This window comes from Streptomyces sp. NPDC104814 (assembly GCF_055583185.1).
On record NZ_JBVJOL010000002.1, the window covers coordinates 501442 to 962814 of the forward strand.

The 461373-nt window shown below is 72.3% G+C and carries 405 protein-coding genes, 2 tRNA genes, 1 pseudogene and 3 riboswitches (2 of these 411 cut by a window edge); of the genes and pseudogenes, 224 read left to right on the plus strand and 184 right to left on the minus strand.

The features are described 5' to 3' along the window. Window positions 1-734, plus strand: partial view of a hypothetical protein gene (locus ACZ64A_RS10845; RefSeq protein WP_469809628.1) — the 3' portion only. Its footprint begins 715 nt before the window's first position; only the last 734 of its 1449 coding nucleotides appear in the window; its start codon lies off the left edge, out of view; it ends in the stop codon at window positions 732-734. Here the strand turns inward: ACZ64A_RS10845 and ACZ64A_RS10850 are convergent. Then, on the minus strand, window positions 712-2136 hold the full coding sequence (locus ACZ64A_RS10850; RefSeq protein WP_469809629.1) for a hypothetical protein: 1425 nt from the start codon (window positions 2134-2136) through the stop codon (window positions 712-714). The genes ACZ64A_RS10845 and ACZ64A_RS10850 overlap by 23 nt on opposite strands. A 750-nt stretch (window positions 2137-2886) precedes the next feature. On the opposite strand from ACZ64A_RS10850, the gene pulA reads away from it, so the two are divergent. Together pulA and ACZ64A_RS10860 are read left to right on the plus strand one after the other, a co-directional pair. Then, window positions 2887-8319, plus strand: coding sequence for a pullulanase-type alpha-1,6-glucosidase (pulA, locus tag ACZ64A_RS10855; protein ID WP_469809631.1), 5433 nt, complete (start codon window positions 2887-2889; stop codon window positions 8317-8319). A 133-nt stretch (window positions 8320-8452) separates the two neighbouring features. Beyond that, entirely contained in the window at window positions 8453-8809 is a 357-nt protein-coding gene (locus tag ACZ64A_RS10860; protein WP_469809633.1) for a 5-carboxymethyl-2-hydroxymuconate Delta-isomerase, read from the plus strand. A 6-nt stretch (window positions 8810-8815) separates the two neighbouring features. On the opposite strand, the gene ACZ64A_RS10865 is transcribed toward ACZ64A_RS10860, so the two are convergent. From ACZ64A_RS10865 to ACZ64A_RS10885, 5 genes are all read right to left on the minus strand, one after another. Next, a complete protein-coding gene (locus tag ACZ64A_RS10865) occupies window positions 8816-9505 on the minus strand; it encodes a TetR/AcrR family transcriptional regulator (protein ID WP_469809634.1) in 690 nt (229 codons plus the stop codon). A 56-nt stretch (window positions 9506-9561) separates the two neighbouring features. Further along, window positions 9562-10599, minus strand: a complete 1038-nt coding sequence (locus ACZ64A_RS10870; protein ID WP_469809635.1) for a PDR/VanB family oxidoreductase — start codon at window positions 10597-10599, stop codon at window positions 9562-9564. Further along, entirely contained in the window at window positions 10599-11507 is a 909-nt protein-coding gene (locus tag ACZ64A_RS10875) for a metal-dependent hydrolase (protein WP_469809636.1), read from the minus strand. The genes ACZ64A_RS10870 and ACZ64A_RS10875 overlap by 1 nt, the downstream gene beginning before the upstream one ends. Before the next feature lie 129 nt (window positions 11508-11636). Further along, a complete protein-coding gene (locus ACZ64A_RS10880) occupies window positions 11637-13556 on the minus strand; it encodes a hypothetical protein (RefSeq protein ID WP_469809637.1) in 1920 nt (639 codons plus the stop codon). Window positions 13557-13605: 49 nt separating this feature from the next. Continuing rightward, complete coding sequence (locus ACZ64A_RS10885; protein WP_469809639.1) at window positions 13606-14157, minus strand: tetratricopeptide repeat protein; 552 nt, start codon at window positions 14155-14157, stop codon at window positions 13606-13608. Window positions 14158-14223: 66 nt separating this feature from the next. On the opposite strand from ACZ64A_RS10885, the gene ACZ64A_RS10890 reads away from it, so the two are divergent. Then, on the plus strand, window positions 14224-14637 hold the full coding sequence (locus ACZ64A_RS10890) for a hypothetical protein (protein ID WP_469809640.1): 414 nt from the start codon (window positions 14224-14226) through the stop codon (window positions 14635-14637). 74 nt (window positions 14638-14711) lie between these two features. Here the strand turns inward: ACZ64A_RS10890 and ACZ64A_RS10895 are convergent, their stop codons facing one another. The 9 genes from ACZ64A_RS10895 to ACZ64A_RS10935 form a co-directional block, all read right to left on the minus strand. After that, window positions 14712-16259, minus strand: a complete 1548-nt coding sequence (locus ACZ64A_RS10895; RefSeq protein ID WP_469809641.1) for a DUF1996 domain-containing protein — start codon at window positions 16257-16259, stop codon at window positions 14712-14714. Window positions 16260-16389: 130 nt separating this feature from the next. Further along, the gene (locus ACZ64A_RS10900) at window positions 16390-17040 is read right to left on the minus strand and encodes a response regulator transcription factor (protein WP_469809643.1); all 651 of its coding nucleotides are present in this window, start codon (window positions 17038-17040) and stop codon (window positions 16390-16392) included. Then, window positions 17025-18293 (minus strand): sensor histidine kinase, encoded by a 1269-nt coding sequence (locus ACZ64A_RS10905; protein ID WP_469809644.1) that lies wholly within the window; start codon window positions 18291-18293, stop codon window positions 17025-17027. The genes ACZ64A_RS10900 and ACZ64A_RS10905 overlap by 16 nt, the downstream gene beginning before the upstream one ends. A gap of 95 nt (window positions 18294-18388) precedes the next feature. After that, entirely contained in the window at window positions 18389-19414 is a 1026-nt protein-coding gene (locus ACZ64A_RS10910; protein ID WP_469809646.1) for an NAD-dependent epimerase/dehydratase family protein, read from the minus strand. Between the two features lie 61 nt (window positions 19415-19475). Next, complete coding sequence (locus tag ACZ64A_RS10915; protein ID WP_469809647.1) at window positions 19476-20099, minus strand: winged helix-turn-helix domain-containing protein; 624 nt, start codon at window positions 20097-20099, stop codon at window positions 19476-19478. Window positions 20100-20226: 127 nt separating this feature from the next. Next, window positions 20227-20349, minus strand: a complete 123-nt coding sequence (locus tag ACZ64A_RS10920) for a hypothetical protein (RefSeq protein ID WP_469809648.1) — start codon at window positions 20347-20349, stop codon at window positions 20227-20229. 100 nt (window positions 20350-20449) lie between these two features. After that, window positions 20450-21367 (minus strand): DUF6891 domain-containing protein, encoded by a 918-nt coding sequence (locus tag ACZ64A_RS10925; RefSeq protein WP_469810163.1) that lies wholly within the window; start codon window positions 21365-21367, stop codon window positions 20450-20452. Between the two features lie 127 nt (window positions 21368-21494). After that, complete coding sequence (gene glnII / locus ACZ64A_RS10930; protein WP_469809649.1) at window positions 21495-22526, minus strand: glutamine synthetase; 1032 nt, start codon at window positions 22524-22526, stop codon at window positions 21495-21497. A 262-nt stretch (window positions 22527-22788) separates the two neighbouring features. Further along, entirely contained in the window at window positions 22789-23235 is a 447-nt protein-coding gene (locus ACZ64A_RS10935) for a MarR family transcriptional regulator (RefSeq protein WP_469809651.1), read from the minus strand. Between the two features lie 69 nt (window positions 23236-23304). On the opposite strand from ACZ64A_RS10935, the gene ACZ64A_RS10940 reads away from it, so the two are divergent. Continuing rightward, window positions 23305-24183, plus strand: a complete 879-nt coding sequence (locus ACZ64A_RS10940; RefSeq protein ID WP_469810165.1) for an alpha/beta fold hydrolase — start codon at window positions 23305-23307, stop codon at window positions 24181-24183. A gap of 24 nt (window positions 24184-24207) precedes the next feature. On the opposite strand, the gene ACZ64A_RS10945 is transcribed toward ACZ64A_RS10940, so the two are convergent. Together ACZ64A_RS10945 and ACZ64A_RS10950 are read right to left on the minus strand one after the other, a co-directional pair. After that, on the minus strand, window positions 24208-24909 hold the full coding sequence (locus ACZ64A_RS10945) for an RlpA-like double-psi beta-barrel domain-containing protein (RefSeq protein ID WP_469809653.1): 702 nt from the start codon (window positions 24907-24909) through the stop codon (window positions 24208-24210). A 118-nt stretch (window positions 24910-25027) separates the two neighbouring features. Continuing rightward, window positions 25028-25387: an arsenate reductase family protein gene (locus tag ACZ64A_RS10950; protein ID WP_469809655.1), complete on the minus strand. Its 360-nt coding sequence runs from the start codon at window positions 25385-25387 to the stop codon at window positions 25028-25030. 244 nt (window positions 25388-25631) lie between these two features. On the opposite strand from ACZ64A_RS10950, the gene ACZ64A_RS10955 reads away from it, so the two are divergent. Further along, window positions 25632-25958, plus strand: a complete 327-nt coding sequence (locus ACZ64A_RS10955) for a hypothetical protein (protein ID WP_469809656.1) — start codon at window positions 25632-25634, stop codon at window positions 25956-25958. Between the two features lie 409 nt (window positions 25959-26367). On the opposite strand, the gene ACZ64A_RS10960 is transcribed toward ACZ64A_RS10955, so the two are convergent. The 6 genes from ACZ64A_RS10960 to glnA form a co-directional block, all read right to left on the minus strand. Continuing rightward, the gene (locus ACZ64A_RS10960; RefSeq protein WP_469809657.1) at window positions 26368-27555 is read right to left on the minus strand and encodes a winged helix DNA-binding domain-containing protein; all 1188 of its coding nucleotides are present in this window, start codon (window positions 27553-27555) and stop codon (window positions 26368-26370) included. A 117-nt stretch (window positions 27556-27672) separates the two neighbouring features. After that, window positions 27673-29319: an alpha/beta fold hydrolase gene (locus tag ACZ64A_RS10965; RefSeq protein ID WP_469809659.1), complete on the minus strand. Its 1647-nt coding sequence runs from the start codon at window positions 29317-29319 to the stop codon at window positions 27673-27675. 197 nt (window positions 29320-29516) lie between these two features. After that, window positions 29517-30101: a PspA-associated protein PspAB gene (gene pspAB, locus ACZ64A_RS10970; protein WP_469809661.1), complete on the minus strand. Its 585-nt coding sequence runs from the start codon at window positions 30099-30101 to the stop codon at window positions 29517-29519. 2 nt (window positions 30102-30103) lie between these two features. Next, window positions 30104-31024, minus strand: a complete 921-nt coding sequence (htpX, locus tag ACZ64A_RS10975; protein WP_469809662.1) for a zinc metalloprotease HtpX — start codon at window positions 31022-31024, stop codon at window positions 30104-30106. Window positions 31025-31140: 116 nt separating this feature from the next. Further along, window positions 31141-31398 carry an SCO2583/SCO2584 N-terminal domain-containing protein gene (locus ACZ64A_RS10980; protein ID WP_469809663.1) on the minus strand — a complete coding sequence of 86 codons (258 nt, stop codon included), beginning with the start codon at window positions 31396-31398 and terminating at the stop codon, window positions 31141-31143. Window positions 31399-31521: 123 nt separating this feature from the next. Continuing rightward, window positions 31522-32931 (minus strand): type I glutamate--ammonia ligase, encoded by a 1410-nt coding sequence (gene glnA, locus ACZ64A_RS10985; RefSeq protein WP_469809664.1) that lies wholly within the window; start codon window positions 32929-32931, stop codon window positions 31522-31524. A gap of 210 nt (window positions 32932-33141) precedes the next feature. On the opposite strand from glnA, the gene ACZ64A_RS10990 reads away from it, so the two are divergent. Next, complete coding sequence (locus tag ACZ64A_RS10990) at window positions 33142-33609, plus strand: RDD family protein (RefSeq protein WP_469809666.1); 468 nt, start codon at window positions 33142-33144, stop codon at window positions 33607-33609. A gap of 71 nt (window positions 33610-33680) precedes the next feature. Here ACZ64A_RS10990 and ACZ64A_RS10995 read toward each other — a convergent pair whose 3' ends face one another. The 4 genes from ACZ64A_RS10995 to lipB all read right to left on the minus strand — a co-directional run bounded on the left by ACZ64A_RS10995 (window position 33681) and on the right by lipB (window position 36763). Continuing rightward, window positions 33681-34382, minus strand: coding sequence for a DUF4191 domain-containing protein (locus ACZ64A_RS10995; protein ID WP_469809667.1), 702 nt, complete (start codon window positions 34380-34382; stop codon window positions 33681-33683). A 90-nt stretch (window positions 34383-34472) separates the two neighbouring features. After that, a complete protein-coding gene (locus ACZ64A_RS11000; RefSeq protein WP_469809668.1) occupies window positions 34473-34697 on the minus strand; it encodes an SCO2195 family GlnR-regulated protein in 225 nt (74 codons plus the stop codon). A gap of 229 nt (window positions 34698-34926) precedes the next feature. Beyond that, window positions 34927-35892, minus strand: coding sequence for a lipoyl synthase (gene lipA / locus ACZ64A_RS11005; RefSeq protein ID WP_469809669.1), 966 nt, complete (start codon window positions 35890-35892; stop codon window positions 34927-34929). Between the two features lie 73 nt (window positions 35893-35965). Further along, on the minus strand, window positions 35966-36763 hold the full coding sequence (gene lipB, locus ACZ64A_RS11010) for a lipoyl(octanoyl) transferase LipB (protein ID WP_469809670.1): 798 nt from the start codon (window positions 36761-36763) through the stop codon (window positions 35966-35968). A 232-nt stretch (window positions 36764-36995) separates the two neighbouring features. Here lipB and ACZ64A_RS11015 point away from each other — a divergent pair, with 232 nt between their 5' ends. Then, window positions 36996-38441, plus strand: a complete 1446-nt coding sequence (locus ACZ64A_RS11015) for a regulator (protein ID WP_469809671.1) — start codon at window positions 36996-36998, stop codon at window positions 38439-38441. Window positions 38442-38888: 447 nt separating this feature from the next. On the opposite strand, the gene ACZ64A_RS11020 is transcribed toward ACZ64A_RS11015, so the two are convergent. Further along, window positions 38889-40262, minus strand: coding sequence for an NAD(P)/FAD-dependent oxidoreductase (locus ACZ64A_RS11020; protein WP_469809672.1), 1374 nt, complete (start codon window positions 40260-40262; stop codon window positions 38889-38891). 172 nt (window positions 40263-40434) lie between these two features. Next, window positions 40435-41328, minus strand: a complete 894-nt coding sequence (locus ACZ64A_RS11025; RefSeq protein ID WP_469809673.1) for a TIGR01777 family oxidoreductase — start codon at window positions 41326-41328, stop codon at window positions 40435-40437. A 72-nt stretch (window positions 41329-41400) separates the two neighbouring features. On the opposite strand from ACZ64A_RS11025, the gene ACZ64A_RS11030 reads away from it, so the two are divergent. Further along, the gene (locus ACZ64A_RS11030) at window positions 41401-41898 is read left to right on the plus strand and encodes a GNAT family N-acetyltransferase (protein WP_469809675.1); all 498 of its coding nucleotides are present in this window, start codon (window positions 41401-41403) and stop codon (window positions 41896-41898) included. 10 nt (window positions 41899-41908) lie between these two features. Here the strand turns inward: ACZ64A_RS11030 and ACZ64A_RS11035 are convergent, their stop codons facing one another. Further along, window positions 41909-43093, minus strand: a complete 1185-nt coding sequence (locus ACZ64A_RS11035) for a MarP family serine protease (protein ID WP_469809676.1) — start codon at window positions 43091-43093, stop codon at window positions 41909-41911. 365 nt (window positions 43094-43458) lie between these two features. Between ACZ64A_RS11035 and ACZ64A_RS11040 the strand changes: the two genes are divergently transcribed. Next, a complete protein-coding gene (locus ACZ64A_RS11040) occupies window positions 43459-44163 on the plus strand; it encodes a peptidoglycan recognition protein family protein (RefSeq protein ID WP_469810166.1) in 705 nt (234 codons plus the stop codon). 43 nt (window positions 44164-44206) lie between these two features. On the opposite strand, the gene ACZ64A_RS11045 is transcribed toward ACZ64A_RS11040, so the two are convergent. The 7 genes from ACZ64A_RS11045 to ACZ64A_RS11075 form a co-directional block, all read right to left on the minus strand. Next, a complete protein-coding gene (locus ACZ64A_RS11045; protein WP_469810168.1) occupies window positions 44207-44725 on the minus strand; it encodes a DUF4240 domain-containing protein in 519 nt (172 codons plus the stop codon). Between the two features lie 56 nt (window positions 44726-44781). Then, window positions 44782-45783, minus strand: coding sequence for a helix-turn-helix transcriptional regulator (locus tag ACZ64A_RS11050; RefSeq protein ID WP_469809677.1), 1002 nt, complete (start codon window positions 45781-45783; stop codon window positions 44782-44784). Between the two features lie 134 nt (window positions 45784-45917). Then, window positions 45918-48620, minus strand: a complete 2703-nt coding sequence (aceE, locus tag ACZ64A_RS11055) for a pyruvate dehydrogenase (acetyl-transferring), homodimeric type (RefSeq protein ID WP_469809679.1) — start codon at window positions 48618-48620, stop codon at window positions 45918-45920. A 505-nt stretch (window positions 48621-49125) separates the two neighbouring features. After that, on the minus strand, window positions 49126-49749 hold the full coding sequence (locus tag ACZ64A_RS11060) for a GntR family transcriptional regulator (protein WP_363268331.1): 624 nt from the start codon (window positions 49747-49749) through the stop codon (window positions 49126-49128). 287 nt (window positions 49750-50036) lie between these two features. Then, window positions 50037-51824 (minus strand): 2-oxoglutarate dehydrogenase, E2 component, dihydrolipoamide succinyltransferase, encoded by a 1788-nt coding sequence (gene sucB / locus ACZ64A_RS11065; RefSeq protein WP_469809680.1) that lies wholly within the window; start codon window positions 51822-51824, stop codon window positions 50037-50039. Window positions 51825-51882: 58 nt separating this feature from the next. Then, window positions 51883-53271, minus strand: a complete 1389-nt coding sequence (gene lpdA / locus ACZ64A_RS11070) for a dihydrolipoyl dehydrogenase (RefSeq protein WP_469809682.1) — start codon at window positions 53269-53271, stop codon at window positions 51883-51885. 300 nt (window positions 53272-53571) lie between these two features. Continuing rightward, entirely contained in the window at window positions 53572-55110 is a 1539-nt protein-coding gene (locus ACZ64A_RS11075; RefSeq protein ID WP_469809683.1) for a leucyl aminopeptidase, read from the minus strand. Window positions 55111-55471: 361 nt separating this feature from the next. Here ACZ64A_RS11075 and ACZ64A_RS11080 point away from each other — a divergent pair, with 361 nt between their 5' ends. From ACZ64A_RS11080 to ACZ64A_RS11100, 5 genes are all read left to right on the plus strand, one after another. Continuing rightward, window positions 55472-57502, plus strand: a complete 2031-nt coding sequence (locus ACZ64A_RS11080; protein ID WP_469809684.1) for a hypothetical protein — start codon at window positions 55472-55474, stop codon at window positions 57500-57502. Window positions 57503-57646: 144 nt separating this feature from the next. Then, a complete protein-coding gene (pelF, locus tag ACZ64A_RS11085; protein WP_469809685.1) occupies window positions 57647-59155 on the plus strand; it encodes a GT4 family glycosyltransferase PelF in 1509 nt (502 codons plus the stop codon). Continuing rightward, window positions 59152-60672, plus strand: coding sequence for a hypothetical protein (locus tag ACZ64A_RS11090; RefSeq protein ID WP_469809686.1), 1521 nt, complete (start codon window positions 59152-59154; stop codon window positions 60670-60672). Before pelF ends, ACZ64A_RS11090 begins: the two co-directional genes overlap by 4 nt. Window positions 60673-60686: 14 nt before the next feature. Further along, window positions 60687-61331, plus strand: a complete 645-nt coding sequence (locus ACZ64A_RS11095) for a spherulation-specific family 4 protein (protein ID WP_469810169.1) — start codon at window positions 60687-60689, stop codon at window positions 61329-61331. After that, entirely contained in the window at window positions 61328-62143 is an 816-nt protein-coding gene (locus ACZ64A_RS11100; protein ID WP_469809688.1) for an endo alpha-1,4 polygalactosaminidase, read from the plus strand. The genes ACZ64A_RS11095 and ACZ64A_RS11100 overlap by 4 nt, the downstream gene beginning before the upstream one ends. Here ACZ64A_RS11100 and ACZ64A_RS11105 read toward each other — a convergent pair. Beyond that, window positions 62103-62708, minus strand: a complete 606-nt coding sequence (locus tag ACZ64A_RS11105; RefSeq protein WP_469809689.1) for an RDD family protein — start codon at window positions 62706-62708, stop codon at window positions 62103-62105. The genes ACZ64A_RS11100 and ACZ64A_RS11105 overlap by 41 nt on opposite strands. A 45-nt stretch (window positions 62709-62753) precedes the next feature. After that, entirely contained in the window at window positions 62754-63542 is a 789-nt protein-coding gene (locus tag ACZ64A_RS11110; RefSeq protein ID WP_469809690.1) for an adenosylcobinamide-GDP ribazoletransferase, read from the minus strand. Between the two features lie 70 nt (window positions 63543-63612). Between ACZ64A_RS11110 and ACZ64A_RS11115 the strand changes: the two genes are divergently transcribed. Beyond that, window positions 63613-64377 carry a hypothetical protein gene (locus tag ACZ64A_RS11115; protein WP_469809691.1) on the plus strand — a complete coding sequence of 255 codons (765 nt, stop codon included), beginning with the start codon at window positions 63613-63615 and terminating at the stop codon, window positions 64375-64377. On the opposite strand, the gene ACZ64A_RS11120 is transcribed toward ACZ64A_RS11115, so the two are convergent. From ACZ64A_RS11120 to cobT, 3 genes are all read right to left on the minus strand, one after another. Continuing rightward, window positions 64275-65021, minus strand: a complete 747-nt coding sequence (locus ACZ64A_RS11120) for a hypothetical protein (protein ID WP_469809692.1) — start codon at window positions 65019-65021, stop codon at window positions 64275-64277. The genes ACZ64A_RS11115 and ACZ64A_RS11120 overlap by 103 nt on opposite strands. After that, a complete protein-coding gene (locus tag ACZ64A_RS11125) occupies window positions 65018-66754 on the minus strand; it encodes a phosphatidylglycerol lysyltransferase domain-containing protein (protein WP_469809693.1) in 1737 nt (578 codons plus the stop codon). Before ACZ64A_RS11125 ends, ACZ64A_RS11120 begins: the two co-directional genes overlap by 4 nt. A 63-nt stretch (window positions 66755-66817) precedes the next feature. After that, on the minus strand, window positions 66818-68041 hold the full coding sequence (gene cobT / locus ACZ64A_RS11130) for a nicotinate-nucleotide--dimethylbenzimidazole phosphoribosyltransferase (RefSeq protein WP_469809695.1): 1224 nt from the start codon (window positions 68039-68041) through the stop codon (window positions 66818-66820). A gap of 132 nt (window positions 68042-68173) precedes the next feature. Here cobT and ACZ64A_RS11135 point away from each other — a divergent pair, with 132 nt between their 5' ends. Then, window positions 68174-68767, plus strand: coding sequence for a class I SAM-dependent methyltransferase (locus ACZ64A_RS11135; protein ID WP_469809697.1), 594 nt, complete (start codon window positions 68174-68176; stop codon window positions 68765-68767). A gap of 63 nt (window positions 68768-68830) precedes the next feature. On the opposite strand, the gene ACZ64A_RS11140 is transcribed toward ACZ64A_RS11135, so the two are convergent. Continuing rightward, window positions 68831-70039: a bifunctional adenosylcobinamide kinase/adenosylcobinamide-phosphate guanylyltransferase gene (locus ACZ64A_RS11140; RefSeq protein WP_469809699.1), complete on the minus strand. Its 1209-nt coding sequence runs from the start codon at window positions 70037-70039 to the stop codon at window positions 68831-68833. A 345-nt stretch (window positions 70040-70384) separates the two neighbouring features. On the opposite strand from ACZ64A_RS11140, the gene ACZ64A_RS11145 reads away from it, so the two are divergent. Continuing rightward, entirely contained in the window at window positions 70385-70597 is a 213-nt protein-coding gene (locus ACZ64A_RS11145) for a hypothetical protein (protein ID WP_469809700.1), read from the plus strand. A gap of 46 nt (window positions 70598-70643) precedes the next feature. On the opposite strand, the gene ACZ64A_RS11150 is transcribed toward ACZ64A_RS11145, so the two are convergent. From ACZ64A_RS11150 to ACZ64A_RS11160, 3 genes are all read right to left on the minus strand, one after another. Then, window positions 70644-71726, minus strand: a complete 1083-nt coding sequence (locus ACZ64A_RS11150; RefSeq protein WP_469809702.1) for a S1C family serine protease — start codon at window positions 71724-71726, stop codon at window positions 70644-70646. A 558-nt stretch (window positions 71727-72284) separates the two neighbouring features. Further along, entirely contained in the window at window positions 72285-72986 is a 702-nt protein-coding gene (locus tag ACZ64A_RS11155; RefSeq protein WP_469809703.1) for a class I SAM-dependent methyltransferase, read from the minus strand. A gap of 83 nt (window positions 72987-73069) precedes the next feature. Beyond that, window positions 73070-73699: a DUF3043 domain-containing protein gene (locus ACZ64A_RS11160; protein WP_469809704.1), complete on the minus strand. Its 630-nt coding sequence runs from the start codon at window positions 73697-73699 to the stop codon at window positions 73070-73072. Between the two features lie 258 nt (window positions 73700-73957). On the opposite strand from ACZ64A_RS11160, the gene ACZ64A_RS11165 reads away from it, so the two are divergent. The 6 genes from ACZ64A_RS11165 (at window position 73958) to ACZ64A_RS11190 (ending at window position 82884) form a co-directional block, all read left to right on the plus strand. Beyond that, window positions 73958-74743, plus strand: coding sequence for a PspA/IM30 family protein (locus ACZ64A_RS11165; protein ID WP_469809705.1), 786 nt, complete (start codon window positions 73958-73960; stop codon window positions 74741-74743). 36 nt (window positions 74744-74779) lie between these two features. Next, complete coding sequence (gene pspAA / locus ACZ64A_RS11170) at window positions 74780-75058, plus strand: PspA-associated protein PspAA (RefSeq protein ID WP_469810171.1); 279 nt, start codon at window positions 74780-74782, stop codon at window positions 75056-75058. A 61-nt stretch (window positions 75059-75119) separates the two neighbouring features. Continuing rightward, a complete protein-coding gene (locus tag ACZ64A_RS11175; RefSeq protein ID WP_469809706.1) occupies window positions 75120-76346 on the plus strand; it encodes a sensor histidine kinase in 1227 nt (408 codons plus the stop codon). A gap of 282 nt (window positions 76347-76628) precedes the next feature. Next, entirely contained in the window at window positions 76629-77324 is a 696-nt protein-coding gene (locus tag ACZ64A_RS11180) for a response regulator (protein WP_469809707.1), read from the plus strand. A gap of 163 nt (window positions 77325-77487) precedes the next feature. After that, window positions 77488-80601 (plus strand): efflux RND transporter permease subunit, encoded by a 3114-nt coding sequence (locus ACZ64A_RS11185; RefSeq protein WP_469809708.1) that lies wholly within the window; start codon window positions 77488-77490, stop codon window positions 80599-80601. 78 nt (window positions 80602-80679) lie between these two features. Continuing rightward, window positions 80680-82884, plus strand: a complete 2205-nt coding sequence (locus tag ACZ64A_RS11190; RefSeq protein ID WP_469809709.1) for a protein kinase domain-containing protein — start codon at window positions 80680-80682, stop codon at window positions 82882-82884. A gap of 19 nt (window positions 82885-82903) precedes the next feature. Here the strand turns inward: ACZ64A_RS11190 and nadA are convergent, their stop codons facing one another. Further along, window positions 82904-84088, minus strand: a complete 1185-nt coding sequence (nadA, locus tag ACZ64A_RS11195) for a quinolinate synthase NadA (RefSeq protein WP_469809711.1) — start codon at window positions 84086-84088, stop codon at window positions 82904-82906. Between the two features lie 271 nt (window positions 84089-84359). Between nadA and erpA the strand changes: the two genes are divergently transcribed. Next, window positions 84360-84716, plus strand: a complete 357-nt coding sequence (gene erpA, locus ACZ64A_RS11200) for an iron-sulfur cluster insertion protein ErpA (RefSeq protein WP_009188190.1) — start codon at window positions 84360-84362, stop codon at window positions 84714-84716. Between the two features lie 72 nt (window positions 84717-84788). Here the strand turns inward: erpA and ACZ64A_RS11205 are convergent, their stop codons facing one another. Beyond that, complete coding sequence (locus tag ACZ64A_RS11205) at window positions 84789-86351, minus strand: hypothetical protein (protein WP_469809712.1); 1563 nt, start codon at window positions 86349-86351, stop codon at window positions 84789-84791. Between the two features lie 195 nt (window positions 86352-86546). Then, complete coding sequence (locus ACZ64A_RS11210; RefSeq protein ID WP_469809713.1) at window positions 86547-86756, minus strand: hypothetical protein; 210 nt, start codon at window positions 86754-86756, stop codon at window positions 86547-86549. A gap of 130 nt (window positions 86757-86886) precedes the next feature. Here ACZ64A_RS11210 and ACZ64A_RS11215 point away from each other — a divergent pair, with 130 nt between their 5' ends. Then, entirely contained in the window at window positions 86887-87861 is a 975-nt protein-coding gene (locus ACZ64A_RS11215) for a carbohydrate kinase family protein (RefSeq protein ID WP_469809715.1), read from the plus strand. 28 nt (window positions 87862-87889) lie between these two features. Here ACZ64A_RS11215 and ACZ64A_RS11220 read toward each other — a convergent pair whose 3' ends face one another. Further along, window positions 87890-89269, minus strand: a complete 1380-nt coding sequence (locus ACZ64A_RS11220; protein ID WP_469809716.1) for an aminotransferase class V-fold PLP-dependent enzyme — start codon at window positions 89267-89269, stop codon at window positions 87890-87892. A 282-nt stretch (window positions 89270-89551) separates the two neighbouring features. Between ACZ64A_RS11220 and ctaC the strand changes: the two genes are divergently transcribed. From ctaC to ACZ64A_RS11240, 4 genes are all read left to right on the plus strand, one after another. Further along, entirely contained in the window at window positions 89552-90511 is a 960-nt protein-coding gene (gene ctaC, locus ACZ64A_RS11225) for an aa3-type cytochrome oxidase subunit II (protein WP_469809717.1), read from the plus strand. Then, entirely contained in the window at window positions 90508-92247 is a 1740-nt protein-coding gene (gene ctaD / locus ACZ64A_RS11230; RefSeq protein WP_469809718.1) for an aa3-type cytochrome oxidase subunit I, read from the plus strand. The genes ctaC and ctaD overlap by 4 nt, the downstream gene beginning before the upstream one ends. Further along, complete coding sequence (locus tag ACZ64A_RS11235; RefSeq protein ID WP_469809720.1) at window positions 92244-92642, plus strand: cytochrome c oxidase subunit 4; 399 nt, start codon at window positions 92244-92246, stop codon at window positions 92640-92642. Before ctaD ends, ACZ64A_RS11235 begins: the two co-directional genes overlap by 4 nt. Window positions 92643-92794: 152 nt before the next feature. Further along, window positions 92795-94054 (plus strand): L,D-transpeptidase, encoded by a 1260-nt coding sequence (locus ACZ64A_RS11240; RefSeq protein WP_469809721.1) that lies wholly within the window; start codon window positions 92795-92797, stop codon window positions 94052-94054. 66 nt (window positions 94055-94120) lie between these two features. Here ACZ64A_RS11240 and ACZ64A_RS11245 read toward each other — a convergent pair whose 3' ends face one another. Next, the gene (locus tag ACZ64A_RS11245; RefSeq protein ID WP_469809723.1) at window positions 94121-94522 is read right to left on the minus strand and encodes a response regulator; all 402 of its coding nucleotides are present in this window, start codon (window positions 94520-94522) and stop codon (window positions 94121-94123) included. A 179-nt stretch (window positions 94523-94701) separates the two neighbouring features. On the opposite strand from ACZ64A_RS11245, the gene ctaE reads away from it, so the two are divergent. The 6 genes from ctaE (at window position 94702) to ACZ64A_RS11275 (ending at window position 102051) form a co-directional block, all read left to right on the plus strand. Beyond that, on the plus strand, window positions 94702-95322 hold the full coding sequence (ctaE, locus tag ACZ64A_RS11250; protein ID WP_361632662.1) for an aa3-type cytochrome oxidase subunit III: 621 nt from the start codon (window positions 94702-94704) through the stop codon (window positions 95320-95322). Window positions 95323-95400: 78 nt separating this feature from the next. Beyond that, window positions 95401-96213, plus strand: a complete 813-nt coding sequence (qcrC, locus tag ACZ64A_RS11255; RefSeq protein WP_469809724.1) for a cytochrome bc1 complex diheme cytochrome c subunit — start codon at window positions 95401-95403, stop codon at window positions 96211-96213. Further along, window positions 96210-97268, plus strand: coding sequence for a cytochrome bc1 complex Rieske iron-sulfur subunit (gene qcrA / locus ACZ64A_RS11260; RefSeq protein ID WP_469809725.1), 1059 nt, complete (start codon window positions 96210-96212; stop codon window positions 97266-97268). The genes qcrC and qcrA overlap by 4 nt, the downstream gene beginning before the upstream one ends. Beyond that, window positions 97265-98902, plus strand: coding sequence for a cytochrome bc1 complex cytochrome b subunit (qcrB, locus tag ACZ64A_RS11265; RefSeq protein ID WP_469809726.1), 1638 nt, complete (start codon window positions 97265-97267; stop codon window positions 98900-98902). Before qcrA ends, qcrB begins: the two co-directional genes overlap by 4 nt. A gap of 392 nt (window positions 98903-99294) precedes the next feature. Continuing rightward, window positions 99295-100359 carry an anthranilate phosphoribosyltransferase gene (gene trpD, locus ACZ64A_RS11270; RefSeq protein ID WP_469809728.1) on the plus strand — a complete coding sequence of 355 codons (1065 nt, stop codon included), beginning with the start codon at window positions 99295-99297 and terminating at the stop codon, window positions 100357-100359. Window positions 100360-100434: 75 nt separating this feature from the next. After that, window positions 100435-100551: riboswitch (SAM riboswitch) on the plus strand. 138 nt (window positions 100552-100689) lie between these two features. Next, window positions 100690-102051 carry an aminotransferase class V-fold PLP-dependent enzyme gene (locus tag ACZ64A_RS11275; RefSeq protein WP_469809729.1) on the plus strand — a complete coding sequence of 454 codons (1362 nt, stop codon included), beginning with the start codon at window positions 100690-100692 and terminating at the stop codon, window positions 102049-102051. A gap of 37 nt (window positions 102052-102088) precedes the next feature. Here the strand turns inward: ACZ64A_RS11275 and ACZ64A_RS11280 are convergent, their stop codons facing one another. Next, window positions 102089-102370, minus strand: coding sequence for an Lrp/AsnC family transcriptional regulator (locus tag ACZ64A_RS11280; RefSeq protein ID WP_469809730.1), 282 nt, complete (start codon window positions 102368-102370; stop codon window positions 102089-102091). Then, complete coding sequence (locus ACZ64A_RS11285; protein WP_469809732.1) at window positions 102367-103110, minus strand: rhomboid family intramembrane serine protease; 744 nt, start codon at window positions 103108-103110, stop codon at window positions 102367-102369. The genes ACZ64A_RS11280 and ACZ64A_RS11285 overlap by 4 nt, the downstream gene beginning before the upstream one ends. Before the next feature lie 156 nt (window positions 103111-103266). Here ACZ64A_RS11285 and ACZ64A_RS11290 point away from each other — a divergent pair, with 156 nt between their 5' ends. From ACZ64A_RS11290 to ACZ64A_RS11310, 5 genes are all read left to right on the plus strand, one after another. Further along, entirely contained in the window at window positions 103267-103506 is a 240-nt protein-coding gene (locus ACZ64A_RS11290) for a hypothetical protein (protein WP_469809734.1), read from the plus strand. 58 nt (window positions 103507-103564) lie between these two features. Then, window positions 103565-104908, plus strand: coding sequence for an NYN domain-containing protein (locus tag ACZ64A_RS11295; RefSeq protein ID WP_469809735.1), 1344 nt, complete (start codon window positions 103565-103567; stop codon window positions 104906-104908). A 210-nt stretch (window positions 104909-105118) separates the two neighbouring features. Beyond that, window positions 105119-106153 carry a C40 family peptidase gene (locus ACZ64A_RS11300; protein WP_469810172.1) on the plus strand — a complete coding sequence of 345 codons (1035 nt, stop codon included), beginning with the start codon at window positions 105119-105121 and terminating at the stop codon, window positions 106151-106153. A gap of 273 nt (window positions 106154-106426) precedes the next feature. Beyond that, a complete protein-coding gene (locus ACZ64A_RS11305) occupies window positions 106427-107452 on the plus strand; it encodes a C40 family peptidase (RefSeq protein WP_469809736.1) in 1026 nt (341 codons plus the stop codon). 29 nt (window positions 107453-107481) lie between these two features. After that, window positions 107482-108681, plus strand: a complete 1200-nt coding sequence (locus tag ACZ64A_RS11310; protein WP_469809737.1) for a hypothetical protein — start codon at window positions 107482-107484, stop codon at window positions 108679-108681. A 98-nt stretch (window positions 108682-108779) separates the two neighbouring features. Here ACZ64A_RS11310 and ACZ64A_RS11315 read toward each other — a convergent pair whose 3' ends face one another. Continuing rightward, complete coding sequence (locus tag ACZ64A_RS11315; RefSeq protein WP_469809738.1) at window positions 108780-109310, minus strand: PadR family transcriptional regulator; 531 nt, start codon at window positions 109308-109310, stop codon at window positions 108780-108782. Between the two features lie 86 nt (window positions 109311-109396). On the opposite strand from ACZ64A_RS11315, the gene ACZ64A_RS11320 reads away from it, so the two are divergent. Then, the gene (locus ACZ64A_RS11320) at window positions 109397-110719 is read left to right on the plus strand and encodes an MATE family efflux transporter (RefSeq protein WP_469809740.1); all 1323 of its coding nucleotides are present in this window, start codon (window positions 109397-109399) and stop codon (window positions 110717-110719) included. Window positions 110720-110732: 13 nt separating this feature from the next. Here the strand turns inward: ACZ64A_RS11320 and ACZ64A_RS11325 are convergent, their stop codons facing one another. Beyond that, window positions 110733-111977: a glycosyltransferase 87 family protein gene (locus ACZ64A_RS11325; RefSeq protein ID WP_469809741.1), complete on the minus strand. Its 1245-nt coding sequence runs from the start codon at window positions 111975-111977 to the stop codon at window positions 110733-110735. A 96-nt stretch (window positions 111978-112073) separates the two neighbouring features. Here ACZ64A_RS11325 and ACZ64A_RS11330 point away from each other — a divergent pair, with 96 nt between their 5' ends. Then, complete coding sequence (locus tag ACZ64A_RS11330) at window positions 112074-113216, plus strand: glycosyltransferase family 4 protein (protein ID WP_469809742.1); 1143 nt, start codon at window positions 112074-112076, stop codon at window positions 113214-113216. Window positions 113217-113282: 66 nt separating this feature from the next. Here ACZ64A_RS11330 and ACZ64A_RS11335 read toward each other — a convergent pair whose 3' ends face one another. Then, entirely contained in the window at window positions 113283-115079 is a 1797-nt protein-coding gene (locus tag ACZ64A_RS11335) for an AMP-dependent synthetase/ligase (protein ID WP_469809743.1), read from the minus strand. Between the two features lie 316 nt (window positions 115080-115395). Here ACZ64A_RS11335 and ACZ64A_RS11340 point away from each other — a divergent pair, with 316 nt between their 5' ends. The 6 genes from ACZ64A_RS11340 (at window position 115396) to ACZ64A_RS11365 (ending at window position 120541) form a co-directional block, all read left to right on the plus strand. Next, window positions 115396-116193: a metallophosphoesterase family protein gene (locus ACZ64A_RS11340; protein ID WP_469809744.1), complete on the plus strand. Its 798-nt coding sequence runs from the start codon at window positions 115396-115398 to the stop codon at window positions 116191-116193. A 93-nt stretch (window positions 116194-116286) separates the two neighbouring features. After that, window positions 116287-116727 carry an SRPBCC family protein gene (locus ACZ64A_RS11345; RefSeq protein WP_469809745.1) on the plus strand — a complete coding sequence of 147 codons (441 nt, stop codon included), beginning with the start codon at window positions 116287-116289 and terminating at the stop codon, window positions 116725-116727. A 127-nt stretch (window positions 116728-116854) separates the two neighbouring features. Further along, a complete protein-coding gene (locus ACZ64A_RS11350) occupies window positions 116855-118027 on the plus strand; it encodes an ArsA family ATPase (protein WP_469809746.1) in 1173 nt (390 codons plus the stop codon). A 57-nt stretch (window positions 118028-118084) separates the two neighbouring features. Beyond that, window positions 118085-118576 (plus strand): DUF5304 domain-containing protein, encoded by a 492-nt coding sequence (locus ACZ64A_RS11355; RefSeq protein ID WP_469809747.1) that lies wholly within the window; start codon window positions 118085-118087, stop codon window positions 118574-118576. A gap of 108 nt (window positions 118577-118684) precedes the next feature. Next, entirely contained in the window at window positions 118685-119638 is a 954-nt protein-coding gene (locus ACZ64A_RS11360; RefSeq protein WP_469809748.1) for an ROK family glucokinase, read from the plus strand. A 144-nt stretch (window positions 119639-119782) separates the two neighbouring features. Then, window positions 119783-120541 (plus strand): endonuclease/exonuclease/phosphatase family protein, encoded by a 759-nt coding sequence (locus tag ACZ64A_RS11365; RefSeq protein WP_469809749.1) that lies wholly within the window; start codon window positions 119783-119785, stop codon window positions 120539-120541. A gap of 6 nt (window positions 120542-120547) precedes the next feature. On the opposite strand, the gene ACZ64A_RS11370 is transcribed toward ACZ64A_RS11365, so the two are convergent. Together ACZ64A_RS11370 and ACZ64A_RS11375 are read right to left on the minus strand one after the other, a co-directional pair. Further along, on the minus strand, window positions 120548-121132 hold the full coding sequence (locus ACZ64A_RS11370; RefSeq protein ID WP_469809750.1) for a hypothetical protein: 585 nt from the start codon (window positions 121130-121132) through the stop codon (window positions 120548-120550). After that, window positions 121125-121904 (minus strand): alpha/beta hydrolase, encoded by a 780-nt coding sequence (locus ACZ64A_RS11375; protein WP_469809751.1) that lies wholly within the window; start codon window positions 121902-121904, stop codon window positions 121125-121127. Before ACZ64A_RS11375 ends, ACZ64A_RS11370 begins: the two co-directional genes overlap by 8 nt. A 169-nt stretch (window positions 121905-122073) precedes the next feature. Between ACZ64A_RS11375 and ACZ64A_RS11380 the strand changes: the two genes are divergently transcribed. From ACZ64A_RS11380 to ACZ64A_RS11395, 4 genes are all read left to right on the plus strand, one after another. Continuing rightward, window positions 122074-122820, plus strand: a complete 747-nt coding sequence (locus tag ACZ64A_RS11380; RefSeq protein ID WP_469809752.1) for a lysophospholipid acyltransferase family protein — start codon at window positions 122074-122076, stop codon at window positions 122818-122820. Between the two features lie 33 nt (window positions 122821-122853). Beyond that, entirely contained in the window at window positions 122854-124077 is a 1224-nt protein-coding gene (gene macS, locus ACZ64A_RS11385; RefSeq protein ID WP_469809754.1) for a MacS family sensor histidine kinase, read from the plus strand. Further along, on the plus strand, window positions 124074-124751 hold the full coding sequence (locus ACZ64A_RS11390) for a response regulator (protein WP_469809755.1): 678 nt from the start codon (window positions 124074-124076) through the stop codon (window positions 124749-124751). The genes macS and ACZ64A_RS11390 overlap by 4 nt, the downstream gene beginning before the upstream one ends. Before the next feature lie 111 nt (window positions 124752-124862). Then, window positions 124863-125891, plus strand: coding sequence for a 6-phosphofructokinase (locus tag ACZ64A_RS11395; protein ID WP_469809756.1), 1029 nt, complete (start codon window positions 124863-124865; stop codon window positions 125889-125891). 116 nt (window positions 125892-126007) lie between these two features. Here the strand turns inward: ACZ64A_RS11395 and ACZ64A_RS11400 are convergent, their stop codons facing one another. Together ACZ64A_RS11400 and ACZ64A_RS11405 are read right to left on the minus strand one after the other, a co-directional pair. After that, window positions 126008-127888 (minus strand): anthranilate synthase family protein, encoded by a 1881-nt coding sequence (locus ACZ64A_RS11400; RefSeq protein ID WP_469809757.1) that lies wholly within the window; start codon window positions 127886-127888, stop codon window positions 126008-126010. Window positions 127889-127984: 96 nt separating this feature from the next. Next, window positions 127985-128041: a trp operon leader peptide gene (locus ACZ64A_RS11405; RefSeq protein WP_469810174.1), complete on the minus strand. Its 57-nt coding sequence runs from the start codon at window positions 128039-128041 to the stop codon at window positions 127985-127987. Between the two features lie 84 nt (window positions 128042-128125). Here ACZ64A_RS11405 and ACZ64A_RS11410 point away from each other — a divergent pair, with 84 nt between their 5' ends. The 3 genes from ACZ64A_RS11410 (at window position 128126) to ACZ64A_RS11420 (ending at window position 131494) form a co-directional block, all read left to right on the plus strand. Further along, a complete protein-coding gene (locus ACZ64A_RS11410; protein ID WP_469809758.1) occupies window positions 128126-129601 on the plus strand; it encodes a hypothetical protein in 1476 nt (491 codons plus the stop codon). Window positions 129602-129718: 117 nt separating this feature from the next. Further along, window positions 129719-131068 (plus strand): class II 3-deoxy-7-phosphoheptulonate synthase, encoded by a 1350-nt coding sequence (locus tag ACZ64A_RS11415; RefSeq protein WP_469809759.1) that lies wholly within the window; start codon window positions 129719-129721, stop codon window positions 131066-131068. 183 nt (window positions 131069-131251) lie between these two features. Continuing rightward, window positions 131252-131494, plus strand: a complete 243-nt coding sequence (locus ACZ64A_RS11420; protein WP_469809760.1) for a (2Fe-2S)-binding protein — start codon at window positions 131252-131254, stop codon at window positions 131492-131494. A gap of 81 nt (window positions 131495-131575) precedes the next feature. Here the strand turns inward: ACZ64A_RS11420 and bfr are convergent, their stop codons facing one another. Continuing rightward, complete coding sequence (bfr, locus tag ACZ64A_RS11425) at window positions 131576-132055, minus strand: bacterioferritin (RefSeq protein WP_469809762.1); 480 nt, start codon at window positions 132053-132055, stop codon at window positions 131576-131578. A 185-nt stretch (window positions 132056-132240) separates the two neighbouring features. On the opposite strand from bfr, the gene ACZ64A_RS11430 reads away from it, so the two are divergent. Further along, complete coding sequence (locus ACZ64A_RS11430; protein ID WP_469809763.1) at window positions 132241-132873, plus strand: sulfite oxidase-like oxidoreductase; 633 nt, start codon at window positions 132241-132243, stop codon at window positions 132871-132873. Window positions 132874-132912: 39 nt separating this feature from the next. On the opposite strand, the gene ACZ64A_RS11435 is transcribed toward ACZ64A_RS11430, so the two are convergent. The 6 genes from ACZ64A_RS11435 to thiO all read right to left on the minus strand — a co-directional run bounded on the left by ACZ64A_RS11435 (window position 132913) and on the right by thiO (window position 138843). After that, window positions 132913-133485: a DUF4396 domain-containing protein gene (locus ACZ64A_RS11435; RefSeq protein WP_469809764.1), complete on the minus strand. Its 573-nt coding sequence runs from the start codon at window positions 133483-133485 to the stop codon at window positions 132913-132915. Between the two features lie 76 nt (window positions 133486-133561). Then, complete coding sequence (locus ACZ64A_RS11440) at window positions 133562-134434, minus strand: deoxyribonuclease IV (RefSeq protein WP_469809765.1); 873 nt, start codon at window positions 134432-134434, stop codon at window positions 133562-133564. A 108-nt stretch (window positions 134435-134542) separates the two neighbouring features. Continuing rightward, window positions 134543-136477 (minus strand): Stk1 family PASTA domain-containing Ser/Thr kinase, encoded by a 1935-nt coding sequence (pknB, locus tag ACZ64A_RS11445; protein WP_469809766.1) that lies wholly within the window; start codon window positions 136475-136477, stop codon window positions 134543-134545. 180 nt (window positions 136478-136657) lie between these two features. Further along, window positions 136658-137452, minus strand: coding sequence for a thiazole synthase (locus tag ACZ64A_RS11450; protein ID WP_469809767.1), 795 nt, complete (start codon window positions 137450-137452; stop codon window positions 136658-136660). A gap of 3 nt (window positions 137453-137455) precedes the next feature. Further along, the gene (gene thiS / locus ACZ64A_RS11455) at window positions 137456-137656 is read right to left on the minus strand and encodes a sulfur carrier protein ThiS (protein ID WP_469809768.1); all 201 of its coding nucleotides are present in this window, start codon (window positions 137654-137656) and stop codon (window positions 137456-137458) included. Continuing rightward, window positions 137653-138843 (minus strand): glycine oxidase ThiO, encoded by a 1191-nt coding sequence (gene thiO, locus ACZ64A_RS11460; RefSeq protein ID WP_469809769.1) that lies wholly within the window; start codon window positions 138841-138843, stop codon window positions 137653-137655. The genes thiS and thiO overlap by 4 nt, the downstream gene beginning before the upstream one ends. Beyond that, window positions 138841-138954: riboswitch (TPP riboswitch) on the minus strand. It overlaps the preceding gene by 3 nt. 52 nt (window positions 138955-139006) lie before the next feature. On the opposite strand from thiO, the gene ACZ64A_RS11465 reads away from it, so the two are divergent. From ACZ64A_RS11465 to ACZ64A_RS11490, 6 genes are all read left to right on the plus strand, one after another. Then, window positions 139007-139378, plus strand: coding sequence for an avidin-fold protein (locus ACZ64A_RS11465; RefSeq protein ID WP_469809770.1), 372 nt, complete (start codon window positions 139007-139009; stop codon window positions 139376-139378). A 32-nt stretch (window positions 139379-139410) separates the two neighbouring features. Continuing rightward, window positions 139411-140649: an NAD(P)/FAD-dependent oxidoreductase gene (locus tag ACZ64A_RS11470; RefSeq protein ID WP_469809771.1), complete on the plus strand. Its 1239-nt coding sequence runs from the start codon at window positions 139411-139413 to the stop codon at window positions 140647-140649. A 113-nt stretch (window positions 140650-140762) separates the two neighbouring features. Beyond that, window positions 140763-141128, plus strand: a complete 366-nt coding sequence (locus ACZ64A_RS11475) for an Rv2175c family DNA-binding protein (protein ID WP_361632748.1) — start codon at window positions 140763-140765, stop codon at window positions 141126-141128. A 955-nt stretch (window positions 141129-142083) separates the two neighbouring features. Then, on the plus strand, window positions 142084-142731 hold the full coding sequence (gene thiE, locus ACZ64A_RS11480) for a thiamine phosphate synthase (protein WP_469809773.1): 648 nt from the start codon (window positions 142084-142086) through the stop codon (window positions 142729-142731). Between the two features lie 156 nt (window positions 142732-142887). Beyond that, on the plus strand, window positions 142888-143811 hold the full coding sequence (gene metF / locus ACZ64A_RS11485; RefSeq protein ID WP_469809774.1) for a methylenetetrahydrofolate reductase [NAD(P)H]: 924 nt from the start codon (window positions 142888-142890) through the stop codon (window positions 143809-143811). A gap of 56 nt (window positions 143812-143867) precedes the next feature. After that, complete coding sequence (locus ACZ64A_RS11490) at window positions 143868-144809, plus strand: SCO2102 family sporulation regulator (protein WP_469809775.1); 942 nt, start codon at window positions 143868-143870, stop codon at window positions 144807-144809. A 70-nt stretch (window positions 144810-144879) separates the two neighbouring features. Here ACZ64A_RS11490 and ACZ64A_RS11495 read toward each other — a convergent pair whose 3' ends face one another. The 4 genes from ACZ64A_RS11495 to ACZ64A_RS11510 form a co-directional block, all read right to left on the minus strand. After that, on the minus strand, window positions 144880-146391 hold the full coding sequence (locus ACZ64A_RS11495) for a phytoene desaturase family protein (protein ID WP_469809776.1): 1512 nt from the start codon (window positions 146389-146391) through the stop codon (window positions 144880-144882). 397 nt (window positions 146392-146788) lie between these two features. Further along, a complete protein-coding gene (locus ACZ64A_RS11500; protein ID WP_469809777.1) occupies window positions 146789-147415 on the minus strand; it encodes a TetR/AcrR family transcriptional regulator in 627 nt (208 codons plus the stop codon). Between the two features lie 98 nt (window positions 147416-147513). Then, the gene (locus ACZ64A_RS11505; RefSeq protein ID WP_469809778.1) at window positions 147514-149598 is read right to left on the minus strand and encodes a YhgE/Pip family protein; all 2085 of its coding nucleotides are present in this window, start codon (window positions 149596-149598) and stop codon (window positions 147514-147516) included. Next, window positions 149570-150490, minus strand: a complete 921-nt coding sequence (locus ACZ64A_RS11510; RefSeq protein WP_469809779.1) for an ATP-binding cassette domain-containing protein — start codon at window positions 150488-150490, stop codon at window positions 149570-149572. The genes ACZ64A_RS11505 and ACZ64A_RS11510 overlap by 29 nt, the downstream gene beginning before the upstream one ends. A 166-nt stretch (window positions 150491-150656) precedes the next feature. Here ACZ64A_RS11510 and ACZ64A_RS11515 point away from each other — a divergent pair, with 166 nt between their 5' ends. From ACZ64A_RS11515 to ACZ64A_RS11525, 3 genes are all read left to right on the plus strand, one after another. Next, window positions 150657-151223 carry an SAV_6107 family HEPN domain-containing protein gene (locus ACZ64A_RS11515; RefSeq protein ID WP_469809781.1) on the plus strand — a complete coding sequence of 189 codons (567 nt, stop codon included), beginning with the start codon at window positions 150657-150659 and terminating at the stop codon, window positions 151221-151223. Between the two features lie 137 nt (window positions 151224-151360). Beyond that, window positions 151361-152131 carry a methyltransferase gene (locus ACZ64A_RS11520; protein WP_469809782.1) on the plus strand — a complete coding sequence of 257 codons (771 nt, stop codon included), beginning with the start codon at window positions 151361-151363 and terminating at the stop codon, window positions 152129-152131. A 287-nt stretch (window positions 152132-152418) separates the two neighbouring features. Further along, the gene (locus tag ACZ64A_RS11525; protein WP_361632768.1) at window positions 152419-152811 is read left to right on the plus strand and encodes a DUF3040 domain-containing protein; all 393 of its coding nucleotides are present in this window, start codon (window positions 152419-152421) and stop codon (window positions 152809-152811) included. A gap of 291 nt (window positions 152812-153102) precedes the next feature. On the opposite strand, the gene ACZ64A_RS11530 is transcribed toward ACZ64A_RS11525, so the two are convergent. From ACZ64A_RS11530 to ACZ64A_RS11540, 3 genes are read right to left on the minus strand one after another with little or no spacing between them, the layout of a single operon-like run. Continuing rightward, complete coding sequence (locus ACZ64A_RS11530) at window positions 153103-155583, minus strand: transglutaminase TgpA family protein (protein WP_469810176.1); 2481 nt, start codon at window positions 155581-155583, stop codon at window positions 153103-153105. Then, complete coding sequence (locus tag ACZ64A_RS11535; RefSeq protein ID WP_469809784.1) at window positions 155583-156959, minus strand: DUF58 domain-containing protein; 1377 nt, start codon at window positions 156957-156959, stop codon at window positions 155583-155585. Before ACZ64A_RS11535 ends, ACZ64A_RS11530 begins: the two co-directional genes overlap by 1 nt. Then, a complete protein-coding gene (locus ACZ64A_RS11540; RefSeq protein ID WP_469809785.1) occupies window positions 156959-157996 on the minus strand; it encodes an AAA family ATPase in 1038 nt (345 codons plus the stop codon). The genes ACZ64A_RS11535 and ACZ64A_RS11540 overlap by 1 nt, the downstream gene beginning before the upstream one ends. Before the next feature lie 680 nt (window positions 157997-158676). Here ACZ64A_RS11540 and rsmH point away from each other — a divergent pair. The 16 genes from rsmH (at window position 158677) to ACZ64A_RS11620 (ending at window position 177135) form a co-directional block, all read left to right on the plus strand. Next, complete coding sequence (gene rsmH / locus ACZ64A_RS11545) at window positions 158677-159633, plus strand: 16S rRNA (cytosine(1402)-N(4))-methyltransferase RsmH (protein ID WP_469809786.1); 957 nt, start codon at window positions 158677-158679, stop codon at window positions 159631-159633. A 642-nt stretch (window positions 159634-160275) separates the two neighbouring features. Next, window positions 160276-160845: a cell division protein FtsL gene (gene ftsL / locus ACZ64A_RS11550; protein ID WP_469809788.1), complete on the plus strand. Its 570-nt coding sequence runs from the start codon at window positions 160276-160278 to the stop codon at window positions 160843-160845. A 5-nt stretch (window positions 160846-160850) separates the two neighbouring features. After that, on the plus strand, window positions 160851-162824 hold the full coding sequence (locus ACZ64A_RS11555) for a peptidoglycan D,D-transpeptidase FtsI family protein (RefSeq protein WP_469809789.1): 1974 nt from the start codon (window positions 160851-160853) through the stop codon (window positions 162822-162824). A 320-nt stretch (window positions 162825-163144) separates the two neighbouring features. After that, window positions 163145-164665 (plus strand): UDP-N-acetylmuramoyl-L-alanyl-D-glutamate--2,6-diaminopimelate ligase, encoded by a 1521-nt coding sequence (locus ACZ64A_RS11560; protein ID WP_469809791.1) that lies wholly within the window; start codon window positions 163145-163147, stop codon window positions 164663-164665. Between the two features lie 4 nt (window positions 164666-164669). Then, window positions 164670-166085, plus strand: a complete 1416-nt coding sequence (locus tag ACZ64A_RS11565) for a UDP-N-acetylmuramoyl-tripeptide--D-alanyl-D-alanine ligase (protein WP_469809792.1) — start codon at window positions 164670-164672, stop codon at window positions 166083-166085. Then, window positions 166085-167155 (plus strand): phospho-N-acetylmuramoyl-pentapeptide-transferase, encoded by a 1071-nt coding sequence (gene mraY, locus ACZ64A_RS11570; RefSeq protein ID WP_361632849.1) that lies wholly within the window; start codon window positions 166085-166087, stop codon window positions 167153-167155. The genes ACZ64A_RS11565 and mraY overlap by 1 nt, the downstream gene beginning before the upstream one ends. Next, on the plus strand, window positions 167137-168570 hold the full coding sequence (gene murD, locus ACZ64A_RS11575; protein ID WP_469809793.1) for a UDP-N-acetylmuramoyl-L-alanine--D-glutamate ligase: 1434 nt from the start codon (window positions 167137-167139) through the stop codon (window positions 168568-168570). Before mraY ends, murD begins: the two co-directional genes overlap by 19 nt. A gap of 69 nt (window positions 168571-168639) precedes the next feature. Next, window positions 168640-170001: a putative lipid II flippase FtsW gene (gene ftsW, locus ACZ64A_RS11580; RefSeq protein ID WP_469809794.1), complete on the plus strand. Its 1362-nt coding sequence runs from the start codon at window positions 168640-168642 to the stop codon at window positions 169999-170001. A 6-nt stretch (window positions 170002-170007) separates the two neighbouring features. Then, complete coding sequence (murG, locus tag ACZ64A_RS11585) at window positions 170008-171105, plus strand: undecaprenyldiphospho-muramoylpentapeptide beta-N-acetylglucosaminyltransferase (RefSeq protein ID WP_469809796.1); 1098 nt, start codon at window positions 170008-170010, stop codon at window positions 171103-171105. Between the two features lie 26 nt (window positions 171106-171131). Beyond that, window positions 171132-171926: a cell division protein FtsQ/DivIB gene (locus tag ACZ64A_RS11590; protein WP_469809797.1), complete on the plus strand. Its 795-nt coding sequence runs from the start codon at window positions 171132-171134 to the stop codon at window positions 171924-171926. 278 nt (window positions 171927-172204) lie between these two features. Next, entirely contained in the window at window positions 172205-173404 is a 1200-nt protein-coding gene (gene ftsZ / locus ACZ64A_RS11595; RefSeq protein WP_469809798.1) for a cell division protein FtsZ, read from the plus strand. Further along, the gene (gene pgeF, locus ACZ64A_RS11600; RefSeq protein ID WP_469809799.1) at window positions 173401-174129 is read left to right on the plus strand and encodes a peptidoglycan editing factor PgeF; all 729 of its coding nucleotides are present in this window, start codon (window positions 173401-173403) and stop codon (window positions 174127-174129) included. The genes ftsZ and pgeF overlap by 4 nt, the downstream gene beginning before the upstream one ends. Window positions 174130-174135: 6 nt before the next feature. Beyond that, complete coding sequence (locus tag ACZ64A_RS11605) at window positions 174136-174855, plus strand: YggS family pyridoxal phosphate-dependent enzyme (RefSeq protein ID WP_469809800.1); 720 nt, start codon at window positions 174136-174138, stop codon at window positions 174853-174855. A gap of 128 nt (window positions 174856-174983) precedes the next feature. Further along, window positions 174984-175625, plus strand: coding sequence for a cell division protein SepF (locus ACZ64A_RS11610; protein ID WP_103782991.1), 642 nt, complete (start codon window positions 174984-174986; stop codon window positions 175623-175625). Between the two features lie 51 nt (window positions 175626-175676). Further along, entirely contained in the window at window positions 175677-175967 is a 291-nt protein-coding gene (locus ACZ64A_RS11615; RefSeq protein ID WP_363267186.1) for a YggT family protein, read from the plus strand. A gap of 52 nt (window positions 175968-176019) precedes the next feature. Next, window positions 176020-177135, plus strand: a complete 1116-nt coding sequence (locus ACZ64A_RS11620; protein ID WP_469809801.1) for a DivIVA domain-containing protein — start codon at window positions 176020-176022, stop codon at window positions 177133-177135. A 236-nt stretch (window positions 177136-177371) separates the two neighbouring features. On the opposite strand, the gene ileS is transcribed toward ACZ64A_RS11620, so the two are convergent. Next, window positions 177372-180521, minus strand: coding sequence for an isoleucine--tRNA ligase (gene ileS, locus ACZ64A_RS11625; RefSeq protein ID WP_469809802.1), 3150 nt, complete (start codon window positions 180519-180521; stop codon window positions 177372-177374). 936 nt (window positions 180522-181457) lie between these two features. Between ileS and ACZ64A_RS11630 the strand changes: the two genes are divergently transcribed. From ACZ64A_RS11630 to ACZ64A_RS11655, 6 genes are all read left to right on the plus strand, one after another. Beyond that, entirely contained in the window at window positions 181458-182720 is a 1263-nt protein-coding gene (locus ACZ64A_RS11630; protein ID WP_469810178.1) for a TraR/DksA family transcriptional regulator, read from the plus strand. 70 nt (window positions 182721-182790) lie between these two features. Beyond that, window positions 182791-183390, plus strand: a complete 600-nt coding sequence (gene lspA, locus ACZ64A_RS11635) for a signal peptidase II (RefSeq protein WP_469809803.1) — start codon at window positions 182791-182793, stop codon at window positions 183388-183390. A 64-nt stretch (window positions 183391-183454) separates the two neighbouring features. Continuing rightward, window positions 183455-184399 carry an RluA family pseudouridine synthase gene (locus ACZ64A_RS11640; RefSeq protein WP_469809804.1) on the plus strand — a complete coding sequence of 315 codons (945 nt, stop codon included), beginning with the start codon at window positions 183455-183457 and terminating at the stop codon, window positions 184397-184399. After that, a complete protein-coding gene (locus ACZ64A_RS11645; protein WP_469809805.1) occupies window positions 184396-184866 on the plus strand; it encodes a GNAT family N-acetyltransferase in 471 nt (156 codons plus the stop codon). Before ACZ64A_RS11640 ends, ACZ64A_RS11645 begins: the two co-directional genes overlap by 4 nt. Window positions 184867-185007: 141 nt before the next feature. Further along, entirely contained in the window at window positions 185008-186594 is a 1587-nt protein-coding gene (locus ACZ64A_RS11650; RefSeq protein WP_469809806.1) for a Na+/H+ antiporter, read from the plus strand. A 36-nt stretch (window positions 186595-186630) separates the two neighbouring features. Then, complete coding sequence (locus tag ACZ64A_RS11655; protein WP_469809807.1) at window positions 186631-187377, plus strand: SDR family NAD(P)-dependent oxidoreductase; 747 nt, start codon at window positions 186631-186633, stop codon at window positions 187375-187377. Between the two features lie 277 nt (window positions 187378-187654). Here ACZ64A_RS11655 and ACZ64A_RS11660 read toward each other — a convergent pair whose 3' ends face one another. Beyond that, a complete protein-coding gene (locus ACZ64A_RS11660; protein WP_469809809.1) occupies window positions 187655-188782 on the minus strand; it encodes a mechanosensitive ion channel family protein in 1128 nt (375 codons plus the stop codon). 77 nt (window positions 188783-188859) lie between these two features. Between ACZ64A_RS11660 and ACZ64A_RS11665 the strand changes: the two genes are divergently transcribed. Then, window positions 188860-189429 (plus strand): dienelactone hydrolase family protein, encoded by a 570-nt coding sequence (locus ACZ64A_RS11665; protein WP_469809810.1) that lies wholly within the window; start codon window positions 188860-188862, stop codon window positions 189427-189429. A 7-nt stretch (window positions 189430-189436) separates the two neighbouring features. Here the strand turns inward: ACZ64A_RS11665 and ACZ64A_RS11670 are convergent, their stop codons facing one another. The 5 genes from ACZ64A_RS11670 to ACZ64A_RS11690 form a co-directional block, all read right to left on the minus strand. Beyond that, complete coding sequence (locus ACZ64A_RS11670) at window positions 189437-190420, minus strand: zinc metalloprotease (protein ID WP_469809811.1); 984 nt, start codon at window positions 190418-190420, stop codon at window positions 189437-189439. A gap of 259 nt (window positions 190421-190679) precedes the next feature. Next, the gene (locus ACZ64A_RS11675) at window positions 190680-192353 is read right to left on the minus strand and encodes an alkaline phosphatase D family protein (protein ID WP_469809812.1); all 1674 of its coding nucleotides are present in this window, start codon (window positions 192351-192353) and stop codon (window positions 190680-190682) included. A 106-nt stretch (window positions 192354-192459) separates the two neighbouring features. Beyond that, window positions 192460-193284 (minus strand): thioredoxin domain-containing protein, encoded by an 825-nt coding sequence (locus ACZ64A_RS11680; RefSeq protein ID WP_469809813.1) that lies wholly within the window; start codon window positions 193282-193284, stop codon window positions 192460-192462. Between the two features lie 104 nt (window positions 193285-193388). After that, window positions 193389-194081 (minus strand): hypothetical protein, encoded by a 693-nt coding sequence (locus tag ACZ64A_RS11685; RefSeq protein WP_469809814.1) that lies wholly within the window; start codon window positions 194079-194081, stop codon window positions 193389-193391. Between the two features lie 81 nt (window positions 194082-194162). Then, the gene (locus tag ACZ64A_RS11690; protein ID WP_469809815.1) at window positions 194163-195488 is read right to left on the minus strand and encodes a DUF2252 domain-containing protein; all 1326 of its coding nucleotides are present in this window, start codon (window positions 195486-195488) and stop codon (window positions 194163-194165) included. A 231-nt stretch (window positions 195489-195719) separates the two neighbouring features. Here ACZ64A_RS11690 and dnaE point away from each other — a divergent pair, with 231 nt between their 5' ends. Next, a complete protein-coding gene (dnaE, locus tag ACZ64A_RS11695; RefSeq protein WP_469809816.1) occupies window positions 195720-199259 on the plus strand; it encodes a DNA polymerase III subunit alpha in 3540 nt (1179 codons plus the stop codon). A gap of 84 nt (window positions 199260-199343) precedes the next feature. Here dnaE and ACZ64A_RS11700 read toward each other — a convergent pair whose 3' ends face one another. After that, window positions 199344-199508 carry a hypothetical protein gene (locus tag ACZ64A_RS11700; RefSeq protein ID WP_361632831.1) on the minus strand — a complete coding sequence of 55 codons (165 nt, stop codon included), beginning with the start codon at window positions 199506-199508 and terminating at the stop codon, window positions 199344-199346. 222 nt (window positions 199509-199730) lie between these two features. Between ACZ64A_RS11700 and ACZ64A_RS11705 the strand changes: the two genes are divergently transcribed. The 4 genes from ACZ64A_RS11705 (at window position 199731) to ACZ64A_RS11720 (ending at window position 203596) form a co-directional block, all read left to right on the plus strand. Continuing rightward, window positions 199731-200939, plus strand: coding sequence for an NYN domain-containing protein (locus ACZ64A_RS11705; RefSeq protein WP_469809817.1), 1209 nt, complete (start codon window positions 199731-199733; stop codon window positions 200937-200939). Window positions 200940-201002: 63 nt separating this feature from the next. After that, the gene (locus ACZ64A_RS11710) at window positions 201003-202022 is read left to right on the plus strand and encodes an ABC transporter ATP-binding protein (RefSeq protein ID WP_469809819.1); all 1020 of its coding nucleotides are present in this window, start codon (window positions 201003-201005) and stop codon (window positions 202020-202022) included. A gap of 37 nt (window positions 202023-202059) precedes the next feature. Continuing rightward, window positions 202060-202887 carry an ABC transporter permease gene (locus ACZ64A_RS11715; protein ID WP_469809820.1) on the plus strand — a complete coding sequence of 276 codons (828 nt, stop codon included), beginning with the start codon at window positions 202060-202062 and terminating at the stop codon, window positions 202885-202887. Window positions 202888-202921: 34 nt separating this feature from the next. Then, window positions 202922-203596, plus strand: coding sequence for an AAA family ATPase (locus ACZ64A_RS11720; RefSeq protein ID WP_469809821.1), 675 nt, complete (start codon window positions 202922-202924; stop codon window positions 203594-203596). A 799-nt stretch (window positions 203597-204395) separates the two neighbouring features. Here the strand turns inward: ACZ64A_RS11720 and ybaK are convergent. The 4 genes from ybaK to ACZ64A_RS11740 form a co-directional block, all read right to left on the minus strand. After that, on the minus strand, window positions 204396-204899 hold the full coding sequence (ybaK, locus tag ACZ64A_RS11725; RefSeq protein ID WP_469809823.1) for a Cys-tRNA(Pro) deacylase: 504 nt from the start codon (window positions 204897-204899) through the stop codon (window positions 204396-204398). 19 nt (window positions 204900-204918) lie between these two features. Beyond that, window positions 204919-205659, minus strand: a complete 741-nt coding sequence (locus ACZ64A_RS11730; protein WP_469809824.1) for an LON peptidase substrate-binding domain-containing protein — start codon at window positions 205657-205659, stop codon at window positions 204919-204921. Window positions 205660-205720: 61 nt separating this feature from the next. After that, on the minus strand, window positions 205721-206728 hold the full coding sequence (locus tag ACZ64A_RS11735; protein ID WP_469809825.1) for a hypothetical protein: 1008 nt from the start codon (window positions 206726-206728) through the stop codon (window positions 205721-205723). A 173-nt stretch (window positions 206729-206901) separates the two neighbouring features. Continuing rightward, window positions 206902-208482, minus strand: coding sequence for an oxidoreductase (locus ACZ64A_RS11740; RefSeq protein WP_469809826.1), 1581 nt, complete (start codon window positions 208480-208482; stop codon window positions 206902-206904). A 247-nt stretch (window positions 208483-208729) separates the two neighbouring features. On the opposite strand from ACZ64A_RS11740, the gene hisD reads away from it, so the two are divergent. The 10 genes from hisD to ACZ64A_RS11790 all read left to right on the plus strand — a co-directional run bounded on the left by hisD (window position 208730) and on the right by ACZ64A_RS11790 (window position 216428). Next, complete coding sequence (gene hisD, locus ACZ64A_RS11745; RefSeq protein ID WP_469809828.1) at window positions 208730-210055, plus strand: histidinol dehydrogenase; 1326 nt, start codon at window positions 208730-208732, stop codon at window positions 210053-210055. After that, window positions 210052-211161 carry a histidinol-phosphate transaminase gene (locus ACZ64A_RS11750; RefSeq protein WP_469809829.1) on the plus strand — a complete coding sequence of 370 codons (1110 nt, stop codon included), beginning with the start codon at window positions 210052-210054 and terminating at the stop codon, window positions 211159-211161. The genes hisD and ACZ64A_RS11750 overlap by 4 nt, the downstream gene beginning before the upstream one ends. Continuing rightward, window positions 211158-211751, plus strand: a complete 594-nt coding sequence (gene hisB / locus ACZ64A_RS11755) for an imidazoleglycerol-phosphate dehydratase HisB (RefSeq protein ID WP_363269143.1) — start codon at window positions 211158-211160, stop codon at window positions 211749-211751. Before ACZ64A_RS11750 ends, hisB begins: the two co-directional genes overlap by 4 nt. A 5-nt stretch (window positions 211752-211756) precedes the next feature. Next, window positions 211757-211921, plus strand: coding sequence for a hypothetical protein (locus ACZ64A_RS11760; RefSeq protein ID WP_469809831.1), 165 nt, complete (start codon window positions 211757-211759; stop codon window positions 211919-211921). Beyond that, window positions 211921-212562, plus strand: a complete 642-nt coding sequence (hisH, locus tag ACZ64A_RS11765) for an imidazole glycerol phosphate synthase subunit HisH (protein ID WP_469809832.1) — start codon at window positions 211921-211923, stop codon at window positions 212560-212562. The genes ACZ64A_RS11760 and hisH overlap by 1 nt, the downstream gene beginning before the upstream one ends. Next, a complete protein-coding gene (gene priA / locus ACZ64A_RS11770; RefSeq protein ID WP_469809834.1) occupies window positions 212559-213284 on the plus strand; it encodes a bifunctional 1-(5-phosphoribosyl)-5-((5-phosphoribosylamino)methylideneamino)imidazole-4-carboxamide isomerase/phosphoribosylanthranilate isomerase PriA in 726 nt (241 codons plus the stop codon). The genes hisH and priA overlap by 4 nt, the downstream gene beginning before the upstream one ends. Then, window positions 213281-213679 (plus strand): RidA family protein, encoded by a 399-nt coding sequence (locus tag ACZ64A_RS11775; RefSeq protein ID WP_469809835.1) that lies wholly within the window; start codon window positions 213281-213283, stop codon window positions 213677-213679. The genes priA and ACZ64A_RS11775 overlap by 4 nt, the downstream gene beginning before the upstream one ends. After that, entirely contained in the window at window positions 213679-214434 is a 756-nt protein-coding gene (hisF, locus tag ACZ64A_RS11780; protein ID WP_469809836.1) for an imidazole glycerol phosphate synthase subunit HisF, read from the plus strand. The genes ACZ64A_RS11775 and hisF overlap by 1 nt, the downstream gene beginning before the upstream one ends. Before the next feature lie 121 nt (window positions 214435-214555). Beyond that, window positions 214556-215146, plus strand: coding sequence for an ArsR/SmtB family transcription factor (locus ACZ64A_RS11785; RefSeq protein ID WP_469809838.1), 591 nt, complete (start codon window positions 214556-214558; stop codon window positions 215144-215146). Between the two features lie 40 nt (window positions 215147-215186). Next, a complete protein-coding gene (locus ACZ64A_RS11790) occupies window positions 215187-216428 on the plus strand; it encodes an MFS transporter (RefSeq protein WP_469809839.1) in 1242 nt (413 codons plus the stop codon). A gap of 664 nt (window positions 216429-217092) precedes the next feature. On the opposite strand, the gene ACZ64A_RS11795 is transcribed toward ACZ64A_RS11790, so the two are convergent. After that, window positions 217093-217728 (minus strand): TIGR03085 family metal-binding protein, encoded by a 636-nt coding sequence (locus ACZ64A_RS11795; RefSeq protein ID WP_469809840.1) that lies wholly within the window; start codon window positions 217726-217728, stop codon window positions 217093-217095. 61 nt (window positions 217729-217789) lie between these two features. Here ACZ64A_RS11795 and hisI point away from each other — a divergent pair, with 61 nt between their 5' ends. From hisI to lgt, 11 genes are all read left to right on the plus strand, one after another. Continuing rightward, window positions 217790-218179 carry a phosphoribosyl-AMP cyclohydrolase gene (gene hisI, locus ACZ64A_RS11800; RefSeq protein ID WP_469809841.1) on the plus strand — a complete coding sequence of 130 codons (390 nt, stop codon included), beginning with the start codon at window positions 217790-217792 and terminating at the stop codon, window positions 218177-218179. 11 nt (window positions 218180-218190) lie between these two features. Continuing rightward, the gene (locus ACZ64A_RS11805; protein ID WP_469809843.1) at window positions 218191-219681 is read left to right on the plus strand and encodes an anthranilate synthase component I; all 1491 of its coding nucleotides are present in this window, start codon (window positions 218191-218193) and stop codon (window positions 219679-219681) included. Between the two features lie 69 nt (window positions 219682-219750). Further along, entirely contained in the window at window positions 219751-220398 is a 648-nt protein-coding gene (locus tag ACZ64A_RS11810) for a TIGR02234 family membrane protein (RefSeq protein WP_469809844.1), read from the plus strand. Between the two features lie 114 nt (window positions 220399-220512). Further along, on the plus strand, window positions 220513-220776 hold the full coding sequence (locus tag ACZ64A_RS11815) for an HGxxPAAW family protein (RefSeq protein ID WP_469809845.1): 264 nt from the start codon (window positions 220513-220515) through the stop codon (window positions 220774-220776). Between the two features lie 95 nt (window positions 220777-220871). Beyond that, on the plus strand, window positions 220872-221285 hold the full coding sequence (locus tag ACZ64A_RS11820) for a DUF2752 domain-containing protein (RefSeq protein ID WP_469809846.1): 414 nt from the start codon (window positions 220872-220874) through the stop codon (window positions 221283-221285). A 139-nt stretch (window positions 221286-221424) separates the two neighbouring features. Then, window positions 221425-222234, plus strand: a complete 810-nt coding sequence (trpC, locus tag ACZ64A_RS11825) for an indole-3-glycerol phosphate synthase TrpC (protein ID WP_469809847.1) — start codon at window positions 221425-221427, stop codon at window positions 222232-222234. Window positions 222235-222255: 21 nt separating this feature from the next. Next, window positions 222256-222465, plus strand: a complete 210-nt coding sequence (gene trpM, locus ACZ64A_RS11830) for a tryptophan biosynthesis modulator TrpM (protein WP_469809849.1) — start codon at window positions 222256-222258, stop codon at window positions 222463-222465. 66 nt (window positions 222466-222531) lie between these two features. After that, window positions 222532-223815, plus strand: coding sequence for a tryptophan synthase subunit beta (trpB, locus tag ACZ64A_RS11835; protein ID WP_469809850.1), 1284 nt, complete (start codon window positions 222532-222534; stop codon window positions 223813-223815). Beyond that, window positions 223812-224630, plus strand: a complete 819-nt coding sequence (trpA, locus tag ACZ64A_RS11840) for a tryptophan synthase subunit alpha (RefSeq protein WP_469809852.1) — start codon at window positions 223812-223814, stop codon at window positions 224628-224630. The genes trpB and trpA overlap by 4 nt, the downstream gene beginning before the upstream one ends. 121 nt (window positions 224631-224751) lie before the next feature. Continuing rightward, window positions 224752-225528 carry a DsbA family protein gene (locus tag ACZ64A_RS11845; RefSeq protein ID WP_469809853.1) on the plus strand — a complete coding sequence of 259 codons (777 nt, stop codon included), beginning with the start codon at window positions 224752-224754 and terminating at the stop codon, window positions 225526-225528. A 124-nt stretch (window positions 225529-225652) separates the two neighbouring features. Continuing rightward, window positions 225653-226654, plus strand: a complete 1002-nt coding sequence (lgt, locus tag ACZ64A_RS11850; protein ID WP_469809855.1) for a prolipoprotein diacylglyceryl transferase — start codon at window positions 225653-225655, stop codon at window positions 226652-226654. A gap of 100 nt (window positions 226655-226754) precedes the next feature. Here the strand turns inward: lgt and ACZ64A_RS11855 are convergent, their stop codons facing one another. The 6 genes from ACZ64A_RS11855 to ACZ64A_RS11880 are packed head-to-tail and all read right to left on the minus strand — an operon-like array spanning window position 226755 to window position 233886. Then, the gene (locus ACZ64A_RS11855) at window positions 226755-227663 is read right to left on the minus strand and encodes an HpcH/HpaI aldolase/citrate lyase family protein (protein ID WP_469809856.1); all 909 of its coding nucleotides are present in this window, start codon (window positions 227661-227663) and stop codon (window positions 226755-226757) included. Then, a complete protein-coding gene (locus tag ACZ64A_RS11860) occupies window positions 227660-228880 on the minus strand; it encodes a CaiB/BaiF CoA transferase family protein (RefSeq protein ID WP_469809858.1) in 1221 nt (406 codons plus the stop codon). Before ACZ64A_RS11860 ends, ACZ64A_RS11855 begins: the two co-directional genes overlap by 4 nt. After that, window positions 228877-230232 carry an ADP-ribosylglycohydrolase family protein gene (locus ACZ64A_RS11865; protein WP_469809859.1) on the minus strand — a complete coding sequence of 452 codons (1356 nt, stop codon included), beginning with the start codon at window positions 230230-230232 and terminating at the stop codon, window positions 228877-228879. The genes ACZ64A_RS11860 and ACZ64A_RS11865 overlap by 4 nt, the downstream gene beginning before the upstream one ends. Then, entirely contained in the window at window positions 230220-231398 is a 1179-nt protein-coding gene (locus ACZ64A_RS11870) for an ADP-ribosylglycohydrolase family protein (protein ID WP_469809860.1), read from the minus strand. Before ACZ64A_RS11870 ends, ACZ64A_RS11865 begins: the two co-directional genes overlap by 13 nt. 8 nt (window positions 231399-231406) lie before the next feature. Continuing rightward, the gene (locus ACZ64A_RS11875; RefSeq protein WP_469809862.1) at window positions 231407-232522 is read right to left on the minus strand and encodes an ADP-ribosylglycohydrolase family protein; all 1116 of its coding nucleotides are present in this window, start codon (window positions 232520-232522) and stop codon (window positions 231407-231409) included. Then, a complete protein-coding gene (locus ACZ64A_RS11880; RefSeq protein ID WP_469809863.1) occupies window positions 232519-233886 on the minus strand; it encodes an ADP-ribosylglycohydrolase family protein in 1368 nt (455 codons plus the stop codon). The genes ACZ64A_RS11875 and ACZ64A_RS11880 overlap by 4 nt, the downstream gene beginning before the upstream one ends. A 690-nt stretch (window positions 233887-234576) precedes the next feature. On the opposite strand from ACZ64A_RS11880, the gene ACZ64A_RS11885 reads away from it, so the two are divergent. From ACZ64A_RS11885 to ACZ64A_RS11895, 3 genes are all read left to right on the plus strand, one after another. Continuing rightward, the gene (locus ACZ64A_RS11885) at window positions 234577-235308 is read left to right on the plus strand and encodes a VIT1/CCC1 transporter family protein (protein ID WP_361638776.1); all 732 of its coding nucleotides are present in this window, start codon (window positions 234577-234579) and stop codon (window positions 235306-235308) included. A 375-nt stretch (window positions 235309-235683) separates the two neighbouring features. Beyond that, the gene (gene gltB, locus ACZ64A_RS11890) at window positions 235684-240282 is read left to right on the plus strand and encodes a glutamate synthase large subunit (RefSeq protein WP_469809864.1); all 4599 of its coding nucleotides are present in this window, start codon (window positions 235684-235686) and stop codon (window positions 240280-240282) included. Further along, window positions 240275-241738 (plus strand): glutamate synthase subunit beta, encoded by a 1464-nt coding sequence (locus ACZ64A_RS11895; RefSeq protein WP_469809865.1) that lies wholly within the window; start codon window positions 240275-240277, stop codon window positions 241736-241738. The genes gltB and ACZ64A_RS11895 overlap by 8 nt, the downstream gene beginning before the upstream one ends. Window positions 241739-241919: 181 nt before the next feature. On the opposite strand, the gene ACZ64A_RS11900 is transcribed toward ACZ64A_RS11895, so the two are convergent. Beyond that, window positions 241920-242843 (minus strand): rhomboid family intramembrane serine protease, encoded by a 924-nt coding sequence (locus ACZ64A_RS11900; protein WP_469809867.1) that lies wholly within the window; start codon window positions 242841-242843, stop codon window positions 241920-241922. A 147-nt stretch (window positions 242844-242990) separates the two neighbouring features. Here ACZ64A_RS11900 and ACZ64A_RS11905 point away from each other — a divergent pair, with 147 nt between their 5' ends. Together ACZ64A_RS11905 and ACZ64A_RS11910 are read left to right on the plus strand one after the other, a co-directional pair. After that, a complete protein-coding gene (locus ACZ64A_RS11905) occupies window positions 242991-243716 on the plus strand; it encodes a vWA domain-containing protein (RefSeq protein WP_469809868.1) in 726 nt (241 codons plus the stop codon). A 53-nt stretch (window positions 243717-243769) separates the two neighbouring features. Then, on the plus strand, window positions 243770-244384 hold the full coding sequence (locus ACZ64A_RS11910) for a TetR/AcrR family transcriptional regulator (RefSeq protein ID WP_469809870.1): 615 nt from the start codon (window positions 243770-243772) through the stop codon (window positions 244382-244384). Here the strand turns inward: ACZ64A_RS11910 and ACZ64A_RS11915 are convergent. Next, window positions 244381-244845: a MarR family winged helix-turn-helix transcriptional regulator gene (locus ACZ64A_RS11915; protein ID WP_469809871.1), complete on the minus strand. Its 465-nt coding sequence runs from the start codon at window positions 244843-244845 to the stop codon at window positions 244381-244383. The two genes, ACZ64A_RS11910 and ACZ64A_RS11915, sit on opposite strands and share 4 nt — an antisense overlap. A 110-nt stretch (window positions 244846-244955) precedes the next feature. Here ACZ64A_RS11915 and ACZ64A_RS11920 point away from each other — a divergent pair, with 110 nt between their 5' ends. After that, a complete protein-coding gene (locus ACZ64A_RS11920; protein ID WP_469809872.1) occupies window positions 244956-246389 on the plus strand; it encodes an MFS transporter in 1434 nt (477 codons plus the stop codon). Window positions 246390-246875: 486 nt separating this feature from the next. Here the strand turns inward: ACZ64A_RS11920 and ACZ64A_RS11925 are convergent, their stop codons facing one another. Continuing rightward, the gene (locus ACZ64A_RS11925; protein ID WP_469809874.1) at window positions 246876-247967 is read right to left on the minus strand and encodes a LacI family DNA-binding transcriptional regulator; all 1092 of its coding nucleotides are present in this window, start codon (window positions 247965-247967) and stop codon (window positions 246876-246878) included. Window positions 247968-248179: 212 nt separating this feature from the next. On the opposite strand from ACZ64A_RS11925, the gene ACZ64A_RS11930 reads away from it, so the two are divergent. Then, window positions 248180-250624, plus strand: coding sequence for a polysaccharide lyase 8 family protein (locus ACZ64A_RS11930; protein ID WP_469809875.1), 2445 nt, complete (start codon window positions 248180-248182; stop codon window positions 250622-250624). A 19-nt stretch (window positions 250625-250643) separates the two neighbouring features. Here the strand turns inward: ACZ64A_RS11930 and ACZ64A_RS11935 are convergent, their stop codons facing one another. Continuing rightward, on the minus strand, window positions 250644-251540 hold the full coding sequence (locus ACZ64A_RS11935; RefSeq protein ID WP_469809876.1) for a hypothetical protein: 897 nt from the start codon (window positions 251538-251540) through the stop codon (window positions 250644-250646). Window positions 251541-251665: 125 nt separating this feature from the next. On the opposite strand from ACZ64A_RS11935, the gene ACZ64A_RS11940 reads away from it, so the two are divergent. The 6 genes from ACZ64A_RS11940 (at window position 251666) to ACZ64A_RS11965 (ending at window position 259464) form a co-directional block, all read left to right on the plus strand. Continuing rightward, window positions 251666-252034 carry a chorismate mutase gene (locus ACZ64A_RS11940; protein ID WP_361635337.1) on the plus strand — a complete coding sequence of 123 codons (369 nt, stop codon included), beginning with the start codon at window positions 251666-251668 and terminating at the stop codon, window positions 252032-252034. Between the two features lie 136 nt (window positions 252035-252170). Further along, on the plus strand, window positions 252171-252719 hold the full coding sequence (locus tag ACZ64A_RS11945; protein WP_469809877.1) for a response regulator: 549 nt from the start codon (window positions 252171-252173) through the stop codon (window positions 252717-252719). Window positions 252720-252872: 153 nt separating this feature from the next. Beyond that, window positions 252873-255362 carry an aminopeptidase N gene (gene pepN / locus ACZ64A_RS11950; RefSeq protein ID WP_469809878.1) on the plus strand — a complete coding sequence of 830 codons (2490 nt, stop codon included), beginning with the start codon at window positions 252873-252875 and terminating at the stop codon, window positions 255360-255362. 110 nt (window positions 255363-255472) lie between these two features. Next, window positions 255473-256297 carry an NmrA family NAD(P)-binding protein gene (locus tag ACZ64A_RS11955; RefSeq protein ID WP_469809879.1) on the plus strand — a complete coding sequence of 275 codons (825 nt, stop codon included), beginning with the start codon at window positions 255473-255475 and terminating at the stop codon, window positions 256295-256297. A gap of 387 nt (window positions 256298-256684) precedes the next feature. Beyond that, window positions 256685-258058 (plus strand): pyridoxal phosphate-dependent decarboxylase family protein, encoded by a 1374-nt coding sequence (locus ACZ64A_RS11960; protein WP_469809880.1) that lies wholly within the window; start codon window positions 256685-256687, stop codon window positions 258056-258058. Next, a complete protein-coding gene (locus ACZ64A_RS11965) occupies window positions 258055-259464 on the plus strand; it encodes a lysine N(6)-hydroxylase/L-ornithine N(5)-oxygenase family protein (RefSeq protein WP_469809881.1) in 1410 nt (469 codons plus the stop codon). The genes ACZ64A_RS11960 and ACZ64A_RS11965 overlap by 4 nt, the downstream gene beginning before the upstream one ends. Window positions 259465-259529: 65 nt before the next feature. On the opposite strand, the gene ACZ64A_RS11970 is transcribed toward ACZ64A_RS11965, so the two are convergent. After that, window positions 259530-261335 (minus strand): bifunctional metallophosphatase/5'-nucleotidase, encoded by a 1806-nt coding sequence (locus tag ACZ64A_RS11970; protein WP_469809882.1) that lies wholly within the window; start codon window positions 261333-261335, stop codon window positions 259530-259532. Window positions 261336-261498: 163 nt separating this feature from the next. On the opposite strand from ACZ64A_RS11970, the gene ACZ64A_RS11975 reads away from it, so the two are divergent. Continuing rightward, window positions 261499-262212 (plus strand): SIMPL domain-containing protein, encoded by a 714-nt coding sequence (locus ACZ64A_RS11975; RefSeq protein WP_469809883.1) that lies wholly within the window; start codon window positions 261499-261501, stop codon window positions 262210-262212. Window positions 262213-262397: 185 nt separating this feature from the next. Then, window positions 262398-263834, plus strand: coding sequence for a pyruvate kinase (gene pyk, locus ACZ64A_RS11980; RefSeq protein ID WP_469809884.1), 1437 nt, complete (start codon window positions 262398-262400; stop codon window positions 263832-263834). A 109-nt stretch (window positions 263835-263943) separates the two neighbouring features. Here the strand turns inward: pyk and ACZ64A_RS11985 are convergent. Then, a tRNA-Leu gene (locus tag ACZ64A_RS11985) sits at window positions 263944-264018 on the minus strand. A 100-nt stretch (window positions 264019-264118) separates the two neighbouring features. Between ACZ64A_RS11985 and ACZ64A_RS11990 the strand changes: the two genes are divergently transcribed. Next, window positions 264119-264772 (plus strand): ANTAR domain-containing response regulator, encoded by a 654-nt coding sequence (locus ACZ64A_RS11990; RefSeq protein WP_361635311.1) that lies wholly within the window; start codon window positions 264119-264121, stop codon window positions 264770-264772. A 74-nt stretch (window positions 264773-264846) separates the two neighbouring features. On the opposite strand, the gene ACZ64A_RS11995 is transcribed toward ACZ64A_RS11990, so the two are convergent. The 7 genes from ACZ64A_RS11995 to ACZ64A_RS12025 all read right to left on the minus strand — a co-directional run bounded on the left by ACZ64A_RS11995 (window position 264847) and on the right by ACZ64A_RS12025 (window position 274106). Next, entirely contained in the window at window positions 264847-265563 is a 717-nt protein-coding gene (locus ACZ64A_RS11995; RefSeq protein WP_469809885.1) for an ABC transporter ATP-binding protein, read from the minus strand. Continuing rightward, window positions 265560-266492 carry an ABC transporter ATP-binding protein gene (locus tag ACZ64A_RS12000; RefSeq protein WP_469809886.1) on the minus strand — a complete coding sequence of 311 codons (933 nt, stop codon included), beginning with the start codon at window positions 266490-266492 and terminating at the stop codon, window positions 265560-265562. The genes ACZ64A_RS11995 and ACZ64A_RS12000 overlap by 4 nt, the downstream gene beginning before the upstream one ends. Before the next feature lie 6 nt (window positions 266493-266498). Next, window positions 266499-268325, minus strand: a complete 1827-nt coding sequence (locus ACZ64A_RS12005; RefSeq protein WP_469809887.1) for a branched-chain amino acid ABC transporter permease — start codon at window positions 268323-268325, stop codon at window positions 266499-266501. A gap of 5 nt (window positions 268326-268330) precedes the next feature. Beyond that, window positions 268331-269263 carry a branched-chain amino acid ABC transporter permease gene (locus tag ACZ64A_RS12010; RefSeq protein ID WP_363267071.1) on the minus strand — a complete coding sequence of 311 codons (933 nt, stop codon included), beginning with the start codon at window positions 269261-269263 and terminating at the stop codon, window positions 268331-268333. A 122-nt stretch (window positions 269264-269385) separates the two neighbouring features. Then, on the minus strand, window positions 269386-270621 hold the full coding sequence (locus ACZ64A_RS12015) for a branched-chain amino acid ABC transporter substrate-binding protein (protein WP_469809888.1): 1236 nt from the start codon (window positions 270619-270621) through the stop codon (window positions 269386-269388). Window positions 270622-271257: 636 nt separating this feature from the next. Next, window positions 271258-271746: a hotdog fold thioesterase gene (locus ACZ64A_RS12020; RefSeq protein ID WP_469809889.1), complete on the minus strand. Its 489-nt coding sequence runs from the start codon at window positions 271744-271746 to the stop codon at window positions 271258-271260. A gap of 80 nt (window positions 271747-271826) precedes the next feature. After that, window positions 271827-274106, minus strand: coding sequence for an FdhF/YdeP family oxidoreductase (locus ACZ64A_RS12025; RefSeq protein WP_469809891.1), 2280 nt, complete (start codon window positions 274104-274106; stop codon window positions 271827-271829). A 483-nt stretch (window positions 274107-274589) separates the two neighbouring features. On the opposite strand from ACZ64A_RS12025, the gene polA reads away from it, so the two are divergent. After that, complete coding sequence (gene polA / locus ACZ64A_RS12030; RefSeq protein ID WP_469809893.1) at window positions 274590-277316, plus strand: DNA polymerase I; 2727 nt, start codon at window positions 274590-274592, stop codon at window positions 277314-277316. A gap of 421 nt (window positions 277317-277737) precedes the next feature. After that, window positions 277738-278172, plus strand: coding sequence for a hypothetical protein (locus ACZ64A_RS12035; RefSeq protein WP_469809894.1), 435 nt, complete (start codon window positions 277738-277740; stop codon window positions 278170-278172). A 180-nt stretch (window positions 278173-278352) separates the two neighbouring features. On the opposite strand, the pseudogene ACZ64A_RS12040 reads toward ACZ64A_RS12035, so the two are convergent. Beyond that, window positions 278353-278458 (minus strand): annotated as a pseudogene (locus ACZ64A_RS12040) (DUF4184 family protein); the annotation flags it as partial. 315 nt (window positions 278459-278773) lie between these two features. Here ACZ64A_RS12040 and ACZ64A_RS12045 point away from each other — a divergent pair. Continuing rightward, the gene (locus ACZ64A_RS12045; protein WP_469809896.1) at window positions 278774-280564 is read left to right on the plus strand and encodes a lytic transglycosylase domain-containing protein; all 1791 of its coding nucleotides are present in this window, start codon (window positions 278774-278776) and stop codon (window positions 280562-280564) included. Window positions 280565-280612: 48 nt separating this feature from the next. Here the strand turns inward: ACZ64A_RS12045 and hrpB are convergent, their stop codons facing one another. After that, window positions 280613-283186 (minus strand): ATP-dependent helicase HrpB, encoded by a 2574-nt coding sequence (gene hrpB, locus ACZ64A_RS12050; protein ID WP_469809897.1) that lies wholly within the window; start codon window positions 283184-283186, stop codon window positions 280613-280615. A gap of 84 nt (window positions 283187-283270) precedes the next feature. Continuing rightward, on the minus strand, window positions 283271-284158 hold the full coding sequence (locus ACZ64A_RS12055; RefSeq protein WP_469809898.1) for a class I SAM-dependent methyltransferase: 888 nt from the start codon (window positions 284156-284158) through the stop codon (window positions 283271-283273). A gap of 326 nt (window positions 284159-284484) precedes the next feature. Here ACZ64A_RS12055 and rpsA point away from each other — a divergent pair, with 326 nt between their 5' ends. From rpsA to ACZ64A_RS12075, 4 genes are all read left to right on the plus strand, one after another. Continuing rightward, entirely contained in the window at window positions 284485-285975 is a 1491-nt protein-coding gene (gene rpsA / locus ACZ64A_RS12060) for a 30S ribosomal protein S1 (protein ID WP_361635277.1), read from the plus strand. Between the two features lie 270 nt (window positions 285976-286245). Beyond that, on the plus strand, window positions 286246-287184 hold the full coding sequence (locus tag ACZ64A_RS12065) for a PAC2 family protein (RefSeq protein ID WP_469809899.1): 939 nt from the start codon (window positions 286246-286248) through the stop codon (window positions 287182-287184). Between the two features lie 45 nt (window positions 287185-287229). Then, a complete protein-coding gene (gene coaE, locus ACZ64A_RS12070) occupies window positions 287230-287835 on the plus strand; it encodes a dephospho-CoA kinase (protein ID WP_469809900.1) in 606 nt (201 codons plus the stop codon). A gap of 88 nt (window positions 287836-287923) precedes the next feature. Then, window positions 287924-288304, plus strand: a complete 381-nt coding sequence (locus ACZ64A_RS12075; protein ID WP_469809902.1) for a tetratricopeptide repeat protein — start codon at window positions 287924-287926, stop codon at window positions 288302-288304. Window positions 288305-288325: 21 nt separating this feature from the next. Here ACZ64A_RS12075 and ACZ64A_RS12080 read toward each other — a convergent pair whose 3' ends face one another. After that, window positions 288326-288592: a DUF6343 family protein gene (locus tag ACZ64A_RS12080; RefSeq protein ID WP_469809903.1), complete on the minus strand. Its 267-nt coding sequence runs from the start codon at window positions 288590-288592 to the stop codon at window positions 288326-288328. A gap of 329 nt (window positions 288593-288921) precedes the next feature. Between ACZ64A_RS12080 and ACZ64A_RS12085 the strand changes: the two genes are divergently transcribed. After that, window positions 288922-289413 carry a DoxX family protein gene (locus tag ACZ64A_RS12085; protein WP_469809905.1) on the plus strand — a complete coding sequence of 164 codons (492 nt, stop codon included), beginning with the start codon at window positions 288922-288924 and terminating at the stop codon, window positions 289411-289413. Window positions 289414-289435: 22 nt separating this feature from the next. On the opposite strand, the gene ACZ64A_RS12090 is transcribed toward ACZ64A_RS12085, so the two are convergent. Then, complete coding sequence (locus ACZ64A_RS12090) at window positions 289436-290050, minus strand: RNA-binding S4 domain-containing protein (RefSeq protein WP_469809906.1); 615 nt, start codon at window positions 290048-290050, stop codon at window positions 289436-289438. Window positions 290051-290118: 68 nt separating this feature from the next. Here ACZ64A_RS12090 and ACZ64A_RS12095 point away from each other — a divergent pair, with 68 nt between their 5' ends. The 5 genes from ACZ64A_RS12095 (at window position 290119) to ACZ64A_RS12115 (ending at window position 295016) form a co-directional block, all read left to right on the plus strand. Next, complete coding sequence (locus tag ACZ64A_RS12095; RefSeq protein WP_469809907.1) at window positions 290119-290865, plus strand: uracil-DNA glycosylase; 747 nt, start codon at window positions 290119-290121, stop codon at window positions 290863-290865. Between the two features lie 217 nt (window positions 290866-291082). Next, a complete protein-coding gene (locus ACZ64A_RS12100) occupies window positions 291083-291847 on the plus strand; it encodes a nucleotidyltransferase domain-containing protein (protein ID WP_469809909.1) in 765 nt (254 codons plus the stop codon). Window positions 291848-292066: 219 nt separating this feature from the next. Further along, window positions 292067-293983, plus strand: coding sequence for an FUSC family protein (locus ACZ64A_RS12105; RefSeq protein WP_469809910.1), 1917 nt, complete (start codon window positions 292067-292069; stop codon window positions 293981-293983). 56 nt (window positions 293984-294039) lie between these two features. After that, entirely contained in the window at window positions 294040-294684 is a 645-nt protein-coding gene (locus ACZ64A_RS12110; protein WP_469809911.1) for a DUF899 domain-containing protein, read from the plus strand. A 155-nt stretch (window positions 294685-294839) separates the two neighbouring features. Continuing rightward, complete coding sequence (locus ACZ64A_RS12115; RefSeq protein WP_469809912.1) at window positions 294840-295016, plus strand: hypothetical protein; 177 nt, start codon at window positions 294840-294842, stop codon at window positions 295014-295016. Between the two features lie 22 nt (window positions 295017-295038). Here ACZ64A_RS12115 and ACZ64A_RS12120 read toward each other — a convergent pair whose 3' ends face one another. The 3 genes from ACZ64A_RS12120 to ACZ64A_RS12130 form a co-directional block, all read right to left on the minus strand. Continuing rightward, the gene (locus tag ACZ64A_RS12120; protein ID WP_469810180.1) at window positions 295039-296958 is read right to left on the minus strand and encodes an ABC transporter ATP-binding protein; all 1920 of its coding nucleotides are present in this window, start codon (window positions 296956-296958) and stop codon (window positions 295039-295041) included. Window positions 296959-297466: 508 nt separating this feature from the next. Continuing rightward, entirely contained in the window at window positions 297467-297874 is a 408-nt protein-coding gene (locus tag ACZ64A_RS12125) for a hypothetical protein (protein WP_469810182.1), read from the minus strand. A gap of 32 nt (window positions 297875-297906) precedes the next feature. Further along, a complete protein-coding gene (locus tag ACZ64A_RS12130; protein WP_469809914.1) occupies window positions 297907-298635 on the minus strand; it encodes an ATP-binding protein in 729 nt (242 codons plus the stop codon). 190 nt (window positions 298636-298825) lie between these two features. Between ACZ64A_RS12130 and ACZ64A_RS12135 the strand changes: the two genes are divergently transcribed. Both ACZ64A_RS12135 and ACZ64A_RS12140 read left to right on the plus strand, forming a co-directional pair. After that, a complete protein-coding gene (locus tag ACZ64A_RS12135; RefSeq protein WP_469809915.1) occupies window positions 298826-299686 on the plus strand; it encodes a helix-turn-helix domain-containing protein in 861 nt (286 codons plus the stop codon). After that, window positions 299687-299962: a DUF397 domain-containing protein gene (locus ACZ64A_RS12140; protein ID WP_469809916.1), complete on the plus strand. Its 276-nt coding sequence runs from the start codon at window positions 299687-299689 to the stop codon at window positions 299960-299962. Window positions 299963-300135: 173 nt separating this feature from the next. Here ACZ64A_RS12140 and ACZ64A_RS12145 read toward each other — a convergent pair whose 3' ends face one another. The 3 genes from ACZ64A_RS12145 to ACZ64A_RS12155 all read right to left on the minus strand — a co-directional run bounded on the left by ACZ64A_RS12145 (window position 300136) and on the right by ACZ64A_RS12155 (window position 303225). After that, window positions 300136-301623, minus strand: coding sequence for a glutamate synthase subunit beta (locus ACZ64A_RS12145; protein ID WP_469809917.1), 1488 nt, complete (start codon window positions 301621-301623; stop codon window positions 300136-300138). A 223-nt stretch (window positions 301624-301846) separates the two neighbouring features. Further along, complete coding sequence (locus ACZ64A_RS12150) at window positions 301847-302323, minus strand: anthrone oxygenase family protein (protein WP_469809919.1); 477 nt, start codon at window positions 302321-302323, stop codon at window positions 301847-301849. 206 nt (window positions 302324-302529) lie between these two features. Next, on the minus strand, window positions 302530-303225 hold the full coding sequence (locus tag ACZ64A_RS12155; RefSeq protein WP_469809921.1) for a DUF2293 domain-containing protein: 696 nt from the start codon (window positions 303223-303225) through the stop codon (window positions 302530-302532). Between the two features lie 63 nt (window positions 303226-303288). Here ACZ64A_RS12155 and ACZ64A_RS12160 point away from each other — a divergent pair, with 63 nt between their 5' ends. Together ACZ64A_RS12160 and ACZ64A_RS12165 are read left to right on the plus strand one after the other, a co-directional pair. After that, window positions 303289-303921, plus strand: a complete 633-nt coding sequence (locus ACZ64A_RS12160; RefSeq protein ID WP_469809922.1) for a nucleoside/nucleotide kinase family protein — start codon at window positions 303289-303291, stop codon at window positions 303919-303921. A gap of 147 nt (window positions 303922-304068) precedes the next feature. Then, on the plus strand, window positions 304069-304488 hold the full coding sequence (locus ACZ64A_RS12165; protein WP_469809924.1) for a CBS domain-containing protein: 420 nt from the start codon (window positions 304069-304071) through the stop codon (window positions 304486-304488). Between the two features lie 72 nt (window positions 304489-304560). On the opposite strand, the gene ACZ64A_RS12170 is transcribed toward ACZ64A_RS12165, so the two are convergent. Continuing rightward, the gene (locus ACZ64A_RS12170) at window positions 304561-305688 is read right to left on the minus strand and encodes a magnesium and cobalt transport protein CorA (RefSeq protein WP_469809925.1); all 1128 of its coding nucleotides are present in this window, start codon (window positions 305686-305688) and stop codon (window positions 304561-304563) included. A gap of 230 nt (window positions 305689-305918) precedes the next feature. Between ACZ64A_RS12170 and ACZ64A_RS12175 the strand changes: the two genes are divergently transcribed. After that, window positions 305919-306716, plus strand: coding sequence for a methyltransferase domain-containing protein (locus ACZ64A_RS12175; RefSeq protein ID WP_469809926.1), 798 nt, complete (start codon window positions 305919-305921; stop codon window positions 306714-306716). Window positions 306717-306745: 29 nt separating this feature from the next. On the opposite strand, the gene ACZ64A_RS12180 is transcribed toward ACZ64A_RS12175, so the two are convergent. Continuing rightward, complete coding sequence (locus ACZ64A_RS12180) at window positions 306746-307708, minus strand: carbohydrate kinase family protein (RefSeq protein ID WP_469809927.1); 963 nt, start codon at window positions 307706-307708, stop codon at window positions 306746-306748. Then, window positions 307705-308643, minus strand: a complete 939-nt coding sequence (locus tag ACZ64A_RS12185; RefSeq protein WP_469809928.1) for a pseudouridine-5'-phosphate glycosidase — start codon at window positions 308641-308643, stop codon at window positions 307705-307707. Before ACZ64A_RS12185 ends, ACZ64A_RS12180 begins: the two co-directional genes overlap by 4 nt. 65 nt (window positions 308644-308708) lie before the next feature. Here ACZ64A_RS12185 and ACZ64A_RS12190 point away from each other — a divergent pair, with 65 nt between their 5' ends. Continuing rightward, window positions 308709-309137 carry a VOC family protein gene (locus tag ACZ64A_RS12190; RefSeq protein WP_469809930.1) on the plus strand — a complete coding sequence of 143 codons (429 nt, stop codon included), beginning with the start codon at window positions 308709-308711 and terminating at the stop codon, window positions 309135-309137. 43 nt (window positions 309138-309180) lie between these two features. Here ACZ64A_RS12190 and ACZ64A_RS12195 read toward each other — a convergent pair whose 3' ends face one another. After that, window positions 309181-309735, minus strand: coding sequence for a methylated-DNA--[protein]-cysteine S-methyltransferase (locus ACZ64A_RS12195; RefSeq protein ID WP_469809931.1), 555 nt, complete (start codon window positions 309733-309735; stop codon window positions 309181-309183). Window positions 309736-309802: 67 nt separating this feature from the next. Further along, window positions 309803-310672, minus strand: coding sequence for a glycerophosphodiester phosphodiesterase (locus ACZ64A_RS12200; RefSeq protein WP_469809932.1), 870 nt, complete (start codon window positions 310670-310672; stop codon window positions 309803-309805). Between the two features lie 292 nt (window positions 310673-310964). Between ACZ64A_RS12200 and ACZ64A_RS12205 the strand changes: the two genes are divergently transcribed. The 6 genes from ACZ64A_RS12205 (at window position 310965) to ACZ64A_RS12230 (ending at window position 319396) form a co-directional block, all read left to right on the plus strand. Next, on the plus strand, window positions 310965-311831 hold the full coding sequence (locus ACZ64A_RS12205; RefSeq protein ID WP_469809934.1) for an MHYT domain-containing protein: 867 nt from the start codon (window positions 310965-310967) through the stop codon (window positions 311829-311831). 40 nt (window positions 311832-311871) lie between these two features. Continuing rightward, a complete protein-coding gene (gene uvrB / locus ACZ64A_RS12210; RefSeq protein WP_469809936.1) occupies window positions 311872-314025 on the plus strand; it encodes an excinuclease ABC subunit UvrB in 2154 nt (717 codons plus the stop codon). 164 nt (window positions 314026-314189) lie between these two features. Then, the gene (locus tag ACZ64A_RS12215) at window positions 314190-314768 is read left to right on the plus strand and encodes a TerD family protein (RefSeq protein ID WP_469809937.1); all 579 of its coding nucleotides are present in this window, start codon (window positions 314190-314192) and stop codon (window positions 314766-314768) included. 67 nt (window positions 314769-314835) lie between these two features. Beyond that, window positions 314836-316776 carry a TerD family protein gene (locus ACZ64A_RS12220; protein WP_469809939.1) on the plus strand — a complete coding sequence of 647 codons (1941 nt, stop codon included), beginning with the start codon at window positions 314836-314838 and terminating at the stop codon, window positions 316774-316776. A gap of 223 nt (window positions 316777-316999) precedes the next feature. After that, a complete protein-coding gene (locus ACZ64A_RS12225) occupies window positions 317000-318007 on the plus strand; it encodes a TerC family protein (RefSeq protein WP_469809940.1) in 1008 nt (335 codons plus the stop codon). Window positions 318008-318295: 288 nt separating this feature from the next. Beyond that, complete coding sequence (locus ACZ64A_RS12230) at window positions 318296-319396, plus strand: calcium:cation antiporter (protein WP_469809942.1); 1101 nt, start codon at window positions 318296-318298, stop codon at window positions 319394-319396. 34 nt (window positions 319397-319430) lie between these two features. Here the strand turns inward: ACZ64A_RS12230 and ACZ64A_RS12235 are convergent, their stop codons facing one another. Next, window positions 319431-320702 carry an MFS transporter gene (locus tag ACZ64A_RS12235; RefSeq protein WP_469809944.1) on the minus strand — a complete coding sequence of 424 codons (1272 nt, stop codon included), beginning with the start codon at window positions 320700-320702 and terminating at the stop codon, window positions 319431-319433. A gap of 222 nt (window positions 320703-320924) precedes the next feature. Here ACZ64A_RS12235 and aroQ point away from each other — a divergent pair, with 222 nt between their 5' ends. Then, window positions 320925-321398, plus strand: a complete 474-nt coding sequence (gene aroQ / locus ACZ64A_RS12240) for a type II 3-dehydroquinate dehydratase (RefSeq protein ID WP_469809945.1) — start codon at window positions 320925-320927, stop codon at window positions 321396-321398. A 143-nt stretch (window positions 321399-321541) separates the two neighbouring features. Here the strand turns inward: aroQ and ACZ64A_RS12245 are convergent, their stop codons facing one another. The 5 genes from ACZ64A_RS12245 to ACZ64A_RS12265 form a co-directional block, all read right to left on the minus strand. Further along, window positions 321542-322270: an amino acid ABC transporter ATP-binding protein gene (locus ACZ64A_RS12245; RefSeq protein ID WP_469810183.1), complete on the minus strand. Its 729-nt coding sequence runs from the start codon at window positions 322268-322270 to the stop codon at window positions 321542-321544. A 20-nt stretch (window positions 322271-322290) separates the two neighbouring features. Continuing rightward, a complete protein-coding gene (locus tag ACZ64A_RS12250) occupies window positions 322291-323205 on the minus strand; it encodes an amino acid ABC transporter permease (RefSeq protein ID WP_469809946.1) in 915 nt (304 codons plus the stop codon). A gap of 10 nt (window positions 323206-323215) precedes the next feature. Next, window positions 323216-324103: an ABC transporter substrate-binding protein gene (locus ACZ64A_RS12255; protein WP_469809947.1), complete on the minus strand. Its 888-nt coding sequence runs from the start codon at window positions 324101-324103 to the stop codon at window positions 323216-323218. A gap of 149 nt (window positions 324104-324252) precedes the next feature. After that, complete coding sequence (locus ACZ64A_RS12260) at window positions 324253-324909, minus strand: MBL fold metallo-hydrolase (protein ID WP_469809948.1); 657 nt, start codon at window positions 324907-324909, stop codon at window positions 324253-324255. 48 nt (window positions 324910-324957) lie between these two features. Further along, window positions 324958-325671 carry a maleylpyruvate isomerase family mycothiol-dependent enzyme gene (locus ACZ64A_RS12265; RefSeq protein WP_469809949.1) on the minus strand — a complete coding sequence of 238 codons (714 nt, stop codon included), beginning with the start codon at window positions 325669-325671 and terminating at the stop codon, window positions 324958-324960. Between the two features lie 223 nt (window positions 325672-325894). Here ACZ64A_RS12265 and uvrA point away from each other — a divergent pair, with 223 nt between their 5' ends. Next, on the plus strand, window positions 325895-328930 hold the full coding sequence (gene uvrA / locus ACZ64A_RS12270; protein ID WP_469809950.1) for an excinuclease ABC subunit UvrA: 3036 nt from the start codon (window positions 325895-325897) through the stop codon (window positions 328928-328930). A 241-nt stretch (window positions 328931-329171) separates the two neighbouring features. On the opposite strand, the gene ACZ64A_RS12275 is transcribed toward uvrA, so the two are convergent. Together ACZ64A_RS12275 and ACZ64A_RS12280 are read right to left on the minus strand one after the other, a co-directional pair. Then, window positions 329172-330080, minus strand: a complete 909-nt coding sequence (locus ACZ64A_RS12275) for a carbohydrate kinase family protein (RefSeq protein ID WP_469809952.1) — start codon at window positions 330078-330080, stop codon at window positions 329172-329174. Further along, window positions 330077-331132: a LacI family DNA-binding transcriptional regulator gene (locus tag ACZ64A_RS12280; protein ID WP_469809953.1), complete on the minus strand. Its 1056-nt coding sequence runs from the start codon at window positions 331130-331132 to the stop codon at window positions 330077-330079. Before ACZ64A_RS12280 ends, ACZ64A_RS12275 begins: the two co-directional genes overlap by 4 nt. A gap of 207 nt (window positions 331133-331339) precedes the next feature. Here ACZ64A_RS12280 and ACZ64A_RS12285 point away from each other — a divergent pair, with 207 nt between their 5' ends. The 12 genes from ACZ64A_RS12285 to pgi all read left to right on the plus strand — a co-directional run bounded on the left by ACZ64A_RS12285 (window position 331340) and on the right by pgi (window position 346437). After that, entirely contained in the window at window positions 331340-331747 is a 408-nt protein-coding gene (locus ACZ64A_RS12285) for a Rieske (2Fe-2S) protein (protein ID WP_469810184.1), read from the plus strand. Window positions 331748-332031: 284 nt separating this feature from the next. Then, window positions 332032-334158: an excinuclease ABC subunit UvrC gene (uvrC, locus tag ACZ64A_RS12290; RefSeq protein ID WP_469809954.1), complete on the plus strand. Its 2127-nt coding sequence runs from the start codon at window positions 332032-332034 to the stop codon at window positions 334156-334158. Further along, a complete protein-coding gene (gene rapZ, locus ACZ64A_RS12295) occupies window positions 334155-335114 on the plus strand; it encodes an RNase adapter RapZ (protein ID WP_469809955.1) in 960 nt (319 codons plus the stop codon). Before uvrC ends, rapZ begins: the two co-directional genes overlap by 4 nt. After that, entirely contained in the window at window positions 335111-336178 is a 1068-nt protein-coding gene (locus ACZ64A_RS12300; protein WP_469809956.1) for a gluconeogenesis factor YvcK family protein, read from the plus strand. The genes rapZ and ACZ64A_RS12300 overlap by 4 nt, the downstream gene beginning before the upstream one ends. Continuing rightward, the gene (gene whiA, locus ACZ64A_RS12305) at window positions 336169-337158 is read left to right on the plus strand and encodes a DNA-binding protein WhiA (RefSeq protein ID WP_031143855.1); all 990 of its coding nucleotides are present in this window, start codon (window positions 336169-336171) and stop codon (window positions 337156-337158) included. Before ACZ64A_RS12300 ends, whiA begins: the two co-directional genes overlap by 10 nt. Before the next feature lie 147 nt (window positions 337159-337305). Beyond that, window positions 337306-340254 carry a M14 family metallopeptidase gene (locus tag ACZ64A_RS12310; RefSeq protein ID WP_469809957.1) on the plus strand — a complete coding sequence of 983 codons (2949 nt, stop codon included), beginning with the start codon at window positions 337306-337308 and terminating at the stop codon, window positions 340252-340254. Window positions 340255-340612: 358 nt separating this feature from the next. Further along, window positions 340613-341623, plus strand: coding sequence for a type I glyceraldehyde-3-phosphate dehydrogenase (gene gap, locus ACZ64A_RS12315; RefSeq protein WP_469809959.1), 1011 nt, complete (start codon window positions 340613-340615; stop codon window positions 341621-341623). A gap of 148 nt (window positions 341624-341771) precedes the next feature. After that, entirely contained in the window at window positions 341772-342983 is a 1212-nt protein-coding gene (locus ACZ64A_RS12320) for a phosphoglycerate kinase (protein ID WP_469809960.1), read from the plus strand. A gap of 6 nt (window positions 342984-342989) precedes the next feature. Continuing rightward, window positions 342990-343766, plus strand: coding sequence for a triose-phosphate isomerase (gene tpiA, locus ACZ64A_RS12325; protein ID WP_469809961.1), 777 nt, complete (start codon window positions 342990-342992; stop codon window positions 343764-343766). Between the two features lie 108 nt (window positions 343767-343874). Then, complete coding sequence (gene secG, locus ACZ64A_RS12330) at window positions 343875-344111, plus strand: preprotein translocase subunit SecG (RefSeq protein WP_469809962.1); 237 nt, start codon at window positions 343875-343877, stop codon at window positions 344109-344111. Window positions 344112-344328: 217 nt separating this feature from the next. Beyond that, window positions 344329-344664, plus strand: coding sequence for an RNA polymerase-binding protein RbpA (locus ACZ64A_RS12335; RefSeq protein WP_010352468.1), 336 nt, complete (start codon window positions 344329-344331; stop codon window positions 344662-344664). 123 nt (window positions 344665-344787) lie between these two features. Next, window positions 344788-346437 carry a glucose-6-phosphate isomerase gene (gene pgi, locus ACZ64A_RS12340; protein ID WP_469809963.1) on the plus strand — a complete coding sequence of 550 codons (1650 nt, stop codon included), beginning with the start codon at window positions 344788-344790 and terminating at the stop codon, window positions 346435-346437. A gap of 26 nt (window positions 346438-346463) precedes the next feature. Here the strand turns inward: pgi and ACZ64A_RS12345 are convergent, their stop codons facing one another. The 3 genes from ACZ64A_RS12345 to ACZ64A_RS12355 all read right to left on the minus strand — a co-directional run bounded on the left by ACZ64A_RS12345 (window position 346464) and on the right by ACZ64A_RS12355 (window position 350138). Further along, window positions 346464-348746 (minus strand): FtsX-like permease family protein, encoded by a 2283-nt coding sequence (locus ACZ64A_RS12345; RefSeq protein WP_469809964.1) that lies wholly within the window; start codon window positions 348744-348746, stop codon window positions 346464-346466. A 118-nt stretch (window positions 348747-348864) separates the two neighbouring features. Beyond that, window positions 348865-349626, minus strand: coding sequence for an ABC transporter ATP-binding protein (locus ACZ64A_RS12350; protein ID WP_469809966.1), 762 nt, complete (start codon window positions 349624-349626; stop codon window positions 348865-348867). Next, window positions 349623-350138 (minus strand): PadR family transcriptional regulator, encoded by a 516-nt coding sequence (locus ACZ64A_RS12355; RefSeq protein WP_103784200.1) that lies wholly within the window; start codon window positions 350136-350138, stop codon window positions 349623-349625. The genes ACZ64A_RS12350 and ACZ64A_RS12355 overlap by 4 nt, the downstream gene beginning before the upstream one ends. Before the next feature lie 328 nt (window positions 350139-350466). Between ACZ64A_RS12355 and ACZ64A_RS12360 the strand changes: the two genes are divergently transcribed. From ACZ64A_RS12360 to ACZ64A_RS12380, 5 genes are all read left to right on the plus strand, one after another. Beyond that, on the plus strand, window positions 350467-351738 hold the full coding sequence (locus tag ACZ64A_RS12360; RefSeq protein ID WP_469809968.1) for an ABC transporter substrate-binding protein: 1272 nt from the start codon (window positions 350467-350469) through the stop codon (window positions 351736-351738). A gap of 135 nt (window positions 351739-351873) precedes the next feature. Continuing rightward, window positions 351874-353502, plus strand: coding sequence for a glycoside hydrolase family 13 protein (locus ACZ64A_RS12365; protein WP_469809969.1), 1629 nt, complete (start codon window positions 351874-351876; stop codon window positions 353500-353502). Between the two features lie 49 nt (window positions 353503-353551). Then, on the plus strand, window positions 353552-354880 hold the full coding sequence (locus tag ACZ64A_RS12370; RefSeq protein ID WP_469809971.1) for an ABC transporter substrate-binding protein: 1329 nt from the start codon (window positions 353552-353554) through the stop codon (window positions 354878-354880). A 6-nt stretch (window positions 354881-354886) separates the two neighbouring features. After that, on the plus strand, window positions 354887-356248 hold the full coding sequence (locus ACZ64A_RS12375; protein ID WP_469809972.1) for an ABC transporter permease subunit: 1362 nt from the start codon (window positions 354887-354889) through the stop codon (window positions 356246-356248). After that, window positions 356245-357084 (plus strand): carbohydrate ABC transporter permease, encoded by an 840-nt coding sequence (locus tag ACZ64A_RS12380; protein WP_469809973.1) that lies wholly within the window; start codon window positions 356245-356247, stop codon window positions 357082-357084. The genes ACZ64A_RS12375 and ACZ64A_RS12380 overlap by 4 nt, the downstream gene beginning before the upstream one ends. An 83-nt stretch (window positions 357085-357167) precedes the next feature. On the opposite strand, the gene pgl is transcribed toward ACZ64A_RS12380, so the two are convergent. The 5 genes from pgl to tkt are packed head-to-tail and all read right to left on the minus strand — an operon-like array spanning window position 357168 to window position 363869. After that, entirely contained in the window at window positions 357168-357950 is a 783-nt protein-coding gene (pgl, locus tag ACZ64A_RS12385; RefSeq protein WP_469809974.1) for a 6-phosphogluconolactonase, read from the minus strand. Continuing rightward, window positions 357947-359083, minus strand: a complete 1137-nt coding sequence (opcA, locus tag ACZ64A_RS12390; protein WP_469809975.1) for a glucose-6-phosphate dehydrogenase assembly protein OpcA — start codon at window positions 359081-359083, stop codon at window positions 357947-357949. Before opcA ends, pgl begins: the two co-directional genes overlap by 4 nt. Then, window positions 359080-360606 carry a glucose-6-phosphate dehydrogenase gene (zwf, locus tag ACZ64A_RS12395; protein WP_469810186.1) on the minus strand — a complete coding sequence of 509 codons (1527 nt, stop codon included), beginning with the start codon at window positions 360604-360606 and terminating at the stop codon, window positions 359080-359082. The genes opcA and zwf overlap by 4 nt, the downstream gene beginning before the upstream one ends. A 22-nt stretch (window positions 360607-360628) precedes the next feature. After that, complete coding sequence (gene tal, locus ACZ64A_RS12400) at window positions 360629-361747, minus strand: transaldolase (protein WP_469809976.1); 1119 nt, start codon at window positions 361745-361747, stop codon at window positions 360629-360631. A gap of 34 nt (window positions 361748-361781) precedes the next feature. Then, window positions 361782-363869, minus strand: coding sequence for a transketolase (tkt, locus tag ACZ64A_RS12405; RefSeq protein ID WP_469809977.1), 2088 nt, complete (start codon window positions 363867-363869; stop codon window positions 361782-361784). A 472-nt stretch (window positions 363870-364341) separates the two neighbouring features. Here tkt and ACZ64A_RS12410 point away from each other — a divergent pair, with 472 nt between their 5' ends. From ACZ64A_RS12410 to ACZ64A_RS12420, 3 genes are all read left to right on the plus strand, one after another. Then, entirely contained in the window at window positions 364342-365322 is a 981-nt protein-coding gene (locus ACZ64A_RS12410; RefSeq protein WP_469810187.1) for a heme o synthase, read from the plus strand. Window positions 365323-365416: 94 nt separating this feature from the next. Further along, a complete protein-coding gene (locus ACZ64A_RS12415) occupies window positions 365417-365737 on the plus strand; it encodes a hypothetical protein (RefSeq protein WP_469809978.1) in 321 nt (106 codons plus the stop codon). 64 nt (window positions 365738-365801) lie between these two features. After that, entirely contained in the window at window positions 365802-366908 is a 1107-nt protein-coding gene (locus tag ACZ64A_RS12420; RefSeq protein WP_469809979.1) for an amidohydrolase family protein, read from the plus strand. Between the two features lie 122 nt (window positions 366909-367030). Here the strand turns inward: ACZ64A_RS12420 and ACZ64A_RS12425 are convergent, their stop codons facing one another. The 3 genes from ACZ64A_RS12425 to ACZ64A_RS12435 all read right to left on the minus strand — a co-directional run bounded on the left by ACZ64A_RS12425 (window position 367031) and on the right by ACZ64A_RS12435 (window position 369872). After that, window positions 367031-368044 carry a COX15/CtaA family protein gene (locus ACZ64A_RS12425; protein ID WP_469810188.1) on the minus strand — a complete coding sequence of 338 codons (1014 nt, stop codon included), beginning with the start codon at window positions 368042-368044 and terminating at the stop codon, window positions 367031-367033. A gap of 45 nt (window positions 368045-368089) precedes the next feature. After that, entirely contained in the window at window positions 368090-368806 is a 717-nt protein-coding gene (locus ACZ64A_RS12430) for an ABC transporter permease (protein ID WP_469810190.1), read from the minus strand. Between the two features lie 142 nt (window positions 368807-368948). After that, window positions 368949-369872 (minus strand): ABC transporter ATP-binding protein, encoded by a 924-nt coding sequence (locus ACZ64A_RS12435; RefSeq protein WP_469809981.1) that lies wholly within the window; start codon window positions 369870-369872, stop codon window positions 368949-368951. A gap of 362 nt (window positions 369873-370234) precedes the next feature. Here ACZ64A_RS12435 and ACZ64A_RS12440 point away from each other — a divergent pair, with 362 nt between their 5' ends. The 10 genes from ACZ64A_RS12440 to ACZ64A_RS12485 all read left to right on the plus strand — a co-directional run bounded on the left by ACZ64A_RS12440 (window position 370235) and on the right by ACZ64A_RS12485 (window position 377806). Continuing rightward, window positions 370235-370981: a helix-turn-helix transcriptional regulator gene (locus ACZ64A_RS12440; RefSeq protein WP_469809982.1), complete on the plus strand. Its 747-nt coding sequence runs from the start codon at window positions 370235-370237 to the stop codon at window positions 370979-370981. Next, a complete protein-coding gene (sufB, locus tag ACZ64A_RS12445) occupies window positions 370978-372399 on the plus strand; it encodes a Fe-S cluster assembly protein SufB (protein WP_469809984.1) in 1422 nt (473 codons plus the stop codon). Before ACZ64A_RS12440 ends, sufB begins: the two co-directional genes overlap by 4 nt. Before the next feature lie 83 nt (window positions 372400-372482). Further along, window positions 372483-373667 carry a Fe-S cluster assembly protein SufD gene (sufD, locus tag ACZ64A_RS12450; RefSeq protein ID WP_469809985.1) on the plus strand — a complete coding sequence of 395 codons (1185 nt, stop codon included), beginning with the start codon at window positions 372483-372485 and terminating at the stop codon, window positions 373665-373667. Further along, window positions 373664-373981 carry a non-heme iron oxygenase ferredoxin subunit gene (locus ACZ64A_RS12455; protein ID WP_361637575.1) on the plus strand — a complete coding sequence of 106 codons (318 nt, stop codon included), beginning with the start codon at window positions 373664-373666 and terminating at the stop codon, window positions 373979-373981. The genes sufD and ACZ64A_RS12455 overlap by 4 nt, the downstream gene beginning before the upstream one ends. A 7-nt stretch (window positions 373982-373988) precedes the next feature. Beyond that, window positions 373989-374753, plus strand: a complete 765-nt coding sequence (gene sufC / locus ACZ64A_RS12460; protein ID WP_469809986.1) for a Fe-S cluster assembly ATPase SufC — start codon at window positions 373989-373991, stop codon at window positions 374751-374753. Beyond that, on the plus strand, window positions 374750-376006 hold the full coding sequence (locus ACZ64A_RS12465; RefSeq protein WP_469809987.1) for a cysteine desulfurase: 1257 nt from the start codon (window positions 374750-374752) through the stop codon (window positions 376004-376006). The genes sufC and ACZ64A_RS12465 overlap by 4 nt, the downstream gene beginning before the upstream one ends. A 19-nt stretch (window positions 376007-376025) precedes the next feature. Further along, window positions 376026-376493, plus strand: coding sequence for a Fe-S cluster assembly sulfur transfer protein SufU (sufU, locus tag ACZ64A_RS12470; protein WP_469809988.1), 468 nt, complete (start codon window positions 376026-376028; stop codon window positions 376491-376493). After that, window positions 376490-376822, plus strand: coding sequence for a metal-sulfur cluster assembly factor (locus ACZ64A_RS12475; protein WP_190018343.1), 333 nt, complete (start codon window positions 376490-376492; stop codon window positions 376820-376822). Before sufU ends, ACZ64A_RS12475 begins: the two co-directional genes overlap by 4 nt. Window positions 376823-376949: 127 nt before the next feature. Next, complete coding sequence (locus ACZ64A_RS12480; protein ID WP_469809989.1) at window positions 376950-377270, plus strand: DMT family transporter; 321 nt, start codon at window positions 376950-376952, stop codon at window positions 377268-377270. Then, a complete protein-coding gene (locus ACZ64A_RS12485; protein ID WP_469809990.1) occupies window positions 377270-377806 on the plus strand; it encodes a TetR/AcrR family transcriptional regulator in 537 nt (178 codons plus the stop codon). Before ACZ64A_RS12480 ends, ACZ64A_RS12485 begins: the two co-directional genes overlap by 1 nt. 31 nt (window positions 377807-377837) lie before the next feature. Here the strand turns inward: ACZ64A_RS12485 and ACZ64A_RS12490 are convergent, their stop codons facing one another. After that, a complete protein-coding gene (locus ACZ64A_RS12490) occupies window positions 377838-378728 on the minus strand; it encodes a winged helix-turn-helix transcriptional regulator (RefSeq protein ID WP_469809991.1) in 891 nt (296 codons plus the stop codon). Between the two features lie 95 nt (window positions 378729-378823). On the opposite strand from ACZ64A_RS12490, the gene ACZ64A_RS12495 reads away from it, so the two are divergent. Both ACZ64A_RS12495 and dapD read left to right on the plus strand, forming a co-directional pair. Beyond that, on the plus strand, window positions 378824-380104 hold the full coding sequence (locus tag ACZ64A_RS12495) for an MFS transporter (RefSeq protein ID WP_469809992.1): 1281 nt from the start codon (window positions 378824-378826) through the stop codon (window positions 380102-380104). Window positions 380105-380316: 212 nt separating this feature from the next. Further along, complete coding sequence (dapD, locus tag ACZ64A_RS12500) at window positions 380317-381306, plus strand: 2,3,4,5-tetrahydropyridine-2,6-dicarboxylate N-succinyltransferase (RefSeq protein WP_469809994.1); 990 nt, start codon at window positions 380317-380319, stop codon at window positions 381304-381306. Window positions 381307-381587: 281 nt separating this feature from the next. Here the strand turns inward: dapD and dapA are convergent, their stop codons facing one another. Further along, window positions 381588-382502 carry a 4-hydroxy-tetrahydrodipicolinate synthase gene (gene dapA / locus ACZ64A_RS12505; protein ID WP_469809995.1) on the minus strand — a complete coding sequence of 305 codons (915 nt, stop codon included), beginning with the start codon at window positions 382500-382502 and terminating at the stop codon, window positions 381588-381590. Window positions 382503-382735: 233 nt separating this feature from the next. On the opposite strand from dapA, the gene ACZ64A_RS12510 reads away from it, so the two are divergent. The 4 genes from ACZ64A_RS12510 to ACZ64A_RS12525 all read left to right on the plus strand — a co-directional run bounded on the left by ACZ64A_RS12510 (window position 382736) and on the right by ACZ64A_RS12525 (window position 385400). Continuing rightward, window positions 382736-382870: a hypothetical protein gene (locus ACZ64A_RS12510; protein WP_469809997.1), complete on the plus strand. Its 135-nt coding sequence runs from the start codon at window positions 382736-382738 to the stop codon at window positions 382868-382870. Further along, window positions 382867-383550 (plus strand): hypothetical protein, encoded by a 684-nt coding sequence (locus tag ACZ64A_RS12515; protein ID WP_469809998.1) that lies wholly within the window; start codon window positions 382867-382869, stop codon window positions 383548-383550. Before ACZ64A_RS12510 ends, ACZ64A_RS12515 begins: the two co-directional genes overlap by 4 nt. Before the next feature lie 387 nt (window positions 383551-383937). Next, complete coding sequence (locus ACZ64A_RS12520) at window positions 383938-384477, plus strand: DUF3618 domain-containing protein (protein ID WP_469809999.1); 540 nt, start codon at window positions 383938-383940, stop codon at window positions 384475-384477. A 218-nt stretch (window positions 384478-384695) separates the two neighbouring features. After that, on the plus strand, window positions 384696-385400 hold the full coding sequence (locus tag ACZ64A_RS12525) for an antibiotic biosynthesis monooxygenase (RefSeq protein ID WP_469810000.1): 705 nt from the start codon (window positions 384696-384698) through the stop codon (window positions 385398-385400). A 26-nt stretch (window positions 385401-385426) separates the two neighbouring features. On the opposite strand, the gene ACZ64A_RS12530 is transcribed toward ACZ64A_RS12525, so the two are convergent. Next, window positions 385427-387256 (minus strand): endonuclease/exonuclease/phosphatase family protein, encoded by a 1830-nt coding sequence (locus ACZ64A_RS12530; RefSeq protein WP_469810001.1) that lies wholly within the window; start codon window positions 387254-387256, stop codon window positions 385427-385429. 249 nt (window positions 387257-387505) lie between these two features. Between ACZ64A_RS12530 and ACZ64A_RS12535 the strand changes: the two genes are divergently transcribed. The 5 genes from ACZ64A_RS12535 (at window position 387506) to ACZ64A_RS12555 (ending at window position 393238) form a co-directional block, all read left to right on the plus strand. After that, window positions 387506-388930, plus strand: coding sequence for a hypothetical protein (locus ACZ64A_RS12535; protein WP_469810003.1), 1425 nt, complete (start codon window positions 387506-387508; stop codon window positions 388928-388930). Window positions 388931-389150: 220 nt separating this feature from the next. Next, on the plus strand, window positions 389151-390593 hold the full coding sequence (locus ACZ64A_RS12540; RefSeq protein ID WP_469810004.1) for an alkaline phosphatase PhoX: 1443 nt from the start codon (window positions 389151-389153) through the stop codon (window positions 390591-390593). Window positions 390594-390761: 168 nt separating this feature from the next. Beyond that, window positions 390762-390828: transfer RNA gene (locus tag ACZ64A_RS12545), tRNA-OTHER, on the plus strand. Between the two features lie 121 nt (window positions 390829-390949). Next, on the plus strand, window positions 390950-392548 hold the full coding sequence (locus ACZ64A_RS12550) for a TROVE domain-containing protein (RefSeq protein WP_469810006.1): 1599 nt from the start codon (window positions 390950-390952) through the stop codon (window positions 392546-392548). Window positions 392549-392665: 117 nt separating this feature from the next. Further along, the gene (locus tag ACZ64A_RS12555) at window positions 392666-393238 is read left to right on the plus strand and encodes a TetR/AcrR family transcriptional regulator (protein ID WP_469810007.1); all 573 of its coding nucleotides are present in this window, start codon (window positions 392666-392668) and stop codon (window positions 393236-393238) included. A 92-nt stretch (window positions 393239-393330) separates the two neighbouring features. Here ACZ64A_RS12555 and ACZ64A_RS12560 read toward each other — a convergent pair whose 3' ends face one another. The 7 genes from ACZ64A_RS12560 to ACZ64A_RS12590 all read right to left on the minus strand — a co-directional run bounded on the left by ACZ64A_RS12560 (window position 393331) and on the right by ACZ64A_RS12590 (window position 400715). Further along, window positions 393331-394512, minus strand: a complete 1182-nt coding sequence (locus ACZ64A_RS12560) for a TerD family protein (RefSeq protein ID WP_469810191.1) — start codon at window positions 394510-394512, stop codon at window positions 393331-393333. A gap of 139 nt (window positions 394513-394651) precedes the next feature. Then, window positions 394652-395641 carry a zinc-dependent alcohol dehydrogenase family protein gene (locus ACZ64A_RS12565; RefSeq protein WP_469810008.1) on the minus strand — a complete coding sequence of 330 codons (990 nt, stop codon included), beginning with the start codon at window positions 395639-395641 and terminating at the stop codon, window positions 394652-394654. Beyond that, window positions 395638-396465 carry a carbohydrate ABC transporter permease gene (locus ACZ64A_RS12570; protein WP_469810010.1) on the minus strand — a complete coding sequence of 276 codons (828 nt, stop codon included), beginning with the start codon at window positions 396463-396465 and terminating at the stop codon, window positions 395638-395640. The genes ACZ64A_RS12565 and ACZ64A_RS12570 overlap by 4 nt, the downstream gene beginning before the upstream one ends. After that, on the minus strand, window positions 396462-397400 hold the full coding sequence (locus ACZ64A_RS12575) for a carbohydrate ABC transporter permease (RefSeq protein WP_469810011.1): 939 nt from the start codon (window positions 397398-397400) through the stop codon (window positions 396462-396464). Before ACZ64A_RS12575 ends, ACZ64A_RS12570 begins: the two co-directional genes overlap by 4 nt. After that, on the minus strand, window positions 397397-398767 hold the full coding sequence (locus ACZ64A_RS12580; protein ID WP_469810012.1) for an ABC transporter substrate-binding protein: 1371 nt from the start codon (window positions 398765-398767) through the stop codon (window positions 397397-397399). The genes ACZ64A_RS12575 and ACZ64A_RS12580 overlap by 4 nt, the downstream gene beginning before the upstream one ends. Window positions 398768-398877: 110 nt before the next feature. Next, window positions 398878-399648, minus strand: coding sequence for a DeoR/GlpR family DNA-binding transcription regulator (locus ACZ64A_RS12585; protein WP_469810014.1), 771 nt, complete (start codon window positions 399646-399648; stop codon window positions 398878-398880). A 257-nt stretch (window positions 399649-399905) separates the two neighbouring features. Further along, window positions 399906-400715: an NAD-dependent epimerase/dehydratase family protein gene (locus ACZ64A_RS12590; protein ID WP_469810015.1), complete on the minus strand. Its 810-nt coding sequence runs from the start codon at window positions 400713-400715 to the stop codon at window positions 399906-399908. 259 nt (window positions 400716-400974) lie between these two features. Between ACZ64A_RS12590 and ACZ64A_RS12595 the strand changes: the two genes are divergently transcribed. From ACZ64A_RS12595 to ACZ64A_RS12615, 5 genes are all read left to right on the plus strand, one after another. After that, a complete protein-coding gene (locus ACZ64A_RS12595; RefSeq protein WP_469810017.1) occupies window positions 400975-401916 on the plus strand; it encodes a 5-dehydro-4-deoxyglucarate dehydratase in 942 nt (313 codons plus the stop codon). Beyond that, a complete protein-coding gene (locus tag ACZ64A_RS12600) occupies window positions 401913-403070 on the plus strand; it encodes a hypothetical protein (RefSeq protein WP_469810018.1) in 1158 nt (385 codons plus the stop codon). Before ACZ64A_RS12595 ends, ACZ64A_RS12600 begins: the two co-directional genes overlap by 4 nt. 111 nt (window positions 403071-403181) lie before the next feature. Continuing rightward, entirely contained in the window at window positions 403182-403775 is a 594-nt protein-coding gene (locus ACZ64A_RS12605; protein ID WP_469810019.1) for a TIGR03086 family metal-binding protein, read from the plus strand. A 93-nt stretch (window positions 403776-403868) separates the two neighbouring features. Then, a complete protein-coding gene (locus tag ACZ64A_RS12610; protein ID WP_469810021.1) occupies window positions 403869-404621 on the plus strand; it encodes an MBL fold metallo-hydrolase in 753 nt (250 codons plus the stop codon). A 151-nt stretch (window positions 404622-404772) separates the two neighbouring features. Beyond that, a complete protein-coding gene (locus tag ACZ64A_RS12615) occupies window positions 404773-405570 on the plus strand; it encodes an HAD family acid phosphatase (protein WP_469810022.1) in 798 nt (265 codons plus the stop codon). 60 nt (window positions 405571-405630) lie between these two features. Here the strand turns inward: ACZ64A_RS12615 and ACZ64A_RS12620 are convergent, their stop codons facing one another. The 6 genes from ACZ64A_RS12620 to ACZ64A_RS12645 form a co-directional block, all read right to left on the minus strand. Further along, a complete protein-coding gene (locus ACZ64A_RS12620; protein ID WP_469810023.1) occupies window positions 405631-407082 on the minus strand; it encodes a peptidoglycan D,D-transpeptidase FtsI family protein in 1452 nt (483 codons plus the stop codon). A 54-nt stretch (window positions 407083-407136) separates the two neighbouring features. Further along, window positions 407137-407796 carry a response regulator transcription factor gene (locus tag ACZ64A_RS12625; protein WP_469810024.1) on the minus strand — a complete coding sequence of 220 codons (660 nt, stop codon included), beginning with the start codon at window positions 407794-407796 and terminating at the stop codon, window positions 407137-407139. Window positions 407797-407847: 51 nt separating this feature from the next. Continuing rightward, a complete protein-coding gene (locus tag ACZ64A_RS12630; RefSeq protein ID WP_469810025.1) occupies window positions 407848-409107 on the minus strand; it encodes a sensor histidine kinase in 1260 nt (419 codons plus the stop codon). Beyond that, window positions 409104-410153, minus strand: coding sequence for a hypothetical protein (locus ACZ64A_RS12635; protein ID WP_469810027.1), 1050 nt, complete (start codon window positions 410151-410153; stop codon window positions 409104-409106). Before ACZ64A_RS12635 ends, ACZ64A_RS12630 begins: the two co-directional genes overlap by 4 nt. A 122-nt stretch (window positions 410154-410275) precedes the next feature. Then, window positions 410276-410746, minus strand: a complete 471-nt coding sequence (locus ACZ64A_RS12640) for a GNAT family N-acetyltransferase (RefSeq protein ID WP_469810028.1) — start codon at window positions 410744-410746, stop codon at window positions 410276-410278. A 41-nt stretch (window positions 410747-410787) separates the two neighbouring features. Then, window positions 410788-411561 carry an IclR family transcriptional regulator gene (locus ACZ64A_RS12645; protein WP_361636390.1) on the minus strand — a complete coding sequence of 258 codons (774 nt, stop codon included), beginning with the start codon at window positions 411559-411561 and terminating at the stop codon, window positions 410788-410790. A gap of 116 nt (window positions 411562-411677) precedes the next feature. Between ACZ64A_RS12645 and ACZ64A_RS12650 the strand changes: the two genes are divergently transcribed. The 3 genes from ACZ64A_RS12650 to ACZ64A_RS12660 all read left to right on the plus strand — a co-directional run bounded on the left by ACZ64A_RS12650 (window position 411678) and on the right by ACZ64A_RS12660 (window position 415321). Continuing rightward, on the plus strand, window positions 411678-413207 hold the full coding sequence (locus ACZ64A_RS12650; protein WP_469810030.1) for an aldehyde dehydrogenase (NADP(+)): 1530 nt from the start codon (window positions 411678-411680) through the stop codon (window positions 413205-413207). Between the two features lie 231 nt (window positions 413208-413438). Further along, window positions 413439-414155, plus strand: coding sequence for a DsbA family oxidoreductase (locus ACZ64A_RS12655; RefSeq protein WP_469810193.1), 717 nt, complete (start codon window positions 413439-413441; stop codon window positions 414153-414155). Between the two features lie 104 nt (window positions 414156-414259). Continuing rightward, complete coding sequence (locus ACZ64A_RS12660) at window positions 414260-415321, plus strand: aminotransferase class V-fold PLP-dependent enzyme (RefSeq protein ID WP_469810031.1); 1062 nt, start codon at window positions 414260-414262, stop codon at window positions 415319-415321. A 468-nt stretch (window positions 415322-415789) separates the two neighbouring features. Here the strand turns inward: ACZ64A_RS12660 and thpD are convergent, their stop codons facing one another. From thpD to ACZ64A_RS12690, 6 genes are all read right to left on the minus strand, one after another. Then, complete coding sequence (gene thpD / locus ACZ64A_RS12665) at window positions 415790-416695, minus strand: ectoine hydroxylase (RefSeq protein WP_469810032.1); 906 nt, start codon at window positions 416693-416695, stop codon at window positions 415790-415792. Window positions 416696-416700: 5 nt separating this feature from the next. Next, window positions 416701-417105: an ectoine synthase gene (locus ACZ64A_RS12670; protein WP_361636407.1), complete on the minus strand. Its 405-nt coding sequence runs from the start codon at window positions 417103-417105 to the stop codon at window positions 416701-416703. Window positions 417106-417169: 64 nt separating this feature from the next. Next, window positions 417170-418441, minus strand: a complete 1272-nt coding sequence (gene ectB, locus ACZ64A_RS12675; protein ID WP_469810033.1) for a diaminobutyrate--2-oxoglutarate transaminase — start codon at window positions 418439-418441, stop codon at window positions 417170-417172. A 13-nt stretch (window positions 418442-418454) separates the two neighbouring features. After that, window positions 418455-418970 (minus strand): diaminobutyrate acetyltransferase, encoded by a 516-nt coding sequence (gene ectA, locus ACZ64A_RS12680; protein WP_469810034.1) that lies wholly within the window; start codon window positions 418968-418970, stop codon window positions 418455-418457. A gap of 345 nt (window positions 418971-419315) precedes the next feature. Beyond that, window positions 419316-419843: a DinB family protein gene (locus tag ACZ64A_RS12685; protein ID WP_469810035.1), complete on the minus strand. Its 528-nt coding sequence runs from the start codon at window positions 419841-419843 to the stop codon at window positions 419316-419318. 230 nt (window positions 419844-420073) lie between these two features. Then, on the minus strand, window positions 420074-421174 hold the full coding sequence (locus ACZ64A_RS12690) for a pyridoxal-phosphate-dependent aminotransferase family protein (protein ID WP_469810037.1): 1101 nt from the start codon (window positions 421172-421174) through the stop codon (window positions 420074-420076). A gap of 227 nt (window positions 421175-421401) precedes the next feature. Between ACZ64A_RS12690 and ACZ64A_RS12695 the strand changes: the two genes are divergently transcribed. The 5 genes from ACZ64A_RS12695 (at window position 421402) to ACZ64A_RS12715 (ending at window position 426094) form a co-directional block, all read left to right on the plus strand. Then, window positions 421402-422253 (plus strand): transporter substrate-binding domain-containing protein, encoded by an 852-nt coding sequence (locus tag ACZ64A_RS12695; RefSeq protein WP_469810038.1) that lies wholly within the window; start codon window positions 421402-421404, stop codon window positions 422251-422253. After that, window positions 422250-423083 carry an amino acid ABC transporter permease gene (locus ACZ64A_RS12700; RefSeq protein WP_469810039.1) on the plus strand — a complete coding sequence of 278 codons (834 nt, stop codon included), beginning with the start codon at window positions 422250-422252 and terminating at the stop codon, window positions 423081-423083. Before ACZ64A_RS12695 ends, ACZ64A_RS12700 begins: the two co-directional genes overlap by 4 nt. After that, window positions 423080-423871, plus strand: coding sequence for an amino acid ABC transporter ATP-binding protein (locus ACZ64A_RS12705; protein ID WP_469810040.1), 792 nt, complete (start codon window positions 423080-423082; stop codon window positions 423869-423871). Before ACZ64A_RS12700 ends, ACZ64A_RS12705 begins: the two co-directional genes overlap by 4 nt. Window positions 423872-423939: 68 nt before the next feature. Continuing rightward, window positions 423940-425031, plus strand: a complete 1092-nt coding sequence (locus tag ACZ64A_RS12710) for an amidohydrolase family protein (RefSeq protein ID WP_469810042.1) — start codon at window positions 423940-423942, stop codon at window positions 425029-425031. A 142-nt stretch (window positions 425032-425173) separates the two neighbouring features. After that, a complete protein-coding gene (locus ACZ64A_RS12715) occupies window positions 425174-426094 on the plus strand; it encodes an SCO1860 family LAETG-anchored protein (protein ID WP_469810043.1) in 921 nt (306 codons plus the stop codon). 49 nt (window positions 426095-426143) lie between these two features. On the opposite strand, the gene cobC is transcribed toward ACZ64A_RS12715, so the two are convergent. From cobC to cobM, 6 genes are read right to left on the minus strand one after another with little or no spacing between them, the layout of a single operon-like run. Then, window positions 426144-427187, minus strand: coding sequence for an Rv2231c family pyridoxal phosphate-dependent protein CobC (gene cobC / locus ACZ64A_RS12720; RefSeq protein ID WP_469810045.1), 1044 nt, complete (start codon window positions 427185-427187; stop codon window positions 426144-426146). Next, window positions 427177-428100, minus strand: a complete 924-nt coding sequence (locus tag ACZ64A_RS12725; protein WP_469810046.1) for a sirohydrochlorin chelatase — start codon at window positions 428098-428100, stop codon at window positions 427177-427179. Before ACZ64A_RS12725 ends, cobC begins: the two co-directional genes overlap by 11 nt. Next, a complete protein-coding gene (locus tag ACZ64A_RS12730; protein WP_469810047.1) occupies window positions 428097-428690 on the minus strand; it encodes a precorrin-8X methylmutase in 594 nt (197 codons plus the stop codon). Before ACZ64A_RS12730 ends, ACZ64A_RS12725 begins: the two co-directional genes overlap by 4 nt. Beyond that, the gene (cobJ, locus tag ACZ64A_RS12735; protein WP_469810049.1) at window positions 428687-430387 is read right to left on the minus strand and encodes a precorrin-3B C(17)-methyltransferase; all 1701 of its coding nucleotides are present in this window, start codon (window positions 430385-430387) and stop codon (window positions 428687-428689) included. Before cobJ ends, ACZ64A_RS12730 begins: the two co-directional genes overlap by 4 nt. Beyond that, on the minus strand, window positions 430384-431619 hold the full coding sequence (gene cbiE / locus ACZ64A_RS12740) for a precorrin-6y C5,15-methyltransferase (decarboxylating) subunit CbiE (RefSeq protein WP_469810050.1): 1236 nt from the start codon (window positions 431617-431619) through the stop codon (window positions 430384-430386). The genes cobJ and cbiE overlap by 4 nt, the downstream gene beginning before the upstream one ends. Next, window positions 431616-432434, minus strand: coding sequence for a precorrin-4 C(11)-methyltransferase (gene cobM, locus ACZ64A_RS12745; RefSeq protein ID WP_469810052.1), 819 nt, complete (start codon window positions 432432-432434; stop codon window positions 431616-431618). Before cobM ends, cbiE begins: the two co-directional genes overlap by 4 nt. 113 nt (window positions 432435-432547) lie before the next feature. Here cobM and ACZ64A_RS12750 point away from each other — a divergent pair, with 113 nt between their 5' ends. Then, window positions 432548-433276 carry a ZIP family metal transporter gene (locus ACZ64A_RS12750; protein WP_469810053.1) on the plus strand — a complete coding sequence of 243 codons (729 nt, stop codon included), beginning with the start codon at window positions 432548-432550 and terminating at the stop codon, window positions 433274-433276. A gap of 23 nt (window positions 433277-433299) precedes the next feature. Here the strand turns inward: ACZ64A_RS12750 and cobI are convergent, their stop codons facing one another. The 9 genes from cobI to ACZ64A_RS12795 all read right to left on the minus strand — a co-directional run bounded on the left by cobI (window position 433300) and on the right by ACZ64A_RS12795 (window position 445963). Next, window positions 433300-434031 carry a precorrin-2 C(20)-methyltransferase gene (gene cobI, locus ACZ64A_RS12755; protein ID WP_469810055.1) on the minus strand — a complete coding sequence of 244 codons (732 nt, stop codon included), beginning with the start codon at window positions 434029-434031 and terminating at the stop codon, window positions 433300-433302. Next, complete coding sequence (locus ACZ64A_RS12760; RefSeq protein ID WP_469810056.1) at window positions 434028-435371, minus strand: cobyrinate a,c-diamide synthase; 1344 nt, start codon at window positions 435369-435371, stop codon at window positions 434028-434030. Before ACZ64A_RS12760 ends, cobI begins: the two co-directional genes overlap by 4 nt. Then, a complete protein-coding gene (gene cobO, locus ACZ64A_RS12765; protein ID WP_362314954.1) occupies window positions 435371-435970 on the minus strand; it encodes a cob(I)yrinic acid a,c-diamide adenosyltransferase in 600 nt (199 codons plus the stop codon). The genes ACZ64A_RS12760 and cobO overlap by 1 nt, the downstream gene beginning before the upstream one ends. Beyond that, on the minus strand, window positions 435970-437976 hold the full coding sequence (locus ACZ64A_RS12770; protein ID WP_469810057.1) for a putative cobaltochelatase: 2007 nt from the start codon (window positions 437974-437976) through the stop codon (window positions 435970-435972). Before ACZ64A_RS12770 ends, cobO begins: the two co-directional genes overlap by 1 nt. Then, window positions 437973-441626, minus strand: a complete 3654-nt coding sequence (gene cobN / locus ACZ64A_RS12775; protein WP_469810059.1) for a cobaltochelatase subunit CobN — start codon at window positions 441624-441626, stop codon at window positions 437973-437975. Before cobN ends, ACZ64A_RS12770 begins: the two co-directional genes overlap by 4 nt. Further along, window positions 441623-443131, minus strand: coding sequence for a cobyric acid synthase (locus tag ACZ64A_RS12780; protein ID WP_469810060.1), 1509 nt, complete (start codon window positions 443129-443131; stop codon window positions 441623-441625). Before ACZ64A_RS12780 ends, cobN begins: the two co-directional genes overlap by 4 nt. After that, a complete protein-coding gene (locus tag ACZ64A_RS12785; protein ID WP_469810061.1) occupies window positions 443128-444069 on the minus strand; it encodes a cobalamin biosynthesis protein in 942 nt (313 codons plus the stop codon). Before ACZ64A_RS12785 ends, ACZ64A_RS12780 begins: the two co-directional genes overlap by 4 nt. A 106-nt stretch (window positions 444070-444175) precedes the next feature. After that, window positions 444176-444341: riboswitch (cobalamin riboswitch) on the minus strand. A 106-nt stretch (window positions 444342-444447) separates the two neighbouring features. Next, window positions 444448-444669, minus strand: a complete 222-nt coding sequence (locus ACZ64A_RS12790) for a hypothetical protein (protein WP_469810062.1) — start codon at window positions 444667-444669, stop codon at window positions 444448-444450. 34 nt (window positions 444670-444703) lie between these two features. Continuing rightward, on the minus strand, window positions 444704-445963 hold the full coding sequence (locus tag ACZ64A_RS12795) for an inorganic phosphate transporter (RefSeq protein ID WP_469810063.1): 1260 nt from the start codon (window positions 445961-445963) through the stop codon (window positions 444704-444706). Window positions 445964-446190: 227 nt separating this feature from the next. On the opposite strand from ACZ64A_RS12795, the gene ACZ64A_RS12800 reads away from it, so the two are divergent. The 6 genes from ACZ64A_RS12800 (at window position 446191) to ACZ64A_RS12825 (ending at window position 454100) form a co-directional block, all read left to right on the plus strand. Beyond that, on the plus strand, window positions 446191-446979 hold the full coding sequence (locus tag ACZ64A_RS12800; RefSeq protein WP_469810064.1) for a class II aldolase/adducin family protein: 789 nt from the start codon (window positions 446191-446193) through the stop codon (window positions 446977-446979). Between the two features lie 125 nt (window positions 446980-447104). After that, entirely contained in the window at window positions 447105-448238 is a 1134-nt protein-coding gene (locus ACZ64A_RS12805) for an alpha/beta hydrolase (RefSeq protein WP_469810065.1), read from the plus strand. A gap of 1121 nt (window positions 448239-449359) precedes the next feature. Continuing rightward, window positions 449360-450667: a hypothetical protein gene (locus ACZ64A_RS12810; protein ID WP_469810066.1), complete on the plus strand. Its 1308-nt coding sequence runs from the start codon at window positions 449360-449362 to the stop codon at window positions 450665-450667. 315 nt (window positions 450668-450982) lie between these two features. Continuing rightward, window positions 450983-452581 (plus strand): ABC-F family ATP-binding cassette domain-containing protein, encoded by a 1599-nt coding sequence (locus ACZ64A_RS12815; RefSeq protein WP_469810068.1) that lies wholly within the window; start codon window positions 450983-450985, stop codon window positions 452579-452581. Window positions 452582-452915: 334 nt separating this feature from the next. Next, window positions 452916-453137 (plus strand): helix-turn-helix domain-containing protein, encoded by a 222-nt coding sequence (locus ACZ64A_RS12820; protein ID WP_190220789.1) that lies wholly within the window; start codon window positions 452916-452918, stop codon window positions 453135-453137. 159 nt (window positions 453138-453296) lie between these two features. Beyond that, entirely contained in the window at window positions 453297-454100 is an 804-nt protein-coding gene (locus ACZ64A_RS12825; protein WP_469810070.1) for an enoyl-CoA hydratase/isomerase family protein, read from the plus strand. 10 nt (window positions 454101-454110) lie between these two features. On the opposite strand, the gene ACZ64A_RS12830 is transcribed toward ACZ64A_RS12825, so the two are convergent. Next, entirely contained in the window at window positions 454111-454863 is a 753-nt protein-coding gene (locus tag ACZ64A_RS12830; protein WP_469810072.1) for a nucleopolyhedrovirus P10 family protein, read from the minus strand. An 86-nt stretch (window positions 454864-454949) separates the two neighbouring features. On the opposite strand from ACZ64A_RS12830, the gene ACZ64A_RS12835 reads away from it, so the two are divergent. From ACZ64A_RS12835 to amaP, 5 genes are read left to right on the plus strand one after another with little or no spacing between them, the layout of a single operon-like run. Further along, window positions 454950-455423 carry an Asp23/Gls24 family envelope stress response protein gene (locus tag ACZ64A_RS12835; RefSeq protein WP_469810074.1) on the plus strand — a complete coding sequence of 158 codons (474 nt, stop codon included), beginning with the start codon at window positions 454950-454952 and terminating at the stop codon, window positions 455421-455423. A 49-nt stretch (window positions 455424-455472) separates the two neighbouring features. After that, the gene (locus ACZ64A_RS12840) at window positions 455473-455658 is read left to right on the plus strand and encodes a hypothetical protein (protein WP_469810076.1); all 186 of its coding nucleotides are present in this window, start codon (window positions 455473-455475) and stop codon (window positions 455656-455658) included. Further along, a complete protein-coding gene (locus ACZ64A_RS12845) occupies window positions 455655-456038 on the plus strand; it encodes an Asp23/Gls24 family envelope stress response protein (protein ID WP_469810078.1) in 384 nt (127 codons plus the stop codon). The genes ACZ64A_RS12840 and ACZ64A_RS12845 overlap by 4 nt, the downstream gene beginning before the upstream one ends. Beyond that, complete coding sequence (locus ACZ64A_RS12850; protein WP_469810080.1) at window positions 456035-456658, plus strand: DUF6286 domain-containing protein; 624 nt, start codon at window positions 456035-456037, stop codon at window positions 456656-456658. Before ACZ64A_RS12845 ends, ACZ64A_RS12850 begins: the two co-directional genes overlap by 4 nt. 5 nt (window positions 456659-456663) lie before the next feature. Further along, window positions 456664-457242, plus strand: a complete 579-nt coding sequence (gene amaP / locus ACZ64A_RS12855; protein ID WP_469810082.1) for an alkaline shock response membrane anchor protein AmaP — start codon at window positions 456664-456666, stop codon at window positions 457240-457242. A 36-nt stretch (window positions 457243-457278) separates the two neighbouring features. On the opposite strand, the gene ACZ64A_RS12860 is transcribed toward amaP, so the two are convergent. The 5 genes from ACZ64A_RS12860 to ACZ64A_RS12880 form a co-directional block, all read right to left on the minus strand. Next, complete coding sequence (locus ACZ64A_RS12860; protein WP_469810083.1) at window positions 457279-458034, minus strand: SDR family oxidoreductase; 756 nt, start codon at window positions 458032-458034, stop codon at window positions 457279-457281. Between the two features lie 5 nt (window positions 458035-458039). Further along, complete coding sequence (locus ACZ64A_RS12865) at window positions 458040-459827, minus strand: glycoside hydrolase family 15 protein (RefSeq protein ID WP_469810084.1); 1788 nt, start codon at window positions 459825-459827, stop codon at window positions 458040-458042. A 121-nt stretch (window positions 459828-459948) separates the two neighbouring features. Then, a complete protein-coding gene (locus ACZ64A_RS12870) occupies window positions 459949-460746 on the minus strand; it encodes an SURF1 family cytochrome oxidase biogenesis protein (RefSeq protein ID WP_469810086.1) in 798 nt (265 codons plus the stop codon). Between the two features lie 77 nt (window positions 460747-460823). After that, a complete protein-coding gene (locus ACZ64A_RS12875; RefSeq protein ID WP_361637674.1) occupies window positions 460824-461057 on the minus strand; it encodes a hypothetical protein in 234 nt (77 codons plus the stop codon). 80 nt (window positions 461058-461137) lie between these two features. Beyond that, a protein-coding gene (locus ACZ64A_RS12880; protein ID WP_469810087.1) for a DEDDh family exonuclease crosses the window boundary here: on the minus strand, window positions 461138-461373 show its 3' portion. Its footprint extends 757 nt past the window's final position; 236 of the gene's 993 nt are visible here — the last part of the coding sequence; the start codon falls outside the window, past its right edge; the stop codon is at window positions 461138-461140.

Sequence of the window (461373 nt, forward strand, 5' to 3'; positions counted from 1 at the left end):
AATTCGGCAGGGCGCGCCTGGACCGTTCTCTCCCTTTTGTTCAGGTCCCGCTGAAACTCTCCGTGAAGAACACGGGTGAGGTGTCGGTGTACGTCATCGTCAGCGACGTCACCGTGTACGGCAGGACCGCCAAGTATGCCGAACAGGGGGATTCGTCGGCGCAGGCATGGAAGGAGAGCTTGCGTGAAGGAAACGAGGAGGCGGACCTGCACGTCGACCGGCTCTCCTACCGGCGACTGAGCAGCGACCGTCCGTACCAACCCGGAGACGTGCTCGAGGCCGGGCAGGAGGACACCATCGAGCACGTCTTCCAGATACCCAGGGACGTGCCGTACGACCTGCTCGACGTGGACCTGCAGATCACCTACATGAGGAAGGACCGGGGCCGGATCGACGTGGAGCACTTCCACCAGCCGTACCAGTCGTGGAGGCATCCCCGCTACGCGTGCCGCGCCGGCGACTGTGCCGGCCGGGACACGCTCACCTACCTCGCCAGGGTGCGGCACGACAACAACCTGGTCAACGTGACCCGTGCACCGCTCTATGTGACGGCGTTCTGGTCTCCGGCCACTCGGCCGGTGTACTCCATTTCCTCTTTCCATTTCACGGGCGGGCGTATCGATCCCGGCGCGGATAAACGAGAACTGAGGAGGTTCGGAATCGCGACCCGGCACGCCACCGCCGAGATTTCCGTCGCGGAGCTGCTGAGGTTCATACCTGCTCCGCCGCGTTGACCCAGTTGCCCGACTTCACGCCCGCCTCCTGGTCCAGCTGCAGAGCGGCCGCGAGGCAGTGGAGCGCGGGCGCACCGAGGGACGAGTAGATGTCCTTCGCCGGGAGCGAATCGGCGAGCTGCGGGATCATCCGCTTGATGGCCAGCGCCGTGTTGTCGACCTTGTCGTTCTGCAGCTGGGCGAACACGTCCAGGGAGTCGTTCTCCGATTCCTGGGACTTCCAGAAGTCCCGCACGCCCTCGCTGTTCCATGTGTCGGGAGTCAGGCTCTGCAGGTCCTCGGCGAGGGCTGCGTCCGGGACGGATTCGAAGACGGAGTTGGTGCAGACCTCGGCCGCCTTGCCGAGCGGTTCGTCCGGCAGGCCCTGGTTGGTGATCGCGTCCTTCAGTTCCTTCTCCAGGCGGCGCTTCTTGTCGGCCGCCCCGGGGTCGCCGGGCCGGGACGCGCTGGCCTCGTGCGCGCTTTCCGCGAGGCCTTTCCGCTTGTCATCGGAGGTCTTCGGGTCGCTCGCGGTCTGCAGTCCGGTCGCCACCAGCATGTGCCACGCCCGCTGACCGCCTGCGCCGCCGCCCGCGCCGGTGGCCTCGCCCGCGCCGGCCGTGCCCTCCTGCACGGACGACCACAGGTTGTTCGCCCCCGCGACGAGGTTGTTCTCCACGTCCGGCGGCGTGTCCTGGCCGGCGACGACCCCGAGTACGGACGCCGACCTGGCCACGACCAGGGCGAGCATGCCGCTCTCGGGCGGTGTCTGCGACTCGTTCGCCGCCTTCAGGGCGCCGGCCGCCTGCTGCACCAGCCCGGTCAGCCGGTCGCGTACCGCGGGAGGTGTCTGCGGGTCGTCGATCACGTCCAGTGCGGAGGCCACCTGCTGGGCGCTGCGGACGGCCCCGTCACGCTCCTGCGGCGGGGTCTGCGTGTCGTTCACCGCCTGCAGCACGTCGGTCAGCTGCTCCACGCTCGGCACCAGCTCGTCGGGAACGTCGGCCTTCTTGTCGTCCAGGTCCGCCGCCAGGCTGCCGGCCGCGTCCTGCTGCTGCTGCAGGGCGGCGGAGGCCAGAGCGCCGCCTTCGTCCGAACCGGTCGGCGTCGCGGTGCCCGGTGTGCTGTCCGGCGTCGGTGTCCCGGTCGTGGAATCGTCCGGCTGCTGCGGCGTGGAGGAGGCCGGCGTCTGCGGTGTCGGCGGCGGGGACGGTGTCGTGGACCCCTGGCCGACCGAGGGAGAGGGCGGCGTCGGGCCGGGAGGCGTGGAGTCGGCCCGCACCGAGGAGGGGAGCCGGCCCGCCCCCGGCCCACCGGGAGCCGCGGCCGCCGGAATCACCGGGCCCGTGGCCAGGGCCAGCGCTGTGACCACGGCGGATGCGCCGGTCAGGGGGAGGATGTGTCGCCGGGTGGTTCTGGTCATGATGGATCCAGAGGGGGTTCGCACACGGACTGCGCCACACCAGCCACTCTTCCCCCATCCGGGGCACTCCGCAACGCCGGCGCGGCGCCCTCGCGGGCCGGGACGCGGCGCCGTCACCGGCCGGAGGCGCGGCGCCTCGGCCGGCCGGGACGTCTGGGCCGTCCCCGGGGCAGGAACGGCGCCCTCGCGGGCCGGACGCGGCGCCCACACGGCCCGTACGCGACGGGTTGCCGGCGGGACGGGGCGTCGACCTCGCGGGCCGGGTTGCCCCTCGGGTCGGACGCGGCATCCCTCGGGTCGGACGCGCCGCCCCCTGGCGCCGGACGCGGCGCCCCTCGGGGCGCACCCGGCGCCGCTCGGGCCAGGACGCGGTGGTCCCCGTCGGCCAACGCGCGGCGCCCGCGCCCGAGCTGGGCGCGGTGCTCACTCCGACCCGGGCCGCCCCGTTGGCCGTAGCGGGCTCCTCCGCCCTGGCGGCCGCGCCCCGTTGGCCGTAGCGGGCCCCCTCCGCCCTGGCGGCTGCGCCCCCTTCGCCGTCAAGCCGCCCCCTCCGCCCCGGCGTCCGCGCCCCCTTCGCCGCGGCAGCCCCCAACTCAACCACCCCATGTGAAAGTTCTTGCTGAGTGTTTCACGACTCTTGCTGTAAGTCTTTCGTCGGCGATACCGTCCCCGCGGGCGCCCGCAGCGCAGCCCGCGCCGAGACGCCGGGGTCGGACCCGAACGAGCCGCAAGCACAAGGAGTTTCCGCCTGTGATACCGAGATGGCCGGCGCCCGGGACGCGCCGCAGTGCACGGGGAAGGCGGGGCGCGGCCGTCACCGCCGCCGCCCTCGCGGCCGCGTTGGTGCAGCCGCTCGCCGCCCACGCCGACGCCCCGCCCCCGCCGCCCTCCGACGCGGCGCTCGCCGCGCAGCCCGCCCGGCACGACGCCACCCGCGAGCAGTTCTACTTCGTCATGCCGGACCGCTTCGCCAACGGCGACACGGCCAACGACCGCGGCGGACTGACCGGTTCGCGCCTGGCCACCGGCTACGACCCCACCGACAAGGGCTTCTACCAGGGCGGCGACCTCAAGGGCCTCACTCAGCGCCTCGACTACATCAAGGGCCTGGGCACGACCGCCATCTGGATGGCGCCCATCTTCAAGAACCGGCCCGTGCAGGGCACCGGCGCTGGGGGTACCTCCCAGGCGTCAAGCACTGGGGGAGCCTCGGCCGGCTACCACGGTTACTGGATCACCGACTTCACCCAGGTCGACCCGCACTTCGGCACCAACCAGGACCTGAAGACCCTCATCGCCCGGGCCCACGCCAAGGGCATGAAGGTCTTCTTCGACGTCATCACCAACCACACCGCCGACCTCGTCGACTACGAGCCCGCGTCCTACGACTACCTTTCCAAGGGCGCCTTCCCGTACCTCACCAAGGACGGCCGCCCCTTCGACGACGCCGACTACGCGGCCGGCGGCAAGGGCTTCCCGGCCGTGGACGCCGGCTCCTTCCCGCGCACCCCGAAGGTCACCGCGAACGCCAAGGTCCCGGCCTGGCTCAACGACCCGACGATGTACCACAACCGGGGCGACTCGACCTACGCCGGCGAGTCCACCACCTACGGCGACTTCTCCGGCCTGGACGACCTGTGGACCGAGCGTCCCGAGGTCGTGCGCGGCATGGAGAAGATCTACGAGCGGTGGGTGAAGGACTTCGCCGTCGACGGCTTCCGCATCGACACCGTCAAGCACGTGAACATGGAGTTCTGGACCCAGTGGGCCACGGCACTGGACAAGTACGCCGCGGCGCACGGCCGTAAGGACTTCTTCATGTTCGGCGAGGTCTACTCCGCCGACACGTCCGTCACCGCGCCGTACGTCACCCAGGGCCGGCTGGACGCGACCCTCGACTTCCCCTTCCAGGACGCGGCCCGCTCGTACGCCTCGCAGGGCGGCAGCGCGCAGAAGCTCGCGAAGGTCTTCGCCGACGACTACCGGTACACGACCGACAAGGCCAACGCCTACGAGCAGGTCACCTTCCTCGGCAACCACGACATGGGCCGCATCGGGTCGTTCCTGAAGCAGGACAACCCCAAGGCCGGCGACGCCGAACTCCTCGCCAAGGACAGGCTCGCCAACGAGCTGATGTTCCTCTCCCGCGGCAACCCGGTCGTCTACTACGGCGACGAGCAGGGCTTCACCGGCGCCGGCGGCGACAAGGACGCCCGCCAGACGATGTTCGCCTCGAAGGTCGCCGACTACCTCGACGACGACGAGATCGGCACCGACCGCACCCACGCGAGCGACGCCTACGACACCTCCGCCCCGCTCTACCGGCAGATCAGCGCCCTCGCCGCCCTGCGCAGGGCCAACCCGGCCCTGACCGACGGCGTGCAGCAGGAGCGCTACGCGGCCGACGGGCCCGGCATCTACGCCTTCACCCGTACCGACGCCCGGACGGGCCAGGAGTACGTCGTCGCCTTCAACAACGCCGGCTCCGCGCGGACGGCGACCTTCGCGACCGGGTCGGCCGACATGGCGTACCGGGGCCTCTACGGCGCCGACGGGACGCTCACGACGGACGCGGACCACAAGCTCACCCTCACCGTGCCGGCCGGTTCCGCCGTCGTCTACAAGGCGGCCGGCAAGTTCGCCGCCCCGGCCACCCGGCCGTCGCTCACCCTGACGGCCCCGGCCCCGGGCGCCACGGGCACGGTGGACCTCACCGCCGACGTCACCGGCGGCGCGCTCGACCGCGTCGTCTTCGCCGCCCAGGTCGGCAACGCGAAGTGGCGGATCCTCGGCTCCGCCGACCACGCGCCGTACAAGGTCACCCAGGCCCTCGGCAAGGACGTCCCGGCCGGCACCGCCCTGCGCTACAAGGCCGTCGTGACCGACTCCGCCGGGCACACCGCGAGCGCCACGGCGAGCAGCACCACCGGCACCCCGCCCGCGCCCGAGGTGCCCACGGCCTCCTCCCGCGACTACGCGGTCGTGCACTACAAGCGCGCCGACGGCGACTACGCGAACTGGGGCCTGTACGCCTGGGGCGACCTCGCCGACGGCGAGGCGACCACCTGGCCGGCCGGCCACCCCTTCGTGGGCCGCGACGCCTACGGCGCCTTCGCCTACGTCAAGCTGAAGCCGGCCGCCTCGAACGTGGGCTTCCTGGTCGTCGACAAGGACGGCAACAAGGACGTCTCCGCCGACCGGAGCATCGACGTCACCAGGACGGGTGAGGTCTGGATCGAGCAGGGCGACGCCGATGTGCTGACCCAGCGGCCCGACTACCCGGCCCAGGACACCACCAAGGCGGTCCTGCACTACCACCGCGCCGACGGGAACTACGACGGCTGGGGCCTGCACGTCTGGACCGGCGCCGCGAACCCCACCGACTGGTCCAAGCCGCTGCAGCCGGTGCGCACCGACGCCTTCGGGGCCGTCTACGAGGTGCCGCTCGCGGCCGGTGCGACCAGCCTCGGCTACATCGTCCACAGGGGCGACGACAAGGACCTGCCCACCGACCAGTCCCTTGACCTGAAGGCCGACGGGCACGAGGTGTGGCTGCTCGCCGGGCAGGAGAAGCACCTGCTGCCGCAGCCGCAGGACTCCTCCGCCGCGCTCGACCTCACCACGTCCAAGGCGGTCTGGATCGACCGGGACACCGTCGCCTTCAACGGCTCCGACGCGGCCGCCTCCACCCAGCTGCTGTCCTCCCGCGACGGCTCGATCACCGTCAAGGACGGCACCCTGACCAGCGACGACGAGCGCTGGATCCGGCTGTCCCGGAGCACGCTGACCGACGCGCAGAAGGCGAAGTTCCCGCATCTGAAGGACTACACCGCCTGGTCCGTCGACCCGCGCGACCGCGACCGGGTGCGCGAGGCGCTGCAGGGACAGCTCGTCGTCTCGCAGCGCGCGGCCAACGGCGCCGTCCTGGCCGCGACCGGTGTACAGATCGCCGGCGTCCTGGACGACCTGTACCCGGGCGCGACCAAGGCCGCTCTCGGGCCGGTGTTCCGTCACGGGAAGCCGACGCTTGCCGTGTGGGCGCCCACCGCGCAGAGCGTGTCGCTGGAGCTGGACGGCTCGCTCAAGGCCATGCACCGCGACGCCGCGACCGGCGTCTGGTCGGTCACCGGCCCGGCCTCCTGGAAGAACAAGCCGTACCGGTACGTGGTGAAGGTGTGGGCGCCCAGCGTGCGCAAGGTCGTCACCAACCGGGTCACCGACCCGTACTCCGTCGCCCTCACCGCCGACTCCGCGCGCAGCGTCGTCGTCGACCTCGACGACCGGGCCCTCGCGCCGAAGGGCTGGTCGACCACGGCCAAGCCGAAGGCCGTGCCGCTGCGCGACGCGCAGATCCAGGAGCTGCACATCCGGGACTTCTCGGTGGAGGACCCTACCGTCCCCGCCAAGGACCGCGGCACCTACCGAGCGTTCGCGGACACCGGCAGCGACGGCTCGAAGCACCTGCGGGAGCTGGCCCGGGCCGGTACCTCCTACGTGCACCTGCTGCCCGCGTTCGACATCGCGACGATCCCCGAGAAGAAGGCCGACCAGGCCACCCCGGACTGTGACCTGCCCGCCCTGCCGGCCGACTCGGACAAGCAGCAGGAGTGCGTGGCGAAGAGCGCCGCGAAGGACGCCTACAACTGGGGCTACGACCCGTACCACTACACGGTCCCGGAGGGCTCCTACGCCACCGACCCCGACGGCACGGCCCGCACGGTCCAGTTCCGTGAGATGGTCCAGTCGCTCAACCGGGACGGGCTGCGCGTCGTCATGGACGTCGTCTACAACCACACGGCGGCCGCCGGCCAGGCGGACACCTCGGTGCTGGACAAGGTCGTGCCGGGCTACTACCAGCGGCTCATGGCCGACGGCTCGGTGGCCACCAGCACCTGCTGTGCCAACACCGCGCCCGAGAACGCCATGATGGGCAAGCTGGTCGTCGACTCGATCGTCACCTGGGCCAAGGAGTACAAGGTCGACGGCTTCCGCTTCGACCTCATGGGGCACCACCCGAAGGCCAACATCCTGGCGGTCCGCAAGGCGCTGGACGCGCTGACCGTCGCCAAGGACGGCGTCGACGGCAAGAAGATCATCCTGTACGGCGAGGGCTGGAACTTCGGCGAGGTCGCGAACGACGCCCGTTTCGTGCAGGCCACGCAGGCCAACATGGCGGGCACCGGCATCGCCACCTTCTCCGACCGCGCCCGGGACGCCGTGCGCGGCGGCAGCCCCTTCGACGCCGACCCCGGCGTCCAGGGCTTCGCGAGCGGCCTCTACACGGACCCGAACTCCTCCACCGCCAACGGCACTCCGGCCGAGCAGAAGGCCCGCCTGCTGCACGACCAGGACCTGATCAAGGTCGGCCTCTCCGGGAACCTGGCCGAGTACCGTTTCACGGACTCCGGCGGCAAGGAGGTCACCGGCGCCGGGATCGACTACAACGGCGCCCCCGCCGGGTACGCCGCCGACCCGGGCGACGCCCTCGCCTATGTCGACGCCCATGACAACGAGGCCCTCTTCGACGCGCTCGCCTACAAGCTGCCCGCCTCGACGAGCGCCGCCGACCGGGCCCGGACGCAGGTCCTGGCGATGGCCACGGCCACCCTGTCGCAGGGCCCGGCGCTCTCCCAGGCCGGCACCGACCTGCTGCGCTCGAAGTCGCTGGACCGCAACTCCTTCGACAGCGGCGACTGGTTCAACGCGATCCACTGGAACTGTGCCGACGGCAACGGCTTCGGACGTGGGCTGCCGCCGGCCGCGGACAACGCCTCCAAGTGGCCGTACGCCAAGCCGCTGCTGGGGACGGTCAGGGTCGGCTGCCCGCAGATCGACGGCGCGTCCGCCGCGTACCGGGACCTGCTGAAGATCCGGACGACCGAGCCGGACTTCTCCCTGGCGACCGCCGCGCAGGTGCAGTCCCGGCTCTCCTTCCCGCTGTCCGGGAAGGACGAGACGCCCGGTGTGATCACCATGCGCCTCGGTGACCTGGTCGTCGTCTTCAACGCGACGCCCGAGCGGCAGGAGCAGCGGATCGCCGGCCTCGCCGGGACGGGCTACGGGCTGCACCCGGTGCAGGCGGCGGGGGCCGACCCCGTGGTCAAGGGCGCGTCCTACCGGGCCGCGACCGGCACCTTCACGGTTCCGGCCCGCACGGTCGCGGTCTTCCGGCACCTGGACTGACCGGACGGACGGTGATCGCCTTCCGGCACGTGGACCGACCGGGGGGTGATCGCCTTCCGGCACGTGGACCGATCGGACGGTCGCGGTCGTCGCTCACTAGGCTGACCGCGACCGCCGTAGAACAGGAGTGCCCATGCCGCAGATCACCGTCGACTACTCCGAGCGCCTCGCAGACGCCTTCGACCGGCCCGGCTTCGCCCGGGCCGTGCACGAGGCGACGGTCGAGATCGCGGCCGCGAAGCCGCCGGCGTGCAAGACGCAGTTCCGCCGGACCGAGGACACCGTCGTCGGCCCGGACACCGAGGGCCATGCCATCGTGCACGTCACGATCGGCCTGCTGGCCGGCCGCACCGAGGAGACCAAGGCGCGCCTGGCCGAGCAGGTGCTCGAGCTGCTGCGGCAGCACGTGAAGCCCACCGAGGGCCTCGCGCTGCACGCCTCCGCGGAGGTCCGTGACCTCGACGCGTCGTACCGGAAGTACGACGCGTAGCGAGCTCTAGGCGGCGAGTGAGACGAGCCGGGTGACCAGGTCCGCGAAGGGCCCGTCGCCCGGCTCTTCCTTCAGCACCCGGCGCAGCAGCGCGGCCATCTCCTCGTCGTACGCCGCGCTCACCGCGAGGAGCGCGGCGAAGTCGTGCACGAGCTGCGTCTCCAGCTCCGCGCGCGGGATGCGCCGGCCGTCCAGCCAGATCAGCGCGGTGGACTCGGCCAGCGAGATCCAGGAGCGGATCACCAGCTCCAGACGGGCCGGAGGGTCCTCGACGCCCAGGTGCGACAGGATCTGGACATAGGCGGCCTGCCGTACGGAGTCGATGAGCGCGTTGGTCGTGGACGAGCCCACGGCCGGGCCCCCGCGCATCAGGGCGGAGAAGCCGGGGCCGTGGTCGTCGACGAAGTCGAAGAAGCGGGTCATCACCCGCAGCAGCCGGGCGCCCAGCGGTCCCTCGCGCGGCTCCACGAAACGGGCCGCCAGTTCGTCCGAGGCACGCTTCAACGCGGCCTCGTACAGGCTGAGTTTGCCGGGGAAGTAGTGGTAGACGAGCGGGCGTGAGATGCCCGCGGCCGACGCTATCTCGTCGATGGAGACCTCGTCGGGCGAGCGGCGGCTGAACAGCTCGAGGGCGACACCGATCAGCTGCTGCCGTCGTTCCTCGACGCCCATGCGGCGGCGTACCCCGGTAGTCATGCGAACACCTTACCGATCGGATCCGGCCGCCCACGGACCCGATCGGCCACGGACGTTCACATATCGAGCACCAGCCGGTCGCCGCGGGCCCGGGAGACACAGATCAGCATCGAGTCGTCGCGCTCCGCGTCCGTCAGCAGCTCGTCGCGGTGGTCCACCTCGCCCTCCAGCACCCGCTGCTGGCAGGTGCCGCAGAAACCCTGCTCGCAGGAGTAGGCGGTGTCGGGGAGTTCCGCGCGCACGGCGGCCAGCACGGTGGTGTCCTCGGACACGCTCACCACCCGTCCGCTGCGCCGCAGTTCGACCTCGAACGCGCCGCCGGAGGCCGTCCGCGGCGTGAACCGTTCCATGTGGACGTGCGGCACCCGCTCCTGCACCGCCGCCATCAGCCCCTCGGGTCCGCAGCAGTACACGGCCGTGTCCTCGGGCAGTTCGCCGAGCCAGGCGCCGAGGTCCGGCAGTCCGGCCTCGTTCTCGGCGACGACCCTCACGCGGTCACCGCCGAGTTTGACGAGCTCCTCCAGGAACGGCATCGAGGCCCGGCTGCGGCCGCAGTACAGCAGCCGCCAGTCGGCGTCCTCGGCGGTGAGCGCGCGCAGCATCGGCAGGACCGGGGTAATGCCGATGCCGCCGGCGACGAAGACATGACGCGCGGCCCTCGTCAGCGGGAACCGGTTGCGCGGGCCGCGGACCTCCAGCTCCATGCCCTCGCGCACCTGCTCGTGCACCTCGCGCGAGCCGCCCCGCCCGTCCTCCACCAGCCGCGTGGCCACCGTGTAGGAGGAGGTGTCCTCCGGGTCGCCGCACAGCGAGTACTGCCGGACCAGACCCGACGGCAGCACCAGGTCGAGATGGGCGCCGGGCTCCCAGCGCGGCAGGTCGTGCCCTTCCAGGCGGAGTTGGACGACCCCCTCGGCGATCGCCTCGTGCCCGGTCACCAGCAGCGTCAGCGCCCGTGACCGCGGCTGCCCGCTGATCGGCGTCTCCAGCGCGGGCATCGGCCACAGCGGCGAGCCCTGGATCCGGCGGCGCAGCGCGCGCCGGGCGAGCAGCGCGGCCCCGGCGACGGCCACGACGGTGCGCAGCTTCGGCATCAGGCGGTCCTCTTCTCTGCCGCGAGGGCTGCGGGGGAAGTGGCGAGGTAGGCGACGGCCTGCTCGGTGGAGCCCTCCTGGGAGGGGTGGTAGGTGCGGCTGAGATAGCGCGGGATGGACCTGAGCATGTCCTCGGTCGTCGGCAGCACCCCGCGCCGGCCGCGCACATGGAAGTCACGGAACGTGGGCTTGCCGTCCAGCACGGTCGGGTCGTTCTCCATGAAGAACCGCACCCCGCGCTGCCACAGGAACACCAGCGCCGTGAACGCGGTCGCCCAGGTCCGCGCGCGCCGCCGGTAGCTGCCGTCGACGTGGCTGAACAGGTCGAAGGCGACCGAGCGGTGCTCGACCTCCTCGGCGCCGTGCCAGCGCAGCAGGTCCAGCATCGTCGGGTCGGCGCCGCGCCGGTCCAGCTCCTCGGCATTGAGCACCCAGTCGCCGAGGAAGGCGGTGTAGTGCTCGATCGCCGCGATCAGCGCGACCCGCTCCATCAGCCACCAGCGGCGTGCCCGGCCCGGCGGCAGTGTGCGGTCGCCGAGCAGCTTCTCGAAGAACCAGTCGACCTGCGCGGTGTACGGCGTCGGGTCGAGCCCCTGCTCCCGCAGATGCGGCAGGACCTCGTCGTGGGCCTGGGAGTGCATCGCCTCCTGCCCGATGAACCCGATGACGTCCTCGCGCAGCCGCTCGTCCCGGATGTAGGGCAGCACCTGCTTGTAGACGTGCACGAACCACCGCTCCCCGGCCGGCAGCAGCAGATGCAGCACGTTGATGGTGTGCGTGGTGAACGGGTCCCCGGGCACCCAGTGCAGCGGCGTGTGCTCCCAGGAGAAGGACACCTTCCGGGCCTTGAGCGGCGTCCGCTCCGCCTCGACCGGCTGGGGGACCCGAGCGGCCTGCTTGTTAGACATGGCGTCAATGTACTGATGGGTAGGCCGAGGGGGAACCCCTCGCGCCCGACCTTGTTGACGCCACTGTCAGCAGTGAGCAGTGGTGAGCAGCAGTGAGCAGTAGTGAGCTGCCGTTGGCGGCAGTGGGTCCTAGTGCAGGCCGCCGATCTCCCGGCCGTCGTTCAGGGTGCCCTTCAGCTCGGCCTGGAGCCCCTGCTTGGCGCGCACCGCGAGGACATGGCCGTCCGCGCTCGCCCGCAGACCGCCCGTGGTGCGGATCGACGCCGTGTCCTTGCCACCCGCGGCGAGCAGGTACCAGGTCCCGGCCTGCGACTTCCACAGCACCCCGGCGAGCACCTGCGGATCGCGCGGCCCGCACGCCGGCACGTCCTCGGCCTTCGCCGCGACCGCCCCGTAGGTGCCGCCCGGGGTGTGGAACTGCGCCAGCACCCGCGCCCCGCCGCCCCGCCAGGTCTCCGCCCGCGTGCACACCCAGTCCGCGGTGCCGCCCGCGCCCGGCAGCTTCTGCTCGGCGTACGCCCACGCGTTCACGGAGCTGACGCCCTGCGAGCGCACCGCGCCCAGCGAGCAGGCGTACGGCGCCCACGCGCGCAGGCTCTCGGCGCCGGACACCTCGCGCTCCTTGCCGGGGTGGCCGACGGTGAGGCGGGCAGGCATGAGTTCACCGAGGTCGGTCAGGGCGTGCGTGCCGCTGTCGTCGGTGACCTGCAGGGCGTTCCACGACGTGCACGGGCCGGTCTTCGTCGCCGGGCTGGCCATCGGCGAGGTGATCCCGTCGGTCAGCGTCAGCTCCGACGTGCCGGCGGCCGGCTTCATCAGGTTCCGCTGGGCCGCCTTCGTCACCCATGGGGCGGTCAGATACCGGACGTTGCCGTCGGCACGGCCCAGCACCACCGCGTCCGCGCCGGTGCCGCTCGCGCCGTCCGCGCGGGCGAAGTCCAGCGCCGCGCCCTGGGTGCCGTCCTTCGGCTCGGCGTAGCGGGCGATGCGCAGCCCGTCGTACAGGATCACCACGTGCGCGTTGTCGACGGTGCCCGCGTACAGCAGCTGCGGCGGGCCGGCCGGGCCGCCGGACGGTGTGCCGGGCGTCGCCGAGACACGGACCGTCTCGCCGGGACGGGCCCACACGGCCAGGGCGCGGCGCAGCAGCGAGGTGTCACCGGTGAGGTCGCCGCGCGCCGGCCACACCGAGAAGTCGGTGCGCGACGCCGTCTTCCACGCGCTCGGCGTGGCCCTCACCAGCCGGCCGGGGTCGAGGGCGGCCTCGGCGGCCGGGTTCTGCGCGTACGCCGGGGCGGCCGCGCCCTCCGGCCCCCAGCCGCCGCCGGGCAGCGCCACCAGCGCGCCGCACACGGCGAGGGCCGCGGCGGCGGCGAGCGCGGCCCTGGCGTGCTGGCGCCGGCGCATCAGATCGGTCGGCCGGGCCTGCAGCGAGCACGGGTCGAACTCGGGCGAGGCCAGCAGCCCGTACTGCGCGGGTACCTCGTCGGCCTCCCGCAGCGCCGCACCGGCGTCCTCGACCCCGGCCGCCGCCAGGACACGGCGCACCTCGTCGTCGGACAGCTGCTCGAGGCCGCGCAGCGCGTAGGCGGCACGCGCCGGGGCGTCCAGCGCCGACAGCCGCTGGTCCAGGGCGAGTTCGTCGGCGCCGCCCGAGCGCGGGAACAGGCGCAGGCCCCACACCTGCGGCAGCAGCGGCGGCAGCTGGGCCCGCCTGAGCCGGCCGCGGAGCCCGAGCGGCAGCCCCGCCTCCAGCGCCGCGCGCAGCACCCGCAGCCGGACGAAGGCGTACCCCGGGTCACCGTCGCGCCCCGCGGACTGGGCCGGGATGGCGGCCGTGGCGGCCTTGCCGCGGGGCAGGGCGCGCTGGGCGAGGGCGTGGGCGGTCAGGACGCGCCGGCCGCGGCCGAGGTCGGGCGGCAGCACCAGATAGGCGAGCCGCACGAGCCGCGGGTAGTGCTCGACGAGCGCGGCCTCGGCCTGCTCGACGCCGACGACCGGGCCGGCGGGGGACGATGAGGGGCGCGGGGCGACATCCTGTGACTGCACGTTCAGCAGAACGAGCGAATCGGCGGATGGTCACCGCCGCCCGGGTGACTCAGTCCTGCGGCTCCACGAGCAGGCGGGCGTAGTTCGCCATCGACCGCTGGTAGCGCGGCAGATGCGGAGCCAGCGCGCCCAGCACCAGTGACAGGCCCTCACGGTCACGGCCGAGGGCGGACAGGCACAGCGCGAGCGTGGCGCGTACCGCGTCGTCCAACTCGTCGGAGGGGGCGTCCAGTTCGGGCGTCAGCAGCTTGACGCCCTCCTCCGGCCGGCCGGTGTTGCGCAGGGACGAGGCCAGCTGGATCTTCGCCCGCCGGCCCCGGTATCCGTCCAGGCCGCGCGCCAGCGCCTCCCGGTACAGCGGAACGGCGTTGCCGGAGTGGCCCGTCGAGTCGAAGGCGCAGGCCCGCTCGAAGGGGCCCAGCGGGCTGTCCTCGGGCAGCTCGGCGACGAGGGCGTCGATCCGGGCGCGGAACTCGGCGGCCCGCTCCTCGGGGTAGTCGTCCAAGGCGGCCCAGGCCGCGGTCATCCGGTCTTCCCAGTCCTGGTTCACCGGCCCACTCTCGCACAGGGGTACGGATCGGTGACAGCAGGGCGGACGCATTGAGCGCGCGGCCCGCGGCAGCCGTATCGACAGGCGTCCCGCACCGCCCGGACCCGGAGGAAACACATGAGGCTGACCCGACCGATGCTCGCCGTGACCGGTGCCCTGGCCGCGCTGGCGGTCGCGGGCTGCGGCGCCGGCGGCGGCCACGACGACGCCGTACCGCCGACGGCCACCGGCAGTCTGGAGCACCTGGCCGCCGAGGCGAAGTGCCGGCCGGACATGCAGACGGACGCCGACGAGATCCGCCAGGCCATCTGCACGACCACGGACGGGAAGTTCGTGCTGGCCACCTTCGCCACCGACCGCGGGCAGCGGGAGTGGATCAACGAGGCGAAGGACTACGGCGGTCACTACCTCGTCGGCCGCAAGTGGGTCGCCGTCGGCGACGACGGGGTGGTCGGCGCGCTGCGCTCCACGCTGGGCGGCACCATCGAGCAGGGCAAGCAGCACGGGGGAGCGCACTCCGGTCACCACTGACCGGGTGCACGGCATACGAAAGCCGGCGGTGGGGGAGGGGCACCGCCGGCTTTCGCATGTGGGGGGTCAGGGGGTCACTGGCACTTCTGTCCCCGGTTGATGCAGTTCGCGATCTTGCTGTTGAGGTTGCCGGTCATCACGTTGATGAAGTCGTCGTGGTCCGTGATCGCCTTGTGCAACTGCTCCGGGAAGCCGTCGACCGCGTAGGCGTTCTTCACCTGGCCGTTGCTGATCACCGGCGCCGGAACGTCGTACACCAGGCGCATGGTCAGCTGCGGGATCGCCTTGAAGCCGTTCTGGCAGCGGCCGTTCGCGTCGGCGAAGGCCACATGGGTGCGGTGGTTGGCGCTGTCGATGTTCTGGCCGTCCCAGCAGGACTGGAAGGCGAACGTGCGCACCACACTGCTGCCGGCGGGGCAGATCGGGTACTTGTCGGTGAGCTGGACCTTGTTCTCGAAGCCGGTGCAGCTCCAGTGCGCGTTGGCGTTGCCGGGGCCGTTGGTGAAGGCCTTGGCGTCACCGGTGATGATCCGCAGGAACTGCGGCATCGCGACGACCTTGCTCATCGGGTTGCCGACGAACTTGATCTGCGCCTGCTTGGCGACCAGGATCTTGCCGACGTTGCCCTCCTTCCCGCCGCCGTCGTTGTTCTGGTCGAAGTCCTGCGTGCCGTCCTGCACCCGCACCACCGGCCAGTAGTACGACGACTTGTCCTGCTGGTTCTGGCAGGTCGTCTCGGCCGCGGCGAAGGTGCCGTTGTTGGCGAAGGCGTCGTTCGACTGGTTGCCGACGTAGTCGTGCAGGTGGTGCGCGCCGTTCTTGACGCCCGGCGCCACGATCACGTTGTCCGTGTTGTGGTTGCCGTTGGCGTTCACCCCGCAGCGGGTGGTGAAGGTGCCGACGGAGGCGTTGCGCATTCTGCGGGGCTTGGCGGGGACGTTCGGCTGCACCTTGGTGATGTCGACGAAGTCCGCGGCGGAGGGACCGTTGCCGGCCTGGCCACCGCTGTTCTGGCCACCCTGCTGGCCGTTGTTCTGACCGCCGTTGTTCTGGCCGCCCTGCTGCTGGCCTCCGTTGTTCTGGCCGCCCTGCTGCTGGCCGCCGTTCATCTGGCCGCCGTTGTTCTGGCCGCCGGTCGTCTGCGGCGGGTCGGCGGGGCTGGCCGTGCAGGAGGCGAGGTCGTCCAGGCGGCCGGGGGCGTTGCCGCCGACCCGGTTGATCTCCAGCTGGATGCGGTCGATGATCGCCGCCCGCCGGTCCTTCAGCGGCTGGAGGATGGAGTTCTGCACGAAGCTCGCGTCGCGGGTCTGTGCGTCACGGGTCGTCGCCAGCCGCTGGTAGGCGTCGGTGATCTGGCGGTCCAGGTTCGCCAGTTCACCGTCCACCTCGGTGCGCGCCTGCCCCGGCACGTCCGTGAGCTGCTGACCGACGTCCGGGCAGGAGATCGTCGCCACCTGGGCGGACGCCGCCTTGGTGCGGTTGCCCCAGGAGTCGTGCGACTCGTGGGCCGACGCGTAGAAGTTCGCCCAGACCAGCCCGCCCCCGCCGAGCGCTAGGGCCGCCGATGCGGCTATGGCCTTGCCGGCCATGGACGAGCGGCGTTTTCGTGTGTTGCGTGCCATGGAACTCCTCTGACTTCCGTGCGGGCTTCCGGGGCGGCAGCGAGGCGCCCGAGGGGTGAAGCGGCGCCCATGGATACGCAGGAGGCTCCCGAGGCGTTCAAAACCCGTGAGGATTCAGTGGAGTTGCAGATCAGCGGCCGTCGAGAAACGCCAGCACGGCCAGCACCCGCCGGTTGTCGTCGTCCGACACCTCCAGGCCCAGCTTGGTGAAGATGTTGGCGGTGTGCTTGGCGATCGCCCGTTCCGTCACCACGAGCCTGGCGGCGATCGCCGTGTTGCTCCGGCCCTGCGCCATCAGCTCCAGCACCTCCAGCTCACGCGGCGTGAGCCGGGCCAGCGGCCGGTCCTCGCCCGCCCCGCGCGCCAGCAACTGCTGGATGACCTGCGGATCCATCGCCGTACCTCCCGCCGCGACCCGCCGTACGGCGTCCACGAACTGCTCCGCGTCGAACACCCGGTCCTTGAGCAGATAACCCACCCCGCCGCTGCCGTCCGCGAGCAGCTCCCGCGCGTACAGCTGCTCCACGTGCTGCGAGAGCACCAGCACCGGCAGCCCCGGCCGGTGTGTGCGCGCCTGGAGCGCGCACTGCAGGCCCTCGTCGGTGTGCGTCGGCGGCAGCCGTACGTCGACCACGGCCACGTCCGGCTGCTGTTCCCGCAGCGCCGTGGTCAGCTCGGGGCCGGACTCGACGGCCGCGACGACGTCGAAGCCGTGCGCCTGAAGCAGCCGGACCAGTCCGTCGCGCAGCAGGAACAGGTCTTCGGCTAGGACAACGCGCACGGAATCTCCAGGGACACCAGGGTGGGACCGCCCACCGGGGAGCTGACGGCCAGAACGCCGTCGAATGTACCCAGCCGCCGCTCCACCCCGGCCAGCCCCGACCCGGCACCGATCACCGCCCCGCCCTTCCCGTCGTCGGTGACCGTGACGCGCAGCCGCCCGTCGGCGTGGTGCAGGTCGACCCAGACCCGGCCGGCGCCGGAGTGCTTGACCGCGTTGGTGAGCAGCTCGCTCACGGCGAAGTACGCCGCCGACTCCACCGGTGCCTGTGCTCGCCCCGGCAGATCCACGCTCACCTCGGTGCCGACCGGCAGCCGCAGCGCCAGCGCCCGTACGGCGTCGCCCAGACCGCGCTCGGCGAGGACCGGCGGGTGGATGCCGCGCACCAGGTCGCGCAGTTCGCCCAGGGCCGCGAGCGAGTTGTTCCGGGCCTGTGCGAGCAACTGCCGGGCCTGCTCCGGATCCTTGTCGAGCAGCATCTCGATCGTGCCGAGGTCCATGCCCATCGCCACCAGCCGGGCCTGCGCCCCGTCGTGCAGGTCGCGTTCGATGCGGCGCAGCTCCGCGGCGGAGGCGTCGACGGCGTCCCGGCGGGTCTCGGTGAGCTTCTCCACACGGCGGGCGAGCTGCGCTTCGGGGGAGGGCGCGAGATGGGCGCGGCCGATACGGAAGTGGGCGCGGATCAGCGCCGGGTTGTAGCGCAGCGCGAGGGCGAGCCAGCCGCAGCCGACCAGAGCCGCGGCGAGCGCGGTGCGCCAGCCGGTGACCGGGATGAACGTGTACCACCAGTCGTCGGACAGCGCCACGATCGGCCGCCACAGGCCCGCCCCGATCAGGATGCCGAACAGCCCCTCGGCGATCATCGCCGGCGCGAGCGAGGCGACCGCCGCGCCGGCGAGGGCGTCCACGGACAGCCAGCGCAGGTCCTGCCAGGTCGCCGGGTCCCGCAGCAGTGCCTGGGTGAGCCCGGCCCGGCCGAGGACCCCGGCACCGGCCGACGCGGGAAGCGGACGGTAGGGGGCCGGTATGTCCATGCCCGCCCAGCGCGCGGCCAGCTCCCGCCGGCGCTGGGCGTGTCCGCGCACCATCCGCAGTACGGAGGGAGTGGTGAGCGCCCCCAGCCCGAGGGGGATGAAGGAGAGGGACAGCAGGGCGAGGACGGACAGGCCGATCGAGGCGGTCCAGCCCATCGTCGACAGTGCGGCGCCCCTTGCCCCCGCCACCAGTGCGTTCCGTATCCGCGTCCTCGTCATGGCCCCCCGCCTTCGCTTCGTCTCGCCTGCGTCGCTCGTCGCGGGGAACAGTCTCGCCGAGCGTGCGCGGTGTCCGCACAGGGCCGGGCACCCCGTCAGGGGGTGGTGCCGGATACACCCCCGCCGAGTCCCAGCACCTTCGCCTCGACCTCCGGGTCGAGCCCCTTGGCCGTGCGGTCCGCCCGCATCGGTGCCGTGCCGCCGAGTGCGCACAGCCAGTGCCAGGTATCGGCGACGGTCTCCTCGACGGGACGGCAGCGCAGGCCCGTGGCGAGGGCCCGGGAGACGTCCGCGCGGTGCAGCGCGTCGTGCAGGTCACTGCCCGGCGGCACCCACACCGGCAGCTGCACCCACGGCTCGATGCCCGCGTCGAGGATCGTCCGCGGGTCGGTCCAGCGCAGCTCGGCCGGTCCCGAGGTGACCCGGACACAGGACTCCAGCAACGCGCCCATGGTGGCGTGCCCCGAGGGGCTGATCAGGTTGTACGGCCCGCTCAGCTCCTGCTCCACGGCCCCGAGCGTCCACTCGGCGAGGTCACGGGCGTCGACGAACTGCAGCGGCAGGTCCCGGGGTCCGGGCGCGAGTACGGGGCCGCCCCGGGCGATCCGGTTCAGCCACCAGGGCAGCCGGCCGACGTTCTCGTACGGTCCGAGGATCAGCCCGGCCCGTACCAGCAGCGAGTGGTCCGCGCCGAACTCCGCGACGGCCGCCAGCTCCCCGCCGCGTTTGTCGCGTCCGTAGTCGGTGTGGCCGGCGTCGGGAAAGGCGCCGTCGACGAGCGGCGCGTCCTCGCCGTACCCGGCCGGGCGCGGCCAGGTGTACACCGAGCAGCTGGAGACGTACACATACCGTCCGGCGCGCTCCCGCAGCAGCCCTGCCGACTCCCGTACCGCGCGGGGGGCCGCCGACCAGGTGTCGACGACGGCGTCCCAGCGTTCGCCGGAGCCGGCCAGGGCCGCGAGGCCGCCGTCGGCGGTGCGGTCGCCGTGCAGCGACCGCACCCCGGGCGCGGCCGCATGCCGCCCCCGGTGGAAGACGGTCACCTCCCAGCCCCGGACGAGGGCCGCCTCGACCACGGCCCGCCCCACGAACTCCGTTCCGCCCAGCACCAGAAGTCTCATGCCGGTGACTGTGCCGGAGCCGGCCGCGGGACGGAACCGTGTTCTGCTCCCGGCAGAGGGGTCAGCGGCCGGCCGGCGGCGCGTACTTGTAGCCGACGCGGCGCACCGTCTGGATCGCCTTGCGGTGCTCGGCGCCCAGCTTGCGGCGCAGCCGGGCGACATGGACGTCGACGGTGCGGCCGTCGCCCACGTGGCCGTACCCCCACACGGTGGTGACCAGCTGGTCGCGGGTGTGCACCCGGTGCGGGTTCGCCACCAGATGGGCAAGCAGCTCGAACTCCAGGTAGGTCAGGTCGAGTTGACGCCCGCCTACCCAGGCGGTGCGCTGCACGGTGTCGATCCGTACGAGCGGCTCTTCCAGGGCCGTGCCGAGCGGGTCCGGAACGGGCCGGCCCGCCTGCTCCGGCACGGGCCCGCCTGCCTGGCCGGGCCGGTCCGGCACGGCCACCGGCAGGAACGGCGGCTGCTGGTCGGCGGGGACGAGCACCAGGTAGCCGACCATCGGCGGCCGGCCGGGCAGCGTGGGCAGGGTGTGCTGGGGCGCCGGCAGCCAGGTGGCACCGGGCGGCAGGAAGTCCGCCACGTCGACCACCTCGTCCCGGTCGACGGCGCGCAACCGGTGACGGGCGGCGGCCGGGGCCGGAGCGGGCAGGGTGGCGGTGCTGAGGGAACGAGTGGTCGCCATGAGAGGTCAGCTCTTTCGCGCGAGAAGTTCGTCGTTCGTCGGACAGGTCGACGGCGGCGACTCGTGGTCGCGGCGCGTCGGGGGACGTACGGCTTGTCGCGCCGGCCGAAGGCCGGGGGTTACGGCTTTAGAGGGCCGGCGCGTTCGTCGCGCGGCAACACACCCGGTCGAAGTCGTGGTGCTGACGGGAGGGCCAGAAGGGCTCGAGGTCCTGGCGACCTGTCGCGGAGTACTTCTGGAAGCTGGCCATGGACTTATTGAAGCAGACGTGAGCCGTTAACAGGAGTCCTCCTCTCACTCTGTGGACACCCTCCCGTCCGCGAGCCGCCCCGGCCCCGCCCCGGCACACCTCACCCGACCAGGCGTTTACGCCAGTCCAGGGGTATGACGGTGACCGAACGGCCCGGATCGCCGTCCCACTGGGTGGACAACCCGGCCGCCGCGAGCGCCGTGACGACCTCCCGCCCGACGGCCGCCGTGGTCTCCTCGGAACCGTCGAACCCGCCGTAGTGCAGCGTCAGTCCGTGGCCCTCGGCGGCGGCGCGGGTCGCCTGGTGGTGGAAGAACACGAAGCCCCGGGTCGTCTCCGGGTCCCGCACCTCGCCGCCGATCTCCGCCATGCCGCAGCCGTGACAGCAGGTGAAGTCCTCCCGGGCGACCACCCCGGCCCGCTCCAGCGCGGCGAACGCCTCCGTCAGACGGTCCGGATCCGTCGGGCCGTCCCAGCTCTCCTGCTCCGACACCCGCTCCAGCCACAGCCGCTCGACCATCTCGCGCGCCTGGACGGCGGAGACGGCGTCCTCCATGAGGTACACGGTCTCCTCCACGAGGCGCTCGATGCCCAGATAACCGTCGCGGAGCATCTCCCGCACATGGTCCTCGGCCTCGGCCGCCACCTGCTCGTCGAGCGGCGGCACCTCTACGCTGGGCGGCAGCTCGACCGGCTCCCACTCCACGCCCGCGTCCCAGCCGGGCTCCTGGCGCGCCCAGCCGGTCAGCAGCCCGGCCACCCGCTCCGGGTCCGTCAGCTCCGCGCCGAAGAACTCGTCCTCCCCGCGCCGGTGTTCCAGCCGCCAGTCCCCGCCGCCCTCGCGCCACACCTGCGCGAAGACCAGCGGCAGGTCCGGCACCCGCTGCACGACGATCCAGTGGTCGCCCGGTGCGCCGATGCGGTGCACCAGATCCCGCAGGACCTCCGCGGACGGCCGCAGATATGTGTCCCCGTACTCCGTCTCGGCCTTGACGTCCAGAACCCCGTGCAGCTCCATGTCCCCGCCGGTCTCCTTGCCCCCGTCGATCTCCATGTCCTCACGATGACATGCGCCACTGACAACGCGAGGGGCGTCCACCTGACGGTGGACGCCCCTCGCGCGAAGACGGGTGGACCGGACGGGATCAGACCTGGCCGGCCTTCTCCAGCGCCGAGCAGCAGGTGTCGACGATCAGCCGGGTCACGACGTACGGGTCGACGTTGGCGTTGGGACGGCGGTCCTCGATGTAGCCCTTGCCGTCCTTCTCGACCTGCCACGGGATGCGGACCGAGGCGCCGCGGTCGGAGACGCCGTAGGAGTACTTGTCCCACGGGGCGGTCTCGTGCAGGCCGGTGAGGCGGGCGTCGATGCCGGCGCCGTAGTTCTTGACGTGGTCGAGCGGCTTGGAGCCCTCGCCGAGCGACTCACAGGCGGTGATGATCGCGTCGTAGCCCTCGCGCATCGCCTTGGTGGAGAAGTTGGTGTGCGCGCCCGCGCCGTTCCAGTCGCCCTTGACCGGCTTGGGGTCGAGGGTGGCGGCGATGCCGAAGTCCTCCGCGGTGCGGTACAGCAGCCACCGGGCCACCCACATCTGGTCGGAGACCTCCAGCGGGGCGAGCGGGCCGACCTGGAACTCCCACTGGCCCGGCATGACCTCGGCGTTGATGCCGGAGATGCCGAGGCCCGCCTTCAGGCAGTTGTCCAGGTGCGCCTCGACGACGTCACGGCCGAAGATCTCGTCGGAGCCGACACCGCAGTAGTAGCCGCCCTGCGGGGCCGGGAAGCCGCCCTTGGGGAAGCCGAGCGGGTAGCCGTCCTTGAAGAAGGTGTACTCCTGCTCGATGCCGAAGATCGGCTCCTGCGCACCGAACCGCTCCTCGACCTCGGCGAGCAGGGCACGCGTGTTGCTCGGGTGCGGGGTCATGTCCGTGTCCAGGACCTCGCACAGCACCAGGATGTCGTCGCCGCCGCGGATCGGGTCGGGGCAGCTGAAGACCGGCCGCAGCACGCAGTCCGAGGAGTGGCCCTCGGCCTGGTTGGTGGAGGACCCGTCGAAGCCCCACAGCGGCAGCGCCTCCAGGCCGGCGGGGGCACCCGTGATGATCTTCGTCTTGGAACGGAGCTTGGCCGTCGGCTCGGTGCCGTCGATCCAGATGTACTCAGCCTTGAAGGTCATCGGGGCCACATCCTTAACGTGGGTCTGGCGCACTGCGGGTGCTGCGGCGCTGCGGCACTGGGCGCCGCGGTGGATGTCGGCAGACTGCCAACAGGCGATTTCCCGTCCATTGCTCGTATGTGAACCCCGTGTTACCTGGGGGTGGTGTGGCGCGTCTCACGTCGCCGTGCGGGCGGCTGTGAGGAGCGGTGTGACGGGTGCCGGCCGCGCCGGATTCGTATGCGATGCGGTTCGGGCGACCCGGGCGGGCCCCGCCCGCGGCTCAGGAGTCGCCGGCCGCCGCGTCCCGCACCCCCGTCAGGAAGTCGCGGATCGCCGCCCGCTCCCGGTCGTCGTAGCGTGCCAGCAGGCCGACCGTCCGGCCGATGAGCGGTCCGAAGAAGTCCTCGCCCAGCCGTACGGCCGACTCGTCCACCTCGACGACCACCGTCCGCCGGTCCACCCGGCCCCGCGTCCGTCGCACGTGCCCGGCGCCCTCCAGCCGGTCGACGAGGGCCGTCGTCCCGGCCGAGTTCAGTCCCAGCTCGGCGCCGAGCCGGCCGGCCGTCATCTCCTCGCCCGCCCGCCGGGCGTCCATCAGCGCGATCAGGGCCCGCACATCGGTCGGGTGCATGCCGTTGCGCTGGGCGAAGCGGGCACTGTGCAGCCCCAGCTCGACCGCCACCGCGCGCAGCAGATGGACGATCTCCCTCTCCGGTTCCTGGGACACCCCGGCCGCCTTCCGCTATCGTCTCGACCAACAAGAATCTTGCTCAGCGAGATAATAGGGGGTGTGGCGATGAGCGGCCGGTTCGACCCGGACGATTTCCGGGCGGCGTACGACAAGGTCATGGCGAAATGGCCGGCGGAACGGGAGACGGTCCTCGTGCCCACCCCGTACGGCACGGCCCACGTCAACGCCTGCGGACCGCGTGACGCGCCCCCGCTGCTGCTCCTGCCCGGCGGCGGGGGAGCGACGTCGGCCTCCTGGTACGCCCAGGCCGCCGAACTGGCCCGTATCCGGCGGGTCTACGCCGTCGACCTGCCCGGCGTCCCCGGCCGCAGCGAGGTGTCCGCGAAGCACCGCCCCCGCACGGCCGCCGACCTGTGCGACTGGCTCGAGGCACTGCTGGACGGCCTCGGCGCCGGCCCCGCCACCGACCTCGGCGCGCACTCCTACGGCGCCTTCGTCGCCCTGCACTTCGCGCTGCGCTCGCCGCAGCGGGTACGCCGCCTGTTCCTCCTGGACCCGACCCAGTGCTTCGCCGGGTTCAAGGCGGCGTACCTGCTGCACGCGCTGCCGATGCTGCTGCGCCCCGCCCCCCACCGCACCCGGGCCTTCCTGGCCTGGGAGACGTCGGGAGCGCGGCTGGACGCCGACTGGCTGCGGTTGCAGGAGGCGGCCACCGGCTTCCCCTCCGTCAAACCGGTGACCGGTCCCCGCCCCACGCCGCAGGCGCTGCGGGACCTGGACGTGCCGGTCCTGCTGCTCGTGGCCGCGAACAGCAGGACCCACGACCCGCACGAGGTGGCGGCCAGGGCCCGGGAGCTGCTGCCGCGGGCGGACGTGGAGGTCGTACCGGACGTCTCCCACCACGCGCTGCCGCACGCAGCGCCCATGGACCTGGGCCGCCGCCTCGGCGGTTTCCTCAGCGGCCGGAGCGACGGCGGCCACTGAGGCGATCGGACGGCTCTACGGGCCTCACCCCACCTTCTCGATCAGCGCCCGGCGGATCAGGAACTTGCCGGACTCGCGGACCTGCTCGAAGGCCGCGTTGTTGAGCAGCACACAGCTGCCGGAGACCGAGGTGACCTGGACCGTCGTGGACTTGTTGTTGTCCAGGTTGGTCACCTTGAGCTTCGTCCCGGCCGGGAACTGGTTGCTGGACGCGGCCGGGGCGCCGCCCTCGCCGGAGAGGGTGACCGTGGAGCCCTTGCACACCTGCTGACCGGAGGCGGCCGCACCGCCGGCGTCACCCGCGCCGGCGGCCTGCGAGGGCGGCGCGGACTGCTGTCCCGTCTGCCGGCCGCCTTGGCCCTGCTGCCCCGACTGCTGTCCGTTCTTCCCGGCTTGCCCGGCTTGGGAGTCCTGAGCCGACTCCCCGACCGTGCATCCGGACGCCGCCTGCTTGCGCTTGATCTCCTCGATGACCGCCTGGCGGTTGGCGATCCGCGCCTGCGACTGGGCGTCGGGGTTGGCCCGCTGGCCGTCGATGAACTTCTGGTTGTTGCCGAGAGTGGTGGCGAGCCCCTGGCACACACCCGAGTCCGCGGACAGGGTCCGCGGTGGCGGTGCGGCGTTCGAGGTGCTCGCCATGGCGAAGGCGCCGCCGCCGGCCACCGCCGCGGCGGTGACCAGCAGCGCGAGCTTCTTCTTCGTACTGAGCGTTCTCCTGCGCGACATGCGCGCCTCCTGAAGAGGTAGGGGAGCGTACGCCGCTATGTACGAGATACCGAACGGGGTTGCTCAGCGGTCACGGCGACCGTGGAAGTGGCCTGCGTCACAGGCGACTTGAGGGTCGTCACCGGGACAGCGCGTCCCGTACGGCCTCCTCCGTGCGGCCCACCACCGCCGTGCCGTCGTCGGCCGTGATGATGGGGCGCTGGATCAGCTTCGGGTGCTCGGCGAGGGCCGTGATCCAGCGGTCGCGGGCGGAGTCGTCCTTCGGCCAGTCCTTCAGGCCCAGCTCCTTGGCCTCGGCCTCCCCGGTGCGGGTGATGTCCCACGGCTCCAGCTGCAGCCGCTGGAGCACGTCCCTGATCTCGTCCTCGCTCGGTACCTCCTCGAGGTAGCGGCGGACGGTGTAGTCGGCGCCCTCGGCGTCGAGCAGGCTGATGGCGCTGCGGCACTTGGAGCAGGCCGGGTTGATCCAGATTTCCATGCCGCTCACGCTACCGGGCGGCCCGAACGGGCCCTCGTCGCGGGCGAGTCATGTTCGAATTCTCTGTGCCTCATCCGTCCCTCCCGGAGCGTCCGTGACACCCCGCCAATTCCCTTGTCGACCTGCGTCTTTGGGGGCCTGTGCGGACCCCCGATTGTCAGTGCCAGGCAGTAGAATTGACGTAGTGTTCGAGGGAAGACGCCGGGGCCTCCGGAGACTCCCTGACCGCGACAGGAGGATGCCTGTGCCCGCTGCCGCACTCCACCCGAAGCCGTCCCGCAAGCCGCTGCCGACCCAGTCCACCGCGACCCACCCCGTGCTGTTCGACTCGCCGTACGCGCCGGCGGCGAAGCGTCCGCTGCCGCCCGGCCGTCCGCGCGAGTGGTACATCACGCACAACCGGCGTCTGAAGGCCATGCGCCTGGCCATCGCCCTGCTCGACTCCGGCGTCTACATGCCGGGCCAGGCCCGCAACGAGACGATACGGAGCACGGCGGAGGCGATCGGCATCCACCCGCCGTCCGACACGACATGCCACATGGTGCGCGCGCTGATGCGCTACTGCCGCTGAGCCACTGCCCGACGCCGGGCACCGCCCTCGGGGCGGCGGCCCGGCGCCTGGCCGCCCGCGACGACGCTGCCGGGCGTCCGAGGGCGCCGTCCGCGACGACGCTGCCCGGCGTGCGGCGATGTCGGCGTCTGCCGGGGCGTAGCCGCCGGGGTGCCCGCGTGGCCGGGCGGCGCACGCCGCGCTGTCCGGTGTCCGCCGACTCGCCCTCGGGCGGTGCCCGGCGCCTGCCCGCCCGCGCGGCGATCGCAGCGCCTGCCCGCCGGCGCAGTGGTGCCCCGGTGCCTGCCGGGCCGTTCGTGCCGCGGTGTCGGGCGTCTGCCGGGTCGGAGTCGGCGGGGGCCCGTGCCCACTGGGTGGCGCACTTCGCGGGGGCCGGTGGTCCTCGGCTTGCCTTGGCCGGGGTGGTGGGTCAGGCGGTCAGTTCTCGTTCCAGGGGGGTGCGGAATCTGGGGGTCACGCGGGTCGTTCCGACCCAGGCGTGCAGTCGGTCCGCCTCCGCCGTGATCGCCGCCTCGGCCTCGCGGCCCACGCCGTCCTTCTCCAGCAGCCGCCACACGATCTCGCCGTCCGGCCGCTGAGCCCAGCCGCCCACCACCCGGCCGTCCCACCACACCGTCGGCCCCACATTGCCGCTGCGGTCGAACAACGCCGGCCGCAGACCGGGGGCCAGGCACCAGTCCCGCTGCTGCCAGCCCATCGCCGTCGGGTCCAGCGCCGGCAGCAGGGCCGCCCACGGTTCCACCGGGGCCTCGCCGCCCGGCTCCTCGTCGCCCGCGACGACGTATCCCGTGCCCTCGTCCAGGGTCACCTCGCGCGCCCCGATCGCCGTCAGCGCCCGCCGCACCTCCGTCACCCGCCAGCCCGTCCACCACTTCAGGTCGGCCTCCGTGGCCGGCCCGCACGCCGCCAGCCAGCGCCGCAGCAGCTCCGCCTGGGCACCGGCGGCGTCCAGCTCGGGATGCGCCGGGGCCGGGGCCCAGCGGAACTGGCTCGACGTCCAGGAGCCGAGCGGGCGGCCCCGGACCACCTTGCCCTCCACACCGAGGACGCGCAGCAGGCGTGAGGACACCGTGTGCACCCCCTCGTAGCTCTTGCCGGCCGCGTAGGCGAACTGCTCTCTCAGCCGCGGTTCGTCCTTGGCCAGTTCGGCCGCGGTGGCCTGCCCGCGCCGGGCCAGCGCCGCCAGGGCCGACTCCTCGACCTCCTTCAGCCAGGCCGCGTCGGGGGCGCCCGCCGCGGCCATGTCCTTCAGCAGCGAGGCCCGCTCCCGGGCGGCCACCGCGAGACCGGTCGAGGCGTGCACCACGGCCGTCAGCTGCGTGGGGAACACGAACACCGTGTGCCGCATGCCGTGCATCCGCACCAGCGAGCGGTCCTCGTACAGCGCCCGCTCGGTCCCCTCGATCGTCCCCGCCGCGTCCGCCAGCCGCGCGCCCACCGCCAGATACACCGTCGCCGGGTCCGTGCCGTGCAGCGCGACCAGCGACTCGGCGACCTCCTCCGGCGTCGTCGCCCGCGCGTGCGGCGCCAGCCGGTGCCGTACGGCCAGCCGTGCCCGCCGCTCCGCCACGCCGATGTGCCGTGCCCGCCCGCTCATGCCGCCTCCGTCCGTCCCCACGCCGGTACCTGACGCCATCTTCCAGCACCCCACTGACAACGGCCCCCCGGAACCGACAGCGGGCCCGCGGAGGCCGCGCCGGAACGCGACCGTCCGTCAGCCGTAGCGTTCCAGCAGCCCCCCGACGTACGCCTCCAGCCGCTCGGCCAGCACCTCGGACGTCAGATCCGTGCGGCCCAGCTCCCGCCACGGCCCCGCGAGCTTCGCCGCGTCCGGGGCGTAGGCCAGGGCGTCCAGCAGCCGCCAGTACAGGTGGTCCGGGCCGTCGGCGAGCCGGCGCCCGCCGTGGGCGTCGTACCGCTGCCGGAAGGCGAGCCCGTGTACGGGGCCGTGCAGCAGGGCGAGGGCCGTGGAGCAGTGCGCGACATCGAGGTCGGCCGGCCCCCACGACGTCTCCACCCAGTCGACGACACCGCTGATCCGCAGCTCCGCACCCGCCCCGGTGAACAGCACGTTCCCGGGGTGGAAGTCCCGGTGCAGAAAGCAGCCGTCGTACGCCGGCGGCTCGCGGCGCAGCGCGTCCACCGCCCGATCCCACAGCGCGCCCGGCGCGGTGCGCACCCGCTCGGCGGACGTCCACGCCTCGTACCGGCGCGGCCGCTCCTGCGGCACCACCCGGTGGATGCGGACCAGCTGGGCCGCCAGCAGGTCCAGGCGCCGGTCCAGTTCCTGCTCGTCGCCGTCGTCGACGCGCACCCGGCCCGGCAGCAGCGTCATCAGCAGGGACGGGTGGTCGCAGTGCTCGGCGCCCGCGTCCACGGCGACCGGCTCGGCCACCGGGACGCCGTCCTCACCGGCGAGCAGCGCCAGCACCGACGCCTCGCGGGCCAGCAGACCCGGGGCGTGCCGCCGGTAGAAGGGTCTGACGAAGCTGCGCAGCACCAGCGCGCCGCCGTCGTCCAGGGTCAGCCGGCGCATCTGGGAACTCCAGCCGCCCGGCAGCACGCGCGTGTCGGTGACCGTGCGCCCCTGGGGGAGCTGCTTGGCCACCCACGCGCGCGTGGCGGTCCAGCCCCGGTCGTCCGGCCCGGTGAGCACGGCGGTCACGAACGCCCGCCGGTCCTCGGCGTGGTCCCGCAGCCATGTGCCCACCTGGTGGTCGGCGGCGGGCAGTTCGAACCGCGTGTACTGGGCGCGGGCGGTGAGCGCGTCCTCCACCGCCTGCGTCACCTCCGGCGGGATCACCGCGTCCGTGCCGGGTACGGCGAGCACCGCGCGGCCCTCGTAGGTGCGCAGCGCCTCCAGCGCGCGGGAGGTGCGCCAGCTGTCCGGCGTCCGCAGGATCGTGCTGAAGCGTCCGTCGCCGTTGCCGAAGGGCAATTCCCACGCCTCGGGCGCGTACACGGCGGGTGCGCCGAGGCCGACGGCGGCGACCCGCTGCGAGTAGTACGCGACCAGGTCGGCCACGGTCTGCCCGCTCATGCTGAACCCGACCAGGACCAGCGGTCCGTCCGGGGCGCAGGCGTCGATCACCGCCACGGCCTGTTCGAAGCGGCGCCGCAGGCTCAGCCGCCGCAGCAGGCCGGTGCTCTCGCCGTGCCCGGAGAAGTCGAAGGCCAGCACGCGGCAGCCACGCGCGGCGAACTCGTCGGCCAGCGGCAGCAGCCGCTCCTTGCTGCCGGCGCCGGCGCCGTGCAGCAGGACCACGGCCGGGCCGTCGCCCGTTCCGCCGTAGACCCCGCTGAGACGCTCGCCGTCGACATCGAGTGTGAAGTCGGACAGGGACTCGGTCATGCGCCCCATTCACTCACACCCCCAAGTGCGCTCGCGTGAGAAGCGAATGCGTCGCTCTCACCGTCGCACGCCTCCCGTACGCCACCCGCCACGGTGGTCGCACGCCTCCCCCTGGATGCGCACCGCCACCGCCGCGCACGGCCCTTGGAGTCCCGCCGCGAAGGAGCCGGGCAACCCACCGCGACCGGCGGCCGCCGCCCCGTGCCTCACAGCGCGGGGGCGCCCCACACCGGGAACCAGCGCCCCAGGTCCTGCTCGATCCGCAGGTCGTTCGCCAGGGCGGCCCTGATCTGCAGCTCCAAGGCGTTGTCGCGGCGCTCGGCCGGCCCGGGCACCGGCGCGAAGGGGTAGAACGTGCCCCGCTTGTACAGGTACACCAGCGCCAGCCGGCGGCCGCGGTCGTCCCGGAAGCCGGCCAGCGAGCACAGCAGCTGCGGGCCGAAACCGTTGACCTCCATGGAACTGTTCACCGCGTGCAGATCGTTGACGAGCTGGGGCAGCTCGTCGGGGGAGCGGTGGGAGACCAGCCAGGAGTAGCCGTAGGAGTCCTGAGTCAGTCGTACGGGCGGGCCGGTGCGGTCGGTGTCGGCGTCCAGCAGCGCCTGCACCTCCCGGTGCGTCTGCTCGAACGCCGCGCCCTCGACCGTCGCGAAACACACCGCGCCCTGACCGGTCGGTGTGAAACCGGCCGCCGCCTGCAGCGTCACCGCCGCCGACGGCAGCGCGAAGAGCTGGTCCAGATCGGGCGCGACCGGTTTCGTACGGCCGAGCAGGATGTCCAGCAGGCCCATGCTCAGCCCGTCTTCCCGGGCGCCTGGGCCTCGCCCAGCTCGGCGGAGATCCGGGCCAGCAGCTCCAGCCGCTGCTGCAGCGTGGGGTGGGTGGAGAAGTACCGCTCGATGCCGGGCTCGGAACCGGTCGCCGGGGTGAAGTAGAAGGCGTTGAAGGCCTGGGCGGTGCGCAGGTCCTTCGTCGGGATCCGGGCGATGTCGCCGGAGACCTTCGTCAGCGCGGACGCCAGCGCCGAGGGCCGCCCGGTCAGCAGCGCGGCCGCGCGGTCGGCGGCCAGCTCCCGGTAGCGGGACAGGGCCCGGATGAGCAGGAAGCTGATCGCGTACACGGCCGCGGCGACGCCGATCACGGCGGCGAAGACGGCGGCGGTGTTCTGGTCCCGGCGGCCGCTGCTGAAGATCTGCGAGTAGAAGGCGAACCGCACGATCAGACCGGCCAGCACCCCGAGGAAGGACGCGACCGTGATCACGGCGACGTCCTTGTGCGCCACGTGCGACAGCTCGTGGGCCAGCACACCCTCCAGCTCGGCCGGCTCCAGCCGCCGCAGCAGCCCCGTGGTCACACAGATCACGGCATGGTCGGGATTGCGGCCGGTGGCGAACGCGTTCGGCATGTCCATCTCGGACACGGCGACCACCGGCTTGGGCATGTCGGCGATCGCGCACAGCCGGTCCACGACCGCGTGCAGCTCGCGGTACTCCTCCCGCTCCACCACCCGCCCGCGCATGGCGAACATGGCGATCTTGTCGGAGAACCAGAACTGCGCCACGAACATCGCCCCGACCAGGACGACGACCAGCACCCACGACTTCAGCAGCACGATCAGCGCCGCCACGAACCCCACGTACAGCAGCCCGAGCAGGAACAGCGTGACCGACATCCGTACGGTCAGCCGCCGGTCACCGGCAAAGCGGCTCTGCATCTCGCATCACCCCGCAGTAAGGCACTCGCCCCACTGCCAGTGTGCACCAACGTGTTCCCATGAAGGGCTCCCGATCGGCTCCAGCACAGGCAAAAGCTCCCCGGACCGTTCGGACCTCAGTACGTCGCCCGCAGCTGTGCCCACCCCAGGAGCACGATCACCGCGAGGACACAGGTGAACACCACCGCCGTCGACGACCACGACGAGCGGCGGGGACGCACCGGATCCGGGTCCGCACGGAACGGGACCGGCTCCGGTGGGTTGTCCTTCCAGCGCGCGGCCAGCATCCGGGCGCGGGCCGAGGGCTCCTTGTACTGGGCCGAACGTGCCCAGCGGTGGTCGAACTCCCGGTCGAAGTCGTCGAGTTCGGGCATGGGAAACACCCCCCGTGTGTCATGTCCTTGCCCGCATCGTACAGACGACGGCGCCCCCGCCTCCCGGAGGGGGAGGCGGGGGCGCCGGACGCTCTCACACGCCGATCACCCGGCGGGTGCGGATCACACGTCGAAGTACAGCTCGAACTCGTGCGGGTGCGGGCGGAGCTGGAGCGGGGCGATCTCGTTGGTGCGCTTGAGGTCGATCCACGTCTCGATCAGGTCCGGCGTGAAGACGTCGCCCTGGAGGAGGAACTCGTGGTCGGCCTCCAGGCGGTCGAGGACCGCGCCGAGGGAGGTCGGGACCTGCGCGACGTTCGCGTGCTCCTCGGGAGCCAGCTCGTAGAGGTCCTTGTCGATCGGCTCGGCCGGCTCGATCTTGTTCTTGATGCCGTCCAGGCCCGCGAGGAGCAGCGCGGAGAAGGCCAGGTACGGGTTGCCGGAGGCGTCCGGGGCGCGGAACTCGACGCGCTTGGCCTTCGGGTTCGAGCCCGTGATCGGGATACGCATCGCGGCGGAGCGGTTGCGCTGCGAGTACACCAGGTTCACCGGGGCCTCGAAGCCCGGCACCAGGCGGTGGTAGGAGTTCACCGTCGGGTTGGTGAAGGCCAGCAGCGACGGGGCGTGCTTGAGGATGCCGCCGATGTAGTAGCGGGCGGTGTCCGACAGGCCCGCGTAACCGGCCTCGTCGTAGAACAGCGGGTCGCCGTTGCTCCACAGGGACTGGTGGACGTGCATGCCCGAGCCGTTGTCACCGAAGATCGGCTTCGGCATGAAGGTCGCGGTCTTGCCATTGCGCCAGGCCACGTTCTTCACGATGTACTTGAAGAGCTGGAGGTCGTCCGCGGCGGCGAGCAGCGTGTTGAACCGGTAGTTGATCTCGGCCTGGCCGGCGGTGCCCACCTCGTGGTGCAGCCGCTCGAGCTGGAGACCGGACTTGGTCAGCTCCAGGGACATCTCGGCGCGCAGGTCGGCGAAGTGGTCGACCGGCGGGACCGGGAAGTAGCCGCCCTTGTAGCGGACCTTGTAGCCGCGGTTGTTCTCCAGCGCACCGGTGTTCCAGGCGCCGGCCTCGGAGTCGATGTGGTAGAAGGACTCGTTCTCCGAGGTCTTGAAGCGCACGGAGTCGAAGACGTAGAACTCGGCCTCGGGGCCGAAGTACGCGGTGTCGGCGATACCGGTCGACGCCAGGTACGCCTCGGCCTTCTTCGCCACGTTGCGCGGGTCACGGGAGTACTGCTCGCCCGTGATCGGGTCGTGGATGAAGAAGTTGATGTTCAGCGTCTTGTCGCGGCGGAAGGGGTCCACCCGCGCGGTCGTCAGGTCCGCGCGCAGCGCCATGTCGGACTCGTGGATGGCCTGGAAGCCGCGGATCGACGACCCGTCGAAGGCCAGCTCCTCGTCGGGGTCGAACGCCTCGGCGGGCAGCGAGAAGTGCTGCATGACACCCGGCAGGTCGCAGAAGCGGACGTCGATGAACTTGACGCCCTCGTCCGCGATGAACTTCTTGACCTCGTCGGCGTTCTGGAACATCCAGCTCCTCCTACTCCCGACCGCCTCGCCGGGGGTGGTTGATCGGTCGTGCGGCCAGTGCGGTGGCACACGCTCCACTCGACCCTAGGGATGGGTGATTTCTCGGGCGTGACCCATTTGTTTCGCCGAAGTTAACCGGCGCGGTTTCCAGGCTAGCCCCGACACACCCCGCCGTGCCCCGGTCATATACGGGCGCAGTACCGTGTACGGGTGGACAACAGGCAAGCAATCGGATCGTGGCTGTCCGGGCCCCGCGCGGCCATGGAGGACGCGGGTGCCGACTTCGGTTACCGGGGCGAACAGCTCGGTCTGCCGGAGAGCGGACCGAACTCGGTCGCCCGGCCCGGCCGGCGGCTCGGCGCCCTCGCTGTGGACTGGGGCCTCTGTCTGCTGATCGCCTACCGTCTGATCGCGGACAGCTACAACAACGCGGCGCAGGTCTGGGCGCCGCTCCTGCTCTTCGTGCTGATGGTCCTCACCGTCGGCACGGTCGGCTTCACTCCGGGCAAGCGGCTCTTCGGGCTGCGGGTGGTCGCCCTGGGAACGGGCCGGGTGAGCCCGCCGCGGGCCCTCCTGCGCACGGTGCTGCTCTTCCTGGCGATCCCGGCCCTGATCTGGGACCGCGACGGCCGCGGCCTGCACGACCGGCTGGCCGGGACGGTCGAGGTGCGGATCTAGCCCGCGGGAATTCACTACGACGAAGGGGGCGCCCGGTGATCACCGGGCGCCCCCTTCGTCGTATACGGGATTCAGCGGCCCTTCGGGCCGCCCTTCGGGAGCCTCATGCCCTTCGGCATCGGGCCCTTGGGCAGCGGCATGTTGCTCATCAGGTCGCCCAGGGCGCGCAGCCGGTCGTTGGTCGCGGTGACCTGCGGGCCGGTGAGCACGCGCGGGAACTTCAGCATGGTGGTGCGCAGCTTCTTCAGCTCGATCTGGCCCTCGCCGGTGCCCACCATCACGTCGTGCACGGGCACGTCCGCCACGATGCGGTTCATCTTCTTCTTCTCGGCCGCCAGCAGTGTCTTCACCCGGTTCGGGTTGCCCTCGGCCACCAGAACGATGCCGGCCTTGCCGACCGCGCGGTGCACGACGTCCTGGTTGCGGTTCATCGCCACCGCGGGGGTGGTCGTCCAGCCCCGGCCGATGTTGTCCAGCACCGCCGCCGCGGCGCCGGGCTGGCCCTCCATCTGCCCGAAGGCGGCCCGCTCGGCGCGGCGGCCGAACACGATCGCCGACGCGAGGAAGGCGAGCAGCAGGCCCAGGATGCCGAGATAGATGGGGTGACCGATCAGGAAACCGATCGCGAGGAAGACACCGAAGGTGATGATGCCGACAGCCGCGAGTACCAGACCGATCTTCTTGTCGGCCCGACGGGTCATCTTGTACGTGAGGGCGATCTGCTTCAGTCGCCCTGCGTTCGCAGCGTCCGCTGCGTTTTCCTTCCTCGCCATGCCACGAAGTCTACGTGGCCGCGGGAGCGGCTACGACGGCAGTGCCCGCCGGCCCGCGGCGGCGGGGCCGCGGCGGGTGGGCGAGGCCGGTCAGGGACGCGCGGTGGTGGACTGCTTCAGGAAGCGCTCGGCCTCGACCCGGTCCTTGGCCCGCCGGCGGTCCTCCAGGACGGACGTCCAGGCGTTGCGCCGGGCGGTGCGCTGGCCGCTGCTCATCAGCAGCGACTCGACGGCGCGCAGCGCGTCGGTGAAGGACGGGATGGCGGTGGCGCGGGTGCCGTGCGGCATGACGTCGTTGACGGGCGCGGCCTGCATCGTCGAGGTCCCCCCTCGGGATGGGTGTACGGGGCGTGATACCAGGGTCACTGTTCGGTGTTACCAGGACGTGACCGACCGGTCAAACGGACATGAAACCCGGGGGCGCGACGGGCGAACGACGACGCGGCCCTGACGGGTGCCCTCATCTGCGAGGACGGTCAGGACCGCGTCGGACTGGTCGCTACTGGTCAGTAACGGCTTGTGCGTGACTTCACACGGTTGGCTCTCACACCGCCTGCGAGGCCACGAACGCCCCGCGCTTCTCGATGGCCATCTGGTACAGGCGGCCGGCGCGGTACGAGGAGCGGACCAGCGGACCGGACATCACACCGGAGAAGCCGATCTGCTCGGCCTCCTCCTTCAGCTCCACGAACTCGTGCGGCTTCACCCAGCGCTCCACCGGGTGGTGGCGGACGGAGGGGCGCAGGTACTGGGTGATGGTGACCAGCTCGCAGCCCGCGTCGTGCAGCTGCTTCAGCGCCTCGCTGACCTCCTCGCGGGTCTCGCCCATGCCGAGGATCAGGTTGGACTTGGTGACCAGGCCGAAGTCGCGGGCCTCGGTGATGACCTTCAGCGAGCGCTCATAGCGGAAGCCGGGGCGGATGCGCTTGAAGATCCGCGGGACGGTCTCGACGTTGTGCGCGAAGACCTCGGGGCGGGAGCCGAAGACCTCGGCCAGCTGCTCCGGGACGGCGTTGAAGTCGGGGGCCAGCAGCTCGACCTTGGTGCGGCCGGCCTCGCGGTCCGCGGTCTGCTGGTGGATCTGGCGCACGGTCTCGGCGTACAGCCAGGCGCCGCCGTCCTCCAGGTCGTCGCGGGCGACGCCGGTGATGGTGGCGTAGTTCAGGTCCATCGTGACGACCGACTCGCCGACGCGGCGCGGCTCGTCGCGGTCGAGCGCCTCGGGCTTGCCGGTGTCGATCTGGCAGAAGTCGCAGCGCCGGGTGCACTGGTCGCCGCCGATGAGGAAGGTCGCCTCGCGGTCCTCCCAGCACTCGTAGATGTTCGGGCAGCCGGCTTCCTGGCAGACCGTGTGCAGGCCCTCGCTCTTCACGAGGTTCTGCATCTTCGAGTACTCGGGACCCATTTTCGCCCGGGTCTTGATCCACTCGGGCTTGCGCTCGATGGGGGTCTGGCTGTTGCGGACCTCCAGGCGCAGCATTTTGCGTCCGTCGGGTGCGACTGCGGACACGACCGGCTCCCTAGCGATTGATTCTTCGGCGCCCTCAAGGGTACGCCCGTGGATTTGCATGTCCGGTGCCGCGTCAGGCCGCGGACGTCTCGACCGGGCGCGGCTTGAGCTCCGCGTTCTCCAGTACGTCCTTCAGGTGCCGCTCGGCGACGGGCAGCACGTCCTCGATGGTGATCTCCCGGCCGAGTTCGTACGACAGCGACGTCACGCCCGCGTCACGGATGCCGCAGGGGATGATCTTGTCGAAGTTCGAGGTGTCCGGGTTCACGTTCAGGGCGAAGCCGTGCATGGTGACGCCCTTGGCGACGCGGACGCCCATGGCGCAGATCTTGCGGTCCTCGCGGCGCTGGCCCGCGTTCGACGGGGCGTACTCGGGGCCGTTCAGTCGTGGGTCGAACTCCGGGTCGGTGCTGCGCGGGTCGAAGTCGAGCGTGAGCCCTCCGAGGGCGGGTCGCTGCTCGACCGGGTCGCCCAGCACCCAGACACCGGCCCGGCCCTCGACGCGCGAGGTCTCGATGCCGAACTCGGCGCACACCCGGATCATCGCCTCCTCCAGGCGGCGCAGATGGGCGACCACGTCCACCGGGCGGGGCAGCTTCTGGATCGGGTAGCCGACGAGCTGGCCCGGACCGTGCCAGGTGATCTTGCCGCCGCGGTCCACGTCGATCACGGGGGTACCGTCCAGCGGGCGCTCCTCGGGCGCGGTGCGGCGGCCCGCGGTGTAGACGGGCGGGTGCTCCAGGAGCAGACACGTGTCGGGCACCTCGTCCGCGAACCGGGCGGCGTGCACACGGCGTTGCTCGTCCCAGGCGACCTGGTAGTCGACCATGTCCGGGCCGAACCCCATCCGGACGAACCGCAGCTCACTCACGGCAAGCGCCTCCTCGAAGTCGTAAGGCATGAAACGCGCCCACGCCACTGTACGACTGCCTCGGACGCGTCAGCCCTGCGGGCAATCCTCACACGATCGGATGAATGGGTGGGGAAGTGTGCGATCGCCTGTTTACGCTCCGCTACATTCGCGCCGTCCAAGAGGCCATAAGGGCTGCTCACAGGCAATCCGGGCACCTCGCAGGCCTGGAAGGCAGGAGACCGCACCGCAGATGACGGAACGACCCGCGCAGCGCACTCCCAACCGACAGCTCGCCGCGCTCATCGCAGAAGCGGGATTCTCCAACGCGGGTCTCGCCCGTCGCGTGGACCAGCTCGGGCTCGAACACGGGCTGGACCTTCGATACGACAAGACGTCCGTGACGCGGTGGCTGCGCGGGCAGCAGCCGCGCGGGACGACCCCGGCGCTGATCGCCGAGGTGTTCACCCGGCGGCTCGGGCGGCGGCTCACCGCCCAGGACCTCGGCCTCGACGCGTGCGCCCCCGTGTACGCCGGGCTGGAGTTCGCCGCGACCCCCGACGAGGCGATCGACATCGTCAGCGGGCTGTGGCGCAAGGACTCCGGCAACCACGCCGAGCTGCGGAAGATCGCCTTCACACCGGCGGGTCTGGTGGTGCCGAGCCGGGACTGGCTGATCGGCCGGTCCGACGACAGGGTCGCGCGCGGTGAGCCGCCGGCGCGGGTGCCCGCCCAGGGGCGGCCGGCGGTGGTCCCGCAGCAGCGGGCGCGGGCCGAGCGGCCGCCCGCCGTGCGGGTCTCCGGCGGGGACATCGCGGCGCTGCGGTCCGTCGCCGAGCTGTTCCGCACGCTGGACGACACCTACGGGGGCGGTCACGCCCGGCAGGCGCTCGTGCGGTACCTGGAGCACGAGTGCGAGCCGATGCTGCGCGGGGTGTACGGGGAGCAGACCGGACGCCGGCTGTTCGCCGCGGCGGCCGATCTGACGCGGCTGGCCGGATGGACGTCGTACGACATCGCCGCGCACGGGCTCGCGCAGCGGTACTTCGTGCAGGCGCTGCGGCTCGCGCAGACCGCGGGGGACCGGGCGTACGGGGCGTATGTGCTGGTCACGATGAGCCGGCAGGCCGTGTACCTCGGGCACGGGCGGGAGGCCGTGCAGCTGGCGCGGGTGGCGCAGCAGGGGGTGGGGGCGGGGGCGCCGCCCGTCGTGCAGGCGCTGCTGCACGCGGCGGAGGCACGGGGGCACGGGGTGCTGGGGGAGGTGCGGTCCTGCACCGCGTCCCTGGTGCGGGCCGAGCGGGCGCTGGAGGCGGTGCGGGGCGGGGACGACGTGCCGTACTGGGCGCGGTTCTTCGACGAGGCGCAACTGGCGGACGAGTTCGGGCACTGCCACCGGGACCTGCAGCAGTTCCGGGCGGCGGCGCAGCATGCGGAACGGTCGTTGCAGCTGCGGGCGAGCGGGGGCGGGTACGCGCGCAGCCGGCTGTTCTGCACGGTGGTGCTGGCGACGGCGCGGCTGGGGCTGGGCGAGCTGGAACAGGCCTGCCGGCTGGGGGCGGAGGCGGCGGGGGCGGCCGCGGAGATGCGGTCGGTGCGGGCGGTGGAGTATGTGCGGGAGTTCGAGCGGCGGCTGGAGCCGTATCGCGATGCGGCGGCTGTTCGGGGGTATCGAGAGCGGGTCGCTGCGCTGGCTTAGCGGGTCGTTCTGGCGGTGGGGTGCGATGTGCCTGCGGCGCTGGGTGCGTTGTGCCTGCGGCGCCTGGTCGTGTTTCGGCTGCGGGTTCGTTGTGGCTGGTCGCGGGTGCCTGCGGCGCCTGGTTGTTCTTCGGCCGCGGGCCGGTGGGGCTGGTCGCCGTTGCCTGCGGCGCCTGTGCGGGTTCGTTGTGGCTGGTCGCGCCGTTCCCCGCGCCCCTTTTGTGCCTGCGGCGGCCCGTTGCCGTCCGGTGGCCGGTTGCGGCCGCAATGCTTTCCCAGCTGCGGGCAGTCGTGCCGCTAGGGGCGGCACGGGTGGGCGCAGCGGCGCCCCGCCAGCGCCGGTGAGCGCCACCCACCCCCGGCCCGCCCCAGCACCGGGTCCGGGCCGGCGTCGGTGAGCGCGCCCACCCCCGGCCGGCCGCAGTACTGGGTGGCTCGGCAGCCGCCCTTACGCCGCCCGGGACATCGTGCTCGTGGGGTCTGCTCGGTGGAGGGAGCCTGTGAGGCCCAGGTCGGTCAGGAGGGCCGTGGTGGCTCGGTGGGCCGAGTGGAGGGCGCCCTGGACCGTGCTCGTGTCGCGGTGGTCGCCGCAGACGTAGAGGCCCGCCAGGAGGCGTACCGGCTTGCGCAGGTCGTGCGGGGGCCGCATCGCCGGGACCGCCTCGGGGGTGTGGTGGACGGCCAGGGTCTCCCAGCGGGCCGTGGACGTGCCGTACAGGCGGGCCAGGTGGAGGCGGACGGCGGTGTCCACGTCCGGGGGCGGGGGGCCGAGGACCGTGGAGGAGATCAGGGCGCGGCCCGCCGGGGCGCGGGTCGGGTCGACGCGGCTGATCACCGCCGTGTGGGCGACCGGGCCGCCGCGGTCGGCGTCCAGCAGCAGGGACGTGTCCGTGCCCGGCGGGTCGTCGGTGGTGTGGTGGACGACCGTGACCGGGTGGAAGTCCGGCACCCGCAGTCCCGGCAGCAGCTCGGCGGCGGTGCGGGCGTCGGTGGCGACCAGGACCGCCCGGCAGCGGAAGACGCCGTGTTCCGCGGTCGTCACGGAGGTCGTGGCGACGGACGTGGCGCGGACGCCGGTGTGCACGGTGCCCGGCGGCAGGGTGCGGGCCAGCAGCTCCGGCAGGACGTCGGCGCCGCCCTCCGGCAGGCACAGCCGGCCCGCGGCGAACGCGCGCAGGGCCAGGTCGGCGCAGCGGCTGGACGTGGTCAGCTCCGGGTCGCACAGCAGGGCGGCCAGCAGGGGGCGCAGAAAGCCCTCGACGGTACGGGCGGGCAGACCGCGCGCGGTGAGGGACCTGCCGGCCTCGGTCTCCGGGCGGGCGAGGACGTCGTCGATCGGCAGGGCGGCCAGCCGGGTCAGGGCAGGGACCAGCCGGGCCTGGTCGACCGGCGTGCCGAGCGGGGCGCTCGCGCGGGCCCGGGGGGCCGCGGCCGTGCGGGGCGCACTCGCCAGGGCGCGCACTACGTGAAGTGCGCCGCGTGCGCCCCCGGTGCTCCGTGCGCCCCTGCCGGCCGCCGTGGCACCCGCGTGGTGGTGCCGGCCGTCGCTGTGCAGCAGGACGCCGGGGGCGAAGGGACGCACGGCCAGCGCGTCCAGCCCCGGGGTCAGGCGTAGTTCGGGATACGCGGTGGACAGCAGCTGGCCGACGCGGTCGAGCCGGAAGCCGTCGACCTTCTCCGTCGCCATGCGGCCGCCCACGCAGGGGGCGACCTCCAGTACCGCGGTGGTGATTCCTGCGCTGGTCAGCCGATGCGCTGCCGAGAGTCCGGCAACCCCGGCTCCCACGACGACGACGTCTGCCTGGTACGCGGGCTCAAGCACGTGCCCCTCCTCGAGGTTGCGCGGCCGGTGGAGACGTCATGCCCCCAACGGGCGTCCCGGATACCCGAGTTCGGGTCGAGGTTAGGGCGGTGATCGGTCAAGGACAGTCGCGCATGGACAGGGCACGGGCGCACGCCGGTCGCATACGGTCACACCTGTCCCCGGTTCTGTCTCACGCCGCGCGGATCGCGTCCTCGATGCCCGGGAAGGCGAACGTGAAGCCCGACCGCAGCAGGCGCGTGGGCAGGACGCGCTGACTGCCCAGGACGTCGCCCGCCATCTCGCCCAGCGCCAGGCGCAGCGCCGCCGCCGGGACGGGCAGCGGGGCCGGGCGCTTCAGGACGCGGGCCATGGCCTCGGTGATCTCGGCGTTCGTCAGCGGCTCGGGGGCGGTGAGGTTGAAGGGGCCCGACAGGTCCGTGCGGTCCATCAGATGACGGATCGCGGCGACCTCGTCGTGCAGGGCGATGTACGACCAGTACTGCCGTCCGTCCCCTAGCCTGCCGCCGAGTCCCGCCCGGAAGAGCGGGAAGAGACGGCCCCACGCGCCGCCCGACCTCGACACCACCAGCCCGGTGCGCGGCAGCACCGTGCGCACCCCGGCCGCGCGCGCCGGTTCCGTCGCCGCCTCCCACTCCACGCACACCTCGGGCAGGAAGCCGGTGCCGGGCGGCGCGTCCTCGTCGACCGGTGTCTCACCCGTGTCGCCGTAGATGCCCATCGCGCTGCCGTTCACGAACACCCGCGGCGGGCTGTCCAGGGACGCCAGCGCCCGCGCGAGCGTCCGGGTGCCCTCGACCCGGCTGGAGCGGATCTGCTCCTTGTACGCCGCGCTCCAGCGGCGGTCGCCGATGCCGGCCCCGGCGAGGTTGACCACGGCGTCGCAGCCTTCCAGCGCCGCACTGTCCACGTACGAGCGCTGCGGGTCCCAGCGGGCCTCGTCCGGGCCGGCGGGGTCGCGGCGCACCAGACGGATCACCCGGTGCCCGTCGGCGGTCAGGGAACGGGCCAGGGCGCTGCCGATGAGGCCGGACGCGCCGGCCACCGCGATACGTGCAGGGTGCATGACCCACATCCTCTCCGGAGCCCGCGTAAAACCGCGGTGAGACGCGTGTTCCGTCCCCGTAGGGTGACCGGCATGCCCGAGTCGAACCCGTCGTTCATACGTACCGCCCGAGCCGAGGACGAGGATGCACTGCGCCGGCTGGACCGAGCCGTGTGGTCCCCGCTGCACTCCGTGTCGGGGCCGCCCGCGCCGGACGCCCCCTTCTTCCCGAAGGACGCCGGCCCCGAAGCCCATCTGGTCGCCGAGACCGACGGCCGCGTCGTCGGCTACATCCGCCTCGGCACGCCCACACCGCTCCCCTCCAACGCGCACGTGCGCTACATCCGCGGCCTCGCCGTCGCCGAGGAGGCACGCGGCCGGGGCATCGCCCGGGCCCTGCTGCGGGCGGCCGAGGCGGACGCCCGCGCCAAGGGGTTCCGGCGGATCACCCTGCGCGTCCTCGGCCACAACACCGGGGCGCGCGCCCTGTACGCGTCGGAGGGCTTCGTCGTCGAGGGCGTGCAGCCGGAGGAGTTCTTCCTGGACGGCGCGTACGTCGACGACGTGATGATGGGCAAGCGCCTGGTCTGACCGTGTGCGGCTACGAGGTGACGAGGTCGCCCGTGTCCACCGCCTCCGTGGCGCTCGCCGCCTGCCGGGCGTCCTCGGCCACCTCGTCCGCCGTCAGGACGTACCCCGTCTCGTCGTCCGAGGTGGAGCGGGCGAAGACCACACCGAACACCCGGCCGTCGGTGGTCAGCAGCGGGCCGCCGGAGTTGCCCGGACGCACCGTGGAGCGGATCGAGTAGATCTCACGGGTGACGGTGGCGTCGTTGTAGATGTTCTGGCCGGTCGCACGGACCCGGCCGCCGACCGTCGCGGCCTGCAGGTCGAGATCGCCGTCCTGCGGATAGCCGGCCACCACCGCCCGGTCGCCGCGCCGGGCGCCGTCGTCGAAGCGGAGCACGGGGGCCTTCAGATCCGGCACGTACAGCACCGCCACGTCCCGGTCCGGGTCGAACAGCACCACGCGCGCGTCGTACGTCCGCCCGACGCCGCCCACCCGCACGCCCGGGCGGTCGATGCCGGCCACCACATGGGCGTTGGTCATCACATGCCGGGGCGCGAACACGAAGCCGCTGCCCTCGCGGCCCTGCGTGCCCGCGGCGCCCTCGATCTTCACCGTGCTCAGCTTGGCCGCGTCGGTGGCGGCCGCCGTGACGCTGTCCCCGGTGGGCCGGGGCACCTCGGCCGTCGACTCGTTCTCGAACGGGTTGAACACCTGGGGGAAGCCGGCCTGGGTGAGCGCGGACGTGGCCCGCGAGAACCATGCCGGTGTGGTGTCCGGCATCACCTGCTGCACCGCGCCCAGCAGCCGCGAGTCCCGTATCGCGCTCGTCACCAGGGGAGTGGAGGCCGCGCCGAGCACGCTCGCCGCGACCCACGCCACGAGCAGCACGGCGAGCGCGTTGGCCGCCGCCCCGCCGACGCCGTCGGCCACCCGCAGCGGGCCCCGGTCCAGCTCCCGCCGCAGCCGCAGCGCGAGCCGCCCCGCCAGCTCGTGCCCCACCACGGCCGGCACCAGCACCGTGAACACCGCCACGACCGTCGCCGAGGTCGTCCCCGGCGACACCAGGCGCATCACCCACGGCAGGATCCACACGCCGACCGCCGCACCGCCCACGAACCCGGCCAGCGAGACGCACCCGGCCACCAGCCCCCGCCGGTAGCCGGAGCCCGCGTACGCCAGGATCACCAGCAGCAGCACGATGTCGAGCAGGTCCACGAAGCCGCCTCTCTCTCGCCCCCTGGGCGTGCGGGCCGAGGGCACCCCTGGGTACGCGCGCCGAGGGCCGGATGATCAGCCGTCCACCGAACCGGTCACGGCCGCGGTACCCCGGAAAACGCCCCGCACCGGGACGATGGTTCCACCAGGTGGCACACCACACATCGCGGACCGGCCGCGGCGCGCCCACAGTGGGACACATGCGTGTCGTGCGAAGAGCGCGCGAAGCCGTCCGGGCCCGCGGCGGTGCCCGGACAGCCGCCCGTGTCCGCCGGCGGACACCCCGGGCGGCCCGCCCCCGGATACCCGGCCCTGCCCTCGCCGCGGCCGCCTGCCTGCCGGGCCTGGCGGCCGTCGCCGCCCTGATGCTGTGCGCGAGCGGCGTGGAGCGCGCCGCCGGCGCCCCGGACCCCGCCTTCCGGCCGCTCGTCGCCCGCCCCGCACCCCACACCGCCCCCCGGCCGCGGATCGTGCCCCGCACGGCCTGGCTCGACGCCCGTACCCGGACCCGTCAGCCGCCCCCGCGCTACGACGACGAGGTCGTCGCCGTCTTCGTCCACCACACCGACACCCCGAACGTCTACGACTGCGCCGACACGCCCCGCATCATCCGCGGCGTGTACACCGGCCAGACCGGCGGCCGCGACTGGGACGACATCGGCTACAACTTCCTCGTGGACCGCTGCGGCACCGTCTACGAGGGCCGCGCCGGCGGCGTCGACCGCCCGGTCACCGGCGCCCACACCCAGGGCTTCAACCACCGCACCGCCGGGATCGCCGCCATCGGCACCTTCACCGGCGGCACGCCGGTGCCACGCGCCATGTCCGAGGCCATCGCCGCCCTGATCGCCTGGAAGCTCGGGCCGGCCGACGTCGACCCGCGCGGCACAGCCCGCCTCACCTCGAGCAACAGCGGCAGCCGCGTCCCGCGCGGTGCCGCCGCCCTCCTGCCCGTGGTCGCCGCCCATCGCGACGCCTACGAGACCACCTGCCCGGGCGCCGCCCTGATCGCCCGCCTGCCGGAGATACGGCAGCGGGCCGCGGCACTGCAAGGCCGGGCGGCCCTCTGAGTGACCCTGTGAGGAAGCGGCCGGTCACGGGCGGCGGTCCGGCTCACTCCCGGAAGCGGTACCAGAGCTTCGGATAGCGCTCCGCCAGCGCGCCCTCGTCCTCGAAGTCGACCGGTGTGCCCGCGGGTTCCGAGGGGGCGGGAGGGATGCCCAGGTCCGGGGCGACGGTGCCGGTGAGCTGCTCGTAGGCCTCGTCGGCGGCGTAACCCAGCTCCTCGCCGTCGCCGTCGATCTCCTCGTCGAAGTCGTCCAGCAGGTCCGCGAGCGCGTCCGGATCGTGCAGGGCGCCCTCGAACACCTCCCGGCCCTGGCCGATCAGCCAGCAGCGGAAGAAGTCGAACGCGTCGTCGCTCGCCCCGTCCAGCAGCACCCAGGCCGCGCCCCACAGGTCCCAGCGGTAGGCGCGGTTGTAGCGGACCTCGAAGTGACGGGCGAAGTCGAGCACCACGTCGGGGTCCTTCTGGAGCAGCCGCTCGACGAGCAGGTCCGCCTGTTCCTCCGGGTCGCCCTCGGCGGCCTCCCGAGTGGCGTCGACCAGCTCCCAGAACTCCGTCTCGTCCATCACGGGTCCAGCATCCTGCGTCGGCGACGGGGGCGCACGCGGAGTACGCCGGTTCGTCACGGCCGGGCGCTCGCCGCCCCACCTGCACCGCCGTACAGCCGCGCCAGCCGTGCCGCATCCTCGGCGAACCGTGCGCGCAGGCCCGCCGGGGCCAGCACCTCGGCCTGCGCCCCGAGCGCCCGCAGCTGCGTGTGCGCGACCTCCTCGGACTCCACCGGCAGCGTCACCGTCACCCACCCCTCGCCGTCCGGCTCCCCGGCCGACGCCAGCGCCTCCCGCGCGGACAGCGTGTCCACGGCCCACCGCAGGCCGCGCACGCCCTCGGGAGACAGCCGTACGACGACCTCGGTGCGCAGCAACGAGCGGGCGAACCGCTCGGAGTGCTCCGCCCAGTAGCCGGGCAGGTCGAACTCCTCGTCCCGGGCGAAACGCTCGCCGCAGGGCTCGACGGCCGAGAACCGGTCGATGCGGTACGTGCGGTACGCCCCGTCCCGCGGCACCCGCGCGCACAGGTACCAGACCCCCGCCTTGAGCACCAGGCCGTACGGCTCCAGCACCCGCTCCACCTCGCGCTCGCCCCGCCGGTAGCGGGCCGTGACGCTGCGGTCGTCCCACACCGCCTCCGCGACCGCCGGCAGCAGCTGAGGCGTCTGCGGCTCCCGGAACCAGGCCGGCGCGTCCAGATGGAACCGCTGCGCCGCCGTACGGGAGGCGTCCCGCAGCGACGGCAGCAGCGCGGCGGACACCTTCAGCCGGGCCGCGGACGCGGCGTCCTCCAGGCCCATCTCCCTGAGCGCCCCCGGCACCCCGGACAGGAACAGCGCCTCCGCCTCACCGCGGGCCAGCCCCGTCAGCCGCGTGCGGTACCCGCCGATCAGCCGGTAGCCGCCGGCCCGGCCCCGGTCCGCGTACACCGGAACGCCCGCCTCGCCGAGCGCCTGCGCGTCCCGCGTGACCGTCCGCTCCGACACCTCCAGCTCCCGCGCCAGCTCGGCGGCGGTCATGGAGGGCCGGGACTGCAACAGCAGCACCATCTTGATCAGCCGGGCAGCACGCATACGGCCATCATGCCGGGGCCCACCGACAACGAGGACGACGAAGACAACGAAGACGACGAAGACGACGAAGGAGTACGGCTGCTGCCGTACCCCTTCACCGTGCGACCCGCGTGCTCACAGGCCGACCCGCGTGCTTACAGGCCGTACTTCTCCCGGGCTTCCTTCACCGACGCGGCCTTGACCTCGCCGCGGCCGGCGAGCTGGGCCAGCGCCGCGACGACGATCGACTCCGCGTCGACGCCGAAGTGGCGGCGGGCGGCCTCACGGGTGTCCGACAGGCCGAAGCCGTCGGCGCCCAGCGAGGACCAGTCCTGCTCCACCCACTGCGCGATCTGGTCCGGGACCTGGCGCATGTAGTCGGAGACGGCCAGCACCGGACCCTCGGCGCCCTGCAGCGCCTGACGGACGAACGGCACCCGCTCCTCGCCGCGCAGCAGCGCCGCGTCGGCCTCCAGCGCGTCCCGGCGCAGCTCGGTCCAGGAGGTCGCGGACCACACGTCGGCGGCCACGCCCCACTCCTCGGCGAGCAGCTGCTGCGCCTTGAGCGCCCAGTGGATCGCCGTGCCGGAGCCCAGCAGCTGGATGCGCGGGGCGTTGGCCGGGACGGTGACGCCCGCGGACTCCGCCGTGTTGAAGCGGTACAGGCCCTTGACGATGCCCTCGTCGATGCCGAGGCCCTGCGGCTTCGCCGGCTGCGGCATCGGCTCGTTGTAGACCGTCAGGTAGTAGAAGACGTTCTGGTCCTCACCCGGCTTGGCCTCGCCGTACATCCGGCGCAGACCCTCACGGACGATCACCGCGATCTCGTACGCGAAGGCGGGGTCGTAGCTGAGCGCGGCCGGGTTGGTCGCCGCGATCATCGGCGAGTGGCCGTCGGCGTGCTGCAGACCCTCACCGGTCAGCGTGGTGCGGCCCGCGGTGGCGCCGACGAGGAAGCCGCGGCCGAGCTGGTCGCCGAGCTGCCACATCTGGTCGGCCGTGCGCTGCCAGCCGAACATCGAGTAGAAGATGTAGAACGGGATCATCGCCTCGCCGTGCGTCGCGTACGACGACGCGGCGGCGATGAAGTCGGCCATGGAGCCGGCCTCGGTGATCCCCTCGTTGAGGATCTGGCCGTTCTTGGCCTCCTTGTAGTACATCAGCTGGTCGCGGTCGACCGGCTCGTACGTCTGGCCCTTGGGCGAGTAGATGCCGAGCGACGGGAAGAGCGACTCCATGCCGAAGGTGCGCGCCTCGTCGGGGACGATCGGCACCCAGCGCTTGCCGGTCTCCTTGTCGCGGACCAGGTCCTTGACCAGGCGGACGAACGCCATCGTGGTGGCCACGCTCTGCGAGCCGGACCCCTTGTCGAAGGCGCCGAACGCCTTCTCGGCCGGGGCCGGCAGCGGGGCCAGGGCGTGCGTGCGGCGGGCCGGGGCCGGGCCGCCGAGCGCCGCGCGGCGCTCCTGGAGGTAGCGGACCTCGGGGGAGTCGGCGCCCGGGTGGCCGTAGGGGACCACGCCGTCGACGAAGTCGCTGTCCCTGATCGGCAGCTCGAGCAGGTCGCGCATCGCCTTGAACTCGTCCACCGAGAGCTTCTTCATCTGGTGGTTGGCGTTCTTCGACGCGAAGCCCTCGCCGAGGGTGTGGCCCTTGACGGTCTGGGCCAGGATCACGGTCGGCGCGCCCTTGTGCTCGACGGCGGCCTTGTACGCGGCGTACACCTTGCGCGGCTCGTGACCACCGCGGGAGAGGTGGAAGATCTCGAGGATCTTGTCGTCGCTCAGCAGCTTCGCCATCTCGGCGAGCGCCGGGTCCTTGCCGAAGAAGTCCGCGCGGATGTAGGCGGCGTCGCGGGTCTGGTACGTCTGGACCTGCGCGTCGGGTACCTCGCGCAGCCGGCGTACCAGCGCGCCGGTGGTGTCGAGCTGGAACAGCTCGTCCCAGGCGGAGCCCCACAGCGTCTTGATCACGTTCCAGCCGGCGCCGCGGAACTGGGCCTCCAGCTCCTGCACGATCTTGAAGTTGGCGCGGACCGGGCCGTCGAGGCGCTGCAGGTTGCAGTTGATGACGAAGGTCAGGTTGTCCAGCTGCTCGCGGGCGGCGAGTGCGAGGGCCGCCGTCGACTCCGGCTCGTCCATCTCGCCGTCGCCGAGGAACGCCCACACGTGCGAGGCGGAGACGTCCTTGATGCCGCGGTTGGTGAGGTAGCGGTTGAAGCGCGCCTGGTAGATCGCCGACAGCGGGCCGAGGCCCATGGAGACGGTCGGGAACTCCCACATCCAGGGCAGGCGGCGCGGGTGCGGGTAGGACGGCAGGCCGTTGCCGCCGGCCTCCTGGCGGAAGTTGTCGAGCTGCGCCTCGTTGAGGCGGCCGTCCAGGAAGGCGCGGGCGTAGATGCCGGGGGAGGCGTGGCCCTGGATGTAGAGCTGGTCGCCGGAGCCGTCCTGCTCCTTGCCCTTGAAGAAGTGGTTGAAGCCGGTCTCGTAGAGCCAGGCCGCGGAGGCGAAGGTGGCGATGTGGCCGCCGACGCCGTGCTTGGCGCCGCGGGTCACCATGGCGGCCGCGTTCCAGCGGTTCCACGCGGTGATGCGGGCCTCCATCTCCGGGTCACCGGGCAGGCCCGGCTCCGCGGAGGTGGGGATGGTGTTGACGTAGTCCGTCTCGAGGAGCTTCGGCAGGGCGATGCCGGCGCCCTCGGCGCGCTCCAGCGTGCGCCGCATCAGGTACGCGGCCCGGTGCGGCCCGGCCGCCTTGGTGACGGCGTCCAGGGAGGCCTGCCACTCGGCGGTCTCCTCGGGGTCGCGGTCCGGGAGCTGGTCGAGCTCGCTCGGCTGGATGGCGTTGGGGTCGGTCATGTCGCCGCCTTCCTCAGTCGAAGGGGGGTTCCCTCACAGCGAAGGGTTCAGGGGTGCCCTAGGTCTTTGGCAGGACAGGGCTCTGGAACTTCGGTGGAAGTCCGTCGGTGACTCTAACTCCGTGATCGATGATCGATCAAAGGGTTGAGGGCGAAAACCTCTTGATCACGAGAAAGTCGGCACGCGGTGCCTTCGGCGATGGCACCGGGTGACGTGTGAGCGCCTTGTTTTCGCAGGTGGGCGGCGTGGAGGGCGGCGTTTGAGCGGGGGTGCGCTCGGGTGCTGCGGTGGCCGCCCGGCTGCGGATCGTTCGGGGCTGATCGCGCCGTTCCCCGCGTCCCTTGCAGGGGCGCGGGGAACTGCGCGCGAACGGGGGTCCGGGGGCGGAGCCCCCGGGGACGGGTCGGGTAGGGGCGGCGGGGACGAAACCCTCCGGGGCGGCGGCGGGCGCACACCCCTGCCGCGGGGGCGGGACTTCCCTGCCGAGGCGGGACGCGGCGAAGCCCTACGCGCGCGGGGCGCAGCCCAGGACGTGGGCTTTCACCAGCTCCGCGATCCGGGGGTCGCGGCGCTGGAAGGCCTGCACCAGCTCCTCGTGCTCCTCCGCGTACGACTGCTGCACCGTGCCCAGCCAGCGGATCGACAGGGCCGTGAAGACCTCGATCCCGAGGCCCTCCCAGGTGTGCAGCAGCACGGAGTTGTCGGCCGCGCGGACCAGCTCCCGGTGGAAGCCCACGGTGTGCCGGACCTGCGCGGTGCCGTCGGCGTTGCGGTCGGCCGCGTACAGGGCCGTGACGTGCGGCTCGAGGACCGAGCAGTCCACCGCCAATTTCTCCGCCGCCAGCTCCGCCGCGATGGCCTCCAGGCCGGCCCGCACGGGGTAGCTCTCCTCCAGGTCGGCCGCGGTCAGGTTGCGGACCCGCACGCCCTTGTTCGGGGCGGACTCGATCAGCCGCAGCGACTCCAGCTCACGCAGCGCCTCGCGGACCGGGGTCTGGCTGACCTCCAGCTCGGTGGCGATACGGCGCTCCACGATCCGCTCGCCCGGCTGCCAGCGCCCGCTGACGATTCCCTCCACGATGTGCTCGCGGATCTGTTCGCGCAGCGAGTGGACGACGGGCGCGGTCATGAGAGCTCCTTAGGGAGGGCTGACATTTAGACAATACGGCGGCTTCGCTCCGTGGGAAGGGCGTGCGGGGGTGTCTTTGCGCAGGTGAGACCAGGGTTACACGCCGTGGGTCCGGCGGGGCGCCCACTGACCCGGGTTCGTCCCGGGTCGGGCGGGTGCGGCTCGTATGTGGCTGGTCGCGCAGTTCCCCGCGCCCCCGAGGGCGTTGCGGGCGCCGTCGGCCACAAGGGCGGCGCCCCGCCCGGAGGACTCCGGACGGGGCGCCGTAATGCCTGACTTCACTGGACTCAGAGGCCGAGCTCGACCTCGAACTCGCCCGCCTCCAGGATCGCCTTGACCGCGGTCAGGTAACGCGCGGCGTCGGCGCCGTCCACCAGACGGTGGTCGTAGGACAGGGTCAGGTAGACCATGTCGCGGACGCCGATGACCGTGCCCTCGGCGGTCTCGATGACGGCCGGACGCTTGACCGTGGCACCGATGCCGAGGATCGCGACCTGGCCCGGCGGCACGATGATCGTGTCGAAGAGCGCGCCGCGCGAACCGGTGTTGGAGATGGTGAAGGTCGCGCCGGACAGCTCGTCCGGGGTGATCTTGTTGGCGCGGACCTTGCCGGCCAGCTCCGCCGTCGCCTTCGAGATGCCCGCGATGTTGAGGTCGCCGGCGTGCTTGATGACCGGGGTCATCAGGCCCTTCTCGGAGTCCACCGCGATACCGATGTTCTCGGTGTCGAAGTAGGTGATCGTGCCCTCGGCCTCGTTGATCTTGGCGTTGATGACCGGGTGGGCCTTCAGCGCCTGCGCGGCGGCCTTGACGAAGAACGGCATCGGGGAGAGCTTGACGCCCTCACGCGCGGCGAAGGAGTCCTTCGCCTGGGCGCGCAGCCGCATCAGCTTGGTGACGTCGACCTCGACCACGGAGGACAGCTGGGCCTGCTCGTGCAGGGCCTTGACCATGTTGTCGCCGATGACCTTGCGGATCCGCGGCATCTTCACGGTCTGGCCGCGCAGCGGGGAGACCTCGAGTGCCGGGGCCTTCTTGGCGGCGGCCGGAGCAGCGGCGGCCGGGGCCGGGGCGGCGGGAGCCTTGGCGGCCTCGGCGGCGGCCACGACGTCCTGCTTGCGGATACGGCCGCCGACGCCGGTGCCCTTGACGGTGGCCAGGTCGACGCCGTTCTCAGCGGCGAGCTTGCGCACCAGCGGGGTCACGTAGGCGCCCTCGTCGGTCGCCTGGGCGGCGGTCGGCGCGGTGGGCGCGGCGGCCGGGGTCACCGGAGCCGGGGCGGGCGCCGGAGCGGCCGGCTGGGCCGGAGCCGGGGCGGCAGCGGCGGGCGCGGCCGGAGCGGCGGGGGCCGGGGCGGGCGCGGCCGGCTGGGCCGGGGCCGGGGCCGGGGGAGCGGCCGGAGCCTCGGCGGCGGGCGCCGGAGCCGGGGCCGGGGCGGCGGCCGGAGCGGCACCCGCCTCGCCGATGACGGCGAGCTTGGCGCCGACCTCGGCGGTCTCGTCCTCGCCGACCACGATCTCCAGCAGCGTGCCGGAGGCGGGGGCCGGGATCTCGGTGTCGACCTTGTCGGTGGAGACCTCGAGCAGCGGCTCGTCGGCCTCGACGGAGTCGCCGACCGACTTCAGCCAGCGGGTGACGGTGCCCTCGGTGACGGACTCGCCGAGCGCCGGGAGGACCACGTCGGTGCCCTGTGCGGAGGAGGCGCCGGAGGTGGCCTCGGCGGACGGGGCCGGGGCCGGGGCGGCCTGCTCGGTGGACGGCGCGGCCGCGGCGGGCTCGGGGGCCGGGGCCGGAGCCTCCTCGGCGGCGGGGGCCGGAGCGGCAGCCGGGGCGCCGGTGCCGTCGTCGATGACGGCCAGCTCGGCGCCGACCTCGACCGTCTCGTCCTCGGCGACCTTGATGGAGGCCAGGACACCCGCGGCCGGGGAGGGGATCTCGGTGTCGACCTTGTCGGTGGAGACCTCGAGCAGCGGCTCGTCGGCCTCGACGCGCTCACCCTCGGCCTTCAGCCAGCGGGTGACGGTGCCCTCGGTGACGCTCTCACCGAGCGCCGGAAGGGTTACGGAAACCGCCATGGTTTCGGTTGCTCCTTACGAGTTGCGGAAAGTCTGTGTCGTCGCGCCCGAGGGCTGATCAGTCGTGCGCGTGCAGCGGCTTGCCGGCCAGCGCCAGGTGGGCCTCGCCGAGCGCCTCGTTCTGCGTCGGGTGGGCGTGGATGAGCTGGGCGACCTCGGCCGGCAGCGCTTCCCAGTTGTAGATCAGCTGGGCCTCGCCGACCTGCTCGCCCATGCGGTCACCGACCATGTGGACGCCGACCACGGCACCGTCCTTGACCTGGACGAGCTTGATCTCGCCCGCGGTCTTCAGGATCTTGCTCTTGCCGTTGCCCGCCAGGTTGTACTTCAGAGCGACGACCTTGTCCGCGCCGTAGATCTCCTTGGCCTTGGCCTCGGTGATGCCGACGGAGGCGACCTCCGGGTGGCAGTACGTCACCCGCGGGACACCGTCGTAGTCGATCGGGACGGTCTTCAGACCGGCCAGCCGCTCCGCCACCAGGATGCCCTCGGCGAAGCCGACGTGCGCGAGCTGCAGCGTCGGGACCAGGTCGCCGACGGCGGAGATGGTCGGAACGTTGGTGCGCATGTACTCGTCGACGAGGACGTAGCCGCGGTCCATGGCGACCCCGGCCTCCTCGTAGCCCAGGCCCTGGGAGACCGGCCCGCGGCCGACCGCGACCAGCAGGACCTCGGCCTCGAACTCCTTGCCGTCGGCGAGGGTGACCTTGACGCCGTCCTGGGTGTACTCGGCCTTCTGGAAGAAGGTGCCGAGGCTGAACTTGATGCCGCGCTTGCGGAAGGCGCGCTCGAGCAGCTTGGAGGAGTTCTCGTCCTCGACCGGGACGAGGTGCTTCATGCCCTCGATGATCGTGACGTCGGAGCCGAACGACTTCCACGCGGAGGCGAACTCGACGCCGATGACGCCGCCGCCCAGGATGATCGCGGACTTCGGCACGCGGTCCAGGACGAGGGCGTGGTCGGAGGAGATGATCCGGTTGCCGTCGATCTCCAGGCCGGGCAGCGACTTCGGCACGGAGCCGGTCGCGAGCAGGATGTGGCGGCCCTGGACGCGCTGACCGTTCACGTCGACGGAGGTGGCCGACGACAGACGGCCCTCACCCTCGATGTAGGTCACCTTGCGGGAGGCGACGAGGCCCTGCAGACCCTTGTAAAGGCCCGTGATCACCTCGTCCTTGTACTTGTGGACACCCGCGATGTCGATGCCCTCGAAGGTGGCCTTGACGCCGAACTGGGCGCTCTCGCGCGCCTGGTCGGCGATCTCGCCCGCGTGCAGCAGGGCCTTGGTGGGGATGCAACCCCGGTGCAGGCAGGTACCGCCGACCTTGTCCTTCTCGATCAGGGCGACGTCCAGGCCCAGCTGAGCCCCGCGCAGGGCCGCGGCGTAACCACCGCTACCACCGCCGAGGATCACTAGGTCGAAAACGGTGCTGGCGTCGTTCGCCACGTCACGTCCTCCATGCATGTGCGCCGTACGCCGGTCGTCGATGACCGGCAGGCGGCTGGTGTCCGGCCGCTCGTTCTTCGGCCCTCGGGTAGGGGCCCTGTCCTGCCGGGCTCCATCTTTGCACTTGTCGGACGGGATCGAGACGCCGGGCCGGTGTGTGAGACGTCCCACGCCCCGTGCGGCCAAGGGGAGGATGCCGACCAAAAGGGGCGCGGGGCCGTATCGATATGCGGCTCCGCCGCGTGGGGGCGACCGGCTCCCACGCGGCGGAACGGGAAAAACGTGCTCAGTGAGCGGAGGTCAGCCCAGATCCCCGGCAGCCGCCAGCTCGGCAACCCGCACCAGCGTCCGCACCGCGGTACCCGTGCCGCCCTTCGGCGTGTACCCGAACGGCCCGCCCTCGTTGAACGCCGGACCGGCGATGTCGAGGTGCGCCCACGGGATGCCCTCGCCGACGAACTCGCGCAGGAACAGACCGGCGACCAGGCCGCCGCCCATCCGCTCGCCCATGTTCGCGATGTCGGCGACCTGGGAGTCCATGCCCTTGCGCAGGTGCTCCGGCAGCGGCATCGGCCAGGCCGGCTCGCCGACCTCCTCGGCGGCCTCGTGCACCGCGGCACGGAACGCGTCGTCGTTGGCCATCACACCGAAGGTCCGGCTGCCCAGCGCCAGCATCATCGCGCCGGTCAGCGTGGCCACGTCGATGATCGCGTCGGGCTTCTCCTCCGACGCGGCCCACAGGGCGTCGCCCAGCACCAGCCGGCCCTCGGCGTCGGTGTTGAGCACCTCGACCGTCTTGCCGCTGTACATGCGCAGCACGTCACCGGGGCGCACGGCGGAACCGGAGGGCATGTTCTCGGCCAGCGCCAGCCAGCCGGTTACGTTGACCTCCAGGCCCAGGCGCGCGGCGGCGACGACGGCGGCGAACACGGCCGCGGCACCGCTCATGTCGCACTTCATGGTCTCGTTGTGACCGGCCGGCTTCAGCGAGATGCCGCCCGAGTCGTAGGTGATGCCCTTGCCCACGAACGCGAGGTGCTTCTTGGCCTTGGAGCTGGTGTACGACAGCTTCACCAGGCGCGGAGCGGCCGCGGAGCCGCCGCCGACGCCGAGGATGCCGCCGTAGCCGCCCTTGGTGAGCGCCTTCTCGTCGAGCACCTGCACCTTGATGCCGTGCTCCTTGGCCGCGGCCTGCGCGATCGCGGCGAAGGACTGCGGGGTGAGGTCGTTCGGCGGGGTGTTGATCAGGTCGCGGGCGCGGTTCAGCTCCTCGCCGACCGCGGCGGCGCGGGCCAGGGCGCCCTTGAAGGCGGCGTCGCGCGGCTTGCCGCCGAGCAGCACGGCCTCGGCGAGCGGCGCCTTGCCGTTCTTGGCCTTGCCGTCCTTGCCGTTCTGCTTGTAGACGTCGAAGGAGTACGCGCCCAGCAGCACGCCCTCCGCGACGGCGCCGGCGTCCGCGGCATCGGTCAGCGGCAGCGCGAACGCGGCCTTCTTCGACCCGGTCAGGGTGCGGGCGGCCACGCCGGCGGCCCGGCGCAGCGCCTCGGCGTCGTACGTCTCGTCCTTCTCCGGCTCCGCGCCCAGGCCCACCGCGATCACGAGCGGTGCCTTGAACCCGGCCGGCGCCGGCAGCTTGGTCACCTCGCCCTCGGCACCGGAGGCCCCGAGGGTCTCCAGGACGGCGGCGAGCCGCCCGTCGTAGGCCTTGTCCACGGCCTCGGCGCCCGGTGCGACGACCAGGTCGCCGGACTTGGATCGGGTGCCCTTGGCGACACCGATCACGATCGCGTCGGCCCGCAGACCGGACGCCGCGGCGGTGCTGAGAGTGAGAGCAGTCACGGTGGTGATATCTCGCTTCCGATGTGAAGTTCCTGCGGCCGAGTGGTGTGGGTTCGACCGGACCCGACGGCCGACACTAGATCCGGGTCCGGGAGGCGGTCCCCACCGGGGGGGCCCTGACCGGCGCGGCGAACCGGCGGGGCACCCTGGAGGGAGCCTACGCTCGCGGCCCCGTTCGCTCACTCCTGCGAGCGTTCACCTGTCGGTGGCGTCGTGGCCATTTCCCGATCCTCGCACCTGATGACCTGAGTCACACTCATCGGGTTCCGGTGAGCACCGACCTCACCGCTTCGCATCATTTCCACGGATCCTCCGCGTACCGGCCACAACGGGCGGGGGTCCCTGGGGGGGAGAGGACCACATGGCGCACAGTGCGCGCACAACCACGGCTGCCCTGGTGGCGGCGGCTGCCACGATGGCGCTCGGGCTCGCGGTGCCCGGCGCGGCGGCGGCCACCACGCCGCGCATCGACCTGAAGGTGCTGGTCGTGGACGACGGGAGCAGTTCCGTCGCGGCCATCACCGACCAGCTGGGCAGCACCGGCATCCCGTACACCACCGTCGACCTGAACGCCGCGAGCCGTCCGGTGATCGACGCCGCCTTCCTCGCGGACACCACCGGCTCCACGCCCCGGGCCCGGTACCAGGGCGTGGTACTGCCCGACGAGGCCCCGTTCGGCTCGGCGACGTCACCGGAGCAGGTCGCGCTGGAGGCGTACGAGAGGACGTACGGCATCCCGCAGGTCGACGCCTACACCTGGGCGCACCCGGAGGTGGGTCTGGACTACACCAGTGACGGCGGCTGGGCCGGCACCCTGGACGGGCAGAGCGCGCAGGTCACCGCGGCCGGCAAGGGCGGCTGGTTCGGCTACCTCGACGGGGCGTTCACCTTCGAGGACAACTCGCCGTACGTCCAGGAGAGTTACGGCTACATCGCCCGCCCCCGCGCCGGCTTCACCTCCTACGTCGACACCGCGGTGCCCGGCTCCACCGGACGCGGCAGCCTGGTCGGCGAGTACGCCCACGACGGCCGCCGCGAGCTGGTCGTGACGTTCGCCTACAACCGCTACCAGCAGCAGTTCCGGCTGCTCGCCCGGGGCATCGTGGAGTGGCTCACCCAGGGCGTGCACCTCGGGCAGGCCCGCAACTACTTCGCCGTGCACGTCGACGACGTCTTCGCCCCCGACAGCCGCTGGGACGCCGCGCGCAACTGCACGCCCGGCGACTTCGACTGCGCCGGGGGCGACGGCCCGGGCACCACCCCGATCCGGATGACGGCGGACGACGCCGCCTACGCCGCGCAGTGGCAGCGCGACCACGGCTTCACCCTGGACATGGTGTTCAACGCCGGGTCGGGGGAGGAGTGGAAGAGCGAACACGGCGGCGCCGACGTCCTCGCGGACCGGCTGCTCGCCGACAAGGCGCAGTACCGCTGGATCAACCACACCTACACGCACCAGTACCTGGGCTGCGTCCAGGACACCACCACCGTGCCGTGGAGCTGCACGAAGAACGCCGACGGCTCCACGCAGTGGATGAGCCGCGCGGCCATCTCCGCGGAGATCCGCGACAACTACAACTGGGCCGTCACCAAGGGCCTCCCGCTCGACCGCACGGAACTGGTCACCGGCGAGCACTCGGGCCTCAAGACCCTTCCGCAGCAGCCCACCGACAATCCCAACCTGGCCGGCGCGCTCGCCGACAACGGCGTGAAGTGGACCGCCTCGGACAACTCCCGCGAGCCCGCGCAGCGCCCGGTCGGCACCGCCCTGACCGTGCCGCGCTACCCGATGAACGTGTACTACAACGTGGGCACCAAGGCGGAGATGGCCGACGAGTACAACTGGATCTACACCTCACGCGCCGACGGCGGCAGCGGCGTCTGCGAGAACAACCCCACCTCCACCTGCCTGGCCGGCCCCCTGGACACCGCCACCGGCTACGACGACGTGATCGTCCCGCAGGAGGCCCGCACCGACCTCGGCCACGCGATCTCGAACGATCCGCGCCCGCACTACGCCCACCAGTCCAACCTGGCCGAGGACCGCATCCTCTACCCGGTGCTGGACAAGGTGCTCGCCGACTACAAGGCCCTGTTCGCCGACAACACGCCCCTGCAGAACCTGCGGCAGAGCGCGATCGGCACGGAACTCCAGCGCCGCGCCGCCTGGCAGTCGGCCCTCGCGAACAACCGCGTCACCGCCTACCGGATCGGCGGCACGGTCACGATCAGCGCCCCGTCCGGAGTCCAGGTCCCGGTGACGGCCCCGGAGGGCACGAAGAAGCAACTCCTGCTCGGCACCGGCACCTTCGGCACGCCGTACGCGGGGGAGCGCTCGGCGTGGACCGCACCGGAACTGCTGCAGTCGGCGGTCACCTTGAAGCTGCCGTAAGGGGAAGCGCCCCGGAAGGGGCGCGGGGCTGTATCGGTGTGCGGCTCCGCCGCGTGGGCGCGACCAGCCACACGGGCCCGCGGCCGGAGCCGCACCGGCAGCTCTCGGACAGATTCCGCACAACAGGGGGGAAGCGGCGCAGCCATGCGCGTCACCATGCTCACCGAAGGCACCTACCCGCACGTCCACGGAGGGGTCAGCACCTGGTGCGACCAGCTCGTCAAGGGCATGCCGGAGGTGGCCTTCGACCTGATATCCCTCACCGGCACCGGCCGTGAGCCCGTCACCTGGGAGCTGCCGCCCAACGTCCGGCAGCACACGTCCGTGCCCACCTGGGGCCCCCGCCCCGGCCGCAAGAGCCCGCCCCGCGGCAGGGCAAGGCGCCGTTTCACCGACGCCTACGAGCGGTTGCTGCTGTCCTTCCTCGACCCGCAGTCCGGCGGCGACTTCGGCGAGGCGCTGACCGAGCTGGCCCGTCTCGCCCGCGACGGGCGGCTCTCGGCCGCGCTGCGCACGGAGGGCGCGCTGCGTTCGCTGATGTGGATCTGGACGATGCCGCATCTGCCGACGGCCCGCGCCCGGCCCACCGTGCACGACGCGCTCACCGCGACCGACCTGCTGGAACACGCGTTGCGCCCGCTCGGGGTGCGCGTCCCGGAGGACTCCGTCGCGCACGCGGTCAGCAGCGGCCTGGCCACCCTGCCGGCGATCGCCGCCCGGGCCCTGGACGGCGTGCCGTTCCTGCTCACCGAGCACGGCATCTATCTGCGCGAGCGCTACCTCGGGTACCGCGGCGACAGCCAGCGCTGGCCGGTGAAGGCGTTCATGCTCGGCTTCTACCGCGCACTCAATACGCACGGCTACCGGACGGCCGACCTGATCACACCGTGCAACCAGTACAACAGCCGCTGGGAGGAGCGCGGCGGCGCCGACGTCCGCAGGATCCGGACCGTGTACAACGGCGTCGACCCGCACGCCTTCCCGCACGCCGGCCCCGAGCCGGACGTCCCCACGCTCAGCTGGTGCGGCCGGATCGACCCGATCAAGGACCTGGAGACCCTGCTGCGCGCCTACGCCCTGGTGCGCGCCGAACTCCCCGAGACCCGCCTGCGGCTGTTCGGCCCGGTCCCGCCGGGCGGCGAGGCCTACCGCACCCGGCTGGAGAAGCTCGCCGCGGAACTCGGCGTCACCGACGGCGTCACCTTCGAGGGCCGTATCAGCGAGGTGTGGCGCGCCTACGCGGCCGGTCACGTCGTCATGCTGTCCTCCATCTCCGAGGGCTTCCCGTTCTCGATCATCGAGGCGATGTCCTGCGGCCGTACGACCGTCTCCACGGACGTCGGCGGGGTACGCGAGGCCGTCGGGGACACCGGGCTCGTCGTCCCGCCGCGCGAGCCGGAGAAGATGGCCGCCGCCGCGCTGACCCTGCTCAAGGACGACGGGCGGCGCCTGGAGCTGGGCGCGCTGGCCCGGCAGCGCGTCATCGACCGGTTCACCCTGAAGCGCTCGGTGGACAACTTCCGCGCCATCTACCAGGAACTCGCCGGGTCGCCCGAGGTGTACGAGCCGACGGTCGAGACGGTCGCCGACTGGACCGCCGAGCTGCGCGACCCCTGGTACGCGGCCGTCGCGACGGACGGGGCCGGCTGGTGAGCGGCTCCGTCTGGCTGCCGCCCGGCGCCCGCCCGCAGACCCTGCCCGCCGTGCCGCGCCAGCGCACCGCCCCGGCGTGGGCCGCGCCCGACCCGGTCGACGAACTCGCCACGCGGCTCGAGGACTTCATCGCGGCCGCCGTCCACCCCGACGAGATCGCCGCCCTGCTGGAGTCGGACGGCCTGTCGGACGACCGGATACGCGAGCGGTACGGCGTGAAGAACTCCTTCGCGCTCGCCGAGGAGCTGTACGACCGTGTCGAGCGCCGCCATCCCGAACCCGAGGGCCCGCCGCACGACCCCTGGCAGGCCGGCCTGCTCGGCTGCCTGCTGCGGGGCGTGGTCTTCGCCCTGCCCGGCTTCGCCTACGTCCTCGGCGGCCCCCTCCTGGCCGGCCCGCGCGACGGCCTCGGGCTGCCCGCGGGCACCCTCACCCTCCTCGCGGGCGCCCTGACCGGCTGGATGTGGAACCAGGGCCTGGCCCACCGGGCGTACTCCTGGCTGGGGCTCGGCGACACCTCGGCCGCCCGCCGCTCGCTGCTGCTGGGCGCCCCGGTGGGCGCGCTGCTCGGCACGCTGGTGGCCCTCGCGGTCGCGGGCACCGGACATCCGGCCGCGCCGGCCTTCGCCGCCGGCCAGTCCTGCTACCTGGGCGCCGCCACCACCCTCCTCGTCCTCGGCCGCGAACGCGCCCTGCTGGCCGCGCTCGCGCCGATGGCCGCGGGCGCCGCGGTGTCCCTGGCCACGCCGGTCCCCGGGACGGTCCGGCTGGTCCTGCTCCTCGGTTCGCTCACCGCCGTCGCGGTGCTTGCCCTGCGCGAGGTCGCCCCGGCCGTCAAGGACCTGGGGGAGGGCAGCTGGGCGGCCGGTCTGGCCGCGCTGCTGCCCTTCGGCGGCCTCGGCGCGGCCCCCGCGCGCGATCGCGGGGCCCCGCTGTGGCTGACCGGTTCCCTGCCGTACGCGCTGTTCGGTCTGGGCAGCGGGGTGCTGGTGCTGTACGCGGCGCTCGGCGACGTGCTCGCGGGTCGGCAGCACAGCGCGATCGCCGCGCCCGCCGCGGTCGCGCTCACCCTGAGCATGGGGCCCGCCGAGTGGCTGCTGTACCGCTTCCGCAGCGGAAGCCTGGCCGGACTGCGGTCCACCAGCAGCCCGCGCGCCTTCTGGCGGCGCACCGCGCGCACGGTGGCCGAGTGCCTCACCGGCTACCTCGCCGTGCTGCTCGCCCTCGCCCTGACCGTCACCGTGCTGTGGCCGCACTCCCCGGGCCTGAGCGGGCTGCGTCTGGCGGGTCTGCTCCTGCTGGGCGTGGTGCTGTGGACCGGGCTGCTGCTGCAGTCGTTCGGCGCGGTGCACACCGCGGTCGCCGTGTGCTGCCTGGCCGCCCTCGCGCAGAGCCTCGCCCTGGCCACGCACGCGGCGGGACCGCACCAGGTCGCCGTGGCCGTCTACGGCACGGCCGGGGCCGCGCAGGCCGTCCTGGTCTGCGTCCTGCTGGGAAGGGCGACCGCACACCGATGAACACGACGACACCGATGACCGGCCTGCTGGTCCCGTACTACGAGCACCCGTCGGTCCGCCCCGCCGAATGGGAGGCGATCGTCGCCGCCGCGCCCCGGCTGTACGGCGTGGTGCTCAACCCGGCGAGCGGTCCCGGCACCGTCCCCGACCCGGCGTTCGCCGAGGTCGCCGCACGGCTGCGGGCGGCCGGGGTGCGGGTGCTCGGCTACGCCGACACCGGCTACGCCCTGCGGCCGCCCGACGAGGTGGCGGTGGACCTCGCCCGCCACCGCGACTGGTACGGCGCCGACGGCGCCTTCCTCGACCAGGTGTCCGCCGGCCCGCACGCCCTCGCGCACTACCGGGGCCTGTCCGCCACCGCGTGGCGCGCCGGCTGCGGCACGCTGGTCCTCAACCACGGCACGTCCCCGCACCCCTCCTACGCCCGGATCGCCGACGTCCTGGTGACGTTCGAGGGCACCTGGCAGACCTACCGCGACCTGCCCGCGCAGCCGCCCTTCGACGGGGTGCTCACGTGCCACCTGGTGCACGGGGTGCCGCCTGGCGCCGGCTGCGCGGCCCTCGCCCGGGCCCGCGGCGCGGCCCTGCACTGCGCGGTGCCGGGCAGTGGGGATCCTCCTTGGGGTACGTTGCCGCACACCCTGGAGCCCGCCCGGTGAAACGCCCGATCCTGCTCGTCGTGGCGCTGCTGGCGCTGCTGGCGCTGCTGGCGGCGGGCTGCACGTCCGCCTCGGACGACAGACCCGCCGAGCCCGACCGCCCGTCCGGGCACGCACGCTGGCAGCCGCGGCCGGGCACCGCCTGGCAATGGCAGCTCAGCGGCCGTCTGGACACCTCCGTCGACGTCCCGGTGTACGACATCGACGGCTTCGACCACTCCCGGGCGACCGTGGCCGCGCTGCACCGCGCGGGCCGCAAGGTCATCTGCTATCTGTCCACCGGTGCCTGGGAGGACTGGCGGCCGGACGCCGAGAAGTTCCCCGCGTCCGTGCTCGGCAGGGGCAACGGCTGGGACGGCGAGCGCTGGCTCGACGTCCGCCGCACGGACACGCTGGAGCCGTTGATGGCAGCCCGCCTCGACCTGTGCCGGGACAAGGGCTTCGACGCGGTCGAGCCGGACAACATGGACGGCTACGCCAACGTGACCGGCTTCCCGCTCACGGCAGCCGACCAGCTGCGCTACAACCGGCTGATCGCGCGCCTGGCCCACGAGCGGGGCCTGGCCGTCGGCCTGAAGAACGACCTGGACCAGATCCCGGAGCTGGTGGGCGACTTCGACTTCGCGGTGAACGAACAGTGCGCCCAGTACGGCGAGTGCGCGCGGCTGACCCCCTTCGTACGGGCCGGCAAGGCGGTCTTCCACGTCGAGTACGAGCTGCCGACGAGCCGGTTCTGCGCGGCCTCGCAACGCCTCGGGCTGAGTTCGATGCTCAAGAAGTACGAGCTGGGGGCGTGGCGCCGGCCCTGCTGAGACCCAGTCCCGTCACCGCCGTCCCCGCGATCCGGTCGGCCAGCGAGCGGCGGCCGGGGAAGAACACCGGCACCGCGTTGACCAGGAACAGCACCACCGCCAGCGCCCACACCAGGAACGACAGCGCGAAGTGGCCCTCGATCAGCAGCACACAGGCCACCGCGTACACGGCGACGTCGGCGGCCGTGGTGACGGCGGCGCGCAGCGCTGCCCGGCGCGGCGCGGCCTGCGCCACCCGCAGGCCGAGCAGGCCCTTGCCGACGGTGCGGCCGAGCAGGGCGAGGCAGGCCCACTGATAGGCGAAGGTGACGAGCACCAGCACCGCGAAGGCCTGCTCCACGTACAGCACCACCTTGTGCCACAGGGACGACCCGAGGTGCTCGGAGGCGCCGAGCACGTCGCCGCGCGAGGTCACGAGGTCCAGGCCGCCGCGGGTGGCCAGTTCGGGCACGTCGGTGACGAGCGCGGATATCCGGTGGAAGGTGAGCACCGCGAGCGCCGACGCCGCCGCGACGACGAGCGCGAAGTCGATGAACCAGGCCACGGCACGGCGCAGCTTGGGCATGACGGTCCCCCGATTCGATCATGTGTCCGTGTACGGCGGAAGAGATTACCGACCCAGGCAGAACACCAGCAGGGCGACCGTGCCCGCGGTCTCCGCCAGCGCGCCGAACACGTCACCCGTGACCCCGCCGAAGCGGCGCACGCAGTGCCGCAGCAGGAGTTCGGCGGCGGCGAGCGCGAGCAGTACCGCGAGGGCGGCGCGCAGCGCGTCGTACCCGCCGAGGAGGGCGCCGCCCGCCGCGGCGGCGGCGGTGACCAGCGCCGCGGCGAGCAGCGCCCCGCCCGTCGGGACGACCCCCGCCACGGCGGCACCGAGCCCCTCGGGCCGGGCGGCCGGCACCCCGGGACGGGCCGCCAGCGTCAGCGCCAGCCGGGCGGTGGCCGCCGAGACGAGTACGGCGAGGGCGCCCCGGCCCCACGAGCCGCCGTAGAGCTGGGCGAGCGCCGCGACCTGCGCGAGCAGCACGAAGACCAGGGCCAGCACACCGAACGGCCCGATGTCCGACTGCTTCATGATCCGCAGCGCGTCCTCGGCCGGCTTGCCGCTGCCCAGCCCGTCCGCGGTGTCGGCGAGCCCGTCGAGATGCAGCCCCCGGGTCAGTACGGCGGGTACGGCGGCCGCGGCGACGCAGGCGAGGGGCGCGCCCGCGCCCAGGGCGAGCAGGGCGAGCGCGCAGCCGGCGGCCAGGGCGCCGACGACGAGGCCGGTGACGGGCGCGGCCAGCATGCCGCCGCGCGCGGCTCCTCGGTCCCAGCGGGTGACGGTGACCGGCAGGACGGTGAGCGTGCCGAAGGCGAACCGCAGGCCGTCGACGGGGGAGGGGGTCGTGGACACCGGCGCAGGGTATCCGGGGGACGCCCGGGCACGGACGGCGGCCGGGAACGAGCGCGACTAAAGTGCGGATATGGGGCATTGGTGGATGCGTAACATCGTGGAGCCGGGCAAGCTTCCCCTGCTCCTCGCCCTGTCCGCCTTCGTGCTGACCTTTCTGATCACCCGGCTCATCACCCGGCTGATCCGGGCCGGCAAGGGACCCTTCGGCAACGTCAAGGCCGGCGGGGTGCACGTCCACCACGTCGTCCCCGGCGTCGTCCTCACCGTCGTCGGAGGCTTCGGCGCGGTCGCCAGCGGGCGGCACGGCTTCGGCGCGGGACTATGCGCGGTCCTCTTCGGCATCGGCGCCGGGCTCGTCCTGGACGAGTTCGCGCTGATCCTGCACCTCGACGACGTCTACTGGAGCGAGGCGGGCCGCAAGAGCGTCGAGCTCGTCGTGTTCACCGCCGCACTGGTCGGCCTGGTCCTCGTCGGCTTCTCACCCTTCGGCGTGAACGACGTCAGCCAGGCGGAGCTGCAGAACCGCGGCGAGGCCATCGTGACGGTCGCGGTGAACTTCCTCTTCTCCCTGATCGCCCTCGTCAAGGGCAAGGGCCGCATGGCCGTCCTCGGCGTGATCGTCCCCTTCGTCGCCCTGATCGGCGCCGTACGGCTGGCCCGCCCCGGCTCGCTGTGGGCCAGGCGCTTCTACGGCCGCCGTCCCCGCGCCCGCGCGAAGGCCGAGCTGCGCGCCTACCGGCACGACCGCCGCTGGTCGCGGCCCCGCCGCGCCGTCCAGGACTGGCTCGGCGGGAAACCGGACCCCGAGCCGACCCGCGCCGTCGAACGCCGGTGACGCCGTCGCCACTGCGCCGCCGCGCACAGCAGCACCACGCCCGTGAGCGCGGCCAGGTGCTCCTTGCCGGCCAGGTTCTCCTTCACCAGCACCTCGGCGATCATCGCCAGCGTCACCGCGCCGGCCGTGACATGGGCCCCGTAGCGCCAGCACAGGTACACCGCGAGGCACACCACGGCCGCCGACGGGCCCGTGTCCACCACCTGGGCGTCGGAGGCGGGCAGCCCGAGCGGCGCGTGCGGACCGAGCCGGATGCCGAGGCGGGCGTAGAGCGTGCCGGCCAGCGTCGCGGCGTAGGCGATGCCGAGCGTCCGCCACCAGCCGAGGCACAGCTCCGCGATGCCGAACACCAGCAGGATCTGTGCCAGCGCACCCCACACGGGCAGGTCGAGCGCGGGCACGAACACCGACAGCGGGGTGCGCAGCAGCGCCAGCCACAGCGGGTCCTCGGCCCGCACCGCGCCGACCTCCTGCACGAACCCGAACCCCCAGGGCTGGTTCTGCACGATCTGCAGCACCGCCGTCAGACAGACCGCCGACAGCGTCATCGGAACCGCCCGCCCCCTGCGCTTCAGCAGCGGCTCGCGCACCGTGACGTACAGCAGCCCCCATTCGGCGCGGGCCCAGCGGGCGAGGTGCTTCATCTGCGGCTCTCCAGCTGTGTACGGTGCAACCACTTGGGCAGCCCCGGCGCCTCGAGAAACCCCTCCGCCCGCGCCGCGGCGATGCCGATGCGGGGCAGGTCCGCGCTCTTCTCGAAGAGCAGGAACCGGGGCTCCCAGATGGGCCGGTACTTCGCGTTGGCGCGGTAGAGCGACTCGATCTGCCACCACCGGGAGAAGAAGCTGAGCAGCGACCGCCACAGCCTCAGCACCGGCCCGGCGCCGAGGCGTGCGCCACGTTCGAAGACCGAGCGGAACATCGCGAAGTTGAGAGAGACCTGCGTGACGCCGATCTCGCGGGCCCGTCGCAGCAGTTCGATGACCATGAACTCCATCAGCCCGTTGTCGGAGTCCCGGTCCCGGCGCATCAGGTCGAGGGAGAGCCCCTTCGGCCCCCACGGCACGAAGGACAGCAGCGCCCGCAGCCGGCCCTCGGCGTCATGGCACTCCAGCATCACGCACCGGCCGTCGCCGCCGTCCCCGAGCCGCCCCAGCGCCATGCTGAAGCCCCGCTCGGTGGCGCCGTCCCGCCAGTCGTCGGCACGCCGCACCAGATACGTCATCTCGTCCGCCGGGATGTCCTCGTGCCGCCGGATCCGCACCGTGTAACCGGCCCGCCGTACCCGGTTGCAGGCCTGCCGGACCGTGCGCATGGCCCGGCCCTCCAGCGTGAACTCGGCGACCTCCACCACAGCCTCGTCGCCCAGCTCCAGCGCGTCCAGGCCGTGGCGCGCGTACACGGTTCCGGCCTCCTCGCTCGCCCCCATCACCGCCGGGATCCAGCCGTGCGCACGGGCCTGCGCCAGCCACGGCTCGATCGCCCCGGGCCACGCCTCCGGATCGCCGAGCGGGTCCCCGGACGCCAGCGACACCCCGCCGACCACCCGGTAGGCGACGGCCGCCTTGCCGGTCGGCGACCACACCACGCTCTTCTCGCGGCGCAGCGCGAAGTAGCCGAGCGAGTCCCGCTCCCCGTGCCGCTCCAGCAGGTCCCGCAGCCCCTTCTCGTCCTCGGCGGTGAGCGGGTCGACGGCCCGCCGGGAGCGGAACGCGGCGTACAGGACCGCGAGCACCAGGGCCGTGCTCAGCACGTTGACCGCCACGTCGACCCAGGTGGGCGTGGACAGACCGGGGAAGCGGGAGTCGTCGGCGGCGACCGACACCAGGTGCAGCGTGCCGTACCGCCAGCGCGAGGCGAACGTCGAACGGCTCGCGTCCGCGGCCTGGTTGGTGACCGTCACCAGCAGCGCCGCCAGCAGGGACGCGGCGAGCCCGCCACCGACGGCGACCACGGCGGCGAGCCGCGGGTTGGACCGGTCGCCCTTGGCGTAGAACTCACGCCGGCCCGCGAGCAGCGAGGCGACGAAGGCCGCGGTCAGGGCCAGAGACACCCAGTTCTGCGCGGAGCGCCTGATCTCCGGCAGCAGCACCGTGGCCAGGGCGAACAGCCCGAGGAACGCCCCGCCGAGCACCAGGTTCAAGATCCACGCGGCCCGTTTGCGCCGCCGCATGGTGACGGCCAGGAACGCGGTGAAGACTCCCGACGCGAACCCGGCCGTCAGCAGATAGGGCGTGAACAGGTTCTCCTGGTTGTGCCGCCGCACGTCCTGCCCGAGGGAGACCCACACCGCGCTCAGGAAGTTGACGAAGGCGACGGCACGCAGATACCAGACGGCGAAGGCGGCGGCCCGGCGCGCGATGCGGCTCTCTCCCATGACGCGGGATCATATGGCCGCGGTTGGGGTAAACCGCCCTATTTGGTCCGCCCGGGGTGGTCGCTACGCCTCGCCGGGTTCACCCGCCGCGTCGACGGTGTCGCCCAGGCCCCTGCCGCCCCCGCCGAGCGCGTCGCCCAGGCTCTTGCCGTCCGCGCCGAGCGTGTCGCTCAGCCTGTTGTCGTCCCCGCTGAGAGTGTCGGCCGGGCCCGTGCCGTCCTCGCCGTGCTCGGCGCTCTTGTCGTCCTTCTCCGGCAGCTCCGCCGCCAGGGCCGCCGCGGCCTGCACCAGCGGCAGCGCGAGCAGGGCGCCGGCGCCCTCGCCGACCCGCACCCCCTGGTCCAGCAGCGGCTCCAGCGCCATCCGGTCCAGCGCCTTGGCCTGCCCCGGCTCCCCGCCGCTGTGCCCGGCCAGCCACCAGTCCGGCGCCCGGAACGCGATCCGCTGCCCGACCAGCGCGCACGCCGCGCTCACCACACCGTCCAGGATCACCGGCAGCTTGCGCACCGCGCACTGGAGCAGGAAGCCCGTCATCGCGGTCAGGTCGGCGCCGCCCACGGCCGCCAGCAGCTGCAGCTGGTCGCCCAGCACCGGCCGGGCCCGGCGCAGCGCGTCCCGGATCGCCGCGCACTTGCGCATCCACGCCAGGTCGTCGATGGCCAGCCCGCCGCGTCCGGTCACCACCGACGCGTCGGTCCCGCACAGCGCCGCGATCAGCACCCCGGCGGCCGTGGTCCCGCCGACGCTGACGTCACCGAGCACGATCAGGTCCGTGCCGGAGTCGGCCTCCTCGTCGGCCACGGCGACCCCGGCCCGGAAGGCGGCCTCCGCCTCCTGGAGGGTGAGCGCGTCCTCGACGTCGATCCGCCCGCTGCCGCGCCGTACCCGGTGCCGTACGACGTCCGCGGGCAGCTCCTCCGGCGCGCAGTCCAGCGCCATGTCGACCACCCGCACCGGCACGCCGAGCCGCCGGGCCAGCACCGACACCGGCCGGACGCCCTCCAGCACGTCGCGCACCAGCGCGGTCGCGGTGCCGGCAGGGCGCGCCGAGACGTCCAGCGCGGCGATCCCGTGGTCACCGGCGAACAGCACCACACGGGGGTGTTCGACGGAACGCACCGGTACGACGCCCTGCGCCGCGGCCAGCCACTCGCCCAGTTCGTCCAGGCGCCCCAGCGCACCGGGCGGCACGATCTGTCGCTCGCGGCGGGCCTCCGCGTCGCGGCGCACCCCGCCGTCGGGGCGCTCGATGAGATCGGTGAAGTCGTCGAGATTAAGCGAGCTCATTCGCCGAACAGTACCGGCCCCGCTCGAACACGACCGCGCCACGCCGTGACCCCGCGGGCACGGCGTCGTTGCACCCCGGAAGGCGGTCCCGTACGTTCCGTTTTGCCACGGATTGTCGTCTGGGAGGCGCCGATGTCGACCGTTCCGCCCCTGCCGGCCGTTCCACCCATGCCGACCCTCCCGCCCACCCCGCCGGAGCCACCCGCACCGCGTGCGCAGTGCCCCTGGTGCGGCTCGGCGCTCCTGACCGGCCGGCGCCGCCTGCGCTCACTCGCCCGCCGTGTGGCGCGCCTCGTCGCGGAGCCCGAAAGCTGGCTCGACGTGGGCACCGGCGACGGCGCGTTCCCGGACGCGGCCCGGAAGTTCTTCCCGTACACCTCCTTCGACGGCGTCGACCCCGCCCCCGGTGTGCTGTGGGCCCGCGCGGCGGAACGCGTCGAGGAGGCCTACGTCGGCCCGCTCGCCGGCACCGGACTGAGCGAGCGCTACGACGTGGTCACCCTGCTCCACCACCTGGAACACAGCGCCGACCCGCGCCTCGAACTGACCGCCGCCCTCACCGCCCTGCGCCCCGGCGGCCACCTCGTCATCCGGCTCCACACCCGCAACAGCCCGTTCCACCCCGCCGACGTCCACACCGAACTGACGCACCGCGGCTGCACCCTGCTGACGAAGAGACCCCGCGGCTGGACACCGGCCTGCCGCGTCATCGCCCGCAAGAACTGACCCGCACGAAGCGACCCCGCAGGGACGGCCCCCGAGGGCAGACCCGCACGGGCCGGCCGCCCCTCACCCCCGCAGCATCAGCGCCTGCCCGGCCACCACCAGCACCACCTGTTCGCACTCACCGGCCACCGCCGCGTTCAGCCGTCCCAGCTCGTCCCGGTACCGCCGCCCCGACGCCGTGGCCGGCACCACGCCGGAGCCGACCTCGTTGGACACCAGCACGGCCGTCCGCCGCGCCTCGCGCACCGCCCGGGCCAGCGCCGTCACCCGCTCGCGCAGCGCCCGCTCGCCGCCACCGGCCCACACGTCGTCGTCCCACGCCCCGACCGAGTCCATCGTGTGCGCCAGCCACAGCGACAGACAGTCGATCAGCACCGGCGGCCCCTCCTGCGTCAGCAGCGGCTCCAGGTCGACCGTCTCCGCCGTGCGCCACGACCCCGGCCGCCGCTCCCGGTGCAGCGCCACCCGCGCCGCCCACTCCGCGTCCCCGTCGCGGGTCCCGCCCGTCGCCACGTACAGCACGTCCGGGAACGCCTCCAGACGCCGCTCGGCCTCCACCGACTTGCCCGACCGGGCCCCGCCCAGCACCAGGGTGCGCCGCGGTACGTCGGGCACGTCCTCGTACGCCCCGACCGTCAGCGTCGTCCCGTCCGGCACCGCCCGCGCGCCCGCCGCCGCGAGCCGCCGCGCCAGCTCGCCGCCCGGCGGCACGTCGTGGTCGAGGTGGACCGCGACGACGTCCGTGGTCGGCCCCACCGCGCCCACGGCCCGCAGGCGCGCCAGCGCGTCCGGCCGCCCCACGACATCCGCCAGCACCAGGTCGTACGGCGCCGGCCGACCGGACCCCGCCTCCAGCCCGGCCGGTGCGCAGCCCGGCGGCAGATACAGCAGCCGCTGCCCCTCGGGACCGGTCACCGCGTAGCCCGTGCCCGGCGCGTCCATCGCCAGCGCCCGCACCCGGTGCCCCGTCAGCAGCGCCAGCTCCCGCCCGTCGGGCACCCGCCCGGGCTGCGGCAGCCCGGCCGGCACCTCCACCGGCGGCCCGTCGTGCGGATGCGACAGCAGCACCTGCCGTACGGCGCCCAGCGAATGCCCGGCCCGGGCCGCCGCGAACGCCGCCCCCGGGGTGAGGTCCAGCAGCAGGGTCCCGTCGACCAGCGCAGCGGTCGCCGCCCGCGCGTCGCCGCCGAGCGAGGCCGCGCAGGTGGCGCAGGGACAGTCGGGGCGGGGCAGTCCCGCGGGGGCACCGGTGCCGAGCAGAGTCACGTCCACGTCATGATTTTCTCCGGTCGTCGCCCGGTGTGCGTGACGGCATGCCCCAGGAGGGCGGACCCGGCGCGCCAGACGGCCCCGCCGCGCGCGCGAAAGCGGCCACCGCGCTCCGCGTCCCGGCCGATCACCCGCGGTCTCCCGGCCGTCTCCCGACGCCCCCTTGGCCGTCTCCCGGGGCCTCTCCCGGCCGTCTCGTGGCGATCCCTCGGCGGTCTCGTGGCGATCTCCCGGCGGTCTCTCGGCGGTCTCTTGGCGGCTCACCCAGCGGAGCGAATACGCTGCGGGCTGGAGCCGGACCAAGATCCGGCGTCCGCCGGAGCAGGTACTCACACCCGGGAGGCGTACATGGCGGCATGGACGTGGCGGTTCGAGAAGGCCGACGGGACGGAGGTCCAGCCCGCGGTGCAGCCGGAGGAGTTCACCACGCAAGGGGACGCCGAGTCCTGGATCGGGGAGAACTGGAAGGCCCTCGCGGAGGGCGGCGCGGACCAGGTGCGGCTGTTCGAGGACGACACGGAGATCTACGGCCCGATGAGCCTGCACGCGGACGAGTCGTAGGACAGCCGGTGTCCGGGGGCGGGCGGAACCGTCCCCGGGCGCCGTCTCACTGCTCGCCGAGCGTCACTTCCACCGTCTTCCGGCTGCCGCCGCGCGTGTACGTCACCGTCGTCTTCTGACCGGGCTTGTCCGAGGCCAGCGCCTCCGCAAGCGAGGTGATGGTGGTGATCTGGGTACCGCCCACCTCGGTGATCACGTCCCCGGCCTGCAGGCCCGCCTTGTCGGCGGCGCCGCCGCTCTTGACGTCGACGACGACGACCCCGGCGGGCTGGTAGTTGTCGTCGAGGAACGTACGGGCCGTGATGCCCAGGGCCGCGCGGCCCGAGTCGGTCACCTTGCCGCTGCTGACGATCTGGCCCGCGATCGTCTTCACCATCGACGCGGGGATGGCGAAGCCGATGCCGGGCGCCGAACTGCCGCCGAGCTGCGGGTCGGTGGCGGCAAGCGTCGGGATGCCGACGACCTGCCCGTCCAGGTTGACCAGCGCGCCGCCGCTGTTGCCGGGGTTGATCGCCGCCGACGTCTGCACCATGTTGGCGATGGTGGCGCCCGTCCCCCCGCCGCTGCTGCCCTCGGTGACGGTCCGTCCGGTCGCCGAGACGATGCCCTGCGTCACGCTGGACGACAGACCGAGCGGCGATCCCATGGCGAGCACGATCTGCCCCACCTCCACCTTGGCCGAGTCGCCGAACGTCGCGGCCCGCAGCCCGGCCGGCACCTTGTCCAGTTTGACGACGGCGAGGTCCTGCTGCGGGTAGGAGTAGACCAGGGTCGCGGTGAGCGGTGTGCCGCTGTTCGCCGTCGTGACCTTGAAGGTCTTCTCGTCGCCGACGACGTGCGCGTTGGTGACGATGTGTCCCTTGTCGTCGTAGACCACACCGGAGCCGAGGTCGTTGCTCGCCTGGATCTGCACGACCGACGGCAGGACCTCCCGGATCACCCTCAGGTAGTCGGACTGGAGGTCGCTGCCCGCCCGGACGGGAGCGGCGGGCTGCGCGGCCTGCGTCGTCGCGCTCTCCTTCTCGCCCGTCGAACCGGCGCCGGAGCACCCGGACAACAGGACGGCCCCGCCCACACAGACGGCCAGGGCGAACCGGAGACGGGCGACAGCGGCACGGGAAACGTCCATGGCCCGAGTCTCACGCCCGGGCGGCCCCCCGGCCCGCGCAGCTCACCCGAACGAGCGAGCCCGAAACGGCGCGGCCGCGCGTGGGCCGCCGGGATTCCGCCGCCCCCGGCCCACGGCCTCCGGGCGACCCGCAGGGCGGGCCGGCGACCGTCGCACGCGGCCGGCTCGCTCGCCCGGCGCCGGAGGGAGGGTGGCGACGGCACACGCGCGTGCGGCTCACCCGCCCGGCCGCCGGCGACCCGCCGGGCCCCGGTGACCGGCGCACGCGGGTGCGCCTCACGCGCCCGGAGTCGGAGAAGGCAGGGGTCGTGGCGACTGGCACACGCGTGTACGGCTCACCCACCGCCGGCGACCCGCGGGGGTCGTGGTGACTGGCACGCGCGTCTACGGCTCGCCCACCCGCCGGTGACCCGCGGGGCCCCGGCCTCTGGCGCACGCGGGTGCGGGGCGCTGGTCCGGCCGCCGGCGACCCGCAGTGGCCCGTGGCGTCGGGCGGGCGCGGGTGTCGGCCGCGTACAACCGACCCGCAGCGGCCCGTGCGTCGGGCCGCCGTGGGTGTCAGCCGCGGACCCCGCACAGGTGCAGCAGTGCCGCGACGCCCCGGTAGGGGTCCGTGCGGCCGGCCTTCTCCTCGACCGTCAGCAGGGTGTCGAGGTCGGCGGGCGCCTCGGCGCCGTCCGCCGCCGTGTCGGTGAAGACCCGCACGCCGTACCAGCTGTGCAGAGGCGCGCCGATCCCGGCGAGGGTGGCCGTCAGCGTCGCCAGCCGGTCGGCGCGTACGTCCATGCCGAGACGGTTGCGGTAGGCGGTGGTGTCGAACGCGGTCAGCGCCCCGGCCCAGTCGCCGGACAGGCCGGGCCGCATCGCCAGCGCGTCGCCGTTGCGCACCAGCAGCGACAGCAGCCCGCCCGGGGCGAGCATCCGGGCCAGCCCCGCGAGGAGCGGGTCGGGCTCCTCGACGTACATCAGCACACCGTGGCACAGCACCACGTCGAAGCTGCCCGGCAGGAAGTGCACGCCGGTGTCCCGGCCGTCCCCCTCGATGATCCGCATCCGCTCCCGGATGCCCTCCGGCTCGCCGGCGAGCACCTCACGAGCCGTGGCGATCATCGTGCGGTCCTGCTCCAGACCGGTCACCTTGTGCCCGGCCCGGGCCAGCCGCAGCGCCTGCGTGCCCTGGCCCATCCCCACGTCGAGCACCCGCAGCCGCTGCCCGACCGGGAAGCGCCCGGCTATCTGCTCGTCCAGCTGCCGTGCCACCAGCTCCTGGCGGACGACGTCCCGCAGCCCGCCCAGCTTGCTCAGCCAGGCCTCGGCCGCGCCCCCGGTGAACGGTGTCGTGCTCAGGGCCGCTCTCCGCGCTTGACCTGCGGCTTGGGCAGCCGGAGCCGGCGCATCTGCAGCGAGCGCATCAGGGCGTAGGCCACCGCGCCGCGCTTGGGCGTGTCGGGGAAGCGCTCGGCGAGGCGCTTCTTCAGGCGGAACGCCGAGACGATCGAGTCGAGCACGATCAGCACGATCACGACCAGCCACAGCAGCAGCGCGATGCTCTGCAGCGAGCCCACCCGGACCATGCTCAGCACGAGGATGACCACGGCCATCGGGAGGAAGAACTCCGCGATGTTGAACCGCGAGTCGATGAAGTCGCGCGCGAAGCGGCGCACCGGGCCCTTGTCCCGGGCGGGCAGATAGCGCTCGTCACCGCTGGCCAGCGCCTGGCGCTGGCGCTCCATCGCGACGCGGCGCTCGTCGCGCTGCCGCTTGGCGGCCTCCTTGCGATTCGTCGGCGTGGTGGCGACGCTGCGGCGCTGGGAACGGGCCTCACTCCGCTTGGGAGTGGGCCTGCCCTTCGGGGCCTGCGGGTCGCGGGGCTGCTTGGAGAGGTCTACCGCCGCCTGGTCGGCGCCGGGGACCTTCTCTTCCTTGGCACGGCTACGGAACACAAAAACCAAGGGTAAGGGCATGACGGGCATGGACCCCAGCCCGCTGGGGAACGATCCCGCAACACCAGACGTCTGTACAAGGACAGAAGGGGCACCGTGGGACGCCGCGGTCGGGGTCCGCTCTCCTCCCTCCGCCGGAGCGCTGTCCACCGCAGTCGTCCTTGGGGATGAGCGCATCAGTCCCCGAACAGTGCGTCAATGGAGGCAGGGCCCGTACTGTGGGTCTTGTCGCAGAGCTGGAGCCTTAAGTCCGTCAGAAGGGGGCGCGCGAAGCCCATGAGCGGTGTCATGAAGCGTATGGGGATGATCTTCCGCGCGAAGGCGAACAAGGCCCTTGACCGGGCCGAGGACCCGCGCGAGACCCTCGATTACTCGTACCAGAAGCAGCTGGAGCTGCTCCAGAAGGTCCGCCGCGGCGTCGCGGACGTGGCCACCTCCCGCAAGCGTCTGGAGCTCCAGCTGAACCAGCTGCAGCAGCAGTCCACCAAGCTGGAGGACCAGGGCCGCAAGGCGCTCGCCCTGGGCCGCGAGGACCTCGCCCGCGAGGCGCTGTCCCGCAAGGCCGCCCTCCAGCAGCAGGTGACGGACCTCGAGACGCAGCACGCGACCCTCCAGGGCGAGGAGGAGAAGCTCACCCTGGCGGCCCAGCGGCTGCAGGCCAAGGTCGACGCCTTCCGCACCAAGAAGGAGACCATCAAGGCCACCTACACCGCCGCCCAGGCCCAGACCCGCATCGGCGAGGCGTTCTCCGGCATCTCCGAGGAGATGGGCGACGTCGGCCTGGCCATCCAGCGGGCCGAGGACAAGACCGCTCAGCTGCAGGCCCGCGCCGGCGCGCTGGACGAGCTGCTGGCCTCCGGCGCCCTGGACGACCCGTCCGGGATGCACAAGGACGACCTCCAGGCCGAGCTGGACCGGCTCTCGGGTGGTACGGATGTAGAGCTGGAGCTGCAGCGCATGAAGGCCGAGCTGGCCGGCGGCACGTCCGCGGACCGGCAGGCCCTCGAGGGCGGCAACGGCCAGGCGCAGCCCCAGCAGCAGCCGCAGAACACCCCGCGCTTCGACAAGCAGTAGGCGAGCGCCGAGAGCCCGGAGGGCGACATGGCCGACATGATCGTACGGATCATGGGGGAGGGGCAGGTGAGGCTGGCGGACAGCCACCTCACCGAACTCAACAAGCTGGACGACGAACTCCTGGCCGAGATGGAGAAGGGCGACGGCCCCGGCTTCCGCCGCACCCTGACGGCCCTGCTGACCAAGGTGCGCGATCTCGGCACACCGCTGCCCGACGACTCCCTGGAGCCGTCCGACCTGATCCTCCCCGCGGCCGAGGCCACGCTGGATGAGGTCCGTGAGCTGCTCAGCGACGACGGGCTGATCCCCGGCTGACGACGACCGGTCACGGCGTCCCGCTGCCGCCCGGCACCGGGACGCCGTACCGTACTCAGGCGTGAGCACCCCCCGTACCCTCGACCGCGCCCGCTGCCGGCTCAAGGCGCACCCCGCGGCGTTCGACGCGGCGCTGGCCGCCGGGGTGCTGCTCTGCATGGTCGCCGGCTCCTTCGTGGACCCGCACGGCGAGAACGGCGTGACCTGGGGCGTCCGCAGCCCCGACCCGCTCAGCCTCCTGCTCATGACGATCGGCGCGGCGGCGCTGGTGGCCCGGCGCCGGGCCCCGCTGAGGGTCCTCCTGGTCACGGGCACGGTCGCGGTCGTCGAATGCGTCACCAGCGATCCGCGCGCCCCCGTCGCGATGTCCGCCGTGGTCGCCCTCTACACGGTGGCCGCGACGACCGACCGCCCCACGACCTGGCGGGTCGGCCTGCTGACGATGACCGTCCTCACCGGCGCCGCGATGCTCGCCGGCCCGCTGCCCTGGTACGCGCAGGAGAACCTCGGCATCTTCGCCTGGACCGGTATGGCCGCGGCCGCCGGGGACGCGGTCCGCAGCCGGCACGCCTTCGTGCACGCGATCCGCGAACGGGCCGAACGCGCCGAACGCACCCGTGAGGAGGAGGCCCGGCGCCGCGTCGCCGAGGAACGCCTGCGCATCGCCCGTGACCTGCACGACGTGGTCGCCCACCACATCGCCCTGGTCAACGTGCAGGCCGGAGTCGCCGCGCATGTCATGGACAAACGCCCCGACCAGGCCAAGGAAGCCCTGGCCCACGTCCGTGAGGCCAGCCGCAGCGCGCTGAACGAACTGCGTGCCACGGTTGGCCTGCTCCGGCAGTCCGGCGACCCCGAGGCCCCCACCGAGCCGGCGCCCGGCCTGGACCGCCTCGACGAACTCGCCGGCACGTTCCGCAACGCGGGCCTGCACGTGGAGGTGGTCCGGGCGGACCAGGACACCACCGTGCCGGCCGCCGTCGGCCTGGCCGCCTACCGGATCATCCAGGAGGCGCTCACCAATGTGCACAAACACGCGGGCACCGGGGCGAAGGCCGAGGTCAGCGTGGTGCGGGTGGGCCCCCGCATCGAGATCACGGTCCTCGACGACGGCGCGGGCAACGAGGCGCCGGCGCCCGCCCCCGGCGGCGGCCACGGCCTCCTGGGCATGCGCGAACGCACGACGGCCCTGGGCGGCACGCTGACGGCTACGCCTCGGTACGGAGGGGGGTTCCGGGTCCACGCGACGCTGCCGCTGAACCCTCCGGGGGTGTCTGGTCCGGAGTGAGCCCGTGTCCCGCGCGCCGTTCGCCTGCGGCGGGCTGTGCGGGTGGGGCCCCGTGGGGGCCGGTTCGCCTGCGGCGGGCGGGTGGTGCCCCGTCGGGGCCGGTTCGCCTGCGGCGGCCTGTGCGGGTGGGTCGTGGCTGGTCGCGCAGTTCCCCGCGCCCCTGGGTGTGCTGCGGTCAGGCAAGTGAACACGTTCCGCACTCCCACTCCGCGCCCCTGGGCGTGCTGCGGTCGGGCAGGTGGACACGCCCCCCACTCCCGTCTCCGTGAAATCCTGGCCCCCATGACCACCCCCATCCGTGTTCTCCTCGCCGACGACCAGGCCCTGTTGCGCAGTGCCTTTCGGGTGCTCGTCGACTCCGAGCCCGACATGGAGGTCGTCGGTGAGGCCTCCGACGGTGCCGAAGCCGTCACCCTCGCCAAGGAGCACCGCGCCGACGTCGTCCTCATGGACATCCGCATGCCCGGCACCGACGGCCTCGCCGCCACCCGTCTGATCAGCGCCGACCCCGACCTGGCCGGCGTCCGCGTCGTGATCCTCACGACCTTCGAGGTCGACGACTACGTCGTGCAGTCGCTGCGCGCCGGAGCCTCCGGCTTCCTCGGCAAGGGCTCCGAACCCGAAGAACTCCTCAACGCCATCCGCGTCGCCGCCGCCGGCGAGGCCCTGCTCTCCCCGGCCGCCACCCGCGGTCTCATCGCCCGCTTCCTCGCCCAGAGCGTTCCCGGGGACGGCGACGGCGACCGCGACCCGGCCCGCGCCGACCGCCTCGCCGCGCTCACCGTCCGCGAGCGCGAGGTGCTGGTACAGGTCGCCGGCGGCCACTCCAACGACGAGATCGCCGAACGCCTCGAGGTCAGTCCGCTCACCGTGAAGACGCACGTCAACCGGGCCATGGCCAAGCTCGGCGCCCGTGACCGCGCCCAGCTCGTGGTGATCGCCTACGAGTCCGGCCTGGTCCGTCCGAGGGTGGAGTGACCTCAACCCGGCCGTACTGCACTCGGAGTATGCCCCGCATAAGGAAACGGGACCTGCGGCCTACGGGAAGAGCACCCGGCATGCCACAAGGTGAGAGGGCCACGCTTCTGCCGCTCGCAGAAGCCACCGCTTCTGCCGCTCACAGAAGGAAGACCCTGACGCCATGTCCTGGCTGTCCCGATTCAGCCTGGCACAACGTGCCCTGATAGGCCTGATATCCCTCATCGCGCTCGTGTTCGGCGCGATCGCCATCCCGCAGCTGAAACAGCAGCTCCTGCCCACCATCGAACTGCCGATGGTCTCCATCGTCGCTCCCTACCAGGGCGCCTCCCCGGACGTCGTCGAGAAGCAGGTCGTCGAGCCGATCGAGGACCGCCTCGACGCCGTCGACGGCATCACCGGCGTCACCTCCAAGGCCGGCGAGGGCAACGCCGTGATCATGGCGTCCTTCGACTACGGCAACGACACCAAGCGGATCGTCGCCGACGTCCAGCAGGCCGTGAACCGCGCCCGCGTCCAGCTCCCGGACGCCGTCGACCCGCAGGTCGTGGCCGGCTCCACCGACGACATGCCGACCGTCGTCCTCGCCGTCACCTCCGGCAAGGACCAGCAGGCCCTCGCCGACCAGCTCGACAAGACCGTCGTCCCGGCGCTGAAGGACATCGACGGCGTCGGCCAGGTCACCGTCAGCGGCGTACGCGATCTCCGGGTCGCCGTCACCCCGGACGACGCCGAGCTGGCCGCGGCGGGCCTGACCGTGCAGTCCCTCGCCCAGGCCCTCCAGGCGGGCGGCGCGACGCTGCCGGCCGGTGCCTTCGACGAGGGCGGCCACAACCGCACCGTCCAGGTCGGCGGCGGCTTCACCTCCCTGGAGCAGATCCAGAACCTGACGATCCCCGCCCGGGACGGTCACCGGCCGGTCCGGCTCGCCGACGTGGCGACGGTGAAGCAGCAGGAGGCCCCGGCGGACTCCATCACCCGCACCGACGGCAAGCCCAGCCTCGCCGTGATGGCCACCATGGACCACGACGGCAGCGCGGTGGCGATCTCCGACGCGGTCAACGACAAGCTCCCGGACCTGCGCAAGGACCTCGGCAAGGACGCGACGATCACCGTCGTCAGCGACCAGGGCCCGGCGGTGTCCAAGTCGATCTCCGGCCTGACCACCGAGGGCGCGCTCGGGCTGCTCTTCGCCGTCCTGGTGATCCTGGTCTTCCTGGCGTCGATCCGCTCCACCCTGGTCACCGCGGTCAGCATCCCGCTCTCGGTGGTCCTGGCGCTGATCGTGCTGTGGACGCGTGACCTCTCCCTGAACATGCTCACCCTGGGCGCGCTGACCATCGCCATCGGCCGGGTCGTCGACGACTCGATCGTGGTCCTGGAGAACATCAAGCGCCACCTCGGCTACGGCGAGGAGCGCCAGGAGGCGATCCTGACCGCGGTGCGCGAGGTCGCGGGTGCGGTCACCTCCTCCACCCTCACCACGGTCGCCGTGTTCCTGCCGATCGGCCTGGTCGGCGGCATGGTGGGCGCCTTGTTCGGCTCGTTCAGCATCACCGTGACGGCGGCCCTGCTGGCCTCCCTCGTGGTCTCGCTGACGGTCGTGCCGGTGCTGTCGTTCTGGTTCCTGCGCGCCCCGAAGGGCACGCCCGAGGACGCCGAGGAGGCCCGCCGCAAGGCCGAGGAGAAGGAGGCGAACAGCCGCCTCCAGCGCTTCTACGTCCCCGTCCTGCGCTTCGCCACCCGCCGCCGCCTCACCAGCGTGCTCATCGCGGTCGTCGTCCTCGTCGCCACCTTCGGCATGGCGCCGCTGCTGAAGACGAACTTCTTCGACTCCGGCGACCAGAAGGTCCTCACCCTCAAGCAGAAGCTCCGGCCGGGCACCAGCCTGGCCGCGACCGACGCGCAGGCGAAGAAGGTCGAGCACCTGCTGGCCTCCACCGAGGGCGTCAAGGACTACCAGGTCACCATCGGCTCCTCCGGCTTCATGGCGGCCTTCGGCGGCGGCACCGACAGCAACCAGGCCTCGTACCAGGTGATGCTGAAGGACTCCGCGACGTACGACGACGTGCAGGAGCGCATCGAAGCCGGTCTGAAGAAGCTCGACGGCATCGGCTCGACCACCGTGTCCGCCGGCGACGGCTTCGGCAGCCAGGACCTCAGCGTGGTCGTGAAGGCCGCCGACGCCGGTGTCCTGCGCACCGCCGCCGAGCAGGTCCGCAAGACCGTCGCCTCGCTGGACGACGTCACGGACGTCACCAGCGACCTCTCGCAGAGCGTGCCGCGCATCTCGGTGAAGGCGAACGCCAAGGCGGCCGCGGCCGGCTTCGACGACCAGAGCCTGGGCGCGGCGGTCGGGCAGGCCGTGCGCGGCACGCCGGCCGCCAAGGCGATCCTCGACGACACCGAGCGGGACGTCGTCATCACCTCCGCCAAGCCGGCGAAGACCCTCGCCGAGCTGCGGAACCTGCGCCTCGGCCCGGTGAAGCTCGGTGACATCGCCGATGTGAAGCTGGTGGACGGGCCCGTCTCCATGACCCGTATCGACGGGCAGCGCGCGGCGACCGTCACCGCCAAGCCGACCGCCGACAACACCGGCGCGGTCAGCGCGGACCTCCAGTCGAAGATCAAGGCGCTGAAGCTCCCGGCGGGGGCGACGGCCGAGATCGGCGGCGTCACGCAGGACCAGGACGACGCCTTCAAGAACCTCGGCCTGGCCATGCTCGCGGCGATCGCGATCGTCTTCATGCTGCTGGTCGCGACGTTCCGTTCGCTGGCCCAGCCGCTGATCCTGCTGGTGTCCATCCCGTTCGCGGCGACGGGCGCGCTCGGTCTGCTGGTCGCCACCGGCACCCCGATGGGCGTCCCCGCGATGATCGGCATGCTGATGCTGATCGGCATCGTGGTGACGAACGCGATCGTCCTGATCGACCTGATCAACCAGTACCGCGGCCAGGGTCACGGCGTTGTCGAGGCCGTGATCGAGGGCGGCCGCCACCGCCTGCGTCCCATCCTGATGACGGCACTGGCGACGATCTTCGCCCTGCTCCCGATGGCCCTCGGCGTCACCGGCGAGGGCGGCTTCATCGCCCAGCCGCTCGCCGTGGTCGTCATCGGCGGCCTGATCACCTCCACCCTGCTGACCCTCCTCCTCGTCCCGACGCTCTACGCGATGCTGGAACTGCGCAAGGAGCGCCGCGCGAAGAAGCGGGAGGCCAAGCGGGAGGCGAAGCCCGCGGGGAAGCCGGAGGAGAAGCCGGCACCGGCCGGGGTCTGACCCCCGGCCGCCGCGGCGGCACCGCTGCCTATCCTGTGACCCTGAACTGCTCGACGGGGGAAGGGGAGTGGGGGAGCGGTGCCGCTGCGCAAGGATGACCCGAGGTCGGTCGGCGGGTACCGGATCGTCGACCGGCTCGGGGCGGGCGGCATGGGTGTCGTCTACCACGGCCGGTCGCGCTCGGGCCGTGAGGTCGCCGTCAAGGTGGTGCACGCCCAGTACGCCGCGGACGGCGTGTTCCGGGCCCGTTTCCGGCAGGAGATCGCCGCCGTCCGCAAGGTGAGCGGCGCGTTCACCGCGCCCGTGGTGGACGCCGACCCGGAGGCCGCGCGGCCGTGGATGGCCACGCAGTACGTGCCGGGGCCGTCGCTGGCCTCGCTGATCCGCAGTCAGGGCGCGATCGTGGGGCCCGCGTTGCGGAGCCTGGCGCTGGGGCTGGTGGAGGCGCTGCGGGACATCCACCGCGCCGGGGTGGTGCACCGTGACCTCAAGCCCGGCAACGTCCTGATGGCCGACGACGGGCCCCGGGTCATCGACTTCGGCATCTCCCGGGCCGCGGGCGACCAGACGCTGACCGAGACCGGGCATCTGATGGGCACCCCGCCGTTCATGTCGCCGGAACAGCTCACGGACGCCCGGTCGGTGGGCCCGGCGTCGGACGTCTTCTCGCTGGGCGCGCTGCTGGTGTTCGCGGTGTCCGGGCGCGGTCCCTTCGACACCGACAGCCCGTATCTGACGGCGTACCGGGTGCTGCACGAGGAGCCGGAGCTGACGGCCGTACCGGGGCCGCTGCGGGAGGTGCTGGGCCGCTGCCTGGCCAAGGAACCGGGCGATCGGCCCGCACTGGACGTGCTCGCCCGGGAGTTCGCCGCCGTGCTGCCCGAGGAGGCGGTGGACGACCGGCTCACGGTGCACCTGAGCCGTCCCGCGGTCCCCAAGGCCGACGGCGGGCTGCCGCGCCCGAGGCGCCGTCGCCGTACGCTCCTGATGTCGGCTGCGGGCTGCGGCACGGTCGGCCTGGCGCTCACGGCGTATCTGGTGTGGGGAGGTGCCGACGGCACCGAGCGCACCGCGGCCCGGTCGTCCGCGACGGCTTCGCCGGCCGCGCGGTGGGGGACGGTGCCGCAGGGCTGGCATCCGTGGAAGTCGTCCCTGCACGACCCCGCCACGGGGGGCGAGGACGGATCGCGGATGCTCAGCGGCGGGATGATGGACGCGGCGTCCTGCCGGGCGAGCGGGGGCGACCTCTACTGCGGCGGTTCCGCGGTCCGCCCCAAGCGGATCGACGGCCGCACCGGTGCGATCCGCTGGCGGGCCGCCCTGCCGCACGGACTGCCCCTCAACCGGTACGAGTCCCATGTGCTCGGCGTGCGCGACGGGGTCGTGGTGGCGGTGCAGACGGTCAGCAGCGTTTCGCAGAGCCCCACCGTCACCAAGGTCGTGGCACTGGACACGCGCACCGGCCGGCAGGTGTGGTCACGGGAGGTGACCGCCGACGACGTCGGGCCGGCGATGGCCGCAGGTCTGGTGCTCACCCCGGAGGGCGACGGCCGCACGGTGACGGCGAGGTCACCGCGGGACGGCAGCAAGCGGTGGACGCTGACCCTGCCGGCCAGCGAGCACTGCACCCTGCGCGACGTGGAGGGCAGGCCGTACGCGCAGTGCGGCAGTTACGGGTCCGGGGACGGGCAGCTCGTCGTCGTCGATCCGTCCGACGGCTCGGCCCGCCGTCTGCGCGTGCCGTCCGGCCGGGCGATCCTGATGGGCACGGTCTCGGGACGGCTGCTCCTCGCCGAGTACGAGGAGGACGCGGCCGCCGGTCCCGCCTCCGACGTGTCCTGGACCCGCTTCGTGCTGGTGGATCCGGTCACCGGGGCGCGCACGTCCGTCAAGGCGGCCGAGGAGTACCGGGGCGGGCTGACGCTGGCGGACGGCAGGCTCTACGTCGCCGGGTCCACCGGCCGGGTCACCGCCGTGTCGCCCGGGACCGGCCGGCGTCTGTGGCAGACCACGACGACGCTGCAGCAGCCGGGGAACGCCCTGGCCGACGAGCGGACCGGCACCGTGTACCTGGCCAGCGCGAACGGGCGGGTGGCCGCACTGGACGGGCGCGGTGGGGCCTTGTTGTGGGAGTCCTCCGCGCAGGCGGACCGCGTCGACAGCGACAGCTGGACCAAGCCCGGGGTGGTGGTGAACGACGGCGCCCTGGTCGTCGACACCCCGGACGGCACCGTCTTCTCCCTCGACCCGGCTCACCCCGGCCGCAGGCCCGCGGCGGGGTGACCCGGATCGGCGGGCTCGGCTACGGCAGCGCCAGCATCCGCTCCAGTGCCAGCTTCGCGAACGCCTCGGTCTCCTTGTCGACCTCGATGCGGTTGACCAGCTTGCCGTCGGCGAGGGACTCCAGGGCCCACACCAGGTGGGGCAGGTCGATGCGGTTCATCGTGGAGCAGAAGCAGACCGTCTTGTCGAGGAAGACGATCTCCTTGCCCTCGGGAGCGAAACGGTTCGCCAGGCGGCGGACCAGGTTCAGCTCCGTGCCGATGGCCCACTTGGAGCCGGCCGGCGCGGCCTCCAGCGCCTTGATGATGTACTCGGTCGAGCCGACGTAGTCCGCCGCGGCGACGACCTCGTGCCGGCACTCGGGGTGGACGAGGACGTTCACGCCGGGGATGCGCTCGCGCACGTCGTTGACCGAGTCCAGGCTGAAGCGGCCGTGCACCGAGCAGTGGCCGCGCCACAGGATCATCTTCGCCGCGCGCAGCTCGTCGGCGGTGAGCCCGCCGTTCGGCTTGTGCGGGTTGTAGAGCACGCAGTCGTCCAGCGACATGCCCATGTCCCGCACCGCGGTGTTGCGGCCCAGGTGCTGGTCCGGCAGGAAGAGCACCTTCTCGCCCTGCTCGAAGGCCCACTGAAGGGCCCGCTGCGCGTTGGACGAGGTGCAGATCGTGCCGCCGTGCTTGCCGGTGAAGGCCTTGATGTCGGCGGAGGAGTTCATGTACGAGACGGGCACCACCTGCTCGGCGATCCCGGCCTCGGTCAGCACGTCCCAGCACTCGGCCACCTGCTCGGCCGTCGCCATGTCGGCCATCGAGCAGCCGGCGGCGAGGTCGGGCAGGACGACCTTCTGGTCGTCGGAGGTGAGGATGTCCGCGGACTCCGCCATGAAGTGCACACCGCAGAACACGATGTACTCGGCCTCCGGCCGGGCGGCGGCGTCGCGGGCCAGCTTGAAGGAGTCGCCCGTGACGTCCGCGAACTGGATCACCTCGTCCCGCTGGTAGTGGTGACCGAGCACGAAGACCTTGTCGCCGAGCTTCTCCTTGGCCGCGCGGGCGCGCTCGACCAGGTCGGGGTCGGACGGCGACGGCAGGTCACCGGGGCACTCGACGCCCCGCTCGCTCTTCGGGTCGGCCTCGCGGCCGAGCAGCAGCAGGGCGAGCGGAGTCGGCTGCACGTCGAGCTCCGGGGTCTGGGCGGTGGTCACGACACGCACCCTTTCTACTTTTCGTCTAACTGACGCTATATATCATAACGGCTTCACGTCAGTTTGACGATGGCCCTCATGTCGATGTGACGTGAATCCCGATGCCCCGGTGTCCCCTCGCGCCGCGGGCCGCTGTGCGCTCACGGGCGCGTGTGCGAGCATGAAAAAGAGCCGAGGACGTAAAGAACCGGGGACGTCCCGGAATGAATCCGCGGCCCTGCCGGTTGCACACGTCGGCAAGCAGTCTCCGTACAACCTTGGAGAGATGTAGATGTCCGTATCGGACGAGACCAGCACCGTGACCGACGGCATCGTCCTGACCGACGCCGCCGCGTCCAAGGTCAAGGCCCTGCTCGACCAGGAAGGCCGTGACGACCTCGCCCTGCGCGTCGCCGTCCAGCCCGGCGGCTGCTCCGGCCTGCGTTACCAGCTCTTCTTCGACGAGCGGTCCCTCGACGGCGACGTCGTCAAGGACTTCGGCGGGGTCAAGGTCGTCACCGACCGGATGAGCGCCCCCTACCTCGGCGGCGCCACCATCGACTTCGTGGACACCATCGAGAAGCAGGGCTTCACGATCGACAACCCGAACGCGACCGGCTCCTGCGCCTGCGGCGACTCCTTCAGCTGAGCCGCGCCGGCACCGCCGATCCAGCGGAAGGCGGCGACCCCCACCGGGGGTCGCCGCCTTCCGTCGCACCGGCTACCGCGGGTCGGCCGGCAGCCGTGCGCCCACCTTCTGCAGCGGGATTCCGTGCCCGTCCGGCCCGACCACCCTGCGCTCGCCCAGCGGCTCCTTCAGCTGCACCGTGCGGTGGTAGAACTTCGCGATCATCGGGCAGATCTTGTCCTTGTACGGATGCGCGGTCACCGTCACCACCACCCGGTCGGCGCTCTCCCGCGCCGCCACGTCGTACGACGCGCACACCCCGCCCGTGAACGTCACGGTCAGTTCCCTGCCCTCGGCCGTGTAGCCCTCCGCCCGCACGCCGTACGGCGCCGGGGCCGAGCCGTTCGCGGGCCCCGTCGGCCGGGGGCTCGGCCGGCCGGTCGGCTCACCGGGGGGCGCCGACGGCGGCGTCGACGGCCGGGACGGGGTCAGGAACTTCGGGTCGAGCGCCGGATAGGTCACCGTGAAGTCGTCCTGGGCGCCCGGCGGCCGTACCTCGAACAGCCAGGACGGCACCAGCACCTGCCGCCCCGCGGAGTAGTGCGTGGCCAGCCCGAACACCGCCTTGCGCACGGTGATCACCTCCCGCTGCCCGGTGCCCGGGGACCGCCCGCAGGGCTCCTCCAGCCGGTCCTTCAGCGGTACGGGACTGGCGCAGCCGCCGATCCCCATCCGGTGCTCGGTGCCGGTCCCCGGCGCCGCGTTCATCAGCGCCAGCGTCCGCTCCGCACTCAGCACGGGATACGTGTCGGCCTTGACCGGCGTGCGCAGCATCCCGCTGCCGCCGGTCACCTGTCCCCGGGCGTCGACGATGACCCCGGTCGTCCAGCCGTAGGTGGGCAGCCCGCCGATCCGCGGGTCGGCGTTCACCACCCGGCGCACGCCCATCACCTGGCTCGCGTCCAGCTTCGCGTCGTCCTGGCCCACCGCCTTCAGCACCGGCGCGGCCGCCTTCTCGGCCACCGCCACGCTCACCGGGTCACCGGAGGTCTGGGCCTCGCCCGGCGCGCACACCGAGCCCTTGCAGTTGTCGGTGCCCGGCGCGAACCGGGCGAACGTCCACGTCCCCGGCGCCTGCCGGTTCACCTGGAGCATCGGCCCGGCGCCGTCCTTGCCGGTGCCCACCCGCCAGGTCTGCCCCTCGGCCACCGGCGCCCCGTCCACCCCGAGCGCCTTCGCCAGCCGGGCCACGTCCTCACGGGACACCTCGCCCGTCGCCCGGTAGGCCGGCGCCGAGGAGGGGCCCTCGGGCAGCTTGCCGCCCGCCCGGTAGGTCACGCCGTACGGATTCGGCTCCCCGGGCGCGATCCCGTTCGTCCCGCCGGGACTCGTGGCTCCCGCACCGGCACCGCCCGGGTAGTCGTCGAGCGCCAGGGGTGTCGGCGAGCCGTTCTTGCCGGACGCCCCGGCCCCCTGTGAGCCGCCGGCGGCATGCGCCGCGAGATACGCCCCGCCACCCCCGACCACCAGCACGGCGGCCGCCACGGAGGCGACGGCCAGCGGGGACCGCCGGCGCGCGGCACCCCGCTCACCCGCGGCCCCGTGCTCCTCGGGCCCGCTCGGCGCGTCGTCGTTGTCGGGTCGCTCGGTGTTCACCGCATCGCTCCTTCGGCTGCGCAGCTGTCCCTCAACCCTGACCAGGCCCTGTCAAAGAGGGCTGCTGGAGGGTCGTATCGCCCGTCCCCCTCCTGGGGGACAGCGATGGGACGCAGCGGGGGAGCGTACGGTTCCCTTCCGCACTCCCTTCCGTACGCTTCCGTACGCCGAACGGGTCGCGCGACCCGCGCGCGGTCAGTCGCCGTAGTCCGACATCGCCTCCAGCAGCCTGGCGGAGGTGTCCGGAACCCGCACGCCGTGGATGTGCGACGGCGGTACCGGACGGGACGCGGCCCGCTCGGGCGCCGCCCAGTGCGGAGCCATGCGGGCGCCGTCACCGATCAGCGACGCCAGGCCGCCCTCCGGGTCGGCGGGTGTGGTGCGCGGGAACTCGAGGTTCGTCATAGCGGAACCGTAGGCACCGGCAGAGGGGCCGGGAAAGATCTACTATCGGGTAGTTTCGTCCACTGCGCAGCCGGCCCGGAAACGGGTAGCGTGAACTGTCAATCCCCCTCCACACAGGAGCGTCCACGCCGTGCGCATCGCAGTCACCGGCTCCATCGCCACCGACCACCTCATGACCTTCCCCGGCCGCTTCGCCGACCAGCTCGTCGCGGACCAGCTGCACACGGTCTCGCTCTCCTTCCTGGTCGACCAGCTGGACGTACGGCGCGGAGGGGTCGGCGCCAACATCGCCTTCGGCATGGGCCAGCTCGGCACCCGGCCCGTCCTCGTCGGCGCCGCCGGCGCCGACTTCGACGAGTACCGGGCCTGGCTGGACCGGCACGGCGTCGACACCGGCTCCGTCCGGATCTCCGAGACCCTGCACACGGCGCGCTTCGTGTGCACCACCGACGCCGACCACAACCAGATCGGCTCCTTCTACACCGGTGCCATGAGCGAGGCCCGCCTCATCGAGCTCAAGACCGTCGCCGACCGCGTCGGCGGCCTCGACCTCGTCCTGATCGGCGCCGACGACCCCGAGGGGATGCTGCGCCACACGGAGGAGTGCCGCTCCCGCGGGATCCCGTTCGCGGCCGACTTCTCCCAGCAGATCGCCCGGATGAGCGGCGACGAGATCCGGATACTGCTGGACGGCGCGACGTACCTGTTCTCCAACGAGTACGAGAAGGGTCTCATCGAGTCCAAGACCGGCTGGAGCGACGAGGAGATCCTCTCCCGCGTCGGCCACCGCGTCACCACGCTCGGCGCGCGCGGCGTGCGCATCGAGAAGGCCGGCGAGGGCGCGATCGAGGTCGGCTGCCCGGAGGAGGAGCGCAAGGCCGACCCGACGGGCGTCGGCGACGCGTTCCGGGCCGGCTTCCTGTCGGGCCTGGTGTGGGGCGTGTCCCTGGAGCGGGCGGCGCAGGTCGGCTGCATGCTGGCGACCCTCGTCATCGAGACGGTGGGCACGCAGGAGTACCAGCTGCGCCGCGGTCACTTCATGGAGCGCTTCACAAAGGCGTACGGCGACGAGGCCGCCTCCGAGGTCCAGAAGCACCTGGGCTGACAAACACGCCCCGCACCCCGCGGGGCGCTCAGCTCACCCGGCGCACCAGATACGCCGTCCCCCTCTCCGCCGGCTCCTCGCCCGCGTACTCCTGGCCCCGCATCTCGCACCACGCCGGGATGTCCAGGCGGGCCGCCTCGTCGTCGGAGAGGACGCGGACCGTGCCGCCCACCGGGACCGTGCCGATGACCTTGGCCAGCTCGATCACCGGGAGGGGGCAGCGCTTGCCGAGGGCGTCCACGACCAGTTCGTCCTCGGCCACCACCGTCGCGGCCGGCGTCGGCGCCCCGAGCTGCTCCCGTACGCCGGCCACCGCCTCGGGCAGCACCTGGAGGAACCGCTCGACGTCCTCCCCGGGCGTCCCCGGCGGCAGCGACACGCGGACGTTGCCCTCGCTCAGCACGCCCATCGCCTTCAGCACATGGCTCGGCGTCAGCGTGCTCGACGTGCAGGACGAACCGGACGAGACGGAGAAACCCGCCCGGTCCAGCGCGTGCAGCAGCGCCTCACCGTCGACATAGAGACAGGAGAAGGTGACGATGTGCGGCAGCCGCCGCTCCGCGTCGCCGACCACCTCCGCATCCGGCACCAGCCGCGGCACCGCCTCCCGGATCCGCCGCGTCAGCTCCCGCAGCCGTACCGCCTCCTGGACCGCCTCGGCGCGCACGGCCCGCAGGGAGGCCGCCGCCGCCACGATCGCCGGGATGTTCTCGAAGCCGGCCACCCGCCCCGACTCCCGCTCGTCCACCGGTCCTTGCGTCGCGAACCGCACCCCCTTGCGCACCGCCAGCAGCCCCACGCCGGACGGCCCGCCCCACTTGTGCGCGCTCGCCGCCAGCAGCGACCAGTCGCCCTCGACGGGCCCCCAGGCCAGCGACTGGGCCGCGTCCACCAGCAACGGCACCCCGGCCGCCCGGCACGCCGCGGCCACCTCGGCGACCGGCTGCACGGTCCCCACCTCGTGATTCGCCGTCTGCAGACAGGCCAGCGCGGTGTCCTCCCGCAGGGCCGCGGCGTACGCGGAGGCGTCCACCCGGCCGCCCCGGTCCACGCCCACCTCGCTCACCGTGCCCCCGTCCGCCCGGTGCGTCTCGGCCGAATGGAGGACGCAGGAGTGTTCGACGGCGGACACGATCAGGTGACGTCCGATGCGCCGCCGCCCGGCCAGCGCCCCCGCGACCCCCCTATGGACGGCCCGCGTCCCCGACGAGGTGAACACCAGCTCGTCGGCCCGGCACCCCACCACCTCGGCCGCCGCCTCCCGCGAGGCGTCCAGCAGCATCCGCGCCCTGCGTCCTTCCCTGTACAGCCGGGCAGGATCCGCCCACCCCTCATCCAAAGAGGCCAACAACGCCTGACGAGCGACGGGGTGAAGAGGAGCGGCCGAAGCGGCATCGAAGTAGGGCATACAGCAACGCTAAGCCGACGGCGAGGGAGCCAGCCTTCAGGGGCGCGGGGCTGTGCACACAGCGGCTCCGCCGCGGGGCGCGACAAGCCACGATGGCGCCGCAGCCGCCAATCCAGCGAACCACCCGAGTCAGTAGGCACCCCTCCTCGCGCAGCCGCAAAACGCGTCGGCTAGGGTTTGGTCCGCATAAACATCCAAACCCCTGCCCGACGCAGGGCGGCGACCGACCAGCGAGAAGGCCGCAGCCGAACCGCGCGGGCGAGACTCTCGGGAAGGCGCTACGTGAGTCCCAACGGCTCCGACCGCTCGCCGCGGCGCCCGATGCGGCGGAAGCTGCTGCAGGCACTGACCGCGGGCCTGGTCCTGGCGACCGCAACCGGTTGCACATACAAGGACTTCCCCCGCCTTGGTATGCCCACCCCGACCACGGAAGAGGCTCCGCGGATCCTCTCCCTGTGGCAGGGCTCCTGGGCTGCCGCGCTCGCCGTTGGCGTGCTGGTGTGGGGTCTGATTCTGTGGAGTGCTTTCTTCCACCGGCGCAGCCGCACCAAGATCGAGGTTCCTCCGCAGACCCGCTACAACCTCCCCATCGAGGCCCTGTACACGGTCGTTCCGATCCTCATCGTCTCGGTGCTGTTCTACTTCACCGCCCGCGACGAGTCGAAGCTGCTCAGCCTCGACAAGAAGCCCGATGTCACGGTCAACGTGGTCGGCTTCCAGTGGAGCTGGTGCTTCAACTACATCGAGGGCGTCAGCGGTTCCTCCGGTGACGCCAGGACCGCCCCGGAACTCAACGCGATTCCGGACCGGTTCAAGAAGGCGTTCCCGGCCGACGCCGGCGGCGTCTACGACTGCGGTACTCCCGGTACGCGGAACCCGCAGACCAACAACCCCGGCCCGACGCTGTGGCTGCCCAAGGGCAAGACGGTCCGGTTCGTCCTCACCTCGCGTGACGTCATCCACTCGTTCTGGGTGCTGCCGTTCCTGATGAAGCAGGACGTCATCCCGGGCCACACCAACGCGTTCCAGGTGACCCCGAACGCGGAGGGCACGTTCCGGGGCAAGTGCGCCGAGCTGTGCGGCGTCGACCACTCCCGGATGCTGTTCAACGTGAAGGTCGTCTCGCCCGAGCGCTACGAGCAGCATCTGAAGGACCTCGTCAAGAAGGGGCAGACCGGTTACGTCCCCGCCGGCATCGCGCAGACGGGGCACGAGAAGAACCGGGAGTCGAACGTCCTGTGAGCATCGTCAACGAACCTCAGGGTGCCTCGGCGGCTGACAAGCCGTACTACGAGGACGAACTGCCGGTGCGGCGCAAGCAGCCCGGCAACGTCGTGGTCAAGTGGCTCACCACCACCGACCACAAGACCATCGGAACGCTGTATCTGGTCACGTCGTTCGCGTTCTTCTGCATCGGTGGCGTCATGGCTCTGCTCATGCGCGCCGAGCTGGCCCGTCCGGGTCTGCAGATCATGTCGAACGAGCAGTTCAACCAGGCGTTCACGATGCACGGCACGATCATGCTGCTGATGTTCGCGACGCCGCTGTTCGCGGGCTTCGCCAACTGGATCATGCCGCTCCAGATCGGTGCCCCGGACGTCGCCTTCCCGCGGCTGAACATGTTCGCCTACTGGCTGTACCTGTTCGGCTCGACGATCGCCGTCGGTGGCTTCCTCACCCCGCAGGGTGCGGCCGACTTCGGCTGGTTCGCCTACTCCCCGCTGTCGGACGCGGTCCGCTCGCCGGGCATCGGCGCCGACATGTGGATCATGGGTCTGGCCTTCTCCGGCTTCGGCACCATCCTCGGCTCGGTCAACTTCATCACCACGATCATCTGCATGCGCGCTCCGGGCATGACGATGTTCCGCATGCCGATCTTCGTGTGGAACGTGCTGCTGACCGGTGTCCTGGTCCTGCTGGCCTTCCCGGTCCTCGCGGCCGCGCTGTTCGCCCTGGAGGCGGACCGCAAGTTCGGTGCCCACGTCTTCGACGCCACCAACGGCGGCGCATTGCTGTGGCAACACCTCTTCTGGTTCTTCGGACACCCAGAGGTGTACATCATCGCGCTACCGTTCTTCGGCATCATCTCCGAGGTCATCCCGGTCTTCTCGCGCAAGCCGATGTTCGGCTACATGGGTCTGATCGCGGCCACCATCGCGATCGCCGGTCTGTCCGTGACGGTGTGGGCGCACCACATGTACGTCACCGGCGGTGTGCTGCTGCCGTTCTTCTCCTTCATGACGTTCCTGATCGCCGTCCCGACCGGTGTGAAGTTCTTCAACTGGATCGGCACGATGTGGAAGGGCAGTCTGTCCTTCGAGACGCCGATGCTGTGGGCGACCGGCTTCCTGATCACCTTCACCTTCGGTGGTCTGACCGGTGTCATCCTGGCCGCGCCGCCGATGGACTTCCACGTGTCGGACTCGTACTTCGTGGTGGCGCACTTCCACTACGTCGTCTTCGGCACCGTCGTCTTCGCGATGTTCTCCGGCTTCCACTTCTGGTGGCCGAAGATGACCGGCAAGATGCTCGACGAGCGCCTCGGCAAGATCACCTTCTGGCTGCTGTTCGTCGGCTTCCACGGCACGTTCCTGATCCAGCACTGGCTGGGCGCCGAGGGCATGCCGCGTCGTTACGCCGACTACCTGGCCGCGGACGGCTTCACCGCCCTGAACACGATCTCGACCATCGCGTCCTTCGTGCTCGGCCTGTCGATCCTGCCGTTCCTCTACAACGTGTGGAAGACGGCCAAGTACGGCAAGCCGGTCGGCGTCGACGACCCGTGGGGTTACGGCCGCTCCCTGGAGTGGGCGACGTCCTGCCCGCCGCCGCGGCACAACTTCCTCACCCTGCCGCGGATCCGCAGCGAATCCCCGGCGTTCGACCTGCACCACCCGGAGATCGCCGAGCTCGACCAGCTGGCGCACGCCGGCCACGGTGAGAAGGCCATCGCGGGCGGCAAGGAGGCCGGCAAGTGAAGATCCAGGGCAAGATGTTCATCTGGCTGAGCGTCTTCATCCTCGTCATGGCGTGTGTCTATGGCGTGTGGTCGAAGGAGCCGGCCGGTACCACCGCTCTCTTCCTGGCCTTCGGCCTGTCCATCATGATCGGCTTCTACCTCGGCTTCACGGCCAAGCGGGTCGACACCGGTGCGCAGGACAACAAGGAGGCCGACGTCGCGGACGACGCGGGCGAGCTGGGCTTCTTCAGCCCGCACAGCTGGCAGCCGCTCGCCCTCGGCATCGGCGGTGCGATCGCCTTCCTCGGTGTCGCGGTCGGCTGGTGGCTGCTCTACTTCGCCGCCCCGATCATCCTGATCGGCATCTGGGGCTGGGTCTTCGAGTACTACCGCGGTGAGAACCGCACCCAGTAACACGCGCTGAACGCCGCTGAGCCCGGACACTCCTCACGGAGCGTCCGGGCTCACGCGTTCGCGCCGGTTCCGTCATCCGTTCGCCGCAGTCGCCGTCACCCGGAAGGGTGCCACCGCGCGCCGCCCTTGACGAAGCTTCCTAGCGTGAAGTCATGAGCACGCCTTCCCGCCCCCGCACAGCCGTCGGCTGCACGCTGCTGGTGATCGCCCTGAGCGCGGCCGCCACCGCCTGCGGCTCGGACGGCAACCCGCTCGCCGGCCGCCCCTACGACGCGGCCGACCAGATCGCCTTCAACGGCCCCTCAGGGGACGGGAAGAAGGCCGACCCGGACAAGCCCCTGGAAGTCACCGCCGAGGACGACGACCGGATCACGGACGTCACCGCCGTGGACGCCACAGGACGCTTCGTGGCGGGCGAACTCTCCGCCGACGGCACCCGCTGGCACAGCACCGAGCCGCTGGCCGCCAACGCCCACTACACGGTCCGGGTGAGCACCGAGGACGACGACGGCGCCCCCGGGCGCAAGGTCCTCACCTTCGACACCGGCAAGCCCACGTCGAAGAAGACACTCACCGTGAAGTTCGGCCCCAAGTCCGGCACCTACGGCGTCGGACAGCCCATCACCGCCGAGCTGAGCCAGCCCATCAAGGACAAGAACCAGCGGGCCGTCGTCGAACGTGCCCTGAAGGTGACCTCCACCCCCGCGGTGCAGGGCTCCTGGTACTGGGTCGACGACAAGCAGCTCCACTACCGGCCCGAGGAGTACTGGCCCGCCCACGCCACCATCGAGGTGCACAGCAACCTGGACGGCATCAAGATCGGCGACCGTCTCTGGGGCGGCAAGTCCGCCCCCGTGAAGCTCTCCACGGGCGACCGGGTCATCGCCGTCACGGATGCCGCCGCGCACACGCTGACGTACTACAAGAACGGTGAGGAGGTCGAACAGTTCCCCGTCACCACCGGCAAGCCCGGCTTCGACACCCGTAACGGCGTCAAGGTCGTGCTCGGCAAGGAGTACTTCGTACGGATGCGCGGCACCACCATCGGTATCGCCGAGGGCAGCGCGGACTCCTACGACCTGCCGGTCTACTACGCCACCCGGGTGACCTGGAGCGGCGAGTACGTCCACGCCGCCCCCTGGTCCGTCGGCTCCCAGGGCTACGCCAACGTCTCCCACGGCTGCACCGGCATGAGCACCGCCAACGCGGAGTGGTTCTTCGACCACGTCCGCGAGGGCGACGTCGTCCAGGTCGTGAACTCGGCCGGCGAGACGATGGAACCCTTCGGCAACGGCTTCGGCGACTGGAACCTCGACTGGAAGAAGTGGCGCACAGGCAGCGCCGTCACCGGGTCCAAGACCAACGCAACGAGCTCCCAGGACGCGGCACGGCTCCAGCCCAGAGCGCTGTGACCGACCCAGGGGCGCGAGCAACCACAGACGGCCTGCAGTCGCCTGTAAACCTTGCGCCCCGAGGCCTCAGGCGCTGGCCAGCCGCTCCGTGCGGAGCAGAGAGGCCAGCGCCCCGGCGAACTCCACCGGCTCCACCGGCAGCGCCACCGCCGCGTCAGCCCGGCTCCACGTCGCCAGCCACGCGTCCTGGGGCCGTGCGATCAGCACCAGCACCGGCGGGCACTGGAAGATCTCGTCCTTGAGCTGCCGGCACATCCCCATGCCGCCCATCGGCACGGCCTCGCCGTCCAGGACGCAGACGTCGATGCCGCCCTTGTCCATCTCCCGCAGGACCGCCTCGGGCGTCGCGCACTCGACGAACTCCACCACCGGGGCGTCCGGCGCGGGCCGCCGCCCGGTCGCGAGCCTCACCTGCTCCCGCGTGTTGGAGTCGTCGCTGTAGACCAGCACCGTGGCGGTCGGCCGCATGGTTCCTCCGAGACGTCAGCGTCGTAAGAGACAAGCCCGTTGCGGCGGATGCTACTCCCTCGCGCAGCCCGTCAACACCTGTTGGAACACCTCTGCGATGGGCCATCCGGGCAGTACACACGCGGGGAACACTCCGAACGGCACCCCCCGGAGTGAGGGCGGGATAAGCGACCGACATAATGTCGGTCGTGGCGACAGCAACGACAGTAGATACCGGGCACGCGCACCCGTCGGTCAATCGGCCGAACCTCACCAGCGTCGGAACCATCATCTGGCTGAGTTCCGAGCTGATGTTCTTCGCGGCCCTCTTCGCGATGTACTTCACCCTGCGTTCGGTGACGGGTGCCGATCATTGGAAGGAGATGGCGCATGCCCTGAACGTGCCCTTCTCCGCGACGAACACCACGATCCTGGTGCTCTCCTCCCTCACCTGCCAGCTCGGCGTGTTCGCGGCCGAGCGCGGTGACGTGAAGAAGCTCCGGGGCTGGTTCATCGTCACCTTCATCATGGGTGCGATCTTCATCGGCGGTCAGATCTACGAGTACACCGAGCTGGTGAAGAAGGACGGCATCTCGCTGTCCTCGGACCCGTACGGTTCGGTGTTCTACCTGACCACCGGCTTCCACGGCCTGCACGTGACGGGCGGTCTCATCGCCTTCCTGCTGGTCCTCGGCCGTACCTACGCGGCCAAGAGGTTCACGCACGAGCAGGCGACCGCCGCCATCGTCGTGTCCTACTACTGGCACTTCGTCGATGTCGTCTGGATCGGCCTCTTCGCCACGATCTACCTGATCAAGTAGCGAGAAGATCCCACGCGCGTTCTCGCAACGCACCACCCAGAAGCATCGACGCTGAAGATCCTGACACCGGGGTAATCCGTGAAAAAGCTTTCCGCACGACGACGCCATCCGCTGGCGGCGGTCGTCGTCCTACTCCTCGCGCTGGCGGCCACGGGGGGTCTGTACGCCGCGTTCGCGCCCGCGGGCAAGGCGCAGGCCGACGACTCCTCCCAGTCCCTCGCCATCGACGAGGGCAAGAAGCTCTACACCGTGGGCTGCGCCAGCTGCCACGGCACCGGCGGTCAGGGCTCCTCCGACGGTCCGAGCCTGGTCGGCGTGGGCGCCGCCGCGGTCGACTTCCAGGTGGGCACCGGCCGTATGCCGGCCTCCACCTCGCAGATGGCCCAGATCCCGCGTAAGAAGAACATCTACACGCAGGCTCAGATCGACCAGCTCGCGGCCTACGTGGCCTCGCTCGGCGCCGGCCCGGCCGTCCCGACGAAGCAGCAGTACGGCCCCGAGGGCGCGGACATCGCCAAGGGTGGCGAGCTGTTCCGTACCAACTGCGCGCAGTGCCACAACTTCACCGGCAAGGGCGGCGCGCTGACGAACGGCAAGTACGCCCCGACGCTCGAAGATGTGGACCCCAAGCACATCTACGAGGCCATGCAGACGGGCCCGCAGAACATGCCGTCGTTCCCCGACACCACCATGTCGGAGCAGAACAAGAAGGACATCATCGCGTACCTGCACGCGGTCAACGGCAGCGATACGACGAACCCGGGCGGTCTCGAGCTGGGCGGCCTCGGGCCGGTCAGTGAGGGTCTGTTCGCCTGGATCTTCGGCCTCGGCGCCCTGATCGCGGTCGCCGTCTGGGTCGCCGCTCGGACCGCAAAGGCCAAGAAGTCATGAGTAGCCAAGACATTCCAGAAGAGAACCTGCCCGCAGAGCAGGCCCACGCGCACGGCGCGGTAGGCGTCGCGGACGGCGAGAACCCGTTCGCCGACCCCGGCCTGCCGCCCCACGAGCACCGGATCCAGGACATCGACGAGCGGGCCGCCAAGCGGTCCGAGCGTGTGGTCGCCCTGCTGTTCACGGTGTCGATGCTGGCCACCCTCGGCTTCATCGCCGCGTACGTGACGATCCCGCATCACAAGTCGATCTTCGTCTTCCCGATCGGCCACCTCAGCGCGATGAACTTCGCGCTGGGTCTGACCCTCGGCACGGCGCTGTTCTGCATCGGCGCGGGTGCGGTCCACTGGGCCCGCACCCTGATGTCCGACGTGGAGGTCGCCGACGAGCGCCACCCGATCGAGGCCTCCCCGGAGGTCCGGGCGAAGGTCCACGCGGACTTCCGCCAGGGCGCCAAGGAGTCGGCCCTGGGCCGGCGCAAGCTGATCCGCAACACGATGTTCGGCGCGCTGACCCTGGTCCCGCTCTCGGGCCTGTTCCTGCTGCGCGACCTCGGTCCGCTGCCCGGGACGAGCCTGCGTCACACGCTGTGGTCCAAGGGCAAGCTCCTCGTCAACATGAACACCAACGAGCCGCTGCGTCCCGAGGACGTCGCCGTCGGCTCGCTGACCTTCGCCAAGCCCGAGGGCCTGGAGGAGCACGACGAGGACTTCCAGACCGAGATCGCCAAGGCGGCCCTGATGATCGTCCGGCTCCAGCCGGAGAACATCAAGGACAAGCGTGAGCTCCAGTGGTCGCACGACGGCATCGTGGCGTACTCCAAGATCTGCACCCACGTCGGTTGCCCGATCTCGCTGTACGAGCAGCAGACGCACCACGTGCTGTGCCCCTGCCACCAGTCCACCTTCGACCTGTCCGACGGTGCCCGGGTGATCTTCGGTCCCGCCGGTCACGCCCTGCCGCAGCTGCGCATCGGTGTGAACGACGAGGGCTACCTCGAGGCGCTCGGCGACTTCGAAGAGCCCGTCGGTCCTGCTTTCTGGGAGCGCGGATGAGTACTGCAGCGAACCAAGCACCCCGCTCTCGCGGGAAGGCACCGGCCGGCGAGCGCATCGCCGACTGGGCCGACGGCCGGCTGGGGATCTACTCCCTCGCCAAGTCGAACATGCGCAAGATCTTCCCCGACCACTGGTCGTTCATGTTGGGCGAAGTGTGCATGTACAGCTTCCTCATCATCATTCTGACGGGTGTCTATCTGACGCTGTTCTTCCACCCGTCGATGAACGAGGTCGAGTACCACGGCACGTATGTCCCGCTCCAGGGGCAGATGATGTCCGAGGCGTTCAGGTCGACCCTGCACATCTCCTTCGACGTGCGCGGTGGTCTGCTGATCCGGCAGATCCACCACTGGGCCGCGCTGATCTTCCTCGCGGGCATGTTCGTGCACATGATGCGCGTGTTCTTCACCGGCGCGTTCCGCAAGCCGCGTGAGGTCAACTGGCTGTTCGGCTTCCTGCTGTTCGTCCTGGGCATGTTCACCGGCTTCACCGGTTACTCGCTCCCGGACGACCTGCTCTCCGGCACCGGTGTCCGCTTCATGGAGGGCGCGATCCTGTCCGTGCCGATCGTCGGCACGTACCTGTCGTTCTTCCTCTTCGGCGGCGAGTTCCCGGGCGGCGACTTCGTGGCCCGCTTCTACTCGATCCACATCCTGCTGCTGCCGGGCATCATGCTGGGCCTGATGGTGGCCCACCTGATCCTGGTCTTCTACCACAAGCACACCCAGTTCGCGGGTCCCGGCAAGACGAACAAGAACGTCGTCGGCATGCCGCTGCTCCCGGTGTACATGGCGAAGGCGGGCGGCTTCTTCTTCCTGGTCTTCGGTGTCATCGCGGTCATCTCCGCGGTCGCCCAGATCAACCCGATCTGGGCCATGGGCCCCTACCGGCCGGACCAGGTGTCCACGGGTGCCCAGCCCGACTGGTACATGGGCTTCTCCGAGGGTCTGATCCGCTTCATGCCGGGCTGGGAGATCAACTTCTGGGGTCACACGCTGGTCCTCGGTGTGTTCATCCCGCTGGTGATCTTCCCGCTGGTCCTGGTGGCGATCGCGGTCTACCCGTTCATCGAGGCCTGGGTCACCGGTGACAAGCGCGAGCACCACATCCTGGACCGCCCGCGCAACGCCCCGACGCGCACGGGTCTCGGCGTCGCCTGGATGACGGTGTACCTGACCCTGCTGATCGGTGGCGGCAACGACCTGTGGGCCACGCACTTCCACCTGTCGATCAACGTGGTCACCTGGTTCGTGCGGATCTTCGTCTTCGTCGGACCGGTCCTCGCGTTCCTGATCACCAAGCGGATCTGCCTCGGCCTGCAGCGCCGGGACAAGGAGAAGGTGCTGCACGGTCGCGAGACCGGCACCATCAAGCGCCTGCCGCACGGTGAGTTCATCGAGGTCCACGAGCCGCTCAGCCAGGAAGCGCTGCACACGCTCACCGCGCACGAGCAGTACCAGCCGCTCGAGATCGGCCCCACGGTCGACGAGAACGGTGTCGAGCGCAAGGTGAAGGGCGGCGAGAAGCTGCGCGCCAAGCTCAGCGAGGCGTACTTCGGCGAGGAGTCGCAGATCGCGAAGCCGAGCGCCGAGGAGTACAGGGAGATCACGAGCGGCCACGGCCACCACTGATCGCTGCGTCAGCCACGCCACGGTCGAAGGGCCCCGTCCGAACAACGGACGGGGCCCTTCGCCGTGCCCGGCGGGTTGCCCGTATCTCGCTGACTGCCGGGTCCGGGTTGTGGCCGTTCCGGTAGGCCGCCGTGCCCGGGCGGTTGCCCGTGTCCGGCTGGCTACCGGATCCGCCCGGCTCTCGTGGTCTGCCTGGCGCTGTGGCCGGCCGGGGCCCTGCGCGTCGGGGCGGTGGCGGGGCGACCGCGTGTTCCCGGGGTGGGGGACCGGTCCGCGCGGATGGGGGTGGGGGTGGGGGGCTTCGTCCGGGGTTCGGACGGGGCCGTTCGGCTTGGCGCGGGCTGGATAGGGTGGAGGTGACATTCGACGCGTGAGACGACCAGGAGCGGCTGATGAGCGCTGTGACCCCCGCTGGAGGCGACACCGCGGCGGGCCGTTCCTGGCCCCGCGTGCTGAACGGCCTGCTGGAGGGCCGCGACCAGAGCGCCGAGGACACCGCCTGGGCGATGGACCAGATCATGCGCGGCGAGGCCACCGACGCCCAGATCGCCGGGTTCGCGGTCGCGCTGCGCGCCAAGGGCGAGACGGTCGAGGAGATCACCGGCCTGGTCCGCGCGATGTACGACCACGCCAACGTCATCGAGGTGCCCGGCCCGACCGTCGATATCGTCGGAACCGGCGGCGACGGCGCGAAGACGGTGAACATCTCCACCATGTCCTCGATCGTCGTGGCCGGCACGGGCGCGAAGGTCGTCAAGCACGGCAACCGGGCCGCGTCCTCGGCCTCCGGCGCCTCGGACGTGCTCGAGAAGCTCGGCGTCAACCTCAACCTGCCGCTGCACCGCGTGCCCCAGGTGGCCGAGGAGGCCGGGATCACCTTCTGCTTCGCGGTGAAGTTCCACCCGGCGCTGCGCCATGTGGCCGCCGCCCGCGGCCAGTTGGGTATCCGCACCACCTTCAACGTGCTGGGTCCGCTGACCAACCCGGCGAAGGTGCGGGCGCAGGCCGTCGGCGTCGCCGACGCCAGGATGGCGCCCATCGTCGCCGGCGTCTTCGCCGAGCGCGGCAACTCCTCCCTGGTCTTCCGCGGCGACGACGGCCTGGACGAGCTGACGATCACCTCCACGTCCCGGGTCTGGATCGTCCGCGACGGCAAGGTCACCGAGGAGACCTTCGACCCCCGGGAGGCCGGCATCGACCTGGCCCCCGTGGAGGCCCTGCGCGGCGCCGACGCGTCGTACAACGCCGAGGTGGCCCGGCGCCTGCTGGACGGCGAGCGGGGCCCCGTCCGGGACGCCGTCGTGCTCAACTCGGCGGCCGCGCTGGTCGCCCTCGCGCCGACCGACGCACCGCTGACGGAGCAGATCCGGGCCGGCATGGCCAAGGCGGCGCAGTCCATCGACTCCGGGTCGGCCAAGCGCACCCTGGAACGCTGGGTGGCGGCCAGCAACTCCTGACCTTCCACCACGCCCGTCCCGCAATCCGGACTCGGGTTGCGGGGCGGCGATCACTTCCGTTACGTTCCTGTACCAGGTCATGAGTGACAGTCATGAGGCCCCGGCCGGCTGTCCGGCAACCCTCCGTCCGTGGCGGGGTGCCCCGGGTGAAGACCAGGCCGCAGTCAGCAAGGTCTGCGGCAAGCGCGGACCCCTCGCGAACCCAGGGGTCCTGGTCGTCGAGGAGTCTTCCGTGAGCAACCGAATGCGATAGGGCCGCAGAGCCCCGCCTCCGCACCCCCTTCTTCGTTCTTTCCGCGCTGTGCCGCGCGTCCTCACGGGAGTTCCGCCATGTCTGTCTCCACCGCTGCCTCCGACCGTTCGGTTTGTGCCCCCCTGCCCGTTCTGGGCCGGGATGTCACCGTCCCGCTCGTCACCGGTGGCGAGGTCACCTACGCCGCCCTCGACTACGCCGCCAGCGCCCCCGCCCTGCAGCGCGTCTGGGACGACGTGGCCGCCTACGCGCCGTACTACGGCAGCGTGCACCGCGGTGCCGGGTACCTCTCCCAGCTGTCCACCGACCTGTTCGAGAACGCCCGGCACACGATCGCGGAGTTCCTCGACTGCCGCGAGGGCGACCAGGTCGTCTTCACCCGCTCCACCACGGACTCGCTGAACCTGCTGGCCCGGGCGATCCCGGCCGACTGCCAGGTCTTCGTCTTCGAGACCGAGCACCACGCCTCGCTGCTGCCCTGGCAGCACGCGAAGGTCACCTACCTCAACGCCCCGCGCACCCCGCAGCAGGCCGTGCAGACCCTGGAGCGCGCGCTCGCCGACCGCGACCCGTACGGGCCCGCCCTGGTCTGCGTCACCGGCGCCTCCAACGTCACCGGCGAGCTGTGGCCGGTGCGCGAGCTGGCGGCCGCCGCGCACGCCCACGGCGCCCGGATCGTCCTGGACGCCGCCCAGCTGGCCCCGCACCACCCGGTGAGCGTGCGCGACCTCGACGTCGACTGGGTCGCCTTCTCCGGTCACAAGCTGTACGCCCCGTTCGGCTCCGGCGTCCTCGCTGGCCGCGCCGACTGGCTCCAGGCCGCCGACCCCTACCTCGCCGGCGGCGGAGCCAGCCGCAAGGTCGCCCGGCGCGAGGACGGCGGAGTGGACGTGGAGTGGCACGACAGCGCCGCCCGCCACGAGGCCGGCTCCCCGAACGTGATCGGTGCCTACTCCATCGCCTCCGCCTGCAAGGCGCTGACCGAGGCCGGCTGGGACGCCCTGGTCGCCCGCGAGCAGCATCTGATCGCCACGGTCCGTGAGGGCCTGGCCGAGGTGCCCGAGGTGAGGATCCTCTCCCTGTTCGGCGACGACGCCCCCCGGGTCGGTGTGATCTCGTTCGTCGTCGAGGGCTGGAACAGCTCCCACTTCGCCGCGGCCCTGTCCGCCGAGTACGGCATCGGCGTCCGCGACGGCCTCTTCTGTGCCCACCCGCTGGTGCGCACCCTGCTCGGCAGCGACCCCCAGACCCAGGGCGAGTGCGGCGCCCCCGAGGCGGCCCCGGGCGAGAAGTCCCTCAACGCGATCCGCGTGAGCTTCGGCGCCGGCACCCCCGACGAGCACGTCGAGCGCTTCGTCACGGCGGTGAGGGAACTGGTCACCCAGGGCGCGCAGTGGACCTACCGGACGGAAGACGGCCGCTGCGTCCCCGCGGTCTGAGGTGCCGTAGCGCCCGGGGGAGGCGGTGTACGCCCGGTCAGGAATCCAGGCCGATGGCGAACGCCGCCTCCAGGTCGTGCTGCGAGTACGTCCGGAACGCCACGTGCGTGTCCGTGCCCTCGACACCGGGGATCTTGCTGATGCGCCCCGGGATGACCTCCGCGAGGTCCTCGTGCTGACGCACCCGCACCATGGCGATCAGGTCGTACGTCCCGGTGACGGAGAAGACCTCGCTCACGGAGTCCAGCGAGGCGATCTGCTCGGCGATCTCGGGGATCTTGTCCACGCTGGTCTTGATGAGGACGATCGCGGTGATCACGGCTGGTTCTCTCCCTCGGGGGCCGGAGCAGGGGCGGCTTTCACTCTAGTGGCACGGCGGATGAAGACCCACGCGGCCAGGAAGCCCAGCCCGAAGCCGATCAGATGTGCCAGGTACGCCACTCCCGGCCCCTGCTCCGCCCGTCCCGCCGCGAGCCACTGCAGCGCCGCCCAGAACGGCAGCACGACCCAGGCCGGGAAGCGCAGCGGAACGAAGAACAGGAACGGCAGGAGACTGGTCACCCGGGCGCGGGGAAAGAGGGAGAGGAACGCGCCGAGGACCGCCGAGATCGCCCCCGAGGCGCCGACCAGCGACTGCTCGGATGCGGCGTGCGCGGCGGCGTATCCCAGCAGGGCCAGGTACCCGCAGCCGACGTAGAACACGACGAACCGGCCGCGGCCCATCCGTTCCTCGGTCATCGCTCCGAAGACGTAGAGGAAGAGCATGTTGCCGAGCAGATGGACCCAGCTGCCGTGCACGAACAGGGCGGTCACCGGGGTCAGGGCCGCCCGCGGTGAGCCCTGGAAGAGTTCGGCCGGGACCACGCCCCAGTGCCGGAAGTACGCCCGCTGGGCGGTGAGCAGCTCGTCACCGTGGCCGTAGACCGGGTTCACGCCCGCCGCCGGCCCCACCAGGAAGATCAGGCAGCACACGGCGATCAGTCCGTACGTCACCGGCGCGGAGGTGTGCCGGAAGGTCCTGGTCGCCTTGCCGACCGCGGTCGTCCAGTTGCCGATCATGTCTACAGAGCATGACGTAACGGGACGCATCGGACGAGGCCGCCTCGCCGCCGTGGACGGACCAGCGGCGAGTCACCGCCAGGCCGTAGGGTTACGACCCACACGCACCGGGGAGCCCGGTGCGTCAAGGACACTGGAAGAAAGCGAACAGTCACGATGACGGTTCCCCTGCCGACCGCCACGACGCGGTGGCGCTGCACGCTCTGCGGCAACCTCACCCGCTTCGACGTGACCCGCTCGTCGAAGGTCGTCGAGTACGTCCACCTCGATCTCGCGGGCGAGCCGAAGGTCGAGGAGCGCGAGGTGCTCAGTGAGACCATCGACTCGGTGCGCTGCCGCTGGTGCAACGCCGTGGACCAGGTGGAGCTCGTGGACCGGCCCGCGGCCGAGGCCTGAGCCGAGCGACCCCTCACGGCCGACAGGGAAACACGTACGACAGGTACAGGAGTGACGGATGGTGGAGACCACAGGCGGGGGGCCGGGCGACGGCGCCGCTGAGGTGCTCGACCGTCCGCTGCCCGACGGTGTGCGCCGCAAGGTCGTCCAGATCGTCGCGGACGGCTTCGGCGGACTGACCGTCGGCGAACTGCCCGCCCAGCTTCGGCAGTACGCGCGCTTCGCGCCGAACCGGCGGGCCAAGTTCGCCGGGAACGCGATGGCGGCCGCGCTGGAGACCGATGCGCTGTTCCGGCAGCGGATCGGCGAGAAGTTCAGAGAGGCGCAGCCGGAACTGGCCGGCGCCCTGGACTCCGGCTCGCCGCCCCCGGCCGCCGACCCGCTCGACGTGGCGGCCGCGGCCTATGTGCTGCGTCCGGCGGGCTGGGTCAAGCTGGTCACGGCGGCCGGTGAGGAGGCGCAGCGCGCCCACGCCGAACGCGTCGACGAGGAGAGCCGCGCCGAGCTGGAGCGGCTGCGCGAACTGCTCGCACACACCAAGGAGCACACCCGGGCCGAGACCGAGCGGCTGCGGGCGGACCTGGACCAGGCCAAGAAGGAAGCGGAATCGCTTCACCGCAAGCTGCGCGCCGCTCTCAGCGACGTCAAGCGCGGCGAGGCGGCCCTGCGCAAGGCGCAGGCCGAGATGGAGGCCCAGCGCGCCGAGGGGCAGGCGCAGGTGTCCGCGGCGGAGAGCGAGTCGCGGCGTCTCAAGGCGCGCCTCAGCGAGGCGGAGGCCGCCCTGGAGGCGACCCGGCGCGCGGCGCGCGAGGGCCGCAGCGTGGAGGACATGCGCGTCCGGCTGCTGCTGGACACCCTGCTGGACGCCGCCCAGGGGCTGCGGCGTGAACTCGCCCTGCCGCCGGTGTCCGTGCGTCCGGCCGAGACCGTGGACGCCGTCGAGCCGGGGCGGATGACGCCGAAGGACATCGCGGCGCGCGCGCTGTCCGAGAACGACCCGGCGATCCTCGACCAGTTGCTGGCGCTGCCGCAGGCGCACCTCGTCGTCGACGGCTACAACGTCACCAAGACCGGCTATCCCCAGATGCCGCTGGAGAAGCAGCGCCTGAGGCTCCTCGGGCAGCTGTCCGCGCTCGCCGCGCAGACCGGCGCCGAGGTCACCTGTGTCTTCGACGGGGCCGAGCTGGTCGCGCCGGTGCTGCTGGCGCCGCCGCGCGGGGTGCGGGTGCTGTTCTCCAAGCCGGGCGTGACGGCGGACGAGCTGATCCGTCAGCTGGTGCGCGCCGAGCCGCCCGGCCGTCCGGTCATCGTCGCCTCCACCGACCGGGAGGTGGCCGACGGCGTCGCGCGGGCCGGTGCCCGGCCGGTGGCTTCTGCGGTACTCCTCAAGCGACTGTCCTAGAAGGTGAAGACGCGGGCCCAATGCCCGAATTGAGGCCCCGGCCGCTCCACGGACGGTCAATCCCGTGTCACACCTGGTGAGTTGTGTGCAAAGAATGCATGTCGGGGCGGGATTTTTTGCTGTGAGGATTTGAATGATCACAAGAAGGTCACTAGGGTCTGCCATCGAACCTCCGAACGGGTGATCACTCACAAGAAGGAGTTCGCCTCCGTGGCGTCCCACCGTCGACCCAAGCAGCCGAGCCGTGCACGCGTGACCGTGCTGACCACCGCAGCCGCCGCTGCCGTCGCCATCAGCGCGCAGGCGGCCAGCGCCGCGCCCAGCGAGAAGCCGAGCAAGGACGAGGTCAAGGCCAAGGTCGACAAGCTCTACGAGGAGGCCGAGCAGGCCACCGAGCAGTACAACGGCGCCAAGGAGAAGCAGGAGAAGCTCCAGAAGGACATCTCCACCATCCAGGACAGCGTGGCGCGCGGCCAGGAGGAACTGAACGAACTGCGGGACGGCATAGGCCAGGCGGCCGCCGCCCAGTACCGCAGCGGCAGCATCGACTCCTCCGTCCAGCTGTTCCTCTCCGCCGACCCGGACGACTACCTCGACAAGGCCTCCACGCTCGACCAGTTGAGCGGCCAGCAGGTCGAGGCGCTGAAGAAGATCCAGGAGAAGCAGCGCCAGCTCGCCCAGGAGCGCTCCGAGGCCGCCGCCAAGCTCAAGGACCTCTCCGCCACCCGCACCGAGCTGGGCAAGAAGAAGAAGGAAGTCCAGGGCAAGCTCGCCGACGCGCAGAAGCTGCTCAACTCCCTGACCGCCGCCGAGAAGGCCGCGATGGCCGCCGAGGACGCCCGCGCCAGCCGCTCCGCGAGCGCGCGCGTCGACCTCGGCAACAGCAAGGCCGCCTCCGGCCGGGCCGCCGCCGCCTTCTCCGCCGCACAGACGAGACTCGGCTCGCCGTACGTCTACGGCGCCACCGGCCCCTCCTCCTTCGACTGCTCGGGCCTGACCTCCTGGGCCTACGCCCAGGCCGGCGTCACCATCCCGCGCACCTCCCAGGAGCAGGCCAACGCCGGCACGCGCATCTACTCCATGAGCGACCTCCAGGTCGGCGACCTGGTGCTCTTCTACGGCGACCTGCACCACGTCGGCCTCTACGCGGGCAACGGCCAGGTGCTGCACGCCCCGCGCACCGGCACCGTCGTGCGCTACGAGTCGATCAACAACATGCCGTTCCAGTTCGGCGTGCGGATCTGACCGTCGCACCGCGCGCCGGGACACCCCGGGCTCGACAAGATCAACACGTCGTGCCGCCCGAACGGGCGAATCCTGGCGACGGGAAATGACCCCACGCCCCGCCGATGACCTGCGTCAGCGGCGGGGCGTCACCGTGTGTGGCCGCGGCGGTCTTTGGCCGCCGGCCCGTGGCGGGGCTACTGTCTGCCGCGTTTCCCCCGGCCTTCGCCTTCACGGTGTTCCCGGTGCCGCGGGGAACAGTCCTGTTCCCCAGTGGAAGGAGCGCGGCCGCCCGTGGCATCCCATCGCCGTCGCCTCGCGCACTCCGGGTTCGACCGGGGCGCGTACGCCGCCCTCAGTGTGCTGTCCGTCGCGGCCGCCGCCCTCGGCGCCGTACCGGCGGGCTCCGCCGTGGCCGCTCCCCAGGGCGACGCCCGGGCCGAGGTGGACCGCCTCTACGAGGAGGCCGAGAAGGCCACCGAGGCGTACAACAAGGCCGATGAGCGGGCCGACACGCTGCGCCGGGAGGTCGGCGACAGCCAGGATCTGATCGCCCGTCAGCAGGAGAAGGTCAACGCCCTGCGGGAGACCCTGGGTTCACTGGCCGGTGCCCAGTACCGCTCCGGCGGCATGGACCCGGCGGTGGCGCTGCTGTTCTCCGCCGACCCCGACGACTACCTGGACAAGGCCTCCGTGCTCGACCGGATCACCGCCCACCAGGCGGGCCAGCTGCACGAGCTGCAGGGCGCCCTGCGCGAACTCGCCCAGGAACGCGCCGAGGCGACCCGGCAGCTGGCCGAACTCGAACGCAGCCGCGCCGCCGTCGCTCGGCACAAGAAGACCGTCGAGCACAAGCTCGCCAAGGCGCGGCAGCTGCTCAACTCCCTGCCGGACGCCGAACGCGCCGCCTACGAGCGCACCTCGCGCTCCGGCCGCACCGACCTGCCCGACATCGGCGGGGCCGTGCCGGCCTCCGGGCGGGCCGCCGCCGCTCTCGCCGCCGCCCGCGCCGCCCTCGGCAGGCCGTACGTGTGGGGCGCCAACGGACCCTCCGGGTTCGACTGCTCGGGTCTGATGCAGTGGGCGTACGCACGGGCCGGGGTGCACCTGCCGCGTACCTCGCAGGAGCAGCGCTTCGCCGGCCGGCAGGTGCCGCTCTCCCAGGCCCGCCCCGGGGACCTGATCGTCTACCGCTCCGACGCCAGCCACGTCGGGATGTACGTCGGGAACGGCCGGGTCATCCACGCCCCCTACCCGGGCGCCCCGGTGCGCTACGACCCGGTCGGCATGCTGCCGATCTCCTCGGTGACCCGGGTCTGAGCGTGCCCTGTCCCCGTACCCTCGGGAAGGTGGCTGGTCGAGGGCGTACGTCGGGGATGTCGGTTCTCGTCTCGGTGTGCCTGCTGCTCGCCTCCCTCGCGGGGTGCGGGGCGCGGTCCGGCGCCGGCGCGGTGCGGGCCGACGCGCAGCGTCTGCTCGACCGGCGGGCGCAGGCGGTACTGGACCACGACGCGCGGGCCTACCGCACCACGGGGACCCAGGCCGGGTTCGCCGCAGTGGCCGCGGTACCGCTCACGTCGTGGTCGTACCGGGTGACCGGGGTGCGGCGCAGCGGCGACACCGCGACCGTGGACGCCGAGCTGCGCTACCGGGTGCGCGGGTACGACCAGGCGCCGGTCACGGCGGGGCGCACGCTCACGCTCACCCGTTCCCCGCACGGCCGCTGGTCGGTCGCCGCCGACCGGCCCGCGCCGAAGTCCGCCGGCCAGCTGTGGGACCAGGGCACGGTACGGGTCGTGCGCGGGCGGCACAGCCTCGTGCTCGGCGTCGGCCAGTCCGACGGCCAGTTGCGCGCCTACGCCGCGCTCGCCGACCGGGCGGTGCCTGCGGTGACCGACGCCTGGGGGGCGAACTGGCCCGGCCGGGTGGTGGTGCTGGTGCCGGAGTCGCTGGAGGGGATGGCGCGGCTGCTCGGCTCGCCCGCCTCCTCCTACCGGGGGATCGCCGCCGTCACCACGGGCGAGACCGGGGCACCCGCCAAGGCGGCCGCCGACCGGGTCATCGTCAACCCCGACGCCTACGGCATGCTCGGCGCGCTCGGCCGGCAGGTGGTCCTCACGCACGAGACCACGCATGTGGCCACCCGGCGCGCCACCGACGCCGCGACGCCGCTGTGGCTGTCGGAGGGGTACGCCGACTGGGTCGGCTACCGCGGCAGCGGACGCACGGCGGCGCAGGCGGCGCCGGAACTCCAGCGCGCCGTGGCCGACGGCGAGGTCCCGGACGCGCTGCCGAGCGACCGGGACTTCGGCTTCGCCGGGGACGCCGGGCAGCTGGCGCGGGCGTACGAGAGCGGCTGGCTGGCCTGCCGGATGATCGCCGAGCGGTGGGGCGAGGCGCGGCTGCGCGCGTTCTACCGCGCGGTGGGCCGGCACCGGGAGCGGGCCGGGGCGGTGGAGGACGCGATGCGGACATCGCTCGGCGTCACCCTGCCGGACTTCACCGCCCAGTGGCGCGACTACCTGCGGGCGCAGCTGGCCGAAGGCTGAGCGGCGGTACGGCTGGGCCGGGGCCGCTTGCCAGGCCGGGGCTGTGTGCGGTGCGGGGCCGCTTGCGTGCGGGGCTGTGTGCGGGGTGCGGCGGGAGGTCAGTCCGGGCGCTCCAGCTCGTCGATCGCCTCCCTGAGCCAGGCCCGCTCCGCCTCGCCGGTGGCCCGGGCGACCCGCAGCATGCCCCGGCGGAACAGATCGCCGGCCTCCTCCGCGCGCACCGGGCTGCCGTCCCGGTAGAAGAAGCTGGCGGGGGCTTCGAGGAACTCCAGGCGGCGGCGCAGGACGGCCGCCTGCTCGCGGCGGTCCGGCAGATGGCGCAGGAACGCCAGGACGACGTTGAAGCGGACCTGGTCGGTGATCTCCACCTGCTTCGGCCGCCGCAGGCGCTCCAGCAGGTCCGCCCGGCCGGCCTCGGTGAGGGACAGCACCCGGCGGGGTGCCGCGCTCGCGCCCTCCTCGGTGCGCTGGCCGAGCTTGCCCGCGGTGACCAGACGGGTGATCGCCGGATACAGCGCGCCGTCACTCACCGGGCGGACATGGCCTTGCAGCGCCTTGATGCGCTCCTTCAGCTCGTAGCCGTGCAACGGCTCCTCGGCGAGGAAGCCCAGGATCGACAGCTCCAGCACGCATCCTCCTTGCGGGTGATCTCCGGGCCATGGTACCCCTTGTCGAGCTACCTCGGATCGAGGTAGGCCGCTGTCGAGGGGGACGTATGGACGCACATCGCAGGCAACTGATCGCACTGGCGCACCCGGTCTACTTCTCCCTGCTGGCCTCCGTCGCCGCCGGGATCATCAACACCGTCTGGGTCTCCCGCCTCGGCGGACCCGCCGTGGCCGCCGTGGCCGTGGCCACCAACACCGAGAACGTGCTGCTGGGCGTGGCCCTCGTCTTCGCCTCCGGGACGACCGTGCTGGTCGCTCACGCCCGAGGGGCACGGGATCCGGGGGCCGTGCGCTCGGCAGTGCGGGGCGGATGGGCGCTGTTCGGGGTCGTCACCCCGGTCGTCGTGGCGGCCGGGTTCCTGCTGCGCGCACCGCTGGCCCGGCTGGTGCTCGGCGGCGGGGACGGGGCAGCCGTCCCACTGGCCACCGCCTACTTCGCCGTCTCCCTGCCGGGTGTCGCCGTCTTCTACGCCCAGCAGCTCCTCGACGCCGTCCTCAAGGGCGCCGGCGACACCCGCACCCCGATGCGCCTCGCCCTGCTGGCCAACGCCTTGATCCTGGTCGCCGACCCGTTCTTCATCCACCTCTACGGCGTCCGCGGCGCCGCCGCCTCCACCGTCCTGTGCCGCTGCGTCGCCCTCGCCGCGGGGTTCGCCGCGCTGCGCCGCAACGCCCTGCTGCGCGCGGCCGGCGCGGCGACGCCCGCGGAACCGGTCCCGGCCGCCCTGCGGCGGACCCTGGTCACCGGGCTGCCGATGTCCGCCGACTTCACCGTGCGGCAGACCGGCGCGCTCGTCCTCGTCGCGATCGTGGCGCGGATCGGGGTGACGGCGGTCGCCGCCTACGCCATCGCCTACAAGGTCATGTACGTGGCCACCATGGCCTTCTACTCGGTCCGGCAGGCCGCCTCCATCCACACCGCGCACACCCGCGGAGAGGGCCGCGACGCACGGCGGGCGATCGGCCGGCAGGCCGTGCTGGTCTCCGGGACGGTGGGCGTCGCCGCCGCCGCGCTGCTGGCCCTCGCAGCCCCCTGGATCATGGCCGCCTTCGGCGCCGGGCCCGCCGTGGCCCACGACGGTGTGCTCTTCCTGCGTTGCGTCGGCCCCTATCTGCTGCTGATGGCCTGCTTCATCGCGCTCGGCGGGGTCTTCGAGGGCAGCGGCGGAGCGCCCGCCCTGCTGCGGGTCACCCTCGCCGGTACGGCCGTCCAGCTGCCGCTCGCCCTGGCGCTGGCCGGGCTCGGGCTGCCGGGGGTGTGCCTGGCGCTCGCGCTGGCGATGGCCGTGCAGTGCGCGGCGGTGGCGGTGCTGCTGCGGCGCTCCCCGGCGCCGGAGGAGGAGAAGGTCTCCCTGGTCCGGGCCGCCTGAGGCCCGGCCCGGTTCAGGAGGCGACCGGCGTCCTGCCCGGGTCGGCCGTCCGGGCCGGGACCGCCTTGCGGGGCACGGGCGGGACCGTCGAGCGCCACAGCACGACGGCGGCGGTGACGGTGGCGGCGACGAGCAGGCCGTTGCGGGCGAACAGCAGCGTCATGCCCAGGTTGTCGCTCGCGACCACATTGCCGAAGTGGACCGGGAACTCCAGCACCGTGAACAGCGTCGCCGCCAGCACCAGCGCCGCCGGCCACCGCATGCGCGTGGCGCGGAAGCACAGGCACACCGCCGCCAGACCGACCAGCCACACCAGGTACTGCGGGCTGATCACCCGGCTCGTCGTGGTGAACAGCAGCACGGCGGTGAATGCCGCGTCCGCCAGGGAGTGCGGCGAGAACACGGACGCCAGCACCCGCCACAGCAGCAGCCAGGCGAACACCGCCCCGGTCAGCGCCAGTGCCGCCGTGCTGACGACCTGGACGTAGGGCCCGAGGAATTCCACCGAGCCGTAGTTGAGCAGCACCTGCCCGTTCCAGCCGAAGTGCCGGGCCACGTGGAAGACCGTCGAGCCCAGGGACTCCACCTCGGTGCCCCGGTCCCGCTGGGCGGTCAGGAAGGCGAAGGCGCCGGGCATCCACAGCGCGAAGCCGGCCGCCAGCACCGCGGCGGTCACCGCGGCCGTCGTCCAGGCCCGTCGCCGGGCCGCGCCCCACACGCCGACCAGGAGCAGCGCCGGCCACACCTTCAGCATCGCCCCGAAGGCGGCCAGCGCGCCCATCAGCCGCGGTCGGCGCACACCGGCGAGCAACGCGGCCACGGCCACCGCGGTCACCATCACGTCGTACCGGGCGTACACCGTCGGGCCGAGCAGCGGGACGCCGACCGCCCACATCCAGGGGCCCCACAGCGACTTGCCGGGGCGCCGGCCCGCGTACACGAGCAGCGCGAACGCCACCAGGTCGGCGAGGAAGGCGAGGACGAAGAAGGCGTGCGCGAAGCCGAGGAAGGGGAGCGCGGCGGGGGAGAGGATCGCCAGCGCGGCCGCGGGCGGGTACTGCCAGGTGACGTCCTGCTGCGGGAACGTTCCGCCACGCAGGACGTCGTACCAGCCCTGGTAGATCACCCACACGTCGCTGGTGACGTCCGGGCCGGGGAAGACGTACACCCGGAAGACGAACAGCAGCAGCACCAGTCGGGTCACCGCCCACACGGCGAGCAGCCCGGTCAGGGACCACCTGGTGGCCGTCGTCTTCACGTGATCCCCGTCCGTTCGCATACCTGCCTGAAGGACATGATGGCGTGCCGGACTGTGTGCCTGCCACATCCGGGGGCTCTTGTAAGGTCGGCGGCGATGCACAAGACCCTGATCGTGACGAACGACTTCCCGCCCCGGCCGGGCGGCATCCAGGCCTTCCTGCACAACATGGCGCTCCGGCTGGATCCCGAGCGGGTCGTCGTCTACGCCTCCACGTGGAAGCGCGGCCGGGAGGGCGCCGAGGCGACCGCCGCCTTCGACGCCGAGCAGCCCTTCACCGTCGTACGCGACGCGACGACGATGCTGCTGCCGACGCCCCGGGTGACCCGGCGGGCGGTGGGACTGCTGCGCGAGCACGGGTGCACGTCGGTGTGGTTCGGGGCGGCCGCACCGCTCGGGCTGATGGCACCGGCGCTGCGCAGGGCGGGCGCACGGCGGCTGGTCGCCACCACCCACGGACACGAGGCGGGCTGGGCCCAGCTGCCCGCGGCGCGGCAGCTGCTGCGCCGGATCGGCGAGGGCACCGACACGTTCACCTACCTCGGCGAGTACACGCGCTCGCGGATCGCCGGGGCGCTGACCCCCGAGGCGGCCGCGCGCATGGTGCAACTGCCGCCGGGGGTCGACGAGAAGACCTTCCATCCCGCGTCCGGCGGTGACCAGGTGCGCGCCCGGCTCGGGCTGAGCGACCGGCCCGTCGTCGTGTGCGTCTCGCGGCTCGTGCCGCGCAAGGGGCAGGACACGCTCATCCAGGCCATGCCGCGCATCCTGGCGGCCGAGCCGGACGCGGTGCTGCTGATCGTCGGCGGCGGACCGTACGAGAAGGACCTGCGCCGGCTCGCCGCCGAGACCGGGGTCGCCGATTCGGTGCGCTTCACCGGCGCGGTGCCCTGGTCGGAGCTGCCCGCGCACTTCGGCGCCGGGGACGTGTTCGCCATGCCGTGCCGGACGCGGCGCGGCGGGCTCGACGTGGAGGGCCTCGGGATCGTCTACCTGGAGGCCTCCGCGACCGGACTGCCGGTCGTCGCGGGCGACTCCGGCGGGGCGCCCGACGCGGTCCTCGACGGCGAGACCGGCTGGGTGGTGCGCGGAGGTTCCCCGCAGGAGGCCGCCGAACGCATCGTCGCCCTCCTCGGCGACGCGGAACTGCGCCGGCGGATGGGGGAGCGGGGCCGGCAGTGGGTCGAGGAGAAGTGGCGCTGGGACCTGCTGGCGGAGCACCTGAAGGATCTGCTGTAGCCGGCCGGACACGTCGATGGCGCGGCCCCCGGTGAGGGTGCCGCGCCATCCGGGCGCTACCCGCCCCTACTTCGCGTAGATCGCCTCGATCTCGTCCGCGTAGTCCTTCGCCACGACGTTCCGCTTCAGCTTCAGCGACGGGGTCAGATGCCCGGACTCCTCCGTGAACTGCGCCCCGAGGATGCGGAACTTGCGCACCGACTCCGCCTTGGACACCGCCGCGTTGCCGTCGTCGACCGCCGCCTGGATCGCCGCCAGCAGATCCGCGTCGTCCCGCAGCGACGCCACCGTGGCGCCGGCCGGCTTGCCGTGCTCCGCGGCCCAGCGGCCCAGGAACTCCTCGTCGAGGGTGACCAGCGCGCCCACGAACGGCCGTCCGTCGCCCACCACCATGCACTCCGCGACCAGCGCGTGCGCCCGGATGCGGTCCTCGATCACGGCCGGGGCGACGTTCTTGCCGCCCGCGGTGACGATGATCTCCTTCTTGCGCCCGGTGATCCGCAGATAGCCGTCCTCGTCGAGGGTGCCGATGTCACCGGTGTGGAACCAGCCGTCGGCCAGCGCCTCGCCGGTGGCGCCCGGGTTGTTCCAGTACTCCTTGAACAGGTGCTCGCCGTGCAGCAGCACCTCGCCGTCGTCGGCGATGCGGACCACCGAGCCGGGCAGCGGCTGGCCGACCGTGCCGATCTTCTGCCGGTCCCACGGGTTGAACGCGGTCGCGGCACAGGACTCGGTCAGGCCGTAGCCCTCCAGCACGGTGAAGCCGATGCCGCGGAAGAAGTGGCCGAGGCGCTCGCCGAGCGGGGCGCCGCCGGAGATGGCGTACTCGCCACGGCCGCCGAGGACCGCGCGGAGCTTGCTGTAGACGAGCTTGTCGAAGACCTTGTGCTTGACCTTCAGACCGAGGGACGGGCCCGTGGGGGTGCCCAGCGCCTTGCTGTAGGCGATCGCGGTGTCGGCGGCCTTGTCGAAGATCGCGCCCTTGCCGTCGGCCTGCGCCTTGGCGCGCGCGGAGTTGTACACCTTCTCGAACACGCGCGGCACGCCGAGGATCAGCGTCGGGCGGAAGGCGGCCAGCTCGTCGGTGAGGTTCTTGATGTCGGGGACGCAGCCCAGCTTGATCGGCGCCATCATCGGCGCGACCTGCACCAGGCGCCCGAAGACGTGCGCGAGGGGGAGGAACAGCAGCACCGAGCACTCACCGGTGCGGAACAGCGGGCGCAGCCGCTCCACGACGTTGCCGCACTCGGCGAAGAAGGCACGGTGGGTGAGCACACAGCCCTTGGGGCGGCCGGTGGTGCCGGAGGTGTAGACGATCGTCGCCGGGTCGTCGGCCTTGGCGAGCGAGCTGCGCTCCTCCACCGTCTCGTCGGAGACGTCCCGGCCGGCCCGGCCCAGCTCCTCGAGGGCGCCGGCCTCGATCTGCCAGATGTGCTTGAGGGCGGGCAGCTGCTCGCGCACCGACTCCACGGCGGCGGTGTGCGTGTCCAGCTCGGTGAGGCAGGCGGTGGCGCCCGAGTCGGACAGGATCCACTGCACCTGCTCCGGGGAGCTGGTCTCGTACACCGGGACGGTGATCGCGCCCGCGCTCCAGATCGCGAAGTCGAGCAGGGTCCACTCGTAGCGGGTGCGGGACATCAGGCCGACCCGGTCGCCCGGCTGCACACCGGAGGCGATCAGGCCCTTGGCGGCGGCGTGGACCTCGGCCAGGAACGCCGTGGCCGTCACGTCCTGCCAGGCCCCTGCGACCTTACGGGCGATGACGGCGACGTCCGGGTGCTGCGCGGCGTTTCTGCGGACGATGTCGGTCAGGTTGCCGTCCGCAGGGACCTCGTACAAAGCCGGAAGGCTGAACTCGCGCAAGACTGCTGCTCCTCATAGGGCGCCGGCGCCACGACGTTGTGTGATGCGACGGTCCGGTCCAAGGCTCGGTCAGATGCTCGGGAGCCGCCAGGAGGATGGGGAGCCCACTGGTTGAAATCCTGAGCACGACTGGACGGCCCGGACGTTACCCGCCGGTATGGCTTCTTCGACAGGGGGTCCCGGCGAGATGTTCGCTGCGTCACACAGATTGGTGTTCCTTCGCGCACAGTAGTCCACCGCTTTCCTGACTAGCCAGTAACCGCAGGTCCGGCTGCCACTGTTCACAGGTGCACCGCTGCGCCTACGCTTGATCGCCATGTCATCCACACCGGCCCGCGGGCGCAGGACACGTGTTCATGTGGTCAGTGACGTGCACGGCAACACCCGGGACCTGGCCCGCGCCGGGGACGGCGCCGACGCCCTGATCTGCCTGGGCGACCTCGTCCTCTTCCTCGACTACGCCGACCACTCCCGCGGCATCTTCCCCGACCTGTTCGGAACGGAGAACGCCGACCGGCTCGTCGCACTGCGCACCGCCCGCCGCTTCAAGGAGGCCGGCGAGCTCGGCGCCCGGCTGTGGGCGGGCATCGAGGGCGAGCGCGCCGCGGTGATCGAGCAGGCGGTGCGGCGGCAGTACACGGAGCTGTTCGCGGCGTTCCCGACGCCGACCTACGCCACCTACGGCAACGTCGACATGCCGGCCCTGTGGAAGGAGTACGCCGGTCCGGGCACCACCGTCCTCGACGGTGAGCGCGTCGAGATCGGCGGCTGGACCTTCGGTTTCGTCGGCGGCGGCCTGCGCACGCCGATGCGCACGCCGTACGAGATCTCCGACGAGGAGTACGCGGCGAAGATCGAGGCGGTCGGCGAGGTCGACGTCCTGTGCACGCACATCCCGCCGGAGGTGCCGGAGCTCGTCTACGACACCGTCGCGCGCCGCTTCGAGCGGGGCAGCCGCGCCCTGCTGGACGCGATCCGGCGCACCCGGCCGCGGTACTCCCTGTTCGGGCACGTGCACCAGCCGCTGGTGAAGCGGATGCGTCTCGGGGCGACCGAGTGCGTGAACGTCGGGCACTTCGCGGGGACCGGCAAGCCGTGGGCGCTGGAGTGGTGACCGGCGGTGAAGGCGGCTGGTCGCGGGCGCGGTAGCCTTCACACCGCACCTGTTACCTCTCCCAACCGGCCCGCATCTGGAGGAGCCACGGCGATGGCGGAACACACCAGCTCGAGCATCGTGATCGAGGCGGCACCGGCCGACGTCATGGCGGTCATCGCCGACTTCGCCCGCTACCCCGACTGGACCGGGGAGGTCAAGGAGGCGGAGGTCCTCAAGACCGACGAGGCGGGACGCGCGGAGCAGGTGCGGCTCGTGATGGACGCGGGCGCGATCAAGGACGACCAGACGCTGGCGTACACCTGGACCGGCGGCGACGAGGTCTCCTGGACGCTGGTGAAGTCGCAGATGCTGCGGTCCCTGGACGGCTCGTACCAGCTGAAGCCGGTCGGCACGGGGTCGACGCAGGTCACGTACGCCCTGACCGTGGACGTCAAGATCCCCATGCTCGGCATGATCAAGCGCAAGGCCGAGAAGGTCATCATCGACCGGGCCCTGGCGGGTCTGAAGAAGCGGGTCGAGTCGGGGCAGTGAGCGGGGCCCCCTGACCGGTCGCCGGGTGCGGGCCACGGGTGGCCGGCCGCCCGGGTTCCCCGGGCCCCGGGGGGCCGCGGCACGGGCCACCGCACGGCCGGCGTCGGCTTCGGTAGCGTTCACCCTCATGCGCACCCTCCTGATCACGGGCCCCGGCGGCAGTGGCCGTACGACCATCGCGGCCGCCACCGCACTCGCCGCCGCCCGGCAGGGCACCCGCACGCTCGTCCTCAGTGCCGACCGCAGCGACACCCTCGGCGCGGTCCTCGGCACGGCCACCGGACCGGCCCCCACCCGGGCCGGCGAGAACCTCACCGCCTGGCGCCCCGACGCCACCGCCGGATTCCGCGACGACCTCACCGGCTTCCAGAACCGCGCCGCGAGCGTCCTCGACCTGCTCGGCGCCTCCCGCCTGGACCCCGAAGAGGTCACCCCGCTGCCCGGCGCCGAGGAACTCACCCTGCTGCGCGCCCTGCGCGACGCCACCCTCGCCGAGACCCACGACCTCCTCGTCGTCGACCTGCCGCCCACACCGCAGGCCCTCGCCCTGCTCTCCCTCCCCGAGGAGCTGCGCCGCTACCTGCGCCGCCTCCTGCCGCCGGAGCGGCAGGCCGCCCGCGCGCTGCGCCCGGTCCTCGGCCGCCTGGCCGGCGTCCCCATGCCGGCCGACTGGCTGTACGACACCGCCGGCCGCTGGGACACCGAGCTGGCCGCGGTCGAGGCCGTCCTCTCCGACCGGCGCACCGCCGTACGCCTCGTCGCCGAACCCGGCCCCGCCGGCACCGACGCCCTGCGCACCGCCACCCTGGGGTTCGCCCTGCGCGCCCTGCCCGTGGAGTCGGCGGTCGCCAACCGCGTCCTGCCGGAGGACGCCGCCGGCCCCTGGCTCGCCGGTCCCGTGGCCCAGCAGCGCAAGGCCCTGGAGGAGTGGCGGGAGACGTACGGCCCGGTGCACGAGGTCGGTCACCTCGGCCGGGACCCGCGCGGCACCGACGACCTCGTCGCCCTCGCCGTACCCGGCGCCGACCCGGCGCCCGCCCCCGTCGAGTGGCCCCTCGCCGACCGCATCGCCGACGACGGCGTCCTCGTCTGGCACCTCCCCCTGCCCGGCGCCGTACGGGAGGAGCTCGACCTCGTGCGGCGCGGCGACGAACTCCTCGTCACCGTCGGCCCCTTCCGCCGTATCGTCCCGTTGCCCTCGGCCCTGCGCCGCTGCACCGTCGACGGGGCCGCCCTGCGCGACGGCGAGCTGTGCGTCCGCTTCGCGCCCAACCCCGCGCTGTGGCCCCGCGAGCGGTGAACCGCCTACCGCCGTTCGGGTAACGTCGTAAGGACCAGCCGTAGTCAGGAGTGCGTCATGAGCGAAGAGCACCCCCCGTCCGGTGCCGGTGAGCAGGAGAGCGCCGGCGAGGAGTTCCGCGCCACCGACGCCGACGCCTGGGCCGCCGCCTGCGCCGAGGACCTGGCGGCGGAGAAGGCCCGCCGGCGCACGCAGCACGGCCCGCCGCCCGGCTCGGCCGCAGAGGAGCTGAAGAAGCTGGTCGACTCGGTCGCCGAGAAGCTCTCCGGCATCCAGTCACCCCTGCTCGGCTCGCTCGCCGGGCCGGCCGCCCAGCAGGTGGTGCGGCAGGTCGTGGAGCAGGCCAAGGCCGCCGTCGAGCCGGTCATCGAGCGCAACCCGGACGTCTTCGACCACCTCGCGGCGGCCGGCAGCGAGCTGCTCGCCGCCTACCGCTCGGCCGTCCAGGCCCAGGAGAAGCGCTGGACGGCCGGCGCGAGCGACCTGGACGAGGACCTGCGCGGGCGCGGCGACGACGACGGCCCCGGCCAGCGCATCGACCTCGACTGAGCCCCGCCCGCGTCGGCGCCGGGTCCACCGGGCGGACGACGGCGACCCGAGGGCGAACGCCTCGGGTACCGTGGGCCGTAGCGGGGCTCGACCGAAACTGAGGGATTCATGGGACTCACCATCGGCGTCGACATCGGCGGCACGAAGATCGCGGCCGGCGTGGTCGACGAGGAAGGCAACATCCTCTCGACCTTCAAGGTGCCGACCCCCACCACGCCCGAGGCCATCATCGACGCCATCGCCTCGGCGGTGGAGGGCGCACGCGCGGGGCACGAGATCGTCGGTGTGGGCATCGGCGCCGCCGGTTACGTCAACCGGCAGCGCTCCACGGTCTACTTCGCACCCAACATCGACTGGCGCAACGAGCCGCTGAAGGAGAAGGTCGAGGCGCGCACCGGCCTCCCGGTCGTCGTGGAGAACGACGCCAACGCCGCCGCGTGGGGCGAGTACAAGTTCGGCGCGGGCAAGGGCCACCGCAACGTCATCTGCATCACGCTCGGCACCGGTCTCGGCGGCGGCATCATCATCGGCAACAAGCTGCGCCGCGGCCACTTCGGCGTGGCCGCCGAGTTCGGCCACATCCGCATGGTCCCGGACGGCCTGCTGTGCGGCTGCGGCTCGCAGGGCTGCTGGGAGCAGTACGCCTCCGGCCGCGCCCTCGTGCGCTACGCCCGGCAGCGCGCCAACGCCACCCCGGAGCGCGCCGAGATCCTGCTCGGCCTCGGCAACGGCACCCCCGACGGCATCGAGGGCAAGCACATCTCCGTGGCCGCCCGCCAGGGCGACAAGGTCGCCGTCGACTCCTACCGCGAGCTGGCCCGCTGGGTCGGCGCCGGACTCGCCGACCTCGCCTCCCTCTTCGACCCCTCCGCCTTCATCGTCGGCGGCGGCCTGTCGGACGAGGGCGAACTGGTCCTCGACCCGATCCGCAAGTCGTACAAGCGCTGGCTGGTCGGCGGCAACTGGCGCCCGGTCGCCGAGGTCCGCGCCGCGGAACTGGGCAACGAGGCCGGCCTGGTGGGCGCCGCCGACCTGGCCCGGGAGCCCGACCCGATCATGTAACACTTCTCGGCGCACGGCCACGCTGCCGACCCAAGGGGCGCGGGGAACTGCGCGACCAGCCACGACGAACCGGCGGTCGCGCACGTACCCCCGCGCCCGAGTCATGTGGCGCCCCCGGCTCCCGCGGCGGCTTAAATGGACGGCATGGCAACCCCGCTCCTCCCCAACTCCCGCACGGAACCGGACGGTTCCGCCACCGTCCGCGTCCTGAACTACAACATCCGCTCGATGCGCGACGACACCGACGCCCTCGCCCGTGTCATCCGTGCCTGCGCCCCCGACCTGGTCCTGATCCAGGAGGCCCCCCGCTTCTTCCGCTGGCGCAAGAAGCTCGCCCGGCTCGCCCACGCGACGGACCTCGCCATGGTCACCGGTGGCGCCACCACCACGGGACCGGCCATCCTGAGCAGCCTGCGCGCCACAGTCGAACGCACCGAGGACGTGCTGCTGCCCCCGCCCGGCAATCCGGACCTGCACCGCCGCGGTCTGGCCACGGCGGTGGTCCGCTTCGGCGCCGCCCGGCTCGGCGTGGTCAGCTGCCACCTGTCCCTGGACGACGACGAGCGCCACACCCAGGCCGGGCTGCTCCTGGAGCGGCTGGAGGCGCTGGACGTGGAGCACGTCGTGGTCGGCGGCGACGTCAACGAACGCCCCGACGGCCCCGCCTTCCGCCGTATCACCGAGAGCCTGCGGGACTGCCGTGCCGTGACGCCCTGGGGCGGCGAGAACACCTGGACCTCCGCCGACCCCTACCAGCGCATCGACGCGATCTTCGCCACCCAGGGCATCGAGGTGCTCGGCTGCGGTGTGCCCGCCGGCACGCCCGGGGTCACGGAGGCAGACCTGAGGGCGGCCACCGACCATCTGCCGGTTCTGGCCGCCCTCACAATTCCCGCGTCGTAGGAGGCCTCAGACGACGGCCCCGCGCCCGGGGTCCCCGTCGTCCTCCTCGTCCGTCCGCATCCGCATCACCAGCGTCACGCAGCCGCCGAGGAAGCCGCCGACCGAGAGGGTCGTCAGCCACCAGGTCATGTCCCAGCGCAGCAGCACCGCCAGCAGGAGCAGCAGCGGGCCGCCGATCACACCGAGCCAGGCGAACTTCGCCGTCGCGTCCGCCTCGGGCAGCGGCGGCGGCTCCGGCGGGACGAAGTGGCCCTCGTCGTCCTCGTCGAAGTCGTCGTCGGAGGCGTCGGGCGGGCTGTGGTCGCGCGGGCCGAGGCCGGGGGCGAAGGAGACCGAGCTGCCGAGCGGCCGGACCGGTTTCGCCGGCTTGCGCTCCTCCGGCTCGTCGTCGGTGGGTTCCGGCAGCGCCAGATCCTCCACCGACCGGAACGGTCTGCTGCCCGGGGGGTCCGGCGGCTCCTCACCGTAGGCGGCGATGATCGCCTTCCACGCGGCTTCCTCGTCGAAGGGGACGTTCTGCTCCTGGGGCTCGCGCGCGTCGCGCTCGTCGCGGCCCTCGCGCTCTTCGCGCTCCGAGTCGTGCTCAGCCACCTGCCGCCGTCCCTTCCTTGCCGAAGCTGGGTGCGAGCCGGCCGATGAACGCGAGGCTCTCGGCGAAGATGCGGTCCGCGTCGTGGTCCAACGTCGCCACGTGGTAGCTCTGTTCCAGCAGGATCTCCGTGACGTCGGTGGACGAAACGCGGCTGAGGATGCGCGCCGAGTCGGCCGGCGGGACCACATGGTCCTGCGGGCTGCGCAGGAGCAGCAGCGGCTGCGTGACCTGCGGCAGCTCGCCGTCGACCAGCCGGAAGAAGTTCCGCAGCGAATGCGCCGCGTGCAGCGGCACCCGGTCGTAGCCCAGCTCGGCGCTGTTCGGCTTGGCGATGTCGCTGGCGATGCCCTTCGTCGCCGGCACCACGTGACGTACGACGGGCAGGGCGTGCGCGGCGAGGCCGTGCACCTTGTTCGCGGGGTTGACCACGACGACGCCCTCGACGGCGTCCCCGTGCCGCGCGGCGAGCCGCAGGGCGAGCGCGCCGCCCATGGACAGCCCGGCCACGAAGACGCGCGCGCACCGCCCGCGCAGGGCGCGCAGCTCGCGGTCCACCTCCGCGTACCAGTCGGGCCAGCCGGTGACCTGCATGTCCTCCCAGCGGGTGCCGTGCCCCGGCAGCAGCGGCAGCGATACGGTCAGGCCGTGCTCGGCGAGGTACTCCGCCCAGGGGCGCAGCGACTGCGGGGAACCGGTGAAGCCGTGGCAGAGGAGGACCCCCACCTCCCCGCCCTCGTGGCGGTACGGCTCGGCTCCAGGAAGGACCGGCACGGTCGGTCTCCTGTTCATGAGAAGGGTGTGAACTGCTCCCAAGACTTCCAGGTGAGCTTCACCGTACGCGACCGCACTGACACCGACCAGGGGCGTCGGTCTCTTCGCGGCCCTCCGGGTTAAGGTCTGTTCGACACATACAGGAGGCACTCGGTTGTTGTACGGCGCGATGAAGGTTTCTATCGGAGGGTCGCTGAAGCTCGTCTTCCGGCCCTGGGTGGAAGGCCTGGAGAACGTCCCGGCCGAGGGCCCGGCGATCCTGGCGAGCAACCACCTGTCCTTCTCCGACTCGTTCTTCCTGCCCGCGGTGCTCGACCGCAAGGTCACGTTCATCGCGAAGGCCGAGTACTTCACCACGCCCGGGGTCAAGGGCCGGTTGACGGCGGCGTTCTTCAAGGGCGTCGGCCAGCTCCCGGTGGACCGCTCCGGCGCGCGCGGCGCCGGTGAGGCCGCGATCAAGAGCGGTATCGAGGTGCTGGAGCGCGGCGAGCTGTTCGGGATCTACCCCGAGGGCACCCGCTCGCCCGACGGCCGCCTCTACCGCGGCAAGCCGGGCGGCCTCGCGCGCGTGGCGCTCGCCACCGGCGCGCCCGTGCTCCCCGTCGCGATGATCGACACGGAGAAGATCCAGCCGCCCGGGAAGGTCGTCCCGAAGGTCATGCGGCCCGGCATCCGGATCGGCAAGCCGCTCGACTTCTCCCGCTACCAGGGCATGGAGCACGACCGGTTCGTGCTGCGCGCGGTGACCGACGAGGTCATGTACGAGATCATGAAGCTCTCCGGCCAGGAGTACGTCGACATGTACGCGACCGCCGCCAAGCGGCAGATCGCGGAGGCGGCGAAGGCGCAGAAGGAGGCCGACGCCGCGCTGGCGAAGGCCGAGAAGGAGCAGGCGAAGAAGGAGAAGGACGCCTAGAGGGCCTGCGGAGCGACGGGGGGACAAGGGGGCATGGCCAGACGCGAGCGCGTCATGCGCATGTCGGTCGAGCTGCCGCTGTGGCGTGCGCTGACCGCCTACCGGGTGCTCACCATGCTGTACGCGGTCGGCCTGTTCGCCACCGCTTACGACCGCTTCACCCGCCCCTGGCTGGCCGTCGCGTACTTTGCGGTGCTGTGCGTGTGGACGCTGGCCACCCTGCCCAGGGTCGCCAACGCGCAGAGCTGCACCCGGCGTTTCCTCGCCGCCGACCTGGCCGTCGCGCTGGCCGGCATCCTGCTGACCCCGCTCGCCGACAACCACCAGCGGATCGTGGACGGCGGTCCGACGCTGCCGTCGATATGGACCGCCGGCGCGGTGCTGGCGTTCGCCATCAAGGGCGGCTGGCGCTGGGCGGCGTACGCCTCCACGCTCGTCGCCGTCGCGAACCTCCTCGAACGCGGCGCCCCCGCACGCGACACCGTCCACAACGTGATCCTCGTCTGGGTCGCCTCCATCGCCATCGGCTACGTCGTCGAGGTGGCCCGCGCCTCCGAGCGCACCCTGGCCCGCGCCCTGGAGATCGAGGCCGCGACCAGGGAGCGGGAGCGGCTCGCCCGGGACATCCACGACAGCGTGCTGCAGGTGCTCGCCATGGTGAAGCGGCGCGGTGCCGCGCTCGGCGGTGAGGCGGGCGAACTGGGCCGGCTGGCCGGCGAGCAGGAGGTGGCGCTGCGCACCCTGGTCTCCGGCGGCCTGGTGCCCGTCTCCCGGCTGTCCGAGGACGCCGCCGAGGGGGCGTTCGTCCGGGCCGTGGAGGAACCGGACGACGACGCCGGCCCGGTCGACCTGCGCACGCTGCTCGCGCCGTACGCCGCGGACCGGGTCTCCTTCGCCGAGCCCGGCGCGCCCGTGCCGCTGCCGCCGCTCGCCGCGCGGGAGCTGGCCGCGGCCGTCGGGGCCGCACTGGACAACGTCCGCAGGCACGCGGGAGCCGGCGCCCGGGCCTGGATCCTGCTGGAGGACGAGGCCGACGAGATCGTGGTGACGGTCCGCGACGACGGCCCCGGCATCCCCGAGGGACGGCTCGCACAGGCCGAGGGCGAGGGGCGGCTCGGCGTGGCCCTGTCGATCCGCGGCCGGCTGCGCGACCTCGGCGGCAGCGCCGAACTGATCTCGACGCCCGGGCAGGGCACCGAAGTGGAACTGAAGGTACCGAAGGCGAAGGCCGCGCGGGGGAAGGCAGAACAGCGATGAGTGAGCAGCGGGACCCGATCAAGGTCATGGTGGTCGACGACCACCCGATGTGGCGCGACGCGGTCGCCCGCGACCTCGGGGAGTCCGGCTTCGAGGTGGTCGCCACCGCCGGCGACGGCGAGCAGGCCGTACGCCGGGCCAGGGCCGCCGCTCCCGACGTGCTCGTCCTCGACCTCAACCTGCCCGCCAAGCCCGGCGTCCAGGTGTGCAAGGAGGTCGTCGCGGCCAACCCGGCGCTGCGCGTGCTGGTGCTCTCCGCGAGCGGCGAGCACGCCGACGTACTGGAGGCGGTGAAGTCCGGCGCCACCGGCTATCTGCTCAAGTCCGCCTCCACCGAGGAGCTGCTGGACGCCGTGCGCCGCACCGCGGCCGGCGACCCGGTGTTCACGCCGGGCCTGGCGGGGCTGGTCCTCGGCGAGTACCGGCGCCTGGCCTCCGAGCCCGCGCCCGCCCCGGACGCCGGCGAGCCGAGCGCGCCGAGGCTCACCGACCGCGAGACGGAGGTGCTGCGGCTGGTCGCCAAGGGCCTGAGCTACAAGCAGATCGCCGAACGCCTCGTCATCTCCCACCGCACCGTGCAGAACCACGTGCAGAACACCCTCGGCAAGCTCCAGCTGCACAATCGGGTCGAGCTGGTGCGGTACGCGATAGAGCGCGGCCTGGACGACGAATGAGCGCGGTCCCGGTGACGAGTGAGTCGCCCGCGCACGGCCCCGTCGCACCGCTAGCGTGGACTGCAGCAGCTCGTGGGGAGCAGCAGCGTGACGTCCGCGGAGGGACATCCCATGCGCGTCGGAGTACTGACCGGAGGCCGTGACTGCCCGGGCCTCAACGCCGTGGTGCGCGCCGTCGTCCGCAAGGGCGTCCAGGAGTACGGCGACGAGTTCGTCGGCTTCGTGGACGGCTGGCGCGGGCCGCTGGAGGGGGAGACCGTCCCGCTCGGCATCGCGCAGGTGCGGGGGACCCTGCCGCGCGGCGGCACCATCCTCGGCTCCTCGCGCACCCACCCGCTGGACGACCCGGACGGGGTCCGCCGCATCCGGGAGAACCTCGCCAAGCACGAGGTGGAGGCGCTGATCACGATCGGCGGCCGGGACACCCTCGGCACCGCGGCCCGCCTCGCGGACGAGTACGGACTGCCCCTGGTCGGCGTACCGAAGACCATAGACAACGACCTGTCCGGCACCGACTACACGGTGGGTTACGACACCGCCGTCTCCGTCGCGACCGCGGCGATCGACCGGCTGCACACCACCGCCGAGTCCCACAAACGGGTGCTCGTGGTGGAGGTGATGGGCGGCGACTCGGGCTGGATCGCGCTGCGCTCGGGTCTGGCCGGCGGCGCCAACGTCATCCTCATCCCGGAGCAGCCCTTCGACGTCGACCAGGTGTGCGCGTGGGTCACCTCCCGCTTCCGGGCGTCCTACGCGCCGATCGTGGTCGTCGGCGACGGGGCGCGCCCGAGGGACGGCTCGATGGTGCTGCAGCACACTCCGGACGGAGGGCTCGGGCAGGTGCGGCTGTCGGGCGTGGGCGAGTGGCTCGCCCGGGAGATCGAGCACCGCTCCGGCAAGGAGGCCCGCACGACGGTCCTCGGCCACATCCAGCGCGGCGGCTCGCCCAGCCCCTTCGACCGATGGCTGGCCACCCGCTTCGGCCTGCACGCCATCGACGCCGTGCACGAGGGCGACTTCGGCACGATGGTCGCGCTGCACGGCACGGACGTCGTGCGGGTGCCGATCTCGGAGGCGACGGCCCGGGTGAAGCGGGTGGAACCCCAGCTCTACGAAGAGGTGGGGGTGTTCTTCGGCTGACGGCCGCCCCGCGTTCGGTGTACGGCCGGCTTCTTGCAGGTCCGCACCCCCGCCTTCGGCATGCGGGCCGGTGAACCGCACCCGATCGGGGGCGCCTTCGCCGGCCGGCACGAGGACTACAGCGCGGGCCGCCGCTCGGGGGACGTGCCGGTGACGCGCAGCCGGCCCAGCAGCTCCCGCACCACCGCGGCGCCGTTCAGGGACAGCACCGACTCCGGGTGGAACTGCACCCCGGCGAAGCCGGGACCCCGCAGGGCGTGCACCTCGTGCGACGCGTCACGGCTGACCTCGATGCCGTGCGCGGCCAGCTCCGCGGCGCGTCCGTCGTCGCAGCGGGCCACGAAGCTGTTGTAGAAGCCGACGGTCTCCTCGCGGCCGAACAGGTCGATCACCGTCTGCGCCCCCTGGTACGGCACCTCCTTGCGCACCAGGTCCAGGCCCAGCTCGGCCGCGATCAGCTCGTGCCCGAGGCAGACGCCGAGAACGCCGTGCCGGTGCCCGGCGAGGACGGCCGCGGTCAGCTCCCGCAGGACGCGCATCTTGGGATCGTCCAGGTCGCCGGGGTCGCCCGGGCCGGGGCCCAGCACCACCGGGCCCTCGTGCGCGAGGACCGCCCGGCGCAGGTCCGGCTCGTCGTAGCGCCGGACGGTGACGGTGAGCCCGGCGGCCTGCAGCACATGGGCGAGCATCGCCGTGAAGGTGTCCTCGGCGTCGACCACCAGGGCGTGCCCGGTCAGCTCCGCCGACGGCTCCTGCATCCGCAGCCAGAACGGAGCGAGAAAGGCCCGGCGCCCGTCCAGCGCCGCCCGCACCCGCGGATCGTCCGCGAGCCGGGTCCGCGCCCGCTCCTCGCGCGGCCGCGACGGCCGTACGCCCAGGGCGGCGAGGACACCCGCCGCCTTCGCGTGGGTCTCGGCGACCTCGCCCGCCGGGTCCGAGCCGCGCACCAGCGTCGCGCCGACCGCGACGCGCAGCGTCCCGTCGGCGGCGATGTCGGCGGTGCGGATGAGGATGGGGGAGTCGAGGGTCTGTGCTCCGCCGGAGTCCCGGCCGAGCAGGGCGAGGGCGCCGGAGTAGTAGCCGCGGCCGCCCGCCTCGTGCCGCTGGATGACCCGGCAGGCGTTCTGCACCGGCGAGCCGGTCACGGTCGCCGCGAACATCGTCTCGCGCAGCACCTCCCGTGCGTCCAGCGTCGACCTGCCGCGCAGCTCGTACTCGGTGTGCGCGAGATGGGCCATCTCCTTCAGCCGCGGGCCGACGACGACGCCGCCCATGTCGCCGACGGTGCACATCATCTTCAGCTCCTCGTCGACGACCATCGACAGCTCCTCGATCTCCTTGCCGTCGGCGAGGAAGTCCAGCAGATGCTCCGGCGTCGGCCCCTCGGCGGGATAGCGGTACGTCCCGCTGATCGGGTTCATCACGACCGTCCCGCCGGACATCCGCACATGCACCTCGGGGCTCGCGCCGACCAGCGTGCGCTCCCCGGTGTGCACGAGGAACGTCCAGTACGCCCCCCGCTCGCCCTCCAGCAGCCGCCGGAACAGGGCCAGCGCGTCGGCCCTCCCGAAGCCCGGGATGCCGCCCTCGAAGGTGCGCCGGATGACGAAGTTGGCGCCCTCGCCCCGGCCGATCTCCTCCCGCAGCACCCGGGCGACGATCGCGCCGTACTCCTCGTCGCCGATGTCGAAGCCGCCGCCCTCGACCCGCACCGGGTGCGCGGGCAGACCGGCGAGCACCGTGTCGAGGGGCAGCGTGTGCCGCTCCTCGGGTACCAGGACCGCGAGCGGTGTGCCGTCGTCGCGGACGTCGAAGCCGCGCTCGCGGATCTGCCGGAACGGCACCAGGGCCAGGCACTCGTCGGGCAGACCGGCGAGGCGGTCGTGGTGGGTGACCGGGCCGATCAGCAGCTCGACCACGTCCTCGGGGTGGCCCGGGGTGCGGCGGCGCAGCAGGGCGAAGGGGCGGGGGTCGGACAGCAGGTCCGTGAGGTTCATGGGGGTCCTTCTCGATCTGTCGATGGAGAGGAACGACCCCGGACACACCGAAGGCCGCCCCTCGGGCGGCCTTCGCGAAGTCTTGCGTACGCGCAGTCAGTGGGCCGCCGGAGTAGCGGTCCACCACCAGTTCTGGATGCAGTGCGCGAACATGCCCGGCACCCTACCCGATGCCCGGGCGGGTTACGATCCCCGTCTGCTTTTGACATGTCCCGGAAGAAGACACGGAAGGTGTGCATGGGACTCATACGGGGATCCAGGCTGCTCGCCTGGGTCGCGGCCACCGCGGCGCTGCTGAGCGGCCTCACGGCCCAGCCCGCCACGGCCGCGGACACGCCGACGATGACGAAGCTGTCGCTCGGCGCCGACCAGTTCAGACTGACCGACACGAACCTGGTCCCGGCCACGGACAACCTCTACGACAACCGCCTCACGCACCACGCCGGCCTCGCGGACGTGGTCACCACCGACCTCTCGAAGAACTCCTCCGGCGCGAGCGACCGCTGGCTGAACCTGCGCTCGATGCGCGACTGCACCGGCACCGAGACCAAGGCACTGCCCCCGGTGGGGACCAGGACCGCCTGGTGCTGGTCCAGCGCGCACACCGACGACACCAACCCGCACTGGTGGCCCCAGGGCCTGAGCACCACCGGCTCCGCGGACGGCGCCGACGGAGCCATCCAGGGCAAGCACGTGGTGGCGGTCGCCTGGCACTACCGGGTGCTCAAGGACGAGCCGGACACCGGCTGCCGGACCAACAACCTGCTGAAGCTGACCCTCCTCGACCGGGACACCGGCAAGTACCGCCACGTCCTGCTCGCCGAGCCCAACGCCGGCGGGACCGACTTCTCCTTCGTGACCGGCCACGGCGGCGGCATCGCCTGGTACGCCAACTACCTCTACGTCACGGACACCGCGCACGGCATCCGCGTCTTCGACATGAACAAGCTCGCGAAGGTCGACTCCTACGGCTCCGGCGTGAGCACGTACGGCATCGACGGCAGCGGCCGCTCCAGCGCCTGCGGCTACCCGTACGTGCTGCCGGAGGTCCACTACTACAAGCAGGCGGGCACGCCGCCCTCCTGCGCGGGCGACGTCATCGACCCCGAGCAGCTGTGCTTCTCGTGGCTGTCCCTGGACAAGACCGGCGGCGGCCCCTACAAGCTGGTCACCGGCGAGTGGGAGGGGAACGTCGACGGCGGCCGCGTGGTGCGCTACCAGCTGAACCCGGCCGGCTCGGCCTCGAGCCCGGGCCTGCTCGCCCTCTCCGGCGGGAAGACCGTGATCCAGGACGCCTACGCGGCCTCCCGCTACCGGGGGCTGCAGGGCGGCATGACCTGGACCGACAGCCAGGGCGTGCTGAACTTCGCCTTCCACAAGGGCTGCGGCACCAAGCCCGGCGTCTACTCGCACACCTGGGTGGGTGACACCCGGGCCGCGACCAGCTGCGCGGCCGGCGGCAACTGGGCGGCGGGCCCGCCGCAGGCGCTGAGCCACTGGCCGAAGCTCGGCGCAGAGCAGGTGGACGAGCTGTGGGGGCTGACCGAGGGCATCTGCGCGGGCAGCGCCCTGCACGCCCAGCATCCCGACGAGTTCCCGGTCGTCACGGAGACGGGCAACGTCTGCACCGGCTACCAGGGCGTGGACAACCTCTCCCTGCGGGCCGTCTTCGCCGTCGGCTTCACCGATCCGGCGGTGCAGGACCGGCACTGAGGCCCCGGAACGACGGCCCGGACGGGTCCGCCGGGCGCAGATCGCGCGGCGGACCCATTCGTCTCATCCTGTGAGCCAAGGCGTGGACGCCTGCGGTGACCCCGTAATGTTGAGGGCGTGACCGTGAACGCAACCAGCCCCAGCGCTGGCAACACCTGGCGAAACCTGCCCGCGGCGCAGCAGCCCGAGTACCCCGACCCCGAGGCTCTGCGCGCAGTGATCGCGGACCTCGAGTCGTATCCGCCGCTCGTCTTCGCGGGCGAGTGCGACCAGCTGCGCGCCCGGTTGGCAGCCGTCGCCAAGGGAGAGGCGTTCCTCCTCCAGGGCGGCGACTGCGCCGAGGCTTTCGACGCGGTGTCCGCCGACCACATCCGCAACAAGCTGAAGACGCTGCTCCAGATGGGTGCCGTACTGACGTACGCCGCGTCCGTCCCGGTGGTGAAGGTGGGCCGGATCGCCGGCCAGTACTCCAAGCCGCGCTCGAAGCCGACCGAGACCCGGGACGGGGTGACGCTCCCGACCTACCGGGGCGACTCCGTCAACGGTTTCGAGTTCACCGAGGCCGCGCGGGTGCCGGACCCGGAGCGTCTGAAGCGCATGTACCACGCGTCGGCCTCGACGCTGAACCTGGTGCGTGCCTTCACCACCGGCGGCTACGCCGACCTGCGCCAGGTCCACGCCTGGAACCAGGACTTCGTGCGCTCCTCGCCGTCCGGTCAGCGCTACGAGCAGCTGGCGCGCGAGATCGACAACGCGCTGAACTTCATGCACGCCTGCGGGACGGACCCGGAGGAGTTCAAGACGGTCGAGTTCTACGCCTCGCACGAGGCGCTGCTCCTCGACTACGAGACGGCGCTGACCCGCGTCGACTCGCGCACCGGGAAGCTGTACGACGTCTCCGGCCACATGGTGTGGATCGGTGAGCGCACCCGGCAGATGGACGGCGCGCACATCGAGTTCGCCTCCAAGATCCGCAACCCGATCGGGATCAAGCTCGGTCCGTCCACGACGGCCGAGGAGGCGCTGCAGTACATCGACCGCCTCGACCCCGAGCGGGAGCCGGGCCGGCTGACGTTCATCGTCCGCATGGGCGCCGACAAGATCCGCGACAAGCTCCCCGAGCTGGTCGAGAAGGTCACCGCCTCGGGCGCCACCGTGGCCTGGGTGACCGACCCGATGCACGGCAACACCTTCGAGGCGGCCTCCGGGCACAAGACCCGCCGCTTCGACGACGTGCTCGACGAGGTCAAGGGCTTCTTCGAGGTGCACAAGGGGCTCGGCACCCACCCGGGCGGCATCCACGTGGAGCTGACCGGCGACGACGTCACGGAGTGCGTGGGCGGCGGCGACGAGATCTTCGTCGACGACCTGCACCAGCGCTACGAGACGGCCTGCGACCCGCGGCTGAACCGCAGCCAGTCGCTGGACCTGGCGTTCCTGGTCGCGGAGATGTATCGGGACCAGTGAGCGGCCTGTGACGGCGGCCAGTGACGGGGCCGCCCGGTACAGGTTGTTCTCGGCCAAGAAGTGGGGCGCGGATCACATACGATCCGCGCCCCACGGCTCTTTTACGGCCCCAGCCCGGCAGGTAAGGTTAGGTTAGCCTCACCGATCAAGGGTCGGAGTGGCACGACCCCGACCGACCGGGAGGTGACCCGCGTGTTCGTCTGCAGCTGCTTCGGTGTGACCGAGGCCCAGGTCAAGCAGCACGCGGAGAACGGCGCCTGCACGCCCCGCCAGATCGCCTCCGCCTGCAAGGCCGGCACGGACTGCGGCTCCTGTGTCCGCCGCATCCAGGCGCTGCTGGGCCGGGGCTCCTGCCCGCGCCGCGAGCTCGCGGACCAGGGCAAGCCGGTGCTCGCCGAGCTGGAGCGCCTGGACGAGGCCGCTTAGCCTCTCAGCCCCGGCCCGCCACGCGGCCGCTCCGGCCTGGGTGCCGCCCGGTCGCTCTCTCCCTGGTCCCGCCCTGGCCGCTCAGCTCTCCGGCTGCTCGATGAGCTGCGCGATGTACAGCGCCTCGCCGAGCTTCTCGACCAGCTCCAGCTGGGTGTCGAGGTAGTCGATGTGGTGCTCCTCGTCGGCGAGGATGTCCTCGAAAATGTTCGCGGACGTGATGTCACCCTTTTCGCGCATCACCTGGATGCCGCGCCGGAGCCGGTCGATCGCCTCCACCTCGATCTGCCGGTCGGCCTGGAACATCTCCGTGACCGTCTGTCCGACCCGTACGTGGAACAGCCGCTGGTAGTTCGGCAGCCCGTCCAGGAACAGGATCCGGTCGGTGAGCACCTCGGCGTGCTTCATCTCGTCGAACGACTCGTGCCGCGTGTACTTGGCGAGCTTCGTCCAGCCGAAGTTCTCCTGCATCTTCGCGTGCAGGAAGTACTGGTTGATCGCGGTCAGCTCACCGGTCAGCTGCTCGTTGAGGAACTCGATGACCTCGGGGTCGCCCTGCATCGCGGCGGGCTCCTTCCACCTGGGGGATCGTGAGGTTGCGGCGGCATGATTGCACCGGCCTCGTGGATCGTCCAGTAAGTGCGCACTTAGTAAGTAAGGGCATGCTTGGCGGATTTGGCGGCGAGTTGTCCGGTTCAGGGGGTGCCTGGTCCTGTGCACCGCTCCCGGTCTGTCAGGATGGATACATGGGTCATCCGGTGGAGCGAGAATCTGGAGAAGCAGCAGCGTCCGAGCTTCCGCCGGGACAGCGAATGCAGCGGGGCTGGCCGGTCACGCACTACGGTCCGGTGCCCAAGTTCCGGCCCGAACGCTGGGAGTTCCGGGTGTTCGGCGCCACCGCCGACGGCGCGAAGCACTGCTGGACCCACGAGGAGTTCACGGCCCTGCCGTACACCACCGTCGTCGCCGATCTGCACTGTGTGACGAAGTTCAGCATGCTCGGCGCGGAGTGGGGCGGCATCCCTGCCCGGGTGGTGCTGGACATCGCGCCGCCGGCGCCCGAGGTCACCCATGTGATGGTCTGGGCGGAGTACGGCTTCAGCTCCAATCTGCGCCTCGCCGACTTCGCCGCCGAGCGCACGCTCTTCGCCACGCACAAGGACGGCGAGCTGCTGACCGCCGAGCACGGCTTCCCGCTCCGGCTGGTCGTGCCCCACCTGTACGCCTGGAAGGGCCCGAAGTGGGTGCGGGGCGTGGAGTACATGACCGCCGACCGCCGCGGCTTCTGGGAGGAGCGTGGCTACCACAACATCGGCGACCCCTGGAAGGAGCAGCGCTACTCCTACCAGGAAGAGCCCGGGGACGGCCCCGAGCTCTGAGTCCTGCTGCCGCTGCCGGCCAGGTGGTACCGGTGTCGGTCAGTGGTGGTACTGGTGCACCACCGCGTGGCCCTTGCCGCGGCCGATCATCCACTTGTTCACCGGGGTCGTCACGACGAACGCGAGTGCCAGGGAGATCGCCAGCGCGCCCCAGAAGAGCAGGTCGTCCAGGTGGGCGTCCATCGCGGCCGGCCACAGTGCGATCACACCGTTGTCGATCAGCTCCATCACCGCGATCGACAGGGTGTCCGCGGCCAGCGCCACCCGGAAGGCTGTACGGAAGTCGACGCCGGCCTTCAGCACGCCGCGCAGCGTGAGCGAGTAGCCGAAGAGGAAGGCCAGCGCGATCGCCAGCACCATCGTCGCCGCGTTGCCCCAGCCCAGCCAGGTGCCGATCACCATGCCCAGCACCTCGCCGATGGCGCAGCCGGTGAGGCAGTGCAGGGTGGCCTGCGCGGCCGTGGCCCAGCTCGCGGCCGGCGCGTGGTGGTGACCGCCATGGCCGTGGCTGCCGTGGCTGCCGTGGTCGCTGTGGCTCGCGTGGTCACCGTGGTCCACGTGACCGTGGTCCGCGTGCCGGTGCGTGTGCTCGGCGTGCGCTTCGTGCTGCATGACTGCCCCCATAGCCAGGTAACGGTTCCTGCGACTGACAGGAACCGTATACCCCCCGGGGGTATTCCTCAACGCTTTATGCCGGGCGGAGTTTCTTCAGTCGCTCCACGTCCGCCGCGTGTCCTTCCTTGCCGCCCGGGGTCTCGATGACCAGCGGGACGCCGTCGGTCGCGGGATGCGTCAGCAGCGCGGCGAACGCGTCCTCGCCGATGTGACCGGCGCCGATGTTCGCGTGCCGGTCCTTGTGCGCGCCCACCACGTCCTTCGAGTCGTTGGCGTGGATCAGCTTCAGCCGCCCCTCGCCGACCGTGTCCACCAGCAGGTCCAGCGTCTGGTGCGCGCCCTTCGGCCCGGTCAGGTCGTGCCCGGCGGCGAAGATGTGGCAGGTGTCCAGGCACACGCCCAGCTTGGGGTGGCGGTCCAGCGCGTCGAAGTACGGCCCGAAGTCCCAGGTCCGCGAGCACAGCGAGGAGCCCTGCCCGGCCGTGGACTCCAGCAGCAGGAACGGATCGTCGTCGTGGGTGAGCTCCTCCAGCAGCGGCAGCATGTGCTCACGCACCTGCTTCAGCGCCACCTCCCGGTCCCGGCCGCCGGTCGCGCTGCCGGTGTGGACGACCACGCCCAGCGCCCCGATCTCACGTCCCCGCCGCAACGAGTGCCGCAGCGACTCGACCGACCTCTCGACCGTCGCCTCCGTGTGGGAGCCGAAGTTGATCAGATACGGCGCGTGCACATACGCCGGGATCGACTCCGCCTCGCACGCCGCGCGGAACGCCTCGTCCTGCCGTGGGTTCCCGGCGGGCGTGGCCCAGCCGCGCGGGTTGGCGACGAAGACCTGCACGGTCTCGGCGCCCAGGTCACGGGCGTACGACAGGCCGACGGAGTGCAGACCGCCGGCCACCGGGACGTGCGAGCCGACGGGGTTGCGCAAGGGGGAGGGAGAGGTCACCCGTTCAGCCTGCCATGGGCGCCGGGGTGCCCCTTCACGCGGCCGGGGTGGCCTCGGTCACCGCCGGGCGGGGCCGGGGCGCCGAGGTGCGGCCGGCCGGGCTCAGGATCACCGGATGGTGATCGTGACAGTCGAGCCCTTCGGTGCCTTCTCGCCGGCCTTCACGGACTGCTTCTTCACGGTGTCGCCGAACAGCCCGAGCAGCCCGCGGTCCTCCTTGACCTGGAAACCGGCGTCCTTCAGTGCCTGCTTGGCGTCGTCGACGCTGTCCCCCACGACGTCCGGGACCTCGATCATCTGCGGCCCCTTGGACAGGGTCAGCGTCACCGTGTCGCCCTCGGAGGCCTGACCGCCGGAGTCCGGGGACTGCGCGGCGACCTGTCCGGCGTCGAGCTCGGAGTTCACCCGCTCCGGGGCGACCGTCACCTGCAGGCCGGCCTCCTCCAGCTGGGACCGGGCGTCCGCGAGGTCGGAGCCGGTGACGTCCGGGATGTCGACCGGGCTGCCCTTGCTGACCGTCAGCGCGACCGCCGAGCCCGCGCGGCGCTTCGTGCCCGCCTCGGGATCGGTGCCGATCACCGAGCCACGCGTCACCTCGTCGCTGAACTCCCGGTTGATCATGCCCGGCTCCAGTCCGCTGTCCTTCAGCACGGACCGGGCCTTGTCCAGCTTGTAGCCCTGCAGATCGGGCACCTTCACGGTCTTTGGACCCTTGGACACGGTCAGCCGCACCGCGTCGTGGTCACGGATGCGGGCGCCCGGCTCCGGGTCGGTGCTGATGACCCTGCCCCGCGCGACGGTGTCGCTGTAGGAGTAGGTGACCTTGCCGGACTCCAGGCCGGCCCGCTCCAGCCGCTGCTTCGCCTGCGCCTCGGACTGCGCCAGCAGCGGCGGCACCTTGGTGAACTGCCCCGAGTTGATGTACCAGACGCCCGCGCCGACGCCGAACACCAGCAGCACCGCCGCGATCAGGGTGATCAGCCGTCGCCGGGACCGCGAGGGCCCCGGACGCGAGGGAGCCGGCGGCGGGGTCCGCAGGCAGCTGGTGCGGTTCAGCGCGGCCGCCTCGCCCTCGCCCTCCTCGTTCACCGGCAGCGGACGCGGCACGGTCAGGGCGCGGGGGATCACGCTCGTGCGGTCGTCGGCGTTGTCGTGCTCCGCGGACAGCGCCTGCGGCGGCACCGCGTCCAGCTGCTCCTCGCTCAGGGCCGCCCGCGCCTCGCGCGCGTGCGCCAGCAGCGCCACCGCGTCCTGCGGACGGGCCCCGGGCGCGCGGGAGGTCGCCGCCGCGACCAGCTCGTCCAAGGGGTGCGCCATGCCCGGCACCAGCGTGGAAGGCGGCGGGACGTTCTCGTGCAGATGCTTGTAGAGCACGGCGGCCGGGGAGTCGCCGTCGTGCGGCTTGCCGCCGGTCAGCATCTCGTAGAGCACGACACCGCACGCGTAGACGTCCACGCGCGGGTCGGCCGTGCCGTGCTCGATCTGCTCCGGCGCCAGATAGGAGACGGTCCCGAGCACCTCGCCGGTCGTGCTGGTGACCGTGTCCACCGAGCGCACCAGCCCGAAGTCGGCGACCTTGACCCGGCCGTCGTCCCCTATCAGGACGTTCTCCGGTTTCATGTCCCGGTGCACGAACCCGGCCCGGTGCGCGGAGCCCAGCGCGGCCAGCACCGGCTCCAGGATGTCCAGCGCGGCCCGCGGCTGCAGCGCCCCGCGCTCGCGCAGTACGTCGCGCAGGGTGCAGCCGGCGATGTACTCCATCGCCAGATACACGTACCTGCCGTCGGCGCCCTGGTCGAAGACCTGGACCACGTTGGGGTGGGCCAGCCTGGCGACGGACTTCGCCTCCCGGATGAACCGCTCGACGAACGAGGCGTCGGCCGCGAGCGCCGGGTGCATCACCTTCAGCGCGAGCACGCGGTCCAGACGGGTGTCCAGGGCCCGGTAGACCGTGGCCATCCCGCCGGCCGCGATCCGCGCGTCGACGCGGTACCGGCCGTCGAGCACCTGCCCGACGAGGGGGTCCGAGAGGGTCGTATCCACGCAGGCGAGTGTACGAGCCGTGACCGGCACCCCAGCCGTTTCTCCCGGCCAGGAGGGTGACTGCAGCCGACCTGTGACGTGTCGCGCGCACCGGCATCACGGACATCGCCCGCACTGCGTCACGCACGCCGCGCGCAACCGGCACCCAGCACGCGGGCACCGGCGCCCGGGGCGCGGGCGTCAGAACGCCGGCCGCTCCGGGTCCAGCCGGGCGACGCCCTCGGTGGGTGAGGACGCCTCGGCGAAGTGCCGCTTGGGAATCCGCCCCGCCCGGTACGCCAGCCGCCCCGCCTCCACCGCGTGGCGCATGGCCTCCGCCATCAGCACCGGCTCCTGCGCCCGCGTCACCGCCGAGGCGAGCATCACACCCGCGCACCCCAGCTCCATCGCCAGCGCCACGTCCGACGCCGTGCCCGCGCCCGCGTCCAGGATCACCGGCACGCGTGCGTGCTCGACGATCAGCTGGAAGTTGTGCGGGTTGCGGATGCCGAGCCCGGAACCGATGGGCGAGCCCAGCGGCATGATCGCCGCACAGCCGACGTCCTCCAGTTTTCGCGCCAGGACCGGGTCGTCGTTGGTGTACGGCAGCACCGTGAACCCGTCGTCGACCAGCGTCTCCGCCGCGTCCAGCAGCTCGATCGGGTCCGGCAGCAGCGTGCGCTCGTCGGCGATGACCTCCAGCTTCACCAGGTCCGTGCCCAGCGCTTCCCGCGCGAGGCGAGCCGTGAGCACCGCCTCCCCGGCGGTGAAGCAGCCGGCGGTGTTCGGCAGCACCCGGATGCCGAGGCGGTCCAGCACCGACAGCACCGAGCCGTGCACATCGGGGTTGACCCGCCGCATCGCGACGGTCGTCAGCTCCGTGCCGGAGGCGACCAGCGCCCGTTCGAGCACCTCCAGGCTGGGCGCACCGCCCGTACCCATGATCAGACGGGACGTGAACGGCGTACCGCCGAGGACGAAGGGGTCGTCAGCCATGGTTCAGCCTCCCTGGACGGCGGTCAGGACCTCGACGCGGTCACCCTCGGCGAGGGCCGTGGCGGACCACTGGGTGCGTGGGACGACGGTTTCGTTGAGGGCGGCGGCCACGCCGGAAGGGGCCGCGGTGAGGGACTTCACGACCGTGTCGAGAGCCGTGCCGGGCTCGATGCGGCGGGGCTCACCGTTGACGGAGATGTTCATGCGGGCTGCTCCGTGAGGGTGCGGACGGGCTGCCGCGCGGCCGCGGCGGCGGAAAAGCGCTTCGGGGTGAAGGGCCGGGCCTCTTCCGGCAGCTCACCGGAGACGAGGGCGTGGGCCAGCACATCGCCGGTGACCGGGGTGAGCAGGACGCCGTTGCGGTGGTGACCGGTGGCCAGCAGCAGCCCGTCCAGCGTGGTCGGGCCGAGCAGCGGCGCGTTGTCGGGGGAGCCGGGGCGCAGTCCGGCCCGGGTCTCCGTCAACGGCAGCTCGGTGATGCCGGGCACCAGCTCGTGGGCGTCGCGCAGCAGCTCGTAGACGCCGCCCGCGGTCACCGTGGTGTCCCAGCCCATCTCCTCGCTGGTCGCGCCGACGACCAGCTCGCCGTTCTCGCGCGGCACCAGATACAGCGCGCCGCCGCGCACCACCGCGCGCACGGTCCGGCTCAGGAACGGCGTGCCGTGGTCCGGCATGGTCAGCCGCAGGACCTGCCCCTTCACCGGCCGCACCGGCGGCAGCACGTCCTCGGGAACGCCCGGCAGGCGTCCGCTGAGGCTTCCGGCGGCGAGCACGACCTGACCCGCGGCCAGCTCCTCGCCCTCGCCGGTGAGCACGCCCCCCGCGCGTTCCCGGGCGACCGTGAGCCGCTCGGCGCGGGTCCGGTGGAACACCACCCCGGCCCGCTCGCAGGCGGTGACCAGCGCGGCCGCCAGCCGCCGCGGGTCCACCTGGTGGTCGCCGTCGACCCGCAGCCCGCCGCGCACCCCCGGCGCGAGCATCGGCTCCAGGCGCCGGCACTCCCGGCCCGACAGCCACTGCGACTCCAGGCCCGACTGCCGCTGCAGGGCGTGCAGTTCCTTCAGATGGGCGCGGTCGTCGGCGTCCAGGGCGACCGCGAGCGTGCCGCTGCGGCGGTAGCCGAGGCCGTGGCCGCTCGCCTCGGTGAGTTCGGCCGCGAAGTCCGGGTAGCGGCGCGCCGAGGTCAGATTGAGCGCGAGCAGGGTCTGCTCGCCGTAGTGCAGTTCGGTGACGGCGGCCAGCATCCCGGCCGCCACCTGCGCGGCTCCGCCGCCGGGCTCCGGGTCCACGACGGCGGTGGAAAACCCCCGCTGGGCGGCCCGCCAGGCCGTGACCAGCCCGATGATCCCGCCCCCGATGACGAGGACGTCTGACGTACGCGTAGGCGACATGGGCGTCCAGCCCCTCCCTTCGCCGGCATGACCCGGATCAGGTTCGTACGGTCGGAGGCCGTCCCAGCCTCCCTCTCAGCCCGGTGCGTCCGGGCTCCCGCGAGTGCTTTACGGTGGCCACCCTAGCCCGTGCCGCTGTGTGTCTGTAAGGGAGCCTTCCGTCATGACCCGGTCCCTCGACGGTCTCGTCCTCGCCCCGGTCGCCGACCAGGCACCAGGTCAGGTGGGCACGCGCACGCGCTTCACCTACCACGAGCGCGGCGGCGAGATCTGGGCCGAGTACGCCGGCGGGGACGTGGTGCGCGGGCATCTCGTGGGCACCCGGGAAGGGGACCGGCTGGACTTCCGGTACGTGCAGCTCAAGCAGGACGGGACGACCTCCTGCGGGCACTGCGTGTCCACGGTCGTCGAACTGCCGGACGGGCGGGTGCGGCTCGAGGAGACCTGGGAGTGGGAGTCCCAGGAGGGCAGCGGCACCAGCGTGGTGGAGGAGCTGCACGCGCGTGTGGAGCAGCTCACGGCGCACGACCACTGACTGACGGTACGTCAGTTGTCTATGGTGATCAGGTGAGCGAGCAGACGCAGCAACGGGGCACGTCATCGGCGGCGCAGACGCGGAGCGTGGTCGTCGTGGGCGCGGGCATGGCCGGGGTGCAGACCGCGGTGGCCCTGCGCGAACAGGGTTTCACCGGCACCGTCACCCTCATCGGCGCCGAACCCCACCAGCCCTACGACCGCCCGCCGCTGTCCAAGGCCGTCCTCCTCGGCACGGCCGAGGGCTCCGCCTTCGACGTGGACTTCGAGGCCCTGGGCATCGAGCTGCGCCTCGGCTGCGAGGTGCTGGGCGTTCGCCCCGCCGGTCATGAACTGGACACCGAGGCCGGCCCCGTCCCGTACGACGTTCTCGTGCTCGCCACCGGCGCCGAACCGATCACCCTGCCCGGCGCCGAGGGCGTGCCCGGGGTGCACCTGCTGCGCACCCTGGACGACGCGGAGCGGCTGCGGCCGGTGCTCGCCCAGCAGCACGACATCGTCGTCGTCGGGGCCGGCTGGATCGGCGCCGAGTTCGCCACGGCCGCGCGTGAGGCGGGCTGCGCGGTCACCGTCGTGGAGGCCGCCGACCGTCCGCTCGCGGGGGCGCTGCCCGCCGAGGTCGCCGCGCCGATGACCCAGTGGTACGCCGAAGCGGGTGTCGAGCTGCGCACGCACGCGCGCGTGGCGGGCGTCGAGCCGGGCGTGGTCGTCCTCGGCGACGGCACCCGGCTGCCCGCCGGCGCGGTCGTCGTCGGCATCGGCGCACGCCCGGCCACCGGCTGGCTGGCCGGCTCCGGGATCGAGCTGGGACCGCGCGGCGAGGTGGTGGCCGACGCGCGGCTGCGCACCTCGGTGCCGGACGTGTACGCGGTCGGCGACTGCGCCTCCTTCCCCTCCGCCCGCTACGGGGAACGCCTGCTCGTCCACCACTGGGACAACGCCCTCCAGGGCCCGCGCACGGTCGCCGCGAACATCGTCGGCGACACGCCCACGGAGTATGACCCGGTGCCGTACTTCTGGTCGGAGCAGTTCGGCCGTTTCGTCCAGTACGCCGGCCACCACACGGCGGCCGACCGCACCGTGTGGCGCGGTGACGCGTCCGGCCCGGCCTGGACCGTGTGCTGGCTGCGCGAGAGCCGGCTGGTCGCCCTGCTGGCCGTGGGGCGCCCCCGCGACCTGGCCCAGGGGCGGCGGCTGATCGAGGCGGGCACGGCCATGGACCCCGAGCTGCTGGCGGACCCGGCCCGGCCGTTGAAGACGGCCACGGCCTGAGCCGTCCGGGTGGGTCGTCCGCGTGGCTCATCCGGGTGTGTCGTCCCAGGTCGACGGCCCCGGGTGGACGGCCCCGGCTTCCGACTGTCAGTGGCAGATGGCAGGCTTGTCCCGTGACCGAGATTGACGCAAAGATCGATGCTCTCGTCCCCGCCTGGCTCACCCTTCCCGACATCGCCGAGATGCTCGGTGTCGAGGTGACGCGTGTCCGGCAGCTGGTCAAGGAGGGCCAGCTCATCGCCGTACGCCGCGGTGAGAACCGCGCGCTGCACGTCCCCGCCCCGTTCATCGACGGGGACAAGGTCGTCAAGGGGCTGACCGGCACCCTGACGCTCCTGCGGGACGACGGCTTCACGGACGAGGAGATGCTGGAGTGGCTCTTCACGCCTGACCCGAGTCTGCCCGGCACGCCCGCGCAGGCGCTGAGCGAGAACCGCGGCACGGAGGTGAAGCGCCGCGCCCAGGCGCTCGCCGTCTGACGCCCCTACACCGAACACTGCCGACACCCCGGCCGCGGCCCGGGAGGCCACGACCGCGGCCACTCACGGCCCCCGGCCCACCCTCCCGCACCGCGGCACCGACGGCCGTCGCCCTGCCCGGCCACCGCGACGCGGGCCCCGGGACGGGCGCGCCACGACGTGCCCGACGCCGGCCTGCCGGCCGCCGGGGTGCTTGTCGGCGGCCTGACCCGTCCGCGCTGAGGTGTGGCGGATGGTGGCCGGTCCGTCGCCGCGGCGCTTGTCGGCGGCCCGACCCGGCCGCCGTGACGCGGCCGATGCCGGCCTGTCCGTTGCCGCAGCGCATGTCGGCGGCCTGATCCGGTCGATGCGGCGTGCGGATGCCGTCCTGTCGGCCGGCGTGGCGCTCCGGCGGCCTGACCCGGCCGTCTGGCCGGGCGGCCGTGACCTGACGGCTGCGAGCTGCCCGCCCCGCCGTGCCCGGCCCGCTGAGACCTGCCGGCCCGACCTCCGATTCCGGCGCCGCTGCAAGCCCGCGCGGCGGCACCGGCCTGTCGGGCATGCCACCCCGCGCCCCGGGGCGCGGCCCAGTGCAGCCCGCGCCGGTGACGTCCGGGCCGCGCCCGGCCCTGGCTCGGCCTTGGCCTTGGCCCTGGGCCGGCCTCGGCCCTGACCCCGGCCCCGGCCTCGGTCGCGGCCCCGTTCCAGCCCCGGCCTGGCGCCAGCCATGGCTTGGCCCCGGCCCCGCCCGGCCCGAGCCAGGGCCGGCTCCGGCCGGTCGGTCGTGCGGGCGGTCGGCCTTGCGGCCGGCCGGCCGGTGGCCGGCGGGGTCGGTGGGGGCGGTCTCCCGCTTGTTGCCGTTCGCGGGATACGTTCCTGAGGCGCGTCCGTGGGCCGGGTCCGCGGCGCGCGCCGCCGCCCCGCACGGCCGCGCCCCCGTACGACCCGGACACCGCACCCCCCGGGGGGACCACGCATGACCACCGCCGCCACCGCCCGCCTCGCCGACGCCCGGCTGTACCTGTGCACCGACGCCCGCAGGCGCCAGGGCGACCTGCCCGAGTTCCTCGACGCGGTCCTCGCCGGCGGGGTCGACATCGTGCAGCTGCGCGACAAGGGCATGGAGGCCGCCGAGGAGCTGGAGCACCTGAGCGTCTTCGCCGACGCCTGCGCCCGCCACGGCAAGCTCCTCGCCGTCAACGACCGCGCGGACGTCGCCCACGCGGCCCGTGCCGACGTCCTGCACCTCGGACAGGGCGACCTCCCGGTCCCGGCGGCCCGCGCGATCCTCGGCGACGACGTGCTGATCGGCCGCTCCACCCACGCCGAGGCGGAGGCCGAGGCCGCCGCCGTCCAGGAGGGCGTGGACTACTTCTGCACCGGTCCCTGCTGGCCGACCCCCACCAAGCCGGGCCGGCACGCCCCCGGCCTCGACCTGGTCCGGCACACCGCCGCGCTCGACACCGACCGCCCCTGGTTCGCCATCGGTGGCATCGACCTCGGCAACCTCGACGAGGTGCTCGAGGCGGGCGCCCGCCGCGTCGTCGTGGTCCGGGCGATCACCGAGGCGCAGGACCCGGGTGCCGCCGCGGCGGAGTTCGCCAAGCGGTTGCGCCAGGTGTGAGCGCCGGGCTGCCGCGGCGGCCCGGCAGCCCCCGGCACCCGCCGCTGACCCGCCCGTCGTCTCATGAATGTCCAAGGGGTGGACAACAGTCCGACAATTCGGGCAAATTTCCCGCTTTCGGTTGGGGGACCGTCCACCCCTGGCTAACCTGCCCGTATGGCCCTAGGAACCGCATCCACCAGGACTGATCGCGCCCGTACCGTGCGCGACATCCTCGCCACCGGCAAGACGACGTACTCGTTCGAGTTCTACGCGCCCAAGACGCCGGCCGGTGAGCGGAACCTGTGGAACGCGCTGCGCAGGGTCGAGGCCGTGGCCCCCGACTTCGTCTCCGTCACCTACGGTGCCGGCGGCACCACCCGCACCACCACGGTGAAGGAGACCCAGCAGATCGTCGTGGACACCACGCTCACGCCGGTCGCCCACCTCACCGCGGTCAACCACTCCCTCGCCGAGCTGCGCAACATCATCGGCCAGTACGCCGACGCCGGCATCCGCAACATGCTCGCCGTGCGCGGCGACCCGCCCGGCGACCCCATGGGCGAATGGGTGCCGCACCCGCAGGGTCTGACGTACGCCGCCGACCTCGTCCGGCTCATCAAGGAGTCGGGCGACTTCTGTGTGGGCGTCGCCGCCTTCCCGGAGATGCACCCGCGTTCCAGCGACTGGGACACCGACATCCGGCACTTCGTCGACAAGTGCCGGGCCGGCGCGGACTACGCCATCACACAGATGTTCTTCCACCCCGAGTCCTACCTGCGCCTGCGCGACCGCGTCGCCGCGGCCGGCTGCGACACCCCGGTGATCCCGGAGGTCCTGCCGGTGACCAGCATGCGGATGCTGGAGCGCCTGCCCACGCTGAGCACCGCCGCCTTCCCTGACGCGCTGAAAGAACGGATCCTCTCGGCACAGGACGATCCGGCCGCTGTACGCTCCATTGGCATCGACTTCGCCACGGAGTTCTGCGCGCGGCTGCTGGCCGAGGGAGTGCCGGGTCTGCACTTCATCACGCTCAACAACTCCACGGCGACGCTGGAAATCTACGAGAACCTGGGCTTGCACCACCCTCCGCAGGCCTAGACCGGTCGCACCGCTGTACGACACACTGCGGTGCGGCCACTGGGAGAGGGGCGTACATGGGCTGGACGGTCCTCTACATCGCGTTCGGCGGCGTCGCGCTGTGGCTGCTCGGTGAAGTGCTGCTGCAGTACAAGGCGCGGCTGCGCTGGCGGCTGCTCGCGTTCGTCGGCTTCCTCGGCGTCGTGCTCGGCGTGCTGATCCCGTCGGTCGTCGTCATCGGACTGGGCGCGGCGGCGTTCGCGGTCGGGCAGACCTACGTCACGCTGTCGTTCCGGCGCGGCTTCGCCGCGGGCTGGGCGGTCCGCCGCCGGGACGAGGAGCCCGTGAAGGGGCGCCGCGGCCGGGCCGAGCGCCGGGACCCGGCGCTGGAGGTCACCGACCCGGAGCCGGCCGACCCCGGGCACCCCGACGCGGACACGGACCACGGGGGCGCCTTCGCCGCGCAGACCATGTCCTACGGCGCCGACGACGACCACGACGACGTCTTCACCCCGGCCCGCCCGCCCGCCGCCACGGCCGCCGAGTCGACCATGGTCTACGAGCCGCAGCCGATGCCCGAGGACACCGGCTCCTACGGTGTCTACGCCGACTCCGCCTCCTCCACCGCGTACGCCGCGACCGCGCAGAGCGCCACCGGTGAGCAGCAGTCGTCCTACGGCTACGACTACTCCGGCTACGGCGAGTACGGCTACGACACCACCGGCCAGCAGCAGTACGCCGCCTACTCCGACCCGTACATCGGCACCCAGACCTACGGCGGCGCCTCGTACGACACCACCTACGGCGGCTCGTACGACCAGCAGGGCCATGTGCAGGACCCCTACCTCGGCGGAGGTTACGGCCAGACGCAGTCCGAGGGGGTCTGGGTCCCGCAGCAGCGCACCGACGACACCTACGGCGGCGAGCTTCCGCAGGAGCAGCCGTACCCCTACCAGCAGGGCACCGGGACCGGCCAGCAGCAGGCCGGCCACGGCTTCGACGAGCAGTACCGCTTCTGACGCCGCCGGGCTCCGGTGTCACGGGGAGTTTCCGGGCTCCGGCCGCACGGGGAGCCGCCGGCCTCAGGTCTCACTGGGAGCCGCGGAACTCCGGCCCCTCGACGATGAGCCCGGCGACCAGGGCGCCCGACATCCCGGCGTGGGGGAGCCCCCCACCGGGGTGCGACCAGCCGCCGACCCGGTAGAGACCGGGGAGACGGGTGGCGTTGGCCGGGTGCAGCAGGCGTCCCCCATCGGCGGCGAGGGCAGGGGCGGGAACGCCGCCGAAGTGGGCGCCCGTCTCGTCCTGGGTGTGCTCCGGAGTACGCACCTCGTGCCAGAGGACCCGCTCGCGCAAGCGCGGTATTGCCGCACCGGCGGCCTCGAGGAGGTGGTCCGTGTAGCGCCGGAGGGTGCCCTCGTCCTCCCAGCCGGCCTCGGTCGGCACCACCGCGGACAGCACCGCGGACTCGTGGGCGCCGTCGGGGACGAGCGAGGGGTCGTCCGGGCGGAGCACGGTCACGGTGGGGCGCGGGGGCAGGTCACGACCCGGCGAGACCAGGAAGTCCAGCTCCGACTCGGGGGCCGGCGGGTGGATCACCGTGCGGTGCAAGGCGTCGGTCTCCCGCGCGCCGCGCAGCGCCAGCAGCACCGTGAAGCGGCCGGGGCGGGCGGTCACTGTGCCCGCCCGGACGTCACCGTCCGTATCGAGCAGATGCCCGGTCAGCCCGCGCAGGCGTACGGGATCGACCCCGGCCACCACATGGTCGGCCTCCGCCACGGTCCCGTCCGCGAACTCCACGCCCGCGGCCCGGCCGTCCTTCTCCACGATGCCGGTGATCTCGGCGCCGAAGACGAATTCGACCTTGCGCGCGACGCACCGCTCGTACACGGCGCGAGCGAGTTCCCTGATGCCGCCGCGTACGTACCAGACGCCGAAGGCGTGCTCCATGTAGGGCAGGACGGCGGCGCTCGCCGGAGCGGTCCTGGGATCGAGGCCGTGTCCGAGCACGCAGCTCTCCAGCAGCGCCGCCAGCCGCTCGTCCCCCAGCTCCCACGCCCCGATCTGCGCCGGCGTCGCCGCCTTCCGCGTCCGCAGCAGCCGCTTGCGCTCCAGCGCCGGGTACGGCTCCTTGTCCGCCAGCACCCGCCAGTTCGGCCACAGGGGCTCCTCCAGCAGGGGCCGGCGGGTGCGGTCCCAGGTCTCGCGGGCCCTGACCAGGAAGTCGCCCCAGCGTTCGCCGGCGCCCTTGCCGAGCGCCGCGTCCAGGGCGGCGACGACGCCCGCGCGTGAGGCGTTCGGCAGGGACACGCGCGTGCCGTCGGCGAAGACGTGGTGCGAGGCCGGGTCGACCTGCACCAGATCGACGCAGCTCTCCAGCGGCTCCTTGCCGGTCTTCACGAAGAGGTCCCGCCACACCGCGGGCAGCGGCAGCAGCCCCGGGCCCGTGTCGAAGCGGAACCCGTCCCGCTCGAAGCGGCGCACCGCACCGCCGTACGTGTCCGACCGCTCGTACACCACCACCCGGTGGCCCGCGACGGCCAGCCGGGCGGCGGCCGCCATCGCGCCCATCCCGGCGCCGATCACCGCAATCCGTGCCATGCCTGCGACTTTATCCGCCCCCACGGACACCGCCGACCGGGTGCCCTGGGCATGAGCGCGCAGGTCTGAGTATCCGTACTCAGCCGGTGAGATGAGTAGCTGCGCGGATGGGCTGCGACCTGCGTGAACGAGAGAGTGGAGACACGGAGGACGGGGCACGGCTCGGGTACCGGCGACACGGGGCGCCGGAACCGGGCGGCCCTCGATCCGCTCCTTCCGCCGGCGGACGCCGGCGGGAGCGAGACACGGGGGAGATCCGGGGGACGACCGCACACGGGGGTCTCACGGGGGACGTACGGGGGAGCAACAGGAAGCGCCGGTTCCGGCGTGGCCCGCGGGGGACGCGGCCACTTCGGACCGGCGCTTTCCCCTGCGTCCGGCGGTCGGCGGCGACCGGTCAGCGGCGGCCGCTCACCCGGCCCTGCAGCAGCCGGGACAGCGCGGCGTGCACATCGTCCAGGGAACGCTCCGGCTGGAAGGACTTCCAGTCCAGGGCGGCCACCAGCACCATGCCGACCAGGGCCGCGGCGGTCAGCGGCACGTCGATCTCCTCGCTGAACTCGCCGCCCGCCACGCCCTCGCGCAGAACGCCCTCGACGACCGCGACCGCTTCCTGCCGGACCACCATCAAGGTGGACTGCCAGGCCCGGTTGGTGCGCCACAGCTCCGCCACGTACAGCTGGGTGAAGGCCGGGTAGCGGTCGATGAACACGAGGCCCGCGCGGATCATCGCGTCCAACGCGTCCACCCGGGAGCCGCCCCCTTGCACGGTCGACTCGGCGGCCTGGCGCAGGGAGGCGGTCAGCAGCCCCACGCCGTGCCGCAACAGCTCCTCGAACAGGACGGACTTGCTCGCGAAGTTGTAGTAGACCGTGCCCTTGGCGACGCCCGCCCGTTCGGCGATCTCGTCCACCGTGGTGGCGGAGAACCCCTGCTCGGCGATGAGCGTGACGGCGGCCTCGTAGAGCTTCTGCCGGGTGGCCTCGCGGCGGGAGCTGCCGCCCGGCGTGGTGCTGCTGTCCATGGCGCTGATTCTCACAGGTCCAGCGGGGCGGTACGCGCGCGTGGTGACGGGCGCGGCTCCCGGCGCGACGGCCGCCGGGTCGGTTCCGGGCGCCGTGGTCACAGGCTCAGCTCCGGGTGCAGGCGGTCCAGGGTCCACACCTGCCGGCGTCGCGCCGACAGGGCGGTCAGCGCGAGCGCCCCGGCCGTGAACGCCGAGAGGACCGCGCACGCCGTCCACACCGGCCCCAGCCCGCCGCCGGTGACGAGCCTGCGCAGCGCCTCGACGACGTAGCTCATCGGCAGGAACGGATGGATCGCGTTGAAGAAGCCCGGCGAGGTCTGCACGGGATAGGTGCCGCCCGCGGAGGTCAGCTGAAGCATCAGCAGCGCGAGGACGAGGATGCGGCCGGCCGCGCCGAAGCGGGCGTTGAGCCACTGCACGATCGCCGCGAAACACGCCGCCACCAGGAACAGGAAGCCGACCGTGCCGGCCGCGCGGACCATCTGCAGACCGATCGCCCAGTGCAGCACGGCCATGAGCGCCGCCGTCTGCAGGACGCCGACGGCCACCACCGGCAGCCAGCCCGCCAGCGCGATCCGCCAGGCCGGCGCGCCCGCTGCGAGCGCACGCCGGTTCATCGGCGGGATCAGCATGTACGCCACCATCGCGCCCACCCACAGAGACAGCGGGATGAAGTACGGCGCGAACCCCGTGCCGTAGTTGGGTGCCTTGTGCAGGTCCTGCGCGGCGAGCCGCACCGGGTCGGCCATGACGCCGGTGCGCCGGTCGCGGTCCTGCCGGTCGTAGTCGGGGATCTTCCCGGCGCCGTCGTGCAGCCCGCCGGCGAGCCGGCCGGAGCCGTCGACCAGCTTGTACATGCCGCCGTTCAGCGTCTCGGCGCCCGTCTTGAGCTTGCCGACGCCCTGGTCGAGGGTGCCGGCGCCGGTGGCGGCGGTGCCGAGCCCGGTGTGCAGCTTCTTGGCGCCCGCGGCGACCTTGGCTGCGCCGTCGTTCAGCTTGTTGATCTTCGATACGGCGTCGTCCAGGTCCTCGGTGAGGTGCGGGGCGCGCTTGGCGAGGGCCTGCGCCTGCTTCTGCAGTGTGGCGAGGTTGGCGCGGATGGTCTTCAGATCGCCGTTCTGGTCGGCGATCAGGGTGTTGAGGTCGTCCGCGATGCCCGCCACGTCGGCGGCCGCCTGCTTGGCGTCCTTCAGCTTGGCGCAGCCGGAGTCCGGCAGCAGGGCCTTCTCGCAGTGCTCGCGGTAGAAGGTGTTCAGCGCGTCGGAGGCCAGGTGGGCGCCCCTGGCCGCCGCCGGGGCCCGCTTCACCAGGTCGTCCAGGTTGTGCTGGACCGCGGCCGCCGAGTCGGCGACGAGCCGGGCGGTGTCCCCGATGGTCTTCTCGTTGGCCTTCAGGAACGGGCGCACCTGCTCGGCGGGGCCGTTGACCTTGTCGGCGAGCACCTGCGTGCCGTCGGCGACCCGCTGGGAGCCGTCCTCCAGATCGCCCGCGCCCCGGTTCAGCTTGGTGAGCCCCGTGTCCAGCCTGCCGCTGCCCGCCTTGGCCTCCTTCAGCCCGTCGGCGAGGTCCTTGGAGCCCTTCTCCGCCTTGCCGATGCCGCTGCTGAGCCGGTCGGCGCCGCTCGCAGCCTGGACGGTCTTGTCGTGGATGTCGGAGAACGAGATGAAGATCTTGTCCAGGAAGGAGCGCGACGCCTTGGTGGACGCCGCGGCGCGCACCTCGCTGAACACCGTCCGGGAGATCTGCCCGACGATGTAGTTGTTGGCGTCGTTGGTGCGCACCTGGAGAGCGCCGGCCTCGGGGCGCCGGCCCGCGCTGGAGGCGATCCGCTCACTGAAATCGGCGGGCATGGTCAGCGACAGGTAGTACGTGCCGTCCTCGACACCCCGGCGGGCCTGCTCGGCGCTCACCCGGTGCCATTCGAACGTGTGGCTGTCCAGCAGCCGCTCCGTGATGTCGTCGCCGGCGGTGAGCTTCCGGCCGTCCACGGTGGCGCCCTTGTCCGCGTCGACGAGGGCGACGGGGATGCGGTCGAGGCGGCCGTAGGGGTCCCAGAAGGACCACAGGTACAGCGCGCCGTACAGCAGCGGGAGCAGCAGCAGCGCGACCAGGGCGGCGCGCGGCAGCTTGCCCCGGCCGAAGCGCCGCAGCTCAAGAGCGGCCAGTTTCGGCGAGCGCATCGGTTGCCGCCTCCTTCTCGTTGTCCTTCGGGGCTTCGGCGCCGTCGGCCTTGCCGTCGTCCTCGGGGGTCTCGTCGCCCGCGCCGGCGCTGCCGTCGTCCTGGGCGGTCTCGTCACCCGCGCCGGTCTTGTCCTGGTGCCCGGGGGTGGCGTCGTCGTCCCCGGGAGCGGTGTCGTCGGCGCCGGTCTTGCGCTCGCCGCCGGTGGTCACGGTGACGGCGTCCTCGGGAGCCTCGCTGCACACGGCGGCGACGGTGATGCCGGCCTCGGTCAGGGACCTGAGCAGCGCCCACATCGCGGCGCGTTCGGCGTCCGCCAGTTTCAGGTCCGCGTCGTCGACGCCGAGCAGCCCGGGGCGCCCGATCAGTGCGAGCGCGATCGACAGCCGCAGCGCCTCCAGGCGCTCCAGATCGCGTACGGCGGTGCGCGGTCCCTTGGGCAGGGCCTCGACGTCCAGCCCGGCGGAGGCCAGGGCGGCGTCGACGCGCCGGGCGGCCGTCGCGGCGCCTTCCGAGCGCGGCCGCAGCAGTGCGCGCAGCCCGTCGCCGAAACGCCGCTGGAGCAGGGCCCGCTCGCGCAGGTGCTCGCCGACGGTCAGGGCCGGGTCGAGGTCGGTCACACCGGGGACGTGGGCGAGCGCGGCGACCCGGCGCAGGGCGGCCATCTGCCGCGGCAGCCGATGGCCGCCGACCGTGACCGTCCCCTCGGTGGGGCGCATACGTCCGGTGAGCGCGAGCAGGAGACAGGTACGGCCCGAACCGGACGGCCCGGTGACCGCGATCAGCGAACCCGGTTGCGCGTCGATGTCGACGCCGCGGAACGCCCAGCCCCGCGGCCCCTTGAGTCCGAGGCCGCGGGCCGCAACGGCGAGCCCGGGCGAGTCGTCGTCCACGTGACCCCCTGTTTTTGAACTGACTGGTCAGTGCAAAAACTAGCCCGAACCTTCGGTCGAGGCAAAAGCCCAGGTCAGAACGGATTGTCAGTGGCATACCCGACGATGGGCACATACGGCACCCCCGTAGGGGCAGTGCCGTCACGCAGACGACAGGAGGTTCGTCATGGCCACCTACTCCGCAGCAGCCGCCCACCGGCGCCGCGCCACCGGCCCTGCCCCCTCACTGAACGGCCCGGCGAGCGACGTGCACCCGGTGCTGCGCCGGGCCTCTGCCCCGCCCGCCGCACTCGACCTGCTCGCCCAGGCACGCGCCGGCCTCGACGAGGCCGCCGTCCTGGAGACTCCCAACGAGCGCTACGCCACGGCTCACCTCGCCGCACTGCGCACCGCGGCCGCCGTGCTCGCCGCGCGCGGCCGGCCCGAGTCCAGTCCCAGGAAGCGGGCCCGGATCCGGAGCGCCTGGGAAGTGCTCCCCGAGATCGCGCCCGAACTGACCGAGTGGAGCGCCCTGTTCGCCTCCGGCGCCCGGCGCCGCGCCCGGGCGGAGGCGGGCATCCAGGGCGCGGCGAGCAACCGTGACGCCGACGACCTGATACGCGACGTGGCGATGTTCCTCCGCCTCGTCGAGCGGATGCTGGTCCTCCAGCCGGTCCTGCCGCAACCGCGCCAGGACACGGACGAGGCGGGCCGCCGAGAGGGGAGGGGCGCGGACATGCCGGACGCGGGCTGACCGCGGTGGCCTGGGGCGACCCCGGAGGCAATAGGGTGGAGCACGCCTGAAGCCTTCCGTCCCGCACCCGGGGCGCGCAGGGCAGCCCGTATCGCGCCGCCGTGACGTGGCGGTGCCGCGCCGAGGAGTCAACCAACGTGTCGGACCCGATGCGACCCCGAGCCTCTCTTCGTACCGCCGTCGTCTGGGAGGTCCTCCAGGACGCCCTCGACCGCCAGGTGAAGGCCACGGGCCGGCAGGTGCTGGACGTCCTCGACACCGGCGGCGGCAGCGGCAACTTCGCGGTGCCCGTCGCCCGTCTCGGCCACAAGGTCACGGTCGTCGACCCCAGCCCCAACGCGCTGTTCGCCCTGGAGCGGCGCGCCGCCGAGGCGGGCGTGGCCGACCGGGTGCAGGGCGTGCAGGGCGACGCCCACGGCCTGTTCGACGTGGCCGAGCGCGGCGGCTACGACGCGGTGCTGTGCCACGGCGTCCTGGAGTACGTGGACGACCCGGCCGAGGGCGTACGCAACGCCGTCGCCGCGCTGCGCTCCGAGGGTGTGCTGAGCCTGCTCGCCGCCGGCCTCGGCGGAGCCGTGCTCGCCCGGGCGCTCGCCGGTCACTTCTCTGAGGCCCGGCAGGCCCTCGCCGACCCCGACGGACGCTGGGGCACCGGCGACCCGGTGCCGCGGCGCTTCACCACCGAACAGCTCACCGGGCTGGTCGAGAGCGCGGGGCTGCGGGTCGCGGCGGTGCACGGTGTGCGGGTCTTCGCCGACCTCGTCCCCGGGGTGCTGGTCGACACCGAGCCCGGTGCGCTGGAGGCGCTGCTCAAGCTGGAGGAGGCCGCCGCCGAACTCCCCGCCTTCCACTCCGTGGCGACCCAGCTCCACGTCCTGGGCGAGACCCGGGCGACGGCGGAGGGCTGACAGGCCTCCCGAGGCGATCCGCGACGCGTCGTTGATCAGCGCGTTGGCTGTGGATGGAGTCCGCCACAGACCGCCCGTTCGGGGGCTTGTCGCCGTATGATCGAGGGAGACCGCCCGGCATGACGGGTCGGCTGCCGGGGAATGGAAGCCTCAGCGAGCCGGAATGTTCATGACGGATTCCGGTTGGCCAATTGGCGCAGAGGGGCGGGTTTCACGGGGGCGATTCCCTGCCTATCCTGAAGGGACCCCCCGGGTCGCCCCGGCGACTGCACGATGAGGAGGACTCCGTGCCGCTCTCGGAGCACGAGCAGCGCATGCTCGAGCAGATGGAGCGAGCGCTGTACGCCGAAGATCCCAAGTTCGCGTCGGCGCTCGAGGGAAGCGGGCTGCGTACGTACACCCGGCGGCGGGTCTACCAGGCGGTCGCGGGCTTCCTCGTGGGTATCGCGCTCCTCATGGCCGGAATGGTCGCCAAGCAGGTCTGGCTCAGTGTCGTCGGCTTCCTCGTGATGCTGGGGTGTGCCGTCCTCGCGGTGACCGGCTGGCGCAAGGCACCCAAGCCCGGAGAGCATCCGGCGGCCGCCGGTCCGCATGCGCGGCGGCAGCGCGGGCCGAAGCGATCCATGATGGACCGCATCGAGCAGCGCTGGCAGCGGCGCCGCGACGAACAGGGGCACTGAAGCCCTCGTCCGCACCGACATCGCCAAGGGGTGACCACCACCAGGTGGTCACCCCTCACGCGTCCGTGGAGCGGACCCGGGCAGACGCGGCCGGAGGCCCTACGCGGCAGTGGGCTCCTGGGGCCGGTCGGTCGGCCGAGCCCAGGCCCCCGGCGAGACCCCCGTCAGCCGGGGGCGGCCCCGGTGAGCCCCGGCCGAGCCCGGGCCGGGGAGTCCCGGTAGCCGCCGTGAGAGGTCACGCCCGCTCTCGCAGCGTTCGGGCCGGGCCGGCCGCACCCCCGGTTGGCGCCGTCAGCCCGTCTCCTGGCCGCGTGGGCGGTGGAGCAGTTGGGACCAGCGCGCGGACCAGCGGGAGCTGAGTGCTGTCCAGCGGGCCGAGAGGTCCCACAGTGCTCTGACCGCGGAGCGGGGGGCGACGAGGGCGCGCAGCCGCGTGCGACGGTCGGCCTTCGCCCGCAGGTCGCCCCGCATCCGGCGCACGTCGTCGGCCAGCCCGGCCTCCGCCCGCGGCCGCGGCGCGTACAGCACCTGCTCCACAGCGCCCGCCACCCGGTGCACCGACGCGGCCGCCGGCCCCTCCAGCTCGCCCAGCCGCACGATCCGCTCCGCCGCCTTGCGCGGCGTGAGCGCGTCGTCCGGCGGGATGCCGTAGTCCCAGGCCGTGTCGATCAGCTCGCGCCACACCGCGAGGACATGCCCGGCCGCCGCCTGCTGGGCCGCAAGCCGCGCCGGCTCCGCGGTCACGTCGACGTCCTCCGCCCCGCCCTTGCGGCCCGGGCGCGACGCGGCCGGGCCGCCCGCCGCGTGCTGTGCCGACGCCAGCCGCCGCGAACGCCTGCGCACCCGCCACAGCATGGGCAGCAGCAGCACGGTCACCGCCGCCAGGCCCAGCAGCGTCCACGTGGTGATCGCCCACCAGGGCGTGGAGCCGTCGCCGCCCTGCGTCGGGTTCACCGGCAGCGCGCCGGCGCACTCGCCCAGCTTCTTGGCCTGCACCGAGCAGCTGGAGCCGGCCGAGGGCGCCGCCGACGGGGCGGTCCCCGCCGAACGCGAGGCCTGCGGAGCCTCGGGGAGGTTGTTGCCCGGGCTGTCCGGCGTGGTGTACGACGGCGGCGTCCCACGGGTCGGCGTGGGCTCGAAGCGGGTCCAGCCCACGCCCTCGAAGTACAGCTCCGGCCAGGCGTGCGCGTCCTTCACCCCGACCGCGACCGAGCCGTCCGACTGCACCGTCCCCGGCGCGAACCCGACCGCGACCCGGGCGGGGATGCCCAGGGTCCGGGCCATCGCCGCCATGGCGAAGGAGAAGTGGACGCAGAAGCCCTGCTTGTCCCTGAGGAACTTGGCGATCGCGTCGGGACCGCTGCCCACCTCCACCTGCGTGTCGTACTGGAAGCCGCCGGTCAGCGCGAAGTAGTCCTGCAGCGCGACCGCCTTGTCGTAGTCGCTCGTGGCGTTGCGGGTGATCTGCCGGGCCGTCCGCGCCACCACCGACGGCACCGAATCCGGCACCTTGGTGTACTCCTGCCGGATCCGCTCCGGCGCCTGCGGAGCCGCTGCCAGCTGCTGGGCCGTCGGCCGCACGACGAGGCTGCGCACCTCGTACGTCTCACCGCGGGTGGTCTGGCCGTGATCGCCGACCAGCGTCATGCCCACCGGCTCGTAGCGCCACTTGCCCCCCACGCTCACCCCGCTCGGCGGGTACGGCATCGGCAGCCAGTCCTGCGCGTACCAGTCGGCGGCGGAGACACGGGTGATGATCTGCGCCCGCCGGACGTCCGCGCCCAGGCCGATCGGGCTGGGGAACTCCTCCGGCACCGCGGTGATGTGCCGCTTGGCCGGCTTCCACGTGGTGCCGTCGAAGTCGTCCAGCGACACGATCCGCAGATACAGGTCGCTGATGTCGTCGCTGTTGGTGCGCAGGACCATGGCCGTGCGGTCCTGGTCCTGGTTCAGGCTGTCGCGCAGGGAGACCAGCGGGTTGACCGCGGAGATCGTGCCCCCGCCACCGCTGCCCGAACCTACGCCGCCGCGGGCCTCGGCCAGCAGTCCACCCTGGATCGCCGGCAGCGGAAGCAGCGGCACCACCAGGGCGATGCCCAGCGCGACCGCGCCGATGCGCCGACCCGTGCGCACCGGGGCCAGCACGCCCTCCGGCGCCCCGGGGACGCGCGGGGTGCCGCCGAAGACGCGGCCCCACTGCGACAGCCGCTCCCGGCCCTCGGCGAGCAGCAGCATCAGATAACCGGCGGCCGCCACCAGGAACCACAGCCAGTCCATGCCGCCGTCGGACAGCCCCGCCGCGACCGAGTACAGCGCGAGCAGCGGCAGCCCCGCCGGCGCCGCGCTGCGGTAGGTCACCGCGAGCGTGTCCACCAGCAAGCCGATCATCAGGACGCCGCCGACCAGCATCAACCGGATGCCGTCGGACTCCAGCGGCGCCGGGATCGCATACCGCGCTATGTCGTCCGAGCCCTGCCGCAGCAGGTCGGCGAAGTGCTGGAACGCCTCCACACCGGGGACGAACCCGGCCACGGCCTCCCGGCCGGCGAAGACCAGGGTGAGCAGCAGCACCGTGACCAGGGCCTGCGCGGCCACGGTCAGCGGCCGGGCCAGCGGCACCCGGCGGGTCGCCGCGCCCACGCCGGACTGGATCGCCAGCAGGACCGCCGCCTGCAGGATCCAGGTGGCCGGGTCGACCAGGGGCAGCAGCGCGCAGGACGCCATCACCGTGGCCGCCCACGCGCACAGCGCCAGCCGTGCCCGTCCGCTCATCATCGTGCCTCCCCCGTACTGCCCGGGCCGCCCGCGGCCGCGAGACTCGTGCGCTCGCGGTCCGCCTGGCGCCACAGATCGGCCGGCGTGGCACCCCGCGGGACGCTCAGCGCCGTCCAGCCCGCCTCCCGCAGCAGCCGCAACCGCTCCTCCGTCCTGTTCATCGGACGAGGTGCGTCGATCGGTTCACGCAGCCACACCTCGCTGTCCAGGACGAACGCGATGGCGCCCGCGCTGCGCTGCCGCATCCGGGCGGCCACCGCGGCCTGCTGCTCGTCCAGGTCGCCGAAGAAGGCCACCAGCAGCCCCTCGTTGCCGCCGCGCAGCACGTCGTAGGCCCGGGACAGGCCCGCGCCGTCGGAGTGGTCGATCACCGCGAGGGTGTCCATCATCAGCCCGGCCGCGTCCGCGGACTCCTGGCTCGCCCCGGCGAACCCGTCGGCGCCCTCGCCCGGCACGGAACTGCCGGTGTCGGTCAGCAGCCGCACCGAGAAGCCCCGCTCCAGCATGTGCGTCAGCACCGAGGCGCAGCCGGACACCGCCCACTCGAACGCGGAGTCCGGGCCGGCGCCACGGAACGCGACGCCCCGGGTGTCCAGCAGCACCGTGCAGCGCGCCCGCTGCGGCTGCTCCTCGCGCCGCACCATCAGCTCGCCGTAGCGGGCGGTGGAGCGCCAGTGCACCCGGCGCAGATCGTCGCCGTAGCGGTAACCGCGCGGGATGACGTCGTCCTCGCCGGCCAGGGCCAGCGAGCGCTGCCGTCCGTCGCCGTACCCCTTGGCCTCACCGGTCAGCCTCACCGGCGGCAGCGGCTCCACCCGCGGGATCACCGTCAGGGTGTCGTACGACGAGAAGGACCGCGTCAGCTCGCACATCCCGAACGGGTCCGACAGCCGCAGCTGAAGCGGGCCCAGCGGGAAGCGGCCGCGCAGGTCGGAGCGGACCCGGTAGGACACCTCGCGGCGCCCGCCGGCCTCCACCCGGTCCAGTACGAAGCGCGGGCGCGGACCGAGCACGTAGGGCACCCGGTCCTGGAGCATCAGCAGGCCCGTGGGCAGCCGCGAGACGTTGTCCACCCGCAGATGCACCCGTGCCTCGCTGCCGGCGGGCACCCGCCCGGGGCTCAGCCGGCGACTCCCGGCGACCCGGTAGCGGGTGCGGTAGAGCACGGCCGCGCACACCAGCGGCAGCGCCGCCAGCAGCAGGCCGACCCGCAGCAGACCCTCCTGCCCGAGGACGTAGGCGCAGATCGCGGCGGCGATGCCGGCGGCGAGAAAGGAACGGCCGCGCGTGGTCAGCCCGGCCAGGGCCGTACGGACGCCGCCCTGCTCCCCGCGGCCGGCCTCCGGACGTCCCGTCCCCCCGTCGTACGCCATCACAGCCTCCGCGGCGGCTGCTGCGGGTAGGCCGGGGCGGCGGTGGCGCCCAGCCCGAAGCCGTGCTGCTGGGAGGCCGCCGGGACCGGGGTGTGCTGCAGGATCTCCAGCACGACCTGCTCGGCCGTACGGCGGTTGAGCTGGGCCTGGGCGGTGGGCAGCAGGCGGTGCGCGAGGACGGCCACGGCGAGTGCCTGCACGTCGTCCGGCAGGGCGTACTCCCGGCCGCTGAGGGCGGCGGACGCCTTCGCCGCGCGCAGCAGGTGCAGCGTCGCGCGAGGAGAAGCGCCCAGTCTGAGGTCCGGGTGGGTGCGGGTGGCGGCGACCAGGTCCACCGCGTAACGCCGGACCGTGTCGGCGACGTGGACACCGCGGACGGCGTCGATCAGCTTCACGATGTCGTGCGCGTGCGCCACCGGCTGCAGGTCGTCCAGGGGGCTGACGCCGCCGTGCACGTCCAGCATCTCCAGCTCGGCCTCCGGGCTGGGGTAGCCGATGGAGACGCGGGCCATGAAGCGGTCGCGCTGGGCCTCGGGCAGCGGGTAGGTGCCCTCCATCTCGACCGGGTTCTGCGTGGCCACGACCATGAAGGGGCTCGGCAGCTCGTAGGTCTGCCCGTCGATGGTGACCTGGCGCTCCTCCATCGACTCCAGCAGCGCCGACTGCGTCTTCGGCGAGGCCCGGTTGATCTCGTCGCCGATCACGATCTGCGCGAAGATCGCGCCCGGCTTGAACTCGAAGTCCCGGCGCTGCTGGTCCCAGATGGACACACCGGTGATGTCCGAGGGCAGCAGGTCCGGCGTGAACTGGATCCGCCGCACCGAGCAGTCGATCGAACGCGCCAGCGTCTTGGCGAGCATCGTCTTGCCGACACCGGGGACGTCCTCGATCAAGAGGTGCCCCTCGGCGAGCAGCACGGTCAGTGCCAGCCGAACGACCTCGGGCTTGCCCTCGATCACTCCTTCCACGGAGCTGCGCACACGCTCCGCGGTAGCGGTCAGATCAGTAAGGCTCGCTCGCTCGTCATAGGTCGTCACCCGGCCCTCCTCGGCCCGTACTTTCTTTCGGGCCGCCGCAGATGCGGAACCGGCCCACCCCGAATCACGGACACCCCGCGGAAAAGGTTCCACGCGACGTCACAACCGCATTCTTGTTGCCGTTACCGGTTCGTGTCACTCGCCTGTGGACAACTGGCTGCGATATGTCGGGCCTTGCGGCCTTTCGGCCCTCGGAACGCCCGATTTCGCGAACGATGCGTGAGGAGAACGCGTGGGCGGGGCCGCGGAACAGGTGTGTCCGACTGTCCCGGCTGTGCTGGTCGGGCGGTCGCGGGGCCGGTCAGCAGGTCACTTCCGTGCCATGACCCACACGGGTAACGCAGGTGATGCCGAACGGGTGAATTTCGCGGATCCGGTGCTACGCGCGTGTGCCGGTGCGCGACGCGCAGGCCGGTTGATTGACCGCGAGACAGGGTGGACTAAAGTGACGCGAAGCGGGAGGCGAGGCCCTCCCCACGGGACGTCCCGTCCCCGGTAAGAACCCTGCAAGACCCCGGCGTGCTGTCCGGAGATCTCCCACGTGCGCGGCGCGTACGTACGGCTCGGCCTCCTCCCGCTCCCGGTCGGCCGCCGCCGTGAGGCGCCGGTCGGCCTCCCCTTCTGGGAGCGGGCGGGGACCCGGCGGTGCGGAGCGCTCGCGCCGGACCTGAGAGGGCCCCTTGAGTCAGAGTCGACACGTCCCGGTGATGCTCCAGCGGTGTCTGGACCTGCTGGCGCCCGCCCTGCAGGAGCCGGGGGCGGTCGTCGTCGACTGCACCCTGGGCCTGGGCGGCCACAGCGAGGCGCTGCTGACCCGCTTCCCCGAGGCCCGGCTGATCGGCCTCGACCGCGACAAGGAGGCGCTGCGGCTGTCCGGCGAGCGGCTCGCGCCGTACCAGGACCGCGCCACGCTCGTGCACGCCGTCTACGACGAGCTGCCCGAGGTCCTCGACCGGCTCGGCCTCGCGCGCGTGCAGGGCGTGCTGTTCGACCTGGGCGTCTCCTCCATGCAGCTGGACGAGGCCGACCGCGGGTTCGCCTACGCGCAGGACGCGCCGCTGGACATGCGCATGGACCAGACGACCGGTGTCAGCGCGGCCGAGGTGCTGAACACCTACCCGCCCGGCGAACTCGTCCGCATCCTGCGCTCGTACGGCGAGGAGAAGCAGGCCAAGCGGATCGTGGCCGCGATCGTGCGCGAGCGGGAGAAGGAGCCGTTCAGCAACAGCGCACGGCTGGTCGAGCTGATCCGGGACGCGCTGCCGCAGGCCGCCAAGCGCACCGGCGGCAACCCGGCCAAACGCACCTTCCAGGCGCTGCGCATCGAGGTCAACGGGGAGCTGTCCGTGCTGGAGCGGGCGATCCCGGCCGCGGTGAAGTCGCTCGCGGTGGGCGGACGCGTCGCCGTCCTCTCCTACCACTCACTGGAGGACCGGCTGGTCAAGCAGGTCTTCGCGGCCGGCGCGGCCACCACCGCGCCGCCCGGGCTGCCCGTCGTGCCCGAGCGCTACCAGCCGCGGCTCAAGCTGCTCACCCGTGGTGCCGAACTTCCCACCGAGGAAGAGGTCGCCGAGAACCGCCGGGCGGCCCCCGCGCGGCTGCGCGGCGCCGAGCGCATCAGGGAGGACGTGGAGTGAGCCAGGCGACGGGGCGGACGCGCGGGGGGACCGTCCCCCGGCGGCCGGGGCCGACGACGGCGGCGACACCCGGCGGGGGCATCAGGCCCCGCCGGGCACGGCCGGGCGCCGAGAACCGCCGGTCACGGCCGGCGACGGCCCCGGCGGCCGGGCCCCGCGAACCGGCCCGGCGGCCCCGGTCCAGCCGCGTCACCACCTCGCCCCCGCGCGCGGGGGCGTCGGCGTCACACGGCGCCCCGCGCGGCCCGGCCAACGGAAAGCCCTGCGGCCCGGCACGCACCAGCCGTGGCGGTCCGGGCGGCCCGGCCTCCCGAGGGGCCTGCCCTCCAGCAGGCACCGGCCGCGGCGGTCAGAGCGGCCCGGCCCCCCGAGGGGCCTGCTGTCCGGCAGGCTCCGGCCGTGGTGGTCCCGTACATGTCTGCCGTCGGGCCGCTTGCCGGGCCGAGGCCCGCGCTGCCGTCCGGCACACAGCGCGCCGTCACGGCCAGGTGCACCCGGCCCGTCGTGTCCGGCTTCAGGTCGAAGCCGTCGAAGCCCGTGTCCGTGCGGTACCGGCAGGGCGGGCCGGCATCGGTCCGCACCACCGGTACGGCACGGCAGCGCCCGTGTGGTGCGGCGGCGAGCGAACCAGGGGAGGGGCCAGTGAGTAGGACACCCCAGCTGAAGGGGCGGGCCGCGCGGCTCGCCCGGTTGTTTCCGGCGGCCGGGCGGGGGCAGGCGGCCCGTACGCCGTTCGTCCTGCTCGTCGTCCTGCTGCTCGGCGGCGGGCTCATCGGGCTCCTCGTGCTGAACTCCGCGCTCAGCGAAGGCTCCTTCAAGATGGACGACCTGCAGAAGGACACCAAGTCGCTCACCGACGAGGAGCAGGCCCTGCAACGCGACGTGGACGCCTACTCCGCCCCCGAGGCCCTCCAGCGCCGCGCCCGTGAGCTGGGCATGGTGCCGGGCGGCGACCCCGCCTTCCTGGGCCTGGACGGCACGGTCAAGGGCTTCCCCTCGCCCGCCGCCGCGGACCTGGAGGAGGCCCCGCTCGTCATTGCCCCGGAGGCCACGCACACCGGCCAGGCACCGAGCCCCACGGCCTCCCCCACGGCCACCCCCTCCACGACGACGGTGACAACGACGGCATCGGCTGCCCCGCCCGCGGCCACCGCCTCCGCGGCGGCCGCCACCACTCCCCAGACATCCCAGACGACGCCCCCCGGCAGGTGACGGAAGTGGTCGACGACTTCGGCAGGAAACCGCCCCGCCGCCGCGTGCCCGGCCCCGCCCGGCCCGCCCGGTCCGGGGCGGCCCGACGGCAGCCCGGCCCCGGCGGACGCCCGGCGCGCCGCCCCGCCGCGCCCCGCCAGGCCGCGCCCGCGCGCACGCTCCGGCTCGGCAGCCCGCGTCCCCGGCTGCGCCTGGTCGGCCTGGGCCTGACCCTGGTCATGGCCGCCTTCGTCTTCCGTCTGCTGCAGGTGCAGGCGGTGGACGCCAGCACCTACGCGGCCAAGGCGGAGCAGAACCGGTACGTCGTGCACACCCTCGCCGCCGAGCGCGGCGGCATCACCGACCGCAACGGCGTGGCCCTGGCGGCGAGCGTCGACGCGTACGACATCACCGCCGACCCCACGATGTTCACCCGCAAGCAGCTCAAGATCGACGACGGCCCCGAGCAGGCGGCGGCGCTGCTCGCCCCGATCCTCGGCCAGGACCAGGCGGCCCTGGTCAAGAAGCTGCGCCCGAAGGACAAGGACCTGCGCTATGTGCGGCTCGCCCTGAGCCGCACCCCGCAGGTGTGGACGCAGATCAAGGACCTCAGGCTCGCCCTCGCCAAGAAGGCCGAGAAGGACAAGTCCACCGTCAACGTCCTCGCCGGCGTCTTCGCCGACCCCAGCAGCAAGCGGATCTACCCCAACGGCGACCTCGCCGCCGGGATACTGGGCTGGGTCAACGCCGACGGCCGGGGCGGCGGCGGCATCGAGCAGCAGCTGAACAAGACGCTCTCGGGCAAGGACGGCAAGATCCGTTACGCCCAGTCCGGCGGCCGTCAGGTGCCGACCGCTGGCTCCACGGAGACACCCGCCGTGCCCGGTTCCCAGGTCGAGCTGACCATCGACCGTGACATCCAGTGGGCCGCGCAGAACGCCATCACCGAGCAGGTGAAGAAGTCCAAGGCCGACCGCGGTTACGTCGTCGTCCAGGACACCCGCACCGGCCAGATCCTCGCCATGGCCAACTCGCCCGGCTTCGACCCGGGCGACCTGCGGCACGCCAACCCCGCCGCGCTCGGCAACGCGGCCGTGCAGGACGCCTACGAGCCCGGCTCCACGGCGAAGGTGATGTCGATGGCCGCCGTACTGGAGGAGAACGTCGCCACGCCGCTCACGCACGTCGTGGTGCCGAACCGGCTGCACCGCGGCGACCGGCTCTTCCAGGACGACATCGACCACGCCACCTGGTACCTGACGCTCAACGGCGTGCTCGCCAAGTCCTCCAACATCGGCACCATCCTGGCCACCGGCCAGCTCGGCAAGACCCAGCCGCAGGCCAACCAGGTGCTCTACTCCTATCTGCGCAGGTTCGGCATCGGCAGCTACAGCGGCCTCGACTTCCCTGGCGAGACCAAGGGCATCCTCGCGCCGCCCGGCCAGTGGTCGACCTCGCAGCAGTACACGATCCCTTTCGGCCAGGGTTTCTCCATCAACGCCATCCAGGCGGCGTCCGTCTACTCGACCATCGCCAACGGCGGCGTCCGCGTCGAACCCACCCTCGTGCGCGGCACCAAGGGACCCGACGGGCGCTTCGCCCCGGCCCCGAAGCCCGAGGTGACAAGGGTCGTGAGCGCCAGGACCGCCAAGACGCTGGCCCAGATGCTGGAGTCGGTCGTGGACGACGAGCAGGGCACCGGCATCAAGGCGCGCATCCCCGGGTACCGGGTGGCGGGCAAGACCGGCACCGCAAACCGCGTGGATCCGGCCACGGGCCGCTACAAGGGCTACACCTCGTCCTTCGCCGGGTTCGCGCCCGCCGACCAGCCACGCATCACCGTCTACTGCGCGATCCAGAACGCCACCACGGGCAGCTACTTCGGCGGTCAGATCTGCGGCCCCGTCTACAAGCAGGTGATGGAGTTCGCGCTCAAGACGCTCCAGGTCCCGCCGACCGGCGCGCGCCCCGCGAACCTGCCCGTCTCGTACCAGCCGTGACCCGTCTCCCGTCGGCCGTGTCCCACCGCCCGCCTGCGCCAGCCCGTCGTGCGCCGGCCGGGACGCCGGCCGCCCCCGGCACCGCCCCCCACCAGCCCTGACCCCCCACCCAGTCCCCGATCCCGACCCGGACCCGACCCGGACCCGACCCCCTGCCGATCAGCGCGACCAGCCAGGAACGAGCCGTGACCATGATCACCCCCCAGCCCGGGAACCAGAACGCCTCCGGCCCCTCACTTCGCTCCGGGGCGGGTGCGCCCGGTACGCTCACCGCCGTGCCACACGCTGATCAGTCCCGAACCACCCAGAAGGGCGCTTCCGTGACCTATCCGGGACCGCCCCGGCCGGCCGAGGTCTCCGCCACACCCCTCGCGGACCTCGCCGACCAGCTGGGTATCCAGCAGCCGGAGAGCACCGCGGAGGTCACGGGCATCACCCACGACTCGCGTGCCGTCCGCCCCGGCGACCTGTACGCCGCACTGCCCGGCGCCCGTATGCACGGCGCGGACTTCGTCACCCAGGCCGCGAGCCTGGGCGCGGCCGCGGTGCTGACCGACCCGACCGGCGCCGAGCGCGCCGCGGCGACCGGCCTGCCGGTCCTGGTGGTCGACGACCCGCGCGCACGGATGGGCGAACTGGCGGCCACGCTCTACGGCCACCCGGGCCGGGACCTGCTGCAGATCGGCATCACCGGCACCTCCGGCAAGACCACCACCGCCTATCTCGTCGAGGGCGGCCTGAAGACCGCCCGCGCCACCGGGCTCATCGGGACCGTGGAGATGCGGATCGGCGAGGAGCGCATCAAGTCCGAGCGCACCACCCCCGAAGCCACCGACCTGCAGGCGCTGTTCGCGGTGATGCGCGAGCGCGGCGTCGAGGCGGTCGCGATGGAGGTCTCCAGCCACGCTTTGGTGCTCGGCCGGGTCGACGGCTGCGTCTTCGACGTCGCCGTCTTCACCAACCTCAGCCCGGAACACATGGAGTTCCACTCCGACATGGAGGACTACTTCCGGGCCAAGGCACAGCTGTTCACGCCGCACCGCAGCAGGCTCGGCGTGGTCAACCTCGACGACGACTACGGCCGCCGGCTCGCGAAGGAGGCGACCGTCCCGGTCGTCACCTACTCCGCCGAGGGCCACCCCGACGCCGACTGGCGCGCCGAGGACGTCGAGGTCGGCACCATGGACTCGACGTTCACCGTCGTCGGCCCCGACGGGCAGCGCATCCGGGCCAAGTCGCCGCTGGCGGGCCCCTTCAACGTGGCGAACACCCTCGCCGCCCTCGTCGCCCTCGCCGCGGCCGGCCTCGACCCGCAGGCCGCCGCCGACGGCATCGCCGCCGTACCCGGCGTGCCGGGCCGTCTGGAGCGCGTCGACGCCGGGCAGCCCTACCTCGCGGTCGTCGACTACGCCCACAAGACCGACGCCGTCGAGTCGGTGCTCAAGGCGCTGCGCAAGGTCACCAAGGGCCGGCTGCACGTCGTGCTCGGCTGCGGCGGCGACCGGGACAAGACCAAGCGCGCGCCGATGGGCGCCGCGATGGCGCGGCTCGCCGACACCGCCGTACTGACCTCCGACAACCCCCGCTCCGAGGACCCGCTCGCGATCCTCGCGACGATGCTCCAGGGCGCGGCCTCGGTGCCCGCGCACGAGCGCGGCGAGGTGGTCCTCTTCGAGGACCGCGCCGCCGCGATCGCCGCCGCCGTCGACCGCGCACAGCCCGGCGACACCGTGCTGGTCGCGGGCAAGGGCCACGAGCAGGGGCAGGACATCGCCGGGGTGGTCCGTCCCTTCGACGACCGCCAGGTGCTTCGCGAAGCAATCCAGAAGACCCAGGGATGAACCAGTGATCGCCCTCTCCCTCGCCGAGATCGCAAGCGTCGTCGGCGGGCAGACGTACGACATACCGGATCCGTCGGTGCAGGTGACCGGACCGGTGGTCCGGGACTCCCGTGATGTGGAGCCCGGCAGCCTCTTCGTCGCCTTCGTCGGCGAGCGCGTGGACGGCCACGACTTCGCCGCACAGGTCGTCGGCTCGGGCGCGGCCGCGGTACTCGGCTCGCGCCCCGTCGGCGTGCCCGCGATCGTCGTGGACGACGTGCAGCGCGCTCTCGGCGCCCTCGCCCGCCACGTCGTACGACGCCTGGGCGCGACCCTCGTCGCGCTGACCGGTTCGGCGGGCAAGACCAGCACCAAGGACCTCATCGCGCAGGTGCTCCAGCGCAAGGCGCCGACGGTGTTCACGCCCGGCTCCCTCAACAACGAGATCGGGCTGCCGCTGACCGCCCTGTCCGCCACCGAGGAAACACGGTTCCTCGTGCTGGAGATGGGGGCGCGCGGCATCGGGCACATCCGGTACCTCACCGAACTGACCCCGCCGCGGATCGGTCTCGTCCTCAACGTCGGCTCCGCGCACATCGGGGAGTTCGGCGGCCGTGAGCAGATCGCCCAGGCCAAGGGCGAACTGGTGGAGTCCCTGCCGCCCGAGGCGGAGGGCGGCGTCGCCGTCCTCAACGCCGACGACCCCTACGTCCGTGCCATGGCCTCCCGAACCAAGGCGAAGGTGCTCTTCTTCGGTGAGTCCGACGAAGCGGACGTACGCGCCGAGAACGTGCGACTCACGGACAGCGGACAGCCTTCCTTCAGGCTTCTCACACCCTCCGGTGCAAGCGATGTGACCATGCGCCTGTACGGTGAGCACCACGTGTCGAACGCGCTCGCCGCGGCCGCCGTCGCCCATGAGCTGGGCATGTCCGTAGCTGAGATCGCCACCGCGCTCTCCGAGGCGGGCTCCCTCTCCCGCTGGCGCATGGAGGTCACCGAGCGCCCGGACGGCGTGACCATCGTCAACGACGCCTACAACGCCAACCCCGAGTCCATGAAGGCCGCTCTGCGCGCGCTGGTGGCCATGGGCAAGGGGCGGCGGACCTGGGCGGTGCTCGGCAAGATGGCCGAGCTCGGGGACGAGGCGCTCGCCGAGCACGACGCGGTCGGACGGCTCGCCGTCCGGCTCAACGTCAGCAAGCTCGTCGCGGTCGGCGGCAGGGAAGCCGCCTGGCTGCAACTGGGCGCATATAACGAGGGTTCGTGGGGTGAGGAGTCGGTGCACGTGTCCGACGCACAGGCGGCGGTCGACCTGTTGCGCAGCGAGTTGCGCCCGGGGGACGTCGTACTCGTGAAGGCGTCGCGTTCGGTCGGTCTGGAGGCGGTCGCGCAGGCGCTGCTCGAGACCGGTACCGAGGGTGAGGTTGCCGCCCGATGATGAAGCAGATCCTGTTCGCAGGAGTCATTGGCCTCTTCCTCACCCTGGTCGGCACCCCGCTGCTGATCAAGCTGCTCGCCCGCAAGGGATACGGCCAGTACATCCGCGACGACGGTCCGCGCGAGCACGCCAGCAAGCGCGGCACGCCGACCATGGGCGGTATCGCGTTCATCCTGGCGACGGTCGCCGCCTACTTCCTCGCCAAGGTCATCACCGGCTACGCGCCGACGTACTCGGGCGTGCTGGTCCTCGGCCTGATGGTCGGCATGGGTCTGGTCGGCTTCCTCGACGACTACATCAAGATCGTCAAGCGGCGCTCGCTGGGTCTGCGGGCCAAGGCCAAGATGGCCGGCCAGCTGATCGTCGGCATCGCCTTCGCCGTGCTCTCCCTGCAGTTCGCCGACGCCCGCGGCAACACCCCGGCCTCCACCAAGCTGTCCTTCATCACCGACTTCGGCTGGACGATCGGTCCGGTGCTCTTCGTCGTGTGGGCGCTGTTCATGATCCTGGCCATGTCCAACGGCGTGAACCTCACCGACGGTCTGGACGGCCTGGCCACCGGCGCCTCCGTGCTGGTCTTCGGCGCCTACACGTTCATCGGCGTCTGGCAGTTCCAGGAGTCGTGCGCCAACGCGCTCACCCTCACCAACCCGGGCGCCTGCTACGAGGTGCGCGACCCGCTCGACCTCGCCGTGGTGTCCTCCGCATTGATGGGCGCCTGCCTCGGCTTCCTGTGGTGGAACACGTCGCCCGCCAAGATCTTCATGGGGGACACCGGTTCGCTCGCCCTCGGCGGTGTGCTCACCGGTCTGGCCATCCTCTCCCGCACGGAGCTGCTGGTGGCCATCATGGGCGGCCTGTTCGTCCTCATCACCATGTCGGTCGTCATCCAGGTCGGATCCTTCCGGCTCACCGGGAAGCGCGTCTTCCGGATGGCGCCGCTCCAGCACCACTTCGAACTCAAGGGCTGGTCCGAGGTCCTTGTGGTGGTCCGCTTCTGGATCATCCAGGGCATCTGTGTGATCGTCGGACTGGGCCTCTTCTACGCGGGATGGGCAGCGGACAAGTGACCTCCTCGGTGTCCCCGGACTTCCAGGGCAAGCGCATCACCGTCGCCGGGCTCGGCGTCTCCGGCGTCCCGGCGGCCAAGGTGCTCCACGCGCGCGGGGCGATCGTCACGGTCGTCAACGACGGCGACGACGCACGCGCGCGTGAGCAGGCCGCCGAGTTGGAGGCGCTCGGCGTCACCGTGCGCCTCGGCGACGGCGACACCCTGCCCGAGGGCACCGAGCTGATCGTCACCGCGCCGGGCTGGAAGCCCACCAAGCCCCTCTTCCAGGCCGCCGGGAAGGCCGGCGTGGAGGTCTGGGGCGACGTGGAGCTCGCCTGGCGGCTGCGCGGCCCCGACGCCGCCCCCTGGCTGTGCGTGACCGGCACCAACGGCAAGACCACCACTGTGCAGATGCTGGCCTCCATCCTGAAGGCCGCCGGACTGCGCACCGCCGCCGTCGGCAACATCGGCGTCTCCCTGCTGGACGCCGTCCTCGGCGAGGAGACCTACGACGTCCTCGCCGTGGAGCTGTCCAGCTACCAGCTGCACTGGGCGCCCTCGCTGCGCGCCCACTCCGCGGCCGTCCTCAACCTCGCCCCGGACCACCTCGACTGGCACGGCTCCATGGAGGCGTACGCCCGCGACAAGGGCCGCATCTACGAGGGCAACCGCGTCGCCTGCGTCTACAACGTCGCCGACAAGGCCACCGAGGACCTGGTGCGCGAGGCCGATGTCGAAGAGGGCTGCCGTGCCATCGGGTTCACCCTCGGCACGCCCGGCCCCTCCCAACTCGGTGTCGTGGAGGGCATTCTGGTCGACCGCGCCTTCGTCGAGATGCGGCACAAGAACGCCCAGGAGCTCGCCGAGGTCTCCGACGTCAACCCGCCCGCCCCGCACAACGTCGCCAACGCCCTGGCCGCCGCGGCCCTCGCCCGTGCCTTCGGCGTCGAGCCCCGCGCCGTCCGCGACGGCCTGCGGAACTTCCGCCCGGACGCCCACCGCATCGCGCATGTCGCGGACGTGGACGGTGTCGCCTACGTCGACGACTCCAAGGCCACCAACACGCATGCCGCGCAGGCCTCGTTGGCGGCCTATGAGTCGATCGTATGGATTGCGGGCGGTCTGGCGAAGGGGGCGACCTTCGACGAACTGGTCGCCGGCGCGGCGAAGCGACTGCGCGGCGTCGTCCTCATCGGCGCCGATCGGGCCCTCATCCGCGAGGCCCTCGCGCGACACGCCCCGGAAGTACCCGTCGTCGACCTCGACCGGACCGACACTGGGGCGATGCTCCAGGCTGTCCAGGAGGCCCAGCGGCTCGCCGAGCCCGGCGACACGGTGCTGCTCGCCCCGGCCTGCGCCTCCATGGACATGTTCGCCAACTACAACAAGCGCGGCGACGCGTTCGCTCAGGCCGTGTCCGAACTCGGGGCCTGACCCGGCCGCCTGGCGCCGGGCGACCTCGGGAGGGACGCGTGGGACGCGCGATGCGCAGCGGAGGCGCTGATGCCCAGTAGCCGTACCGGCCGGCCGCCCGTGCAGCGGGCCGCGCGCCGGCCCCCCGCCCCCCGTCCGCCGCGCGACAACGCCGTCACCCGGGCGTACGCGCGGGCGCGGCGGGCCTGGGACCGGCCGCTGACCGCCTACTACCTGATCGTCGGCGGCAGCGCCCTGATCACCGTGCTCGGCCTGGTGATGGTCTACTCGGCCTCCCAGATCACCGCGCTGCAGATGGGACTGACCGGCTCGTACTTCTTCCGCAAGCAGCTGCTGGCCGCCGTCCTCGGCGGGGCGCTGCTGCTGGCCGCGTCCCGGATGCCGGTGAAGCTGCACCGGGGGCTCGCGTACCCGATCCTGGCGGGCGCGGTCTTCCTGATGGCCCTGGTGCAGGTGCCGGGGATAGGGATGGCGGTCAACGGCAACCAGAACTGGATCTCGCTCGGCGGCTCCTTCCAGATCCAGCCCAGTGAGTTCGGCAAGCTGGCGCTCGTGCTGTGGGGCGCCGACCTCATGGCGCGCAAGCAGGACAGGAACCTGCTCAACCAGTGGAAGCACATGCTGGTCCCGCTGGTGCCGATGGCCTTCCTGCTGCTCGGGCTGATCATGCTCGGCGGCGACATGGGCACGGCGATCATCCTCACCGCGATCCTGTTCGGCGTGCTGTGGCTCGCGGGGGCGCCGACCCGGATGTTCGTCGGCGTGCTGTCCGTGGCGGCCACCCTCGGTGTGATCCTGATCAAGACCAGCCCCAACCGGATGGCCCGCCTGGCCTGCATCGGCGCGACCGACCCGGGGCCGGGGGACAGCTGCTGGCAGGCCGTGCACGGGATCTACGCCCTCGCCTCGGGCGGACTGTTCGGTTCCGGGCTGGGTGCCAGTGTGGAAAAATGGGGCCAACTCCCCGAAGCGCACACCGACTTCATCTTCGCCGTCACCGGTGAGGAACTGGGTCTGGCGGGGACACTGTCGGTCCTCGCCCTGTTCGCGGCTCTAGGCTATGCGGGTATCCGCGTGGCCGGACGCACGGAGGACCCCTTCGTGAGGTACGCCGCGGGAGGCGTGACCACCTGGATCACCGCCCAGGCGGTGATCAACATCGGTGCGGTGCTCGGTCTGCTGCCGATCGCCGGTGTCCCGCTCCCGCTGTTCTCCTACGGGGGTTCCGCCCTGCTGCCGACCATGTTCGCCATCGGGCTGCTGATCGCCTTCGCGCGTGACGATCCCGCTGCGCGGGCGGCGCTTGCGCTGCGGCAACCTCGTTTTGGTAGAAAGCGGGGGGCCGGGGGCTCCGGGTCGGCCCGGAGTGCCCGGAGTTGGAACACGATGCGACGGCGTGCCTCGGCGGCGCGCTCGTCCGGAGAGCGGTGAATTTCGGTGCATGTCGTACTCGCCGGCGGGGGCACCGCGGGCCACATCGAGCCCGCGCTCGCCCTCGCGGACGCCCTGCGCAGGCAGGACCCGACCGTGGGGATCACGGCCCTGGGCACGGAGCGCGGCCTGGAGACCACGCTCGTGCCGCAGCGGGGCTACGAGCTCGCGCTGATCCCGGCGGTGCCGCTGCCGCGCAAGCCCACTCCCGAGCTGATCACCGTCCCGGGCCGGCTGCGCGGCACGATCAAGGCGGCCGAGCAGATCCTGGAGCGCACCAAGGCGGACGCGGTGGTCGGCTTCGGCGGGTACGTCGCCCTGCCCGGCTACCTCGCCGCCAAGCGCCTCGGTGTGCCGATCGTGATCCACGAGGCGAACGCCCGCCCGGGCCTGGCCAACAAGATCGGCTCGCGCTACGCCGCGCAGGTCGCCGTCGCCACCCCGGACAGCAAGCTCAGGAACGCGCGCTACATCGGCATCCCGCTGCGCCACTCCATCGCCACCCTGGACCGGGCCGCCGTCCGTCCCGAGGCGCGCGCGATGTTCGGCCTGGACCCGAACCTGCCCACGCTGCTGGTCTCCGGCGGCTCGCAGGGCGCCCGCCGCCTCAACGAGGTGGTCCAGCAGGTCGCGCCCTGGCTCCAGCAGGCCGGCATCCAGATTCTGCACGCGGTCGGCCCGAAGAACGAACTGCCGCAGGTCCACCAGATGCCGGGAATGCCCCCCTACATCCCGGTAAGTTACCTGGACAGGATGGACCTCGCGTACGCCGCGGCCGACATGATGCTCTGCCGCGCGGGCGCGATGACCGTCGCCGAACTCTCCGCCGTCGGACTCCCGGCCGCCTACGTTCCGCTGCCCATCGGCAACGGCGAGCAGCGGCTGAACGCCCAGCCGGTGGTCAAGGCCGGCGGCGGTCTGCTGGTCGACGACGCGGACCTCACCCCGGAGTGGGTGCAGCAGAACGTCCTGCCCGTGCTCGCCGACCCGCACCGGCTGTACCAGATGTCCCGCGCCGCCGCCGAGTTCGGCCGCCGGGACGCCGACGACCTCCTCGTCGGCATGGTGTACGAGGCGATCGCCGCCCACCGTGCACACCGTTAGGCACGTATGACGAAAGGGCAGGGAGCGTGGCCGGATCGACGACCGCCGAGCGCGGGGAACGCCAGCAGGAGTCGTCCGGCCCGCCCCTGGTCCGCAGGCTGGGCCGGCGCCGCCTTCGTATGATCATCACTTTCGGGCTGGCCTTCGTCCTGGTCGCGGCGGGAGCCCTGTGGGCGCTCTACGGGTCCCAGTGGCTGCGGGTGGAGCGGGTCACCGTCTCCGGCACCCGGGAGCTGACGCCGCAGGAGGTGCGCGACGTGGCGCGGGTGCCGCTCGGGGAGCCGCTGGCGTCGGTCGACACCGACGGGATCGAGGCGCGGCTGCGCCGGAAACTGCTGCGCATCGACACGGTGGACGTGGCGCGTTCCTGGCCGCACGGAATCACGCTGAAAGTGACCGAGCGGACTCCGGTTCTTCTTGTTCAAAACGGGAGGAAGTTCATGGAAGTGGACGCGGAAGGCGTCCGTTTTGCCATGATTTCCGAGCCGATTAAAGGCGTTCCGCTGCTGCAATTGATGACCGCTCAACCGGGTTCCGCCACCGCGAGCCTGCGCCGTTTCGGCGAGGGCCGGCTGGTGCGCGCGGCGGTGTCCGTGGCGGGCACCCTCCCGCCCGCTGTGGCGCATGAGACGCGTGTGGTCAAGGTCCGTTCCTACGACGACATCGCGCTGGAGTTGGGCGGCAACCGCACGGTGGCCTGGGGGAGTGCCGAGAAGGGACCCCTGAAGGCCCGTACCCTCACCGCGCTGATGAAAGCCGCCCCGCGCGCACGGCACTTCGACGTGAGCGTTCCCACCGCCCCTGTGTCAGCGGGGAGTTGACGCACATCAGCGCAGGCCAGCACCCTGGTTGGGCAGCGCTACGGCTGATCACATAGGGTGAAAAGAAAAACGGGAGGTTCGGCGTGTTCGTTGAACGTGCGCCACTTGTCGACTTAGTGTCCTGTTCAGAAGACTCCAAGGAACGGACACACTGGTAACCCTAAACTTCAGGGTTAGGGTTCGGGTCGGCGATTCGGACCGTCCCATTCGGCATCAGTCGCCGGAGCGCGCCACAACGCGAGACGGCGACACGTAACTCGAGGCGAGAGGCCTTCGACGTGGCAGCACCGCAGAACTACCTCGCAGTCATCAAAGTCATCGGTGTCGGCGGCGGTGGTGTCAATGCCATCAACCGGATGATCGAGGTCGGTCTCAAGGGCGTCGAGTTCATCGCCATCAACACCGACGCGCAAGCTCTGTTGATGAGCGACGCCGACGTCAAGCTCGACGTCGGCCGTGAACTCACCCGGGGACTCGGCGCCGGAGCCAATCCGGCCGTCGGCCGCAAGGCCGCCGAGGATCACCGCGAGGAGATCGAGGAGGTCCTCAAGGGGGCCGACATGGTCTTCGTGACGGCCGGTGAAGGCGGCGGCACCGGCACCGGCGGCGCACCCGTCGTGGCCAACATCGCGCGCTCCCTGGGCGCCCTCACCATCGGCGTGGTCACACGCCCGTTCACCTTCGAGGGGCGGCGCCGCGCGAACCAGGCCGAGGACGGCATCGCCGAACTCCGCGAAGAGGTCGACACCCTCATCGTCATCCCCAACGACCGGCTGCTGTCCATCTCGGACCGCCAGGTCTCGGTCCTGGACGCCTTCAAGTCCGCCGACCAGGTCCTGCTCTCCGGTGTCCAGGGCATCACCGACCTCATCACCACCCCCGGCCTGATCAACCTCGACTTCGCCGACGTCAAGTCGGTCATGTCCGAGGCCGGTTCGGCGCTGATGGGCATCGGCTCGGCCCGCGGCGACGACCGCGCCGTGGCCGCGGCCGAGATGGCGATCTCCTCCCCGCTGCTGGAGGCGTCCATCGACGGCGCCCGCGGCGTGCTGCTGTCCATCTCCGGCGGCTCCGACCTCGGCCTGTTCGAGATCAACGAGGCCGCCCAGCTGGTCAGCGAGGCCGCCCACCCCGAGGCCAACATCATCTTCGGCGCCGTCATCGACGACGCCCTCGGCGACGAGGTCCGGGTCACCGTGATCGCGGCCGGCTTCGACGGCGGCCAGCCCCCGGCCAAGCGGGACAACGTCCTCGGCTCCTCCTCGGCCAAGCGCGAGGAGCCCGCCCCGGTACGGCAGCCCGAGAGCCGCCCGACCTTCGGCTCGCTCGGCAGCGTCAAGCCCAAGGAGGAGCCGGAGCCCGCTCCCGCTCCCGAGCCCGCGCCCGACATCCCGGTCGCCCCGCCCATCACCCCGGCGCCGCGCAGCTACTCGGACAGTGCGGCCGAGGAGCTGGACGTCCCGGACTTCCTGAAGTGATAGGACAGCGCGACACCGTGAGCGGCGCGCACTTCGCCTTCACCGACCGGTGGGGCGGGGTGAGCGCCGTTCCGTACGAGGAGCTCAACCTCGGCGGCGCGGTCGGCGACGACCCCGACGCCGTGACCACCAACCGCGAGCTGGCCGCGAAGTCCCTGGGACTGGACGCGGCGCGGGTGGTGTGGATGAACCAGGTGCACGGCGACGACGTCGCCGTGGTGGACGAGCCGTGGGGCGAGCGGCCCGTGCCGGAGGTCGACGCGATCGTCACCACCCGGCGCGGCCTCGCCCTCGCGGTGCTCACCGCCGACTGCACCCCCGTCCTGCTCGCCGACCCGGTCGCCGGGGTCGTCGCCGCGGCCCACGCCGGCCGGCCCGGCATGGTCGCCGGGGTCGTGCCCGCCGCGCTACGCGCGATGATGGACCTGGGCGCCGAACCGTCCCGGATCGTCGCCCGCACCGGACCCGCGGTCTGCGGCCGGTGCTACGAGGTGCCCGAGGAGATGCGCGCCGAGGTGGCCGCCGTCGAACCGGCGGCGTACGCCGAGACGAGCTGGGGCACACCGGCGCTCGATGTGAGCGCCGGCGTGCACGCGCAGCTCGAGCGGCTCGGGGTGCGCGACCGGGAGCAATCGCCGGTGTGCACGCGCGAGTCGCGTGACCACTTCTCGTACCGCCGCGACCGCGTCACCGGGCGGCTCGCGGGCTATGTGTGGCTGGACTGATGGGGCATGACGGACCGTAAGGACGAACTCGCCGGAAACCTGGCGAAGGTGGAGGAGCGCATCGCCGCCGCGTGCGCGGCGGCCGGGCGCCCGCGCGAGTCGGTGACGCTGATCGTGGTCACCAAGACCTATCCGGCGAGCGACGTGCGCATTCTCGCGGAGCTCGGGGTGCGCCATGTCGCCGAGAACCGCGACCAGGACGCGGCACCCAAGGCCGCCGCCTGCGCGGATCTGCCCCTGAAGTGGCACTTCGTCGGTCAGTTGCAGACCAACAAGGTGCGTTCCGTGGTCGGTTACGCCGATCTCGTGCAGTCCGTCGATCGCGCCCGGCTCGTCACGGCCCTGTCGAAGGAGGCCGTGCGGGCCGGGCGGGAGATCGGCTGTCTCCTCCAGGTCGCGCTCGACGCGGGCGCGAGCGGGAGAGGGGAGCGCGGGGGCGTGGCTCCCGGGGGAATCGAAGAGTTGGCCGGACTCGTCGCCGCCTCGCCGGGGCTGCGCCTCGACGGCCTGATGACCGTCGCTCCGCTCACCGGTGAGTACGCCGGCCGCCAACGCGAGGCGTTCGAGCGGTTGATGGATTTGTCGACCGACCTGCGCCGAGCCCATCCGGCTGCAACCATGGTCTCGGCAGGGATGAGTGCGGACCTCGAGGAGGCCGTGGCGGCCGGGGCGACACATGTGCGCGTCGGTACGGCGGTACTCGGAGTCCGCCCCAGGCTCGGGTAACGTCGCCAAGAAGTCGGACCACAGCAGAAAATATGGTCATTTCCGCTGGAAGGCGGGCAGAAGGACCACGTGGATCGCGGGCACTCGGCAGCGTCAGCCGATCCACCACAGAGCGGAGGACTCAGAGCATGGCCGGCGCGATGCGCAAGATGGCGGTCTACCTCGGCCTCGTGGAGGACGATGGGTACGACGGCCGGGGATTCGACCCCGACGACGACTTCGAGCCCGAGCTGGACCCGGAGCCCGAGCGCGATCACCGACGGCACGAGCCGTCCCACCAGTCGCACGGTGCACACCAGTCCCAAAGGGACGAAGAGGTGCGAATCGTCCAACCGCCCGCCCCGCGTGAGCCGGTGGCGCGCGCCGCTTCGCTCCCCGCGGAATCCAGCCGCCCGGCGCGCATCGCGCCCGTGTCATCCATCACACAAGAACGTCAGTCCCTGGAGAAGAACGCACCGGTGATCATGCCCAAGGTCGTGTCGGAACGAGAGCCGTACCGGATCACCACACTTCACCCGCGGACCTACAACGAGGCCCGTACCATCGGGGAACACTTCCGTGAGGGCACCCCGGTGATCATGAATCTGACTGAGATGGATGACACAGACGCGAAGCGACTTGTCGACTTTGCGGCCGGTCTGGTGTTTGGTCTTCACGGCAGCATCGAGCGGGTGACGCAGAAGGTGTTCCTGTTGTCGCCTGCTAACGTCGATGTCACGGCGGAGGACAAGGCCCGCATCGCAGAAGGCGGGTTCTTCAACCAGAGCTGAGACGCTTGACCGGAAACGCAGTACGAAACAGGGGAGAGGGAAGCACCAGCCATGAGCGTGTTCGCGCAGGTGATCTACATCGCGCTGATGGTGTTCCTCGTCGTGCTGATCTTCCGGTTGGTCATGGACTACGTGTTCCAGTTCGCCCGCTCGTGGCAACCCGGCAAGGCGATGGTGGTCGTCCTGGAGGCCACCTACACTGTCACCGATCCACCGCTGAAGCTTCTGCGGCGGTTCATTCCGCCGCTGCGTCTCGGGGGCGTGGCGCTCGACCTGTCCTTCTTCGTACTGATGATCATCGTCTACATCCTGATCTCCATCGTGGGCAGCTTCGCGAGGTGAATGTGGACGATACGGTCTTGCCGACTGCCGATGACTACGTTGAGGTGAAGAGATGCCGTTGACCCCCGAGGACGTGCGGAACAAGCAGTTCACGACCGTCCGCCTCCGAGAAGGCTATGACGAGGACGAGGTCGATGCCTTCCTCGACGAGGTCGAAGCCGAACTGACCCGCCTGCTCCGCGAGAACGAGGACCTGCGCGCCAAGCTGGCCGCCGCCACGCGCGCGGCCGCGCAGAACCAGCAGAACATGCGCAAGCCTCAGGAGCAGCAGGACCAGCAGCAGCAGCCGCCGCAGGGCATGCGAGGTCCCGGCCAGCCGGTGCCCGCCGGGATATCGGGCCCGCCGCAGCAGCAGATGGGTGGCCCCATGGGTGGCCCGCCCCAGCTGCCGAGCGGTGCCCCGCAGCTGCCGGCCGGTCCGGGCGGTCAGGGCCCGCAGGGTCCCGGCCAGATGGGTCCCGGTCCGATGGGCCAGGGTCCGATGCAGGGCCAGATGCAGGGCCAGATGGGCCCCGGCGGCCCGATGGGCGGCCCCATGGGCGGCCCCGGTCCGATGGGTCAGGGCCCCGGTGGCGACAGCGCCGCCCGAGTCCTGTCGCTGGCCCAGCAGACCGCCGACCAGGCGATCGCCGAGGCCCGTCAGGAGGCCAACAAGATCGTCGGTGAGGCGCGTTCGCGTGCCGAGGGTCTCGAGCGTGACGCCCGTGCCAAGGCCGACGCCCTGGAGCGGGACGCGCAGGAGAAGCACCGCGTCGCCATGGGCTCCCTGGAGTCCGCTCGCGCCACGCTGGAGCGCAAGGTCGAGGACCTGCGCGGCTTCGAGCGCGAGTACCGCACGCGGCTGAAGTCCTACCTGGAGTCGCAGCTGCGTCAGCTGGAGACCCAGGCGGACGACTCGCTGGCCCCGCCGCGCACCCCGGCGACCGCGTCGCTGCCGCCGTCCCCGGCGCCCTCCATGGCCCCGGCCGGCGCGAGCGCCCCGTCGTACGGCGGCAACCAGACGATGGGCGGCAACTCCGGTCCGTCCGCCCCGTCCTACGGCGGCCAGCAGCAGATGTCGCCGGCGATGACCCAGCCGATGGCGCCGGTCCGCCCGCAGGGCCCGTCCCCGATGGGCCAGGCGCCGTCGCCGATGCGCGGCTTCCTGATCGACGAGGACGACAACTGACAGGCCGCTGAGACGAGTACGACAACGGCGTCGGCAACGTCATAGGGCGGGCCCCTTGGACTTCGGTCCTGGGGGCCCGCCCTTTTTACGCGGGTTGAGTCGAGAACCCAGGGGCGCGAGGCTGAGTCGATGTGCGGCTCCGCCGCGCGGGGCGCACCGTGACTGAGCCCGGCCGAGCGCATGAAGAAGGGCCCGGCCTCCTGACCGGAGACCGGGCCCTTCTCACAACGACCGAGCTACACCTTCCGCAGCCGGAACGTGAGCGACAGCCCCTCGTCGGTGAACGGCTCACCGAAGCCGGCGTCGGCGTCCGCCTCGCCCTGGGCGAAGTCGGTCGCGAGAACCTCGTCCGCGATGAGACCGGTGTGGGCGGTGAGCGCCGAGATCGTCGCCGGGTCCGTGGCCGTCCACCGCAGCGCGATCCGGTCCGCGACGTCCAGTCCGCTGTTCTTGCGGGCCTCCTGGATCAGGCGGATCGCGTCACGGGCCAGGCCCGCCTGCCGCAGCTCCTCCGTGATCTCCAGGTCCAGCGCCACCGTGGCACCCGAGTCGGAGGCCACCGACCAGCCCTCACGCGGCGTCTCCGTGATGATCACCTCGTCCGGAGCGAGGTCGACCGTCTCGCCGTCGACCTCCACCGACGCCCTGCCCTCGCGCAGCGCCAGCGACAGCGCGGCCGCGTCGGCGTTCGCGACGGCCTTCGCCACGTCCTGCACCCGCTTGCCGAACCGCTTGCCCAACGCCCGGAAGTTGGCCTTCGCCGTGGTGTCGACGAGCGAGCCGCCGACCTCGGACAGCGAGGCCAGGGCGGAGACGTTCAGCTCCTCCGTGATCTGCGTGTGCAGCTCAGGGTCGAGGGTGTCGAAGCCCGCCGCGGCGATCAGCGCACGGGACAGCGGCTGACGCGTCTTCACGCCGGACTCCGCGCGGGTGGCGCGGCCCAGCTCCACCAGCCGGCGCACCAGCAGCATCTGCTGCGAAAGGCGCGGGTCGATCGCCGACAGGTCCGCCTCGGGCCAGCCGGACAGGTGCACGGACTCCGGCGCACCCGGGGTGACCGGGACGATCAGGTCCTGCCACACCCGCTCGGTGATGAACGGGGTGATCGGGGCCATCAGCTTGGTGACCGTCTCCAGCACCTCGTGCAGCGTGCGCAGCGCGGCCTTGTCGCCCTGCCAGAACCGGCGGCGCGAGCGGCGCACGTACCAGTTCGACAGGTCGTCGACGAACGCCGAGAGCAGCTTGCCGGCGCGCTGGGTGTCGTACGCCTCCAGGGCCTGGGTGACCTGGTCGGTGAGCGCGTGCAGCTCGCTGAGCAGCCAGCGGTCCAGCAGCGGGCGCTCGGCCGGGGCCGGGTCCGCCTCGCTCGGCGCCCAGCCGGACGTGCGGGCGTACAGGGCCTGGAAGGCGACCGTGTTCCAGTACGTGAGGAGCGTCTTGCGGACGACCTCCTGGATGGTGCCGTGGCCCACGCGGCGCGCCGCCCACGGGGAGCCGCCGGCCGCCATGAACCAGCGCACCGCGTCCGCGCCGTGCTGGTCCATGAGCGGGATGGGCTGCAGGATGTTGCCCAGGTGCTTGGACATCTTGCGGCCGTCCTCGGCGAGGATGTGGCCGAGGCACACGACGTTCTCGTACGAGGACTTGTCGAAGACGAGCGTGCCGACCGCCATCAGCGTGTAGAACCAGCCGCGGGTCTGGTCGATCGCCTCGGAGATGAACTGCGCCGGGTACCGGCTCTCGAACAGCTCCTTGTTCTTGTACGGGTAGCCCCACTGCGCGAACGGCATCGAACCCGAGTCGTACCAGGCGTCGATGACCTCCGGCACGCGCGTGGCCGTGTTCCCGCAGCCCTCGTGCGGGCAGGCGAAGGTCACGTCGTCGATGTACGGGCGGTGCGGGTCCAGCCCGGACTGGTCGGCGCCGGACAGCCGGCTCAGCTCCGCGCGGGAGCCGACGCAGGTGAGGTGGTCGTCCTCGCAGCGCCAGATCGGCAGCGGCGTGCCCCAGTAGCGGTTGCGGGAGAGCGCCCAGTCGATGTTGTTGTTCAGCCAGTCGCCGAAGCGGCCGTGCTTGACCGTCTCCGGGAACCAGTTGGTCTTCTCGTTCTCCGCGATCAGGCGGTCCTTGATCGCCGTGGTGCGGATGTACCAGGACGGCTGCGCGTAGTACAGCAGCGCGGTGTGGCAGCGCCAGCAGTGCGGGTAGCTGTGCTCGTACGGCAGGTGCTTGAAGAGCAGGCCGCGCGCGCCGAGGTCCTCGGTGAGCTTCTCGTCGGCCTTCTTGAAGAAGACGCCGCCGACCAGCGGGACGTCCTCCTCGAAGGTGCCGTCCGGGCGGACCGGGTTCACGACGGGCAGGCCGTAGGAGCGGCAGACCTTGAGGTCGTCCTCACCGAAGGCGGGGGACTGGTGGACCAGACCCGTACCGTCCTCGGTCGTCACGTACTCGGCGTTGACGACGTAGTGCGCCGGAGCGGGGAACTCGATCAGCTCGAACGGACGCTGGTAGGCCCAGCGCTCCATCTCGGCGCCGGTGAAGGACTGCCCCGTGGTCTCCCAGCCCTCGCCGAGCGCCTTGGCGAGCAGCGGCTCGGCGACGACGAGCTTCTCCTCGCCGTTCGTCGCGACGACGTAGGTGACCTCGGGGTGGGCGGCGACGGCCGTGTTGGACACCAGGGTCCACGGGGTCGTCGTCCACACCAGCAGCGCGGCCTCGCCGGCCAGCGGGCCGGAGGTCAGCGGGAAGCGGACGTACACGGACGGGTCGACGACCGTCTCGTAGCCCTGGGCCAGCTCGTGATCGGAGAGGCCGGTGCCGCAGCGCGGACACCAGGGGGCCACGCGGTGGTCCTGGACGAGGAGGCCCTTGTCGAAGATCTCCTTCAGCGACCACCAGACGGACTCCACGTACTCCGGGTCCATGGTCCGGTAGGCGTCGTCGAGGTCGACCCAGTAGCCCATGCGGGTCGTCAGCTCGGCGAAGGCGTCGGTGTGCCGGGTCACCGACTCGCGGCACTTGGCGTTGAACTCGGCGATGCCGTAGGCCTCGATGTCCTGCTTGCCGGAGAAGCCCAGCTCCTTCTCCACCGCCAGCTCGACCGGCAGGCCGTGGCAGTCCCAGCCGGCCTTGCGGGCCACGTGGTAGCCGCGCATGGTGCGGAAGCGGGGGAAGACGTCCTTGAAGACGCGCGCCTCGATGTGGTGCGCGCCGGGCATGCCGTTGGCGGTGGGCGGGCCCTCGTAGAACACCCATTCGGGGCGGCCCTCGGACCGCTCCAGGCTCTTGGCGAAGATCTTCTGATCGCGCCAGAAGTCGAGCACGGCGTGCTCGAGCGCGGGCAGGTCGACCTGAGCGGGCACCTGGCGGTACGTCGGCGCTGTCATCTGCGAGCTTCCTCCAACGGACTTTCTGCCTTCCGTCGGAGGGACGAGAGCCTTGTCGTGCCTTACGCCGTCGTCGGCGCGCTCCCGCGGTACCACCCTCCTTGGCCCTCCGGTGCGTCGTGTGCTCCGGTGAGCCCCCTCATTGGGGTCGCGAAGCCGGGTCTACTGGCCCCCAGGGGGTGTTCTTCCGGCGGCTCCGGGGTGATCTTCACGTCGCGCTCGCCCCCGGGCTCACACCGTCCCCGGGTCGCTCTGGGCTGCGTACGCCGCTACTCGTCCCCATCCACGCTTTTCGCTGCGCCCAGTGTACGGCGCCGCGCGGACGGCGGCCGACCGGTTTTCCCGGGGCCGCCCCTTTCGCGGGGGCCGGCGCAGCGGCACGGGGGCCGCCGAGGTGACCCGAATGGGCAGGTGCCGGGTGGCCGGATACCGGTACCTGCCGCTGGGCGGCATACCCGGCGGAGAGCTGGGCACAACGCAGGCAGACCTGCCGCGTGGGGGGCGCGGGGTGGGCGAATCGGGCGGCGTGCCCCGTTGCCGCGGGACTCAAGTCGATTTATCGTCCCAGCACGATTCGCGAGCAAGATCACAATATGTGAAGGGGCCGCGGCCATGGTGGCGAAAAAGACCGCCGTACAGCAGTCGGCGTCCCGCGGGCCCACACAGGCCCCCGGGGGTGCGGCCAAGGACGTGAGCGGGCGGAAGACGGTCGCGGGCACCGCCCGCGCGGGGAAAGCGGCCACGGGCGCGGCGGGCGCGGGAAAGGCGGCCGCGAAGGAGACCGCTGCCGAGCGCCCGGGCGCCGGGGCGAAGACGCCCGCGAAGAAGGCGTCCCCGGCGAAGACGACGGCACCGGGGAGGTCTGCCGCGCGCTCCGCCGGGGCAGAGAAGACGACGGCTAAGACGGCGACGGCTAAGACGGCGACCAAGAAGACGATCACGAGCAAGAAGGCGACGGCGACGAAGACGGCGGCGGCGACGAAGACGGCGGCCAAGAAGACGACCACGAGCAAGAAGGCGACGACGACGAAGACGGCGGCGGCGACGAAGACGGCGGCGGCCAAGAAGTCGGCAGCCAAGAAGACCGCTGCGGAGAAGGTGCCGGCGGCGGTGCAGGAGACGGCGGCGGGTGACAAGGCGGCGTCGAAGAAGGCGGCCGACGGCAAGAGCGCGGGGAAGAAGACCACGACGAGGGCGACGGCGGCGAAGGCGGCCGGGAAGACCGCGGCGGGAAAGGCGACGGCGGAAAGGGCACCGGCAGGCAAGGCACAGGCGGACAGGGCACAGGCGGACAGGGCCCCGGCGGGCAGCGCGACGGCGAAGAAGACCGCGGCGGTGGACGAGGGCCTCGGGAAGGGCGCCGCCAAGGCAGCCCCGCCCAGGAAGGCCGTGGCGAAGAAGACCGCCGCGGACAAGTCCGGCGCCGGAACGGCCACGGCCGGGAAGACCCCGGTCACGAAGACCGCGGCCGGATCGGCAGCCACCGCGGAGGCCGCGGGCAAGCCGGCCCGGTCCCGGGCCGGGGCGCACGCCGGCGCCGGCGAGGGCACGACCCGCGACGCGTCCGGCACGACCCGCGACGCGTCCGGCGGGACCGGCACCCCCCGCGGCGTGACCGGCACGACCCGTGCGCAGAGCACGGGCAGGAACACGACCCGTAAGAAGAGCACGACCAAGAAGGCGGGCGCGGCTGAGGCCGCGGAGCAGACGGGAGCCACGACAGTGGTTGCGAAGAAGACTCCTGGCACGGCCACGGCGGCCACGACCGCCGTTCCCAAGGCACGCGTCGCCGCGGCGGAACCGGGCGACCTGGCGGTGCGCCCCGGCGAGGACCCCTGGACCCCTCAGGAGGTCGAGGAGGCCCGCTCGGAGCTGCAGGCCGAGATGGACCGGCTGCGCGCGGAGCTGGACTCCTCGGAGAAGTCCCTGGCCGGGCTCATGCGGGACTCGGGGGACGGCGCCGGTGACGACCAGGCGGACACCGGCACCAAGAACATCACCCGCGAGCACGAGCTGGCGCTCGCCGCCAACGCGCGCGAGATGCTCACGCAGATCGAGCACGCCATGGAACGGCTCGACGCGGGCACCTACGGCCTGTGCGAGAACTGCGGCAAGCCGATCGGCAAGGCCCGTATGCAGGCGTTCCCGCGCGCCACCCTGTGCGTGGAGTGCAAGCAGAAGCAGGAGCGCAGGTACTGATGGGTATCGGGGCGCCGATGGGCGTGCCGTACCCTCGTCCTCAGTCAGGTACCTAGGTTGAGGGACTCACGTGGCAGAGGCGGAGCGCATCATCGGTACGCCGGAGACTCCTGAGGCGCCGGGATCCGAACCGGACCAGTCGTCCGGTTCGGACGGGCGGGTCGGCGCTGCCGCGCGGCCCAGGGGCAGGCGGCGGATCGCCGTGCTGTTCGCGGTCGCCGCCTTCGCCTACCTCCTCGACCTGGGCAGCAAGCTGCTCGTGGTCGCCAGGCTGGAGCACCACGCGCCGATCGAGCTCGTCGGTGACTGGCTGAAGCTGGACGCGATCCGCAACGCCGGCGCCGCGTTCGGTTTCGGTGAGGCCTTCACCGTGATCTTCACGGTGATCGCGGCGGCCGTGATCGTCGTCATCGCGCGGCTCGCGCGCAAGCTGTACAGCCTGCCCTGGGCGATCGCGCTGGGCCTGCTGCTGGGCGGCGCGCTCGGCAACCTCACCGACCGGATCTTCCGCGCGCCGGGCGTGTTCGAGGGCGCGGTCGTGGACTTCATCGCGCCCAAGCACTTCGCCGTGTTCAACCTCGCCGACTCGGCGATCGTGTGCGGCGGCATCCTGATCGTGCTGCTCTCCTTCAAGGGGCTCGACCCGGACGGCACCGTCCACAAGGACTGAGCGCGCCGGGGGCCGTCCACAGGCGCCGGTCGGCGCTGTCGGACCCGTCCGGCATACTCGACGGGTGAGCACGATTCCCGAGATCCGTACCCTGCCCGTGCCCGACGGCCTGGAGGGCGAGCGCGTCGACGCCGCCATCTCCCGCATGTTCGGCTTCTCCCGCACCAAGGCGGCCGAGCTGGCCGCGGCCGGGAAGGTCACGGTCGACGGGGCGGTGGTCGGCAAGTCGGAGCGGGTGCACGGCGGGGCCTGGCTCGAGGTCGAGATGCCACAGGCGCCCGCGCCGGTGCAGGTCGTCGCCGAGCCGGTCGAGGGCATGGAGATCGTGCACGACGACGACGACGTGGTCGTGATCGTCAAGCCGGTCGGCGTCGCCGCCCACCCCAGCCCCGGCTGGAGCGGCCCCACGGTGATCGGCGGGCTCGCCGCGGCCGGCTACCGGATCTCCACCTCCGGCGCCGCCGAGCGCCAGGGCATCGTGCACCGCCTGGACGTCGGCACGTCGGGCCTGATGGTGGTCGCCAAGTCCGAGTACGCGTACACCTCGCTCAAGCGCCAGTTCAAGGAGCGCACGGTCGACAAGCGCTACCACACGCTCGTCCAGGGCCACCCGGACCCGACCAGCGGCACCATCGACGCGCCCATCGGCCGCCACCCCAACCACGACTACAAGTGGGCCGTGACCGCCGAGGGCAAGCCCTCCGTCACGCACTACGACCTCATCGAGGCGTTCCGCGCGGCTTCCCTGCTGGACGTGAAGCTGGAGACGGGCCGCACCCACCAGATCCGCGTGCACATGGCCGCCCACCGCCACCCCTGCGTCGGCGACCTGACCTACGGCGCCGACCCGACCCTCGCCAAGCGGCTGGGCATCACCCGCCAGTGGCTGCACGCCGTACGGCTCGGCTTCGAGCACCCGGGCAGCGGCGAGTGGGTGGAGTTCTCCTGCGACTACCCCGAGGACCTGCAGCGGGCCCTGGACCAGGTCCGTGAGGAGACCTACGCATGAGCGCGCAGGCGTACGACGTCCGGGTCGCCGAGGACCCCGCCGACCGGGAGACCTGCTTCGCGGTGCGCAAGGAGGTCTTCGTCCACGAGCAGGGCGTGCCGGAGGACATCGAGTACGACGCCTACGACGCCGACGCCGTGCACGTCCTCGCGGTCCGCGCGGACGGAGTGCCGCTCGGCACCGGACGTCTGCTGTTCGGCGAGGCCGCCGCCGCCAAGAACGGCGGGGACCCGGCGGTCGGCTCCCTCGGCCGGCTCGCCGTGAACCGGGCGGCCCGCGGGCTCGGTGTCGGCGCGGCGCTGGTCCGCGCCATCGAGGAGGCGGCCCGCACGCGTGGTCTCACTGCCGTCGACCTGCACGCGCAGACGCGCGCGCTGGGTTTCTACGAGCGCCTCGGCTACGAGGTGTACGGCCCGGAGTTCCCGGACGCGGGCATCCCGCACCGGGCCATGCGCCGCGTGCTCTGAAGCGGCGGGCGCACTCGACGACCGCCGGGGTACTCCGTGTGCTGAGGGCGACAAAAGCGGCAGGCGTGGCAGGCTGGACGTCTGGGCGCTCTTGATCGTCCGACCCCGTAGTCCCGTCGTCTCGTCTCCGGAGCGCTGACCGTGGATCAGTTGGCCCTGTTGTTCGTGCTGTTGCTCGGGGCCGTGATCAGCGTGCCGGTCGGGGACCGGTGGGGGCTGCCGGCGCCGGTGCTGATGACGATCCTCGGTGTGGTCCTCGCCGTACTGGACTTCGTGCCGAATGTCGACATCCCGCCCGGGCTGATCCTGCCCACACTGCTGCCCCCACTGCTGTACGCGGCCGTACGGCGGACGTCCTGGCGGCAGTTCGCGGCCAACAGACGGCCCATCTTCCTGCTCGCGGTCGCGCTGGTGTTCGTCACCACGCTGTGCGTGGCCACCGTCGCCCACTCCATCGTGCCGGGGCTGCCGATCGCCGCCGCGGTCGCGCTGGGGGCGCTGGTCGCGCCGCCCGACCCGGTCGCGGCGACCGCTGTCGCCGGTCAGCTCGGGCTGCCGCGCCGTCTGGTGTCGATCCTGGAGGGCGAGGGCCTGTTCAACGACGTGACGGCCATCGTGCTCTACCACGTCGCCATCGCCGCCGCCGTCAGCGGAACCTTCTCCCCGTGGCGGGCCGGCCTGGACTTCCTGCTCTCCGCCGTCGTCGCGATCGCCATCGGCCTGGGACTCGGCTGGGGCGCCAACAAGCTGATGGACCTGCTCGGCGACGCCACCCTGCAGATCGGGCTGACCCTGCTGGTGCCGTACGCCTCCTATGTGCTCGCCGAGGAACTGCACGGGTCGGGAGTGCTGGCCGTGCTGATGACGGCCCTCTTCCTCGCGGAGTACGCGACGGACCCCGACGACGTGATGACCCGGCTCGCCGGGCACACCTTCTGGGACATCGTCGACACCCTCGTCACCGGCGTAGCCTTCGGGCTGATCGGCCTGGAGCTGCACAACGCGATCCGCACCGCGGCCGGGCGCTGGGGCGAGATGCTCGGCTGGGCCGGGGCGATCGTCGGCGTGGTGATCCTCGTCCGGCTGGCGTGGCTGCTGCCCGCGACCTGGCTGACCAAGCGGCTGCACGCCAAGCGCGACTACGACGAGGACATCCCGATGAGCTGGCGGGAGACCGTCGTCATGTGGTGGTCCGGGATGCGCGGCGTGGCCTCCGTGGCGCTGGCGCTGGCGGTGCCGCTGAAGACGGAGAACGGAGGGCCCTTCCCGGACCGCGACGAGATCGTGTTCATCGCCTTCGGCGTGATCATGGCGACGCTGGTCGTGCAGGGGCTGACCCTGCCGTGGCTGGTCAAGCGGCTCGGTGTGCGGGCCGACACCGAGCGTGAGAAGGATTTCGAGAAGGAGCTGGCCGTCCGCGCGGCCAAGGCGGCCAAGCGGCGGCTGCGGGAGATCGAGACGGTGGAGGAGCTGCCGGAGGAGCTGTCCGAGCAGATGCTGCGGCGGGCCTTCGAGATCGGGGTGCGGATCAGCCCGGACATCGGCGAGGAGGAGCGGCGCGAGGCGCACGAGCAGCGGGTACGGCGGCTGAAGCGGGTCCGCAGGATCCAGCAGGAGATGCTGAGCGCGGCGCGGCACGAGGTGCTGGCGGCGCGCAGCGAGCCGGGGGCGGACCCGGAGATCGTCGACCGGGTGCTGCGGCACCTGGACGTACGTTCACTTCGCTGACACACCCTCAAGGGCGCCGGTGCCTATGATCGGATCATGACTCGCAACGTCGTGATCAGTGGTGGAGGAACGGGGATCGGACTCGCCGCGGCGCGGGTGTTCGCCGCGGACGGGGACCGGGTGCTGCTCCTCGGACGCCGGGCCGAGGTGCTCGAGAAGGCCGGGGCCGGGGTGCCGGGGGCGCTGACGTTCGCGGCCGATCTCGGCGAGCCGGCCGAGGTGCGGCGGGTGGAGCGGTTCGTCGCGGGTGAGTTCGGCACGGTGGACGTGCTGATCCACAGTGCGGGCGGGGCCGGCTATCTGGAGCCGGCGAGTGAGAGCGAGGATCCGCTGGAGCGGGTCGCCTACGACTGGAACCTGAACTTCCGGCAGAACACGCTCACCGCGGCCCTGCTCACCGAGGCGCTGAAGAACCGGCTCGCCGATCCCGGCGGCCGGGTGCTCTTCCTCAGCTCCATCGCCGCCTACCGGGGCTCCGGCAGCGGGGCGTACGCGGCGGCCAAGGCCGCGCTGCACCCGTACGCCCATGACCTGGCCCGGCAGCTCGGGCCGCGCGGCGTGACCGTGAACGTCGTCGCGCCCGGGTACATCGAGGACACCGAGTTCTTCGGGGACACGATGACCGAGGAGCGGCGGGAGCTGCGGATCTCCGAGACGTCCAACGGGCGCGCGGGGACGCCGGGGGATGTGGCGGCCACGCTGCACTGGCTGGCTTCGGCGGGGGCGGCGCATGTGACTTCGCAGATCGTGCAGGTCAATGGCGGGGCCGAGCGCGGTCACTAGAGCCTGCGGCGCCGGGTTGTGTTTTCGGGTGCGGGGGGGGTGGGGGTTCTCGCGCCGTTCCCCGCGCCCCTTTTTTTGCCTGCGGCGGCCCGTTGCTGTCTCGTCGTGGCGTGCGTTGCGCCTGCGGGCGGTGGGTGAGTCGGGGGCCGGGGTGGGGGGTGTCCGTCCTCGGTCCGGCCGGCCGTTTCCGACGCGGTTGGCGGAAGACGGTGCCGGATGCTGCGGGCGGACACCCCCCACCCCGGCCCCTTCCCGCCCTGCGCGGGTGCGGGTCTCCTCAGGTGCGGCCGGGGCCCGAGCGGGAGGTCGTTTCGTAGGCGCGGTGGGCTGCGCCGTCCTGGGAGGTGCGGGCCGGTGGTATGCCGGGCGGGCGTACCGCGTCCGCCGTGTTGACGCGGGGAAGGGCGTAGGGGTGGTGGTCGCAGAGCCAGGCGATCATCTGCTCGCGGACGGTGACCCGGACCGTGAAGATGTCGTCGGCGTCCTTGGCCGTGACCAGGGCCCGTACCTGGAGGGTGTTGGGCGTGGAGTCGGTGACGACCAGGCTGTAGTCGCGGCCGTCCCAGGCCGGGCACTCGCGCAGGATGTCCCTTAGTTTCTCGCGCATCGCCTCGACCGGTGCCGAGTGGTCGAGGTGCCAGAAGACGGTGCCGGTCATCTGCGGGGTGCCGCGCGACCAGTTCTCGAACGGCTTGGACGTGAAGTACGACACCGGCATGGTGATCCGGCGTTCGTCCCAGGTCCGCACCGTCAGGAAGGTCAGGGTGATCTCCTCCACGGTGCCCCACTCGCCGTCGACCACGACGGTGTCCCCGATGCGCACCATGTCGCCGAAGGCGATCTGGAAGCCGGCGAACATGTTGCTCAGCGTGGACTGGGCGGCCACACCGGCGACCACGCCGATGATGCCGGCGGAGGCCAGCAGCGAGGCGCCGGCCGCACGCATCTCGGGGAAGGTCAGCAGCATCGCGGAGGCCGCCACCACCCCGACGAGCGCGGACACCACCCGCATGATCAGCGTCACCTGGGTGCGCACCCGGCGGACCCGGGCGGGGTCGCGGTGCATCCGGGCGCTGGCGTAGCGGGTGTAGGAGGTCTCGACGACCGCGGCGGCGATGCGGATCACCAGCCAGGCGGTGGAGCCGATCAGCACCAGGGTCAGGGTCTGCCCGACGCCCACCCGGTGGTGGGGCAGCACTCCTGCCTGGATGTAGGACCCTCTGAGCAGGGCCGCGCAGAGCACCACCTGGTAGGGAATGCGGGCGCGGCGCAGCAGGCCCCACAGCGGCGTGTGCGGGTTGCGGGCGTCGGCTTTCTGCAGCAGCCGGTCCGTGGCCCAGCCGATGGCCAGGGTGAGGACGACTGAGCCGCCGATGACGATCAGCGGGCGGAGTACGTCTTCCATGCCTCCGAACGTAACCGGCCCCGGCCGCTCATGAACATGTGAGTTCCGGGCCTGTGTGGGTACGGCACCATGGGTTCATGAACATCATGCTCTTTCACTCGACCTACGGCCTGCGCCCCGCGGTGCGCGAGGCCGCGGACCGGCTGCGGGAAGCCGGACACGAGGTGTGGACCCCGGACCTCTTCGAGGGGCGCACCTTCGACACGGTCGAGGAGGGCATGGCGTACAAGGAGGAGATCGGCAAGGACGAGCTGCTCAAGCGGGCCGTCCTGGCCGCCGCGCCCTACTCGGAGCGGGGCCTGGTGTACGCCGGTTTCTCGCTGGGCGCGTCCATCGCGCAGACCCTTGCGCTCGGGGACGGCAAGGCGCGGGCGCTGCTGCTGTTGCACGGCACGTCGGACATCGCGCCGAACGCCCAGGTGGACGACCTTCCGGTGCAGCTGCACGTGGCGGAGCCGGACCCGTTCGAGACGGACGACTGGCTCAACGCCTGGTATCTGCAGATGGGCCGCGCCGGCGCCGACGTGGAGGTCTACCGGTACGCCGGGGCCGGCCACCTCTACACCGACCCCGGTCTGCCGGACCACGACGCCGAGGCGGCCGAGGCCACCTGGCGGGTGGCGCTCGGCTTCCTCGACAGTCTGTAGGTCAGGCTCAGCCGGCGGCGCGGTAGGCCGCCCAGCTCTGCTGCATGCGCGTCACCTGGCCGGCGGTGAACTGGTACATGCACGCGTCGTACGTGTAGTCCATGAAGTTGTGGATCGGGTCGGCGCCCGGCTTGCTGGTGCAGGTGTCCCGGCCGGTCGGGCACTGGTACGCGGCGCTCTTCTCGGCCGGGGTGTCGTCGACGTAGTCGCCGTTGCCGGTGCAGCCGCCCTGGAACGTGTGGTACAGGCCCATCCAGTGGCCGACCTCGTGGGTCGCGGTGTCGCCCTGGTTGTAGTTGGTGGCGGAGCCGCCCGGCAGCGAGGCGTCCAGGATGACCACGCCGTCCATGGACGGGCTGGACTTGTAGGAGCTGGGGAAGGTGGCCCAGCCGAGCAGTCCGCCGCCGAGGTTGGCGGTGTAGATGTTGAGCGCGTTCGCGCCGCCCTTGCGCAGGGCGGTCTTCATCGCCTTCTCCTCGGCCGAGCCGTCGGTCAGGTTGTACCAGGCGGCGTTGTCCGTGTAGTCGGTGCCGGCCAGCGTGAACTGGTAGCCCGTGTTGTTGTTGCCGGTGCCCTGGCCGGCGTACGCGGCGTTCAGCACGCTCATCTGGCCGCTGATGTCCGCGGCGCTCAGGTTGCCGGCGGCGCCGTCGTGGATGACGTGGAAGTACACCGGGATGGTGGCGGAGGCGGCCGCCAGCGAGCTGCGTCCGCTCACGCGCAGCTGGTCGAGCTTCTTGTGCAGGTCGGCGTCCATGGCCTTGGCCTTGGCGTCGGTGACCTCGTTGGGCTCGGCGATGTGCTGGCCGGCGGCGGGGCGGGCCTCACGGGCGGCGGCGTTGCCGCTGCCGGCGCAGGCGGTGGCCGCCGGGGCGGCCGCGGCGACGGTGGTGGGGGCCGACAGCGGGGAGAGCAGCAGGGTTCCGGCCACGGCGGCGGTGCCGAGCAGGCGTCTGCGCGTGGAGGGGGATATCCGGGCGAGCGCACGCATGGTGTCTCCTGATGGAGGCGGTGGGGTGTGCGACGCAGGGGGGTTTTCCTGTGTCGTGGCCCGGAGATTACGTGCACATGACTAAGCGGGAAGAGCAGTGATCAAGCCACATCGGCTCATAGGGATTCCCCTGTGCCGGGGCGGGTGGTGTGTCCGGATTCGACTGCGGATCGCACCACCCGCCGGAGCGGCGGGGCGAGAAGTCAGCCGTTCAACGAAGCCGCTGCATTGGCCGAAAACCGTCCTTCGCTCACAGCCGTCACACAGGGCTGTAGGTCCGCTCGACCTTCTGCGTGCCGCTGCGGGTGCGGTAGGAGCGCACCCAGGTGGAGGTCGCGTCCGGGTCGGTGCGGTCGGACAGCACGTAGTAGTCCATCTGCGCCCGGTCGGCGGTGAGGTCCAGTACGCCGTAGCCGTGCCGGTCGGTGTCGACCCAGTGGACGTGCCGGTTGGCGGCCCGGATCACGGGCGAGGTGACCGCGGAGATCGTGCCCTCGGGCGCCTTGACGATGTCGTCGAGGTTGTCGGACGTGACCGAGGTGACCACGAACTCCGTTGCCGCCGACGGGGAGAGGGGATACGTGCCGGCGTCCACCGGCACGTCGTTGGCCCACGCCATGTGGATGTCGCCGGTCAGGAAGACGGTGTTGCGGATCGCGTTGGCGCGCAGATGGGCCAGCAGTTCGCGGCGGTCGTCGGTGTAGCCGTCCCACTGGTCGGTGTTGACGGCGATGCCCTCCTGCGGCAGCCCCATCAGCTTGGCCAGCGGCTTCAGCAGGTCCGCGGAGAGCGAGCCGATGACGAACGGCGAGATCATCACCGAGTTGCCGACCAGCCGCCAGGTGGTGTCCGACGCCTTCAACCCGGCTTTCAGCCAGTCCAGCTGCGCCCGGCCGGTGATCGTGCGGTCCGGGTCGTCCACCGCACCGGAGGCCGTGGACGCCTGCTGGGAGCGGAAGGAGCGCAGGTCCAGCAGGGACAGGTCGGCGAGCTTGCCGAAGCGCAGCCTGCGGTAGGTGGTGCCGGCGAGCGCCGGACGCACCGGCATCCACTCGAAGTACGCCTGCTTGGCGGCGGCCTGGCGCGCGGTCCAGGTGCCCTCGGCACCCTCGGTGTGGTTGACCGCGCCGCCCGACCAGGCGTTGTCGGCGAACTCGTGGTCGTCCCAGATCGCCACGACCGGCGCGCGCAGGTGCAGCGCCTGCAGATCGGGATCGGTCTTGTACGTCGCGTGCCGGATCCGGTAGTCGGCGAGGGTGAGGATCTCGTGCGCCGGCGAGTGCGGCCGCACGACCGTGCCGCGCGCCGCGTACTCGCCCGACTTGTACTCGTAGATGTAGTCGCCGAGGTGCAGCCAGGCGTCCAGGTCGGAGCGGGCCGCGAGATGGCGGTACGCCGCGAAGTGACCGGCCTCCCAGTTGGCGCAGGAGACCACGCCGAACCGCAGGTTGGCCACGGCGGCGTCGGCGGCGGGCGTGGTGCGGGTGCGGGCGACGGGGGACCGGGTGCCGCCGGCCGAGAAGCGGAACCAGTAGTCGGTGGCCGGCTGCAGGCCGCGGACGTCGGCCTTCACGGTGTGGTCGGAGGCGGCGGTCGCGGTGACGGAGCCCTCGGCGACGACGTTCGTCAGCGCCCGGTCCGTGGCGACGACCCACGCGACCTCGGTGTCCGGGCCCACGCCCGAGCCGGGTATCGCCTCCGGGACGGGGGTCACCCGGGTCCACAGGAGGATGCCGTCGGGCAGCGGGTCGCCGGAGGCCACGCCGTGCAGGAAGGCGGGTGCGGCGGACGCGGCGCGGGCGGGCAGGGCGGCGGCGAGCGGCCCGGCCAGCACAGCCGTCGCCGCCGCGGCCTTGACGACCGTACGGCGGCGCGGGGTGAAGGAGTCCGCCGCGGGGGCGGGAGCGGAATCGGCTCTGTATCGACTGGTCACGACCGATCAGGTTACTGATCGGTATGCGCGACAGCGGGCGAACCGGCAAAAGTTCGCCCGCTGTTGGGTGTGCGGTCGGGCCGGCCGCGTGACCGGGCCCGGCGAGTCAGCCCTTGAGCGCCTTGTCGATCGCCGTGTTGAACTCGTCCACCGACATCGGGGCGTTCTTGCCGTCCGAGCCGGTGACCTTCTTGCCGTCCATGACGAGGGTCGGGGTGCCCTGGAAGTTGTACTTCTGGCCGTCGGTGTTGAACTTGTCGCTCATCACCAGGGCCCACTTGTCGTAGGTCCCGTCCTTGACGGCCTTCTCGAACGCCGCGTTGTTCTTCAGCGCGCCGACGGTGTCCGCCACCTTCAGCAGGTAGGCGTCGTCCTTGAACTTGTCGTCCTGCTCGTCCGGGTGGTACTTCGCCGAGTACAGCGCGGCCTTGTACTCGAGGAACGCCTCGGGGCTGACGTTCAGCGCCGCGCCGAGCGCGCTGAGGGCGTTGCGGGAGCCCTCGCCGGGGATGTTCGTGTCGATGAAGGTGGCGCCGACGAACTGGATCTTGAACTTGCCCTCGTCGACGTCCTTCTTCACCGTCTGGCCCACCGACTGCTCGAAGGCCGCGCAGACCGGGCAGCGCGGGTCCTCGTACATCGCCAGGGTCTTCTTGGCGCCGGCCTTGCCGATCACGACGGTGGTGCCGTCCGCGCCGGTGGTGTTGGCCGGCTTGACGAGCTTCTGGTCCTTGACGGCCTCCCAGTGACCCGGCTTGTTGGCCTGGACGACCGCGTAGCCTATGCCGCCGGCCGCCGCGAGGACGGCGACGACCGACACCGCGACGGTGACCTGCCGCTTGACCTTGGCCCGCTTGGCCTCGCGCTCGCGTTCGGCCCGCAGCCGCTCGCGCGCCGCCGTCTTCGCCGACTGGGTGTTCCGCTTGCTCATGGTGATGATCTCCGTGATGGACACGCGCACGCCGTGCGCGGATGCGTAAGGGGGGACTGCCGGGCTCCGGCGTTCGCCCGTCGTGCGCCTTCGCACACCAACGGTCAGGCGAACACCGCCGAGCGGGGCGGTCCGCGCCGTCCCAGGGAGTGCGCGAGCAACGGGCCGCGCAGTGCGGCCGTACGGCGGACGGGGCGCGGCAGCCGGCGGACCGGGCCGGCCGGGGTGACCGCCACCGAGGCGACGGCCAGCAGCAGCGGCCGGAAGGTGGTCGCGGCCACCGCCCGCACCAGCTGGGTCAGGGCCCGCTCGCCCCGGCGCAGCCAGGCGGCCGCGAGCAGACCCACGCTCACGTGCGCGGCGAGCAGCAGCCAGGCGGTGGCCGGGTCGGCGTGCGAGAGCAGGGCCGGCAGCCGGTCGGTGTCCGTTCCCGTCATCCGGGCCAGCGGGGTGCCGACGGCGGTGTGGTTGCCGCACAGCACGTCCCAGCCGACCGAGCGCAGCGGGCCGGCGACCGGGCCGCCCGCCGCGCCGTAGCACAGGTGCTGACCCGTGGTGAACAGGGTGTCCGCGGCCAGCTCCAGCGGGATCAGCAACGCGGCGATCCGGCCGAAGCCCCGCTCGCGGCCCGCCAGCGCGTAGGCGAGAGCGAACACGGCCGCGGCGACCGCGGCGACCGTGTTGGCGGGCAGCGGGACCCGGGACAGCAGCACGTGCGACGCGGAGCTGACCGTCACGACCAGTGCCGTGAACAGCGCCGCGCGGAGCGCTCTGAGGTGGGTCCCGGATATGTCCATAGCGAGTCAAGAGTGTGGCACGAGCTCCGGTAAGGGACCCCTAAAGGGTCCCTGTGAGAGCTCACACCGTCATCGTGGGGCTCACAGCCCCGGAATGCGGCCGTTGCGGAACAGGTCGAGGAAGATCTGGTGGTCGGCACGCGCGCGTGCGCCGTAGGTGTGCGCGAAGTCGACCAGGAGCGGCGCGAAGCCCTCCTCGTCGGCGGCGAGCGCCGCGTCGATGGCCCGCTCGGTGGAGAAGGGCACCAGCGACTCGCCCGACTGGTCGTCGGCGGCCGCGTGCATGGTGGCCGTGGCCCGGCCGAGGTCGGCGACGACGCTCGCGATCTCCTCCGGGTCGTCGATGTCGCCCCAGTCCAGGTCGACCGCGTACGGCGACACCTCGGCGACCAGCTGGCCGGAGCCGTCCAGCTCGGTCCAGCCCAGCCACGGGTCCGCGTGCGCCTGCAGGGCGCGCTGCGAGATCACCGTGCGGTGGCCCTCGTGCTGGAAGTAGTCGCGGATCGCCTGGTCCGTGATGTGCCGGGAGACGGCCGGGGTCTGGGCCTGCTTGATGTAGATCACGACGTCGTTCTCCAGGGCGTCGCTGTGCCCCTCCAGCAGGATGTTGTACGACGGCAGGCCGGCCGAGCCGATGCCGATCCCGCGCCGGCCGACGACGTCCTTGACGCGGTAGGAGTCCGGGCGGGCCAGCGAGGTCTCCGGCAGCGTCTCCAGATAGCCGTCGAAGGCGGCCAGCACCTTGTAGCGGGTGGCCGCGTCCAGCTCGATGGCGCCGCCGCCGGGGGCGAAGCGGCGCTCGAAGTCGCGGATCTCCGTCATCGAGTCCAGCAGCCCGAACCGGGTCAGCGAGCGGGCGTCGCGCAGCGCGTCCAGCAGCGGGCCCTGGGCGGTGTCCAGCGTGAACGGCGGCACCTCGTCGCTCTTGGCGCCGGTGGCCAGGGCGTGGATCCGCTCGCGGTAGGCGGCCGCGTAGATCTGCACCAGCTCCGTTATCTGCTCGTCGCCGAGCGCCTTCGCGTAGCCGACCAGCGCGATGGAGGCGGCAAAGCGTTTCAGGTCCCAGGTGAAGGGGCCGACGTAGGCCTCGTCGAAGTCGTTGACGTTGAAGATCAGCCGGCCGGTGGAGTCCATGTACGTGCCGAAGTTCTCCGCGTGCAGATCGCCGTGGATCCACACCCGCGAGGTGCGCTCGTCCAGGTACGGGCCGCCGCGCCGGTCGGCGTCCACGTCGTGGTAGAAGAGGCACGCCGTACCCCGGTAGAACGCGAACGCCGAGGCCGCCATCTTGCGGAACTTCACCCGGAACGCGGCCGGGTCGGCGGCCAGGAGCTCGCCGAAGGCGGTGTCGAAGACGGTGAGGATCTCCTCACCGCGCTGCTCGTCGCTGAGCTGGGGTACCGACATCGCGGGGTGCCTCCTGGTACAGGTGGTGCAGTGGGTGTGCGAAGCGTCTTCGCCGCTTCCAACGGATGAAGGTACGCCCGAGTGCCCGCTCGCTGTCAGTGGGGCGGCATAGACTTCGACGCTGAATCCACAACCGTCCGCCGATCCGTCGCCGAGTGCCCACCCGTCACCCGACCGCCACCCCTCAACGAGGCGCTCCGCGCCGCAGCGCTTTCTTCTGGAGGCCACACAGTGTCGAAGCCGCCGTTCACGCACCTGCACGTTCACACCCAGTACTCCCTGCTGGACGGTGCCGCGCGGCTGAAGGACATGTTCAACGCCTGCAACGAGATGGGCATGACGCACATCGCCATGTCCGACCACGGCAACCTGCACGGCGCGTACGACTTCTTCCACACCGCGAAGAAGGCCGGGATCACCCCGATCATCGGGATCGAGGCGTATGTCGCCCCCGAGTCCCGGCGCAACAAGCGCAAGATCCAGTGGGGCCAGCCGCACCAGAAGCGGGACGACGTCTCCGGCTCGGGCGGTTACACCCACAAGACGATGTGGGCGGTGAACAGCACCGGCCTGCACAACCTCTTCCGGCTCTCCTCCGACGCCTACGCCGAGGGCTGGCTGCAGAAGTGGCCCCGGATGGACAAGGAGACCATCGCCCAGTGGTCCGAGGGCATCGTGGCCTCCACCGGCTGCCCCTCGGGCGAGGTGCAGACCCGGCTGCGCCTCGGCCACTTCGACGAGGCCCTCAAGGCCGCCGCCGACTACCAGGACATCTTCGGCAAGGACCGGTACTTCCTGGAGCTGATGGACCACGGCATCGAGATCGAGCGCCGGGTCCGCGACGGCCTGCTGGAGATCGGCAAGAAGCTCGGCATCCCGCCGCTCGTCACCAACGACTCGCACTACACGTACGCCCACGAGGCGCAGGCGCACGACGCCCTGCTGTGCATCCAGACCGGCAAGAACCTCTCCGACCCCGACCGCTTCAAGTTCGACGGCACCGGCTACTACCTGAAGTCCACGGACGAGATGTACGCCATCGACTCCTCGGACGCCTGGCAGGAGGGCTGCGCCAACACGCTCCTGGTCGCCGAGATGGTCGACACCACCGGCATGTTCGACAAGCGCGACCTGATGCCGAAGTTCGACATCCCGGAGGGCTACACCGAGGTCACCTGGTTCAAGGAGGAGGTGCGCCGCGGCATGGAGCGCCGCTTCCCCGGCGGCATCCCCGAGGACCGCCAGAAGCAGGCCGAGTACGAGATGGACACCATCATCTCGATGGGATTCCCGGGCTACTTCCTCGTGGTCGCCGACTTCATCATGTGGGCGAAGAAGCAGGGCATCGCCGTCGGCCCCGGCCGGGGCTCCGCGGCCGGCTCGATCGTCGCCTACGCCATGGGCATCACCGACCTCGACCCGATCCCGCACGGCCTGATCTTCGAGCGGTTCCTCAACCCCGAGCGCATCTCCATGCCCGATGTCGACATCGACTTCGACGAGCGCCGGCGCGTCGAGGTGATCCGGTACGTGACCGAGAAGTACGGCGCCGACAAGGTCGCCATGATCGGCACCTACGGCACCATCAAGGCCAAGAACGCGATCAAGGACTCCGCGCGCGTGCTGGGGTACCCGTACGCGATGGGCGACCGGATCACCAAGGCCATGCCCGCCGACGTCCTCGGCAAGGGCATCCCGCTGTCCGGCATCACCGACCCCAGCCACCCGCGCTACAGCGAGGCCGGCGAGGTCCGCGGGATGTACGAGAACGAACCGGACGTGAAGAAGGTCATCGACACCGCGCGCGGTGTGGAGGGCCTGGTCCGGCAGATGGGTGTGCACGCGGCCGGCGTGATCATGTCCAGCGAGCCCATCGTCGACCACGTCCCCGTCTGGGTGCGGCACACCGACGGTGTCACCATCACCCAGTGGGACTACCCGAGCTGTGAGTCGCTCGGCCTGCTGAAGATGGACTTCCTGGGCCTGCGCAACCTCACGATCATGGACGACGCCGTCAAGATGGTGAAGGCGAACAAGGGGATCGACATCGATCTCCTCAGCCTCCCGCTCGACGACCCCACGACCTTCGAGCTGCTCCAGCGCGGCGACACCCTCGGCGTCTTCCAGTTCGACGGCGGCCCCATGCGCTCGCTGCTGCGGCTGATGAAGCCCGACAACTTCGAAGACATCTCCGCCGTGTCGGCCCTGTACCGCCCGGGCCCGATGGGCATGAACTCCCACACGAACTATGCGCTGCGCAAGAACGGCCAGCAGGAGATCACGCCCATCCACCCCGAGCTGGAGGAGCCGCTCAAGGAGGTCCTGGACGTCACCTACGGCCTGATCGTCTACCAGGAGCAGGTGCAGAAGGCCGCCCAGATCATCGCCGGCTACTCGCTCGGCGAGGCCGACATCCTCCGCCGCGTGATGGGCAAGAAGAAGCCCGACGAGCTGGCGAAGAACTTCGTCCTCTTCCAGGAGGGCGCTCGTAAGAAGGGCTTCAGCGACGAGGCGATCCAGGCGCTGTGGGACGTGCTGGTCCCCTTCGCCGGCTACGCCTTCAACAAGGCCCACTCCGCCGCGTACGGCCTGGTGTCCTACTGGACCGCCTACCTCAAGGCGAACCACCCGGCCGAGTACATGGCCGCGCTGCTGACCTCGGTCAAGGACGACAAGGACAAGTCGGCCGTCTACCTCAACGAGTGCCGCCGCATGGGCATCAAGGTGCTCCCGCCGAACGTCAACGAGTCCGAGGCGAACTTCGCCGCGCAGGGCGACGACGTGATCCTCTTCGGCCTGTCCGCCGTGCGCAACGTCGGCACCAACGTCGTCGAGTCGATCATCAAGTGCCGCAAGACGAAGGGGAAGTACACCTCGTTCCCCGACTACCTCGACAAGGTCGACGCGGTCGTCTGCAACAAGCGCACCACCGAGTCGCTGATCAAGGCCGGTGCCTTCGACGAGATGGGCCACACCCGCAAGGGCCTGACGGCGCAGTACGAGCCGATGATCGACAACGTGGTCGCGGTGAAGCGCAAGGAGGCCGAGGGGCAGTTCGACCTCTTCGGCGGGATGGGCGAGGAGACGTCCAGCGAGCCGGGCTTCGGACTCGACGTGCAGTTCACGGACGAGGAGTGGGACAAGACGTATCTGCTCGCCCAGGAGCGGGAGATGCTCGGTCTGTACGTCTCCGACCACCCGCTGTTCGGCCTGGAGCACATCCTGTCCGACAAGGCCGACGCGGGCATCTCCCAGCTCACCGGCGGTGAGCACGCCGACGGCGCGGTCGTGACGATCGGCGGCATCATCTCCGGCCTGCAGCGCAAGATGACCAAGCAGGGCAACGCCTGGGCGATCGCCACCGTCGAGGACCTCGCTGGTTCCATCGAGTGCATGTTCTTCCCGGCCACCTACCAGCTGGTGTCCACCCAACTGGTCGAGGACGCCGTCGTGTTCGTCAAGGGACGGCTCGACAAGCGGGAGGACGTGCCGCGGCTGGTCGCCATGGAGCTGATGGTCCCGGACCTGTCCAACGCGGGCACCAACGCGCCGGTGGTGCTCACCATCCCCGCCACCCGGGTCACTCCGCCCATGGTCAGCCGGCTCGGTGAGATCCTCAGCCACCACAAGGGCGACAGCGAGGTCCGGATCAAGCTCCAGGGTCCGACCAGGACGACCGTGCTGCGCCTGGACCGGCACCGGGTCAAGCCCGACCCGGCGCTCTTCGGTGACCTGAAGGTGCTGCTGGGCCCGTCCTGCCTGGCGGGCTGACCGGCGAACGCGCAGGAGGGGCGCACCCGGTACCGGGTGCGCCCCTCTTCATTGCCTGGATCGCAACAGACCCGTCACACGCGTTCAGTTGTGGCCGAAGCTGCGCTTCCGCTTACGGGTGGCCACGTCACCGGGGGTCGCCTCCACCTCGGGCTGGGACTCGGTGTCCATGGCCGGCCGGCGGGTCGCCTGCTGGCCACGCTCGGTGGGGCGCTGCTGCTTACGATCACGGTTCTTGTTCTTGGCCATGGTGATGCCTCCTGTGGGGGATCTAGGGGCCAGGGCCGCGACCAGATTCACATAGACTGACAACGAGCGCATATCGGACAATTACCGTGCGTGACAAGGGCTGTGGAGACGCACCACACCGAAACGCCACGCCGAAGATCGAGTTCCGGCCGTTAACCTCCGCCCGGTCGGGCAGACTCGAAGGAAGCCCGAAGCAAACCTCCCGGGAAGAGGGTGAGTCGCGTGGACCGCTGCATCGTCCTGGTGGACGCCGGGTACCTGCTGGGGGCCGCCGCCAGCCTCCTCGCAGGCGAGCCCTCCCGGTCCCGGATCACCGTCGACCACGCCGCCCTGATCCAGGGCCTGCGGGAACGCGCCGAGGCCGACACCCAGCAGCCGCTGCTGCGGATCTACTGGTTCGACGGCGCCCCCGACCGCGTCCCCCAGCCCGAACACCGGCGGCTGCGCGTCATGCCGCGCGTCACCGTCCGCCTGGGCGCCCTCACCCGCAGTGACGGCCGCTGGGCGCAGAAGGGCGTGGACGCCGCCATGCACGCCGAGCTGACCGAGCTGGCCCGCAACCGCGCCTGCTCCGACATCGTGCTCGTCACCGGCGACGGCGACCTGCTGCCGGGCATGATGTCCGCCAAGGAGCACGGCGTCGCCGTCCATCTGTGGGCCGTGCAGGCCGCCGACGGCGACTACAACCAGTCCGAGGACCTGGTCGCCGAGGCCGACGAGCGGCGCGTGCTCGACCGGGCCTGGATCACCCGGGCCGTACGCGCCAAGGAACTCACCGGCGTGTGCGCCCCACCCCCCGCGCCCCGCCCCGAGATCGCCGCGATCCTCTCCGCACCGCTGCCCGAATCCGCCCCCACCGCCGAGCGGCCCCCGCGCGAGGCCGGACCCACCCCGGCTGCAGCCGCACAGAACGGCTCCCAGGAACGCCTCCCCGGCCCCAAGGGCGTCCCCACCCCGAAGGACCTCGCCGAACTGCGCGCCGGCGCCCCCGCCCCCCAGCAGCCCACCACCGCGACCCTGCGCTGGTCCTCCGACAAGGGCTGGGTCGACCGCCCCGGCACCCCCGCCGAGCCGCCGGAGGCAGCCGCCATGCCCACGCTGGCCCAGCTGACCACGGCCGAGCAGCGCTGGGCCGACCGCGAGGAGGACATCACCACCGTCGGCGGCGACCCCTACGAGGTCGGCCAGGTCTTCGCCCGCCGCTGGATCTCCCGCCTCGGCGACCCGGGCCACCTCCAGCGGCTGTCCGGGATGTACCCCCGCATCCCGCACCGCATCGACGGCGAGCTGCTGCGCTACGCCGCCCGCTTCGGCCTCCTCGCCCACAAGGACGACCAGATCGACGAGCACGACCGCTACGCCATCCGGGCGGGCTTCTGGAGAGAGATCGACGTCCCGACGACGGCGGAACCCGCCACCGCGGGGGACTGAGCCAGGGGCGGTAGACCGCCCCAACGGCGAGTAAAGCCCGCCGACCCCGTAGTCTCGTCCCTTGTGAGTACGCGCACGGCAGCATCGGAACGACCCCTCGGTGAGGTCGTCTGTGCGGTGCGCGGACTGACCAAGACCTATCCGGCGGTACGGGCCAGGCGCGGCGCTCCGGGAACCCCCGAGGTGCGCGCCACCGACGACGTACGCCTGGACATCCGGCGGGGCGAGATCTTCGGCCTGCTCGGGCCGAACGGCGCCGGGAAGTCCACCCTCGTCCGCCAGCTCACCGGGCTGATGCGCCCCGACGCCGGCAGCGTGGAGATCCTCGGGCACGACATCGTCCGCCACCCCGAGCGGGCCGCCCGCCTCCTCGCCTACCTAGGCCAGGAGTCCACCGCCCTCGACGAGCTGACCGTGTCGCTGGCCGCCGAGACCACCGGCCGGCTGCGCGGCCTGGACATCCGGCAGGCGCGCGCCGAGCGGGACGCCGTCCTCGAGGAGCTGGGCCTCACCCCCCTCGCCGGACGCCCGCTGAAGAAGCTGTCCGGCGGCCAGCGCAGGCTCGCCACGTTCGCCGCCGCGCTGGTCGGCGAGCGGTCGCTGCTCGTCCTCGACGAACCCACCACCGGCATGGACCCGGTGGCCCGCCGCGCGGTGTGGTCCGCCGTCGACCGCCGCCGCGCCGAACGCGGTACGACCGTCCTGCTGGTCACCCACAACGTCATCGAGGCCGAGACCGTCCTCGACCGGGTCGCCGTGCTCGACCGGGGCCGGATCATCGCCTGCGACACGCCCGCCGGCCTCAAGGAGCAGGTCGCCGACGAGGTCCGAGTCGAGCTGGTGTGGCGCGAGCGCGCCCCGCTGGACGTGCCGGAGGTCGCCGCGCTGCGCGACCGGGCCACCGAGTCCGGCCGCCGCTGGACCCTGCGGCTCGCGCCCGAGGAGGCCCGCGCGGTCGTCGCCACGGTCACCGGCGGGGCCGCCTTCGCGGCGCTGGACGACTTCACGCTCGCCACGCCCAGCCTGGAGGACGTCTACCTGGCCCTCGGCGGCGCCGCACGGCAGGGGCTGGTGAAGGCATGAGGCAGGGGAGTGCCGTACGGACAAGGAGCAGGTTCCGTTGAGTGTCGTACCCGCCGAGAGTCTCTCGGGCCGCGCCCGGGGCGTGACCCGGGCCGCCGCCGCCCCGGCCCCGGCCGAGCTCGGGCCGCGCGCCCGGCTGTGGCCGTCGCTGGGCGCCGTCTACCGGGCCCAGCTGTCCCGGGCGAGGGTCGCGCGGATCCCGCTGCTGTTCGTGGCGACCTTCCAGTCCGTCGGCATCCTGATCATGATGCGCGGGGTGGTGGACGGCGGCAACGAGGCCGAGTCGGTCGTCGCCGGGTCCGCCGTGCTGGTCGTCGCGTTCGTCGCGCTCAACCTGCTCGCCCAGTACTTCGGGCAGCTGCGCGCCAGCGGGGGCCTCGACCACTACGCCACCCTGCCGGTACCGCCCGCCGCCGTGGTGCTGGGCGCGGCGGCCGCGTACGCGTCCTTCACCGTGCCCGGCACGGTCGTCACCGCCGTCTTCGGCTGCGTGCTGTTCGGACTGCCGCTGACCCATCTGTGGGTGCTCGCCGCCGTCATCCCGCTCGCCGGTGCCGCGCTGTCCGGCCTCGGCGCGGCCTGCGGGCTGCTCGCCCCGCGCCCGGAACTGGCGACGCTCCTGGGCCAGCTGGGCATGTCGGCGGCGCTGCTGCTGGGCGTGCTGCCGGCCGACCGGATGCCGGAGGTCGTCCGGCTGGCCCGTGACCTGCTGCCGTCCACCTACGGCGTCGAGGCCCTCGCGCGCACCTTCGCGCCGGACCCGGACTGGGCGTACGTGCTCGGTGACCTCGCCGTGTGCGCCGGGGTCGGGATGGCCTCCCTGGCCGTCGCCACGTGGGCGTACCGGCGGGCCGCCGTCCGGTGACACGGCACACGGGCGCACCTGGCACGATGTGGGGGTGACCGCACCGCTGACACCGCCCACCGGGCCGCACGACCACTCCTCGTCCCCCTCCGGCCAGGCCGGTCCGCCTGCCGCGGGCGGATACGGGTACGGGACACCTGCGCCGCAGGACGCCGCGTACGGACAGGACGGGCCCGGGATGAAGACGGAACTGCGTGAGGCCGCCGTGGTCACCGTGGCGGTGACGGTCGCCGGTGCGCTGCTCGGGGCACTGTGGTGGTGGCTCGCCCCGCACGTCCCGCTGGTCGGCAGCGTGGTCGACAACAGCTGGGTCGTCTACCTCAAGGACAGCGAGGGCGAGCAGGCGATCGGCGTCGACGGAACGTTCACGCTGCTGGCGCTGGCGTTCGGTGGGCTCAGCGGGGCCGCCGTGTTCCTGTGGCGCAAACGCGGGGGCGTGCCGCTGGTGGCCGGCCTGGGCGTCGGCGGCCTGCTCGCCTCGCTGCTGGCGTGGCGCCTGGGCGTGTGGCTCGGCCCCGCGTCGGACGTCATCGCCCACGCCAAGTCGGTGGGCGAGGGCGTCACGTTCTCCGCGCCGCTGAAGCTGGGAGCGAAGGGGGCGCTGCTGGCGTGGCCGCTGGCGGCCCTCCTGATCCACCTCGCCCTCACGGCCCTCTTCGGCCCCCGAGACCCGGAACCGGCGGGCGGCTACGGAGTACCACCGGCGTAACCCTTGGCCTACGCGCCCGGCGCCTGCGTGTTCTGCGGTGGGCTGCGCGCCGGGCGTTTGCTGGGGGTCGTTTGGGCTGGCCGGGGTGGGGTCGCTCGCCGGCGCTGGCGGGGTGCCTCCCCCAAGCACTACGTGCAGGGGGTACCCCCAGCCCACCCACCCGTGCCGCCATGGGGGTCCCCCCTGCTCGAAGAGCTTGGGGGAGGCACGACTGCCCGCAGCTGGGTCGGCGTGGCAGCCGCCCGCCCGTCGCTGCGGCCGCCGCAGCGACGCCCCGGCGGCTCGCAGCCGCCCGCCACGGCGTTGCGGTAGGCGCCGCGCGCCACCGCGTAGGTGCACCCGCATACGGCGGGGAGGGGACGGGGTGGGGGGTGTCCGCCCGCAGCGTCCGGCACCGTGACACTGAGCGCTCGTCGGAAACGGCCGGCCGGACCGAGGACGGACACCTCCCGCCCCGGCCCCGACGTGGAACCGGCCGCAGGCGAGGACCGCAACCGGCCACCGGACGGCAACGGGCCGCCGCAGGCAAAAAAGGGGCGCGGGGAACGGCGCGACCAGCCACGACGCACCCGCGCAGGCCGCCGCTGGCGTCCGTGACCAGCCACGACGCACCCGCACAGGCCGCCGCTGGCGTCCGTGACCAGCCACGACGCACCCGCGCAGGCCGCCGCAGGCGTCCGTGACCAGCCACGACGCACCCGCGCAGGCCGCCGCAGGCGTTCGTGACCAGCCTCGACGCACCCGCACAGGCCGCCGCAGGCGTCCGCGACCAGCCACGACGCAGCCTGCGCCCGAAGACCTACCCCCGCCCGATCGGTGCCAGAACCGCCGACGTCAGTTTCGCCAGGTCCCCCGGGGACAGCTCGACCTCCAGCCCCCTGCGCCCCGCCGACACGCAGATCGTGTCGAAGGCCGATGCCGACGCGTCCAGCACCGTCCGCAGCCGCTTGCGCTGCCCCAGCGGCGAGATCCCCCCACGCACATACCCCGTCGTGCGCTCGGCCAGCGCCGGGTCGGCCATCGCCGCGCGCTTGCCGCCCACCGCCGAGGCCAGCGCCTTGAGGTCCAGCTGCCCGGCCACCGGCACCACCGCGACCGTCAGCGCCCCGTCCACGTCCGCGACGAGCGTCTTGAACACCCGCTCCGGGGAGACACCCATCGCCTCGGCGGCCTCCTCGCCGTACGAGGGATGGCTCGGATCGTGGTCGTAGGCGTGGACCGTGAAGTCCACGCCCGCCGCCGTCAGCGCCACCGTCGCCGGCGTCCCCCCGGCCTGCTGCTGCTTCTTCGCCTTCTTCGCCATACCCGGCCGTTCCCCAAGATCAGTTCAGACTCGTCGGCCCGCGCGTCAGATCCGCCGCGGGCAGCGACGGCAGCGTACGGATGATCGCCGTCTCCGCGCGCAGGAGTTTCAGCTCGTCCCGCAGCCGGGACGCCGTGTCCGGCGCCTGCAGCAGCCGCTGCTTGGCCGGCGTGTCGAGCATCATCGCCGCCGCGACCAGGTACGACACCACCGACGGCTCGTCCGGCAGCTCCGCCCCGGTCGCCAGCGACCGCTCCCGCGCCCCCGCCAGCCGCTTCTGGTACTGCCGGAACGCCCGCAGCACCCCCTCCGCGAGGGCCCCGGCCTCGTCGCCGGGCTCTTCCGGCAGCTCCTCGAGTTCCGCGGTCAGGAACGGCCCCGAGGTGTCCACGGACAGCAGCCGCACCCTCGTCGTACCGGTCGCCAGGACCTCGAAGGTGCCGTCGGCACGCTCCCGGACGGTCGCCGCGTCCGCGATGCAGCCCACGGAGTGGAAGGCCTTCACCGGGTCGGTGCCGAATCCGGCCGCGGGCCCGAGTTCGGGCACCGCCGTCTGGTCCGGCAGGCCGGGCACGCTGGGCGCGACCTCGCGGCCGTCGCGGATCGCCACGACGGCGAAGCGGCGCGGTTCGTCGTCGGGCGTCTTGAGCAGCTCGCGCATCATGGCGCGATATCGCTCCTCGAAGACGTTCAACGGGAGGACGAGCCCGGGGTACAACACCGAGTTCAGGGGAAAGAGCGGGAGCCGGACGGTGGTCACGGCGCCACAGCCTAATGGCCGACCCGGCAGGGATGTCCGCCGCGCCCACGCAGCGGACGCGTCACCGCGCCCCGGAGGCCGCCACTCCCAGCTCCTGCCGCACCTGCAGAAAGCGCCCCAGCGGGTCGTCGGACTGCCGCTCCCAGGGGAACGACGTGGCGTACGGGCCGTTCATCCGCAGCTGCTCCAGCGCCTCGGCGGGCCGGTCCAGCCGGGCCAGTACATGGATCAGCAGGTTCCGGATCGGCGCGGGCCACGGGTCCGCGGGCCCGAGCAGCGCCGACAGCGCGATCCCCCGGTCGGCCGCCGCGTCCAGCCGCTCACGCTCCACGGGCGGACCGCCGTGCGCACCGCGCGGGCCGGACAGACAGGCGAAGGCCGCCCGCAACGGCAGCGCCTGGACGAACGAGTCGGCGGGCGCGTCCTGCGCGGCCCGGTCGGCGAAGTCGAAGCAGGCACGGTGGGCGTCCTGCTCGGAGGCCGCCAGATAGCGCAGCGCGGCGACATGGCAGCCGTAGTGATGCGGGGCGCGCCGCACCGCCGCCTCCCACAGCTCCTCGAAGTACCGGTGCCCGGCCCGCGCGCCCCGCGCGTGGTCCAGCGCGATGCGCCAGGGCACCGGGTCGGCGTCGTCGCGGCGCGCCGCCCGGGTGATCAGGGGGCTCACCTCGCGCAGCGCCTCCGCGCGGGCGGGGGAGCGCCAGGCCCGGTCCACCGCGAGCTGGGCCTCGACCACCAGCCCGTGCGGGTCGTCAGGGTCGGCCGTGCGCCAGACGTCCAGCCACTCGGGGCGGGAGCGGGCGAAGGCGGCGAGCCGCAGGGCGTAACGGTCGCGGCGCTCCCACTCGGCGGCGGCGCGGGTCGCGCCGAGCAGCGAGGCGGCGGGCGCGTGGTCGCCGCGCGCCGCCGCGACCAGCACGGGGGCCAGCCGGGAGTCGGGCGCGTCGAGCAGCACCTCGTCGTCCGGGACGTGGGGGGCGTCCGAGTCGGGCCCGGCGGGGTGCGCGGCGGTGGGGGTCATCCGGCCCGAGCGGATGAACGGCAGCAGCAGAGCCATGGTGTCGACCATTGAAAAGCCGCTGCTCGTGGCCGCGCCAGTGGCTACACGGAACCTCCCGAAAGTTGTACGCCTCGCGGTCAAGGAAGAGCAAAACGTGACGCTTCCTCAACTTATCGAACCCCTGTGCCGCGTACCCCGGGTAACCGCAGGTCGCCGGTGCGGCGCACCCGCCGTACGGCTGACTACCCCCGCCGCAGCAGCCGTGTCGCTCCCGCCGCCACCGCCGTCGCCAGGACCCAGCCCAGCAGGACCAGCGCGGCGGCCAGCCACTGCCAGCCGTCGGTCAGCTGCCACTGGCCGACCTGGCCCAGGTCGATCACCGGCAGCAGCAGGTCCAGGGCGAACAGCGCCGGATCCCACGCCGGATGCTCGTCACGCTGCACCGGCGGCGGCCCCGCCTGCGCGAAGGCCAGCGAACCCGCCGCCCACAGCACCGCCAGCCACAGCGCCGCCCGCCCCGGCCGGTAGCCGTAGGCCACCGTCCAGTCCTGGGCGTACCCCCACAGCTTCGCGGCGAGCGGCAGCGTCTCGCGCCGGTGGCGCTGCTTGGCGAGCAGCACCTCGCGCGCGTCCTCGTCCTCGCCGGCGCCCCGCAGCACCGCCGCCAGGCGCTCGTACGGCTCCGGGTTGTACTCGGCGGTCGCCGCGGCCACCCAGCCGAGCCGCTCGCTCAGCGGGAACGGCCCGTGCGGCACCAGGCACTCGTAGCTGAAGCCGGCCATCTGCAGCCGCCCGGGGCCCGGCCAGGCGCTCGCCCGGTCGATGAGGGTGACGATCCGCGCGCCGGACAGCACCACCCGCCCCAGCCGCGGCTGCTCGCCGAGGAAGCGCAGCTCCGGCGTCTGCACCCGGCGCAGCGACAGCTCCTGTTCCTCGCGGAGCGCGAACCGGGCCCGCTCGAAGTCGACGGCGTCCCCGAACCGCCCGTCGTCCAGCCGGACCCCGCCCCGGCACTCGAACGCCTGGATCCGCGTCCCCTGCGCCGGTGTGACCCCCATCAGCGCCTGGCCGCCGACACCGGCCGGGGTCAGGTACAGCGTGCGCTCGACGGTCATCTGCGGGGCGTTCAGCGCGTGCCGGGCGTACGGGTTGGCCAGCCGCGCGCCGCGCAGGCTCAGCGACACGCCGATCTTCGCGCCACGCAGACTCAGCTCGCCGTCCGACCGGAGCAGCTCCGCCTGCAGGTCCTGGCCGACACTCAGGCCGTCCCCGGCGATGGAGCGGCCGGTGCGGTCCCGGTCGACGATCGCCTCGTTGAGCATCAGATCGGTGCCTATGTGCGCGTCGGTGAGCCGGATGCCGCGGTGGAAGCGGCAGTGCGGCAGATACAGATCCCCCTCGGTGTGCACGCGCGCCGCCTCCAACCGCGGCACCGAGCAGTTCACCAGCCGCAGTGTCGTGAAGCGGGCCTCCGGCAGCAGCACATCACTGTCGAAGCGGCAGCCGCGCAGCTCCACGTAGGGCGCGACCCTGCCGCCGGCGAGGTCGAGCGCGCCGCTGAGCCGCACCCCGACCAGCTTCAGCGCGGACACGCGGCCCGCGAGGGCGGGCGGGCCGTCCAGCAGCAGCCACGCCACGATGCGCGCCCGCACCGTGCGCTCCGGGCCCCAGGGGTGGCCGCCGTGCGGGTCGTCGACGGTCGGGTCGCCGCTGCTCAGGTCGTACACACTGCCGTTGCGGAAGGCCAGCCACATGCCGGCTTCCGTGGCGGTCAGCTCGTCCGGCAGCACGCCGGTGTCGTGGAGGCCCACCTCCTCGGTCACGGCGCTCACTTCCTCCCCGGCTACTCGCGGGTTCGGTCTTCGTACAGCCGTTCATGCCCGGTGGGTCACCCCCCGAACACCCAAAGTGACGGTCGTCTTCCGGACAGTCCGCACGCCCCGCGGCCGGACACCACGCGCCCCGGGCGGGAGGGGTCCCCGCGACCGCGCCCCCGCGCCGTATCACGGTGTGTATCAGCCATTGATACGGCCGCACGGCCCGCGGCACGGGTCTGAGAGAATTGAGCCCGTGATCTCCCGAATCGATCTGCGCGGCGACGCCCTTCCTGAGGGCCCCGCCCTGCGTGACCTGCTGCCCCGAGCCGACTTCGACGTTGCGGCCGCCCTGGAGAAGGTGCGTCCGATCTGCGAGGCCGTGCATCATCGTGGCGACGCGGCACTGATCGACTTCGCGGAGAAATTCGACGGCGTCCGGCTGGAACAGGTCAGGGTGCCGGCCGAGGCGCTCGCCAAGGCCCTCGACGAACTCGACCCGGCCGTGCGCGCGGCCCTGGAGGAGTCCATCCGCCGCGCCCGTCTCGTCCACCGCGAGCAGCGCCGCTCCACCCACACCACCCAGGTCGTGCCCGGCGGCACCGTGACCGAGAAGTGGGTGCCGGTCGACCGCGTCGGTCTGTACGCGCCCGGCGGCCGGTCCGTCTACCCGTCGTCCGTGGTCATGAACGTCGTCCCGGCCCAGGAGGCCGGCGTCGAGTCCATCGCGCTCGCCTCGCCGGCCCAGGCCGAGTTCGGCGGGCTGCCGCACCCGACGATCCTCGCCGCGTGCGCCCTGCTCGGCGTCGACGAGGTGTACGCCGCCGGTGGCGCCACCGCCGTGGCGATGTTCGCGCACGGCACCGAGTCCTGCCCGCCCGCCAACATGGTCACCGGCCCCGGCAACATCTGGGTCGCCGCCGCCAAGCGCTACTTCACCGGGAAGATCGGCATCGACGCCGAGGCCGGTCCGACCGAGATCGCGATCCTCGCGGACGCGACGGCCGACCCGGTGCACGTGGCCGCCGACCTGATCAGCCAGGCCGAGCACGACCCGCTGGCCGCGGCCGTCCTGGTCACCGACTCCCCGGAGCTGGCCGACGCGGTCGAGCGCGAGCTGGAGCCGCAGGTGAAGGCCACCAAGCACATCGACGACCGGATCGTGCCCGCCCTGAAGGGCCGGCAGTCCGCGATCGTGCTGGTCGACGGCGTCGACGAGGGCCTGAAGGTGGTCGACGCCTACGGCGCCGAGCACCTGGAGATCCAGACCGCCGACGCCGCCGCGGTCGCCGACCGGGTGAGGAACGCCGGCGCGATCTTCATCGGCCCCTGGGCGCCCGTCTCGCTGGGCGACTACGCGGCCGGGTCCAACCACGTCCTGCCCACCGGCGGCTGCGCCTGCCACTCGTCGGGCCTGTCCGTCCAGTCCTTCCTGCGTGGCATCCACATCGTCGACTACACGCGGGACGCGCTGGCCGAGGTCGCGCACCACGTGGTGACGCTGGCGGAGGCGGAGGACCTGCCCGCGCACGGCGCGGCGATCAAGGCGAGGTTCGACTGGAAGGTGCCGGAGAGCAAGTGAACGTCCGGATCGACGATCTCCCCGTACGGGACGAGCTGCGCGGCAAGTCCCCCTACGGCGCGCCCCAGCTGGACGTCCCCGTACGGCTGAACACCAACGAGAACCCCTACCCGCTGCCCGAGCCGCTGGTCGAGCGGATCGCCGAGCGGGTCCGTGAGGCGGCCCGCACCCTCAACCGCTACCCGGACCGCGACGCCGTCGAGCTGCGCACCGAGCTGGCCGCGTATCTGACGCGTACCTCGGGCCACGAGGTGGGCCTGAGCCAGGTGTGGGCGGCCAACGGCTCCAACGAGGTGATCCAGCAGCTGCTGCAGACCTTCGGCGGACCGGGGCGTACGGCGATCGGCTTCGAGCCGTCGTACTCGATGCACGCGCTCATCGCCCGCGGCACCGGCACGGGCTGGATCTCCGGCCCGCGCAACGAGGACTTCACGATCGACCTCGCGGCCGCCGAGAAGGCGATCGCCGAGAACCGGCCCGATGTCGTCTTCATCACCACCCCCAACAACCCCACGGGCACGGCGGTCCCGCCGGAGACCGTGATCGCGCTGTACGACGCCGCGCAGGCCGCCAAGCCGTCCATCGTGATCGCGGACGAGGCGTACATCGAGTTCAGCCACGGCGACTCGCTGCTGCCGCTGCTTCAGGGCCGCCCGCACCTGGTGATCTCCCGCACCATGTCGAAGGCGTTCGGCGCGGCCGGTCTGCGCCTCGGCTACCTGGCCGCCGACCCGGCGGTGGTGGACGCCGTCCAGCTGGTGCGGCTGCCGTACCACCTGTCCGCGGTCACCCAGGCGACCGCGCTGGCCGCGCTGGAGCACACCGACACCCTGCTCGGCTACGTCGAGCAGCTGAAGGCCGAACGGGACCGGCTGGTGAGCGAACTGCGGGCGATCGGCTACGAGGTGACCGCGTCGGACGCCAACTTCGTGCAGTTCGGCCGCTTCGACGACGCCCACGAGGTCTGGCAGAGGATCCTCGACCGGGGCGTCCTGGTCCGGGACAACGGCGTGCCGGGCTGGCTGCGGGTCACCGCCGGCACCCCGCAGGAGAACGACGCGTTCCTCGACGCGGTCCGTGAAGTGAAGAAGGAGTTCCAGGCATGAGCCGCGTTGGACGCATAGAGCGCACCACCAAGGAGACCTCGGTCCTCGTCGAGATCGACCTCGACGGCACCGGGAAGACCGACATCGCCACCGGCGTCGGCTTCTACGACCACATGCTCGACCAGCTCGGCCGGCACGGTCTGTTCGACCTCACCGTCAAGACCGACGGCGACCTGCACATCGACTCCCACCACACCATCGAGGACACCGCCCTCGCGCTGGGCGCCGCCTTCAAGCAGGCGCTCGGCGACAAGGTGGGCATCTACCGCTTCGGCAACTGCACGGTCCCGCTGGACGAGTCCCTCGCCCAGGTCACCGTGGACCTCTCCGGCCGCCCCTACCTGGTGCACACCGAGCCGGAGAACATGGCGCCGATGATCGGCGAGTACGACACCACGATGACCCGGCACATCCTGGAGTCCTTCGTGGCCCAGGCCCAGGTCGCGCTGCACGTGCACGTGCCCTACGGCCGCAACGCGCACCACATCGTGGAGTGCCAGTTCAAGGCGCTGGCCCGGGCCCTGCGCTACGCCTCCGAGCGCGACCCGCGCGCGGCGGGCATCCTCCCGTCCACGAAGGGTGCGCTGTAAAAGCGATGAACGGTCTGTCCACCGTCCTGATCGTCGTCGGTCTGTTCCTGATCGGCGGCATCATCTCCTTCGTCAAGCAGCAGATGCCGCGGAGCCTGATCGTGCTGCTGTCCGTCGGCGCGGCCATGTGCCTGGTCGCGGGTGTGATGCGGCTGGAGGTGTGGAGCTGATGAGCAGCCCGAAGAAGGTCGTCGTCTTCGACTACGGCTTCGGGAACGTGCGCTCCGCCGAGCGCGCCCTGGCACGCGCGGGTGCCGATGTCGAGATCACCCGTGACTACGACCGGGCCATGAACGCCGACGGCCTGCTCGTGCCGGGCGTCGGTGCCTTCGCCGCCTGCATGACGGGGCTCAAGGAGGCGCGCGGCCACTGGATCGTGGAGCGCCGGCTGGCCGGCGGCCGCCCGGTTATGGGCATCTGCGTCGGCATGCAGATCCTCTTCGCCCGGGGCATCGAGCACGGCGTGGAGGCCGACGGCCTGGACGAGTGGCCCGGCACGGTCGAGCCGCTCCAGGCCGACATCGTGCCCCACATGGGCTGGAACACCGTGGACGCCCCGGCCGGCTCGGAGCTGTTCGCCGGCCTGGACGCCGACGCCCGCTTCTACTTCGTGCACTCCTACGCCGTCCACGACTGGACGATGGAGACGCACCACACGGCGATGGAGGCCCCCAAGGTCACCTGGGCCACGCACGGCAAGCCGTTCGTGGCGGCCGTGGAGAACGGCGTCCTGTGGGCCACGCAGTTCCACCCCGAGAAGTCCGGCGACGCCGGAGCCCAGCTCCTCACCAACTGGATCGGAACACTGTGAGCAAGCTCGAACTCCTCCCCGCCGTCGACGTCCGCGACGGCCAGGCCGTCCGCCTGGTGCACGGCGAGTCCGGCACCGAGACCTCCTACGGCTCCCCGCTGGAGGCCGCCCTCGCCTGGCAGCGCTCCGGCGCCGAGTGGCTGCACCTGGTCGACCTGGACGCCGCCTTCGGCACCGGGGACAACCGCGAGCTGATCGCCGAGGTCGCGAAGGCCATGGACATCAAGGTGGAACTGTCCGGCGGCATCCGCGACGACGACACCCTGGCCGCCGCGCTGGCCACCGGCTGCACCCGCGTCAACCTGGGCACGGCGGCTCTGGAGACCCCGGAGTGGGTCGCCAAGGTCATCGCCGAGCACGGCGACAAGATCGCCGTCGGCCTCGACGTGCGCGGCACCACCCTGCGCGGCCGCGGCTGGACCCGTGACGGCGGTGACCTCTACGAGACGCTGGACCGCCTGAACAAGGAGGGCTGCGCCCGCTACGTCGTCACCGACATCGCCAAGGACGGCACGCTCCAGGGTCCGAACCTGGAGCTGCTGAAGAACGTCTGCGCGGCCACCGACCGCCCGGTCGTGGCCTCCGGCGGCGTGTCCTCGCTGGACGACCTGCGGGCCATCGCCGGCCTGGTACCTCTCGGTGTCGAGGGCGCCATCGTCGGGAAGGCGCTGTACGCGAAGGCGTTCACCCTGGAAGAGGCCTTGGAGGCTGTGTCGTCATGAGCGAAGCCGTACGGCGGGTGCAGAGCGGAAGTCCCTGGGAAGAGAGTTTCGGTTTCGCACGCGCCGTCGCGGCGGGCGACCGTGTGCTGGTGGGCGGGACGACGTCCTTCAAGGGCAGCGTGCTGTACGGCGAGGGGGACCCGTACGAGCAGGCGAAGGTGGCGTTCACCAGCGCGATCGAGGCGATCGGTGAGTTCGGGCTCGGCGTCGAGTCCGTGATCCGGACGCGGATGTACCTGACCCATGCGCGGGACCTGGACGCCGTCGGCCGGGCCCACAAGGAGCTGTTCGACTCCGTGCGCCCGGCTTCGACCCTGCTGGTCGTCCAGGGCTTCGTCGACCCGCGCATCCTGGTCGAAGTGGAACTAGAAGCACTCAGAGGAGCCGTGACCTGATGACCCTGGCGGTCCGAGTCATTCCCTGCCTGGACGTGGACAACGGCCGGGTCGTCAAGGGCGTCAACTTCCAGAACCTGCGCGACGCGGGCGACCCCGTCGAGATGGCCAAGGTCTACGACGCCGAGGGCGCCGACGAGCTGACCTTCCTGGACATCACCGCCTCCTCGGGTAACCGGGAGACGACGTACGACGTGGTGCGCCGCACCGCCGAGCAGGTGTTCATCCCGCTCACCGTCGGCGGCGGGGTGCGCACGGCCGAGGACGTGGACAAGCTGCTGCGGGCGGGCGCCGACAAGGTCGGCGTGAACACGGCCGCGATCGCCCGCCCCGAGCTGATCCGGGAGATCGCCGAGCGGTTCGGCCGGCAGGTGCTGGTGCTGTCGGTCGACGCGCGCCGCACGCAGAGCGGGTCCTTCGAGGTCACCACGCACGGCGGGCGGCGCGGCACCGGCATCGACGCCGTCGAGTGGGCGCACCGGGCGGCCGAGCTGGGCGCCGGCGAGATCCTGCTGAACTCCATGGACGCCGACGGCACCAAGGACGGCTACGACCTGGAGATGATCGCGGCCGTACGCAAGCACGTCACGATCCCGGTGATCGCCTCCGGCGGCGCCGGCAAGCTCGGCGACTTCACGCCGGCCGTCGAGGCGGGCGCGGACGCGGTGCTGGCGGCGTCGGTGTTCCACTTCGGCGACCTGCGCATCGGCGAGGTGAAGCAGACGCTGCGGGAGGCGGGGCACCCCGTCCGCTGACTCGATCGTCCTGGGCCCCGGCCGGTGCGGAACCGGCCGGGGCTCTCTCGTGGGCAGATGCGAAAGGAAAGTTGCGCAAAATAGATTGCGCAACTTTTCTTGCACATCTAGTCTCGAAGACATGCCGGACAGGGAGAGAGACCGCCGTATCCGGGACGTGGGCACGCTCAAGGCGCTCGCGCACCCCCTGCGCATGAAGCTGTACCGGGCGCTGACCATCGCCCGCACCGCCACCGCGTCCCAGCTCGCCGAGCAGGTCGATGAGGCCGTGTCACTGGTCAGCTACCACCTGCGCAAGCTCGCCGAGCACGGCCTGATCGAAGAGGCCGAGACACAGAGCGGCGACGCGCGTGAACGCTGGTGGCAGCCGTCCACGGACGGCGTCACCATCCGCGACGAGGACTTCCGCGACGCCCCCGAGAAGGCCGCCGCGCACACCGCCGCCAGCCGCCTCTTCTTCGAGCAGCGCGCCGACACCTACCGCCGCTTCCTCGACGAGCGCCCCCACTGGGGCGCCGCGTGGAACGCCGCCTCCGACTCCTCCGAGTGGCTGCTCAAGCTCACCCCGGAGGAACTGTCGCGGCTGTCCAAGGAGATGTACGACCTCGTGCGCAGGTACGAGGAGCTCGGCCGTGCCGCCGCCGACGCGGGCGACACGGAAGGCCGCGAGAACGTCGCGGTGCACACGTACGGCTTCCCCTTCCGCGCCTGAGATCCCGCGACCCGGGATCCCTCCCGAGAGGACGGTCCGCGTGACCACCACCCTCGCGTCACCCGCCCGCCCGGTCGGCAGACCCGCCCACCGCGACCCCAACGTCCTGCGCTGGCTCGGCGCCTACGCCTCCTCCGCGGTCGGGGACAACGTCTACTACATCGCCTTGTCCTGGGCGGCCGTGCAGAGCGGCACCCCCGCCCAGGCCGGGCTCGTCACGGCGGCCAGCGCGGTGCCGCGCGCCCTGCTGATGCTCGGCGGGGGAGTGGTGGCCGACCGCTACGGGCCGCGCCGGGTCGTCCTCGGCTCGACCGCCGCCCGCAGCGCCCTCGTCCTCGGCGCCGCCGTCCTGCTGCTCGCCACCAGCCCCGGCCTGTGGGCGCTCGGCGCGGTCGCCGTGCTCTTCGGCATCGTCGACGCCGTCTTCCTGCCCGCGGCCGGCGCGCTGCCCGCCCGGATCACCCCACGCGACCAGCTCACCCGCGTCCAGGGCATGCGGGGCATGGCCACCCGGCTCGCCAACGTCCTCGGCGGACCGCTCGGTGGCCTGGGCGTCGCCGTCGGCGGCACGGCCGGCGCCTTCGGCGTGGCGGCCCTGCTCGTCGGGGCCTCGCTGCCGCTGCTGCTGGGCGTACGGGTGGGTGCGCTGCCGCCCGACGAACGCCAGGACCGGCGGCCCGTGCTCACCGAACTGCGGGACGGGCTGCGGCACATCCGGCAGGACCCGGTGCTGCGCCCGCTGGTGATCGCCGCCGCCCTCAGCGACCTCGGCTTCGTCGGCCCCATGAACCTCGGTCTGACCGTCCTCGCCCAGCAGCGCGGCTGGGGCTCCGCCGGCATGGGCTGGGTCCTCGCCGGCTTCGGCACCGGCGCGGCGGCGGCCGCGCTGCTGATCACCTGGCGCGGCCGGATACCCCGTGCCCCGGTGGTGGCCGCGGTGACCAACCTGGTGGCGGCCCTCGCCATCGCCGCGCTCGCCCAGGTCCCGTCCGTCGCGGGGGCGGCCGGCGTGGCCGCGCTCATCGGCGTGACCGCCGGGCTCTCGGGTGCGCTGTGCGGGGCACTCGTCCAGGCCCGGGCCGGCGCGGCCTACCTCGGCCGGGTCATGTCCGTCAGCACGATCGTCGGCTTCGGTGTCGCACCGCTCACCTTCCCGCTGGTCGGCGGCGCCGTGACCCTGTGGGGCACCGGCCCGGTCTTCGCGGCCTGCGCGGCCGTCAGCGCCCTCGCCGGCCTCCTCGTCCTCCTCACCCGCACACTGCGCCACGCCGAACTCCCGTAGCGGAGCGGCCGCGCGGAGCGGCCGGCATACGGCCCAGCCGCGGAACCCCTGGGGGGACGCGGCACAGCGCCATCCCGCCGTGGCTTCCGGCGGCGCCGGGGCCGGAGCGGCCGGCATACGGCCCCGCCGCGGAACCCCCGGGCGGACGCCGCGCCGCGCCGACCTGCCTTGGCTTCCGGCGCGGCCGGGGCCGCCTGGGCCTTCCGGCGGCGCCAGAGCCGCATGGGCGTTTCGGTGGCGCCAGAGCCGCATGGGCGTTTCGGTGGCGCCAGAGCCGCCAAGGCCGCAGGGGCCTTCCGGTGGCGCCCATAGCCGCCAGAGCCGCCAGGGCCGCCGGGTCTGCCGATTGCGGATGCCGAGTCGTCGGCGGGGCATCCCTCAGGGTGCCCCGGCTGCCGTACTTCGCCGCCGGGCCGCCCTGTCGAGGAACCGCGGCACCGCACCCCTCACCGGGCCCCCGACTCCCTCGGAGCGGGCTAGGGCCCGTCGTTTGGATCATGCCGGCGTCGCGGGGTCTGGCACGCACTCCCCCTAGCTCTTCGAGCAGGGGGGACCCCCACCGCGTTGGCGCCCTCCTCCGCCTTGCAGCTGCACGCACCAGACCCCGCTCGGGTCGGCCCAGATGCGCCGAAGCTCCCGGCCGACCTGATCCAAACGACAGGCCCTAGATGCCCAGTTCCTTCGCCTCGTGGAGCTTGGCGATGGCGTCCTCCTCGCCGTCCAGCGCCACCTTCGCCGCGCTCTGCCGGCCGTACAGGAACAGCAGCAGCTCCGACGGCTCGCCCGTCACCGTGACCACCGGTGTGCCGCGGTGGGCGACCGCCGTCTGGCCGTCGGGGCGCCGCAGCACCAGGCCCGTCGGGACGCCGCGGCCCATCAGCCGGGCCGTGCGCTCCAGCCGGGACCACAGGGTGTCCTGGAACACCGGGTCCAGCTCGCGCGCCGACCAGTCCGGCTGGGCGCGGCGGACGTCCTCGGTGTGGACGTAGAACTCGACGGTGTTGGACGCCTCGTCGATCTGCTTCAGCTGAAACGGTGAGAACCGCGGCGGGCCGGTGCGGATGAGCTGGATCAGCTCCTCGTAGGGCTTGGCCGCGAACTCCTCCATCACCTTCTCCAGGCGGGACGCCAGCGGCTTGATCAGGATGCCCCCGGCGGCGTCCGGGCGTCGCTCGCGCACCACCACGTGCGCGGCGAGATCACGGGTCTGCCAGCCCTCGCACAGGGTCGGGGCGTCGGGACCGGCCGTTTCCAGGAGGTCGGCGAGCAGGAGTCGTTCACGCTTGGCGAAGGTCGACATGCCGTCAGCCTACGACCACCCTGTGGACACGGCACGGGCGTTGTCACCCCGGCGCGGCACAATGGCACCCATGACCAGCAGCAACCTCGACCCGGAGATCGCCGCGCGCCTCAAGCGCAGCCCCGACGGCCTCCTGCCCGCGATCGCCCAGCAGTACGACACCGGGGAGGTGCTCATGCTCGGCTGGATGGACGACGAGGCCCTGCACCGCACGCTCACCACCGGCCGCTGCACCTACTGGTCGCGCAGCCGCCAGGAGTACTGGGTCAAGGGGGACACCTCCGGGCACTTCCAGTGGGTGAAGTCCGTCGCCCTGGACTGCGACGCCGACACCGTGCTCGTGAAGGTCGACCAGGTCGGCGCCGCCTGCCACACCGGCGCGCGCACCTGCTTCGACACCGACGTGCTGCTCGCGGACGCCGGTTCTGGCGCAGCGGGCTCGGATCAGTAGGGTCGGCCGCCATGGACCTCGAGACGTTCCGCAAGCTGGCCACCGACCGCCGGGTCATCCCGGTCACCCGCAAGCTCCTCGCCGACGGCGACACCCCGGTCGCCCTCTACCGCAAGCTCGCCGCCGAACGCCCCGGCACCTTCCTGCTGGAGTCCGCGGAGAACGGCCGCTCCTGGTCCCGGTACTCCTTCGTGGGCGTGCGCAGTGCGGCCACCCTCACCGCCCGCGACGGGCAGGCGCACTGGCTCGGCACCCCGCCCGTCGGCGTGCCCACCGACGGCGACCCGCTGGCCGCGCTGCGCGCCACCCTGGAGGCGCTGCACACCCCGCGCGACCTCGCCCACGACCTGCACCTGCCGCCCTTCACCGGCGGCATGGTCGGCTACCTCGGCTACGACATCGTCCGCCGCCTGGAGAAGATCGGCCCCGGCGAGCGCGACGACCTGAAGCTGCCCGAGCTGACCATGCTCCTCACCAGCGACCTGGCCGTCATGGACCACTGGGAGGGCTCGGTCCTGCTGATCGCCAACGCGATCAACCACAACGACCAGGAGAGCGGCGTCGACGAGGCCTACGCCGACGCGGTCGCCCGTCTCGACGCCATGCAGGCGGACCTCTCCAGCGCCGTCGCCCAGCCGGCCGCCCAGCTGCCGCCCTCCGAGCTGCCCGAGTTCACCGCCCGCTGGGGCGGCACGGACTTCCAGGCCGCCGTGGAGGACGTCAAGGAGCGCATCCGGGCCGGCGAGGCCTTCCAGGTCGTCCCCTCGCAGCGCTTCGAGACGCCGTGCACGGCGAGCGCGCTGGACGTCTACCGGGTGCTGCGGGCCACCAACCCCTCGCCGTACATGTACCTGTTCCGCTTCGACGGCTTCGACGTCGTCGGCTCCTCGCCCGAGGCGCTGGTCAAGGTCGAGGACGGGCGGGCCATGGTCCACCCCATCGCCGGCACCCGGCACCGCGGCGCCACCCCGCAGGAGGACCAGGCCCTCGCGGACGAGCTGCTCGCCGACCCCAAGGAGCGCGCCGAGCACCTCATGCTCGTCGACCTCGGGCGCAACGACCTGGGCCGGGTCTGCGAACCGGGTTCGGTGGAGGTCGTCGACTTCATGTCCATCGAGCGGTACTCGCACGTGATGCACATCGTCTCCACGGTCACCGGCCGCGTCGCCCCCGGCCGTACCGCCTACGACGTGCTCACCGCCTGCTTCCCGGCCGGCACCCTCTCCGGCGCCCCCAAGCCGCGCGCCATGCAGATCATCGACGAACTGGAGCCGTCCCGGCGCGGTCTGTACGGCGGCTGTGTCGGCTACCTGGACTTCGCCGGCGACTCCGACACCGCCATCGCGATCCGCACCGCCCTGCTGCGCGACGGCACCGCCTACGTCCAGGCGGGCGCCGGCGTCGTCGCCGACTCCGACCCGGTCGCCGAGGACACCGAGTGCCGCAACAAGGCGGCGGCCGTCCTGCGCGCCGTGCACACGGCCAACCGGCTCGGCAGGTAGGCGCCGCCCACCGCGTGGGGCGCTTCTCACGGGACCCCGGGTGACGTATCGCCCGGGGTCCGGGCGATAGTGGAGTACGTGACAGCCGTACCTCACCCCCGTACCGAAGCCGCCCCCGCCCGGTCGGGCCGCCGCAGCCTCGCCCTCGCCCTGCTGTGCGGCGCGCTCGGCGCGGCCGTCGTACTGCTGTCCACCCGGCAGCGCTGGGCCGAGGGCACCGCGACGGTCGCGGGCGGCGCCTTCCCGCTCACCGCCAAGGGCAGCGACGTCACCGGCGTGCCCGCCGCGCTCGCCATAGTGGGCCTGGCCGCGCTCGTCGCCGTCTTCGCCGTGCGCCGCGCCGGCCGGCTGCTGGTGTCCGCCGTCCTCGCCCTGTCCGGCGCGGGGACCGTCGCCGCCGCCCTGGTCGGCGCGAGCGACAGCGCCGCCCTCGACGACAAGGCCGCGGCCGCCTCCGGCGACACCTCCGCCACCGTGGCCGCCCTCACCCACACGGCCTGGCCCTACGTCGCCGCCGTCGGCGGCGCGCTGATCCTGCTGACCGGCCTGCTCGCCCTGCGCTACGGCCGGCTGTGGCCCGCGATGTCCGGGCGCTACGAGCGCTCCGGCGCACCCCGCCCGCGCCGCGCCGCCCCGGCCGTCGACCCCGACCGCCCCGAGGACCTGTGGAAGGCCCTCGACCGCGGTGAGGACCCGACGGGCGCCGGCCCGGTCTGACCCGCTCCGACGGCCCACCCCGGCGCACGGCACGCGCGTGCGTACGGGACAATGGAGCTGAACACACCGTCCGTCACGGACACGTACGACTTACACGGCAACGAGGAGCTAGCAATGGCGGGCAGCAGCCACGGACACACCCCGGCCGCCTGGACCGGTGTCATCATCGCCTTCATCGGTTTCTGCGCCGCCGGCGCCTTCGTGGTGCTGGCCCAGCCGGTCGGTTTCTGGGTCAGCATGGGCGTCGTGTGCCTCGGCGGTGTCGTCGGCGGCATCATGCGCTCCATGGGCATGGGCGCCCCGAAGTCCGCGTCCGAGCCGCTGGTGATGGCCGACCAGCCCACGGCCAACCGCGAGGCCGCCGTCGCCAAGGGCTGAGCCACCGACCGGCCCCGCAGACGCCGTGAGGGGCGTCCCGGCACACACGCGTGCCGGGACGCCCCTCACGGCGTCCGCGGCCTTCGGGGAGCACAATGCGACACGTGAGACACGGACTCCTCCAGCGGCTGGCGGTGCCCGCCGCCGTCCTCGCCGCCGTCGCGGGCGCCTTCGCCTACGTCGGCGCCGTCGACCCCAACGAGCCCGGCCACTACCCCGCGTGCCCCCTGCTGCGCCTCACCGGCGTCTACTGCCCCGGCTGCGGCGGACTGCGCAGCGCGCACGCCGTCGTCCACGGCGACCTCATGGGCGCGCTGCACGACAACGCGCCGGCGGTCGTGGGCTATCTGGGCTTCGCGGTGCTGTGGACCGTCTGGGTGGTTCACGCGGTGCGCGGACGGCCCTTCCGGCCCGACCCGCGGCCGGCCCACCTGTGGACGCTGGGCGGGCTGCTGCTGGTCTTCACCGTTGTCCGGAACCTGCCGTTCGGCGGTTGGCTCCACCCTTGATCGATCACGGAATGTCCAGGTAGTGGGACCGCCGACGACCGGATGCGAAGTCATGGCCTTCGGGCGGATACCATCGCAGTGACCAATGGTTCCCCCCTGGTCGCTGGAACTGTCAACCGTCTGGAAGGGGGCCGCTCGCGTGAGTGTGCTCGACGAGATCATCGACGGAGTCCGTGCCGACCTCGCGGAGCGGCAGGCGCGCGTCAGCCTCGACGAGCTCAAGGAGCGCGCGGCGAAGGCCCCCGCGGCCAAGGACGGGGTGGCCGCGCTCAAGGGCGACGGCGTCAAGGTGATCTGCGAGGTCAAGCGCTCCAGCCCCTCCAAGGGCGCGCTGGCCGCGATCGCCGACCCGGCCGGCCTCGCCGCGGACTACGAGGCGGGTGGCGCGGCCGTCATCTCCGTCCTCACCGAGGAGCGCCGCTTCGGCGGCTCGCTGGCCGACCTGGAGGCCGTCCGCGCCCGTGTGGACATCCCGGTGCTGCGCAAGGACTTCATCGTCACGTCGTACCAGCTCTGGGAGGCCCGTGCCTACGGCGCCGACCTCGCCCTGCTGATCGTCGCCGCCCTGGAGCAGCCGGCCCTCGAGTCGCTGATCGAGCGTGCCGTCTCCATCGGCCTCACCCCGCTCGTCGAGGTGCACGACGAGGACGAGGTCGAGCGTGCCGTGGACGCCGGGGCCAAGATCATCGGCGTCAACGCGCGCAACCTCAAGACGCTGGAGGTCGACCGCGGCACGTTCGAGCGCGTCGCCCCGGAGATCCCCGACCACCTGGTGAAGATCGCCGAGTCCGGCGTCCGCGGCCCGCACGACCTGATCGCCTACGCCAACGCCGGCGCCGACGCCGTCCTCGTGGGCGAGTCCCTGGTCACCGGCAAGGACCCCAAGGCCGCGGTCGCCGACCTGGTCGCCGCGGGCGAACACCCGGCACTGCGCCACGGCCGCGGCTGACACCCCGCTAGGCTGGACGCGATGAGGACGACGACCGTGACCACCGTGGACCGGTACGCCCGCCTGGCGCGTGGCTGCCGTCCGCGGGGCTGCCGCGCGCCCGCGCGCCGCGTGCACGGCCGTCGAGTCCGCTACGTCATCGGTGACGAGCCCGGGCAGGTGAACGGCCGCCGATGGCAGCGCGCCCCAGAGGGGCGCGGGGAACTGCGCGACCAGCCATGTACGGCCTGAGGTCGTAGAAAACCCAAGCCCCCACGGCGATTAGTTGTTCAACGAAACTCACCGTGAGGTTTCCGCATGCCCAGCGACTTCTTCATCCCCGACCCCCAGGGTCAGGTCCCCGACTCCGCAGGCTACTTCGGAGCGTTCGGCGGCAAGTTCATCCCGGAGGCCCTCGTCGCCGCCGTGGACGAGGTGGCCGTCGAGTACGACAAGGCCAAGAACGACCCCGAGTTCGCCCGTGAGCTCGACGACCTGCTGGTGAACTACACCGGCCGTCCGTCGGCGCTCACCGAGGTGCCCCGCTTCGCCGAACACGCCGGCGGCGCGCGCGTCTTCCTCAAGCGCGAGGACCTCAACCACACCGGCTCGCACAAGATCAACAACGTGCTCGGCCAGGCGCTGCTCACCAAGCGCATGGGCAAGACCCGCGTGATCGCCGAGACCGGCGCCGGCCAGCACGGCGTCGCCACGGCCACCGCCTGCGCGCTGTTCGGCCTCGAGTGCACGATCTACATGGGTGAGATCGACACCCGCCGCCAGGCCCTCAACGTCGCCCGCATGCGCATGCTCGGCGCCGAGGTCGTGGCCGTGAAGTCCGGCAGCCGCACGCTGAAGGACGCCATCAACGAGGCGTTCCGCGACTGGGTCGCCAACGTCGACCGCACCCACTACCTGTTCGGCACGGTCGCCGGCCCCCACCCCTTCCCGGCGATGGTCCGCGACTTCCACCGCGTCATCGGCGTGGAGGCCCGCCGCCAGCTCCTTCAGCGGGCAGGCCGCCTGCCCGACGCCGCGATCGCCTGCGTCGGCGGCGGCTCCAACGCCATCGGACTCTTCCACGCCTTCATCCCCGACGAGGGCGTCCGTCTCATCGGCTGCGAGCCCGCCGGGCACGGCGTCGAGACCGGTGAGCACGCGGCCACGCTGACCGCGGGCGAGCCGGGCATCCTGCACGGTTCGCGCTCCTACGTCCTGCAGGACGAGGAGGGCCAGATCACCGAGCCGTACTCCATCTCCGCCGGTCTGGACTACCCCGGCATCGGCCCCGAGCACTCCTACCTCAAGGACTCCGGCCGCGGCGAGTACCGCGCGGTCACGGACGACGCCGCGATGCAGGCGCTGCGCCTGCTGTCGCGCACCGAGGGCATCATCCCGGCCATCGAGAGCGCCCACGCCCTCGCCGGCGCCCTGGAGGTCGGCCGGGAGCTAGGCAAGGACGGCCTGATCGTGGTCAACCTGTCCGGCCGCGGCGACAAGGACATGGACACCGCCGCCCGCTACTTCGGGCTGTACGACACCGACGCGGAGGTCGCTGCGAACGAGGCCGACACCGCGGAGATCGAGGGGGACGCCAAGTGAGCGGGAACATCCAGCTGCTGACCGACACCCTCGCCGCCGCCAAGGCCGAGGGCCGCTCCGCGCTCATCGCCTATCTGCCGGCCGGGTTCCCGACCGTGGACGGCGGCATCGAGGCGATCAAGGCCGTCTTCGACGGCGGCGCCGACATCGTCGAGGTGGGCCTGCCGCACAGCGACCCCGTGCTCGACGGCCCGGTCATCCAGACCGCCGACGACATCGCCCTGCGCGGCGGCGTGAAGATCGCCGACGTGATGCGCACGGTGCGCGAGGCGCACCGGGCCACCGGCAAGCCGGTCCTGGTCATGACCTACTGGAACCCCATCGACCGCTACGGCGTCGAGCGGTTCACCGCCGAGCTGGCCGAGGCGGGCGGCGCGGGCTGCATCCTGCCCGACCTGCCCGTGCAGGAGTCGGCGCTGTGGCGCGAGCACGCCGAGAAGCACGGACTCGCCACCGTGTTCGTGGTGGCGCCCAGCAGCAAGGACGCGCGCCTCGCGGAGATCACCGCGGCGGGCAGCGGCTTCGTGTACGCCGCCTCCCTCATGGGCGTCACCGGCACCCGTGAGTCGGTCGGCGCGCAGGCCCAGGACCTGGTCGGACGCACCCGTGCGACCGGCGCCGGCCTGCCCGTGTGCGTCGGCCTCGGCGTCTCCAACCGCGCCCAGGCCGCCGAGGTGGCCGGCTTCGCCGACGGCGTGATCGTCGGCTCGGCCTTCGTCAAGCGGATGCTGGACGCCCCGGACGAGGCGGCCGGCCTGGAGGCGGTGCGCGCCCTCGCCGGCGAGCTGGCGCTGGGCGTACGCGGACAGGCGTAAGGCATCCGCGCGCAGGCCCGGACGCAGGCGTAACAGACAGGGACATTTCGCATCGGTCACTCGAACGGGTGGACCTGGGACCGGGGAGGCGCAATGCGCCTCCCCGGTTCGTTCTGGGGGTGTGAGCGAGAAGAACCGTGACGGAAAGCGCACCGCCAGGGAGCGGCTGGCGGTCGAGCGCGAGAAGCAGAAAACCGCGGAGAAGCGCAGGCGCGCCCTGATCGTCGGGGCCAGCGTGGTGTGCGTGCTCGGCCTGGCGGCGGTGATCGGCGTCGTCGCCGCGAACGCGGGCAAGGACAAGGGCTCCGGCAAGGCGGGTCCCGTCGTCGCACCCTCGGGCGCGCAGGGCAAGGACGCCCTGGCCATCCCGGTCGGCAAGGACAGCGCCAAATCCACCCTCGTCGTCTGGGAGGACTTCCGCTGCCCGGCCTGCCAGGCCTTCGAGGCGGCCTACCGCCCCACGATCCACGAGCTCACCGGCGCCGGCCTGCTCAGAGGCGAGTACCACCTGGTCACCCTGATCGACGGCAACCTCGGCGGCAGCGGCTCCCGGCACGCCGCGAACGCCGCGGCCTGCGCCCAGGACGCGGGCAAGTTCACCGCGTACCACGACGTGCTGTACGCGAACCAGCCGAAGGAGACCGACGACGCCTATGCCCAGGACAGCAAGCTGATCGAGCTGGCCGGCAAGGTCCCCGGACTGGACACGCCCGCCTTCCGCTCCTGCGTGCAGGACGGCAAGCACAACAGCTGGGTGGCGAAGTCCCACCAGGCGTTCCAGAAGCAGGGCTTCCAGGGCACACCGACCGTGCTGCTCAACGGCAAGAACATCTACCAGGACCAGACGATGACCCCGGCGAAGCTGAAGCAGCTGGTGCAGGAGGCCGCCAAGGGCTGATTCCCGACCGGCGCCGGGGCCGCGCCCGGCGGTGTCTCACGGCGATTTCTCACGCCCCTGTTATGGACCCGTAGCCAGGCGGCTTGCCGTCGGCCCGGTCCGGCACGGTAGCGTCGACCTTGCCATGGAACTTGCCTTCATTCCCAGCCCGTCGCGCGGGGTGCTGTACCTCGGCCCCATCCCGCTGCGCGGCTACGCCTTCTGCATCATCATCGGCGTCTTCGTTGCCGTCTGGCTCGGCAACAAGCGCTGGATCGCCCGGGGCGGACGGGCCGGCACGGTCGCGGACATCGCGGTCTGGGCGGTGCCGTTCGGCCTGGTCGGCGGGCGCCTGTACCACGTGATCACGGACTACGAGCTGTACTTCAGCAAGGGCCGTGACTGGGTGGACGCCTTCAAGGTCTGGGAGGGCGGCCTCGGAATCTGGGGCGCGATCGCGCTGGGCGCGCTGGGCGCGTGGATCGGCTGCCGCCGCCGCGGCATCCCGATGCCGGCCTACGCCGACGCCGTCGCCCCCGGCATCGCCCTGGCCCAGGCGATCGGCCGCTGGGGCAACTGGTTCAACCAGGAGCTGTACGGCAAGCCGACCGACCTGCCCTGGGCGCTGAAGATCACCTCCTCGGCGGACGGGCGGGTGCCGGGCACCTACCACCCGACGTTCCTGTACGAGTCCCTGTGGTGCATCGGCGTCGCGCTGCTCGTCATCTGGGCCGACCGCCGCTTCAAGCTGGGCCACGGCCGGGCGTTCGCCCTGTACGTCGCCGCGTACTGCGTGGGCCGGTTCTGGACCGAGTACCTGCGCGTGGACGACGCCCACCACATCCTCGGCCTGCGGCTGAACAACTGGACGGCGCTGTTCGTCTTCCTGCTCGCCGTGCTCTACATGGTGCTGTCGGCGAAGAAGCGGCCGGGCCGCGAGGCGATCGTCGAACCGGGAGCGGACGCCGGCGACGACAGGACCGAGGGCGAGGCCGACGCCGCTGCGACCGAGTCCGGGGCCCCGTCCGACGCCGCCCCCGGGTCCGCGGCGGAGCCCGAGGAGAAGGCCCCGGTGGCCGACGGGGTGAAGGACGAGGCGAAGGACCAGGCGAAGGACGAGGCGGGGACCGCGACCAAGAAGTCGTGACACGTCACGCCGTACGACCGTGAGGGGCGCCCGGAGTCTGCCGGGCGCCCCTCGGCATGTCAGAGCAGGAGCAGGAGCAGGAGCAGGAGCAGGAGCAGGGTCAGGCGCAGTGGCGGCGGGCCAGCTCCAGCGTGCGGTGGGCCGCCGTCACCGCCGCCGCGTCGATGAAGCGGCCGTCGGGCAGCGCCTGGGCGCCCGGGTGTGCCGCCGCCGCCCTGATCACCGCCTCCGCGTCCTCGATCTCCGCCGGGGTCGGCAGATAGGCCCGTTCGATCACCGGAAGCTGGCGGGGGTGGATCGCGGCGCGCCCCAGGAAGCCGAGAGCACGGCCATGGGCGCAGCTCGCGGCGAGGCCGTCCAGGTCGCGGATGTCGGGGTGCACGGACTGGGCGGGCGCCGGCAGCCCCGCCGCCCGCGCGGCGACGACCACCCGCGAGCGCGGCCAGTCCAGACCTGCGTCGTCCCGGATCCCCAGATCGCCCCGCAGATCCGCCTCCCCGAGCGCGATGCCGCGCACCGCGGGGTGAGCGGTCGCGATGGCGTGGGCGTGCTCGATGCCGAGCGCCGACTCCAGCAGGGCGTACAGCGGCGGCACCCGGCCGTCCGCGGCCCCCGTGCGCTCGGCGACCCGGACGATCTGCTCGGGCCCGCGGACCTTCGGCAGCCGCAGCCCCGCCACGCCCGGCAGCCGGGCGAGGGCCCGCAGATCGGCCGCCGCGAGCGGACCGTCCAGGGCGTTGATCCGCACATGCACCGGCACCGGCTGGGGGCCGGCGAGGAGTTCGGCGGTGGCGGCGCGGGCGTACTCCTTGCGCTCGGGGGCGACCGCGTCCTCCAGGTCGACCACCACCACGTCGGCCCCGCAGCCGAGCGCCTTGGCGACGACCCGCGGCCGGTCACCCGGGGCGTACAGCCAGGTGAGCGGGGCGCCGGTGTCCGGGCAGGCGGACGGCGCGCAGGCCGGGAACGCGGCGGGAGCGGTGGGCGGGGTGCGCGGCGGGCTCGTCATACGGCGCCCTCCGCGCGCAGCGCGTCCACCTCGGCCGCGGTCAGGCCCAGCTCGGCGAGGACGGCGTCGGTGTCGGCGCCGTGCGGGCGGCCGGCCCAGCGGATCGCGCCGGGCGTGGCGGACAGCCGGAACAGGACGTTCTGCATGCGCAGCGGGCCCAGTTCCGGATCGTCGACGGTGGTGATCGTGGCGAGCGCCTGATACTGCGGGTCCGTCATCACCTCCCGCACGTCCTGCACGGGGGCGATCGCGGCCTCCGCCTTCTCGAAGGCCGCGAGGACCTCGTCGCGGGGGCGGGCGGCGATCCAGCGGCCGACGGCCTCGTCGAGCAGACCGGCGTGGCGGGCGCGGCCGTCTCCGGTGGCGAACCACGGCTCGGCGGTCAGCTCGGGGCGGCCCACCAGCTCCATCACCCGCTCGGCGACCGACTGGGCGGAGGTGGAGACGGCCACCCAGGTGCCGTCGGCGGTGCGGTAGGTGTTGCGCGGGGCGTTGTTGGCGGAGCGGTTGCCGGTGCGTTCCTGGACGTAGCCGAGTTGGTCGTACCAGGTCGGGTGGGGGCCGAGGACCGTCAGGATCGGCTCGATGATCGCCATGTCGACGACCTGTCCTGCGCCGGTGCGCTCCCGCGCGGCCAGCGCGGCCATGACGGCGTAGGCCGTGGCGAGCCCGGCGATGGAGTCGGCCAGCCCGAACGGCGGCAGTGTGGGCGGGGTGTCCGGTTCACCGGTGATCGCCGCGAAGCCGCTCATGGCCTCGGCGAGCGTGCCGAAGCCGGGCCGGTGGGCGTAGGGCCCGAACTGGCCGAAGGCGGTGACCCGGGCGAGGACCAGCCGCGGGTTGGCGGCGGACAGCTCCTCCCAGCCGAGGTCCCACTTCTCCAGCGTGCCGGGGCGGAAGTTCTCCACGATCACATCCGCGCCGGCCGCCAGGCGCAGCAGGGTGGTGCGGCCGCCCGGGGTGGACAGGTCGAGGGTGAGGGTGCGCTTGTTGCGGCCGAGCACCTTCCACCACAAGCCGATCCCGTCCTTCGCGGGGCCGTGGCCGCGGGACGGATCGGGTTTCGTCGGGTGCTCGACCTTGATCACCTCCGCGCCGAAGTCACCCAGGAAGGTGGCCGCGAGAGGTCCGGCGAAGAGGGTGGCGAGGTCCAGCACGCGCAGACCCGTGAGCGGGGGGTCGGTCGGGGACGGTGCGTCTCCCGGGGCGTCGGTCATGGACGGGATGCCTCCCGGTGCGTGAGGTGGGCCAGGGCGTCGAAGCCGACGCCGTCGAAGCCGCGGACGGAGGTGGCGAGCCGGTTCTTCAGCGGGGCCGTCCAGCGGTCGGGCAGCGCGGCGGGGGAACCGGCGAGCAACCCGGCGACGCTGCCGGCCGCGGCACCGTTCGAATCGGTGTCCCAACCGCCCGCCACCGCACGGCAGATGGACCCGGCGAAGTCCCCGTCGGCATGGGTGAGGGCGGCGGCGGTCAGCGCGGTGTTGGGCAGGGCGTGCACCCAGTGGTGGCTGGGCGAGTAGCGGGCGTGGAGACGGTCGACGACGGTGTCGAAGTCGGCGTGCTCGTGAGCGAGCCGCACCGCGTGGCGGACCGCGTCCGCGAGCCGGGAGCCGGGCGGCACGACGGTCAGGCCGACCCGCAGACAGGAGTGCACGTCATGGTCCCCGGTGGCCGCCGCGGCGAGGGTGGCCGCCGCGAACATCGCCGCGTACACGCCGTTCGCGGTGTGGGTGAGCGTGGCGTCGCGGTGGGCCTGTGCGGCGGCCCCGGCCGGGTCGCCGGGGTTGGTCCAGCCGTGCACGTCGGCACGGATGAGGGCGCCGATCCATTCGCGGAAGGGGTTGCGGTGGCGGGCGGTCTCCGGTGGCTCGAGGCCGAGCAGCAGGTTCCGCAGGGCGATGCGCTCGGCGGTGAAGACCCGGCCGGGCGGCAGCTCGTCGAGCCAGAGCCCGGCGACGTCGGCGGTGGTGAACGCGCGGCCGTGACGCTGGAGCAGCAGCAGGTTCAGCAACGGGTAGTCGAGGTCGTCGTCCTCGGGCATGCCCTCGATCGTCTCGGCCAGCGAGGTCGCGGCCGAACGGCGGTTCCACGGGTGCGCCGCGAGCAGTTCGGAGGGGACACCGCGGGCGGTGAACCAGGTGCTCAGCGGCCAGTTGCCGACCGCCTGGGCGAGCGCGCGGATGCCGTCGAGCGGGAGTTTCTCGACGGGCTTGCCGAGCAGGCAGCCGGCGGCCCGGCCGAGCCAGGCGGCCTCCAGCCGCTCCGGCGTGACGGGCGTACGCGGCGCGGGGGCCGGCCAGTCGGGGCACAGGCGCCGGATGCGCTCCAGGTCCGTCGGCTCGTCCAGCCGGCTGGGCAGATCGGCGAGTTCGTCCAGCAGGTCCTCGGCGAGCTGCCGCAGATAACGGGAGGCGCGCCGGGGGGAGGCCCCGGCCCGTTCGGGGGCGTCCGGGCCGCCGGCCGCCCGCCAGCGGGCCGCGATCGCCTTGGGCTCACGGCCGTCCAGGGCCGCCTGGCGCAGTTCGTGGCCGATCAGATCCTCCGGCTGGACCCAGGTCAGTCGGCGCATCCGGCGCCTCCGAGCCGCGCGAACGCCTCCTCGTGGGCACGCCGGCGTGCCACGTCCTTCCGGAAGACCTGCCGGGCGACCTCGGTCAAGGTGCGGGCCGGCTCCCACAGGTCGAGACGGCTGGCCTCCGCGACCGTCTTCGCCCAGTCCTCCGGGACGGGGGAGCCGAGCGCACCGGCCAGGGCGCCCGCCATCGTCGCGATGGAGTCGCAGTCGCGGCCGTAGTTCACCGCGCCGAGCACGGCGTGCCGGTAGTCGCCGTCCGCCACCACCAACATGCCCAGCGCCACGGGCAGTTCCTCGATGGAGTGCAGCCGGGACGGACGGCGGGCGCCCAGCGAGGGCGAGCGGTAGTCGGGGCCCACGGTGTCGTACGGGGCCACCGCCTCGCGCAGCGGGACGAGCGCCGACTCGAAGTCGCCGTGACGGGCGGCGACTTCGCACACCGCTTCGATCGCCGCACGGGTGCCGTCCTTGGCCAGGTCCAGGCACGCGCGGACCACCGACTCCGGGGTCGCGCCCGGGGTGCAGGCCGCCGCCACCGCCGCGGCGAAGACACCGGCGGCCTCCCGGCCGTACGACGACTGGTGGGCGCCCGCGATGTCCAGCGCCTCGCCGTACGCGCCCGCCGGGTGAGCCGCGTTGACCAGGCCGACGGGGGCCATGTACATCGCGGCGCCGCAGTTCACGAGGTTGCCGACGCCCGCCTCGCGGGGGTCGGCATGGCCGTAGTGCAGGCGGGCGACCAGCCACTTCTCCGCCAGGAAGATCCGGTGCAGGGGCAGCGCCTCCGCCTCCAGCTCCGGGATCCAGCGCGGGGTGGTCATCAGGTCAGGGACCAGGTGATCGGCGACCGCGTACGCGTCGAGGTGGTCGCGGACGGTGGCGTAGACCCGGACGAGGGCGTGGGTCATCAGGGTGTCGTCCGTGACGTGCCCGTCGCCCTTGTGGTACGGCGCGAGGGGGCGGGCGGTGCGCCAGGCGTCGCCGTGCCAGGGGCCGACGACACCGTGCACGCGGCCGCCGTGGCGTTCGGTGATCTGGTCGGGGGAGTAGCCCTCGACCGGACCGCCGAGGGCGTCGCCGACGGCGGCGCCGACAAGGGCACCGGTGATCCGGTCCTCCAGGGACACCGCCCCCGGGCTTTCTTCTCCTTTGGGCGTCATGTGCCGAATCATCCTCCTGGCAGGGCCGGTTGCGCGGCTTCCAGCAACTCGGCGAGTTCCACCAGGTCGGTGCCGGTCAGCCGGGGCAGGGCGCAGCCGGTGAGCGTGCGGCAGGCGGCGCGCCAGGTCTCCGGGATCGCCTCGGCACTGCCGAGCGCTCCGGTCAGGGCACCGGTGAGGGCCGGTGCGGAGTCGGCGACCCGGGACAGGCAGGCGGCCGCGGGTACGGCGGCGGCGATGCGGCCCCCGGCGGCGGTGGCCAGGGCGAGGGCGACGGGCACGGTCTCGGCGGCGGCGATGCCGTAGCTGTAGACGTGGTCGACGATCTGGTGCTCCAGTGGCGGGACCAGGGCGAAGGCGCTCTCGGCGTCGCGGGCGAGGGCGAGTGCGTGCCGGGCGTTGCGGCCGATCTCGGTGTCCGGCGGGAGTTCGGCGAGGGCGGCGGTCACACAGGTGCCGGTGTCGGCGCCGGTGAGGGCGAGCGCGAGGGCCGCGCCCATCGCCCGGGCGCCGTGCACGCCGTCGCCGTCCTGGGTGTAGCGGGCGTCGAACTCGGCCAGGTCCGCGGCGGCGCGGGGGTCACCGACGTGGGCGGCGGCCAGCACGCAGGCGCGCACACAGGCCGCGTCGTCGAAGTAGTGCGGGTTGTCGTGGCCGGTGGCGGGCGGGCGCAGACCGGCGGCGAGGTTGCCGAGGCCGGCGCGCACGGAGATGCGGGCGCGCAGGGGCAGGACGGCGGACTCGATCTCGGCGGCGCGCTCGGCCGCCGCGGCGACCTCGGCGGCCACGGCGGTCCAGGTGAGGTCGAGGGCGGTGCGCACCCGGCGTTCCCGGCTGAGGTCGCCGAGGGCGTGGTCGTCACCGGCCCGCAGCACGGCCTCGGCGGCGAACGCCGCCCACTCGGCGTCGTCGGAGGGGCCGAGGCGCAGGGGGTCGGGGGGCTGGTTGAGGGCGATCGGGACGGGGAGGGTGGTGGTGGCGTTCTGCTCGGCGAAGGTGTCCAGCTCGCGGGTGAGCCGCCGGGTCCACTCCGGCATGCGTGCGGCACGGTGCCGCGCGGCGGGCCATCCGGCCGCGTCGCCGGCGGCGAGCCCGAGGAGCAGCCCTTCGATACGGCGGGTCATGACCGGGCCTCGTTGCCTTCGTCGCCGGGGTCGACGGCGGGCACCAGGGGGCCGGGTGTCTTGGCGGCCCGCCCGGCCGCCGGCCACCCGCCGCCCGCCTCGATGGCCGGCGCGGCCGAGGCGGTCAGTTCCTCCAACGCGTCCGGCACGAAGTCGGGCACCAGGAGGGGGGTCCCGTCGGTGCCGGCCGTGTCGCGGGTTGGTGGCTCTGCCTCGTCTGGGCCTTCTGGGCCGCGCGCTGGTGGCTCTGCCCCGTCGGGGCCGGCTGTGTCGCGGGCCGGTGCCTCTGCCCCGTCTGGGCTGTCTGTCACGTGTGCGGTTGGCTTCACCCCGTCGGGGCCGACTGTCTCGCGTGCGGTTGGCTCCGCGCCGTCGGGGACCTCCGTGTCGCGGGCCGGTGGCTCCGCCCTGTCTCGTCCAGCGACCAGCAGGTCCGCGACCTCCAGCACATGCCGTCCCCTCATCGCCGGCAGGCAGCTGCCCCGGGCCGGCCCGATCGCCCCCGCCCAGTCGGCGGGGATCGCCTCCACCCCCTGCGTCGCTCCCGCCAGGGCGCCGGCCACCGCGGCCGTGGTGTCCGCGTCGCGGCCCATGTTCACCGCGGTGAGCACCGCGTCGCGGAAGTCGCCGTCCGCCGCCGCGTACGCGCCGAACGCGAGGGCCACCGCCTCGGGGGCGAGGTCGGTCCACGGGTAGCCGCCGATGACGACGGCGGTGCGGACCGCGCGTTCGCCGCGGTGGGCGGCGATGACCGCGCGCCGCAGGGAGCGGGCCGTCCAGGAGTCCTCCGGTACGACGGTGAGGGCGGCCGCGACCACCGCCTCCGGCGCGGCGCCGCCCATCGCCGCGGCGACCCCGGCCGCCACCGCCTGGCCGCCGTAGATGCCCTCGCCCTCATGGCTGACCGAGCCGTCGATCGCGGCGAGCCGTGCCGCCTCCGCGGGGCGTCCCGCGGCGTACACCCCGCAGACGGCCGCGCGCATGGCGAGCCCGTCGCTCCAGGCGTGCCGGTGCTGGGCGGAGATGGGCGCGGCCAGGCCCCGGCGCAGGTTCTCCAGCGTGCCGCGCTCGCTGAACCCGGCGCCGCGGAAGAGGCCCTCCGCGCGGTCGGCGATCCACTCGTGCCAGGCCGCCTCGACGTCGGCGGGGGTCAGCGCCGAGCCGTGCCGGGCGAGCAGCAGCCCGGAGAACAGCGTGTACTCGGTGTCGTCGGTGCCGGCCGGCTCGGTGACCACGAACCCGGTGATACGGCCCCAGCGGGCGCGGATCTCGGAGGGCTTGAGGTTTTCCGCGGGTGCCCCGAGGGCGTCCCCGACGGCCAGGCCGAGCAGGGCGCCACGGGCCCGCTCACGGATCGTGGCCATGGCGGCGTCACCTCCGGACAGTCCCGTCAGGGCGTGCTGCCCTGTGCGCCAGGTGTGCCACGGCGACCGCCCCGCCTCGCGCGTCCGTACCCGCTGTCACCCGGTCGGCGTGCAGGGCCGTCACGCGGCAGGGACCGGTCCCCCTTCGGACACCCGGCTCGGCGGGCGCCCCCTGGGTGGACCCCGCTCGTCGGGCGCCCAGGCTCGGCGGGCGCCCGTGGTGCACCACCCCGCTCGCCTGGCTCCCCGGTTCGGCGCGAAACGCCTTCACGCGTCCTGCCGGGCGGCAGTGGGTTCGGTGATGTGGTCGCCGACCTGGCCGGTCGCCACCGGCTCCCGGCGCTCGGGCATGCAGCCACCGGTAGCGGATCTCGGCCTCCGGTGCCGGCGCCGGTGCCGCTGCTGCCCCGGGTGTCGGCCGACACCGGATGTCGGCCGCCTCCGGTCGGTGCCGCCCACGGTGTCCCCCGGTCCCGTAATCCCGTCCCCGACCCCACACCCGACGCCACCCCGGCCCCGCACCCGACACCACCTCCGCCCGGTCGCCCGCCCCCGCCCGGTGGGCAAAGTCGCAGGTTAGCCCAGCCTTTCCTTGCTGGCGGCGAGAGAATCGGCGGCGTAGATTCTGTGTTGTCGGAAATTGGAATCTGTCCAGACTTAGCTTTGCCTTAGCTTTCTTGGGGGACCGTAATGGCCATCATCGAGACCCGGGCGGCGCTGCACGAGGCGCACCGCGACAACCACACCCACCGTGACGTCAACGGAGGGTGGCTGCGGCCCGCCGTCTTCGGTGCGATGGACGGACTGGTCTCCAACCTGGCCCTGATGACCGGCGTCGCGGGCGGATCCGTCGGTCAGCACACGATCGTGCTGACCGGACTCGCGGGCCTGGCCGCCGGCGCCTTCTCGATGGCGGCCGGCGAGTACACCTCGGTAGCCTCCCAGCGCGAGCTGGTCGAGGCCGAACTGGACATCGAGCGCCGTGAGCTGCGCAAGCACCCGGCCGACGAGGAAGCCGAGCTGGCCGCCCTGTACGCGGCGCGCGGCGTGGAGCCGGAGCTGGCCCGCGAGGTCGCCCGCCAGCTGTCGAAGGACCCGGAGCAGGCGCTGGAGATCCACGCCCGCGAAGAGCTGGGCATAGACCCGAGCGATCTGCCGTCGCCGCTGGTCGCGGCCGTGTCCTCGTTCGGTTCCTTCGCGCTGGGCGCCCTGCTGCCCGTCCTGCCGTATCTGCTCGGCGCCACCGCGCTGTGGCCGGCCGTCCTGCTCGCGCTGTTCGGGCTGTTCGCCTGCGGTGCGGTGGTCGCCAAGGTGACCGCGCGCAGCTGGTGGTACAGCGGTTTGCGCCAGCTTGTCCTGGGTGGTGCCGCGGCCGGTGTGACGTACGCCCTGGGCATCCTGTTCGGAACGGCCGTAGGATGACGCGTCTGGTACTTATGCGAGGGGCCGCATAAGTTCTCCATTACCCGCTGGTTTCAGCTGTATGACGGCGGGGCATGAGCCGTAAGCGCTGCGGGCAACGACGCCTGCGGCATCCCCTCGGGGCGAGCGACGACGCCCGTCCCGGCCCCCGGTCCGACGGACATCGACCTGTCCGCGTCGGCCCCCCACACTCCCCGCCGCGGGGTCGTCCACCCCCCGTCCGCACACCCCGCGGCGTCCGCATGCTGGAACGGAGTATCCGGTTCCCGAGAACCGCTCCATCATGTAACCTGCACGAAATTTTGAGATCACGCAGAGGGCCAACGTCGTCCCTCGGCACCTGCCACATGCCACTTGACGACGACGGGAGAGCCGATGCGTACGCCGCGCCAGCCGTCCCAGCACTCCACGAACGGCCAGAACTGGTCGTTCATGGATGCTCGCCCTGCTGCGCAGGGTATGTACGACCCCCGCAACGAGCGCGACGCCTGCGGCGTCGGCTTCGTCGCCACCCTCACCGGCGAGGCGTCCCACACGCTGGTCGAACAGGCCCTGACGGTCCTGCGCAACCTGGAGCACCGCGGTGCCACCGGCTCCGAGCCCGACTCGGGCGACGGCGCGGGCATCCTCTCCCAGGTCCCGGACGCGTTCTTCCGCGAGGTGGCCGGATTCGAGCTGCCCGAGGCCGGCGCCTACGCCGCCGGTATCGCCTTCCTCCCGGAGGACGGCGCCGCCGACGCCGTCTCGCAGATCGAGACGATCGCCGCCGACGAGGGCCTGACCGTCCTCGGCTGGCGTGAGGTCCCGGTCGCCCCGGAGCTGCTGGGCGCCACCGCCCGCTCGACCATGCCGGTCTTCCGCCAGCTCTTCGTCACCGACGGTGTCTCGAAGGACATCGCCCTGGACCGCAAGGCGTTCGTGCTGCGCAAGCGCGCCGAGCGCGAGGCGGGCGTCTACTTCCCGTCGCTGTCCGCGCGGACCATCGTCTACAAGGGCATGCTGACCACCGGCCAGCTCGAGCCCTTCTTCCCGGACCTGTCCGACCGCCGCTTCGCGTCCGCGATCGCGCTCGTCCACTCGCGCTTCTCCACGAACACCTTCCCGTCGTGGCCGCTCGCGCACCCCTACCGCTTCGTCGCGCACAACGGTGAGATCAACACCGTCAAGGGCAACCGGAACTGGATGCGCGCCCGCGAGTCGCAGCTGGTCTCGGACCTGTTCGGCTCCTCGGAGAAGACCCTCGAGCGGATCTTCCCGGTCTGTACGCCCGACGCCTCCGACTCCGCGTCGTTCGACGAGGTGCTGGAGCTGCTGCACCTGGGCGGGCGTTCGCTGCCGCACTCGGTGCTGATGATGATCCCGGAGGCGTGGGAGAACCACGACTCCATGGACCCGGCCCGGCGCGCCTTCTACCAGTTCCACTCCACGATGATGGAGCCCTGGGACGGCCCCGCCTGTGTCACCTTCACCGACGGCACCCAGGTCGGCGCCGTGCTCGACCGCAACGGTCTGCGCCCCGGCCGCTACTGGGTCACCGACGACGGCCTCGTCGTCCTCGGCTCCGAGGTCGGCGTCCTCGACATCGACCCGGCGAAGGTCGTCCGCAAGGGCCGTCTGCAGCCCGGCCGGATGTTCCTCGTCGACACCGCCGAGCACCGCATCGTCGAGGACGACGAGATCAAGGCGCAGCTCGCCGCCGAGAACCCGTACGCCGAGTGGCTGGAGACCGGTGAGATCGAGCTGGGCGACCTGCCCGAGCGCGAGCACATCGTCCACACCCACGCCTCGGTCACCCGCCGCCAGCAGACCTTCGGGTACACCGAGGAGGAGCTGCGCGTCATCCTCGCCCCGATGGCCCGCGCCGGCGCCGAGCCGATCGGCTCCATGGGCACCGACAGCCCGATCGCGGCCCTGTCCGAGCGCCCGCGCCTGCTCTTCGACTACTTCACCCAGCTGTTCGCGCAGGTCACCAACCCGCCGCTGGACGCGATCCGCGAGGAACTGGTCACCTCCCTGCGCTCCTCGCTGGGCCCCGAGGGCAACCTGCTGGAGCCGACGGCCGCCTCGTGCCGCTCGGTCACCCTGCCCTTCCCGGTGATCGACAACGACGAGCTGGCCAAGCTCATCCACATCAACGCCGACGGCGACATGCCCGGCTTCAAGGCCGCGACCCTCTCCGGCCTGTACCGGGTGCACGGCGGCGGCGAGGCACTGGCCGCCCGCATCGAGGAGATCTGCGCCGAGGCCGACGCCGCCATAGAGAACGGCGCCCGCCTGATCGTTCTCTCCGACCGGCACTCCGACGCCGAGCACGCGCCGATCCCGTCGCTGCTGCTCACCTCGGCCGTCCACCACCACCTCATCCGCACCAAGCAGCGCACCCAGGTGGGCCTGCTGGTCGAGGCCGGCGACGTCCGCGAGGTCCACCACGTCGCCCTGCTCATCGGGTACGGCGCCGCCGCCGTCAACCCCTACCTGGCGATGGAGTCGGTGGAGGACCTGCTGCGCGCGGGCACCTTCCTGAACGGTCTCGAGCCCGAGCAGGCCATCAAGAACCTGATCTACGCCCTCGGCAAGGGCGTCCTGAAGGTCATGTCCAAGATGGGCATCTCCACCGTCGCCTCCTACCGCGGCGCGCAGGTCTTCGAGGCCGTCGGCCTGGACGAGGCCTTCGTCGAGAAGTACTTCAACGGCACCACCACCAAGATCGGCGGCGTCGGCATCGACGTCGTCGCCAAGGAGGTCGCCGCCCGCCACGCCAAGGCCTACCCGGCCTCCGGCATCGCCCCGGCGCACCGCGCGCTGGAGATCGGCGGCGAGTACCAGTGGCGCCGCGAGGGCGAGCCGCACCTGTTCGACCCGGAGACGGTCTTCCGCCTCCAGCACTCCACGCGCACCGGCCGCTTCGACATCTTCAAGAAGTACACGGACCGGGTGAACGAGCAGTCCGAGCGCCTGATGACGCTGCGCGGCCTGTTCGGCTTCAAGTCCGGCCGCGGCCCGATCCCGGTCGACGAGGTCGAGCCCGTCTCCGAGATCGTCAAGCGCTTCTCCACGGGTGCCATGTCGTACGGCTCCATCTCGCAGGAGGCGCACGAGACCCTCGCCATCGCCATGAACCAGCTGGGTGGCAAGTCCAACACCGGTGAGGGCGGCGAGGACCCGGAGCGCCTGTACGACCCGGCGCGCCGCTCGGCGATCAAGCAGGTGGCCTCCGGCCGCTTCGGCGTGACCTCCGAGTACCTGGTCAACGCGGACGACATCCAGATCAAGATGGCCCAGGGCGCCAAGCCCGGCGAGGGCGGCCAGCTGCCCGGCCACAAGGTCTACCCGTGGGTCGCCAAGACCCGTCACTCGACGCCGGGTGTCGGCCTGATCTCCCCGCCGCCGCACCACGACATCTACTCCATCGAGGATCTCGCCCAGCTGATCCACGACCTGAAGAACGCGAACCCGCAGGCGCGGATTCACGTCAAGCTGGTCTCCGAGGTCGGCGTCGGCACGGTCGCGGCCGGTGTGTCCAAGGCGCACGCGGACGTCGTGCTGATCTCCGGCCACGACGGCGGCACGGGCGCCTCCCCGCTGACCTCGCTGAAGCACGCCGGTGGTCCCTGGGAGCTGGGCCTCGCCGAGACCCAGCAGACCCTGCTGCTCAACGGCCTGCGCGACCGCATCGTCGTGCAGACCGACGGCCAGCTCAAGACCGGCCGTGACGTGGTCATCGCCGCGCTGCTGGGCGCCGAGGAGTTCGGTTTCGCGACCGCTCCGCTCGTCGTCTCCGGCTGCGTGATGATGCGCGTGTGCCACCTGGACACCTGTCCGGTCGGCATCGCCACCCAGAACCCGGTGCTGCGCGACCGCTTCGCCGGCAAGGCCGAGTACGTGGTGAACTTCTTCCAGTTCATCGCGCAGGAGGTCCGCGAGCTGCTCGCCGAGCTGGGCTTCCGCTCCATCGAGGAGGCCGTCGGCCACGCCGAGGTGCTGGACGTCGAGCGCGCGGTGGACCACTGGAAGGCCCAGGGCCTGGACCTGAACCCGCTGTTCCATGTGCCCGAGCTGCCCGAGGGCGCGGTCCGCCACCAGGTGATCGCCCAGGACCACGGCCTGGAGAAGGCCCTCGACAACGAGCTGATCAAGCTGGCCGCGGACGCGCTGGCCGCCTCGGACGCGACGGACGCACAGCCGGTCCGCGCCCAGGTCGCCATCCGCAACATCAACCGCACGGTCGGCACCATGCTCGGCCACGAGGTGACGAAGAAGTTCGGCGGTGCAGGCCTGCCCGACGACACCATCGACATCACTTTCACCGGCTCCGCCGGCCAGTCCTTCGGCGCCTTCGTCCCGCGCGGTGTCACGCTGCGCCTGGAGGGCGACGCCAACGACTACGTCGGCAAGGGCCTGTCCGGCGGCCGGATCGTCGTCCGCCCGGACCGGGGCGCCGACCACCTCGCCGAGTACAGCGTCATCGCCGGCAACACCATCGGCTACGGCGCGACCGGCGGCGAGATGTTCCTGCGCGGCAAGACCGGTGAGCGCTTCTGCGTGCGCAACTCCGGCGCGCTGGTCGTCTCCGAGGGCGTGGGCGACCACGGCTGCGAGTACATGACGGGCGGTCACGCGGTCGTCCTCGGCGAGACGGGCCGCAACTTCGCGGCCGGCATGTCCGGCGGCATCGCGTACGTCATCGACCTCGACCGCGACAACGTCAACGCCGGCAACGTCGGCGCGATCGAGGCGCTGGACGAGACGGACAAGCAGTGGCTGCACGACGTCGTGCGCCGCCACCAGGAGGAGACCGGCTCCACCGTGGCCGCCAAGCTCCTGGCCGACTGGGACAGCGCCGCCGAGCGCTTCAGCAAGATCATCCCCAGCACGTACAAGGCAGTGCTCGCCGCCAAGGACGCCGCCGAGCGAGCCGGTCTGTCGGAGACCGAGATCACCGAGAAGATGATGGAGGCGGCGATCAATGGCTGACCCGAAGGGCTTTCTGAACCACGGCCGCGAGGTCGCCAAGTCCCGTCCGGTGCCTGAGCGCGTCAAGGACTGGAACGAGGTCTACGTCCCCGGCTCCCTGCTGCCGATCATCTCCAAGCAGGCCAGCCGCTGCATGGACTGCGGCATCCCGTTCTGCCACAACGGCTGTCCGCTCGGGAACCTCATCCCCGAGTGGAACGACTACGCCTACCGCGAGGACTGGGGCGCCGCCTCCGAGCGCCTGCACGCGACCAACAACTTCCCGGAGTTCACCGGCCGCCTCTGTCCGGCGCCGTGTGAGTCGGCGTGTGTGCTCGGCATCAACCAGCCGCCGGTCACCATCAAGAACGTCGAGGTCTCGATCATCGACCAGGCGTGGGAGACCGGGGACGTCGTCCCGCAGATCCCCGAGCGCCTGTCCGGCAAGACGGTCGCCGTCGTCGGCTCGGGCCCCGCGGGCCTGGCCGCCGCCCAGCAGCTCACCCGGGCGGGCCACACCGTCGCCGTCTACGAGCGCGCGGACCGCGTCGGCGGCCTCCTGCGCTACGGCATCCCCGAGTTCAAGATGGAGAAGCGGCACATCAACCGCCGTATCGAGCAGATGCGCGCGGAGGGCACCCGCTTCCGCACCGGCATCGAGATCGGCCGCGACCTGAAGGCCACGGACCTGAAGAAGCGGTACGACGCGGTCGTGCTCGCCGTCGGTGCCACCACCGCCCGCGACCTGCCGGTGCCCGGCCGTGAGCTCAAGGGCATCTACCAGGCCATGGAGTACCTGCCGCTGGCGAACAAGGTGCAGGAGGGCGACTTCGTGGCGCCCCCGATCTCCGCCGAGGGCAAGCACGTCGTCGTCATCGGCGGTGGCGACACCGGCGCCGACTGCGTGGGCACCGCCCACCGCCAGGGCGCGGCCTCCGTCACGCAGCTGGAGATCATGCCCCGCCCGAGCGAGGAGCGGCACCCGACGAACCAGCCGTGGCCGACGTTCCCGATCCTGTACAAGGTGACCTCGGCCCACGAGGAGGGCGGCGAGCGGATCTACTCCGCCTCCACCACCCACTTCGAGGGCGACGAGGACGGCAACGTGCAGTGGCTGCACCTGAGCGAAGTCGAGTTCGTCGACGGCAAGTTGACCTCCAAGCCGGGCACCGAGCGCAAGATCCCGGCCCAGCTGGTCACCCTCGCGATGGGCTTCACCGGCACCGACCGGGACAACGGCCTGGTGGAGCAGTTCGGCCTGGACCTCGACGAACGCGGTAACATCGCCCGCGACGCCGACTTCCAGACGAACGTCCCCGGTGTGTTCGTCGCCGGTGACGCCGGCCGTGGCCAGTCCCTGATCGTGTGGGCGATCGCGGAGGGCCGCTCGGCCGCCCGCGGCGTCGACCGCTTCCTGACCGGAGCCAGCGACCTGCCCGCTCCGATCCGCCCGACGGACCGCGCCCTGGCGGTCTGACGGCCCGGGTGGCCCCGCAGGGCCACCCTCACTGACGTCCCGTACAACGGCGTGCGGAACACAGACGGCGCCTGCCCTGTCCCCGACCGGACCCTGGGCAGGCGCCGTCGCCTTTTCCGCACGGCTCTAGGGCACCCGGTACGACTCCGCGTACGCGGTCATGGCTTTTCCCTCGCCGTTCTCACGCCGTGACCGAGGTCAGTTCGGCCACCTTGCCCCACGCGCACAGCGCGAGCAGCGTCAGCAGCGCCGCACAGGCGCCCGCCTGCACCAGGGCGCGGTAGCGGTTGCGGGGCGCGTAGGCGTACGCCAGGGTCACCGCACCGCCGGTCAGCAGGCCGCCGAGGTGGCCCTGCCAGGACGTCAGACCGGCGGAGACCAGCATCCACAGCAGCAGCATGCCCATGAACCGGTTGACCTGCCCGAGGTCGCCGCCCATGCGCCGGGCGAGGACGTAGTACGCCGCGCCCAGCCCGAAGATCGCGCCCGAGGCGCCCACCGACTCGGCCGCCGGATCGGCGAGGAGCAGCTCCAGCACCGAACCGCCGAGCGCGGACAGCACATACAGCGCCAGGTAGCGGACCCGGCCGAGCAGGACCTCCGCGACGCGGCCGATCTGCCACAGCGCGAGCATGTTCATCACGATGTGCGCGATCCCGAACGCGCCCTCGGTCGGCGGCAGATGCAGGAACGCGCCGGTCAGCAGCCGCTCCCACTCGCCGGCCACGACACCCTGGGCGTGGTAGCCCGCGGGGAAGCCGCTGTCGTAGAGGTAGTAGCCGCCGTCCGGGCCGACCAGCCGGGCGCCGAGCATCGAGAACCGCTCGACGATCCCCGGCCGCACCACCTCGCCCAGATAGGCGAGCACGTTCAGACCGATCAGCACGCAGGTGAGCACCGGTGTCGCTGAGACCCGGCCGCCCACGACGGTACGGGCCTGCCGTGCCGAGCGCGCGCCCTCCTTCACGCACTCGACGCACTGGTGGCCGACCGCCGCCTCGCGCATGCAGTCCGGGCAGATGAACTTCTCGCAGCGGGTGCAGCGGACGTAGGACTCCACCTTGGGATGGCGGTAGCAGGTGGTGACGGCGGACTCGGGTTCCACGCCGGCTCCTCGCAGAGTTGGGACGGACGGTGAGCCGGTGGGGACGGCGGCGAACAAACTAGCGAACGCCTGTGCATCAGAGGAGGCCAGGGGCGTGTGTGACGTACCCTCGGCAGCCGGAACCACGAAGCCGAGGGGGAGACGCGCGTGGCCGCGATCAGTCTGACCAAGGTGGAGGAGACCGCGCCCGCGCTGGTCGGCCTCTACAAGAGCGCCGGGATCTCGCTCACCAAGCACGGCCTGGACGGCCTCAGGGCGGCCGTCTACCTCGTCGTCGACTACTCGGGCTCGATGCGGCCGTACTACCAGGACGGCAGTGTGCAGGCGCTCGCCGACCGCGTGCTGGGCCTGTCCGCGCACCTCGACGACGACGGCCGCGTGCCGGTCGTCTTCTTCTCCACGGACGTCGACGCCGTCACCGACATCGCGCTCGCCGACCACCAGGGCCGCGTCGAGCGGATCGTAGCCGGGCTGGGCCACATGGGCAGGACGAGCTACCACCTGGCGATGGACGCCGTCATCGACCACTACCTCGACAGCGGCGCCCGGGACCCCGCCCTGGTGGTCTTCCAGACCGACGGCGGCCCGATCAGCAAGCTCGCCGCGGAACGCTACCTGTGCAAGGCGGCGCGGCTGCCGCTGTTCTGGCAGTTCGTCGGCTTCGGCGACCCGCACAGCGGACAGTTCGACTTCCTGCGCAAGCTCGACGACCTCGCCGTACCGGACAAGCGGCCGGTCGACAACGCCGGTTTCTTCCACGCGGGCACGGACCCGCGCACGGTCACCGACGCCGAGCTGTACGACCGGCTGGTGGGGGAGTTCCCGCGGTGGCTGCGGGCCGCCCGCGCCCAGGGCATCGTGCGCCCGGCCTGAACATGCCCCCGCCTGCCGACCAGGACCACTCCGGCTACGGCCACAATGGTCCCGTGCCGACCAAGAAGAAGCCGCAGGTGACCGCCGCCGCCCCGGAGCGCCGCAGGGAACTCCTCGCCACCGCCGCAGAGGTGTTCGCCGAACAGGGCTACAACGCCACCACCGTCCGCCGTATCGCGGACCACGCGGGCATGCTCGCCGGCAGCCTCTACTACCACTTCGACTCCAAGGAGTCGATGCTCGAGGAGATCCTGCGCACCTTCCTCGACGAACTCTGGGCCGGCTACGACACGGTCCTGGCCGCGGACCTGGGCCCCAGCGAGACGCTGCGGGCCCTGGTCACCGAGTCCTTCCGGGAGATCGACCGGCACCGGGACGCCGTCGCCATCTACCAGAAGGAGTCCCGTCACCTGGTCGGCCAGGAGCGGTTCGCCTTCCTCGCCGAGTCGCAGCGCCGCTTCGAGGAGGCGTGGCTGTCCACCCTGGAACGCGGCGTGGCCGCCGGCGAGTTCCGCGCCGACCTCGACATCCGCCTGACCTACCGCTTCCTGCGCGACACCGTCTGGGTCGCCGCGTCCTGGTACCGGCCCGGGGGCCGGCACACCCCCGAGGAGATCGCCCGCCAGTACCTCTCGATGGTCCTGGAGGGCATCGCCGTAGGCGGCTAGGAACCGGTGAGGCGGGCCGCGGCCGCGCGCTGGCGCTCCGCCATCACCGTCAGGAACCGCACGACGGTGTCCAGTTCCTCGGTGCTGAAGTCCTCGCACGCCTCGACGATGTCGCGCGCCCAGTCCTCGAAGAACCCGGCCAGCTCGCCGATCCGGTCCCGGTCCAGCTCCACCAGCACCCGCCGCTTGTCCGTCGGGTGCTTGACGCGTCGCGCGAAGCCCTTGGCCTCCAACCGGTCCACCAGCCCGGTGACGGAGGCGGGGGCCAGCCCGGTCAGCCGCGCGAGGTCCTTGGCGGTGAGCGGGCCGTGCCGCTCCAGCAGGTCGAGGGTCTTCTCCTCGGTCGCGCTCAGCCCCTGCTTGGCGGCGATCGCCGAGTGGAACATCACCGTGACGCCACTGTGCTCACGGCCGACGGCCATGAGCCGTCCCAGCGTCTGCGCGCGCTTCTCGTCCGACATGCTCCCACCCTACTAAAAATTTAGTTCGCCCGAACGAAAGACTTGCGATCATCACTCACTCCCTGCAATTCTTTCGTTAGTCCGAACGAAATAAACGCCAGGGGAGAACCATGTCGAAGCCGTCCCTCACCGCACCTCCTCCGCACCCCACCACCGAGGAGCCGCACCCGCGCCGCTGGGCGGCAGCCGTCGTGATGATGACGGCCGCCCTGATGGACCTCCTCGACGTCACGATCGTCAATGTCGCCGTCCCGTCCATCGCCCGCGACCTGCACGCGTCGGCCGGCGATCTCCAGTGGCTGATCTCGGCCTACCTGCTGGGCTTCGGCGCCACGCTGATCGTCTCCGGCCACCTGGGTGACCGCTACGGCCGCCGCGGCCTGTTCCTCGCCGGCACCGCGGGCTTCGGCCTGGCGAGCCTGGCCTGCGGCATCGCCCACTCACCGGGCCAGCTGATCGCCGCACGCGCCGTGCAGGGCGTCATGGCCGCCGTCCTCGTACCGCAGGTGATCGGCTCCTTCCGCACCCTGTTCACCGGCAAGGAGCGCGGCGCCGCCTTCGGGATGTACGGCGCGGTGTCCGGCTTCGCCTCCGCGGTGGGCCTGCTGCTGGGCGGCCTGCTGACCGACGCCGACCTGTTCGGCTGGGGCTGGCGCTCGGTGTTCCTCGTCAACGTCCCGATCGCCGTGGCCACCTTCATCGGCGGTCTGCTGCTGGTGCCGGCCACGAAGGAGCGCTCGGCGGGACGCCCCGACGTCTTCGGCAGCGTGCTGCTCGCGGCCGGCCTGGTGGCGATCGTGCTGCCGCTGGTCCAGGGCCGCGAGAACGGCTGGCCGCTGTGGGGCTGGCTGTGCCTCGCCGCGGGCGTGAGCGCGGTCGCGGCGCTGGCGATCGTCGAGGGGCGCCGCCGTACGACCCGTATCACCCCCCTCCTGCCGGCCCGCGCCTTCCGCCTCCCCGCGTTCTCCTTCGGTGTCCTCGTCCAACTCCTGTTCTCCGTCGGCATGCAGGGCTTCTTCCTGGTCTTCGCGATCTGGCTGCAAGCAGGAGAGCGGTACACGCCGATGCAGGCCGGACTGGTGACGGTGGCCTTCTCGGCAGGCGGCTTCCTGACCGCGCCCGTCGCGGACACCCTCGCGGTGAGGTACGGCCGGGTGGTGCTGGGCGCGGGCGCGCTGATGATGGCCGGCGGCTTCGGCTGGGTCTGGGCGGCCGTCACGGACGCCTCCGGCGCGCACACGGGGGCGTGGCCGCTGACCCCCGGCCTGCTGGTGGCCGGCGCCGGCCTGGGCTTCCTCGTCGTACCCCTGGTCAACGTGGTCCTGTCCGCCGTACCGGCCGACCTCGCGGGCGGCGCGTCCGGCATCTTCTCCACGGCCCAGCAGTTCGGGGGCGCGCTGGGGGCGGCGGCGATCGGCACGGTGTTCTTCGGCCACACCGCCCACGGGCTGACGGACGCGCTCACGACGGCGATGCCGTGGATCACGGCAACATTCGTCACCTGCGCAGCCCTCACGACGGCGCTGCCGCGCAGGACGACGTGACGCTAGGGGTGGGCTAGGCGCCCGGCGTGGCATTGACCGAGGTGGGCTACGCGCCCGGCGTCGACTTGGACCCGGTGTCGGTATCGGCCGGGGGTCGGGTCGCTCGCCGGCGCTGGCGGGGTGCCGCTGCGCCCACCCGTGCCGCCCCAGCGGCACGACTGCCCGCAGCTACGGCGATAGGGCGGCCGCCCGCCGTTGCGGCAGGCGCCGCGCGCCACCGCGTTGGTGCGCCCGCCCGCGGCGGGGAGGGGACGGGGTGGGGGGTGTCCGCCCGCAGCGTCCGGCACCGGGACACTGAGCGCTCGTCGGGAACGGGTGGCCGGACCGAGGACGGACACCCCCCGCCCCGGCCCCGGCTCACCACCGGCCGTAGGCGACGCCCGCCACGACGAGGCAGCAAGGGGCCGCCGCAGGCCTATAAGGGGCGCGGGGAACGGCGCGACCAGCCCCCCACGCACCCGCAGGCGACAACGCACCACCCCCACCTCACCCACTGGACCCCCGCACCCGCAACTCCGGCAGCAGCGCCACCCGATGCCGCGCCCGCCCCGGCTCCGCCAGCCGCCGCGCGATCAGCTCCACCGCCGCCACCCCCACCGCCCGCTTCGGCGGCGCCACCGCGCTCAGCGGCACGTCGGCCAACCCCGCGACCTCGTCGTCGTACGCCACGAGCGCCACATCCTCCGGCACCCGCACCCCCCGCGCCCGCAGCCGCTGCAGCACCACGATCGCGTCGTGGTCGTTGTGCACGAGCGCCGCATCGATCCGCCCCGACGCCACCGCGTCGGTGAACTCCTCCAGCACCCGCTCCCGTTCACCCGCCCGTCCCTGCGACGGCAGCGGCATCACGAGGTCACCGGGCAGCCCCAGCCCCGCGAGCCCGCTCACGAACCCTTCCCGCACCAGCCCCCGATGCGGACTGTCGTCCCGCAGCAGCAACCCGATCCGCGACCGGCCGCCCTCCGCCAGATGCCGCACCGCGATCCGCGCACCGTAGGCATGGTCGCTGACCACCTGCTCGGCATCGGTGACATCGTCCCCCGGCTGCCGCTCGACCAGCACATAAGGAACCCCGAGTTCACCAGCCACCCCCGACTCACCGACCCGCTCACACGGAGTGATCAGCAACCCGTCGATCCCCTCGGAGAGCATGTGCGCCACCTGCGCCCGCTCCTGCTCCGGGTCGTACTGCGAGATACCCAGGACAAGCCGCACCCCCCACTCGGCAGCCGCCTCCCGCGCGCCCTTGATCACCTCGGGGTAGTAGTAGTCCGCGGCAGGCACAACAAGGCCCACAACAGGCACCGCCCCCGCCGCCACCCCGCCCCGCGGCACCGCCCCCGCCACCGCCCCGCCCCGCGGCACCGCCCCCGCCACCGCCCCGCCCCGCGGCACCGCCTCCGGCAGCACCGCACCCCCGTGCACCCGCATCACCAACCCCCGCTCGGCGAGCGCCTCGACGTCGCGCCGGACGGTGATGGGGGAGACGCCGAGCTCCGAGGCGACGTCACTCACGCGCACGGACCCGCTCTCCCGCACCCTGCGCAGGATTTCCTGATGCCGTTCCTCGGCGTGCACCGACCGCGCCCCTCTCGCCGTGCCGTCCCCGCTCATCAGCAGACTAGCCCGCAGCTGATCGAATCTGAACGTTCTTGCTCGAACGAACAAAACAAAGCCATCTTGTGCGATTCATTGCCGCCTCATGTTCGTTCGTGTTAGAAACCGCTTCACCTCACCAAGGCCGCCCCCCACCCCCGCAGTAGCCCTCCCCCTCCCGGAGGTACCACCGCATGCCCCGCATCTCCCGCCGCACCCTCCTCACCGCGGCCCTCGCCACGGCCGCCACCGCACCCCTCACCCTCGCCCTGCCCACCACCGCCCAAGCCACCGACAGCACGGAAGCCCCCGCCACCCCCGCAGACCCCTACGACACCCTCCGCCTGAAATGGCGCAGCCTCATGCTCGGCACCGGCTTCGACCCCGCCGCCGACCCCTACGCGACCCGCCTCACCGCGCTCGGCGCCACCGCCGCCGGACTGCGCGCCACGATGAACCCCGCGCCCGGCTCCCTGTGGCCCGACCTGCCGTACGCCGACCCCGACCCGGACACCGACAGCGAGTCGTACACGTACTCCGGGAACATGGCCACGAGTTACACCCGGCTGCGCACCCTCACCGAGGCCTACGCCCAGCCCGGCACCGGCCTCACCGGCGACACCGCGCTGCTCGCCGAGATCGTCGCGGGCCTCGACCACCTGCACGCCGAGGCGTACAACGCCGGACAGGCCCGCCACGGCAACTGGTGGAGCTGGCAGATCGGCGCCCCGCAGGCGCTGCTGGACATCGCCACCCACCTGTACGACAGCCTCGGCGCGGCCCGGATCGCCGACTACGCCGCGGCCGTCGACCACTTCGTGCCCGACAGCGCCGTCGCGCAGTACACCGGCACCTCCACCGGCGCCAACCGCGTGGACCTGTGCCGGGTGATCGCCCTGCGCGGCGTCCTCGGCAAGGACCCGGCCAAGATCGCCCTCGCCCGCGACGCGCTCAGCCCGGTCTTCCCCTACGTCACCTCCGGCGACGGCCTGTACGCCGACGGCAGCTTCATCCAGCACACCTACGTCCCCTACGCCGGCTCCTACGGCGCGGTCATGCTCGGCGGGCTGTCTCTGCTGTTCGCCCTGCTGGAAGGGTCGTCCTGGGCGGTCACCGACCCGGGCCGGCAGGTCATCCTCGACTCCGTCGAGAAGGCGTACGCGCCGTTCCTCTTCAACGGCCTCGCCATGGACGACGTCTCCGGACGCGCCGTCAGCCGAGGCGTGCAGAAGAGCGACACCCGCGGCGTCCTCCAGGACGACCACCTGCGTGGCCACGCGATCATCGCCTGCATCGCCCTGCTCGCCCGCAGCGCGTCCCCGGCCGAACGCACCCGCTGGGAGGCCATGATCAAGGGCTGGATCACCCGCGCCACCTACCGCCCGATCCTCACCAGCGACGCCCTGAACGTGGCCCAGCTCGCCCGTCTGAAGTCGATCGCCGACTCCGCCACGACCGCCGCGGCCCCCGAACCCACCGGCCACCGCCTCTTCCCCGGCATGGACAGGGCCGTGCACCGCCGCCCCGGCTGGGCCGCGAGCGTCTCGATGGCCTCGAAACGGATCACGTACTACGAGAACGGCAACGGCGAGCATCTGCGCGGCTGGCACAGCGGCTCCGGAATGCTCTACTGGTGGGGCGACACCTTCGGCAACGGCCAGTACAGCGACAGCTTCTGGGCCACCGTCGACCCCATGCGGCTGCCCGGCACCACCGTCTCCCGCAAGCCGCTCGCCGACGGCGAGGGCGGTGCCTGGGGCGCGGCACGCCCCGACGTGCGCTGGGTCGGCGGTGCCACCGACGGCACCTACGCGGCCGTCGGCCAAGACCTCAAGGGCCTGTCCTCCACCCTGGTCGCCAAGAAGTCCTGGTTCTTCCTCGACGACATGATCGTCTGCCTCGGCGCCGGCATCCAGAGCCGGGACGGAACCGGCGCGGAGACGATCGTCGACAACCGCAACCTGGGCGCGAGCGGCACCCACGCCCTCACCGTCGACGGCACCGTCCAGCCCACCACCCTCGGCCTGCGCACCACCTTCCCCCGCGCCCGCTGGGCCCACCTCGCCGGCTTCGGCGGTTACGTCTTCCCCGGCGGCACCGCCCTGCAGACCCTGCGCGAGGCCCGCACGGGCTCCTGGTCCGCCATCAACACCGGCGGCACCACCGATCCCGTCACCCGCCGCTACCTCACCCTGTGGACGGACCACGGCACCGACCCGACCGCGGCCGGCTACGCCTACGCGGTCCTGCCCGGTGCCAGTGCCCGGCAGACCGCCGCCCGCGCCGCCGACGCCGGCCGGCTGAGGATGCTCGCCAACACCGGCGACCAGCAGGGCGTCTGCGCCCCCGCGCTCGGCTTCACCGGCGTCAACTTCTGGCTCGCCGGCACCGTCCACGACGTCACCGCGAGCGCCCCGGCGAGCGTCATGATCCGCCGCAGCGGTGGTACGGCCACCGTCTGCGTCTCCGGGCCGCTGCGCGACGGCGCGGCCATCGACGTCACCTGGGACCGCCCGGTGTCCGCGGTCACGTCGGCCGACCCCACGGTGCAGGTACTGGCGACCGGCAGCGCCCTGACGCTGCGCATCACCCCGGGCACCCTCGGGGCCGTACACACCGCGAAGGTCACCCTCGGCTAGCCGCCTCGAACGACAGGCCCTAGGTGTCGCACTCCCACACCGTGCGGCACAGCGCGCACCGCGCGCGTACCCGCCCCCGCACCGGCACCCCGATCCGCTGATGGCAGGTCGGGCACGGGAACGACACCCGCAACGGCCCGTGCCCGTCCGGGGTGAAGCGGTAGGGCACGCCGTCCGGCGCGGCCACGCGCGCGTGCTCCTGCGCGTGGCGCCGGTCGCGCGCGTAGCGCCGGCGTCCCGCCCAGCCGGCCGCCGTCAGCGGGGGCTGCCGCTCGTCCTGGCGGGCCAGGGCCAGCCCCGCGCCGTACGCCTCGTACGCCCGCGCGCTGGTGAACCACGTCGAGGGGTCCTCCCCGAACAGCAGCGACCGCTTCGCCAGCACGTACCCGAACTCCTCCGGCGTGAGATAGCCCAGCTTCTGCGAGGACGCCCCGTCCTCCCGGTAGGCGTCCAGCAGCAGCCAGCCCGCGCCCAGGTACGTCGTCGCCGTGTCGGTCAGGATCTCGTTCTCACGCGTGCCCGGGAACGCCAGGTCCAGCCGGTGCAGATACACATGCATGATCTCGTGCGCCAGGGCCGCCCCGATGTCCCGCCGATGCGTACGGAACCGGTCGTTCAGCTCGACGAAGTACTCCGGCCCCGCGGTCAGTTCGACGTTCGCCGCATGCGTCATCTCGCGGAAGGACACGATCAGCCGCGCGTCGGGGAGCCGGTAGTGCCGCACCAGCTCGCGCGCCACCCGCTGCGCCCCCAGATACAGGTCGTCGGTGTCGCAGAACGCCACGTCCACCGGCGCCACACTCGTCGCGAACATGGCGATCGTGTCGCGGGACAGGCGCTTGTACAGCGCGGTGACGGCGGCCCGCACCGTCTGCAGATGCGGGTAGCCGTGCCGGACCGGTCCGCCGTTGCCCACGCCCAACCCCCAAGACGCTCGAGCCCGCCTCCACTGTACGCAGATCCGGCCGGACCTCCGCCAGACCGGCTTCGGCGGATCCTCGCTGGTCGGGCGCCACCCGGCACGCACTAGGGTGGACGGCCATGACCATCAGCAACACCGGAACCGGTGACGTCGACCCGGCCGTCCGCGCCGAACTGTCCCGGCTGCGCGACAGCATCGACAACATCGACGCCGCCGTCGTCCACATGCTCGCCGAGCGCTTCAAGTGCACCCAGCAGGTCGGCCACCTCAAGGCCGCCCACCAGCTGCCGCCCGCCGACCCCGCGCGCGAGGCCCGCCAGATCGAGCGGCTGCGCGGCCTCGCCGAAAGCGCCAAACTCGACCCCGCGTTCGCCGAGAAGTTCCTGAACTTCATCGTGGCCGAGGTGATCCGCCACCACGAGCGCATCGCCGAGGACACCGCGAACGGCACGGCCGGCCCCACCCCCGCCGCCGGCCCCGCACACTGATCCGGCCCGCCTCCGGAGCACCGGCCCGACCGCATCGATCCGGCCACCGCGTGCACGGCAGGTGATCCCACCGGCACCGCGTGTCAGCACCCGGACGTAAGCTGGGCCCCTCAGCGTGTGGGAGGGACGCCGGGCCATGCCGACGGATGCCGAGATCCTCATCGTCGACGACCACCAGGGCACTGCGTACGCCCTGGAGAGCACCCTGGCCCCGCTCGGCTACCGCCTGGGCCGGGCCACCAGCGGCGACGCGGCGCTCAAACAGCTGCTGCGCGGCCGCGTCGGGCTGCTCCTGTTACAGGTGCGCACACCGGGCACCGGCGCCCTGGAGGTGGTGCGCTACATGCGCCGCCTGGAGCAGACCCAGCACATCCCCGTCGTCCTGCTCACCGGCTTCCGCCCCGACCCCGAACTGGCGGCCGCCGCCTTCGACCTCCGCGTCGCCGGTGTCATTGGCACACCCGTCGACCCGTGGACGCTGCGCACCCAGGTCCGTCACCTCTACGACAGCCACCAGCACCGCCTCGCCCTGGAGGACGAGATCCGCCGGCTGCGCGCCCGCCCGGCCGGCACCGGCAGCACCGGACCGGCGCCGCTGCCCCGCCCCGAGCCCCGCCCGGCCGCCCTGCCACGCCAGCGCGACCCGGAACGCCCCTCCGCCCCCACCGACCTCCTCGGCCGGTAGGCGCACCGAGGCCGGTACGGCACCCCACCCGGCCAGGGCGGGCGCACAGAGGGACACAGGCGTACGACGGGACGCACACGCGCGCGGGGGGACATACGCCGCGTAGCGAACCGCCCCTGTGCGAGGCCGGTGCCATCAGGCAGCATGTCCTGCATGTCCGTACTCACGCGCGACGAAGCGCAGACCCGTGCCCAGCTCCTCGACGTCCGGCGGTACACGATCGACCTCGATCTGACGACCGGCGACGAGACCTTCGACTCCCGCACCCTGATCCGCTTCACCGCCCGGACGGACGCGGACACCTTCGTGGAGCTGAAGCCGGCCGAGCTGCGCAGCGTCACCCTGGACGGACAGCCCCTCGACCCCGGGACCCTCGACGGCAACCGCCTGCCGCTGAAGAACCTCACCGCGGGCGAGCACGAGCTGCGCGTCGACGCGGCCATGCGCTACTCCCGCACCGGCGAGGGCATGCACCGCTTCACCGACCCCAGCGACGGCGAGACCTACGTCTACACCCAGCTGTTCATGGAGGACGTCCAGCGCGTCTTCGCCGCCTTCGACCAGCCCGACCTCAAATCCGTCTTCGAGCTGACCGTGACCGCGCCCGAAGGCTGGTCCGTCCTCGCCAACGGCGTCACCGAGCACCTCGACGACGGCCGCTGGAAGGCCGCGGCCACCCCGCTGATCTCCACCTACCTCGTCGCCGTCGCCGCCGGCCCCTGGCACTCGGTGCGCACCGAACACCGCGGCCTGCCCTTCGGCATCCACTGCCGCCGCTCGCTCGCCCCCTACCTCGACGCCGACGCCGAGGAGATCCTCGACATCACGCGCGCGTGCTTCGACCGCTACCACGAGAAGTTCGCCGAGCCCTACCCCTTCGACTCCTACGACCAGGCCTTCGTCCCGGAGTTCAACGCCGGCGCCATGGAGAACCCCGGCCTGGTCACCTTCCGCGACGAGTTCGTCTACCGCTCCGCCGTCACCGACACCGAGCGGCAGACCCGCGCCATGGTCATCGCCCACGAGATGGCCCACATGTGGTTCGGCGACCTCGTCACCCTCAAGTGGTGGGACGACATCTGGCTGAACGAGTCCTTCGCCGAGTACATGGGCTACCAGACCACCCTGGAGGCCACCCGCTTCACCCAGCCCTGGGTCGAGTTCGGCGTCACCCGCAAGTCCTGGGGCTACGACGCCGACCAGCGCCCCTCCACCCACCCCGTCGCCCCCGAGCACGTCCCCGACACCGCCTCGGCGCTGCTCAACTTCGACGGCATCTCCTACGCCAAGGGAGCCTCCGCGCTGCGCCAGCTCGTCACCTGGCTCGGCGAGAAGGACTTCCTCGCCGGTATCAACACCCACTTCGCCCGGCACAAGTTCGCCAACGCCACCCTCGCCGACTTCATCGACTCCCTCGCCTCCGCCACCGACCGCGACGTCCACGCCTGGGCCGACGCCTGGCTGCGCACCACCGGAGTCGACACCCTCACCCCGCACATCAGCGGCAGCAACGGCGACCGCACGCTCACCGTCGAGCACACCGGCAGCCGCCCGCACCGCATCGCCGTCGGCCTGTACGACCAGGACCTCACCGACGACGGCGGGCTCACCCTGCGCGAACGCGTCGAGGTCGACGTCCCGCTCGGCCGGCCGCAGTCCCTCGGCAAGAAGCCCGCCCTGCTGCTCCTCAACGACGGCGACCTCACCTACGCCAAGGTCCGCTTCGACGCCGACTCCTTCGACGCCGTGCGCACCGGCCTGGCCGGCCTGCCCGACCCGCTCACCCGCGCCGTCGTGTGGAACGCGCTGCGCGACGCCGTCCGCGACGGCGAACTGGCGCCCGGCGCCTACCTGGAGACGGCCCGCGCCCACCTGCCGCACGAGCGCGACCTCGCCCTCGTCCAGGGCGTCCTCGCCTTCGCCTCCGGCCAGATCGCCGACCGTTACGTCTCCCCCGGACAGCGGCCCGCCGCGCAGGCCACCCTCACCGACCTGTGCCGTGACCTCATCCGCCGCACCGAGGACGGCGACCACCCCGGGCTGCGCCTGATCGCCGTACGCCACTACATCGACACCGCCGCCCACCCCGACACCATCGCCCACTGGCTCGCCGACGGCATCGTGCCCGGCGGCCCCGAACTCGACCCCGAGCTGCGCTGGCGCGTGCTGGCCCGGCTCGCCGTCCTCGGCGCCACCGACGAGGCCGCCATCGCCGCCGAACTGGACCGCGACCCCTCCGCCGCCGGACAGGAAGGCGCCGCCCGCTGCCGCGCCGCCCTGCCCGACGCGGACGCGAAGGCCCGCGCCTGGGAGGCCATGTTCGGCGGCGACGACCTGTCCAACTACCTGTTCATCGCCACCGCACAGGGCTTCTGGCAGCCCGAACAGGCCGGCCTCCTACGGCCCTTCGTCGAGCGCTACTACGACGACGCGGTCGCCGTCGCCGCCCGGCGCGGCCCCGCCATGGCCGACGCCGCCGGCCGCTGGGCGTTCCCGGTGCACGCCGTCGACACCGAGACCCTACGCCTCGGCGAGCAGTGCCTGCGCGACGCCGAGCCCATCCCGGCGCTGCGCCGCAAGCTCGCCGACCAACTCGACGACCTCGCACGGGCGTTGCGGGTGCGGGGCGAGGCGGGGGAGTAGGACCGCGGACGTAGGGCACGGCTGGTCCCTGGCGACGATGCGCGGGGCTGATCACGCTTCCTAGGCTCACAGGGCCAGGACGATCAGCCCTGAAACGTCAGGAGAACACCGTGATCGCAGTGACCGGCGCCACCGGCAACGTCGGCCGTGCCCTCGTCCACCGCCTGCTCGCCGCCGGCGCCCCCGTGCGGGCGCTCACCCGCGACCCGGCACGGGCTGCCCTGCCCGAGGGAGCCGAGGTCGTCCGCGTCCCGGGCGACGATCCCGGCGCCCTGTTCGACGGCGTGACCAAACTCTTCCTGTACGTCCAGAGCGCCGAGCTGCTCCCCGCGGCCCAGGCCGCCGGCGTACGCCATGTCGTCCTGCTGTCCTCCAGCATCATCCAGGAGGGCGCCGACGACCCCACCCACCCCATCCACGTCATGCACGCCCGCGTCGAACAGCAACTGCGCGACAGTGGCCTGGACTTCACCTTCCTGCGGCCCGGCGCCTTCGCCACCAACGCCCTGCAGTACGCGCCCCAGGTCCGCGCCGGACACACCGCGGTCCGCGGCGTCTTCGCCGACGGCCTGAGCGCGCCCGTCCACGAGGACGACATCGCCGCCGTCGCCGAACGCGCCCTGCTCGACACCGGCCACGAAGGCGCCGTGCACCGCCTCACCGGTCCCGCGGCGATCAGCAACGCCGAGCAGGTCGCCGCCATCGGCCGGGCCGTCGGCCGCGACCTGCGCTTCGTCGAGGTCCCGCCGCAGGAGGCGGGCGCCGAACTCTTCCCGCACGTGCCGCCGCAGATGCTCGACCGGCTGCTGCGCACCTTCGCCGACACCGTCGGCACGCCCCCGGAGATCACCCCCACCGTCGAGAAGATCACCGGCACCGCCGCCCGCACCTTCCCCGAGTGGGCCACCGACCACGTCACCGACTTCCGAGCCTGACCCGCCCGCCCCAGCGGGCGGCTCCGCCGGGCGGGTCGGCTCCGCGGGGCGGGTCGGCTCCGCCAGGCTGGCACACCCGAACGGGTCGGTCGGCCCCGCCGGGACCGAGGCCCCGTCGCCCGCCCGGCGGCCCACCGGCCTGCCGACCTGCCAGGCCTGGCGGGGCGGCCCACCCGCCCCGCCAGGCCAGCCGCCCCCGGCAGCTCACCGGTCCCGCCAGACCCACCGGCCCCTCCGCCGTCGCAGGACACCGCCCCGTACCCCCAACATGCCGTCCCCGCAAGGACGTACCCCCTTCAGGGTGGCGATCGTTGGATATTCCGGGTGTGCCCGAACCTTCCGCGTACAAGCTGGAAGCCCCGTCCCGCGGCCCCCCGGAGGATCGACATGAGCGCGCCGCCCCTCGCCTCGGGACCCGACGGTCCCGGGGCGCTGCGCCCCCTGCTCGACACCGTCCTCGACGCCCTCGCCGAAGGCACCCGCGCCCGCGGCGGCCCGCTGCCCGCCGGCGGTCCCCAGCAGGTCACCGCCCGCCTGCGGGACGCCCTCGGCGACATCCTGCCCGACGACGGCGACCCGGCCGCCCTGCACACCCTGGTCACCGCCCTCGCCGAAGGCGCCGCCGACCCCGCGCACCCGCTGTGCGCGGCCCACCTGCACTGCCCGCCCCTCGCCGTCGCCACCGCCGCCGACCTCGCCGCCTCCGCCCTGAACCCCTCCCTCGACTCCTGGGACCAGGCCCCCGCCGCCTCCGCCCTGGAAACCCTCGTCACCGAGGCCCTCGCCCGGCAGGCCGGCACCGCCGACGCCCTCGTCACCAGCGGCGGCACCGAGTCCAACCACCTCGCCCTGCTCCTCGCCCGCGAACGGCACGGCCCCGGACTGCGCCTGCTCACCGGAGCGAACGCCCACCACTCCCTCACCCGCGCCGCCTGGCTGCTCGGCCTGCCCGACCCGGTGATCGTCCCCGCGCCCGGCGGCACCCTCGACCCCGCCGCCCTGGACGACGCCCTCACCGCACTGCCCGGCCCGCACCTCGTCGCCGCCACCGCCGGCACCACCGACGCCGGTCTCATCGACCCCCTCCCCGACATCGCGGCCCGCTGCACCGCCCACGGCGCCCGACTGCACATCGACGCCGCCTACGGAGGCGCACTCCTCTTCAGCGACCGTCACCGCGACCGCCTCGCCGGCCTCGACGCCGCCCACACGATCACCCTCGACCTGCACAAACTCGGCTGGCAGCCGGTCCCCGCCGGTGTGCTCGCCGTCCGCGACCCCGCCGACCTCACCGCACTGAACCAGCGCGCCGACTACCTCAACGCCGACGACGACACCGACGCCGGCCTGCCCGACCTCCTCGGCCGCTCCCTGCACACCACCCGCCGCCCCGACGTAGTGAAGATCGCCGCCACCTTCACCACTCTCGGCCGGCACGGCCTCGCCGCCCTCGTCGACACGGTCCTCGACCTCGCCCAGGAACTCGCCGCCCTCGTCAAGGACCACCCCGCCTTCGAGCTCTACGACACACCCACCCTCAGCACCGTCCTGTTCCGCCCCACCGTCGCCGACGACACCACCGTCGCCGCCCTGCGCCGCACCCTGCTGCACCAGGGCCGCGCCGTGCTCGGCCGCGCCCGCATGGACGGCCGCCTCTGGCTGAAAGCCACCCTCCTCAACCCCCGCACCGGCACCAGCGACCTGGCCGCGCTCCTCACCCTGGTCGCGGACGCACTCGTGGAAGGAACCACCCCCCGATGACCCCGCCCCCCACCACCCCCGGCACCCCCCGCGACCTCGTCGGCATCGGCATCGGCCCCAGCAACCTCTCCCTCGCCGCCCTCGCCCAGCCGCTCACCGAACTCGACACCGCCTTCTACGAACAGCGCCCCGGCTTCAGCTGGCACCCCGGACTGCTCCTGGACGGCGCCACCATCCAGGTCCCCTTCCTCGCCGACCTCGTCACCCTCGTCGACCCCGCCAGCCGCTGGTCCTTCCTCAACCACCTCAAGGCCCAGGACCGGCTCTTCCCCTTCTACTTCGCCGAGCGCTTCCACATCCAGCGCACCGAATACGACGCCTACTGCCGCTGGGTCGCCGCCCACCTCCCCGCACTGCACTTCCGCCACCAGGTCGACGCGGTGCGCTGGAACCCCGAATGCGACGTCTTCGAAGTCGACTACACCCAGCTCGACTCCGACGGCCAAGCCGAAGCCCTCGGGCGCACCCACACCCGCAACATCGTCCTCGGCATCGGCACCGAGCCCTACGTCCCCGACCCGCTCAAGCCCCTCGCCGACGCCCCCGGCGTGCCCGTCCTGCACGCCGCCGACTACCTCGAGAACCGCGCGAGCCTCCTCGCCGCCGACCACGTCACCGTCGTCGGCTCCGGCCAGTCGGGCGCCGAGATCTTCCTCGACCTGCTCCGCCACCGCCCCGCCGGCCGTGAACGCCTCACCTGGATCGGGCGCACCGACGCCTTCGCACCCATGGAGTACTCCAAGCTAGGCCTGGAGCACTTCACCCCCGACTACACCCGCTACTTCCACGCCCTCACCGAACGCGTCCGCGACGAGCTCGTCGCCGCCCAGTGGCAACTCCACAAGGGCATCAGCGCCGACACCCTCGCAGCCGTCCACGACGAGCTCTACCGCCGCACCCTGCACGGCGGCTGGCCCGACACCGTCCTCACCCCCGGCGTCCGCGTCCGCACCGCCGGCCGCCTCGCCACCACCAAGGTCGAACTCCACCTCGAACACCTCCAGCAGGGCACCCGCACCCGTCTCACCACCGACGCCGTCGTCCTCGCCACCGGCTACCGCGAACGCCCCCTCGACCAGCTGCTCGCCGGCCTCGACCCCTACCTGCGCCGCGACAGCAGCGACCGCCCCCGCATCGACGAGCACTACCGCCTCGTCCTCGACCCGTCCGTCACCGGCTCGATCCACGTGCAGAACGCCGAACGCCACACCCATGGCGTCGGCGCCCCCGACCTCGGCCTCGCCGCCTGGCGCAGCGCCACCATCCTCAACTCCGTCACCGGTAAGGAGACCTACCCGCTGCCGGCCCGCACCGCCTTCACCACCTTCGGTCTCACACCGGCCGGCCAGGTGCCGGCCGCCCGCCGCCCGCACGAGAACCTCACCCCGCTCGTCGAGCCCCGCTGAACGACCGCACGACACAGGGGCGGGCCGGCACCCGCCGGCCCGCCCCTGCCTCACCCCGCCGAACGTCAGAAGACCGGCACGCCGTTCCGTGTCAGCTTCCAGTCCACCGACGCGAAGTCCTTCGGGTCCAGGACACCCTTCGCCGTCACCCACTCCGCGATCCGCGTCCGGATCTCCGTCGACTCCGACCACAACTCCTTCGCCGACGCCACGAACGGGAAGGCGCCGCCGCCGTTCGCCCGGTAGTTGTTCACCGCCAGCACGAACTGCCGCGCATCGTCCAGCGGCGCCCCGCCGAACGTCAGGTTCTTGATCCGCGACCCGGCCGGCTGTGCGACGTCGATGTCGTACGCGAACCCCGACACATAGTCGTAGTTGTAGTCCGGACGCCCACCCGCGTTCGTCAGCTGCTCCACGTCCACGGGCGCACCCGGCGCCGTCTGCACGTAGTACTCCGCCGAGTACTCCAGGTACGCCCGCAGCTGCGCACCCGTCATCAGCTTCGCGACCAGGGTGTTGTCGTAGACGTACAGGCTCGACAGGTCCCGGATCGTCACGTTCCCGGCCGGGATCTCGGACGTCCGGGAGAACGGCGACGCCTGCGCGACCACCGGCAGCGACGCGTACTCCGTCCCCGCCAGCGCCGCCTTGACCACGTCCTCCTGCACCTTCGTGATCAGGTCGATGATCGGTGCGTCCTTGTACCGCGCCTCCACCGTCGTCAGGGTCTCGGTCGCCTTGCCGACCACCTGATTGACGTACGCCACCACCTTGGCGTGCTGCTCCGTCAGCAACCGCGTGATCCGCGGGTCGTCCGCCACGGTCTTGGAGTCGCGCAGCGACGCCGCGACCGACTCCACCTCCCAGCAGCCCCGCCGGAACACCAGCTCGACGTCGAACACCGTCAGCCGCTCCGCGTAGCAGAGCGGCTCCGACAGCACGACCGTCCTGCCCGTCTGCTCGTTGACGACCTTCAGCTCCGGAATCTCCAGATGCGCGTGCCCGACCAGGATCGCGTCGATCCCCGGCACCTGCTTCGCCACGTTCGCCGCCGCGTTCTCCACGTACGGCACCTGGTCACCGTAGGACGACGTCCCCGACGTGCCCGAGTGCGCCGAGACGATCACCACGTCCGCGCCCATCGACCTCAGCTTCGGCACCCACTTCGCGGCCTGCTCCTCCAGCCCCGGGAACGCCAGCTTGCCCTGCACGTACGCCTTGTCCCAGATCGCGATGCCCGGGTTCGTCAGCCCCAGCACCGCCACCTTGACCGGACGCGCGCCCTTCACATGGAACGTCTTGATGACGTACGGCGGGAACGCCGGCCGCAGCGTCTTCGCGTCCACCGCGTTCGCGCCCAGCAGCGGGAAGTCCAGCTGCTCCTCGAACTTGCGCAGCGTCTCGATGCCGTAGTTGAACTCGTGGTTGCCCAGCGCCGCAGCGTCGTACCCGATCGCGTTCATCGCCCGCGCCATCGGATGCACCGGACCGCCCTGGGCGGTGATCGGGTCCACCTTCGCGAAGTAGTACGTCAGCGGCGTGCCCTGGATGGTGTCGCCCGCGTCCAGCAGCAGGGTGTTCTCACGGCCCCGCTCCGCGCGGATCTGGTTCACCAGCGTCGAGATGCGCGCCAGCCCCTGCGCGTTGCCCGCCTTGTCGGTGTACTGCGCGTCCTTGAAGTAGTCCCAGTTGAAGACGTGGCCGTGCAGGTCCGTCGTCCCCATCACCGTCAGCGCGTACCGCTTCTCGTGCCGGCCGGGCCGCTCGGCGGGCGCCGCCTGAGCGGCGGGCGCCGACACCGCGCCGGCCACCGCCACCCCCGCTCCGGTCGCGGCCGACTTCTCCAGAAACTTCCGGCGGTTGAGCGCCATGGGCCTGCCTCTCCTCGCAGAACGTCCTCGCGGAACGGTCACAACGACACGCGCGCAAAAACGACGCGCGTAGATAACGCGCGTAGATTCTGACCCGCACATGACGGCACGCAACAGGCCCCGGAGGTTTCGATCTGGTGACCACAGCTGCCACAGTGGCCGTATGACACCCGCTCAGGAGCCCGCCGCCCTCCCGTACGGCACCCCCGACGCCCCCCGCATCGCCGTCCGCGGCGAAGCCCACCTCGAAGTCGACCCCGAGATCGCCCGCATCGGCATCACCGTCACGGCCCGCGGCAAGGACCGCCGCACCACCCTCGAGGACCTCACCCGCCGCAACGCCACCGTCATCGACCTCGTCAAGTCCTACGGCGACGCCGTCGAACGCCTGGAGACCGGCGCCCTCACCCTCACCCCCCAACTCGACCACAAGGGCCGCGGCGAACGCGTCCGCACCTACCACGGCGCCGTCCATCTCACCGCCGAACTCACCGACTTCACCGCGCTCGGCGAACTCACCACCCGCCTCGCCGACCTGGACCTCACCCGCGTCGACGGCCCCTGGTGGTCCCTGCGCCCCGGCTCACCCGTCCACCGCGCCGCACGCACCCAGGCCGTCCAGGCCGCCGTCCAGCGCGCCCGCGAATACGCCGAAGCGCTCGGCACCACCCTCGCCGCCCTCGTGGAACTCGCCGACATCGGCGCCGAGAGCACCGCACCGCCCTACCCCGCGGCCCCCGGCGGCCGTGCCCGGTCCGCGGCCTACGCCGGCCCCGCCGAACCCGCCGCCGCCCCGCCGCTCGACCTCGAACCCCAGCGCCAGCACGTCCGCGCCCAGATCAACGCACGCTTCACCATGGTCCCGCCCCGCCTGTGACCGTGGCATTCGGGAATTCCGGCATTCGAAAAAACGGCCGGACCACCCGAAAGAATGACCCCCACGTGCTCATCGGAGCGCCCCGGCGCACAATTCAACACTTGTCAAGAGCGCTTCACTCAAAGGTTGTTGAGTAGTCACCCCCGGCCAATTCTCTACCCGCCGGTAAGTCATAGGCTCGACTCATGCGCCGAGCAAAAATCGTCTGCACCCTGGGCCCCGCCACCGACACGTACGACCAGATCAAAGCCCTGGTCGACGCCGGAATGGACGTCGCCCGGTTCAACCTCAGCCACGGCGGCCACGCCGAGCACGAGGAGCGCTACCACCGCGTGCGCAAGGCGGCCGACGAAACCGGCCGCAGCGTCGGCATGCTCGCCGACCTTCAGGGACCGAAGATCCGCCTCGGCCGTTTCACCGAAGGACCCGTACTCCTTGAACGCGGCGACACCTTCACCATCACCGTCGAAGACGGCGCCGAAGGCAACCACGACCAGTGCGGCACCACCTACCACGGCCTCGCCGACGACGTCGCCCCCGGCGAACGCATCCTCGTCGACGACGGCAAGGTCTGCCTCGAAGTCATCGACGTCGACGGCCCCCGCGTCCGCACCCGCGTCGTCGAAGGCGGCGTGATCTCCGACCACAAGGGCCTCAACCTGCCCGGCGTCGCCGTCTCCGTCCCCGCCCTGTCCAAGAAGGACGAGGACGACCTGCGCTGGGCCCTGCGCACCGGCTTCGACGTCATCGCCCTGTCCTTCGTCCGCTCCGGCAAGGACATCCTCGACGTCCACCGCATCATGGACGAGGAAGGCCGCCGCCTCCCCGTCATCGCCAAGGTCGAAAAGCCTCAGGCGGTCGAGGCCATCGACGACATCGTCGCCGCCTTCGACGGCATCATGGTCGCCCGCGGCGACCTCGGCGTCGAAATGCCCCTCGAGCAGGTCCCCATCGTCCAGAAGCGCGCCGTCACACTCGCCAAGCGCAACGCGAAGCCGGTGATCGTCGCGACCCAGATGCTCGACTCCATGATCGAGAACTCTCGCCCGACGCGCGCGGAAGCCAGCGACGTCGCCAACGCCGTCCTCGACGGCGCGGACGCGGTCATGCTCTCGGGCGAGACGAGCGTCGGCAAACACGCCGTCGACACGGTCAGGACCATGGCCAAGATCGTCGCGGCGGCCGAGGAGGACATGCTGGCCAAGGGCCTCCCCCCGCTCACCGAACGCAACAAGCCCCGCACCCAGGGCGGTGCCGTCGCCCGCGCGGCGGCCGAGATGGGCGACTTCCTCGGCGCGAGGTTCCTCGTCGCCTTCACCCAGTCCGGCGACACGGCCCGCCGCCTCTCCCGTTACCGCTCCCCGATCCCGGTCCTCGCCTTCACCCCCGACCCGGCCACCCGCTCCCAGCTCAGCATGAGCTGGGGCGTGGAAACCTTCCTCGGCCCCCACGTGGATTCCACGGACGCGATGGTCGACCAGGTGGACGAACTCCTGCTCAAGTACGGCCGCTGCGCACAGGGCGACGTGGTGGTGATCACGGCCGGCTCCCCGCCCGGAGTCTCCGGCTCGACGAACATGGTCCGAGTCCACCACATCGGCGAGGACGACAGCCCGAAATAGCGGGCAGTCGGCGCCGGGACGCCAGCCCCGCGCAATGCAAAGGGCCCCTCGCCGAGGGGCCCTTTCTTTTTCGACCTTGGAATCACTGACCTTGGAAACCAAGGAAAAGTGCCCCGGGTCGGACTCGAACCGACACTGTACGGGTTTTGAATCCGTTGCCTGCTGCCAATTGGGCTACCGGGGCTCGCAGAATCAAAGGTCATCCCTGACCCTCCGCGCACCCACCTTACCGCAGCTAGGTAGGCTCTTGTCAGCAGTACCCCTGCCCTGAACGAGGAGCCCCTGTGACCGCCGAGTCGCCCCAGCCCGCTGACGTGACCGACGACGACAAGTCGCACGTGCCTCCGCTGACGACCCGTGTCGTCATCGCCGAGGACGAGGCCCTGATCCGGCTCGACCTCAAAGAGATGCTCGAGGAAGAGGGCTACTCCGTCGTCGGTGAGGCCGGCGACGGCGAGCAGGCCATCGAGCTCGCCCGCGAGCACCAGCCGGACCTCGTGATCCTGGACGTGAAGATGCCGAAGCTCGACGGCATCTCCGCGGCCGAGAAGATCGCCGAGGAGGGCATCGCGCCGGTGCTGATGCTGACCGCGTTCTCGCAGCGCGACCTGGTCGAGCGGGCGCGGGACGCGGGGGCGATGGCGTACCTGGTGAAGCCGTTCTCCAAGAGTGATGTCGTTCCGGCGATCGAGATGGCCGTCTCGCGGTTCACGGAGCTGAAGACGCTGGAGAAGGAGGTCGCCGACCTCACGCTGCGTCTGGAGACGCGCAAGCTGGTGGACCGGGCGAAGTCGATCCTTCAGACGGAGTACGGGCTGACCGAGCCGGCCGCGTTCCGGTGGATCCAGAAGACGTCGATGGACCGCCGTATGTCGATGCAGCAGGTCGCGGAGGCGGTCATTCAGGACGCCGAGGAGAAGAAGGCCGCGAAGGGCTGACCACGGTCGTACGGGCGAGGCCCGCGTCCCCGGGGAGGGGGCGCGGGCCTCGTCGTGTGCGGAGCGGGGGAGCCTCAGTCCTCGCCGAGGTAGGCCTTGCGGACCGATTCGTCGTGCAGGAGGTCGCGTCCCGTGCCGGACAGCACGATCTTGCCGATCTCCATGACATGGCCCTGGTCGGCGAGGGAGAGCGCCGCCTGGGCGTTCTGCTCGACGAGCAGGATCGTCGTGCCCTGGGACTTCAGCTCGGCGATCGTGGCCATGATCTTCTGCATCATGATGGGGGAGAGCCCCATGGAGGGCTCGTCCAGCATGAGCAGCTTGGGCTGGGACATCAGGGCCCGGCCCATGGCGAGCATCTGCTGCTCACCGCCGGAGAGGGTGCCTGCGGCCTGCTTGCGGCGTTCGCCCAGGATGGGGAAGAGGTCGTAGGCGCGCTGGATGTCCTTCTCGATGCCGGGCCGGTCGCTGCGCAGGAAGGCACCGAGGCGGAGGTTGTCCTCGATGGTCATGCGCGGGAAGATGTGCCGCCCTTCGGGGGAGTGGGCGAGCCCGAGGGAGACGATCTGGTGGGCGGGGACCTTCTTGAGCGACTTGCCGTTGAACTTGATCTGGCCGCCGACGGGCTTGAGCAGGCCGGAGAGCGTGCGCAGGGTGGTCGTCTTGCCGGCGCCGTTGGTGCCGATGAGGGTGACGACCTCGCCGGCCTCGACCGTGAAGGAAATGCCCTTGACGGCTTCGATCTTGCCGTAGGCGACGCGGAGGTCCTCGACCTCGAGCAGTGCGGTCATCGGTCGTTCTCCTTGCCGGGCGCGGCGTCCGTCGTGGGCTCGGCGGTGGCCTCGTCGGTGTCGGCGGCCCGGGCCTGCGTGGTGTCGGCGGCCTGGGCCTCGGCGGCTTCGACGCGGGCGGCTTCGGCTTCGCCGGGGTCGCCTTCGAAGGGTTCGCCGAGGTAGGCGGCGATGACGCGTTCGTCGCCCTGGACGGTGGCGCTGTCGCCTTCGATGAGCTTCTCGCCCTGGACGAGGACGGCGACGCGGTCGCAGAGGTTGAAGATGAACCGCATGTCGTGCTCGATGACGAGGACGGCGATGCCCTGGTCGCGGATGGCGAAGACGAGTTCCTCGGTGGTGCGGGTCTCCTGCGGGTTCATGCCGGCCGTCGGCTCGTCGAGGAGCAGCAGGCCGGGCTCGCTGGCCAGGGCGCGCGCGATCTCCAGCTTGCGCTGCTCGCCGTAGGGGAGGTTGCGGGCGAGGTGGTCGGCCTTGTTCGCGAGGCCGACGAACTCCAGGAGTTCCATGGCGCGTTCGCGGGAGGCCTTCTCCGCCTTGTGGAAGCCGGGGCCGCGCAGGACGGCGGACCAGAAGCCTTCCTTGGTGCGAGTGTGGCGGCCGACGAGGACGTTCTCCAGGACCGTCATGTTGGCGAACAGGCGGATGTTCTGGAAGGTGCGGGCGATGCCGGCGGCGGTGACCTTGAAGGACTTGGGCGGCAGGACGTTGCCCTTGTAGCGGACTTCGCCCTCGGTGGGGACGTACAGGCCGGTGAGGCAGTTGAAGAAGGTGGTTTTTCCGGCGCCGTTGGGGCCGATGAGTCCGACGATCTCGCCGCTGCCCACGGTGAGGTCGACGCCGCGTACGGCGGTGAGGCCGCCGAAGCGCATGGTGACGCCGCGGGCGTCGAGGACGGTCTCGCCGCTGGTGATGGTCTGGGTGGTCATCTTGTGTCAGGCCCCTGTCTTGCCGAGGACTGCGGGCGCGTCGGCCTCGTCGTGGAATTCGAGCTGCCGGCGCCGGTTGGCGACGAGGCCTTCGGGGCGGAAGCGCATCAGGAGGATGAGTGCGACGCCGAAGGCGAAGAGCTGGTAGTCGCCGAGGAACTGCAGCTTGTTGGGGATGAGGTAGAGCAGGGAGGCGCCGATGAGGGGGCCGCCGATGGTGCCCATGCCGCCGAGGACGACCGCGGCGAGCAGGAAGGCGCTGTTGGGCGGGATGGGGCCGGCGAACTGGTACTGCTCGGGGGTCACGGTGTAGGTGACGTGGGCCTGGACGGTGCCGGCGAGTCCGGCGAGGGAGGCGCCGACGGCGAAGGCGATGAGCTTGACGCGGAAGCCGTTGATGCCCATGGCGAGGGCTGCGGTCTCGTCCTCGCGGATGGCGACCCAGGCGCGGCCGATGCGGGAGTCGCCGCTGCGCCGGAAGACGAGGACGACGACGGCGGTGATGAGCAGCATCAGCAGGAAGTAGTTGGCGAACCGGCCGATGGTGAAGCCGGCGATGGTGTGTTCGGCGCCGAGGTCCCAGCCGAGGATGTTCAGGTTGGGGATGGAGGAGATGCCGTTGGAGCCGTTGGTGATGTCCGGTCCGGAGGTGCCGTCGAGGTTGTTGACGGTGATGCGGAAGATCTCTCCGAAGCCAAGGGTGACGATGGCGAGGTAGTCGCCGCGCAGCCGCAGGGTGGGGGCGCCGATGAGGACGCCGAACACGAGGGAGGCCGCGGCGCCGACGAGCACGGCGGCCCAGAACGGGAAGTGCACGTGCAGCGGCGAGCTGGGGGAGCCGGAGACTAGGGCCGCGGCGTAGGCGCCGACGCCGAGGAAGGCGACGTAGCCGAGGTCGAGGAGGCCGGCGAGGCCGACGACGATGTTCAGGCCGAGGGCGACGGTGGCGAAGATGAGGATGTAGACGCCGAGGGTCGCGTACTGGTCGTCGGTCTGGGTGAACGGGAACAGGGCGGCGGTGACGAAGGCGCCGACCATGGTGATGTTCTGGTGCCGCGCGGTGATCTCCGAGGCGTGGGCCACGAGCCCGGCCTTGGCGAGGGCGGCGAAGCCGAGGCCGGCGGTGATGAGGAAGCCGACGAAGAGTTCGTCGTACTCGGTGCCGATGCCGTAGGTGAAGACGATCAGGGCGACGGCGAGGACGGCGACGATGACCAGGATCTCGGCGAACGCGGGGAGCTTGGGCGCGGGGCGCGCGGTGCCTCCGGCGAAGGCGGCCTTGAGGGTGGCCCGGCTATGCGCGGCGCGGTTCTTGAAGTGCTCCCAGCCGTTGTCGTCGGGGTCGATGAGGTCGGGCTCGGGCCGCTGGAAGGGCAGCGCGAGGGCGCCGAGGAGGGCGACGAGGGTGGTGACGGCGACGATGTAGCCGCCCGGTTCGAGGTTGACGACACCGCCGAGTTCGTAGCTGATGGAGATGACGGTGTACCAGGCGGTGGCGAAGGTGGCGAGGGCCGCGAACTTCAGGGCGGCGTCGGCGCCGGCGGGGACGAGCCAGCGCAGGTACTTCACGTCGTACGAGGCGAGGCCGAGGACCGTGGTGAGGATGCCGCCGATGAGGACGAGGACCTGCAGGCCGCCGGGGTAGCCGTAGACGGTGAGGTCGCCGGGGAAGTCCGCCGTCCAGGTCCAGGCGAGGAAGGTGGCGACGACGGTGAGGGCGCCGCCGGCGGTGGCGAGGGCGCGGCCGAGGCCGGCCGGGATGCCGATGAGGCCGCTGGGCGTTCCGGCGGTGGGGGCGCTGGGGGTTTCGGGTGCGGTGGTCTGTGTGGTCATCGGTGTCACGCCCTGTCCGCGACGCGCTCGCCGAGCAGGCCCTGGGGCCTGAGCAGCAGAACAAGGATGAGGAGTACGAAGGCCCAGACGTCGGCCCAGGACTGGCTGCCGAACTTGTCCATGCCGGGGAGGTCGGAGATGTAGGCGGCGGCGATGGTCTCGGCGACGCCGAGGACGACACCGCCGATCATGGCGCCGTAGATGTTGCCGATGCCGCCGAGGACGGCCGCGGTGAAGGCCTTGAGGCCGAGGATGAAGCCCATCTTGAAGTCGATCTGGCCGTACTTGAGGCCGTTGGCGACTCCGGCGACGGCGGCGAAGGCGGCACCGAGGGCGAACGCGATCACGATGATGCGGTCGGTGTTGATGCCCATCAGCTTCGCGGTGTCGGGGTCCTGGGCGGTGGCCTGCATGCCGCGGCCGGTGCGGGTCTTCATGACGAAGTAGGCCAGGACGGCCATGCTCAGCGGGGCGGCTATCAGCAGGAAGATGTCGCCGGTCTGGATGGTGACGCTGCCGATGTGGAAGGGGCCGCCCTCGATCTGGGGGAAGGTGCGGGCGGACTTGGCCTCGGGGTACCAGGCCCAGACGGCCTGCTGCAGCGCGAGGGAGAGGCCGATGGCGGTGATGAGGGGCGCCAGTCGGGGAGCGGTGCGCAGGGGCCGGTAGGCGAATCGTTCCGCTGCGACGGCGACGAGGACGGCGACGATGATGCCGCCGATCAGCATGAGGGGGAGGGCTATCCACATGCTCGTCCCGTCGGGCAGGACGTAGGCGTAGACCGTGAGGGCGCCGAAGGCCCCGGTCATGAAGATCTCGCCGTGGGCGAAGTTGATGAGCTGGACGATGCCGTAGACCATCGTGTAGCCAATGGCGACCAGCCCGTACATGGATCCCAGTAGCAGGCCGTTGACCAGCTGCTGCGGCAGTTCGTTCACCGCATGTCCTCCGAGACGTTCGGATGTTCGACGGATGTGCCGGATGTCCGGATGTGAGTCCGCGCGGGGCGCCAGATGGAACAGCGCCCCGCGCGGCTCATGGGTGGTGCGGGAGGTGGGGGTCAGCCACCGTTGTAGGTGCCGGACTCCACGGTCTTCCAGGCCCCGTTCTGGACGGCGTAGACCGTGAGCTGCTTGTTGGTCGTGTCGCCGTACTGGTCGAAGGAGACCTTGCCGGTCACTCCGTCGAAGGAGACGTTCTGCATGGCCTCCGTGATCTTGGCGCGGGCGTCGGAGGGCAGCTTGCCGTTGTTGTCGGCGACGACCTTCTTGACGGCCTCGATGATGGCCTGGGCGGAGTCGTAGGCGTAACCGCCGTACGCGCCGTAGGCCTCCTTGTAGCCGCCCGCCTTGTAGTTGTCCAGGAACTGCTTGGCGGAGGGGAGCTCTTCGAGCGGGGCGCCGACGGAGGTGGCGAGGTCGCCGTTGCTGGCGGCGCCGGCGAGCTTGACGTAGGTGGGGTCGTAGATGGCGTCGCCGCCGACGACCGGGACCTGGGCGCCCGCGGCCTTGATCTGCTTGCTGAGCGGGCCGGCCTGGGGGTACTCGCCGCCGTAGTAGACGACGTCGGCGCCGGAGTTCTTGACCTTGGTGGCGACCGCGGAGAAGTCCTTGGCGTCGGGGTTGATGTGCTCGGTGCCCGCGATGGTGCCGCCGAGCTTCTTGAACTCCGTGGTGAAGGTGCCCGCGAGGCCGGCGCCGTAGGTCTTCTTGTCGTCGATGACGAAGACCTTCTTCTTCTTGGCCTTGTTGAAGACGTACTGCGCGGCGAACGGGCCCTGGACGGCGTCCGTGGTCGCGGTGCGGAAGTACGACTTGTACGTGCGGGTCTTGCTGCTCGCCCAATTGGTGCCCTGGGTGAGCGACGGGTTGGTGTTGGCGGGGGAGACCTCGACCAGCTTGGCGTCGTCGAAGACCTTCTGCATGGACTCGGCGACGGAGGAGTTCAGCGGGCCGACGACGCCGAGGACGTCCTTGTTGGCGACCAGTTTGGTGGCGTTCTGCTGCCCGGAGGAGGGCTGGGCCTGGTCGTCCAGCGCCTGCGTCTCGAAGGTGATGCCGTCGACGGCCTTGTTCTTGTTGGCCTGCTTGACGGCGAGGTCGACCGAGTTCTTGATGCCGAGGCCGATCGCGGACAGGTCGCCCGTGAGGGGCGCGTCGACGCCGATGACGACCTTGGTGCCGCCGCCGTTCCCGGAGTCCGAGCCACCGTCCTTGTCACGCGAGCCGCAGGCGGTGAGGGTCAGTGCTCCCGCCGCCAGCGCGGCGGTGATGGCGATGAGCGAACGTTGACGCACGATCAGTCCTTTCCCTGGCACAGCCGAATCCCCGTGGAAACGGCTGAGTCGAGCGCTGGGCCGAAGTGGCAATCCGACGGCGCGGTGACTGGCGGTGACTCTAAGCGTGTGTGGGGAACGTGGAGGAGAGTCTGTCCCATGCTGTGACGCTCTTGTTATGACACGACGTAATGCAGAGCGGTGCAGCGTGGGGGGAACAGCGGAATTCGGGCCGATTCGCCCCGTCCGGATTCTGAGAATCCGCAGGACCGGCCGGGGTGCGTTCAGGTGTCTCGGCGTTTTTGCTGATTACCGGGAATCGTTGCCATGGGCCACTGACGGCAGTTGTGCCGAGGTGGGCTCCTGAAGATGATCAAGAGGAAAGAGTGATCGTTTATTGCGTCCGCATTACGCACGGTTACGGATCAGGAAAAGGAATCGTGGGTTCCTCGCCAGATTTCCGCATTGGGGGGTGCGGGGGTGAACGTGATCTTGCGCGGGGGAAGCGGCTTCTTTGTCCGTGATGCACCCGGAAAAAGCCGAAGCCGCCCCTCCCGGCGGACGGGAGGGACGGCTTGGGTTCAACGGGGGTGCGGGGGAGGGGGGTTGGTGTGCGTGGACGGATCGGCACGCCAGTCGGGCGCGTTGGTGGTCCGGTCAGTCGGACGGGCGGCCGGCGGCCGCGTCGCCGGGGTTGGCGTCGCGTAGCAGACAGGTCAGCCGTGCGCTGCACACGCGCCGCCCCTGCTCGTCCGAGATGACGATCTCGTACGTCGCGGTCGAGCGGCCCCGGTGCACGGGCGTCGCCACGCCGGTGACCAGCCCGGAACGCACCCCGCGGTGGTGCGTGCAGTTCAGGTCGACGCCGACGGCGATCTTGGTGCTGCCGCCGTGCAGCATGGAGCCGACCGAGCCCAGCGTCTCGGCGAGCACCGCGGACGCTCCGCCGTGCAGCAGGCCGTAGGGCTGGGTGTTGCCCTCCACCGGCATCGTGCCGACGACCCGCTCGGCGGAGGCCTCGAGGATCTGCACGCCCATGCGCGTCCCGAGGTGTCCCGCGGAGAAGAGGGCCGGCAGGTCGATGCCGAGTGCGGCGTACTCGTCGAGGACCTCCTGCGGGAACTTCACGTGGTGCTGCTCGCCCATGGGCCCGGCTCCGTTCGTCGTCGTGACACGTCCTTGCCGGCTCAGGCGGACGCCTGAGCCCTGCTGACTTAAGCGAACGCTCAGTCGGTGGCCGATTGTTCCAGACGCACCACGACCGACTTGCTGGCCGGGGTGTTGCTGGTGTCAGCGGTGGCGTCCAGCGGCACCAGGACGTTCGTCTCCGGGTAGTAGGCGGCGGCGCAGCCCCGCGCGGTCGGATAGTGCACCACCCGGAAGCCGGGCGCCCGCCGCTCCACACCGTCGCGCCACTCACCGACCAGGTCGACGTAGGAGCCGTCCGCGACACCCAGGGCGCGGGCGTCGTCGGGGTTGACCAGCACCACCCGGCGGCCGTCCCGGATGCCCCGGTAGCGGTCGTCGAGGCCGTAGATCGTGGTGTTGTACTGGTCGTGCGAGCGCAGTGTCTGCAGCAGCAGCCGACCCTCGGGCAGCTTCGGGAACTCCACCGGGGCGGCGGTGAAGTTGGCCTTGCCGGTGGCCGTCGGGAAGCGCCGCTCGTCGCGCGGGGCGTGCGGCAGGGCGAAGCCGCCGGGGCGGCTCACGCGCGCGTTGAAGTCCTCGAAGCCGGGGACCACGCGCGCGATGCGGTCGCGGATCGTCGCGTAGTCCTTCTCGAACTCCTCCCAGGGCGCCACGCTCCGCTCCCCGAGGACCCGGCGGGCGAGACGGCACACGATGGCCGGCTCGGACAGCAGATGCCGGCTCGCCGGCTCCAGCCGGCCGCGGGAGGCGTGCACCATGCCCATGGAGTCCTCGACGGTGACGAACTGCTCGCCGCCGCCTTGCACATCCCGTTCGGTGCGGCCGAGCGTCGGCAGGATCAGCGCCCGCGCGCCCGTCACCACATGGGAGCGGTTGAGCTTCGTCGACACGTGCACGGTCAGACGGGCGCGCCGCATGGCCGCCTCGGTGACCTCCGTGTCGGGGGAGGCGGAGACGAAGTTGCCGCCCATCGCGAAGAACACCTTCGCCTCGCCGTCGCGCAGCGCGCGGATGGCCCGGACGACGTCATAGCCGTGCGCGCGCGGCGGAGCGAAGCCGAACTCCTTCTCCAGCGCGTCCAGGAAGGCAGGCGCCGGGCGTTCGAAGATGCCCATGGTGCGGTCGCCCTGCACGTTGGAGTGGCCGCGCACCGGGCAGACGCCCGCGCCCGGACGGCCGATGTTGCCGCGCAGCAGCAGGAAGTTGACGACTTCCCTGATCGTCGGCACGGAGTGCTTGTGCTGGGTGAGGCCCATGGCCCAGCACACGATGGTGCGCCGCGAGGCGAGCACCATGGCGAGGGTCCGCTCGATCTCCTCCCGCGTCAGACCGGTCGCGGTGAGCGTCTCGTCCCAGTCGGCGGCGCGGGCGGCCCGCGCGAACTCCTCGTACCCGTGGGTGTGTTCGCGGACGAACTCCTCGTCCACCGCGCCCTCGGTCTCGAGGATCAGCTTGTTGAGGAGACGGAAGAGGGCCTGGTCGCCGCCGAGGCGGATCTGCAGGAACAGGTCGGTGAGCGCGGCGCCCGCCATGAGGCCCTTGGGGGTCTGCGGGTTGTGGAACCGCTCCAGGCCGGCCTCGGGCAGCGGGTTCACGCTGATGATCTTCGCGCCGCCGGCCTTGGCCTTCTCCAGTGCGGAGAGCATGCGCGGGTGGTTCGTGCCCGGGTTCTGTCCGGCGACGATGATCAGGTCGGCCTGGTGGAGGTCCTCCAGCAGGACGCTGCCCTTGCCGATCCCGATCGTCTCGGCGAGGGCCGAGCCGGAGGACTCGTGGCACATGTTGGAGCAGTCCGGCAGGTTGTTCGTGCCGAGCTCGCGGGCGAAGAGCTGGTAGAGGAACGCGGCCTCGTTGCTGGTGCGGCCGGAGGTGTAGAAGACGGCCTCGTCCGGCGAGCCGAGCGCGGCGATCTCCTCGGCGACGATGTCGAAGGCGCGCTCCCAGGTGACCGGCTCGTAGCGGTCGGCGCCCTCGGGCAGATACATGGGATGGGTCAGACGGCCCTGCTGCCCCAGCCAGTACCCGCTCCTGGTCGCCAGGTCCGAGACCGGGTGCGCGGCGAAGAACTCCGGGGTGACCCGGCGCAGCGTGGCCTCCTCGGCGACCGCCTTCGCGCCGTTCTCGCAGAACTCCGCCTTGTGCCGGTGGTCCGGCTCCGGCCAGGCGCAGCCGGGGCAGTCGAAGCCGTCCTTCTGGTTGACGCTCAGCAGCGTGAGCAGGGTGCGCTTGACGCCCATCTGCTGCTGGGCCATGCGCAGCGTGTGCCCGATGGCCGGCAGCCCGGCCGCGGCGTGCTTCGGCTCCGCGACCTGCGGCGCGTCCTGGACAGGGTCGGCCTTCGGCGGCTTCGTCGCCATCGCGCACTCTCCTTCGGGTACACGCGTGAGATACATCCCAGATCCTCGCACGCCCTACTGACACCGCCCGGGCCTTGGGGGAAGCGGCTCCAGTTCTGCCTCTTCGGGGGGCGGGCGGACTCCGCTCGTCCCTTCGGGGCAGCGGCTCCCGGCCTAATCTCCACGGACGGTCTCCACCTGGACGCGCCGGGTGTCGGGGAGGCCGGGCCTGAAGGCCCCGTACCGGCCCCGCCACGCCACCTGACGCCCCCGACCCTTGTGCGGCCCCTCACACTCCGCGGTGGGTGGCAACCGGTCGCGGCGCCTGCGGCTCGGCGTCCAGGGCCGCCCGAACCGTACGGCGGCGACGCCCGGGACGGCGGTCCGGCGACGGCCCCGGTGGCCGTCCCTCCGGCCGGCGGCAGCCACCGTGGCGGCCCCCACAGCCGGCGGCAGCCACCCGGTGGCGGCTCGGTGTCAGTGGGGCGTGGCAGGATCGGGGGCGTGGCAGAGACAGCAACGAAGAAGACCGACAGCACCTCCGGCGGCAGCCGCCCGCGCCTGATGCTCATGGACGGGCACTCCCTGGCCTACCGCGCGTTCTTCGCGCTGCCCGCGGAGAACTTCACCACCGCGACCGGCCAGCCGACGAACGCGATCTACGGCTTCGCGTCGATGCTGGCGAACACCCTCCGCGACGAGGCGCCCACGCACTTCGCGGTCGCCTTCGACGTCTCCCGCAAGACGTGGCGCTCGCAGGAGTTCACCGAGTACAAGGCGAACCGCTCCAAGACCCCGGACGAGTTCAAGGGCCAGGTCGAGCTGATCGGCGAGCTGCTCGACGCGATGCACGTCTCCCGCTTCGCCGTCGACGGCTTCGAGGCGGACGACGTCATCGCCACGCTCGCCACGCAGGCCGCCGACCAGGGCTTCGAGGTGCTGATCGTCACCGGCGACCGCGACTCCTTCCAGCTGGTCAGCGACCACGTCACGGTGCTGTACCCGACGAAGGGCGTCTCGGAGCTGACCCGGTTCACTCCGGAGAAGGTTTTCGAGAAGTACGGATTGACGCCCGCCCAGTACCCGGACTTCGCGGCGCTGCGCGGTGACCCGTCCGACAACCTCCCCGGCATCCCCGGCGTCGGCGAGAAGACCGCCGCGAAGTGGATCAACCAGTTCGGTTCCTTCGCGGAGCTGGTCGAGCGCGTCGAGGAGGTCAAGGGCAAGGCCGGGCAGAACCTCCGCGACCACCTGGAGGCCGTCAAGCTCAACCGCCGGCTCACCGAGCTGGAGCGGCAGGTGCCGCTGGAGAAGACGGTCGCCGACCTGGAGCGCCCGGCCTACGACCGCAAGGCCGTCGCGATGATCCTGGACACCCTGGAGATCCGTAACCCGTCGCTGCGCGAGCGGCTGCTCGCCGTCGACCCGGGCGCGGCCGAGGCCGAGACGACCCCGGTCGTCACGGACGGCGTCGAGCTGGACGGCGCGGTGCTGGGCAGCGGCGAGCTGACCGGCTGGCTGGCCGAGCACGGCGGCGAGCCGCTCGGCATCGCCACCGTCGACACCTGGGCGCTGGGCACCGGCTCCGTCGCCGAGGTGGCGCTGGCCACCGCCGGCGGCCCGGCCGCCTGGTTCGACCCCTCCCAGCTCGACGAGGCCGACGAGAACGCCTTCGCGGCCTGGCTCGCCGACGCCGAGCGGCCCAAGGTGTTCCACGACGCCAAGCGCGCCATGCGGGTCTTCGCCGAGCACGGCTGGAGCATCGCCGGTGTCGCCATGGACACGGCGCTCGCCGCGTACCTGGTCAAGCCGGGCCGGCGCTCCTTCGACCTGGACGCACTGTCCATGGAGTACCTGCACCGCGAGCTGGCGCCCGCCGCCGCGGCCGACGGCCAGCTCGCCTTCGGCGCGGACGACGGCGCCGAGGCCGAGGCGCTGATGATCCAGGCCCGCGCCGTCCTCGACCTGGGCGAGGCGTTCGAGAGCAAGCTGACGGAGGTCGGCGCCGCGGACCTGCTGCGCGACATGGAGCTGCCCACCTCGGCGCTGCTGGCCCGCATGGAGCGGCACGGCATCGCCGCGGACCGCGCCCACCTGGAGGCCATGGAGCAGATGTTCGCGGGCGCCGTGCAGCAGGCCGTGAAGGAGGCGCACGCGGCGGCGGGGCACGAGTTCAACCTCGGCTCGCCCAAGCAGCTCCAGGAGGTCCTCTTCGGCGAGCTGGGCCTGCCGAAGACGAAGAAGACCAAGACCGGTTACACCACCGACGCCGACGCCCTGGCCTGGCTCGCCGGCCAGACCGACAACGAGCTGCCGGTGATCATGCTCCGCCACCGTGAGCAGGCCAAGCTGCGCGTCACGGTCGAGGGCCTGATCAAGACGATCGCCTCGGACGGCCGGATCCACACCTCCTTCAACCAGACGGTCGCGGCGACCGGCCGGCTGTCCTCCACGGACCCGAACCTGCAGAACATCCCGGTCCGCACCGACGAGGGCCGCGCCATCCGCCGCGGTTTCGTCGTCGGCGAGGGCTACGAGTCGCTGATGACCGCCGACTACAGCCAGATCGAGCTGCGCGTGATGGCCCATCTGTCGGAGGACGCGGGCCTGATCGAGGCGTTCACCTCGGGCGAGGACCTGCACACGACGGCGGCGTCCCAGGTCTTCGCGGTGGAGCCCACCGCCGTGGACGCCGAGATGCGCCGCAAGATCAAGGCGATGTCCTACGGCCTGGCGTACGGTCTGTCGGCGTTCGGCCTGTCCCAGCAGCTGAACATCGACGCGTCCGAGGCACGCACGCTGATGGACGCCTACTTCGACCGCTTCGGCGGGGTGCGGGACTATCTGCGCCGGGTCGTCGACGAGGCGCGGGCGACGGGGTACACGGCGACGCTGTTCGGCCGCCGCCGCTATCTGCCCGACCTCAACAGCGACAACCGCCAGCGCCGCGAGGCGGCCGAACGGATGGCGCTGAACGCGCCCATCCAGGGCACGGCGGCGGACATCGTGAAGATCGCGATGCTGAACGTGGACCGGGCGCTGCGCGAGGCGAACCTCACCTCCCGCATGCTGCTCCAGGTCCATGACGAAATCGTCCTGGAGATCGTCCCCGGCGAGCGCGAGCGGGCGGAGGAACTGGTCCGCCGCGAGATGGCGGCCGCGGTCCAGCTCCGCGTCCCGCTGGGCGTCTCGGTCGGCGTCGGCCCGGACTGGGAGTCGGCAGCGCACTAGCCGAACGGGACAGGGCCGGGGGAGGGCAAGGGGCGAGAGCCCCTGCACCGCCTTCCCGGGCTGGGGGAGGGCAGGGGGCGAAAGCCCGCTGCACCGCCTTCCCCCGGCCCACAGTGCCCACCTGCCTGAGGGGCCCGGGCCAGAGCGCCCACCTGCCTGAGGGGCCCGGCCCACAAGTGCCCACCTGAAGGGGCCCGGCCCTGGGCGCCGACCTGAAGGGCCCCGGCCCACAGTGCCGACCGGAAGGGGCGCGGGGAACTGCGCGACCAGCCCCCCCACCACCCGCGGCCGCCCCACGACGCCGGCCCCCACCCCGGTCGGTCCACCCCGTCGGTCCACCCCGCCCACCCCCGCAGGGACCGTCACTCGGCTGGCCCCCGCAGAAACGCGCCCCCCGCCGCCCTGCCGCCAGGATGCGGGCATGGGTATACGCATGCTCCACCGCCGCACGGCACGAGCTCAGGCCCAGCACCAGGCACCGGCCCGAGCCGACGCCACGGCGGATCTCTCCGCGCCGCAGCCGTCCGTCCCGCCCTTCGCGGCGGACGCCAGTACCGGCCGCGTCCCCACCACCCGCGCCGAGGCGCTGCGCCGCCGCACCGCAGCCCTCGCCCGTCGCCTCACCCGCCGGAACGCGCCGGAGGCGGCCGACGACACCGCCGTGGCGGACCCACCTCGTGACGCGCCGCGCTGGCGGCTGTGGACCGAGCTGGGTCTGGGCTACGTGGCGCTGCTGCTCAGCCGGCTGCCGCGCCCTTCCCGCCCGGCACGCACGTTCACGGTGTTCGTGGTCCCGCTGCCCCCGACCGCCGCGGTCACCGGGCCGGACGGCTCTCCTCGAGTACGCCGCGGCTGACCTCGCCCGCACCGGCGGTCACCGGCCGCCGCGCCCGCACCCCGGCGGCGTACACGAGCAGCCCGAGGACGAGTCCGGCGCCGGTGCCGAAACACACCGTGGGGATCAGCTTCCGCGGGTCCGCGGTGGCCCCCCGGTAGACCCACCACCGCATGGCCCGCTGCCCCGCGCCCCCCATAAGGAGCCTGCCATCAGGACGGCCGGCACCAGGCGTCCCCGGCCGGAGCCGTCGGTGCACACCGCGGGCAGGCAGTACGGCCGCCGCGTGGCTCAACGTGAACGGCAACGGGTCTCCTTCCGGGGCGGGTTGTCCGGCTGTGACCGATACGTGATCAGCGGCGTCCAGTATGCGGTGCGGCACAACGCCTCGAACGGCACATGGCCAACCGGTAAAAATCGGGCACGAACAGGTGCCCGAGCAAAGGAAGTTGTCGTAGGGTCACGGGGATGCCACGCCGGGCGGACCAATTGCCGCGGGAGGGCAACCGGAGCGGTGGTTCGTTCGTCACACCAAGGCGAGTACGCCACACCGGACACAGCACGACGGCACGGGCACCACAACAGGACGGACGCCCAGGCGTCCACGGGAGGGGTTCACCACATGGCGGCGCAATTCGGCAGCAGGCTGCGCAAGGGAGCGTTCACCACCGCCGTGGCCGCTGCGGCGGTCGCGGCGCTCTCCGCGTCCCAGGCTCCCGGCGTCACGGTCGACGACCAGGGCAGACAGTCCGCCGCCGGAACCGCGCCCACCACGCCCGACGTGCAGGCGGACAACAGCGACACGGCCACCGGTAACTCGCGGTACTACACCGACCTGCCGCCGCTCAACAGTCCCAACCCGGCACCGACCACCGGCACCGTCCCGCCGGCCGCCACCGGAGCGAGCGAGTCCGGCATCCCGGCGACCGTCCTCGACGCCTACAAGAAGGCGGCGGCCGAGCTGCGCGCCTCCAAGCCCGGCTGCAACCTGCCCTGGGAACTGCTGGCCGCCATCGGCAACGTCGAGTCGGGCCAGGCCCGCGGCGGCCGCGTCGACGCGAACGGCACCACGATCGGCAAGATCCTCGGCCCCGCGCTGAACGGCAACGGCTTCGCGCTCATCAAGGACACCGACCACGGCGCGTACGACGGCGACACCACCGTCGACCGGGCCGTCGGCCCCATGCAGTTCATCCCGTCCACCTGGGCGTGGGCCGGCCGCGACGGCAACGGCGACGGCCTCAAGGACCCCAACAACGTCTACGACGCCGCCCTCGCCGCCGGCCACTACCTGTGCCGCAACGACTGGGACCTGTCCACCCAGCAGGACATGAACCGGGCGATCCTCAGCTACAACAACTCGCAGGACTACCTGAGCACGGTCCTGACGTGGCTGGAGTACTACCGCAAGGGCACCCACGAGGTCCCGGACGGCACGGGCACCGTGCCGTCGCACCCCAGCGACCCCGGCACCTCCGGCACCCGCCCGCGCCCGACGACGACGCCCCCCGCGCCGCACCACCCCTCGCCCGGGACGCCCACGCCCGGCGGCAGCACGCCCCCGAAGCCGGGCAAGCCCACCACCCCGACCACGCCCGGCAAGCCCACCACCCCCGGCACCCCGACCACGCCGCCCACGCCCACGGACACGGTCGACCACCTGGAGCGGACGACCACGGTCAAGCCCAGCACCATGGCCGGCGACGCCTTCTCCCAGCGGCTCGGCGCCCGCGCCGAGACGAAGGCCGGCAAGGCCGTCGCCAAGGTGCGGATCCGCTTCACCATCGACGGTGCCACCGACACCACCTTCGCCGGCGGCGAGAGGGTCGCCACCGTCGTCACCGACAGCTCCGGCGTCGCCCTTGCCCCCCCGCTCCAAGCGGGCGAGAAGACCGGCGACTTCACGGTCCACGCGTCCGTCGTCGGCCGGATGGTCCCCGCGCTCGCCTACACCGCCACCGTGACCGAGCGTGCCGCCGACGCCCTCACCCGTACCAGCGACACCCAGCAGACCTGTGTCGCCGGCGGCACGTTCGCCGACCAGGTCGAGGTCAAGGCCACCTACAAGGGCGCGGTCGCCGACCAGGTCGCCGCCACCGCCACCCTGATCAAGTCGGGCGCCGACCCGTCGGAGAACGACAAGGGCCCCTACTTCAAGGACGCCGACGGCAAGGCCGTCCGCACCCTGAAGGACCTGCGGACCGACGCGAACGGCCTGCTGAAGCTCCCGAAGCTGTACGCGGACGACACCACCGGCACGTTCCTGCTGCGCATCACCACCGCGGGCGGGGCCACGCTGACCGTGGAACTCACCGTGACGGCACCGGAGGCGACCGGCAGCCCCTCCCCGTCCCCCTCCGGCAGCCCCTCGCCCTCGTCCTCGTCGTCGCCGTCGGTGAGCCCGAGCGCCTGACCCGCCCCGCTCCGCACGGCGCCCCTCCCCGCGAGGGGCGCCGTGTCGTCAGGCGCGTCTGAGCCGCGCGTTCGTGTGCCGGGTCGGCTCCGCGGCGGCCGGGTCCTCCGGCCACGGATGCTTCGGATAGCGGCCGCGCAGCTCCGCCCGCACACCCTTGTAGCCGTCGCGCCAGAACGAGGCGAGATCGGCGGTGACGGCCGCCGGCCGCCCGGCCGGGGACAGCAGATGCACCAGCACCGGTATCCCGGCGAGACGGGGCGACTCCTGCAACCCGAACATCTCCTGCAGCTTCACCGCGAGCACGGGCCGCTCCGGATCGGCGTAGTCGACCCGGATCCGGGAGCCGCTCGGCACGGTGATCCGCTCCGGCGCCAGCTCCTCCAGCCGGGCCGCTTCCCCCGAGGCCCAGGGCAGCAGCCGGGCCAGCGCCTGCCCCGCGTCGATCCGTGCCAGGTCCGCCCGCCGCCCGGCCCGGCTCAGTTCCGGCTCCAGCCACTCCTCCACGCGCGCGTGCAACGCCTCGTCGGACACGTCCGGCCAGGGCTCCCCGAGGTGCAGCCGGAGAAAGGCGAGGCGCTGCCGCAGCACCTCGGCCTCCGGCGGCCAGCGCAGCAGACCGAACCCCTCCTGCCGCAACCCCTCCAGCAGAGCCAGCCGTACGGCCCCGGCGTCGGGGTCGGTGAGCGGTCGCGCCGCCAGCTCGATCGCGCCCAGCCGCTCGACCCGGCGCGCGACGACGTCCCCGCCCGCCCAGTGCACCTCCTGCCGCGCGTCGAGCAGTGACCCGGCGGCCGACCGCGCCACCTCCTCGTCGATCACCGCGCCGAGCCGCACCCGTGCGTGCCCCCGGCCCAGCGGCCGGTCGGCCACGGCGACCGCGATCCAGCGGGCGCCGTGCAGAGGGGAGCCGGCGGGCAGCTCCGCACGCGTGCCGGAGGCCATCAGGTAGGAACCCCCGTCGAGTTTCGCCACGCGCTCGGGGAACGCCAGCGAGGCCACGGCGCCGGCCGCCCTGTCGTCACCGCTGTGCGGCCCCGCAGGCACGACGGTGTCCCTCGGCGCCGCGCCGCTGACGACCGTGTCCCTCGGCCGCGCCCCGCCACCGGCCGCCTCCGCCGGCCGGGCCACGTCCTCGACGACGGCCCGCAGCCGCTTCACCTCCGTCCGCCACCGTGCGGCGTAGGCGTCGCCGCCACGCCGGGCCGTCCGCACGGCAACGGCCAGATCGTCCCCGTACTCCCGCGGCGCCTCCTCCGAGAGCAGCGCCACCACCTCCGCCCCCGCACCGGCGGTGTCCAGCAGGGCCCGGCCCAACCGCGGATGCACCCCCAGCCGCGCCAGCACCCGCCCGCGCTCCGTGGCCCGGCCGCGCAGGTCCACCGCCCCCAACGCCGTCAGCGCCTCCCGCGCCGCCGCCATCGGCCCGGCCGGCGGCGGATCCAGCAAGGCGAGGGAGGACGCGTCGGGATCACCCCAGCAGGCCACCTGAAGGGCGAACGCCGTCAGGTCGGCCACCTTGATCTCCGGCGACGGGAACCGCGGCAGACGCCCCTCGTCCGCCTCCGGCCAGCACCGGTAGACGGTCCCCGGCGCCTCACGCCCGGCCCGCCCCGCCCGCTGCCGCCCCGCCGCCTGCGACGCCCGCACCGTCACCAGCGCGCTCAGCCCGCGCGCGTGATCCACCCGGGGCTCCCGCGCCAGCCCCGAGTCGACGACGACCCGCACCCCGGGCACCGTCAGCGAGGACTCCGCGACCGAGGTCGTCAGCACCACCCGGCGCCGCTGCCCGGGCGAGAGCACCGCGTCCTGCACCGCGGCCGGTGCCCGCCCGTGCACCTGGAGCACCTCCACCTCGCCGAGGTCCCCGAGGAGTCCCGCCACGCGCGCGATCTCGCCCACGCCCGGCAGGAAGCACAGCACGTCCCCCTCCTGCTCGGAGAGTGCCCGCCGGACCACCGACGCCACATGGGCGAGCAGCGCGGGGTCCACCCACATGCCGTGCGACGGCCGCACCGGTCGGACCGGCGGCGCGTACACGATGCCGACGGCGTCAGCGGAGCCCTGTGCCTCCACCACCGGCGCTCCGCCGAGCAGCCGCGCCCACTCCTCCCAGTCCGTCGTCGCCGACGCCGCCACCAGCTTCAGCTCCGGCCGCAGCGCCTCCCGCACGTCCCACAGGAAGGCCGCCGCCGTGTCCGCGTCCAGATGGCGTTCGTGGCACTCGTCGAGCAGGACGACGTCCACGCCCGGCAGCTCCTGGTCCCGTTGCAGCCGCTGGAGGAGCACACCGGTCGTCACGACCTCCACCCGCGTGTGCCGCCCCACGACCCGCTCCCCGCGCACGGTGTACCCGACGCTTCGTCCGGGCTTCTCGCCCAGCAGCCACGCCATCCGCCGCGCAGCGGCGCGCGCCGCCATCCGCCGCGGCTCGGCCACGACGACCCGCCGCGGCCCGGCCCCGCCGTCCAGCAGTCCGGCCAGGGCGAGCGGCACCAGCGTCGTCTTGCCCGTGCCGGGCGGCGCGCCGAGCACGGCGGCACCATGGCCGTCGAGGGCGTCGTCCAAAGCGGGTAGGGCGCTGCGCACGGGCAGCGCGTCCAGGGCGTCGTAGCGGATCACGCATCCAGTTTCTTACGTGTGCGCGAGCGCCCGCCGAGCCTGTGGACAACTCCCCTTCCACAGGACCGGCGGCAGGCCTGGACCTCAGTCCCGTTCGCAGACGAAGATCGCCGTTCCCGGGATCAGATGCCCGCGCAGCGGCGACCAGCCGCCCCACTCCGACGTATTCCAGTCCGGCCACTCCGGCTCGACCAGGTCCACCAGCCGGAAGCCGGACGTCACCACGTCGCGCACCCGGTCGCCGAGCGTGCGGTGGTGTTCGACGTACACCGCGTTGCCGTCCTCGTCCTGCTCGACGTAGGGCGTGCGGTCGAAGTAGGACGCCGCGACGGTCAGCCCCTCCGGGCCCGGCTCGTCGGGGAAGGCCCAGCGGACGGGATGCGTGAGGGAGAAGACGAACCGCCCGCCCGGCCGCAGTACGCGCCGCACCTCCCGCAGCACCAGCCGCGGGTCGGCCACGAACGGCAGCGCCCCGTACGCCGAGCACGCCACGTCGAAGGAGGCGTCCGCGAACGGCAGCACGGCCGCGTCCGCGCACACAAGAGGAAAGGAGGAACCGATCCGCAGCGCGTGCTGGAGCTGGCGGTGCGAGATGTCCAGGGCCACCGGGTGCGCGCCCTGTGCGGCCAGCCAGCGCGCGCACTGGGCGGCGCCGGCGCCGATCTCCAGCACCCGGCGGCCCTTCAGCTCCTCCGGCGGGCCGAGCAGCTCGGCCTCCACCTCGTCCAGGCCCTCCGGACCCCACACGAAGCGGTCGTCGCCGAGGAAGGTGCCGTGCTCGATCTGGTACTCGTCGGCGTTGCGGTCCCACCAGCCCCGGTTGGCGCGGGCGCTCTCGGTGACGCCGGCGGCGCGCCGCGTGGCCTCCGCCTCGGCGTCGGGCCCGGCGGGGGACGGCTGGGCGGATACGGACTCTTGGATGATCGGCTCCCTCGTCGTACTCTTCGAAACCAGCCCGTCCCCGGGTGTCATGACAGGGCCGCAAACGGCCCGCGTGGCCTCGTGAGACAGGTTTTGTGCCGGAAATGCGGTGATCCGCCCCGGGTGTGCGGCTTCGCGCATTGACCCTGCCCGGCAGCCCCCGTATGCTACAAGTTGCGCTGCGGGCCTGCGCACCTCAGACGTAGCAGGCTGCGCTCGCATCTGTATGTATGTCCCCTCGGTTCTCGAGGCGCCACGGAGCACCTGGTGCTCGCAGTGTGGCGCTTCCTTGGCTGTCCGGCCTTCTGCAGAGCGAAACGGGCTCCCGGCGTAAGCAGTACCTACGACTCACCGTCCGTACCGGAGCCCTTTCCCACATGACGAGCAGCACCGAGACCACCGCCACCACCCCGCAGGTTGCGGTCAACGACATCGGTAACGAGGAAGCCTTCCTCGCCGCGATCGACGAGACGATCAAGTACTTCAACGACGGCGACATCGTCGACGGCGTCATCGTGAAGGTCGACCGGGACGAGGTCCTGCTCGACATCGGTTACAAGACCGAAGGTGTCATCCCGAGCCGCGAGCTCTCGATCAAGCACGACGTCGACCCGAACGAGGTCGTCAAGGTCGGCGACGAGATCGAAGCCCTTGTTCTCCAGAAGGAGGACAAGGAAGGCCGCCTGATCCTCTCGAAGAAGCGCGCCCAGTACGAGCGCGCCTGGGGCACCATCGAGAAGATCAAGGAAGAGGACGGCATCGTCACCGGTACCGTCATCGAGGTCGTCAAGGGTGGTCTCATCCTCGACATCGGCCTCCGTGGCTTCCTGCCGGCTTCCCTCGTCGAGATGCGCCGTGTCCGCGACCTCCAGCCCTACGTGGGCAAGGAGCTCGAGGCCAAGATCATCGAGCTGGACAAGAACCGCAACAACGTGGTCCTGTCCCGCCGTGCCTGGCTGGAGCAGACCCAGTCCGAGGTCCGCCAGACGTTCCTCACGACCCTGCAGAAGGGTCAGGTCCGTTCCGGCGTCGTCTCCTCGATCGTCAACTTCGGTGCCTTCGTGGACCTGGGTGGCGTCGACGGTCTGGTCCACGTCTCCGAGCTGTCCTGGAAGCACATCGACCACCCCTCCGAGGTCGTCGAGGTCGGCCAGGAGGTCACGGTCGAGGTCCTCGACGTCGACATGGACCGCGAGCGCGTCTCCCTGTCGCTGAAGGCGACCCAGGAAGACCCGTGGCAGCAGTTCGCCCGCACCCACCAGATCGGCCAGGTCGTGCCCGGCAAGGTCACGAAGCTGGTTCCGTTCGGTGCGTTCGTCCGCGTGGACGAGGGCATCGAGGGTCTGGTCCACATCTCCGAGCTGGCCGAGCGCCACGTGGAGATCCCGGAGCAGGTCGTCCAGGTCAACGACGAGATCTTCGTCAAGGTCATCGACATCGACCTCGAGCGTCGCCGCATCAGCCTCTCGCTGAAGCAGGCCAACGAGGCCTTCGGTGCCGACCCGTCGGCGGTCGAGTTCGACCCGACCCTGTACGGCATGGCCGCGTCCTACGACGACCAGGGCAACTACATCTACCCCGAGGGCTTCGACCCCGAGACCAACGACTGGCTCGAGGGCTACGAGAAGCAGCGCGAGGAGTGGGAGCGCCAGTACGCCGAGGCGCAGCAGCGCTTCGAGCAGCACCAGCAGCAGGTCATCAAGTCCCGCGAGGCGGACGAGAAGGCCGCTGCCGAGGGTGGCGAGGCTGCCGCTCCGGTCGCGACCGGTGGCTCGTACTCCTCCGAGGGTGGCGACACCTCCGGCGCCCTGGCGTCGGACGAGGCGCTGGCCGCGCTGCGCGAGAAGCTGGCCGGCGGCCAGAGCTGATCTCTCCCAGAGGGATCCCCGGCCGCTGAGGCTCGGTAGTCGGTAGCTGAGGGGCCGTACCTTTCGAGGTGCGGCCCCTCAGTCATGCCCAGAGTCTGCCGTCGTTCGGGTGCGGGCCGGTTGTGGCTGGTCGCGCAGTTCCCCGCGCGCTTCAGGGCGTTGCACACGCTCGGCGTTTCATGATCGTCGGTTTCGTGCACGTGATGATCTCGGGAATGCTCACGCCCCGCTGCTCGTTGTCGTCTACGGACATGAGGAGGAGCGGTCACTGTGCTTGATCCGCAGGGTTTGTACACGTGGGAGCCGAAGGGGCTGGCCGTCGTCGACATGGCGCTCGCCCAGGAGTCGGCCGGACTTGTCATGCTCTACCACTTCGACGGATACATCGACGCGGGGGAAACCGGCGACCAGATCGTCGAGCGGCTCCTCGACTCGCTGCCCCACCAGGAAGTCGCCCGCTTCGACCACGACCGGCTGGTCGACTACCGCGCCCGGCGCCCGCTGCTGACGTTCCGCCGCGACCGCTGGACCGACTACGAGGATCCGGCGATCACCGTGCGGATCGTCCAGGACGCCACCGGCGCCCCCTTCCTGCTGCTGTCCGGGCCCGAGCCCGACGTCGAGTGGGAGCGTTTCGCCGCGGCCGTGCGGCAGATCGTCGAGCGGCTCGGAGTCCGCCTGTCGGTGAACTTCCACGGCATCCCCATGGGCGTCCCGCACACCCGCCCGGTCGGCCTCACCCCGCACGGCAACCGCACCGACCTCGTCCCGGGGCACAGCAGCCCGTTCGACGAGGCCCAGGTGCCCGGCAGCGCCGAGGCCCTCGTGGAGTACCGGCTGATGGAAGCGGGCCACGACGTGCTCGGCGTCGCCGCACACGTCCCGCACTACATCGCCCGCTCGCCCTACCCGGACGCCGCGCTCACCGTGCTGGAGGCCATCACCGCCGCCACCGGCCTGGTGCTGCCGAGCCTCGCGCACGCCCTGCGCAACGACGCCCACCGCACGCAGACCGAGATCGACCGCCAGATCCGGGAGGGCGACGAGGAGCTCACCGCCCTGGTCCAGGGCCTCGAGCACCAGTACGACGCGGCCGCGGGCGCGGAGAGCCGGGGCAACATGCTGGCCGAGCCCGTCGACATTCCGTCGGCGGACGAGATCGGCCGCGAGTTCGAGCGCTTCCTCGCCGAACGCGAGGGCGAGAACTGACCTCCGCCGGAGCCCGTGTCAGTGGCAGGCCCTAAGCTTCCGCTCATGCTGACAGTGGGCCTGACCGGCGGTATCGGTGCCGGCAAGAGTGAGGTGTCGCGGCTGCTCGTCGAGTGCGGGGCCGTGCTGATCGACGCCGACGCAATCGCCCGCGAGGTCGTGGAGCCGGGCACGCCCGGCCTGGCGGCGGTCGTCGAGGCCTTCGGCCCCGACGTGCTCACGCCCGAGGGCAGACTCGACCGTCCCAAGCTGGGCTCGATCGTCTTCGCCGACCCCGGGAAGCTGGCCGTGCTGAACGCGCTCGTGCACCCCCTGGTCGGCGCCCGCTCCCGCGAGCTGGAACAGGCCGCGGCCGAGGACGCCGTCGTGGTCCACGATGTCCCTCTGCTCACCGAGAACGACCTGGCCCCGCTCTATGACGTCGTGGTCGTCGTCGACGCGAGCCCCGCCACCCAGCTCGACCGGCTCGTCCGGCTGCGCGGCATGACGGAGGAGGACGCCCGCGCCCGCATGGCCGCGCAGGCCTCGCGGGAGAAGCGCCGGGAGATCGCCGACATCGTGATCGACAACGACGTGCCGCTGGAACAGCTGCGGGCGCGCGTGCGGGAGGTCTGGACGGAGCTGGCGGACAGGGCGCGGTGGACCCGCTAGCGACCAGGTGGGCGCCGCGGGTGGCGCCGCCGGAATAGGGGTACTCGGAGCGGGCGTTGAACCCCTCGAGTGAGGGAAGGAAGTTTCCGTGCCCGAGATCAGCGGTTCGACCGGAGGTACTCCGGAGACACACGTCATCGACTTCCGAGCCGCCGAGCAACTGCTCGCCGCCCGTGATCCGCGAGGTGCGGTGAAGCTGCTCGACGGAGTGATCGCCGCGCACCCGGAGAACACCGCCGCCCGGCTGCTGCGCGCCCGCGCCTTCTTCGCCGGTGCGCAACTGCGTCCCGCCGAGCTGGAGTTCACGATCGTTCTGGAGCGTGAACCGGACAACGCCTACGCCCACTTCGCGCTCGCCCGCACCTACGAACGCCAGGGCCGCGGCGATCAGGCCCGACGGCACTTCCGGCTGGCGGCAGCGCTCGACCCGAACCCGCAGTACCTCAAGGCGGCACGCTTCGACGCGTGAGGGGCGTCGCTTGACGTGTTCTCATGGCCGTCGGTGTTCCGGCGGCCGGTAGGGCGGGATGTCGGGTCCCGGCTGGAAGTGCGGACCCTGCCGCATGTGCCGCAGGATCACCGACATATCGACGGTGATCACCAGCCACAGCACCCCGAACGCGGCCGCCCACCCCGGTTGCCCGGCGAGCGCGAACCCGGCGGTGCCCGCGATCGCCCAGACCAGGCCCCACACGCTCAGCCAGAAGCGCATCCGCAGCGCACTGCGCGCGGTCGTCGGCTCACTGCCTGTACGCATACCGATCACCACTCCTTCTTGCAACGTACTCCGGCCAGGGACGTTCACCAAGCGGTCCAGATCCAGGCGTCGAACGAAGAGGCTTCGCTCGAACGAGTGGACAGGCAGGCGGGCGGAACGGCGGTGCGGGAGCGGTCCGTTGAATCGGCAGGGAGCTGAAGAGGCGAGCAGGACACCCGCTCCCGGCCACTGACACCGAGCGTTGTTCGGCCAACGGCGGCCGGGGAGCGATGAGTTTCGAGGCTCCACCAGGTCTATCCAGGTGACATCACGGCCCAGGTGACATCACACCGGACCAGGCCACACGGAACGCGAACCAGGAGACCTTCATGTCCGAGACCACCGCTCCCGCCGGCTCCCTCAGCACCACGACGACCGCCGGCAGGACGTCGACCTCGACGACCTCCGCGACGCCCACGGCCGTCACGACCAGGCGCGGTCGGTACGCCCGGATCGCGCTGCGGACCGTGCAGGTGCTGCTCGCGCTGTTCTACGCCGTCGCCAGCGCGCTGCCGAAGCTGATCGCGCATCCCACGGCGGTGGAGTCGTTCGACCGGATCGGCTGGGGCAGCGCGGGGATGTATGCCATCGGCCTGCTGGAGCTGGCGGGGGCGATAGCGCTGCTGGTCCCGGTACTGCAGTCGGTCGCGGCGCTGTCCTTGGGCGCGCTGATGGTGGGCGCGTTCATCGTCCAGATCACCGTCTTCCACGGTCAGAACGCGGCCACGCCCCTGATCCTGATCGTGCCGCTCGGCCTCATAGCCTGGGCCCGCCGCAAGCACACCGCCGAACTCGTGGCGATGCTGCGACGCGCGGCGTGAGGCCGAGGCGGGGAGCTCTGTGTCACCGGTGCCCGGAGCCGCTTCCACCGCCACCCGGGGCCGGACCCGGGCCGCCCATGCTCGGCAGGCCGCGCAGAGCCCGCAGGCGTTCGAGTTCGCGACGGTCGCGCTTGGTGGGGCGGCCGGCGCCGCGGTCGCGGATGCCGGCGGGGGCGACGGCCTCACGGGGCGGAGGCGGCGGGCTGTTGTCGATGTAGCACTGGACGGCCACGGGCGCTCCGACCCGCTTGCGGATCAGGCGCTTGACGATCACCACACGTTCCCGGTTCTCGCTGCGCAGCCGCACCTCGTCGCCCACACGCACGTTGTACGCGGGCTTCACGCGTTCGCCGTTCACCCGCACATGGCCGCCCCGGCAGGCGGTGGCTCCGAGCGAGCGCGTCTTGATCAGACGGACGGCCCAGATCCAGCTGTCGATGCGCACGGACTCCCCGGGGGCGGGACCGGCAGCCTCGGCGGCGGCGATGGCGGCGGCGACCTTCGGGTCGGCGGCCTCCGGCGAGGCGGCGGTGGCGCCCGCCGGGGGTGCGGCAGCCGGCGGCTCCCCATCCGGGCCCGTCGTGTCCGTCGCGCCCGTCATGTCCGTCGTCCTGTGGTCCGCACCGTCAGCAACCATGTTCTCGACCTTAGCTCGCCGCGCGGGGTGCGCCCCACGGGTTTCCGGCCCCGGCATACCGTGGTGCCATGACCCCCAGCACACCCTCCGGCCTCCCCGACCTGGACCAGCGGATCGCCGGCTGCCGGGCCTGCCCGCGGCTCGTCGCCTGGCGGGAGGAGGTGGCGCGGACCAAGCGGGCCGCGTTCACCGACTGGACGTACTGGGGGCGGCCCGTGCCCGGGTTCGGCCCGGCCGACGCGCGGCTGCTGCTCGTCGGGCTCGCGCCCGCCGCCCACGGGGGCAACCGGACCGGGCGGATGTTCACCGGGGACCGTTCCGGTGACGTGCTGTATCAGGCTCTGTACGACGTGGGGCTGGCCTCGCAGCCGACGGCGGTCAGTGCCGACGACGGACTGGAACTGTACGGCGTGCGGGTCACCGCGCCCGTGCACTGCGCACCGCCGGCGAACAAGCCGACGCCACAGGAGCGGGACACCTGCCGGTCCTGGCTGGTGCAGGAGCTGACGCTGCTGCGGCCGACGCTGCGGGCGGTGGTGGTGCTGGGTGCGTTCGGCTGGCAGGCGGCGCTGCCCGCGTTCACCGAGGCGGGCTGGCCGGTACCACGCCCGCGACCGGCCTTCGCACACGGCGCCAGCCTGACGCTCGAGAGCGGGGCTGCCGGGGCCGGTGGCGAGGGCAGAGAGCAGCTTCAGCTTTTCGGCTGTTTCCACGTCAGCCAGCGCAACACCTTCACCGGGCGGCTCACGCCCGAGATGCTGCGGGACGTCCTGCGCACGGCGGCGGAGGCGGCGGGGCTGCCGCACAGGGGCTGACCGGCAGCCGGGGGAGGGGCAGCGCACACCGTGAGCGCCCTCGCGCCCGGTCTGCGGGGCGGAGGGGGCGGGACCCGCGGGTCCCGACCGCACAAGCAGCCGCCCGGGCCTGGATTTATCGCCACGCGCGTCCGACTCCGCCCCGCGTACGCTGCGCCCGTCCCGTCCCGAGCTGCCCCCACCCCACCCCGCCTCCCCGCTCGCTGGAGCCGCAGCCATGCCCTCCGATTCCGACCAGGCCTTCCTCGATCGCACCGCCGACCGTCTCGCCGCGCTGCCCACCGTCCGCGCCGTCGCCCTCGGTGGCTCGCGGGCCCAGGGCACGCACCGGCCCGACAGCGACTGGGATCTGGCCGTCTACTACCGGGGCCCCTTCGACCCCGCCGACCTCCGTGCGCTCGGCTGGGAAGGCGAGGTGTCCGAGGTCGGAGGCTGGGGCGGCGGTGTGTTCAACGGCGGCGCGTGGCTGACCGTCGAAGGCCGCCGCGTCGACGTGCACTACCGCGACCTCGACGTGGTCGAGCACCAACTGGCCGAGGCGGAGCAGGGCCGTTTCCGCGTGGAGCCGCTCCTCTTCCACCTTGCGGGCATTCCCACCTATCTCGTCGTCGCGGAGCTGGCGGTGAACCAGGTGCTGCGCGGTGAGATGCCGAAACCCGCCGCCTATCCGGAGCCGCTGCGGCGCACGGCGCGCGACCACTGGCTCGGCTGTGCCCGGATCACCCTGGCCTACGCCCGGGACAACCACGCCCCGGCCGGACGCCTGACGGAGGTGGCCGGGGCCGTCGCCACCGCCGCCGTACAGGCCGGGCACGCGGTGATGGCGGCGCGCGGTGAGTGGGTCACCAACGAGAAGCGGCTGCTGGAGCGGGCGGGCCTGCGCGGCGTCGACGGCCTGCTGGCCGGCCTCAAGGCAGAACCGGGCCGGCTGACCGCGACGGTCGCCGCCGCCGAGGAACTGCTCCTGACCGCCGTGCGCTGAACGGGCGGGCATCTCCGCCGCGGGCGTCCGCGGCCGGACCGGCGGTCGCCTTCGCGGCGTCCGGCGCCACGGCCGGCGAGACCCTGGCTGCCCAGGACTGTCACACGGGTGAAACACGGCTGTCCTCTCCCCTCAAAGAACCCGATCTACCGTGGGACCACACCCGCCCGGCCACCGTCGCCCGAAGGCACACCCCGCCCTCGTCCGAACAGGAGCCCCGTGTTCCGCCGCGTCACCGTCACGCTTCCGCCCTGGCTCGCCCATGCCCTGCGCACCCAGCGAGGGCCGGTGCCCTGGAGCGCGGTCACGCGGGGAGCGCTGGCGGCCGGGCCGCTGCTGCTCGGGGCGCTCGCCGCGGGCCGTACGTCGCTCGGTGTCGTCGCCGCCCTCGCGGCCATGTTCGCCGGGATCAACGACCGGCCCGGCAGCCGCCGGGCGTCGGTCGAGCGGATCGGGGTGCCCGCGCTCGCGGGTGCCGCCGGGCTGGTCGCCGGGACGTACGCCGGGCAGCACGCCGGCCCGGTTCCGCTCACCGCCCTGCTCACTGTGCTCGGACTGGTCGCCGGCGGGGCCAGTGACGTCGGGCCGGTCGCCTCGGCGGCGGGGACGCAGCTGCTGGCCGCGGCGGCCGTCGGGGCCGGGATGCCGTTGCCGGAGAGCGGGTGGCTCCGGGCGCTCGGCTTTCTCGCCGGCGCCGGGTGGCTGCTGACGCTGCGGCTCGCCCTGCCCACGCCCGGATCCAGCGCCGGGGATGCGCGGTCGGCGTTCCGGCTGAGCCTCCGCAAGGACTTCCGGTTCGACGGAGAGCGCGACGCCGTCGCCGGTGTCTATGACGCGATCGCCGCACTCCTCGACGCGGTCGGCGGACCGCTCGCCCTTACCCGGCGGGCCGCCCTCACCGCCGCACTGGACCACGCCCAGGACTGCCTCTCCGGCCCTCGGCTGCGGCGGTACGCCTCCTGCGCCGGTGAACGGCGGCTGCACGCGCAGTACGCCGCGGCCCTGCCGCTCGCCGAGGCCGCGACCGCGCTGGCCTGGGCCGGGGAGCCGGTCGGGGCGCGGTCCGCTGCCGGGCCGCGAAGGCTCGCCGCCGCGGTGCGCGACGAAGCCGTCACCGGGCCGCTGCCCGCGCCGAGCCGCTCGGAGCCCGCACTGCGTGCGCTGGACGACGCGTTGCTGCAGGCCGCCGAGGTCTTCGACCGCGGGCACGGCACCGCGCTGCACGAGCGGCGGCGCACGGCACGGCAGTTGCTGCGGATCGCCTTCGGCCCCGGCGGGCGTGAGTACGGGCTGCGGGTCGCCGTGTCCTTCGGCGCCGCGGCCGCCGTCGCACAGGCGTTGCACCGCACGCACTGGTACGGGCAGCACAGCCACTGGTACTGGCTGCCCGCCACCGCGGTCTTCCTGGTCAAGCCCGACCTCGGGCCGCTGGCGTCGCGGGTGCTGTGCCGGGCCGCCGGGACCGTGCTCGGGGCCGTCGCCTTCGCCGCGCTCGCCGCCGTACTGCCCCGGCCGGCCGGGCTCGTCGTCCTCGTCGCCCTGTGCGGTGCGCTCGTGCCTGTCGCCGCACGGCACTTCGCCGCGCAGACGGCCGTCGTCACCGTCCTGGTGCTCGCGCTGGTCATGGTGGGCGGCGAGTCGCAGGCATCTCTGAGCCGGATCGGGGAGACGCTGCTGGCCTGCGCGATCGTGCTGATCGTCGGCCATCTGCCGATGCCCGGGAAGGGGGGCGGCACGGTGCGCGACCGGCTCGCCGTGGCGGCCGGCGCCGCGGACGCCTACCTGATGCACGTCCTCACCGACCCCGGCTCGCGCCCCGTTCGCTGGGCCCTGCGCCGCGAGGCCTACCGCACCCTGGCCGAGGCCCGCGCCGCCAGCGCGCTCGCCGCCGCCGAACTGCCCCCGCTGGCCCGGCACACCGCCGGCACCGGTGAGGTCGCCGCCGTCCTCGAACGCCTCGTCGACACCACCACCGCCTGCGCGGTCCACCTCGACGACACCGGAGCCCTCAGCCCTCGGCACCAGCGCCGGCTCACCGAACTCCTCGGCGAACTCGACGAACTGGGCGAGCGCGACGCACTCGACCGGCGGGTGGTCGCCGCGTCGGCTCCGGAATTTTTCCTGCCGCACCGATGAGTTCCGCGCCGACCCTCGGTCACCTCCTGGGAACGGACCGTTGCACAGGAGGGCTCATGTCGCTTCCGGAGGTCGTCTCGCGCGAGCAGTGGCGCGCGGCGCGCGAGGAACTGCTGGTCAAGGAGAAGGCGGTCACCCGCGCGCGCGACGCGCTGAGCGCGCAGCGGCGCCGGCTGCCGATGGTGGAGATCGACAAGGAGTACGTCTTCGAGGGCGGCGACGGCAAGGCGACCCTGCTCGACCTCTTCGAGGGGCGCGACCAACTCGTCGTCCACCACTTCATGTTCGCGCCGGAGTGGGAGGGAGGCTGCCGTCGTTGCTCCGCATTTCTCGACCAAGTGGGGCAATTGGCTCATATCCACGCGAGGGGGACGTCGTTCGCGGCGGTGTCCCGGGCGCCGTTCACCCGGATCCTGCCCTTCAAGGCGCGGATGGGATGGACGGTGCCCTGGTACTCGTCGTACGAGACGGACTTCAACGAGGATTTCGAGGTCACCGTGGAGCAGGGCGACGGCTCACTCGTCGAGCGGCCGGGACTGAGCTGCTTCCTGCGCGAGCGCGACCGGGTCTTCCACACCTACTCGACGTACGAGGGTGAACTCGAGGACGTCGGGTCGACGGGCAGTCTGCTGGACCTCACGGCGCTCGGCCGGCAGGAGACCAGGGTGCCGGTGCGCTATCACGACGAGTACGAGGACTGACACGCTTCGTACCGGACGCGTGCGTTCCGTGCACGGAATCTTACGGTCCGCGCTGAACTTGTGTCACCTACGTCTCAGTCGGGTCACTGAGCGAGCCGTCAGGCCTTCCCAGGGCGTTAACTCCTACACGGACAAACGCTTTGTGGAGGTGCGAGATGGTGAACGGGCGAACCGTGCTCGAACGCTTTCCCGCAGGTGGGCCGCGCGGATCGTGGCCCGCGGAGGAGTTCGCGCACGCGCGGCGGCAGGAGGGTCTGGCGGCCGAGGTTGTCATGGACCTCGCGACAGACACGTTCCTCGTGATCATCCGGAGCGCGGACGCCATGGAGTGACGACCGTGCCGCATGCCGCAGGTCAGCCCGCCGCCGTACTCCTCGGGGCGGGCACCGTCGTCTCACCGGCCCTCCCGGGCTCCGGTGCCGCCGTTCCCGGCACCTTCAGCGTGAACTGCTCCGCCTGCAGCGCGTACAGCTCCGCGTAGACGCCGCCCTTGGCCAGCAGCTCCTCCGGAGTGCCGGTCTCCACGAGGCGTCCCTGGTCCAGGACGTGCACCAGGTCCGCGTGGCGCACCGACGCCAGCCGGTGCGTGATCAGGACGACCGTCTGCCCCGCGGCGGCCAGCGCGCGGATCTTGTCGAAGACCTCCACCTCGGCCCGGGCGTCCAGGGCCGCCGTCGGCTCGTCCACGATCAGGATCCGCGCGCGCCGGTAGGCGGCCCGGGCGATGCCGAGCCGCTGCCACTGTCCGCCGGACAGCTCATGGCCGCCGGAGAAGTGCCTGGCCAGCAACGTGTCCAGGCCCCTCGGCAGGTCCGCGACGACGTCCTCGGCGCCGGCCTGGGCGATCGACGCGGCCAGCCGCTCGTCGGTCAGCGGGGCGGCGGAACGGCCGATGGCCACGTTGACCCGGGCGGTGAACGGCCACCGTTTGAAGTCCTGCGCGACCATCGCCACCCGCTCGGCCAGCAGCCGCCGGTCGGCGTGCGCGGCGTCCACGTCGTCCCACAGGATCCGCCCCGCCTCCGGCCGGTACAGCCCCGCGAGCAGTTTGACCAGCGTCGTCTTGCCCGAGCCGTTCTCCCCGACCAGCGCGATGATCCGGCCGAGGGGGAGGTCGAGCGTGACGTCGTCCAGCGCGGGGCGGGCCGCGTCCCCGGGATAGCGGAAGGTGACGTTCTGGAAGCGGATCATCCGCGGATCCTCCGGCAGGGCCGCGCCGCCGACCGGAATGGCCCGCTCGGCCGCCTCGACGTACAGCCGCTCCAGATCGCCGACGAACAGGGCCTCCTCGTGCAGCTCGTTGATCTCCAGCACGAGCGTGTTCAGGCTGGTCGAGCCGCTGCGGATCGCGACCACCGCCGTGCCCGCCACCGACAGCGCCATCGCACCGGTCAGCAGCAGCCCGCCGAGCGTGGCGTACGTCGCCACCGTGGCGAGCCCCGTCCAGGTGGCCGCGATCAGCCCGGTGCGGGCGGCGAGCCGGGCGAGACGGGCCTGCTCGGCCTCGGCCGTCTCCGACATCGCCCGGAAGTGGCGCAGCAGGAACGGACCCACGCCGTGCACCCGGATCTCCGGCGCGGCCTGCGGCTCGGTCAGCAGGCCGCTGAGCAGGTGCCCGGCCCGGGCGTGCTGCACCCAGGTGTGGAACGACTCGTAGCGGCGCCGCGCGTTGGTCAGCGAGCTCCAGGCGCTCGGCAGGGTCATCGTGACCAGCAGCGGCAGCAGCGCCGGGTGCAGCACGGTCAGCACCCCGGCCGCCGCGACCAGTGAGATCACGGCGTTCACCACGCGCGTGCCGTACATGATCATCCTGCGGGCGGAGGAGGCACCGTACTGGGCTGTGTCCAGCAGCTTGTGGAAGGCGTGGTCCTCGATCGCGGACAGCTCCACGTTCGCCGCCCGCTCCAGATAAAGCTCCGTGGCCACCCGCTCCACCTTGGGCTCCAGACGCCCGGTGGCGTACGTCGACGCCGCGCGCAGCAACGCCGAGAGCAGCAGGACGGCGGACAGGGCGACCAGCGCCGGAGCGGCACCGCGCAGACGTGCCTCCAGCGTGCCGTAGCCGAGCAGCCGGCTCAGCACGCTGTTGACGGCGAGCAGGCTGACCGCTTGGCCGAGCCCACGGCCGGACTCGGCGAGCAGCACCGTGCGGGTGGCCCTGCGGTCGGCCTGACGGGCGAGGCGGAGGCTTGAGCCGAGCAGAGCGGGCAGCCGGGTGACCATCGCGCGCAGGTTCAGCTCCAGAAACGCGTCCCGGTGCTGGTTCCAGCCCATGTCGTACCGCAGCGGCCCGCCGAACAGCAGCCGTTCCGACTCCGACACCTCACGCGCGTCGGCGTCGTGCTTGTGGCCCACTCGACCTCCCCGACTCCGGTCAGACGGTCACTATCGCGGGGTGCGGCGGGAGCGGGGGAGGGCGCAGAACGGGGGGCGGGGGTGCGGGCGCGGGGGCAGCCGACGGGCGGGGTACGCGGGCGTACGCCGGGGCGGCGGAGAGGGGATGGGAGCGCGCGGGGCGGCCGTGTGAGCGCGTGGGCCCTCATAGGGCGGCGGGGTAGACGGCGTGGGTGCACGCGGGGAGGTCGGACGCGTGCGTGAGCGCGGGCGCGGGCGAGGCGCCGGGGGGGCAGGCGAGTCGGGGGAGCGGTGCGGCGCGGACGCCCGCGAGGCACGGGAGAGTCGGCGCGGTGCGGGCGCACGCTGGGGGCGGAGAGGCGCGGCGGTGGGTGGGGGCTCGCGCCGCTGCGGCGGGCCGCGGTGGTGCGCGCGGCTGCCGCAGGCGTTACGCGTTGACCGGGCGGGACCAGCTCGGGACCGTGCCCGTCAGGCGGCAGACCGCCAGGTACAGCGGGATCGGCGGGGTGTACGGAACCGTGTCGTCCGGTCGGTGGATGAGGCCGGGCGCATGCGGGCCGTCGGAGTCGGGCAGGATCGCGCCGGTGGCGTACAGCGCGGGGGCGGGCCACTCCACGGCGTAGTCGGAGTCGGACGGGACGATCCACCACCAGCGCGCCTCATCGGCGTAGACACAGCCGACGCGCGGCAGGCGGGGCAGGAGCAGGGGGCCGAAGCGGGCCGGGACGGCCACCGCGTCGCAGCCGAGCGGGGCGGTCATGCCCTCCGGCATGGCGAGCCTGCGGGGGCCTGCGGGCCTGTGCAGACGGCGGGTGAGCTGGACGAGCGTGTTCATGGTCAGTACCGGGCCGTGGCCGGATCCGGCGGTCACGGCCTCCCCCTCTCGCGGCCGCCAGGCTCGCCCGGCTCGGCCGCGCTCGGTCCGTCCGATGCGAGGGTCAGTTGTCCCGCACCGGTCTTTCCTTCGTCGCCGTCGCCGTTCCCGCCCTCGTCGCCGCCCTCGCCGGAGCCGGCCGGCCCCGGCTTGGGGCGGCTGCCCCAGCCCAGGTCGTTGCGCGGCTCGCCGGGGCTGCCCGGCGTGTCGGCCTGGCGCGGCACCTCGGCCCACACCAGCAGCCCGGGGCCGTGCTCCTGGGCCCCCCAGGCCCGGCACATGGCATCGACGAGCAGCAGTCCCCGCCCGTGTTCCGCCTCGCCCCGCTGGGCAGCCGGGTGGGGATCGCCGGGCGCGCATCCCTCGTCGCGCACCGCTATGCGCACGGTGTCGTCGTGGTCGTGGAGCTCGCACACCACGCGGCTGCTCGCGGTGTGCACGATGGCGTTGGTGACCAGCTCCGATATGACGAGCGCCGCGGTGTCACAGGCGTCCTCGCCCACCGACCAGCCGGTGAGCCGCGCCCGCGTCAGACGTCTGGCCCGCGCCGGGGAACCGGGGTGCGCGGCCAGCTCGAAGCGGAACCGTCGCTCGGCAGTGCCCCCCAAGGGGTTCACTCCCGAGGCGGCACCGAGACCGATCGGGTCTGCGGCGGCGTCTGTTCCTAAGGGCACGGACGGAATCACGCTTGCCACTATCGCCCCGCCGGGAACACTTGGCAAGAGTCACTCTGAAAAGTGCAGAGTGCGATGTGCTGCCTGCACAGGTCATGGCACACTGCTCGCGTCAGCACGTCGAGCGGCGCCAGTTCGGATCGCCGGAGGTCTGCCCAGACCTTCGAATAGATCTTCGAACGGCGCCGCAGGGCTGTCAGCATGCTTTCGTTGGTGGGTCGCTTCCTGGAGGTGGAGCGTGAGCGAACCGCGGTCCGCGCCGACCGTGGGACAGGTGGTTCTCGGCCGGCGCCTGCTGGACCTGCGGGAACGCGCCGGGCTCAAGCGTGAGGAAGCCGCCCGCGTCCTCCGTGTCGCCCCCGCCACCATCCGCCGTATGGAGACGGCGGAGGTCGCGCTGAAGATCCCCTACCTCCAGCTGCTGCTGAAGGCGTACGGCGTCGACGACGGCGAGGCCGACGCCTTCGTGCAGCTCGCCGAGGACGCCAACCGGCCCGGCTGGTGGCAGCGCTTCCACGACATCCTGCCCGGCTGGTTCTCCCTGCACGTCAGCCTGGAGGGCGCGGCGTCGCTGATCCGCCAGTACGAGCCGCACTTCGTTCCCGGTCTGCTGCAGACCGAGGACTACGCGCGCGCTGTGCTGTGCTCGGGCGCCATCGGCCAGACCCGGCCGGACGGCATCGAGCGTCATGTCGCCCTGCGCATGCAGCGCCAGCAACTGCTCACCCGTGAGGACGCCCCCCGGCTGTGGGTCGTCATGGACGAAACCGTCCTGCGCCGCCCCGTCGGCGGTCCGGAGGTGATGCGCGCCCAGATCGACAAGTTGCTCGAGGCCACGACGCTGCCCCATGTGACGCTGCAGGTCGCCGAGTTCTCCGCCGGCCCGCACCCCGGCACGTACGGGCCGTTCGTGCTCTTCCGATTCGCCATGCCGGAACTCCCGGACATGGTCTACAGCGAGTACCTGACCGGCGCGGTCTATCTCGACGCGCGCCCCGAGGTGGCCGCCCATCTCGAGGTCATGGACCGCATGGCGGCACATGCCGCGACGGCACATCGCACGAAGGAGATCCTGCAGGATCTCCGCAAGGAGCTGTGAATGGATCACACCACGTCCCCGTCCCGGCCGCGGGCCCGCGCCGAGGGGATCTACAACGGGATGCCCGCGCGGGAGCTGGGCAGCGAGGGCTGGCACAAGCCGTGGAGCGGCGGCAACGGCGGCAACTGCCTGGAGGCCATGAAGCTCGCCGACGGACGGATCGCCGTACGCCAGTCCACCGACCCCGACGGGCCGGCGCTGATCTACACCTCCGCCGAGATGACCGCGTTCATCGAGGGCGCGAAGGCGGGGGTGGCGGACTTCCTGCTGTCCTGAACCGTTCTGCTGCCTTTTTGTCCGCCCTTCTTTCTCTGCCCTTCATTCTCAGCTCTTCTTTCTCTGCCCTTCCTGATCCTGCCGGTCCTCATGTGCGCGGTGCCCCCTGACGACGGCGGCATCCTGCGCGGGGACGCGGTGAGATGACGGGCCTCAACGGGCCTCGTGCACGCTCACGCGGTGAGTGGCCGGTCGTACGGGCCGATCGGTGAGGTCAGACGGGTACTGCCCGTGAGATGGCGGTCGACGGCGGCCGCCACCGCGCGGCCCTCCGCGATCGCCCACACGATCAGGGACTGGCCGCGCGCCGCGTCCCCGGCGGCGAACACACCGGGGACGTTCGTCGCGAAGTCCGCGTCACGGGCGATCGTGCCACGCGCGTCCACCACCAGACCCAGCTGGTCGATCAGGCCGTCGTGCCGGTCCGGGCCCGTGAAGCCGAGGGCGAGCAGAACGAGGTCGGCGGGCAGTGTCCGGTCGGTACCGGGCAGCGGACGGCGGTGCGCGTCCACCTCCACCAGGTGCAGGGAGCGCACATGTCCCTGCGCGTCCCCGGTGAACCGCAGTGTCGACGCCGCGAACAGTCGTGCGTCCGCGTCCGCCGCCGGCGCTGTCCTCAGGTCACGGGCCTCTTCATGGGCGGCGGACAGACGGTAGACCTTCGGGTACGTCGGCCACGGCTCGGCGTCCTCGTCGCGCTCGGCTCCGGGCCGGCCGTAGATGTCCAGCTGGGTGACGGACGCGGCGCCCTCCCGTACCGCCGTGCCCAGGCAGTCCGCGCCCGTGTCCCCGCCGCCGACGATCACGACGTGCCGGCCGGCCGCCGACAGCGGTGAACTCACCAGGTCGCCCTCGCACACCCGGTTGGCCAGGGGGAGGTACTCCATCGCCTGCTGGATCCCCGTCAACTCCCGCCCTGGCACCCCCAGTTCCCGCCAGGTCGTGGCCCCGGTGGCGACCACGACCGCGTCGTAGCGCGCTCGCAGCTCGTCGGCAGCGACATCCCGCCCGACGGCGGTCGAGGTGCGGAACTTCGTTCCCTCCGCCCGCATCTGCTCCAGCCGCCGCTCCAGGTGGCGCTTCTCCATCTTGAACGCGGGGATGCCGTACCGCATCAGTCCGCCGAGCCGGTCGTCCCGCTCGTACACGGCGACGGTGTGCCCGGCCCGGGTGAGCTGCTGGGCCGCGGCGAGCCCGGTCGGGCCGGAGCCGATCACGGCCACCGTCTTTCCGGACAGCCGCTCGGGAGCTCGGGGAGGTGCGAATCCTTCCTCCCACGCCCGGTCCGCGATCGCACACTCGACGTTCTTGATCGTCACGGCGGGCTGGTCGATGGCCAGTACGCAGCCCGCCTCGCACGGCGCCGGGCACAGCCGGCCGGTGAACTCGGGAAAGTTGTTCGTCGCGTGCAGCCGGTCGCTCGCCGCCCGCCAGTCCTCGCGGGAGACCAGGTCGTTCCACTCGGGGATGAGATTGCCGAGCGGACAGGCGTGGTGGCAGAACGGAACGCCGCAGTCCATGCACCGGTCGGCCTGCTTGCTGATGATCGGCAACAGCGCCCCCGGGACGTACACCTCGTCCCAGTCCCGCACCCGCTCCTCGACCGGCCGGCGCGGCCAGTCCTGGCGGGGGGTCGTCATGAATCCCTTGGGATCGGCCATGGCCGTCTTCCTCGCGTCGCATGCGACAGGCCGTGCGCCGCGGGGCGGCACATCCTGCGGCCACGATACGTCCGGGCCGTCAGGCGCGCAGGGCGGCGAGCCGCGCCGCACGGCGGGCATACGGCGGGCGGGACGGGAAGGCGGGACCGGCAGCCGGGTAGCGAGAGTCGGGGATGAGCCGCCGGGTGGCGGCGGTCTCGGATGAGCAGCGGGGTGGCGCAGGTCAGAGAAGCGCCAGCACGTATGTCAGCGCGGACGCCGTCGAGGCGATCGTCCGTATGTGGTTCCAGCGGGTCCACTCCTTCAGGTACGACGGCCAGTACGCGGCTGCCTCCGGGGTGTCCGCCGTGTGCCGCATCAGTGTGTCGTTGCGCGGCACGTTCGCCGCCGCCGTCACACCGAACGCCCCGAACAGGAACAACGCGCTGCCCACCAGCAGCTCCACGGCGCCCTGCGGCCACCGCAGGAAGGTGATGACCGCGAGTGTCACGCTCACCAGCGTCGCCCCGAGGAACACGACCATGAACGCCGGTGAATACGCCGCCCGGTTGATCGCGTTCATCGCGGCGACACCCTGTGCGGGCGGCAGCGCCGTGAGCCCGCGCATCACGAGCACGGAGAAGGCGCAGAAGATGCCGGCCATCAGTGCCGTCGCCAGCACGCCCACCACCGTCAGCACCAGGTACGGTCCCTCGATCATGGTTCCCCCAACTCCCGTCCCGCCACAGCAAACGTCGTAGATCTTGCCCGGGCGAATGCCCGCCGTCACCCCCCAGTCAAGCCGCCCGAGCCGGGCACGCCCATCGCCGAGCCGCGCGGACCCATGCGAGAACGTCCAGGCAGCGGGCCGGCGACCCTTCGAAGGGCGATCCATCAGCGTGGCCCACTACTGTCCGAAGTCTGGCTTCACCCCGCCGAGGGCAGCTCCCCGTGCCGCCACCGTGCGAGCACCGCCTCCAGTTGCGGCGCGATCCGACGCCGGGCCTCATGGCGCGGTGTCCCGCTCATCAGCAGCCGGTCGTACGGCGTGTCCAGATGCCGCACGGCCGCCCGCACCGCCGCGACCACGGCGTCCTCCGACAGCGCCCGCCCCGCCGCACTGCGCCCCACCCGTCCGCTGCCGCGCACCGAGGCATGCGCGGCGATGGCCCGCGCCCGCTCGTCAGGGCAACCGGGGAACAACCGCCGGATCTCGGCCGCGAACGCAGCGGTGAACCGCAAGTCCTCCGCCGCCCGCCTGCGAGCGTCCCGCGCCCGTCGCCGCCGCCGCGCCTCCGCGTCCGCGAGGCAGCGCATCTCGGCCCGGGCCAGCGCCGCCTCCTCCACCAGGACGCCCTGCCGCTCGTAACGCGCCTTGCGCCGGTTGAACCGCACGACCACCGCCGACAGGCCGCTCTCCTCCCGCGACCGACGGGTCAGAGCCGTGTCGCCGCGTGGCAGGAACACCAGGTGTCCCAGGTCGGCGCAGTCCAGGCAGCGCGGTACGCCGCTCTCCAGGACGAGCATCGGCAGCGGGCCGCGCCGGCACGCCGCGCACCGCTTGTGCCGCAGCGGCTGGACGACGACGAGGCCGGGGCCGGCCGGGGGAGTCGCGGAAGACATACCCCGTTCATGCCCGCCACCGGACGCGGCGCCACCCACCAGGGGTATCGCATCATGGGCTCTGTGCGACTCGAAGCGATCACCTGGGACCTGCTCGCCGACCGGCTCGCGGAGCGGCTGCTCGATCTGAGCCCTGCCGACGGCGGCTCGTGGCCGCGGATCGCCTTCGACGGCGCCCCGGCCGCGCACCCGGGCGACCTCGCCGAGCGCGTGAGCCAGGCGCTGCGGGTCCGTGGCCGCCCCTCCCTCGTCGTCGGCACCGAGGGCTTCCTGCGGCCCGCGTCCCTGCGCCTGGAGTACGGCCGTCATGATCTGGAGGCGTACTACAACGGCTGGTTCGACACCGGCGCCCTGTGGCGCGAGGTCTTCGGGCCGCTCGAACCCGGCGGTGACGGACGCGTCCTGCCGGACCTGTGGGATCCGGTGGCCGACCGCGCCACCCGCAGCCCCTACGTCCAACTCCCGCCCCATGCAGTGCTGTTGCTGCACGGTCCCCTCCTCCTGCGGCACTGGTTCCCCTTCGACATGACCGTCCACGTCCTGCTCTCCCCCGGAGCGCTGCGCCGCCGGACCCCCGAGGCCGAGCACTGGACCCTCCCCGCCTTCGAGCGCTACGCCGAGGAGACCGATCCCGCCGGCACCGCCGACGTCCTGGTGCGCGCCGACGACCCGCGGCACCCGGCGTGGGGCGGCTGAGCGGCCGCACCGCAGCCGACCGGGGCACCCGGGGCCGGGACGGACGGCCGGAGGTGCGGTGTGCGGCGGGCGCGGAGAGAATGGACGACGCCGGAACCGCGGTCACGTCCAGTGCCGCGCCGGCCGTCCGGCTCAGGGAGGTACTCCATGACCACTGCCGGAGACATCATGCACCCCGGTGCCCAGTGGATCCCCGCCCATGAAACCCTCGACCGCGCCGCCCAGCTGATGCGCGAACTCAACGTCGGTGCGCTGCCCATCAGCGACGAGAACGAGCGGCTGTGCGGCATCCTCACCGACCGCGACATCGTCGTGGGCTGCGTGGCCATGGGCCACGACCCCGCCCGCGTCACGGCCGGCGACCTCGCCAAGGGCACCCCCCGCTGGATCGACGCGAACGCCGACATCGGCGAGGTCCTGCGCGAGATGCAGCAGCACCAGATCCGCCGGCTCCCGGTCATCGACAACAAGCGGCTGGTCGGCATGATCAGCGAGGCCGACCTCGTCCGGCATCTGTCCGACGGGCAGATCGCGTCCTGGGCCGAGAGCGTCTACGCCCGCGGCTGAGCGCGGTACCGCGCGTCGCCCGCCGGGAGGCGTCGGGCCGTTGCCGAGCGCCGTGAGCCGTCGCGGCCGCCGTCACAGCCAGCCGTTGCGCCGGAAACCCCGGTACAGCGCCAGGCAGGCGACGGATATCACCCCGATGACCAGTCCGTAGCCGAACCTCCAGTGCAGCTCCGGCATGGTGTCGAAGTTCATGCCGTACACGCCGCACACCATGGTCGGCACGGCGATCACCGCGGCCCAGGCCGTGATCTTCCGCATGTCCTCGTTCTGTGCGACGGAGACCTGCGCGAGGTGCGCCTGGAGGATCGAGTTCAGCAGTTCGTCGAAGGCGGCGATCTGCTCCGTGGCGCGCAGCAGATGGTCGGAGACGTCCCGGAAGTAGGCCTGTATCTCCGGCTCGATCACCCGCATCGGCCGGTCCGCGAGCTCCAGCAGCGGCCGACCGAGCGGCACCACGGCCCGCTTCAGCTCCAGCAGCTCCCGCTTGAGCTGGTAGATGCGCCCGGGATCGACCCGGGCGCCGGTCTCCGCGAACACGTCCGTCTCCACCTGGTCGATGTCCGCCTGCACGGAGTCGATGACACCGAGGTAGTCGTCGACGACATGGTCCGCGATCGCGTGCAGCACCGCGGACGGCCCCTTGGCGAGCTGCTGCCGATCGGCCTCCAGTCCCTCGCGCACCGGGCCCAGCGAGCCGTGCCGGCCGTGCCGCACCGTGATGACGAAGTCCTGGCCGACGAACGCCATGATCTCCCCGGTGTTGACGACCTCGCTGGTCGCCGTGAGCTCCTCGTGCTCGACGTAGCAGACCGTCTTGAACACCGCGAAGAGCACCTCGCCGTACCGCTCGACCTTCGGCCGCTGATGCGCCTCGATCGCGTCCTCCACGGCCAGCGGGTGCAGGTCGAACAGTTCGGCGATGCCTTCGAACTCCTGGTCCGTCGGCTCGTGCAGACCGAGCCAGACGAAACCGTCCCCGCTCTTGCGGACCTGCCGCACGGCCTCCACCAGATCTCCGGCGGCCGGAGCGCGTACCCCGCCGTGGTACGTCACGCAGTTGACCACGGAGGAACCGAGCGGGGAGCGTGCCGGATGACTGAGGTCCACCTTCGGCCGCCGCCGGGCCAGCCGTGCCACTCCGCGCAGCCCGCCGACCCTGTCCAGCCCCGTGACCTTGCGCAGATTCCCTGTCATCGACATATGGATCTCCTCGTGTGGCTCTCCCCGCGCCGCAGCGCCGCGCCCCTTGCCGGCACGAGGACCGCGCCGGAGCCGCCAGTCTGCCAGTCCGGCGGGACGGGCGGACGGGCCTGTGGGAGGCCGATATTCCGCTTGGTTCCCGCCTGTGGACGGCGGGCCGCACGGGCGCTCGGCCGCCACCCAGAGGGTCGACCGCTCCCGGTGAGCCGGACAACTGGGATGATCGCGGCATGACGCGATCCGACGACGGCTACCTCCTCGACAACCGGCAGAGCGAGGCGGCGGAGCGCTTCGACGCCTTCACCGATCTCTTCGACCCCGTCACGTTCCGGCATCTGGAGCGCCTCGGCGTCGGGCTCGGCCGACGCTGCTGGGAGGTCGGCGCCGGCGGCACCTCCGTGGTCTCCTGGCTGGCCAAGAAGGTCGGCCCGACCGGCACGGTCGTCGCGACCGACATCGACACCACCCGGCTCGCCACCGCGGACCGGCCCCCGGTGGAAGTGCGCGTCCACGACGTGGGGGCCGAGGAACCGCCCGGGGACGGCTTCGACCTCGTCCACGCGCGTCTCGTCCTCGTCCATGTCCCGGACCGCGAGCGGGCGTTGGCATCCATGGTGCGGGCCCTGCGCCCTGGCGGGCGGCTCCTGATCGAGGACGCCGACCCCGCCCTGCAGCCCTTGGTCTGCCCCGACGAGTCCGGACCGGAGCAGCGACTGGCCAACCGCCTGCGCCAGGGCTTCCGGTCCCTGCTGGCCGACCGCGGCGCCGACCTGTCCTACGGCCGTAAACTTCCGCGTCTGCTGCGCGAGGCGGGTCTGCAGCAGGTCGAGGCGGACGCCTACTTCCCGCTCGCCTCGCCCGCCTGCGCCGCGCTGGAGGCCGCCACCGTCCGCCAGATCCGCTCCCGGCTCGTGGAGGCCGGACTCGCCACGGACGAGGACATCGACCGCCATTTGGCCAACGTCGCCTCCGGCTCCATGGACCTGGCGACGGCTCCGATGATCTCCGCGTGGGGGCGCAAGGCGTAACGCCTTCTCCGAGCATTCCTGATTCCCCGTCAGGTCACCCGGCCGGGTCGGCCGCCCACCTGGGTCACCGCGAGCGCGCCCGCCCGGCATCCCTCCTCCGCCGCCTTCCGCGGCGCGGCACCGGCCAGCAGAGCGGCCAGGAAACCACCGGTGAAGGCGTCCCCGGCGCCGGTGGTGTCCCGGGCCTTCGCCGGGAGCGCCGGAACCCGGTCGCACACGGAGCCCGACCTGGCCACCAGCGCGCCCTCGACACCCGACGTGACCACCACGAGCGGGAGATGGCGGCTCAGCTCGGCCGCCGCTTCGGCCGCGTCCGACCGCCCGGTGAGCAGGCACGCCTCGTCGCGGCTGGGCAACAGGACGTCGATCCCCTCCACCAGTGCCAGAAACCGGTCCACGCCCAGTTCCTCGAGGAACCCGGCCGACGCCGGATCCACGCTGACCGGTACGCCTCGCGCGCGTGCCGCGACGAGAGCGGCGGCCACGAGATCACGGCTCGGCTCGGAGAACAGCAGATAGCCCGACAGATGAAGCCACGCCACACCGTCCAGCAGGGCGTCCGACCAGTCGCCGCGGTCCAGCCGCAGGGAGGCGCCGCTGTCGGTGAGGAAGGTCCGTTCCGCCGCGGCCGCGGTGTCCACCAGGCAGATCACCGTCCCGGTCGGTGCCTCCGGATCGACGACCAGCCGCGGTCGCACCCCGCAGGCCTGGAGCTCGCGGGCATGCCACTCCGCCGTGTCCGCCCCGACACGGCCGAGCAGGCGCACGTCGCGCCAACCCCGACGGGACGCCCAGCAGGCCACGTTGGCGCCGGCGCCGCCGGGCACGATGCGGATCGCTGCGGCCGTGTCGGTGCCCCGGGCCGGTGCCCCGCGGTGCCGGGCGACGACGTCGGTCACCACATCGCCGACGACCAGCAGCCCACCTGGCCCACCCGGCCCGCGGCTGCCGTGATCCGATCCACCCGCCCCTGCCCGGCCCGCCGCGCTCACGCCCCCGTCCACGCCGTCGCGATGCGCGCAGCCAGTCGTACGTTGCCGCGTACCGCGGCGAGGTTGGCGCTCAGCGAGGCGCCCTCGGTGTGCCGCACCAAGTAGTCGAGCAGGAACGGTGTGACCGCCTGCCCGGTCACGGCCTCCGCCTCGCACACCTCCAGTGCCTCGGCCAGCACACGCGCGTGCAGCTCGGGATCCAGCTGTTCCGCCTCGGGTACCGGGTTGGCGACGATCAGCGCGGACCCCTGCGCCGCGAGTGCGTCCTGCGCCCGCATCACGGCGGCCACCTGCTCGGGCGTGTCCAGCCGCCAGTCCACGGGATGGCCGGAGTCGGACAGATAGAAGCCGGGAAAGCGGTCCGTGCCGTACCCGGCCACCGCCACGCCCAGCGTCTCCAGCCGCTGCAGCGTCGCCGGCACGTCCAGGATGGACTTCACGCCCGCGCACACCACGGTGATCCGCGTGCGGGCCAGCAGCCCCAGGTCGGCGGACTCGTCCTGAGTGAGGGTCCACTGCCGGTGCACTCCGCCGAGCCCGCCCGTGGCGAACACCCGCAGGCCGGCGAGCGCCGCGAGCTGAGCGGTCGCCGACACCGTGGTCGCCCCGCTCGCCCCGGACGCCACGGCGAGCGGCAGGTCGCGGTGGCCCAGCTTGCGGATGCCGTCCTCGTTCGCGACCCGCTCCAGCTGCTCCTTGTCCAGGCCGACGAGCGGGGTGCCGTCCAGGACGGCGATCGTCGCGGGCACCGCGCCTTCCTGCCGTACGGCGGCCTCCAGCTCCAGCGCCACCCGCAGGTTGCGCGGCCGTGGCAGCCCGTGCGCGATGATCGTGGACTCCAGCGCCACCACCGGCCGACGCGCGGCGAGCGCTTCCCGCACCTCTTCGGACACCACCAGCACGGCTGAGCCTCCTGTCTGTCGGTCCTGCCTCATCTCTGGCGGGCGGCGGCCCCGGTCAAACCCTTGCGGGGGCCGACGACGACGATCAACCTGGACGCATGACGGACAACTCGCCACGTCTCGACCATGTCGTCGTCTGGGTGCGCGACCCGGTCGCCGCGGCCGGCTTCTACGAGACGGCGGTCGGCCTCGCACCGGTCCGGCTCGCCGAGTTCTCCGACGGCCGGGCGCCCTTTCCGTCCGTACGGGTCAACGACGAGACGATCATCGACCTCATGCCGCTCAGCACAGCCCAGCGGATGACGATGCTGCCCGGTGCCGCGGACAGCGCGGGTCACCCGGTCAACCACATCTGCCTGTCGCTGGCCCGGGACGCCTTCGACGCCCTGCGCACCCGTCTCCAGGAAGGCGCCGTCCCGGTCTCCGACCTCGCCCATGACTCCTTCGGTGCCCGCGGCGCGGCCCGCCGCAGCTTCTACTTCCGCGACCCGGACGGCAACATCTTCGAGGCCCGGCACTACGACTGAGCCGGCGGCCGGAGCCCCGAAGCGCCCTCGGCCGTCCGCGTCCTCAGAACAGCGGCTCGGGCAGCACTCCCTCCAGGGCGAGCAGCTTGCGCTTGGTCTCCAGCCCGCCCCCGAATCCGCCGATCCCGCCGTCGCTCTCCACCACCCGGTGGCAGGGCACGACGACCGGCAGCGGATTGGCCCCCATCGCCATCCCGACCGCCTGGGCCGCGCCCGGCTGGCCGACCCGGCGGGCCAGGTCGCCGTACCCGACGACCGTGCCGTAGGGCACGCCCTCTGCCAGCTCGCGCAGCACCTGCCGGTTGAATCCGGAGATCAGCGACCAGTCCAGGGGCAGCGCGAAGTCCCTTCGCGTCCCCGAGAAGTACTCCTCGAGCTGGCGTATCGCCTCGGTCAGCAGTGGCGAGCCGGGCGCCTCGACGGGCTCGGCGCCCAGCCGGTCCGCGAGCCGCTCCAGCGCCCGGTCGCGGACCGCTTCCCTCGCGTGGAACACGACGCTGACCAGGCCCTCGCCGGTCGCCGCGAGCAGCAGCGGGCCGATGCCGCTGTCCACGACGGTCCACACGACCCGCTGCTCGTCACCCCCATGGCTGTTCATGACGACCACCGTACGACCCGCCACTGACAACGCCCCCCCGGAGCGGACCCGGGCGGCCCGGCCCCGCCTATCCCGCGAGCGCCGCGCGCACCACGTCGGGCTTGTTGGAGATGACGCCGTCCACGCCGTACCCGGCGGCCTTGCGAGCGCTCGTCGCGTCGTCGACGGTCCAGGTGGAGACCTCCAGCGGCTTGCCGTGCGCGCCGACGAGGGCGTGGACGGCGTCGACGTAGGAGGTGGAGATGGAGCTGAAGGTCGGGTTGATCTCGTCGACGAAGCCCGCGTAGCGCGGCAAATCCACCACGTTCGGGGTGCCGAGGAACCCGGTCCTCACCGCCGGCTTCAGCTGGTGCACCGTGCGCACGCTGTCCGCGCTGAAGCTCTGGATCACCAGGCGGTTCGCGACGTGCGGCGCGTCGAGCCAGCCCTCGTTGGCCAGCAGCTTGAGGGTCTGCCGCTCGATGCCCGGGTAGATCTCCGGGTTCTTCAGCTCCAGCAGCAGGCGCTCGTGGTTGTGCTCGACGCGGCGCATGTACTGAGCCAGCGTCGGCACGCGCGTGCCCGCGTACTCGGGGCCGAACCAGCTGCCCGCGTCCAGACGGGCGATCTCGGCGGCGGTGAAGTCCTTCACCTTCCAAGGAGCGCGGTCGGGGTAGAGGTCCTCGACGTTCGTGGTGCGCTTGAGGCTGTCGTCGTGGATCACGACGAGCTTGCCGTCCTTGGTGCGCTGGACGTCGTTCTCCACCCAGCGGAAGCCGAGCGCGGCCGCCTTGTCGATGGCGGGCAGGGTGTTCTCGGGGGCGTAGGCCGAGGCGCCGCGGTGAGCGATGACCACGGGCGACTCGGTGACGACGGCGTGGGTGCCGGGTGCGGTGAACAGAAGGATGGCGCTGGCCAGGAGCGCGGTGGTCGTGGCGGCAAGTGCGCGCGCGTGCATGCGGACTCCTCGCGTCGGACGATCACAGACAACGATCACAGACAGCTCAACTCTGACAGCAGAGCGTCAGCGACGGGGGAGCGCAGAATGGCCACAGATTGAATGGAGTTGCCCAAGTCCGCTCACTGCGGGCGCACATCTGAGGCAAGGGCGTGTTTCTTTGCCGGAAAATCGTTCGACCATTCCGGTGGGGGTCATACTCTCTGCCTCAACCCTGGCCGCTGGAGCGCGCCCGGGAGGGGGTGCATTTCAGGAGATTCCCGGGCGGAACAGGGCGGAAGGGCAGCCGCGCATGCAGGGCACGGTCGACGGATTCAGCTACGGACTCGTCACACCGGTGGTGGCCTACCTCATGGCCTGCCTGGGAGGCGCCCTCGGCCTGCGCTGCACCACCCGCGCGCTGCTCTTCGCCCACGCCTGGCGCCCGGGCTGGCTGGCCCTCGGCTCGGCGGCCATCGGCTCCGGCATCTGGACGATGCACTTCGTGGCGATGATGGGCTTCACCATCGACCAGGCCCCGATCCACTACGACAAACCCACGACCTACGCGAGCCTCGGCGTCGCCGTCGTCATGGTCGGCATCGGGATCTTCATCGTGGGCTACCGGGGCGCCAGCGGGACGGCGCTGTTCACCGGCGGCACGATCACCGGTCTCGGCATCGCCTCCATGCACTACCTCGGCATGGCCGGCCTGCGATTCCACGGGCAACTGGAGTACAACACCGTCACCGTCGCCGCTTCCGTCGTCATAGGCATGGCCGCCGCCACCGCCGCACTGTGGGCCGCCGGGCAGGTCCGGGGCTTCCTGTGGAGCGTGGGTGCCAGCCTCGTCATGGGCCTCGCCGTCAGTGGCATGCACTACACCGGCATGGCCGCCGTCAGCGTCCACCTCCACGGCACCGGCGCCCCCGGCGAAGGCGACTCGCCGGCGTCCCTGCTCGCCCCGATGCTGGTCGGACCGCTCGCCTTCCTCTGCCTGGCCGCGGCCGTGGTGATCTTCGACCCGCACATGGTCGCCGGCCGGCCCGCCCGGCCGGCCGCCGAGCCCCGGCCCGGCGTCCCCGCCCACACCCCCGCCCGCCGGCCCGTGCGCCGCGCACCCCTGCGCCCCGACCACGACCTGGGCCGACGCCGCTCGCGGGCCCCGCAGAACCGCTGATCCGACCCCGTTGTCAGTGGCGGGTCGTACGGTTGATGTCATGCGGCCCGTTTCCCACATCGAACGCACAGTGGCGCCCATCGAGGTCGTCAGCCCGTACCAGCCCAACGGCGACCAGCCGACGGCCATCGCCGACCTGGCGCGGCGCATCCAGGCCGGTGAGAAGGACGTCGTCCTGCTGGGCGCGACCGGCACTGGCAAGTCCGCCACCACCGCGTGGATGATCGAGAAGCTCCAGCGCCCCACCCTGGTGATGGCGCCGAACAAGACGCTGGCCGCCCAGCTGGCGAACGAATTCCGCGAGCTCCTGCCCAACAACGCGGTCGAATACTTCGTCTCGTACTACGACTACTACCAGCCCGAGGCGTACGTCCCGCAGTCGGACACGTACATCGAGAAGGACTCCTCGATCAACGAGGAGGTCGAGCGGCTGCGCCACTCCGCGACCAACTCGCTGCTCACCCGGCGCGACGTCGTCGTGGTCGCCTCCGTCTCCTGCATCTACGGCCTGGGCACCCCTCAGGAGTACGTGGACCGCATGGTCCCGCTGAAGGTCGGCGAGGAGATCGACCGCGACGAGCTGCTGCGCCGCTTCGTCGACATCCAGTACACGCGCAACGACATGGCCTTCAGCCGCGGCACCTTCCGGGTCCGCGGCGACACCATCGAGATCTTCCCGGTCTACGAGGAGCTGGCCGTCCGCATCGAGATGTTCGGCGACGAGATCGAGGCGCTCACCACCCTGCACCCGATCACCGGCGAGATCATCAGCGACGAGGAGCAGCTGTACGTCTTCCCCGCCTCCCACTACGTCGCCGGCCCCGAGCGCATGGAACGCGCCATCAAGGGCATCGAGTCCGAGCTGGACGAGCGGCTGACCGAGCTGCGCAAGCAGGGCAAGCTCCTGGAGGAGCAGCGGCTGCGCATGCGCACCACCTACGACCTGGAGATGCTCCGCCAGATCGGCACCTGCTCCGGCGTCGAGAACTACTCGATGCACTTCGACGGCCGCGCTCCCGGCACCCCGCCGAACACGCTGCTCGACTACTTCCCGGAGGACTTCCTCCTGGTCATCGACGAGTCGCATGTCACGGTCCCGCAGATCGGCGCCATGTACGAGGGCGACGCCTCCCGCAAGCGCACCCTCGTCGAGCACGGTTTCCGGCTGCCCTCCGCGCTGGACAACCGGCCGCTGAAGTGGGAGGAGTTCCAGCAGCGCATCGGGCAGACCGTCTATCTGTCGGCCACCCCCGGAAACTACGAGCTGTCGCGCTCCAAGGGCGTCGTCGAGCAGATCATCCGCCCCACCGGCCTGGTCGACCCCGAGGTCGTCGTCAAGCCGACCGAGGGCCAGATCGACGACCTGGTGCACGAGATCCGCAAGCGGGTCGAGAAGGACGAGCGCGTCCTGGTCACCACGCTCACCAAGAAGATGGCCGAGGACCTCACGGACTATTTCCTGGAGCTCGGCATCCAGGTGCGCTATCTGCACAGCGACGTCGACACCCTGCGGCGCGTCGAGCTGCTGCGCGAACTGCGCTCCGGCGAGTTCGACGTCCTGGTCGGCATCAACCTGCTGCGTGAGGGACTGGACCTGCCCGAGGTCTCCCTGGTGGCGATCCTCGACGCCGACAAGGAGGGCTTCCTGCGCTCGGGCACCTCGCTGATCCAGACCATCGGCCGCGCCGCCCGTAACGTCTCCGGCGAGGTCCACATGTACGCCGACAAGATCACCCCGGCGATGGAGAAGGCCATCGAGGAGACCAACCGCCGCCGGGAGAAGCAGGTCGCCTACAACAAGGCGAACGGCATCGATCCGCAGCCGCTGCGGAAGAAGATCAACGACATCGTCGCGCAGATCGCCCGCGAGGACGTCGACACCGAACAGCTGCTCGGCACCGGCTACCGGGCGAAGAAGGACGGCCGCGGCACCAAGGCGCCCGTGCCCTCCCTGGGCGCACACACGGCCAAGAACACCAAGGCCACCAAGACCGCCAAGGGCAAGGGCAAGGCCAAGGAGACCGTGCCCACCGACCAGCCGGCGACCGAGCTGGCCGGGCAGATCGAGGAGCTCACCGAGCGGATGCGTGCCGCCGCCGCCGATCTGCAGTTCGAGATCGCGGCCCGGCTGCGCGACGAGGTCTCGGAGATGAAGAAGGAGCTGCGCCAGATGAAGGAGGCGGGCCTGGCCTGACGGCCGTGGCCCCCTGCCACCCGGGCCCCGGTGTGCACGCACTGTGTTGCAAGACCGACACAAAGCATGCGCCGGGGTTCGGCACTGTCAGTGCCGCTGCGTAGGGTTCTGATCAACCGCGCACCGTGCGGCAACAGGGGACTGCTCGAGAGGGGAATCAGCGCGTGACCGTCAACTTGACCAAGGGTCAGGCCATCAGTCTGCAGAAGAACGACGGTGGCAGCCTGACCGCGGTGCGCATGGGCCTCGGCTGGCAGGCGGCCCCTCGCCGCGGCCTGTTCGGCACCCGCACCCGCGAGATCGACCTCGACGCCTCCGCCGTCCTCTTCGCGGACAAGCAGCCGGTCGACGTCGTCTTCTTCCGCCACCTGGTGAGCGACGACGGCTCCGTACGGCACACCGGCGACAACCTCGTCGGCGGCGTCGGCCAGGGCGGTGACGACGAGGCCATCCTCGTCGACCTGCAGCGCGTCCCGGTCCACATCGACCAGATCGTCTTCACGGTGAACTCCTTCACCGGGCAGACCTTCCAGGAGGTACAGAACGCGTTCTGCCGCCTGGTCGACGAGACCAACGGCCAGGAACTGGCCCGCTACACGCTCGCGGGCGGCGGCGCCTACACGGCCCAGATCATGGCGAAGGTCCACCGTGCGGGCACCGGCTGGACGATGACGGCCCTGGGCTCCCCGGCCAACGGCCGCACCTTCCAGGACCTGATGCCGACGATCTGGCCGCTGCTCTAGACGCAGCAACGGGGCGGGCGCGGCCGGCACGCCGCACGACACGGTGACACCGAGGGGGACCTGAGCGATGACGGCCGAGCTGATGCGGGGGCAGAACCACCCGCTGGACCAGGTGCGCCTGGAGATCCGGGTCTCGGCCGGAGCCCCGGTCGTGGCCGCCGCGACGCTCGTCGACGAGGCCGGCAGGGTACGGGGACCGGAGTGCGTGATCCATCCCGGCGCTCCCGCGCTGCCTGGCCTCGAAGTCCCCCGGCAGGCGGCCGCCGCCCACCGTCTCGCGGTGGACCTGGCCGCCGTGCCGGACGCCGTGCACCGCGTCGACGTGCTGCTCGCCCTGCCCACCGGGACCGGCGGCCCGGTCCGCTTCGGCGCGGTCGCCGCCCCGTTCGTCGCGGTCACCGGCCTCGACGGCGGGGAGGTGGCCACCTTCACCCTCACCGGTCTGGACGCCGAGTCCGCGGTCGTCGCCCTGGAGCTGTACCGCAGACAGGGCGCCTGGAAGGTCCGCGCGGTCGGCCAGGGATACGCCGGCGGACTCGCGGAGCTCCTCGCCGACCAGGGACTGGCCGAGGCCCCGCAGGTGGCGGACGAGATCAACGAGGCGGTGACACGGGGGCTCACCCGCTCGGTCCAGGCGCCGCGTTCCCCGGACGGCACGCCCACCCGCCAGTCGGCGGCCTCGCAGCCCGCAGCAGTCCCCCCGCAACCGGCCGGCGTTCCCCCGTACGCCGCCGTAGCCGCGGGCGAACCGGGCGCCGTAGCGGACCGGCCGTCGCCGCCGGCCACCGGCGGCCCGATCGACTACACGCACCCGGGACGGCACACCGCCCCACCCACGCCCGCGCCGAGCGCCCCCGCCCCGCCGCCCGGACAACCCGCCCAGCCCGTAGCCGGTGACGCGACCGGGTGGACGATGGACGAACGGCTCTACAACCAGGTGTGGGGCATGTTCGAGGACTTCGCCCGCACGGCCGCGGCCTACCGCAGCGCCGTCGACTTCGCGGAGACCCGGCAGGAGAAGGAACTCGACCGGATCCTGTCCGACCCCCGCAGCCGGATCGGCGGCCAGGGCGACGCGGCCCGCGAGGAGGCGCGCGCCCGGTACGGCGCGCTCGTCGACCAGGCCCGGCAGGCGTTCGACCGGGACGTGGCCCAGCTGATCGCCGAGGCCGAGGTCGTGGAGCCGGCCCTGCCGCCCGCGTACGCCCGGTGGGACAGCCCGGTCTGGCACGGCTACCGGGTGCCGATGGAGATGCCGATGGCGTTGCGTCTGGGCGATCTGACCCTGCCCGAGAGCGACCGGCTGCGCATCCCGATGCTGGTGAGGCTGCCGCTGGAGCGCGGCCTGTGGATCGACAGCGGGCGCGTGGCCTCGGAGGCCGGGGCCTTCACCGACGGCCACGCGAGGCGACGGCTGGCGATGGAGGCGGCGGTCGCGCATGCCGCACGGCTCCTCGCCGCGCATCCGGCGGGCGAGTTCACCGTCCATGTGATCGACCCGGCCGGTGCGGCGGCACACGCCCTGGCGCCGCTGACGGACACCGGCGTGCTCGCCGGGCCGCCGGCCGTAGGCGCCGCCGGTGTGGCGGACGTGCTGGGCCGGCTGACGCAGCGTGTGGACCTGGTGCAGATGGCGGTGCGCGGTGGCGCGGCCGACTCCCTGCCTCCCGGCTTCGACACCGCTCAGCAACTGCTGGTCGTCAACGACTTCCCGCACGGATTCGACGACCGGGCCGTGACCCAGCTGCGCTACCTCGCCGACGAGGGCCCGTCCGTCGGCGTGCATCTCATGATGGTCGCCGACCGTGAGGACGCCGCCGGTTACGGTCCGTTGCTCGATCCACTGTGGCGAGCCCTGCTGCGGCTGACCCCGGTGGCCGACGATCACTTGGCCGACCCGTGGGTCGGACACGCCTGGACGTATGAGCCGGCGCTCGTCCCGGCCGGCAGTCAGGTGCTCCGCCAGGTCCTGGCCCAGGTGTCGGCCGAGCGCACCAAGTACGTGTAAAGAGCCTCTCACCAGGTATTTTGGTACTTCCTTTGCCAATCACTTTACCTTTCCTTGGTGGTTGGGTACCGTGGAGGGCACGGAGGGGAGTACTCCCTGTCGCTGCGGCGTCCCCGTCAATACGGATCACCATTGGTCCCGGGGCGTCGGCCCGTCCGCGGGTGGAAGAGACCTCCGGTAGCGATGACGCCGGCTACGTGCCGTGATGACTGCCGGAGGTGCAGTGGACGTTTCCATGACCTTGTGGGTCCTGACCATCGTGGGTCTCGCCACCCTGATCGCGGTCGATTTCTTCATCGGCCGCAAACCGCACGACGTGTCCATCAAGGAAGCCGGTATCTGGACGGTCGTCTGGATCGCCCTCGCGGGCCTCTTCGGACTCGGCCTGCTGCTCTTCGGTGGCGGACAGCCCGCCGGTGAGTTCTTCGCCGGTTTCATCACCGAGAAGTCGCTGAGCGTCGACAACCTCTTCGTCTTCGTCCTGATCATGGCGAAGTTCGCGGTGCCGTCGCAGTACCAGCAGCGGGTGCTCCTCGTCGGTGTGCTCATAGCCCTGGTCCTGCGGGCCGTCTTCATCGCCGCGGGTGCCGCGATCCTCGCCAGCTTCTCGTGGGTCTTCTACCTCTTCGGAGCCTTCCTCATCTGGACCGCCTGGAAGCTGATCCAGGAGGCCCGGGCCGACGAGGAGGACGAGGAGTACGAGGAGAACAAGCTCCTCAAGGCCGTCGAGGGCAGGTTCGGCGTCGCCGACCGCTACCACGGCACCAAGCTGTGGATCCGGCAGAACGGCAAGCGGATCATGACCCCGATGCTCGTGGTCATGCTCGCGATCGGTACCACCGACGTGCTGTTCGCCCTGGACTCCATCCCCGCGATCTTCGGCCTGACCCAGGACCCGTACATCGTCTTCACGGCCAACGCCTTCGCGCTGATGGGCCTCCGGCAGCTGTACTTCCTCATCGGCGGCCTGCTGAGGAAGCTGGTGCACCTGAGCTACGGACTGTCGATCATCCTCGGCTTTATCGGCGTCAAGCTGGTGCTGCACGCACTGCACGAGTCGGGGGTCCACGTCCCGGAGATCAGCATCCCGGTCTCCCTCGGTGTCATCCTCGCCGTTCTGCTGGTCACGACGCTCACCAGCCTCCGGGCCTCCCGCAAGCAGGCGGCCCTCGAGGCGGGCGAGCAGGAGCAGCACAGCACCGACGCCGCGAAGGACAACGTCCAGGCATGACGAGGGCGGCCGGCCGCGCCCGACGACAGCGGCCGGCCCGCCCCGATGACCGCGGCCGGCCCCGCATCATGGCCTCGGTACGCCCTGCGCCGTCGGGCCGCCCCATCCCGCAGACGCCCCGCCCCCTCCGTCTCTCACCGACGACTACCGACGACCACCGAGAGGAGACGCCCTATCCCGCACAGCAAGAACCCCCTCACCCGGACCTCGGCACCGGAAGGCGCCGGACCGGCGCACACACCGGACGACCGGAATGCGAAGCCCGCCGCCCTCTGCGACGATCGGCCCATGATCGCTCGGCTCAGGTCGCTCACCACCCAGTGGACGTCCCTCGTGCCCCTGCTCGCGGTCGTACTGCTGGTCTTCACCTGGGGACGCGACATGCCCGGCGCGGTCGTCGCCGTGATGACGGTGGTCCTCGCCGGTGCCGTCCTGGCCGCTGTCCATCACGCAGAGGTGGTCGCCCACCGGGTGGGCGAACCCTTCGGATCCCTGGTGCTCGCCGTCGCCGTCACGATCATCGAGGTCGCGCTGATCGTCACCTTGATGGCCGACGGTGGCGACAAGTCCTCCACCCTGGCCCGGGACACGGTGTTCGCCGCCGTGATGATCACCTGCAACGGTGTCGTCGGGATCAGCCTGCTTGTCGGCTCCCTGCGCCACGGCACGGCGATCTTCAACCCGGAGGGCACCGGAGCCGCCCTCGCCACGGTGGCGACCCTGGCCACGCTCAGCCTGGTGCTGCCCACGTTCACCACGAGCAAGCAGGGACCGGAGTTCTCCCCGGCACAGCTCACCTTCGCCGCGCTGTCCTCGCTGATCCTCTACGGCTTGTTCGTGGCGACGCAGACCATGAGACACCGCGACTACTTCCTCCCGCTCACCCGGGAGGGCCAGGTCATCACCGAGGACGACCACGCGCAGGCGCCCTCCGCGCGGACGGCGAAGATCAGCCTGGGCCTGCTGGCCCTCGCCCTGATCGGCGTGGTGGGTCTCGCCAAGGGGGTCTCGCCGACCATCGAGAAGGGCGTGGCCGCCGCCGGGCTGCACCACGCCGTCGTCGGCGTCATCATCGCGCTGCTGGTGCTGCTGCCCGAGACCATCGCCGCGGTGCGTTCCGCGCGCCGCGACCGGGTGCAGACCAGCCTGAACCTGGCGCTCGGTTCCTCCATGGCCAGCATCGGCCTGACCATCCCCGCGGTCGCCCTGGCGTCCATCTGGCTGTCCGGGCCGCTGGTCCTCGGCCTCAACTCGCTCCACATGGTGCTGCTGGCCCTGACCGTCGTGGTCGCCTCGCTGACCGTCGTACCGGGCCGGGCCACACCGCTCCAGGGAGGCGTGCACCTGGTGCTCTTCGCGGCGTATCTGGAGCTGGCGATCAATCCTTAGGGGCATCTTCGGCGCCCGCACCAGGGCCGTGCGGTCAGTCCACCGCCGGGCCGACGACCGGCAGCGGTACCGGGCGGGTCTCCGGCAGCAGGGCGAAACAGCCGAGGCTGAGCAGAGCGATCCCGGTCAGATACGCCCCGACACCCCAGGGCACCCGCCCGCCGTGTTCGGCCAGCGCGGTCGCCACGATCGGGGTCAGCGCGCCGCCGAGGACCCCGCCGAGGTTGTAGCCCACCGCAGCGCCCGTGCAGCGCACCCGCGGCTCGTACAGCTCGGGCAGGTAGGCGGCGATGACGGCGAACATGGTGACGAACGCGATCAGGGCACCCACGATGCCGAGGAACATCGGCAGTGGCTCGCCGGTGGCGAGCAGCGCGACCATCGGGAACATCCACAGCGCGGAGGCCGCACACCCCGTCAGACACAGGGGCCGCCGCCCGAAACGGTCGCCCAGCATCGCCGCCAGCGGTGTCAGCGCACCCTTGATCACCACGGCCGCCATGATGCAGCCCAGCATCACCGGGCGGCTCACCCCGAGCCGCTCCGTCGCGTAGGCCAGCGACCAGGTCGTCACGGCGTAGAAGATCGCGTAACCGGCCGCGAGTGCACCGGCCGTCAGCAGGACCAGCCGCCGGTGATTTCGCACGATCTCGGCGAGCGGCACGCGCGCGTGGTCGTCGATCTCCAGGAACCGCGGGCTCTCGGTGAGCGACGACCGCAGCCACAGCCCCGCCAGCGCCAGCACGCCCGCCGCCCAGAACGGCACCCGCCACCCCCAGGCGGCGAACTCGGCGTCCGTGAGCACCGAGGAGGGGGCCAGCACCATCGCGTTGGCGAGCAGGAACCCGACCGCCGGCCCCACCTGCGGAAAACTCGACCACAGGGCGCGGCGCGCGGCCGGGGCGTGCTCCGCGGTGAGCAGCACCGCGCCGCCCCACTCGCCGCCGAGGCCGAGCCCCTGCACGAACCGCAGCACGACCAGCAGCAGCGGGGCTGCGGCGCCGATCGTGCCGTACGTCGGCACACAGCCGACGCCCACGGTCGCGGCCCCCGTGAGCAGCAGGGAGGCGATGAGTACGGGCCGCCGCCCGTGCCGGTCGCCGATGTGCCCGAAGAGCACCGAGCCGAGCGGGCGGGCGACGAATCCCACGCCGAACGTCGCGAAGGCGGCCAGCGTTCCGGCCAGCGGCGAGAAGGAGGGGAAGAACAGCGGGCCGAGGACCAGGGCGGCCGCGGTCCCGTAGACGAAGAAGTCGTAGAACTCGATGGCCGTGCCCGCGAGCGAGGCGACCGCGAGCCGTGGCATGGACGGTGTCCTCGCGCTGCGTACGTCGTGCATGCCGCGTCAACCACCCGCGCTCACCCAGGGTTACGGGGCGCGTGGAGGCACGGGGGCCGATCGGCGGGCGATGGCGGTGCGCCGGTGGGGAGAGGGGGGAGGGCCCGTCGGCGGGGCAGCGCACCGTGATAAACCGAGGAGCGAGCAGCGGCCCCGCCGGGTCGCCGACCCGACCGGACCGGAGGAACCGTGCCCCGCACCCTGGCCAGCGCGCCGATCATGATCCTGAACGGCCCCAACCTGAACCTGCTCGGGCAGCGTCAGCCGGAGATCTACGGCTCCGACACGCTCGCCGACGTCGAGGCGCTGTGCGCCAAGGCGGCGGCCGCGCACGGCGGCACGATCGACTTCCGGCAGTCCAACCACGAGGGCGAGCTGGTCGACTGGATCCACGAGGCACGGCTGAACCACTGCGGGATCGTCATCAACCCGGCCGCCTACTCCCACACCTCGGTGGCGCTCCTGGACGCCCTCAACACCTGCGACGGCATGCCGGTGATCGAGGTGCACATCTCCAACATCCACCAGCGCGAGTCCTTCCGGCACCACTCCTACGTCTCGCTGCGCGCCGACGGCGTCATCGCCGGGTGCGGGGTGCAGGGGTACGTCTTCGGTGTGGAGCGGGTCGCCGCTCTGGCGGGGGCCGCACAGACGGACGCGTAAGCCCCGCCGGCCATGGCGGGGCGCCCCTTACCGAACGCCCCGAACACTTCGGAGGCTCCGGACGCATCGGAGGCCCCGGACCGCCCCCCGGCTGTCCCTCGGCGTCCATCGCCCACGGCCGGCGTCCGGCGGGCCCGCGGCCCCTACAGCCGTCCCGCCTCCACGATCCGCCGCAGGAAGCGCCGCGTGCGCTCCTGTTGCGGGTCGCCGAAGACCTCCTGCGCGGTGCCGCGCTCCAGGACGACCCCGCCGTCCAGGAAACACACCTGGTCGGCGACATCGCGCGCGAACCCCATTTCGTGCGTGGCGAGGACCATGGTCATGCCGTCCTCCTTCAGGTCGCGCACCACGTCGAGCACCTCGCCGACCAGCTCCGGGTCGAGGGCGGCGGTGATCTCGTCGAGCAGCAGCAGCCGGGGCCGTACGGCCAGGGCGCGCACGATCGCCACCCGCTGCTGCTGGCCACCGCTCAGCCGGTCCGGGTAGGCACGCGCCTTGTCACCGAGGCCGAGGCGCTCCAGCAGCTCACGCGCGTGTGCCTCGGCGTCCGCGCGGGAGACGCCGTGGACCCGGCGCGGCGCGAGGGTGATGTTGTCCAGCACGGTCATGTGCGGGAAGAGGTTGTACGCCTGGAAGACCACGCCGATCCGGCGCCGCACCGCGTCCTGGTCCGCCCGCGGGTCGGTGATCTCCTCGCCGTCCAGCCAGATCGCGCCGTCGTCGATGTCCTCCAGCAGGTTGGCGCAGCGCAGCAGTGTCGACTTTCCGGAGCCGGAGGCGCCGATCAGCGCGGTCACGGTGTGCGGTGCGACCTCGAGGTCGACGTCCCGCAGGACGACCGAACCGCCGAAGGTCTTGCGGACGGACTCCATGCGCAGCACGGGCGCGTCACTCACAGGGAACCTCCTTGGGCACGCCGGCGGTCCATGCGGGCCGTCACCCAGTCCGTGAGGCGGGTCATCGGGATGGTCAGCGCCACGAAGACCAGCCCCGCGACGATGTACGGCGTGTAGTTGAGACTGCGGCCGACGATGATGTCCGCCGCCCGTACGGCGTCCACGGCACCGCCGATCGACACTAGGCCGGTGTCCTTCTGCAGGGACACCAGGTCGTTCAGCAGCGGCGGCACCTGGCGGCGCACCGCCTGCGGCAGCACGACGTGGCGCAGCGCCTGACGGTTGGTCAGGCCGAGGGAGCGGGCGGCGGCGCGCTGCGACGGGTGGATCGACTCGATGCCGGCCCGGAACACCTCGGCGACATACGCGGAGTACGTCAGCGTCAGCGCCGTACCGCCCAGCAGGACCGGATCGACGGTGACGCCCTGCAGGCGCAGGGCGGGCACGCCCAGGACCACGATCATCAGGTTGATGATGAGCGGCAGTCCGCGGAAGAAGTCCGTGTACGCCGCCGCGAGCGCCCGCAGCGGGAAGAACACCGGCCCGCGCAGCGTGCGGGCGATGGCGATGAGCATGCCCAGCACCAGCACCGCCGCCCCGCAGACCAGCAGCAGGCGAACGTTCAGCCACAGCCCGTCGAGCACCTTGGGCAGCGCCTCACGCGCGTACCGCGCGCTGAAGAACGTCTCCTTGGTGCGGGGCCAGCCCGGCGCGTCGACGACGACCAGATAGAGCACGACGCCCGTGACGAGCGTGGAGAGCGCCGCGACGGCCGTGGCGCGCCGGGCGCGGGCGCGCCGGAAACGCTCCCGCTCCAGCCGGCGCTGCGACGGGGTGTACCCGTCGTCGGGCATGTCGGCGTCGGCGTCCTTGCCGGAGTCCCCTCCCGACTCCTCCTTCATGACGGTCATCACGGCCCCGTCACTTCAGCACCGGCGCGTCGACGGCGTCGGAGAGCCACTGCTGCTCCAGCTTCGCGAGCGTGCCGTCCTTGCGCAGGGAGTCCACCGCGGCGGTCACGCACGGGGTGAGCGCGCTGCCCTTGTCGAGGACGAGGCCGAACTGCTCCGGAGCCGCGCCCTGGTTCTCGAACTGGCCGACGATCTTCGCGTCCGTCACCTCGGCGGAGGTGATGTAGAAGGCGGTGGGCAGGTCGACGACGATGGCGTCCACCTGACCGTTCTTCAGCGCGGACTTGGCCTGGTCGTTCTTGGCGTACGCGGCCGCGGGACGGGAGGGCCGCACGACGTCGTCGATGTAGTTCAGGCTCGTCGTGCCGACCTGGGCTCCCAGCGTGAGGCCCTTCAGATCGGCGATGCTCTTCGCCTTCGCGGCCTTGCCGCCCTTGAGCGCGATGACGGCCTGGCGGACGTCGTAGTAGCCGGACGAGAAGTCCACGGCCTTCTTGCGCTCGTCGCTGATGGAGACCTGGTTGATGTCGAAGTCGAAGGTCTTCTCGCCGGGCGCGAACGCCTTGTTGAACGGCACGCTCTGCCACACCACGGCGTTCGTGCCGTAGCCGAGGCGCTGGGCCACGGCGTAGGCGACCGCCGACTCGAAGCCCTTGCCGTTCGCGGGCTTGCCGTCCTTGAACCACGGCTCGTAGGCGGGCTCGTCGGTGGCGACGGTGACTTTGCCCGACGTTCTGGTGGCCAGTTTGCCCGGGGCGCAGGAGGATCCGCCGGCCGAGCCGGACGGCTTGGCCGTGGCGTCCCCTTCCGGCTGCGGCGCGCAGCCGACGGCGGTGGCGAGGAGGGCTACGGAGGCGGCGGCGACGGCGCCGCGCAGGGCGCGGAGGGCAGGGTGCATGGCGGGAGAGTGGCAGCGATCACCGCGTTTGTCGAGGTCACGTCGATGTCTGTCCGCATGCTGGGAACGGGTGTTGCAGCTGCGTGAACGGCCTCCCGCGCACGGCGTTCGCGCGGGGCGCGCCAACCTTCGCGCGCCCCCGGTGTCCGTCACCAGCCCCGCGCGCGCCACTCCGGCAGATGCGGCCGCTCCGCGCCCAGCGTGGTGTCGTTGCCGTGGCCCGGGTAGACCCAGGTCTCGTCGGGCAGGGCGGCGAAGATCTTGGTCTCGACGTCGTGCATCAGGCTGGCGAACGCCTTCGGGTCCTTGCGGGTGTTGCCGACCCCGCCGGGGAAGAGGCAGTCGCCGGTGAAGACGTGCGGATGCCCGTGCGGGTCGTCGTAGACGAGGGCGATCGAGCCCGGAGTGTGCCCGACGAGGTGACGGGCGGTCAGCTCCACCTGTCCGACCCGGATGGTGTCGCCGTCGTCGACGAGGACGTCGGTGGGAACCGGGATGCCCTCCGCGTCGTGGCGGCCCGCGTAGGTGCGCGCGCCGGTGGCCTCCACGACCTGCGCGAGGGCCTGCCAGTGGTCGCCGTGCTGATGGGTGGTGACGACGGACGCGATGCCGTCGTCACCGATCATGCCGAGCAGGGTGTGCGCCTCGGCGGCCGCGTCGATCAGGAGCTGTTCGTCCGTGGCCCGGCAGCGCAGCAGATAGGCGTTGTTGTCCATGGGGCCGACCGCGATCTTGGTGATCATCAGGTCCTTCAGCTCGTGCACGTCCGCCGGGCCGCCGACCGTCACCTGTCCGCTGTACGTCATGACCGTCAGCCTATCGCCGGGACGCCGCCGGAGAACCCGGAGCCGCTCCTACAGGGGCGGCAGGGCCGGCAGCGGGCCGCCCTCCACGTCGAGCGCGGTCCCGTCGCGCCGCCCGGCCAGCCAGCCCAGCAGGTCCGCAGGCTTCCCGGAGACGGTGACCTCGGCATCCGCCACCTCGGCACCCGCGGCGGCCTGCCCGCCGTCCCGTCCGGTGCGCCACACGCGCGTGCCGTCCGTGACGAGGGTCGCCGGCACCTCGGGATGCCCGCGGAACCGGGCCGCGAGGAAGTCGATCTCCCGCTCGGTGAAATCGGCCGGCAGGTCCTCCAGCTCGTAGCCGATCCCGAGGTCCACGTGGTGCAGCTCGACCTCGGCCCAGCGCCGGAACGGCACCCGGGCCGCGGCGTCCGTCACGCCGTTGCGCAGTTCGACGGTCCGCGCCCAGTCCTGGGGGGCGGCGCCGGCCGCCTGGAAGCGCTCGCCGCTCTCGCGCAGATCGGCGAGCTGGGCGTCCAGGCCGCGGGGGGCGTCCCGCTCGATGTCCTCGTCCCGGGCCTCGCCGGAGACGTACATGGGACGGCCCTCGAGAACGTTCACGAGGGCGTCGGCGTTGCGGGCGATGTGAGCCAGGACATGTCCGCGGCTCCAGCCGGGCAACCGTGACGGCTCGGCCACCGACGCGTTGTCCAATCCGGCGACTGCGCTGAGGAGCCGGTCGGTGGCGTCACGTACAGACGCCAGGTCATGCGCGTGATCAATCATGGTGCTGACATTAGCCGCGCCACACGTTCGGGTGAAGCGGGCGCCGCGAAGCCGTAATTCGAATGCGCGTGCTATATGGTCGGTCGTGGCGTCGGGCATGCTGGAGAGCCGGGGTTTGTTGTCACCTCATGAATCCGACCGGCGTTGTCAGTGGCTCCCCCTAGTCTGGGAAAAGACGGGGGCCCCGCCCCTGTCACTTCTCTCAAGAAAGGTGCGGACCGGCGTGGCCGACCGTCTCATCGTCCGTGGCGCGCGCGAGCACAACCTGAAGAACGTCTCGCTCGACCTGCCTCGGGACTCGCTCATCGTCTTCACGGGCCTGTCCGGGTCGGGCAAGTCCTCCCTGGCCTTCGACACGATCTTCGCCGAGGGCCAGCGGCGCTATGTGGAGTCGCTCTCCTCGTACGCCCGCCAGTTCCTCGGCCAGATGGACAAGCCGGACGTCGACTTCATCGAGGGCCTGTCCCCGGCCGTCTCCATCGACCAGAAGTCGACCTCGCGCAACCCGCGCTCCACGGTCGGCACCATCACCGAGGTCTACGACTACCTGCGTCTGCTCTTCGCGCGCATCGGCAAGCCGCACTGCCCCGAGTGCGGCCGGCCCATCACGCGCCAGTCGCCGCAGGCGATCGTCGACCGGGTCCTGGAGCTGCCGGAGGGGAGCCGCTTCCAGGTGCTCTCGCCGCTGGTGCGCGAGCGCAAGGGCGAGTTCGTCGACCTGTTCGCCGACCTCCAGGCCAAGGGCTACTCCCGCGCCCGTGTGGACGGGGAGACGATCCAGCTCTCCAGCCCGCCCACGCTGAAGAAGCAGGAGAAGCACACCATCGAGGTGGTCGTCGACCGCCTCACCGTGAAGGACTCCGCCAAGCGCCGCCTCACCGACTCCGTGGAGACGGCCCTCGGGCTGTCCGGCGGCATGGTCGTGCTCGACTTCGTCGACCTCGCCGAGGACGACCCCGAGCGTGAGCGGATGTACTCCGAGCACCTGTACTGCCCGTACGACGACCTGTCCTTCGAGGAGCTGGAGCCGCGTTCCTTCTCCTTCAACTCGCCCTTCGGCGCCTGCCCCGAGTGCACCGGCATCGGCACGCGCATGGAGGTCGACCCGGAGCTGATCGTCCCGGACCCCGACAAGACCCTCGACGAGGGCGCGATCCACCCCTGGTCGCACGGCCACACCAAGGACTACTTCGACCGTCTGGTCGGCGCGCTCGCCGACGCCCTCGGCTTCCGCACCGACATCCCCTTCGCGGGCCTGCCGCAGCGGGCGAAGAAGGCCCTGCTCCACGGCCACAAGACGCAGATCGAGGTCCGCTACCGCAACCGCTACGGGCGCGAGCGGGTGTACACGACGCCGTTCGAGGGCGCGGTGCCCTTCGTCAAGCGCCGGCACAGCGAGTCCGAGTCCGACGCGAGCCGGGAGCGCTTCGAGGGCTACATGCGCGAGGTGCCCTGCCCCTCCTGTCAGGGCACGCGCCTGAAGCCGGTCGTCCTCGCGGTGACGATCATGGAGAAGTCGATCGCCGAGGTCTCGGCGATGTCGATCAGCGACTGCGCGGACTTCCTCGGCAGGCTCAAGCTGACCGCCCGCGACAAGAAGATCGCCGAGCGGGTCCTGAAGGAGGTCAACGAGCGGCTGAGGTTCCTGGTCGACGTCGGCCTGGACTACCTCTCGCTGAACCGCGCGGCCGGCACCCTCTCCGGTGGCGAGGCCCAGCGCATCCGGCTGGCGACCCAGATCGGCTCCGGCCTCGTCGGCGTCCTGTACGTCCTCGACGAGCCGTCGATCGGTCTGCACCAGCGCGACAACCACCGGCTGATCGAGACCCTCGTCCGGCTGCGCGACATGGGCAACACGCTCATCGTCGTCGAGCACGACGAGGACACCATCAAGGTCGCCGACTGGATCGTCGACATCGGCCCCGGCGCCGGTGAGCACGGCGGCAAGGTCGTGCACAGCGGTTCCCTGAAGGAGCTGCTCGCCAACAAGGAGTCGCAGACCGGCCAGTACCTGTCCGGCCGCAAGGCGATCCCGCTGCCCGACGTGCGCCGCCCGCGCGACCCGTCCCGGCAGCTCACCGTGCACGGCGCCCGGGAGAACAACCTCCAGGACATCGACGTGTCCTTCCCGCTGGGCCTGTTCACGGCGGTCACCGGCGTGTCCGGCTCCGGCAAGTCGACCCTGGTCAACGACATCCTGTACACGCACCTGGCGCGCGAGCTGAACGGCGCCCGGGGCGTCCCCGGGCGGCACACGCGCGTGGAGGGCGACGACCTCGTCGACAAGGTCGTGCACGTCGACCAGTCGCCCATCGGCCGCACCCCGCGCTCCAACCCGGCGACGTACACCGGCGTCTTCGACCACATCCGCAAGCTGTTCGCCGAGACCACCGAGGCGAAGGTGCGCGGTTACATGCCGGGCCGCTTCTCCTTCAACGTCAAGGGCGGCCGCTGCGAGAACTGCGCGGGCGACGGCACGATCAAGATCGAGATGAACTTCCTCCCGGACGTCTACGTCCCGTGCGAGGTCTGCCACGGCGCCCGCTACAACCGGGAGACCCTGGAGGTCCACTACAAGGGCAAGTCCATCGCCGAGGTCCTGAACATGCCGATCGAGGAAGCGATGAACTTCTTCGAGGCCGTCCCCGCGATCAACCGCCACCTGAAGACGCTGAACGACGTCGGTCTCGGCTACGTCCGCCTCGGCCAGTCCGCGACCACCCTGTCCGGCGGTGAGGCGCAGCGCGTCAAGCTCGCCAGCGAGCTGCAGAAGCGCTCCACCGGCCGCACGGTCTACGTCCTGGACGAGCCGACCACCGGTCTGCACTTCGAGGACATCAGCAAGCTGCTGAAGGTGCTCTCCGGCCTGGTCGAGAAGGGCAACACGGTCATCGTCATCGAGCACAACCTCGATGTGATCAAGACCGCCGACTGGCTCGTCGACATGGGCCCCGAGGGCGGCGCCGGCGGCGGTCTGGTGGTCGCCGAGGGCACGCCCGAGGAGGTCGCCGCGGTGCCGGCCAGCCACACCGGCAAGTTCCTGCGCGAGATCCTCGACGCGGACCGGATCAGCGACGCCACCGTGCCCGCGGCCCGCCGCAAGGCACCGGCGAAGACCGTGGCGGCGGCAGCGGGGACCCGCAAGACCGCCACCAAGGCGGTCGGCGGCACGGCTGCCAAGAAGACGGCGGCTGCCAAGAAGACGGCGGCGGCCGGGAAGACGGCCGCGGCGAAGACGACGCGGGCGCGCAAGGCCTGACCCGCGCCACCAACGGGCGGTGCCCCCGCGGAGATCCTCCGCGGGGGCACCGCCCGTTCGCCCTTCCGGCCGCTCGGACGTCGGCGGCCCCGCGCGGGCCGGGCCACACACCCGATGGCTGGCCGCCGTCTCCCGGCCGCGCGCCCCGTCCTCACCCCGCCGTCTGCCGACCGGGCACCTGTCAGCCCGCCGTCTGCCGGCCCGGCACCCGTCACTCCGCCGTCTGCCGGCCGCGCGCCCGTCAGTCGTCCAGCTCGCGGGCGTACGGCGGCTCCGCGCCCGCCCGGGAGCAGGTGACCGCTGCCGCGCGGGCCGCGTATCGCAGCAGTTGCTCCCAGCCGTCGGGGCCCAGTGCCGCCAGCGCCGTGAGGGAGAGGGCGTCGCGGGAGGCCAGGCCGTGCAGCAGGGCCGCGTTCACCGTGTCACCCGCGCCGATCGTGTCCACGACGTCCACCGGCTCACCGGGCACGGCGTGCACCGCGCCGTCCGCGGTGAACGCCGTCAGGCCGTCCCCGCCCTGCGTGATCACCACGGCCGACGGGCCGGCGGACAGCCACTCCCGCGGTGTGCCGCCCAGCCACAGGGCGTCCTCCTCGGAGAGCTTGAGCAGGGTCACGAAGGGCAGCCAGCTCTTGAACCGGGCCCGGTAGGCGTCGGCGTCGGGGATCAGCCCCGGCCGGATGTTCGGGTCGAGGGCGGTGAACACGCCCTGCTCCGCCGCGCTGCGCATCAGCTCCTCGTACGCGCTCGCGCCCGGCTCCAGCACCAGCGAGCAGGTGCCGAAGGACACCGCCCGGGTCCCGGCCGGCAGCGCGGGCGGCGCCGTAAAGAGCCGGTCGGCCGTGCCCTCGACGTAGAAGGAGTACGCGGCCGAGCCGCCCGGGTCGATCGTGGCGACGGCCAGTGTCGTCGGCTCACCGCCGCGCTGCACGGCCGAGACGTCCACCCCGGCCGCGCGCAGCCCGTCGAGCAGGGCCTCCCCGAAGGCGTCCCGGGAGACCCGGGAGCAGAAGGCGGTGCGGGAGCCCAGCCGCCCCAGGGCGACCGCCGTGTTGTACGGCCCGCCGCCGAGCGCGGGCCGCAGGGCGGCGAGGGCGCCCGTGCCCTGCGGCACCAGGTCGATCAGGGCCTCACCGGCGACGACGATCATGCGACGGTTCCTTTCCGGGACTCTTCGGGGGAGGGCTCTTCCGGGCAGCCGCACGAGGTGCGGTGGACGAAGGAGCAGGGCAGGCGCACGGTGCGGGCGGGCAGCTCCGGCTCGGCGAGCCGCTCCAGCAGCACGCGGACGGCGGTGGCGCCCAGCTCCCTGCTGGGCTGGGCGATCGCGGTCAGGTGCGGGGAGAACACATCCGCCCAGGCGAAGTCATCGAAGCAGCACAGCGCGATGTCCCCGGGCACGGTCAGGCCCCGGGCGTGCAGGGCCCGCAGGGCGCCGATGGTCATCGCGTTGTTGGCGCTGACCACAGCGGTGGGCGGTGCGGCGAGAGCCAGCAGCTCGGCGGTGGCACGCTCGGCACCGCCCGCCTCGGAGTCGCCGTGGACGACGAGCCGCTCGTCGTGGGGGAGAGCGGCGGCCGCGAGACCGTGCCGGTAGCCGCTGATCCGTTCCCGAGTGGTGCTGAGCCCGGGCAGCCCGGCGACCAGGCCGATCCGGCGGTGCCCGAGGCCGGCGAGATGGCTGACGAGCCGGGCGGTCGGTGCGGCGTTCTCGGCGTGCACCTGGTCGAAGCGGAAGGCCGCCTCCGCGGGAACGTCGACGGCACGGTCGAGGAAGACGGTGGGCACGGCGTGGCGGGCGAGGTAGCCGACCAGGTCGTCGGGGCGGGCGGACGGCGCGACGATCACCCCGTCGACGCGGCGCTCGTGCAGCAGTTGCACGACCCGGCGCTCATGTCCGGGATCGTCGTGCGGATCGGCGATGAGCAGGCTGTAGCCCTCCTTCAGCGCGGCCGCCTCGACGCCCTGGAGGATCTCGGTGAAGTAGGGGTTGCTGATCGCGGAGACCGCGAGGCCGATGGACCGGGTACGGGAGGTCACCAGCGAGCGGGCCAGCGTGTTCGGGGTGTATCCGAGCGCGTCGACGGCGTCCAGCACCGCCTGGCGGGTCTGCGGAAGCACCGGCCGGGTGCCGTTCAGGACGTGCGAGACGGTCGCGACGGACACGCCGGCCGAGCGCGCGACGTCGGCCATGGTGGGCATGCGGGGTCTCCCCTTCCCGGCTCTGGATGCGGGCCTGGCACGGAAGCTATCCGATCCACAGGCCGGCCGTAAACGCTTGCGCAAACGTTTACGTCCTCCTGTGCACCGCGTCGCGCAGGTCCACCGGCCGGGGAGCCGACGATTCGCGGCCCGATCAGGGGCGGTATCGTGCCGCTCGCACCACCGTCCGACCTCGTGGAGAACCTCATGTCCGGCAGCCCGGTCCCCAGCCGCCGCACCCTGCTGAAGGGCGCCGCCGCCGTCCCCGCCGCCGGGCTGGGCCTCGCGGCCTGCTCCGGGCAGTCCGAGTCCGACGGGCCGGTGGACGTCGGCCCCGAGAGCGAGGTCCCCAAGGGCGGCGCGAAGCTGGACCGCAAGCACAACGTGGTGGTCAGCCGGGACAACACCGGCACGCTCAAGGCGTTCAGCACGGTCTGCACGCACGCGGGGTGCCCGATCGCCAAGCTGGAAGGCACCAGGCTGACCTGCACCTGCCACGGCAGCCAGTTCGACGCCACCACCGGCAAGGTGCTGCACGCCCCGGCCACCGAGCCGCTCACGGAACTGACGGTCCAGGTCAAGAACGGCCGGATCGTGGCGAATCCCTCGGCCTGAGGCCGGCCTGAGCCCCGCCGGTCCCGCCTGAGGCCCCGGCCCGAGACCGGCCCGGGGCCCTGGCCCGAGACCGGCCTGAGGCCCTGGCCCGAGACCGGCCTGAGGCCCTGGCCCGAGACCGGCCTGAGGCCCTGGCCCGAGACCGCTCCGGGCACCGCCCGGAGACCCGCCTGAGCCCGCACGCGCGGCGGCCCGCACACCTCCCAGCCCGACGCCTCCGGACACCCCCCGGCGTTGTCCACAGCCGCGCCGCGCTGTCGGTGCGCGCCAGTAGGGTGTGAGACATGGCCGACCCCTCCAGCTACCGCCCCAGGCCGGGTGAGATCCCGGACTCCCCGGGGGTGTACCGGTTCCGCGACGAGCACCGCCGGGTGATCTACGTCGGAAAGGCGAAAAGCCTGCGCCAGCGCCTGGCGAACTACTTCCAGGACCTGACGAACCTGCACCCCCGCACCCGCTCGATGGTGACCACGGCCGCGTCCGTGGAGTGGACGGTGGTGTCCACGGAGGTCGAGGCGCTGCAGCTGGAGTACTCCTGGATCAAGGAGTACGACCCGCGCTTCAACGTCAAGTACCGCGACGACAAGAGCTACCCCTACCTCGCGGTGACGATGAACGAGCAGTTCCCGCGGGTCCAGGTGATGCGCGGTCACAAGAAGAAGGGCGTGCGCTACTTCGGGCCGTACGCCCACGCGTGGGCCATCCGCGACACCGTCGACCTGCTGCTGCGCGTCTTCCCGGTGCGCACCTGCTCGGCCGGCGTCTTCAAGAACGCCTCCCGCACCGGCCGCCCCTGCCTGCTCGGCTACATCGGCAAGTGCTCCGCCCCCTGCGTCGGCCGGATCACCCCCGAGGACCACCAGGAGCTGGCCGAGGAGTTCTGCGACTTCATGGCCGGCCGCACGGGCACCTACCTGCGTCGTCTGGAGAAGCAGATGATGGAGGCGGCCGAGGAGATGGAGTACGAGCGTGCCGCCCGGCTGCGGGACGACATAGGGGCCCTGAAGAAGGCCATGGAGAAGAACGCGGTCGTGCTCGCCGACGCGACCGACGCCGACCTCATCGCCGTCGCCGAGGACGAGCTGGAGGCGGCCGTGCAGATCTTCCACGTGCGCGGCGGACGCGTGCGCGGCCAGCGCGGCTGGGTCACCGACAAGGTGGAGGAGATCACCACCGGCGCCCTCGTCGAGCACGCCCTGCAGCAGCTCTACGGCGAGGAGAGCGGGGACGCCGTGCCCCGGGAGGTCCTCGTCCCGGCGCTGCCCGACCCGCTGGAGCCGGTGCAGGAGTGGCTGACCGGCCGCCGTGGGTCGAACGTGTCGCTGCGCATCCCGCAGCGCGGCGACAAGAAGGCACTGATGGAGACGGTGCAGCGCAACGCCCAGCAGGCGCTCGTGCTGCACAAGACCAAGCGCGCCTCCGACCTCACCACGCGCTCGCGCGCGCTGGAGGAGATCGCCGACGCCCTCCAGCTGGACAGCGCCCCGCTGCGGATCGAGTGCTACGACATCTCCCACCTGCAGGGACAGGACGTCGTGGCCTCCATGGTCGTCTTCGAGGACGGACTCGCCCGCAAGGGGGAGTACCGCCGCTTCCAGATCAAGGGCTTCGAGGGGCAGGACGACGTCCGCTCCATGCACGAGGTGATCACCCGCCGCTTCCGGCGCTACCTCGCCGAGAAGGAGCGCACCGGCGAGTGGGCCGACGAGGACGGCACCGGCGCCGCCGACGGCGCGGACGGCCTGACCGGGAGCGTCGACGGCCTGCCCGGCAGCGCGGACGGCCTGCCCGAGAGCCCGGGCGAGGCGAACGGCTTCAAGGACGAGGAGGGCCGGCCCCGGAAGTTCGCCTACCCGCCCCAGCTCGTCGTCGTCGACGGCGGGCAGCCGCAGGTCGCGGCCGCCAAGAGGGCCCTCGACGAGCTGGGCATCGACGACGTCGCCGTGTGCGGTCTCGCCAAGCGCCTGGAGGAGGTCTGGCTGCCGGACGACGACGACCCGGTGGTCCTGCCCCGCACCAGCGAGGGGCTCTATCTGCTGCAGCGCGTCCGCGACGAGGCGCACCGCTTCGCGATCACCTACCAGCGCACCAAACGGGCCAAGCGGTTCCGGGCCAGCCCCCTGGACGACGTGTCCGGCCTCGGCGAGACGCGCAAGCAGGCCCTGCTGAAGCACTTCGGTTCGCTGAAGAAGCTGCGCGCCGCCACCATCGACCAGATCTGCGAGGTCCCCGGCATAGGCCGCAAGACGGCCGAGACGGTCGCCGTGGCCCTCGCCCAGGCGTCCCCGGCCGCACCCGCCGTCAACACGGCGACCGGAGAGATCATTGAAGAGGAACCCGGCACGATGGGTTCCGACGGGGAACCCGTGACGACGGGCGCCCCGGACGAACGACGGGGGCAGGAGACATGACCGTGAACAAGCACGACGGGCAACAGGGCCGAGGCGGAGACGGAGCACACGTGAGTACGGGCACGAATGGCGAGACGCCCGGGGTCCCCGACGCGGCCATCCCCGAGCTGGTGATCATCTCCGGCATGTCCGGAGCGGGCCGCTCGACCGCGGCCAAGTGTCTGGAGGACCTCGGCTGGTTCGTCGTGGACAACCTCCCGCCCGCCCTGATCCCCACGATGGTGGAGCTCGGCGCGCGCTCGCAGGGCAATGTCGCGAGGATCGCCGTCGTCGTCGACGTACGCGGCCGGCGCTTCTTCGACAATCTGCGCGAGTCCCTCGCCGACCTCGACAGCAAGGGCGTCACCCGGCGGATCGTCTTCCTGGAGTCCTCCGACGAGGCGCTGGTGCGCCGCTTCGAGTCCGTGCGCCGCCCGCACCCGCTGCAGGGCGACGGCCGGATCGTCGACGGCATCGCCGCCGAGCGCGAGCTGCTGCGGGAGCTGCGGGGCGACGCCGACCTGGTGATCGACACCTCCAGCCTCAACGTGCACGAGCTGCGCGCCAAGATGGACGCCCAGTTCGCGGGCGAGGAGGAGCCCGAGCTGCGGGCCACCGTGATGTCGTTCGGCTTCAAGTACGGCCTCCCGGTGGACGCCGACCTGGTCGTGGACATGCGGTTCCTGCCCAACCCGCACTGGGTGCCGGAGCTGCGCCCGTTCACCGGGCTCAACGAGGAGGTCGCCGCCTACGTCTTCAACCAGCCCGGGGCCAAGGAGTTCCTGGACCGCTACACCGAGCTGCTCCAGATGGTCGCCGCCGGCTACCGGCGCGAGGGCAAGCGCTATGTGACCATCGCGGTCGGCTGTACGGGCGGCAAGCACCGCTCGGTCGCCATGTCGGAGAAGCTCGCCGCGCGGCTCGCCGCCGAGGGTGTGGAGACGGTGGTCGTCCACCGGGACATGGGACGGGAATGACACGACGTACTCCCCGGCTGAGCCGGCTGCGCCGGGTCGTGCCGGAAGGGCGTGCGAGCCGGCCCGTCGAGGTCCGCGGCGCACGGCCGCGCCGCCGGGGCGCCCAGCCCAAGGTGGTCGCCCTCGGCGGCGGCATGGGCCTGTCCGCCTCGCTCGCCGCACTGCGCCGGATCACCGGCGACCTCACGGCCGTCGTCACCGTCGCCGACGACGGCGGTTCCAGCGGGCGTCTGCGCGACGAGCTGGGTGTGCTGCCGCCTGGTGACCTGCGCAAGGCGCTGGCCGCGCTGTGCGGCGACGACGAGTGGGGGCAGACCTGGGCGCGGGTCATCCAGCACCGCTTCCAGTCCCAGGGCGAGCTGCACGAGCACGCGGTCGGCAATCTGCTGATCGTGGCCCTGTGGGAGCAGCTCGGCGACCACGTCAAGGCGCTCGACCTGGTCGGCAAGCTGCTCGGCGCGCACGGGCGCGTGCTGCCCATGTCGGCCGTGCCGCTGGAGCTGCAGGCGCTGGTCAAGGGGCACGACCCGGAGCGCCCCGAGGACGTGGACACCGTGCGCGGGCAGGCCACCGTGGCGCTCACCCCCGGCGAGGTGCAGTCGGTGCACCTGGTGCCGCACGACCCGCCGGCCGTGCCCGAGGCCGTCGAGGCGGTGCTGGACGCGGACTGGGTGGTGCTCGGTCCCGGCTCCTGGTTCTCGTCGGTGATCCCGCATCTGCTGGTGCCCGATCTGCTGGACGCGCTCACCCAGACCAAGGCACGCCGGGTGCTCTCGCTGAACCTCGCGCCGCAACCCGGCGAAACCGAAGGCTTCTCACCGCAGCGTCATTTGGAGGTTTTGGGGCGACACGCCCCTAAACTCGCCCTCGACGTGGTGCTGGCCGACGAGGCCGCCGTGCCCGACCGCGACTCGCTCACCGAGGCCGCCAAGCGGCTCGGCGCCGCGGTCGAGCTGGCGCCGGTGGCGCGGACGGACGGAACTCCCCGGCACGACCCCGAGCTGCTGGCCGCCGCGTACGACCGTATTTTTCGGATGCATGGAAGGATCGGCCCATGGCGATGACGGCAGCGGTGAAGGACGAGATCTCCCGGCTTCCCGTCACCCGGACCTGCTGCAGGAAGGCGGAGGTCTCCGCCATTCTGCGGTTCGCCGGCGGCCTCCACCTGGTGAGCGGGCGCATTGTGATCGAGGCCGAGCTGGACACCGCGATGGCGGCCCGCCGGCTCAAGCGGGACATCCTGGAGATCTTCGGCCACAGTTCGGAGCTGATCGTGATGGCCCCGGGCGGGCTGCGCCGCGGCTCGCGTTACGTGGTGCGGGTGGTCGCGGGCGGTGACCAGCTGGCCCGCCAGACGGGACTGGTGGACGGCCGCGGCCGGCCGATCCGCGGCCTGCCCCCGCAGGTGGTCTCGGGGGCCACCTGCGATGCGGAGGCGGCCTGGCGGGGTGCCTTCCTCGCGCACGGCTCGCTCACCGAGCCCGGCCGCTCCTCCTCCCTGGAGGTGACCTGCCCCGGTCCCGAGGCCGCGCTCGCCCTGGTCGGAGCCGCCCGCCGGCTCTCCATCGCCGCGAAGGCCCGTGAGGTGCGCGGTGTGGACCGGGTCGTGGTCCGCGACGGCGACGCGATCGGCGCCCTGCTGACCCGGCTCGGCGCGCACGAGTCGGTGCTGGCCTGGGAGGAGCGCCGGATGCGCCGCGAGGTGCGGGCCACGGCGAACCGGCTGGCCAACTTCGACGACGCCAACCTGCGCCGCTCCGCCCGAGCCGCGGTCGCCGCGGGCGCCCGGGTGCAGCGCGCGCTGGAGATCCTCGCCGACGACGTGCCCGAGCACCTCGCGGCCGCCGGCCGGCTGCGGATGGAGCACAAGCAGGCGTCCCTGGAGGAGCTGGGCGCGCTCGCCGACCCGCCGCTGACCAAGGACGCCGTGGCGGGCCGTATCCGCCGGCTGCTCGCGATGGCCGACAAGCGCGCCTCCGACCTCGGCATCCCGGGCACGGAGGCCAACCTCAGCGACGAGCTGGCCGACAACCTGGTCGGCTGACACCCCCTCACGAACGCCGGTGGCTTGGGCCGTTCAGGTTCGGGCCACCGGCGTTTGCGTGTCTTTGTGGCGCTCTTGACTCGATCATGCAGTGACATGAGCCTGGCAACCATTCGCCACTGTGGCGAACTTCTGTCAGGGGGGTTCATGAGACCCAGAGCGAGATCGATCCTCGCTGTCGGCGCGCTCCTGCTCGGCGGAGCGAGCCTCGCACCCATCGCCCAGGCACAACCGTCGGCCGCCCACGACGCGGACGAGATCAAGGTCTTCCGCGCCGACGTCACCGAGGAGCAGGTACCCCTGCTGCTGGCCGCCGGACAGGACGCCCACGAACTCGGCGAGCGCGCCCCGCGGCACGGCAGGACCGCCGTCGAGGTGTACCTCACCGACGAGCAGGCCCGAAAGCTGCGCAGGCAGGGCGTCGTGCTCACCGAGCACACCCTGTCCGCCCGCTCGGACAAGCGCCTGAAGAGCGCCGCCCAGGGCGTCTTCCGGCCGTACAGCGGACCCGGGGGGCTCAAGGAGGAGATCGTCCGGACCGGGCAGCAGCACCCCGGCCTGACCAAGGTCGTCTCCATCGGCAAGACGGTGGGCGGCCAGGACATCCTCGCGGTCAAGCTCACCAAGGACGCGAAGCGCACCAGGGACGGCTCCAGGCCGGCCGTGCTGTACATGTCCAACCAGCACGCGCGCGAGTGGATCACCCCGGAGATGACGCGCCGGCTGCTGCACCACTACCTGGACCACTACGCCACCGACCGGCGCATCAGGAAGATCGTCGACTCCACCGAGCTGTGGTTCGTGATCTCCGCCAACCCCGACGGCTACGACTACACCTTCAAGGACGCGAGCACGCGTCTGTGGCGCAAGAACCTGCGGGACGTCAACGGCGACGGCGTCATCTCCACCGGCGACGGCGTCGACCTCAACCGCAACTTCCCCTACAAGTGGGGCTACGACGACGAGGGCTCGTCGCCCAACCCCACGAGCGAGACCTACCGCGGCGCCGCCCCGGCCTCCGAGCCCGAGACCCGGGCCCTGGACGCCTTCGAGAAGCGCGTCGGCTTCCGGTACGCGATCAACTACCATTCCGCCGCCGAGCTGCTGCTCTACGGCGTCGGCTGGCAGGTCGCCACCCCGACCCCCGACGACGTCCTGTACAAGGCGCTCGCCGGCACACCGGAGCACTCCGCGATCCCCGGCTACCACCCGCAGGTCTCCTCGGAGCTGTACACCACCAACGGCGAGGCGGACGGCCACGCGGGCAACGTCAACGGCACGGCGATGTTCACCCCGGAGATGTCGACCTGCCAGACCGCGTCGGACGCCGACCCGAACGACGCCTGGAACGCGGCGGACTGCCGTTCGGTCTTCACCTTCCCGGACGACGAGAAGCTGATCCAGCAGGAGTTCGCCAAGAACGTCCCCTTCGCCCTGTCCGTCGCCGAGACGGCCGCCCACCCCGACCGCCCGGCCTCGTCGGTCGGCCTGAGCGCCGCCGACTTCACCCCGGCCCCGTTCACCACGTCCTGGTCTCGCGGCGCGGGCCAGCAGGTCTCCGTCGTCGTACGCAAGTCCGTGCGGGACAAGGAGCTGAAGTACCGCGTCGACGGCGGACGGGTGCACGACATGGCGCTGCGGCCGTGGAAGGGCGGCGAGCGCTACGGCGGCGCCGACCACCTGTACTTCGACGAGTACCGGGCCACGATCGAGGACGGCGACCCGGGCCAGAAGGTCGAGGTGTGGTTCACCGGCGAGACGAGGAGCGGCAGGCGCACGTCGAGCGCGCACTTCACCTACACCGTCGCCGAGCGGCCCCGCGCCGACACCCTCGTCGTCGCGGAGGAGGGCGCCCCGGCCACGCAGACGCAGACCTATGTCGACGCGCTCAGGGCGACCGGGCACCGGGCCGTCGTGTGGGACGTGGCCGGCCAGGGCGCGCCCGACGCGCTGGGCGTGCTGAAGCACTTCCGCACCGTCGTGCACTACACGGGAGCCGCCGTCCCCGGCAACGCCACCCAGCTCCAGCTGCGCGCCTACCTCAACGAGGGCGGCAAGCTCATCGAGGCGGGGGAGCGGGCCGGCGGCAGCGTCGACCTCGGCGGCGGCACCCTGTCGGACGACTTCAGCCAGTACTACCTGGGCGCCTACTCGCGCACCTCGACCCCCGGCGCCACCGGATTCACCGGCTCCGGCGCGCTGAACGGCTTCACCGGGCCGCTGGCCGGGGCGCCGGGCAACCCGCTGGACAAGGCGGGGACGTACGGCGTGACCTCCGAGGAACTGCCCGTCGCCTCCTACCCGCAGTTCGCGAGTGCGGGCGCCGGCCAGTTTGCCGGGACCGTCAACCCGTACGGGCCGTACTCAGGCGCGTCGATGGCGGCCGCCGTGCACACCGACGACGCCTACAAGCGGCTCACCCGCACCATCGACCTCACCGGTGTGACCGCCGCCGACCGGCCCACGCTGCGGATGCGGCTGCTGTGGGACACCGAGCCGGGCTACGACCACGCGCTCTTCGAGGCGCACGGCGTCGGCGCCGACGACTGGACGACGCTGCCCGAGGCGGGCGGCGCGACCAGCACCAAGGTGCCGGAGGAGTGCGGGGGCGGGTTCTACGTCGGTGAGCACCCGTGGCTGAAGCACTATCTGACCCTCACGGCCGGCGGCTGCACCGCGACCGGTACCACCGGGGCCTGGAACAGCCTCACCGGCGCCTCCAGTGGCTGGCAGCAGGTGAGCTTCGATCTCGGCGCGTACGCGGGCCGCAGCGTCGAGGTCTCGCTCAGCTATGTCACCGACCCCGGCACCGGCGGGCACGGCGTGCTCGCCGACGACGTCCAGCTCGTCACCGGGGGGAGCGTGCGGGAGACCGAGGGGTTCGAGACGTCGCTCGGTGCCTGGAAGGCCGCCGGCCCGCCGGCGGGCAGCCCGGCCGTCCTGAAGGACTGGGCGCGCAGCGGAGCGCTGTTCCGCACCTACGGCGCGGTCACCACGAAGGACACGGTGCTGCTCGGCTTCGGACTGGAGCACCTGACGTCCGCGGCCGACCGCGCGGCACTCCTCGCACGGGCGTTCGCCGCGCTGCGGCGGTGACGTTTCGACCGGGTGACGCAGGCAACGTTGACAGATGCGGCCTTTGTTGTTCCACAGGTGAGCGCAGCCCGTCTCAGGGGTGCACGAAAAGGGGCCGCATCAGGTGAGCCGACCCGCTCACGAACGAGTGACAACGGCGTCAATAAGGGTAGGCATTCCGCAGTAAACCCGGGCGAATCCATCGCCGATCCACGTGGTCCGTACCCCTACCGGCGGGTACGGACCGCCTGCCCGCGTATGTGACATCTCGATGTCACTCCGGGGGTCTCGGAGAGGTAGGGTCGGGGGTGGTCGGGGACATCCCAAACAGAGCTCGCCGGCTCCGCATGGCCGGCGTACCCAGCGAGGAGATCGGTTCGTGACGATCCGCGTAGGCATCAACGGGTTTGGCCGCATCGGTCGGAACTACTTCCGCGCGCTGCTTGAGCAGGGCGCCGACATCGAGATCGTGGCTGTCAATGACCTGGGTGACACCGCGACCACCGCACACCTGCTGAAGTACGACACCATCCTCGGCCGCCTCAAGCAGGAGGTCACGCACACCGAGGACACCATCACCGTCGACGGCAAGACCATCAAGGTCCTGTCCGAGCGCAACCCCGCCGACATCCCGTGGGGCGAGCTGGGTGTCGACATCGTCATCGAGTCGACCGGCATCTTCACGAAGAAGGAAGACGCCGAGAAGCACATCGCCGGCGGCGCCAAGAAGGTCCTCATCTCGGCTCCGGCCAAGGGCGAGGACATCACCATCGTGATGGGCGTCAACCAGGACAAGTACGAGCCGGCGAACCACCACGTCATCTCCAACGCCTCCTGCACCACCAACTGTGTGGCGCCGATGGCCAAGGTCCTCGACGAGAACTTCGGCATCGTCAAGGGCCTGATGACGACGGTGCACGCGTACACGAACGACCAGCGCATCCTTGACTTCCCGCACAAGGACCTGCGCCGCGCCCGTGCCGCCGCCGAGAACATCATCCCGACCACCACGGGCGCCGCCAAGGCCACCGCGCTGGTCCTGCCGCAGCTCAAGGGCAAGCTGGACGGCATCGCGATGCGCGTGCCGGTTCCCACCGGCTCCGCCACCGACCTCGTGGTGACGCTTCAGCGCGAGGTCACCAAGGACGAAGTCAACGCCGCGTTCAAGAAGGCCTCCGAGGACGGCGCGCTCAAGGGCTTCCTGGCCTACACCGAGGACGAGATCGTCTCCTCGGACATCGTCGGCGACCCGGCCTCCTGCACCTTCGACTCGTCCCTGACCATGGTCCAGGACGGCAACTCGGTGAAGATCCTCGGCTGGTACGACAACGAGTGGGGCTACTCCAACCGCCTCGTCGACCTCACGGTCTTCGTCGGCAACCAGCTCTGATCGTTTTCTGAAGCAAGCATCTCGATGCGGTAGCAGGGCTCGGTCGGTGCGCACCGTCGCGTACCGGCCGGGCCCTGACGCACGTACAGGACCGGTCCCCTTTACGATCACGGAGCACCACGAGCCCTCCTCAGGAGAGTCCCCAGCAATGAAGACGATCGACGAACTTCTCGCCGACGGCGTGAGCGGCAAGCGGGTCTTCGTCCGCGCCGACCTCAACGTGCCGCTCGCCGACGGCACCATCACCGACGACGGCCGCATCCGCGCCGTGCTGCCCACCGTCAAGGCCCTCGCCGACGCGGGCGCCAAGGTGGTCGTCGCCTCCCACCTCGGCCGCCCCAAGGGCGCGCCGGACCCCGCCTTCTCCCTCGCCCCGGCCGCCGCGCGCCTCGGCGAGCTCCTCGGCAGCGACGTCGCCTTCGCGACGGACACCGTCGGCGACTCCGCCAAGTCCACCGTCGCGGGCCTCGCCGACGGCCAGGTCGCCGTCATCGAGAACCTGCGCTTCAACGCCGGTGAAACCGCCAAGGACGACGCCGAGCGCGCCGCCTTCGCCGGGCAGCTCGCCGCGCTGGCCGACGCCTACGTCGGCGACGGCTTCGGCGCCGTGCACCGCAAGCACGCCTCCGTCTTCGACCTGCCGAAGCAGCTCCCGCACTACGCCGGGTACCTCATCGCCACCGAGGTCGGCGTCCTGAAGAAGCTCACCGAGGACGTCCAGCGGCCCTACGTCGTCGCCCTCGGCGGCGCCAAGGTCTCCGACAAGCTCGCCGTGATCGACCAGCTCCTCGGCAAGGCCGACCGCCTCCTCATCGGCGGCGGCATGGCGTACACCTTCCTCAAGGCCAAGGGCTACGAGGTCGGCATCTCCCTGCTCCAGGAGGACCAGGTCCCGGTCGTCAAGGAGTACATGGAGCGCGCCGAGAAGAGCGGCGTCGAACTGGTCCTGCCGGTCGACGTGCTGGTCTCCCCGGAGTTCCCCGACCTGAAGACCAAGGCCCCGGCGACGTACACCACCGTCGACGCCGACGCCATCCCGGCCGACCAGGAGGGCCTGGACATCGGTCCGAAGACCCGGGAGCTGTACGCCTCGAAGCTCGCCGACGCCGCGACCGTCTTCTGGAACGGTCCCATGGGCGTCTTCGAGCACCCCGACTACGCCGGAGGCACCCGGGCCGTCGCCCAGGCCCTCGTCGAGTCCAAGGGCTTCACCGTCGTCGGTGGCGGTGACTCCGCCGCCGCCGTGCGCACCCTCGGCTTCGACGAGAACGCGTTCGGTCACATCTCGACCGGCGGCGGCGCCTCCCTCGAATACCTCGAGGGCAAGACGCTCCCCGGCCTCGCCGCACTGGAGGACTGACCCCGTATGACCACTCGCACGCCGCTGATGGCGGGCAACTGGAAGATGAACCTCAACCACCTCGAGGCCATCGCCCACGTCCAGAAGCTCGCCTTCGCCCTGGCCGACAAGGACTACGAGGCCGTCGAGGTCGCCGTCCTGCCGCCCTTCACCGACCTGCGCTCCGTGCAGACCCTGGTCGACGGCGACAAGCTGAAGATCAAGTACGGCGCCCAGGACATCTCGGCCCACGACTCCGGTGCCTACACCGGCGAGATCTCCGGACCGATGCTGGCCAAGCTGAAGTGCGCGTACGTGGCCGTCGGCCACTCCGAGCGCCGCCAGTACCACGCCGAGACCGACGAGATCGTGAACACCAAGGTCAAGGCCGCCTTCAAGCACGGCCTGACCCCGATCCTGTGCGTCGGCGAGGAGCTGGACGTCCGCGAGGCGGGCAACCACGTCACCCACACCCTCACCCAGGTCGAGGGCGGCCTGAAGGACGTCCCGGCCGAGCAGGCCGAGACCGTCGTGATCGCCTACGAGCCCGTGTGGGCCATCGGCACCGGCAAGGTCTGCGGCGCCGAGGACGCGCAGGAGGTCTGCGCCGCGATCCGCGCCAAGCTCGCCGAGCTGTACTCGCAGGAGCTGGCCGACAAGGTCCGCATCCAGTACGGCGGCTCCGTCAAGGCCGGCAACGTCGCCGAGATCATGGCCCAGGCCGACATCGACGGCGCCCTGGTCGGCGGCGCCTCGCTGGACGCCGACGAGTTCGTCAAGATCGTGCGCTTCCGCGATCAGTGAGGCGAGCTGTGAGTATGCGGTGACGGCGTTTCGTCGTACCCTTGCGGGGGCCGGGGGATGTCCGCCGGCCCCCGTCGTCCATCCGATTCCGAGGAAGTTGGTCCAGCCGTGGTTCTGGGGTTCTCGATCGCCCTGATCGTCTTCAGCCTGTTGCTGATGCTGCTGGTGCTGATGCACAAGGGCAAGGGCGGCGGCCTCTCCGACATGTTCGGCGGCGGCGTGCAGTCCTCCGTCGGCGGCTCCTCGGTCGCCGAGCGCAACCTCGACCGCATCACCGTGGTCGTCGGTCTGCTGTGGCTCGCGTGCATCATCGTCCTCGGCATCGTCATGAAGTCGAACGGCTGACGGCACACATCACGCACATCAGGCACATTCCCCTACGTAAAGCCCCATGGTCGGTACGCGCCGCGGAGCGCGGCCTATCATGGGGCTTGCGTCTGCGTGCCGGGGGGCTGTAACTCCCCTCACTGGACGCGCGTTGGGCCTTACGTAGACTGAGGCGCTCGCGGCGAAGCGAAACGCCGACTAGCTTCGCGGCACCATCACGCAGGGAGTTACGACCGTGGCAAGTGGCAACGCGATCCGAGGAAGCCGGGTCGGGGCTGGGCCGATGGGCGAGGCCGAGCGCGGCGAGTCCGCGCCCCGGCTGCGCATCTCCTTCTGGTGCTCCAACGGGCACGAGACGCAGCCGAGCTTCGCCAGCGACGCGCAGGTGCCCGACACGTGGGACTGCCCGCGCTGCGGCTTCCCGGCCGGGCAGGACCGGGACAACCCCCCGGCCCCGCCGCGCACCGAGCCGTACAAGACGCACCTCGCGTATGTGCGCGAGCGGCGCAGCGACGCGGACGGCGAGGCGATCCTCGCCGAGGCGCTCGCCAAACTGCGGGGCGAGATCTAGCACTTGACGACCGGCCGGGCACCTCGGGGCGCCCGGCCGGACGTGTGTGCCGCCCCGGCGCCTCCCGATGATCGATTAGGTTGGGACCGCTGGGAAAGGCACGAAAGAAGGCTGACGTCGGACATGAACACGGACGCCCGCACGAGGCTCCACCGGACTCCCGCATGGGAGGCGCTCACCAAGCACCGCGAAGAGCTGGCCGAGACGCATCTGAGAGATCTGTTCGCCGCCGACCCCGGACGCGGCACCGGGTACACGCTGCGCGTCGGTGACCTCCACATCGACTACTCCAAGCACCTGGTCACCGACGAGACCCTGCGTCTGCTGCGCGAGCTGGCCGCCGCGGCGGACGTGTCCGGCCTGCGGGACGCCATGTTCCGCGGCGAGAAGATCAACGTCACCGAGGACCGGGCGGTCCTGCACACCGCGCTGCGCGCCCCGCGGGACGCGGTCGTCGAGGTCGACGGGGAGAACGTCGTCCCGCGGGTGCACGCCGTGCTCGACAGGATGGGCGACTTCGCCGAGCGGGTCCGCTCCGGGGCGTGGACCGGCCACACCGGCAAGCGCATCCGTAATGTCGTCAACATCGGCATCGGCGGCTCGGACCTGGGCCCGGCGATGGCGTACGAGGCCCTGCGCGCCTACACCGCCCGTGAGTTGACGTTCCGTTTCGTCTCCAACGTCGACGGCGCCGACCTGCACGAGGCGCTGCACGGCCTGGACCCGGCCGAGACGCTGTTCGTCATCGCCTCCAAGACGTTCACGACCATCGAGACGATCACCAACGCCACGTCGGCGCGGGCCTGGCTGCTCGACGCCCTCGGCGACGAGAAGGCGGTCGCCCGGCACTTCGTCGCCCTCTCCACGAACGCCGGGAAGGTCGCCGCGTTCGGCATCGACACGGCCAACATGTTCGAGTTCTGGGACTGGGTCGGCGGACGGTACTCCTACGACTCCGCGATCGGCCTGTCGCTGATGATCGCCATCGGCCCCGACCGCTTCCGGGAGATGCTCGACGGCTTCCGGATCGTCGACGAACACTTCCGCACGGCGCCGCCCGAGGCCAACGCGCCGCTGCTGCTGGGCCTGCTGGGCATCTGGTACGGCAACTTCCACGGCGCCGAGTCGCACGCCGTGCTGCCGTACTCGCACTACCTCGCCAGGTTCACGGCGTATCTGCAGCAGCTGGACATGGAGTCCAACGGCAAGTCGGTGCAGCGCGACGGGCAGCCGGTGCAGTGGCAGACGGGGCCGGTGGTGTGGGGGACGCCCGGCACCAACGGACAGCACGCGTACTACCAGTTGATCCACCAGGGCACCAAGCTGATCCCGGCGGACTTCATCGGGTTCGCCGAGCCGGTGGCGGAACTGAGCGACCGTCTCGAGGCGCAGCACGATCTGCTGATGGCCAACTTCTTCGCGCAGACGCAGGCGCTGGCCTTCGGCAAGACGCCCGAGGAGGTGCGCGCGGAGGGCGTGCCGGAGGAACTGGTCGCCCACAAGACGTTCAGGGGCAACCACCCGACGACCACCATCCTCGCCCGCGAGCTGACGCCGTCGGTGCTGGGGCAACTGGTCGCACTGTACGAGCACAAGGTGTTCGTGCAGGGGGCGATCTGGAACATCGACTCCTTCGACCAGTGGGGCGTGGAGCTGGGCAAGGTCCTCGCCCAGCGGATCGAGCCGGCGCTGACGCAGGGGGCGGACGTGGCGGGGCTGGACGCGTCGACCAAAGCGCTGGTGTCCACGTACCGCGCGCTGCGCGGGCGCTGAGGCTCCCGCCGCGAAGGCCGTAAGCCCTACGCCACGGCGCTGAGCGTGTCCGCGAGGCGCCGGCGTGCCGCCCGTGCCGCCGGGAGGGCGGCCAGCGCGATCGCGCCCGCCGTCGCGGTCACCGTCAGCAGAAGCAGGACCGTCGCCGAGGGTGTCTGGGCGATGCCCGCGCCGATACCGCTCGTCGTGCCCTGGGTGTCGACCAGCCAGTGGGACAGCGGGACGCCGAGGGCCAGCGCCGCCACCACCGCGGTGAGCGTGGTGAGCGCCGTCGCCGTGACGGTGATCGCCGTGATCTGCCGCGGGGAGAGACCGATCGCCTTCAGCGCGAGCAGGTCCCGCTCGCTCTCGCGGACGGTGGCCCCGATCGCCGTGAGCAGTTCCACGACCCCGATGAGGGCCAGCACGGCGATCAGGCCCGCGACCACACCGCGCAGCGGCGACAGGCCGTCGGCCGGGTTCGTCACCCGGTGCACGTCCAGGTGGCCGTGGGCCGCCGCCGTCAGCGAGGCGGCGACCACGCCGGGGTCGGCGCCCTCGCGCAGCCGGAGCTGGTACAGGCTCGGGCGCAGGCCGGGGTCGTTCTCGCGGAGGGTGTCCAGGGACGTGGAGATGACCCGGCCGGCGTTCTCCGGTTCGATGCTGCGGCCCACGATGTGCAGGATCTGCGGCTGCTCGCCGACCGTCATCCGGACCCAGTCGCCGACGCGGACGTCCAGCAGGTCCAGCAGGCCCTGACCGGCCACCGCCTCGTCCGGGCCCCGCGCGGCGCGGCCCTCGGCGAGGGGGTAGGGGTAGGGCGAGGCATGGGTGCCAAGACCGCGCAGCGCGATCGTCGCCGTCTGGCCGGGGACCAGCGCCGCCACCTCCACCCCCGGGTAGGCCGCGGCGATCTGCGGGGTGCGGGCGAACTGGGCCCGCGTGGCGGCGTCGGTCGTACCGGCGTCCGTGCGGACGGTCAGCGCCGCCGGCAGGCCCATCCGATCGGGAGCGCTGTGGAAACGGTCGATGGTCGTCCAGGCGCCCAGCGCCACCACGATCAGCAGCAACGGAAGCGTCAGACGGGCGATCGTCGCCGCGCCGCGCGGGCCCCGGGTGAAGGCGCGGTGCCAGCCGAGCACCAGACCGGGCGGCACGCCGAGCCCCAGCGCCCGGCGGACCGGGCCCGAGAGCCGGCCGGCCGCCGGGGCCGCCGGGCGCGGCACCGGCACCGGCGGCACCCTGCCCGCCCGCCAGGCCGCGAGACCCGTGACGGCGGCGATGAACAGCACTGCCGCGACCGGCACCCCGGCCAGCGCCGCGGTGTGGCCGGGCAGGCCCTGCCACACGCCGACCGCGTCGCCCAGCCGGCCCGGCACACCGCTGCCGAGGCCCTGCACCAGCACGGCCGCGGCCACCGCGCCGAGCAGGGCGTAGGCCACGTGCTGGAGCAGGAAGATCCGTACCACCTGGGCGGGCGTGAAGCCGATCGCCTTCAGCACCGAGATGTCCCGCAGATGGCCGCGGATACGGGTGGCCAGCGCGCCGTGCACCGCCAGCCCGGCGGCGAGCAGCGCGCCCAGGCCGAAGAGACCGAGCACCTGGCCCAGCAGCCGGGTGTCGCCCTGGGCCTCGGCACGGGCCTGCTGCCAGGTGGCGACCTCGCCGACGGTGCCGGCGCCGAGCGCGGTCACGGCCCGCTGCACGGCGTAGTCCGTGTCGCCCGGGTCGGTCAGGCGCAGCCCGACGACCCGGCCGTACGGGGCGTGCAGCGCGGCCGGTGGGGCCCAGACCAGGCCGGGCCGCTCCCCGGGACGGTAGCCGGGCTCGGCGCTGTCGGCGATGCCGACGACGGTAAGCGTGCGGCGGGTGCCGGGCACGGTCAGCGTGTCTCCGGGCTCGGCCAGCAACGCGTGCGCGAGCCGGCTCTCCAGCACCACGCCGTCGGGGTCGGCCGGCCGCAGCCACTGTCCGGAGGTGATCAGCGGGCGGCCGACCGCCGGGCGGCCGTCCGTGGCCCGCAGTTCGACCGCGGCGCGGGTACCGCGGGCGGCGACGGTGACCGACTCGGTGGCGTAGGGGCCGGCGACGGAGGCGACGCCGTCGAGTGCGGCGAGCCGGTGGGTGTCGGCCGTGGCCGTGGTGTGCAGCCACACGTGGGCGCCGCGGGACTGGGTGAAGACCCGCTGCCAGGGGTTGGTGGCGTAACCGAACAGGGCGGTGGCCAGCAGCAGCGACGCGACGATCCCGGCGGTGGCCAGCACGATGAACAGGGCCTCGCCGCGGTGCGCGCGCAGATCGGAGTGCGCCCAGCGCAGAGTCGCTCGCACCGCCCTCAGCCCCTCACACCGGCGGGCCGCAGCACGGCTCGCCCGCGAGTGGCCACCATGGCGAGCCCCGCTCCCGTCCTCGCTCCGCCGGCGTCCGTGACCAGTCCGTTCACCGGGCTCATTCCGTCAGCTCCAGTACGCCCGAGGTGCCGCGGCCGCGGGCCGGCGGAGCGGCGTCCAGCGTCGCGTCGTCCACGATCCGGCCGTCGAAGAAGCTGATGACGCGGTCCGCGGCGCTCGCCAGCCGGGCGTCATGGGTGACCAGCACGATCGTCTGGCCGCGCTGGTGGAAGCGGGACAGCAGCCGCATCACCTCACGGGTGCCCTTGCTGTCCAGACTGCCGGCGGGCTCGTCGGCCAGCAGCAGCGGCGGGTGGTTGACCAGGGCCCGGGCGAGGGCCACGCGCTGCTGCTCACCGCCGGACAGCTCACCCGGCATGCTGCGCTCCTTGCCGGCGAGACCCAGCTCGGCCAGCAGCTCCTCCCGCTCGGCGCGGGCCCGCTTCGGCGCCACCCCGGCGAGCAGCGCGGGCAGCTCGACGTTGTCGGCGACCGACAGGTTGGAGACCAGATTGAAGAACTGGAAGACGATGCCGATGCGTTTGCGCCGCTCCACCGCCCAGCGGGCCTCGCTCCAGGTGTCCGTGCGGGCCTCACCCAGCCAGACGCTGCCCCGGTCCGGCCGCTGCAGCCCGCCCAGCAGGTGCAGCAGCGTCGACTTGCCGGCGCCGGACGGGCCCGTGACGGCCACGAACTCACCGGCCGCGACGCTCAGGTCGACGCCGCGCACGGCTTGCGCGGGGGCGCCCTCGCCGTGGTGGGTCTTCACCAGCCCCTCGGCGCGCAGCACGGGAGCCGAAGTCCGCGTGTCCTCGCTCACTCCAGCTCCTCCAGCTCTTCCTGGCACCGCTCCAGCCAGTCCAGGTCGGCCTGCAGATGCAGCATCGCGCCCTCGATCAGCAGATGGGCGATGCGGTTCTCCCGGCTCTCCGACGCCGCCAGCTTCGACAGGCTCCGCATGGTGTTCAGGTACTGGCGCCGCTGGCGGTTGATGAGGGCGATCTGGTCGGCGAGACCGGTCTGCGGGGCGAGCGCGAGCTTCATGAAGAACTCGTCCCGCACCCGCGGCTCGTCCTCGGTGTCCTCGAACCAGGTGCTCAGCGCCTCCCGGCCGGCGTCGGTGAGGTGGTAGATCTTCTTGTTCGGCCGACTGGACTGCTCGACCTCCTCGCCCTCGATCAGCCCTTGCTTCTCGAGGCGGCCGAGGGTCACATAGATCTGGCCGATGTTCGGCTGAGGGTACGCGGAGCCCAGCAGTTGCTCAAGGTCCTGCTTCAGCTCGTAGCCATGGGCCGGACCACGGGCCAGGAGTGCCAGGAGGGGCAGGCGCACGCCGTCGGTCCTCCTGTCTGGTCAATGTGCTCCAGGCCTCTAGGGCCTGCCGTCAATTTCCCGCCTGCCCGGCGGCGCCTGGCACGCACGCCCCCAAGATCTTCGACCAGGGGGGACCCCCAGCCGCGTTGCCGAACCGCCCACGTGGCTCCGCCACGAGGGCGCTCCGGCGCCTTGCGATCGCACGCACCAGGCACCGCCGGGCCCGCCCTCCGGGCGGACGCCGAGAAATTGACGGCAGGCCCTAGTATCGCGCATTACCTAACAGGTATACATGGCCTCTGACCCCGGGCGAGGGTGCCCGTGGCCGGTGTACAGGGAGGAACCTATGCGGTGGATACGTGCCGCCGGTAGGGGCCTCCTCGTTCTCGCCGTCGTACTCACCGGTTACGTCGCCTCCGGAGCCCGCGCCGACGAGGGGGCCGCGGGTGGCCGAGGGCCGCTCACCCTGGCCACGGCCGGGGATCTCACCGGCTACCTGGGCCCCCTTCTCCAGGGCTGGAACGACAGTCATCCGGGGGAGAAGGTCACCCTCGTCGAGCTGCCCGACTCCGCCGACGAGACCCGCGCCCAGATGGTCACGGACCTGCGCGGCGGCGACCGCGGCCGGTTCGACGTGCTGAACATCGACGTCGACTGGACCTCGGAGTTCGCCGCGGCCGGCTGGATCGCCCCGCTGCCGCGCGCCCGTTTCCCGCTGCACACCTTCCTGCCGCCGGTCGTGGACACGGCCACGTACGACGGCCGGCTCTACGCCGTGCCGTACGTGACCAACGCCGGGCTGCTGCTGTACCGCAAGGACGTCCTCGCCAAGGAGGGCCTGCCGCCGCCGCGCACCTGGGCCGAGCTGGAACGCGATGCCAGGACGATCGCACCGAGGTACGGCCTCGACGGGTACGCCGGCCAGTTCCTGCCCTACGAGGGGCTGACCGTGAACGCGGCCGAGGCGGTCTACTCGGCCGGCGGCACCATCCTCGGCGACGAGGGCGCCCGGGTCACCGTGGACTCCGCGGCCGCCCGTGAGGGCATCGGCTTCCTGGTGCGCGGCCTGCGTGAGGGCTGGATCCCCAAGGCGGCGCTGACCTACAAGGAGGAGGAGTCCAAACAGGCGTTCCAGGACGGCCGGCTGCTCTTCCTGCGCAACTGGCCCTACGCCTACGCCGTCGCCTCCGCCCCCGGTTCCCGGGTCGCCGGCAAGATCGGCGTCGTACCGCTGCCGGGGCCCGACGGTCCCGGCACCAGCGTGCTCGGCGGGTCCAACCTGGCCGTGAACGCCCATGCCCGGCACCCGGAGTCGGCCGAGCGCCTGATCGCGTATCTGACCAGCGAGCGCGTGCAGCGCCAGGTCCTCACGCAAGGCGCGCTGCCGCCCGTACGCGCCGATCTCTACGACGATCCGGCCCTGGTGCGGCGGTTCCCGTATCTGCCGACCCTGCGGATGAGCGTGCTGAACGCCGCGCCGCGTCCCAAGAGCCCGCACTACGACCAGGTCAGCCTGGTGGTGCAGGCGGTCGTGCACGACGCGCTCACCGGCCGCCAGACGCCCGCCGCGGCGGTACGGCGACTGGCGCGCGAGCTGGCCGCCACCTCCCGCGGATAGTTACCTGTTAGGTAACGCGGACGTCTCATCTGCTCGCTGGATGCCCTGAACCGTCCCGTTTTGTCGTGCCAACTCCACGGTAGCTTCTGTTCTTTTCATTGACACCCGCGCGACACGGCTACCTAACATGCATGCATGTTGAGTAAGTACCGCTGGTGGCGTGACGCGGTGATCTACCAGGTGTACGTCCGCAGCTTCCTGGACAGCACCGGCGACGGCATCGGCGATCTCGCGGGCGTGCGAGCCGGACTGCCGTACCTGAAGAAGCTCGGCGTGGACGGGATCTGGCTGAGCCCCTTCTACCCCTCGCCGCAGCACGACCACGGCTACGACGTCGCCGACTACTGCGACGTCGACCCGCTCTTCGGCGACCTCGCCGAGTTCGACCTGCTGATCGCGGCCGCCCGGCGCCTCGGCATCAGGGTCCTGCTGGACATCGTCCCGAACCACTGCTCCAGCGCGCACCCGTGGTTTCGCGAGGCCCTGGCGAGCGCGCCCGGCAGCCCGGCCCGCGCCCGCTTCCACTTCGCCGACGGCCGCGGCCCGGACGGCGGCGAGCCGCCCAACAACTGGCACGCCATGTTCGGCGGCCCGGCATGGACCAGGGTCACCGAGGCGGACGGCCGGCCCGGCCAGTGGTACCTGCACATGTTCACGCCCGAGCAGCCCGACTGGAACTGGCGCAACCCCGAGATCACCGCCGAGTTCGACCGGGTCCTGCGGTTCTGGCTGGACCGCGGTGTCGACGGCTTCCGCATCGATGTCGCCGCCGGCCTGTACAAGCACCCCGCGCTGCCCGACTCCGACGACCCGGAGGCCGACGCCCGCACCCGCGACTCGGTCAACCCGCTCGCCTGGAACCAGCCCGAGGTGCACGACGTGTGGCGGCACTGGCGCTCCGTCTGCGAGGAGTACGCCGAGCGCGACGGACGCGAACGCCTCCTCGTCGGCGAGGTCTCCGTGCCCACCGCCCGCGAACACGCCCGGTACGTACGCCCCGACGAACTGCACCAGGCCTTCTTCTTCGACCTGCTCGGCGCCCCCTGGGACGCCGACGCCTTCCGCAAGGTCATCTCCGAGGCCATGCAGGACATCGCCGGCACCGGCTCCACGGTCACCTGGGTCCTCAACAACCACGACCAGGTCCGCACCGTCACCCGCTACGGCGAACCCACCCCGCACGGCAGCGGCCTCGGCGCCGCCCGCGCCCGCGCCGCCGCGCTGCTGATGCTGGCGCTGCCCGGTGCGGCGTACATCTACCAGGGGGAGGAGCTGGGCCTGCCCGAGGTCGTCGACCTGCCCGACGACGTGCTCACCGACCCGATCTTCCGCCGCACCGGCAGCCGGGCCCGCATCCGTGACGGCTGCCGGGTGCCGCTGCCCTGGTCGGGGCAGGCCTCCCCGTTCGGCTTCACCTCCGGCGCCGAGACCGCCAAACCCTGGCTGCCGCAGCCGGACTACTTCGCCGAGTACGCCACCGACCGCGCGCTCGCCGACACCCGCTCCTTCTGGCACCTCTACCGCGACGGCCTGCAGCTGCGCCGCCAGCTGCCGCAACTGGGCGAGGGCGAGCTGCGCTGGCTGGACACCCCGCCCGGGGTGCTCGCCTTCACCCGCGGCGACGGCCTGGTCTGCGCCGTCAACTTCACCACCGCCAAGGCCGCCGCACCGGCGCCCGGCACCCCGCTGCTGTCCAGCGGCCCCTGCCCCGTCCCCGGCGAACTGCCCGGCTCCACGGCCGCCTGGTGGATCGCCGACCTCTGAGCCCGCCCGTCAGCCCGCCCGTTACCCACCCTTCGAAGGGACATCGACGATGATGCGACGACGTACCACCCTGCTCACCGGCTGCACCGCCCTCGTGCTCGCGCTCGGCGCCACCGCCTGCGGCGGCAGCACGCCGGTCTCCGCCGGCGGCGGCGACAAGGCGCTCAGCGGCAAGACCGTCACCGTCGCCGGTGTCTGGTCCGGCAGCGAGCAGAAGAACTTCCAGAAGGTCCTCGACGCGTTCAGCGAGAAGACCGGCGCGAAGACGCAGTTCGTCTCCACCGGCGACAACGTCTCCACCGTGGTCGGCAGCAAGATCGAGGGCGGCAACGCCCCCGACGTCGTGATGGTCCCGCAGGTCGGCGTGCTCCAGCAGTTCGCGAAGAAGGGCTGGCTCAAGCCGCTGTCGCCGGCCGCCCAGCAGACCATCGGCGCCGACTACGCCCCCGTGTGGAAGACGTACGGCAGCGTCGACGGCACCCTGTACGGCCTGTACTTCAAGGCCGCCCACAAGTCCACCGTCTGGTACAGCCCCACCGCCCTCACCCAGGCCGGCGTCAAGCCGCCGGCCACCTACGACGAGATGCTGAAGGCCGGGCACACCGTCTCCGACTCCGGACTCGCCGCGTTCGCGGTCGCCGGACAGGACGGCTGGACCCTCACCGACTGGTTCGAGAACATCTACCTCTCCCAGGCCGGCCCCGAGAAGTACGACGCCCTCGCCGCCCACAAGCTGAAGTGGACCGACGCGTCCGTCGTCAAGGCGCTCGAGACGCTCGGCAAGCTCTTCAAGGACAAGCAGCTCATCGCGGGCGGACAGAACGAGGCCCTGAACACCGACTTCCCCGGCTCGGTGGAGAAGGTGTTCGGTCCCAAGCCCCAGGCCGGCATGGTCTACGAGGGCGACTTCGTGGCCGGAGTCGCACACGACCAGTTCGGCAAGAACATCGGCACGGACGCGAACTTCTTCCCCTTCCCCGCGGTCGACGGCGGCAAGGCCCCGGTCGTCAGCGGCGGCGACGCGGCCGTCGTCCTCAAGGACGGCAAGAACGCCGACGCTGGCATGAAGCTGCTGGAGTACCTGGCCACCCCGGAGGCGGCGGCCGTATGGGCGAAGGCGGGCGGCTTCCTGTCCCCGAACAAGAAGCTCGACCTCGGCAGTTACGGCGACGACGTCACCCGCGCCACCGCCAAGTCGCTGATCGCCGCCGGTGACTCGGTCCGCTTCGACATGTCCGACCAGGCGCCGGCCTCCTTCGGCGGCACCAAGGGCGTCGGCGAGTGGAAGCTGCTCCAGGACTTCCTGCGCGACCCGTCGGACGCGAAGGGCACGGCCGCCAAGCTGGAGGCCGCCGCGGCCAAGGCGTACCAGGGCTGATCAGCGATGACCGCCACCCTCACGAAAGAGGCGAGCCCCCCGCGCGACGCGCCGGGCGCCCCGCGCGCCCGGCGGCTCAAGCGGCGCGGGCGGATCATCGCCCTGCTGTTCGTCTTCCCCGCCCTGCTGCTGCTCGGCGCGCTCGTCGTCTACCCGGTGCTGTTCTCCGTCGGCCGAAGCTTCTTCGACGCCTCCGGCACCCGCTTCGTCGGCGGCGACAACTACACCGAGATGTTCCGCGACCCGGCGACGCTCAAGGCCATCCGCAACACCACGATCTGGGTGGTGGTGGCCCCCGCGCTGCTCACCGGGCTCGGCCTGATCCTGGCCGTGCTGGTGGAGAAGGTCCGCTGGGCCACCGCCTTCAAGCTGCTGCTGTTCATGCCGATGGCCGTGTCCTTCCTCGCCGCCGGCATCATCTTCCGCCTCGCCTACGACGAGGACCCCGACAAGGGCGTCCTCAACGCGGCCGTGGTCTCCGTCCACGACGCCTTCACCGGCACCTCCTCCTATCCGACGGCCCGCATCCGGGACGGACAGGGCCTCGAACAGGGCCGGGACGGCTCGTACCTGACGACCGCCGGCGTCCGGCCGGGGCAGTCGGCGGCGCTCGGTCTGGTCGGTGTCCTGCCGGGGGACCTGCCCAAGGACGTCCGCCCCGCCTACGGGGCCGCCGCCCGCACGGCCGCCGCCGACGAGGTGCGCGGAGTGGTCTACCTCGACTTCACACCCGGCGGCGGAGGACGCCAGGGCCACGTCGACCCCCAGGAGAGCGGCCTGCCCGGGATGAAGGTGGAAGCGGTCCGCGACGGGCACACCGTCGCGAGCGCGACGACCGGCTCCGACGGCTCCTTCCGCCTCGCCGGGCTCGACGACGGCACGTACACCCTGAAGCTGCCCAAGGCGAACTTCGCCCCGCCCTACCAGGGCGTCTCCTGGCTCGGGCCGACCCTGGTCACGCCGGCGATCATCGGGGCCTACCTGTGGATCTGGACCGGCTTCGCGATGGTCCTCATCGGCGCCGGCCTGTCCACGCTGCCCCGGGACGCGCTGGAGGCGGCGCGGATGGACGGCGCGAACGAGTGGCAGATCTTCCGCCGGATCACCGTGCCGCTGCTGGCGCCGGTCCTCACGGTCGTCTTCGTCACCCTCGTCATCAACGTGATGAAGGTGTTCGACCTCGTCTACATCATCGCGCCCGGACCGGTGCAGGAGGACGCGACGGTCCTCGCCACCCAGATGTGGCTGGTGTCCTTCGGCGGCGGCAACAACCAGGGCCTCGGCAGCGCCCTCGGCGTCCTGCTGCTGCTCCTGGTCATCCCCGCGATGGTCTTCAACGTCCGCCGCTTCCGAAGGAGTCAGCGATGAACGCGGTCAGGCGGGGCCTCGGCAACGCCGTGGTGCAGGCCTTCCTCGTGGTGATCGCCCTGGTGTGGGTGACCCCGCTCGCGGGACTGTTCCTGTCCTCGCTGCGATCGGCCTCGGACACGGCCAAGGGCGGCTGGTGGACGGTGTTCGCCAGCCCCGGCCAACTCTCCTTCGACAACTACTCGGCGCTGCTGAAGAACGCCGGCATCACCCAGGCGTTCTGGAACACCGTGGCCATCTCGGTGCCGACGACCGTCCTCGTGGTCGTCCTCGCCGCGCTCGCCGGATACGCCTTCGCCTGGCTGGACTTCCCGCTGCGCGAGCCGCTGTTCCTGCTCGTGGTGGCGCTGCTGGTGGTGCCGGTGCAGATCGGCCTGCTGCCGGTCGCCAAACTCTTCGGGCAGCTGGGCCTGTTCGGCACCATCCCCGGCGTCGTCCTCTTCCACGTCGCCTACGGGCTGCCGTTCGCCGTGTTCCTGCTGCGCAACTACTTCGCCGAGATGCCGAAGGAGATGCTGGAGGCGGCCCGGATGGACGGCGGCAGCGAGTGGCGCATCTTCATCCGGCTCGTCCTGCCGGTGGGACGCCCGGCGCTCGCGTCGCTGGCCATCTTCCAGTTCCTGTGGGTGTGGAACGACATGCTGGTGGCGCTGCTCTTCGCGGACAGCTCCTCGCAGCCACTGACCGTGCAACTCCAGTCGCAGATCCGGCAGTTCGGCAGCAACATCGACGTCCTGGCGCCGGGGGCCTTCCTGTCCCTGATCGTGCCCGTGGTGGTGTTCTTCGCCTTCCAGCGGCACTTCGTGCAAGGCGTGATGGCCGGATCGGTGAAGTAGGCAGCCGGGCAGCCGGGCAGCGAAAAGACGCCGGGCGGACCGATTCCTCGGCCCGCCCGGCGTCCCGCGTCAGAAATCCCCGCTCACGGAGAGGACGGCGGGTACAGCGACCTCGGCAGCTGCGAAGCCGCCGCCGTGTCCAGCAGCCACAGGGTGCGGGCACGACCCCGGGCACCGGCGGCCGGGGCCTGGATCTCACCCGCGCCCGACAGCGCCATCGCCGCGGCCTGCGCCTTGTCCTCACCGGCCGCCAGCAGCCACACCTCACGGGCCGCCCGGATCGCCGGCAACGTCAGGGAGATCCGGGTCGGCGGCGGCTTCGGGGAGCCGTGCACCCCGACCACCGTCCGCTCGGTCTCCCGCACCCCCGGCAGCTCCGGGAACAGCGACGCCACATGCGCGTCCGGGCCGACGCCCAGCAGCAGCACGTCGAACACCGGGACCGGGCCGTGGTTCTCCGGGCCCGCCGCCCGCGCCAGCTCCTCCGCGTAGGCGGCTGCCGCCCCGTCCGCGTCGGTGCCGTACGGCCCGTCCGAGGCGGGCATGGCGTGCACCCGCTTCGGATCCAGCGGTACGGCGTCCAGCAGGGCCTCGCGCGCCTGGGTGACGTTGCGCTCCGGATCGCCCTCCGGCAGGAACCGCTCGTCGCCCCACCACAGGTCGAGGCGGGCCCAGTCGATCGCGTCCCGGGCCGGTGCGGCGGCGAGCGCCGCGAGGACGCCGTTGCCGTTGCGGCCGCCGGTGAGGACGACCGAGGCCGCACCGCGGGACGTCTGCGCGTCCACGATCCTGGTGATGAGACGGGCCGCGGCGGCCTGCGCCATCAGCTCCTTGTCGTGGTGCACGACCAGCTGCGGAGTGCTCACTTCGCCGCCGCCTTCCGCGCCGGGGACTTCCTGGCCGACTTGGCCGCCGCCTTCTTGGCCGGCGCCTTCGCGGCCTCCTCGACAGGAGTCCCGACGGCGACGGCGTCCCCGCCGGACCCGGTGTCACCGGTGTCCCCGGCGGGCTCCTCGGAGGGCTCTGCCGGGGCAGCGGTCTCCTCGGCGGCGGCCGGCGCCACCGAAGCCGGGGCGGTGTTCAGCTTCTCCACCCCGAACCGCAGCGCGGAGGCGTACGTGTCGTCCGGATCCAGCCGGCGCAGCTCCTCCGCGATCAGCTCGGAGGTCTCCCGGCGCTTGAGCGCCACCGCCCGGTCCGGCTGGCCCTGGACGGACAGCGTCGCCAGTGTGCCGTCCGCACGGTCCAGCTTGATCGGACCGCAGTCGGTGTCCATCCGGACCGCGGTCAGACCGGGGCCGGCCGACAGCGACCGTTTCACCGGTACGTCCAGCCGGTCCGCGAGCCACATCGCGAGCAGCTCGCAGCTCGGGTTGAACTCCTCGCCCTCCACCTCGACGGCCTGGACCCGGCACGTGACCTGGTCCAGCGCGGCCGCCAGCATCGAGCGCCACGGCGTGAGCCGGGTCCAGGCCAGGTCGGTGTCGCCGGGCGCGTAGGCCCGGGCGCGCGCCGCCAGCTCCCGTACCGGCTCCTCCGCCGCGTAGGAGTCCGTGACCCGGCGCTGCGCCAGCGCGCCGAGCGGGTCGTTCGCCGGGTCGAGCGGGGCGTTCACCGGCCACCACACGACGACCGGGGCGTCGGGAAGCAGCAGCGGCAGGACCACCGACTGGGCCTGGCCGACGACCTCGCCGTACAGGCGCAGCACGACCGTCTCGCCGGTGCCCGCCTCCGCGCCCACCCGCACCTCGGCGTCCAGACGGGACTGGGTGCGGTCGCGCGGGGTGCGCGAGACCCGCTTGATGACGACCAGCGTGCGCGAGGGGTGCTCGCGCGAGGCGTCGCTGGCCGCCTTCAGGGCGTCGTAGGCGTTCTCCTCGTCGGTGACGATGACCAGGGTCAGCACCATGCCGACGGCCGGGGTGCCGATGGCGCGGCGGCCCTGCACGAGTGCCTTGTTGACCTTGCTGGCCGTGGTGTCCGTCAGGTCTATCCTCATGGCCGGCGCCAGCTCCGTCCGTCGCGCTCCAGCATCTCGTCGGCCTCGGCCGGGCCCCAGGTACCGGCCTCGTACTGCGCCGGCCTGCCGTGGGCCGCCCAGTACTCCTCGATCGGGTCGAGGATCTTCCAGGACAGCTCGACCTCCTCCGTGCGCGGGAAGAGGTTGGCGTCACCGAGCAGCACGTCCAGGATCAGACGCTCGTACGCCTCCGGGCTGGACTCCGTGAAGGACTCGCCGTAGGCGAAGTCCATGGACACGTCCCGGATCTCCATCGAGGTGCCCGGCACCTTGGAGCCGAAGCGGACCGTCACGCCCTCGTCGGGCTGGACGCGGATGACGATCGCGTTCTGGCCCAGCTCCTCCGTCGCCGTGGTGTCGAAGGGGGAGTGCGGGGCGCGCTGGAAGACCACCGCGATCTCCGTCACGCGGCGGCCGAGCCGCTTGCCGGTGCGCAGATAGAAGGGGACGCCCGCCCAGCGGCGGTTGTCGATGCCGAGCTTGAGCGCCGCGTAGGTGTCGGTGGTGGAGCTCGGGTCGATGCCCTCCTCCTCCAGATAGCCGACCGCCTGCGCGCCACCCTGCCACCCGGCCGTGTACTGGCCGCGCACGGTGTCCCGGCCCAGGTCCTTGGGCAGCCGGACCGCGCCGAGCACCTTGGTCTTCTCCGCCGCCAGCGCGTCCGCGCCGAAGGAGGCGGGCTCCTCCATCGCGGTCAGCGCGAGCAGCTGCAGCAGGTGGTTCTGGATGACGTCCCGGGCGGCGCCGATGCCGTCGTAGTAACCGGCGCGGCCGCCGATGCCGATGTCCTCGGCCATCGTGATCTGGACGTGGTCGACGTAGGACCGGTTCCAGATCGGCTCGAACATCTGGTTGGCGAAGCGCAGCGCCAGGATGTTCTGGACGGTCTCCTTGCCCAGATAGTGGTCGATGCGGAAGACCTGGTCGGAGGCGAAGACCTCGTGGACGATCGCGTTGAGTTCCTCGGCCGACTTCAGGTCGTGGCCGAAGGGCTTCTCGATGACCGCCCGCCGCCAGGAGCCCTGCTTCTGGTCCGCGAGCCCGTGCTTCTTCAGCTGCTGGATCACGACCGGGAAGGACTTCGGCGGCACCGACAGGTAGAACGCGAAGTTCCCGCCCGTGCCCTGCGCCTTGTCCAGTTCCTCGATGGTGCCGCGCAGCCGCTCGAAGGCCTCGTCGTCGTCGAAGGTGCCCTGGACGAACCGCATGCCCTGGATGAGCTGCTGCCAGACCTCCTCCCGGAACGGCGTGCGGGAGTGTTCCTTGACGGCGTCGTGCACGACCTGGGCGAAGTCCTCGTGCTCCCAGTCGCGGCGGGCGAAGCCGACCAGCGAGAAGCCCGGCGGCAGCAGACCCCGGTTGGCGAGGTCGTACACGGCCGGCATCAGCTTTTTACGCGACAGATCGCCCGTGACGCCGAAAATGACCAGACCCGACGGCCCCGCGATACGCGGGAGCCGTCGGTCTGCGGGGTCACGCAGCGGGTTGCTGCCCGGGAGCAGCGGGTTGCTGCTTGACAAAGTGTCAGCCCTCCGAGGGAGCCAGGCGCTCGAGCTCCGCCTGCGTCGACTTGAGCAGGTCGTTCCAGGACGCCTCGAACTTCTCGACGCCCTCGTCCTCCAGCAGCTGCACGACCTCGTCGTACGAGATGCCCAGCTTCTCGATGGCGTCGAGGTCGGCGCGGGCCTGCTCGTAGGTGCCGGAGACGGTGTCGCCGGTGATCTCGCCGTGCTCCTCGGTGGCGAAGAGCGTGGCCTCCGGCATCGTGTTCACGGTGTTCGGCGCGACCAGCTCGGTGACGTACATGGTGTCCTTGTACGCCTTGTCCTTCACACCGGTGGAGGCCCACAGCGCACGCTGCGTGCGGGCGCCGGCCTTCTCCAGCGCCTTCCAGCGGTCCGAGGAGAAGACCTCCTCGTACGCCTGGTAGGCGAGGCGGGCGTTGGCGATGGCGGCCTTGCCGCGCAGCGCCTTGGCCTCGTCGGTGCCCAGCGCGTCGATCCGCTTGTCGATCTCGGTGTCCACGCGGGAGACGAAGAAGGACGCCACGGAGCGGATCTGCGACAGGTCCAGGCCGCGCTCCTTGGCCTTCTCCAGGCCGGACAGGTACGCGTCCATGACCTTGCGGTAGCGCTCCAGCGAAAAGATCAGCGTCACGTTGACGCTGATGCCGAGGCCGATGACCTCGGTGATCGCCGGGATGCCGGCCTCGGTGGCCGGGATCTTGATCAGCGTGTTGGGGCGGTCCACCAGCCAGGCGAGCTGCTTGGCCTCGGCGACGGTCGCCTTGGTGTCGTGCGCGAGGCGCGGGTCGACCTCGATGGAGACCCGGCCGTCCTGCCCGTCGGTCGCGTCGAAGACCGGGCGCAGGATGTCGGCGGCGTCCCGGACGTCCGCCGTGGTGATCATGCGGATGGCCTCTTCGACGGTGACCTTGCGGGCGGCGAGGTCGGACAGCTGCTGGTCGTAGCCGTCGCCCTGGGAGATCGCCTTCTGGAAGATCGTCGGGTTGGTGGTGACGCCCACGACGTGCTGCTCGTCGATCAGCTCGGCCAGGTTGCCGGACGTGATCCGCTTGCGCGACAGGTCGTCCAGCCAGATCGCGACGCCTTCGTCGGAGAGGCGCTTGAGTGCGTCTGTCATGGAAATTACATCTCCTACGTGTCGTGTGTGAGCGTCAGCGCTGGGCGGCTTCGAGGGATTCCCGGGCCTTCGCGGCCACGTTCTCGGCGGTGAAGCCGAACTCCCGGAAGAGCAGCTTGCCGTCCGCGGAAGCACCGAAGTGCTCCAGGGAAACGATGCGGCCGGCGTCCCCGACGTACTTGTGCCACGTGAGACCGACACCGGCCTCCACGGCGACACGGGCCTTCACGGACGGGGGCAGCACGCTGTCCCGGTACCCCTGGTCCTGCTGCTCGAACCACTCCACCGACGGCATGGACACGACCCGCGTGGGGATGCCCGCGGCCTGGAGCTGCTCACGGGCCTCGACGGCCACGTGCACCTCGGAGCCGGTCGCGATCAGCAGGACCTGCGCCTCGCCGCCTTCGGCCTCGAACAGCACATAGCCACCACGGGCCGCGTCGTCGTCGGGCTCGTAGGTCGGCACACCCTGGCGGGTGAGGACCAGGCCATGCGGCTGGCCCTTGCCGAACTCCTTCGTCCAGCGCCGCAGGATCTCGCGCCAGGCGATGGCGGTCTCGTTGGCGTCGGCCGGGCGCACGACGTTCAGGCCCGGGATCGCGCGCAGCGAGGCGAGGTGCTCCACCGGCTGGTGGGTCGGGCCGTCCTCGCCGAGACCGATGGAGTCGTGCGTCCACACGTACGTCACCGGCAGGTGCATCAGGGCCGACAGGCGCACCGCGTTGCGCATGTAGTCGGAGAACACCAGGAAGGTGCCGCCGTAGATACGGGTGTTGCCGTGCAGGGCGATGCCGTTCATCTCCGCGGCCATCGCGTGCTCGCGGATGCCGAAGTGGATGGTGCGGCCGTACGGGCTCGCCTCCGGCAGCGGGTTGCCCTCGGGCAGGAACGACGAGGTCTTGTCGATCGTCGTGTTGTTGGAGCCGGCGAGGTCGGCCGAGCCGCCCCACAGCTCCGGGATCACCGCGCCGAGCGCCTGCAGCACCTTGCCGGAGGCGGCGCGGGTGGCGACACCCTTGTCCGTCTCGAAGACCGGGAGCTTCTCCTCCCAGCCGGTGGGCAGCTCGCCCTTGGCGATGCGGTCGAACTCGGCCGCGCGCTCGGCGTCGGCGTCCCGCCACTCCTGGAAGGACTTCTCCCACTCCGCCTTGAACCGGCGGCCGCGCTCCAGGGCCTGCCGCGTGTGCTCGATGACCTCGTCGGCGACCTCGAAGCTCTGCTCCGGGTCGAAGCCGAGGACGCGCTTGGTGGCCGCGACCTCGTCGTCGCCGAGCGCCGAGCCGTGGGCGGCCTCGGTGTTCTGCGCGTTCGGGGCGGGCCAGGCGATGATCGAGCGCATCGCGATGAAGGACGGCCGGTCGGTGACCGCCTTGGCCTCCTGGATCGCGGCGTAGATCGCCTCCGGGTCCAGGTCGCCGTCGGCCTTGGCCTCCACCCGCTGCACGTGCCAGCCGTACGCCTCGTACCGCTTGCAGGTGTCCTCGGACACGGCCGTCTCGGTGTCGCCCTCGATCGAGATGTGGTTGTCGTCCCACAGCAGGATCAGGTTGCCGAGCTTCTGGTGGCCGGCCAGCGAGGACGCCTCGGCGGAGATGCCCTCCTGGAGGCAGCCGTCACCGGCGATGCAGTAGATGAAGTGGTCGAACGGGGACGTGCCGGGGGCCGCCTCCGGGTCGAACAGACCGCGCTCGTAGCGAGAGGCCATCGCCATGCCGACCGCGTTGGCGACACCCTGGCCGAGCGGGCCGGTGGTGGTCTCCACGCCGGTGGTGTGGCCGTACTCCGGGTGACCCGGGGTCCTCGAACCCCAGGTGCGGAACGACTTCAGGTCGTCCAGCTCCAGGCCGAAGCCGGCCAGGTACAGCTGGGTGTAGAGGGTCAGGGAGGAGTGTCCGGCGGACAGCACGAAGCGGTCACGCCCGACCCAGTCCGCGTCGGCGGGGTCGTGCCGCATCACCTTCTGGAAGAGGGTGTAGGCGGCCGGAGCCAGGCTCATCGCCGTGCCGGGATGGCCGTTGCCGACCTTCTGTACGGCGTCGGCGGCCAGGACGCGGGCGGTGTCCACGGCCCGCTGGTCCAGTTCGGTCCACTCGAAGTCTGTGGTGGTCGGCTTGGTGCTCACCCTTTTCAGGGCTCCTCTCCACATGTCGAATACCGGTCTGGTCGGGCGTGTGCCCACCGGTCGCCGGTGCACTGGGCGCCCACCGGCCGCTGTCGAGCCTACCCCCGTAAAGACGTGCGTTTTTCCCCGTCATTACAGACTGCCGGGACTGAGTGCGATCCGCCTCCTGACTGGGCCGTAAGGCATTCAGCACATGAATACGGACGCGCTCATCTGACCGCTCAATCGAGCTTCGCCATGCGCGGAAGAACGCATTCCGCAAACGGGTCGGCAAACGGCCGCAGGGTCCGGGGACGATCACCGGCGCGGGGCGGCCGCCGGGGCGCCGGCGGCCCGGAAACGATCACGCCCCGCCAACACGACCCCACCCCCGCGAAGGCCGGGGTATGGGCAACGTCTAAAGTGGCGTGGTACGCGCGAGCCTTTACCGCCACTTCACACGGGGAGGCTTGCTGGGATGTCTCTGTCAGGGGTGTTCGTGACGGCCGTTGAATCCCGTCCTGGGGGCGCCTCCCAGGCCGTTGAGGCTCTGGGGGAGGGGGCGCTGGGGGAGCACCCGACCCACCGGCCGTTCGGGGCCCGGGTCAAGGCGTTCGTGGCGCTGACCAAGCCGCGGATCATCGAGCTGCTGCTCATCACCACCGTTCCGGTGATGTTCCTGGCGCAGCAGGGTGTGCCGGACCTGAAGCTGGTGCTGCTCACCTGCCTGGGCGGCTATCTGTCCGCCGGCGGCGCCAACGCGCTGAACATGTACATCGACCGCGACATCGACGCGCTGATGGACCGCACCTCGCAGCGGCCGCTGGTCACCGGCATGGTCAGCCCGCGCGAGTGCCTGGCCTTCGGCATCACCCTCGCGGTGGTCTCGACGCTGCTGTTCGGCCTCGCCGTGAACTGGCTGAGCGCCTGGCTCTCCCTCGGCGCGCTCCTCTTCTACGTCGTCGTCTACACGATGATCCTCAAGCGCCGCACCGCGCAGAACATCGTCTGGGGCGGCATCGCCGGCTGCATGCCGGTGCTGATCGGCTGGACGGCGGTCAAGGACTCCCTGACCTGGGCGCCGGTCATCCTCTTCCTGGTCATCTTCTTCTGGACACCGCCGCACTACTGGCCGCTGTCGATGAAGGTCAAGGACGACTACGCGCGTGTGGGCGTGCCCATGCTGCCGGTCATCGCCTCCAACAAGGTCGTCGCCAAGCAGATCGTGATCTACAGCTGGGTGATGGTGGCCGTCTCGCTGCTGCTGACCCCGCTGGGCTACACCGGCTGGTTCTACACGGCGGTGGCGCTGGCCTCGGGCGGCTGGTGGCTGTGGGAGGCGCACGCCCTGCAGAACCGGGCGAAGGCCGAGGTGACGGGCGGCAAGCTGAAGGAGATGCGGCTGTTCCACTGGTCCATCACCTATGTGTCGCTGCTGTTCGTCGCGGTGGCGGTGGACCCCTTCCTGCGGTGACCGCGGCATTGCGGACATTCCGGGCGGGGTGGGTGGTGTATGCCACGCACCCCGCCCGTCGCCGTTTGATCTACCGCTGAGTAGCATCCTGACCATGGCAGACACGCAGCAGGTTGACGCGAAGGCCGAGCGCGCGGCGGACAAGCTCGCCCGGCGGATCAGCGCCTTCTCCAAGGCACACGGCGGCGCCGAGGGCCAGGTGGCCTACATCGGTGAGCGCGGCGCGCGGATCGTCCTCGTCGGCGAGGACGGCGGCTGGGGCGACCTGGTGGCCCCCTCCTACGACATCGCCGAGAAGGCCGTCGAGAAGTCCGGCATCACCGCCCACGAGTCCTTCGACGGCGAATTCGCGGCCAAGGTGACGACCGGGTCGTACGAGTGGAAGCGGATGGCCGGCATTCAGATCGGCGGCTGAGCATCACCTCACCCCCGGTTCACCCGTTAGGACGGGTAAGACCCGCGTCCTACGGGGAGCCGGAATGATCGAAACGCCGTCCCTCGTGGACCAGTACTGCCATGGCGTACTGAGAACGGAGCTGGGCCTCGGCACCTTCGAGGCCCAGCTGGCCCGTACCGAGGGACCACCCGCGCCCGGCACCACCCTCTTCGACACCCAGACCGGCTTCGCCGTACGCCGCTGGTGTCCGCCCCTGCTCGGACTGGAACCGCACTGCCCGCCCGCCCGCTATCTCGCCCGCCGCCGTGAGCTGGGCGTCCTGGAGGCCGGCCGCCGGCTGCTGCGCGGCAGCGGCGTCACCACGTACCTCGTCGACGCGGGACTGCCCGGCGACCTCACCGGCCCCGCCGAGATGGCCACGGCCGGGGACGCCGACGCCCACGAGATCGTGCGCCTCGAACTGCTCGCGGAACAGGTCGCCGACACCTCGGGGACCGTCGAGTCCTTCCTCGCCAACCTCGCCGAATCGGTGCACGGGGCCGCCGCGCACGCCGTCGCCTTCACCTCCGTGGCCGGGGTGCGGCACGGCCTCGCGCTCGCGCCGGAGCCGCCCGGTCCGGGGCAGGTGCGCGGCGCCGCGGGGCGCTGGCTGGCCGGGCGGCGGGTCGGGGGCGAACTGAGCGACCCGGTGCTGTTACGGCACCTGCTGTGGATCGCGGTGGCCTCGGGGCTGCCGCTCCAGCTGCACGCGGGGCTCGCGGAGCCCGGGCAGCGCACCGACCGCACCGATCCGGTGCTGCTGACGGACTTCGTCCGGGCGACCGCGGGGCTCGGGACCGACCTGGTCCTGCTGCACGGCTACCCCTACCACCGGCACGCCGCGCACCTCGCCGGAGTCTTCCCCCACGTCTACGCCGACGCGGGCGCCGCGCTGGTGCGCACCGGCGCCCGCGCGGCGAGCGTCCTCGCCGAGGTGCTGGAACTGGCACCCTTCGGCAAGATCCTCTTCTCCAGCGGCGCCCGGGGGCTGCCCGAGCTGCACGTCGTCGCGGCCCGTCTGTTCCGCGACGCCCTCGCCCGCGTCCTGGGCGGCTGGGTCGCCGAGGGCGCCTGGTCCCTGGAGGACGCGCAACGCGTCGCGCTCATGCTGGCGTCGGGAAACGCACGGCGGGTGTACGGGCTGGAGTGACCGCGCCTCTCGGCAACTCGTTGAACGGAGTGGCGTGCGCCGCCGCGGGGATGGTCCGTACTGGACGTACCCGATGACTCCTTGAGCGAGTTGCTCCCCGCATCGTGCGGCGCACGCCTTCGTCAGCCCGAAGCGGGCTCGAACCGGTCCGCGGGTGCCGGGACGGGCACGGCCGGGTCGGCGTCCGGGCGCTCGCGCAGCGAGAGCAGCACGCGCAAGACGCCGATCCACATCACGGCCGAGCCGAGCATGTGCAGGCCGACCAGAGCCTCCGGCAGTTTGGTGAAGTACTGGATGTATCCCACAGCGCCCTGGCTCAGCAGGATCAGGAACAGATCCCGGGTCCGCGCCAGCGGGCCCCTCGGCGCGTCGACCGCCTTCAGCACGAACCACAGCGCGAAGGTCAGCGTGACCACGATCCAGGCCAGCACGGCGTGCAGCTTGGCGACGGCCTCCCAGTCCACGGGGATGCGGTCCACCTCGCTGGAGTCGCCCGCGTGCGGACCGGCGCCGGTCACGACCGTGCCCACCGCGATCAGCAGCACGGAGGCGACCACCAGGAACCACACCAGCTGCTGTACGGACTTGCCGACCAGCGGCCGGGGCGCCCCGTCGCCCTCCCGGGTGCGCTGCCACATCACCGTCGCCACCGCGATCAGCGCGGTGGAGAGCAGGAAGTGCGCCGCGACCGTGTACGGGTTCAGGCCGACGAGCACGACGATGCCGCCGAGCACGGCGTTGCCCATGACGATCCAGAACTGGGCCCAGCCCAGCCGGGTCAGGCCGCGCCGCCACGGCTTCTGGGCCCGGGCGGCGATGATCGCCCAGCCCACGGCGGCGCACAGCACGTAGGTCAGCATGCGGTTGCCGAACTCGATGGCGCCGTGGAAGCCCATCGCGCTGGTGGCGGTGAGCGAGTCGTCGGTGCACTTGGGCCAGGTCGGGCAGCCGAGTCCGGAGCTGGTCAGCCGGACGGCACCGCCGGTGACGACGATGATCACGGCCATCACGAGAGCGGACAGGGCCGCCCGCTGGACCGTCCTCGGGGTCGGCGTCCAGCGTGCGGCGATGAAGGCGAGCGGGTTGCGCACGGCCGCGGTGGCGTCGGCGCGGGTCAGCTTGGGCACGGGCTCCATGGTAGGCGCCTGCTTGTGCACGCTTTCACGAGGGTCCATCGCGGACTACTCCCAGCGGAAGAACTTCCCGGCGGCCGCGAGCCCCACGACCGCCCACACGGCGAGGACGGCGAGGTCGCCCCAGGGCATGCCGGCCCCGTGCTGGAGCACGTCCCGCAGACCGTCCGACAGGGCGGAGATCGGCAGCAGCGCCAGCACGTCCTGGACGCCGGAGGGGAACTTCTCCAGCGGCACGATCACCCCGCCGCCGACGAGCAGCAGCAGGAAGACGAGGTTGGCGGCGGCCAGCGTGGCCTCGGCCTTGAGGGTGCCGGCCATCAGCAGGCCGAGCCCGGAGAAGGCGGCCGTGCCGACGACCAGCAGGAGCAGCACGGCGAACGGGTTGCCGTGCGGGGACCAGCCCAGCGCGAACGCGATCGCCGTCAGCAGGATCACCTGGAGGACCTCGGTGACCAGCACGGACGCCGTCTTCGCCGTCATCAGCGCCCAACGGGGCAGCGGCGAGGACGCCAGCCGCTTCAGGACGCCGTAGCGCCGCTCGAAGCCCGTGGCGATGGCCTGCCCGGTGAACGCCGTCGACATCACGGCCAGGGCCAGGATGCCGGGGGCGAGGAAGTCGACGGCCTTGCCGGCGCCGGTGTCGACGATGTCGACGGAGCTGAAGAGGGCCAGCAGCAGCGTGGGGATGATCACGGTGAGCAGCAGCTGTTCGCCGTTGCGCAGCAGCATGCGGGTCTCGAGCGCCGCCTGGGCCGCGATCATGCGGGACAGCGGCGCCGCCCCGGGGTTCGGGGCGTAGGTGCCGGTGGCGGTCACGAGCGCAGCTCCTTGCCGGTGAGTTCCAAGCTGTGCCGTCCCGGGGGGCGACCCCCGGACCCCCGGCCGATCTCGGTATTGACCGCAATCATGCGCGCAGCTCCTTGCCCGTGAGCTCCAGAAAAACGTCCTCGAGGGTGTGCCGCTCGACCGAGATCTTGTCCGGCATCACCCCGTGCTGGGCGCACCAGGAGGTGACGGTGGCCAGCAGCTGCGGGTCGACCTTGCCGTTCACCCGGTAGGAGCCGGGGGTCAGCTCGGCGGCCGAGCAGTCGGCCGGGAGCGCCTTGAGCAGGGAGGCGACGTCGAGGCCGGGGCGGCCGGAGAAGCGCAGGGTGTTCTCGGCGCCGCCGCGGCACAGTTCCTCCGGGGAGCCCTGCGCGATCACCCGGCCGGCGTCGATGATGGCGACGTCGTCGGCGAGCTGTTCGGCCTCGTCCATGTGGTGCGTGGTGAGGATCACGGAGACCCCGTCGGCGCGCAGGTCGCGCACGAGGTCCCAGGTGGCGCGGCGGGCCTGTGGGTCGAGGCCGGCGGTCGGCTCGTCCAGGAAGACCAGTGCGGGGCGGCCGACGACGGCCATGGCGAGGGCGAGCCGCTGCTGCTGGCCGCCGGACAGGCGCCGGTAACTCGTCCGGCCGCAGGAGCCGAGCCCGAGCCGCTCGATGAGCGCGTCCACGTCGAGGGGGTGGGCGTGCAGCTTGGCCATGTGGCGCAGCATCTCGTCGGCGCGCGCGCCGGAGTAGACGCCGCCGGACTGGAGCATCACCCCGATCCGGGGCCGCAGGGCGGCGGAGTCACGGACCGGGTCGAGGCCCAGGACACGCACCGTGCCGGCGTCCGGTTTCCGGTACCCCTCGCAGGTCTCGACCGTGGTCGTCTTCCCGGCGCCGTTGGGGCCGAGGACGGCGGTCACGCCCGCCCGGGCCACCAGGTCGAGGCCGTCCACCGCGGTTTTCGTGCCGTACCGCTTCACCAGGGCCTGGACCTGGACGACGGGCTCATCTCGCATGGCACCCGAGTCTAGGGAGCCGGGAACGGCCGCGGACGCGCGGGTGCCGAACTGCCGTCCGCCTCGGCCTCTCACCCTGCCGGGGGAAATGAGGGAGGAAGGGACGAGGAGCGTCTCGCCGGGCTCCACGCCCGGGTGCCGCAGCCGTGTGGCCAGGGTGTCCCCTGGGACCAGTGGGCCGGTGGGAGGCGTCGTCGGCCTGGGACCGCGGCCTCGCCCGCGACCTGCGCGGACGCCGCACTTTTGATCGATCAGAGATCGTTTCCGCAGGTCACATTAGGTATGCCTAAGTGACGCAGGGCACCACCCGCCCGTTCGGACGCCGCTTGTCACGCTCCGCGGAATTACGCAACAATGGCGTTGTGAAAAACGTCGGCGCGGCTCGGGAGACCCCCACGGGGACCCCGCAGGAGGAGTTCGCGACCGGGGAGCGCTCGACGCGCAACCGGGTCGCGCGGTCGATCCTGGACCACGGCCCGTCGACCGTCGCCGAGCTGGCCACGCGCCTGGGCCTCACCCAGGCGGCCGTACGACGCCATCTGGACGCCCTCGTCGCGGACGATGTCGTGGAGGCGCGCGAGCAGCGGGTGTACGGCACGCGTACGCGCGGGCGCCCCGCGAAGGTCTTCGCGCTCACCGACTGCGGCCGGGACGCCTTCGACCAGTCGTACGACAAGCTCGCCGCCGACGCCCTGCGCTGGATCGCGCAGCAGGAGGGCGGCCGGGACGCCGTCGCCGCCTTCGCCCGCGCCCGGATCGCCGCGCAGGCAGGGGCCTACCGCAAGGCGGTCGAGGCCGCGCCCCCGGAGAAGCGGACCGAAGCACTGGCCAAGGCCCTGAGCACGGACGGGTACGCTGCTACCGCGCGGAGCGCGCCCATCGGTGAGCAGCTGTGTCAGCACCACTGCCCGGTCGCCCACGTCGCCGAGCAGTTCCCGCAGCTGTGCGAGGCCGAGACGGAATTTTTCGCCGAGCTCCTCGGTACGCATGTGCAGCGGCTCGCGACGATCGCCCACGGCGACGGCGTCTGCACGACGTTCATCCCCAAGAACGACCCCAAGATTTCCACTGACGCATCTGCTAGCACGGCCGGGAGGAACCCCGCATGACTCTCCCCACGGAGACTGCCCACCCTGAGCTCGAGGGCCTGGGCAAGTACGAATACGGCTGGGCCGACCGCGACGAGGCCGGTGCGTCGGCGCGGCGTGGTCTGAACGACGACGTCGTCCGCGACATCTCGTCCAAGAAGGACGAGCCGGAGTGGATGACGAAGCTTCGCCTCAAGGGCCTGCGTCTCTTCGAGAAGAAGCCCATGCCGAACTGGGGCTCGGACCTGTCGGGGATCGACTTCGACAACATCAAGTACTTCGTGCGCTCCACGGAGAAGCAGGCGGAGTCCTGGGAGGACCTGCCCGAGGACATCAAGAACACCTACGACAAGCTGGGCATCCCGGAGGCGGAGAAGAAGCGCCTCGTCGCCGGTGTCGCCGCCCAGTACGAGTCGGAGGTCGTCTACCACCAGATCCGCGAGGACCTGGAGGAGCAGGGCGTCATCTTCCTCGACACCGACACCGCCCTGAAGGAGCACCCGGAGCTCTTCAAGGAGTACTTCGGCACGGTCATCCCGGCCGGTGACAACAAGTTCGCCGCGCTGAACACCGCCGTGTGGTCGGGCGGCTCCTTCATCTACGTGCCGAAGGGCGTGCACGTCGAGATCCCGCTCCAGGCCTACTTCCGGATCAACACCGAGAACATGGGCCAGTTCGAGCGGACCCTGATCATCGTCGACGAGGGCGCCTACGTGCACTACGTCGAGGGTTGTACGGCCCCGATCTACAAGTCGGACTCGCTGCACTCCGCGGTCGTCGAGATCATCGTCAAGAAGAACGCCCGCTGCCGCTACACGACCATCCAGAACTGGTCGAACAACGTCTACAACCTGGTCACCAAGCGCGCCGTGGCCTACGAGGGCGCGACCATGGAGTGGGTCGACGGCAACATCGGCTCCAAGGTGACGATGAAGTACCCGGCCGTCTACCTGATGGGCGAGCACGCCAAGGGCGAGACCCTGTCCATCGCCTTCGCCGGCGAGGGCCAGCACCAGGACGCCGGCGCCAAGATGGTCCACATGGCGCCGAACACCTCGTCCAACATCGTCTCCAAGTCGGTGGCGCGCGGTGGCGGCCGTACGTCCTACCGCGGTCTGATCGAGATCGGTGAGGGCGCCGCCGGATCGAAGTCCAACGTGCTGTGCGACGCGCTGCTCGTGGACACGATCTCCCGGTCGGACACGTACCCCTACGTCGACGTCCGCGAGGACGACGTCTCCATGGGCCACGAGGCCACCGTCTCCAAGGTCTCCGAGGACCAGCTCTTCTACCTGATGAGCCGCGGCCTCGCCGAGGACGAGGCGATGGCGATGATCGTGCGCGGCTTCGTCGAGCCGATCGCCAAGGAGCTGCCCATGGAGTACGCGCTGGAGCTCAACCGGCTGATCGAGCTGCAGATGGAGGGCGCGGTCGGCTAATCACCGGCCCGGGGCGGCCCCCGCGCCGCCCCGCCGTCCCCGTCAAGCCCCATACGTAACGGAAAGCGAGCACTACGACAGCCATGGCTGAGGCCCAGAACATCCCCGTGGGGTCGACGACCTCCGGCGCCATCGCGGTGGCCGGGGAGTCCACCGTCGCCACCCGCATGAGCGCCCCGCCCTCCTTCGACGTCGCGGACTTCCCGGTCCCGCACGGCCGTGAGGAGGAGTGGCGGTTCACCCCGCTGGAGCGCCTGCGCGGGCTGCACGACGGCACCGCCACCGCCACCGGCGACGGTGTGAAGGTCGACGTGCAGGCCCCCGAGGGCGTCACCGTCGAGACCGTCGGCCGCGACGACGCGCGGCTCGGCAAGGCGGGCACGCCGGTGGACCGCGTCGCCGCCCAGGCGTACTCCGCCTTCGAGAAGGCCTCGGTCGTCACCGTGCCGAAGGAGACCGTCCTCACCGAGCCGATCCGCATCGCGGTGCACGGCGAGGGCGGCACCCGCTTCGGCCACCAGGTCATCGAGCTGGGCGCGTTCGCCGAGGCCGTCGTGGTCATCGACCACACCGGTGACGCGGTGCTCGCCGCCAACGTCGACTACGTCCTCGGCGACGGCGCCAAGCTGACCGTCGTCTCCGTCCAGGACTGGGACGACAAGGCCGTGCACGTGGCCCAGCACAACGCCCTCGTCGGCCGTGACGCCTCCTTCAAGTCGGTCGTCGTCACCTTCGGCGGCGACGTCGTGCGCCTGCACCCGCGCGTGTCCTACGCCGGCCCCGGCGGCGAGGCCGAGCTGTTCGGCCTGTACTTCACGGACGCCGGCCAGCACCAGGAGCACCGCCTGCTCGTCGACCACAACGTGCCGCACTGCACGTCCAACGTCGTCTACAAGGGCGCGCTGCAGGGCGAGGAAGCGCACGCGGTGTGGATCGGTGACGTGCTCATCGAGGCCGCGGCCGAGGGCACGGACACGTACGAGATGAACCGCAACCTGGTTCTCACCGACGGCGCCCGGGTCGACTCCGTTCCGAACCTGGAGATCGAGACCGGCGAGATCGTCGGCGCCGGCCACGCCTCCGCCACCGGCCGCTTCGATGACGAGCAGCTGTTCTACCTGATGGCCCGCGGCATCCCGGAGCACGAGGCCCGCCGCCTGGTCGTGCGCGGCTTCTTCGCCGAGCTGGTCCAGCAGATCGGTGTCGCGGACATCGAGGAGCGCCTGATCGCGAAGATCGAGCAGGAGCTGGAGGCGTCGGTCGCATGACCTTCGTACGCGCCTGCGGCGTCAGCGAGCTGGAGGAGGACACCCCGAAACGGGTGGAACTCGACGGCACGCCCCTGTCCATCGTGCGGACCGAGGGCGACGTCTACGCGATCCACGACATCTGCTCGCACGCGAACGTCTCCCTCTCCGAGGGCGAGGTCGACGACTGCCACATCGAGTGCTGGCTGCACGGCTCGCGCTTCGACCTGCGCTCCGGCAAGCCCGACAGTCTTCCGGCGACGCGTCCCGTCCCCGTATACCCCGTAAAGATCGAAGGGGACGACGTGCTCGTCTCCCTCTCCCAGGAGTCCTGAGGCACCCATGGCAACGCTTGAAATCCGAGACCTGCACGTCACCGTCGAGGCCGACAACGCCACGAAGGAGATCCTCAAGGGCGTCGACCTCACCGTGAAGCAGGGCGAGACGCACGCCATCATGGGCCCCAACGGCTCCGGCAAGTCGACCCTCGCCTACTCGCTGGCCGGTCACCCGAAGTACACGATCACCGGCGGCACCGTCACCCTCGACGGCGAGGACGTCCTGGAGATGTCCGTCGACGAGCGCGCCCGCGCCGGCCTGTTCCTGGCGATGCAGTACCCGGTCGAGGTCCCCGGCGTCTCGGTCTCCAACTTCCTGCGCACCTCCGCCACCGCGATGCGCGGCGAGGCCCCGAAGCTGCGCACCTGGGTGAAGGAGGTCAAGGAGGCCATGGAGCGCCTCAACATGGACCCCTCCTTCGCCGAGCGCAACGTCAACGAGGGCTTCTCCGGCGGTGAGAAGAAGCGCCACGAGATCCTCCAGCTCGAGCTGCTCAAGCCGAAGGTCGCGATCCTCGACGAGACCGACTCCGGTCTGGACGTCGACGCGCTGCGCATCGTGTCCGAGGGCGTCAACCGCGTCCGCGAGACCGGCGAGGTCGGCACCCTGCTGATCACGCACTACACGCGCATCCTGCGCTACATCAAGCCGGACCACGTCCACGTCTTCGCCGGCGGCCGCATCGTCGAGTCCGGCGGCGCCGAGCTCGCCGATCAGCTCGAGGCCGAGGGCTACGACAAGTACGTGAAGGGTGGCGCATCCGCGTGACACAGCTGCCGGGCCTCCTCGACACCGAGGCGCTCCGTAAGGACTTCCCGATCCTCGACCGGGTGCTCCACGACGGCAAGAAGCTGGTGTACCTGGACAACGCGGCGACCTCGCAGACGCCGCGCCAGGTCCTCGACGTACTCGCCGAGTACTACGAGCAGCACAACGCCAACGTCCACCGAGGCGTGCACGTCCTCGCCGAGGAGGCCACGGCGCTCTACGAGGGTGCGCGCGACAAGGTCGCGGAGTTCATCAACGCACCGAGCCGCGACGAGGTGATCTTCACCAAGAACGCCTCCGAGTCGCTCAACCTCGTGGCGAACATGCTCGGCTGGGCCGACGAGCCCTACCGGGTGGACAGCGACACCGAGATCGTCATCACGGAGATGGAGCACCACTCCAACATCGTGCCGTGGCAGCTGCTGGCGCAGCGCACGGGCGCGAAGCTGAAGTGGTTCGGCCTCACCGACGACGGCCGCCTCGACCTGTCCAACATCGACGAGGTCATCACCGAGAAGACGAAGATCGTTTCCTTCGTGCTGGTCTCCAACATCCTGGGCACGCTCAACCCGGTCGAGGCGATCGTGCGCCGCGCCCAGGAGGTCGGCGCCCTGGTGTGCATCGACGCCTCCCAGGCCGCGCCGCACATGCCGCTGGACGTGCAGGCGCTGCAGGCCGACTTCGTGGCCTTCACCGGCCACAAGATGTGCGGCCCGACGGGTATCGGTGTGCTGTGGGGCCGCCAGGAGCTGCTGGAGGACCTGCCTCCGTTCCTCGGCGGCGGCGAGATGATCGAGACCGTCTCGATGCACTCTTCGACGTACGCCCCGGCGCCGCACAAGTTCGAGGCGGGCACGCCCCCGATCGCCCAGGCGGTCGGACTCGGCGCGGCCATCGACTACCTGAACTCGATCGGCATGGACAAGATCCTCGCCCACGAGCACGCGCTGACCGAGTACGCCGTGCAGCGTCTGACGCAGGTACCGGACCTCAGGATCATCGGCCCGACCACGGCCGAGGACCGCGGGGCTGCGATCTCCTTCACGCTCGGCGACATCCACCCCCACGACGTGGGCCAGGTCCTCGACGAGCAGGGCATCGCGGTGCGCGTCGGCCACCACTGCGCGCGGCCGGTCTGCCTGCGCTACGGAATTCCTGCGACCACGCGAGCGTCGTTCTATCTGTACTCCACGCCGGCCGAGATCGACGCTCTGGTCGACGGCCTGGAGCACGTACGGAACTTCTTCGGCTGAGGGGCGTGAATTCAAGACCGTGAAGCTGGACTCGATGTACCAGGAAGTCATCCTGGACCACTACAAGAACCCGCACGGGCGGGGCTTGCGGGACGGCGACGCCGAGGTCCACCACGTGAACCCGACGTGCGGCGACGAGATCACGCTCCGCGTGAAGTACGACGGCGCCAAGGTCACGGACGTGTCGTACGAGGGCCAGGGCTGCTCCATCAGCCAGGCCAGCGCCTCCGTCCTGAACGAGCTGCTGGTCGGCAAGGAGCTGTCCGAGGCGCAGAAGATCCAGGAGACCTTCCTGGAGCTGATGCAGTCCAAGGGCAGGATCGAGCCCGACGACACGATGGAGGAGCTCCTGGAGGACGCGGTCGCGTTCGCCGGGGTCTCCAAGTACCCGGCCCGGGTCAAGTGCGCCCTCCTCAGCTGGATGGCGTGGAAGGACGCGACGGCCCAGGCACTGGGTGGCGCCGACGCCGAAAGGAAGACGGCATGACCGACACCGCTGAGATGAAGCCGGCCTCGGAGGAGGAGCTCCGCGAGGCGCTGATGGACGTCGTCGACCCCGAACTGGGCATCGACGTCGTCAACCTCGGCCTGATCTACGGCATCCACGTCGACGACGCGAACATCGCGACCGTCGACATGACCCTGACGTCGGCGGCATGCCCGCTGACCGACGTCATCGAGGACCAGGCGAAGTCCGCCACGGACGGCCTGGTCAACGAGTTGCGCATCAACTGGGTCTGGATGCCGCCGTGGGGCCCGGACAAGATCACCGACGACGGCCGCGAGCAGCTGCGGGCGCTCGGCTTCAACGTCTGACGTCCACGGACGTCACGTCCGCCGGGCTTCGGCCGCGGACACGGAAAAGGGCGGCACCCCTCGGGGTGCCGCCCTTTTCCATGTCCGCTCTCGCCTCGCCCCGGGCGCGTTGTGTACGGTCGTACACATGGGATACCTCACGCTCGTAGCCGCCATCGCCGCCGAGGTGGCCGCGACCACGGCCCTGAAGTACAGCGACGGCTTCAGCCGGCTGTGGCCCTCCGTGCTGACCGCGGTGGGGTACGCCCTGTCGTTCGTCCTGCTCGCCCAGACCCTGAAGACGGTGTCGGTCGGCACCGCCTACGCGATCTGGTCCGGGCTGGGCACCGCGAGCATCGCGGCGATCGGGCTCATCTTCTTCGGGGAGGGGCTGGGACCGGCCAAGATCGCCGGGATCGTGCTGATCATCCTGGGCGTGGCCGTGCTCAATCTCGGCGGCGCCCACTGATGGCCCGCCGGTACGACCCCGAACGCCGGCAGCGGATCATCGACGCGGCTCTGCGGGTCGTGGCCCGCAAGGGGCTGGCCGGACTGAGCCACCGCAGCGTCGCCGCCGAGGCGGACGTACCGCTCGGCTCCACGACCTACCACTTCGCGAGCCTCGACGAGCTGATGGTGGCCGCCCTGCGGCAGTCGACGGAGGGCTTCGGCACGCTGCTCGCGGCGCGCGGCGGGCTGACCGACGCCCGCGCGGATCTGGCCGGCGAGCTGGCGTCCCTGCTCGGCGCCTGGCTGGCCGGTGAGCGCTCCGGCGTCGAGCTGGAGTACGAGCTGTATCTCGCCGCCCTGCGCCGGCCCGCGCTGCGTCCGGTCGCCGCCGAATGGGTGGAGAGCCTCGTCGTGCTGCTCGCCCGCCGCACCGACGAGGTCACGGCGCGGGCGCTGGTGGCGTTGATGGACGGCATATGCCTGCAGGTGCTGCTGACGGACGCCGTCTACGACGAGCGCTACGCCCGCGAGATCCTGGCCCGGGTCATCCGCTGACGGAGGGCCGGTGGGGCCTGCGCCGGGGGCTTCACGGCCGGGGGGCCGCCGGGCCCTTGACGGCCGTCAGCGCCGCCTCCACGCTGCCCGCGATGTCGCTCACCGGGTACTGCACGTGCCGGACGATCCGCTCCCGGTCCACCACCAGCGTCAGACGCTTGAGCCGGCTCGCGCCCGCCGCGCGGAACGTCGGCAGCCGCAGCGCGGTCACCAGGTCCAGGTCGGCGTCGGAGAGCAGGCGCTGGCCGAGCCGCTCCTTCTCGGCGAACGCCCGCTGCTCGTCCGGGCGCTGTACGGACACGCCGTACACCGTGGCGCCGGCGGCGGCGAAGTCGGCGAGCCGGTCCCGGTAGGTGCAGGACTCCAGGGTGCAGCCGGGGGCGCCGGGGATCTCCGACCAGCCCGGGGGATAGGCGTCCGCGCGGGCGTAGGCGCCGGGGAAGCAGTACAGCACCGTGAACGGGGTGTTCGCGGCGACCGGGTCGCGGGGCGCGCCGGTGTCGTCGAGAAGGGTCAGCCCGGGGAGGCGTGTGCCGAGCAGTTCGTGCACCCGCCGGGCCTCGGAGGAGGCGTCCGCCGTCGTGGCCGAGGTGGTGCCGTCGCCCAGCACCCACGCGTCACCCCAGTCCTGCAGTGCGACCAGCACCGGCAGCAGGGCGCGGCCGCGCGGGGTGAGCCGGTACTCGTGCCGCACCGGGCGCTCCTGGTAGGGGACACGGGCCAGGACGTCCGCCTCCACGAGCAGCCGCAGCCGCTCGGTGAGCACCTTGCGGGACATGCCCAGCTCGCGCTGGAGCTCGTCGAAGCGGTGCACACCGCGGGCGGTGTCCCGCACGATCAGCAAAGTCCACCAGTCGCCGACCACGTCCAGCGCCTGGGCGATGGCGCAGGTGGAATCCTCCAGGCTCGTTCTGCGGGCCATGACCCTCCACCTCTCCGTCCACCGGTCGTCGTTGACCCGAGGCTGCCATGCTGACATAGTCAGTTCCCAAAAGGAACTTAATCGGGGGGTGGGCCGTGCGAGGCCTCAAGGACGTTCCGCGCGCGGTGTGGCTGCTGGCAGCCGGGACCTTCGTGAACATGGCCGTCAGCGTGACCTTCGCCTATCTCTTCCTCTATCTGACCGGCCCGCGCGGCCTCGGCCCCGGTCAGGCGGGCCTGCTCGCCGGCGCCGGGGGAGTGGGCCTGCTCGCCGGCAACTTCACGGGCGGCTGGTTCGGCGACCGGTTCGGCCACCGCCCGGCTCTCCTCGCCTCCGCCACCGTCGGCGGGCTGCTGCTGGCCGCCGTACCCGTGCTGCCGACACCCGCGCTGTACGCCGCGCTGCCGCTCGCCCAGTACGCCGCCGGGGTGCAGCGCGCCGCGAGCTCCGCGCTGGTCGCGGTGATCGTGCCGGACGGGGCGCGGCGGCAGGCGTTCGCGGTGATGCGGGCGGCGGGCAACGGAGGGTTCACCGTGGGCCCGCTGCTCGGCGCGCTGGTCGCGACCCGGCTGTCGTACGACTGGCTGTACGTCGCCGACGGGCTCGGCAGCGTGGGGCTGGCGTGCTGGACGGCGCGGGTGATTCCGGCAGCGGTGCGGGTGCGGCGGCGGGCGGACACCGGGATCCGGAAGGCGGCCGCCGGGGAGAGCCTGTGGGCGGCGCTGCGGGCGCGTCCCGCGGTCCTGGTGCTGCTCGCGGCGATCGTGGTCGTGGACGTCGTCTACCGGCAGCAGTACACGACCTTCCCCGTCTACCTCGCCGACCACGGCCTGGACACCGGCGTCTACGGCGCCCTGCTCGCCGTCAACGGCGGGGTGCTGCTCTGCCTGGAACTGCCTGCCGCCCTCGCCCTGCGCCACCGCTCACCGCTACCGGTCGTGGCGACCGGGCTGCTCCTCGTGGCGGCGGGGTACGGCGCGCTGCTCGCCGGAGCGGGCACCGGGACCGCGGTCGCGATGATGGTCCTGCTGACCCTCGGGGAACTGCTGTACAAGACCCCCGCCACTGCCTACGTCGCCGATCGCGCCCCGGCGCACGTCCAGGGCCGCTTCCAGTCCCTGTACGCCGGCGCGTCGATCACCGGCGTGGTCCTGGCCGCCCCGCTCGGCGGCACGCTGTACCAGGCGGCGCCGGGGTGGCTGTGGCCGCTGTGCGCGGGCGCGGCCGCGGTGGCCGCGTGCGCGGTGGTGGCGGGAGGGCGGCTGGAACGGGGCGGCGTCCCCCGAGTCCGTGAGGAACGGGCGGCGGAGCCGGCGGCGGGCCCGCCGGTGGCCGCCGCCCAGGGTGCGGGCAGGCGCCGCGGTCCGCTGCTCTGAGGTCCCGCCGGCAGTGTGCTCGGGCGCCGCCCGGCTGACGGGGCGCCCCGGCGCGGTGCCGGCCGGCCCCTGTCCACCGCCGGTCGACCGCTGTCCAGCACTGGTCGGCCCTTGTCCACTCCACCGCCGGTCGGCCCCGTTCCACCGCCCGCCACCTGAGACAACGGCCCGCTGGTTGGCCTCCGTGCCCCCTGGCCGGTTAGGTTGCCCTCATGACCGACTCGACTGCTTCTCGCACCACCGGCGCCGTCGCCGCCGGCCTGGCCACCATCGCCTCCGACGGCACCGTTCTCGACACCTGGTTCCCCGCACCCGAGCTGGTCGAGCAGCCCGGCCCCGCCGGCACCGAGCGGCTCGGCGCCGAGCAGGCCGCGCAGCTGCTGGGCGGCGGCGCCACCGCGGCGATCGGCCCGGACGCCCGCCGGGGCGTCGAGGTGGTCGCGGTCCGCACGGTCATCGCCTCCCTGGACGAGAAGCCGATCGACGCCCACGACGTCTACCTGCGTCTGCACCTGCTCTCGCACCGTCTGGTCAAGCCGCACGGCCAGAGCCTGGACGGCATCTTCGGCCACCTCGCCAACGTCGCCTGGACCTCGCTCGGCCCGGTCGCCGTGGACGACGTCGAGAAGGTGCGCCTCAACGCCCGCGCCGAGGGCCTGCACCTCCAGGTCACCTCGATCGACAAGTTCCCGCGCATGACGGACTACGTCGCGCCGAAGGGCGTGCGCATCGCCGACGCGGACCGCGTCCGCCTGGGCGCGCACCTCGCCGAGGGCACCACGGTCATGCACGAGGGCTTCGTCAACTTCAACGCCGGCACCCTCGGCACCTCCATGGTCGAGGGCCGTATCTCCGCGGGCGTCATCGTCGGCGACGGCTCCGACATCGGCGGCGGCGCCTCCACCATGGGCACCCTGTCCGGCGGCGGCAACGTGATCATCTCCATCGGCGAGCGCTGCCTGATCGGCGCCGAGGCCGGCGTAGGCATCGCGCTGGGCGACGAGTGCGTGGTCGAGGCGGGCCTCTACGTCACCGCCGGCACCCGCGTCACCATGCCCGACGGTCAGATCGTCAAGGCCCGCGAGCTGAACGGCGCCTCCAACATCCTCTTCCGCCGCAACTCGGTGACGGGCGCGGTCGAGGCCCGCCCGAACAACGCGGTCTGGGGCGGCCTGAACGACATCCTGCACAGCCACAACTAGGGCCTGTCGTTTGGATCAGGTCGGCCGGGAGCTGCGGTGCATCTCGGCCGACCCGAGCGGGGTCTGGTGCGTGCAGATGCAAGGCGGAGGAGGGCGCCAACGCGGAGCGTTGGCAACCGACGACAACGCGGCAGATGCGCGTGCCAGACCCCGCGACGCCGGCATGATCCAAACGACAGGCCCTAGGTAGCACGTGCGGCTGAGCGCCCTTCCACCGCGGGTGGGAGGGCGCTCGTCGTCTGTCGGGCGGGGGCGAGGGCGGGGGCCACGACGGGGAGACGCTACGGAAGCGGGCATCCCGTCACGAGGTTGTCGTACGTCGCCCGCAGGGTGGCCGTCGTCTCCGTGTCCGCCGGGCGCAGGGGTGGGCGGACCGGGCCCGCGGGGAGGCGGAGGGTGGCCAGGAGGGCCTTGGCGGTGACCGTGCCGGGGAGGTCCGTGGACATCATCCGGTCGATCAGGGGCGTCAGGGCGTGCTGGAGCCGGGCCGCCCGTGCCGTGTCTCCCGCGTCGTAGGCGTCCAGGACCGCCCGGACGTGGCGCGGGGCCACGTTCGCCACCGTGCTGACGCAGCCCGCCGCGCCCACCGCGTACAGGGCGAGGTGGTGCTCGTCGCAGCCGGCGTAGTACGCCAGGTCCGTCGCGGCGATGACCTTCTGGGCGGCGAGGAAGTCGTAGGAGCAGTCCTTCACCGCCACGATCCGGGGGTGCTCGGCGAGACGGAGCATCGTCTCCGGTGCGATGCGGCTGCCGGTGCGGGCCGGGATGTCGTACAGCATCACCGGCAGGGCGGTCGCGTCCGCCACCTCCAGGAAGTGCGCCTCGATGGCGTCCTGGGGCGGCCGGCTGTAGTACGGCGTGACCAGCAGGACGCCGTCGGCGCCCGCCTTCTCCGCCTCGAGGGCCAGGGCGACGGTGTGCCGGGTGTCCGCGGTACCGGCCCCGGCGACGATCGGCACCCGCTCGCCCACCGCCTCGCGCACGGCGCGGATCAGCTCCGCCTTCTCCGCGTCGCTCGTCGTCGGCGACTCTCCCGTCGTGCCGGAGAGCACCAGGCCTTCGCAGCCCTCCGCCACCAGATGTGCGGCCAGCCGCTGCGCGCCGGCCGTGTCGAGGGCGCCCTCCTCGGTGAAGGGCGTGATCATCGCGCACAGGGCGCGGCCGAAGGGAGGTGCCGAGGCGGCTGCGTAGGTCATGGGAGTAGTGTCGGCACGCCGATCGTGAAGCTCCACTTAAATCTGCTACGGGGTACGGGTAAGGAACGCTTCGCAAAGGTCCTCGGGTCGGCGTTCGGCCGGGGCCGGCAAGCCGTCCGGCCGCCCTGGGCCCAGGACGGGCTCGCCATCCGGCCGCCCTATGTCCAAGTCGGGCTCTCATGCGTCACCATGGCTTTCAGGACGGTCATGCACCCACCGCTCATGGAGGCGTCATGAAGCTCGGCAAGGCACTGGCCACCGGCGTCGCGGAGGAAGAGCCGCAGATCCGCGACGAGGAACCCGAACCCACCCAGGAGATCACGGACGTGGAGGTCTCCGTGCCCGAAGAGGTGCCCGCCGCCCGATGAGGCTGCGGCTCCCGCAGGAGCGCCCGTCCGACCCGCCGACCGGATACAAGATCGCCCACCCGGTGCTCTCCCAGGACGGCACCCGGGCCGGGTTCACCGGGGTGTCGCTCGGCGGGGCGCTCCCGTACGGCGTCCTGGCCGACGCGTCCTGCGTCTACGGCCGCCGGCACCGCCCGCCCGCCCGGCTGTGCGACTGCGGCTTCCACAGCGTGCACGAGCGCGCCGACGCGGAGGCCCTGCTCAGCACGGCCGAGCACCGGGCAGCCGTGCTGCTGGAGGTGTCGGTCCTCGGCGCCTACATCCGCTTCGAGCGCGGTTTCCGCAGCGCCCGCCAGCGGGTGCGTACGGCGACCGTCGGACCCTGCGCCTGCGGCGCCCCCGCGGTGACCCTGGCCGACGCCGGCTGGGGCCGGCCCGGTTGGCGCGCGCTCGCCCCGTCCTGCGCGGGCTGTGTCCGGGCGCGTACGTCCCTGTCGCTCGCCGCCTTCGCCCGGCTGGCCGGGGAGGGGATGCGGGTGGTGGGCGCGGCCGGCCCGGAGATCCGTCAGGTCCGCGGTGAAAGCCTCGACGTGCCCGAACTGGTCGCCGAAGCCGCCCTGTTGCAGGCCCGGCTCGACTGGTTCCAGACCCAGCTGGCCCGGCTCGGCGACCGCGGTACCGGGAGCGCGCCGCAGGGGTAGCGGGGGCGGACGGCGGGGTGGCGGGGACGGGAGGCGCGGCGTCACGGCGTCGCGCGCGGCCCGTCTAGTGACGGCCGGTCAGGGTACCCGGGGACGGCCGTGACCGAGAGGAGGCGGAACACCGTGACCGGGACCTTGGACACCCGGCCCGTGCACGAGGAGAGACGGTCCTCGCATCACACCGCACACAGGCCGCCGCGGGCACGGCGATCGTCGCGCTGTCACCGGCGCCGCCCGTGCGGGCCGCCGCGCCGGCCGTGACGGTGCTGCTGCGCGCGGTCGCCGGCCGCTCCCAGCCGCGCCGCGCCGTGCCGCGCCGCCCGCGCCGAAGGAGGCGCCCGGCGGCGTCGGGGCCGATGTCGAGGAGATCAGGGAAAGGGCGCATCGATGACGGACGCGAGGAACGGCTCCTCCGGCAAATCCCACCGGGGAGCCAAGGGCCCCGACGAGCTGCGGCACCAGATCGCCGAGACACGCAGCCAGCTCGGGGCGACGGTCGGGGAACTGGCCGCCAAGGCGGACGTGAAGGGGCGGGCCCGGGCCCGCGCGGCCGATCTGCGCGACAAGGCCGGCGCCATGACGGTCCAGTTGCGCAGCAGCGCCGCCCAGGCCGGGCACGTCGTACAGGACAAGGCCTCCCACATGGGCCACACGGTCCAGGAGCGGGCCTCCCACATGGGCCACACGGTCCAGGAGCGGGCCTCCCACGCGGGTCACACCGTGCAGGAGCGGGCCTCGCGCGCAGGGCACGCCGTGCAGGACCGGGCGGGCCACGGACGGCACACCGTCGAGCAGCGGCTCCCGCGGCCGGTGCGGACCGTCTACGTGACGGGACGGCGCCACCCCGGGGTCGCCTGGGCCGTGCTGGCGGCGCTGACCGCGGCCGGGGCCTGGCGGGCCTGGCGGGCGTACCGGCACATGAAGTGACCGGCAGGTACCGACCGGCGAACAGGAAGTGACCGGCGCACCGGCGTGAGCGGCGGCGGGTCGCGGCCCGGGCCGGTGGACGTCCGGCCCGGGCCGCGGCGCGTCGGTGGACGTCCGGCCCGGCCGCGGTGTGTCCTCCCGGCGGGGTTGACCTCAACACCGCTTGAGGTTGAAAGGTGATCTCTGCACGCATCCGCTGCCGATCACCGGAGGCCGTCATGACCCGCCGTACCGATGCCCACCCCGATCTCACCGACCCGCGCGTCGGCGCGCCGTTCTTCAGCACCTGGCGGGTCGGCACACCCGAGCGGCAGCGGCTGACGGTCGAGGCGATCGCGCGTACCTGGGAGCGGCAGCCCTGGCCCACGGACGACCTGCTGAGCTACCACGTCTACACCGGCCGCGACGGCTCCGCGCTGATGCACCACTCGCAGTGGGCGAGCGAGCAGGCGTACGAGGCGTTCGTGCGCACCCGGCGCCAGGAGCGGGTGGACGAGATCGACACGGCCGTGCCGGACATCGAGCGGGTGAGGCTGGACCGCTACCGCTACCACCGCAGCCGTGAGCGCGCCGTGGGCGACACGCGGGTGCCCGGCCTGATCGTGGCCGTGCGGATCGACTTCGAGCCGGCCGCCGCCGGGCAGCGGGGCGAGTGGATCGACCTGGTGCTCAAGGCGCTCGAGGACGACCCGGTCGGCCACCGGGGCCTGATCTCCGCCCGCTTCCACCTCGCTACGGACGGCACTCACGTCCTCAACTACGCCGAGTGGGAGAGCGAGCGTGCCTACGACGAGGTGCTGGCCGCCCCCGGAGCGGGCATCGGCGCCCCCACCGAGCAGTGGGAGCGGGTGCGCACGTACCCGGGCGTGCGGGGGTTCACCGCCGCCCGGTACGAGCACGCCCTCGGTCTCCTCCCCGCCTGACCGGAGGAGGAGACCGGTGCGCGGGGCTACGGGTGGAAGCGCAGCACCTGCGGGTCGTGGTCGCTGATCTGGTCGTGGAACTCCGAGTTCAGGTGCACGCTGTCGTACTCGAAGTCGCAGCCGCGCCGGATCGCCGGGCTGATCAGGATCTGGTCGAGCACCTGGGCGTTGCCCTGGTAGTCGTAGGTGTACCGCTCACTGCGGGGCAGCGACTTGATCGCCGACCACAGCTCGCCGTCGCCCTCGAGGATCTTCGCGGTGTCGGAGAATTCGAAGTCGTTGAGGTCGCCGAGCGCGATGACGTCCGCGTTCTTCTGCACCGCCAGCAGGCTCTTGACGAAGGTGTTGACCTCCGCCGCCTGCTGGTGGCGCTGGGTCTCGGAGCTGCGCACCGGCGGCTGGTACTGGGAGGTCAGCCCCTGGTCGCCGCCCTTGGAGTTGAAGTGGTTGGCGATCACGAAGACCGTACGGCCGCGGAAGACGAACTCGCCGGCGAGCGGCTTGCGGCTGGACTTCCACGCGTCGGACGTCGGGTCGATCCGCCCCGGGGAGACGGTCAGCGCCGCCTTGCCGTGCTCGCGGGTCACACCGACCGCGGTGGTGGCGTCGCCGCCGGGGCGGTCGGTGAACGACACCCGCCCGGGGTTGAAGAGGAACACCTGGCGGATGTTGCCGCCGGGCTCGCCGCCGTCGGTGTCGTTGGCCGGGTCGACGGAGCGCCAGTCGTAGCGCGGGCCGCCGGCCGCGACGATCGCGTCGATCAGCTTGTTCACCGTCACGTCCGCGGCGGTGGTGCCGTCGTCCTTGGCGCCATTGTTGTCCTGGATCTCCTCCAGGGACACGATGTCGGGCGACTTGAGGTTGTTCACGATCGCGGAGGCGTGCGCGGCGAAGGTGCCGTCGGACGGGTCGAGGTTCTCCACGTTGTAGGTGGCGACGGCCAGTTCGCCGTTGCGCTGCTTGCGCGTGGTCTCGCGCTCCAGGCCGCCGCTCTCCAGCGTGCCGAGGCTGCTCGCGACGAGGGTGTAGCCGCCGAACTGGTTGTAGTCGAGCGGGCCGGTGGTGGCCCCGGTGAGGGTGTCGCCGACGTTCGCGGCGGGGAAGTCGGCGGTGGCGCCCAGCGACTGGATCTGCAGACGGCCGGTGTTCTGGGAGTCGTAGGAGCCGTAGACCGTGCCGCCGCGACGGCTGGCGTGCTCGTCCGGCTTCACCGTCACCCACAGCTCGGAGTACGGGTCGCTGGCGCCGACCACCCGGGCGTCGGCGACCTGGACGTTCATGCCCTCCAGGGACTCGTAGTAGTCCAGGGCGTACTGCGCGGGCCGCAGCATCAGTCCGTTGATCGAGTTGCCCGCGGCGCTGTCCCCGGCGGGCGCGTAGACGTCCGGGACGGAGGCGGCGTCCACGATCACCGGGGCGGGGACCGCGTTGCCGCTGGAGACCACGGTCACCCCCGGCTTGGTGATCTCGGTGATCGACTGGTTGCCGGAGGAGGTGCCGCCGGGGACGTACTCCGAGACCGTGCCGGACACCTTCACCGCGTCGCCGACGGCCACACCCTTGGGCGTGGAGCTGGTGAAGACGAAGACGCCCTCGCTGGTCGCGGGGTTGTCGTCCGCGTTCGGGTCCTGGATCCAGAAGCCCTTGGACGAGCCGTAGGTGCGTATGCCGGTGATGATTCCGGCCACATCCGTGACCTTCTGGCCCGCGTAGGGGGAGGTCCGGGTCGTGCCCTGGATGTCGTGGATGCGCACCGAGTCCGCGTGCGCGGTGGAGCTGAGGACGACGGTGGACGCCGCGGAGCACACGGCGGCGACGGTGAGCGCGGCGAGACGCGCGGACGACTTGCTCGGCAAGGGATTCCCTCCGGGGACGTGACAATGGCGCCGGGACGAGGGTGGTGCGGGCGGCGCATGACGCGCGTAGAAGCGGTGAACGGTCGTTCCCTTCTTTCTACGCGCGTCAATTTCCAGCCTGGCCGGGACAGTTGTCAAGGTTTCGGCCATGTACGACGGGCGGCGGGGAGATGAACCGGGCGGCATGGGTGGAAACCCGTCTAGGCTGAACGGGCAGAGTGGCACCACGCGTCCTAGGAGAACCAGCCCATGTCAGACAGCTCCCCCCTGCCCCCGGTGCGGCTGACCCCGGAAGCGGAGCTGGCGCGGGACGCCCTGTCCACGCCGCTGCTCGCCCGGGCCGCGAAACTCGCCCGCTGGGCCGGGCCCGGCACCCGCGTCGACGCCGGGGGCGGCCTGGTGGAGGAGCAGCTGCCGGGTGCCGCCGAAGCGCTCGGGCTCACCGGGGACGACGCGGTGGCGTACGCGAGCGAGGCCTGGCGCGTCGCCGTCGACACCGGACTCGTGGAGATCACCGACGAGGAGGCCGGCACCGTGGCCGCGGGGCCGGACCTGGCGCTGCTCACCGGCTCCCCGCAGGACGTGCTCGGCCTCTGGCTCGGCGCCCTGGAGACGGTGATCGCGGACGCGAGCGTGCCCGACCTGGACGACCTGGTCGACGCGCTCGACGAGGGCGGGGAGGTCGACTTCTCGCAGCTGGACTGGGACCCGGAGGCGGAGGCCGCGTTCCTCGACGGCGTCCTCGGCAACCTCTACCTGCTCACCGTCAACGAGGACGGACCCGGCGACGGGCCGGTGCCGCTGCCCGCGCTCGCCGCGTCGATGATCGTGCCCGGCGACATGGGCGAACCCACCAACGACATGCTGGAGCAGGTCTCCGACGCGATGATGCGCCTCGACGACCAGTTCCGGCTGCTGGAGCCGGTCGGGCTGGTCGAGTACCAGCCGGTGGACGAGGCCCTGATGGCGGACGCCGACGAGGAGCCCGCCGCGCCCGTCGACGACACCGACGTGGCCCGCTACGGCATGGTCCGGCTCACCCCGCTCGGCCTGTACGGGCTGCGGGCGCGGCTGCTGGAGGCCGGGTTCACGGCGCCGGCCGTGGGAGAGCTCGCCGACAAGGGCGCCGACGCGCTGCTCGACGGCACCGCGCACTACGGCCCGCTGGCCGCCCGCGCCGAGACCGAGCAGTGGCTGGCCCGGCGCGAACCCCTCGCCGCCGCGCGGGAGTTGCTCGCCGCGGCGCGCGGCAGCGACACCGGAGCACCGCTGCGGCGGCTGCGCTGCCAGGAGGCACTGTCCCTCGTCGGTACGGCCGCCGAGCCCGCCCTGCGCGAGGTGCTGGACGATCCCGAACTGGGCGGACTGGCCCGGGTCTGGCTCACCGAGCACGGCGCGCAGGACGTGCCCGCGCCGTCCCCGGACCTGATCTTCTGGCTGACCATCGACACCCTGGCCGCCCAGCTCGCCGCCGAGGGCAACTCGGAGGAACTCCAGGGCCTCGTGGAGGGCCTGGCCGCCCAGCACGACGGCTTCTTCGCCGCGGCCTGGCGCGTCGACCACCCCGCCACCGCCGACGTACTGGAGGCGATGGGCCGGCTGCACCCCGACAAGAAGGTCGCCAAGGAAGCCCGTAAGGCCGCGTTCAAGGCGCGGTCGGCCCACGGCGGCTGAGCGCCCGCCGGACCCCGTACGACCGTCCCGAAGGGCCCCCGCCGCTCGCCGCGCGGGGGCCCTTCTTTGCCCGCCGATGGGCGCACCCGTACGGATTCATGGAAGCCGACCCGCTCATGACGCCCCGCGTTCAACCCCCGTTCAGTCGCGGGCGCGACGGTGGCGCCGACTCGGAGGTCCGCCGGCCTCCACGGCACATCCACCGTCTCAGGAGACACGCATGTCGCTCACCCGCAGGGACTTCGGCAGGAACACCGCGGCCACCGGTGCCGGGATCGCCCTGGCCGGCACGGTCGGCGCCCTGGCCAGCGCGCCCAACGCCCTCGCCCTCGCCGACACCGGGACCGCGGGCGAGGCCTCGGCGGACGCGCACCACGGGGTCGGCTACGGCCCGCTCCTGCCCGACCCCAAGGGCATCCTGGCCCTGCCCGCCGGCTTCTCCTACCGCGTCATCACCCACAGCGGGAAGACGACGCTGGAGTCCGGCGAGCCCACCCCGTCCAATCACGACGGCACCGCCACCTTCCACGGCCCGCGCGGCGCGACCCTCCTGGTCAACAACCACGAGCTGAAGGGCCCGCGGGCGAACTGGAAGTACCCGGTGCCGCTCACCGAGGGCCTCGTCTACGACCCCGCCGCCTCCGGTGGCTGCACGGTCGTCGAGGTGCGCCGCGACCATGTCGCCGAGTGGGTCGGCATCGCCGGCACCTCCACCAACTGCGCCGGCGGCCGCACCCCCTGGGACACCTGGCTCACCTGCGAGGAGACCGAGGACAAGGCCGGCCAGAACGGCATGACCAAGGACCACGGCTACGTCTTCGAGGTCGACCCCGAGGACCGGCGCGCCAACCGCGACCCGAAGCCCGTCAAGGCGTTCGGCCGCTACGCCCACGAGGCCGTCGTCATCGACCCCCACCGTGGCCACGCCTACCTCACCGAGGACGCCTCCGGCCCCAACGGCCTGCTCTACCGCTGGGTCCCGCCGCACGGCTTCGAGCACGGCCGGGGCAGGCTGCGCACCCTCGCCGACGACGCCGGAGTGCTCCAGGCGTTCAAGTGCTTCGACTCCGGCGGCAAGTTCGTCGACGACCTGTCCCGCGCCACGAAGACCGGCACGATGTACGGAGTGGACTGGGTCGACGTCCCCGACCGCGACGCGAAGACCGTCTCCGTGCGCAAGCAGTTCACCACCGGCCAGGTCACCCGCGCCCGCAAGCTGGAGGGCATGTGGTGGGGCGACGGCGGCGCCTACATCGTCTCCTCCTTCGCCCGCGAGGAGAGCCCCGTCCAGCACGACGGGCAGGTCTGGTTCTACGACCCCAAGCGGCGCACCCTGACCCTGAAGGTGCTGCTCGGCGTGAACCCCGACCCGGCGAAGGACGGCGCCTTCGACGGCCCCGACAACATCACCGTCTCCCCCTACGGCGGCCTCGTGATCGCCGAGGACGGAGAGGGCGTGCAGCACCTGTTCGGCGCCACCGAGAGCGGCCGCACCTACCCCATCGCCCGCAACGAACTCAACATCGGTTCGGCCGAGAAGCCCGAGTACAGCGAGTTCACCGGCGTCACCTTCTCGCCCGACGGCACGACCCTCTTCGCCAACATCCAGGAACCGGGCATCATGCTGGCGATCACCGGCCCCTGGAAGCGCCAGAAGCGGTAACCGCCCCCGCCGCGGCGGCCGTTAATTCGTTCGCAAGGCCCGAGCTGCGCCTCCTACAGTGAGATCACAACGCAGCGCACCTCCCGGTGCGATGACAGCGGCTACTTCTTCTCCCAAAAGAATCCGATGCCGCAGTCGACCTGATCTCGGGAGGCGCAGCTCATGGTGGGTGCCCGGTGCGCAGGCAGCGGATACTTCGGTCAGCGGGTCGCGGGTTCGAATCCCGTCGGCACCTTCGAGGTGCCGTAGCTCAGCGGGTAGAGCAGCTGTTTTTCCTCCGTCGCCGACTTCGACCTCGGGCACCCCCATCTGTCGCGCCTCCCTCCGAAATGCCGCAGAATTCGGGGGAATTCATCATGGCGCGCTTCAACACACGTACCGCAAAGGCACAGCCCGTCTCCCGCGTCACCTCCACCGGACGCGTGCTGCGCACCTGTGAGGGCGGCCGGGGCCACGAGCGGGACGCGCGCTCCGAGCTCTTTCTGCTCGCGGTGTCGCACCTCGTCTCCCAGCGGGCCTTCTACGAGTCCGGCGCGGAGCGCGACGACCGGTTCGCCCGGCTCGTGCGCGAGCTCGCCGTCACCGACCCCTCCTGGACGGCCGGCCTGCTCGGCTGGCTGCGCGGCGAGGGCGGCATCCGCACGGCCGCGGTCGTCGGCGCCGCCGAGTACGTGAAGGCACGCCTGGACGCCGGAGTCAGCGACGGCCCGTCGAACCGGCAGGTCGTGGACTCGGTCCTGCGGCGCCCGGACGAGCCGGGCGAACTGCTGGCCTACTGGACCGCGACGTACGGCCGAGCCGTGCCCAAGCCGGTCAAGCGCGGCATCGCCGACGCCGTACGACGGCTGTACACCGGCAAGGCGCTGCTGAAGTACGACACCGCGACCAAGGGTTACCGCTTCGGCGACATCCTCAACCTCGTGCACGCCACGCCGGACCCGGACAAGCCCGGGCAGGGCGAGCTGTTCCGGTACGCGCTCGACCGCAGGCACCACCCCGACACGGCCGTACCGCCCGCCGCGGACCCCGTCCTGACCGCGCACCGCGCGCTGATGGAACTGCCGGTGCAGCAGCGGCGCGCGGCGGTGACCTCGGCCGGCGGGGCCGAGCGGCTGGCGGCGGCCGGGATGACCTGGGAGGCGCTGGCGGGCTGGCTGCGGGGACCGATGGACCGGGCAGCCTGGGAGGCCGTGATCCCGTCCATGGGCACGATGGCGCTGGTCCGCAACCTGCGCAACTTCGACGAGGCCGGGGTCTGCGACGAGGTCGCGGCGCGGGTGGCGGCCCGGATCAGCGACCCGCTGGAGGTGGCGCGCTCGCGGCAGTTCCCCTTCCGCTACCTCGCCGCCCACCGGCACGCGCCGTCGCTGCGCTGGGCCTACCCACTGGAGCAGGCACTGCGCCACTCGCTGGCCAACGTGCCCGCGCTGCCCGGCCGGACGCTGGTCCTCGTCGACCGGTCGGGCTCGATGTTCTGGTCGCGGCTGTCGGACCGCTCGGAGCTCACCCGGGCCGACGCGGCGGCCGTCTTCGGCACGGCGCTCGCGCTGCGCGCGCACCACGCGGACCTCGTGGAGTTCGGCACGTCGAGCGACCTGGTGCCGTTCCGCAAGGGTGAGTCGGTGCTGAACGTCCTGGGCCGCTTCGGCGACCTGGGCGGCACCGACACGGCCGAGGCGGTGCGCCGCCACTACCGGCGCCACGACCGGGTGCTGATCGTCACCGACGAGCAGCACGCCCCGAACCGGCACGGCGACCCCACCGAGCAGGTGCCGGCGCACGTCCCGGTCTACACCTGGAACCTGGCCGGCCACCGGGTGGGCCACGGCCCGTCCGGGCGGGGCAACCGGCACACTTTCGGCGGTCTCACGGACGCGGCGTTCCGCATGGTCCCGCTGCTGGAGGCCGGCGCCGACGCCGACTGGCCGTGGGCCGTGGAGCCGGCCGCTCCCTGAGCCCGGCCCGACCGGCGCCCCCGGATCTCCCGCAGGGCTCGATAAAATGCGGAGAGGCTCTCCGGACGTTCTCCGGGCGTTCTCCGGACGTTCTCCGGACTTGCAAGGAGTTGCTGGATGACGCAGGTCAAGCCCATGCGCGCGGACGCTCGGCGCAACTACGAGCGGCTGCTGCAGGTGGCGGCGCAGGCCTTCGCCGAGCACGGGGAGGGCGCGTCGCTCGACGACATCGCCCGGCGGGCGGGGGTCGGGTCCGGCACGCTGTACCGGCACTTCCCCACACGCCAGGCGCTGCTGGAAGCGGCGTACGTGGACCGGGTCGAGGCGCTCGGGGCGCGGGCCGACGTCATCGCGCGGGAGCTGCCGCCCGGCGAGGCGCTGTGGCGGTGGCTCACGGAACTCACCGAGGGCATGATCCAGGTCCGCGGTCTCAAGGCCCTGCTGGGCTCGGCCGTCGCCGACGGCGGCACCGTGGCGGGCACGGTGTGCCGCACCGTGCTCAACGGCGCCGGGGAACGCCTGGTGCGGGCGGCTCAGGCCGAGGGCACGCTGCGTCCGGACGTCGAGCCGGTCGACGTCCTGCGGCTGGCCCACGGTCTCGCGACGGCCTCGGAACTGGCCGACGACGCCGGCAGGTGCATCCCGCGCTATCTGTCCCTGCTGACGGAGGGCTTGCGGACGCACGGGTGACGGCTGCGGCTTGCTGTCGCACGGGTGAGGGCCACCACGCGGGCGCCCCGGACGGGGGGCGCCCGGCGTCGTACGGACCCGCCGCAGGGCGGTTACAGCGCGGCGGCCGCCGGCTTGACCATGTTGCGTACCGTGCGGGCCTTCACGAAGTCGCCCAGGGCCGTCATCTCCCACTCGCCCGAGAACTGGCGGATGAGCTTGGCCATCATCACGCCGGTCTGCGCCTCGGCGTGGGTGAGGTCGAAGCGGACCAGCTCCTCGCCGGTGGCCGCGTCCAGCAGCCGGCAGTACGCCTTGGCGACCTCGGTGAACTTCTGACCGGAGAAGGAGTTGACCGTGAAGACCAGACCGGTGACGTCCTGGGGGAGGCGGCCGAGGTCGACCACGATCACCTCGTCGTCGCCCGCGCCCTCGCCGGTGAGGTTGTCGCCGGAGTGCTTCACCGCGCCGTTCAGGATGGACAGCTTGCCGAAGTAGCAGCTGTCCAGGTGGTTGCGCTGCGGGCCGTAGGCGATGACGGACGCGTCGAGGTCGATGTCCGCGCCGCGGAACGCGGGCTCCCAGCCGAGGCCCATCTTGACCTGCGAGAGCAGCGGACGGCCGCCCTTGACCAGGGACACGGTCTGGTTCTTCTGCAGGCTGACCCGGCCCTTGTCGAGGTTGATCTTGCCGGCGCCGGGGGCGGGGGCGGGCGGCGCGGCCGGGGGAGCGGAGGGTGCGGGCGGGGCCTGCACGGGGGCCGGGGGTGCCACGGGCTGCGGCGGGGCCGCCGCCGGAGCGGGCTCCTCGACCGTCACACCGAAGTCCGTGGCGATGCCGGCCAGGCCGTCGGCGTACCCCTGGCCGACGGCGCGGGCCTTCCACTGGCCGCCGCGCAGATAGATCTCCATGACGACCAGGGCCGTCTCGGTGCCCAGCTGCGGGGGTGTGAAGGTGGCCAGGACCGAGCCGTCGTCCGCGTTGCGCAGGGTGGCCGTCGGTTCGATGCCCTGGAAGGTCTGCCCGGCGGCGTCCGGGCTGGCGGTGACGACCACCTTCTCGATGCCCGGCGGCAGCGCGGTCGTGTCGACCGTGATCGCGTCCGGGGCCGTGCCGCCGCCCGAGCGGTAGCTCACGCCCGGGCCGGCCGGCTGGTTGTAGAAGATGAAGTCGTCGTCTGAGCGCACCTTGCCGTCGGAGGTGAGCAGCAGGCCCGACACGTCGAGCCGCACCGGAGCGGAGACGTCCACCGTCACGCGCGCGGCCGGCAGAGGGATGTTCGAGCCAGGGGTCATAGCTGTCATGCCGGGTGAACGAACGACCCCGCTTTACTGTTCCCTTACCGACCGGCAGACGCCCGATCGGCTCACGGCACCACGACGATCACGGCACCAGGACGATCACGGCACCACCACGATCACGGCACCACCACGATCACGGCACCACCACGATCTTGCGTCCCACCCCCGCCGCGAACTGCTCCAGGGCCTGCGGGTAGCGCTCCAGCGGCAGCCGGTCGCTGATGAAGACGTCCGGGTCGAGGACGCCGCCCGCGAAGAGCTCCGCCGCTCGTTCGAAGCTGTGCAGGACCGCCATCGAGCCGGTGATGGTGATCTCCTGGTTGTAGATGCGGTACGGGTCGATCGTCACCCGCGTCGCGTAGTCCGCGACCCCGAACTGCAGGAAGGTGCCCGCCTTCGCCACCCGGCCCAGCCCGTCCTGGATCGCGGCGGCGTTGCCCGTCGCGTCCACGACCACGTCCCAGCCCTGCGGGCGGTCCAGCTCGTCGGCGTCCGCGGCCGACGCGGACACCCCCAGCCGGCGGGCCGTCTCCAGACGGGCCGGGTTCACGTCCACCATGTCCACGCTCGCCGCGCCCGTCCGCTTGGCCAGCTCCAGCATCATCAGACCCATCGTGCCGGAGCCGTAGATCAGGACGTGCGAGCCCAGGCGGGAGCGGAGCACGTCGTAGCCGCGTACCGCGCAGGACAGGGGCTCGACCAGCGCCGCGTCCTCGGTGCGGACGTGCTCGGGCAGCTTCACGCAGTTGGCGACCGGGGCCACGGCGTACTGCGCCGCGCCGCCCGCCGTCGTCACGCCGATCGCCGCCCACCGCTCGCACAGGTTGTTGTGGCCGCTGCGGCAGTGGCGGCACTCGTAGCAGTACAGGGAGGGGTCCACGGCGACCCGGTCGCCCTCCGCGACCTCCGTGACCCGGGCGCCGACGGCCACGACCGTCCCCGCGAACTCGTGCCCCGGCACGACCGGCAGCTTCGGCGCGAACTCGCCCTGAAGGATGTGCAGATCCGTACCGCACAGCCCGCAGGCCGCCACCTCCACGACGACCTCCCGCGGGCCCGGCGTCGGGTCCGGGACGTCGGTGACGACGGCACGGCCCACGGACTCGATGACGGCGGCCTTCATTTCACAGCTCCCAACGACAGGCCCTGGACGAGTTTGTCCTGGGCGGCGAACCCCGCGGCGAGCACCGGCAGGGAGACGACGAGCGACGCGGCGCACACCTTCGCCAGGAACAGCCCCTGGCTGGTGATGAAACCGGTCAGGAACACGGGCGCGGTCTCGGCGACCACACCGGTGAGCACCCGGGCGAACAGCAGCTCGTTCCAGCTGAAGATGAAGCAGATCAGGGCGGTGGCGGCGATCCCGGGCAGGGCGATCGGGGCGACCACGCGGGCGAGGATCACCGGGAGACGGGCCCCGTCCACCCGGGCCGCCTCGATGACCGCGACCGGGACCTCGGCGAGGAAGGACTGCATCATCCACACCGCGATCGGCAGGTTCATCGAGGTGTACAGGACGACCAGCAGCCAGATGTTGTCCAGCAGTCCCGCGTCCTTGGCGAAGAGGTAGACCGGCAGCAGGCCCGCCACGGCCGGCAGCATCTTGGTGGACAGGAAGAAGAACAGCACGTCCGTCCACTTGCGCACCCGCCGGATCGACAGCGCGTACGCCGCCGGCAGCGCCAGCAGCAGCACCAGCAGTGTCGAGCCCACCGACGCCACCAATGAGTTGACCAGCGCCGGCCAGGGGCTCGCGCCGCCGCCGGCTCCGAAGAACTCGCGGTAGCCGTCCAGCGTCAGCGACGCGGCGAAGGACGGAGGGTTGGTCGCCGCGTCCTGCTCGGAGTGCAGGGACGTCAGCGCCATCCACGCGACGGGCAGGAAGAACACGATCCCGGCCAGCCAGGCCAGCAGGCCCAGGCCGCCTCGGCGCACCACGGCGGTCATGAGCGCGCCACCTCCTCACGGAACAGGGATGACACCACGCGCAGCGCGAGGGTCGCGATGAGAATCGAGCCGATGACGACGAGGACGCCCGCGGCGGAGGCGAGGCCGTTCTCGTGGGCCTGGTAGAAGCTCTGGTAGACGGTGTAGGGCAGGTTCGCCGTGCCGAGACCGCCGGATGTGAGGGTGAAGACCGCGTCGAAGTTCTGCACGATGTAGACCGAGCCGAGCAGAGCCCCGAGTTCCAGATAGCGGCGCAGGTGCGGCAGGGTGAGGTGGCGGAAGACCTGCCAGTCGTTCGCGCCGTCCACCCGGGCGGCCTCCAGCTGCTCCGGGTCGCGGCTCTGCAGCCCGGCCAGCAGGATCAGCATCATGAACGGGGTCCACTGCCACACCAGGGACGCCTCGACCGCGAGCAGCGGGGTGTTCGAGATCCAGTCCGGCTGGGGACCGCCGACGTAGTGCAACAGGCCGTTGAGCAACCCGTATTCGGGGTTGTACAGCACGTGCTTCCACAGCAGGGCCGCCGCCACCGGCACGATCAGGAACGGCGCGATCAGCAGGGTGCGCACCACGCCCCGGCCGCGGAACCTGCGGTCCAGCAGCAGCGCGAGGACCAGGCCCAGGACCAGGCTCACCAGCACCACGGCCGCCGTCAGCAGCACCGTCGTCCACACCGAGTGGCGCAGACCGTCGTCGGTGAGGACCTGGCGGTAGTTGTCGAGGCCGGTGAAGCGGCGGGCCTTGGGGTAGAGGGCGTTCCAGTCGAAGAAGGAGATCACCAGCGTGGCCACGAACGGCAGCTGGGTCACGGCGATCATGAAGACCAGGGCGGGCAGCAGCGGGGCGCGGGTGGCCCAGGCGCGCAGCCGGGCGGGGGGCTGCCGCAGCGCCTGGACGGGGGCTTGCGTCAGGGGAGTCGTGGTGGCGGCGGTCATCGTCCCTCGTACTCCTTCGCGATGCGCTCGGCGAGCTGCTGGGACTTCCTCAGGGCCGTCTCGACGGACTGGCGCCCGGCGATGGCCGCGCTGATCTCCTGGGAGACCTTGGTGCCGAGGTCGGTGAACTCGGGGATGCCGACGAACTGGATGCCGGGCGCCGGGCGCGGCTGCACGCCGGGGTCGCGCGGGCGCGCGGACGCGATGGCCTCGCGGGTCATCTCCTGGAAGGCGGCGGCCTCCTTGACGTACGCCGGGTTCGTGTACGTCGACGCCCGCTTGCCGGCCGGGACGTCCGACCAGCCGGAGGTGTGGCCGACCAGTTGCTCGTAGTCCTTGCCGGAGGCCCAGGAGACGAACTTCCACGCCTTGTCGGCGTTGCGGGAGGCCTTCTGGATGCCCCAGGCCCAGGTGTAGAGCCAGCCGGCGGACTTCGTGCGCTCCACGGGCGCGGGGGCGTAGCCGACCTTGCCCTTCACGGGCGAGTCCGCGGCCTCCAGGGAACCGGCCGCCGAGGTGGCGTCGTACCACATGGCGACCTTGCCCTGGGTCATGTTGTTCAGGCACTCCGCGAAGCCGGACTGGGCGGCACCGGACTCGCCGTGCGCACGGACGAGGTCGACATAGAACTTCGTCGCCTTTTCGAAGGCGGGGGAGTCGAGCCGTGCCGTCCAGTCCTTGTCGAACCAGGTGCCGCCGAAGGTGTTCACGACCGTCGTCAGGGGCGCCGTGAGCTCACCCCAGCCGGGCAGTCCGCGCAGACAGATGCCCTTCATGCCGGGCTCGGCGCCGTCCGCCCGCGCGGCGAGAGCGGCCACCTGCTGCCAGGTGGGGTGGGCGGGCATGGTCAGGCCCTTCGCCGCGAACACGTCCTTGCGGTACATCAGGAAGGACGACTCGCCGTAGAAGGGCTGGCCGTAGCGCTTGCCGTCGTCGCCGGTGAGGGACTCGGCGATCGGCCGCAGGACGTCCTTCTCGTCGAACGCCGGGTCCCGGGCGACGTAGGAGTCCATCTCGTGCAGCCAGCCGTTGCGGGCGTAGATCGGTATCTCGTAGTTGGACAGGGTCGCCACGTCGTACTGGCCGGCCTGGTTGGCGAAGTCCTGGCTGATCTTGTCGCGGACGTCGTTCTCCGGCAGCACGGTGAAGTTGACCCGGATGCCCGTCTCGCGGGTGAAGTGGGCGGCGGTGAGCTTCTGCAACTCCACCATCTGCGGGTTGTTGACCATCAGGACGTTAAGGGAGTCGCCGCCGGAACCGGACCCGCCCGCGCCGGCCCAGCAGCCGGACAACAGCGGGGCGAGCAGCATCCCTGCGGCGGCCGTGGCGAGCACGGCTCGCGGCCTCCGTCGGCTCGGGGTGCGCATGGATCGCTCCTGGAGGTATGGGGACATGGACGTAGGGGGACAAGGGGGTATGCGGACATAAGGGGCGCCGCTCGGCAGGGCGGTCCCCGGGGGAGGGGGTGAGGGGGTGGTCAGACCCGGATGACCTGCGGGCCCAGCAGGGAGTAGCGGTGGGCCTCGGCCGCCGGGAGCTGGGTGCTCGTCACGATCGCCTCCAGCGCGCCGACCTCGGCGAACCGGGAGAAGCTCACCGCCCCGAACTTGGTGTGCACACCCGCGAAGACACAGCGCCGCGCGGCGCGCATCGCCTGCGCCTTGACCTCGCCGACCGCCGGGTCGGGCGTGGTCAGGCCGTACTCGCGGGAGATGCCGTTGGCGCCGATGTAGGCGAGGTCGAGGACGAACCCGGCGAGCATCTTCGTCGTCCAGTGGTCGACCGTGGCGAGGGTGCCGGAGCGGACCCGCCCGCCGAGCAGCAGCACCGACGTGTCCGGTGCCTCGGCGAGTGCGCCCGCGACCGGCAGGGACGCGGTGACGACGGTCAGCGGCCGGTCCCGGGGCAGGGCCTCGGCGATGAGCTGCGGCGTGAAGCCCTCGTCGACGAAGACCGTCTCGGCGTCCCCGAGCAGCTCGGCCGCGGCGGCCGCGATCCTGCGCTTCTCGGGCACGTGACTGGTGGCGCGGAAGGCGAGCGTCGTCTCGAAGCCGGCGCTCTCCACCGGGTAGGCCCCGCCATGGGTACGGCGGACCAGCCCGTGGTCCTCCAGGGCGCGCAGATCCCGCCGTACGGTCTCCTTGGCCACGCCCAGCTCGGCGGCGAGCGCGGTGACGTCCACCGACCCGGTGGCGCGGGCCGCCCGCACGATCTCCCGTTGGCGTTCTTCCGCACTTCTCGTGGTCAAGGCCGGCCCACCTCCCTCTCCGCGGTGCCCGTTCGGGCCCATGGGGGAAGTTCTACAGCGGGTCCCAGGCGCTGACCAGGTCTGTTGCGGGCCCGATGCTGCCCGGGTGTGCCCGGGTGCGCCACGCGGTGCCCGCAGCGGACCTGCGAAGAAGCGGTGCGCGGCGGTGGGATCGGGCACGGCCGGTGCCCGGACGCGGGGGCGGGCGGGCCCGTTCGGTGCCCGCCCGTCCCCGGGAGCGACGACTTTCCGCCGGATCAGTACGGCCAGATCGGCGGGTCGGTGACGAAGTGACCGCCCAGGCGGGCATGCGCCTCGTTGCCGGGATCCAGCTCGCCCTGTTCGGCGATCAGCTTCGCGGCGTACGGCTCGGAGTCGTCGCGCGGCTCGTAGCCGAGCGCCCGCGCGGAGGTCAGGTCCCACCACAGGCGCGTGTTGGCGGACGAGCCGTAGACCACGGTGTGGCCGACGTGCTCGGCGGTCAGGGCGGCGTGGAAGAGGCGGGCGCCGTCGGCCGGGCTCATCCACACCGACAGCATGCGCACGCTGGTCGGCTCCGGGAAGCAGGAGCCGATGCGCACCGAGACGGTCTCCAGGCCGTGCTTGTCCCAGTACAGCTGGGCGAGGTCCTCGCCGAAACACTTGGACAGGCCGTAGAAGGTGTCGGGGCGACGCGGGGTGTCCACGGGGATCAGCGGGTCGTCGCCCCGCGGCCGGGGGGTGTAGCCGACGGCGTGGTTGGAGGAGGCGAAGACGATGCGCCGCACGCCTTCCTGGCGGGCCGCCTCGTACAGGTTGTAGGTGCCCTCGATGTTCGCCGAGAGGATCTTGGCGAAGGGGGCTTCCAGGGAGATGCCGGCGAGGTGGATGATCGCGTCGACGCCCCGGACGGCCTCGCGCAGGGCGTCCGCGTCGGCGAGGTCCGCGGTGATCGCCCCCGGCTCGCCCTCGATCGGGCGGACGTCGAGCAGACGCAGCGTGTAGCCGTGACCGGGGAGCAGGTCCCGCATCAGGGTGCCGAGCCCGCCGGCGGCGCCGGTGAGCAGAACGGTACGGGGAGCGGGCATCCTCGGTCTCCTTGCGTCAACGGCCGCATGCGTGACGGTCATTCACATGCGTGGACACGCTAAAGATCGGTGCCTCGCGCCGTCAAGGGGCGCGCGAAGCAGCGGAATCCACTGGCCTCCCGGTGTGACCGGCGCACTCGGTCCGGCCCGCGTGCTTGACCGGTGCCGAAGGGGCTCCCTAGGCTGACCACGTTCATGCATATGGACAACGGTCAAAGACATAATCGATCGCGATCACCAGTGCCTCCAGGGAGTGCCCGTGTCGTCAGTCCCCCTCGCCGCTCGACTCGGCGTCCCCGGCGGGCCGTTGTTCTTCCCCGTCACCGCCTACGGCCCCGACGGCTCGGTCGACCTCGACACCTACCGCACCCATGTGCGCCGCGGCGTCGAGGACGGGGCCGCCGCCGTGTTCGCCTGCTGCGGCACCGGGGAGTTCCACGCGCTGACACCGCAGGAGTTCGCGTCCTGCGTGCGCACGGCCGTCGAGGCCGCCGACGGGCGCGTCCCCGTGCTCGCCGGCACCGGGTACGGCACCGCCCTCGCCACCCACTTCGCCCGGCTCGCCGAGGACGCCGGGGCCGACGGGCTGCTCGCCATGCCGCCCTACCTCGTCGTCGCCGGGCAGGAGGGGCTGCTGCGGCACTACCGGGAGATCGCCGCCGCGAGCGCCCTGCCCGTCATCGTCTACCAGCGCGACAACGCGGTGTTCACCCCCGGCACCGTCGTCGACCTCGCCCGCACGCGAGGTGTCATCGGCCTCAAGGACGGCCTCGGCGACCTCGATCTGATGCAGCGCACGGTCAGTGCCGTGCGCACCGACGTGCCGGGCCCCTTCCTGTACTTCAACGGCCTGCCCACCGCCGAGCTGACCCAGCGCGCCTACCGGGCCGTCGGCGTCCCGCTGTACTCCTCCGCGGTCTTCTGCTTCGCCCCCGAGATCGCCCTCGCGTTCCACCGGGCGCTTGAGGACGGCCGCCAGGCGACCGCCGACCGGCTCCTGGACGGCTTCTACCGCCCCTTCGTCGAACTGCGCGCCCGGGGTCGCGGTTACGCGGTCTCCCTGGTCAAGGCGGGTGTACGGCTGCGCGGGCTGGACGTCGGCCAGGTGCGGCCCCCGCTGCACGAGCCGGCCGAGGACCATGTCGAGCAACTCGCGCGGCTGATCGAGCGCGGACGCAACCTGCTGGAGGAGGACAAGTGACGGCGTCGGCGTTCGTCTACCCCTGGGACGTGGTGGGGGACCCGGAGGCACCGGCCCGGATCGCCGGCCTCGGCGTGCAACAGGTGACGCTGGCCGCCGCCTACCACTCCACGCGCGCGTTGACGCCCCGTCACCCGCGCCACCGTGTCGTCACCGCCGAGTACGCCGCAGTGCTCTACCCGCCGGGCGAGGCGTGGCAGGAGCACACGCTGCGCCCGTATGCGGCCGGGGCCTGGGCACCCGGCGACGCCTACGGCGAGGCCGCCGCGGCGCTCGCCGACGCGGGCCTCGAGGTGCACAGCTGGGTGGTCCTCGCCCACAACTCCCGCCTCGGCGCCGAGCATCCGCACACCTCGGTCGTCAACGCCTACGGCGACCGCTACCCCTGGGCCCCGTGCATCGCACAGCCCGCCACGCGCGCGTACCTCGTCGCGCTCGCCGCCGAGGCCGCCGTACGCCCCGGGGCGCGCGGCACCGAGCTGGAGTCCCTCGGCTGGTACGGGCTCGCCCATCTGCACGCCCACGACAAGACGGGCGGCGTCGGGCTGGGGGAGGCCGGGCAGTACCTGATGTCGCTGTGCTTCTGCCCGGCCTGCCAGGAGGGCTACGGCCGCCACGGCCTGGACGCCGGGGACCTGGCGGCCGCCGTGCGCACCGCACTGGAGCCGGTGTGGCGCGAGGAGCCGTGCGCACCCGGCTGGGCCGGCGTCGAGAAACTGCTCGGCGAGTCCACGGCCGCCGCCACGCGCGCGTACCGCGACGACACCGCCCGCACCCTTCAGGAGGAGGCCGTCGCCGCCGTACGCGCCGCCGCACCGGACGGCTTCCAGGTACTGCTGCACGCCGACCCGGTGTCCTACCACTGCGGCGCCAACGCCGGCGTCGACCCGGCGCACATCCTCTCCGTCGCGGACGGCGTGGTCGTCCCCTGCACCGGCGGCCCGGCCCTGCTGGCACCCTTCGCCGACCAGCAGCGGGGCGTGCTCGCCGCCAACCTCACCGTGGTCTCCGGCATGGGCGGCAGCCCCCGCACCCTCGCGGCGGACGCGGTAGGCGCGCGTGACCTCGGCGCGAACGAGCTACGCCTCTATCACGCCGGCCTCGCCTCGGACACCGACCTGGCGGCGGTCCGCGACGCCCTCGACGGCGGCTGAACGGCGGCCGAGCGGGGGCCGACCTGCAAGGACCGGCCCGGCACCGATGAGTTCCGGTGCCGCCCTCGGTCTACCTCCCCAGTGGCCACCGATCCGCCCCGGGAGCAGCAGATGACCGACGACACGACCGCCTTCGACCTCGGACCGCAGACGCAGATCGTCGCCCGCCTCGCCGAGCAGGTGCGCGACGACCAGCTCGCCGGCCCCACGCCGTGCCCCGAGCTGGCGGTGCGCAACCTGCTCGGGCACCTGCTGGGACTCTCCGTCGCCTTCCGCGACGCGGCCCGCAAGAACCTCGGGCCGACCACGGACACCCCGCCGGCCGCGCATGTGCCGGACATCGGCCCCGACTGGCGCGCACAGCTCCCCAAGGCCCTGGACGACCTCGCCGACGCCTGGCGCGACCCGGCCGCCTGGACCGGCATGACCCGCGCGGGCGGCGTCGACCTCCCGGGCGCCGTCGCCGCGGCCGTCGTCGCCGACGAACTGGTCGTCCACGCCTGGGACCTGGCCCGCGCGACCGGTCACCCCTACGAGCCGGACCCGGCCGCGCTCCGGGCGGCCCACGCCTTCCTGGACTCGGCCGCCGACGGCAGCGGCAACGGCGTCTTCGGCCCGGTGGTCCCGGTCCCGCAGGACGCACCGCTGCTGGACCGCGCGGTGGGACTGAGCGGGCGGGACCCGGGGTGGGCCCCGGCGGTCTGACCCGCCGGCCGACCACCCGTCCCAGCAGCGGGCTGGGCGCCGCAACCGTGAACCGCCGGCAGGCCGGAGCCGCACCCCCCGTACCCTCGCCCCATGTCCCTCACCCTCACCGTCCTCGGCACCGCCTCCCCGCACCCCGGTCCCGGGCGTCCCTGCTCCGGGTATCTGCTGCGGGGCGGCGGTGCCGAGGTGTGGGTGGACGCGGGGTTCGGGACGTTCGCGGAGTTGCGGCGGCACACGGACCCGGCGCGGCTCACCGCCGTATGGATCTCCCATCTGCACGCCGACCACAGCGCCGACCTGCTCGCCGCCGTCTACGGCCTCGCCTTCGGCGGGCTCACCCCGGCGGCGCCCCTGCCGGTGTACGCGCCCGAGGGGTGCGCACAGCGGATCGCCGGGTTCCTCGGGCGGACGGACACCGGATTCCTGAACGGTGTCCTCGACTTCCGGCCCCTGTACGACGGGCATGTCGCCCGCCACGGCGGCCTCGGCCTCACCGCACGGGCAGTCGTCCACGACACCGAGGCGTACGGGCTGCGTGCCGAGTGCGCGGGCCGCGTGCTCGCCTACTCCGGGGACAGCGGACCCTGCGGCGCGCTCACCGGACTCGCCCGGGACGCCGACCTGTTCCTGTGCGAGGCCGACATCGACGTCCATCGCGAAGGCGAACAGGTCCATCTGACCCCGGAGGACGCCGGCCGCACCGCCCGTGAGGCCTCCGCCCGGCGGCTGCTCCTCACTCATGTGGGACCCACGCTGACGCGGGACGCGGCCACCGCACGCGCCGCCGCCGTCTTCGGTGGTGCCACCGCCGCCGCCCTGGAGGGCGAGACGCACCGCGTCTGAAGCGGCCGCACTTCCGCCTGGCGGGCTCGCACTCGCTCCCGGCCAAGGGCGCGGCGTGACCGTCGGCTTGACCGGATTTTTGCCTGCGAAAGAGGTATCGATCGGGCCACGGACCTCGCGCCCGAGGGGGTGACGCGCGTAGAAACCTGTCATGCATAAGCCACTGCGTTTCGCGGCCGCCGCGGCCGCCTGTGCCGTCGCCGGTGCCGCCCTCTACGGCGCCGGCGCGGCCACCGCCGACCAGTCGACGGCCAACTCCACGCACGAGCCGTACAACATCGGCGTCCTGGTCAAGGACATCGACACCTACTACGGCACGACGCTCGACGCGAACGGCGTCTACCAGGCCTCGCCCACCAGCCCGTACGCCGACGACCTCGCGCAGATCGACGCGGCCGCCCGGAAGTACATCGACAAGGCCGCCCGCAAGGCGCTGAAGAAGGGCGAGAAGCCGGCCGTCGTCTTCGACATCGACGACACCCTGCTGCTCAGCCTCGACTACGAGAAGAAGACCAACTACACGTACAACGGCGCCACCTGGAACGCGTACGTGGACAAGGCCGACCGCCCGGCCGTCTTCGGCAGCCCCGAGCTGGTCCGCTACGCCGCCTCCAAGGGCGTCACGGTCTTCTACAACTCCGGCCTGAGCGAGGCCCAGCGCACCGCCGCCGTCGACAACCTGAAGAAGGTCGGCGCCGACGTGAACCTGGACGCCGGCCACATGTTCCTCAAGGACAAGGCCAACCCGCCCGCCTACCTGGGTGACTGCGCCACCCCCGGCACCTGGAACTGCACCACCGTGCAGTACAAGGCGGGCACGCGCCGGCACATCGAGGACGACCTCGGCTACGAGGTCATCGCCAACTTCGGCGACCAGTACTCCGACCTCGAGGGCGGCTACGCCGACCGGACGTACAAGCTGCCCAACCCGACGTACTACGTCGGCTAGGCACGGTCCGACGACGAAGGGGGCAGCCCCCGAGCGGCTGCCCCCCCACGTCCCGCGGCCCTACTTCTTCAGCGCGGCCTTCATCATGGCCTTGGCCACCGGCGCGGCCAGCCCGTTGCCGCTGACCTCGGAGCGCGCCGCGTCCGACTGCTCGACCATGACCGCCACCGCCACCTCCTTGTCGCCGGCCTTGGCGTAGGAGGTGAACCAGGCGTACGGCGTCTTGCTGTTGTTCTCGCCGTGCTGGGCCGTACCGGTCTTGCCGCCGACGGTCGCGCCGGAGATCCGGGCGTTGGTGCCCGTGCCCTCCTCGACGACCGTCTGCATCGCCGACTGGAGCTGCTCGGCGGTGCGGGAGCTGACGATCTCCTTGCTCGACGCGTCGTCGTCGTAGTTGTGCAGCACATCGCCGCCGCTGTCGGTGACCTGGGCCACCATGTGCGGCGAGACCAGCTTGCCGCCGTTGGCGATCGCCGCCGACACCATCGCCATCTGCAGCGGCGTCGCCGTCACGTCGAACTGGCCGATACCGGTCAGCGCGGTCTGCGCCTTGTCCATGTCCTTGGGGTACACGCTCGGGTACGCCCGCACCGGCACGTCCTGCTGCTCGTCGTCGAAGCCGAACTTCTCGGCCTGCGCGCGCACCTTGTCCTGCCCGAGGTCGACCGCCATCTTCGCGAAGACGTTGTTGCAGGAGTACTGCAGGGCGACCCGGATGGAGGCGTTCTCGCAGGGCGCCGACGGGTTCTCGTTGCTGAGGTCCTTGGAGGTGCCCGGCAGCCGGTACGGGTCCGGACTCACCGTGTGCTGGTCCACCGAGGAGTACAGCCCGTCCTCCAGCGCGGCGGCGGCCACCACCAGCTTGAACGTGGAGCCCGGCGGCAGCGGCTGACGCAGGCCCCGGTTGTTCAGCGGCTTGTCCGGGTCCGCGTTCAGCGCCTTCCACGCCGAGCCCGCGGTGTTGGCGTCGGTGAGCGCGGACGGGTCGTACGACGGCGTCGACACCACGGCGAGGATCCGGCCCGTCTTCGGGTCGATCGCGACGGCCCCGCCCTTGTTGCCGCCGAGCGCCTTGTACGCCGCCTTCTGCACGTCCGGGTCGATGGTCGTCAGCACGTTGCCCGGGTCGGCCCGCTTGCCGGTGACCGTGTCCATCACCGTCCGCAGCCGCGGGTCCGTGCCGTTGAGCAGCTGGGAGTAGATGCCCTCCAGCTGGGTCGGGGCGTAGGCCTGCGAGGCATAGCCCGTCACCGCCGCGTACAGCCTCCCGTCCGTGTACGTGCGCTTGTACGCCAGATCACCGCCCGACGTCCGCGTCGAGCCCGTCACGGAGCGCCCGGCCACGATGATGTTGCCGAGCGGCTCCGCGTACGTCTGGATCGCGTTGCGCCGGTTGTCCTTGTCGTCCGCGAGCGCCGTGCCGTCGTAGAACTGCACCCAGGTCGCCCGCACCAGCAGGGCGAGCACCAGGAGCAGCGCGAAGACCGATGCGCGCCTGATCGTCTTGTTCATCCCGATCAGAAGACGAGCAGGAGGGCGCCGATCGTTCCCTCGTGCCCGGTTTTCTCATCGTCCGCTCAGGAAGCCCGCCTCGTACGCGGCGATCACCGCCTGGGTGCGGTCCCGGGTGCCGGTCTTGGCCAGCACCGACGCCACATGCGTCTTCACCGTGGCGGGGCCGACGCCCATGCGCCCGGCGATCTCCGCGTTGGTCAGCCCGGCCGCCATCAGCCGCAGCACCTCGCGCTCGCGGTCCGTGAGCCGCCTCACCCACGCCGGGGGCGCGGCCGGGGCGCCCGCGTGGGCGGCGGCGAGCGTGCGCACGGCGGACGGGAACAGCAGGGTGTCGCTGTGCGCGATCAGCCGTACCGCTTGGACGAGCGTGTCGGCGTCCGCCCGTTTCAGCAGGAACCCGGCGGCTCCGGCGCGCAGGGCGTCGTACACGTAGGAGTCGTTCTCGAAGGTCGTGACGACGACGACGCGGGGCGGGTCGGGGAGCGTGGCGAGGATCTGCTCGGTGGCGCGGATGCCGTCGATCTGCGGCATGCGCACGTCCATCAGCACCACGTCTGGCTTCCGGTCGCGCACGACGGACACCGCCTCGGCGCCGGTCGCCGCCTCCCCGACCACCTCCAGGTCCGGTTCCGCGGACAGGATGGCGTGCAGCGCGGTGCGGACCATGCGCTCGTCGTCGGCGAGCACGATCCGGATCGGCTCACGGCTCATACGGGTCCCTTCGTCGGGGTGTGCGGGGCCTGCCGAAGGGCTCGCGGGGGATCAAGCGGTTTCCCGCATCGGCAGGTGGACGTGGAGTCGCCATGCCGTGCCGGCCGGGCCGGCCTCGGCGCCACCGCCCAGGAGCCGGGCCCGGTCGGCGATGCCGCGCAGGCCGTGGCCGCCGCCGGGCCGGACGGCCGGCACGCGCGAAGGGCGCAGGGAGTTGGTCAGGGTGATCTCCAGATGCGCGCCGGCGGCCATGATCCGCACGTCCACCGCGGTCCCGGCGTCGCCGTGCTTCAGGGCGTTGCTCAGCCCCTCCTGCACGATCCGGTACGCCTCCCGGGAGACCAGGTCGGGCAGCGCGGCCGGGTCCACGCCGACCTCGGCCCGCACCCGCAGGCCGCCGGCCCGGGTGCGCCGCAGCAGGGCGTCGAGGTCGGCGGCGAGGTTGGGCGCGGGCGCCGTACCGGGGGTGTCACCGGCGCGCAGTACGCCGAGGACGGCGTCGAGTTCACCGACGGTACGCCGGGTGGTGTCCTCGATCGCGGCGAGCGCCTCGCGGACGAACTCCGGGTCGCTGTCCAGCACCCGGCGGGCCGCGCTCGCCTGCAGGGTGACCGCGCTGAGGGCGTGCCCGACGGAGTCGTGCAGCTCGCGGGCGAGCCGGTTGCGTACGGCGAGGTCGGCGGCGCGCGCCTCGGCGGCCGCCAGCCGGTCCTCCGGGGCCGGTCCGAGCAGCGCGGGCGCGCACCGGGCCAGCAGTGCACCGCAGCCGGCCGCGCATCCGGCCAGCGCCAGCAGGGCGGCGAGACCGGCGAGCGGGGTGAGTGCCAGGCCCCAGCCGTGGACGAGGGCGCCGGGAAGTCCCAGTCCGCTTCCGCGCAGTCCCGCGGACAGCGGCAGCACCATCAGGACGACCGCGAACGGCGGCACGGCCAGCGACATCCCGGACAGGATGCCGCCGAGCCCGAGGTGCAGCGTGAACCAGGCCGCCGACCGGCCGCGCGCGGCACGGCCCCGGGCCGGCGCGGGGAAGAGGGCGTCGGGGTCGATCCCGCACAGGGCGCGCGCCGCGCCCGCCTCCAGCGGCCGGGTCATCGGGAAGACGGCGGCGGTGAGCGCGGCCAGCGGCAACCCCGCGGCGAACGACAGCAGTTGCAGCCGCAGGTCGCCGAAGACGTACCGGGAGTCCAGGGCCGGCCCGATGATCACCTCGCCGACGAAGACATACGGCATGGCGAGCGCACCGCCGAGGATCAGATGTATCCAACGGCGTCGCGCCCGCCTCCCGAACAGCAGCCGGGCCCCGGATCTCACGCGCCGGGCTCCGCGGCCGCCGCCGGTCCGGAGGGAACCGTCGGCCGCCCGGCGCCCGGCGCGGCCCCCGGGCCGGGCAGCGCGGACCGCTCCGCGAGGAACCACACGCCGACGGCGGCGACCAGCAGTCCGATGATCATGTGGCCAGCGTAGGTGAGGTTCATCAGCGCCGTGGGCCGGTCGGCGGCCTTCTCCACACCGGTCAGCGAGGCCAGCGCGAGCCAGCCGCCCCAGCAGGCCGTCGCGCCGGAGCCGAGCCAGGTCAGCGCGAGGGGCACCGCGACGGGCAGCCGGCGGCCCCGGCGCGACGCGAGCAGCAGGCCGCCGGTGACGGCCGACGCGAGGAAGACCACGTACAGGGCCTCCATGACGTAGAAGCCGCTGTCCCGGGCGCCGGCACGACCCGTGCTGAGGCCCGCCGTGCTGCCGGACAGCCACAGCAGGTGCGGTGCGACGACGGCGGGCGCGAGCACCGCGGCGGCACCCGCGGCCACCCGCCGGCCCCATCCGCGTGCCCCGGGCGCCAGTTCCCCCACGCGGCCGCGCCACAGACCGCCCCAGCGGTCGCGGGCGTACCGCACGAACAGCGCGCCCAGGCACAGGCCCTGCACGATGAAACCGGTGTACACCACGGCGAACACCCAGGCGTCCAGGAAGGGTTCGCCGCCGGCCGTGTGCGTGCGCACGCCCAGGGCCGCGACCAGCAGCTGGAGCGGGTAGCCGGCCATGATCGGCGCGAGCAGACCGGTGGCCGCCCATGCGGGCAGGGTGAGCAGCCGGGCCGGCACCCGCAGCCCCCACGGCCGGGTCAGCAGCAGTGCCAGCACGATCACCGCGCCGTCCATGAGCACGGTGACCCCGTTGGCCACGACCATGGTCGTGCGGTGCTCAAGCAGCGGACTGCCGTCGGGGATCCCGAGGCGACCGCCGCCGATCCAGACGGCCTTGAGGGCGAGATACGGCACGCAGGCCGCGATCGTGACGGCCCGCAGAACGCGGCGCGGCCGGTCCGGGGCGCAGGGCGTGCGGGCGGGTGACGGACTCATGCGCCCACGCTCCCGCGCCCGGCCCGCCCGCGGCCTCCTGCGCGGTGACGATCCGCCTCCGCCACGCGGGGGAGGCCCGCCTCACCGGATCCGCCCGCCTCCGCCGCGCGGGGAGGCCCGGCTCAGCCCGGCAGCCGGAGCACGACCTCCTCGATCTCCTCGCCGCGGGCCTGCGCGAACCCCGTGGCCCGGGCCGTCTCCCGGAAGCCGCACTTGCCGAGCACCCGCAGCGAGCCCGCGTTGTCGGCCGCCGCCCGCGCGTACAGCGGGCGTTCGGGCACCTCGCCGACCAGGGCGCGCAGCGCGGCCGTGGCCACCCCGCGCCCCCAGTACGCCCGGTCCACCCAGTACGTCACCTCGCGCTCACCCGGCTCCCCGTACACCGCCGCCGAGCCGACCACGTCACCGTCGGCGAGGATCGTGCGCAGCACGTGGGCCGACGCTCTCACCCGCTGCCAGTGCGCGTCGAAGGCGTCCCGGTCGGCCGGGTCCTTCGGTGTGAAGGCGGCCATGCGCAGCGCTTCCGGGTCGTTCATGTGCCGGAAGAACACCGGCAGATCACTGTCGTGGACCTCACGCAGGACGACATCCATGCCCGGCAGCCTACGGGCCGGTCCGCGCGCGTGCCCACGTCTCAGAGCCTGCGGGTGGCCAGGGTCAGCCGGTCCCGGGCGTCGAACAGGGCGTCCTTGACGAGCTGTTCGTGGGCGGGCGTGAGGCGCGCCACCGGCACCGAGCAGCTGATGGCGTCCCGGGCCGGGGTGCGGTAGGGGATCGACACGCCGAAGCAGCGCAGCCCCAGCGTGTTCTCCTCGCGGTCCACGGCGAAGCCCTGCTCGCGCACCTGGTGCAGTTCCTCGATGAGCTTCTCGCGGTCCGTGATGGTGTTCTCGGTCAGCGCCGGCAGCGTCTCCGGGAGCATCTTGCGGACCTGCTCGTCGCTGTACGTGGCGAGGATCGCCTTGCCCAGCGACGTGGAGTGGGCGGGCAGCCGGCGCCCCACCCGGGTGAAGGGCCGCAGGTAGTGCTGCGACTGCCGGGTGGCCAGGTAGACGACGTTGGTGCCGTCCAGCCGGGCCAGGTGGATGGTCTCCGTGGTGTCGTCGGAGAGCCGGTCCAGCGTCGGCCGGGCCGCAGCGACCACCTCGTCGCCGTCGATGTAGGAGGTGCCGACCAGCAGCGCCCGCACTCCGATGCCGTACCGCGTGCCCGTCGCGTCGGTCTCCACCCACCCCAGGTCCACGAGGGTGCGCAGCAGCATGTAGAGGCTGGACTTGGGATATCCGACCGCCTCCTGCACCGACGCCAGGGAGTGCATGCCGGGGCGCGCCGCGAAGTACTCCAGCAGCTCCACCGTCCGCACCGCCGATTTGACCTGCGCCCCGCCGCCCGTCTCGCCTGCCGACATCGCCCTTGACCCCTTCGTTGGACGGGAAATAGTCTCCGAGCTGTTCATCATCAGAGACAGCGTTCAGTATATCGAACGCCCCTGGTGGGGCGGCGACGTACTGGGAGGGACCCACGGTGGCAGCAGCACCAGTCTGGAGTGTCGACCCCCGAACCGGGAAGCAGCGGGAACAGGTTGCGGTGGAGGCCACAGCCCAGGAGGTGGACGCCGCCGTCCGCGCCGCGCACGCCGCCCGTGACTCGCTCGCCGACCGCACCGTCCGCGCCGCCTTCCTGCGCACCGCAGCCGACCGGCTGCACGCCGCGAAGGACCACCTCGTCGAGGTCGCCGACGCCGAGACCGCACTCGGCCCGGTCCGGCTCACCGGCGAACTCGCCCGCACCTGCTACCAGCTGCGCGCCTTCGCGGACATCGTCGACGAGGGCGCCTTCCTCGACGTCGTCATCGACCACCCCGACGACACCGCGACGCCGCCGGTCCCCGACCTGCGCCGCTACAAGATCCCGCTCGGTGTCGTCGCCGTCTACTCGGCGTCCAACTTCCCCTTCGCCTTCTCCGTGCCCGGCGGTGACACCGCGAGCGCGCTCGCCGCGGGCTGCCCGGTCGTCGTCAAGTCCCACCCCGACCACCCGGCGCTGTCCGAGCTGGTCGCGAAGGTGCTGCGCAAGGCCGCCGCGGAGCACGGCATCCCCGCCGGGGTCCTCGGTCTCGTCCACGGCTTCGAGGCGGGCGTCGAGCTGATCAGGCACCCGCTGGTCGCCGCCGCGGGCTTCACCGGGTCGGTGCGCGGCGGCCGGGCGCTGTTCGACGCCGCCGCGGCCCGCGAGGTGCCGATCCCGTTCCACGGCGAACTGGGCTCGCTGAACCCGGTGGTGGTCACCGAGGCCGCGGCCGCCGAACGTGCGGAGGCGATCGGCACCGGGCTCGCCGGGTCGATGACCCTCGGGGTCGGCCAGTTCTGCGTCAAACCGGGCCTGGTGCTGGTGCCGGCCGGCGGCGCGGGCGACCAGCTGGTGAAGACGCTGACCGACGCCGTCAGCGACACCGACGCCGGTGTCCTGCTCGACCACCGGATGCGGGACAACTTCGTCGCCGGGGTGGCCGAGCGCGCCGGGCTCCCCGACGTCGAGACGCCCGTGACGCCGGGCGCGGGCGGCGAGCACACGGTCAGCGCGGGCTTCCTCACCGTGCCGGCGAGCAGGCTGACCGAGCAGGGGGCGTACGACCTGCTGCTCGAGGAGTGCTTCGGCCCGGTCACCGTGGTGGCCCGCTACGAGGACGACGCGGAGGTCAAGGGCGTGCTGTCCCGGCTGCCGGGCAACCTCACCGCGACCGTCCAGCTGTCCTCGCGGGAGGCCGCGGGCGAGGGCCGCGGGGCGGAGATCCTGCGGGAGCTGACGCCGCTCGCCGGACGCGTGCTGGTCAACGGCTGGCCGACGGGCGTCGCGGTGGCGCCCGCGCAGCACCACGGGGGGCCGTACCCGGCGACGACGTCCACGTCCACGTCGGTCGGCGGGACCGCCGTCGAGCGGTGGCTGCGACCGGTGGTGTACCAGGGCGCGCCCGAGACGCTGCTCCCGCCGGAGCTGCGGGACGACAACCCGCTGGGGCTGCCGCGGCGGTTCAACGGCCGGTTGGAGCGGTAGGGCTTCGCCGGGGCGGTCACGGGTCCGTCGTGGGGGTGCGGGTGCGATGCGGGCTGCCCGGTCGTGGTGGGTTGCCCGCGCCGTTCCCCGCGCCCCTTGGGGCGTTGCTGCGGGCCTGCGCCGTCATGGGTGGGCCGCCCGGGGAATGAAACGGGCTGCTTGAACGTTCACACACTGAAGGCGGAGGGGACTCCGCGACCCCGTACGACCTGGAGTGAGTGAGCCGTGACCCTGCGCGTCGAGATCTGGAGCGACATCGCCTGTCCCTGGTGCTACGTGGGCAAGGCCCGCTTCGAGAAGGCGCTCGCGGCCTTCCCGCACCGTGAGCAGGTCGAGGTCGTGCACCGCTCCTTCGAGCTGGACCCCGGCCGGGCCAAGGGCGACATCCAGCCCGTGCTCACCATGCTGACCAAGAAGTACGGCATGAGCGAGGCGCAGGCACAGGCCGGTGAGGACAACCTCGGTGCCCAGGCCGCCGCCGAGGGCCTGGACTACCGCACCCGCGGCCGCGACCACGGCAGCACCTTCGACATGCACCGCCTGCTGCACTTCGCCAAGGAGCAGGGCAGGCAGGAGCAGCTGCTGGACGCGCTGTACAAGGCCAACTTCGCCGAGGAGCGGTCCGTCTTCGCCGACGACCAGCGGCTCGTGGACCTGGCCGTCGCCGCCGGTCTCGACGCGGATGCCGCCCGCGCGGTGCTCGCCGATCCGGACGCCTACGCCGACGCCGTCCGCGAGGACGAGCGCGAGGCCGCCCGGCTCGGCGCCCGCGGGGTGCCGTTCTTCGTGCTCGACCGTACCTACGGCGTCTCCGGCGCCCAGCCCGCCGAGGTCTTCACACAGGCGCTCACCCAGGCGTGGGGCGACCGCTCCCCGCTCACCCTCCTCGACGACGGCGGCGCCGAGGCGTGCGGTCCGGACGGATGCGCGGTGCCGCAGCACGGCTGACCGGGAGAAAACCGCAGGTCACCGGCGACTCATAAGCAGTCCTTGGCGGTACCGCGCAAAAAATCGCAATGGACGGGGAGTGCGCGGAGCCGCACAGTGGTCCCATGGAGACCTTCGAGAGCGTCGTCCGCGCCGAATTCGCCCCGGAGAACATCTATCTGAACACCGCGAGCAACGGCCTGCTCCCGGCCCGCACCGTGACCGCCCTGCACCGGGCGGTGCGGCTGCGCGCCGAGGGCAGGCCGCTCGGTTCCCTCTATGAGGACGTCGAGGCCGTGCGCGCCTCCTTCGCCCGGCTGACCGGTGTCCCGGTGGAGCGGGTGGCGACCGGCGCGTCGGTCGCCGAGTACGGCGCGCTGATCGCCGCCTCGCTGCCCGCCGGAGCCGAAGTCCTGACCGCCGAGGCCGACTTCTCCTCCCTGGTGAACCCCTTCCACATGCGCGCCGACCTCACCGTGCGGGCCGTACCGCTGGAGCGGCTCGCCGCCTCCGTGCGCCCGGGCACCGCGCTGGTCTCGGTCAGCGTCACGCAGTCCGCCGACGGCCGCCTCGCCGACCTGGCCGCGGTGCGGGAGGCGGCCCGCGCGCACGGGGCCCGCGTCTACCTCGACGCCTCCCAGTCAGCCGGCTGGCTGCCCGTCGACCCGGGTGACTACGACTTCCTCGCCGCCGTCGGCTTCAAGTGGCTCATGGGCCCGCACGGTGCCGCGTTCTTCGTCGCGCCGGGCGCCGCGCAGGACTTCGGCGGGCTCACCCCGCTGCTCGCCGGCTGGTCCGCGGGGGAGCGGCCCTGGGACAGCTGCTACGGGCCGGTCACCGAACTCGCGCAGGCCGTCCGGCGGTTCGACGTCAGCCCTGCCCTCTTCAGCTACGCCGGGCTGCGCGCCTCGCTCGAACTGGTCGAGGAGCTGGGCCTGGACGCCGTCCACGCACACGACGTGGCGCTCGCCGAGCGCTTCCGCAAGGGACTCGACTCCCTCGGGCACGAGCCAATCGCGGCGCCCGGCTCCGCGATCGTGTCCGTGCCCGGACTGGGCCGCCGTCAGGGCGAGTTGAGCGAGGCAGGCATAGAGGTCTCCGACCGCGCCGGCAACCTCCGCGCCGCGTTCCACCTCTACAACACAGCCGCGGACGTCGACAGCCTGCTGAACGTCCTGTCCGGCTGAGCACACACCCGCCCTCCCGCACGAGGCTCGCCCGGCTCGGGGCCCGCGCGCGACCGGGCCGGGCCCCCCGTCCCACGTGAGGGGGTCCCGGCCCGGTGGTCGGTGTTCCGGCGGGTCAGCGGACGGGGTGAAGTCCCGTGCGCTGGCGGGTCAGCGGACGGGGGTGAAGTCCCGTGCGCCGATGCTGTGTCCGATGGCCGCTGCGCGGCGGGCCGGCCGCCGGCCGGGGAGGCTCGGCCGGCCCGCGGGACGCGCGCGACCGGGCCAAGGTCCCGGTCCCGCACGGGGCTCGCCCGGCCCGCGGCACGCGCGCGACCGGGCCAAGGTCCCGGTTCCGCACGAGGCTCGCCCGGCCCGCTGCACGCGCGCGACCGGGCCGGGCCCCCCGTCCCACGTGAGGGGGTCCCGGCCCGGTGGTCGGTGTTCCGGCGGGTCAGCGGACGGGGTGAAGTCCCGTGCGCTGATGGGTCAGCGGACGGGGGTGAAGTCCCGTGCGCCGATGAACTCGGGGCGGCGGATCGGTGCCGCGAAGGGTTCCACCGCCGTGTTCTCCACGCTGTTGAACACGATGAAGACGTTGCTGCGCGGGTACGGCGTGATGTTGTCGCCGGAGCCGTGCATGGCGTTGCAGTCGAACCAGGTCGCCGATCCCGGCTTGCCGGTGAACAGCCGGATGCCGTGCTCGCTCGCGAACGCCGTGAGCGCCTCGTCGGACGGCGTGCCCGCGTCCTGCATCTGCAGCGACTTCTTGTAGTTGTCCTTCGGCGTCTCGCCCGCGCAGCCGAGGAACGTCTTGTGCGACCCCGGCATGATCATCAGACCGCCGTTGGTGTCGAAGTTCTCGGTCAGCGCGATCGACACGGACACCGTCCGCATCCGCGGCAGACCGTCCTCCGCGTGCCAGGTCTCGAAGTCGGAGTGCCAGTAGAAGCCGCTGGCGCCGAACCCCGGCTTGACGTTGATGCGGGACTGGTGGACGTACACGTCCGAGCCGAGGATCTGCCGGGCACGGCCGACGACCCGCTCGTCGCGCACCAGCTTCGCGAACACCTCGCTGATGCGGTGCACCTCGAAGACGGAGCGGATCTCCTTGGACTGCGGTTCCACGATGGACCGCTCGTCCTCGCGGATCACCGGGTCGGTGACCAGCCGGTCGAGCTCACGCTTGTACTCGGCGACCTCGTCGGGGCGGATGAGCTGGTCGACGGCGATGAAGCCGTCGCGCTCGAAGGCGCCGAGGTCGGCCGGCTGGAACGGGCCCGGGGCGTCCGGGGCGCCCCAGACGACCGGGTCCTGCCGGGGCACCGTCACCTCGGTGGTGCCGCGGGTGGGGTACAGGTCCGTGACGGTGGTCGAAGTCGTGGTGGCCGTCATGCGGTTCACACCTCCTCGGGTTCGGTGAGCAGCGGGTAGACGCCGTTCTCGTCGTGGTCCTCCCGTCCGGTGACCGGCGGGTTGAACACGCAGATGCAGTGGAAGTCCTCCTTGACCTTGAGCGTGTGCCGCTCGTGGCCGTCCAGGAGGTACATGGTGCCGGGCGTGATCGTGTGGGTCTTCCCGGTCTCGTGGTCGGTCAGCTCCGCCTCGCCCCGCGTGCAGACCACGGCCTCGATGTGGTTGGCGTACCACATCGACGTCTCGGTCCCGGCGTACAGGATCGTCTCGTGCAGCGAGAAGCCGACGCGCTCCTTGGCGAGCACGATGCGTTTGCTCTCCCAGGTGCCTGACGCGGCCTTCACATGGCGGTCGGTGCCTTCGATCTCCTTGAACGAACGGACGATCACGGTGGTGCGATGCCTCCTAGATAGGGGTGTTCGGCGGTGTGTGAGGGGTGTCCCGAGGTGCGGCTCAGGCGGTCTCACGGACGGCGCGGGCCAGGGTCTTCAGACCCTCGTCCAGCTCGTCCGGGGTGATGGTCAGGGCCGGCAGCAGCTTGACGACCTCGGACTCGGGGCCGGAGGTCTCCACCAGCAGCCCCAGCTCGAAGGCGCGGTGCGCGATCCGTCCGGCGCGGGCCTTGTCGTGGAACTCCATGCCCCACACCAGGCCGCGACCGCGGTACTCCTTGACGTCGGCGAGGTTCTCCTCGGTGATGGCGATCAGCCACTGCTCGACCTGCTCCCCACGGGTGCGGGTCTGCTTCTCCATGGCGGAGCCGTCGGTCCAGTACGTCTCCAGCGCGGCGGTGGCGGTGACGAACGCCGGGTTGTTGCCGCGGAAGGTGCCGTTGTGCTCGCCCGGCTCCCACACGTCCAGCTCGGGCTTGAACAGGCACAGCGACATCGGCAGGCCGTAGCCGCTGATGGACTTCGACACGGTGACGATGTCGGGCGTGATCCCGGCCTCCTCGAAGGAGAAGAAGGCGCCGGTACGGCCGCAGCCCATCTGGATGTCGTCGACGATCAGCAGCATGTCCTGCCGCTCGCACAGCTCCTTGAGCGCGCGCAGCCACTCGGGCCGGGCGACGTTGATGCCGCCCTCGCCCTGCACGGTCTCCACGATCACCGCGGCGGGCTTGTTCAGGCCGGAGCCCTGGTCCTCCAGCAGCCGCTCGAACCACAGGAAGTCCGGGACCTGGCCGTCGAAGTAGTTGTCGAACGGCATCGGCGTGCCGTGCACCAGCGGGATGCCGGCGCCGGCCCGCTTGAAGGCGTTGCCGGTGACCGCGAGCGAGCCCAGCGACATGCCGTGGAAGGCGTTGGTGAACGACACGATCGACTCGCGGCCCTTCACCTTCCGGGCCAGCTTCAGCGCCGACTCCACCGCGTTGGTGCCCGTCGGCCCCGGGAACATGACCTTGTACGGCAGGTCACGCGGGCGCAGCACCAGGTCCTGGAAGGTCTGCAGGAACGACCGCTTGGCCGTGGTCGACATGTCCAGACCGTGCGTGACGCCGTCCCGCATCAGGTAGTCGATCAGCGCCCGTTTCAGTACGGGGTTGTTGTGGCCGTAGTTCAGTGACCCCGCACCGGCGAAGAAGTCGAGGTACTGGTGACCGTCCTCGTCGTACATGCGGCTGCCCTGCGCGCGGTCGAAGACGGTGGGCCAGCCACGGCAGTAGCTGCGCACCTCGGACTCCACGGTCTCGAAGACGCTCAGGTCGGGCTGGGTGATGGTCACGACGAATCGCTCCTCAGTGGGAAGTCGGGGTCAGCGGGCCGATGCGGTACAGCACTTCGGGGTCGTGCGGGCCGTCCGGGAACAGTCCGGCGTCGAACAGGACCTCCCGTTCCACCCGCGCGCCGTGCCGGGCGGCGAACGAGGTGAACAGCCGCTCGGAGGCGGTGTTGCCCGGGGTGATCGTCGTCTCGACGTCGGTGATCCGGTGCTCGGCGGCGAGCCGGGCGGTCAGCCCGTCGAGCAGCGCGGCGGCGAGGCCCTTGCCGCGGTACGCGGCGTCGACGGCCACCTGCCAGACGAGCAGGGTGTGCGGCTGCTCCGGCCGCACGTACCCGGTGATGAAGCCGACCGGCTCCCCGTCCTCCCGGCGCACGACGGCGGAGGTGCCGGCGAAGTCGCGGCACCACAGCAGGTAGCTGTAGGAGGAGTTCAGGTCGAGGGCCTCGGAGTCCCTGGCGATTCGCCACAGGGCGGCTCCGTCGGCCACCGACGGGCGGTCTATGAGCAGGTCTGCTGGTGCGGCGGTCATGCGGATTGAATTTACCGAGCGAAATTGAAAAATGCATGGAGGGTGGGGCTTTCCTGGGCGCTCGTTCTGTGTTATCGCGCGAGCGCGGGCAGGTACGCGAGCCGCCGGAGGATTGTCCGCATTTGACCGGGAGAAAGGTGGCAAAATGGACGCGATGTGTAACGCGTCACAACCATGTAACCCCTGCGGGATCTCCCCGAAACAGCCCGCTCGGTGTTCGCGAAATCTTCGCGTTTAGGGTCGTGAGAAGCGGGCAGAAGAAGACGGGAAGCTATCCACAAGAATAGGACTTGAATAAGGGAACGCAATTCCCGGAATAGATCCGTGTCGGTAAGTGTGGGGAATTCAGGCGCCGATCGTGCCGTCGATGCGCTCGCGCAGGATGTCCGCGTGGCCGTTGTGCCGGGCGTACTCCTCGATCATGTGGATGAGCACCCAGCGCAGGGAGACCTCCAGGCCGGTCATCGGCCCGTCCACGATGCGTCCGGTGGCCTCCAGCGAGCGCCCGGCGCACAGCTCCTGCCCGCGGGTCACCTCCCGGCGCCAGATCGCCAGCGCCTCGCCGAGACCGCGCTCGGGGTCGAGCCCGTACCCGGTCTCCTCCCCGAAGACCGGCGGGACGTCGAGGCCCGCGAAGACCCGCTGGAACCAGTTCCGCTCCACCTCCGCCAGGTGCTGCACCAGCCCGAGCAGGGTCAGCGAGGACGGCTCGGCCGCCGCCAGCCGCACCTGCCCGTCGTCCAGCCCCGCGCACTTCAGCTCCAGCGTGGCCCGGTGAAAGGCGAGCCAGCTCTCCAGCATGGGCCGCTCCTCCCCGGTCAGCAGCGGCACGGGGCGCCCGTCGGGCAGGGTCTGGTGCGCGTCGTTGGCCATGGCCCGAGCATGGCACGCCGCACCGACACCGGGCTCTCGCCGACACGGCGGCGACCGCGGACCGCAACCGGCCCGGCCCGCCCGCTCACGCCCGGTGGGGGCCGGGCGCGCACCCGGGGGACGGACGCCCGGGGTACGGCCAGGTGAGGGGCGGTCGGCCCGGGGACGCACCCTCGGGGTGCGGTCGGCCCGGGGATGCCGTCAGCCGCGCGTGGTCGGCCGCGGTGCGGTCAGCGCCAGGCGTCGTCCGCCGCCCGCAGTGCCGCCTCCAGGTCGACGTGCAGGTCCTTGCCGGCCAGGGCCGACCCCAGCGCCGCCAGGCAGCCGCGTACCGTGCCGGGCGTCGCGGCCGGCCCGTAGTGGTTGACGCGGATCATTTCCTTGGCCAGTGCGCCGCCGCCCGCGGCCAGCGGCAGTGCCGGGTCGCTCGCCAGGGCGCGGGCGACCAGCTCCGAGGCGTCCACGCCGGACGGCGCCCGCAGGGTCGTGGCCACCGGCGCCGACTCCGCCGCCTCGTGCACGTAGGGCGCGAGGCCGGCGCCCAGCGCCACCGCGCCCGCGCGCGTGGCCGCCGCGGCACGCGCGTGCCGGGCCATCACCGCGTCCAGGCCGTCCGCCTCGATACGGTCCAGGCACGCCTGAAGTGCCAGCATCTCCAGCTGCGCCGGTGCGTGCGGCAGCGCCTTGCGGCCGCCGTCGAGCCAGCGCTCCTTCCAGTCCAGCAGTGAGAGGTAGGACCGGCGCGGCGCCCCCGGGTTGGCCGCCATCCGTGCCCACGCCCGCTCGCTCACCGACACCGCCGACACCCCGGCCGGCCCGCCCATCGCCTTCTGCGCCCCGATGACGCACAGGTCGACGCCCCACGCGTCCACCAGCACCGGCTCGGCGCCGACGGAGGCCACCGCGTCCAGGTAGAACAGCGCGCCGTGCTCCCGCACCACCGGCCCGATCTCGGCGACCGGGTTGGTGTTGCCCGTCGCCGCCTCCGCGTGCACCAGCGACACGAAGTCGATCTCCGGGTGCTCGGCGAACGCCTCGCGGATCTGCTCGGCGCTCACCGCCGTGTGGAACGGCACCGAGAGGTCGATGACCCTCGCGCCGCAGTCCCGCAGCCAGTCGCCGAAGGTCTGCCCGTAGGGACCCGTGATCACGTTCAGCGCGGTCGTGCCGGGCCCGGCGGTCGCACGGATCGCGCCCTCCAGCGGCAGCAGCGCCTCGCCCTGCATGATCAGCACGTCCTGCTCGGTGGAGAGCAGCCGTGCCACCCGGTCCTCGATGGAGGCGAAGCGGGCGGCGCTCAGCGGGGCGAGGTCCAGGAAGGGGTGGGTCACAGCGGTGCTCTCTTCACTTCACGGGTACGACTCACGGGGTACGGCCATGGTCGAGGGTAACCGTCACCCCGTGGGCCCCATCCGTCGCGCCGTCTTGGGCGGGTTGGTCCCCGTTGCCCGGCGCGTCTTTCTAAGGTGAGACCGCCCCGTAACCATGGGTTTGATTTGAGAGGCCCAAACCTCTCCTTATAATCGGAACTCTCAGTTCCAACACAGGAGGCTCCCCCGTGAACACGCTCCTCGGGCGCCGGACCCGCGTTCTGGCCGCCACCACCGCGACGGCCGGGCTCATGCTCGTGGCCGCGTGCACCTCCACCAACAACGGCGGCAGCGGCTCCAAGACCGCCGCCGGCGGGGTCGAGCTGGTCAAGGCCGGGCAGCTGACCACCTGCACCCACCTGCCGTACCCGCCGTTCCAGTCGGAGATCGACGGCAAGGTGCAGGGCTTCGACGTCTCGCTGATCGACCTGGTCGCCAAGGACCTCGGCGTGAAGCAGGAGATCCTCGACACCCCGTTCGAGAACTTCAAGACCGGCGCCTTCCTCAACGCCGGCAAGTGCGACCTGGCCGCGGCCGGCATGACCATCACCGCCGAGCGCAAGAAGAACGTCGACTTCTCCGACCCCTACTTCGACGCCACCCAGGCCGTCCTGGTCGACAAGAGCAGCGGCGTGAACTCCCTCGCGGACGTCAAGGCCAAGGGGATCAAGCTGGGCGCGCAGGCGCAGACCACCGGCGAGGACTACGCCAAGAGCAAGGGCTTCGACCCGGTCTCCTTCGAGTCCTCCGACGCCGTCCTCAACGGCCTGCGCACCGGCCAGGTCAAGGCCGTCATCATCGACTACCCGGTGGTCCAGGGCTGGCTGAAGGACAAGGCCAACGCCGACAAGTTCAAGGTCGTCGACAACCTCAAGACCGGTGAGCAGTACGGCTTCACCGTCAAGAAGGGCAACACCAAGCTGCGCGAGGCCATCAACAAGGCGATCGCGAAGGCCAAGGCGGACGGCACGTACAAGAAGCTGTACGAGCAGTGGATCGGCCCGTACGACGCCTCCGTCGCCTCGCCCGCCGCCTCATGACGGCGACCGACACGGAACTCCAGCCCCGCAGGAAGGGTCTGACCCGGCGTCAGAAGCGCAGCGTCTCCCGTGGTGCGCAGTACGCCGTCTTCGTCGCCGCCGTGATCGCGCTCGCGGTCACGGCGGACTGGGGGCGGCTGAAGAACCAGTTCGCGCAGGGCAGCATCGCGCGCCAGATGTTCCCGGACGTCATCACGCTCGCACTGAAGAACACCGTGCTGTACACGGTGTCCGGCTTCGTCGTCGGACTCGCGCTCGGCATGGTGATCGCGCTGATGCGGCTGTCGTCCGTCGGCCCCTACCGCTGGGTCGCCGGCATCTACATCGAGATCTTCCGCGGCCTGCCCGCCCTGCTGATCTTCATCTTCATCGGTGTCGCCGTCCCGCTCGCCTTCCCCGGCACCGAGATCGTCGGCGGCACCTACGGCAAGGTCGCCATCGCGCTGGGCCTGGTCGCCGCCGCCTACATGGCGGAGACGATCCGCGCCGGCATCCAGGCCGTGCCCAAGGGGCAGATGGAGGCCGCGCGTTCGCTGGGCTTCTCGCCCGCCCGCGCCATGATCTCGGTGATCATCCCGCAGGCGTTCCGGATCATCCTGCCGCCGCTGACCAACGAACTCGTCCTGCTCTTCAAGGACTCCTCGCTGGTCCTCTTCCTCGGTGTCACCCTGGAGGAGCGCGACCTGTCCAAGTACGGCCGAGACCTCGCCAGTACGACCGCCAACTCCACCCCGATCCTCGTGGCCGGCCTGTGCTACCTGCTGATCACGATCCCGCTCGGCTTCGTCGTGCGCCGCATGGAGGCCAAGGCCCAGGAGGCCGTCAAGTGAGCCGACCCGAGATCGAGATCAGGGACCTGCACAAGTCCTTCGGCGACAACGAGGTGCTGCGCGGCATCGACCTGGAGATCGGCCAGGGCGAGGTCGTCTGCGTCATCGGCCCCTCCGGCTCCGGCAAGTCCACGCTGCTGCGCTGTGTGAACCTCCTGGAGGAGCCGGGCAAGGGCCAGGTCTTCGTCGGCGGCACCGAGGTCACCGACCCGGACGTCGACATCGACGCCGTACGCCGCCGTATCGGCATGGTGTTCCAGCAGTTCAACCTCTTCCCGCACCTGACGGTGACCGAGAACCTCACGCTGCCGCAGCGCCGGGTGCTCAAGCGGGACAAGGCTAGCGCCGCGAAGGTGGCCGCCGAGAACCTGGAGCGCGTCGGACTGTCGGAGAAGGCGGACGCCTACCCGTCCTCCCTCTCCGGCGGCCAGCAGCAGCGCGTCGCCATCGCGCGGGCGCTCGCCATGGGCCCCGAGGTGATGCTGTTCGACGAGCCGACCTCGGCGCTCGACCCGGAGCTGGTCGGCGACGTCCTGGCCGTCATGCGCAGGCTCGCCCGCGAGGGCATGACGATGATGGTCGTCACCCACGAGATGACGTTCGCCCGTGAGGTCGCCGACCGGGTCGTCTTCATGGACGGCGGCGTGATCGTCGAGGACGGCAGCCCCGAGCAGGTCATCACCCACCCGCGCCACGAGCGCACCCGCCACTTCCTCTCCCGCCTCCTCGACCCGGCGATGGCCGAGGTGGAGGAGGAGACCTCCGACCAGGTGGGCAAGGGCGAGTAGCGCCCCCCGTCACCGGCGGGGCGGGGGCTCCCTGCAACGGCGAGCCGCGGCTGATTACAGTGCCGTGCATGAGCGATGGCGCGGTGCTGCACGTGAAGGGGCGGGTCCTGGCGGGACCCGACGACGTCCGGGACGAGCTGTGGGTGGTCGGCGGCCGGATCTCCTACGACCGCCCGGCCGGCGCCCGTGACGTGCGCACGGTCGAGGGCTGGGTGCTGCCCGGCCTGGTCGACGCGCACTGCCACGTCGGCCTCGACGCGCACGGCCCGGTCGAGCCGGAGACGGCCGAGAAGCAGGCGCTCACCGACCGCGACGCGGGCGCCCTGCTGCTGCGGGACGCCGGCTCGCCGTCCGACACCCGCTGGATCGACGACCGCGACGACCTGCCGAAGATCATCCGCGCGGGCCGGCACATCGCCCGCACCCGCCGCTACATCCGCAACTACGCCTGGGAGGTCGAACCCGCCGACCTCGTCGCCTACGTCGCCCAGGAGGCCCGGCGCGGCGACGGCTGGGTCAAGCTGGTCGGCGACTGGATCGACCGCGACCTCGGCGACCTGTCGGCCTGCTGGCCGCGCGAGGCCGTCGAGGCGGCGATCGCCGAGGCCCACCGCCTGGGCGCCCGCGTCACCGCGCACTGCTTCGCCGAGGACTCGCTGCGCGACCTGGTGGAAGCCGGCATCGACTGCATCGAGCACGCCACGGGCCTGACCGAGGACACCATCCCGCTCTTCGCCGAGCGCGGTGTGGCGATCGTCCCGACGCTCGTCAACATCGCGACCTTCCCGCAGCTCGCGGCGGGCGGCGAGAGCAAGTTCCCGCGCTGGTCGGACCATATGCGCCGGCTGCACGAACGGCGCTACGACACCGTCCGCGCCGCCTACGACGCCGGCATCCCGGTGTTCGTCGGCACCGACGCCGGCGGGTCGCTCCCGCACGGGCTGGTCGGCGCGGAGGTCGCCGAGCTGGTCACGGCCGGCATCCCGCCGATCGATGCGCTCTCCGCGACGACCTGGGGTGCCCGCGCCTGGCTGGGCCGCCCCGGCCTCGACGAGGGCGCACCCGCCGACCTCGTCGTCTACGACAGCGACCCGCGCGCGGACGTACGCGTGCTGGGCGCACCGCGCCGCGTCGTGGTGAACGGGACACCCGTGAGCTGAGCGCTTTTCTGAGGCCCGGGATTCGAAGGCGTGCGCGACGAACACCCTTTGGGGTGAAGTCCCGTTGCCGCGCTGACCGTTGGACGTTCGAGCCGTAATCCTTGCGGGGTCCCGAAGCGTTCCTTCTCTGGGGGTCCCACCCTTGAACGGCAACACCTTCCGCATGCCCGCACGCCGCCGACGCCTGACCGCCGTCGCGGCCGCCACGGCCCTGGCCACGGCTCCCGTGGTCCTCGCGGGCGCCGGCCCGGCCCACGCCACCGGCGACCAGGGCCGGGCGAGCGCCGTGGTCCTGCGCACCGGCCTCGACGTGTCCCTGCTCAACAAGACCGTGAACGTCCCGCTCGCGGTCTCCCTCAACGAGGTCCAGGCGCCGCGCAGCGCGCAGAAGACCGCGCTCTCCGTCCGCCTGGACGGCGTGAACAACGGCAACCCGTTCAGCGTGCTCAGCGCCGAGGTGGCCACCGCGAAGGCGACGGCGACCGCGCACGGGGCGGAGGGCTTCACCCGGCTCGCCCACGCCCGGCTGCACGTCCCCGGGCTGCCGCTGCTGTCGCTGGTCGAGGTCGAGGACGTCACGGCGAAGGCGACCTGCGAGGCCGGGAAGTCCCCGGTGGCCACGTCGAACGTGCTGGGCGCGGTGACGGTCCTCGGCAAGCGCGTCACGCTGACGTCCGGCGGCACCACGGACGTGAAGGTGCCGGGCGTGGGCGAGGTCCGCCTGGATCTGTCCAGGAGCGGGACGACCTCGCGCACGGCGGCGGCGACGGCCCTGGAGCTGAAGGTGTCGGTGAACCCGCTGAAGCTCAACGTGGCCGAGGTGAACGGCACCGTCACCCTGGCCCAGGCGACCTGCGAGGCGCCGAGACCGGCCGCGGCCGCGCCCGCGCCGAAGCCGGCCACTGCCGAGCCCGCCCCGGACGTCAAACCCCAGGGCGCCCCCGCCGCGGCCGACCTCGCGGAGACCGGCGGCAACGCGCTGACGCCGTACATCGCGGGCGGTTCCGTGGCCCTGCTGGCGGCGGGCGCCGGGGCGTTCGCGCTGGCCCGCCGCCGACGCTGACCGCCAGGGTGCCTCGCCGATCAGGCCGGCGTGATCGGCGAGACACCCCCTACGGCGTCAGCGCCGACGCCAGTGCCCGGAGGAAGCCGTCCGTCGTCGCCTCGTCCCGCACGGCCAGGCGGAGCCAGTCCTCCCCGAGGCCGGGGAAGGTGTCCCCGCGGCGGACGGCGTACCCCAGGGCGCGCAGGCGCCGGCGCACCAGGGCGGCCCCCGGCAGCCGGACGAGCACGAACGGCCCCTCGGCCGGGGTCACCACCCGCACGCCCAGGCGTCGCAGCCCGGTGACGAGGTAGGCGCGGTCGGCAGCGATCTGCTCGGCCGCCCGTGCCGCCTCCGCCAGCGCCGGCGGCTCCACGCAGGCCCGCGCCGCGGCCAGCGCCGGGGTGGACACCGGCCACAGCGGCTGGGCCCGTTCCAGATCGGCGATCACCTCGGGGGAGGCGAGGACGTATCCGATGCGCAGCCCGGCCAGGCCCCAGGTCTTGGTCAGGCTGCGCAGCACCACCAGGCCGGGCACGTCCGTCCGCCCGGCCAGCGCCTGCCGTTCGCCCGGCACCGCGTCCATGAACGCCTCGTCCACCACGAGCGTCCGCCCGGGGCGGGCCAGGGCGGCGATGGTGGCGGCCGGGTGCAGCACGGAGGTCGGGTTGGTCGGATTGCCGACCACCACCAGGTCGGCGTCCTCGGGCACCAGCGCGGGATCCAGCCGGAAGCCGTCCGACTCCCGCAGCAGCACCCGGTCCACGGTGTGCCCCGCGTCCCGCAGCGCCGCCTCGGGCTCGGTGAACTGCGGGTGTACCACGACCGGCCGGCGCACCTTCAGCGCCCGCGCCAGCAGCACGAACGCCTCCGCCGCCCCGGCCGTCAGCAGCACCCGCTCGGCCGGCAGGCCGTGCCGTGCCGCGACCGCGGCCCGCGCGGCCCGCCCGTCCGGATAGGCGGCGAGCGAGGACAGCGAATTGGCGATCCGCTCCCGCAGCCAGTAAGGCGGGGTGTCCGCGCGGACGTTCACCGCGAGGTCGATCAGTTCGGCCCCGTCGTCGCGGACCTCGGCGTCCCCGTGGTGGCGAAGGTCGTGCCCGTCAGTGCGCATGGGAGTGCGTGTGCCCATGTCCGTGGCCGTGGCCGTGGCCGTGGTGGTGGTGTCCGTCGTCGTCCGGGTGGAAGTGCGGCTGCTGCGGCAGCCCCACCTTGTCCTCGAAGCCGGGCAGCGCGATCCGGTACACGCACGAGTCGCAGTTCATCCGCAGATCGCCCTTGACGGCCTCCTCGTACCGCTCCATCACCAGGTCCAGCAGCTCCGGCTCCGGCCCGATCACATCCGCCGAGCGCACATCCAGCCCGGGGTGCGCCGCCGCCCACTCCTCGGTCTGCTTGCGCACCCGGTCCGGCAGGATGCCGGTGAACAGGAAGTAGGGCAGGACCACGATCCGCCGCGCGCCGAGCTTCGCGCACCGCTCGAGCCCGCTCGGCACGTCCGGCGCAGCCAGCGACACGAACGCCGTCTCCACGGCGCCGTATCCCCGGCCCTCCCACAGCAGCCGGGCCGCCTTGAAGACCTCGGCGTTGGCGTCCGGGTCGGTCGAGCCGCGCCCGACCAGCAGCACCGTCACCTCGGAGCGGTCCACGCCGTCGCCCAGCACCTCTTCGAGGCGCCGCTCCAGCACGTTCAGCAGCGAGGGGTGCGGGCCCAGCGGACGGCCGTAGGTGTACGTGATGCCGGGGTGCCGCTCCTTCTCGCGGGCCAGGGCCGCCGGGATGTCGCCCTTGGCGTGGCCGGCGGACACCAGCATCAGCGGGACGGCGGCGAAGCGGCGCACCCCGCGTTCCACCAGCTCGGTCACGGCCTCGCCGAGCGGCGGCGGGGACAGCTCGATGAAGCCGCCCGCGACGGGCAGTTCGGGGTGGCGGCGGCCCAGCTCCCGGACGAAGTCGCGGAACGCCTCCGCTCCGGCGTCGTCGCGGGTGCCGTGGCCGGCGATCAGCAGGGCGGGCGGGGTGGTCACGCGTTCTCCTCGGACGAAGACGAAAGGGGGTGGTACAGCAGGGCGTTGAGGGCGGCGGAGGCGACCGCCGACCCGCCCTTCTCGGACACGTTGCTCACGGCGGGCAGCCCGCTCTCGCGCAGCGCGGCCTTGGACTCGACGGCCCCGACGAAACCGACGGGCAGACCGATGACGAGCGCCGGGGCCGCGTCGAGCGTCAGCAGTTCCTCCAGCGCGGTCGGCGCGTTGCCGATCACCCAGAGGGCGCCGGGCCCGACCTGCTCGTAGGCGAGCCGGATGCCGTGCGCGGAACGGGTCAGCCCGGGGCCGGCGACGCCGTCCTTGAGCCGGCAGACGGTCTCGCGGCGGGTGATGCCGGCCCCGACCATCTCGACGTCGACCACGACGGGCGCCCCGGCGTGCAGCGCGGCGTGCGCCCGGACCAGGTCGCCCTCGTCCATGACGAGGTCGCTCGCGTACTCCAGGTCGGCGGCGGAGTGGATGACCCGCTCCACCACGGCCCGGGTCAGCGCAGGGAAGTGCGAGGTGTCCAGCCGCTTGCGCAGCCGCCGGTAGGACTCCTCCTCGATGGGGTGGACCACGCGGTTCACCGGACCTCCTCTTGGGTGGTCTGCCAGCGGTAGCCGCGCGGGGTCACCATGCGTCCCGCGATGTTCCGGGTCGCGGTGTTGCCCACGGTCACGACCGTCATCATGTCGACCGACGCGGGGTCGAGCTCGCCGAGCGCCGTGACCCGGCTCGACTCGTCGGGGCGCGAGGCGTTGCGGACGACCCCGACCGGCGTCGTCGGCTCGCGGTGCTCGGCGAGGATCGCGAGCGCCTTGGGCAGCTGCCAGTCGCGGCCCCGGGAACGCGGGTTGTAGAAGGTGACCACGAGGTCCGCCTCGGCCGCGGCCCGTACCCGCCGTTCGATGACCTCCCACGGCGTGTGCAGGTCGGACAGGGAGATCGACACATGGTCGTGGCCCAGCGGCGCGCCCAGGATCGCCCCGGCCGCGAGCGCCGCGGTCACGCCCGGCACGCCGATCACGTCGATGTCGTCGGACGCCTCGGCGAGCGCCGGCGAGGCCATCGCGTACACCCCGGCGTCACCGCTGCCGATGAGCGCGACGGCCTGCCCGCGCCGGGCCTCGGCGACCGCCGTACGGGCCCGCTCCTCCTCGGCGCCCAGCCCGGACTCCAGGATGCGGGTGCCGGGGCGCAGCAGGTCGCGGATCTGGTCGACGTACTGGTCGAGGCCCACGAGCACGGAGGCGCGGCGCAGTTCGGCCTTGGCGCGCGGGGTCAGCAGGTCGCGGGCGCCGGGACCCAGGCCGACCACCGCGAGCCGCCCGCGCCCCGGACGCCGTACGACGGCGCAGGTCGCCATGGCGGGGGAGCCGTCGGCGCGCTGCGACTTCCGCTTGGGGACGAGGAGTTCACCACCCCGGGCGAGCGCGGCGGCCTCCGCCACGGACGGCGTGCCGACGGCGGCGAGCGGCGCGTCCGACGGGTTCGGCACCTCCACCGCGGCCAGCGCCTCGGCCGGGTACGTCACCAGCGGCACGCCGAGCCGTTCGGCGGCCTCCACGATGCCGGGCTCGCCGGCCTTGGCGTCCACGGTGGCCAGCTCGGCGAGCGACCGCACCGACAGCCCCGCCTCGGCCAGCGCGGCCTCGACCAGCGTCAGCACCTCGTCCACCGGGGCGCCCTTGGACGCACCCACCCCGACGACCAGCGTCGGCGGGCGCAGCAGCACCTCGCGCTCCCCGGCGGTGACCGCACGGTCGGTGACGCGGACCGTGTACGCGCCCTGTCCGGCCAGCGGCAGCGGCGGCAGCGGCCACGCGACCTCCGCCGCCAGCGCCACCGGCTCCCCGTCCAGCAGCGCCCGCGACACCGCCGCGACCGCGCCCTCGACGGGCAGGCCCAGGGTGTCCAGGCCGGCCAGTCCGACGGCGTCCGTCGCCGTCGTCACGACCGGCACCGCGCCCAGCACCTCGGCCACCTCGGCGGCGAGGTCGTTGGCGCCGCCGCCGTGCCCGCCGAGCACCGGCACGGCGAACCGCCCGCCCTCGTCGACGCAGACCACACCGGGGTCGGTCGCCTTGTCGCCCAGCAGCGGCGCGACCAGCCGGACGGCCGCGCCGGTCGCCAGGAAGCACACCAGCTGCTCGCACTCCGCGAACGCCCGCCGCACGGCGTCCGCGACAACGCCGTCGTACACACGGGTGCGGTCCGGCCACGCCGCGGCCAGCCGGTCGCGCGCCGCCGCCCCCGCCGCGGTGGCGGAAATGAGGCCGATCACTGGGCAACTCCTTCGTCAGCAGATGCCGGGGGCCGCTCGCCCCACAGCAGGAAAACGGGATTGGCCGCCGCGAGCCGGGTCACGTCCCCGGGCAGCGGCGCGAGCCGTGACGACTGCAACAGCACGCCGTCGACGCCGAACCCGCCGTCCGCGAGCGCGGCACGCGCCGCCGGCACCCGGTCGAGGGCGGCCAGCGCCACCACGACGGTCCGCCGGGCGCGCCGCGCGCAGGCCGTGACGACGGCGGGCAGGTCCTGCCCGCCACCGCCGACGAACACCGCGTCGGGCTCGTCGAGATCGGACAGCACCGTCGGCGCCGCCCCGTGCACCACGTGCACGTCGACCCCGTGCGCGGCCGCGTTGGCGCGGATCCGCCGCACCCCGTCGGCGGTCTTCTCCACCGCGGTGACGGCGGCCCCGAGCCGCGCGCACTCCACGGCCACCGAACCGGAACCGGCGCCGACGTCCCACACCAGGTCGCCGGGGCGCGGCCCGAGCCGGGCCAGCGCCAGCGCCCGCACCTCGAACTTGGTGATCATCGAGTCGCGGTGGGCGAAGTCCTCTTCGGGCAGGGCCCATCCCGCCGGCCCGGGGCCACGCCCCGCCAGCGTCCGAACGGCGCCCAGCGCCCGCCGCTCGTCCAGGCTGACGACGACGCTCACCGCCGTACCCCAGTCACGGGCCGCGGCCTCGGCGGGCGTCACCCGCTCCAGCCGTTCGCCGGGGGAGCCCAGCGCCGTGGCCACGACGAGAGTCCGGTCGTACGACCGCAGCGCGGCACCGATCTCGGCCGGGCCCGCGCCAGGCCCGGTCAGCACCGCCACCTTCGGCTGCGCCCGGCACACGTTGACAGCCGTGCGCAGGTCACGGCCGTGGGCGCTGACCACGACGGCGTCGTCCCAGGGCAGCCCGAGCCGCGCGAACGCCGTCGCCACGGACGACACCCCGGGCCGCACCGCGAGCCGGTCCGCGCCGAACCGGTCCGCGAGCACCCGCACGATCCCGAAGAACCCGGGGTCGCCGGAGGCCAGCACGACCACCCGCCGCTCCTTGCGGACGTACTCCTCGATCGTGTCCAGCGCCGGGGCCAGCTGCCCGAGCACGACCTGCTCGGCCGTCTCCGGCACCGCCGCCGCGTCCAGATGCCGCCGGCCGCCCACGACCAGCTCCGCACCCGCGAGGACGTCCGCGCCGACCGGCTCGCCCGTCCCCGCGCCCACGACGGTGATCACGTGCTCGCACCCCGCTCGCGCAGCGCCCTGCGGGCCTCGGGGTCGGCCTTGCGGTAGCCGTGGAAATGACCGGGGTGGTACAGGTGCGAGCGGGTGCCGTGCGCGGCGAGCGCCGGGCCGACCAGGAACAGCGTGTGCTTCCAGAGCTTGTGCTCCTTGACGGTCTCCTCCAGCGTGCCGATCGTGCACGTCACGATCAGCTCCTCCGGCCAGGTCGCCTGGTACGCGACGACGACCGGGGTGTCCGTCGGATAGCCGCCCTCCAGCAGCTCCCGCACCAGCTGCCCGCTGCGCGCCGCCGAAAGGAACACCGCCATCGTCGTGCCGTGCTTGGCGAACTCGCGGACCTCCTCGCCGGGCGGCATCGGCGTCTTGCCGCCGCCCAGCCGGGTCAGCACCACCGACTGCGCCACCTCGGGGATCGTCAGCTCACGCTGCGCCAGCGCGGCCACCGCCGAGAAGGAGGACACGCCCGGCACGACCTCGGTGGCGATGCCGATCTCCTGGCATCGGTCCAGCTGCTCCTGCGTGCCGCCCCACAGGGCGGGGTCGCCGGAGTGGATCCGGGCCACCTTCCGTCCCTCGTCGAACGCACGTCGGTACACGGCGACCACGTCCTCCAGGGACATGGTGGCCGAGTCCAGGATCTCGGCGTCCTCGCGGGCGTGTTCGAGGACCTCCGCCTGGACCAGGCTCGCGGCCCAGATCACGACGTCGGCCTCGGCGATGGCGCGGGCGGCACGGAACGTCAGCAGATCGGCGGCGCCGGGGCCGGCACCGACGAAGGTCACCTTGCCGGTGGGGGCATCGGCCATGGGAATCGGTCCTCTCCTACAGGCCGGCTCGAGTCGTTACGAGTCGGTACGAGTCAGTGGGTCGGCGGCTGTCGGACGTGCGCGCACGCCGGTGAATCGGATAGCAAGGGCCTATGGCGGTCTTCGTGGCGTTCGGCGCGTTCCTGATGACGCTGGCCGGCGGCTGGACGGCACAGCGTGTGACCGACCGCCGCCACCTGGTGCTGGGCCTGGCGGGCGGGCTGATGCTCGGCGTGGTCGGCCTGGACCTGCTGCCGGAGGCGCTGAAGGCGGCCGGCACCGAGGTCCACGGCGTGCCCGCGGCCCTGCTGCTGTTCGTGGCCGGCTTCCTGCTGGCCCATCTGGTGGAACGCCTGCTGGCGGCCCGCCGCGCCTCGCACGGAGGGGACGAGCACAACCACGGGGCGCCCGAGGTGGGCCTGACGGCCGCCGCGGCCATGGTGGGACACAGCCTGATGGACGGCGTGGCGATCGGTGCGTCCTTCCAGGTCGGCGGCGGCATGGGCACCGCCGTCGCGCTCGCCGTCATCGCCCACGACTTCGCGGACGGCTTCAACACCTTCACCCTGACCAGCCTGTACGGCAACGCCCGCCGCAAGGCCTACGCGATGCTGTTCGCGGACGCCGTCGCCCCGGTCGCCGGAGCGGCCGCGTCGGCGTACGTCACCATCCCGAAGGGTGTCCTCGGCGGCTATCTCGGCCTGTTCGGCGGCGTCCTGCTCTACCTGGCCGCCGCCGAGATCCTGCCCGAGGCCCACCACGAACACCCCGCGCGCTCCACTGTGCTGTGCACGGTCGCCGGAGCGGCGTTCATCTGGCTGGTGGTGGGCTTCACCGGGTGACGGTGCGCGCCCCTGGGCGGGTCTCACAGCTTGCCGCCCCGGCCGCCGTCCCGCCGCGCGGGCGCGATCAGCGTCGACAGATACGGCAGCGGGGCGCCGTCCAGTTCGCCGGCCGGCCGGATCGACTCCTCCGGCAGGCCCAGCGCCGAACCCCACACCGCGTCGGCGAGCCGCCCGGTCTCCCGCAGCGCCTCGGCGACCTCGGCGGCCTGCCGCCCGAACTTGTACGCCACGACCGTGCCGGGTCCGTTCAGCGCGTCCTTGAGCACCGCCGAACCGGCGGTCACCGGCACCAGCGTCAGCGGCTCGGTGCCCTCGGTCAGCACCGCGCCCGAGCGGGCCGCCAGATCCTGCATCGCGGTGATGCCGGGCACCGTCTCCACGACCGTGCCGGGCACCAGCTCGGCGATCGTCTGCGCGAGGTAGGTGAACGTCGAGTACACGTTGGGGTCGCCGATCGTCGCGAACGCCACCGTGCCGTGCTGCCGCAGCAGCGCCGCGACCCGCTCGCCGGCCGCGTCCCAGGCCGCCTCCCGGCGCGCGCGGTCCGTGCGCTCGTTCAGTGCGAACACGACCCGGACGATCTTCTCCTGCTCCGCGTAGTGCAGCACGGTCGCCTCGGCCCGCCCGCGCTCCATCGTGTCCATCACGGGGACGACGACGACATCGGCGGCGCGCAGCGCGTTCACGCCCTTGACGGTCACCAGTTCCGGATCGCCCGGACCGACTCCGACCCCGATCAGCCTGCTGCTCATGACGTCCGGCACCTCTCCACGAACCGACGGGCGACACCGGGCTCGGACGCCCAGTGGGTGTGCAGATAGCTCGCGTGCACACCGCCCTGTACAAAACCTTCGACCCGCCTGACGGGGGTGCGGACGCCCCAGGCGGGAGCCGTGCCGGCGCCGGGTTCGACGACCGTGCGGTGGAACTCGTGCCCCCGCATCCGTGTCCCGGCCGGTGCGAGCACACTGTCGCCGACGGACACGGCGTCCCGGTAGCCGAGCGTCAGCCGCTCGGTCATCCGCGCGCCGGCGTCCAGCACCGAGCACATGGGCTGCCCGTCCAGCTCCCGGCACAGATACAGCAGCCCGGCACACTCCGCGGCCACGGGCGCACCGGAGAGGGCGAGCTCGGCGATCGCCTTCCGCAGCGGCTCGTTGGCGGACAGCTCGCCGGCGTACACCTCGGGGAACCCGCCGCCGATGACGAGACCCGCGGTGCCTTCGGGCAGTTGCTCGTCCCGCAGCGGATCGAAGGTCACGACCTCGGCCCCGGCCGCGGTCAGCAGCTCGGCGTGCTCGGCGTAGGAGAACGTGAACGCGGGGCCACCGGCGAGGGCGACCACGGGGCGCTGCGCCACGGAGGTGACGGGGGCCTCCCACGGTTCGTCCGTCAGCGCCCCGGCGCTGTGCGCCAACGCGAGCAGCGCCTGAAGATCACAGCCGTCGGCCACCTGCGCCCCCATCGCGGCCACGGCCTCCACCGCGGCGGACCCCCGCTCGGCGACCGGCACCAGCCCCAGGTGCCGCGACGGCGTCGACACCTGCTCGGCCCGCCGCAGCACGCCCAGCACGGGCACCCCCGCCGCGTCCAGCGCCTCCCGCAGCAGCGACTCGTGCCGCTCGGAGCCCACCTTGTTCAGGATCACGCCCCCGACCCGCACCTGCGGGTCCCAGGACGCGAAGCCGTGCACCAGCGCCGCCACCGACCGCGACTGCGAGGAGGCGTCCACGACCAGCACGACCGGTGCGCGCAGCAGCTTCGCGACCTGCGCGGTGGAGGCCAGCTCGCCCTCCCCGGCGGCACCGTCGTACAGCCCCATCACGCCCTCCACCACGGCCAGGTCGCAGCCCGACGCCCCGTGCAGGAACAGCGGAGCGACCAGCTCCGGCCCGCACAGGTACGCGTCGAGGTTGCGGCCCGGCCGGCCGGTGGCCAGCGCGTGATACCCGGGGTCGATGTAGTCCGGGCCCACCTTGTGCGGGGACACGGAAAGCCCCCGCGCGGCGAACGCGGCCATCAGCCCCGTGGCGACGGTGGTCTTGCCGCTGCCCGAGGAGGGCGCGGCGATGACCAGCCGGGGAACGGACATCACCACTCGATGCCCCTCTGGCCCTTCTGCCCGGCGTCCATCGGATGCTTGACCTTGGACATGTCGGTGACCAGGTCGGCGAAGTCCACCAGCTTCTCGGGCGCGTTCCGCCCGGTGATCACCACATGCTGGGTGCCGGGCCGGTTGCGCAGCACGTCGACCACCTCGTCGGTGTCGACCCACCCCCAGTGCATCGGGTACGCGAACTCGTCCAGCACGTACAGCCGGTACGTCTCGGCGGCCAGGTCCCGCTTGACCTGCTCCCAGCCCTCGCGGGCCTTCTCCTCGTTGTCCATCTGCGCATCGCGCTGGACCCAGGACCAGCCCTCGCCCATCTTGTGCCAGTCGACGGTGCCGCCCTCGCCGGAGGCGCCGAGGACGCGCAGCGCGTTCTCCTCGCCGACCTTCCACTTCGCCGACTTGACGAACTGGAACACCCCGATCGGCCAGCCCTGGTTCCAGGCGCGCAGCGCCAGCCCGAAGGCCGCCGTCGACTTGCCCTTGCCGACGCCGGTGTGCACGACGACCAGCGGACGGTTGCGGCGCTGACGGGTCGTCAGACCGTCGTCCGGTACGACACTCGGCTGTCCCTGCGGCATTACGCGGCCCTCCTCGAAGTCCCCTGCACGTCCTTGACCAGCCCGGCGATCGAGTCCGCCCGCAGCTCGTCCAGCGTGACCGCTGTCCCGCCCAGATCGGCGGCGAGCTGCCCAGCGAGCCCGAGCCGCACCGGCCCCGACTCGCAGTCCACGACCACGGAGGCGACCGAGTCGGCCGCGAACAGCCGCGCCGCACGGGAGGCGAGCGCCACCGGCTCGGGGCCGCCCGTCGCCCGCCCGTCCGTCACGAGCACGACCAGCGCCCGGCGCGCCGGGTCCCGCAGCCGCTCCACCCGCAGCACCTCGTGCGCCTTGAGCAGCCCGGCCGCCAGCGGCGTACGCCCGCCGGTCGGCAGCGACTCCAGGCGCGCCGCGGCCGCGTCCACGGACGACGTCGGCGGCAGCGCCACATCGGCGGCCGAACCCCGGAACGTCACCAGACCCACCTTGTCCCGCCGCTGGTAGGCGTCCAGCAGCAGCGACAGCACGGCGCCCTTCACGGCGCTCATCCGCTGCCGCGCCGCCATCGACCCGGAGGCGTCGACCACGAACAGCACGAGGTTGCCCTCACGCCCCTCACGGGCCGCCTGCCGCAGATCGTCCCGGCGGATCACCAGACCCGGCCCGGACCGGCCCCGCGCCCGCTGGTGCGGGGCGGCCGCCTGCACGGTCGCCGCCAGGTGCAGCTTGGTCAGGGCGCCCTGCGGCCGGCGCGCCCCGGTGGTGCGCCCCTGCTCGGTGCGCGCCCGCGAACGCCGCCCGGCGGCGCCCTCGCCGATGCCGGGGACGCTCAGCACCTTGGTGCGGAAGGGCTCCGCGGCGCGCGCGGCCGGCTGCTCGGCCGCACCCGCGCCGGACGGCTGCGGCTCGCCGCCCTCGCCCTCCTCGGGCCGCGCCCCGGTGTCCCCGCCCTGCGGACCGGCGTCCGGCGCCGGCTGCCCGCCGCCGCCCCCGGGACCGTCCGGGTCCGGGTCCGGGTCGTCGTCGGGGGACTCGCCGGAGAACTCCTCCAGCGTCTGGTCCAGCTTGTCCTCGTCCAGCCCTGGCGCGTCGAACGGGTTGCGGCGGCGCCGGTGCGGCAGCGCCAGCAGCGCCGCCTGCCGCACGTCCTCCGCGAGCACGTCGGTCCGCCCGGCCCACGCGGCCAGCGCGGTCGCGGTGCGGGCCATGACGATGTCGGCGCGCATGCCGTCCACCTCGAACGCCGCGCAGGTCGCCGCGATCTGCCGCAGCGCCCCGTCACCGAGCCGCACCTGCGGCAGCAGCGCCCGCGCCGCCGCGATCCGCTGCCGTACGGCGGTCTCCTCCTCGGCCCAGCGCTCGGCGAAGGCGGCCGGGTCGGCGTCGTACGCCAGGCGCCGCTTGACGACCTCGACCCGCAGGTCGGGCTCGCGGGAGGCGGCGACCTCCACGGTCAGGCCGAACCGGTCGAGCAACTGCGGCCGCAGCTCGCCCTCTTCCGGGTTCATCGTGCCGACCAGCAGGAACTTCGAGGCGTGCCGCACGGAGACGCCCTCGCGCTCCACGTACGAGGCGCCCATCGCCGCCGCGTCCAGCAGCAGGTCGACCAGGTGGTCGTGGAGCAGGTTCACCTCGTCCACGTACAGGATGCCGCGGTGCGCGTCGGCCAGCAGGCCCGGCTCGAACGCCTTCACGCCCTCGGCGAGCGCCCGCTCGATGTCCAGCGCGCCGACGAGCCGGTCCTCGGAGGCGCCGACGGGCAGTTCGACCATGCGGGCGGGGCGTGCGACGCCCGCCCCCGGCTCGTGCGGACCGTCGGGGCACGACGGGTCCGGCGCCGCCGGATCGCAGGAGAAGCGGCAGCCGGCGACGACGTCGACCTCGGGCAGCAGCGCCGACAGCGCGCGCACCGCCGTGGACTTCGCGGTGCCCTTCTCGCCGCGCACCAGCACTCCGCCGACCGCCGGCGACACGGCGTTCAGCAGCAGCGCGAGCCGCAGATCGTCCTGACCGACGACGGCCGTGAAGGGAAAGGGGGTGGTCACTTCTCGTCGCCCTCCAAGTCGCCTTCCAGCTCCAGATAGGTGGCGCGCAGCCGCTCCAGCGTGTCCGCGTCCGGCTCCGCCCACAGGCCGCGGTCGGCGGCCTCCAGCAGTCGTTCGGTGATGCCGCGCAGCGCCCACGGGTTGGACTTCTTCATGAAGTCCCGGTTCTCCGGGTCGAAGACGTACTCGGCGCTGAGCTTCTCGTACATCCAGTCGTCGACCACGCCCGCCGTGGCGTCGTAGCCGAACAGGTAGTCCACGGTCGCCGCCATCTCGAAGGCGCCCTTGTACCCGTGCCGGCGCATGGCCGCCATCCAGCGCGGGTTGACCACCCGCGCGCGGAAGACGCGGTGCGTCTCCTCGCCCAGCGTGCGCGTCTTCACCTGGTCCGGTACGGCCGAATCACCCACGTAGGCCTCGGGGTTGGCGCCGGTCAGGTGCCGCACCATGGCGACCATTCCGCCGTGGTACTGGAAGTAGTCGTCGGCGTCGACCAGGTCGTGCTCGCGGGTGTCGACGTTCTTCGCGGCGACCGCGATCCGCTTGAACGCGGTCTCCATGTCCCCGCGCGCCGCCCGCCCGTCGAGCCCGCGCCCGTAGGCGTAGCCGCCCCACACCGCGTACACCTCGGCGAGGTCGGCGTCCGAGCGCCAGTTGCGGGCGTCGATCAGCGGCAGCAGACCCGCGCCGTACGCGCCCGGCTTGGAGCCGAAGATCCGGGCCGTGGCCCGGCGCCGGTCGCCGTGCTCGTCCGTGTCCGCGTCGGCGTGCGCCTTGACGTAGTTGCGCTCGGCGGGCTCGTCCAGCTCGGCCACCGCGCGGACCGCGTCGTCGATCAGGCCCACGACGTGCGGGAACGCGTCCCGGAAGAAGCCGGAGATACGGACCGTGACGTCGATGCGCGGCCGCCCCAGCTCCTCCAGCGGCACCACCTCGAAGCCGGTCACGCGGCGCGAGGCGTCGTCCCAGACGGGACGGCAGCCCAGCAGCGCCAGGATCTCGGCGATGTCGTCGCCCTGCGTGCGCATCGCGGACGTGCCCCACACCGTGAGGCCGACCGACTTCGGGTACGCGCCGGTGTCCTGGAGGTAGCGGGCCACGAGCGAGTCGGCGAGCGACTGCCCGACCTCCCAGCTCAGCCGCGACGGGATCGCCTTGGGGTCGACCGAGTAGAAGTTCCGGCCGGTCGGCAGGACGTTGACCAGGCCGCGGGTGGGCGACCCGGACGGTCCCGCCGGGACGTAACCGCCGTCCAGCGCCTTGAGGATGTGCCCGATCTCGTCGGTCGTACGGGCCAGGCGCGGCACGACCTCCGTGCACGCGAACTCCAGTACCGCGACGGCGTCGGGCAGTTCGGTGCCGAGGACGTCCCTGAGCAGAGCCCTGCTGTGCGAGGCGTCCCAGCCGCGCTCCTCCATGCCCTGCGCGATCCGCCGGCACAGCTGCTCCAGCAGGTCGATCGCGTCGGACGCCGTCCGCGCGGGGCCCTCCACCAGGTCCGTCAGCTCCACCGGCACCTTCACCGGGGCACCCGGCTCGCCCAGCAGCTCCTTCTCCACCAGCCCGAAGTGCGCCGCGAGCGAGGCCCGCAGGCCCGGCAGCGCGTTCGCCTGTCCGCCCCACACCTGCGAGGCGCGCAGCACGGCAAGCACCAGGTTCACGCGCGGCTCGGCGACCGGGCCGCCGCCCAGGATGTGCAGGCCGTCACGGATCTGCACGTCCTTGATCTCGCACAGATAGCCGTCGATGTGCATGACGAACTCGTCGAACGTCTCGTCGTCCGGCTGCTCGTCCACATGCAGGTCGTGGTGCAGCTCGGCCGCCTTCACCAGCGTCCAGATCTGCGCGCGCACGGCCGGCGCCTTGGCCGGGTCCAGGTCGGAGACCAGCGCGTACTCGTCGAGCAGCTGCTCCAGCTTGGCCAGGTCGCCGTAGGTGTCGGCGCGGGCCATCGGCGGGACGAGGTGGTCGACCACGGTGGCGTGGCCGCGCCGCTTGGCCTGGGTGCCCTCGCCGGGGTCGTTGACGATGAACGGGTAGATCAGCGGAAGGTCACCGAGGACGGCGTCCGGTGCGCAGCCGCCGGACAGGCCGAGGCCCTTGCCCGGCAGCCACTCCATCGTGCCGTGCTTGCCCATGTGCACGATCGCGTCCGCGCCGAAGCTGTTGTCCAGCCAGCGGTAGGCCGCCATGTAGTGGTGCGACGGCGGCATGTCCGGGTCGTGGTAGATCGCGATCGGGTTCTCGCCGAAGCCGCGCGGCGGCTGGATCATCACGACGACGTTCCCGAACTGCAGCGACGCGAGCACGATGTCGTCGCCGTCGACGTACAGGGAGCCCGGCGGCTCGCCCCACGCCTCCAGCATGGCGTCCCTGAGCTCCGGGTCCAGCTTCTCGAACCACGCCCGGTAGTCCGCCAGCGGCACCCGGGCGGGCGCGGACGCCAGCTGCTCCTCGGTCAGCCACTCGACGTCGTGGCCGCCGGCCTCGATCAGCCGGTGGATCAGCTCGTCGCCGCCGGAGGGGTACTCGGTGAGCGAGTAGCCCGCGTCCCGCAGGGCGTCCAGCACCCGTACCGCGGAGGCGGGCGTGTCCAGGCCGACGGCGTTGCCGACGCGGGAGTGCTTGGTCGGGTAGGCGGTGAAGACCAGCGCGATCTTCTTCTCGGCGTTCGGCTTGTGCTTCAGCCGGGCGTGCCGGGTGGCGATCCCGGCGACGCGCGCGGCCCGCTCCGGGTCGGCCACGTACACCGGGACGTCGTCCGGGCCCTGCTCCTTGAAGGAGAACGGCACGGTGATCAGCCGGCCGTCGAACTCCGGGATCGCGACCTGCATCGCGGCGTCCATGGGGGACAGGGCCGCGTCGGACTCCTCCCAGGCGCTCTTGGACGAGGTGAGGCACAGGCCCTGGAGGACGGGGACGTTCAGGTCGGCGAGCGCGCCGATGTCCCAGGCCTCCTCGTCGCCGCCCGCCGACGCCTGCGAGGCGTGCGTGCCGCCCGCCGCGAGCACGGTGGCGACCAGCGCGTCGGCCTGCGCGAGCAGCTCGTACAGCCCGGCGTCGGCGCCGCGCAGCGAACCGCAGTACACGGGCAGCGCGTTGGCGCCCTGCGCCTCGATCGCCTCGCACAGGGTGTCCACGAAGGCGGTGTTGCCGCTCAGTTCGTGGGCGCGGTAGAAGAGCACGCCGACGGTCGGCCGCCCGTCCCGCAGCGCGTACGAGCCGTGGACGCCGTACTCCGGCATCTTGTGCGGCTCCTCGAAGCCCTCACCCGTCAGCAGCACGGTGTCCGACAGGAACCGCGACAGCTCCAGCAGGTTCGCGGGGCCGCCCTCGACCAGGTACCGCAGCGCCTCGGCGACCACGCCGGCCGGCACGCTGGACTCGGCCATCAGCTCGGCGTCGGGCACGGCCTCGCCGCCCAGCAGTACGGTCGGCACCCCGGACGCCTTCAGCGCGGCGAGCCCGTCCTCCCAGGCCCGCTTGCCGCCCAGCAGGCGGACGACGGCCAGGTCCGCGCCGTCGAGCAGGCCCGGCAGCTCGGCGGCGACGTCCACCCGGGTGGGGTTGCCGATCCGGTAGTCCGCGCCGGAGGCCCGGGCCGCCAGCAGATCCGTGTCGGCGGTCGACAACAACAACACTGTGCTCATGCGGGCGCTCCCGGTGGAATGAAAGGCAGTCCTTGTGGCGCGCCGGACTCGATGAGCCGCCACAGCGCGTCCGTGTCCGCGTGCTGTTCGATCAGGTCGCCGAGCCGGTCGAGCTGCTCCTCGCGCAGCGCGGCGAAGGACGTGTCCGGCGCGGGCACGAAGCGGCGGCCCGCGGCGGCGGCCACCTCGCGCAGGAAGGCCCGCCGGAAGCCGTCCGACTCCAGCGAGCCGTGCCAGTGGGTGCCCCAGGTCTGGCCGACCCGGCAGCCGTCCAGGAAGGGTTCGCCGCCCTGGACGGTGGCCACGCCGTGGTGGATCTCGTAGCCGTCGACCCGCTCGCCGAGGGCTTCCCCGGCCGGCCGGGTGAGGGTCTTCTCGCGGGCGAACCGCACCCGCACGGGCAGGACGCCGAGCCCGTCGACCTCTCCGGCACGCGACTCGACGTCGTCCTCGATGTGCTCGCCGAGGAGCTGGAAGCCGCCGCAGATGCCGAGGACGGGCCGCTGCTCGGCCGCCCTGCGCACCAGGGCGTCGGCCAGACCCCGCTCGCGCAGCCACTGCAGGGCCCGCACGGTCCCGCGGGTGCCCGGGACCACCACCAGGTCGGCGTCGGCCAGCTCCTCCGGACGGTCCACGAACCGCACGACCACGCCGGGTTCGGCGGCGAGCGCGTCCACGTCGGTGAAGTTGGACATCAGCGGTATCGCGCAGACCGCGACCCGCAGCACGTCCTCGCCGAGGGGCGGGGAGACGGCCGACTCGCGGACGGTGCCGCGCAGGGACACCCTGAGGCCGTCCTCCTCGTCGATGCCGAGCCCGTGCCGGAAGGGCAGCACGCCGTAGGTGCGCCGCCCGGTCAGGCCGTGCAGCATGTCCAGGCCCGGCTCCAGCAGGGAGACGTCACCGCGGAACTTGTTCACCAGGAACCCGGCGACCAGCTCCTGGTCCTCGGGCGAGAGCAGGGCGACGGTGCCGAAGAAGGACGCGAAGACGCCCCCGCGGTCGATGTCGCCGACGACCAGGACGGGCAGCCGCGCACCCCGCGCGATGCCCATGTTCACGATGTCGGTCCGGCGCAGATTGATTTCGGCCGGCGAACCCGCCCCCTCGCAGATCACCGCGTCATACGTGCCCCGCAGCTCGGCCAGGCACTCCAGGACCGTGCCGAGCAGCCGCTGCTGGCGTCCGCCGTGGTAGCCGCGCGCGCTCATCTCACCCACCGGCTTGCCCAGCAGCACCACCTGACTGCTCTGCTCACCACCGGGCTTGAGCAGCACCGGGTTCATCAGCGCGGTCGGCTCGATCCGGCAGGCCTGGGCCTGCATGGCCTGCGCCCGTCCGATCTCGGCGCCCTCGCGGGTGACGAAGGAGTTCAGGGACATGTTCTGCGCCTTGAAGGGCGCCACCTTCACGCCCTGCCGCACCAGCCACCGGCAGATCCCGGCGGTCACGACGCTCTTTCCGGCGTCGGAGGTGGTGCCGGCGACGAGGAGACCGCCGTTCATCGATCACGCCCCTTCCCGATGAGGCGTGCGCCCGCGCACACGCCGAGCGCAAGCCAGCTCACGCGCCGGGACAGCCGTACCGCCCGGCGGATGTCGTGGGTTCGCACGGCGCGCCCCCGCGCGTTCAGCACGGGCCGGTGCTCCACCCGCCCGCCGTACGACAGCGTTCCGCCCAGCCGCACGCCGAGCGCGCCCGCGAAGGAGGCCTCCACGGGGCCCGCGTTGGGGCTGGGGTGTTTCACCGCGTCCGTTCGCCAGGCCCGTACGGCACCGCGCCGGTCCGGGCCGGTGAGCACGGCGAGGGCGGCGGTCAGCCGGGCTCCCGGCCAGCCGGCCACGTCGTCCAGCCGGGCGGAGGCCCAGCCGAAGCGCCGCAGCCGCGGCGACTTGTGACCGACCATCGCGTCCAGGGTGTTGACGGCCCGGAAGCCGAGCAGCCCGGGGACGCCGCCGACGGCGCCCCACACCAGGGCGCCCACGACGGCGTCGGAGGTGTTCTCGGCGACCGACTCGACCACGGCCCGGGCGATCCCGTCGGCGTCCAGCGCCTGCGGGTCCCGGCCGCACAGATGGGGCAGCCGGGCCCGGGCCGCCTTCACGTCCCCGGCTTCCAGGGCGCGTCCGATGGCGCGGGCCTCGCGAGCGAGCGAGGTCCCCCCGACCACGGACCAGGTGGCGGCGGCGGTCAGCGCGATCGAGGCGGCGGGGGAGCGGCGCACGCAGCGGGCGGCGGCGGCCCCGAGGGCGACGGCGCCGCCGGCGCAGACGGCGGTGTGCAGGGTGCCCCAGCCGCGGTGGTCGCGCCACAGGGTGCGCTCGACGGCGCCCGCGGCCCGTCCGAACACGGCGACCGGGTGCCCGCGGCGCGGATCACCGAGGAGGAGGTCGCCGAGGAGGCCGGCGGCGGCGCCGTACGCGAAGACGCGTTCGGCTCGCACGGGGCTCAGCCGGCCGTGGGGTCGGGCTGGGCGTCGCTGATGGGCCTGGTCCTCAACCGGCAGCCGCACATGGCGTCATGTCCTCACTCAGGGTGTCCGCGCCCTGGTTCGAAGGAGATCGGCGGTGAGAGTTCCTGGCTCCCGGGGTTGCTCAACCCCGGTGACAGTGGCGGGACCGCGCCGGACTTCCACCGGCTTCCTCTCCTGCACGCCGCAACTTGGCCCCGGCAGTCCACCACGGCTGTTCGGGGACCGTCAACTTGCCCTTGACCTGGGGCGGAGGAGTGTGGGCAGGCCCACACACGGATGACCTGCCAGGTCACACGACGGAACGCGGGGTGCCGCTCGGGCACCCCGCGTCCTGTGTGGTGAGGCCGGTCAGGCGACGATCAGGCTGATGCCGTACGCCACCGCCGCCGCGCACGCCGCGAAGCAGGCGTACGCGCCGGTGACCGCGAGGGCGGCCGAGCCGCCCTGGGCCTGGGCCCGCTCGCGGCGGGACAGACCCATGATGCCGAGGGTGAACAGGGCCACCAGACCCACGGTGACCACGAGGCTGACACCGAAGACGGAACCGAGGGCCGCCCAGTCGATCTTCATGCTGCTTCTCTTCCTTCGTACCCGAAAGCGGCGGTCAGACGGCCGGGGCCGGGTTCGCGGTGGCCGGCTGCTCCGCCGTCGCGACGGCCGGAGCGGGGATGGTGGCCATCAGGTCGTCCGTGACGGCCGGGCCGGCGACCGGGGGCGGGGTCACGGCGGCCATCGCGGTGGTGACCACGCCGGCCGGCTCCTCGTCCACGGCGTTGACGTTGGTGTGGTCGACCACCTCGCGGCGGGAGACCTTCCAGATGCCGAAGCTGGCGGACACCAGGAAGACGGCGACCAGTGCGGTGCCCCAGGCGCCGAAGCCGGTGACGTACTCGGCGAGCGCGCCGACCAGCGCGGCGGCCGGCAGGGTCAGGCCCCAGGCGATGAACATGCGGGTCGCGGTCGACCAGCGCACCACACCGCCCTTGCGGCCCAGGCCCGCGCCCATCACGGAGCCGGAGACGACGTGCGTGGTGGACAGCGAGAAGCCGAGGTGGGAGGAGGCGAGGATGGCGGTGGCCGCGCTGGTCTGGGCGGCGAAGCCCTGCTGCGGCTGCATGTCCGTCAGGCCCTTGCCCATGGTGCGGATGATGCGCCAGCCGCCGATGTAGGTGCCGAGCGCGATGGCCAGGCCGGCCGAGAGGATCACCCAGGTGGGCGGGTCGGAGTCGGGCGCGATGGCGCCGCCGGCGACCAGGGCGAGGGTGATGATGCCCATCGTCTTCTGCGCGTCGTTGGTGCCGTGGGCGAGGGAGACCAGGCCCGCCGAGGCGATCTGGCCGGCCCGGAAGCCCTTGTCGGCCGCCTTGCCGTCGGCCTTCTTGCCGAGCGTGTACGACAGACGGGTCGCGACCATCGCCGCGACACCGGCGACGACCGGGGCGGCGACCGCGGGCAGCAGCACCTTGGTGACGAGCACGTCGCCGTGGACCGCGCCGAAGCCGGCCGAGGCGACGGTGGCGCCGATCAGACCGCCCATGAGGGCGTGCGAGGAGCTGGAGGGCAGGCCCACGAGCCAGGTCAGCAGGTTCCAGAGGATCGCGCCGACCAGGGCGGCGAAGATGACCTCGGGACGGATGCCGCTCTCGTCGACGAGACCCTTGGAGATCGTGTTGGCGACCTCCACGGAGAGGAAGGCGCCCACGAGGTTGAGGGCGGCGGACATGGCCACGGCGATCTTGGGCCGCAGCGCGCCGGTCGAGATGGTGGTGGCCATCGCGTTGGCGGTGTCGTGGAAACCGTTCGTGAAATCGAACGCAAGCGCGGTTACCACCACGATCGCGAGGATCAGCGAGAAGCTTTCCATTTACCCAGGCATTCGTTCGAAGTCATTGGCTCGTCGAACGTAAGTAACGCGGGTGAACGGAAGGTGAACTGGGACGGGCGGCGCGATGTCGGAAAGAGGGGGGCGTTGCTCCGTTCCACCGTGCCGGGCCGGGCGCCACACGGCCCGTCCGCCCGGCGTGGGGCGTCGTGGCCGGTCGCGGGCCCGGGAAAGAGATGTCGGTCACCCGGGGCTGGCAGGATCGCGGCATGACGGAACAGCGGCGGGAACGGCACTGCGGACGGGCGGTCGACGGGGCGCGCGCGGAGGAGACGCGGGCCGGTGAGCAGGAGGCCCGTGCCCGGGAGGAGCAAGCCGGTGAGCAGGAGGCTTGCACCCGGGAGGAGCAGGCCGGTGAGCGGGAGGCCCGCGCCTGGGAGGAGCTGGTCGCCACGGCGCGCGGGACCGTCGCCGACGGACTGGTCGTCGGCACCTCCGGCAATGTCTCGGTACGCGTCGGTGACCTGGTGCTGGTCACCCCGTCGGGCGTGGCCTACGACCGGCTGCGTCCGCGGGACCTGACGGCGGTCGGCCTCGACGGCCGGCAGGTGCGCGGCTCCCTGGTGCCGACCAGCGAGCTGCCGATGCACCTCGCCGTATACCGCACGACGGACGCCCGGGCCGTCGTGCACACGCACGCCGTCCACGCCACGGCGGTCTCCACGCTCGTGCAGGAGCTCCCGCTCGTCCACTACATGGCCGCGGCCCTCGGCGGCCCGGTCCGGGTCGCCCCCTACGCGACCTACGGCACGCACGAGCTGGCCGAGAACATGCTGCGGGCCCTGACCGGCCGCACGGGCTGCCTCCTGCAGAACCACGGCACGATCACCTACGGCGCCACCCTCGACCAGGCCTACGACCGCACCGCCCAGCTGGAGTGGATGTGCCGCCTGTGGCTCACGGCGTCCTCGGTCCCGGGCCTCACCCCGAGCCTGCTGACCGAGGAGCAACTGGCGGAGGCGGGGGAGCGGCTACGGGGGTACGGGCAGCGGGGGTGACGGGGGTGGGTGAGCGGTGCGGTGGCGGGGCGGTGCGGTGACGGACCGGGCGGCGGGCCGCGGATGATCACCCTCCATGTCGCTTCCGGTGGCTTGGGACGGACCACGCCGGGAAACTGGTTCCCGTGCGCACTGTCAAAGCGACGGCCGCTGCCGTCACCGCCGTCATGGGTGCCGGGGCCGCAGCCGTGGTCGCCGGCCGACTCGCCAGCGACGCCGCGCTCAAGGCGCCCCCGGGCCGGCCGCTGCCCACCGAACCCCGGCTCACCGTCCACGCGACGGCCGCCGGCCGCATCGCGCTCACCCGCGACCTGGCCGCCCTGCGCCCCGGCACCTACGGACTCGCCGGCGACGGCAGCCACGCGGTCGTCGGCCAGGTCCTGGACTCCGCCGAGCACAGCGCCGACACCGTCGTACGCCGCCTGGAGCGCGTCACGCACGGCACGCTGGAGCCGGGCGACAAGGTGTGGCTCACCGCCAACCTCCACGTCGGCGACCCGAAGGCCGCCGTCGGTCTGGAGCACGCCGACGTCGACGTGCCCGGGGAACTCGGCTCCCTGCCCGCCTGGTTCGTGCCCGCGGCCCGGGACACCTGGGTGATCGCCGTGCACGGCCTCGGCACCACCCGTGAGCTGCCCATGAACGTCATGGGCATGCTGAACCGGCTGCGCTTCCCCGTGCTGGCCCTCGCCTACCGCGGCGACCTGGGCGCGCCCCGCCCCCCGGACGGCCTCAACCACTTCGGCGAGACCGAGTGGCGCGACGTGGACGCCGCGATCCGCTACGCCGTGCGCTACGGCGCCCGCCGGGTCGTCCTCTACGGCTGGTCCACCGGCGCCACGATGGCGCTGCGCGCGGCGCGGCTCTCCGGGATGCGGGAGCACGTCTCCGGGCTGGTCCTGGACTCTCCGGTGCTCAGCTGGCCGAGCACGCTGCGCGCTCTCGCCCTGGCCCGGCACACGCCGGGCGCGCTGCTGCCGCTCGCGGTGCGTGCCGCGCAGGGCCGCACGGGGCTGCAGGACGGCCCCGCCGACGGCACCGTCGTGGCGGACGCCGACGACCTGGCCGTGCCGACGCTGATCGTCCACGGCCCCGACGACACGGTCGCCCCCTGGCGCTTCTCCCGCCGCTTCGCCGCCCGCCGCCCCGACCTGGTCGCCTTGCACACGGTCGCCCAGGCCCCGCACGGAGCGATGTGGAACGCGAACCCGGACTCCTACGAGGAAGCCCTCCGCCGTTTCCTGACCCCCTTGATGTGACGATCCCCCGCCGAGGCGGACACCACGGCATCGGACACCACGGCATCGGACACCGCGGCATCTGACGCCCGCGCCCGCCGTCGGGCCGCCACGCCGCCGGCACCACCGCCCGCGCGGCCCTCGCCGCCGCGCTCGGCGGGACGCGGCGGCGTGACCGCTGCCGGGGTGCCCCGCCTCGGTCGAGGCGGCCCCGCAGCACCGCCGACACCCCGGCCGCCGGCCGACGGAGTCGCCGTACGCCGGAACCACCGCCGCCGAACGACACCGACGGCCCGGCCGGGGCCCTGCGCCTGGGTCCGCCGCCGTCCCGGCAGTCGGCGACCGGCGTCGGGCGGGTGCGTGGCCGACACCACCGGCCGGACCGCGGCCGCCCGCCGCCCCGCTCAGCGGAGCCTGCGGAACCGGATCGCTGACGGTCCCCGTCGCCCCGCTCGGCGGAGCCTGCCCGCCGGACCGCCGTCGGCACCCCGGCCGTGCACCGCCCCCAGTCCTGGCAGCATGCGGACGCCGCCCCCAGTCGGCGGAGTCGCTGCGCGCCGGGGTCGGGCCCCTGCGCGCGGGTCCGACGTCGGCCCGGCGGTCGCCGCGCGCCGGTCCGAGCCCCCGCGTGCCCGGCCCAACCGTCGGTCACCGGCCTCGAGGCGTCGACGGAGGCCGCCGTCGGCGGTGGTTACCGTGGCAGGCGCCCTGCGCCGTCACCTTCGCCGCCCGGCTGCCCGGCCGCCCGGCTGCCCGGCCGCCGGGGTGGCCGGCCGTCGGGCGGCGCGGGCGCGCGCCTCACCGTGTCGCTGCGGCTCCCGTCGTGGGTGTCGGGCGGCGGGGGGTATTCCGTTTCGGGGGGCCGTTCAACGGCGTACGACTGGCCTGATCACGTCTGGTTTCGACGTACTGAGCGGGTCCGTCGTGCCGCCCGATCGGCCGCCGTGGCATTCCGTTTGGGTTTTCGGACCGTCAACCGGAAGACTGCACCCGTGACGTCCCGTATCCCGCGCGACTCCAGGCTTCGACTCGTCCGACCCCGACCCCTGGCCGCCGCCCCCAGAGCCGTGAACCAGCGGCGCCCGCGCCGTCGGGCGCCCCGCCCGCCCGAGGGCACCCCGGCGCCCGCGGAGCTGGCCGGAATGGCTCGCTCCGGCCTCGCCGCCGCCGCCCGCGTCGCCCGCTGGGCCGACTCCGCGCTCGGCCCCGGCCGGGCCGGTGCCACCGCCGACGGCAAGGCCACCCTCTCCGATGCGACCGCGGAACACGCCGCGCACGAACTGGGCCTGACCGTGGACCAGGTCCGGGCCGACTGGGACATCGCCCGCCTCGCCGGCCTCGTCGAGGTCCACGGCGACAGCGCCCGCCCCGGCTGGCGGCTGCGCGCCTGGGACCGCGACGACAGCGCCGTCCTGCGGGGCTGGGTCGCCCTGTTCGACGCCTGGTCGCTCGCCCACCCCGAACCCGGCGACCTGGAGCCCGCGGCCGTCGCCGAAGTCGTCTCCGCCATGCCGCAGGTGCTCTCCTTCCTCCAGCTCTCCGCCGGCCCCGTCCCGGTGGAACAGCTCCTCGACCTGCTCCGCCAGCGGGTCACCGAACTGCGCACCGAGCGCTGCGAGGTCCCCTACGCCCCCGCGTCGGGCGCGCCGGAGGTGCCGCGCATCGGCGTGTCCGCCGCGGCCGCGGGTGCCGCCGCGTCCGCGGACGCCGCCGTACCGGTCGCCGAGGCCGAGCTGGCCCCGCTGCTCGACTGGGCCCTGCGCGCCCTCGCCGCGGTCGGCGCCCTCACCTACGGCGACGGGCAGGCCACGCTCACCCCGCTCGGCAGCTGGGCGGTCTGGGTCAAGCTGGAGCAGATCTGCGTCGCCGCGCAGAGCCCCGCCGGCAACATCGAGCAGGCGGCCGAGGACATGCTGCGCGGCTGCGCCCAGCTGCGGCCGAACGCCGCCCGCGCCGAGTACCGCGCCTGGCTCGCCGCCCGCCCCGTCGGCAACGCCGTCGGCGAGCTGCTCGCCGCCGCCCGCGGCGACGACGCCCTGCTGCGCGGCCTGGCCTTCGAGGCGCTGCGCGTCGTCGGCGCCCCCGCCGAGCCCGACGTCCGCGCCGTCGTCGAGGAGCCGACCCTGCGGCCGTACGCTCTGCTGTGGCTGGCCGAGCACGACGGTGTCGACCCCGAGGACGCCCACGAGGTGCTCACCCGCGAGGAGGCCACCTGGCTGTGGGTCGACACGGCCGCCGCCGTCGCCGACCACGGCGAGGCCCCGATGCTGGTCCGGCACCTGGAGTCGGCCCTGCAGCCCACCGTGCCGGCCCTGCTGGACGAGGTCCGCGCCGTCGGCCATCCGCGCACCGTGCAGGTCCTGGTCGCCCTGGCCGCCGCCCACCCCGACCCGGCCCTGGCCAAGGCCGTGCGCCGCGCCGCGTTCCAGGTGCACACCGGCGGCAGCTGACCGCACCGGGGGCGCACGAGCCGCAGCGGACGTACGCCCCCACCGCGTGCCCTCCCCGAGCGGCCCCGCCCGCCGCAGCGGGGCATCCCCAGCGCCCGCCGCGCCCGCCATGCCCGCCGCTCGCGACTGGGCGTTCCCGCCGTCGGCCGCCCTCGGCGGGGCGTCCCCGCGGCGGCCCGCCCTCCGGCTCGGCCGGAAAACCAGTTGCATGGGGCCGTTAGACTGGTCCCCATGGCCATTCTCCTCGCGCATTAGACGGCGGGACCGTCCACCAGCCTTCCACCGTCAATCCCCACCGCCCAGGAGTCTGACCCCGTGATCTCCGCCTCCGGTATCGAGCTGCGCGCCGGTGCCCGCATCCTCCTCGAGAACGCCACCTTCCGCGTCACCAAGGGCGACCGCATCGGGCTCGTCGGCCGCAACGGCGCCGGCAAGACCACCCTCACCAAGGTCCTCGCCGGCGAGGGCATGCCCGCCGCCGGCCAGGTCGCCCGCTCCGGCGAGGTCGGCTACCTCCCGCAGGACCCGCGCACCGGCGACCTCGACGTCCTCGCCCGCGACCGCATCCTCTCCGCCCGCGGTCTCGACGTACTGATCCGCAAGATGCGCGACAACGAGCAGCGCATCGCCACCGGCAAGGGCTCCACCCGCGAGAAGGCCCTCAAGCAGTACGAGCGCCAGGAGACGGAGTTCCTCACCAAGGGCGGTTACGCCGCCGAGGCCGAGGCCGCCACCATCGCCGCCGCGCTGAACCTGCCCGACCGGGTGCTCGGCCAGCCGCTGCACACCCTCTCCGGCGGTCAGCGCCGCCGTATCGAGCTGGCCCGCATCCTGTTCTCGGACGCGGACACGCTGCTCCTCGACGAGCCCACGAACCACCTCGACGCGGACTCGATCATCTGGCTGCGGGACTACCTGAAGACCTACCGCGGTGGCTTCATCGTCATCAGCCACGACGTGGACCTGGTCGAGACGGTCGTGAACAAGGTGTTCTACCTGGACGCCAACCGCTCCACGATCGACGTCTACAACATGGGCTGGAAGCTCTACCAGCAGCAGCGCGAGGCCGACGAGAAGCGCCGCAAGCGCGAGCGGGCCAACGCCGAGAAGAAGGCCGCCGCCCTGCATTCCCAGGCCGACAAGATGCGCGCCAAGGCCACCAAGACGGTCGCCGCGCAGAACATGGCCCGGCGCGCCGACAAGCTGCTCTCCGGGCTGGAGGCGGTCCGCCAGTCCGACAAGGTCGCCAAGCTCCGCTTCCCGGAGCCCGCGCCCTGCGGCAAGACCCCGCTGATGGCCGAGGGCCTGTCGAAGTCGTACGGCTCCCTGGAGATCTTCACCGACGTCGACCTCGCCATCGACAAGGGCTCCCGGGTCGTCATCCTCGGGCTCAACGGCGCCGGCAAGACCACGCTGCTGCGTCTGCTGGGCGGCGTGGAGCAGCCGGACACCGGCAAGGTCGTCCCCGGCCACGGCCTCAAGCTCGGCTACTACGCGCAGGAGCACGAGACGCTCGACCCGGACCGCACGGTCCTGGAGAACATGCGCTCCGCCGCGCCCGACATGGATCTGGTCGAGGTCCGCAAGGTGCTCGGCTCGTTCCTCTTCTCCGGCGACGACGTCGACAAGCCGGCCGGGGTGCTCTCCGGCGGCGAGAAGACCCGTCTGGCCCTGGCCACCCTGGTGGTCTCCTCGGCGAACGTCCTCCTGCTGGACGAGCCCACCAACAACCTGGACCCGGCCAGCCGCGAGGAGATCCTCGGCGCGCTGCGCACCTACAAGGGCGCCGTCGTCCTGGTCACCCACGACGAGGGCGCGGTGGAGGCGCTGCAGCCGGAGCGGATCATCCTGCTCCCGGACGGCGTCGAGGACCTGTGGGGCGCGGACTACGCGGATCTCGTCGCCCTGGCTTGATCGAATGGATGATCCACCGGTATGGATCATTCGGCCGAGCCGTGATCCATCATCTGTGTGAGATCTCCTCGTATCGAGGTGTGTCATACACGTATCTGACGGTCGGTTCCTCCTTGTCCGAGGGGCCGGCCGTTCGGCGTCTCTGACCTGGGGATTCGCCGGCGGGCCCGTTCGGTCCTGCGAACGGCGAGGTGCGGAATCAAGGCTTCCGATTGTGTGGACGCGCTCCTGTCGTCACAACCGTGTCGCACGGACCTTGCCGAATGGGTGGCCAACCCGCGCCGGAGGGGTGATCATGAGGAGACCAGAGCGCACTTCCCATGAGGAGGCACGGGTGGCCGAGACTCTGAAGAAGGGCAGCCGGGTGACCGGCGCCGCGCGCGACAAGCTCGCGGCAGACCTGAAGAAGAAGTACGACGCCGGTGCGAGCATCCGGGCGTTGGCCGAGGAGACCGGCCGCTCGTATGGCTTTGTGCACCGCATGCTCAGTGAGTCGGGCGTCACGCTCCGCGGACGCGGAGGGGCGACCCGGGGCAAGAAGGCCCAGACGGCCTGATCCCCGGGCGGCCCCTCGACTCCGATGGTGGCCACCCGGTCGGTCGACCGGCCGGGCGGGTGGTTACTGTGCAGTCACTTACGGATGGCCCGCACGGGCATCCGGCCGACGGATGCCCATCTGGGCATTCCCAGTGACCGCACGCATCGGAGGCGCCCCATGGCCACGCCCGGCCCTGAACTCGTTCCCCTGCTCGACCAGGACGGCGTTCGGCTCACCGTCGACGGCGCGATCGCCACGGTGACGCTGACCAACCCGGCCAAGCGCAACGCGCAGAGCCCCGCCATGTGGCGGACGCTCGCCCAGGCCGGCCGGCGGCTGCCGGGCTCGGTCCGGGTGGTCGTGCTGCGCGGTGAGGGTCAGTCCTTCTCCGCGGGGCTCGACCGGCAGATGTTCACGCCCGAGGGGATCGAGGGCGAGCCGTCGTTCATCGACCTGGCCCGCAGCAGCGACGCCGATCTCGACGCGTCCATCGCCGCGTTCCAGGAGGCGTTCACCTGGTGGCGGCGCAACGACATCGTGTCGATCGCCGCCGTGCAGGGCCATGCCATCGGGGCGGGCTTCCAGCTCGCACTCGCCTGCGACCTGCGTGTCGTCGCGGACGACGTGCAGTTCGCCATGCGCGAGACCAGCCTCGGACTGGTCCCCGACCTGACGGGCACCCATCCGCTCGTCGGACTGGTCGGCTACGCCCGGGCGCTGGAGATCTGTGCGACCGGGCGCTTCGTGGCGGCCGAGGAAGCGGTGGCCTGCGGCCTGGCCAACCTCGCCGTGCCCGCCGAGCAGCTCGAAGGCGCGGTCAAGGACCTGGCCGCCGCCCTGCTCGCCGCGCCGCGCGACGCCGTCATCGAGACCAAGGCCCTGCTGCGCGGCGCTATCGACCGGACCTACGACGAGCAGCGCGCCGCCGAACGCCAGGCCCAGGCACGCCGTCTGCGCGATCTGGCCGGCATGGGCGAGTGACACCGGCGTCTCACCGGGTGATCGCCGTGACCAGGACCGCCACCGTCGGGCGGTCCGGCAGCGCCTGGCTCACCGCCGCGCGGACGGCCCGGGCCACGTCCACGGGCCGATGACCGGCGCCGACGGCGATCTCCACGCGCGCGTGGCGGTGCGGCAGGGCCGCGCCGTCCCGCGCCCGTTCCTCCAGATGCACCGGACGGCCCAACCCGCCCAGTGAACCCATGAGTCCGGCCACGCCCGGCACCGCGAGGGCCGCCGCGGCGGCACGGGCCTCGTCGGCGCCCTCCGGGGCGCCGCCCGCCCCGTCCCCGTAGTCCTCGGACGCGTCCGCGGGCGCCGGTCCCTCGTCCTGCCCGGGCTCCATGGTCTCGTCCAGCAGGGCGACCACCCGCAGGTCCACCTCCGCGACCGTCAGCCCCAGCCCCTCCCGCGCGGCCGTCGCCAGCGCCGCCCGCAGCCGCTCCGCGGTCACCGGCAGCGGCTCCGCCGCCGTCGCCGAGAACTCAGCCGTCACCCGGAGGGGTCCGGGCGGCAGCGCACTCGGCGGCGGCGGTACGACGGGCTCGGCCACGTCCGCCGGATCGGCGAGCCCGACGCGTACCCCGTTGAGCAGCACATCCGGCAGGCTCACCACGGCCCCCGCCAGGAACACCCGTGCGGCGGACTCCGCCAGCCACGCCCCGTCCCGTGCCTCGCCGAGCGGCAGCAGCCTGCCGAGGCCCAGCCGCCGCCGTACGTCCCGCGTCCACCGCTCCGCTGTCATTCCTCCAGCCTGCCGCATCACGGGCGCGCGATCGCGTAACCGCACTTACGGTGGTCGAAGGACGACGATGCGGAAGGAAACGGCGAATGAGCGACATGACGGCCGGAAGCCGGACGAGCACGTCCGAAATCCACAAGGAGCCGCAGACCACCCGGCGCGGTGGCGGTGACCCGGGCAGCCGCGGCAAGACGACGATCGCCGACGGTGTCGTCGAGAAGATCGCAGGTCTCGCGGCACGCGACGTTCCGGGTGTGCACGCGATGGGCAGTGGTCTGTCCCGGACCCTCGGCGCGGTGCGCGATCGCGTACCCGGCGGCACCAAGTCCGTGACCCGAGGGGTGAAGGCCGAGGTCGGAGAGGTGCAGACCGCTCTCGATCTGGAGATCGTCGTTGAGTACGGCGTGTCGATCTCGGAGGTCTCGCGCGATGTGCGGGAGAACGTCATCACGGCCGTCGAACGGATGACGGGCCTGGAAGTCGTCGAGGTCAACATCGCCGTCAGCGATGTGAAGCTCCCCGAGGAGGAGGACGAGGAGCCGGAGCAGCCCCGGATCCAGTGACGGCACCCGAGCGGGCCGTCGAACAGGCTGACGAACTGAGGAGCACAGCATGAGCATGGCCGTGGCCGGCATGATCGCCGGCATGGCACTGGGCTTCGCCGGATATTTCGGCGGCTTCGGCGCCTTCGTGCTGGTGGCAGCACTGGGCGCCATCGGCTTCGTGGTCGGCCGGTTGGCGGAGGGAGACCTCGAGATCGGCGACTTCTTCCGTACGCGCAGCGACCGGCGGCGGTGACGCCCGTGACCAGTGGGGCCGGTGAGCTCCGTGGACCCCGGGGGGCCGTTCTGCCCGCCGAGCGCGGCGCGACACGGATCGCCGACCGGGTGGTGGCGAAGGTCGCCGCGCAGGCGGCGCGCGAGGCGATCGGCAGGCTGCCCGAGGACGCCGCCACCCCGCACGCCACGGTCGTCGTCCACCACAACACCGCGCGACTGCGCCTCCATCTCGAACTCGACTACCCCACCGACATCGGGGCCCGCTGCCGCGCGGTGCGGCGCCATGTCGCCGAGCGGGTGGGCGCGTTGGTGGGCATGGAGGTCCCGGAGGTCGCCGTCCATGTCGAACGGCTGCACCTCACACCGGCGCTCGGCGCGCCCCAGGGGAGGACGTCATGACGGAACCCGAGGGGACCACCCAGCGGCTCCCCGTGCTGGAGAAGACCGAACCCGCCCCCGACGACGGCGGCCACTCCCGCGCGGGTCGCTTCTGGTCGGCCCGGCGCATCCCGGCCGGCATCGTCGCCGCGCTGCTCCTGGGCGCCTTCGGTCTCTTTCTGTACGACATCAGCGCCGTCCGGGCCGGCCACCCGGCGATGTACTGGCGCCGGGTCCTCGCCCGGCAGCTCGCCACACGGCCGCTGGACGACATCTGGGTCCGGGTCGGCGCGGGGGTCGCCGCGGTCCTCGGGCTGTGGCTGATCGTGCTGGCGCTCACGCCCGGCCTGCGGGCCCTGCTGCCGATGCGCCGCGCGCACCCCGACGTGCGCGCGGCGCTGACCCGCGACGCGGCCGCCCTGGTGCTGCGCGACCGGGCGATGGAGGTGGCCGGGGTGCAGTCGGCCCGGGTCCGGGTCGGCCGCAGGAAGGCGGACATCCGCGCGATGTCCCACTTCCGTGAACTGCAGGACGTCAACGCCGACCTGGACGAGGTGCTCGGCGACGCGGTGCGCGCACTGGGGCTCGCCCGGCCGCCCCGCCTCGCCGTGCACGTCCGCCGGCCCGGACGAAAGGGGTGACCTCGATGCTCGCCACCGTCAACCGCGTGCTGCTCGCGCTGGCCGGGCTCGTGCTCCTGGCGCTGGGCGGCGCGGTCCTCGCCGTGGGCCTGGGCGCGCCCGCACCCTCCTGGTGGATCCACGCCGACCGGCACGACGTGCTGCTCAGCGACGCCGAACGCACCCACTGGCGGAACGCGGACTGGTGGTGGCCCGCGATCATCGCCGCGCTCGCCGTGCTGCTCCTGCTGGCCCTGTGGTGGCTGACCGCGGTGCTGCGCCGCCGCCGGCTCGCCGAGGTCCTCGTCGACACCGGCGACGGGGAGGGCGCGCGGCTGCGCGGACGGGCCCTGGAGCACGTCCTCAACGGCGACGCGGGCACGCTGGACGGCGTCGCCCGCGCGCAGACGCGCCTCATGGGCCACCGCACCTCGCCCTCGGCGCGCTTCCGGGTCCACCTGGAACCGCACGTGGACCCGGAGACGGCCCTGCACCACCTCACCGCCCAGACCCTCGCCCACGCCCGCGACGCGACGGGCCTGACCTCCCTGCCCGCGGAAGTACGGCTACGGGGCGTCAAACACGGCGCGGAGCGGGTCAGCTGACCCGCAGGGCCCGGTGGGTCGGAAGCCGTGCCTGCTTCAGAAGCCGTGCCGCGTGCCGCCGTCCACCGGCAGCATCACGCCCGTGACGTAGGAGGCCGCCGGGGAGACCAGGAACGCCGCCGCGCGGCCGAACTCCTCGGGGGCGCCGTAGCGGCGCAGCGGGATGCGGGACTCGCTCGCCGCCCGGGTCGCCTCCGGGTCGGCCGACAGGGCGTCCAGCTCCCGCACCCGGTCGGTGTCGATACGGCCGGGCAGCAGCCCCACGACCCGGATGCCGCGCGGCCCCAGCTCGTCCGCGAGGGACTTGGCGAACCCGGCGAGACCCGGCCGCAGCCCGTTGGAGATGGTCAGCCCCGCGATCGGCTCGTGCACCGACCCGGACAGCACGAAGCCGATGACACCGCCCGGCTCCAGCTCCGCCGCCGCGGTCCGCGCCAGTCGCACCGCGCCGAGGAACACCGAGTCGAACGCCGCCCGCCACTGCTCGTCCGTGTTGTCGGCGACGAAGCCCGGCGGCGGCCCGCCGACGCTGACGACGATGCCGTGGAAGCCGCCGAAGTGCTCGCGGGCGGCGGCGACGAGCCGCTCGGGCGCGTCGGCCTCGGCGTTGTCCACGGCCACTCCGACCGCGTTCGTGCCCAGTTCGGCGGCCGCTTCCGCGACCCGCTTCTCGTCCCGTCCGCTGATGACGACCTTCGCGCCGTCGGCGACCAGCTGCCGCGCGGTGGCGTTGCCCAGCCCGCGGGTGGCCCCGGTGACGACGTACACCCGGTCCTTCAGTCCAAGATCCATGGTCCCTATCCTGCCTCCTGCCCGCCGTAGAGGGCGAGGGCGGTGTTGACCAGGCCGATGTGGCTGAACGCCTGCGGGAAGTTGCCCAGCTGGCGGCGGCCGGCCGGGTCGTACTCCTCGGACAGCAGCCCCACGTCGTTCGCCACACCCACCAGGCGTTCGAACAGCTCCCGCGCCTCCTTCGTACGGCCGCTCGCGTGGAGGGCGTCCGCCAGCCAGAACGAGCACGCCAGGAACGTGCCCTCGTCGCCGGGCAGCCCGTCCACGGCGGTCCCGTCGGTGGAGTAGCGGCGGATGAAGCCGCGGTGGCCGAGTTCCTCGCGGATCGCCTCGATCGTGCCGAGCACCCGCGGATCGTCCGGCGGCAGGAAACCCACGCGGGGGATGAGCAGCAGCGCCGCGTCCAGCTCCTTCGAGCCGTAGTACTGGGTGAAGGTGTTGCGCCGCTCGTCGAAGCCCTTCTCGCACACCTCGCGGTGCACCTCGTCGCGCATCGCCCGCCAGCCGTCGAGGTCGCCGTCGAGGTCCTTGTGCGCCTCCAGGGTGCGCACCGCCCGGTCGGCGGCGACCCACACCATGACCTTGGAGTGCACGAACTGCTTGCGTCCGCCGCGCACCTCCCACAGCCCCTCGTCGGGCCGGCGCCACTGGTCGCGCAGCCAGTCCAGCAGGGACCGCTGGATCGCCCACATGTGCGGCTTGGTGGACAGCCCCGCGCAGCGGGCCAGCCACAGGGAGTCCATCACCTCGCCGTACACGTCGAGCTGCAGCTGCCTGACCGCGTCGTTGCCGATGCGTACGGGGGTGGAGCCGGCGAAGCCGGACAGCCACGGCAGCTCCACCTCCGGCAGCCGCCGTTCGCCCGCCAGCCCGTACATGATCTGCAGGTCGGCGGGGTCGCCCGCGACCGCGCGCAGCAGCCAGTTGCGCCACTCCTCCGCCTCGCGCCGGTAGCCGGCCGTCAGCAGCGCACCCAGAGTGAGGGTGGAGTCGCGCAGCCAGCTGTAGCGGTAGTCCCAGTTGCGCACGCCGCCGATCTCCTCCGGCAGCGACGTCGTCGGCGCGGCGACGATGCCGCCGGTGGGGGCGTAGGTGAGCGCCTTGAGGGTGATCAGCGAGCGGACCACGGCATCGCGGTGCGGGCCGGCGTAGCGGCACCGGGCCACCCAGGCACGCCAGTCCCGCACGCTGCTGCGCAGCGCCTCGTGCGGGTCGATCTGCCGGGGGCGCGGCTCGTGCGAGGGGTGCCAGGTCAGCACGAACGCGACCGATTCGCCCTTGGCGACGGTGAACTCCGAGTGGGTGCCGAAGTCCTCGCCCCAGGTCCGCACGGACGGCTCGCTGCGCAGCCACACCGAGTCCGGTCCGGCGACGGCGACCCGGTGATCGCGCGAGCGGCGCATCCACGGGACGACCGAGCCGTAGTCGAAGCGGATCCGCAGCGTGCTGCGCATGGTGACGCGGCCGTCCAGGCCCTCCACGATGCGGACCAGGTCGGGCGCGCGGTCGCGCTGCGGCATCAGGTCGGTGACCCGCACACGGCCGCCGGGGGTGTCCCACTCGGTGTCGAGGACGAGGGTGTCGCGGCGGTAGGAGCGGCGGGTGCAGGGGCCGTCGACGCCCTGCGGAGCGAGGCGCCAGTGGCCGTTGTCCTCGTCGCCGAGGAGCCGGGCGAAGCAGGCGCCGGAGTCGAAGCGGGGCAGGCAGAGCCAGTCCACCGAGCCGTCACGGCCCACCAGGGCCGCGGTCTGCTCGTCGCCGATCAGGGCGTAGTCCTCGATGCGGGGGTGCACGCAGTTCCGGGTTCCCTTGGGGGGATCACGGCAATCAGCGGGTGCGCCGCGGGAGTGAGAGGCCGTCGCGGGGGCGCTTCTCCCGCCGGGGGGCGCGCCGTCCCCGTCGGGGGCTCGTCGCTCACACCGTCGCGGGGGCGCTCTCCTCGGCCGTCTCCTGCGCGGCCCGCTGGGTCCGGTCCCGCAGCTCGCGGCGGGCCATGACCCACCAGCCGACGGGGACGCACGCGGCGAACAGCCACCACTGGATGGCGTAGGCGTAGTTCAGCGCGGAGTCCTCCATGCCGGGCGTGCCGCCGATCAGCTCGGGGCTGCCGCCCTTGGGGAGCGGCGCGCTCAGCGCGAGGTAGCCGCCGACCACCTGCGCGCCCAGGCGCCGCGCCTGCTCCTCGCTGTTGATCAGCATGATCTGCCGGTCCGGCAGTCCCTTGACTTCCTTGATGCCGCTGGCCGCGGTCGTCTCGTCGGGCATCAGCCGCCCGGTGACGGTGAGCTCGCCGCCCGGCGGGGGAGGGACCTTCGGGAACGCGGTCTGGGTCGGCCCGTCGGCGGGGATCCAGCCGCGGTTGACCAGGACGACCTTGCCGTCCGTGAGGAGGAAGGGGGTGAGGACGTGGAAGCCGACCTCACCGGAGTCGTTGACCCGCCGCCGCACGACGACCTCGCGCTCGGGTGCGAAGCGGCCCGTGGCGGTCACGTTGCGGTAGCGCTGCTCGGTGGTGACGGTGTGCCCCGGGGACGTCAGCCGCTCCACGGGCACCGGCTTGGAGTCGAGGGCGCGGGACACCAGCTCGTTGCGGGCGCTGCGCTCCTCGTAGCGGTGCATCTGCCAGAAACCCAGCCGGATCATCGTCGGGATCAGCGCGATCGCGACAACGGTGAGGATCACCCACTGGCGGGTCAACAGGAAGCGGTACACCCCACGACGGTACATCTCGGGCCGTGGGGTGCTCGCACAGGGGTGGACGCAGGGGAGTGTCCCGCTGCCCGGCCGGCTCAGACCCGGTCGACGATGCCCGCCTTCCCTTCCGCGCGGGCGCAGTGGGCGCCGCAGAACCAGTGGCCCTCGACCTCCACGCCCTGGCCGATGATCTGGACACGACAGTGTTCGCAGATGGGGGCCATGCGGTGGATCGCACAGGAGAAGCAGTCGAAGACGTGCACCGCGCCCTGGGCGTGGACCTCGAAGGTCATTCCGTAGTCATTGCCGCAAACTTCGCATCTCGCCATGGGCCACAGGGTGAGCCGTCGGCCGGACGCGGGCGAGCGGGCGCCGGGCGAGTCGCGGCGCAATCACCCGTCCGTACGGGTCACCCGTCGGCCGGCTCCACATCCGCGAGCAGCTGGCCGAACGCCGCCTCGTCCACCACCGGCGTGCCGTACTGCCGGGCCTTGACCACCTTGGACGTACCCGCGTCGGGGTCGTTCGTGACCAGCAGGCTGGTCAGCCGGGACAGGCTGGTCGCCACATGCAGCCCGGCCTCGACCGCGCGGTCCTCCAGCAGCTCCCGGTCGGTGGACGTGTCACCGGAAAAGGCGATCCGCA

Coding starts and splice junctions, on each gene's coding strand:
- ACZ64A_RS10850 (WP_469809629.1), bottom strand. CDS start 2,136: ATGACCAGAACCACCCGGCGACACATCCTCCCCCTGACCGGCGCATCC.
- ACZ64A_RS10860 (WP_469809633.1), top strand. CDS start 8,453: ATGCCGCAGATCACCGTCGACTACTCCGAGCGCCTCGCAGACGCCTTC.
- ACZ64A_RS10865 (WP_469809634.1), bottom strand. CDS start 9,505: ATGACTACCGGGGTACGCCGCCGCATGGGCGTCGAGGAACGACGGCAG.
- ACZ64A_RS10870 (WP_469809635.1), bottom strand. CDS start 10,599: ATGCCGAAGCTGCGCACCGTCGTGGCCGTCGCCGGGGCCGCGCTGCTC.
- ACZ64A_RS10875 (WP_469809636.1), bottom strand. CDS start 11,507: ATGTCTAACAAGCAGGCCGCTCGGGTCCCCCAGCCGGTCGAGGCGGAG.
- ACZ64A_RS10885 (WP_469809639.1), bottom strand. CDS start 14,157: ATGCGTCCGCCCTGCTGTCACCGATCCGTACCCCTGTGCGAGAGTGGG.
- ACZ64A_RS10890 (WP_469809640.1), top strand. CDS start 14,224: ATGAGGCTGACCCGACCGATGCTCGCCGTGACCGGTGCCCTGGCCGCG.
- ACZ64A_RS10895 (WP_469809641.1), bottom strand. CDS start 16,259: ATGGCACGCAACACACGAAAACGCCGCTCGTCCATGGCCGGCAAGGCC.
- ACZ64A_RS10905 (WP_469809644.1), bottom strand. CDS start 18,293: ATGACGAGGACGCGGATACGGAACGCACTGGTGGCGGGGGCAAGGGGC.
- ACZ64A_RS10910 (WP_469809646.1), bottom strand. CDS start 19,414: ATGAGACTTCTGGTGCTGGGCGGAACGGAGTTCGTGGGGCGGGCCGTG.
- ACZ64A_RS10915 (WP_469809647.1), bottom strand. CDS start 20,099: ATGGCGACCACTCGTTCCCTCAGCACCGCCACCCTGCCCGCTCCGGCC.
- ACZ64A_RS10920 (WP_469809648.1), bottom strand. CDS start 20,349: ATGGCCAGCTTCCAGAAGTACTCCGCGACAGGTCGCCAGGACCTCGAG.
- ACZ64A_RS10925 (WP_469810163.1), bottom strand. CDS start 21,367: ATGGAGCTGCACGGGGTTCTGGACGTCAAGGCCGAGACGGAGTACGGG.
- glnII (WP_469809649.1), bottom strand. CDS start 22,526: ATGACCTTCAAGGCTGAGTACATCTGGATCGACGGCACCGAGCCGACG.
- ACZ64A_RS10940 (WP_469810165.1), top strand. CDS start 23,305: ATGAGCGGCCGGTTCGACCCGGACGATTTCCGGGCGGCGTACGACAAG.
- ACZ64A_RS10945 (WP_469809653.1), bottom strand. CDS start 24,909: ATGTCGCGCAGGAGAACGCTCAGTACGAAGAAGAAGCTCGCGCTGCTG.
- ACZ64A_RS10950 (WP_469809655.1), bottom strand. CDS start 25,387: ATGGAAATCTGGATCAACCCGGCCTGCTCCAAGTGCCGCAGCGCCATC.
- ACZ64A_RS10960 (WP_469809657.1), bottom strand. CDS start 27,555: ATGAGCGGGCGGGCACGGCACATCGGCGTGGCGGAGCGGCGGGCACGG.
- ACZ64A_RS10965 (WP_469809659.1), bottom strand. CDS start 29,319: ATGGGGCGCATGACCGAGTCCCTGTCCGACTTCACACTCGATGTCGAC.
- pspAB (WP_469809661.1), bottom strand. CDS start 30,101: ATGGGCCTGCTGGACATCCTGCTCGGCCGTACGAAACCGGTCGCGCCC.
- htpX (WP_469809662.1), bottom strand. CDS start 31,024: ATGCAGAGCCGCTTTGCCGGTGACCGGCGGCTGACCGTACGGATGTCG.
- ACZ64A_RS10980 (WP_469809663.1), bottom strand. CDS start 31,398: ATGCCCGAACTCGACGACTTCGACCGGGAGTTCGACCACCGCTGGGCA.
- glnA (WP_469809664.1), bottom strand. CDS start 32,931: ATGTTCCAGAACGCCGACGAGGTCAAGAAGTTCATCGCGGACGAGGGC.
- ACZ64A_RS10995 (WP_469809667.1), bottom strand. CDS start 34,382: ATGGCGAGGAAGGAAAACGCAGCGGACGCTGCGAACGCAGGGCGACTG.
- ACZ64A_RS11000 (WP_469809668.1), bottom strand. CDS start 34,697: ATGCAGGCCGCGCCCGTCAACGACGTCATGCCGCACGGCACCCGCGCC.
- ACZ64A_RS11015 (WP_469809671.1), top strand. CDS start 36,996: ATGACGGAACGACCCGCGCAGCGCACTCCCAACCGACAGCTCGCCGCG.
- ACZ64A_RS11025 (WP_469809673.1), bottom strand. CDS start 41,328: ATGCACCCTGCACGTATCGCGGTGGCCGGCGCGTCCGGCCTCATCGGC.
- ACZ64A_RS11030 (WP_469809675.1), top strand. CDS start 41,401: ATGCCCGAGTCGAACCCGTCGTTCATACGTACCGCCCGAGCCGAGGAC.
- ACZ64A_RS11040 (WP_469810166.1), top strand. CDS start 43,459: ATGCTGTGCGCGAGCGGCGTGGAGCGCGCCGCCGGCGCCCCGGACCCC.
- ACZ64A_RS11045 (WP_469810168.1), bottom strand. CDS start 44,725: ATGGACGAGACGGAGTTCTGGGAGCTGGTCGACGCCACTCGGGAGGCC.
- ACZ64A_RS11050 (WP_469809677.1), bottom strand. CDS start 45,783: ATGCGTGCTGCCCGGCTGATCAAGATGGTGCTGCTGTTGCAGTCCCGG.
- aceE (WP_469809679.1), bottom strand. CDS start 48,620: ATGACCGACCCCAACGCCATCCAGCCGAGCGAGCTCGACCAGCTCCCG.
- ACZ64A_RS11060 (WP_363268331.1), bottom strand. CDS start 49,749: ATGACCGCGCCCGTCGTCCACTCGCTGCGCGAACAGATCCGCGAGCAC.
- sucB (WP_469809680.1), bottom strand. CDS start 51,824: ATGGCGGTTTCCGTAACCCTTCCGGCGCTCGGTGAGAGCGTCACCGAG.
- ACZ64A_RS11080 (WP_469809684.1), top strand. CDS start 55,472: ATGGCGCACAGTGCGCGCACAACCACGGCTGCCCTGGTGGCGGCGGCT.
- pelF (WP_469809685.1), top strand. CDS start 57,647: ATGCGCGTCACCATGCTCACCGAAGGCACCTACCCGCACGTCCACGGA.
- ACZ64A_RS11095 (WP_469810169.1), top strand. CDS start 60,687: ATGACCGGCCTGCTGGTCCCGTACTACGAGCACCCGTCGGTCCGCCCC.
- ACZ64A_RS11105 (WP_469809689.1), bottom strand. CDS start 62,708: ATGCCCAAGCTGCGCCGTGCCGTGGCCTGGTTCATCGACTTCGCGCTC.
- ACZ64A_RS11115 (WP_469809691.1), top strand. CDS start 63,613: ATGGGGCATTGGTGGATGCGTAACATCGTGGAGCCGGGCAAGCTTCCC.
- ACZ64A_RS11120 (WP_469809692.1), bottom strand. CDS start 65,021: ATGAAGCACCTCGCCCGCTGGGCCCGCGCCGAATGGGGGCTGCTGTAC.
- ACZ64A_RS11125 (WP_469809693.1), bottom strand. CDS start 66,754: ATGGGAGAGAGCCGCATCGCGCGCCGGGCCGCCGCCTTCGCCGTCTGG.
- cobT (WP_469809695.1), bottom strand. CDS start 68,041: ATGAGCTCGCTTAATCTCGACGACTTCACCGATCTCATCGAGCGCCCC.
- ACZ64A_RS11135 (WP_469809697.1), top strand. CDS start 68,174: ATGTCGACCGTTCCGCCCCTGCCGGCCGTTCCACCCATGCCGACCCTC.
- ACZ64A_RS11145 (WP_469809700.1), top strand. CDS start 70,385: ATGGCGGCATGGACGTGGCGGTTCGAGAAGGCCGACGGGACGGAGGTC.
- ACZ64A_RS11150 (WP_469809702.1), bottom strand. CDS start 71,726: ATGGACGTTTCCCGTGCCGCTGTCGCCCGTCTCCGGTTCGCCCTGGCC.
- ACZ64A_RS11160 (WP_469809704.1), bottom strand. CDS start 73,699: ATGCCCGTCATGCCCTTACCCTTGGTTTTTGTGTTCCGTAGCCGTGCC.
- ACZ64A_RS11165 (WP_469809705.1), top strand. CDS start 73,958: ATGAAGCGTATGGGGATGATCTTCCGCGCGAAGGCGAACAAGGCCCTT.
- pspAA (WP_469810171.1), top strand. CDS start 74,780: ATGATCGTACGGATCATGGGGGAGGGGCAGGTGAGGCTGGCGGACAGC.
- ACZ64A_RS11180 (WP_469809707.1), top strand. CDS start 76,629: ATGACCACCCCCATCCGTGTTCTCCTCGCCGACGACCAGGCCCTGTTG.
- ACZ64A_RS11185 (WP_469809708.1), top strand. CDS start 77,488: ATGTCCTGGCTGTCCCGATTCAGCCTGGCACAACGTGCCCTGATAGGC.
- erpA (WP_009188190.1), top strand. CDS start 84,360: ATGTCCGTATCGGACGAGACCAGCACCGTGACCGACGGCATCGTCCTG.
- ACZ64A_RS11210 (WP_469809713.1), bottom strand. CDS start 86,756: ATGACGAACCTCGAGTTCCCGCGCACCACACCCGCCGACCCGGAGGGC.
- ACZ64A_RS11220 (WP_469809716.1), bottom strand. CDS start 89,269: ATGCCCTACTTCGATGCCGCTTCGGCCGCTCCTCTTCACCCCGTCGCT.
- ACZ64A_RS11240 (WP_469809721.1), top strand. CDS start 92,795: ATGAGCACGCCTTCCCGCCCCCGCACAGCCGTCGGCTGCACGCTGCTG.
- ACZ64A_RS11245 (WP_469809723.1), bottom strand. CDS start 94,522: ATGCGGCCGACCGCCACGGTGCTGGTCTACAGCGACGACTCCAACACG.
- ctaE (WP_361632662.1), top strand. CDS start 94,702: ATGTCGGTCGTGGCGACAGCAACGACAGTAGATACCGGGCACGCGCAC.
- qcrA (WP_469809725.1), top strand. CDS start 96,210: ATGAGTAGCCAAGACATTCCAGAAGAGAACCTGCCCGCAGAGCAGGCC.
- qcrB (WP_469809726.1), top strand. CDS start 97,265: ATGAGTACTGCAGCGAACCAAGCACCCCGCTCTCGCGGGAAGGCACCG.
- trpD (WP_469809728.1), top strand. CDS start 99,295: ATGAGCGCTGTGACCCCCGCTGGAGGCGACACCGCGGCGGGCCGTTCC.
- ACZ64A_RS11275 (WP_469809729.1), top strand. CDS start 100,690: ATGTCTGTCTCCACCGCTGCCTCCGACCGTTCGGTTTGTGCCCCCCTG.
- ACZ64A_RS11285 (WP_469809732.1), bottom strand. CDS start 103,110: ATGATCGGCAACTGGACGACCGCGGTCGGCAAGGCGACCAGGACCTTC.
- ACZ64A_RS11290 (WP_469809734.1), top strand. CDS start 103,267: ATGACGGTTCCCCTGCCGACCGCCACGACGCGGTGGCGCTGCACGCTC.
- ACZ64A_RS11295 (WP_469809735.1), top strand. CDS start 103,565: ATGGTGGAGACCACAGGCGGGGGGCCGGGCGACGGCGCCGCTGAGGTG.
- ACZ64A_RS11320 (WP_469809740.1), top strand. CDS start 109,397: ATGGACGCACATCGCAGGCAACTGATCGCACTGGCGCACCCGGTCTAC.
- ACZ64A_RS11330 (WP_469809742.1), top strand. CDS start 112,074: ATGCACAAGACCCTGATCGTGACGAACGACTTCCCGCCCCGGCCGGGC.
- ACZ64A_RS11340 (WP_469809744.1), top strand. CDS start 115,396: ATGTCATCCACACCGGCCCGCGGGCGCAGGACACGTGTTCATGTGGTC.
- ACZ64A_RS11345 (WP_469809745.1), top strand. CDS start 116,287: ATGGCGGAACACACCAGCTCGAGCATCGTGATCGAGGCGGCACCGGCC.
- ACZ64A_RS11350 (WP_469809746.1), top strand. CDS start 116,855: ATGCGCACCCTCCTGATCACGGGCCCCGGCGGCAGTGGCCGTACGACC.
- ACZ64A_RS11355 (WP_469809747.1), top strand. CDS start 118,085: ATGAGCGAAGAGCACCCCCCGTCCGGTGCCGGTGAGCAGGAGAGCGCC.
- ACZ64A_RS11360 (WP_469809748.1), top strand. CDS start 118,685: ATGGGACTCACCATCGGCGTCGACATCGGCGGCACGAAGATCGCGGCC.
- ACZ64A_RS11365 (WP_469809749.1), top strand. CDS start 119,783: ATGGCAACCCCGCTCCTCCCCAACTCCCGCACGGAACCGGACGGTTCC.
- ACZ64A_RS11380 (WP_469809752.1), top strand. CDS start 122,074: ATGAAGGTTTCTATCGGAGGGTCGCTGAAGCTCGTCTTCCGGCCCTGG.
- macS (WP_469809754.1), top strand. CDS start 122,854: ATGGCCAGACGCGAGCGCGTCATGCGCATGTCGGTCGAGCTGCCGCTG.
- ACZ64A_RS11390 (WP_469809755.1), top strand. CDS start 124,074: ATGAGTGAGCAGCGGGACCCGATCAAGGTCATGGTGGTCGACGACCAC.
- ACZ64A_RS11395 (WP_469809756.1), top strand. CDS start 124,863: ATGCGCGTCGGAGTACTGACCGGAGGCCGTGACTGCCCGGGCCTCAAC.
- ACZ64A_RS11400 (WP_469809757.1), bottom strand. CDS start 127,888: ATGAACCTCACGGACCTGCTGTCCGACCCCCGCCCCTTCGCCCTGCTG.
- ACZ64A_RS11410 (WP_469809758.1), top strand. CDS start 128,126: ATGGGACTCATACGGGGATCCAGGCTGCTCGCCTGGGTCGCGGCCACC.
- bfr (WP_469809762.1), bottom strand. CDS start 132,055: ATGCAGGGCGACCCCGAGGTCATCGAGTTCCTCAACGAGCAGCTGACC.
- ACZ64A_RS11430 (WP_469809763.1), top strand. CDS start 132,241: ATGGGTCATCCGGTGGAGCGAGAATCTGGAGAAGCAGCAGCGTCCGAG.
- ACZ64A_RS11435 (WP_469809764.1), bottom strand. CDS start 133,485: ATGCAGCACGAAGCGCACGCCGAGCACACGCACCGGCACGCGGACCAC.
- ACZ64A_RS11450 (WP_469809767.1), bottom strand. CDS start 137,452: ATGGCTGACGACCCCTTCGTCCTCGGCGGTACGCCGTTCACGTCCCGT.
- thiS (WP_469809768.1), bottom strand. CDS start 137,656: ATGAACATCTCCGTCAACGGTGAGCCCCGCCGCATCGAGCCCGGCACG.
- thiO (WP_469809769.1), bottom strand. CDS start 138,843: ATGTCGCCTACGCGTACGTCAGACGTCCTCGTCATCGGGGGCGGGATC.
- ACZ64A_RS11465 (WP_469809770.1), top strand. CDS start 139,007: ATGACCCGGTCCCTCGACGGTCTCGTCCTCGCCCCGGTCGCCGACCAG.
- thiE (WP_469809773.1), top strand. CDS start 142,084: ATGACCACCGCCGCCACCGCCCGCCTCGCCGACGCCCGGCTGTACCTG.
- metF (WP_469809774.1), top strand. CDS start 142,888: ATGGCCCTAGGAACCGCATCCACCAGGACTGATCGCGCCCGTACCGTG.
- ACZ64A_RS11490 (WP_469809775.1), top strand. CDS start 143,868: ATGGGCTGGACGGTCCTCTACATCGCGTTCGGCGGCGTCGCGCTGTGG.
- ACZ64A_RS11495 (WP_469809776.1), bottom strand. CDS start 146,391: ATGGCACGGATTGCGGTGATCGGCGCCGGGATGGGCGCGATGGCGGCC.
- ACZ64A_RS11500 (WP_469809777.1), bottom strand. CDS start 147,415: ATGGACAGCAGCACCACGCCGGGCGGCAGCTCCCGCCGCGAGGCCACC.
- ACZ64A_RS11505 (WP_469809778.1), bottom strand. CDS start 149,598: ATGCGCTCGCCGAAACTGGCCGCTCTTGAGCTGCGGCGCTTCGGCCGG.
- ACZ64A_RS11515 (WP_469809781.1), top strand. CDS start 150,657: ATGGCCACCTACTCCGCAGCAGCCGCCCACCGGCGCCGCGCCACCGGC.
- ACZ64A_RS11530 (WP_469810176.1), bottom strand. CDS start 155,583: ATGAGCGGACGGGCACGGCTGGCGCTGTGCGCGTGGGCGGCCACGGTG.
- ACZ64A_RS11535 (WP_469809784.1), bottom strand. CDS start 156,959: ATGGCGTACGACGGGGGGACGGGACGTCCGGAGGCCGGCCGCGGGGAG.
- mraY (WP_361632849.1), top strand. CDS start 166,085: ATGAAGCAGATCCTGTTCGCAGGAGTCATTGGCCTCTTCCTCACCCTG.
- murD (WP_469809793.1), top strand. CDS start 167,137: ATGGGCAGCGGACAAGTGACCTCCTCGGTGTCCCCGGACTTCCAGGGC.
- ftsW (WP_469809794.1), top strand. CDS start 168,640: ATGCCCAGTAGCCGTACCGGCCGGCCGCCCGTGCAGCGGGCCGCGCGC.
- ACZ64A_RS11605 (WP_469809800.1), top strand. CDS start 174,136: ATGACGGACCGTAAGGACGAACTCGCCGGAAACCTGGCGAAGGTGGAG.
- ACZ64A_RS11610 (WP_103782991.1), top strand. CDS start 174,984: ATGGCCGGCGCGATGCGCAAGATGGCGGTCTACCTCGGCCTCGTGGAG.
- ACZ64A_RS11615 (WP_363267186.1), top strand. CDS start 175,677: ATGAGCGTGTTCGCGCAGGTGATCTACATCGCGCTGATGGTGTTCCTC.
- ACZ64A_RS11620 (WP_469809801.1), top strand. CDS start 176,020: ATGCCGTTGACCCCCGAGGACGTGCGGAACAAGCAGTTCACGACCGTC.
- ileS (WP_469809802.1), bottom strand. CDS start 180,521: ATGACAGCGCCGACGTACCGCCAGGTGCCCGCTCAGGTCGACCTGCCC.
- ACZ64A_RS11645 (WP_469809805.1), top strand. CDS start 184,396: ATGAGCGCGCAGGCGTACGACGTCCGGGTCGCCGAGGACCCCGCCGAC.
- ACZ64A_RS11655 (WP_469809807.1), top strand. CDS start 186,631: ATGACTCGCAACGTCGTGATCAGTGGTGGAGGAACGGGGATCGGACTC.
- ACZ64A_RS11660 (WP_469809809.1), bottom strand. CDS start 188,782: ATGGAAGACGTACTCCGCCCGCTGATCGTCATCGGCGGCTCAGTCGTC.
- ACZ64A_RS11665 (WP_469809810.1), top strand. CDS start 188,860: ATGAACATCATGCTCTTTCACTCGACCTACGGCCTGCGCCCCGCGGTG.
- ACZ64A_RS11670 (WP_469809811.1), bottom strand. CDS start 190,420: ATGCGTGCGCTCGCCCGGATATCCCCCTCCACGCGCAGACGCCTGCTC.
- ACZ64A_RS11680 (WP_469809813.1), bottom strand. CDS start 193,284: ATGAGCAAGCGGAACACCCAGTCGGCGAAGACGGCGGCGCGCGAGCGG.
- ACZ64A_RS11685 (WP_469809814.1), bottom strand. CDS start 194,081: ATGGACATATCCGGGACCCACCTCAGAGCGCTCCGCGCGGCGCTGTTC.
- ACZ64A_RS11690 (WP_469809815.1), bottom strand. CDS start 195,488: ATGTCGGTACCCCAGCTCAGCGACGAGCAGCGCGGTGAGGAGATCCTC.
- ACZ64A_RS11700 (WP_361632831.1), bottom strand. CDS start 199,508: ATGGCCAAGAACAAGAACCGTGATCGTAAGCAGCAGCGCCCCACCGAG.
- ybaK (WP_469809823.1), bottom strand. CDS start 204,899: ATGGCGAAGAAGGCGAAGAAGCAGCAGCAGGCCGGGGGGACGCCGGCG.
- ACZ64A_RS11735 (WP_469809825.1), bottom strand. CDS start 206,728: ATGGTCGACACCATGGCTCTGCTGCTGCCGTTCATCCGCTCGGGCCGG.
- hisB (WP_363269143.1), top strand. CDS start 211,158: ATGAGCCGCGTTGGACGCATAGAGCGCACCACCAAGGAGACCTCGGTC.
- ACZ64A_RS11760 (WP_469809831.1), top strand. CDS start 211,757: ATGAACGGTCTGTCCACCGTCCTGATCGTCGTCGGTCTGTTCCTGATC.
- hisH (WP_469809832.1), top strand. CDS start 211,921: ATGAGCAGCCCGAAGAAGGTCGTCGTCTTCGACTACGGCTTCGGGAAC.
- ACZ64A_RS11775 (WP_469809835.1), top strand. CDS start 213,281: ATGAGCGAAGCCGTACGGCGGGTGCAGAGCGGAAGTCCCTGGGAAGAG.
- hisF (WP_469809836.1), top strand. CDS start 213,679: ATGACCCTGGCGGTCCGAGTCATTCCCTGCCTGGACGTGGACAACGGC.
- ACZ64A_RS11785 (WP_469809838.1), top strand. CDS start 214,556: ATGCCGGACAGGGAGAGAGACCGCCGTATCCGGGACGTGGGCACGCTC.
- ACZ64A_RS11795 (WP_469809840.1), bottom strand. CDS start 217,728: ATGTCGACCTTCGCCAAGCGTGAACGACTCCTGCTCGCCGACCTCCTG.
- hisI (WP_469809841.1), top strand. CDS start 217,790: ATGGCACCCATGACCAGCAGCAACCTCGACCCGGAGATCGCCGCGCGC.
- ACZ64A_RS11805 (WP_469809843.1), top strand. CDS start 218,191: ATGGACCTCGAGACGTTCCGCAAGCTGGCCACCGACCGCCGGGTCATC.
- ACZ64A_RS11815 (WP_469809845.1), top strand. CDS start 220,513: ATGGCGGGCAGCAGCCACGGACACACCCCGGCCGCCTGGACCGGTGTC.
- ACZ64A_RS11820 (WP_469809846.1), top strand. CDS start 220,872: ATGCGACACGTGAGACACGGACTCCTCCAGCGGCTGGCGGTGCCCGCC.
- trpM (WP_469809849.1), top strand. CDS start 222,256: ATGAGGACGACGACCGTGACCACCGTGGACCGGTACGCCCGCCTGGCG.
- trpB (WP_469809850.1), top strand. CDS start 222,532: ATGCCCAGCGACTTCTTCATCCCCGACCCCCAGGGTCAGGTCCCCGAC.
- lgt (WP_469809855.1), top strand. CDS start 225,653: ATGGAACTTGCCTTCATTCCCAGCCCGTCGCGCGGGGTGCTGTACCTC.
- ACZ64A_RS11855 (WP_469809856.1), bottom strand. CDS start 227,663: ATGACGAGCCCGCCGCGCACCCCGCCCACCGCTCCCGCCGCGTTCCCG.
- ACZ64A_RS11860 (WP_469809858.1), bottom strand. CDS start 228,880: ATGACCGACGCCCCGGGAGACGCACCGTCCCCGACCGACCCCCCGCTC.
- ACZ64A_RS11865 (WP_469809859.1), bottom strand. CDS start 230,232: ATGCGCCGACTGACCTGGGTCCAGCCGGAGGATCTGATCGGCCACGAA.
- ACZ64A_RS11870 (WP_469809860.1), bottom strand. CDS start 231,398: ATGACGCCCAAAGGAGAAGAAAGCCCGGGGGCGGTGTCCCTGGAGGAC.
- ACZ64A_RS11875 (WP_469809862.1), bottom strand. CDS start 232,522: ATGACCCGCCGTATCGAAGGGCTGCTCCTCGGGCTCGCCGCCGGCGAC.
- ACZ64A_RS11880 (WP_469809863.1), bottom strand. CDS start 233,886: ATGGCCACGATCCGTGAGCGGGCCCGTGGCGCCCTGCTCGGCCTGGCC.
- ACZ64A_RS11885 (WP_361638776.1), top strand. CDS start 234,577: ATGGCCATCATCGAGACCCGGGCGGCGCTGCACGAGGCGCACCGCGAC.
- gltB (WP_469809864.1), top strand. CDS start 235,684: ATGCGTACGCCGCGCCAGCCGTCCCAGCACTCCACGAACGGCCAGAAC.
- ACZ64A_RS11895 (WP_469809865.1), top strand. CDS start 240,275: ATGGCTGACCCGAAGGGCTTTCTGAACCACGGCCGCGAGGTCGCCAAG.
- ACZ64A_RS11915 (WP_469809871.1), bottom strand. CDS start 244,845: ATGTCGGACGAGAAGCGCGCGCAGACGCTGGGACGGCTCATGGCCGTC.
- ACZ64A_RS11920 (WP_469809872.1), top strand. CDS start 244,956: ATGTCGAAGCCGTCCCTCACCGCACCTCCTCCGCACCCCACCACCGAG.
- ACZ64A_RS11930 (WP_469809875.1), top strand. CDS start 248,180: ATGCCCCGCATCTCCCGCCGCACCCTCCTCACCGCGGCCCTCGCCACG.
- ACZ64A_RS11940 (WP_361635337.1), top strand. CDS start 251,666: ATGACCATCAGCAACACCGGAACCGGTGACGTCGACCCGGCCGTCCGC.
- ACZ64A_RS11945 (WP_469809877.1), top strand. CDS start 252,171: ATGCCGACGGATGCCGAGATCCTCATCGTCGACGACCACCAGGGCACT.
- pepN (WP_469809878.1), top strand. CDS start 252,873: ATGTCCGTACTCACGCGCGACGAAGCGCAGACCCGTGCCCAGCTCCTC.
- ACZ64A_RS11960 (WP_469809880.1), top strand. CDS start 256,685: ATGAGCGCGCCGCCCCTCGCCTCGGGACCCGACGGTCCCGGGGCGCTG.
- ACZ64A_RS11965 (WP_469809881.1), top strand. CDS start 258,055: ATGACCCCGCCCCCCACCACCCCCGGCACCCCCCGCGACCTCGTCGGC.
- ACZ64A_RS11970 (WP_469809882.1), bottom strand. CDS start 261,335: ATGGCGCTCAACCGCCGGAAGTTTCTGGAGAAGTCGGCCGCGACCGGA.
- ACZ64A_RS11975 (WP_469809883.1), top strand. CDS start 261,499: ATGACACCCGCTCAGGAGCCCGCCGCCCTCCCGTACGGCACCCCCGAC.
- pyk (WP_469809884.1), top strand. CDS start 262,398: ATGCGCCGAGCAAAAATCGTCTGCACCCTGGGCCCCGCCACCGACACG.
- ACZ64A_RS11995 (WP_469809885.1), bottom strand. CDS start 265,563: ATGACCGCACTGCTCGAGGTCGAGGACCTCCGCGTCGCCTACGGCAAG.
- ACZ64A_RS12000 (WP_469809886.1), bottom strand. CDS start 266,492: ATGACCACCCAGACCATCACCAGCGGCGAGACCGTCCTCGACGCCCGC.
- ACZ64A_RS12005 (WP_469809887.1), bottom strand. CDS start 268,325: ATGACCACACAGACCACCGCACCCGAAACCCCCAGCGCCCCCACCGCC.
- ACZ64A_RS12020 (WP_469809889.1), bottom strand. CDS start 271,746: ATGGGCGAGCAGCACCACGTGAAGTTCCCGCAGGAGGTCCTCGACGAG.
- ACZ64A_RS12025 (WP_469809891.1), bottom strand. CDS start 274,106: ATGGCGACGAAGCCGCCGAAGGCCGACCCTGTCCAGGACGCGCCGCAG.
- ACZ64A_RS12035 (WP_469809894.1), top strand. CDS start 277,738: ATGGGTATACGCATGCTCCACCGCCGCACGGCACGAGCTCAGGCCCAG.
- ACZ64A_RS12045 (WP_469809896.1), top strand. CDS start 278,774: ATGGCGGCGCAATTCGGCAGCAGGCTGCGCAAGGGAGCGTTCACCACC.
- ACZ64A_RS12055 (WP_469809898.1), bottom strand. CDS start 284,158: ATGACACCCGGGGACGGGCTGGTTTCGAAGAGTACGACGAGGGAGCCG.
- rpsA (WP_361635277.1), top strand. CDS start 284,485: ATGACGAGCAGCACCGAGACCACCGCCACCACCCCGCAGGTTGCGGTC.
- coaE (WP_469809900.1), top strand. CDS start 287,230: ATGCTGACAGTGGGCCTGACCGGCGGTATCGGTGCCGGCAAGAGTGAG.
- ACZ64A_RS12080 (WP_469809903.1), bottom strand. CDS start 288,592: ATGCGTACAGGCAGTGAGCCGACGACCGCGCGCAGTGCGCTGCGGATG.
- ACZ64A_RS12085 (WP_469809905.1), top strand. CDS start 288,922: ATGTCCGAGACCACCGCTCCCGCCGGCTCCCTCAGCACCACGACGACC.
- ACZ64A_RS12090 (WP_469809906.1), bottom strand. CDS start 290,050: ATGGTTGCTGACGGTGCGGACCACAGGACGACGGACATGACGGGCGCG.
- ACZ64A_RS12095 (WP_469809907.1), top strand. CDS start 290,119: ATGACCCCCAGCACACCCTCCGGCCTCCCCGACCTGGACCAGCGGATC.
- ACZ64A_RS12100 (WP_469809909.1), top strand. CDS start 291,083: ATGCCCTCCGATTCCGACCAGGCCTTCCTCGATCGCACCGCCGACCGT.
- ACZ64A_RS12110 (WP_469809911.1), top strand. CDS start 294,040: ATGTCGCTTCCGGAGGTCGTCTCGCGCGAGCAGTGGCGCGCGGCGCGC.
- ACZ64A_RS12115 (WP_469809912.1), top strand. CDS start 294,840: ATGGTGAACGGGCGAACCGTGCTCGAACGCTTTCCCGCAGGTGGGCCG.
- ACZ64A_RS12120 (WP_469810180.1), bottom strand. CDS start 296,958: ATGGGCTGGAACCAGCACCGGGACGCGTTTCTGGAGCTGAACCTGCGC.
- ACZ64A_RS12125 (WP_469810182.1), bottom strand. CDS start 297,874: ATGAACACGCTCGTCCAGCTCACCCGCCGTCTGCACAGGCCCGCAGGC.
- ACZ64A_RS12140 (WP_469809916.1), top strand. CDS start 299,687: ATGGATCACACCACGTCCCCGTCCCGGCCGCGGGCCCGCGCCGAGGGG.
- ACZ64A_RS12145 (WP_469809917.1), bottom strand. CDS start 301,623: ATGGCCGATCCCAAGGGATTCATGACGACCCCCCGCCAGGACTGGCCG.
- ACZ64A_RS12150 (WP_469809919.1), bottom strand. CDS start 302,323: ATGATCGAGGGACCGTACCTGGTGCTGACGGTGGTGGGCGTGCTGGCG.
- ACZ64A_RS12155 (WP_469809921.1), bottom strand. CDS start 303,225: ATGTCTTCCGCGACTCCCCCGGCCGGCCCCGGCCTCGTCGTCGTCCAG.
- ACZ64A_RS12165 (WP_469809924.1), top strand. CDS start 304,069: ATGACCACTGCCGGAGACATCATGCACCCCGGTGCCCAGTGGATCCCC.
- ACZ64A_RS12170 (WP_469809925.1), bottom strand. CDS start 305,688: ATGTCGATGACAGGGAATCTGCGCAAGGTCACGGGGCTGGACAGGGTC.
- ACZ64A_RS12175 (WP_469809926.1), top strand. CDS start 305,919: ATGACGCGATCCGACGACGGCTACCTCCTCGACAACCGGCAGAGCGAG.
- ACZ64A_RS12185 (WP_469809928.1), bottom strand. CDS start 308,643: ATGAGGCAGGACCGACAGACAGGAGGCTCAGCCGTGCTGGTGGTGTCC.
- ACZ64A_RS12190 (WP_469809930.1), top strand. CDS start 308,709: ATGACGGACAACTCGCCACGTCTCGACCATGTCGTCGTCTGGGTGCGC.
- ACZ64A_RS12195 (WP_469809931.1), bottom strand. CDS start 309,735: ATGAACAGCCATGGGGGTGACGAGCAGCGGGTCGTGTGGACCGTCGTG.
- ACZ64A_RS12200 (WP_469809932.1), bottom strand. CDS start 310,672: ATGCACGCGCGCGCACTTGCCGCCACGACCACCGCGCTCCTGGCCAGC.
- ACZ64A_RS12205 (WP_469809934.1), top strand. CDS start 310,965: ATGCAGGGCACGGTCGACGGATTCAGCTACGGACTCGTCACACCGGTG.
- uvrB (WP_469809936.1), top strand. CDS start 311,872: ATGCGGCCCGTTTCCCACATCGAACGCACAGTGGCGCCCATCGAGGTC.
- ACZ64A_RS12220 (WP_469809939.1), top strand. CDS start 314,836: ATGACGGCCGAGCTGATGCGGGGGCAGAACCACCCGCTGGACCAGGTG.
- ACZ64A_RS12230 (WP_469809942.1), top strand. CDS start 318,296: ATGATCGCTCGGCTCAGGTCGCTCACCACCCAGTGGACGTCCCTCGTG.
- ACZ64A_RS12235 (WP_469809944.1), bottom strand. CDS start 320,702: ATGCCACGGCTCGCGGTCGCCTCGCTCGCGGGCACGGCCATCGAGTTC.
- ACZ64A_RS12245 (WP_469810183.1), bottom strand. CDS start 322,270: ATGGAGTCCGTCCGCAAGACCTTCGGCGGTTCGGTCGTCCTGCGGGAC.
- ACZ64A_RS12250 (WP_469809946.1), bottom strand. CDS start 323,205: ATGACCGTCATGAAGGAGGAGTCGGGAGGGGACTCCGGCAAGGACGCC.
- ACZ64A_RS12255 (WP_469809947.1), bottom strand. CDS start 324,103: ATGCACCCTGCCCTCCGCGCCCTGCGCGGCGCCGTCGCCGCCGCCTCC.
- ACZ64A_RS12260 (WP_469809948.1), bottom strand. CDS start 324,909: ATGACGTACAGCGGACAGGTGACGGTCGGCGGCCCGGCGGACGTGCAC.
- ACZ64A_RS12265 (WP_469809949.1), bottom strand. CDS start 325,671: ATGATTGATCACGCGCATGACCTGGCGTCTGTACGTGACGCCACCGAC.
- ACZ64A_RS12275 (WP_469809952.1), bottom strand. CDS start 330,080: ATGATCGTCGTCGCCGGTGAGGCCCTGATCGACCTGGTGCCGCAGGGC.
- ACZ64A_RS12280 (WP_469809953.1), bottom strand. CDS start 331,132: ATGCCCACCATGGCCGACGTCGCGCGCTCGGCCGGCGTGTCCGTCGCG.
- ACZ64A_RS12285 (WP_469810184.1), top strand. CDS start 331,340: ATGTCCGGCAGCCCGGTCCCCAGCCGCCGCACCCTGCTGAAGGGCGCC.
- uvrC (WP_469809954.1), top strand. CDS start 332,032: ATGGCCGACCCCTCCAGCTACCGCCCCAGGCCGGGTGAGATCCCGGAC.
- rapZ (WP_469809955.1), top strand. CDS start 334,155: ATGACCGTGAACAAGCACGACGGGCAACAGGGCCGAGGCGGAGACGGA.
- ACZ64A_RS12300 (WP_469809956.1), top strand. CDS start 335,111: ATGACACGACGTACTCCCCGGCTGAGCCGGCTGCGCCGGGTCGTGCCG.
- whiA (WP_031143855.1), top strand. CDS start 336,169: ATGGCGATGACGGCAGCGGTGAAGGACGAGATCTCCCGGCTTCCCGTC.
- ACZ64A_RS12310 (WP_469809957.1), top strand. CDS start 337,306: ATGAGACCCAGAGCGAGATCGATCCTCGCTGTCGGCGCGCTCCTGCTC.
- ACZ64A_RS12320 (WP_469809960.1), top strand. CDS start 341,772: ATGAAGACGATCGACGAACTTCTCGCCGACGGCGTGAGCGGCAAGCGG.
- tpiA (WP_469809961.1), top strand. CDS start 342,990: ATGACCACTCGCACGCCGCTGATGGCGGGCAACTGGAAGATGAACCTC.
- pgi (WP_469809963.1), top strand. CDS start 344,788: ATGAACACGGACGCCCGCACGAGGCTCCACCGGACTCCCGCATGGGAG.
- ACZ64A_RS12360 (WP_469809968.1), top strand. CDS start 350,467: ATGCGGTGGATACGTGCCGCCGGTAGGGGCCTCCTCGTTCTCGCCGTC.
- ACZ64A_RS12365 (WP_469809969.1), top strand. CDS start 351,874: ATGTTGAGTAAGTACCGCTGGTGGCGTGACGCGGTGATCTACCAGGTG.
- ACZ64A_RS12370 (WP_469809971.1), top strand. CDS start 353,552: ATGATGCGACGACGTACCACCCTGCTCACCGGCTGCACCGCCCTCGTG.
- ACZ64A_RS12375 (WP_469809972.1), top strand. CDS start 354,887: ATGACCGCCACCCTCACGAAAGAGGCGAGCCCCCCGCGCGACGCGCCG.
- ACZ64A_RS12380 (WP_469809973.1), top strand. CDS start 356,245: ATGAACGCGGTCAGGCGGGGCCTCGGCAACGCCGTGGTGCAGGCCTTC.
- opcA (WP_469809975.1), bottom strand. CDS start 359,083: ATGAGGATAGACCTGACGGACACCACGGCCAGCAAGGTCAACAAGGCA.
- tal (WP_469809976.1), bottom strand. CDS start 361,747: ATGACAGACGCACTCAAGCGCCTCTCCGACGAAGGCGTCGCGATCTGG.
- ACZ64A_RS12415 (WP_469809978.1), top strand. CDS start 365,417: ATGGCAGACACGCAGCAGGTTGACGCGAAGGCCGAGCGCGCGGCGGAC.
- ACZ64A_RS12420 (WP_469809979.1), top strand. CDS start 365,802: ATGATCGAAACGCCGTCCCTCGTGGACCAGTACTGCCATGGCGTACTG.
- ACZ64A_RS12425 (WP_469810188.1), bottom strand. CDS start 368,044: ATGGAGCCCGTGCCCAAGCTGACCCGCGCCGACGCCACCGCGGCCGTG.
- ACZ64A_RS12430 (WP_469810190.1), bottom strand. CDS start 368,806: ATGATCGCGGCCCAGGCGGCGCTCGAGACCCGCATGCTGCTGCGCAAC.
- ACZ64A_RS12435 (WP_469809981.1), bottom strand. CDS start 369,872: ATGCGAGATGAGCCCGTCGTCCAGGTCCAGGCCCTGGTGAAGCGGTAC.
- sufB (WP_469809984.1), top strand. CDS start 370,978: ATGACTCTCCCCACGGAGACTGCCCACCCTGAGCTCGAGGGCCTGGGC.
- sufD (WP_469809985.1), top strand. CDS start 372,483: ATGGCTGAGGCCCAGAACATCCCCGTGGGGTCGACGACCTCCGGCGCC.
- ACZ64A_RS12455 (WP_361637575.1), top strand. CDS start 373,664: ATGACCTTCGTACGCGCCTGCGGCGTCAGCGAGCTGGAGGAGGACACC.
- sufC (WP_469809986.1), top strand. CDS start 373,989: ATGGCAACGCTTGAAATCCGAGACCTGCACGTCACCGTCGAGGCCGAC.
- ACZ64A_RS12475 (WP_190018343.1), top strand. CDS start 376,490: ATGACCGACACCGCTGAGATGAAGCCGGCCTCGGAGGAGGAGCTCCGC.
- ACZ64A_RS12480 (WP_469809989.1), top strand. CDS start 376,950: ATGGGATACCTCACGCTCGTAGCCGCCATCGCCGCCGAGGTGGCCGCG.
- ACZ64A_RS12485 (WP_469809990.1), top strand. CDS start 377,270: ATGGCCCGCCGGTACGACCCCGAACGCCGGCAGCGGATCATCGACGCG.
- ACZ64A_RS12490 (WP_469809991.1), bottom strand. CDS start 378,728: ATGGCCCGCAGAACGAGCCTGGAGGATTCCACCTGCGCCATCGCCCAG.
- dapD (WP_469809994.1), top strand. CDS start 380,317: ATGACCGACTCGACTGCTTCTCGCACCACCGGCGCCGTCGCCGCCGGC.
- dapA (WP_469809995.1), bottom strand. CDS start 382,502: ATGACCTACGCAGCCGCCTCGGCACCTCCCTTCGGCCGCGCCCTGTGC.
- ACZ64A_RS12510 (WP_469809997.1), top strand. CDS start 382,736: ATGAAGCTCGGCAAGGCACTGGCCACCGGCGTCGCGGAGGAAGAGCCG.
- ACZ64A_RS12515 (WP_469809998.1), top strand. CDS start 382,867: ATGAGGCTGCGGCTCCCGCAGGAGCGCCCGTCCGACCCGCCGACCGGA.
- ACZ64A_RS12520 (WP_469809999.1), top strand. CDS start 383,938: ATGACGGACGCGAGGAACGGCTCCTCCGGCAAATCCCACCGGGGAGCC.
- ACZ64A_RS12525 (WP_469810000.1), top strand. CDS start 384,696: ATGACCCGCCGTACCGATGCCCACCCCGATCTCACCGACCCGCGCGTC.
- ACZ64A_RS12535 (WP_469810003.1), top strand. CDS start 387,506: ATGTCAGACAGCTCCCCCCTGCCCCCGGTGCGGCTGACCCCGGAAGCG.
- ACZ64A_RS12540 (WP_469810004.1), top strand. CDS start 389,151: ATGTCGCTCACCCGCAGGGACTTCGGCAGGAACACCGCGGCCACCGGT.
- ACZ64A_RS12550 (WP_469810006.1), top strand. CDS start 390,950: ATGGCGCGCTTCAACACACGTACCGCAAAGGCACAGCCCGTCTCCCGC.
- ACZ64A_RS12555 (WP_469810007.1), top strand. CDS start 392,666: ATGACGCAGGTCAAGCCCATGCGCGCGGACGCTCGGCGCAACTACGAG.
- ACZ64A_RS12560 (WP_469810191.1), bottom strand. CDS start 394,512: ATGACCCCTGGCTCGAACATCCCTCTGCCGGCCGCGCGCGTGACGGTG.
- ACZ64A_RS12565 (WP_469810008.1), bottom strand. CDS start 395,641: ATGAAGGCCGCCGTCATCGAGTCCGTGGGCCGTGCCGTCGTCACCGAC.
- ACZ64A_RS12570 (WP_469810010.1), bottom strand. CDS start 396,465: ATGACCGCCGTGGTGCGCCGAGGCGGCCTGGGCCTGCTGGCCTGGCTG.
- ACZ64A_RS12575 (WP_469810011.1), bottom strand. CDS start 397,400: ATGACCGCCGCCACCACGACTCCCCTGACGCAAGCCCCCGTCCAGGCG.
- ACZ64A_RS12580 (WP_469810012.1), bottom strand. CDS start 398,767: ATGCGCACCCCGAGCCGACGGAGGCCGCGAGCCGTGCTCGCCACGGCC.
- ACZ64A_RS12590 (WP_469810015.1), bottom strand. CDS start 400,715: ATGCCCGCTCCCCGTACCGTTCTGCTCACCGGCGCCGCCGGCGGGCTC.
- ACZ64A_RS12605 (WP_469810019.1), top strand. CDS start 403,182: ATGACCGACGACACGACCGCCTTCGACCTCGGACCGCAGACGCAGATC.
- ACZ64A_RS12610 (WP_469810021.1), top strand. CDS start 403,869: ATGTCCCTCACCCTCACCGTCCTCGGCACCGCCTCCCCGCACCCCGGT.
- ACZ64A_RS12615 (WP_469810022.1), top strand. CDS start 404,773: ATGCATAAGCCACTGCGTTTCGCGGCCGCCGCGGCCGCCTGTGCCGTC.
- ACZ64A_RS12620 (WP_469810023.1), bottom strand. CDS start 407,082: ATGAACAAGACGATCAGGCGCGCATCGGTCTTCGCGCTGCTCCTGGTG.
- ACZ64A_RS12625 (WP_469810024.1), bottom strand. CDS start 407,796: ATGAGCCGTGAGCCGATCCGGATCGTGCTCGCCGACGACGAGCGCATG.
- ACZ64A_RS12635 (WP_469810027.1), bottom strand. CDS start 410,153: ATGAGTCCGTCACCCGCCCGCACGCCCTGCGCCCCGGACCGGCCGCGC.
- ACZ64A_RS12640 (WP_469810028.1), bottom strand. CDS start 410,746: ATGGATGTCGTCCTGCGTGAGGTCCACGACAGTGATCTGCCGGTGTTC.
- ACZ64A_RS12645 (WP_361636390.1), bottom strand. CDS start 411,561: ATGTCGGCAGGCGAGACGGGCGGCGGGGCGCAGGTCAAATCGGCGGTG.
- ACZ64A_RS12660 (WP_469810031.1), top strand. CDS start 414,260: ATGGAGACCTTCGAGAGCGTCGTCCGCGCCGAATTCGCCCCGGAGAAC.
- thpD (WP_469810032.1), bottom strand. CDS start 416,695: ATGACGGCCACCACGACTTCGACCACCGTCACGGACCTGTACCCCACC.
- ectA (WP_469810034.1), bottom strand. CDS start 418,970: ATGACCGCCGCACCAGCAGACCTGCTCATAGACCGCCCGTCGGTGGCC.
- ACZ64A_RS12685 (WP_469810035.1), bottom strand. CDS start 419,843: ATGGCCAACGACGCGCACCAGACCCTGCCCGACGGGCGCCCCGTGCCG.
- ACZ64A_RS12700 (WP_469810039.1), top strand. CDS start 422,250: ATGACGGCGACCGACACGGAACTCCAGCCCCGCAGGAAGGGTCTGACC.
- ACZ64A_RS12710 (WP_469810042.1), top strand. CDS start 423,940: ATGAGCGATGGCGCGGTGCTGCACGTGAAGGGGCGGGTCCTGGCGGGA.
- cobC (WP_469810045.1), bottom strand. CDS start 427,187: ATGCGCACTGACGGGCACGACCTTCGCCACCACGGGGACGCCGAGGTC.
- cobM (WP_469810052.1), bottom strand. CDS start 432,434: ATGGCCGATGCCCCCACCGGCAAGGTGACCTTCGTCGGTGCCGGCCCC.
- ACZ64A_RS12750 (WP_469810053.1), top strand. CDS start 432,548: ATGGCGGTCTTCGTGGCGTTCGGCGCGTTCCTGATGACGCTGGCCGGC.
- cobI (WP_469810055.1), bottom strand. CDS start 434,031: ATGAGCAGCAGGCTGATCGGGGTCGGAGTCGGTCCGGGCGATCCGGAA.
- ACZ64A_RS12760 (WP_469810056.1), bottom strand. CDS start 435,371: ATGTCCGTTCCCCGGCTGGTCATCGCCGCGCCCTCCTCGGGCAGCGGC.
- cobO (WP_362314954.1), bottom strand. CDS start 435,970: ATGCCGCAGGGACAGCCGAGTGTCGTACCGGACGACGGTCTGACGACC.
- cobN (WP_469810059.1), bottom strand. CDS start 441,626: ATGAGCACAGTGTTGTTGTTGTCGACCGCCGACACGGATCTGCTGGCG.
- ACZ64A_RS12780 (WP_469810060.1), bottom strand. CDS start 443,131: ATGAACGGCGGTCTCCTCGTCGCCGGCACCACCTCCGACGCCGGAAAG.
- ACZ64A_RS12790 (WP_469810062.1), bottom strand. CDS start 444,669: ATGAAGATCGACTGGGCGGCCCTCGGTTCCGTCTTCGGTGTCAGCCTC.
- ACZ64A_RS12795 (WP_469810063.1), bottom strand. CDS start 445,963: ATGGAAAGCTTCTCGCTGATCCTCGCGATCGTGGTGGTAACCGCGCTT.
- ACZ64A_RS12800 (WP_469810064.1), top strand. CDS start 446,191: ATGACGGAACAGCGGCGGGAACGGCACTGCGGACGGGCGGTCGACGGG.
- ACZ64A_RS12810 (WP_469810066.1), top strand. CDS start 449,360: ATGGCTCGCTCCGGCCTCGCCGCCGCCGCCCGCGTCGCCCGCTGGGCC.
- ACZ64A_RS12825 (WP_469810070.1), top strand. CDS start 453,297: ATGGCCACGCCCGGCCCTGAACTCGTTCCCCTGCTCGACCAGGACGGC.
- ACZ64A_RS12830 (WP_469810072.1), bottom strand. CDS start 454,863: ATGACAGCGGAGCGGTGGACGCGGGACGTACGGCGGCGGCTGGGCCTC.
- ACZ64A_RS12835 (WP_469810074.1), top strand. CDS start 454,950: ATGAGCGACATGACGGCCGGAAGCCGGACGAGCACGTCCGAAATCCAC.
- ACZ64A_RS12840 (WP_469810076.1), top strand. CDS start 455,473: ATGAGCATGGCCGTGGCCGGCATGATCGCCGGCATGGCACTGGGCTTC.
- ACZ64A_RS12850 (WP_469810080.1), top strand. CDS start 456,035: ATGACGGAACCCGAGGGGACCACCCAGCGGCTCCCCGTGCTGGAGAAG.
- amaP (WP_469810082.1), top strand. CDS start 456,664: ATGCTCGCCACCGTCAACCGCGTGCTGCTCGCGCTGGCCGGGCTCGTG.
- ACZ64A_RS12860 (WP_469810083.1), bottom strand. CDS start 458,034: ATGGATCTTGGACTGAAGGACCGGGTGTACGTCGTCACCGGGGCCACC.
- ACZ64A_RS12875 (WP_361637674.1), bottom strand. CDS start 461,057: ATGGCGAGATGCGAAGTTTGCGGCAATGACTACGGAATGACCTTCGAG.